Annotated in this window: 392 protein-coding genes, 1 tRNA gene and 7 pseudogenes (1 of these 400 only partly in view); 170 read left to right on the top strand and 230 right to left on the bottom strand. The window is 62.6% G+C overall.

What is annotated here, in order from left to right; genetic code table 11:
- From BXE_RS24060 to BXE_RS24050, 3 genes are all read left to right on the top strand, one after another.
- Window positions 1–359, top strand: the 3' portion of a protein-coding gene (locus tag BXE_RS24060) for a XylR family transcriptional regulator (protein WP_011490739.1). The gene continues 859 nt to the left of window position 1, outside the view; 359 of the gene's 1218 nt are visible here — the last part of the coding sequence; its start codon lies off the left edge, out of view; its stop codon occupies window positions 357–359.
- Window positions 360–391: 32 nt separating this feature from the next.
- The gene (locus tag BXE_RS24055) at window positions 392–1477 is read left to right on the top strand and encodes an aldose epimerase family protein (protein ID WP_040125030.1); all 1086 of its coding nucleotides are present in this window, start codon (window positions 392–394) and stop codon (window positions 1475–1477) included.
- A gap of 173 nt (window positions 1478–1650) precedes the next feature.
- Window positions 1651–1953, top strand: coding sequence for a DUF4148 domain-containing protein (locus BXE_RS24050; RefSeq protein WP_011490737.1), 303 nt, complete (start codon window positions 1651–1653; stop codon window positions 1951–1953).
- A gap of 58 nt (window positions 1954–2011) precedes the next feature.
- On the opposite strand, the gene BXE_RS24045 is transcribed toward BXE_RS24050, so the two are convergent.
- From BXE_RS24045 to BXE_RS24035, 3 genes are all read right to left on the bottom strand, one after another.
- Window positions 2012–3763 (bottom strand): GGDEF domain-containing protein, encoded by a 1752-nt coding sequence (locus BXE_RS24045; protein ID WP_233518983.1) that lies wholly within the window; start codon window positions 3761–3763, stop codon window positions 2012–2014.
- Between the two features lie 136 nt (window positions 3764–3899).
- Entirely contained in the window at window positions 3900–6071 is a 2172-nt protein-coding gene (locus tag BXE_RS24040; protein WP_011490735.1) for an EAL domain-containing protein, read from the bottom strand.
- A gap of 245 nt (window positions 6072–6316) precedes the next feature.
- The gene (locus tag BXE_RS24035) at window positions 6317–7864 is read right to left on the bottom strand and encodes a methyl-accepting chemotaxis protein (RefSeq protein WP_011490734.1); all 1548 of its coding nucleotides are present in this window, start codon (window positions 7862–7864) and stop codon (window positions 6317–6319) included.
- Window positions 7865–9045: 1181 nt separating this feature from the next.
- Between BXE_RS24035 and BXE_RS24030 the strand changes: the two genes are divergently transcribed.
- Window positions 9046–9795 carry a Crp/Fnr family transcriptional regulator gene (locus BXE_RS24030; protein ID WP_011490732.1) on the top strand — a complete coding sequence of 250 codons (750 nt, stop codon included), beginning with the start codon at window positions 9046–9048 and terminating at the stop codon, window positions 9793–9795.
- 57 nt (window positions 9796–9852) lie between these two features.
- Here BXE_RS24030 and BXE_RS24025 read toward each other — a convergent pair whose 3' ends face one another.
- On the bottom strand, window positions 9853–10314 hold the full coding sequence (locus tag BXE_RS24025) for a hypothetical protein (protein WP_011490731.1): 462 nt from the start codon (window positions 10312–10314) through the stop codon (window positions 9853–9855).
- 329 nt (window positions 10315–10643) lie between these two features.
- Here BXE_RS24025 and BXE_RS45985 point away from each other — a divergent pair, with 329 nt between their 5' ends.
- The 4 genes from BXE_RS45985 to BXE_RS24010 all read left to right on the top strand — a co-directional run bounded on the left by BXE_RS45985 (window position 10644) and on the right by BXE_RS24010 (window position 14485).
- Window positions 10644–10871 (top strand): hypothetical protein, encoded by a 228-nt coding sequence (locus BXE_RS45985; RefSeq protein WP_049782250.1) that lies wholly within the window; start codon window positions 10644–10646, stop codon window positions 10869–10871.
- A gap of 651 nt (window positions 10872–11522) precedes the next feature.
- Window positions 11523–12545 (top strand): ParA family protein, encoded by a 1023-nt coding sequence (locus BXE_RS24015; protein WP_011490729.1) that lies wholly within the window; start codon window positions 11523–11525, stop codon window positions 12543–12545.
- A 51-nt stretch (window positions 12546–12596) separates the two neighbouring features.
- Window positions 12597–12800: a hypothetical protein gene (locus BXE_RS44510; protein ID WP_095211915.1), complete on the top strand. Its 204-nt coding sequence runs from the start codon at window positions 12597–12599 to the stop codon at window positions 12798–12800.
- A gap of 623 nt (window positions 12801–13423) precedes the next feature.
- On the top strand, window positions 13424–14485 hold the full coding sequence (locus BXE_RS24010) for an LLM class flavin-dependent oxidoreductase (RefSeq protein WP_011490728.1): 1062 nt from the start codon (window positions 13424–13426) through the stop codon (window positions 14483–14485).
- A 42-nt stretch (window positions 14486–14527) separates the two neighbouring features.
- Here BXE_RS24010 and BXE_RS24005 read toward each other — a convergent pair whose 3' ends face one another.
- The 8 genes from BXE_RS24005 to mgtA form a co-directional block, all read right to left on the bottom strand.
- Complete coding sequence (locus BXE_RS24005; protein WP_011490727.1) at window positions 14528–15742, bottom strand: acyl-CoA dehydrogenase family protein; 1215 nt, start codon at window positions 15740–15742, stop codon at window positions 14528–14530.
- A gap of 11 nt (window positions 15743–15753) precedes the next feature.
- Window positions 15754–16758 carry an NrtA/SsuA/CpmA family ABC transporter substrate-binding protein gene (locus tag BXE_RS24000; RefSeq protein WP_011490726.1) on the bottom strand — a complete coding sequence of 335 codons (1005 nt, stop codon included), beginning with the start codon at window positions 16756–16758 and terminating at the stop codon, window positions 15754–15756.
- A gap of 36 nt (window positions 16759–16794) precedes the next feature.
- Window positions 16795–17538, bottom strand: coding sequence for an ABC transporter ATP-binding protein (locus BXE_RS23995; RefSeq protein ID WP_011490725.1), 744 nt, complete (start codon window positions 17536–17538; stop codon window positions 16795–16797).
- On the bottom strand, window positions 17535–18374 hold the full coding sequence (locus BXE_RS23990; RefSeq protein ID WP_011490724.1) for an ABC transporter permease subunit: 840 nt from the start codon (window positions 18372–18374) through the stop codon (window positions 17535–17537). The genes BXE_RS23995 and BXE_RS23990 overlap by 4 nt, the downstream gene beginning before the upstream one ends.
- A 292-nt stretch (window positions 18375–18666) precedes the next feature.
- Window positions 18667–20214, bottom strand: a complete 1548-nt coding sequence (locus BXE_RS23985; protein WP_011490723.1) for an FAD-dependent monooxygenase — start codon at window positions 20212–20214, stop codon at window positions 18667–18669.
- A gap of 77 nt (window positions 20215–20291) precedes the next feature.
- Entirely contained in the window at window positions 20292–20669 is a 378-nt protein-coding gene (locus BXE_RS23980) for a VOC family protein (RefSeq protein ID WP_011490722.1), read from the bottom strand.
- A gap of 88 nt (window positions 20670–20757) precedes the next feature.
- Window positions 20758–21954: a DesA family fatty acid desaturase gene (locus BXE_RS23975; RefSeq protein WP_011490721.1), complete on the bottom strand. Its 1197-nt coding sequence runs from the start codon at window positions 21952–21954 to the stop codon at window positions 20758–20760.
- 540 nt (window positions 21955–22494) lie between these two features.
- Entirely contained in the window at window positions 22495–25173 is a 2679-nt protein-coding gene (gene mgtA / locus BXE_RS23970) for a magnesium-translocating P-type ATPase (protein ID WP_011490720.1), read from the bottom strand.
- A gap of 272 nt (window positions 25174–25445) precedes the next feature.
- Here mgtA and BXE_RS23965 point away from each other — a divergent pair, with 272 nt between their 5' ends.
- The 3 genes from BXE_RS23965 to BXE_RS23955 all read left to right on the top strand — a co-directional run bounded on the left by BXE_RS23965 (window position 25446) and on the right by BXE_RS23955 (window position 29439).
- A complete protein-coding gene (locus BXE_RS23965) occupies window positions 25446–27407 on the top strand; it encodes a phosphate transport regulator (RefSeq protein ID WP_040124092.1) in 1962 nt (653 codons plus the stop codon).
- A complete protein-coding gene (locus BXE_RS23960) occupies window positions 27404–29035 on the top strand; it encodes a PEP/pyruvate-binding domain-containing protein (RefSeq protein WP_011490718.1) in 1632 nt (543 codons plus the stop codon). The genes BXE_RS23965 and BXE_RS23960 overlap by 4 nt, the downstream gene beginning before the upstream one ends.
- A 185-nt stretch (window positions 29036–29220) precedes the next feature.
- The gene (locus BXE_RS23955; protein ID WP_011490717.1) at window positions 29221–29439 is read left to right on the top strand and encodes a YdcH family protein; all 219 of its coding nucleotides are present in this window, start codon (window positions 29221–29223) and stop codon (window positions 29437–29439) included.
- A 56-nt stretch (window positions 29440–29495) separates the two neighbouring features.
- Here the strand turns inward: BXE_RS23955 and BXE_RS23950 are convergent, their stop codons facing one another.
- A complete protein-coding gene (locus BXE_RS23950; RefSeq protein WP_011490716.1) occupies window positions 29496–30377 on the bottom strand; it encodes an aldo/keto reductase family oxidoreductase in 882 nt (293 codons plus the stop codon).
- An 89-nt stretch (window positions 30378–30466) separates the two neighbouring features.
- Here BXE_RS23950 and BXE_RS46975 point away from each other — a divergent pair, with 89 nt between their 5' ends.
- Together BXE_RS46975 and BXE_RS46970 are read left to right on the top strand one after the other, a co-directional pair.
- Entirely contained in the window at window positions 30467–30691 is a 225-nt protein-coding gene (locus BXE_RS46975; protein ID WP_011490715.1) for a TetR/AcrR family transcriptional regulator, read from the top strand.
- A gap of 15 nt (window positions 30692–30706) precedes the next feature.
- Window positions 30707–31114: a hypothetical protein gene (locus BXE_RS46970; protein WP_199577127.1), complete on the top strand. Its 408-nt coding sequence runs from the start codon at window positions 30707–30709 to the stop codon at window positions 31112–31114.
- A gap of 156 nt (window positions 31115–31270) precedes the next feature.
- Here BXE_RS46970 and BXE_RS23940 read toward each other — a convergent pair whose 3' ends face one another.
- A complete protein-coding gene (locus BXE_RS23940; RefSeq protein WP_011490713.1) occupies window positions 31271–32401 on the bottom strand; it encodes an MBL fold metallo-hydrolase in 1131 nt (376 codons plus the stop codon).
- Between the two features lie 85 nt (window positions 32402–32486).
- Here BXE_RS23940 and BXE_RS23935 point away from each other — a divergent pair, with 85 nt between their 5' ends.
- On the top strand, window positions 32487–33110 hold the full coding sequence (locus tag BXE_RS23935) for a TetR/AcrR family transcriptional regulator (RefSeq protein ID WP_040124094.1): 624 nt from the start codon (window positions 32487–32489) through the stop codon (window positions 33108–33110).
- Between the two features lie 83 nt (window positions 33111–33193).
- Here BXE_RS23935 and alc read toward each other — a convergent pair whose 3' ends face one another.
- From alc to BXE_RS23895, 8 genes are read right to left on the bottom strand one after another with little or no spacing between them, the layout of a single operon-like run.
- Window positions 33194–34198 carry an allantoicase gene (alc, locus tag BXE_RS23930; RefSeq protein ID WP_011490711.1) on the bottom strand — a complete coding sequence of 335 codons (1005 nt, stop codon included), beginning with the start codon at window positions 34196–34198 and terminating at the stop codon, window positions 33194–33196.
- A gap of 41 nt (window positions 34199–34239) precedes the next feature.
- Window positions 34240–34908: a DUF1989 domain-containing protein gene (locus BXE_RS23925; RefSeq protein ID WP_011490710.1), complete on the bottom strand. Its 669-nt coding sequence runs from the start codon at window positions 34906–34908 to the stop codon at window positions 34240–34242.
- Window positions 34905–35708: an amino acid ABC transporter ATP-binding protein gene (locus tag BXE_RS23920; RefSeq protein WP_011490709.1), complete on the bottom strand. Its 804-nt coding sequence runs from the start codon at window positions 35706–35708 to the stop codon at window positions 34905–34907. Before BXE_RS23920 ends, BXE_RS23925 begins: the two co-directional genes overlap by 4 nt.
- Before the next feature lie 5 nt (window positions 35709–35713).
- Window positions 35714–36388, bottom strand: coding sequence for an ABC transporter permease subunit (locus tag BXE_RS23915; RefSeq protein ID WP_011490708.1), 675 nt, complete (start codon window positions 36386–36388; stop codon window positions 35714–35716).
- A complete protein-coding gene (locus BXE_RS23910) occupies window positions 36385–37068 on the bottom strand; it encodes an amino acid ABC transporter permease (RefSeq protein WP_011490707.1) in 684 nt (227 codons plus the stop codon). The genes BXE_RS23915 and BXE_RS23910 overlap by 4 nt, the downstream gene beginning before the upstream one ends.
- 17 nt (window positions 37069–37085) lie before the next feature.
- Window positions 37086–37721, bottom strand: coding sequence for an urea carboxylase-associated family protein (locus BXE_RS23905; RefSeq protein WP_011490706.1), 636 nt, complete (start codon window positions 37719–37721; stop codon window positions 37086–37088).
- A gap of 11 nt (window positions 37722–37732) precedes the next feature.
- Entirely contained in the window at window positions 37733–38347 is a 615-nt protein-coding gene (locus BXE_RS23900) for a DUF1989 domain-containing protein (protein WP_011490705.1), read from the bottom strand.
- Between the two features lie 18 nt (window positions 38348–38365).
- On the bottom strand, window positions 38366–39214 hold the full coding sequence (locus BXE_RS23895; protein ID WP_011490704.1) for a transporter substrate-binding domain-containing protein: 849 nt from the start codon (window positions 39212–39214) through the stop codon (window positions 38366–38368).
- A gap of 280 nt (window positions 39215–39494) precedes the next feature.
- Between BXE_RS23895 and BXE_RS23890 the strand changes: the two genes are divergently transcribed.
- Both BXE_RS23890 and BXE_RS23885 read left to right on the top strand, forming a co-directional pair.
- Window positions 39495–40379 (top strand): MurR/RpiR family transcriptional regulator, encoded by an 885-nt coding sequence (locus BXE_RS23890; RefSeq protein WP_040124098.1) that lies wholly within the window; start codon window positions 39495–39497, stop codon window positions 40377–40379.
- Window positions 40380–40388: 9 nt separating this feature from the next.
- Window positions 40389–40832 carry a PPC domain-containing DNA-binding protein gene (locus BXE_RS23885; RefSeq protein ID WP_011490702.1) on the top strand — a complete coding sequence of 148 codons (444 nt, stop codon included), beginning with the start codon at window positions 40389–40391 and terminating at the stop codon, window positions 40830–40832.
- A gap of 123 nt (window positions 40833–40955) precedes the next feature.
- Here the strand turns inward: BXE_RS23885 and ilvD are convergent, their stop codons facing one another.
- A complete protein-coding gene (gene ilvD / locus BXE_RS23880; RefSeq protein WP_011490701.1) occupies window positions 40956–42818 on the bottom strand; it encodes a dihydroxy-acid dehydratase in 1863 nt (620 codons plus the stop codon).
- 265 nt (window positions 42819–43083) lie between these two features.
- Between ilvD and BXE_RS23875 the strand changes: the two genes are divergently transcribed.
- A complete protein-coding gene (locus BXE_RS23875; RefSeq protein WP_040125037.1) occupies window positions 43084–43737 on the top strand; it encodes an ureidoglycolate lyase in 654 nt (217 codons plus the stop codon).
- Between the two features lie 64 nt (window positions 43738–43801).
- On the opposite strand, the gene BXE_RS23870 is transcribed toward BXE_RS23875, so the two are convergent.
- Both BXE_RS23870 and BXE_RS23865 read right to left on the bottom strand, forming a co-directional pair.
- Complete coding sequence (locus BXE_RS23870) at window positions 43802–44104, bottom strand: ArsR/SmtB family transcription factor (RefSeq protein ID WP_040125039.1); 303 nt, start codon at window positions 44102–44104, stop codon at window positions 43802–43804.
- 135 nt (window positions 44105–44239) lie between these two features.
- Window positions 44240–45007, bottom strand: coding sequence for an SDR family NAD(P)-dependent oxidoreductase (locus BXE_RS23865; RefSeq protein ID WP_011490698.1), 768 nt, complete (start codon window positions 45005–45007; stop codon window positions 44240–44242).
- A 420-nt stretch (window positions 45008–45427) separates the two neighbouring features.
- Between BXE_RS23865 and BXE_RS23860 the strand changes: the two genes are divergently transcribed.
- Complete coding sequence (locus BXE_RS23860; protein WP_011490697.1) at window positions 45428–46099, top strand: peroxiredoxin-like family protein; 672 nt, start codon at window positions 45428–45430, stop codon at window positions 46097–46099.
- A gap of 78 nt (window positions 46100–46177) precedes the next feature.
- Here BXE_RS23860 and BXE_RS23855 read toward each other — a convergent pair whose 3' ends face one another.
- From BXE_RS23855 to BXE_RS23835, 5 genes are all read right to left on the bottom strand, one after another.
- Window positions 46178–47077: a LysR family transcriptional regulator gene (locus tag BXE_RS23855; RefSeq protein ID WP_011490696.1), complete on the bottom strand. Its 900-nt coding sequence runs from the start codon at window positions 47075–47077 to the stop codon at window positions 46178–46180.
- 82 nt (window positions 47078–47159) lie between these two features.
- Window positions 47160–48467 (bottom strand): chloride channel protein, encoded by a 1308-nt coding sequence (locus BXE_RS23850; RefSeq protein ID WP_040125041.1) that lies wholly within the window; start codon window positions 48465–48467, stop codon window positions 47160–47162.
- A gap of 91 nt (window positions 48468–48558) precedes the next feature.
- Complete coding sequence (locus BXE_RS23845) at window positions 48559–48978, bottom strand: MarR family winged helix-turn-helix transcriptional regulator (protein WP_011490694.1); 420 nt, start codon at window positions 48976–48978, stop codon at window positions 48559–48561.
- Between the two features lie 28 nt (window positions 48979–49006).
- On the bottom strand, window positions 49007–49408 hold the full coding sequence (locus BXE_RS23840; protein ID WP_011490693.1) for a hypothetical protein: 402 nt from the start codon (window positions 49406–49408) through the stop codon (window positions 49007–49009).
- 196 nt (window positions 49409–49604) lie between these two features.
- On the bottom strand, window positions 49605–50354 hold the full coding sequence (locus tag BXE_RS23835) for an NADPH-dependent F420 reductase (RefSeq protein WP_272942400.1): 750 nt from the start codon (window positions 50352–50354) through the stop codon (window positions 49605–49607).
- Between the two features lie 38 nt (window positions 50355–50392).
- Between BXE_RS23835 and BXE_RS23830 the strand changes: the two genes are divergently transcribed.
- The gene (locus tag BXE_RS23830; RefSeq protein WP_011490691.1) at window positions 50393–51280 is read left to right on the top strand and encodes a LysR family transcriptional regulator; all 888 of its coding nucleotides are present in this window, start codon (window positions 50393–50395) and stop codon (window positions 51278–51280) included.
- A gap of 63 nt (window positions 51281–51343) precedes the next feature.
- Here BXE_RS23830 and BXE_RS23825 read toward each other — a convergent pair whose 3' ends face one another.
- On the bottom strand, window positions 51344–51970 hold the full coding sequence (locus tag BXE_RS23825) for a TetR/AcrR family transcriptional regulator (RefSeq protein WP_011490690.1): 627 nt from the start codon (window positions 51968–51970) through the stop codon (window positions 51344–51346).
- 237 nt (window positions 51971–52207) lie between these two features.
- On the opposite strand from BXE_RS23825, the gene BXE_RS23820 reads away from it, so the two are divergent.
- Window positions 52208–52519, top strand: a complete 312-nt coding sequence (locus tag BXE_RS23820) for a hypothetical protein (RefSeq protein ID WP_040124101.1) — start codon at window positions 52208–52210, stop codon at window positions 52517–52519.
- Window positions 52520–52570: 51 nt separating this feature from the next.
- Here the strand turns inward: BXE_RS23820 and BXE_RS23815 are convergent, their stop codons facing one another.
- Window positions 52571–53455 (bottom strand): LysR family transcriptional regulator, encoded by an 885-nt coding sequence (locus tag BXE_RS23815; protein WP_011490688.1) that lies wholly within the window; start codon window positions 53453–53455, stop codon window positions 52571–52573.
- A gap of 84 nt (window positions 53456–53539) precedes the next feature.
- Between BXE_RS23815 and BXE_RS23810 the strand changes: the two genes are divergently transcribed.
- Window positions 53540–54841, top strand: a complete 1302-nt coding sequence (locus tag BXE_RS23810) for an aspartate aminotransferase family protein (protein ID WP_011490687.1) — start codon at window positions 53540–53542, stop codon at window positions 54839–54841.
- A gap of 71 nt (window positions 54842–54912) precedes the next feature.
- Here the strand turns inward: BXE_RS23810 and BXE_RS23805 are convergent, their stop codons facing one another.
- From BXE_RS23805 to BXE_RS23795, 3 genes are all read right to left on the bottom strand, one after another.
- Complete coding sequence (locus tag BXE_RS23805; protein ID WP_011490686.1) at window positions 54913–56118, bottom strand: alpha/beta hydrolase family protein; 1206 nt, start codon at window positions 56116–56118, stop codon at window positions 54913–54915.
- Window positions 56119–56250: 132 nt separating this feature from the next.
- Window positions 56251–57210: a quinone oxidoreductase family protein gene (locus tag BXE_RS23800; RefSeq protein ID WP_011490685.1), complete on the bottom strand. Its 960-nt coding sequence runs from the start codon at window positions 57208–57210 to the stop codon at window positions 56251–56253.
- Window positions 57207–57491, bottom strand: coding sequence for a hypothetical protein (locus tag BXE_RS23795; protein WP_011490684.1), 285 nt, complete (start codon window positions 57489–57491; stop codon window positions 57207–57209). Before BXE_RS23795 ends, BXE_RS23800 begins: the two co-directional genes overlap by 4 nt.
- 97 nt (window positions 57492–57588) lie before the next feature.
- Between BXE_RS23795 and BXE_RS23790 the strand changes: the two genes are divergently transcribed.
- Together BXE_RS23790 and BXE_RS23785 are read left to right on the top strand one after the other, a co-directional pair.
- Entirely contained in the window at window positions 57589–58395 is an 807-nt protein-coding gene (locus BXE_RS23790) for an AraC family transcriptional regulator (RefSeq protein WP_011490683.1), read from the top strand.
- Window positions 58396–58872: 477 nt separating this feature from the next.
- Window positions 58873–61080, top strand: coding sequence for a multicopper oxidase family protein (locus BXE_RS23785; RefSeq protein ID WP_148223056.1), 2208 nt, complete (start codon window positions 58873–58875; stop codon window positions 61078–61080).
- A gap of 33 nt (window positions 61081–61113) precedes the next feature.
- On the opposite strand, the gene BXE_RS23780 is transcribed toward BXE_RS23785, so the two are convergent.
- Window positions 61114–61557: a hypothetical protein gene (locus tag BXE_RS23780; protein WP_011490681.1), complete on the bottom strand. Its 444-nt coding sequence runs from the start codon at window positions 61555–61557 to the stop codon at window positions 61114–61116.
- 345 nt (window positions 61558–61902) lie between these two features.
- Here BXE_RS23780 and BXE_RS23775 point away from each other — a divergent pair, with 345 nt between their 5' ends.
- The 7 genes from BXE_RS23775 (at window position 61903) to BXE_RS23745 (ending at window position 71154) form a co-directional block, all read left to right on the top strand.
- Window positions 61903–63645: a methyl-accepting chemotaxis protein gene (locus BXE_RS23775; RefSeq protein WP_011490680.1), complete on the top strand. Its 1743-nt coding sequence runs from the start codon at window positions 61903–61905 to the stop codon at window positions 63643–63645.
- 11 nt (window positions 63646–63656) lie between these two features.
- On the top strand, window positions 63657–63947 hold the full coding sequence (locus BXE_RS23770; protein ID WP_011490679.1) for a hypothetical protein: 291 nt from the start codon (window positions 63657–63659) through the stop codon (window positions 63945–63947).
- A 104-nt stretch (window positions 63948–64051) separates the two neighbouring features.
- Window positions 64052–64354, top strand: a complete 303-nt coding sequence (locus tag BXE_RS23765; RefSeq protein ID WP_040124104.1) for a hypothetical protein — start codon at window positions 64052–64054, stop codon at window positions 64352–64354.
- Between the two features lie 503 nt (window positions 64355–64857).
- Window positions 64858–66231 carry a hypothetical protein gene (locus BXE_RS23760; protein ID WP_011490677.1) on the top strand — a complete coding sequence of 458 codons (1374 nt, stop codon included), beginning with the start codon at window positions 64858–64860 and terminating at the stop codon, window positions 66229–66231.
- On the top strand, window positions 66228–69113 hold the full coding sequence (locus BXE_RS23755; RefSeq protein ID WP_011490676.1) for an SEL1-like repeat protein: 2886 nt from the start codon (window positions 66228–66230) through the stop codon (window positions 69111–69113). The genes BXE_RS23760 and BXE_RS23755 overlap by 4 nt, the downstream gene beginning before the upstream one ends.
- A 207-nt stretch (window positions 69114–69320) precedes the next feature.
- Window positions 69321–70238, top strand: coding sequence for an alpha/beta fold hydrolase (locus BXE_RS23750; RefSeq protein ID WP_011490675.1), 918 nt, complete (start codon window positions 69321–69323; stop codon window positions 70236–70238).
- Window positions 70239–70392: 154 nt separating this feature from the next.
- Window positions 70393–71154, top strand: coding sequence for a glucose 1-dehydrogenase (locus BXE_RS23745; protein ID WP_011490674.1), 762 nt, complete (start codon window positions 70393–70395; stop codon window positions 71152–71154).
- 177 nt (window positions 71155–71331) lie between these two features.
- On the opposite strand, the gene BXE_RS23740 is transcribed toward BXE_RS23745, so the two are convergent.
- The 4 genes from BXE_RS23740 to BXE_RS23720 all read right to left on the bottom strand — a co-directional run bounded on the left by BXE_RS23740 (window position 71332) and on the right by BXE_RS23720 (window position 75693).
- The gene (locus BXE_RS23740; protein WP_011490673.1) at window positions 71332–72351 is read right to left on the bottom strand and encodes a response regulator; all 1020 of its coding nucleotides are present in this window, start codon (window positions 72349–72351) and stop codon (window positions 71332–71334) included.
- A gap of 184 nt (window positions 72352–72535) precedes the next feature.
- Window positions 72536–72940, bottom strand: a complete 405-nt coding sequence (locus tag BXE_RS23730; protein WP_011490671.1) for a response regulator — start codon at window positions 72938–72940, stop codon at window positions 72536–72538.
- A gap of 7 nt (window positions 72941–72947) precedes the next feature.
- Window positions 72948–74285, bottom strand: coding sequence for a sensor histidine kinase (locus BXE_RS23725; RefSeq protein WP_011490670.1), 1338 nt, complete (start codon window positions 74283–74285; stop codon window positions 72948–72950).
- 1 nt (window position 74286) lies between these two features.
- Window positions 74287–75693, bottom strand: a complete 1407-nt coding sequence (locus tag BXE_RS23720) for a class I SAM-dependent methyltransferase (protein WP_011490669.1) — start codon at window positions 75691–75693, stop codon at window positions 74287–74289.
- A 225-nt stretch (window positions 75694–75918) separates the two neighbouring features.
- Here BXE_RS23720 and BXE_RS23715 point away from each other — a divergent pair, with 225 nt between their 5' ends.
- Window positions 75919–76665, top strand: a complete 747-nt coding sequence (locus BXE_RS23715) for an SDR family NAD(P)-dependent oxidoreductase (RefSeq protein ID WP_011490668.1) — start codon at window positions 75919–75921, stop codon at window positions 76663–76665.
- A gap of 223 nt (window positions 76666–76888) precedes the next feature.
- Here BXE_RS23715 and BXE_RS23710 read toward each other — a convergent pair whose 3' ends face one another.
- The gene (locus tag BXE_RS23710; protein WP_011490667.1) at window positions 76889–77830 is read right to left on the bottom strand and encodes a LysR family transcriptional regulator; all 942 of its coding nucleotides are present in this window, start codon (window positions 77828–77830) and stop codon (window positions 76889–76891) included.
- A 115-nt stretch (window positions 77831–77945) separates the two neighbouring features.
- Between BXE_RS23710 and BXE_RS23705 the strand changes: the two genes are divergently transcribed.
- Window positions 77946–79109: an alpha/beta fold hydrolase gene (locus BXE_RS23705; protein WP_011490666.1), complete on the top strand. Its 1164-nt coding sequence runs from the start codon at window positions 77946–77948 to the stop codon at window positions 79107–79109.
- Between the two features lie 289 nt (window positions 79110–79398).
- Here BXE_RS23705 and BXE_RS23700 read toward each other — a convergent pair whose 3' ends face one another.
- The 5 genes and pseudogenes from BXE_RS23700 to BXE_RS23680 all read right to left on the bottom strand — a co-directional run bounded on the left by BXE_RS23700 (window position 79399) and on the right by BXE_RS23680 (window position 83778).
- Window positions 79399–80142 carry an SDR family NAD(P)-dependent oxidoreductase gene (locus tag BXE_RS23700; protein ID WP_011490665.1) on the bottom strand — a complete coding sequence of 248 codons (744 nt, stop codon included), beginning with the start codon at window positions 80140–80142 and terminating at the stop codon, window positions 79399–79401.
- Between the two features lie 378 nt (window positions 80143–80520).
- On the bottom strand, window positions 80521–80829 hold the full coding sequence (locus BXE_RS23695; protein WP_011490664.1) for a hypothetical protein: 309 nt from the start codon (window positions 80827–80829) through the stop codon (window positions 80521–80523).
- Window positions 80830–81159: 330 nt separating this feature from the next.
- Window positions 81160–82074 (bottom strand): annotated as a pseudogene (locus tag BXE_RS23690) (transketolase family protein); the annotation flags it as partial.
- Window positions 82074–82601: pseudogene (locus tag BXE_RS45980) on the bottom strand (LysR family transcriptional regulator); the annotation flags it as partial. The pseudogenes BXE_RS45980 and BXE_RS23690, both read right to left, overlap by 1 nt.
- Window positions 82602–82824: 223 nt before the next feature.
- Complete coding sequence (locus tag BXE_RS23680) at window positions 82825–83778, bottom strand: LysR substrate-binding domain-containing protein (protein ID WP_011490661.1); 954 nt, start codon at window positions 83776–83778, stop codon at window positions 82825–82827.
- A gap of 161 nt (window positions 83779–83939) precedes the next feature.
- Here BXE_RS23680 and BXE_RS23675 point away from each other — a divergent pair, with 161 nt between their 5' ends.
- From BXE_RS23675 to BXE_RS23620, 12 genes are all read left to right on the top strand, one after another.
- Window positions 83940–85007, top strand: coding sequence for an ABC transporter substrate-binding protein (locus BXE_RS23675; protein ID WP_040125049.1), 1068 nt, complete (start codon window positions 83940–83942; stop codon window positions 85005–85007).
- Window positions 85008–85065: 58 nt separating this feature from the next.
- The gene (locus tag BXE_RS23670; protein WP_011490659.1) at window positions 85066–86145 is read left to right on the top strand and encodes an ABC transporter ATP-binding protein; all 1080 of its coding nucleotides are present in this window, start codon (window positions 85066–85068) and stop codon (window positions 86143–86145) included.
- Window positions 86132–87004: an ABC transporter permease gene (locus tag BXE_RS23665; RefSeq protein WP_011490658.1), complete on the top strand. Its 873-nt coding sequence runs from the start codon at window positions 86132–86134 to the stop codon at window positions 87002–87004. Before BXE_RS23670 ends, BXE_RS23665 begins: the two co-directional genes overlap by 14 nt.
- A 16-nt stretch (window positions 87005–87020) precedes the next feature.
- Window positions 87021–87818: an ABC transporter permease gene (locus tag BXE_RS23660; RefSeq protein ID WP_011490657.1), complete on the top strand. Its 798-nt coding sequence runs from the start codon at window positions 87021–87023 to the stop codon at window positions 87816–87818.
- Window positions 87815–88951 carry an NAD(P)/FAD-dependent oxidoreductase gene (locus BXE_RS23655; protein ID WP_011490656.1) on the top strand — a complete coding sequence of 379 codons (1137 nt, stop codon included), beginning with the start codon at window positions 87815–87817 and terminating at the stop codon, window positions 88949–88951. Before BXE_RS23660 ends, BXE_RS23655 begins: the two co-directional genes overlap by 4 nt.
- Window positions 88952–88958: 7 nt before the next feature.
- Complete coding sequence (locus tag BXE_RS23650) at window positions 88959–89330, top strand: (2Fe-2S)-binding protein (protein WP_011490655.1); 372 nt, start codon at window positions 88959–88961, stop codon at window positions 89328–89330.
- Window positions 89320–90738 carry an NAD(P)/FAD-dependent oxidoreductase gene (locus BXE_RS23645; protein WP_011490654.1) on the top strand — a complete coding sequence of 473 codons (1419 nt, stop codon included), beginning with the start codon at window positions 89320–89322 and terminating at the stop codon, window positions 90736–90738. The genes BXE_RS23650 and BXE_RS23645 overlap by 11 nt, the downstream gene beginning before the upstream one ends.
- Window positions 90731–91903, top strand: a complete 1173-nt coding sequence (locus BXE_RS23640) for an NAD(P)/FAD-dependent oxidoreductase (RefSeq protein WP_011490653.1) — start codon at window positions 90731–90733, stop codon at window positions 91901–91903. The genes BXE_RS23645 and BXE_RS23640 overlap by 8 nt, the downstream gene beginning before the upstream one ends.
- A 79-nt stretch (window positions 91904–91982) precedes the next feature.
- Window positions 91983–92336 (top strand): RidA family protein, encoded by a 354-nt coding sequence (locus BXE_RS23635; protein ID WP_011490652.1) that lies wholly within the window; start codon window positions 91983–91985, stop codon window positions 92334–92336.
- A gap of 174 nt (window positions 92337–92510) precedes the next feature.
- Window positions 92511–93322, top strand: a protein-coding gene (locus BXE_RS44505) for an IS5 family transposase (protein ID WP_407668610.1) whose coding sequence is annotated in 2 segments (ribosomal slippage) — window positions 92511–92847 and window positions 92847–93322 — 813 coding nt in all. Because the reading frame shifts where the segments join, the coding sequence is not laid out codon by codon here.
- A 146-nt stretch (window positions 93323–93468) separates the two neighbouring features.
- Window positions 93469–94812, top strand: coding sequence for a TAXI family TRAP transporter solute-binding subunit (locus BXE_RS23625; protein WP_040124110.1), 1344 nt, complete (start codon window positions 93469–93471; stop codon window positions 94810–94812).
- Between the two features lie 809 nt (window positions 94813–95621).
- Complete coding sequence (locus tag BXE_RS23620) at window positions 95622–97538, top strand: arabinofuranosidase catalytic domain-containing protein (protein ID WP_233518984.1); 1917 nt, start codon at window positions 95622–95624, stop codon at window positions 97536–97538.
- Window positions 97539–97731: 193 nt separating this feature from the next.
- Here BXE_RS23620 and BXE_RS23615 read toward each other — a convergent pair whose 3' ends face one another.
- Window positions 97732–99402, bottom strand: coding sequence for an electron transfer flavoprotein-ubiquinone oxidoreductase (locus BXE_RS23615; protein ID WP_085953640.1), 1671 nt, complete (start codon window positions 99400–99402; stop codon window positions 97732–97734).
- A 738-nt stretch (window positions 99403–100140) separates the two neighbouring features.
- Here BXE_RS23615 and BXE_RS23610 point away from each other — a divergent pair.
- The 4 genes from BXE_RS23610 (at window position 100141) to BXE_RS23595 (ending at window position 105726) form a co-directional block, all read left to right on the top strand.
- Window positions 100141–101430, top strand: a complete 1290-nt coding sequence (locus BXE_RS23610) for an MFS transporter (RefSeq protein ID WP_011490648.1) — start codon at window positions 100141–100143, stop codon at window positions 101428–101430.
- An 80-nt stretch (window positions 101431–101510) separates the two neighbouring features.
- Window positions 101511–103199 carry a GMC family oxidoreductase gene (locus tag BXE_RS23605; RefSeq protein WP_011490647.1) on the top strand — a complete coding sequence of 563 codons (1689 nt, stop codon included), beginning with the start codon at window positions 101511–101513 and terminating at the stop codon, window positions 103197–103199.
- 153 nt (window positions 103200–103352) lie between these two features.
- Window positions 103353–104270, top strand: a complete 918-nt coding sequence (locus tag BXE_RS23600) for a TauD/TfdA dioxygenase family protein (RefSeq protein ID WP_011490646.1) — start codon at window positions 103353–103355, stop codon at window positions 104268–104270.
- A 34-nt stretch (window positions 104271–104304) separates the two neighbouring features.
- Window positions 104305–105726 carry an aldehyde dehydrogenase family protein gene (locus tag BXE_RS23595; protein ID WP_011490645.1) on the top strand — a complete coding sequence of 474 codons (1422 nt, stop codon included), beginning with the start codon at window positions 104305–104307 and terminating at the stop codon, window positions 105724–105726.
- 99 nt (window positions 105727–105825) lie between these two features.
- On the opposite strand, the gene BXE_RS23590 is transcribed toward BXE_RS23595, so the two are convergent.
- Both BXE_RS23590 and BXE_RS23585 read right to left on the bottom strand, forming a co-directional pair.
- Entirely contained in the window at window positions 105826–106176 is a 351-nt protein-coding gene (locus tag BXE_RS23590; RefSeq protein WP_011490644.1) for a BON domain-containing protein, read from the bottom strand.
- A gap of 99 nt (window positions 106177–106275) precedes the next feature.
- On the bottom strand, window positions 106276–107439 hold the full coding sequence (locus BXE_RS23585; RefSeq protein WP_011490643.1) for a porin: 1164 nt from the start codon (window positions 107437–107439) through the stop codon (window positions 106276–106278).
- A 381-nt stretch (window positions 107440–107820) separates the two neighbouring features.
- Between BXE_RS23585 and BXE_RS23580 the strand changes: the two genes are divergently transcribed.
- The 8 genes from BXE_RS23580 to BXE_RS23545 all read left to right on the top strand — a co-directional run bounded on the left by BXE_RS23580 (window position 107821) and on the right by BXE_RS23545 (window position 117649).
- The gene (locus BXE_RS23580) at window positions 107821–108435 is read left to right on the top strand and encodes a DUF2889 domain-containing protein (RefSeq protein ID WP_040124111.1); all 615 of its coding nucleotides are present in this window, start codon (window positions 107821–107823) and stop codon (window positions 108433–108435) included.
- 133 nt (window positions 108436–108568) lie between these two features.
- On the top strand, window positions 108569–111412 hold the full coding sequence (locus BXE_RS23575; protein WP_011490641.1) for a LuxR C-terminal-related transcriptional regulator: 2844 nt from the start codon (window positions 108569–108571) through the stop codon (window positions 111410–111412).
- Window positions 111413–111621: 209 nt separating this feature from the next.
- Window positions 111622–113502, top strand: coding sequence for a feruloyl-CoA synthase (locus tag BXE_RS23570; protein WP_011490640.1), 1881 nt, complete (start codon window positions 111622–111624; stop codon window positions 113500–113502).
- 45 nt (window positions 113503–113547) lie between these two features.
- Window positions 113548–114687 (top strand): acyl-CoA dehydrogenase family protein, encoded by a 1140-nt coding sequence (locus BXE_RS23565; RefSeq protein WP_011490639.1) that lies wholly within the window; start codon window positions 113548–113550, stop codon window positions 114685–114687.
- A gap of 30 nt (window positions 114688–114717) precedes the next feature.
- Entirely contained in the window at window positions 114718–115902 is a 1185-nt protein-coding gene (locus BXE_RS23560) for a lipid-transfer protein (RefSeq protein ID WP_011490638.1), read from the top strand.
- 27 nt (window positions 115903–115929) lie between these two features.
- A complete protein-coding gene (locus tag BXE_RS23555; protein ID WP_011490637.1) occupies window positions 115930–116370 on the top strand; it encodes a MaoC family dehydratase N-terminal domain-containing protein in 441 nt (146 codons plus the stop codon).
- Window positions 116371–116382: 12 nt separating this feature from the next.
- Window positions 116383–116799, top strand: a complete 417-nt coding sequence (locus tag BXE_RS23550) for a MaoC family dehydratase (protein ID WP_011490636.1) — start codon at window positions 116383–116385, stop codon at window positions 116797–116799.
- 25 nt (window positions 116800–116824) lie between these two features.
- Window positions 116825–117649, top strand: coding sequence for an SDR family NAD(P)-dependent oxidoreductase (locus tag BXE_RS23545; RefSeq protein WP_011490635.1), 825 nt, complete (start codon window positions 116825–116827; stop codon window positions 117647–117649).
- A gap of 405 nt (window positions 117650–118054) precedes the next feature.
- Here BXE_RS23545 and BXE_RS23540 read toward each other — a convergent pair whose 3' ends face one another.
- The 13 genes and pseudogenes from BXE_RS23540 to BXE_RS23480 form a co-directional block, all read right to left on the bottom strand.
- Window positions 118055–118999, bottom strand: coding sequence for an electron transfer flavoprotein subunit alpha/FixB family protein (locus tag BXE_RS23540; RefSeq protein WP_011490634.1), 945 nt, complete (start codon window positions 118997–118999; stop codon window positions 118055–118057).
- Between the two features lie 10 nt (window positions 119000–119009).
- Window positions 119010–119759: an electron transfer flavoprotein subunit beta/FixA family protein gene (locus BXE_RS23535; protein ID WP_011490633.1), complete on the bottom strand. Its 750-nt coding sequence runs from the start codon at window positions 119757–119759 to the stop codon at window positions 119010–119012.
- 39 nt (window positions 119760–119798) lie between these two features.
- Window positions 119799–120968: a CaiB/BaiF CoA transferase family protein gene (locus BXE_RS23530; protein WP_011490632.1), complete on the bottom strand. Its 1170-nt coding sequence runs from the start codon at window positions 120966–120968 to the stop codon at window positions 119799–119801.
- A 144-nt stretch (window positions 120969–121112) separates the two neighbouring features.
- A pseudogene (locus tag BXE_RS23525) lies at window positions 121113–122668 on the bottom strand (acyl-CoA synthetase).
- 89 nt (window positions 122669–122757) lie between these two features.
- On the bottom strand, window positions 122758–123840 hold the full coding sequence (locus BXE_RS23520; RefSeq protein WP_081435570.1) for an NAD(P)H-dependent flavin oxidoreductase: 1083 nt from the start codon (window positions 123838–123840) through the stop codon (window positions 122758–122760).
- Window positions 123833–124627, bottom strand: a complete 795-nt coding sequence (locus BXE_RS23515; RefSeq protein WP_011490630.1) for a crotonase/enoyl-CoA hydratase family protein — start codon at window positions 124625–124627, stop codon at window positions 123833–123835. Before BXE_RS23515 ends, BXE_RS23520 begins: the two co-directional genes overlap by 8 nt.
- 118 nt (window positions 124628–124745) lie before the next feature.
- Window positions 124746–125747: an acyl-CoA dehydrogenase gene (locus tag BXE_RS23510; RefSeq protein WP_011490629.1), complete on the bottom strand. Its 1002-nt coding sequence runs from the start codon at window positions 125745–125747 to the stop codon at window positions 124746–124748.
- Between the two features lie 26 nt (window positions 125748–125773).
- Entirely contained in the window at window positions 125774–126931 is a 1158-nt protein-coding gene (locus BXE_RS23505) for an acyl-CoA dehydrogenase family protein (RefSeq protein ID WP_011490628.1), read from the bottom strand.
- Between the two features lie 38 nt (window positions 126932–126969).
- Window positions 126970–128538: an acyl-CoA synthetase gene (locus BXE_RS23500; protein WP_011490627.1), complete on the bottom strand. Its 1569-nt coding sequence runs from the start codon at window positions 128536–128538 to the stop codon at window positions 126970–126972.
- Window positions 128539–128574: 36 nt separating this feature from the next.
- Window positions 128575–129510 (bottom strand): SDR family oxidoreductase, encoded by a 936-nt coding sequence (locus BXE_RS23495; RefSeq protein WP_011490626.1) that lies wholly within the window; start codon window positions 129508–129510, stop codon window positions 128575–128577.
- 75 nt (window positions 129511–129585) lie between these two features.
- Entirely contained in the window at window positions 129586–130773 is a 1188-nt protein-coding gene (locus BXE_RS23490) for a lipid-transfer protein (protein WP_011490625.1), read from the bottom strand.
- A 26-nt stretch (window positions 130774–130799) separates the two neighbouring features.
- Window positions 130800–131939, bottom strand: a complete 1140-nt coding sequence (locus BXE_RS23485; protein WP_011490624.1) for an acyl-CoA dehydrogenase family protein — start codon at window positions 131937–131939, stop codon at window positions 130800–130802.
- A gap of 151 nt (window positions 131940–132090) precedes the next feature.
- Window positions 132091–134835 carry a LuxR C-terminal-related transcriptional regulator gene (locus BXE_RS23480; RefSeq protein WP_040124114.1) on the bottom strand — a complete coding sequence of 915 codons (2745 nt, stop codon included), beginning with the start codon at window positions 134833–134835 and terminating at the stop codon, window positions 132091–132093.
- A 331-nt stretch (window positions 134836–135166) separates the two neighbouring features.
- Here BXE_RS23480 and BXE_RS23475 point away from each other — a divergent pair, with 331 nt between their 5' ends.
- Both BXE_RS23475 and BXE_RS23470 read left to right on the top strand, forming a co-directional pair.
- Window positions 135167–136186: an SGNH/GDSL hydrolase family protein gene (locus tag BXE_RS23475; RefSeq protein WP_011490622.1), complete on the top strand. Its 1020-nt coding sequence runs from the start codon at window positions 135167–135169 to the stop codon at window positions 136184–136186.
- Between the two features lie 124 nt (window positions 136187–136310).
- Window positions 136311–137057: a hypothetical protein gene (locus BXE_RS23470; RefSeq protein WP_011490621.1), complete on the top strand. Its 747-nt coding sequence runs from the start codon at window positions 136311–136313 to the stop codon at window positions 137055–137057.
- A gap of 16 nt (window positions 137058–137073) precedes the next feature.
- On the opposite strand, the gene BXE_RS23465 is transcribed toward BXE_RS23470, so the two are convergent.
- Complete coding sequence (locus BXE_RS23465; protein ID WP_011490620.1) at window positions 137074–137649, bottom strand: cytochrome b; 576 nt, start codon at window positions 137647–137649, stop codon at window positions 137074–137076.
- 256 nt (window positions 137650–137905) lie between these two features.
- Here BXE_RS23465 and BXE_RS23460 point away from each other — a divergent pair, with 256 nt between their 5' ends.
- On the top strand, window positions 137906–139222 hold the full coding sequence (locus BXE_RS23460; protein ID WP_011490619.1) for a PQQ-dependent sugar dehydrogenase: 1317 nt from the start codon (window positions 137906–137908) through the stop codon (window positions 139220–139222).
- Window positions 139223–139328: 106 nt separating this feature from the next.
- Here the strand turns inward: BXE_RS23460 and BXE_RS23455 are convergent, their stop codons facing one another.
- From BXE_RS23455 to BXE_RS23430, 6 genes are all read right to left on the bottom strand, one after another.
- The gene (locus BXE_RS23455; protein WP_011490618.1) at window positions 139329–140465 is read right to left on the bottom strand and encodes a porin; all 1137 of its coding nucleotides are present in this window, start codon (window positions 140463–140465) and stop codon (window positions 139329–139331) included.
- A gap of 182 nt (window positions 140466–140647) precedes the next feature.
- Window positions 140648–142000, bottom strand: coding sequence for an MFS transporter (locus BXE_RS23450; protein ID WP_011490617.1), 1353 nt, complete (start codon window positions 141998–142000; stop codon window positions 140648–140650).
- A 34-nt stretch (window positions 142001–142034) separates the two neighbouring features.
- Window positions 142035–143039 (bottom strand): 2Fe-2S iron-sulfur cluster-binding protein, encoded by a 1005-nt coding sequence (locus tag BXE_RS23445; RefSeq protein WP_011490616.1) that lies wholly within the window; start codon window positions 143037–143039, stop codon window positions 142035–142037.
- 29 nt (window positions 143040–143068) lie between these two features.
- Complete coding sequence (locus BXE_RS23440; protein ID WP_011490615.1) at window positions 143069–144118, bottom strand: PdxA family dehydrogenase; 1050 nt, start codon at window positions 144116–144118, stop codon at window positions 143069–143071.
- On the bottom strand, window positions 144115–144585 hold the full coding sequence (locus BXE_RS23435; RefSeq protein WP_011490614.1) for an aromatic-ring-hydroxylating dioxygenase subunit beta: 471 nt from the start codon (window positions 144583–144585) through the stop codon (window positions 144115–144117). Before BXE_RS23435 ends, BXE_RS23440 begins: the two co-directional genes overlap by 4 nt.
- Window positions 144586–144587: 2 nt before the next feature.
- On the bottom strand, window positions 144588–145844 hold the full coding sequence (locus BXE_RS23430; protein ID WP_011490613.1) for an aromatic ring-hydroxylating dioxygenase subunit alpha: 1257 nt from the start codon (window positions 145842–145844) through the stop codon (window positions 144588–144590).
- 158 nt (window positions 145845–146002) lie between these two features.
- Between BXE_RS23430 and BXE_RS23425 the strand changes: the two genes are divergently transcribed.
- From BXE_RS23425 to BXE_RS23410, 4 genes are all read left to right on the top strand, one after another.
- Window positions 146003–146833: an IclR family transcriptional regulator domain-containing protein gene (locus tag BXE_RS23425; protein WP_040124117.1), complete on the top strand. Its 831-nt coding sequence runs from the start codon at window positions 146003–146005 to the stop codon at window positions 146831–146833.
- 274 nt (window positions 146834–147107) lie between these two features.
- A complete protein-coding gene (locus BXE_RS23420) occupies window positions 147108–147377 on the top strand; it encodes a hypothetical protein (RefSeq protein ID WP_011490611.1) in 270 nt (89 codons plus the stop codon).
- Window positions 147378–147460: 83 nt separating this feature from the next.
- Window positions 147461–148048 (top strand): hypothetical protein, encoded by a 588-nt coding sequence (locus BXE_RS23415; RefSeq protein WP_011490610.1) that lies wholly within the window; start codon window positions 147461–147463, stop codon window positions 148046–148048.
- Between the two features lie 223 nt (window positions 148049–148271).
- Window positions 148272–148622, top strand: coding sequence for a DUF4148 domain-containing protein (locus tag BXE_RS23410; RefSeq protein WP_011490609.1), 351 nt, complete (start codon window positions 148272–148274; stop codon window positions 148620–148622).
- A gap of 161 nt (window positions 148623–148783) precedes the next feature.
- Here the strand turns inward: BXE_RS23410 and BXE_RS23405 are convergent, their stop codons facing one another.
- Window positions 148784–149173, bottom strand: a complete 390-nt coding sequence (locus BXE_RS23405) for a hypothetical protein (protein WP_040124123.1) — start codon at window positions 149171–149173, stop codon at window positions 148784–148786.
- 433 nt (window positions 149174–149606) lie between these two features.
- On the opposite strand from BXE_RS23405, the gene oxlT reads away from it, so the two are divergent.
- From oxlT to BXE_RS23385, 4 genes are all read left to right on the top strand, one after another.
- Complete coding sequence (gene oxlT / locus BXE_RS23400) at window positions 149607–150938, top strand: oxalate/formate MFS antiporter (protein WP_011490607.1); 1332 nt, start codon at window positions 149607–149609, stop codon at window positions 150936–150938.
- A 64-nt stretch (window positions 150939–151002) separates the two neighbouring features.
- Entirely contained in the window at window positions 151003–152745 is a 1743-nt protein-coding gene (gene oxc / locus BXE_RS23395; protein ID WP_011490606.1) for an oxalyl-CoA decarboxylase, read from the top strand.
- 25 nt (window positions 152746–152770) lie between these two features.
- The gene (gene frc / locus BXE_RS23390; protein ID WP_007178896.1) at window positions 152771–154021 is read left to right on the top strand and encodes a formyl-CoA transferase; all 1251 of its coding nucleotides are present in this window, start codon (window positions 152771–152773) and stop codon (window positions 154019–154021) included.
- A gap of 105 nt (window positions 154022–154126) precedes the next feature.
- Entirely contained in the window at window positions 154127–154558 is a 432-nt protein-coding gene (locus tag BXE_RS23385) for a PAS domain-containing protein (protein WP_011490605.1), read from the top strand.
- 49 nt (window positions 154559–154607) lie between these two features.
- Here BXE_RS23385 and pstS (BXE_RS23380) read toward each other — a convergent pair whose 3' ends face one another.
- Complete coding sequence (pstS, locus tag BXE_RS23380; RefSeq protein ID WP_011490604.1) at window positions 154608–155642, bottom strand: phosphate ABC transporter substrate-binding protein PstS; 1035 nt, start codon at window positions 155640–155642, stop codon at window positions 154608–154610.
- A gap of 627 nt (window positions 155643–156269) precedes the next feature.
- Here pstS (BXE_RS23380) and BXE_RS23375 point away from each other — a divergent pair.
- Complete coding sequence (locus tag BXE_RS23375) at window positions 156270–157475, top strand: IS110 family transposase (RefSeq protein ID WP_038456767.1); 1206 nt, start codon at window positions 156270–156272, stop codon at window positions 157473–157475.
- A gap of 137 nt (window positions 157476–157612) precedes the next feature.
- Window positions 157613–158425: a CHAD domain-containing protein gene (locus BXE_RS23370; protein ID WP_233518985.1), complete on the top strand. Its 813-nt coding sequence runs from the start codon at window positions 157613–157615 to the stop codon at window positions 158423–158425.
- Between the two features lie 68 nt (window positions 158426–158493).
- On the opposite strand, the gene BXE_RS23365 is transcribed toward BXE_RS23370, so the two are convergent.
- Entirely contained in the window at window positions 158494–159531 is a 1038-nt protein-coding gene (locus BXE_RS23365; protein ID WP_011490602.1) for a transporter, read from the bottom strand.
- 309 nt (window positions 159532–159840) lie between these two features.
- On the opposite strand from BXE_RS23365, the gene pstS (BXE_RS23360) reads away from it, so the two are divergent.
- On the top strand, window positions 159841–160866 hold the full coding sequence (gene pstS, locus BXE_RS23360; RefSeq protein WP_011490601.1) for a phosphate ABC transporter substrate-binding protein PstS: 1026 nt from the start codon (window positions 159841–159843) through the stop codon (window positions 160864–160866).
- Window positions 160867–160946: 80 nt separating this feature from the next.
- Here pstS (BXE_RS23360) and BXE_RS23355 read toward each other — a convergent pair whose 3' ends face one another.
- Window positions 160947–163271 (bottom strand): DNA-binding protein, encoded by a 2325-nt coding sequence (locus BXE_RS23355; RefSeq protein ID WP_011490600.1) that lies wholly within the window; start codon window positions 163269–163271, stop codon window positions 160947–160949.
- 386 nt (window positions 163272–163657) lie between these two features.
- Here BXE_RS23355 and BXE_RS23350 point away from each other — a divergent pair, with 386 nt between their 5' ends.
- Window positions 163658–164308, top strand: coding sequence for an arylsulfatase (locus tag BXE_RS23350; protein WP_233518986.1), 651 nt, complete (start codon window positions 163658–163660; stop codon window positions 164306–164308).
- A 199-nt stretch (window positions 164309–164507) separates the two neighbouring features.
- Window positions 164508–165146: a helix-turn-helix domain-containing protein gene (locus tag BXE_RS23345; protein ID WP_040124130.1), complete on the top strand. Its 639-nt coding sequence runs from the start codon at window positions 164508–164510 to the stop codon at window positions 165144–165146.
- Window positions 165147–165177: 31 nt separating this feature from the next.
- Here the strand turns inward: BXE_RS23345 and BXE_RS23340 are convergent, their stop codons facing one another.
- Together BXE_RS23340 and BXE_RS23335 are read right to left on the bottom strand one after the other, a co-directional pair.
- The gene (locus BXE_RS23340; RefSeq protein ID WP_011490597.1) at window positions 165178–168177 is read right to left on the bottom strand and encodes an FAD-binding and (Fe-S)-binding domain-containing protein; all 3000 of its coding nucleotides are present in this window, start codon (window positions 168175–168177) and stop codon (window positions 165178–165180) included.
- Window positions 168178–168216: 39 nt separating this feature from the next.
- The gene (locus tag BXE_RS23335; RefSeq protein ID WP_011490596.1) at window positions 168217–169254 is read right to left on the bottom strand and encodes a DUF1338 domain-containing protein; all 1038 of its coding nucleotides are present in this window, start codon (window positions 169252–169254) and stop codon (window positions 168217–168219) included.
- Between the two features lie 176 nt (window positions 169255–169430).
- On the opposite strand from BXE_RS23335, the gene BXE_RS23330 reads away from it, so the two are divergent.
- Window positions 169431–170363: a LysR substrate-binding domain-containing protein gene (locus BXE_RS23330; RefSeq protein ID WP_011490595.1), complete on the top strand. Its 933-nt coding sequence runs from the start codon at window positions 169431–169433 to the stop codon at window positions 170361–170363.
- 55 nt (window positions 170364–170418) lie between these two features.
- Here BXE_RS23330 and BXE_RS23325 read toward each other — a convergent pair whose 3' ends face one another.
- Both BXE_RS23325 and pcaQ read right to left on the bottom strand, forming a co-directional pair.
- Entirely contained in the window at window positions 170419–171552 is a 1134-nt protein-coding gene (locus BXE_RS23325; RefSeq protein WP_011490594.1) for a 4-hydroxyphenylpyruvate dioxygenase family protein, read from the bottom strand.
- Window positions 171553–171812: 260 nt separating this feature from the next.
- A complete protein-coding gene (gene pcaQ / locus BXE_RS23320) occupies window positions 171813–172826 on the bottom strand; it encodes a pca operon transcription factor PcaQ (RefSeq protein ID WP_011490593.1) in 1014 nt (337 codons plus the stop codon).
- Window positions 172827–172934: 108 nt separating this feature from the next.
- On the opposite strand from pcaQ, the gene pcaH reads away from it, so the two are divergent.
- Both pcaH and pcaG read left to right on the top strand, forming a co-directional pair.
- Entirely contained in the window at window positions 172935–173639 is a 705-nt protein-coding gene (pcaH, locus tag BXE_RS23315) for a protocatechuate 3,4-dioxygenase subunit beta (RefSeq protein WP_011490592.1), read from the top strand.
- A 3-nt stretch (window positions 173640–173642) separates the two neighbouring features.
- On the top strand, window positions 173643–174230 hold the full coding sequence (gene pcaG / locus BXE_RS23310) for a protocatechuate 3,4-dioxygenase subunit alpha (RefSeq protein WP_011490591.1): 588 nt from the start codon (window positions 173643–173645) through the stop codon (window positions 174228–174230).
- 180 nt (window positions 174231–174410) lie between these two features.
- Here pcaG and BXE_RS23305 read toward each other — a convergent pair whose 3' ends face one another.
- Entirely contained in the window at window positions 174411–174674 is a 264-nt protein-coding gene (locus tag BXE_RS23305; RefSeq protein ID WP_007178879.1) for an H-NS family nucleoid-associated regulatory protein, read from the bottom strand.
- 497 nt (window positions 174675–175171) lie between these two features.
- On the opposite strand from BXE_RS23305, the gene BXE_RS23300 reads away from it, so the two are divergent.
- From BXE_RS23300 to BXE_RS23290, 3 genes are all read left to right on the top strand, one after another.
- Window positions 175172–175807 carry a LysE family translocator gene (locus BXE_RS23300; protein ID WP_011490589.1) on the top strand — a complete coding sequence of 212 codons (636 nt, stop codon included), beginning with the start codon at window positions 175172–175174 and terminating at the stop codon, window positions 175805–175807.
- A 295-nt stretch (window positions 175808–176102) separates the two neighbouring features.
- Window positions 176103–176306 (top strand): cold-shock protein, encoded by a 204-nt coding sequence (locus BXE_RS23295; RefSeq protein ID WP_007178877.1) that lies wholly within the window; start codon window positions 176103–176105, stop codon window positions 176304–176306.
- 288 nt (window positions 176307–176594) lie between these two features.
- Window positions 176595–176819, top strand: coding sequence for a hypothetical protein (locus BXE_RS23290; RefSeq protein WP_011490588.1), 225 nt, complete (start codon window positions 176595–176597; stop codon window positions 176817–176819).
- Window positions 176820–176940: 121 nt separating this feature from the next.
- Here BXE_RS23290 and BXE_RS23285 read toward each other — a convergent pair whose 3' ends face one another.
- A complete protein-coding gene (locus tag BXE_RS23285) occupies window positions 176941–178572 on the bottom strand; it encodes an acyl-CoA synthetase (protein ID WP_011490587.1) in 1632 nt (543 codons plus the stop codon).
- 165 nt (window positions 178573–178737) lie between these two features.
- Here BXE_RS23285 and BXE_RS23280 point away from each other — a divergent pair, with 165 nt between their 5' ends.
- On the top strand, window positions 178738–179484 hold the full coding sequence (locus BXE_RS23280; protein ID WP_011490586.1) for a Crp/Fnr family transcriptional regulator: 747 nt from the start codon (window positions 178738–178740) through the stop codon (window positions 179482–179484).
- Window positions 179485–179673: 189 nt separating this feature from the next.
- Window positions 179674–181233, top strand: coding sequence for a methyl-accepting chemotaxis protein (locus BXE_RS23275; protein WP_040124135.1), 1560 nt, complete (start codon window positions 179674–179676; stop codon window positions 181231–181233).
- A 121-nt stretch (window positions 181234–181354) separates the two neighbouring features.
- On the opposite strand, the gene BXE_RS23270 is transcribed toward BXE_RS23275, so the two are convergent.
- The 3 genes from BXE_RS23270 to BXE_RS23260 all read right to left on the bottom strand — a co-directional run bounded on the left by BXE_RS23270 (window position 181355) and on the right by BXE_RS23260 (window position 184479).
- Window positions 181355–181711 (bottom strand): transposase, encoded by a 357-nt coding sequence (locus BXE_RS23270; RefSeq protein ID WP_040124138.1) that lies wholly within the window; start codon window positions 181709–181711, stop codon window positions 181355–181357.
- Between the two features lie 293 nt (window positions 181712–182004).
- Window positions 182005–183138: a porin gene (locus BXE_RS23265; RefSeq protein ID WP_011490583.1), complete on the bottom strand. Its 1134-nt coding sequence runs from the start codon at window positions 183136–183138 to the stop codon at window positions 182005–182007.
- 1134 nt (window positions 183139–184272) lie between these two features.
- Window positions 184273–184479 carry a hypothetical protein gene (locus tag BXE_RS23260; RefSeq protein WP_040124140.1) on the bottom strand — a complete coding sequence of 69 codons (207 nt, stop codon included), beginning with the start codon at window positions 184477–184479 and terminating at the stop codon, window positions 184273–184275.
- A gap of 402 nt (window positions 184480–184881) precedes the next feature.
- On the opposite strand from BXE_RS23260, the gene BXE_RS23255 reads away from it, so the two are divergent.
- The gene (locus tag BXE_RS23255; protein WP_011490580.1) at window positions 184882–185079 is read left to right on the top strand and encodes a hypothetical protein; all 198 of its coding nucleotides are present in this window, start codon (window positions 184882–184884) and stop codon (window positions 185077–185079) included.
- A 106-nt stretch (window positions 185080–185185) separates the two neighbouring features.
- Here BXE_RS23255 and BXE_RS23250 read toward each other — a convergent pair whose 3' ends face one another.
- The gene (locus BXE_RS23250) at window positions 185186–185371 is read right to left on the bottom strand and encodes a hypothetical protein (RefSeq protein ID WP_011490579.1); all 186 of its coding nucleotides are present in this window, start codon (window positions 185369–185371) and stop codon (window positions 185186–185188) included.
- A 762-nt stretch (window positions 185372–186133) separates the two neighbouring features.
- On the opposite strand from BXE_RS23250, the gene BXE_RS23245 reads away from it, so the two are divergent.
- Together BXE_RS23245 and BXE_RS23240 are read left to right on the top strand one after the other, a co-directional pair.
- The gene (locus BXE_RS23245; protein ID WP_011490578.1) at window positions 186134–187117 is read left to right on the top strand and encodes a GlxA family transcriptional regulator; all 984 of its coding nucleotides are present in this window, start codon (window positions 186134–186136) and stop codon (window positions 187115–187117) included.
- Window positions 187118–187758: 641 nt separating this feature from the next.
- Complete coding sequence (locus BXE_RS23240) at window positions 187759–188067, top strand: hypothetical protein (protein ID WP_011490576.1); 309 nt, start codon at window positions 187759–187761, stop codon at window positions 188065–188067.
- A gap of 101 nt (window positions 188068–188168) precedes the next feature.
- Here BXE_RS23240 and BXE_RS23235 read toward each other — a convergent pair whose 3' ends face one another.
- The 5 genes from BXE_RS23235 to BXE_RS23215 form a co-directional block, all read right to left on the bottom strand.
- Window positions 188169–188885, bottom strand: coding sequence for a hypothetical protein (locus BXE_RS23235; RefSeq protein WP_011490575.1), 717 nt, complete (start codon window positions 188883–188885; stop codon window positions 188169–188171).
- 19 nt (window positions 188886–188904) lie between these two features.
- Complete coding sequence (locus BXE_RS23230) at window positions 188905–191283, bottom strand: YjbH domain-containing protein (RefSeq protein WP_011490574.1); 2379 nt, start codon at window positions 191281–191283, stop codon at window positions 188905–188907.
- 480 nt (window positions 191284–191763) lie between these two features.
- The gene (locus BXE_RS23225) at window positions 191764–192783 is read right to left on the bottom strand and encodes a helix-turn-helix transcriptional regulator (RefSeq protein WP_011490572.1); all 1020 of its coding nucleotides are present in this window, start codon (window positions 192781–192783) and stop codon (window positions 191764–191766) included.
- A 236-nt stretch (window positions 192784–193019) separates the two neighbouring features.
- Window positions 193020–193778, bottom strand: coding sequence for a hypothetical protein (locus BXE_RS23220; protein ID WP_011490571.1), 759 nt, complete (start codon window positions 193776–193778; stop codon window positions 193020–193022).
- A 324-nt stretch (window positions 193779–194102) separates the two neighbouring features.
- A complete protein-coding gene (locus BXE_RS23215; protein ID WP_011490570.1) occupies window positions 194103–194951 on the bottom strand; it encodes an SIR2 family NAD-dependent protein deacylase in 849 nt (282 codons plus the stop codon).
- A gap of 458 nt (window positions 194952–195409) precedes the next feature.
- Between BXE_RS23215 and BXE_RS23210 the strand changes: the two genes are divergently transcribed.
- Both BXE_RS23210 and BXE_RS23205 read left to right on the top strand, forming a co-directional pair.
- Entirely contained in the window at window positions 195410–196411 is a 1002-nt protein-coding gene (locus BXE_RS23210) for a GlxA family transcriptional regulator (protein WP_011490569.1), read from the top strand.
- Window positions 196412–196515: 104 nt separating this feature from the next.
- A complete protein-coding gene (locus tag BXE_RS23205; RefSeq protein WP_011490568.1) occupies window positions 196516–197082 on the top strand; it encodes a hypothetical protein in 567 nt (188 codons plus the stop codon).
- Window positions 197083–197089: 7 nt separating this feature from the next.
- On the opposite strand, the gene BXE_RS23200 is transcribed toward BXE_RS23205, so the two are convergent.
- The 12 genes from BXE_RS23200 to BXE_RS23145 form a co-directional block, all read right to left on the bottom strand.
- A complete protein-coding gene (locus BXE_RS23200) occupies window positions 197090–197728 on the bottom strand; it encodes a peroxiredoxin (RefSeq protein ID WP_011490567.1) in 639 nt (212 codons plus the stop codon).
- 93 nt (window positions 197729–197821) lie between these two features.
- Window positions 197822–198904: a porin gene (locus tag BXE_RS23195; protein WP_011490566.1), complete on the bottom strand. Its 1083-nt coding sequence runs from the start codon at window positions 198902–198904 to the stop codon at window positions 197822–197824.
- Between the two features lie 111 nt (window positions 198905–199015).
- Complete coding sequence (locus BXE_RS23190) at window positions 199016–199807, bottom strand: ABC transporter ATP-binding protein (RefSeq protein ID WP_011490565.1); 792 nt, start codon at window positions 199805–199807, stop codon at window positions 199016–199018.
- A complete protein-coding gene (locus tag BXE_RS23185; RefSeq protein WP_011490564.1) occupies window positions 199794–200567 on the bottom strand; it encodes an ATP-binding cassette domain-containing protein in 774 nt (257 codons plus the stop codon). The genes BXE_RS23190 and BXE_RS23185 overlap by 14 nt, the downstream gene beginning before the upstream one ends.
- On the bottom strand, window positions 200564–201595 hold the full coding sequence (locus BXE_RS23180; protein ID WP_011490563.1) for a branched-chain amino acid ABC transporter permease: 1032 nt from the start codon (window positions 201593–201595) through the stop codon (window positions 200564–200566). Before BXE_RS23180 ends, BXE_RS23185 begins: the two co-directional genes overlap by 4 nt.
- 7 nt (window positions 201596–201602) lie before the next feature.
- The gene (locus BXE_RS23175) at window positions 201603–202478 is read right to left on the bottom strand and encodes a branched-chain amino acid ABC transporter permease (protein WP_011490562.1); all 876 of its coding nucleotides are present in this window, start codon (window positions 202476–202478) and stop codon (window positions 201603–201605) included.
- Between the two features lie 8 nt (window positions 202479–202486).
- Window positions 202487–203704, bottom strand: coding sequence for an ABC transporter substrate-binding protein (locus tag BXE_RS23170; RefSeq protein WP_011490561.1), 1218 nt, complete (start codon window positions 203702–203704; stop codon window positions 202487–202489).
- Between the two features lie 29 nt (window positions 203705–203733).
- Window positions 203734–204435: an enoyl-CoA hydratase/isomerase family protein gene (locus BXE_RS23165; RefSeq protein WP_011490560.1), complete on the bottom strand. Its 702-nt coding sequence runs from the start codon at window positions 204433–204435 to the stop codon at window positions 203734–203736.
- An 8-nt stretch (window positions 204436–204443) separates the two neighbouring features.
- The gene (locus BXE_RS23160; protein WP_011490559.1) at window positions 204444–205733 is read right to left on the bottom strand and encodes an LLM class flavin-dependent oxidoreductase; all 1290 of its coding nucleotides are present in this window, start codon (window positions 205731–205733) and stop codon (window positions 204444–204446) included.
- A complete protein-coding gene (locus BXE_RS23155; RefSeq protein ID WP_011490558.1) occupies window positions 205730–206908 on the bottom strand; it encodes an LLM class flavin-dependent oxidoreductase in 1179 nt (392 codons plus the stop codon). Before BXE_RS23155 ends, BXE_RS23160 begins: the two co-directional genes overlap by 4 nt.
- A 43-nt stretch (window positions 206909–206951) precedes the next feature.
- Window positions 206952–207386: a GlcG/HbpS family heme-binding protein gene (locus BXE_RS23150; RefSeq protein ID WP_007180777.1), complete on the bottom strand. Its 435-nt coding sequence runs from the start codon at window positions 207384–207386 to the stop codon at window positions 206952–206954.
- Entirely contained in the window at window positions 207379–208314 is a 936-nt protein-coding gene (locus BXE_RS23145; protein ID WP_011490557.1) for a dihydrodipicolinate synthase family protein, read from the bottom strand. The genes BXE_RS23150 and BXE_RS23145 overlap by 8 nt, the downstream gene beginning before the upstream one ends.
- A gap of 166 nt (window positions 208315–208480) precedes the next feature.
- Here BXE_RS23145 and BXE_RS23140 point away from each other — a divergent pair, with 166 nt between their 5' ends.
- Window positions 208481–209185 carry a peroxiredoxin gene (locus tag BXE_RS23140; protein WP_011490556.1) on the top strand — a complete coding sequence of 235 codons (705 nt, stop codon included), beginning with the start codon at window positions 208481–208483 and terminating at the stop codon, window positions 209183–209185.
- A complete protein-coding gene (locus BXE_RS23135; protein ID WP_011490555.1) occupies window positions 209182–209628 on the top strand; it encodes an ArsR/SmtB family transcription factor in 447 nt (148 codons plus the stop codon). Before BXE_RS23140 ends, BXE_RS23135 begins: the two co-directional genes overlap by 4 nt.
- Window positions 209629–209667: 39 nt before the next feature.
- On the opposite strand, the gene BXE_RS23130 is transcribed toward BXE_RS23135, so the two are convergent.
- The 3 genes from BXE_RS23130 to BXE_RS23120 all read right to left on the bottom strand — a co-directional run bounded on the left by BXE_RS23130 (window position 209668) and on the right by BXE_RS23120 (window position 212747).
- Window positions 209668–210936: an MFS transporter gene (locus BXE_RS23130; RefSeq protein ID WP_011490554.1), complete on the bottom strand. Its 1269-nt coding sequence runs from the start codon at window positions 210934–210936 to the stop codon at window positions 209668–209670.
- Between the two features lie 62 nt (window positions 210937–210998).
- The gene (locus tag BXE_RS23125) at window positions 210999–212300 is read right to left on the bottom strand and encodes an NtaA/DmoA family FMN-dependent monooxygenase (protein WP_011490553.1); all 1302 of its coding nucleotides are present in this window, start codon (window positions 212298–212300) and stop codon (window positions 210999–211001) included.
- Window positions 212301–212330: 30 nt separating this feature from the next.
- Window positions 212331–212747, bottom strand: coding sequence for an OsmC family protein (locus BXE_RS23120; RefSeq protein WP_011490552.1), 417 nt, complete (start codon window positions 212745–212747; stop codon window positions 212331–212333).
- A gap of 274 nt (window positions 212748–213021) precedes the next feature.
- Between BXE_RS23120 and BXE_RS23115 the strand changes: the two genes are divergently transcribed.
- A complete protein-coding gene (locus BXE_RS23115; RefSeq protein ID WP_011490551.1) occupies window positions 213022–214425 on the top strand; it encodes an aminotransferase class I/II-fold pyridoxal phosphate-dependent enzyme in 1404 nt (467 codons plus the stop codon).
- A gap of 181 nt (window positions 214426–214606) precedes the next feature.
- On the opposite strand, the gene BXE_RS23110 is transcribed toward BXE_RS23115, so the two are convergent.
- The 6 genes from BXE_RS23110 to BXE_RS23080 form a co-directional block, all read right to left on the bottom strand.
- Window positions 214607–214694, bottom strand: a tRNA-Ile gene (locus BXE_RS23110).
- 151 nt (window positions 214695–214845) lie between these two features.
- Entirely contained in the window at window positions 214846–217248 is a 2403-nt protein-coding gene (rpoD, locus tag BXE_RS23105; RefSeq protein WP_081435568.1) for an RNA polymerase sigma factor RpoD, read from the bottom strand.
- Between the two features lie 92 nt (window positions 217249–217340).
- Window positions 217341–219209 carry a DNA primase gene (dnaG, locus tag BXE_RS23095; protein WP_011490549.1) on the bottom strand — a complete coding sequence of 623 codons (1869 nt, stop codon included), beginning with the start codon at window positions 219207–219209 and terminating at the stop codon, window positions 217341–217343.
- A gap of 80 nt (window positions 219210–219289) precedes the next feature.
- Complete coding sequence (locus tag BXE_RS23090; protein WP_011490548.1) at window positions 219290–219736, bottom strand: GatB/YqeY domain-containing protein; 447 nt, start codon at window positions 219734–219736, stop codon at window positions 219290–219292.
- A gap of 249 nt (window positions 219737–219985) precedes the next feature.
- Complete coding sequence (gene rpsU / locus BXE_RS23085; protein WP_007178845.1) at window positions 219986–220198, bottom strand: 30S ribosomal protein S21; 213 nt, start codon at window positions 220196–220198, stop codon at window positions 219986–219988.
- A gap of 68 nt (window positions 220199–220266) precedes the next feature.
- Window positions 220267–221484: an NAD(P)/FAD-dependent oxidoreductase gene (locus BXE_RS23080; RefSeq protein ID WP_011490547.1), complete on the bottom strand. Its 1218-nt coding sequence runs from the start codon at window positions 221482–221484 to the stop codon at window positions 220267–220269.
- 124 nt (window positions 221485–221608) lie between these two features.
- Between BXE_RS23080 and tsaD the strand changes: the two genes are divergently transcribed.
- Window positions 221609–222637 carry a tRNA (adenosine(37)-N6)-threonylcarbamoyltransferase complex transferase subunit TsaD gene (tsaD, locus tag BXE_RS23075; RefSeq protein ID WP_011490546.1) on the top strand — a complete coding sequence of 343 codons (1029 nt, stop codon included), beginning with the start codon at window positions 221609–221611 and terminating at the stop codon, window positions 222635–222637.
- Window positions 222638–222709: 72 nt separating this feature from the next.
- Here tsaD and folE2 read toward each other — a convergent pair whose 3' ends face one another.
- The 4 genes from folE2 to BXE_RS23055 form a co-directional block, all read right to left on the bottom strand.
- The gene (gene folE2 / locus BXE_RS23070; RefSeq protein ID WP_011490545.1) at window positions 222710–223516 is read right to left on the bottom strand and encodes a GTP cyclohydrolase FolE2; all 807 of its coding nucleotides are present in this window, start codon (window positions 223514–223516) and stop codon (window positions 222710–222712) included.
- A 263-nt stretch (window positions 223517–223779) separates the two neighbouring features.
- Window positions 223780–225687 (bottom strand): 1-deoxy-D-xylulose-5-phosphate synthase, encoded by a 1908-nt coding sequence (dxs, locus tag BXE_RS23065; protein ID WP_011490544.1) that lies wholly within the window; start codon window positions 225685–225687, stop codon window positions 223780–223782.
- Window positions 225688–225772: 85 nt separating this feature from the next.
- Window positions 225773–226654, bottom strand: coding sequence for a polyprenyl synthetase family protein (locus tag BXE_RS23060; RefSeq protein WP_011490543.1), 882 nt, complete (start codon window positions 226652–226654; stop codon window positions 225773–225775).
- The gene (locus BXE_RS23055) at window positions 226651–226959 is read right to left on the bottom strand and encodes an exodeoxyribonuclease VII small subunit (RefSeq protein ID WP_007178839.1); all 309 of its coding nucleotides are present in this window, start codon (window positions 226957–226959) and stop codon (window positions 226651–226653) included. Before BXE_RS23055 ends, BXE_RS23060 begins: the two co-directional genes overlap by 4 nt.
- Window positions 226960–227243: 284 nt before the next feature.
- Between BXE_RS23055 and BXE_RS23050 the strand changes: the two genes are divergently transcribed.
- Together BXE_RS23050 and BXE_RS23045 are read left to right on the top strand one after the other, a co-directional pair.
- The gene (locus tag BXE_RS23050) at window positions 227244–228350 is read left to right on the top strand and encodes an aromatic ring-hydroxylating oxygenase subunit alpha (protein WP_011490542.1); all 1107 of its coding nucleotides are present in this window, start codon (window positions 227244–227246) and stop codon (window positions 228348–228350) included.
- Window positions 228351–228710: 360 nt separating this feature from the next.
- Window positions 228711–229580, top strand: coding sequence for a sulfurtransferase (locus BXE_RS23045; RefSeq protein ID WP_011490541.1), 870 nt, complete (start codon window positions 228711–228713; stop codon window positions 229578–229580).
- A gap of 118 nt (window positions 229581–229698) precedes the next feature.
- Here BXE_RS23045 and BXE_RS23040 read toward each other — a convergent pair whose 3' ends face one another.
- The 3 genes from BXE_RS23040 to polA all read right to left on the bottom strand — a co-directional run bounded on the left by BXE_RS23040 (window position 229699) and on the right by polA (window position 234934).
- Entirely contained in the window at window positions 229699–230571 is an 873-nt protein-coding gene (locus BXE_RS23040; protein ID WP_011490540.1) for a dienelactone hydrolase family protein, read from the bottom strand.
- 103 nt (window positions 230572–230674) lie between these two features.
- Window positions 230675–232024 (bottom strand): NAD(P)/FAD-dependent oxidoreductase, encoded by a 1350-nt coding sequence (locus BXE_RS23035; RefSeq protein ID WP_011490539.1) that lies wholly within the window; start codon window positions 232022–232024, stop codon window positions 230675–230677.
- Between the two features lie 168 nt (window positions 232025–232192).
- On the bottom strand, window positions 232193–234934 hold the full coding sequence (gene polA / locus BXE_RS23030; protein WP_011490538.1) for a DNA polymerase I: 2742 nt from the start codon (window positions 234932–234934) through the stop codon (window positions 232193–232195).
- A 1-nt stretch (window position 234935) separates the two neighbouring features.
- Here polA and BXE_RS23025 point away from each other — a divergent pair, with 1 nt between their 5' ends.
- The 3 genes from BXE_RS23025 to BXE_RS23015 all read left to right on the top strand — a co-directional run bounded on the left by BXE_RS23025 (window position 234936) and on the right by BXE_RS23015 (window position 237090).
- On the top strand, window positions 234936–235679 hold the full coding sequence (locus tag BXE_RS23025; RefSeq protein WP_011490537.1) for a TIGR00730 family Rossman fold protein: 744 nt from the start codon (window positions 234936–234938) through the stop codon (window positions 235677–235679).
- 314 nt (window positions 235680–235993) lie between these two features.
- The gene (locus tag BXE_RS23020) at window positions 235994–236563 is read left to right on the top strand and encodes a chromate transporter (RefSeq protein WP_011490536.1); all 570 of its coding nucleotides are present in this window, start codon (window positions 235994–235996) and stop codon (window positions 236561–236563) included.
- Entirely contained in the window at window positions 236560–237090 is a 531-nt protein-coding gene (locus tag BXE_RS23015; RefSeq protein ID WP_007178831.1) for a chromate transporter, read from the top strand. Before BXE_RS23020 ends, BXE_RS23015 begins: the two co-directional genes overlap by 4 nt.
- 96 nt (window positions 237091–237186) lie before the next feature.
- Here the strand turns inward: BXE_RS23015 and BXE_RS23010 are convergent, their stop codons facing one another.
- The gene (locus tag BXE_RS23010; RefSeq protein ID WP_040125062.1) at window positions 237187–238713 is read right to left on the bottom strand and encodes an AMP nucleosidase; all 1527 of its coding nucleotides are present in this window, start codon (window positions 238711–238713) and stop codon (window positions 237187–237189) included.
- Between the two features lie 198 nt (window positions 238714–238911).
- On the opposite strand from BXE_RS23010, the gene BXE_RS23005 reads away from it, so the two are divergent.
- Window positions 238912–239307 carry a hypothetical protein gene (locus BXE_RS23005; protein ID WP_011490534.1) on the top strand — a complete coding sequence of 132 codons (396 nt, stop codon included), beginning with the start codon at window positions 238912–238914 and terminating at the stop codon, window positions 239305–239307.
- A gap of 72 nt (window positions 239308–239379) precedes the next feature.
- Here BXE_RS23005 and BXE_RS46640 read toward each other — a convergent pair whose 3' ends face one another.
- The gene (locus BXE_RS46640; protein ID WP_167540884.1) at window positions 239380–239586 is read right to left on the bottom strand and encodes a hypothetical protein; all 207 of its coding nucleotides are present in this window, start codon (window positions 239584–239586) and stop codon (window positions 239380–239382) included.
- Here BXE_RS46640 and BXE_RS23000 point away from each other — a divergent pair.
- The 5 genes from BXE_RS23000 to BXE_RS22980 all read left to right on the top strand — a co-directional run bounded on the left by BXE_RS23000 (window position 239533) and on the right by BXE_RS22980 (window position 244263).
- Window positions 239533–240528: a homoserine kinase gene (locus BXE_RS23000; protein ID WP_011490533.1), complete on the top strand. Its 996-nt coding sequence runs from the start codon at window positions 239533–239535 to the stop codon at window positions 240526–240528. The genes BXE_RS46640 and BXE_RS23000 overlap by 54 nt on opposite strands.
- Window positions 240519–241325: a BPSS1780 family membrane protein gene (locus tag BXE_RS22995; protein ID WP_007178827.1), complete on the top strand. Its 807-nt coding sequence runs from the start codon at window positions 240519–240521 to the stop codon at window positions 241323–241325. Before BXE_RS23000 ends, BXE_RS22995 begins: the two co-directional genes overlap by 10 nt.
- A 172-nt stretch (window positions 241326–241497) precedes the next feature.
- Entirely contained in the window at window positions 241498–241950 is a 453-nt protein-coding gene (locus tag BXE_RS22990; protein ID WP_011490532.1) for a MarR family winged helix-turn-helix transcriptional regulator, read from the top strand.
- A 174-nt stretch (window positions 241951–242124) separates the two neighbouring features.
- Window positions 242125–242544 (top strand): organic hydroperoxide resistance protein, encoded by a 420-nt coding sequence (locus BXE_RS22985; RefSeq protein WP_011490531.1) that lies wholly within the window; start codon window positions 242125–242127, stop codon window positions 242542–242544.
- A 219-nt stretch (window positions 242545–242763) separates the two neighbouring features.
- Window positions 242764–244263, top strand: coding sequence for a cryptochrome/photolyase family protein (locus tag BXE_RS22980; RefSeq protein WP_011490530.1), 1500 nt, complete (start codon window positions 242764–242766; stop codon window positions 244261–244263).
- Between the two features lie 234 nt (window positions 244264–244497).
- Here BXE_RS22980 and BXE_RS22975 read toward each other — a convergent pair whose 3' ends face one another.
- A complete protein-coding gene (locus tag BXE_RS22975) occupies window positions 244498–244677 on the bottom strand; it encodes a DUF3563 family protein (RefSeq protein ID WP_007178823.1) in 180 nt (59 codons plus the stop codon).
- 109 nt (window positions 244678–244786) lie between these two features.
- Window positions 244787–245983: an extracellular catalytic domain type 1 short-chain-length polyhydroxyalkanoate depolymerase gene (locus BXE_RS22970; RefSeq protein WP_011490529.1), complete on the bottom strand. Its 1197-nt coding sequence runs from the start codon at window positions 245981–245983 to the stop codon at window positions 244787–244789.
- Window positions 245984–246353: 370 nt separating this feature from the next.
- Here BXE_RS22970 and BXE_RS22965 point away from each other — a divergent pair, with 370 nt between their 5' ends.
- From BXE_RS22965 to BXE_RS22950, 4 genes are all read left to right on the top strand, one after another.
- The gene (locus tag BXE_RS22965; protein WP_011490528.1) at window positions 246354–247055 is read left to right on the top strand and encodes a phosphatase PAP2 family protein; all 702 of its coding nucleotides are present in this window, start codon (window positions 246354–246356) and stop codon (window positions 247053–247055) included.
- 134 nt (window positions 247056–247189) lie between these two features.
- Entirely contained in the window at window positions 247190–247963 is a 774-nt protein-coding gene (gene modA, locus BXE_RS22960) for a molybdate ABC transporter substrate-binding protein (RefSeq protein ID WP_011490527.1), read from the top strand.
- 22 nt (window positions 247964–247985) lie between these two features.
- Window positions 247986–248660 carry a molybdate ABC transporter permease subunit gene (gene modB, locus BXE_RS22955; protein WP_011490526.1) on the top strand — a complete coding sequence of 225 codons (675 nt, stop codon included), beginning with the start codon at window positions 247986–247988 and terminating at the stop codon, window positions 248658–248660.
- A 1-nt stretch (window position 248661) separates the two neighbouring features.
- A complete protein-coding gene (locus BXE_RS22950) occupies window positions 248662–249363 on the top strand; it encodes an ATP-binding cassette domain-containing protein (protein WP_011490525.1) in 702 nt (233 codons plus the stop codon).
- Window positions 249364–249475: 112 nt separating this feature from the next.
- On the opposite strand, the gene BXE_RS22945 is transcribed toward BXE_RS22950, so the two are convergent.
- Window positions 249476–250312 (bottom strand): TOBE domain-containing protein, encoded by an 837-nt coding sequence (locus BXE_RS22945; protein ID WP_011490524.1) that lies wholly within the window; start codon window positions 250310–250312, stop codon window positions 249476–249478.
- A gap of 203 nt (window positions 250313–250515) precedes the next feature.
- On the opposite strand from BXE_RS22945, the gene BXE_RS22940 reads away from it, so the two are divergent.
- Window positions 250516–251310 (top strand): SDR family NAD(P)-dependent oxidoreductase, encoded by a 795-nt coding sequence (locus tag BXE_RS22940; RefSeq protein WP_011490523.1) that lies wholly within the window; start codon window positions 250516–250518, stop codon window positions 251308–251310.
- A gap of 84 nt (window positions 251311–251394) precedes the next feature.
- Here BXE_RS22940 and BXE_RS22935 read toward each other — a convergent pair whose 3' ends face one another.
- Entirely contained in the window at window positions 251395–251778 is a 384-nt protein-coding gene (locus BXE_RS22935) for a tautomerase family protein (protein WP_011490522.1), read from the bottom strand.
- A gap of 101 nt (window positions 251779–251879) precedes the next feature.
- On the opposite strand from BXE_RS22935, the gene BXE_RS22930 reads away from it, so the two are divergent.
- Window positions 251880–252731, top strand: a complete 852-nt coding sequence (locus BXE_RS22930) for a LysR family transcriptional regulator (RefSeq protein ID WP_011490521.1) — start codon at window positions 251880–251882, stop codon at window positions 252729–252731.
- Window positions 252732–252980: 249 nt separating this feature from the next.
- On the opposite strand, the gene BXE_RS22925 is transcribed toward BXE_RS22930, so the two are convergent.
- Window positions 252981–253655 (bottom strand): hypothetical protein, encoded by a 675-nt coding sequence (locus BXE_RS22925; RefSeq protein ID WP_011490520.1) that lies wholly within the window; start codon window positions 253653–253655, stop codon window positions 252981–252983.
- A gap of 86 nt (window positions 253656–253741) precedes the next feature.
- Here BXE_RS22925 and BXE_RS22920 point away from each other — a divergent pair, with 86 nt between their 5' ends.
- Window positions 253742–254179, top strand: coding sequence for an MbcA/ParS/Xre antitoxin family protein (locus BXE_RS22920; RefSeq protein WP_011490519.1), 438 nt, complete (start codon window positions 253742–253744; stop codon window positions 254177–254179).
- Window positions 254176–254877, top strand: a complete 702-nt coding sequence (locus BXE_RS22915) for an RES family NAD+ phosphorylase (RefSeq protein WP_011490518.1) — start codon at window positions 254176–254178, stop codon at window positions 254875–254877. Before BXE_RS22920 ends, BXE_RS22915 begins: the two co-directional genes overlap by 4 nt.
- A gap of 31 nt (window positions 254878–254908) precedes the next feature.
- Here BXE_RS22915 and BXE_RS22910 read toward each other — a convergent pair whose 3' ends face one another.
- Window positions 254909–255646: a metallophosphoesterase gene (locus tag BXE_RS22910; protein ID WP_171912495.1), complete on the bottom strand. Its 738-nt coding sequence runs from the start codon at window positions 255644–255646 to the stop codon at window positions 254909–254911.
- A gap of 198 nt (window positions 255647–255844) precedes the next feature.
- Window positions 255845–256032 (bottom strand): annotated as a pseudogene (locus tag BXE_RS48060) (cytochrome c); the annotation flags it as partial.
- A 479-nt stretch (window positions 256033–256511) separates the two neighbouring features.
- On the opposite strand from BXE_RS48060, the gene BXE_RS22900 reads away from it, so the two are divergent.
- The 9 genes from BXE_RS22900 (at window position 256512) to BXE_RS22860 (ending at window position 276415) form a co-directional block, all read left to right on the top strand.
- Window positions 256512–257174, top strand: coding sequence for a DUF1345 domain-containing protein (locus BXE_RS22900; protein WP_040124155.1), 663 nt, complete (start codon window positions 256512–256514; stop codon window positions 257172–257174).
- A gap of 467 nt (window positions 257175–257641) precedes the next feature.
- Window positions 257642–261082 carry a maltotransferase domain-containing protein gene (locus BXE_RS22895; RefSeq protein ID WP_011490514.1) on the top strand — a complete coding sequence of 1147 codons (3441 nt, stop codon included), beginning with the start codon at window positions 257642–257644 and terminating at the stop codon, window positions 261080–261082.
- Window positions 261079–264543, top strand: coding sequence for a maltose alpha-D-glucosyltransferase (gene treS / locus BXE_RS22890; RefSeq protein ID WP_011490513.1), 3465 nt, complete (start codon window positions 261079–261081; stop codon window positions 264541–264543). Before BXE_RS22895 ends, treS begins: the two co-directional genes overlap by 4 nt.
- Window positions 264536–266746 (top strand): 1,4-alpha-glucan branching protein GlgB, encoded by a 2211-nt coding sequence (glgB, locus tag BXE_RS22885; protein ID WP_011490512.1) that lies wholly within the window; start codon window positions 264536–264538, stop codon window positions 266744–266746. The genes treS and glgB overlap by 8 nt, the downstream gene beginning before the upstream one ends.
- 106 nt (window positions 266747–266852) lie before the next feature.
- Entirely contained in the window at window positions 266853–269072 is a 2220-nt protein-coding gene (glgX, locus tag BXE_RS22880; RefSeq protein WP_011490511.1) for a glycogen debranching protein GlgX, read from the top strand.
- Window positions 269073–269192: 120 nt separating this feature from the next.
- Window positions 269193–271115, top strand: coding sequence for a malto-oligosyltrehalose trehalohydrolase (gene treZ / locus BXE_RS22875; RefSeq protein ID WP_011490510.1), 1923 nt, complete (start codon window positions 269193–269195; stop codon window positions 271113–271115).
- Window positions 271112–273322: a 4-alpha-glucanotransferase gene (gene malQ, locus BXE_RS22870; protein WP_011490509.1), complete on the top strand. Its 2211-nt coding sequence runs from the start codon at window positions 271112–271114 to the stop codon at window positions 273320–273322. Before treZ ends, malQ begins: the two co-directional genes overlap by 4 nt.
- Complete coding sequence (gene treY, locus BXE_RS22865) at window positions 273319–276177, top strand: malto-oligosyltrehalose synthase (protein ID WP_011490508.1); 2859 nt, start codon at window positions 273319–273321, stop codon at window positions 276175–276177. Before malQ ends, treY begins: the two co-directional genes overlap by 4 nt.
- Window positions 276178–276205: 28 nt before the next feature.
- The gene (locus tag BXE_RS22860; protein ID WP_148311804.1) at window positions 276206–276415 is read left to right on the top strand and encodes a hypothetical protein; all 210 of its coding nucleotides are present in this window, start codon (window positions 276206–276208) and stop codon (window positions 276413–276415) included.
- On the opposite strand, the gene BXE_RS22855 is transcribed toward BXE_RS22860, so the two are convergent.
- From BXE_RS22855 to BXE_RS22845, 3 genes are all read right to left on the bottom strand, one after another.
- On the bottom strand, window positions 276386–277108 hold the full coding sequence (locus BXE_RS22855; protein ID WP_011490507.1) for a sulfite exporter TauE/SafE family protein: 723 nt from the start codon (window positions 277106–277108) through the stop codon (window positions 276386–276388). The genes BXE_RS22860 and BXE_RS22855 overlap by 30 nt on opposite strands.
- Window positions 277109–277209: 101 nt before the next feature.
- The gene (locus BXE_RS22850; RefSeq protein ID WP_011490506.1) at window positions 277210–278553 is read right to left on the bottom strand and encodes a hemolysin family protein; all 1344 of its coding nucleotides are present in this window, start codon (window positions 278551–278553) and stop codon (window positions 277210–277212) included.
- Between the two features lie 93 nt (window positions 278554–278646).
- Window positions 278647–279453: a sensor histidine kinase gene (locus BXE_RS22845; protein WP_011490505.1), complete on the bottom strand. Its 807-nt coding sequence runs from the start codon at window positions 279451–279453 to the stop codon at window positions 278647–278649.
- 188 nt (window positions 279454–279641) lie between these two features.
- On the opposite strand from BXE_RS22845, the gene BXE_RS22840 reads away from it, so the two are divergent.
- Together BXE_RS22840 and BXE_RS22835 are read left to right on the top strand one after the other, a co-directional pair.
- Window positions 279642–279980 carry an FKBP-type peptidyl-prolyl cis-trans isomerase gene (locus tag BXE_RS22840; RefSeq protein WP_007178798.1) on the top strand — a complete coding sequence of 113 codons (339 nt, stop codon included), beginning with the start codon at window positions 279642–279644 and terminating at the stop codon, window positions 279978–279980.
- A gap of 35 nt (window positions 279981–280015) precedes the next feature.
- Entirely contained in the window at window positions 280016–280795 is a 780-nt protein-coding gene (locus tag BXE_RS22835; RefSeq protein ID WP_011490504.1) for an AraC family transcriptional regulator, read from the top strand.
- 151 nt (window positions 280796–280946) lie between these two features.
- Here the strand turns inward: BXE_RS22835 and BXE_RS22830 are convergent, their stop codons facing one another.
- From BXE_RS22830 to BXE_RS22715, 24 genes are all read right to left on the bottom strand, one after another.
- Window positions 280947–282137: an O-succinylhomoserine sulfhydrylase gene (locus tag BXE_RS22830; RefSeq protein ID WP_011490503.1), complete on the bottom strand. Its 1191-nt coding sequence runs from the start codon at window positions 282135–282137 to the stop codon at window positions 280947–280949.
- Between the two features lie 312 nt (window positions 282138–282449).
- A complete protein-coding gene (purF, locus tag BXE_RS22825) occupies window positions 282450–284000 on the bottom strand; it encodes an amidophosphoribosyltransferase (RefSeq protein ID WP_007178795.1) in 1551 nt (516 codons plus the stop codon).
- A gap of 162 nt (window positions 284001–284162) precedes the next feature.
- The gene (locus BXE_RS22820; protein WP_007178794.1) at window positions 284163–284657 is read right to left on the bottom strand and encodes a CvpA family protein; all 495 of its coding nucleotides are present in this window, start codon (window positions 284655–284657) and stop codon (window positions 284163–284165) included.
- 7 nt (window positions 284658–284664) lie between these two features.
- A complete protein-coding gene (locus BXE_RS22815; protein ID WP_011490502.1) occupies window positions 284665–285603 on the bottom strand; it encodes an SPOR domain-containing protein in 939 nt (312 codons plus the stop codon).
- A 29-nt stretch (window positions 285604–285632) separates the two neighbouring features.
- Window positions 285633–286943, bottom strand: coding sequence for a bifunctional tetrahydrofolate synthase/dihydrofolate synthase (gene folC / locus BXE_RS22810; protein WP_011490501.1), 1311 nt, complete (start codon window positions 286941–286943; stop codon window positions 285633–285635).
- Window positions 286944–287238: 295 nt separating this feature from the next.
- A complete protein-coding gene (gene accD, locus BXE_RS22805) occupies window positions 287239–288111 on the bottom strand; it encodes an acetyl-CoA carboxylase, carboxyltransferase subunit beta (protein WP_011490500.1) in 873 nt (290 codons plus the stop codon).
- Between the two features lie 82 nt (window positions 288112–288193).
- On the bottom strand, window positions 288194–289006 hold the full coding sequence (gene trpA / locus BXE_RS22800; RefSeq protein WP_011490499.1) for a tryptophan synthase subunit alpha: 813 nt from the start codon (window positions 289004–289006) through the stop codon (window positions 288194–288196).
- Window positions 289007–289055: 49 nt separating this feature from the next.
- Window positions 289056–289961 (bottom strand): DNA-methyltransferase, encoded by a 906-nt coding sequence (locus BXE_RS22795; RefSeq protein WP_011490498.1) that lies wholly within the window; start codon window positions 289959–289961, stop codon window positions 289056–289058.
- 11 nt (window positions 289962–289972) lie between these two features.
- Entirely contained in the window at window positions 289973–291166 is a 1194-nt protein-coding gene (trpB, locus tag BXE_RS22790; protein WP_011490497.1) for a tryptophan synthase subunit beta, read from the bottom strand.
- A 60-nt stretch (window positions 291167–291226) separates the two neighbouring features.
- Window positions 291227–291940 carry a phosphoribosylanthranilate isomerase gene (locus BXE_RS22785; protein WP_011490496.1) on the bottom strand — a complete coding sequence of 238 codons (714 nt, stop codon included), beginning with the start codon at window positions 291938–291940 and terminating at the stop codon, window positions 291227–291229.
- Entirely contained in the window at window positions 291937–292749 is an 813-nt protein-coding gene (gene truA, locus BXE_RS22780; RefSeq protein WP_011490495.1) for a tRNA pseudouridine(38-40) synthase TruA, read from the bottom strand. Before truA ends, BXE_RS22785 begins: the two co-directional genes overlap by 4 nt.
- Window positions 292746–295394, bottom strand: a complete 2649-nt coding sequence (locus BXE_RS22775) for a FimV/HubP family polar landmark protein (protein WP_011490494.1) — start codon at window positions 295392–295394, stop codon at window positions 292746–292748. Before BXE_RS22775 ends, truA begins: the two co-directional genes overlap by 4 nt.
- A gap of 139 nt (window positions 295395–295533) precedes the next feature.
- Window positions 295534–296655 carry an aspartate-semialdehyde dehydrogenase gene (gene asd, locus BXE_RS22770; RefSeq protein WP_011490493.1) on the bottom strand — a complete coding sequence of 374 codons (1122 nt, stop codon included), beginning with the start codon at window positions 296653–296655 and terminating at the stop codon, window positions 295534–295536.
- Window positions 296656–297013: 358 nt separating this feature from the next.
- Window positions 297014–298081: a 3-isopropylmalate dehydrogenase gene (gene leuB / locus BXE_RS22765; protein WP_011490491.1), complete on the bottom strand. Its 1068-nt coding sequence runs from the start codon at window positions 298079–298081 to the stop codon at window positions 297014–297016.
- A gap of 151 nt (window positions 298082–298232) precedes the next feature.
- Window positions 298233–298886, bottom strand: a complete 654-nt coding sequence (gene leuD / locus BXE_RS22760) for a 3-isopropylmalate dehydratase small subunit (protein ID WP_011490490.1) — start codon at window positions 298884–298886, stop codon at window positions 298233–298235.
- 88 nt (window positions 298887–298974) lie between these two features.
- Window positions 298975–299133 carry an entericidin A/B family lipoprotein gene (locus BXE_RS22755; protein WP_040124161.1) on the bottom strand — a complete coding sequence of 53 codons (159 nt, stop codon included), beginning with the start codon at window positions 299131–299133 and terminating at the stop codon, window positions 298975–298977.
- A 6-nt stretch (window positions 299134–299139) separates the two neighbouring features.
- Entirely contained in the window at window positions 299140–300549 is a 1410-nt protein-coding gene (gene leuC, locus BXE_RS22750; RefSeq protein WP_011490489.1) for a 3-isopropylmalate dehydratase large subunit, read from the bottom strand.
- Between the two features lie 330 nt (window positions 300550–300879).
- Window positions 300880–302181, bottom strand: coding sequence for a citrate synthase (gltA, locus tag BXE_RS22745; RefSeq protein ID WP_011490488.1), 1302 nt, complete (start codon window positions 302179–302181; stop codon window positions 300880–300882).
- Between the two features lie 82 nt (window positions 302182–302263).
- The gene (locus BXE_RS22740) at window positions 302264–302536 is read right to left on the bottom strand and encodes a succinate dehydrogenase assembly factor 2 (RefSeq protein ID WP_011490487.1); all 273 of its coding nucleotides are present in this window, start codon (window positions 302534–302536) and stop codon (window positions 302264–302266) included.
- A gap of 1 nt (window position 302537) precedes the next feature.
- On the bottom strand, window positions 302538–303242 hold the full coding sequence (locus BXE_RS22735; protein WP_011490486.1) for a succinate dehydrogenase iron-sulfur subunit: 705 nt from the start codon (window positions 303240–303242) through the stop codon (window positions 302538–302540).
- A 24-nt stretch (window positions 303243–303266) separates the two neighbouring features.
- Window positions 303267–305042 carry a succinate dehydrogenase flavoprotein subunit gene (gene sdhA / locus BXE_RS22730; protein ID WP_011490485.1) on the bottom strand — a complete coding sequence of 592 codons (1776 nt, stop codon included), beginning with the start codon at window positions 305040–305042 and terminating at the stop codon, window positions 303267–303269.
- A gap of 4 nt (window positions 305043–305046) precedes the next feature.
- The gene (gene sdhD, locus BXE_RS22725) at window positions 305047–305415 is read right to left on the bottom strand and encodes a succinate dehydrogenase, hydrophobic membrane anchor protein (RefSeq protein ID WP_011490484.1); all 369 of its coding nucleotides are present in this window, start codon (window positions 305413–305415) and stop codon (window positions 305047–305049) included.
- 4 nt (window positions 305416–305419) lie between these two features.
- Complete coding sequence (gene sdhC / locus BXE_RS22720; RefSeq protein WP_011490483.1) at window positions 305420–305833, bottom strand: succinate dehydrogenase, cytochrome b556 subunit; 414 nt, start codon at window positions 305831–305833, stop codon at window positions 305420–305422.
- Between the two features lie 157 nt (window positions 305834–305990).
- The gene (locus tag BXE_RS22715; protein ID WP_011490482.1) at window positions 305991–306794 is read right to left on the bottom strand and encodes a GntR family transcriptional regulator; all 804 of its coding nucleotides are present in this window, start codon (window positions 306792–306794) and stop codon (window positions 305991–305993) included.
- 504 nt (window positions 306795–307298) lie between these two features.
- Here BXE_RS22715 and BXE_RS22710 point away from each other — a divergent pair.
- The 6 genes from BXE_RS22710 to acnA all read left to right on the top strand — a co-directional run bounded on the left by BXE_RS22710 (window position 307299) and on the right by acnA (window position 315743).
- The gene (locus BXE_RS22710) at window positions 307299–308282 is read left to right on the top strand and encodes a malate dehydrogenase (RefSeq protein WP_007178772.1); all 984 of its coding nucleotides are present in this window, start codon (window positions 307299–307301) and stop codon (window positions 308280–308282) included.
- A gap of 249 nt (window positions 308283–308531) precedes the next feature.
- Window positions 308532–309548 (top strand): HpcH/HpaI aldolase/citrate lyase family protein, encoded by a 1017-nt coding sequence (locus BXE_RS22705; RefSeq protein WP_011490480.1) that lies wholly within the window; start codon window positions 308532–308534, stop codon window positions 309546–309548.
- Window positions 309549–309708: 160 nt separating this feature from the next.
- The gene (gene prpC, locus BXE_RS22700) at window positions 309709–310896 is read left to right on the top strand and encodes a bifunctional 2-methylcitrate synthase/citrate synthase (RefSeq protein WP_011490479.1); all 1188 of its coding nucleotides are present in this window, start codon (window positions 309709–309711) and stop codon (window positions 310894–310896) included.
- Between the two features lie 100 nt (window positions 310897–310996).
- The gene (locus BXE_RS22695) at window positions 310997–311503 is read left to right on the top strand and encodes a hypothetical protein (protein WP_011490478.1); all 507 of its coding nucleotides are present in this window, start codon (window positions 310997–310999) and stop codon (window positions 311501–311503) included.
- 25 nt (window positions 311504–311528) lie between these two features.
- Window positions 311529–312980 carry a bifunctional 2-methylcitrate dehydratase/aconitate hydratase gene (locus BXE_RS22690; RefSeq protein ID WP_011490477.1) on the top strand — a complete coding sequence of 484 codons (1452 nt, stop codon included), beginning with the start codon at window positions 311529–311531 and terminating at the stop codon, window positions 312978–312980.
- A 45-nt stretch (window positions 312981–313025) separates the two neighbouring features.
- Window positions 313026–315743: an aconitate hydratase AcnA gene (acnA, locus tag BXE_RS22685; RefSeq protein ID WP_011490476.1), complete on the top strand. Its 2718-nt coding sequence runs from the start codon at window positions 313026–313028 to the stop codon at window positions 315741–315743.
- Between the two features lie 105 nt (window positions 315744–315848).
- Here the strand turns inward: acnA and BXE_RS22680 are convergent, their stop codons facing one another.
- The 8 genes from BXE_RS22680 to BXE_RS22645 form a co-directional block, all read right to left on the bottom strand.
- Window positions 315849–316856, bottom strand: a complete 1008-nt coding sequence (locus BXE_RS22680) for a hypothetical protein (protein ID WP_011490475.1) — start codon at window positions 316854–316856, stop codon at window positions 315849–315851.
- On the bottom strand, window positions 316853–317872 hold the full coding sequence (locus BXE_RS22675; RefSeq protein ID WP_011490474.1) for an Hpt domain-containing protein: 1020 nt from the start codon (window positions 317870–317872) through the stop codon (window positions 316853–316855). Before BXE_RS22675 ends, BXE_RS22680 begins: the two co-directional genes overlap by 4 nt.
- A gap of 12 nt (window positions 317873–317884) precedes the next feature.
- Complete coding sequence (locus BXE_RS22670) at window positions 317885–318496, bottom strand: response regulator transcription factor (protein ID WP_011490473.1); 612 nt, start codon at window positions 318494–318496, stop codon at window positions 317885–317887.
- Between the two features lie 352 nt (window positions 318497–318848).
- The gene (locus BXE_RS22665; protein WP_011490472.1) at window positions 318849–319967 is read right to left on the bottom strand and encodes an OmpA family protein; all 1119 of its coding nucleotides are present in this window, start codon (window positions 319965–319967) and stop codon (window positions 318849–318851) included.
- A 96-nt stretch (window positions 319968–320063) separates the two neighbouring features.
- The gene (locus BXE_RS22660) at window positions 320064–329600 is read right to left on the bottom strand and encodes a YadA-like family protein (protein ID WP_167540885.1); all 9537 of its coding nucleotides are present in this window, start codon (window positions 329598–329600) and stop codon (window positions 320064–320066) included.
- 140 nt (window positions 329601–329740) lie between these two features.
- A complete protein-coding gene (locus BXE_RS22655; protein ID WP_004574636.1) occupies window positions 329741–331030 on the bottom strand; it encodes an ISL3-like element ISPpu12 family transposase in 1290 nt (429 codons plus the stop codon).
- Window positions 331031–331051: 21 nt separating this feature from the next.
- Window positions 331052–331564: a signal peptidase II gene (gene lspA / locus BXE_RS22650; protein WP_004863699.1), complete on the bottom strand. Its 513-nt coding sequence runs from the start codon at window positions 331562–331564 to the stop codon at window positions 331052–331054.
- A 3-nt stretch (window positions 331565–331567) separates the two neighbouring features.
- Entirely contained in the window at window positions 331568–332464 is an 897-nt protein-coding gene (locus BXE_RS22645; RefSeq protein ID WP_004574643.1) for a cation transporter, read from the bottom strand.
- A gap of 95 nt (window positions 332465–332559) precedes the next feature.
- On the opposite strand from BXE_RS22645, the gene cadR reads away from it, so the two are divergent.
- From cadR to BXE_RS22575, 14 genes are all read left to right on the top strand, one after another.
- Window positions 332560–332967 carry a Cd(II)/Pb(II)-responsive transcriptional regulator gene (gene cadR / locus BXE_RS22640; protein ID WP_011487781.1) on the top strand — a complete coding sequence of 136 codons (408 nt, stop codon included), beginning with the start codon at window positions 332560–332562 and terminating at the stop codon, window positions 332965–332967.
- A gap of 534 nt (window positions 332968–333501) precedes the next feature.
- On the top strand, window positions 333502–333783 hold the full coding sequence (locus BXE_RS22635; protein WP_040124166.1) for a Flp family type IVb pilin: 282 nt from the start codon (window positions 333502–333504) through the stop codon (window positions 333781–333783).
- Window positions 333784–333808: 25 nt separating this feature from the next.
- Window positions 333809–335341: a pilus assembly protein TadG-related protein gene (locus BXE_RS22630; protein WP_011490468.1), complete on the top strand. Its 1533-nt coding sequence runs from the start codon at window positions 333809–333811 to the stop codon at window positions 335339–335341.
- Entirely contained in the window at window positions 335338–336222 is an 885-nt protein-coding gene (locus tag BXE_RS22625; RefSeq protein WP_011490467.1) for a hypothetical protein, read from the top strand. Before BXE_RS22630 ends, BXE_RS22625 begins: the two co-directional genes overlap by 4 nt.
- Entirely contained in the window at window positions 336219–336935 is a 717-nt protein-coding gene (locus BXE_RS22620; protein ID WP_011490466.1) for a hypothetical protein, read from the top strand. The genes BXE_RS22625 and BXE_RS22620 overlap by 4 nt, the downstream gene beginning before the upstream one ends.
- 1 nt (window position 336936) lies before the next feature.
- The gene (locus BXE_RS22615; RefSeq protein WP_011490465.1) at window positions 336937–337143 is read left to right on the top strand and encodes a hypothetical protein; all 207 of its coding nucleotides are present in this window, start codon (window positions 336937–336939) and stop codon (window positions 337141–337143) included.
- A gap of 20 nt (window positions 337144–337163) precedes the next feature.
- Window positions 337164–338255, top strand: coding sequence for a Flp pilus assembly protein CpaB (gene cpaB / locus BXE_RS22610; RefSeq protein WP_011490464.1), 1092 nt, complete (start codon window positions 337164–337166; stop codon window positions 338253–338255).
- 24 nt (window positions 338256–338279) lie between these two features.
- Complete coding sequence (locus BXE_RS22605) at window positions 338280–340067, top strand: type II and III secretion system protein family protein (protein WP_011490463.1); 1788 nt, start codon at window positions 338280–338282, stop codon at window positions 340065–340067.
- Window positions 340068–340090: 23 nt separating this feature from the next.
- On the top strand, window positions 340091–342007 hold the full coding sequence (locus tag BXE_RS22600; protein WP_011490462.1) for an ATPase, T2SS/T4P/T4SS family: 1917 nt from the start codon (window positions 340091–340093) through the stop codon (window positions 342005–342007).
- Window positions 342008–342019: 12 nt separating this feature from the next.
- Window positions 342020–342868 (top strand): type II secretion system F family protein, encoded by an 849-nt coding sequence (locus BXE_RS22595; RefSeq protein ID WP_011490461.1) that lies wholly within the window; start codon window positions 342020–342022, stop codon window positions 342866–342868.
- 3 nt (window positions 342869–342871) lie between these two features.
- A complete protein-coding gene (locus tag BXE_RS22590; protein WP_011490460.1) occupies window positions 342872–343753 on the top strand; it encodes a type II secretion system F family protein in 882 nt (293 codons plus the stop codon).
- On the top strand, window positions 343750–344100 hold the full coding sequence (locus tag BXE_RS22585; protein WP_011490459.1) for a DUF192 domain-containing protein: 351 nt from the start codon (window positions 343750–343752) through the stop codon (window positions 344098–344100). Before BXE_RS22590 ends, BXE_RS22585 begins: the two co-directional genes overlap by 4 nt.
- The gene (locus BXE_RS22580) at window positions 344097–344933 is read left to right on the top strand and encodes a TadE/TadG family type IV pilus assembly protein (RefSeq protein WP_011490458.1); all 837 of its coding nucleotides are present in this window, start codon (window positions 344097–344099) and stop codon (window positions 344931–344933) included. Before BXE_RS22585 ends, BXE_RS22580 begins: the two co-directional genes overlap by 4 nt.
- A complete protein-coding gene (locus tag BXE_RS22575) occupies window positions 344933–345769 on the top strand; it encodes a lytic transglycosylase domain-containing protein (protein WP_011490457.1) in 837 nt (278 codons plus the stop codon). The genes BXE_RS22580 and BXE_RS22575 overlap by 1 nt, the downstream gene beginning before the upstream one ends.
- A 35-nt stretch (window positions 345770–345804) precedes the next feature.
- Here BXE_RS22575 and BXE_RS22570 read toward each other — a convergent pair whose 3' ends face one another.
- From BXE_RS22570 to BXE_RS22540, 7 genes are all read right to left on the bottom strand, one after another.
- A complete protein-coding gene (locus tag BXE_RS22570) occupies window positions 345805–346191 on the bottom strand; it encodes an Hpt domain-containing protein (RefSeq protein WP_011490456.1) in 387 nt (128 codons plus the stop codon).
- Window positions 346188–346829 carry a response regulator transcription factor gene (locus BXE_RS22565; protein WP_011490455.1) on the bottom strand — a complete coding sequence of 214 codons (642 nt, stop codon included), beginning with the start codon at window positions 346827–346829 and terminating at the stop codon, window positions 346188–346190. The genes BXE_RS22570 and BXE_RS22565 overlap by 4 nt, the downstream gene beginning before the upstream one ends.
- Before the next feature lie 194 nt (window positions 346830–347023).
- Entirely contained in the window at window positions 347024–348103 is a 1080-nt protein-coding gene (locus BXE_RS22560; protein WP_011490454.1) for an OmpA family protein, read from the bottom strand.
- A gap of 156 nt (window positions 348104–348259) precedes the next feature.
- Window positions 348260–349099 carry an ABC transporter permease gene (locus BXE_RS22555; RefSeq protein WP_011490453.1) on the bottom strand — a complete coding sequence of 280 codons (840 nt, stop codon included), beginning with the start codon at window positions 349097–349099 and terminating at the stop codon, window positions 348260–348262.
- 14 nt (window positions 349100–349113) lie between these two features.
- A complete protein-coding gene (locus BXE_RS22550; RefSeq protein ID WP_011490452.1) occupies window positions 349114–350382 on the bottom strand; it encodes an ABC transporter permease in 1269 nt (422 codons plus the stop codon).
- A gap of 75 nt (window positions 350383–350457) precedes the next feature.
- Window positions 350458–351507 carry an ABC transporter substrate-binding protein gene (locus BXE_RS22545; protein WP_011490451.1) on the bottom strand — a complete coding sequence of 350 codons (1050 nt, stop codon included), beginning with the start codon at window positions 351505–351507 and terminating at the stop codon, window positions 350458–350460.
- Window positions 351508–351616: 109 nt separating this feature from the next.
- Window positions 351617–352714 (bottom strand): ABC transporter ATP-binding protein, encoded by a 1098-nt coding sequence (locus tag BXE_RS22540; protein WP_011490450.1) that lies wholly within the window; start codon window positions 352712–352714, stop codon window positions 351617–351619.
- 129 nt (window positions 352715–352843) lie between these two features.
- Here BXE_RS22540 and BXE_RS22535 point away from each other — a divergent pair, with 129 nt between their 5' ends.
- Window positions 352844–354394: a PLP-dependent aminotransferase family protein gene (locus BXE_RS22535; protein WP_040124175.1), complete on the top strand. Its 1551-nt coding sequence runs from the start codon at window positions 352844–352846 to the stop codon at window positions 354392–354394.
- 11 nt (window positions 354395–354405) lie between these two features.
- Here the strand turns inward: BXE_RS22535 and BXE_RS22530 are convergent, their stop codons facing one another.
- Both BXE_RS22530 and BXE_RS22525 read right to left on the bottom strand, forming a co-directional pair.
- Entirely contained in the window at window positions 354406–358143 is a 3738-nt protein-coding gene (locus tag BXE_RS22530) for a DUF748 domain-containing protein (RefSeq protein ID WP_040124177.1), read from the bottom strand.
- Window positions 358144–358371: 228 nt separating this feature from the next.
- Entirely contained in the window at window positions 358372–359790 is a 1419-nt protein-coding gene (locus BXE_RS22525) for a DUF1254 domain-containing protein (protein WP_040124179.1), read from the bottom strand.
- A gap of 299 nt (window positions 359791–360089) precedes the next feature.
- On the opposite strand from BXE_RS22525, the gene BXE_RS22520 reads away from it, so the two are divergent.
- The 3 genes from BXE_RS22520 to BXE_RS22510 all read left to right on the top strand — a co-directional run bounded on the left by BXE_RS22520 (window position 360090) and on the right by BXE_RS22510 (window position 365388).
- A complete protein-coding gene (locus BXE_RS22520; protein WP_011490446.1) occupies window positions 360090–360761 on the top strand; it encodes an FMN-binding negative transcriptional regulator in 672 nt (223 codons plus the stop codon).
- Between the two features lie 102 nt (window positions 360762–360863).
- The gene (locus BXE_RS22515; RefSeq protein WP_011490445.1) at window positions 360864–363251 is read left to right on the top strand and encodes a heavy metal translocating P-type ATPase; all 2388 of its coding nucleotides are present in this window, start codon (window positions 360864–360866) and stop codon (window positions 363249–363251) included.
- A gap of 163 nt (window positions 363252–363414) precedes the next feature.
- Window positions 363415–365388, top strand: a complete 1974-nt coding sequence (locus BXE_RS22510; RefSeq protein WP_040124181.1) for a methyl-accepting chemotaxis protein — start codon at window positions 363415–363417, stop codon at window positions 365386–365388.
- A gap of 122 nt (window positions 365389–365510) precedes the next feature.
- Here BXE_RS22510 and BXE_RS22505 read toward each other — a convergent pair whose 3' ends face one another.
- Entirely contained in the window at window positions 365511–366164 is a 654-nt protein-coding gene (locus tag BXE_RS22505) for a glutathione S-transferase family protein (RefSeq protein WP_011490443.1), read from the bottom strand.
- 219 nt (window positions 366165–366383) lie between these two features.
- Here BXE_RS22505 and BXE_RS22500 point away from each other — a divergent pair, with 219 nt between their 5' ends.
- A complete protein-coding gene (locus BXE_RS22500) occupies window positions 366384–367862 on the top strand; it encodes a polyhydroxyalkanoate depolymerase (protein ID WP_011490442.1) in 1479 nt (492 codons plus the stop codon).
- A gap of 99 nt (window positions 367863–367961) precedes the next feature.
- On the opposite strand, the gene BXE_RS22495 is transcribed toward BXE_RS22500, so the two are convergent.
- From BXE_RS22495 to BXE_RS22470, 7 genes are all read right to left on the bottom strand, one after another.
- Entirely contained in the window at window positions 367962–368396 is a 435-nt protein-coding gene (locus BXE_RS22495) for a cupin domain-containing protein (RefSeq protein WP_011490441.1), read from the bottom strand.
- 181 nt (window positions 368397–368577) lie between these two features.
- Entirely contained in the window at window positions 368578–369189 is a 612-nt protein-coding gene (locus BXE_RS22490; RefSeq protein WP_040125068.1) for a flavin reductase family protein, read from the bottom strand.
- A gap of 157 nt (window positions 369190–369346) precedes the next feature.
- A complete protein-coding gene (locus BXE_RS22485) occupies window positions 369347–370300 on the bottom strand; it encodes a 3-hydroxyacyl-CoA dehydrogenase family protein (protein WP_011490439.1) in 954 nt (317 codons plus the stop codon).
- A 155-nt stretch (window positions 370301–370455) separates the two neighbouring features.
- Window positions 370456–370755 carry a hypothetical protein gene (locus BXE_RS22480; RefSeq protein ID WP_011490438.1) on the bottom strand — a complete coding sequence of 100 codons (300 nt, stop codon included), beginning with the start codon at window positions 370753–370755 and terminating at the stop codon, window positions 370456–370458.
- A gap of 439 nt (window positions 370756–371194) precedes the next feature.
- Window positions 371195–371353: a hypothetical protein gene (locus tag BXE_RS46635; protein ID WP_007178729.1), complete on the bottom strand. Its 159-nt coding sequence runs from the start codon at window positions 371351–371353 to the stop codon at window positions 371195–371197.
- Between the two features lie 327 nt (window positions 371354–371680).
- The gene (locus BXE_RS22475) at window positions 371681–373036 is read right to left on the bottom strand and encodes a hypothetical protein (RefSeq protein WP_011490437.1); all 1356 of its coding nucleotides are present in this window, start codon (window positions 373034–373036) and stop codon (window positions 371681–371683) included.
- A gap of 132 nt (window positions 373037–373168) precedes the next feature.
- On the bottom strand, window positions 373169–373855 hold the full coding sequence (locus BXE_RS22470; protein ID WP_011490436.1) for an MgtC/SapB family protein: 687 nt from the start codon (window positions 373853–373855) through the stop codon (window positions 373169–373171).
- Window positions 373856–374129: 274 nt separating this feature from the next.
- Here BXE_RS22470 and BXE_RS22465 point away from each other — a divergent pair, with 274 nt between their 5' ends.
- The gene (locus BXE_RS22465) at window positions 374130–375239 is read left to right on the top strand and encodes an AGE family epimerase/isomerase (RefSeq protein WP_011490435.1); all 1110 of its coding nucleotides are present in this window, start codon (window positions 374130–374132) and stop codon (window positions 375237–375239) included.
- A 66-nt stretch (window positions 375240–375305) separates the two neighbouring features.
- On the opposite strand, the gene BXE_RS22460 is transcribed toward BXE_RS22465, so the two are convergent.
- On the bottom strand, window positions 375306–375581 hold the full coding sequence (locus BXE_RS22460) for a hypothetical protein (RefSeq protein WP_011490434.1): 276 nt from the start codon (window positions 375579–375581) through the stop codon (window positions 375306–375308).
- 218 nt (window positions 375582–375799) lie between these two features.
- Here BXE_RS22460 and BXE_RS22455 point away from each other — a divergent pair, with 218 nt between their 5' ends.
- Window positions 375800–376003, top strand: a complete 204-nt coding sequence (locus BXE_RS22455) for a cold-shock protein (protein WP_007178724.1) — start codon at window positions 375800–375802, stop codon at window positions 376001–376003.
- A 113-nt stretch (window positions 376004–376116) separates the two neighbouring features.
- On the opposite strand, the gene BXE_RS22450 is transcribed toward BXE_RS22455, so the two are convergent.
- Window positions 376117–377739: a methyl-accepting chemotaxis protein gene (locus BXE_RS22450; protein ID WP_011490432.1), complete on the bottom strand. Its 1623-nt coding sequence runs from the start codon at window positions 377737–377739 to the stop codon at window positions 376117–376119.
- A gap of 269 nt (window positions 377740–378008) precedes the next feature.
- Between BXE_RS22450 and BXE_RS22445 the strand changes: the two genes are divergently transcribed.
- The 3 genes from BXE_RS22445 (at window position 378009) to BXE_RS22435 (ending at window position 380279) form a co-directional block, all read left to right on the top strand.
- Window positions 378009–378443 (top strand): PaaI family thioesterase, encoded by a 435-nt coding sequence (locus BXE_RS22445; RefSeq protein WP_011490431.1) that lies wholly within the window; start codon window positions 378009–378011, stop codon window positions 378441–378443.
- Window positions 378444–378560: 117 nt separating this feature from the next.
- Window positions 378561–378863, top strand: coding sequence for an ArsR/SmtB family transcription factor (locus tag BXE_RS22440; RefSeq protein WP_011490430.1), 303 nt, complete (start codon window positions 378561–378563; stop codon window positions 378861–378863).
- Between the two features lie 63 nt (window positions 378864–378926).
- Complete coding sequence (locus BXE_RS22435; protein WP_011490429.1) at window positions 378927–380279, top strand: pyridoxal phosphate-dependent decarboxylase family protein; 1353 nt, start codon at window positions 378927–378929, stop codon at window positions 380277–380279.
- A gap of 162 nt (window positions 380280–380441) precedes the next feature.
- Here BXE_RS22435 and BXE_RS22430 read toward each other — a convergent pair whose 3' ends face one another.
- The 9 genes from BXE_RS22430 to BXE_RS22390 all read right to left on the bottom strand — a co-directional run bounded on the left by BXE_RS22430 (window position 380442) and on the right by BXE_RS22390 (window position 389467).
- Window positions 380442–381290: an ureidoglycolate lyase gene (locus tag BXE_RS22430; protein ID WP_011490428.1), complete on the bottom strand. Its 849-nt coding sequence runs from the start codon at window positions 381288–381290 to the stop codon at window positions 380442–380444.
- A gap of 56 nt (window positions 381291–381346) precedes the next feature.
- A complete protein-coding gene (locus tag BXE_RS22425; protein WP_011490427.1) occupies window positions 381347–382090 on the bottom strand; it encodes an SDR family oxidoreductase in 744 nt (247 codons plus the stop codon).
- Between the two features lie 45 nt (window positions 382091–382135).
- Window positions 382136–382966, bottom strand: coding sequence for an amidohydrolase family protein (locus tag BXE_RS22420; RefSeq protein ID WP_011490426.1), 831 nt, complete (start codon window positions 382964–382966; stop codon window positions 382136–382138).
- Between the two features lie 7 nt (window positions 382967–382973).
- On the bottom strand, window positions 382974–384014 hold the full coding sequence (locus tag BXE_RS22415; protein WP_011490425.1) for an aldo/keto reductase: 1041 nt from the start codon (window positions 384012–384014) through the stop codon (window positions 382974–382976).
- 123 nt (window positions 384015–384137) lie between these two features.
- The gene (locus BXE_RS22410; RefSeq protein WP_049782248.1) at window positions 384138–385457 is read right to left on the bottom strand and encodes a UxaA family hydrolase; all 1320 of its coding nucleotides are present in this window, start codon (window positions 385455–385457) and stop codon (window positions 384138–384140) included.
- A gap of 43 nt (window positions 385458–385500) precedes the next feature.
- On the bottom strand, window positions 385501–385836 hold the full coding sequence (locus BXE_RS22405) for a UxaA family hydrolase (protein WP_011490423.1): 336 nt from the start codon (window positions 385834–385836) through the stop codon (window positions 385501–385503).
- A gap of 25 nt (window positions 385837–385861) precedes the next feature.
- The gene (locus BXE_RS22400; RefSeq protein ID WP_011490422.1) at window positions 385862–386911 is read right to left on the bottom strand and encodes an ABC transporter permease; all 1050 of its coding nucleotides are present in this window, start codon (window positions 386909–386911) and stop codon (window positions 385862–385864) included.
- Window positions 386901–388421, bottom strand: coding sequence for a sugar ABC transporter ATP-binding protein (locus BXE_RS22395; RefSeq protein ID WP_011490421.1), 1521 nt, complete (start codon window positions 388419–388421; stop codon window positions 386901–386903). Before BXE_RS22395 ends, BXE_RS22400 begins: the two co-directional genes overlap by 11 nt.
- Window positions 388418–389467, bottom strand: a complete 1050-nt coding sequence (locus BXE_RS22390; protein ID WP_011490420.1) for a sugar ABC transporter substrate-binding protein — start codon at window positions 389465–389467, stop codon at window positions 388418–388420. Before BXE_RS22390 ends, BXE_RS22395 begins: the two co-directional genes overlap by 4 nt.
- Before the next feature lie 265 nt (window positions 389468–389732).
- Between BXE_RS22390 and BXE_RS22385 the strand changes: the two genes are divergently transcribed.
- Window positions 389733–390521, top strand: a complete 789-nt coding sequence (locus tag BXE_RS22385) for an IclR family transcriptional regulator (protein WP_040124188.1) — start codon at window positions 389733–389735, stop codon at window positions 390519–390521.
- A gap of 131 nt (window positions 390522–390652) precedes the next feature.
- Entirely contained in the window at window positions 390653–391198 is a 546-nt protein-coding gene (locus BXE_RS22380) for a hypothetical protein (protein WP_011490418.1), read from the top strand.
- Between the two features lie 130 nt (window positions 391199–391328).
- On the opposite strand, the gene BXE_RS22375 is transcribed toward BXE_RS22380, so the two are convergent.
- The 11 genes from BXE_RS22375 to BXE_RS22325 all read right to left on the bottom strand — a co-directional run bounded on the left by BXE_RS22375 (window position 391329) and on the right by BXE_RS22325 (window position 406805).
- Window positions 391329–393758: a GNAT family N-acetyltransferase gene (locus tag BXE_RS22375; protein WP_011490417.1), complete on the bottom strand. Its 2430-nt coding sequence runs from the start codon at window positions 393756–393758 to the stop codon at window positions 391329–391331.
- 328 nt (window positions 393759–394086) lie between these two features.
- On the bottom strand, window positions 394087–395688 hold the full coding sequence (locus BXE_RS22370) for a peptide chain release factor 3 (protein WP_011490416.1): 1602 nt from the start codon (window positions 395686–395688) through the stop codon (window positions 394087–394089).
- 287 nt (window positions 395689–395975) lie between these two features.
- On the bottom strand, window positions 395976–397106 hold the full coding sequence (locus tag BXE_RS44490; protein ID WP_081435567.1) for a fimbrial protein: 1131 nt from the start codon (window positions 397104–397106) through the stop codon (window positions 395976–395978).
- Window positions 397107–397127: 21 nt separating this feature from the next.
- Window positions 397128–399770 carry a fimbria/pilus outer membrane usher protein gene (locus BXE_RS22360; RefSeq protein WP_011490414.1) on the bottom strand — a complete coding sequence of 881 codons (2643 nt, stop codon included), beginning with the start codon at window positions 399768–399770 and terminating at the stop codon, window positions 397128–397130.
- A gap of 132 nt (window positions 399771–399902) precedes the next feature.
- Window positions 399903–400646: a fimbria/pilus periplasmic chaperone gene (locus BXE_RS22355; protein WP_011490413.1), complete on the bottom strand. Its 744-nt coding sequence runs from the start codon at window positions 400644–400646 to the stop codon at window positions 399903–399905.
- A gap of 75 nt (window positions 400647–400721) precedes the next feature.
- Entirely contained in the window at window positions 400722–401282 is a 561-nt protein-coding gene (locus BXE_RS22350; RefSeq protein ID WP_011490412.1) for a fimbrial protein, read from the bottom strand.
- A 1108-nt stretch (window positions 401283–402390) separates the two neighbouring features.
- Complete coding sequence (locus BXE_RS22345) at window positions 402391–402681, bottom strand: H-NS family nucleoid-associated regulatory protein (protein ID WP_011490409.1); 291 nt, start codon at window positions 402679–402681, stop codon at window positions 402391–402393.
- A 136-nt stretch (window positions 402682–402817) separates the two neighbouring features.
- Window positions 402818–404017: a serine hydrolase domain-containing protein gene (locus BXE_RS22340; protein WP_011490408.1), complete on the bottom strand. Its 1200-nt coding sequence runs from the start codon at window positions 404015–404017 to the stop codon at window positions 402818–402820.
- Window positions 404018–404263: 246 nt separating this feature from the next.
- Window positions 404264–404467: a hypothetical protein gene (locus tag BXE_RS22335; protein ID WP_040124193.1), complete on the bottom strand. Its 204-nt coding sequence runs from the start codon at window positions 404465–404467 to the stop codon at window positions 404264–404266.
- Window positions 404468–404981: 514 nt separating this feature from the next.
- On the bottom strand, window positions 404982–405242 hold the full coding sequence (locus tag BXE_RS22330) for a hypothetical protein (RefSeq protein WP_040125074.1): 261 nt from the start codon (window positions 405240–405242) through the stop codon (window positions 404982–404984).
- A gap of 87 nt (window positions 405243–405329) precedes the next feature.
- Window positions 405330–406805, bottom strand: coding sequence for a sigma-54 interaction domain-containing protein (locus tag BXE_RS22325; RefSeq protein ID WP_011490405.1), 1476 nt, complete (start codon window positions 406803–406805; stop codon window positions 405330–405332).
- A 315-nt stretch (window positions 406806–407120) separates the two neighbouring features.
- Here BXE_RS22325 and BXE_RS22320 point away from each other — a divergent pair, with 315 nt between their 5' ends.
- Window positions 407121–408521 (top strand): GntP family permease, encoded by a 1401-nt coding sequence (locus tag BXE_RS22320; RefSeq protein ID WP_011490404.1) that lies wholly within the window; start codon window positions 407121–407123, stop codon window positions 408519–408521.
- Here the strand turns inward: BXE_RS22320 and BXE_RS44485 are convergent.
- Window positions 408520–408750 (bottom strand): annotated as a pseudogene (locus BXE_RS44485) (MFS transporter); the annotation flags it as partial. The gene BXE_RS22320 and the pseudogene BXE_RS44485 overlap by 2 nt on opposite strands.
- A gap of 147 nt (window positions 408751–408897) precedes the next feature.
- Here BXE_RS44485 and BXE_RS22315 point away from each other — a divergent pair.
- Complete coding sequence (locus BXE_RS22315; RefSeq protein WP_040124195.1) at window positions 408898–409299, top strand: RidA family protein; 402 nt, start codon at window positions 408898–408900, stop codon at window positions 409297–409299.
- Between the two features lie 22 nt (window positions 409300–409321).
- Here BXE_RS22315 and BXE_RS22310 read toward each other — a convergent pair whose 3' ends face one another.
- A complete protein-coding gene (locus BXE_RS22310; RefSeq protein ID WP_011490402.1) occupies window positions 409322–412825 on the bottom strand; it encodes an ATP-binding protein in 3504 nt (1167 codons plus the stop codon).
- Between the two features lie 307 nt (window positions 412826–413132).
- Here BXE_RS22310 and BXE_RS22305 point away from each other — a divergent pair, with 307 nt between their 5' ends.
- From BXE_RS22305 to BXE_RS22280, 6 genes are all read left to right on the top strand, one after another.
- Window positions 413133–414830: a methyl-accepting chemotaxis protein gene (locus tag BXE_RS22305; RefSeq protein WP_011490401.1), complete on the top strand. Its 1698-nt coding sequence runs from the start codon at window positions 413133–413135 to the stop codon at window positions 414828–414830.
- Between the two features lie 610 nt (window positions 414831–415440).
- Complete coding sequence (locus BXE_RS22300) at window positions 415441–415692, top strand: hypothetical protein (protein ID WP_007178686.1); 252 nt, start codon at window positions 415441–415443, stop codon at window positions 415690–415692.
- Window positions 415693–416020: 328 nt separating this feature from the next.
- Window positions 416021–417013, top strand: coding sequence for a DedA family protein/thiosulfate sulfurtransferase GlpE (locus BXE_RS22295; protein WP_011490399.1), 993 nt, complete (start codon window positions 416021–416023; stop codon window positions 417011–417013).
- Between the two features lie 90 nt (window positions 417014–417103).
- Window positions 417104–418834: an FAD-dependent oxidoreductase gene (locus BXE_RS22290; protein ID WP_011490398.1), complete on the top strand. Its 1731-nt coding sequence runs from the start codon at window positions 417104–417106 to the stop codon at window positions 418832–418834.
- Window positions 418835–419019: 185 nt separating this feature from the next.
- Entirely contained in the window at window positions 419020–419310 is a 291-nt protein-coding gene (locus BXE_RS22285) for a hypothetical protein (RefSeq protein WP_011490397.1), read from the top strand.
- A gap of 121 nt (window positions 419311–419431) precedes the next feature.
- Window positions 419432–420682 carry a winged helix-turn-helix domain-containing protein gene (locus tag BXE_RS22280; RefSeq protein WP_011490396.1) on the top strand — a complete coding sequence of 417 codons (1251 nt, stop codon included), beginning with the start codon at window positions 419432–419434 and terminating at the stop codon, window positions 420680–420682.
- 20 nt (window positions 420683–420702) lie between these two features.
- Here BXE_RS22280 and BXE_RS22275 read toward each other — a convergent pair whose 3' ends face one another.
- From BXE_RS22275 to BXE_RS22235, 9 genes are all read right to left on the bottom strand, one after another.
- Complete coding sequence (locus BXE_RS22275) at window positions 420703–421302, bottom strand: LysE family translocator (RefSeq protein ID WP_011490395.1); 600 nt, start codon at window positions 421300–421302, stop codon at window positions 420703–420705.
- A 220-nt stretch (window positions 421303–421522) separates the two neighbouring features.
- On the bottom strand, window positions 421523–421780 hold the full coding sequence (locus BXE_RS22270; RefSeq protein ID WP_011490394.1) for a hypothetical protein: 258 nt from the start codon (window positions 421778–421780) through the stop codon (window positions 421523–421525).
- A gap of 201 nt (window positions 421781–421981) precedes the next feature.
- On the bottom strand, window positions 421982–423184 hold the full coding sequence (locus tag BXE_RS22265; RefSeq protein ID WP_011490393.1) for an osmoprotectant ABC transporter ATP-binding protein OsmV: 1203 nt from the start codon (window positions 423182–423184) through the stop codon (window positions 421982–421984).
- Complete coding sequence (locus BXE_RS22260; protein WP_011490392.1) at window positions 423181–423834, bottom strand: ABC transporter permease; 654 nt, start codon at window positions 423832–423834, stop codon at window positions 423181–423183. Before BXE_RS22260 ends, BXE_RS22265 begins: the two co-directional genes overlap by 4 nt.
- Window positions 423835–423849: 15 nt before the next feature.
- Window positions 423850–424746 (bottom strand): glycine betaine ABC transporter substrate-binding protein, encoded by an 897-nt coding sequence (locus tag BXE_RS22255; RefSeq protein WP_011490391.1) that lies wholly within the window; start codon window positions 424744–424746, stop codon window positions 423850–423852.
- A complete protein-coding gene (locus BXE_RS22250) occupies window positions 424743–425459 on the bottom strand; it encodes an ABC transporter permease (RefSeq protein WP_011490390.1) in 717 nt (238 codons plus the stop codon). The genes BXE_RS22255 and BXE_RS22250 overlap by 4 nt, the downstream gene beginning before the upstream one ends.
- 603 nt (window positions 425460–426062) lie before the next feature.
- Entirely contained in the window at window positions 426063–426863 is an 801-nt protein-coding gene (scpB, locus tag BXE_RS22245) for a methylmalonyl-CoA decarboxylase (RefSeq protein ID WP_011490389.1), read from the bottom strand.
- Window positions 426860–428119 carry a CaiB/BaiF CoA transferase family protein gene (locus BXE_RS22240; RefSeq protein WP_011490388.1) on the bottom strand — a complete coding sequence of 420 codons (1260 nt, stop codon included), beginning with the start codon at window positions 428117–428119 and terminating at the stop codon, window positions 426860–426862. Before BXE_RS22240 ends, scpB begins: the two co-directional genes overlap by 4 nt.
- Before the next feature lie 41 nt (window positions 428120–428160).
- Window positions 428161–429489 carry an MFS transporter gene (locus BXE_RS22235; protein ID WP_011490387.1) on the bottom strand — a complete coding sequence of 443 codons (1329 nt, stop codon included), beginning with the start codon at window positions 429487–429489 and terminating at the stop codon, window positions 428161–428163.
- 175 nt (window positions 429490–429664) lie between these two features.
- Here BXE_RS22235 and BXE_RS22230 point away from each other — a divergent pair, with 175 nt between their 5' ends.
- A complete protein-coding gene (locus tag BXE_RS22230) occupies window positions 429665–430582 on the top strand; it encodes a LysR substrate-binding domain-containing protein (RefSeq protein ID WP_011490386.1) in 918 nt (305 codons plus the stop codon).
- A gap of 28 nt (window positions 430583–430610) precedes the next feature.
- Here the strand turns inward: BXE_RS22230 and BXE_RS45475 are convergent.
- Window positions 430611–430760 (bottom strand): annotated as a pseudogene (locus BXE_RS45475) (EamA family transporter); the annotation flags it as partial.
- A gap of 1 nt (window position 430761) precedes the next feature.
- Here BXE_RS45475 and BXE_RS47300 point away from each other — a divergent pair.
- A pseudogene (locus BXE_RS47300) lies at window positions 430762–430897 on the top strand (AraC family transcriptional regulator); the annotation flags it as partial.
- 18 nt (window positions 430898–430915) lie between these two features.
- Here the strand turns inward: BXE_RS47300 and BXE_RS22225 are convergent.
- Window positions 430916–432136: a pyridoxal-phosphate-dependent aminotransferase family protein gene (locus BXE_RS22225; protein ID WP_011490385.1), complete on the bottom strand. Its 1221-nt coding sequence runs from the start codon at window positions 432134–432136 to the stop codon at window positions 430916–430918.
- A 160-nt stretch (window positions 432137–432296) separates the two neighbouring features.
- On the opposite strand from BXE_RS22225, the gene BXE_RS22220 reads away from it, so the two are divergent.
- Window positions 432297–433022 carry a GntR family transcriptional regulator gene (locus BXE_RS22220; protein WP_011490384.1) on the top strand — a complete coding sequence of 242 codons (726 nt, stop codon included), beginning with the start codon at window positions 432297–432299 and terminating at the stop codon, window positions 433020–433022.
- A gap of 362 nt (window positions 433023–433384) precedes the next feature.
- On the opposite strand, the gene BXE_RS22215 is transcribed toward BXE_RS22220, so the two are convergent.
- A complete protein-coding gene (locus BXE_RS22215) occupies window positions 433385–434023 on the bottom strand; it encodes an HD domain-containing protein (protein WP_011490383.1) in 639 nt (212 codons plus the stop codon).
- A gap of 239 nt (window positions 434024–434262) precedes the next feature.
- On the opposite strand from BXE_RS22215, the gene BXE_RS22210 reads away from it, so the two are divergent.
- Complete coding sequence (locus BXE_RS22210) at window positions 434263–435222, top strand: GlxA family transcriptional regulator (RefSeq protein ID WP_011490382.1); 960 nt, start codon at window positions 434263–434265, stop codon at window positions 435220–435222.
- Window positions 435223–435333: 111 nt separating this feature from the next.
- Window positions 435334–436092: an SDR family oxidoreductase gene (locus tag BXE_RS22205; RefSeq protein WP_011490381.1), complete on the top strand. Its 759-nt coding sequence runs from the start codon at window positions 435334–435336 to the stop codon at window positions 436090–436092.
- A 78-nt stretch (window positions 436093–436170) separates the two neighbouring features.
- Here BXE_RS22205 and BXE_RS22200 read toward each other — a convergent pair whose 3' ends face one another.
- From BXE_RS22200 to BXE_RS22175, 6 genes are all read right to left on the bottom strand, one after another.
- Window positions 436171–436917, bottom strand: a complete 747-nt coding sequence (locus BXE_RS22200) for a winged helix-turn-helix domain-containing protein (RefSeq protein WP_011490380.1) — start codon at window positions 436915–436917, stop codon at window positions 436171–436173.
- Window positions 436918–437636: 719 nt separating this feature from the next.
- Complete coding sequence (locus BXE_RS22195; protein ID WP_011490379.1) at window positions 437637–438002, bottom strand: response regulator; 366 nt, start codon at window positions 438000–438002, stop codon at window positions 437637–437639.
- Window positions 438003–438022: 20 nt separating this feature from the next.
- Window positions 438023–438994 carry a chemotaxis protein CheX gene (locus BXE_RS22190; protein WP_011490378.1) on the bottom strand — a complete coding sequence of 324 codons (972 nt, stop codon included), beginning with the start codon at window positions 438992–438994 and terminating at the stop codon, window positions 438023–438025.
- A 37-nt stretch (window positions 438995–439031) separates the two neighbouring features.
- Complete coding sequence (locus BXE_RS22185) at window positions 439032–439574, bottom strand: hypothetical protein (RefSeq protein WP_011490377.1); 543 nt, start codon at window positions 439572–439574, stop codon at window positions 439032–439034.
- Complete coding sequence (locus tag BXE_RS22180) at window positions 439571–440305, bottom strand: methyl-accepting chemotaxis protein (RefSeq protein WP_011490376.1); 735 nt, start codon at window positions 440303–440305, stop codon at window positions 439571–439573. The genes BXE_RS22185 and BXE_RS22180 overlap by 4 nt, the downstream gene beginning before the upstream one ends.
- Before the next feature lie 45 nt (window positions 440306–440350).
- Window positions 440351–442741: an ATP-binding protein gene (locus BXE_RS22175; RefSeq protein WP_011490375.1), complete on the bottom strand. Its 2391-nt coding sequence runs from the start codon at window positions 442739–442741 to the stop codon at window positions 440351–440353.
- Window positions 442742–443019: 278 nt separating this feature from the next.
- On the opposite strand from BXE_RS22175, the gene BXE_RS22170 reads away from it, so the two are divergent.
- Window positions 443020–444795 (top strand): phospholipase D-like domain-containing protein, encoded by a 1776-nt coding sequence (locus BXE_RS22170; RefSeq protein ID WP_011490374.1) that lies wholly within the window; start codon window positions 443020–443022, stop codon window positions 444793–444795.
- A 42-nt stretch (window positions 444796–444837) separates the two neighbouring features.
- Here BXE_RS22170 and BXE_RS22165 read toward each other — a convergent pair whose 3' ends face one another.
- The 6 genes from BXE_RS22165 to BXE_RS22140 all read right to left on the bottom strand — a co-directional run bounded on the left by BXE_RS22165 (window position 444838) and on the right by BXE_RS22140 (window position 448902).
- Complete coding sequence (locus BXE_RS22165; RefSeq protein WP_011490373.1) at window positions 444838–445533, bottom strand: DNA alkylation repair protein; 696 nt, start codon at window positions 445531–445533, stop codon at window positions 444838–444840.
- Window positions 445530–445937 carry a hypothetical protein gene (locus BXE_RS22160; protein WP_011490372.1) on the bottom strand — a complete coding sequence of 136 codons (408 nt, stop codon included), beginning with the start codon at window positions 445935–445937 and terminating at the stop codon, window positions 445530–445532. Before BXE_RS22160 ends, BXE_RS22165 begins: the two co-directional genes overlap by 4 nt.
- A gap of 25 nt (window positions 445938–445962) precedes the next feature.
- Entirely contained in the window at window positions 445963–446484 is a 522-nt protein-coding gene (locus tag BXE_RS22155) for a MarR family winged helix-turn-helix transcriptional regulator (protein WP_011490371.1), read from the bottom strand.
- A gap of 529 nt (window positions 446485–447013) precedes the next feature.
- Window positions 447014–447532 (bottom strand): hypothetical protein, encoded by a 519-nt coding sequence (locus BXE_RS22150; RefSeq protein WP_011490370.1) that lies wholly within the window; start codon window positions 447530–447532, stop codon window positions 447014–447016.
- A gap of 211 nt (window positions 447533–447743) precedes the next feature.
- A complete protein-coding gene (locus tag BXE_RS22145; protein WP_011490369.1) occupies window positions 447744–448223 on the bottom strand; it encodes a DUF1348 family protein in 480 nt (159 codons plus the stop codon).
- Between the two features lie 13 nt (window positions 448224–448236).
- Window positions 448237–448902, bottom strand: coding sequence for a TetR/AcrR family transcriptional regulator (locus BXE_RS22140; RefSeq protein ID WP_011490368.1), 666 nt, complete (start codon window positions 448900–448902; stop codon window positions 448237–448239).
- A gap of 108 nt (window positions 448903–449010) precedes the next feature.
- On the opposite strand from BXE_RS22140, the gene BXE_RS22135 reads away from it, so the two are divergent.
- On the top strand, window positions 449011–449661 hold the full coding sequence (locus tag BXE_RS22135; RefSeq protein WP_011490367.1) for a YceI family protein: 651 nt from the start codon (window positions 449011–449013) through the stop codon (window positions 449659–449661).
- A 67-nt stretch (window positions 449662–449728) separates the two neighbouring features.
- On the opposite strand, the gene tdh is transcribed toward BXE_RS22135, so the two are convergent.
- Both tdh and BXE_RS22125 read right to left on the bottom strand, forming a co-directional pair.
- Window positions 449729–450760 (bottom strand): L-threonine 3-dehydrogenase, encoded by a 1032-nt coding sequence (gene tdh, locus BXE_RS22130; protein WP_011490366.1) that lies wholly within the window; start codon window positions 450758–450760, stop codon window positions 449729–449731.
- Between the two features lie 13 nt (window positions 450761–450773).
- The gene (locus tag BXE_RS22125) at window positions 450774–451973 is read right to left on the bottom strand and encodes a glycine C-acetyltransferase (RefSeq protein ID WP_011490365.1); all 1200 of its coding nucleotides are present in this window, start codon (window positions 451971–451973) and stop codon (window positions 450774–450776) included.
- Between the two features lie 149 nt (window positions 451974–452122).
- Here BXE_RS22125 and BXE_RS22120 point away from each other — a divergent pair, with 149 nt between their 5' ends.
- The 3 genes from BXE_RS22120 to BXE_RS22110 all read left to right on the top strand — a co-directional run bounded on the left by BXE_RS22120 (window position 452123) and on the right by BXE_RS22110 (window position 454403).
- Complete coding sequence (locus tag BXE_RS22120; protein ID WP_040124201.1) at window positions 452123–452761, top strand: helix-turn-helix domain-containing protein; 639 nt, start codon at window positions 452123–452125, stop codon at window positions 452759–452761.
- 105 nt (window positions 452762–452866) lie between these two features.
- On the top strand, window positions 452867–453262 hold the full coding sequence (locus tag BXE_RS22115; RefSeq protein ID WP_011490363.1) for a DUF2471 domain-containing protein: 396 nt from the start codon (window positions 452867–452869) through the stop codon (window positions 453260–453262).
- Between the two features lie 58 nt (window positions 453263–453320).
- Complete coding sequence (locus BXE_RS22110) at window positions 453321–454403, top strand: tyrosine-type recombinase/integrase (RefSeq protein WP_011490362.1); 1083 nt, start codon at window positions 453321–453323, stop codon at window positions 454401–454403.
- A gap of 71 nt (window positions 454404–454474) precedes the next feature.
- On the opposite strand, the gene BXE_RS22105 is transcribed toward BXE_RS22110, so the two are convergent.
- Window positions 454475–455680, bottom strand: coding sequence for a DNA-binding protein (locus BXE_RS22105; RefSeq protein ID WP_040124203.1), 1206 nt, complete (start codon window positions 455678–455680; stop codon window positions 454475–454477).
- Window positions 455681–457773: 2093 nt separating this feature from the next.
- Between BXE_RS22105 and BXE_RS22100 the strand changes: the two genes are divergently transcribed.
- Complete coding sequence (locus BXE_RS22100) at window positions 457774–459123, top strand: replication initiation protein (RefSeq protein ID WP_040124205.1); 1350 nt, start codon at window positions 457774–457776, stop codon at window positions 459121–459123.
- A gap of 58 nt (window positions 459124–459181) precedes the next feature.
- Here the strand turns inward: BXE_RS22100 and BXE_RS22095 are convergent, their stop codons facing one another.
- Both BXE_RS22095 and parA read right to left on the bottom strand, forming a co-directional pair.
- Window positions 459182–460240 carry a ParB/RepB/Spo0J family partition protein gene (locus tag BXE_RS22095; protein WP_011490359.1) on the bottom strand — a complete coding sequence of 353 codons (1059 nt, stop codon included), beginning with the start codon at window positions 460238–460240 and terminating at the stop codon, window positions 459182–459184.
- A gap of 25 nt (window positions 460241–460265) precedes the next feature.
- Window positions 460266–460928, bottom strand: coding sequence for a ParA family partition ATPase (gene parA, locus BXE_RS22090; RefSeq protein ID WP_007178644.1), 663 nt, complete (start codon window positions 460926–460928; stop codon window positions 460266–460268).
- Window positions 460929–461373: the final 445 nt, after the last annotated feature.

Raw genomic sequence — 461373 nt, 5'->3', positions numbered from 1 at the left:
CGACCCGGCATCAACCTCTTGCCAGTCCGTATGTGATGCGGGCTCGCCACTTTATCCGGCAGTACGCATGCCAGGGTATTCGCACCGAACAGGTTGCCGATTATGTGGGCGTGTCGCGCTCGTCGCTCGAAGAGTACTTCAGACGCGAGCGGCAGTGCACCGTGCATCAGGAAATTCTGCGCCATAAACTCGATGTCGCGAAAGCACTGCTGGCCAAGCGCGATGCGTCGAGCGCGGAAGTGGCGATCCGTTGCGGCTTCACGTCGCTGCAATACATGTACGCGGTGTTTCGCCGTGAACTCGGCTGTACGCCGCGCGAATACCAGGAGCGGGTGAATTCGACACCGGCGCCCGGCTGAGCATGCCTTTACCTTTTTATTCCACCGACGACATGATCAGCATCGCACAAGTTTCTTCCGAACCGTGGGGCACATTACACGGCGGCGATTCCGTCCGGCTCTTCACGCTGCGCAACGCACACGGCATGAAAGTCGCCATCAGCGATCTGGGCGCGACGCTGGTGTCGTGGCATGCGCCGGATCGCGCGGGCGTGCTCGGCGATATCCTGCTCGGCCACGACACGCCCGCCGAGTACGTGGCCGCCACCACTTATATGGGCGCACTGATAGGCCGCTGGGCGAACCGCATTGCCGATGCACGCTTCACGCTCGACGGTATCGAATACACACTCGACCGTAACGACGGCACGAACCTGCTGCATGGCGGCACGACGGGATTTCATCGCGCGCTGTGGGAAGCGGGCGAAGACAATGGCGCGCTGCTCATGCGGCTGGAGTCGCCCGAAGGCGACGCCGGTTTTCCGGGCAACGTGACTGCGCAAGTGCGCTACTCGCTCGACGACGACGGCACGCTGACCATCGCCTATGAAGCGATCACCGACGCCGCCACGCCGCTCAATCTGACAAGCCATCCGTACTTCAACCTCACGGGCCGGCCCGGCGCGGATATTCGCGGCCATATGCTGTCGATCGACGCCGACCGGTTCTTTGAAGTGGACGCCACCATGATTCCATGCAAGCTCGCGGAGGTAGCAGGCAACGCATTCGACTTCCGGCGCAGCGCGCCGATCGGTGCGCGGTTGGACTGGCCGCACGCGCAATTGGCAACGGCGGGCGGCTTCGATCATTGCTATGTACTGCGCGATACGCGTGACACCGGCATGAACGGCGCCACGCCGCCCATGCGCGAGGTTGCCTGCGCTTATGATCCCGGCAGCGGACGCGAATTGACGGTGTCGACCGATCAGCGCGGCTTACAGTTCTATACCGGTAATTCGCTGAATGGCGATACGGGACGCGGCGGCATTGCATATCAACCACACGCCGGTTTATGTCTCGAAGCAGGCGGCTTCCCGAACCAGGTCAATATGGCTGAGCAGGACGAAGTGATCGTGCGCGCCGGCAGCACCTATCGGCAAGTAACCGCCTATCGGGTAGATGTGCGCAAGGGCATATAAAGCGATTCTTCACATATATTACGGCCCACATTACATCACGCCGACTTGTTGTTTGTCGCAACACTGAATTACCGTCTTAGTGGTTTCCCCTGGATCACCCGCTTCCTAGAATCCCTGCAGGGTGCCAAAGATTGCTGCGGCGCCCCAAAAAAATATTCTCGGAGGGAAGCATCATGAAATCGCTCATCAAGGCAGCGACGCTAGTCGTCGTGCTCGCAGTCCCGCTCGCGTCATTCGCGCAATCCGAGCAACCGGTCACGCGTGCCGAAGTCAAGGCACAATTGAAGCAACTCGAACAGGCCGGCTACAACCCCGCGGTAGCAACCGACGCCGTCTATCCCGCCGACATTCAGGCCGCCGAAGCCCGCGTTTCCGCGCGGAACAATGCAGCGACGGCATACGGCCCTTCTACGGCCGGCTCGTCCGAAACCGGCTCCGGCGTTCCGGCCGGCAATCCGAATCTGCAAGGGCAATAGCACGCGTTTTTCGCGTGGTCCGATCGCAATCCGATAAGCGCGCCAGTCTGCAAGACCCTCAGGCGTTATCGCTGGCCACGCTGGTCGGATCGGCAAAGATACGATCACGCCCGGCCTCTTTTGCCTGATACAGCAGACGATCGGCGCGCCTGAAAAGACGATCCACGTCGCGCGAATCGCACGCTGATGCGAAGGCGACGCCAAAGCTCGCGGTAATGTTGAAACCGTCTCCACCGCTAACAGGAATTCGCGTCTCTCTGATCCTGCAACGCAAACGCTCCGCTACGGCAAGCGCCTGGGCCGCATCTTGCACACGGCTCAGCACGGCGAACTCTTCCCCACCCCATCTCGCAACGACATCCGCTTGCCGGCAGGTTTCACGGCAAAGGCGCGCCACGAGCTGTAGCGCATGATCGCCAGTGGCGTGACCATATGTGTCGTTGATCTTCTTGAAGTGGTCAATGTCGAACATGATCAGCGCGAGCTCGGGCTCGGCCGCGTTCCGTTCAGCACAGCTCAGGCGCGCCCGGCTTTCGAATGCGCGGCGGTTGAGCAGATGAGTCAGAAAGTCCGTTTCCGCCGTGGCTTTGAGTTCCTGAATCAGACGGCCACGCTCCCGTTCGAGCTGCTGCCTCTCCACACTATTCGCCTTCAGCACACCGATCGCATTGAACATGGCCTTGATCTCGCCGCGATAGCGCGCTGCCGGAATCTCCGCCGTGAGGTCGCCGTTTGCAATTGCTCCAATTACATGGGTCGCATCGACAAGCGGTCGAATCACGCGCCTTCTGAATAACATCGCCATCGAGAGCAGGATCATGATCAGCAGAAAGGCGGCCAGTGCGCTGACCGCCAGAAGACCCAATGCATTGCTGCGATGAAAACGGATTTCCGTATCAGCAAGATCCAGCACCTGATCGCGGAACGCCGTAATTGGACGCATCATCGGCACGTAGTGGTCCGCGAGCTGCGCAGGTGATATCGCAACGCCGCCCGGCCGGGTCGCGAGGCTGCGGACGTCGGTAATATAGGCCATACCCTCGCCGAAGTACTGCCGGTTCATTCGGTCGAATGGCGCGGACTCCAGCATCGACCGGTCCCGGATATGCGAATCGATCAATTCGCGCAACTGATCGATTCTCCCCTCGGTGCGCTCGATAGCAAGCTGATCGCCTTCACCGAGCGCCCTGCGTGCGGTCAGCGCGGCGGTAAAGTGCGAGCCGAGCTGGCCGGCAGCTTCCCGCAGGTCAGCGGTCAGCGTAGCGAGGATCAGACAATTCAGCGCACGAGTATCGCCCCTGACCACGTTTGCGGCCAATGCATCGATGACCGGCGAGAATTGCGGAATGACCTTGATCATGCGGTCCACTGCGCTCGATAGCGCACGCTCCCGCCGCTGTGCCAGCGGCAGGCCAATGAGTTGATCGACGTTCGCGCGTGCGCCTGTAAGTTCGGCGCGCGCATTCTCTATGCGTGCAAGCTCGGTGGCACACCCCGGACAACGGCTGGATTGAAGCATCTCCAGCAACTTCTCGATCCGCGCATCACTCTCGCCACGGGCGCGAAGCAGCGACGCCCTTCTCGCCTCGGGGATCGGCAAATTTTCGCCTAGCACGCTATTGGTCGGGCCACGCTCCGCGGACACGCTCTCGATTGCCAGCAATCCGGCGCGATAGGTCTGGAACGCATAGAGCGCGTCGTCGGCCACCATGTACGCATGCCACTCGTGCACGACCAGCCTGCCGCACAAAAGCAGAACCGGAAGGAGCGCGGCGGCAACACTGATACCGAAGCGCCTGTCTATGGACATGGCGGAGAATGCTTTCCTGATCATGGAAACTTGCGCGAAACGTCGCGCGTCAAAATATGATGAATACCGCAGGCGGGTGCAAACGTATGCGGATGCTCCCACACACGTTGCAGCCGCCCGCGGGAGACGACATCAATCAGTGTTCGGCCGTTTCGCTCATGATAGCGGTCACAAGCCGCTGGCGCGCCGACCGATAGGCCACGCTATCCGGCCCATGACGCACCGCAGCCGCAATCAGGGCTCGCTGTGCTGTCGGATCCGACAGTCCCTTTGGCAGAATCGAATCCGTTTCGCTAAAAAACCTTGAGAATGGGCAAACCTGACAGGCCGAGTCGAGCGGCGCCGGCACAGCCGGTGGGACGACTCCGGGCGTGACGGGCACCGTTACGATATCAGACAGCCTGCCGAACGCTCGCGGATCTTCACAAATCAGATGCAGCCGCTCTTCCCAGATCAGCAGCGCGGCCAGCTTACCCAACGCGCTTCTCGCTTCCAGATATCGCGGTACGTGAGGCTGCTTATGCATCCACGCCGTCAACTGCTGTGCATTCATGGGGCGCGCGATTGCATAGCCCTGCGCGACATCCGCGCCGAGAATGACGATCGCTTCGAGCATGCCCGCATCTTCAATCCCTTCCACCACCACTGATTTACCCAACGAGCGGCCAAGCCGCGTCAATTGATAGACGAAACGCAACACGTTCGACGCGTCCTGACCGGCAACACTCACGATACTGCGGTCAATCTTGATCCAGTCGAACGGCAGTTCGCGTAACCGGTTCAGGCTGCTGTGCCCGGACCCGAGATCATCTTCGGCCAGATTGATGCCGAGCAACTTGAATTTCGCCAGTTCGCCGGATACGTCCATACCGGATGGAAGCGCATCCGTTTCCAGAATCTCCAGCGTCAGCATGTCAGGACGGCAAAAGTATTCCGTCAACGCTTGCCGTGTCGCTTCAAAATAGCGGTTGTCGCCCATCGCACTGGACGGCAGATTGACCGACACTTTCAACTCGACGCCAACCTGCAACCAGCGGTTCCTCTGGGACAACACCTGTGCGAGTCCGCGAACGTAGAGCTCAAGGAAATCATCCGTGGATAGTGCCGGGAAAAACTCGCCGGGCGTCAGGACCCGATCGCCTTCGCGCAGCCGGGCCAGCGCCTCGACTTTGGTCACATGCCCGGTTTTAAGATCCAGTAGCGGCTGGTAGTGCATTTCCAGCGCATCGGACCGGAGCAGCGCCGCCCAATGTTGTCGCGTGGCGTACGGTACGGCATGAGTGCGCCCTTCCTGATTCTCGATCCGCGCGATTGCGAGCCCCAGAAGCGTTTGCAATGGCATGATAAAAGCCATCTGGTCTGCTGCCGAATAGCCGCCTGGAAACGCGCTATACAGCGAGAGGATGGCCTTGGGCGGATGCCCGGGTTGCCGCAAAGGAATCGCCACGCTGGAGCGGAAGTTCTCGTACAGCGCCAGCGCTCTCCACGGCTCCATTAGCGGATCCGTTGCAAAGTTGATGCTTCGCTCCACGTTCCCGCTACGCCAGGCGCGCCCGACTGGTCCCTGCCCCTGCGGTAGATCGCCATTCGAGACCGGCCGCTCCGTGGAATTCTCCAACTCGGCAAGATACCGCTCCATCGACTTGCCTGACACCGACTCGAAACGAAAGACCCCGTCACTATCGGGCCGGCCAACCGAACAGCCTGTCACCTCGTCATGTTCACCGAGTATCTGAACAACGCGGCCGATCAGATCCGTATAGCTCTCCACTTCCCACGCGAGCTGAGTCACGCGCATCAACACGTCTTGCCGCGAAGTCTGCAGACGCTGGTAGGCCTCCGTCTGCCACGCCAGATCCTGCGTCAGGCGCCTTCCCAGCACCGCCAGCGCTATTCCGTGCACTGTCGTATCGAGTGTGTCGTGAATCGCTGCGGACAGGATGCCCCTACTGCGAATCAGATCTTCCCACTCTAATCCTACGATGGCATGGATACGTCCAACTCGCAGCGCCATCGTACGGTGATCCATCGCGGTCAGATCCGGTGACGCGAGCGCGTACAGATTCTGGATCTGTTGTGTCTTGAGATGCTGAAGTTCATGTTCCGAAAGCGCCGCCAGCGTGTGCTTCGATTTGGGCAGACGAATCAGGCCATCGTAGAAGCGCTTCACAATCTCGACAGCGTTGTGCCGCAAAACCTCCGTCAGGGAGGTGAGTGCCGACGCCCGTGCCTGGCTGTACAGATGCGAACCATCGTCCATCAGATCGTTGTCAGGCGTTGCGTCGGAAACGTCGTTCGACATGGCCATGGAGACTCCGGGGTGTAGGCTTTCTTGCAGGTTGTTTGCAGCGAGACGTACAGACAGCCTGGCATGGGCTCGTTCCGATCCGAAGGTCCGAAGGTACTCATAGGCCAGGCGTCTGTTTCAGCGGCTTACGCAGTCCGTACGCGCAGCGTGGGTGCCGATGGCTTCAAGGCGGGCGTAGGCGCTACCCCGACGCGCACCGGAACCGCACTGCGTGCCTGAGCGGCAATGCGTATGCCGGCGCCATGCTAGGCGTCCAGCCGGAACGTGGAAACAATGGCCTTCAGATCGTCTGCCTGCATCTCCAGCGAACTGGCTGCGGCCGCGGCTTCTTCAACCAGTGCCGCGTTCTGCTGCGTGACCTGATCCATCTGCGTGACGGCCTCGTTCACCTCGCCGATGCCCTTGCTTTGCTCCTGCGACGAAGCCGCGATTTCACTCATGAGATCGGTCACGCGCCGAACCTCGTGCGTAATGCGGTCCATCGCTTCGCCGGCTTCCTGCGCGTATCCGGCTCCGGTGCGCACCCGTTGCACCGAATCGTGAATCAGCTCCCGGATCTCTTTCGACGCGGTCGAAGAACGCTGCGCGAGCGAGCGCACCTCCGAAGCAACCACTGCAAAACCTCTCCCCTGTTCGCCGGCACGCGCCGCCTCCACGGCCGCGTTCAAGGCAAGAATATTGGTCTGGAATGCGATGCTTTCGATCATGCCGACTATATCGGCGATCCTGTCGGAACTCGCGTTGATTCCGTCCATTGTTTCCACCACGCGCGTTACCACGGCGCCGCCCTGCTCGGCCACCTTAACCGCCTGAGCAGCGAGCTGATTGGCTTCATTCGCATTCTGGGCGTTCTGGCTGACCGTCGAGATCAGTTGTTCCATGCTCGCCGCGGTTTGCTCCAGAGACGCTGCCTGCTCCTCGGTGCGCTGCGACAGGTCCTGGTTGCCCACCGCGATCTGATGCGAAGCGGTAGCGATCGAATCGGCCGCAATCTTGATCCCGCTGATCGTGCGCGTGAGTTGCTCCTGCATGCTTTTCATCGAAAATAGCAGGCTGGAGCGATCGTCCCGGGTTGTCTTGACCACTGCGGTCAGGTCATTGCCGGCAATCTGGTTGGCAAGTTCGGCGGCATAAGACGGCTCTCCGCCCATTGCGCGAAGAATGCTGCGATTGAAGAGCACCACGACCGTCGATAAAGCCGCGACCATTACCAGCATGATTCCGAGGCTGCGATACAGCATTGAACGGAATGCCGCGTCGATATCGTCGACGTAAACTCCCGTGGTGAGAATCCAGTCCCACGGCTGATAGCTTACGTTGTAGGAAATCTTCGGAGAGGCTTGCGATGAACCCGGCCGTGGAAAGGCGTACTCGTTGAACCCCTTGCCGTCGCGCTTGATGGCATCAACCGCCGCCCGGAAGACATACACGCCGTTCGGATCTTTGTAGTTGCTGGCGTCTTTGCCGTCCATCTCCGGACGCGTTGGGTGCATCAGCACCGTTGCGTGCGAATCGATGATCGCGAAGTATCCTTCTTCGCCGTACCGGATGGCCCGGATTTTATTCATGGCCTGTTTCTTTGCTTCCGCCTCGGTCAGCGATCCTGCGGCTACCGCGTCTCCATATGTCTTCACAATGCCTAGAGCGATGTCGGAAGCGTGGACCAGGTCCCGCTTGCGATCTTCCAGCTGAGCCTCCCTCCCTTCCAAGGCGTTGTAGATCGATATACCAGCAAGACATAACAGGCTCAGAACAAGCGGAAACCAGAGCTTCTGGGAGAAGGACAACTTCATACGTAAACGAACCTCTCAAATTGACCGGGACGGGCAGATAGTTCTACTGCTCTATAGCCTGCTAACGGCCGACGGATCGATATCTTTAGCGATCAGGTCCGGAAAGAACGGAAGCTCACTTCGATATTATTTTCGGTGTACAAATTATTGTTGGACAGTCTTTTTATATATTTCGCCACTACCCTACAATGGCAATCCGGCGCATGGAATCAATTACGCCAGGCTAGACAACGCCGCCATCAAATAGCGTTACTTCATAGCGCCGATTCGAACAGACATCACACACCGCATTGGCGACCCCGGCCGGCAAACCTTCAACAAGGGTGCATTTATTTCGCAGGATCGTGTTGATTATTTTACGTTCTCTGTCCATCAACCCTTCAGCCTCGTTGCTCAATATTTCATCCAATATTGCGTAGAGTCGACATATCGCAGAACCAGACGCAGACACGATCGGCCACACATTCAACAAGTAGCACAGCGGTATTACCGCGCGCCTTTCGCACCATGCGTCGAACAACGTCAGACAACAGTCATCGACTGACTGGACGCATAAACACCAGAGATCACGCATGAGAAAACGTGTTGTTAAGCGGACGGTTCATATAGGCAACAAAGGTCTGACGAATGCCCTGCTGTTCGTGCGGAGGCTATTAGTATTCAGATAAGATCCCCACCACGATACCGGTTCGCGTCGCGACACTTCATTCTTTGCCGAGTCGGCAAACCTTCTCATTTGACTTTAGTCAACTTGATGCGCTGTGTCGATGAGCGCATGAAGTCGACCGGGGAATATGATCGGTTCAGGAGTGCGGTTCAGCCAGCTTTTCAGTTGGCACGCCGGATCTAATCCGGAGTGCCAATGCAGCGAAAAAGGTTGGTGAGGAGACACATGTAAGACAGCGAAATTTCTCCGGATACGCGATACAGCCATAAGCCGAATCGGCGTTCTCAGTTCTCCATTGCATCACAGGCTAATGACTACAATTCCGTCGAGACAGCCAATCGATGCGGCGCACGTCTCTGAGCGGACGGCCCGGCGCAGCACGTACGACTAGCGGACACTCGCGGGAGTGTCCACCCCCGAATGGATACGCCTCTCGCCAGTTTGTCGACGAAAGAGTCATGCTCCGCCAATCAAAACTACGCGACGCGAGCGAGTCACCCGGTACTCTTCATCAATGGATCACGAACTACTCATCGCCCTTGGCAAGCAATCTTTCGTCGGCGATCGCCCCAATCATTGCGCTCAATGTGGAATCCGCGAACTATGTCTTGGAAGCGGCCTTGACTTGCATCAGGTGTCCAATCTCGCCGACGTTGTTGTCGAAAGAAGGCGAGTGGAGCAAGGTGAGGTTCTCTACGAGCAAGGGGCGCCATTCACGCATCTGTTTGCGATTGCGAGCGGTTCGTCAAAGGCCGTAGTGCGCTCTGTCGACGGGCGCGCGCAGATTGCGGCACTCGCCCTGCGAGGTGACGTGGTGGGTTTCCTCGGTGCCGCGTCCGGAGCGCAGACCGTTACGGTGGTTGCGCTTGAGAATTCAGTCTTCTGTGTTATCCCTTACCGGCATCTGCTGCGGCGCATCTCCCAGAACCAGTTGATCGGCACTCAGTTTCATCGTCTCATTGCGCGCGTCATGCAACAACGGCAGGAGGCGTTCCTGTCCACCGCGAGCGCCAATGCCGAACGGCGCGTTTGTGGATTCCTGCTCTGGTTTTCGGACCAGCTCGCCGCGCGCAAACAGCACTTCACCGAGTTTTCGCTTCCCGTCAGTCGAACCGATATTGCCGACTTCGTCGGACTGCGACTGGAAACCGTGAGCAGGGCATTCACCCGGCTTTGCGATCTGAATCTCATCGAGGCCAAGGGGCGACATATCCGTATCCCTGACGTGCAGGGATTACGGCGATGGTTTTCAGCCTCACATTGAACGCCTGCGCACGGCTTGTCTCTTTGCTGATGCTATCGGTTGTCCGTTATGCGTTGGTTAGTGCTGCACGGCGACCGATTGCTGTGCGTGCGCCTTTGCAATCGCCACGCTTTTGGCAGGAGAACGTTTGCGCTTGGGGGCGTTGTCGGTAGCTTGCGATCCGTTCGCAATCCTGGATGCTTCGACAAGAAGGCGCGTTGCGTGGCTGGCGGTGAGACGCGCTTGAGGGACGCCCTTTGCATCGAGCGCAATCACCTGGAAGAGTTCGCGTTCGCATTCGAGATCCTGATGATATTGCTCGGCCGTGTCGACGAGCAATTCGAGCATGGTCTGACGGCGTCGTCTTTCGTCGCTCGTGACGGCAGGATTCCTACACATTGAAGACGCAAGTGTGATTAGCGTATTCAGTTTGCCCAGTTGCCGTTCGCATAGGTCGAATGCGGACAGCGCGAGCTTTTCGTATTGGAGTGCATCGACAGGCGGGCGTGAAGCGGGTTGATTTTTTGCGGTCTTGCTCATGGTGCGATCTCCCTGTTACTGCTCAGATCGCCCGACACTCGCTTGGAAAGTGGGTGAGCGGGCAGGTAGCGGGATTGGAAGACCGGGATACAAACAGACCGGCGAGCCTTGCGGCTCCCCCACTACAGCCCGCCCATTGGAATATAGACGTGCAGCAGTAGACGCACGCCCGCCTGGGCGGGTGTGCGGTTTGTATCGCAGGCTTCCAAACCTGACCTCTGGGTGTTTCCCGAAGGCTTGGTGATTATAAATCAGGCCGGGTGTGGAGAGAGCAACTGGGTGCGCTAAAAGGTTTGATTCGACAGGTGTCAAAGTCGGAGACCGATCCAATGCTTGAAGTTGATACAGTGGCGGAGAAAAACTACTACGTCCGACAAGAGGTCAAGATGAGGATCCTAGATGCGCGTAGCAAGCTGCAGTTGGTCGACGACAAGACCGGTCAGGATGGCGGGAAAGAATCGAAACTGACGGTTGCGCCGACTGCCGAGGGTAGTGCGGCGAAGTGGCGTTCATTTGTTGAGTGTCGCGGCGGATTCTGGTCATCATCGCCCGCGTAGGGCGGGCGTTGCTGCGTTGAAGTGAACGTTCTTGCGAAAATAGCGCAGCAGCGGCGAGCGCGAGCAGACTGCCCCCGTCCAGGCAAATGCGCAGGTCTGTCGTCGGGGTCCTTATAGTGACCGTAACGGCCAGCCATCTCCATCGACTCGACATAGCGGTGTATTTGTTACGTGCTCGCTCGGCCCACTGGCTGGCTGCTCATCGGGGCGGATTCAACCGGTGGATGAAGGCCACAGACGAACGGCCGTTACCAGTTTCTACGAATGCGTGGCGCCACGGCTCTGCGGGTGAAAGCGGCCATCAAGAGACATTCGACCTATATGATCGAATGGCCGAAGTCCAGCGTAGATTCGACGCGGAATATCTGTCCATGTCCTAAAAAGAAAACCGTTCGATCTCTTCAAACTGGGCCGCTCTCGAATATTGGTTGCAGTGTAGTGTCAACGCATGATTGGCCAACTCTGCGCCTTCTCGAGCGTACCGCCGTTCTTCAAGTACCCAGTTGATGCCCGTTGCCCGCGACGTCGGGCGCATCCCCAGTTACAGCGGCGGAGTTACAAATTGGACTTGAAGTTGTCCACGTTTGACGTTACAGTGTCTCAAATGGACGCACGTCCGTCTGGTAGCGACACTATGATAGGGGCCTTGGTATGGAAATCCGGTACGCTTTTTGGAACAACAAGGGAGGCACCGGGAAGACCAGCCTGGCTTTCCAGTCAATCGTGCGCTATGCGGAGAAACACCCGAAAAAACGGGTGCTCGCCGTCGACATGTGTCCTCAAGCAAACCTGTCGGAACTGTTGCTCGGCGGTCTGAACAGCAAGGGTAGCGAAAAGCTCCTGGAGCGGCAGGGGCTTGTTCCTCGCTGCAGTGTTGGAGGGTATTTCCAGCTCCGGCTACCAGCACCGTATTCGCCGCCCGCCTTTGACGCTCAAGACTTCATCACGCTCCCGCATGAGTACAACAAGGGGGTTGCGAAGAACATTCACCTAGTATGTGGTGATCCGCTGCTTGAATTGCAGGCGAATGCGGTCAATACTCTCGCCAACAACCAGATTCCCGGCACGAATCCCTGGATTGCCGTTGTCGACTGGCTGAAGGACTTCCTGGCCCAGGTCGAAGACGAATATGACACCGTGTTCCTCGATTGCAACCCCAGCTTTTCTCTCTACACCCAGATCGCACTTGCAGCGACCGACCGCATCGTCTTGCCGGTGATGGCGGACGACTCTTCGCGGCGCGCGATCCAGAATGCCTTTTCTCTTATCTATGGACTGAAGCTGCCGTCAGAAATCTACGCGGCTTATGCTTTTGCCACGAAACTCAAGGCTGCGGGTCGACCGCTTCCCAAGGTGCATCTAATCGTAAAAAATCGCATCACACAGTACATGGGAGCCGCATCTGCCTACGCCGCCGTGCTGGCCGCAATCGAGACGGACATCACAAAATTGCTGAAATCAAACCCTGAAATTTTCGGCTTTAAAACGATACCCAAAGGTTTTGTCGAAATCCGGGACTTCCAGACGACAGGCGTCGTTGCATTCGCAAAAGGACTTCCTTTTTCCAAACTGCAAGTCGGAAAGCAAACCATCAACGGCCACCGCGTACAGGTTAAAGACGACTACCTAGAAAACGCCAAGGTAGCAATGGATGAGCTCGTGTCGCGTCTTTAACTTGCGACGCAACGTGCTGGCCGTTTGCCAGCAAGCCAGGAGGCAGGTGATATGAGTAACAGTCTGTTCATAAACGAAAAAGCTTCAGGTTTTACCGTCGAGCCGGCACATACCAGCGTGCCACTCGCAACTTTCAAGACACAGGCGGAGGCGATTGCTTGGGCAAAGAATAATCACCCGGCAAGCCCGCTGCATGTTGCTCGCGTCCGGCATCTGAGTGACAAACGAATGCCCGACCATTGGCGTAAGGTCTGAGCTGAGCAATGGCGGAAAGCTTTCTATTCGCCCTCAGACTTGGCAAGAGCTTGGCAGAGGTCGATGGAAAGCTCTAATCGGTTGGGCCTGTCTGCCGCTGATGTATTCAGTCGGCGCGGACATCACCACTCGCAGGCAACGCGACGACAGATGCGATGAGCGCCTCGTTTAACGTAAATCCCGGTGAGCGTCGACAAAACAAAATGACCTCAGAACGGGGCCGTCAGTCGCACCGATCAGCCTGTATTAACCAGAGTGGCTGCTTTGGAGCGTGATAGTGACATTCGCAAAAATTCGCTGAAGGGCGCCAATGGGTCGATAGTACGCGTTCGTAGAAACTGGTAACGGCCATTCGACTGTGGCCTTCATCCAACTACTGGCCTGCATCGATCGGCACGCATATTCGCGCCGACAGAAAAAACGGCCAGCCCAACGCGCGCGGCCGCGAAGCAAGACAGCCTCTCGCGATTGTCAAAGCAGCTCGGCCACTCGACCAAAGCGAACGCGACACAAGCCTTAATGCCTTTCCGTCACTTCCATATCGATACAAATTGGAAGGCCGCACACGCAGGTAACGCTAACATGGGCGTTTTACCCCCTCCACTTCCCCGCGTATCAAAGCGATGTCAGCCAAACTTCCACGCTTCGGCGTCTGGGCACTTGTGCACGGTAGCCGCGCCGCGTTGCAGGATCCCGCAGAACCCTATGATGCTTCCTGGGCCCGCAACAAGGCACTCGTACTCGAGGCCGAGCGCCTCGGATACGACTCGGTGCTCGTCGCCCAGCACACGATCAATCCGCATGACCCTTCGCTCGATCAGCTCGAGGCGTGGACCGCATCGGCAGCATTGGCGGCGCTAACGTCACGCATCGAGATCATCACGGCGATCAAGCCGTATCTCTATCACCCGGTCGTGCTCGCAAAGATGGCTCAGCAGATCGAGCACATCAGCGGCGGGCGCTTTGCGATCAACCTGGTGAATGCGTGGAATCGTCCGGAACTCGAACGTGCCGGCATTGGCTTTCCCGAGCACGATGAGCGTTACGCGTATGGCCGCGAATGGATCGAAGTCGTCTCTGCGCTGCTGCGCGGCGAAGTGCTGAATCATCACGGCGATAACTTTCATATCGACGAATATCAGTTGCGTCCCGCCGATCCGTTTCGCGCGCGTCCGCGCATTTATGTGGGCGGCGAGTCGGAGCCGGCGCGCGAACTGGTGGCGGCGCACGGCGACGTGTGGTTCATCAACGGTCAGCCGCACGACGACGTAGCGCGTCTGATCGCCGATGTATCCGCACGCGCGCGTCCCGCCGGGCAGGATGCGTTGCGGTTCGGTCTGTCGGCCTTCGTGATCGCACGCGAAACCCAGGCGCAGGCAGAAGCTCACCTCGCGCATCTGTTCGCGCTGGCCGAGTTGGACAAGCCGCTGCGCGAGCGGCAGAAGGCCAATATCGATCCGAAAGCCGTGATGCACCAGACCTTCGCGCAATCGCCGCGCGTCGGGTCGAACGGCGGCACGTCCGCAGGGCTGGTCGGCGATTACGACACCGTCGCGCAGCGCGTTGCCGCGTTTCATCGGGCGGGCATCGAACTCTTCATGTTGCAGTTCCAGCCTTTCGAAGCGGATATGCGCATCTTTGCAGAAGAGGTCGTGCCGCGCGTCAAGCGGCTCCTTTCGAACTGAGCACAGCCGCACGTCCCGCATCACGCAGGACGTGCTGTACGTTCAGAAGAACGCGCCCGTGGGCGGAAGCTGGCCGGTCAGCAGGTTCTGCCCAAGCAACCGCTCCTTGTACAAACGCGGATTGTGCGAAGCAATCACCTTGATGTTGCGCCAGTGCCGATCCAGCGCACCCACGCGTGACACAACCGAGCCCGATCCAAGATCGATCAGCCAGCTGGCGATCTGCGGAGCAAGATCGTCGATCACTACCTTGGCTTCCGCTGCGGCGAGCGTTGCGGCCAGCGTGGTGTCATATTCATCGGCCGTTCCATAACTATCCCATGCGCGCTGAAGCGTTGACACAGCGCGATCGGCGGTTGCCTCGACGCTCGCCGCGTAGGCGCGAATCCGGCCAAGCAGCGTTTGCAGTACCGGCTCATCGGTAGGATGCGCGCCGTCGCCGTGATAGAAGTTGCGCCCGCGTGCGCGCAAAACTTCGACGGCGTCCAACGCGACCCGCCGCACAATGCCCGCGATGCAGTTGGTCAGATAAACCTGGTGGAAGCTGTATCCCCAAGGCGCTGCTTCGTCGGTTCGCGGCGGATCGGTCGGATAGACATGCGCCGCGGGCACGGTCACGGCATCAAACTTCGCCGTGCCTGAGCCCGTCAGGCGCTGGCCGAATCCCTGCCAGTCGTCATCGTTACTGACGCCCTGGCCTCGGTCCAACACGTACTGCACGGTCCTGCCCTCACGGCTTTCCACCGCAAGGCCGACGAATGCGTCGTTGTAGAGGTTGCCGGTCGCGTAGACCTTCACGCCTGAGCCGATATATACGCGCCGCGCTTCGTCCCATTCGAGCCTGCTTAACACCTTGCTCGGACGCGCGCCAGCCGCCACGGCATCGGTCTCGGTGAAACTGAGGCCGACGGTTTTATTCTTACTCGTCAGATCGAGAACGTGCGCATGGAACGGATGATCCCGGCGTCTGAGCGCCGCTTCCACCTGCCACAGATGATTGCGAAAAGCGTGAGCGATGTTCGAATCCGCCGCCGCAACATCGCGCGCTACAGTGAAAAGCTCGCTCAACGAGACGCCTCGCCCGCCGGCATCCGCCGGCAAGCGCAGCGCACCGAAGCCGAGCTCCTTGAGCATCGCGATCTCCTCGTGCGGCAAACGGTGATTGCGTTCCCGCTCCGCCGCGGTCGATGCGATATGGTCGATGGTTTCAGCAAACCCGAGTGTTGCTGACAATGGCGAGACAAGCGTGGTTCCCATGATATGTCCCGTCAAACCTTGACGCTGTAATCCGCGACCTTGATTCGCGAGTTGATGATCTTGCGTTCCGCAAGCCAGTCGGCGGCGCGTTGGAACTGCGCGATGAATGCGGCGTCGTCGGGTTCATGGAATTGATTCACGCGTTTCAGGCTGGTCAGATAGTCGCGCACCTGATCCGGATATTTGGCTTCCCTCTGCACGAGCTGTTCGGATTCGGCGGAATGCGCCGACTGCCACGCGCCTTCGACGTAATACGCATCGATCACCGCGCGAATCAGCTCGGAATTCTCTTCGGTAAATTTCCGGCGCGTCACGAGAGAGCTGTAATCGATCAGGAAATCGAGGTCGCGTCCTTCGTTAAAAATGTCCTTGGCGTTGTTGCTATAGCGCGCGATATCCACGGCCGGGGACCACATCGACCAGGCGTCGACTACGCCTTGCGCAAACGCCGGCGCGGCATCGGGCGGATTCAGGTAGACGAACTCGACCTTGCTGCGGTCGATATGATTCTTCTCCAGCGCTGCAATCAGCAGGAATTCGCCCAGTCCCGACCGGTTGATCGCGACCTTGCGGCCCACGAGATCGGCAACCGAATTGATGCCGCTCGTTTTCTTCACGATGATCGCAGTCGAGCGCGGCGAATAGATGTCGAACGCATTGAACACGAGTGGTGAGCCGGCCAGCATCGCGGCCAGTGCCGGCGTTGTCGATCCCCAGAAGCCGAAATCCGCGCTGCCGCCAACAACTGCCTGAATCGAAGGCGCATGATTCGGGAACGGCCCGACCCATTCGACCTCGATGCCCTTTGCAGCCAGCGTCTTTTCGAACACGCCGCGCTGCCTGGCAATGTCCGGCAGGCTGCCATATCCCCAGCCGACGCGAACCGTATCGGTGTTGCGTGTCAGCTTGCGCGGCTCGGCCGCGCGAACCGGAAACAGGCTGCTGGCGGCAGCGCCGGCCAGCAGGCCACCCGCCGCGCGCAGCAGTTGGCGGCGGCTCAGTGAAGAATCGTTCATCCTTGTCAGGTCCTTGGAGTCATGCAGAAAAAGCGCTCAGTGAGACTGAACGCCGAGCTCTTCGAGCAGGATCGGCCGCAGTGCCTGCGGCGTGTGGTTTTTGGGGTGGAAGGAAGCCGCGATGCGCCCCGAGCGCATCACGAGAATCCTGTCGGCAAGCGTGAGCGCTTCGTCCACGTCATGCGTCACGAGCAGCACGCCGGGGTGATGGCGCGCTACCAGCTCCTTGACGAGTCCGTGCATCTTGATCCGCGTGAGCGCGTCGAGCGCGGCGAACGGTTCATCGAGCAGCAGCAAGGCAGGGTCGCGAACGAGGCCGCGCGCCAACGCCACGCGTTGCGCCTGACCTCCGGAGAGATTGCGCGGCCAGTCGTCCTCGCGACCGGAAAGCCCGACTTCGGCCAACGCGCGCGTCGCGCCCACACGCCCAATCGTCGTTTCATGACCGAGCACGACGTTCTCCCACAGCGTCGCCCAGGGTAGTAGCCGGTGTTCCTGGAATACGACGGAAGGGCGTTCGGGCGCGCGAATCTGGCCGGCGTCGGGCTGATCGAGCCCGGCCAGCGCACGCAACAGCGTGGTCTTGCCACATCCGCTTTCCCCGAGCAGCGTGACGAATTCGCCTTCGCGGATATCGAGGTCCAGCGCGTCGATAACGACACGCGCGCCGTAGCGGCGCTGCAAACCACGCACCGAAACGGCGAGCGGTGTGCGGTTTACTCGCTCTTCGGCGGCGGCCGGAATAGCGGCATCCTGGGGCAGTGCAAAATCAATGCTCACTTGCGCGCTCCTTTGGCGTAATTCGCATGCCATGTGAGGAAATGCGCTTCAAGCAGCCGCACGAGCGCGTCCGCCACCACGCCGATGATCGCGTAGATGATGATGGTCAACAGAATGACGTTGGTCTGGAGGAATTCGCGGGCATCCATTGCCAGAAAACCGATGCCTTTGGTCGTCGCGAGCGTTTCGGCAATGACGAGCGCGAGCCACGCGTGCGCGAGTGCATAACGCACACCCGTGAGGATCGACGGCATCGCACCGGGCAAAATGATCCGTCGCACCACCGCGGGCCAGTCCAACCCGACAACCTTCGCGAGCTCCATCAGCTTCGGATCGATCTGGCGAATGCCGAGCATGGTGTTGATGTAGATAGGGAACAGTACCGCGAGCGCGACCAGAAAGATTTTTGCCACCTCGCCAACACCGAACCACACGATGACGAGCGGCAGCATGGCGAGGAAAGGAATTGCGCGCACCATCTGGATGGAGCGATCCAGCAGCGCCTGCGCGAGCGGCGAGAAACCGACCAGGACGCCGAGCGCGAGTCCGATCGTTCCGCCGATTGCAAAGCCCGCGGCCGCACGCAACAGCGACACGCCGAGGTGAACGAAGAGATCACCGTGTGTGGCCAGATCCAGCGCGGTTGTCAGCACGCTGCTAGGCGCGGGAAGAACCTGAGGGGCGATCAGTCCGACACGCGACGCGATTTGCCACAACACGACCACCACGGCCGGCACGATCCACGAAAGCCATCTGTAGAAGGCGCTTTTTGAAAGCCCCAGGTACGAGCGGGTCGAAGCAACATAGCTATCGCGAGAATAGGTGACGTCAGCCATGTCAGTCCCAGATTAGCCATGAAAAAGCACGGCTCCGGATGGAGCCAGTACGGGTCAACACACCTCGGGGCGGATTCAGTTTGCCCGGCGATCCGGATAGCGAACATCTATCGGCAAAGGCAGTGCCTCGCGTAGGCGAGTTTGTTATTAAAGGCCGGCTGGTAGGGCAATGACAAACAGTTTTTTATGCTTTGCTTTTCAGTTCTGACGCATTGCTCGATGGTGGCGATATGTGCCGCTCTGCTATATCGTCAGTCGCGGCTATAAGGTCTGCTTGTCCGCGCGCCGCGGGTCACGCAGGGGAACGCCCTTCTTCTTCTGGCTTGCCGAACCATTGCGACGCGGCCTGGGTCGCCTCGTCATGGTTGGGCGACGCTTCACCGGCCCACGCGACGAAGCCATCAGGGCGCACGAGCACCGCGCTCACGCCGAGCCGATCCTTGACGTCGCTTGCGACATACGTGATCCGGTCACTCCAGCGGCTCGCCAGCGCTTGAAGCGATGGGAGAGCGTCGAAGTCCAGCAATAAGCCTCTTCCCTTCGTGAAAAGCTCACCGAGCCTCGTCCCGTCGATCAGCTCGAAATCGGGCGCGCTGCGGCCCACCAGCGTGTGGCTGCTGCCGAGGTCGTAGCGCAGAGCAGTACCCCAGACGCGCTCGGCGAAATACGTAGCACCATCGCGCGTGTCGATGAGATCACGCATGATGGCTTCGAGCGCACGCGAACTGCGGCTTGGCCGCATGATCGCGACCTGGGCGCGCGACCAGTCGAGAACCTGCGCACCTACCGGATGCCGTTCGCTCGTATAGCTGTCGAGCAGACCGGCCGGCGCATCGTCACGAACGGTCGCGGCAAGCTTCCATCCGAGATTCATCGCGTCGCCCAGACCGAGGTTGAGGCCCTGGCCACCCAAGGGGGAATGGATGTGCGCGGCATCGCCCGCGAGCAGCACACGCCCTTTGCGGTAGGTCGTGGCGTGATAGGCGCGATCGGTCCACGTGGTGGCAAGCTGGAGGGCCGTGACGGTAACATCCGTGTTGGAGATATGGCGCAACACCGCCTGCACATGATCGAGCGTGATCGGCTGGGTTCGGTGGAAAGCGCCCCCATCGAAATCGACCATCGCGATGGTTCCGGGCTTCTGGTAGGTGTACATGCCCGTTGGCGTGTAATGGCGGCCCGGTTTGAGCTTTTCCGGATCAGCCATCTCGACCTGAACGGAATAGCCGGTGAACTCGGGATCTGTGCCGACGAAGTCAAAGCCGCCAATCCTGCGCACTGTACTGCGCCCGCCGTCACAACCGACGAGCCATCGACCGCGAAAAATTTCACTGCCGGCGTGAACGGTGACGCCCTCTTCCGACTGGTCGAAACCATCCACACTCAGGCCGCGCCTGATCTCAACGCCCAATGCAATTGCGCGAGCGGTCAATACGGATTCGATATGCTCCATCTCGACCGCCATGCTGGTGCCGGCCGGACCTGGCAAGCGATACGGCCACTTCGAGGTGTCGATGTTGTCGTAATAGAACTGAATGCCGGCGAAATGGCCGCCAGGGCGGCGCTGCTGTTGCATCCAATGCGCGGCATTCGGCACGCTGCTGCCCGAATCGTCTTTCGCGCGTTGGGGCGCGGCGATCTCGTTCAGCATACCGCGACGGTAGAAGGCTTCGAGGGTGGGTGCCGACAGGCCGCGCAATCCGAACGGTAGCCGCTTCAACGGCGAACCCGGATCCTCGGCTTGCTCGAGCACTAACACCGGCAGGCCCGCGAGGCGCAGCTCGCAGGCGAGAAACAGGCCGACGGGGCCGCCGCCGGCAATCACAACGTCATAGATCAAAGTGGAATTCCTTTAAGCGCCCTGACCGCTGCCATGTAATGTCGAGAAAGACTGCGGGACGCCTGCTATCCGCTCGTCTAGCTTTTATGCACGACCTCGAAAGAATATCCGTCTGGATCAAATACATCGGCAGCGTAGTAGCCCGAATAATATTCCAGTCTCGCGCGAGGCGAAATATTATCCCTGGCGCCAGCCAGAATTGCGGCCTTGTAGAACTCATCGACCGTATTGTTATCTGGCGCCATGAACCCCCAATGGATTGCCTCGGGATATGGCTTGCCCTGCTTCAACCAGAAGATCGCCCGCTGACCGTCACCGAATCCCCATAGATCGGGATGACCGTTTTCTCCCTTATATGGCATGAAGTATCTGATGTTGAGCGGCTTGAGTGCGGCGTCATAGAAAGCAAGCGAACGTTCTACGTCGCTCACGGAAAGGATAATGTGGTCAAGCATGAGCACCCCCTGGACACTGTAGCTGGCATTTGCCTATTCTACTTGTCCCCATGCAAGGTCTGGTTGACGGGGTGATGGCAAACGAATATCAACCGTAGTGACGAAGACGAAGCGAGAATTCCCTCAAGGCGTCGATGCGACTCTGTTCGGCACGTCGGCACCACGCCTCCAACTGGCAGAGCAGTTGTTCGCGAGAACGATTCGAGCGCTCCCAGATTGCCGCCAGATCTTCGCGCAATTCAACGTAGACCAGAAGCTTCGCGTGGTTGTCGCAGAGTTCTGTCGGCACCGGTTGACGTGCCCCGTCTTGCGCTGGCTGTCCGTCGCGAAACCATTTTCTTACGCCACGCATTAGCGCGGCTCGCTCGCGCCGGCTCATGTGCTTCGCACGCACCAGTTCCTGCCGGTAGGCATGCTCAGCCGTTCGGGCATAGCTGGCCATCACCTCGCAGCGATTTCGAAGCACGGCTTGCAGCGTTTCGTCGTCGAGTACCGATTTGCCTTTGACCAGATGCGGTCTGAGCGCCACTTTCCTGACCTTCGCCAGACCCAGCGCGGACAGGACGCAAATGTACATCCAGCCGATGTCGAACTCGTACCATCTGTTCGACATCTTTGCGGATGTCGCATACGCGTGGTGATTATTGTGAAGCTCCTCGCCGCCGATCAGAATGCCGATCGGAAATACGTTCGTGCTCGCATCGGGAGGACCGAAGTTGCGGTAACCCCAGAAATGGCCCAGCCCATTGACCACGCCGCCAGCCCAGAAAGGAATCCACATCATCTGGATGGCCCACACCGACACGCCGACCACACCGAACAGCAAGATATCGATCACCATCAGCAAACTGACGCCGAGATCCGGATATTTTTCATAGACGTTCCGCTCCATCCAGTCGACCGGCGTGCCGTGGCCGAACCTGCGCAGCGTTTCACCATTCTTCGCTTCGGTTCGATAGAGCTCGGCACCACCCAGCAATACTTTCCAGATACCCTTGAATTGCGGACTGTGAGGGTCCTCTTGCGTTTCGCACTTCGCGTGGTGTTTGCGATGAACCGCCGCCCACTTGCCGGTCACTATTCCCGTTGTCATCCAGAGCCAGAAACGGAAAAAATGACTGGCCAGAGGATGCAGGTCAAGTGCGCGGTGCGCCTGGCAACGGTGCAGATAGACCGTCACACTGACGATGGTGATGTGCGTGGACACCAGCGTGGCCAGCACGATCTGCCACCATGAAAGGGCCAATAGGCCGCCTGAAAGAAATGCGAGTGAATGACTAAGCAAGTCGACCTTCTTTCTACAGCGAGGTAGCGCCGATCCGGGAGCGTGTTGCCACTAGCCTGAGGCCCCAGGTGGTCAGAGAACGGACCCACGCGGCATTGGATTCGGGTCGGACCGATTGCCATACGTCGAGCGCGGCGAAAACAGCAGCGGTAAAAATGAACAATGTGAGTGGATTCATGCCGGTTGTCCTCCGAATGGGCGGCGGCGTGTGATCGCCGGCAAGGCTGGCATTGGCGATCCGGGCATGACTTCACGGTCAGGCCACGTCGTTCAACGCCCGTTACGTTCATGATGTCCGAAACCACATGACAAGTCGGTACGGTGCCGCACCGGTTGGCAATAAGTTACCGGCGCGGGATAGAAGAGATCAACGAAGGGCATCATCGCCCGGATACCCGTCGGCAAGGAGCGCACGAAGCGCAGGGCAGCACGGCGGTCTGCAGGCCGACCATGGCGACGGAATCCGCAGCCCGGGCGGCGGTCCGCGCCGAGAGTCGCCTATCTCTCGTCCACCGGTATGATTGGCTCAAGTCGCAGCGCTCAATCCAGCCCGAATCGCCGCACGAACCAGGTTTTCATCAGATGCGTCAGCACAGCGTAACTCAGGAGAATCAGCACAAGCGCCGGCCAGTAAGCCGACGGCAATGGAATAAAGCCCAGGAACGTGCCAAGCCACGTATAGGGAATGGCAATGCCCACAGCGGCGATGATGAGACTTGTCGCGATCAGCGCCGCGCTTGCGCGACTCTGCAAGAATGGCACCTTCGAAGTCCGGATGATGTGGATAATCAGCGTCTGGGTGAGCAGCGACTCCACGAACCAGCCCGTCTGGAACAGCGAAGGTTTGTCCCACGCGCCGAAGACATAAAGCATCATGAAATACGTCACATAATCAAAGATGGAACTGATCGGCCCGATCAGCAGCATGAACTTGACGATGTTGCCGATATCCCATCGCCGCGGCACACGCAGGTATTCTTCATCCACGTTGTCGGTCGGAATGGCGGTCTGCGAAAAGTCGTATAGCAGGTTGTTCGTGAGCACCTGGATTGGCGCCATCGGCAGGAACGGCAGGATGATGCTGGCGCCGAGCACGCTGAACATGTTCCCGAAGTTCGAACTGGCGCCCATCTTGATGTACTTGGTGATGTTCCCAAACACCTTGCGGCCTTCGAGCACGCCTTCGCCAAGAACGGCAAGGCTCTTCTCCAGCAGAATGATGTCGGCGGACTCTTTCGCGATATCGACCGCGCTATCAACGGAAATGCCGACGTCCGCGACCTTCAGCGCGGGGCCGTCGTTGACGCCGTCCCCGAGGAAACCGACGACATGTCCCTTCCGATGCAACGCGTCGATAATCGAGGCCTTTTGCGACGGCGATACTTTGGCAAAGACGGAAGCGGTCTCCGCAAGATCGGCCAACTGAGCGGGCGATAGTGTTTCGAGTTCCTTGCCGAGCACGACGCGGCCCACCGTGAGTCCAACCTCATGGCAGATCTTGCGGGTCACGATATCGTTGTCTCCGGTGAGAATCTTCACCTGCACGCCGCGCTCTTTCAACGTTGCGATTGCCGCCGCGGCCGTCTCCTTCGGTGGATCGAGAAATGCAATGTAGCCGAGCAATATCAGATCGGCCTCGTCGCCGACCGTATAGGTGGCCTGCTGCGGCGGCATTTCCTTGTAGGCGACCGCGACGACTCGAAACCCATCTGCATTGAGCGCGGCGGTGGCTTCTTTTGCCGCGGTGAAATTGCGTTCGTCGAGCGTGCCCATATCGCCGTTGATCACGTAACGGGTGCACACCGAGAAAATCTCCTCCACCGCCCCTTTGCAGATCAGGATGTGGGCACCGTCTCCCCGCGCGAGCACGACAGACATCCGGCGCCGTTCGAAATCGAACGGCATCTCGTCGATTTTGGTGTACTGCTCGTGCACCTTGAGTTGCTCATGGAGCTCCACATGCTTCAGCACGGCGACATCGAGCAGATTCTTGAGGCCCGACTGATGCGCGCTGTTCAGATAAGCATATTCGAGCACCTGATCCGATTCGTCTCCGTGGAGGTCCAGGTGGCGTTTGAGAATGATGCGGTCCTGCGTTAGCGTGCCGGTCTTGTCCGTGCAAAGAACATCCATCGCGCCAAAATTCTGGATCGCATTGATGCGTTTCACTATGACCTTCTTCCGCGACATCGCAATCGCGCCCTTGGCGAGATTGACGGTCACGATCATCGGCAGCATCTCGGGCGTGAGCCCCACCGCCACCGCAACCGCGAAGAGCAACGCTTCGAACCAGTTACCTTTGGTCAGGCCATTGATGACGAACACGAGCGGAACCATCACCAGAATGAAAGCCATCATCAGCCAGGTGAATCGCGCAATGCCTTTGTCGAAGCTCGTTTCTACGCGTTGCGCGGCTATCAGGTCGGCGACGCGGCCGAAAGCCGTCCTGCCCCCCGTGAGCACAACGACGCCGCAGCCGACACCGCTGACAACGGCACTGCCCATGAAACAGATATTAGGCAGGTCGAAATGCGTCTCCGCAGCGCCGCCGCAGGCATGCGCCACTTTCTCGAGCGGCATTGCCTCGCCGGTCAGTGTCGATTGATTGACGAATAGATCTCTCGCCGAGATCAGCCGCAGGTCGGCGGGAATCATGTCGCCGGCCGACAACAGCACAACGTCGCCGGGCACGAGCTGCTCGATGGGAATGTCGACATGATCCGCTTCGGCTCCCGTTGCACGCCGGCGCACCGTGGCGGTGGTGCGCACCATCCGGCGCAGTGCATCGGCGGCTTTGTTCGAGCGGTGCTCCTGAAGAAAACCGAGTGAAACGCTGAGCACGACCATCACCGCGATCATGATCGTGGCACGTGAATCGCCGAGGAAGTACGACGCGCCCGCCAGCGACAACAGCAGCAGGTTCAGCGGATTGACCGATCTGTTGGCAAGTTCACCGAGGATCGTATGGCGCACTTCGTGAGCCACCTGGTTGGAGCCGGTACTACGTAAGCGCTCGGCGACCTCGTCGGCGGAGAGGCCGCTCGCCGCGCTGTGCAGCCGCTGGAGCGCTTCGTCAGGTGAAACCCGCGCGAACTCGGTGAGCGTTTCGCTGCAGGTGGCCGACACGTGCACGCCCGTCGGCGACGGCGAACGTCGCAGCCAGGTCTTCAGGACCGGGATCATGGTGCGCATGTCATATTTGCCGCCGAGAAATATCATGGCCTGACCGATCGGAAGTTGAACACCGGCGCCCTTCGATTGCGGACAAGGAAAGGTGAGGAACGATCCGCACGATCCGTACGATCCGCATGCGAATTCTTCCCCGCCATCATGCACCCTGCACACGTCATATGCGGTTCTGCGGATGCTCGCGCAGGTCAATCGGCACTCAGTTGATGTGTATCAACGAAGGCTCCCGCGTCATCACCGCTGTCAGGAAAGTGTCACACAGGCAGTCGAGACTGGGCGAGTTACCCAGACAACCGGCTGCCATGACGCAAAAGACCCAAGCAATCGCTGCAATGGGACAGCGCAGCCTGCTGCTGCCAGGCTGGATCAAGGCGGCGCTGTCTGCCAACGACCGCCTGAAGCTCTACCTGAGCGTGCTGCAGGTTGCCTTCGCGCACGCCGAACATCCCGACGGCGAATTACCGGATCTGACCGCTGAGCTTGTCGCCGCGCACGTCGATGCGCCCTGGCTTCGGGACATGCCGGCGAGCGCCTCGCTGATGGACGGCACGCTGCTGTTGCCTGATCTCACACGTCTCGTACAGCGTCTTGCCGAAGATCTGGAGACGATGGCGCGGCCACTCCTTCAACCGGATGAGCCGGCAAACGCATTGCACGCGCGTGTCCAGCACTGGCTGGACGAACTCGGTACGCTGCGCGGCGAACGCCTCGACCGCCCGCAATTGCAATCGCTGACGCGCGGCCAGCGCACCAATGGCGACGACAGCCTGCATCTGCTGGTGATGGACCTGCACCATGCGCTCAACCAGTTGGCGGGTACGATCTCCAGCGAGGAGATCGATGGCGCACATGTGTGGCAACTGCAACCGGACGATCGCGCGCGCGTCGTCGCGTTCATGCGCGGGCTGAATCGCACGGCGCCGCTCAAGTTCGATCATCCCGGGCTCGACACCGCCGCGACGCGCGACGGCGAGCGGCTGCTGGTGCAGAACGACATCGGCACCAATGACGTCCATGTGCTGGTCGTGCAGATTGAAGGCCTGACGATCACGCTGAGTTATTCGGATCTGCACCGGCCGCGCTTTGCGTTCTTCCAGTCGCTGCTCGTGCCGTACGGTGCGAAGTGGAGCGACCTGCAGTCGAAAGTGAATGCCGCGCTGAACGAAGGCGATGCATACACGTTCGGCGTCGCGCGCTTCGATTGCGCCGACGAGCGCGCGCTCGAAACCACACTCGAAGGAATCGGATCACGCATCGTTTTCCTGATCGACTGGAACAGGGCTCGCAAGCGGCTGCTTTCGTTCGTCGACAAAGACCATGCCATCGAGGTCTTGCGCGAGGCAGTCCGGCTCGAAGCCGGCCACATGGCCTGGTTGAAGGCCGGTGGCGAAGAGCTCATCTACGCTGCAATGCAAGCCGTCGGCCAAGGGGCGTTTCGCATCGGCGACCGGCTCGACACGGTACTTGGCGCGACCGATGCGCAGGCATTCATGGTCGAAGTGCTACAGATGGCAAGTCACGCCCTGCTCGGCGGGCAACCCGTGGCGCTCGTCGCCGATCAGACGCGGTTGTTGCTCGCGCGGCGTGTGCACCAGCACAGCAGCGCGTTCGAACTGCTGGAGGAACACGCGGGTTACTGCCATGCGCTCGCACAAGCGGTCAGCGACGGCCTGACGCACGACATCATGTCCGCGCCGCCGGCGGGCGAGAGCCCCACGCAGGCGCTGGCCGCCCGAGCCAAGGCATGGGAGCGGCGGGCTGACCACCTGGTGATGCGCGCGCGTGAGCAGGCGCAGCGTCAACCTCGCTGGCAGCCGTTCAAGCACCTGCTCGAACTCTCCGACGACATTGCCGACGCACTCGAAGACGCTGCGTTCCTGATGAGCCTGATCGCCGACGGTCATCAGCAAGGCTGGGACCGCAATGTTCACGAATCGCTGTCGCGTCTTGCACAAACCGTGCTGATGGCGACGCAGGAGCACGTCAAGTCGCTCGCCATTGCGCGCTGCCTCGGTAGCGCGAGCGATACGATCGACAGCGATGCCTTTCTGGCCGCGTCGTGGAACGTGCTGCGTTCAGAGCGTCAGTGCGACGAACTGCTGCGCGCGGCACGCCGCGCCATTCTCGCCGTCGTACGCGACGCCGCTGCATTGATGCTCGCCAACGACCTCGCGAACACGCTCGAACTGGCCTCGGATCGTCTGCTGGTGGCCGGTTACGCGTTGCGCGACGTCGCGTTCGGTGAAACCGGAGCGAACACATGACAGCACTTCAACCCGACACCGTTCAACTCTGGCCCGACGAGGTCTATCTGATCGGCTGCGCCGGCGCACCGCGCGGCAATCCCGACCCGGCTGGCGCGTCGGCGGAAAAGGTCGGTTTCAAGGCCTACAACCTGCTGCGCATGGCTGAACTCGGCCTGCCCGTGCCGCCGGCTTTCGTGCTCGGCACGCATTACTGCCGCGATGCGCGGGCGCGCGAAATCGCCACTGCAAGCACGGTATGGGAACCCGGTCTGCAGGAACTGGAGCGAACCACCGGCCAGCGCTTCGGCGATCCACGCCAGCCGCTCCTGCTCTCGGTGCGCTCGGGCGCCCCCGTCTCCATGCCGGGAATGATGGACACGCTGCTTAACGTCGGCCTGTGCGATACCACGCTTGCGGGCATGCTCCGCCAGACCGGCAATCCGCGTCTGGTCTGGGACACTTATCGCAGGCTCGTTGCCAGCTATGGTGAACTGGTGGCCGGCGTACCCTCGTCTATCTTCGAAGCGGAATACGCCGCGTTCGCCGGGACACGCGACGAGCACGGACTCGATTTCACCGAACTGCGCGAACTCACGCATCGTTGCCTCGCCGCCTATGAGCGCGCCGCCGGCCAGCCATTTCCGCAGGATCCGCAGGTTCAACTGGCGAACGCCATCGGCTCGGTGCTGGCAAGCTGGCAATCGGACAGGGCATGCGCTTACCGCAAACAGTGCGGTATCAGCGATGCAATCGGCACCGCCGTGACGGTGCAGACGATGGTATTCGGCAATGCCGGCGGCCGTTCGGGCGCGGGCGTCGGGTTTACGCGGGACCCGGTCAGCGGCGAGCCGACGCTTTGGGTCGATTTCCTCTTCAACGCACAAGGAGAAGATGTGGTGTCAGGCCGGCGTAGCGCGCGCGGCCACGAAGAACTGGCTCAGGCGATGCCCGCGGCCTGGAAGGCATTGCAGGATGCCGCGACGCGACTCGAGCACGCGCTCGGCGACATGCAGGACGTTGAGTTCACCGTGCAGGACGCGCGCCTGTACATGTTGCAGACCCGTAATGGAAAGCGCACGCCGCAGGCCGCCGCACGGATTGCGCTGGATCTGCTCGACGAGGGCGTGATCAGTGCCGAGGTGGCACGCGAGCGCACCGCCGCGCTGAAACCCGCTGCATTGACGCGCACGCGTATCGTGGCATCCGGTGATCGCCCCCTGACGCCGCTCGCGCACGCCGCGAGTGCGAGCAACGGCGTCGCGGCAGGAGAAATCGCCTTCGACGAAGCACGCGCGCGCATGCGGCATGCCGCCGGTGCTTCGGTCGTACTGGTGCGGCGCGACGCCGAGACCGACGACATCGCCGCGCTGGAGGTGGCGGCGGGTCTGCTCACGCAGCGCGGCGCGCGCACCTCGCATGCGGCGGTTGTGGCACGGCAACTCGGCAAGGTCTGCCTTGTCGGCTGCACGGGGTTGCGCCTCGACGAATCGGCGCGCACGCTGCAATTGGGTGATACTGTCTTGCATGAGGGCGATGAAGTGACCCTCGACGGCAACGACGGTGCAATCTATGCGGGCACGGCGCGCACGGTTATCGAGCCGATGGCCGAACTGCAGGCGCGGCTTGAGCGACTGCGCGCGCCGTAACTCGGGCTGCGCGATTAGCGAAGCCGAAACGATTGACCGATCGGCGATAACGCCTTTTTCGCCAGTGGCGCTGCGCCCGACCGAGAGCGTCTTGACAAGAATCAAGGTTGAGCATTCCGTCTGGTGAAACACTAACCAGTGAAAGGCGAGATCTTTCGCCTGTGACCCAAAAAAAGGAGTGTTTAATGTTCCCCGAATTTCGCGACCTGATTTCCCGCCTCAAAACCGAAGACGCTCATTTCTCGCGGCTCTTCGACCGTCACAATGAACTGGACCACCAGATCAGCAACATGGAAACGGGCGTCACCCCTTCCGACAACTCCGCTATCGAAGCACTGAAGAAAGAAAAGCTTCAGCTCAAAGACGAGCTCTACGCTGTTCTGAAGAAAGCCTCCGCAGCGTAATTGATGCCGCGCGGCTAGTCGGAAGTCCGGCTCCGGACACGGAAGCCGGATCCGCCTCAGTCCTGCGTCTTCTCGGCGCCGATGGTGTCCAACGAAGCCAACACATCCTCCGGCAACTGAAGATTCACACTTTCGATGTTCTGTTCCAGATGCCCGACCGAGGAGGTGCCAGGTATCAGCAGAATATTCGGCGCGCGCTGTAACAGCCATGCGAGGGCTACCTGCATCGGTGCCGCGTCGCATCGATTCGCGGCGTCGCTCAGCGCATCGGCTTGCAGCGGAGAGAAGCCGCCCAGCGGAAAAAACGGGACATACGCAATGCCATCTTCTGCAAGACGGTCAATCAGCGCGTCATCGTTGCGGTGAGCGAGGTTGTACATATTCTGCACGCACACAATGGCCGTAATCGCGCGTCCCTGCGCCACCTGCGTCGGAGTCACATTGCTCAGCCCAATGTGCCGGATCAGGCCTTTCGCCTGAAGCTCCGCGAGCGCCGTCAAGGGCTCTTCGATGTCGCCCTCGGTCGGCGCGGCGACGTTGAACATCGCACGAAAGTTCACGACGTCCAGCGCATCGAGACCGAGATTGCGAAGGTTGTCATGCACCGCCGACTCCAGTTCGGCCGCCGACGACGCAACGTTCCACGAACCATCGCTACCTCGGCTCGCACCGACCTTCGTGACAATGGTCAGCGCATCAGGATACGGATGAAGCGCCTCGCGGATAAGCTGATTGGTAACGTGGGGGCCATAAAAATCGCTCGTATCGACGTGCGTGATTCCGCTTTCGATGGCAGCGCGCAGCACGGCTATCGCTGCGCCGCGGTCTTTCGGTGGGCCGAAAACGTGAGGACCCGCCAGTTGCATCGCGCCATAGCCCATGCGCGTAACAGGCAGATCGCCAAGTTGAAAAATGCCGGCCCGCGTAACGTCAGTCATTGATGCACTCCTTCTTTCGGGTTGTTGTTTCCGCAACTGCAAGGTGTGCGAATAGAATACGAATAATCGTTCATATTGTGAATTCGCATATGCGGACCAGTAACGGACAGGGGCTGAACGCCCGCAAACAGCCGCAACAGGCGCGCTCCCAGGCGACGGTGGACGCGATCTTCGATGCGACTATTCAGGTTTTGCTGGCTGATGGGTTGCAGCGACTCACCACTATCCGGGTGGCGGAGAGAGCTGGAGTGTCGGTCGGAACGCTCTATCAGTACTTTCCTCAAAAGCAGGCGCTTCTTTTTGCCGTGCTGTAGCGGCATCTGGAAAGAGTGGTGAGCGCGATGCAAGATGCCGCTGCGTCAGCGCACCACGCCTCTTTATCGGCAATGGTGAAGGCTGTTGTTGCGGCATTCGTGAAAGCAAAAACCCAGAATCTGGACGAATCGCGTGCTCTATACGCGGTTGCCCTCGAACTCGATTCACGCAGCTATGTTCGCGAAGTGGAGGCGCGCAACCGCGCGGCGCTGGAAGCCATGCTGAAGACGGCTTCGGATGCGGATTTTGACGACGTTCCCATGACCACTTTCATGTTCATGGGAGCAATGGTCGGTCCCATACGTTTGCTGCTTGAAGCGAAGTCGCCGCAATCAATGATCCGCAAGTTTCGCGTCCAACTCGAGTCGCTCTGTCTCGGGTATCTGGAACGCGAGGCGTATCCAAAGCGTTCAACGGATTAGACGGGCTCCGCGTGATTTTCGTCTATGGCACGGCGCCCGTGGTTCAAACATGGAAGGCCGCAATCATGCGCGCGATGCGGACGACGAGACCCCGAGCAGGTTGATCCGGCGACCGTTTCAGCAGTCGCTCACGGATCACCCGGCGCGCACAAGCAATCACGAAGACTTCGCGTCTCCGACATTGCGCGAAGCACACAGCCGCCAGGCGGCCTTTGGCGCGGCTGCTGGCTCGACGGCGTGGCGCCACCAGCGTTCGCCGCGATGTGGCGCGCTCAGATCCAGCCGCTCGCCCATGCCGGGCGTAGACAGCGCGACACCGTGCACGAGAGCCAGCCCCATCACCCTTTCGAACGGCTCCTGCCAGTGGTGCATGGCGAGGTCGAAGGTGCCGTTGTGAATCGGCACGAGCCACTGGCCGCGCAGATCGATGTGCGCCTGCACCGTTTCTTCGGGCTGCATATGAACGTACGGCCACTGTTCGTTGTATGCACCGGTCTCGACCAGTGTGACATCGAATGGTCCGAGGCGCTCGCCGATGGTTTTGAACCCATCGAAGTAGCCAGTGTCGCCGCTGAAGAACACGCGCAGATCATCGTCGACTATCACCCACGACGCCCATAACGTGCTGTTGCCGTCGAACAGGCTGCGACCCGAAAAGTGCTGCGCGGGCGTGGCGGTGAATTGCATGCCGTCCACCTCAGTGCCTTGCCACCAGTCGAACTGCCGTACCTTCGAAGCGTCGATGCCCCATTCGATCAACCGGTCGCCGACGCCGAGCGGCGTCAGAAACACGCCGGTGGTCTGCGCAAGCAAAAGCACGGTTTCGCGATCCAGGTGGTCATAGTGGTCGTGCGAGAGGATCACGCCTCGTAGCGGCGGCAAATCGGCAAGCGCGATCGGCGGCGCATGAAAGCGCTTCGGGCCGAAATGGCGAAACGGGGAAGCGCGCTCGGCGAACACCGGATCGGTCAGCCAGAACTGGCCGCGCAGCTTCAGCAGCATCGTTGAATGACCGAGCCGGTAGAGGCTGCGGTCCGGTGCCGCGTCGAGTTGCGAACGCGTCAGCGTTTCGATCGGCAACGCGGCGGTCGGCACCGTGCCGCGCGGTTTGTTGAACAGCACGTTCCACACAATGCCCAGTGTTTTGCGCAGGCCTTCGGCGGGACGCGGCTTGACGTTGCGAAAGCGTTCGCCGTCATGCTGCGGCGAGTGGCTGGACAACGCGCGGCCGCGTTGCGCGGCGGTAACGCCGAGCACGCGGCTGACAAAGGCGGGAAGCGACGTCATAAGGTGGGCGGTCCAGGAAGAAATGTACACTCTACAGTGTAGTTTATTTTCGAGAAAAGTAAACTGCCCGGTGTAAAATATTCGTATGGAATCCACTGCCACCCCTGCCATCCCTCAACGCTTGACTGACCGCAAGCGTGTCGCCATTGTCGGCGCCGCGATCGAGGAATTCCTCGCGGCCGGTTACGACGCGACCAGCATGGACCGTATCGCCGCCCGCGCGAACGTCTCGAAACGTACGGTCTATAACCATTTCCCCAGCAAGGAAGCACTTTTCGCGGCGATTCTTCATCAGCTGTGGGATGCGAGCCAGCGGGGCGATGTTTCCGCCTACCGCGCCGACGAACCGTTACGCGCACAACTGCTCGACCTGTTGGGACGCAAGCTTCGGCTGTTGAACGACGAGTCCTTTCTGTCGCTTGCACGTGTGGCGATCGCGGCCGGCATCCATTCGCCGGAGCGGGCGCGGGACATGGTTGCCCGCCTCGGCGAACGCGAGGAAGACCTGACCGTGTGGGTGCGCGCGGCCGCCGCGGACGGCCGTCTCAAGACCGACGATCCGCTTTTCGCGGCGCTACAGTTGCAGGCGCTGGTGAAGGGTTTTGCGTTCTGGCCGCAGGTGACGATGGGTCAGGCGCCGCTTGGTGAACGGGAGCAAAGGCGGATCGCGGAATCGGCCGCCGATATGTTTCTCGCGCGATATGCGTGACAGCCATGACACATCTCGCGCTTGCCGGGTTGCTCGATGGTAAGGACGTCGAATGGATGGAGCCGCTGCGCACGTTGCCCCTGTCACGGCAACGCGCGCCCGATCAGACGAAGTCGCGACACACCGCCATCCGGCAGAATATTGAAGCGCACATGGCTGACCGGCGCTATCCGTTCAGGCGCGAATGAATGCAGACGGTCCATTTCCAGCTTCTGCTCGTCGAGCAACACGGGCCAGAACATCGATTGGGTAATGAGCGATTCGTCGGTGCCTGCCGTCACGAATGCGCCTTGCAGCGAACAACGGTCGGCGAAATTGCCTTTGAAATGCGCCGTATCGACATCGACCCTACTGATCTCACCCGGCACCGCCAGTTCGACAATGCACCAGTCACAGCCCGGTTCGCGACGCCGGCGGGTTTCCCAGCCTTCGCCGATGTTGGCCGCGCGCGTGGGCAAAAGCAGATTCGACGCGAGGCCGTAATGCTGGTTGTTCGCCGCGACGATCCGCGCACCATTCATTGCTGACGCGAGATCGAGCTCCGCGTCGGGTGCGATTTCGCGGTGCGGCCGGCCGAATACACGCAATCGCGCGACACCACCGTCCGGGTAAATATTCAGGCGTACGTGCGTGTAAAGCGCGCCGCCGGCGGCCTGGATTACGCGGAAGTGATGCGCGTTGCCACTCAATTCCGTCGCGGGGATCACTTCGGTCCATTGCGCATCCGCGGATGGAATGTCGTCATCCGAGCGGCAGGCGTCTATCGACGCCGCCGGAGGAAAGTTGCCGGTGAAGTGGCTCGTGTCGATATCGACACCCATCAATTTACCCGCCGCGCTCAGCTTGACGACACAGAAATCGTGGCCGGTCACGCGCTTGCGACGCGATTCCCAGCCGTCCATCCATTTGCCGTTGTCATCGTATTTGCCGGGAATGAACACGGCCGGCTCCGGATTAAGCATGCGATCCATCGGTGCGAAAAAATCGTCGCTGGCAAGCACAGCTTGCGCACCGAGACGCGGGTCCGCGAGATTGATTCCGATGCGCGCAAAGTCCGGCGCGTTCGGGTCGAAAGTAGGAATAGCCATGAGTTCGAGCGTCTATCCGGGATTGTTGAAATGATGAACGCTCAAGCTTCCGGAACCCACGGTTGCGTGCCCGGGAGATCGGACAGGAAGTCGTCGAGCACGGCGATATCAACCGGTTTCGGCGTGTTGTCGCCTTGGCCCTGGATCTTGACGATGTCCTGCGGACACGCGGAAAACGCAACGAAGCAGTCCATTTCGGCGCGCAGCGTGATGTACTCGCCAGGCTTTGTCACCGTAGGCAACGTATGCAGCGTGATGCCGTCCGGCTGCACGCGGATATTCATGAAGATGTTGAACGAAGCGAGGTTCTGGCGCGGCGGCGTAACGCCGAGTTCAAACATGCCTTCGAACATGTTGTCGCAACAGTTGCGGTGATAGCCGCGCACGCCGAGCAGTTCATAACGCTTGCGATCGCAGGCCGCCATGAAGGTGTCGTGGACGCCGGGCGTCGTGTCTTCCACGACGGTCAGCACCGGATGGCGCAGGTTGGTCACGAAGCTGTCTCCCACCACTGGGTTGAGTCTCTGGTTCCACACACGCGTGGTTTCCATGCACATATATTCGTTCAGGTCATACGCATTCCAGGCCCAGCAGTCCACGACTTGCGTGCCGTGGGTATTGATGACGCGTACGGCCTGGCCCGCTTTCAGCCGTACTGCCTTGCCGTGGCCGGCGGGAACGGTTGCGGTGGGATGATTTGTATAGCTCATGAGCGTGAGTTTTCCGGTGTAAAGCGATAGAGAAATTGCTGGAGTCGCGGCGACGACGGTGCGTCGAGCACCTGCGCCGGCGGACCCTGTTCGACGATGCGTCCACGGTCCATGAAAATCACGCGGTCCGAGACATCGCGCGCAAAGCCGATTTCGTGCGTGACGACGATCATCGTCGTAGCGTTCGCGGCGAGCCCGCGCATGACGGCCAGCACTTCGCCGACCAGTTCCGGGTCGAGCGCGCTGGTCGGCTCATCGAACAGGATGACTTCCGGCGCCATTGCAAGCGTGCGGGCAATGCCGACACGCTGCTGCTGCCCGCCGGACAGGTTCGCGGGCATCGACGTGTGCTTGCCGCCCAGGCCGACCTGGCGCAGCGCTTCCACGGCGAGATCAGTGGCGTCGAGACGGTTCATCCGTTTCACCGACAGCAGACCTTCCATCACGTTTTCGAGCGCCGTCATATGCGGCCACAGATTGAAACTCTGAAATACCATGCCGATCCGGCTGCGCTGCGCGCGTATTTCGCGCTCGGGTCGCGGGCTCGTCGCGCCGTTCGGGGTCTCGCGCAAACCGAGCCGCTGGTCGCCGATCCAGACGGCGCCTTCGTCGGGTGGAGAAAGCCAGTTCAGGCAGCGCAACAGCGTCGATTTTCCGGAGCCCGACGGACCGAGTACGCAAACCGTTTCGCCGCGCGCGACGGTCAGATCGACGCCGTCGAGAATGCGGTTCGCGCCGAACGACTTGACGATACCGCTCGCCTTCAATGCCACGAGTGGCGTGCTGTCGGATGGTTCCATGCTGTTCACCGCGGCAGAGAGACCCGATGGACGCGGCCGAGACGGCGCTCCCAATGACGGGTCGAAAAATGGACGACGGACGTCGCGGCCCAATAGACCAACGCGACGACGAAATAGACTTCGAGCGGTGCGTAGGTATCCGACACAACGGCCTTCGCGGCGAACATGAATTCGTGCACGGAGATCACCGACAGCAACGCGGAATCCTTGACGAGGCCTATCAGCAGGCCCGTCAGCGTGGGTAGCAGCAGCGGCAGCGCTTGCGGCGCGACGATGCGGCGCGCGATCGCAACCGGCGACATGCCGATCGCGACGCCTGCTTCGACGGTGCCCGCGGGCACGGCGGCAACAGCCGCCCCAATCACTTCCGCGACGTACGGGCCGTAATAGATCGCCAGCGTGACCGTGCCGACCAGCGGTGCGGGCAGCAGCACGCCGAAATCCGGCAACACGAAAAACATCACGTACAGCAGTACGAGCAGCGGCAAGCCGAGCGTCAGTGCGGTGTAGCCGCGAATCACCGCAGCCAGCCACGGACCACCGCGCCGCTGACCGACCGTCAGCAGAACGCCGAGCACACCCGACATCGCGGCACCGGCCGCACACAACCAGACCGTGCTGCCGAATCCTGCTGCAAGCTGCGGCCAGTAGCCGGACAGAACGCTCAGATCGAAGGTCATCGCGCCACTCCCGGCGCGACCCGCCCGGCGCCGGGCATGCGCGGCGAACGCTGCGCGCGGCGCGCGGCATAGATGACCGGCAACGCGACCGCCAGATAGCCGACGCTGACCAGCAGCATCACTTGCGCCGACGTGTAGGTTCGTGCGATCACCATCTGGCCCGCGTACGTCAATTCGGTGACCGCGACCACCGACGCGAGCGGCGTGGTCTTCAACAGGATCGTGAATTCATTGATGAGTGCGGGCAGGCTCGCCTTCAGCATTTGCGGCATGGCGATCCTCAACGCGATGCGACTCGGCGCCATGCCGAGTGCAATCGCGGCTTCGTACTGCCCCGGTGTGATCACCCGCAGATTACCTCGCAGGATTTCCGCCGTGTAGGCGCCGCTATTCAGACCGAGCGTGAGCGCGGCGGCCAGCATCGGACGACCGCCCAGCCCGATCAGCGGCAGCGCGAAGAAGAGCACGAACAGTTGCACGAGGGCGGGCGTGCCGCGCATGAAGCTGATATAGAGCCGCGCGGCCCAGCGCAACGGTGCGATACGTGTCAGTTGCATCGCGAGCGCGAGATGGCCGAACACGAGACTGCCGGTTGCGCCGAGCAGCGTCAGTTCCACGGTCAGCAGCCAGCCGTCGATGAGTGTCGGCAGGCTGTGAATCACTTGCGGGTCAAAGCCCATCGCGCGGCTTCCAGGAATCAGAGTTGGTCGAGTTCTTCGGCCGCCGACAGTTCGAGCGCGCCGGGCACGTCGTTGCCGGGAATGCCGGTGCAGCAGGCCGACACGATGAACACCATGTCCGTCACCACCCGGCACGCAACGAAATCGCCCGCACGCGTGGTGTTGGGCAACGGTTCGATACGGCCGTCCTGATGCAACGTCACGTGCATGAACAGATTGATCGGGTCGGGCATTTTGGGCGGCTTCAGGCCCAGCGACTGAATCACCGCGCCGACCGATTCAATGCAGCCGGTCAGCCCCGCGTAGCCCTGCTCCGCAAGATACGCAGTGGTCGATGCGGGCAATAGCAGATCGTGTTTGCCGCTCGAGTCCTTGCCGAGCACCATCAACGCGCGGCGGCGGTTGCTTACGATCCGCATGCCCGCCTGCAACACATACGAATTGCTGAACACGCGCGTGTGATGAACCGACATGTACACGTCGTCGTTGATCCTGCTGAAGCCGAACATCGACGCGACCGCGCCCGGCTCTTTTGCTTCGATACGCAGGATCTGGCCTGCCTTGACGTCGATCGCGCGCGATTCTCCCGCAGGCACGGCGACGGTTTGCGGGCACAGCGGTGCGCGCGAAGGCGGTTCTTTGAGAAGCAGCATATTAGGTCCGTTCAGGCGGCGGATGCCGCGGGCAGGATGGAAACGGCAATGTCGGTCACCTTCAGGCCGTTGCCGGGAATGATGTCCTGCGGACACGACGACACGGCGCATACCAGATCTTCGAGTACGTCGAACGTGATGTAGTCACCGGGCTTGCTGGTCGGATCCGTGACCTGCATCCGGCAATCCTGCGTGACCGGGCCGTTCTGGAACAGGTTGAAGGGCTCCGGCACATCGAAGGGCGACAGCCCGTACAGCGCGAGACCCGCGTGCATGTTGTCGAGGCAGTTGCGATGCCCGGTCACGTTGAAATCGACCGTGAACCGCGTGTCGTCGCAGGCGGGCACGTTGGCGTCGTGAATGCCGACGGTGTCTTCGAGCACTCGCAACAACGGGCGCCCCAGTGACGAATACAACGCGTCGCCGACGTTGAAAAACAGCGTCCGGAGCTGGCGGCGCGTATGCGTCGGCGACAGCTTCTCGTCATGATTCGACTTGACCACCGCGACGAAGTCGGCCGCCTGCTGGCCTTCGACGTCTGTAATGGTCAACCGTTGGCCCGCCTTCACTTCGAAGGTGCGCCCGTGTCCTGCCTTGATGGTAAGCATTTGTGCGGAATCGGTCATATATTCGGTCTGCTCGATTTACTGCGCGGGGATGAAATCGGACGTCGGCGTGTCGAAGGTCACACCCAGGTTGGCCTTTTGCAGGCGAGCGAGTTCGCCTGACTTTTTCATTGCGAGGATCTGGTCGCTGATCGCCTTGTTCAGACGCGTGTCGTCCGGCCGGGTCGCCCACGCAATCCATTGCGAGGGTCCGAGCTCACCGGTCGATTTCAGCTTGCCCGGATTCTGTTTGATGACGCCGGCAAGCACGGTCATATCGTCGAACACGAAATCGGCGCGACGTGTCATCAACGCAGCCACTGTCTGGTCCACGCTATCCACGCTGATCAACTGGATCGGTGCGAGACCTTTGGCCTTCAGCGTCTCGTTGAACTGCTTGAGGATCTGTTCGGGCGCGCTCGCGCTCTTGACCGCGGCCGTCAGGCCGGCAAGAGACTCGATGGTGGCCGGCTGCGGAATCTTCCTGAAATCCGAACGTACCAGAGCGCCGTTTACGGTCTTGCTGGTCGGCACTACGTACGCGAGACGCTTTGCGCGTTCGGACGTTACGTTCAGCGCGGAACCTTCGACATCGAATGAATGCGCGAGCAGGCCCGGGATGATCCCGCTGAATGACATACGCTGATATTCGATCTTTACGCCCAGATGCCTCGCAACCGCGTCCATCACGGCCGGGTCGAAGCCGACGATGTTGTTGTTGGCGTCGGTGTATTCGTACGGCGCAAAGGTCGGATCGATCGCGACGGTCATCGTGCCGCGGCTTTTGATGTCGTCGAGCGTATCGGCGTTCGCGGCTAGCGGGTGGATCAATGCGCCGAACGGAAACAACGCGGCGAGGACAAGGCTGGAGAGGCGGCGTTTTGACATCAGAGGAAACTCCCGTTGAGAGGTGGACGAGAGCGCCTGAACGCATGATCTGTGCCAATCCAACTATATAGAAACATACGTTTCACAAAATAACTGCCAAAAACTTCTGTTTCTATATGGCCTCACCAGAAACATCCATTTCATATCTCGCGGTCCGATTTATAATGACGTGATCGCGGAATGACGACCGACTGCACCTGCAGCGTGCAAGAAAACAGCAATGCACGTTCGCGGTGCCCACATTGCACCACGGCCGGCCCACTTACTCACAAGCATCGAAATGGCAAAAGCTCAAACGAAACAGGAAAAACGCGCACCGCAGTCGATCGAGAGTCGCATTGCCGAATGCTATGACGAGCTATCCGAGATCGACCAACGGTTGGCCGACGTCATTCTGAGTGCGCCGGGGCAACTGGCGATGCAAACCGCCACGGAACTGGCCGCGACCGCGCAGGTGTCGAAAGCGACCACCACGCGCTTTTTTCAGAAGCTCGGATATGCGTCTTACGACGATGCGCGTGCGATTGCGCGTGCCGCGCAGGTCGGCGGTTCGCCGTTGTATCTGCAGGATCGGGGCCGCAAGAACGCGAGTACGAAACTCGACGACGTGATTCAGGCGCATTTGCAGCACGAGGTCGAGAATCTGGCAAGCACGTACCGGTCGCTCGACACGCGCGTGCTGAGCGAGGTGGTCGAAGCGGTCGCGCACGCTCGGCGCGTGGTGATCATTGGGTATCGGCATAGTCATACGGTAGCCACGATGATCAGGCGCGAACTGATTCAGGTGCGCTCCGACGTGGTGTTGTTGCCTGCGCCGGGTGATACCCTAGGCGAATATCTGGGCGACCTGAGCGCGAAGGATGTCGCGATTGTCGTCGGCTTGCGGCGCCGTGTGCCGGCGGTCGGTCTTGCCGCAACCGCACTCGCCGAGGCGGGTGTGCCGATCGTTTATATGTCGGATGTCATTGCGGGGAAGCCGGCGCGACTGGCGCGCTGGGTGATCCGTTGCCACACGGATGGCCTGATGCTGTTCGACAGCAACGTCGGTATGACGGCGGTGGTCAATCTGATCTGCTCACTCGTTGCCGAACGCCTGCTGGAACGGGGTACGAACCATTTACAGCGCGTCGAAATATTGCACGAGAGTTTGCGCGAGTTCGAGTGAAACCAGACAATGCAAGCACATCCCTTACGCCTCTTTCCCGGCGACGATCTGCGTGTCGCCCTCGAAAACGTGCTGCATCAGTCCGGATTGCAGGCGGCCTTCGTGATCCAGGGCATAGGTAGCCTCAGCGTTGCGCAATTGCGATTCGCCGGGAAAGAGGATCCGACTGAACTGCGCGACGATCTGGAAATCCTCACGCTCGCCGGTTCCATATCACCTGATGGAGCGCATCTGCACATGTCGGTCGCCGACCCGCGCGGCCAGGTGTCTGGTGGCCACGTGGCACGCGGTTGCGTGATCCGCACGACCGCGGAGATATTGCTGGTGCTTCTTCCCGACTATCGCTTCTCCCGTGAACGCGACCCGGGTTCAGGATTCATGGAACTGGTGATACGGAATGAACCAGCCACGGATCATGCTCGCCAGTTGCGTGCGGACAATCTCGACGAATAGGCATGCCACCGCTGAACCGTTCTTCGACGTAAACAACCGCCAACACAGTGCCGGAAAAACGCGGACGGCCGGCACCCGTTATGAAAACGAGCGCACGGCCGTCCGCGACAGCACCGTTGCGCGTTACTTGCGCTTCAGTTGCGAGATATCCCGTACCGCACCGCGATCAGCAGAGGTGGCCAGCGCCGCATAAGCCTGCAATGCCTGCGACACCACGCGCTCACGCGCCGCCGGCATCCACGCCTTGTCACCGCGTGCCTCCATCGCTTCCCGGCGGCGCGCCAATTCGCCGTCCGACACCACCAGGTGCATCTTGCGCTTCGGAATGTCGATCTCGATCACATCGCCCTCTTCCACCAGACCGATCGTGCCGCCTTCTGCCGCTTCCGGCGACGCGTGCCCGATCACGAGCCCGGACGAACCGCCGGAGAAACGGCCGTCGGTGAAGAGCGCACAGGTCTTGCCCAGGCCCTTCGATTTCAGATACGACGTGGGGTAAAGCATTTCCTGCATGCCGGGGCCGCCCTTGGGACCTTCATAGCGGATCACGACCACGTCGCCAGCCACCACCTTGTCGCCCAGAATGGCTTCCACGGCGTCGTCCTGGCTCTCGAACACGCGCGCACGCCCGGAGAAAACCCATTGCGATTCGTCGACACCCGCGGTCTTGACGATACAACCCTTCTCCGCGAGATTGCCGTACAGCACGGCGAGGCCGCCGTCTTTCGAATACGCATCCTGCTTGCTGCGGATACAGCCGGTTTTGCGGTCGGTATCCAGCGAGGGGAACGTGGCCTCCTGGCTGAACGCGACGGTGGTCGGAATACCGCCCGGTGCCGCGCGGAAGAACTTCTGCGCTTCTTCGCCCGCGCCGCCGGCAATGTCCCATCTGGCGATCGCATCGCCCAGCGTGCCGCTATGCACGTTGCCGCAAGACAGGTCGAGCAGATCCGCGCGCGCCAGTTCGCCCAGAATGCCGAGAATGCCGCCGGCACGGTGGACGTCTTCGATATGGTATTTGTCGGTGGCGGGCGCGGCCTTGCACAGGCACGGCACTTTGCGCGAGATGCGGTCGATGTCGGACATGGTGAAATCGACACCGGCTTCCTGCGCCGCTGCCAGCAGGTGAAGCACGGTATTGGTCGAACCGCCCATAGCCACGTCGAGCGCCATTGCGTTCTCGAATGCCTGCTTGCTGGCGATGCTGCGCGGCAGAACCGACGTGTCTTCTTCCTGATAGTAGCGGCGGCACAGGTCCACCACCAGGCGGCCGGCCTGCTCGAACAGGTCCTTGCGCCATGCGTGCGTGGCGACGATCGTGCCGTTGCCCGGCAACGCCAGGCCGATCGCTTCGGTCAGGCAGTTCATCGAGTTCGCGGTAAACATGCCCGAACAGGAACCGCACGTCGGGCAGGCGCTGCGCTCGATTTCCGCGACTTCCGCGTCGCTGACCTTCGAGTCGGCCGCCTTGATCATCGCGTCGATCAGGTCGATCTTGGCGATCACCTGGCCGTCTTTCGGGGACTTGACCTTGCCCGCTTCCATTGGACCGCCGGAGACGAACACGACCGGGATGTTCAGGCGCATGGCGGCCATCAGCATGCCCGGCGTGATCTTGTCGCAATTGGAAATGCAGACCATCGCGTCGGCGCAGTGCGCGTTGACCATGTATTCCACGGAATCGGCAATCAACTCGCGCGACGGCAGCGAATACAGCATGCCGCCGTGGCCCATAGCGATGCCGTCGTCCACGGCAATGGTGTTGAATTCCTTGGCGACACCGCCGGCCGCTTCGATTTCCTTCGCGACCAGCGCGCCCAGGTCGCGCAGATGCACATGGCCCGGCACGAACTGCGTGAACGAGTTCACCACCGCAATAATGGGCTTGCCGAAATCACCGTCCTTCATGCCGGTAGCGCGCCACAAGGCGCGCGCGCCGGCCATGTTGCGACCATGAGTCGAAGTTCGTGAACGATATTCAGGCATCTGTATCCTCAGGTATTGGGGGTGTTTGAATTTGAATTGCGCCCAGCGCAGCACCGCCGGTGCCCGTGACGGGAGGCGATGGCTCGCGCAAGCGCGCGATTGTGCGATGGGAATGGACGAATAGTGCGAGAGCGCGAGTAAGACGTCCAATATATTTTTTCGCTGCAATTAGGTCGGAAAAGATATTAGTTCAAGCCGATCAGCTTGGAGAAGCGTGTATTCGAGCACCTGCGTGCCAGATTTTCGACTCGTATAAACTATGCCGATGTCCCAAGAAATCGATTACCTCAACCCCGCCCTTCCCGCTGGCCTTCGACGCGTTTCGATGTCCGTGGTCGACGCGACCCCTGCAACGCTCGACGGCTTTGGCTGCCTTGTGACAGACCCGAGCAAATGTTCGATCGAGATCGTGCAGTGGCCGGCGGCGGGAACACGACCCATAGACCCTGGAACCGGTGACGAGGCAGGCACGACCGAAGGGACATTCGTGAGCGAGTGGCGCGGAGATATTCTCTACGGCCGAAACGAAGCCGTGGGTGGCAACTATATCCTTGCGTACGCAAGGGAGCCCGAAGCGGCCCGCGACGACCACGCCAATGCACCCGAACGCATGCTGCTCTGGCACGCGAACTACCACCCGGACGGCGGACAACTGTTCTTTCCTCTCGACCATCGTCCGTTCTACGTTCCACTCGCATTGCCGGGCGACGACATTACGCCGGAGAAGTTCGTATGCTTTCGCTTCGATGGCCAGCAGGGTCTCTATATCCACCCAAACATCTGGCACGAAGGCGTGTTCACTCTTGAAGGGACGCAGCGGTTCTTCGACAAGCAGGGCGCAGTCCATGCGCGCGTTTCTGTCGACTTTGCCCGCGAGTTTGGCTGTCTTCTCGAAGCGCCGATCGCCGGGGACGCCTGAGCGTCTGGTCGAGGCGGCGAACCTGACCCACGTTCGTTCGTGCCGGTGATACACGATCACCCGATCACTCGCCGGACCGTTTGGCGTCCGCGAGACAATTTTCGATCAGAAAGTCGATGACTCCCTGAATGACGTCGAGGGCTGCCGAATAATAGATGAAGGTCCCCTCCCGGCGCCCGGACACAAGATTTGCTCTCAACATGTCCTTGAGGTGGAAAGACAGGCTGGATGGAGCAATACCTAACTGCGCGGATATCTCGCCAGCGGCTACGCCGGGCGGCCCCGCCGCGGCGAGCATCCTGAAGACGGCAAGGCGTGAGCGGTGAGCTATGACGCTCAATGCAAGCATGTGATTGTCTTCGTCCATTTCACGAGCCGTCATATGTCTTGCCCGACGTCACATCCAGCGCGCGCGTGCGGATGCTTCCAGATCCGCACGCACATCCGTAGATGAATCGGCGCCCTGCGGCATGCCGGCGAAGCCGTTTCCCGTGTTCGGCCACTAGGCAATCCACCCGCCATCCACGGTCAGACTTTCACCGGTCGTGTAGCCGGCTTCCGGGCTCGCAAGGTACGCGACCGCAGCCGCGATTTCTTCGGGCTTGCCGAAACGGCCGACACTCGCCAGTCTGGTCATCGTAGCGTGGGCTTCCGTACCGGGCTGGGGTGCCAGTTCGGTGTCGATCGGGCCGGGCTGTACCGCGTTCACCGTCACCCCGAATTTCCCGAGCTCACGTGAAAGACCGCGGGTAAAGCCGCGAACGGCAAATTTCGATGCGATGTAAAGCGTCACGCCAGGCAGCGGCGCCGCCTCGCCGAAAGCGGAACCCACATTGATAATGCGTCCCCAGCCGGTCGCAATCATGCGCTTCGCCGCATCCTTCGCGAGTTCGATCGGCGCTCGCACATTCAGATTGAAGTGCGTGTCGTATGAAGTCGCCGACGATTCGAGGAACGGCCCATATTCGACCGTGCCCGCGTTGTTGACGAGGATATCGAGCCGGCCTGCGAACCTGCCGCCAAACACACCGTTCAGCGAGTCGATCAGCACCGCCACACCGTCTTGCGTCGACAGATTCGCGGCAACGGCTTCGGCTTCGCCGCCCGCCTCGCGGATTGCCTTGACCACCGCGTCGGCGCGCTCCGCACTCGATGCGTAATGGACGATCACCGATGCGCCGTCCCGTGCCAGACGCGCGGCAATCGCAGCGCCAATTCCACGGGAAGCGCCGGTCACGAGAGCGAGTTTGCCGTTCAGAGCTTGAGTCATGATTACCTCGATAATGAGTTTCCTTGAGTCCGCCTGCACGCCGTATGTCGCGTGCAAGGTTTGGCGGACCGTTGCGTATGCAGCCAACACGTCCGTGTCGGTTGATGCGTATCGTCCACTCATGCCGGAATGCGCGGTAGTCGTCGTCGAGGAATAGGTCCTATTCCCGGTGCGATGCGCTTTCGTGAACCGGTGACACCGAGCCGCGATGCGCAGACCACTGCGGCCTCGCTTCGAAAAGCCGCGAATCCGCACCTGGGGACCATGCCTCGCGGGAATAACTGTTATCGACAGCAAGTGCATTCCGCGAACGACCGGAGAGCTTCAACATGCGCCTATCGCAACCGGCCACACCTTGCCGGCATACGCGATGCAGATTCAAGGCCCCAACGGCCTCTCAATCACTCCCGGAGATTCGTGATGACACTACAAGACAGACTCGACGCGTTCAAAGCCGACTTCAAGGCCGGCAAGCCGCCCTATCACGCCCCGCCGGAAATTCACCCGATCATGGAGCGCGCGACGGCCGAACTGGTCGCGAGCGGACAGGCAAGCCGCGCAATCAAGGCAGGAGACCGCGCACCGCTATTCACGCTGAAGGACCAGAACGGCAACGACGTCTCATCGGCCGAACTGCTTGCGCAGGGGCCGCTCGTCGTGACTTTCTATCGCGGCGTATGGTGTCCGTACTGCAACATCGAACTTCATGCGATCAATGAAGCGCTGCCGCAAATTCGCGCCCGTGGCGCGAACGTGGTCGCTATCTCGCCGCAGACGGCCGTGAATAGCCGCAAGTCCGTGCGTGACAACAGCCTGAACTTCCCCGTGCTGAGCGACGCGAAGGGCGAAACCGCTGCTGCGTTCGGCCTGCGTTTTTCGCTGCCCGATTATCTTGTCGATCTCTACAAGAACCTGCGAAACGACCTGCCTGCTTTCAACGACGATCCCAACTGGACATTGCCCATGCCGGCGCGTTACATCATCGGGCATGACGGTATCGTGCTGTACTCCGAAGTCAACCCGGACTATACGCACCGTCCCGATCCGGCTGAGATGTTCGCGGTGCTGGACAAGGCCAACGCGAAGGATTGAGCGTTCAGGTCGCGGACGCAATCGTGCTGGTTGAGGAAAGCGCCGCCGTATGGCCGGCAGTGGCTTGCCGGTTGGCGTCTACACCGTCGGCGCAACGCCCAGCACATGTTCGACGAAGGCGACGAAGGCGCGCGCCTTCGTCGTTGCCATGCGGCCGGACGGAAACACGGCCCAGACGTCGATCGACGGCAGTGTCCATTCGGTGAGAACCGCTTGTACGGTGCCGTCGGCGAGTTCAGGAGAGAACATCCATTCCGACGCGACAGCGAGACCGACATGTCCCAGTACCGCCGTGCGCATTCCCTCGGCAGCGCTCACGCTGACCCTGCCGGTTACCGCCACGGCGATTTCGGCGCCGTCGTCGCGGCTGAACGACCACGACTCGCCCCCGCCTCGCAGCGAATACACGATCGCCTGATGCCGACTCAGGTCGGCTGGTGTTGTGGGAATACCCGCTTGGGCGAAATACTGCGGCGTGCCGACAACCAGCCGACGCCCCCTCACGATGCGTTTCGCGGTCATGGTCGAATCGTCGAGCGTGCCCATGCGAAGCGCGACGTCCACACCCTGTTCGAGCAGATCGATCGAGCGGTCGTCGAGGATGAGGTCGATACTCAGTTTTGGATGCTGGTCGAGAAAGGTCTTGAGTGCGGGCAACACATGCAGCCGCGCGAACGTGACAGCGGCGCCGATCCGCAAGCGCCCCGAAAGTCCGCCCGACGATTCGCGGACGGCCTGTTCGGCCTGATCCGCTTCGTCGATCGCACGGCGCGCGTGCTCGTAGAATCGCTGGCCCGCATCGGTCGGCGTCAGGCCTCTTGTCGAACGGAGCAGCAGTCGCGCGCCCAGATGCTCTTCCAGCTGCGCAATCGACTTGGAAACCGCGGGCTGGCCCAGCTTCAGCCTGCGGGCAGCGGCGGAGAACGACCCGGCGTCGACCACGGTCACAAACGCTTCCATCACCGCCATGCGGTCCATGTGTTCATCTCCTGCGAGCCGTGTTCCGGACACGGATCTTATGCCGTGAAAGAGGCCAGGATATCAGATCCGGCTTCGACACTCAGCCGGCAACGTAGCGTTTTGACAGGGCTTCATAGAGCGGCGGAGCGAATAGCCTCGACACCTGGCTGGCGATCAACGCCGTCGTCATCAACGACAACACCAGCGCGTGCCCGTTGATCATCTCGATCACAATCACGAAGGCCGTGATTGGACTCTGCGTGACCGCAGCAAGATAACCCACCATGCCGAGCGCGATCAGCATGGGCAACTGCATCTGCCCGAACACGAGATGCAGCGCGTTGCCGATGCCTGCGCCAATGGCCAGCGAAGGCGCGAAGAGTCCCCCAGGCGCGCCGGGCAAATACGAACCGACCATCGACGCCATCTTCAGAATCGGATAACTCGCGCCAAGCTGCGAGTTACCTTCGAGCATCCCGCGTGCTTCCGCATAACCACTGCCGAAGGTATGACCGCCGGCAGCAACGCCGATCAGCGCGATAACGAGGCCGCATGCTGCGCCGAACGCCACCGGGTGGTCTTTTCTCCACACCACGAGGCGCGCCGGCATCCAGCGGTTCGTATTCAACAGTAGCCAGCAGAACGCGCCTCCCGCGACGCCTGTGACCACCCCGAGCATAACGGCAGCAATGGCGAGCATATCCGGAAAGTGCCCGTCTATATCGATCGTGCCAAAGTAGGTGTAATTGCCCTGCAAGCCGAGCGAGACGACGCCCGCAAAGATGATCGCGGTGATGAGGACGCCGCTGGTTCTCTGTTCGAAACTGCGTGTCAGTTCCTCGATGGCGAAAACCACGCCTGCAAGCGGCGCGTTGAATGCTGCAGACAGTCCCGCAGCGGCGCCCGCCAGAGCCAGATTGCGCTCGAGCGCCGCGCCACGAATACTGCGGAAACGCGCCGGATAAAATCGCCGCAAGCTGAACATGAGCGCGGCACCGACATGGATTGTCGGCCCCTCGCGGCCAATGGTGAGGCCGCCGAGAATCGACAGGAACGACACGCCGATCTTGCCGATCAGAATACGCATGCTGAGCAGGCGGGGACCCAGTTCCCGCCCTTCGTGCAGCGTTGCGATAACCTGCGGGATACCGCTTCCCTCGGCGCCTACAAACCAGCGCCGCGTGATCCACACGCCGAGCGCCGCAACCGCCGGTGTAAGAAGAAGCGGCAGCCAACGGTGCGAAGTCGTATAGCGCAGAAACGTGTCGTAGCCGAAATCGATCAGCTTCGCGTACATGACGGCGACGAGCCCCGTCGCGACTGCGCCGAGCCAGAAGATGCCGTAGTGCAACCAGAGACGTCTGATACGCAGGATCGTGCGTCGGTCAGCAAGGGCGTGAATGCGCATCGGGATATAGCCGCGTGGAAGCGAAATAAAGCACATTGTGACATATCCGCGCAGGCCACGGGGCCGGCACACTTATGCATGGTGTCAAAGGCTATTTCGCGGAATCGCCGAACACCCAGCCGAACGAGCCGTAGTGCGCCTTGTGCTCCGCCGCGAGTTCGAGCAGGCAACGTTCCCCTTTGGGCGTCAGGTGCACCTGCACCTGACGCCGGTCGCTCGCGTCAGCCTTTCGCGTGACCAGACCGGCCGATTCGCAGCGCGACACCAGCGCGGCCGTGCCATTCGGCGCAGCCTGCAGACGTTCCGCCAATTCGCCGACAGTGGCCCACCGCCGCCCCGCGAACCCGCGCACATGCAACAGCAACTGATACTGGAGCGTGGTGATTCCTGCCGCATTGGCGATCTCTTCCGAGACGCGCAAAAACTTGCGCAACTCGTAACGGAATACCGACATGGCCTCCAGCTCCTGTTTATCCGGTAAGTCGTTTCCGGATTGCACGCCTGAACTCATTAAATCTCCAGATGGATGATGGACGCCGCTACCTGAAAATCCGCGCCCATGCCGCACGAAGTCGACGCGCGCGGTCTTCGAACAGATATGACGCGGCCAGCGTCAGAAGACCGGAAATCGCACCTGTCACGAAGTGCTCAACATAGGGGATGCGGTAGTGACTCTCGTGGGAGTAAAAGTCGCCTATCGTCGTCAGCACACCGACGATCAGCGCACTGCCATATCTGTGCCGGTAGAACCTCGCCGCAGGCGTGAAAGTCAGAAGCACGGCGAGAAGGCCGGTCAACAAACCGGTCTGCAATGCGATTGTCCAGTGAGCGAGACTCATGACATTGGCCCAACTGCCTGGCATACACGTCATGCACGCACTGGTCGGCTGCCAGAAACGCTGGATGAACAGTTTCATGCGCCGTTTCCATTCACCTGACATGCAATGTCCTCATCACTGTCGATATCGCAACGAGTTTCATCTTTGCGGCCAGACGGCCTTCAGCGCTTCACCCCGCAGTCCGCGATTGTGCGGTGACATCCGGCGTTCGTGAAGGTCGCCATGCAAGGGAAAGTATAGGCATTCATTCGCGAATGATCACCCATACCGTCCCGGTCGAAACAGGATGTCCCGAGGCCTAACGCCGCCACGAACCGTGCGGCACCTCCACATCTCGCTTCGCTTCGGCCAGCTTCTCCAGAAGACCCTCACGATCCAGCCGAACGCAATAGACGGGCTTTGCCCGTTCAAAGCGCCAACTCGCGGACAACGGGCCGGCATCGACAGCATCGAAGCCGAACTGATCGAGAACACCGGCTACCGCCTGTTTTGCCGCGAGGTCGTCCCCCGCCATCGGCAACGCACGCCTGTGCGGTGTGCCGGGCGGCGTGCCGTCGGTTTCGAGATCTTTTGCGAGAATCGCGTTGAACGCCTTCACCAGCCGCGCTCCGTGCAAATGACGCGCAATCAATTCGCTGGTGGTCGTAGCGTACTGGTCCAGCGCGTCGATATGGCCATCGCGTTCAGGATAATAGTTGCAGGTGTCGATCACTATCTTCCCTTCCAGTTCCGCCACGGGCAACGCAGGATAGCTGTGAAACGGCACCGCCACCACCACCACGTCGCCGAATACCGCAGCCTCGCGAGCCGTGCCGACGTGGCAGCCAATCGCCGCGGCTGTGCTCATCAGCGTTTGCGGCCCTCGTGAATTGCTGATCATCACGTCGTACCCGCTCTGTTTGGCCAGCGTCGCCATCGCCCTGCCAATAAATCCTGCACCGAGAATACCCATCTTCATTTCAATCTCCTGTCGAACCTGGCGGGCGGCACGATTGACCGCACGAACCGTGCAATAACTATGATTGAAAACCGGAACGAGATAAACGATGATTCCGGTTCGCCTGTAGAAACGATGAGTGGGGAATCATGGACCGCCTGACCAGCATGGCTATCTTCGTGAAAGCCGCCGAAAGCGGCTCGTTCGCGGCGGCGGCTCTCGCCTTTGGCATTTCGTCGCAAATGGCTGGACGACATGTGATTGCGCTCGAAGAACGGGTCGGCGCGCCGCTCCTCGCCCGCACGACCCGCCGCCAGAGTCTGACCGAAATCGGCCAGATCTTCTACGAACGCTGCAAGGCCCTGCTCGCGGACGCCGAGGCGGCGGAATCGGTAGCGATGGATTTCTCCGCGTCGCCGCGCGGACGGCTACGTGTAACCGCCCCGGTCACATTTGGATCCTGTTGCCTTGCGCCGCTGATCACGCGCTACCTTCGCGCGAACCCCGAGGTCCAGGTTGATCTCACGTTGACGGACCGGTTTGTGGACCTCGTCGATGAAGGTTATGAAGTGGCAATCCGGCTCGGCCCTCTGTCGGATTCGTCGATGATCGCAAAACCGCTGATGCCGTATCGACTGCTCGCCTGTGCGTCGCCGGCTTATCTGAAGGAACATGGCGAACCCAGAACGCCGGAAGCGCTCGCAAGGCATGAATGCCTGGGGTTTTCCTTCACGTCGCTCCCGCCGTACAACGAGTGGGTGTTCGGCAGCGCGCGCGGCAAACATGCCGTGACGGTCACCGGGCGCTTTCAGGCGAACGATACGAAGGCGCTGATTGCCGCCGCGATTGACGGCTTCGGCATTGCTCTCGCACCGGAAATCGCAATCAAGGACGACATTGCCGCGGGCCGGCTCGTGCGCCTTCTGCGCAAGTACGAGGCGCCTGAACGGCCAATGCACGCGCTGTTTACGGCGAGGCGGCCCACGCCGAAATTGCGCGCGTTCATTGATCTGGTGGTCGCGGAATTCGGGCCGTGAGATAGCGGGAATTCCGCCCGATAACCACTACATTTCGCACAGAGCAGCGCTCCGCTGATCGCTTCACTTCTCTCGCCCCGAAACCGACGCGAGATACATACGAACGAGTTCGCGGACCTCGGCAAGAAGCATGGCTCGCGCTGCGGGCTCTTCGCTGGCGGTACTGACCACGCCTTTGAGCATGTGGACCAGAACGACCGCCATGACCTTCGCTTTCGCCGGCTTCAGGCCGGGAACCGCCTTGCGCAGGATATCCGCTACTCCACCGCGCATGGCTTCGCGAAACCGCGCGCGTTCGTCGGCATTGCCGCCGCGCGCATCCACGAGAGCGGCCGCGAAGCTTCGCTGCGACTGAAGGACGAGCATGAAGTCGACAAACGAGTCCGCCACGCTTTCGAGCGTCATGTCGGGTACCTGCTGCGCCATTTCGGCAAGCGCATTCCTGACGTGTAGCGCGTAGCGGAGCAACAGCGCGTCGGCTAACGCTTCCTTCGACGGAAAGAACCGGTAGAGCGAGCCGATTGCAGTGCCGGAGCGGGCCGCGATCTCGGTCATCGTGGCCGCGTCATAACCTTTTTCCGTGAACACGGCGACGCCGGCTTCCATGATCGCCGCGACGCGCTGGCGCCCCTTCGCTCCTTTCGGTTCGGTAGCGCGCGCAGTGTCTGGAGCAGGTTTGGACGATGTCATGCCGATTGACCAATATTTGAGGATTTGAGAGGAATTCCTCGCATATTATCACGCTGTCACGTCCGGGTAATTTTTTCAATTTTAGTCAAAAATAACGGGGCATTTTAGCGTCGTTGACATGCAACGATGTGTTCTCTATTATATTTGAGAGGATATCCTCTCAAATTTCGCAGACGCGGCAATCCGATCACGGCCCGTCAGCCACTTTCATTTTTCAATCACCATCGAGGTCATCAAATGCAGCAGGTCTGGCTGTTTCTCGCCGGGGTGCTTCTGTGCAACAGCGTTCCACACCTCGCTTCCGGGTTGCAAGGGCTTCCCTTCCCTACGCCTTTTGCCCGGCCGAGCGGTGTCGGAAATTCTCCGCCGTTGGTCAACGTGCTCTGGGGATTTGCCAACCTCGTCATCGGGCTTCTGATCGTGGCGCGTCATGCAAACACGTCGGCGATTGGCCTGGATGCGGCAGCCGGACTCGCGGGCGCCCTTGCCATCGGGGTTTTCCTGGCGCTCCATTTCGGTAAGGTGCAACGAGACAGGCTGCCGGACTGAGCGCCGCAACCGGCATTGGCCTGCCTTCCGCCCTCTATCGGGGCCGACCGGTCACAACAACGGCAGCGTCAGCCTGATGTGCTCGGCGAATACCGTGACCAGATGGGAGGGACGCTTGCGCTCGAACTTCAGCGTAATGCCAATGGTGGGCAATGGCGGAAGCGCCGCATCGGCATTGAGTATGTGAAGATCCGGAGCGACAGCAGTCTGCGTGATGACGGCAAACGCCTGTCCCGAGCGGACCAGCGCCGTCAGACCTGCAAGACTGCTGCTCGCATAGGCGATGCGGTAAGCCCTCCCCGCGCGTTGCAGCGCTTCGCACGCCGCCACATGGTCGAGCGTGTCGGGGTCGGAAACCGCCAACGGCAAAGGGTCGAAGTGCGCGGAATCCATTCCCGGACAGCCGACCCACACCAGCGGTTCGCGACGGATGATGTCGTCATCCGCCGCGTTCTCCGGCAACGAAATCATCGCAAGGTCCAGCGCATGCATCTCGAGTTGTTCGAGCAGGCGCGGAGTGGGGGCGCAAACGACCTCCACCAGCGCATGAGGATGTTGGCTCGAGAACTGACGCAGCAGATGCGGGAGGAAAACGGCGGCGTAGTCATCCGGGCAGCCGAACCGGATCGTCCCCGAAAGCCCCTTGCCGGACAGATCAGCCATCGCCTCGTCGTGCAACCGCAGAATACGTTGGGCGTGAATCAGCAGGCGTTCGCCGGGGTTCGTCAGCACCACGCCGCGCCCTGTGCGCTGGAACAGCGGCTGCTCGACGATTTCTTCGAGGCGCTTCATCTGCTGGCTCAGCGCGGACTGGGTCCGGCCGATCCGGCTGGCCGCGCGGCTGAGCGCCCGGACTTCGGCAACCACGATAAACGAACGCAGCAAATCGATTTCGAGTGAAAGACTCAAGATATTAGGCCCGCTTCTATCTGCCATAAGAACTATTAGGTTCTATGAAACCAGAGAGCCCTCTAGACTGCAAGTATTCCCGCCACAGTCACACAGTCAAGGAGAAGCACGGTGTCCCTGAACAATGATGCAGCGTTCTGGCGCAACGCCAGGCAGCACCTTATCCGCTACGGCGGTACTTTCGAGCCGATGATCATCGAGCGCGCGCAGGGCAGCTTCGTCTACGACGCGGACGGTCGCGCGATCCTGGACTTCACCTCGGGGCAGATGAGCGCGGTGCTTGGGCACAGCCATCCGGACATCGTGTCGGTCATCAAAGAGTACGCCGGCAAGCTCAACCATCTTTTCAGCGGCATGCTTTCGCGGCCGGTGGTCGATCTCGCGACCCGCCTGGCTGAGATCACGCCAGACGGACTCGACCGGGCGCTGTTGCTCAGTACCGGCGCGGAGTCGAACGAGGCCGCCATTCGCATGGCGAAACTCGTCACCGGCAAATATGAAATCGTCGGTTTCGCGCAGTCGTGGCACGGCATGACGGGCGGGGCGGCATCCGCAACCTACAGCGCCGGTCGCAAGGGCGTCGGTCCGGCGGCCGTCGGCTCGTTTGCGATCCCCGCTCCGTTTCCGTACCGGCCGCGTTTCGAGCGCGACGGTCAATACGATTACCTGGCGGAACTGGACTACGCATTCGACCTCATCGATCGTCAGTCGAGCGGCAATCTCGCGGCCTTCATTGCAGAGCCGATTCTCAGTTCCGGCGGAATCATCGAGCTGCCGGAAGGCTACATGGCTGCGCTGAAGCGCAAATGCGAGGAGCGCGGCATGTTGCTGATCCTCGATGAAGCGCAAACCGGCATCGGCCGCACCGGCACGATGTTCGCCTGTCAGCGCGACGGCGTCACGCCCGATATTCTCACCCTGTCTAAAACGCTCGGCGCCGGCCTGCCGCTCGCGGCTGTCGTGACCTCTGCACAGATAGAAGAGCGCGCCCATGAATTGGGTTACCTGTTCTATACGACCCACGTGTCCGATCCGCTGCCCGCAGCCGTCGGTTTGCGGGTGCTGGACGTGGTCGAGCGTGAAGGGCTGGTTGCGCGCGCGAACCTGATGGGCGAGCGGCTCAGGCGCGGCCTGCTGGATCTGATGGAACGCTTCGAGTGCATCGGCGACATTCGCGGACGAGGTTTGCTGCTCGGTATGGAGATCGTCAAGGATCGCCGCACGAAGGAACCCGCGGATGGACTTGGCGCAAAGATCACCCGCGAGTGCATGAACCTCGGGCTCAGCATGAATATCGTGCAGTTGCCCGGTATGGGCGGCGTCTTCCGGATCGCCCCTCCGCTGACCGTCCACGAAAATGAAATCGACCTTGGGCTGGCGCTGCTCGGGCAGGCAATCGAGCGCTCGCTTTGATCGCTTTGCTATTTCATTGATGGTTTGTCCGGCAGCGGCGGCCGTTGCTGCCGGGCGAACCATCGAACAAGCTATAACACCTCGTCCAACCAGTCGAGCACCTTCCGGTTGAGCAGAGAGCGATTGGTCATTTCGCAATGCTCCCCTGCGCCTTGCGTCTTGTTGAAACGAAGCAGTTTTTTGGGGCACTGCAACGCATCGAAGAACGCCTGCGTTCCGCTCGCGAGCGGATCATCTTCGGCCAGCGTAAAAAGCGTCGGGCATTGAATGTTCCCGATCCGTCCAGACATCGTGAATTGCTCTACGGATGCAAGATACTCACGCAGATTGCTCGCTCCATTCACCCAATACCCGCGCTTCAAAAAGCTCCAGGTCAGCTTCCGGTCGTGGGCGATTATTTCTTCCATGCGCTCGATCAATGCGTCTGGGAGCAAGCTAAGCTGAGCCGCCTGTTTGGGCGTCGCTCCAAGTTTGATGGCATATGCGCGAAAGCCATCGGCAATGCAAGACTGCGCGGGGTCGGCCACGCACGCGGCAAGACGGGGCTCACCAGACGCGGCGCGCGGTGAAAGGTAACCGCCAAGACTCCAGCCGCTCGATACGATACGGCTCGCGTCGACGTTAGGCAGCGTTAGCGCGAAATCCACAACGGCCCTGATCACGATCTCCCAATCCGGACGCATGTGGATGCCCTGGTCGATAAGTGTGGTTCCCTGGCCCGGACCGTCGAAAATCAGGCAATGGTATCCGCGCCGTGAAGCCGCAACCGCCGATGCAAAGAACGGGTCCGTAATGGTGCCGTCATAGCCATTGGTCAGGATAAGCAGGGGGCGGCGTTCATTGGGCCGCCCCTGCGCAGGGATGACATACGCGAGCATGGACGACGTTTCGAACGGAATACGAACCGGCTCGACCGGATCATCGCCGAGCGCCAGTGCCCGATTGAATGCGTCGATCTGCCACCGCGAAGATTCGAAGATTCGCGGATCCACGGGATAGCCAAAATGAGGATGAAAGGCCTTCGCATAGAAACAGGCCGCGCGCAGGTAATATTCGCGGGCGCTGACCCGGTGTCCGTGCGCCTCGGCGACACGGCCTTCGTCCATCATCCTGTCCGCCGCCTCCGTCCATGCGTCGTAAAAGGCATTGTCGTCGCCGTCGCCTATTGTCTGCGCCACACTCCGGACTTCGCCGAAATCGGCGCCGCCGTAGGGTATATACGCTATCGGCCACATGCCGAGTTGCTCATGCAGGGCATCGCTGAAGATTTGGGTCACGACTAGCACTCCTTCGCAGAAGGGCCGGCACAATGCCTCGCAGTGTCCGCTTGCACGCACCGGGGTTCAAATCGCTTGAACGGCGTCGAATGGCATTATTTTTTGCGGTAATTCTCGCACTTTCCTGTCCCGTCACGGATGCATGGTAAACACGGTGCGTGAACGATTTCCGTCATTCTCCCAATGCACGGCAAGCTCGGACAATGGCACTGCCCGCGTCGCAATCTCGAACCGCGCTGGAACCGCGGCGCGCAGGACTTCGCTCGCCGCGTGCAGAAGCCGCTCGAATGGAATGCTGCCGATACCGCTGCCAAGCAGCGTGATCGCGGAGGCGCGCAGCACGGCGCCGAGCAGGGCTAGCGTCTCTCCGCCAATCGAGCCGATCTGTACGAAACGCATGGGGTAGCCGTCGGGAAGCAATCGGGCCGCACCTGTCAGCAGCGTTTGCGCGCTCGGGCCCCACAGGTAGTCGAGCACCACGTCGACGCCTTCACGAAAATGCGGCTCAAGTGCGCGATGCAACGACGGTTCGTCCTGATCGAGCCGTATGACGCAGTCGGCGCCCACAGATTTCAACCCGGCAAGCGTTTGCGGATGACGCCCCGTTGCGATCACCTTGCCGGCGCCCAGATGCTTCGCGATCTGTACCGCAACGCGTCCCGATGCACCCGTTGCGCCGTTGACCAGCACCGTCTCGCCTGCAACGAACTTCGCGCGTTCGGTGAGCGCCGCCCACGACGACATGCCCGGAATCGCAATCGCCGCAGCGGTGACGGAATCAAGCGTGTCGGGAATCGCGAAACACTGCCCTTCAGCCACGAGGGTTCGCTGCGCAAGGGCGCCCGACGGCTCTCTGGGTCCGAAAAAGTAGACGCGCGTACCGTCTTCGCGGCGGCCCACGCCGTCGACACCGGCAACGAACGGAAAACGTCCCGACGACGAATAATGCGAGCCGGACGCCCTGGCGCGCGTCACATGGCTCAATGCCGACGCTTCGACGTCGATCAGCGCGTAACCCGCCGTGGCCACCGGCGCATCGAACCCGGCATAGACGGGCATGCGGCCCGCTTGCGTGACGACTGCCGCTTTCATGAGCGCACCTCGTCGGATGGCAAGCCGGCCAGTTGCGCATCGATCCACGCTCGCAGTTCGGGATCGCGAATTTCGAGCACCCCGAAAAGCCCTGACGCGCGCAACGCGGGCAGCGCATCGACAATATCGGCGGCGGCCTGCGCGCGTGCCGGCTCGCTTGCATGAGCGTCGCTCCAGACAAGCGCATTGGCAAGAAACGCCGCGATGGTGCCCTTGCGGATCGTCGCGCCGTGAACGTCGATATGATCGGCATGGTCGGGAAGAAGCTGATCGGCTCGCATCGGACTGAACTCCTCAATAAGTGATAGTGGGTCCAGTCTAGGTCTGCGGCATCGGCCTGTCTGAGGTATAAAGGCCATTCGATACGGTTTTCCGGCCATGAATACTCCGCTTATTCGCCCAGAGCTCGTCACGTCGCCCGAGGGGCCTTTTCTGGCCGCGGCAGAACTCACGCAGCGCGAATCCCGCGCGACCGCGTCGCATAGTCACGCGCGTGGGCAGTTGATGGGCGCGTTGAGCGGGCTCGTCTCGGTCGGGGTGAACCGGCAGCATTGGGTCGTACCCGCGATTCACGCAATCTGGATTCCGCCGCACTGCGAGCATTCGGTCCGCTCGCACGGTCCGTTCTCCGGGTGGAGCGTGTTCATCGCCGAGCAAAGGTGCGCCGAATTACCAGGCGAGCCTCGCGCGATCCGCACGACATCGCTGTTGCGCGCGGCGGTTCGCCGCGCGGCGAGCTGGGACGGCACGCAGCTCGACACGCAGCGCAGCCGCATCGCGGAAGTCATCCTCGACGAGCTGGCGGCATCGCAGGCCGAATCACTGGGGTTGCCCGCGCCTGAAGATGCGCGGCTCCTGCGCATTACGGACGCATTGGTCCGTGATCTGTCCGATTCCCGCCGTCTCGAACAATGGGCCGAGTGGGCCGGACTTTCGCCGCGCACGCTGAGCCGCAAGTTTTCCGCGGAGACGGGGTTGAGTTTTGCGCAATGGCGCGCGCAAGCGCGACTGCTTCGCGCGCTGGAACTGGTTGCCGATGGCGTTAGCGTGACGACTATCGCGTTGGAATTGGGCTATGACAACGTCAGCGCGTTTATCGACATGTTCAGGCGGGCAACGGGAACCACGCCGGGGCGCTACGGCACGGCAGAGCCAGGGTTGACGGGTGATGGACGCGACGAGTAACGCGGGCATGTTCGCGGCCGCTACTTCCAACGTTAGCGCGCCCATTTTCATCGGGCGCATTTTCTGCTGAAAATTCGACGGACTGCTAAAGACCTGGAGTACCTTCCCAAGATTTTGAATGTGCGACTCCGCACACTATGGATCCGGATTTGATCCGTAGAAATCCTCACCGCCTTTTTTACGGCCTTATCCTATCTTCGAACCGATGGACGTGGACATGCGCGTGCATGCGCAATACCTTACGGTTCAATGAACGCCGGCAGAGCAGACGTTAGCGTTCAGCCCAGCTCCCAAAAAAGTTATTCGCGCAGGACATCAGCATCCTGTAAGCCACGCGTGCGCATGCTGCAACAAGCAATGTGAGCGGGCGAGTCGCGCGCGGTGTCTGACGCCCATCGTTCAAACCGGTCACAGCTTCAAACGATCTTTAGCAGTAGATGCCCCACCCAAGCAGGCAACCCCCGTAGGGGAGATACCATGTCCGAAGATGCGGCGGAGCAGCGCAGCCATGTAGCCCGGTCTCGCTGGAGCGCAATCGTTTTGACCGCGGCTTTGGTATCGCTTATTTTTCTGGCTCATGGCTGCAATACCGGCGACAGTGTCACCAGCCCTACTCTTCTTCCCCAAACCAAACTGGCTGCGAACTGCTTTACGAAGTTTGCAATCAGATTACCGGTGTTCGGACCGGCCGGTTCAATACCTCGCGTGGATGCCGCGGCTCATCCCAACCTGACCGTAACCATGATGGAGACCAACCAGCAGGTATTGCCACCAGGTTCCTACGCTCAATGCGGTGCAGGCGTAACGTTAGGTCAAACACGCGTCTGGGCATACCAGACCACGGATTCCAGCACGGGCGCGGTGCTCGGTCCGGCTCGCTGGCCGGCCGTCACTATCGTTGCCCAACGCGGCACCGCGACGCGGGCTACCTACGTCAATCGACTGCCGAGTTTCGATCCCGCGCAACCGACCGGCCCGGGACTGGTGCAGGGAGAACTGCCGTTCGATCAGACCGTGCACTGGGCGGATCCGTTGAAGACCGGTTGCGCGATGCCTATGCAAGGCGCGAGTGCCAATCCGTCATGCAAACAGAACTACATCGGTCCGGTTCCCGCCACCGTGCACTTGCATGGGGCTGAACTGCCCGCCGCCTACGACGGTGATCCGGAATCATGGTTCACCCCAAACGGACTGAAAGGTGCCGACTACCACACGATTGGCAGCCCCGGACCCGGCACGGCGATTTATGAATATCCGAATTTGCAGGAACCGGGCACGCTATGGTTCCATGATCATGCTCTGGGCGTCACGCGTCTCAACGTTTATGCCGGGCTCGCAGGCTTCTACTTTCTGAAAGACCCCAACACGGAGCCGCAAGGATATCCAAGTGGTCCTTACGAAATTGAAATGGCAGTGCAGGACCGGATGTTCGATGCGAGCGGCCAGCTATATCTGCCAACTCAGCAGGCCTCCATCAACCATCCGTTCTGGAGTCCGATTTTCGAGGGCGATGTCGCCGTCGTGAATGGAGCAGCTTTCCCTTACCTGAATGTCGAGCCGCGGCGCTACCGCTTACATATTCTTAACGGCAGCCTGAATCGGGGCTATACGTTTGTTTTCGGCAACGCACCGGTTTATCTGGTCGGGGCCGATGACAATTATTTCGACAAACCCGTTCCCCTTGCCGTTTCTTCCGGTGGCGTTTCCGATGGCCTGCCTGTCTCGCCGGGTGAACGGGCTGACATCATCGTCGACTTCTCGAAGTTTGCCGGGCAGACCATCGAGCTGACGAATTCGCAGCCGGGCCAGGATGTCCAACTGCCCGACATCATGCAATTCCGGGTGGCAGCGTCGACATCGACACCTGACGCGAGCTGCGACCCGGCGCATCCGGACACGACCGCTGGCGTCTGCGCCAGGAAAAACCCGGTGCCTCATCTGACAGATGGAAACGGCAATGTACTGCCCGGAGTGAAAGTCGACAGAGTCAGACAGATGATCCTTTACGATCACGTCGAGAAGTCCGGCGGCCCCGTTCCTGCGGATATCAAGGAGTATGTCAACAACACCACGTGGAACGGGCTGGAGTCGGCGAGCATCGCTCATGATTTCCCGAGCGACGGCATCAGCGAACTGCCGCGCGTGGGCTCCGTTGAAATGTGGGAGATCGTCTATCTCTCGACCATGCCCGGTGCCAGCCACCCGGTGCATATCCACCTTTCGCAATTCCAGGTTCTCAACCGGCAGGCCATCAATACGAGTCAATATCTGGCGGACTGGAATAAGGCGTTCGGCGCGACAGGCAGCAGCGCGGCGCCCCTGCCCGGGGGATGTACGGCCGGCACGTATTGCGCCGATTACGGCCCCCCGCTCGACTATGCGACGCCCAATAAAGACGGTGCGCTTGGCGGCAATCTTCCTTTTAGCGGCTACCTGCAAGGCGCCAACCTCCCGCCAGCGGCTGGAGAATCGGGATGGAAGGACACAGCCGATGCGCACGCGGGACAAGTGCTAAGAATTCTGGTGCGTTGGACACCCTCGAGCATTCCCGTCGTGCCCAACCAGTCCTACGCGGGACAGAACCTTTATGAGTTTGATCCGACACAGGGGTATTACGTCTGGCACTGTCATGTCATCACCCATGAAGACAATGAAATGATGCGGCCGTACCGCGTGACGAATTAAAGGTTGGCACCGTGTCTGCTGATTCTCTCGCCTTCAGGACAGTTGCTCCCGCAACCAGACGAACCACCAGCGCAGCCTGGACACCTGATAAAAAAGCGGAGTGGATGTGACGGTCACACAGGTTGCGATCTCCGCATATCTGCCGGACACCATGCCGAACCTCGACTTTGGAATCTCCTCGCTGCCCCACTGGCACAACCAGTTCTTCATGTCATGAATGGCGCAGAATGAAAGGCGCCGCGGCTCATCCGGATCGTCCGCTCGCCAGTACCACACGGAAAGCTGATCGGCCAGCACCTTATAGGTGAAAGGGATATCGGTCTTTTCACGGCCATGACAGAGGCCGCTTTTCTGTTCTCCGTCACAGGACAACATATAGACGGTAACTTCATTTCCGAAGGGCAGCCACGCCGCTGTCGTGCCGGGGAAAACCAGAAAGCTTGCCACGACTACGATGTAAATGATCAGCCGATTCATTTTTTGGGGTCTCCGTGGGGATAGCCAACAGCGGTTCACACCAGTCTACATAAAGTTCATCCTGCTCTGGGCACAGCGACGCATGCGGCATATAACCGGTCGGGAAAAAGCGATAAGGCAATGGCAATGATTGCCCCGCAGCGCCGGCGGCTCCTTCCTGTCACACACGGGCAGTCAGTACTTTGCAAATTCCGTAAGGCACCGTCCCGAACTCCGGCACTAATCCCGCCCGGTCTCGAGCCGTTATGCATAAGTGTTCTGCCCGTGCACATTCAGGCCGGTGGGCTTCGTGCGTCCTGCGCCGAGGAGCACTTGCCGCCTGATCGACCCATTCATTCGTCCACCATGAAACTCTTCGCGCGCTTCAGCCTGACTCACCGACTCTATGCCGTATCGGCCGCATTGATCGTTGCCCTGACAGCGGTCGCTGTCATCTCCTGGATCCAGCTGATCGACGCGCAGCGGATTGCGGCCAATGCCGGCAATGTGCGCATGCAGCAGTTGGAGCGTATTGCAAGCACCGAACTCAGCGTGACGCAGGTACTGCTGGATTTGCGTCATGCGATGCTGGTCTCCTCGGCCGACGACGTCCAGGCTGCCGCTCGGAATATCGACGCGGAACGTCAACAGATCCGGCGCAACGACGACGCGTTTTTCAGCAACATTACCGACGAAGCGGGAAAGGACGCCTTCCGTAATGTCTGGCTCAAGATGCAGGCCGACGCATGGCCCGTGGCGGAAGCGAATCTTCGGCTGGTTCGGGACGGCCACCGTGACGAAGCGTTCCAGATGTTGACGGCGCAAACCATCCCCACCTTCGCGCGTATTCAGAAATGGCTGGGCGAAGAGCGAGCCAGACAAGGCGAACAACTCGGCGGCCAGGTCTCGGAAATTGAAAGGGCCTTACAGTGGACGCGATTGCTGCTGGTGAGCCTCGTGGCTGCTATCGCGATGGGTCTCATGGCGCTTTCGTGGTACATCGGAAGCTGTCTCCGCAGCCGCGTCGCCGAAGCGCAGAAAGTGGCTGAACGGGTTCGGGACGGCAATTTTACGGTTGCGGTCGTCGATTCCCACGCCGATGAGATATCCCCGTTGCTGGGTACGCTGGGTGCCATGCAGAATTCGCTGACCGAGGTGGTGCGCAGTGTCCGCAGCAATGCGGAAAGCGTGGCGATGGCTAGCGCTGAAATCGCGGCCGGCAACGCGGACTTGTCCTCGCGTACCGAAGAACAGGCGGCATCACTGCAGGAAACTGCTTCGAGCATGGAAGAGCTGGCCGGCACGGTCCGTCACAACGCGGACAACGCAAGGCAGGCAATGACGCTGGCGAATACCGCATCGGATATCGCACGGCGCGGCGGCGACGTGGTCGGACGGGTGGTCGAGACCATGCACGGAATCTCCGACAGTTCGGCCAAGGTGGCCGAGATCATCACCGTGATCGAGGGTATCGCGTTCCAGACCAACATCCTCGCGCTCAATGCCGCGGTCGAGGCGGCCCGCGCCGGTGAACAGGGGCGGGGTTTCGCGGTCGTGGCCGGCGAGGTGCGCACGCTCGCCCAGCGCAGCGCAAGCGCGGCCAAGGAAATCAAGGATCTGATCGACGACTCGGCGAGCCGGGTGGATACCGGCTCGAAGCTCGTCGAGGAAGCAGGCAGCACGATCAACGATGTGGTCCAGTCGGTCAGGCGCGTGACGGACATCATGGGCGAGATGGCGGCGGCGTCGGCGCAGCAGAGCACGGGTGTCGAACAGGTCAGTCAGGCGGTCAGCCAGATGGACCAGGTGACCCAGCAGAACGCCGCGCTGGTCGAGGAAGCGTCGGCCGCTACGCAGTCGATGGCGCAGCAGGCCCAGGCGTTGCGTGACGCGGTGGCCGTCTTCAAGCTCGACGACCGCGGAGTACCCGCGTCGCGCCCGGCTGCTTCGCGAGCGGTAACGCGTCGTCCAGCTCCCACCACTCGCACACCCGCCGCTCGCACACCTTCGCGTGCCACGCCGGCCACGGCTGCGCCCGTGGGGACCGCGGACAAGGACGCCGCAATCGCGGCGACCGACGCCAATTCCGTGGATTGGCAGGCGTTCTGAGGAGTCTGAAATTGGACAATGCTGACGCGGCGCTGGAGAAAATGAGCCGGCTCGTGACCGCCAACATGGAGACCGTGAGCATGCTTGGGGCACGCGCGATGGTGCTGGGCAAATTTCTCGACGCGGCGCTGCCCCAGCTCACAACGTCGCAGCGCGCCGAGGTTGCGCTGTCGTTCCGGCAGGGTATCGAGGACGCGATGGCGTTAATGGACGATGTACCCTTGCATGCCGGCTATCACTCGGCCCTGCTCGAACTCACCAATACCATCCTTGCCACATTGGCTCAGGGATCTGTCCGCTAGTCGCCGGCATTGCCGAACCACGGTTTGCCTCTCGAATAGCGGGAAAACGCGGTATAGTCCGAGGGCGCAGGCATTTCAATTACCCCATTCTGACGGATGTGAATATGATTCCACTCGGTGCAGCGTCCACCCTGCTCGGCGGCGTAACCAGCGCCATCAGTTCCGGGCTGTCGATGCTAACGGGCAAAAGCTCCGCGAGCGAGTCAAGTCAGTCGAGTTTCGCGGCGCACCTGAAGTCGGCAACGACGTCACAGAGCAGTTCCGCGAAAAGCGTGCATCACCATCACGTGCCAGGCGCAGTCGGCGTGGTGAACGCAATGGCCAGTTCTTCCCCAGTGCAAGCAGCCGCGAGCGCTGGTACGACACAAGGTGTCGCGGCCGGCTCGATCATCAATATCAGCGCCTGAACGATTGCCGAAACCCGATCGGGTAATGCGTTCGTAATAAGCGTTACCCTGAACGAAACACCGTTCGAGAAGGCGCGCATGGCGGAAGCGCGCTGACTGTCCACGAGTCATGTTGCCAGGTTGGCCTCGCGGACGGCGGTGGCCGTTTCGCCGGCTGACAGAGATCGGCGGCATACGACCCGTCTCGACGCCCGGAATCCCCCTGTCATCATCCCTTCCATGTAAGACCTACGGGGTCGGCGCCTTCGCATCTGTAAAACCGGACTCGACGGCATACGGCGGCGATTCCACGCGTCATCCGGCAAACTCGACTTCCGCTTCGCATTCGGGCGGCACGTCTGGCGAAAAGCGGGCTGAAAGCAAAGCAACGCCTCTCAAGAACTCCGGTCATCTTGCCGATATCCATACGGCCACGTCCACGTCATGCATGCCGCTTGAATGAAGCGGCGAGCCTTGGCGCGCGCAGTTCCGTTTCACATTTTCGTCGTGCACATTCGAACAAGATGAAGCTCAAGACCAGTTTCTACGGGGTGATGCTGTTTTTCACGGCTGTCAGCGCAAATGCGCTGGATATGCGAAGCGCGCAGCCGGTCGCGCCGGCAGCGCAAGCGCAGACAGCCGCGCCGGTCGATCCCGCGGCCCTGACCAACGAGCGTATCCGCCAGATCGTCGGACAGGCTGGACTCGATCCCGATTCGGACAAAGGCCGGTTGCTGGTCAAGCTGGTCACGCGGGTTGCGGCCGATGCGGAGTTCCGGAACCGGCTCAGCACGTGGTCGCAAACGCGAGGGATGTTCGGCGGGCAGTTATCGCCGGACGATCGCATGCGCGTGCTGCACCTGTTAAAAGGCCTGGCGCAAGGGCCGAAGAGCGACTGCGACGCGCTCGCCACCAACGGCCGCGACTTCTTTCTGATGGCAAAAACGCTCTCCACGCAAAGTTTCCAGAATCTGCTGGAAATCATGGAGATTTCGGTCGACCACAGTACGCCCGACTCGAACGACGAGCGATACACCACCGCGGAACTGCTCGACGCCGATGCGGAGCTCGAATCGAAAGTGCCGTCGCAATTCATCGCCAAGGGTCCGTCGAATGCCTGCGAGCTGATTCGCGTCGCCGTCGACGCGGTCGACGGATTGCCGCCCGCATCGCGTCAGGCCGCGACGTACGAGCTCTTCCAGATCATGGATCACAAGCCATCGGCACGCGCGAAAGTGTTGACCGACCCTTACGCCTACCTGGACGACATGTTCGACGAGCGGCGCATGCCCGATTCGATCCGCCGGAAGTTGCCGGAGAACGGCAGCCGCCCTTTGCCGTTCTCGCGTCTGGTAGTCGATGCCGAATGGAAGAACCCGTCGACGCCCAACCAGCCGACGCCGTTCAAGGACACCTTCGTGAACCGTCGAAATAATGGCGTGGTCGCCGAACTGGTGACGCCGGCTGCGGATTCCGCTCGACTGGACTGGTCCGACTTCTACCTGAGCTACGGCGTCGCGAGCCTGCTCACGCAAACCGTCGGAACCCACGAGTTGACGCCGCTCGGCACCCTGAAGGACGATGTGGCCGTCGACACCGCGAGCCGGCCGCTTGTCGAAGGGCACAGCATCGAGCTGGCGCTTCCGCTGCCATCGGAAAAGGGCGAGACCTCGCGGACGTGCGAGATCGGCAAGACGGTTCCCGCCTCCACGCTTTTCAGGTCGCTCGACGGAGACGCGGTCGGTCTGCATTGCCAGTCGGTGACGAAGCGCGGCGAGACGGTGCGCTTCGATGCATCGTTGCTCGTGAACTACGGCATTGCGTGGACGACATCGATTGACGACAAGGACGGCCGGACCGACGCCATCATCAGAAACGTGACGGTCCAGCAGCCATGAGGGTGCGACAAAAATCGCGCAACGGAACGCGTCGCGAAGCCGGCACGCTGCTGCTCGCCGCGCTGGCAGGCCTGCCTTTTATGGCAATGGCGTCGCCGGCATCGCCACATGCGGATACCGCTGCGGTACTTTCAGGCGCCTCGTCGCACGCCGCGGATCCACGCCTGGCGCTCGCGAACCGCACGACGCCTTGCGCATTGATGCTCGACAATCGCGGCTGGAGCGTGACGCCATTCGAAAAGCCGAAAGACGAACGCGCGCGATGCATGAACGAGGCGGCGCAAGGCAACCTCACCGCACGGGCCCTCTACGGCCAGATGTTGACGTACGGCTATGGCGGCGAGCGTGACACCGCGACAGGCGTGGCGATCCTCAAGTCGTCGGCGCTCGACGGCTCGCTGCTCGCACGCCGCATGCTCGGCAACCTCTATCGCAACGGCAGCGTGGTTCCACAGGACTATCTCGCTGCGCGCCAGTGGTTCGAATCGGCTGCCGCGGACGGCGATGCGACATCGGCCACGGTGCTCGGTGCAATGAGCGCGAACGGAGAAGGCCAGCCGGTCGATAACGCCGCCGCGTACAGGTACTTCGTCCAGGCCGCAGAGGGTGGCTCGGCGAACGGCGCGGCCAATGCGGCGCAATTCGCCGCGCTCGGGCGCGGCGTGCCGAAAGATCCGGCTGTCGCCGCTTCGTGGATGATCCGCGGCGCGAGCGGCGGCGATGCGGGCGCGCAATTCCTGCTCGGCCTCGCGTTGTTGCGCGGCGAAGGCGTGCCGCGCGACGCGGGGAACGGCGCCGGATGGTTGCGCGAAGCCGTGCGCCAGGGCAACACCGGCGCCGAGGCGGCGCTAGGCGACGTGTATCTGAGCGGCGTCGGCGTGCAGCGTGATACGCGCCGCGGTTTCGATCTGATGTCGCACGCGGCGAGGCAAGGCTGGGTCTATGCGCAGCGCAGAATGGGCGACCTCTACGCAACCGGCACGGGTGTCGCGAGGAACGACGTGCTGGCGCGTTCGTGGTACCGGAAGGCAGCGGTCGAAGGCGACGCCGCAGCGCGTTTTGCACTCGCGGACCTCTATCGCACCGGTCGCGGCGGTCCGGTCGATCTGGAGGCGGCCATCGGCTGGATGCGCGGCGCGGCGGACGCAGGGCTGGCAACAGCGCAGAACGACCTCGGCGTGATGTTCCGCGAAGGCTGGGGCACGCACAAGGATTCCGCCGAAGCTCGCACATGGTTCGAGAAAGCGCGCGCGCAGGGGCTCGGCGTCGCCTCGTTCAATCTCGCGATCTATGCATTGCGCGGAGAAGGCGAGCCGGTCGACTTCGGCAAGGCGTTCAAACTGGCGAGCGAGGGCGCGGATCGCGGCAGCGAAGAGGCGGCGGTCACCGCCGCGGCAATGGCATGGAAGGGGCAAGGCACACCTGTCGACAAAGCGCAGGCGCTGCGCTGGTATCGCTTCGCCGCGGACCACGGCAACGTGGAGGCGGCGCGCTGGATCGGCAATCAGTATCTTGCGGGCACCGAGGTGCCGCGTGACGAGGCTCTCGGCCTGCACTACCTGACGCTCGCGACGAACGCGGGCGATCCCGCGAGCAGCGTATCGCTCGGCGCTTATCTGACCGAACATGGCCAGTCTTTGTCGGGCAAGACGGGTGTCGAATGGCTCGAAGCGGCAGCGAAGCGCCGCGTTCCCGCAGCTTACGCGGCGCTCGGCTATACGTACGCGCGCGGCATTGCGGGCAAGCAGGATTCCGGCGTCGCGCTGGGCTGGTTCTCGCAAGGCGCGCAACTCGGCGACCCGGCGTCGCAGGCATGGCTTTGCAGTGCGTACGCGTATGGAAGCCCCGGCGTGCAGCGTCGTCCGGATTATGCGGCCCGCTGGTGTCAGGCAGCATCGCGCAGCGGCAACGTGCTCGCGATGAGCATTCTCGCCGACGCGCGCAACGGCATCGCCAATGACACCAGCCGGGTGTACTGGCAATGGAAAGTCGCGGACCGGGGCGATCCGAAATACCAGTCGATGCTCGGCGACAGCTACGATCTCGGCGACGGCGTCGCTCCCGATCTGTCAGCGGCGACATACTGGTTCCGGCGCGCGGCGGATCAGGGCAATGCTTCCGCTCAAAGCTCGCTGGCGTGGCACCTGTTGACGGGCCTGGGCGGCCGCGTCGACGAGTACGAGGCCTTTGCGTGGGCATCGAAGGCGGCGCCGGCCGACCCGGAAGCGAAGCGGATGGTGGGCGTCGCTTATGCGTATGGGCGCGGCGTCGGGCGTGATCCGGCTGCGGGGCGCGTCTGGCTCGAAAAAGCGCTGGCTGCCGGCGACGACTGGGCAGCCAGCGACCTCGCAACCTTGTACGAGATCGGGCCGCTTGCGCAGCGCGAGCCGGCGCGTGCCATGCAACTTCATCGTCAGGGCGCGCGCGGCGGGGCCGAGCAGTCGCAGATCGCGCTCGCTTTGCACGCGCTGGCAGCGGGCACGGAAACGGACCTCGGCAACAATGAGCGGCGCTGGCTGGTGCCTGCCGATGCGGCGTCGAACCTGTGGCATGACGATTCGCTCGCGCCCGCCGGCGAACTGCGGCAACGCTGGGATGGGTTGTCATGCCTGAACGAGGCATTGCTCGGCAATCCGCTGATGCAATACGACGTCGGCATGCGCTTTCTGACCGGCAACGGCGTTCCGCGCGACCGTGCGCTCGGCGCCGCCTGGATCGCCCGCGCGCGGGCAGGCTTCGAAGCCCGCGGCGGCGTGCCGGCGTACACCGCCGCGATCCGGATCGTCGAGGCGCGACTGTCCGAACGCATGGGCGATGACGAGAAGCAGCGCGCTCGCGAGATCGCGGCGAATCTGGACGCGACAGTGAGGGAGTGGCAGTGAAGCAACGGTGAAGCCGTCGTTGTGCAGGTCGGCTGTCGGCTGGCCGTTCAAGCGGGCGCGAAGGTGTTGAGCGCGTGCGGTTTGCCGCAAGAGTTTATCTAACGCGATTCATCAATTTATCTGGTTTGCCGGACCGCCATCAGATAGATATTCTTCTTGTCGCCTCCTGAATAACCGGCCGGACCACTTCATGCGAAGGAGAGCGCCATGCTCAAACGTATTGCAACCAGCCTGCTCGACATCGCCTATGACGAACAAGGCAATGCCGACGGATGGCCGGTGGTCCTGCTGCACGGTTTCCCCTACGACATCCACGCTTACGACGCAGTGACGCCGCGCCTGACATCCCAAGGCGCGCGCGTCATCACCCCTTACCTTCGGGGCTACGGTCCCACGCGCTTCCTTGCGCCCACGACGCTTCGCTCAGGCCAGCAGGCGGCGCTTGGGGCAGACCTGCTGGCGCTGCTCGACGCACTCCAGATCGGCCAGGCCGTGCTCGGCGGATACGACTGGGGCGGCCGCGCGGCATGCATCGTGGCAGCGCTCTACCCGTCGAGAGCGCGGGGGCTGGTTTCGGTCAACGGCTACAACATCCAGAATATCGCCGCCGCCTCGCAGCCCGCCGACCCCGAAAAGGAATACCGGATGTGGTACCAGTATTACCTTCATGGCGAGCGCGGCCGGGCCGGACTGACTGAAAACCGCCGCGAGTTCTGTCGTCTCCTATGGTCGCTATGGTCGCCGACCTGGCATTTCGGCGACGACACCTACGCGCGCTCGGCGGCGGCGTTCGACAATCCCGATTTCGTCGACGTGGTCGTGCATTCTTACCGGCACCGTTTCGGACTGGTCGACGGCGATCCCCAGTTCGACGATATCGAACGCCGCCTGTCCGCCATGCCGCCGATCACCGTGCCTGCGATCACGCTCGAAGGAGACGCCGATGGCGTCTCGCCCCCCGGCGGAAGACAGGCAAACTCACAGCGCTTCACCGGACGCCATCAGAACCGCGTCGTGCCGAACGCCGGACATAATCTTCCGCAGGAGGCACCCGGAGCGTTCGCTGACGCGGTCCTCGATATCAACGCATGGGCCGCTCGACGCTCCTGCGCATGTGGCGACTGATACGCGCGTTCACAAACTCCGCCTTGTCACAGCATTCGCAGCCTGGCCAGCATTCGAGCAGCACACTGCGGGCTAATGCTCCGGTCAGGGAAAACCGTGGAACGCCGGTCTCAACCTGAATCGTTTATCCCATCATCACGCAGAGGTTCGCTCAATGAATACCGTTCCGCAGGCACCCTTGATTCTGATAACGGGCGGAGGCCGTGGCGTGGGCGCGGCGACTGCGCGGCTCGCTGCCGCACAAGGTTACGATGTCGCGATAAGCTTCGTCTCCGACGAGTCTGCCGCTCTTGCGGTGGCGGCCGACGTGGAAGCGGCCGGACGCCGGGCTTTAGCCGTGCGCGCGGACAGCGCGGATCCCGAGCAGGTCGCCCGGCTATTCGCCGCGATCGACCGGACGTTCGGCCGCATCGACGTGCTGGTGAATAACGCCGCGATCATTGCAAAGCAGTCCCGCCTGGAGGACCTCGAATTCGCGCGGATGCAGCGTATCTTCGCGGTCAACTCGATCGGCCCGATCCTCTGTGCGCAGCAGGCGGTGAAGCGGATGTCGCATCGTTACAATGGCCGAGGCGGCGTCGTGATCAACATCTCCTCGGCATCGGCCCGGCTCGGCAGTCCAAACGAATATGTCGACTATGCTGCGTCGAAGGGTGCGCTCGAGACATTCACTACCGGTTTTGCAAAAGAAGTCGCGCGGGACGGAATACGCGTCAACTGCATTCGCCCCGGGCACATCTACACCGACATGCATGCAAGCGGCGGAGAGCCGGGACGGGTAGATCGCGTCAGGGACTCGATCCCGATGGGAAGAGGCGGGCAGCCTGAAGAGGTTGCGCGGGCGATTCTATGGCTGGCAAGCGCCGAGGCCTCCTTCATCACCGGCACGTTCCTCGACGTCACCGGCGGCAAGTGAGCAACAGGGTTCCGCGTTGGAGGCGGTGCTCCGCGGGAAAGGCACTGCGGATGCGTCGTCTCCGCGAGGCGGCCGAATAGATGCAGGCTGGAAGTCCGGCTACCGTGCTCCCGGCATGCGCTCTTGAGCGACTGCGTGGATCGCCGCCCATTGGCCCCGTTCTTGAGCGCGGATCGTCTACGTCGCCTGTTCGAACGCCTGTTCCGAGAACCGCTCGATCCAGACTGCCAGACGGTCGGCGGAAAAACTGGCAGCGCGTGTGCCGGCGCGGCAGACGATGGTGTCGCCTTCACGCACGAACCGCAGCGCGCCGCCCGCTTCTTCCAGCCACAGCAGGCCAGCCAGCCAGCCCGCGTGCTCGGCCGATACGGCCTGACCCACCGGCCGGGCGAGGAACTCGCTCAGCGTAGCCGGCGAAGTCCAGATCAGCGCATCGCCGTCGCCGCGTACCGAGGCGCCGAGGATTTCGGTGAGAACCTGCACCGCATCAACGGCGCTGCGTCCCGCATTCTGCGTACGCAGTTCCGCGAGGCGTGTGCCGACCGCGTGTCCGAAGCTGCCGCTGCATTCGCTCTCGACATGCACCAGGTCGGCGTAGTCCATGCGCTGCCAGTCCGGCTCCACATTGCGCGCACCCGCCAGTTCGGTGCCGGCCAGGTAGGTCTCCACCGGCTGGAAGCGGCCCGGGCCGATCAGGCTGGCGCACAGCGTGTACACCGTGCCGATGCGGGTGGCCACGGTCTGCGTCTGCAACACGCCCAGCTTCTCGCGCACGAGCTGGTCGCGCTCCTTGCGCAGTCCCGCCAGCTCCAGCGCCTGCTTCATCTCCATGCGCAGCGCACTGATGTCCCACGGCTTCTTGATATAGCGATGTATCTGGCCCTGGTTGACGGCCTCGACGGTCTGGTCCAGCTCCGAATAGGCGGTCGTCAGGATCCGGACGATGTGGGGGTAGCGCTCGCGCGCATAGCGCAGCAGTTCGTTGCCATATTCGCCCGGCATGCGCTGGTCGGACACCAGCACGGTCAGGCTGGCGGCGTGGGCATCCAGCATGGCCTTGCCCTCCTCCACGGAGGCGCCCGTCACCACCGGCGCGATCGCGCCGATGGCGCGTTCGAAGTATTTGGCCGCGGTGGCTTCGTCATCAACGAACAGAATCGCCGGGAGCGGTGTCTGGTTGGCAATCGTATTGCTCATTGGTAACTCCTGTGCGTTCGATCCTTGAAATTTGGGAATTCCGGCGTCACGGTCATGCCGGCGCCGGACGCGGATGCGATCCTGATACTCCCGCGAAAGAACTGCGTGACGCGGTTGCAGAAAATCATGCCGAAGCCGCTGACGCCGGCGTGCGTGATAACCGGGGCGGCCGGCAAGCGCTGCATCACTTCGGGCGCAAGACGGGGGCCGTGGCCGCCGATGCCAGCACCTCACGGACCCTGCCGACGCCTAGCGGTTTCTCCAGGATTTGAAACACCTCGCCGGAATTGACGGCTTCCAGCAGCGCGTTTTTGTCCGCGTAGGCTGTCACCAGGATCCGCACGATATGCGGATACTCCTGCGAGACCTGCCGCAACAGGTCGCCGCCGTGCCGGCCCGGCATGCGGAAGTCGGTCACGAGGATCGCCACCCGCGGACCTTCGCGGCGCAGGATGGTCATGGCCTCGTCCGCGCCGTCGGCGAGCAGCACCTCAAAGTCGCTGCCGGCCGCGCGGGCAAAGTACTTGCGGGCCAACTCCTCATCATCGACATAGACGACAGTGTGCCGGGCTTGCTGGGTCTCTCTCATCTCGACATTACTCGACACGCGGCAGGTCAAAATTGAATGCGGTCCACTCGCCCAGCTGGCTTTCCGCAAACAGTGTGCCGCCGTGCCGCTCGACCACTGCATAGCTGATGGACAGACCGAGGCCAAGGCCCTGGCCGACGTCGCGGGTAGTAAAGAATGGTTCGAACACCCGCGCCAGATTCTCGGCGGCGATCCCCGGGCCGTTGTCGCGCACGTTCACGTGCAGCCGGTCGTCGCGCCATTGCGCCGTGATACGGACCTGCGGCGATACGGTGCCGGCTTTGTGCATGGCCAGAGCGGCATTCGAGAACAGATTGATGAGCACGCCGATGATGGCGGCTTCGTCGCCCAGCACGAGCGTGTCGCCGGGCAGCTCGCGCGTGACGTTCACGCCGCGCAGCTCGTGTGCGCTCAGCCGGATCGACGCGTCAAGCGCCTTCTCGAACAGGAACGGCACGTCGTCTGCCGTCGCGCCGGGCTTGCGGTAGGCAAAGGTTTTCAGGTCCGACACGATATGCTGGATGCGAAGCATGCCCTGCTTGACATCCGTCAGGCACTCCTGCAGTGACGGGCTGTCTTTGGCCTGCGGCTCCTCCATCGCTACTTCGATGGCCATCAGGCAGAAGTTCACCGGGTTGTTGACCTCGTGCAGCAGCCCCGCGGACAACGTACCGATTGCCGCCATCTTCTCCTGCTGCAGCAACTGGCCCTTGATCTGCGCGAGGTTGTCATTGGTGCGGGCGAGCTGGTCGTTTTTGTGCGCCACCTCGTCCTTCAGCCGGAAAAGCTGGAAACGGCCTTTTTCGTTGAAATAGGTGTAAATGGAACTGGCCAGCGCGCAGAAGAAGATCAGGATCAGCTGGAACTGGAACTTGCTTGGGTTCTGGATGCCGCCCGGATGTGCCGCACAGGCGACGTAGTAGAGCAGAACCGTAACCAGGCCGAATGCCAGCGTCTGCCAGTAGCCCGAGGGAAACAGGATTCCGACCGCAAAGATTGTCAGCATAAGCCCGGCATAGAACAGCGACTCCCCGCCCTGCGTGACATAAATCATCCAGGAGATCATTGCCTGCGGCAGCAACAGCCAGAAGAAGGTAATGATCTGCACGTGGCGTTTGCCTGCTTCCGTGCAAAGCGAGAGCAAAGCCAGGCCGATGGCCGCGCTGGTCAGCACCCGAACGATAGCAAAGCGCTTCTGCTCGGCCGGATACACGACATAATCCAGCGCCACGCCCATCAGCACCAGCACGATTACGGTCAGGCCGCCCGCCTTGCTGCACAGCAACCGGTAGTCGCGCAACTCTTCACGATAGTTCGAATGCAGCCCAGCCAGGGATGTTGTCATCTCAGGCTACTTGTTGCGGGCCGATCGTCGCCTCGGCAAACACATTAACGCCGGTCGAGTCCGTGTACAGGCGCGGTTCGCCGCAACTGTCCGGCATGATTTCGGCCATCTGTGCCTCGTTGCGATAGATCAGGTACCACTCCAGCACGTGCTCCATGCTGAAGCGCTCCGGGTTGTCGGCATGGACATTGGTGACCAGCAGACGGCCGCCCCGCCTGGTGCGGCTGGCGAAATGCTGGTTCAGCCGCGCGCAGACCTTGTCCGACAGGTAGTCGAACAGGCCGGCGCAATAGACCGCGTCGAATTCGCGGACGTCCGCGGCGTCCGCGTCCATCCGGCGCTTGAGCAGGTGGTGGACCGAATCATGTGTATAGCTGATGGTCATGCGCCTGCCGGTTTTCTGCGCGATGGACCCCAGGCGGTCGCGCGTCCAGTCCAGTGTCTCCTGGCTGAAGTCGAGCAGTTCGAACGTCAGCCACTCGGGTTCGTCGTATTCATGCATGAAGCGCTGGATTTCCTGAGCGGGGCCGCAACCCACGTTCAGCACCCGGAACGGCCGCTGCGCGGCGCGCGCTTCATTGGCCAGCCGGGTCAGGTAGTCCACCAGCAGTTCGACGCGGTTGCGGTGCGCGCGTGCCACGGCCGTCTGCAGGAAGGCCGCGTTGACGATCTGGAAATACGTGCTCGGTCCCTGGCGGGGATCGTCGAGCATCTGGTTGACCATCTGGTAGTCACCGGCATAGCCGAGCGGCTTCGTGAAGGTACGGAAAACGAACGGCGAGCGCAGCAGCAGGGGATGCAGCGCGGCCTGGGCAAAGGCACGGTGTGCCGGCGCCAGTTCTTCGTCGACCAGCCGCGCCTCGCCTTCGAATTCGTCGAAGTAGACCTTGGTCCTTTCCATCAGCGGCGACGCCAGTTCGAGGAAGAAGTCCTGGCGCAGGGTTTTGCCTTCCTTCGGCATGGTGTCGACCAGGTCGGCCTGCTCGACCCAGCGCGACATGTCCGACAGAAAAGCCCGGATCTGGTTGACCGCGATCTGGTAGTCGCGGCGGATCTTGAAACGCTCGGACCAGTCCTGCACGAACCGGCGGGCTTCTTCCCCCACCGCGGGGGCTTCCAGCGCGCCGCCGCTCAGTTCCAGCCACTCGGCGATCAGCGTTACCGAGACAATGGCTGTCAGGCCGGTATTGACCATACTGATTACGACCGCCTTACCCGAATAGGCGTGTTCCGTGCCCATCTTGACCGACAGGTCGCTCAGCACCTCGCTGACCTGGACAATCGAATACGGGTTATAGACCTCCATCACCAGGGACTTTCGCTGGAGATTGATGATCGTGCCCCGCACCTGCTCGCCCTGCGAGTTCCGGAAGCTCACTACCGGATCGATTTGTGTTTTGGAATACACAGTATTTCGGCTAGGTAAGTACCACGACAAGTTGGTTTGAAATCTGGTGCCATACCCGGGCCAGTAGGCCGGCCAGTTCAGCGTCGATGGTTTGGAACAATCCGGATGTTTGCGATTGCAGCATTCTACTTATAAAAAATGAATGCTGTCGTTTCATGCGAATTTCATCGGCGAAACTGCCGTTAGCAGCAGACTGCTGCCAACCCACGAGTAAGGAGTTCCATCATGCCCGCACATTTGCCCAATCTGAATGATCGCGTCGCCCTGGTGACCGGCGGCTCCCGCGGAATCGGACGCGCCATATCGATCGCGCTGGCCGCCGCCGGCGCATCGGTCGCCGTCAACTATCGGCAACGCGGGAACGAAGCGGCCGGCGTCGTCGCGGAAATTGAACGCGCCGGCGGCCGCGCGATCGCGGTACGTGCCGACGTATCGGTTGCAGACGACGTCAAAGCGATGTTTCGTGAGGTGGAGAATCACCTTGGTCTCATCGATGTGCTCGTGAACAATGCGGGCACCGGTACGATCGTGGACATCGACGATCTCACGGAAGCGGAGTTCGACCGAACCCTCGCCGTCAATCTGAAATCCGCATTTCTCTGCACGCAGGCTGCGCTGCCCGGCATGCGCGCGAGGCACTGGGGCCGCATCGTCAACCTCTCGTCGGCGGCTGCCCGCGGCGCGGGGCTGCTTGGGGTTCACTACAATGCCTCGAAAGCCGGCGTCGAGGGACTGACGCGCGGCTATGCGGCAAAGCTGGCCCGCGAAGGAATCACAGTCAACGCCGTGGCACCGGGGCCGATCGACACCGAAATGGCTGGGCCGCTGAAGGCGGCCAACGTTGCGGACAAACTGCCCGTGGGGCGCCTGGGCGAAGCGAGCGAGGTGGCGCAGGCGGTGCTGATGGTCGTCGGCAATGCGTTCATTACCGGCCAAACGATTCCTGTCAACGGAGGCGTCAGCTTCATATAGACCCCTGGTCGCGTCGCTTGCGGGCGAGATCCGATGCGCGAGCGTCGCACACAGGAGGACCGTCGCGAGCGCCGATTGCGGTTCTTCGCGCCAGTCAAACCTCGGTGCCGCGAATCGCGCCGATCAGCCTGAGAACAAACGCGCCGCCGGTGAACACGAAGCCCACTCCACAGACACCGGTCCAGCCTGCCAGCGACCAGGGCGCCCCTCCTCGGCGACCGCTTTAGCAGCCCGAACAGCCGCTCTTCTGGGGCATTTCCTTGCGATCCCAAGACGGTTCATCGCCGAATGTCTCGGCGAGGTAATCGACAAACCGCCGCACTTTGAGCGGTATGCGCCGCGCGCTCGGATAAACCGCCTGGATCGTCAGATCAGCCGCGCGATAGGCCGGCAGCAGCGCTACGAGTTCGCCGCTCCGGATATGCGCGCCGAACACGAAGGTCGGACCGTACACGATGCCCGCTCCGGCAATAGCGGAGGCGAGCAGCATCTGGGTGTTGTTGGCCGTCATCCGGCAAGGTCCGTCGATGACGTGCGCGCGGTTTTTCCTGTCGTGCAACGTCCAGTCTCCGGCCGACACGGCCTCGCTGAACGCAAGTCGCTGCGCACGCAGCAAGTCGTCCGGCTTGCGCGGCGTTCCGTGGCGCTTGAGGTAGGCGGGAGACGCACACACGACCATCCGGCACGGCGCAAGCCGGCGCGTCACAAGTCCCGGATCCTCCAGTTTTCCGATCCGGATGGCGACGTCAACGCCGGCATCGATGAGATCGACGTAGCGGTCTCCGAGCAGCACTTCCACATTGACATGCGGATGGTCCTCCATGTAGCGCGCCACAACCTCGCCCAGGTGCATTGCGCCGAACGTGACCGGCGCCGCGATGCGCAGCACACCGCGCGCCGTGCCTTGCGAATCGCTCGCTTCCCGCTTCGCTTCGTCGAAGGCTTCGAGAATCCGCTTGCTGCGTTCGTAGTATGTCTGGCCGGTATCGGTCAGACTCAAACGCCGTGTGGTGCGGTGGAGTAGCCGGGCATTCAGTTCGGCCTCGAGGGCGCTCACGTGCTTGCCGGCCATCGCCGCCGATAGCCCGAAGCGGCGCGCCGCCCCGGCAAAGCTGCCTTCCTCGACAGCGGCGACGAAGACTCCGAGGCTCGTGAGCCGATCCATTTTGTCCTCCAATTCGATAGCAGGATTATCGACTGAACACACCGATCCAGCAATTATCAAACTGAAGACTTGAATCTACTATGCGGGCATCAGCTAACGCACAAGGGGCACGAAAATGGTAATCAGGTCGAATGGCACGCGGATTCACGTCACACAGCAGGGCAGCGGCGAGTTGGCGCTGGTGTTCCTGCACTACTACGGCGGCTCGTCGCGCACATGGGACGCGGTAGCGGGCGAATTGTCAGACCGCTATCGAATCATTGCCACCGACCACCGCGGCTGGGGCGATTCCGAGGCGCCCGCCGACGGCTATCGCATTGCCGATCTTGCCGCCGATGCCGAAGGCGTTATCGAAGCGCTGGGGCTGCGGCGTTACGTTCTGGTCGGTCATTCGATGGGCGGGAAGGTTGCTCAACTTATCGCTTCGCGCCGGCCGCGCGGGCTCGAAGGTCTTGTACTCGTCGCGCCGTCGCCTCCGTCGCCGATGCTCCTTTCCGACGAGCAACGTGCAACGTTGACCGGCGCGTATCAAACGCGCGAATCGGTGGAATTCGTTATCGATCACGTCCTGACCGCAAAGCCACTCGACGCCGCTCGCCGCGAGCGGGTCATCGAAGACAGCCTCAGGGGCGCACCGCAGGCTAAGGCGGGCTGGCCAAACGTGGCCATGCGCGAAGACATTAGCGCGGCGACGGCGTCAATCGACGCGCCGACCATCGTCATCTCCGGCGAGCTCGACCAGGTGGATCGCGTCGCAACGTTGCAGGCGGAACTGCTGCCTCGCATCCCGCACGCGGCAATGCACGTCCTGCCCGGAACGGGACACCTGTCGCCGCTGGAGGCGCCCGCCGAGGTGGCGCGGCTCATCGCGCGATTCGTCGCAGCGATCGAGAGCAAGTCAGTGGTGTGCAACTCGCCCGAGCAGGTCCCGGTCGCTTTCGATGCGGCGCTGAACGCAGGCGATCTGGATGCGCTGCTCGGTACGTTTAGCAATCTGGCCACGATGCGGATGACGAATGGCGAGGTGGTACAGGAAAGCCCCGCCGGTTTGCGCATCGGCTTCGCCCAGTTGCTGGCGCTGCGCCCACACATCCGTAACGAAGTGCGTCGTGTACTGACGAGCGGTGACATAGCCCTTGTCCTGCTCGACTGGACCCTGAACGTGACGCTACCGGACGGTCGCGAGCATGAAGAGCGCGGCACTGCTACGCAGGTGATGGAAAAGGGCCGCGACGGTGGATGGAGACTGCGGATCTCCAATCCGCCTGGGCTGAACTGAATGGCACTGGAGGTGGGACGCCACTCGCATATCTGTAGGGGGCAGCGAGCAAGTTTCAAGTGAGCGAAGCGGGACGTTTAGATGCCCGAGCAAGTCGCTCGCGGAACGGCCGTTCCTGGCCCGATCACTGCCTCATGCAGGCGGCGTGCACTGCCCGAACCTCGCGTAGTGTCGATGACAAGACCTGGAAATATAACAGCGGCAGTCTCCGATTGTCAGCGATTCAGGCGTCGGTGTGGAGGGACCGCTACTGGCCGAAGTCACAAGCTCCAAGCTTGGATGCGCCTTACTACGTGAGATTCAGCCCACCATCCGACAACAGAATTTCTCCAGTTAGATAATCTGAGGCCACCAGCATCATGACAGCCTGAGCAATGTCTTCCGGACTAGCTGACCGCCGCATTGGGGCTCGCGTCTTCCAAAGCTCCTGTGCCTGCGTCCAGTCTGCGGTCAATGGTGTATCCACCAGTCCGGGAGCAACAGCGTTCACCCGGATATCCGGCGCAAGCGATACTGCCAGCAAGCGAGTCATGTGGTTTAGTGCGGCCTTCGTAGCCGCGTAAGGGATTGACGCGCCCTTTGGCCGAACACCTGCATGCGAGCTAATGTTGATCACGCAACCTGGGCGGACACGTTGAACCGCGTCACGTAATGCAGGTTCCGCCTCGGCTATCAAACGAAACGGAGCCACCACGTTAACCTCGTGCAGTTCCGCCCACACCGCTGGTGTAGCTGCAGCCAGATCTGCATGAGGGATGACGCGGCTGATCCCGGCGTTGTTGACCAGAACGTCGAGTCGTCCCCACGCGGCGACGGCTTCACGGATAAGCCGTATCCTGTCCGCATCGTCCGCCAGGTCAGCCTGTACGTAAATAGCTGAACCGAGTTCGCGAGCCAATGCTTGACCTGTTTCTGCCGAACTGCGCGAATGCAAGACAACTGAGAATCCTTCGCTTGAGAGCCGCCGGGCGATGGCAGCGCCAATGCCAGAAGTCGAACCGGTAACAAGCGCGACAGGGGACGCAATTTTCATGTTGTTGACGTGGGTGACAGTCGTTAAGCATTCCGCCCCTTTCGACGCTTTGGAGACGGATCCGCGCAACCGGAAGTGGATACGGCATTGCCTGCTCGACGATAACACGCTCGTTACCAAACGTCATTCATTCGCCTGTCGCCGGCCGGGGCCGCAAGAGTCGGCTCTTCGTGGCAAAGCCGCCGTTCGCATGTGCCGTTGAAGATGCGACCCAAAGTCGGTTCCCGGCGGGATTCAATGTGGCGCGAACCGCTGTCAGGAAGATCTACGGGAGAAACGAAAAGCCGCTGTCCGTAAGGACAGCGGCTTTTCTCACAACGACTGATGAACGAGCGCGCCTATTCTTCATGCTTGCGCCCGGTGCGTTACTAATTGCTGTTATTTACCCGCCGGCGACGCTGTGCCTGGAGTTGCCAGCGTGTTGTTGACCCCGTAAGCGCTGGCGTTGGGCGTCGAGCTAGTATTCGTGGTTTGCTGCAGGCCCGGGTTCGCCGACCCGCCGCTCATGCCGCTGTCCGAGTTGGTCGCACCAGACGTGCCGTAGCCGCTCGTCGCATTGGCCGGCGATACGGCGGCGGGCGACACTACGCTCGGGGTTGCCAGGGTGTTGTTGCTTTGTGCATAGGCCCCGCCCGAGAGCGCGAGTGCGGCGACAGCCGCGATTAATGTGCTGGTTGCCTTGTTCATGACCTGCTCCTCCTGGATGGACTCGAATTTTTTGATGTAAATACAGGTACTGAAAAGTCTAGGAAAGCGGTCGCTGATAATTAAGCGCATTGTTCGCAAGGGTTCATTTCGCTTTTCGAAATGACGTCGAAGACAAGCAGCAAGCGGCCGGTCAGAGTTCTTCTTCAGTCGAACAGGCTTTGTTTAGCAAATGTCAGCGTTCTGTTTTTTTCCGTAGCGGTGCGTCGACGGAACTGACGCGCCGTCCCCCTCAAGCTAGCCGACGACTTGTTTTCGCACATAGGCGAAGCGATATCTGCCGTACTGCGGCATCCGGATGGCGCCGTAGGCTCATCCAAGCCATCCCTTGATGTTCTCTGCCATCACGCTGGTCGAGATACCATATCGGTCATGCAAAGTCGGCAGCGCGCCCGCAGCGAGGAACTGGTCGGGCAGTGCGATTTGACGATACGTCGGCGTGACGCCGGCCGTGAGCAGCGTGGTCGCGACCGCTTCGCCAAGGCCGCCGATCACCGAATGATTTTCGGCGACCACGACCATCCGACCCGTGCGTCGGGCTTCGCGCAAGATCGTCTCAGTGTCGAGCGGCTTGATGGTCGGCACGTGCAGCACGCCAACGCCCACTTTGTCCGCTTGCAGCAACTTCGCCACCTCCAGCGAGCGCATCGTCATGATGCCCGACGAGATGATCAGCACCTCGGCCCCGTCGCGAAGCAGCTTGGCCTTGCCCAGCTCGAACTGGTAGTCATATTCGTCGAGGACGGCCGGAACATTGCCACGCAGCAGACGCGCATACACTGGACCGTTGTGTGCGGCGATAGCGGGCACCATCTGCTCGGTGTCGAGCGCGTCGCACGGGTCGATCACCGTCATGTTCGGCATCGCACGCATCAGGGCAAGATCCTCGGCCGCCTGGTGGCTCGGTCCGTAACCCGTCGTGAGACCCGGCAGCGCGCAGATGATCTTCACGTCGAGGTTGTCCTCGGCGATGGCCTGGTGCATGAAGTCATACGCGCGGCGCGTCGCAAACACCGCATAGGTCGTCACGAACGGCTGCGCACCTTCATGCGCCATACCGGCCGCCGCTCCCATCAGCAGTTGCTCGGCCATGCCCATCTGGTAGTAACGTTCGGGGAATTCCTTGCCGAAGATATGCAGGTCGGTGTATTTGCCGAGGTCGGCGGTCATGCCGACCACGCTCTTCTTCTCGCGAGCCAGTTGAACCAGCGCATGGCCGAACGGCGCGGGTGTCTTCCAAGGTATTCCGCCGACGCAAGAGGCGCGATGAACTCGTTACGTAGCGTTTTGATCTCGCCATCGGTCCAATGGGCGTACCCATGCCGCACGTCGACGTCATAGTAGCCAGAGGTGAACGACACATCTTCATACGAACACGCAAGATTTAACTGGATGTCGCCGTTCGCTTCCTGGAATGAAGCGAGGCGTGGCAGCAGCCACATCAGCCCGAAGCTGGGGCTCGAATGAATACGAAGAATCTCCATGCCCGACTGGCTCGATGCGCGCTCTGTCGCGCGGCTCAGATCGGCGAGCGATCCGGTGACATCGGACAGATATTGCTGACCCGTTGGCGTCAGCACCAGTCCCCGTCCCAGTCTCGTGAACAAGGGTCTTCCGACCATGGATTCGAGATTGGCGATCTGATGGCTGACCGCCGATGGCGTTAACCCCAATTCATCAGCCGCCCGATTGACGCTCTTCGTTCGTGCGACGCTCTCGAACGCGACGATGGCTTTTAGTGGCGGGATGCGCATTGTTCCTGGATGCAGAGGTTACGAACCTTCCTGGCTCAGGTACTGGTTTCACTACAAATGCTTCCAGCAATGTCGCGCATCCCGGCGGTAAAGGCAAGTCGCGGGATCCGGGCTTCGTATTTGTCATTCGCACCCAGCATGTTCCGGGCGTCCATTTGGCTTGCGTTTCGGCGCTATGCCACGTTTTCCGGCGGATAGAATGACCCGAGAACCTGCTCCCCCTTCACCCCTTGCTCGCCGACCGCACCACCCGGCGCCTTCCCACACTCGGCGTTGGCACCACCACCTCCGCCAGCAATTCGTCATGCAACTCGCGCAAGACCTCCACAAACGCCGAAGCAAGCCGCTCGCGCGGCCTATGCGGAGGAAAAAGCAGATAGGTCTGAAACCGCGTAGCCGGCAGAAACGGGCGAATCGCGATATCAGGCCCCGCGAAGTCGCGCGCAACGATCGGATGCGCGAGCGTCACCCCCATGCCGTGGCGAACCATCTCGCAGCACATCGCGGTGTATTGCGCCTCGATTGCCATCACGCGCTGTACGCCCGCGCGCTGGAACACTTCGTCCATCAACGCGCGCGTGCCGTCCCCATGACACAGCGAGATGAACGACTCGCCTTCCAGATCCTCCGGCTTGATGCTGCGCTTCGCCGCCAGCCGATGCGCCGCCGGCATCACACAAACGGCAGCCAGGTCCGACAACTGCTCGACCTCGCAATCGGACGCCTCGCTGACATACACCGCCACGCCGAGATCGCAAAACTGCGACGCCGTCCAATGATTGACCGTGCCGGACGTATTCACGTGAAGCGACACGGTGACATCCGGAAACAACTCGACAAAACGTTTGATTGCGTGCGGCACCAGCGTCATGCCTGCCGAAGGCATCGCCGCGATGCGCAGGCGGCCGCTGCCGAGATTGCGAATCTGCGCCGCGGCATTCGCCAACCCCTGCAGGCCGACAAACGCGCGTTCGACTTCGCGAAAGAACGCCTCGCCTTCGCTGGTCGGAATCAGCCGCACGCCGCTGCGCTGAAAGAGTTGCAAGCCCGTGTCGCGCTCCAGTTGAGCAATCAGACGGCTGACGTTCGGCTGCGAAGTGAAAAGCGCCTTGGCCGCGGCGGTCATCGATCCCGACACCATCACCGCCCGAAACGCCTCGATGTGCTTGAGATTCATAGGTGTTCTCCCTTAGACAACCGCCTTCAATCCATATCATCCATGCATAGATAGGTATTTTATTCGTATTGGACGGCATGATTGGCCGGCGCGAAACTGCATTCTATTCGACGGGCAGCGAAGCCCGCCCTCCCCCCACACCGGAACTGGAGATCGTCGTCATGAGAAGCGCGTTGCATCGCCGTCTGTCCGCCCCGTCCCGCACCGCCATCGCGGCGCTTTCATTTGTTTCCGCGCTGGCCGCGCCTCTCGCCGCGCACGCCGAGACCACGTTATATGTAGCCAACGTGGGCGGCTCGAACGAGCAGGTCTACCGCCAGAAAATCATTCCGCCGTTCGAGAAAGCGCATAACGTCAGGATCGTCTACGTCGCCGGAAATTCGAGCGATACGCTCGCCAAGCTGCAGGCGCAGAAAGGCCATCAGCAGATCAACGTCGCGGTCATGGACGACGGTCCCATGTACCAGGCCATGCAGCTCAACCTGTGCGCGAAGCTCGACGACGCGCCCGTGATGAAAGACCTCTACCCGCTCGCGAAGCTCGGGCCGACGGCGATCGGCGTCGGCATGGTGGCAACCGGCATCGGCTACAACGAGGAAGCGTTCAGGAAGGCTGGCCTGCCGCCGCCCGACTCGTGGAAGGCGCTCACCGATCCTCGCATCAAGGGCAAACTCGGCGTGCCGCCGATCACCAACACCTACGGCCTGCATACGCTCGTTATGCTCGCGCGTCTTTCCGGCGGCGGCGAGAAGAACATCGATCCGGGCTTCACCGCAATGACGAAGCAAGTCGCCCCGAACGTGCTGTCCTGGGCACCGACGCCCGGCGAGATGGACGGCCAGATGCAATCCGGCGACGTGATCCTCGCGCCATACGGCAGCGGCCGCGCGGTCGCATTGCAGAACACCGGTTTTCCGCTCAAGTTCATTTACCCGAAGGAAGGCGCGGTCGCGTTGCAGGTAGCCGCATGCGTGGTCGCGGAAAACGCGCAGCCGCAGTTGTCGCAGCAGTTCGTGCAATACCTGCTGAGCCCGGAAGTGCAGGCGTTGCAGGCGCAAGGCATTGGTCTGGGTCCGGTCAACAAGACCGTCAAGCTCACACCCGAAGTAGCCGCGCGCGTGCCCTACGGTCCGGAGCAGATCTCGAAGCTGACCGCGATGGACTGGACCACGATCAACCAGCATCGCACCGAGTGGACCGAGCGCTGGAACCGTTCGGTCGAACGCTGAACTCCGGCACCAGCAAGTCCCTCGCGCGGCGCGCGTTTCTGACGAAGGAGCAACGCATATGGCCTTCCTGACTCTGCAGAACATCTCGAAACGCTACGGCGATTTCACGGCAATCGAACACCTCGATCTTTCTGTCGAGCGCGGTGAACTGCTGTCGCTGCTCGGACCATCGGGCTGCGGCAAGACCACCACGCTGCAAATGGTCGCGGGCTTCGTCACGCCGACCACCGGCAGCATCCTGCTCGATGGTCGTGACATCACGCATGAACGTCCCGAGAAGCGCGGCATCGGCGTGGTGTTCCAGAGCTATGCGCTGTTTCCGCACATGACGGTGGCGGGCAACGTGGGCTTCGGCCTGGAGATGCGCAAGGTCAGGCGCAAGGAGCGTGAAGAGCGCGTCGCCGAAGCGCTTTCACTGGTGCGGCTGAAAGGCCTCGGTCATCGTTATCCGAAGGAACTGTCGGGCGGCCAGCGGCAGCGTGTGGCGATTGCGCGCGCCATTGCGATGCAACCCGAACTGCTGCTGCTCGACGAACCGATGTCCAACCTCGACGCCAAGCTGCGCGAAGAGATGCACATCGAATTGCGCACGATCCAGAAGCGCCTCGGCATCACGACGATTCTCGTCACGCACGATCAGGTGGAAGCGATGACCATGAGCGATCGCATCGCGGTGATGCATCGCGGCACCATTGCGCAACTGAGCACGCCGTACGACGCATACGAACGTCCCGCCACGCCGTTCGCATCGACGTTTCTCGGACGCACCAACGCGTTTTCCGGGGAAGTGCTGCGGCGCAATCCGCGCTGCGCGGAAGTCGACGTTGCCGGCACCACGCTGCACGTCCCGCACGAGGGCCGCCATGTTGTTGGCGCGGTGAACGTCTATATCCGCCCGGAAAAAGTCTATCTGGCCAATGGCGACGCCCGGGTACGCGGCCGCATCTCGACGCGCGTATTCGTCGGCAATCAATGGCTGCTCGAAGTGGACACCGAACTCGGCAAGCTGCGCATCGCGCAACCGAACCACGGCGCGCCGCCGCCCGAAGAAGGGCAGGAAGTCGGCCTCGCGTGGACCGACGACGACCTGCGCGTGCTCACGCAGGACAACCCGGAGAGAACTCATGGCCACGCTTGACGACGCCCGCCCCGGCGCCGCGCCGTGGTTGCTGTCGGGGCCCGCGCTGCTGCTGTTCGTCGGCCTGCTGCTGGTGCCGCTGCTGCTCACGCTGATGCTGTCGTTCCGCGTCTTCAGCGACACGGCCGGCGTGACCGCCGCCTATACGCTCGCGAACTACTGGGAAGTCGTCAGCGATCCTTACTACGGCACGATCTTTCTGCGCACGGCCGGCCTCGCCTTCGCCGTCACGCTGCTGTCCATCGTGCTCGGCGTGCCGGAAACCATCGTGCTCGCGCGCATGAAACGGCCGTGGCAGTCGCTCTGTCTGTTGATCGTGCTGGGCCCGCTGCTCATTTCCGTGGTGGTGCGTACGCTCGGCTGGCAGATTCTGCTCGGCAACAACGGCGTGCTCAACAACATTCTCCAGACACTGCATATCACCGACGAACCCATCCGCCTCGTCTTCACGATGACCGGGATGATCATCGCGCTCACCCATGTGCTGGTGCCCTTCATGGTGATGTCGGTCTGGGCGACCATGCAGAAGCTCGATCCGCAGGTGGAATGGGCCGGCCGCTCGCTCGGCGGCTCGCCGTTCGCGGTGTTCCGCCGCGTGGTGCTGCCGCAGATCATGCCAGGCGTGCTGTCGGGCTCGATCATCGTGTTCGCGTTGTCGGCCTCGGCGTTCGCCACGCCCGCGCTGATCGGCGGCCGGCGCCTCAAAGTGGTCGCCACCGCCGCCTACGACGAATTCCTCGGCACGCTCAACTCGCCGCTCGGCGCGAGTATCGCGGTGCTGCTGCTGATCGCGAACGTGGCGATCGTGATGGGTTGCAGCCGGCTTGCCGAACGCCGCTTCCAGCACATCTTCGACTGAGCGAAGGAGAACGACCATGAAACAGAACGGCATTCTCGGCCTCGTCTACAACGCGTTTTTTCTGACCTTCATCCTCGCGCCGCTCGTGGTGGTGATGCTCGTGGCGTTCACGGACAAGGGCTTCATCTCGATGCCTTTCGATGGCGCGTCGCTGCGCTGGTTCCGCGCGATCCTCGAAAACGACGACATCGTCTCGGCATTCTGGCTGTCGGTGCGGCTCGCGTTCGTAGCGGCGACCATCGGCGTGCTGCTTGCGGTGCCCGCCGCGCTGGCGATCGCCCGCTATCGCTTTCCGGGCCGCGCCGCGCTCACCAGCTTCTTTCTCTCGCCGATGATGATCCCCGCCGTCGTGCTCGGCATCGCGTTCCTGCGCTTTCTGTCGCTGCTGCATCTGTCCGGATCGTTCTGGTCGCTGGTCTGCGCGCACGTGATCATCGTGCTGCCGTATGCGCTGCGCCTCGCGTTGTCGTCGGCGGTCGGGCTCGATCGCGATGCCGAACGCGCCGCGCTCTCCTGCGGCGCGAGCCGCTTCACCGCGTTTCGCCGCGTCGTGCTGCCGATGATCCGCACCGGCGTAGCGGGCGGCTGGGTCCTCTCGTTCATCCAGAGTTTCGACGAACTGACCATGACCATCTTCGTCGCGACGCCCGGCACGACCACGCTGCCCGTCGCCATGTACAACCAGATCGCGCAGACGATCGATCCGCTGGTCGCTTCGGTGTCGGCGGTGCTGATCGTCGGCACGGTCCTCCTGATGATCCTGCTCGACCGCATGGTCGGACTGGATCGCATTCTGATCGGAGAAGCCCGATGACATTGACAAGCACCGCCAGCCCGGACGTGCTGGTGCTCGGAGGCGGCCTCGTCGGCTCGGCCGTGGCCTACGGGCTCGCCCGCGAAGGCGCGCGCGTGACCGTGCTCGACGAGGACGACGGCGGCTTTCGCGCATCGCGCGGCAATTTCGGCCTCGTCTGGGTTCAGGGCAAAGGCTATGGCCTCTCGCCTTATGCACGCTGGTCGCGCAGCTCGGCCACGCGCTGGCCGGGACTCGCCGAAGCGCTGCTGGAGGAAACCGGCCTGAATGTGGCATTGCGTCAGCCAGGCGGCTTTCACTTCTGTTTCAACGACAACGAACTCGCCGAACGCGACAAGCGCCTCTCGACGCTGCAAGCCGAACTCGGCGACTACCCGTACCAGATGCTCGATGCCGCCGAAGTCCGCGCACGCATTCCGCAAGTCGGCCCGGCGGTGATCGGCGCAAGCTATTCGCCAATGGACGGCCACGTGAATCCGCTCAAGCTGCTGCGCGGCCTGCACACCGCCATGCAGGCGCGCGGCGTGCGGCTCGTGTCGAGCGAACGCGCGGAGCGCATCGAGCCGCAAGCGCAGGGCTTCGTCGTGCACGGAAAGCGCGGCACGTATCGCGCGGCGCGGGTGGTGCTCGCCGCCGGGCTCGGCAATCGCACGCTCGCGCCGTTCGTCGGGCTCGACGCGCCGGTTGCGCCCAATCGCGGGCAGGTGCTGGTGAGCGAGCGCGTCGCGCCGTTTCTCGACTATCCGACGCTCAACGTGCGCCAGACCGACGAGGGCAGCGTGCAGTTCGGCGACTCGATGGAAGAAGTCGGCTTCGACGATTTCACCACCACGCACGTGCTTGCCGACATCGCCCGGCGTGGCGTGCGCGCGTTCCCGATGTTGCAGCACGTGCGGCTCGTGCGCATGTGGGCCGCGCTGCGTGTCTACAGTCCCGACGGTTTTCCGATCTACGACCAGTCCGCGGCACACCCCGGCGCGTTCGTCGTCACGTGCCATAGCGGCGTGACGCTGGCCGCCGCGCATGCGCTGCGCGTCGCGCCGTGGATCATGGGCGCGCCGATGCCCGAGGAACTACCCACTTTCTCCGCGCGCCGTTTCGAGCACGCCAGAGAACTGACTCCCGCTCATTGAATCCGACATGACTACCCAACCGACTCACACACTCTTCAAGCCGCTGCCGGGCGCGCAAGGTGCGGCCGCCGCGAACGTCGCGATCTGGTTCAACGATCAGCCGCTGTCCGTGCCCGGCGGCCGCTCCGTAGCGGCGGCCCTGCTCGCCGCAGGCGTGTCGCGCTTTCGTGCGACGCCCGTGTCCGGCGCACCGCGCGGGCCTTTCTGCATGATGGGCGCGTGCTTCGAATGTCTGGTCGAGATCGACGGCGTGCCGAGCCGCCAGGCTTGCATGGTCGAAGTCAAAGCCGGCATGCGGATCCATTCGCAAGAAGGCGCCCGCGATCTGCCGCCCGCGAGCATGACGGACGCACCGCTGGAGAACGCACATGGCCGCTGATTTCGCATCTGAATTCGCTTCCGAAACCGTCGATGTCGTCGTGGTGGGCGCCGGCCCCGCCGGCATGAGCGCGGCGACGCGCACGGCGCGCGCCGGCCTCAGGACCGTGCTGATCGACGAACAGGACGCCGTGGGCGGCCAGATCTATCGCGGCATCGGCCGCGCCGATGCGCGCCGCAAGGAGATTCTCGGACCGGACTACGCGGCGGGCGCCGCCATCGCCGATGCGTTCGCCGCCTCCGGCGCGCACCACGTGACCAATGCGACCGTGTGGCAGGTCACGCGCGAGCGCGGCGTCAATTATCTGAAGGACGGCAAGATCGGCAGCTTCGACGCGAAATGCGTGATTCTCGCGAGCGGCGCATTGGAGCGGCCCTTCCCGATTCCCGGCTGGACGCTGCCCGGCGTGCTGACGGCGGGCGCCGCGCAGATTCTTTTGAAGAGCGCGGGCGAAGTGCCCGCCGCGCCGCCGGTGCTCGCGGGCTGCGGACCGCTGCTGTATCTGCTCGGCTGGCAATACGTGCGCGCCGGCGTGCCGATCCGCGCGCTGGTCGACACCACGCGTCACGAAGACCGCTGGCGCGCGAAACGTCACGTGGTGTCGGCACTGCGCGCGTGGCCGTTCCTGAGCAAAGGCCTGCAACTGATCCGCACGCTGCGCCAGGCAGGCGTGCCGATCTTCGAGGCGGCGGACGATCTGCGCGTGGAAGCGCGCATCGGCACGGATCATGTCGAGCGCGCCGCTGCGCTTCACTTCACGACACAAGGCACGGCACATCGTATCGAAGCCGATGTGATCCTGCTGCATCAGGGCGTTGTGCCGAACACGCAATTCACGCAGGCGCTGCGCGCCGCGCACCGCTGGGACAACGCGCAGCTCTGCTTCACCCCGAAAGTCGATGCATGGGGCGAACTGGATGTGCCGGGCATCTTCATCGCGGGCGACGGCGCGGGCATTGGCGGCGCGCAGGCGGCAGCCTTGCAGGGCACGCTCGCGGGTCTCGCGGCAGCCGCGCAACTCGGCGCGCTCACCACGGCGATGCGTGATGCGGAAGCCGTCGCGCACCGCCGCGCACTCGCGGATGTGATGCGCATCCGGCCGTTTCTCGACAGCCTGTACCGTCCGCGCGACATCAACCGCATTCCGCGCGACGAGACCATTGTGTGCCGTTGCGAGGAAGTCACTGCGGGAGAGTTACGCAAGTTCGTCGAGCTCGGCTGTGTCGGACCGAATCAGGCAAAGTCGTTCGGACGCTGCGGCATGGGTCCGTGTCAGGGGCGCATGTGCGGCCTCACGGTCACGGAAGTGATCGCCGACGCGCGCCGCGTCTCGCCCGCCGAAGTTGGCTACTACCGCATCCGTCCGCCGATCAAGCCGCTCACGCTGGGAGAGCTTGCCGGTGAATGACGCGACCGACATCCAGGAAGCCGATGTCCTCGTGATCGGCGGCGGGCTGCACGGCACGAGCAGCGCGTTCCATATGGCGAGGCGCGGCGCGAACGTGATTGTGCTCGAAGCCGATTATGTGGCGCGTCACTCCTCGGGCGTGAATGCGGGCGGCGTGCGCACGCTGGGGCGTCCGTTGCCGGAGATTCCGCTTGCGTTGATGTCGCGGGAAATCTGGCACGGCATGAACGATCTGCTGGGCGAGGACGGCGGCTTCGTTCCTTCCGGCCAGTTGAAGATCGCCGAAACGGACGACGAACTCGAAGCGTGCCGCCAGCGCGTCGCATTGCTCGAATCGCATGGATTCACGCACGAGAAAGTGATCGACCGGCAAACCGTGCTCGACCTCGAACCGGCGCTCGCGCGGCACGTTACCGGCGGAATCTGGGCGGAGCGCGACGGCTACGCGTTGCCTTATCGAACCACGACGGCATTCCGGCTCGCCGCGCAGCGGCTCGGCGCGCGTTTTCTGGAAGGCACGCCGGTGCGCCGCATCGAGCAGCGCGGCACGCGATGGTTCGCGGTCACTCCGCATGGCACGTTCAGCGCGCAAAAGCTGCTCGTCACCGCGGGCGCATGGTCCGGCGAATTGGCGCAGCAGGTCGGCGAGCCCGTGCCGGTGCATCCCGAAGGTTTGATGCTGATGGTCACGCATCGCGTCGCGCCCTTCTGTTCCGCGACGCTCGGCGCAACCGGCAGGCCGCTGTCCTTCAAGCAGTTCGACAACGGCACGGTGGTAATCGGCGGAAAACTGATCGGCATTGCGGACCTGGCCCATCGCCACGGCGAAGTCGATTTCGTCCGCCTCGTGCGTAGCGCACGGACCGTGACCGATCTGTTTCCTCATCTGCGCCATCTCGGCGTGAACCGCGCATGGGCCGGTGTCGAGGCCTTTACCGAAGACGAACTGCCGGTGATCTCCGCGAGCCGCAAGGCGTCTGATCTGTATTACTCGTTTGGCTATTGCGGCAGCGGCTTCCAGCTCGGGCCGGGCTGCGGCAAGCTCGTGTCCGAACTGATGCTCGACGGCGCGCCGTCGATTTCGCTCGATGCGTTTGCCATTGATCGCTTCGGCCGCAATGCGGCATCTTCCCTCACGCGCGCCGCGTCTCTCGCGACGCATTAACCGATTTCATTTTGTGCAGCGTCGCGCCGATAGTCGGCGCGCGCGGCGGCTTCGTTCGACTTCAACTGGAGAAATTGTCATGACCGATATCGTTCGTATCGAAACCAACCAACGCATGAGCCGCGTCGTCAAGGCTGGCGGCCTCGTGTTCGTCGGCGGCCAGACTTCCGCCGATCACACCGCTGACGTGAAAGTCCAGACCGCGAAGGTGCTGGAGAAGATCGACAACTATCTGGAGAAGGCCGGCATCGACAAGACGCGCCTGGTTTCCGCACAAGTGTGGCTCGCGGACATTGCCCGCGATTTTGCGGGAATGAACGAGGTATGGGACGCGTGGGTGCCGCAAGGCAGCGCACCCGCACGCGCGACGGTGCAGGCAAAGCTCGCCGCGCCCGAGTTGCTCGTGGAAATCGCGGTCGTGGCGCTTGCCTGAAAGACGCAGCCGGCGCGGCTGGTTATCTCGCGCGCGGCGGTCTGCAAACTGACGTTCGAGGTCGATGCGCCGTCATCCGCCTGGCTTAGACGCTGTTGCGAAATTAAGTTTTGGGTCTGTTAACTTTTCCGGCTTGGTGTTAACTTTCTGTCTTGTTTTGCCTGACAGGAAGCGATGCCTAAAGAACTGATAGACGACGAATTGTGGTTACTCATCGAACCACTGCTGCCTGCGCGAGCACCACGCAATCGCCAGTTTGCGGGCCGCAAACCGAAACCCGACCGAGCGGTGCTGACCGGCATCGTGTTTGTGCTGCGCTCAGGCATTGCGTGGAACCTTCTGCCGCAAGAAATGGGATGTGGTTCAGGCACAGCTTGCTGGCGACGGCTCGTCGCGTGGCAAAAGGCAGGTGTCTGGCAACACATTCACGAAGCGTTGCTCGCCGAACTGCGTCGCCGTGGCGAAATCGATTTCTCGCGTGCGCTCGTCGACAGCTCATCGATTCGCGCCGTGCTGGCGGGAAAAAAACCGGCCCGAATCCCACGGACCGGCGCAAGCTCGGCAGCAAACACCACCTCATCGTCGACGCGCAAGGCATCCCGCTCGCGGTCATCCTGAGCGCGGCGAACCGGCACGACATTACCCAGCTTGATGCGCTGGTCGATGCCATTCCGCGCATCCGGGGCAAGCGGGGTCGTCCCTTGCACAAGCCGCGAATCGTTCAGGGCGACCGGGGCTACAGTTCCGAACCCCATCGGCAACGCTTGCGTGAGCGAGGCATCACGCCACTACTCGCAAAAGTCGGCGCGCCGCATGGCAGTGGGCTCGGCAAAACACGTTGGCCAGTCGAGCGTTCGATTGCGTGGCTTCACTCGTTTCGACGGCTCAAGATTCGTTACGAACGCTATGCGCATGTTCACGAAGCATTCCTGTCTTTGGCTTGCGCCTTAATTTGCTGGACGCGCCTAAAGCCTCTGTTTAACTAATTTCGCAACAGCTTCTTAGCCGCCCATTCGCCGCAGGAAGAAAGCGCTTGGCGGGTTGTTGACATGAAGCGAGGTAGCCTGCAGTCTAAGAACGTTATGGCAACGTCGTGCCTCCCGTCCGGAGCACGGACCAGAGAGACCAAACCGTGCCAAGGCACAACCCAGTTCTCCAGCGCGCCCGGAAGGCACCCGTAAAACCCAGGCGCCCGTGGCTCTTCATCACGGGCGCGATCCTGCTGCTGGCCGTGTCAGGCTGGGTGCTGGCAATCATTCTCGCGCCTGCATTTCAGCATACGATCGTTGTGACGTCTGGAGCCGACGGCGGAATCTATCGCGGCTTTGCCGACCGCTACGCGCCGATCCTGAAACAGAAAGGCATCACGCTCGATATCCGTAGTTCTTCCGGTTCAGTCGAAAACTATCAGCGGCTGAAGGACCCACGCAGCGAATACCAGGTCGGCTTTATCCAGTCCGGCACGACTCGCCCGAAAGAAACCGACGACCTGAAAACGATCGCCGCGGTCTCGTACGAACCGATCTGGGTCTTCTATCGCGGCGACACTACGATCGACCGGTTGGCGCAACTGCGCGGCGAACGCATTTCCATCGGCGTGCCGGGCAGCGGCCTGCTCAACGTTGCCCTGCAACTGCTCGCCTACAGCGGCGTTTCAGGCGACAACACCACACTGTTGCAAATGGACGCGGCCAAGGCTTATCAAAGTCTGGAAAACGGACAACTCGATGCGGCGTTCTTTATCGGCAGGCCGGATGCCGAGATGCAACGAACCCTGCTGAACAGCAATCTGAAGCTGATGAGCTTTGCTCAGGCCGACGCGCTGGTCCAAAAATTTCCGTCACTCTCCAAGGTCATTTTTCCGCGTGGCTCGACGAGCATTGCCAACGATCGCCCGTCAGCCGATGTCACCCTGCTCGCCGCCACGGCTTTGCTCGTGGCCAAGGAATCCCTGCATCCAGCCTTCGTCTATCTGTTGCTGGATGCAGCCAGCGCTGTTCACGGCCGTGAAGATTACTTCACGCCGCTCGGTAAGTTTCCCAACGTCAACACCGACGAATTTCCTGTTTCCGATGAAAGCATCCGCTATTTCAAGTCTGGGCGCCCCTTCCTTCAGCGCTACCTCCCGTTCTGGCTGGCCAGTTTTGTCGAACGGCGTCTTCTGATCCTGCTGCCTTTTGCGGCTTTACTGCTTGGCGTGCTTCAGGCGTTGCCGCGAATCGCGGAGACGCGGATCAAAAACCGCCTCGTGGTCTGGTATCGCGAAGTGAAGCTGCTGGAAGATGAGATATGGCGAAGCGACCGACCAGGCCGGGAGCAGATTTCGCAATGGAGCGAAGAGATCGAACAGATCGACGCGCACGCTAACCAGATACGCCTGCCGCAGCGATATCTTCCGGATATTTACGCCCTCAAGCAGGCTATTGATGTCGTGAGGGGGCGAATTTCCTATATGGCACGACAGACGGAGAAATAGCCAACGGGAAGATTCGGCCGCCACGCGCTCAAAGTATGCGAGCACCTCGCGACCTTTGAGCGTCCACGTCACCGTGCGATCAATGCGCCCGAACGGTGGCAGGTCGGATTTCAGTGCCGCGCATGGCGACGCGATGCGCGTGAAACCACAACTGTCATCGCTTCGGGCACGTGCCGCCTCTCTCGGTGACCGCGCGAGGCTTTCGAACGAGCCATGTGACCAGGACGACATCCGGCGTTTTCGTTAGGCATGCTTCACGTGCGTCTCAACTTTCTGATGGTCTGAATGAATGCACGCCCGGCTGGCCGTCCGCTGATTTATGAATATTCATATTAGCGATAATATTGGCCGCCCTTGCATCGCCCACAAATTTTTGAGCCCTATATATGGGCGAATCCTTTCGTTTCTATTATAAGAGCATAGGGGATTGTACTGAGGCTTCGAATTGATATTATTGACTAATATTATTACCTACCAGGCGACCTCTTCGCCTCCAACCTGATTTCAGCCTGGTGCATGGCCTGGACGGCGAACTGCACGACACGGCAGCGCATTTTTATAACCCGTCGGAAATGAGCGCGGTTCCAGGGAACAACTGCTTGCCTAACGCAGAATTGTCGACGATTCAGTTTGCATAACTAAGTGATTCAACTCAAAACAGAAGCATGGTTTCATAGGAGGAGGTCATGATGTCCAGAGGAATTGGATTAGTTACCGTTCTATTAGCGATAAGCGTCGGACTTGCCGCATGTGACGGAGATAGCGGCGGCCCGACCGCGTCTCAGGCAGCGAATGTATCGACTTCAGGTTTGGCACCCGCGAATGCCGCGCCCGCGTCGAACGACAATGCATCGATAGATGCGGCGACAACGACTCCCCTACCTTGCGACGCCGCCGCCACGGCCAACACACCATGCTCCGCGGCTCATAGCGTCACACGCCTGCTGACCAGGAATTACAGGGGGCCGTTATTCCAGGTTCAACGGGCATCCGACAATGCAAAGCAGGACATCTATCCCTATACGTCCAGCACGTTGCCGCACGGTGCTGACCGCTCGCTGATCGGCTCAGCCAATGTCAAAAGCGCGAACACGTTCTGCAACAACACCACCTGTTCCGTCACCTACATTTACGACCAGATCGACCTGGTCGCGCCGCTGAAGGGCGGAGCGTTCGGCAATGTGCCGGCCACACTCACACTCAACCCGGACGGAACCGAATCACTGACCGTTCCGAATAGCGGGTCGCGGCCGCAAAAAACAACGACCGTGCCGGTGCTCAACGGCTTTGCGACGATCACGCTTCCGGGAACCAGTGGAGCGCTGGCTGTTCAACTGTCGCAGCCGCCTACCGCGCTGACCGCCCAGTCACCCACGCTCCAGTTATCTATCGGGAACGACTTGCCGGCGCTCTCCGGCACACCGGCGAAACTGGGCTTCGTGCCGCTGCAAGGCGCGCAGATTCCCGCGCTGGGCACGTTGGCGGGACAAGCGTATCGCAACAGGTTCGGCACGGTGAACCAGTCGATCGGCGATAGCGACATCGCCGAATATATGGTGGCGGGGGCGCACTATAGCCAGTCCTCCACGTGCTGTGGGACTTACGGAAATATGGAAAACAGCGCCAATCCCGGCACCTACGCACATGGAGAAATCGAAGGCGAGATGTTCGCGCTGGCGTTCTCAAATGGCAACGCTGCTGTATTTGGCTACTGTGACGGCAATTCGAACCAGCCGCCCAACGTAAAAGACCCCGTTTGCAATGCGCGCGATACCAACTGGCCGGGTGTCGACGCGGAGGCAGGCGTCTATCTGTACGGCCCGCCGCAGCCTGCACGGGAAAAGTTCGTCACCGTGCTCTCCAAATACTCGCCGGTGACTGCGTCGAATATCTTCGCCGTCAAAGGCGGCTCGGCCTCGCAGAGTGTGCTGACGGCGCTCTACGATCAGGCGCCCCCGGAAGCCTATAACTTCGGCAACGATGCGGGTCACGCATTTAACGGGCAATGGCAAGGCGGGCTGTCGCTTGGCGAAGGCGGCGACGGTAGCGCTGCGCCTATCCAGTTCTTCGAAGGAGCGGTGATCACCAAGGCGACATCCGACACGACCGACAACGCGATTCAGGCGAGCATTGCAAGCTTTTATGGACCGCCGGCCGACAAGGCGGTGGCCGCCTGCTATGCAAACAACCTGATCAACTCGCCGCTGAGTCTCGCCACGCCGGATATCTGGTCTCAACAGAATGGCGGCACCGCCGTCCCTGCGACCGATATTTCGGGAGTGAACAGAGGGGCCGCAACGGTGACCAGTACCAACGGCTCGTCAGTTTCGAATGTCCGCGAAATCATCAGGGTTCAGGGCGGCCAATCGTATAGCTTTACTGACTATGTTCTCGCCACCAGCAACGCGACGGTCTTTCCTGGCGGATCGATCCAGACCGACGACCCGAGCGGCACCGAATTCGCGTGGGTCCTCAATACGAATACGGGCGCTGTAGTGCGAGGGACGTGGGGCGCCGGGCAACCCACTGCGCTGAGCGCCGTGAGGTCCGGCAATTGGTGGAAAGTGACGATGACCCTGACCGCTCCTGCTGGATCGAACAATGCATCGGTGTTTATCGATCCGCCCACGTCCAACGCTGCCGGCGCCCGCTCACAGCAAGCGTCGTACTTGAGCGCAACGCATTATTGCCCGAGCCTTGCAATCGTGGCCAGTTCGGGAACGTAGGCGTGAATGGAGCGGCGGTTTCGGCAAACACCCGCTCCTGGAGGAATGAGCGAATCGGTCCGGACGGTGCTTCGGCACCGTCCGGACCGGATCGGAATGGAAGATGTCCGGTTCGATAGCGGCCAGCTTCGATGCGTTGGAACGGCACACTGCGTTTTGTGTGCAAGCATGCCCTGTCCACTCGCGCGGCCAACTACATGTTCGGGTAGTTCGGACCGCCGCCACCCTCGGGCGTCACCCACACGATGTTCTGCGTCGGGTCCTTGATATCGCACGTCTTGCAGTGCACGCAGTTCTGCGCGTTGATCACGAGGCGTTCGGTGTTGTCGTCGTTCTTCACGAACTCGTACACTTGCGCCGGGCAGTAACGCGACTCCGGGCCCGCATAGGTCTGCCAGTTCACGTTCACCGGCACGGACGGATCTTTCAGCGTCAGGTGTGGAGGCTGGTTCTCTTCGTGGTTGGTGTTCGAGATGAACACCGACGAGAGACGGTCGAACGTCAGCTTGCCATCGGGCTTCGGATACGTGATCGGCTTGCATTGCGAAGCCGGTTTGAGCATCTCGTGATCCCAGTGCTGGTGATGCAGCGTCCAGGGCACATTGCCGCCCAGCAGCTTCTGTTCGATGCCCACCATCAGCGTGCCAAGGTACAGGCCCTTGCTCATCCACTGCTTGAAGTTACGTGCGCGATGCAGTTCCGTGTGCAGCCACGAGGTCCTGAAGCTCTCCGGATAGGCCATCAGTTCATCCGACTGACGTCCAGCCTGCACCGCTTCGAACGCCGCTTCAGCGGCCAGCATGCCGGTCTTGATCGCCGCGTGCGAGCCCTTGATCCGCGATGCGTTCAGGAAGCCCGCATCGTCGCCGACCAGCGCACCGCCTGGGAACACCAGCTTTGGCAGCGACATCAGGCCACCGGCGGTGATCGCCCGTGCGCCGTACGACACACGCTTGCCGCCTTCGAGCACCTTGCGGATTTCCGGATGCGTCTTGTAGCGCTGGAATTCCTCGAACGGCGACAGGTACGGATTGGTATAACCGAGGCCCACCACGAAGCCCACCACCACCTGGTTGTTATCCATGTGATAGAGGAACGAGCCACCGTACGTGTCGCTCTCCAGCGGCCAGCCGGCCGTGTGCATCACCAGACCCGGCTTGTGCTTCGACGGATCGATTTCCCACAGTTCCTTGATGCCGATGCCGTAGACCTGCGGATCGACGCCGTCGCGCAGCCTGAATTTATCGTTCAGCTGACGGCCCAGGTGCCCACGCGCGCCTTCACAGAAAAGCGTGTACTTCGCGTGCAGTTCCATGCCGAGCTGGAAGTTTTCGGTTGGCTGGCCGTCCTTGCCGATACCGAGGTTGCCGGTCGCGACGCCTTTGACCGAGCCATCTTCGTTGTACAGAATCTCGGCTGCGGGAAAACCCGGAAAGATCTCGACACCCAGTGCTTCGGCCTGCTGACCCAGCCAGCGCGTCACGTTCGCGAGACTGATCACATAGTTGCCGTGGTTTTTGAAGTTATCCGGCAACGCCCAGACCGGTACGCTCTTCGAACCGGTTTCGGTCAGGAACAGGAAACGGTCTTCGGTCACATCCACCGTCAGCGGTGCGCCTTTTTCCTTCCAGTCCGGGATCAGCTCGGTCATGGCGCGCGGATCCATCACCGCGCCCGAGAGGATATGCGCCCCGATCTCCGAGCCTTTTTCCAGTACGCACACGCCAATTTCAGCGCCTTGTTCCGCTGCCAGCTGCTTCAGGCGGATCGCCGCGGACAGGCCGGCCGGCCCGCCGCCGACGATCACGACGTCGTATTCGATTGCTTCGCGAGTGATCTCATCGTCACTCAGGAATGTCGGGATTGACACAGCACCGATCTCCAATATTTTCTAATTGATCAAACAACAGAATGCCGCGGTTGAGCGAATTGCCTGAACGTGTCGCGCCGCGAAGTCGCGTCGGGCCGACCAGCCGTCAACCCGGTGATGCGATCCCACCTGTCGCCCCGCGCAAATCGGGCATGCGCGCCACATTCATCGTCGGCCGCGTGGTCTCCGGGGGGAACACGGACCACGAACCGTCGTCATGGCGGAAGAAGAAGATCGACAGCTCACCGGTCGCCCGCCTCGACGCCACGCACACGTAACGCCACCGGCTCGCCCGGGAGTGACTGAAAAGCGTGACGCGCGCCCGCATCTGCGAATCTGGTCCGAACCACCTTTCCACAAGACGGCGCAACGACGTTTCCCGGGTATTCACTGCCTCTCCTCCCATACCGACTGACACGGATGCGAGCCGCGACGATCATCCGCCGGAGCCCCAGGATCGCCGACTGAACCACGATCCCTCTCATGCTTCCTGGGACGACAGTAAGGCAATGCTCTTCCAATACCACCACCCCGCTGGAGTAGAGCCGCCCTCAGAGGCAATGCCGGCACTACCAACCGGACATTTCCCGATCCGCGGCAACAAGGTTTTCCCTAGCCTACCTGTTCCGGGTGGTTGCCCACTCGCGTTCAGCCTTTACCGTGGCGCTACAAAGTCCGCATTACCGGCAGGAACAGCAATGCCTGCCGGGAACAGGACTACAGGAGACAACTATGACCGCATCCCCTGATTTCCAGGCAAAGTCCGCATGGACGATGACCTTACTGCTGACGGGGCTCGCCCTCATCAATTTCCTGGACAAGATCGTGCTCGGCCTGGTGGCAGTGCCATTGACCGCTGAACTGCATCTATCACCAGAAAAATTCGGGCTCGTCGCCGGCAGCTTCTTCTGGCTCTTTTCCATTTCCACTGTCCTGGTGGGATTTCTTTCGAACCGCTTCCAGACTCGCTGGTTATTGCTGGCAATGGGCCTGAGCTGGGCGGCACTCCAGTTGCCGCAAGCAATGGCGACGAGCGCGCTGGCGCTTCTCATCTGCCGGGTGATCCTGGGCGCTGCCGAGGGCCCGGCGTTTCCCGTCTCCGTGCATGCGCTGTACAAGTGGTTCCCCGACCGGCAACGCAATCTGCCTGTCGCGATCATCAACCAGGGTGCGGCTTTCGGCATGCTGCTCGCCGGCCTGGTGATTCCGCTCGTTACGAGACAGTGGGGATGGCGCATGAACTTTCTGCTGCTCGGCGCGATAGGCGCGGCGTGGAGCGTGTTGTGGGCGTGTTTCGGACGAGAGGGAGGACTCGGCAGGCAGCAGGCCGCACCGATCGTGCGAACGCGTGTGTCCCGGTTGCCCTATCGGCGAATCCTCACGGACCGCTCTGTCCTCTCCGTGTTCGCACTCGGATTCACCGCCTACTGGACGTTGGGTCTGAGCCTCACCTGGATACCCACCTACCTCGAAAAAGGCCTCGGATTCAACGGTGTCGAAGCAGGTCGTTGCTTCGCCGTCGTGGTCGCGACCGCGACGCCGGTCAACGTGGGTCTGAGCTGGTTGTCGCAACGCATGCTCGGGCGCGGCGTATCCACGCGCAAGGCGCGTGTCCATCTGATCTGTCTGTCGGCGGTTGCCGGGGCCCTGCTGTATATCACCCTCATGCTGCTTCACTTGCCGCCATTGCAGAAAGTAGCGCTGCTCGCGATCGCAGGCGCGCTGCCCACCCTGAGCTTTACGCTCGCCCCCGCGTTGCTCGCCGAAATGGTCCCCGACACCCAGCGCGGATCGCTCGTCGCCATCCACACGGCACTCGCGAGTCTTGGCGCCGCCTTCGCTCCCGCCGTGATGGGACGGATCGTACAGGTCTATGGCGGCAACAATAGTCATGCCTATGAACTCGGCTTCACGGTCAGCGCCGTACTGCTCATCGCGGCTTCCCTCGCCGCGCTGCGCTGGCTTCATCCGGATCGCTCGCACAAAACGCTCAATCACTTTGCTACGCAAGCCACGGCTTGATGCACGTCTGGCCAGGTCAGCGGAGATAAGGGCACCAGCCGCTGTGCGTGCGCAAATCCCATCCAATCAACAGAGGCGCCATGATCAGACCGGGTAACAACGCTCAAAACACAATGATCGCAGCAGAGTACGACTACGTCGTCGTAGGCGCAGGCTCCGCGGGCTGCGCCGTGGCCGCGCGACTGGCGGAGGACCTGTCGGTCACGGTCGCTCTGCTCGAAGCGGGCCCGCATGACCACCACATGAGCGTATGGGTGCCGATAGGTCTGGCATCGACCGTGCAAAAAGCCGGTCCACGCAACTATGCGTACTACACGGAACGCCAGCCCGGCCTTGACGGACGCCCTTCCTTTCAGCCACGCGGACGCGGCCTGGGCGGCAGCTCGTCGATCAACGGCATGGTCTACATTCGCGGACATCGCAACGATTACGACGAATGGGCCGGCATGGGTTGTACGGGTTGGGGCTTCGATGACGTACTGCCCTACTTCCGCCGCAGCGAATGCAACCAGCGCCACGCCGGACGCACCGACGACCCGTGGCACGGCGGCGACGGCCCGCTGCATGTCAGCGACCTGCGTTCGCCCAACCCGTTCTCTCATCGTTTCGTGAACGCCGCCCTGCAAGCCGGATTGCCGCTGAATACGGACTTCAACGGCGCGGAGCAGGAAGGCGCCGGCCTTTATCAGGTCACGCAATTCAACGGCGAACGCTGGAATGCCGCGCGTGCCTACCTGCACAACGGCAATGCGAAAGATGCGAACCTGAACGGCGGCCGCCCGAACCTCGATGTTCTTCCGGACACCCAGGTACTGCGCCTCGTCGTCGAGGACAAACGCGCGCGCGGCGTGCGCGTGGTGCGTGCAGGCATCGAGCAGACAGTGCGGGCCCGGCGCGAAGTCGTGCTCAGTTGCGGCGCCTTCAATTCGCCGCAACTGCTGATGGCTTCGGGCATCGGTCCGGCCGGGCATCTGCGCAGCCACGGTATCGAGGTCATACAGGACCTGCCCGGAGTGGGCGAAAATCTGCAGGATCACCTCGACGTGATCGTCAACAAACAGGTCAAGTCCAACGACCTCTACGGCTACTCGGCGGGCGGCTTTCTGCGGCTCGCATCCGGCATATGGCGTTACCGGCGCGATCGCAGCGGCATGGTCAGTTCCAACTTCGCGGAGGCGGGCGCCTTTGTGAAGACCCGCCCCGACCTGGCCGTCCCGGACGTGCAGCTCGCCTTCGTTCTCGCTCTGCTCGGCAATCGCACTGTGGCGAAACGTAGCAAGCTCGGGCACGGCTACTCCTGCCATGCTTATATTCTGCGTCCGCAAAGCCGCGGTCATGTGCGTCTGCGTAGCGCGGACATGCGCGACGCACCGTCGATCGATCCGCGCTTTCTGTCAGCAGAGGCCGACATGGACGCGCTGGTCGCCGGCGTCAGAATCGTTCGCCGTATCTTTGCGCAGCCGGCGCTGGCCGAAGCGGGCGGACAGGAACTGCTGACGGACGACTTCGGACCGGACGATTCGAACGAAGAGGCGATCCGGGCGTTCGTGCGCAGTCGCGCCGACAGCGTTTTTCATCCGGTCGGCACATGCAAGATGGGCATCGACTCAATGGCCGTGGTCGACCCGAGCCTGCGCGTGCGCGGCATCGAAGGTCTGCGCGTGGCCGACGCGTCGATCATGCCGACGCTGATCGGCGGCAACACGAATGCGCCCGCCATCATGATCGGCGAGAAAGCCGCCGATCTGATCCGCGCCGACAACCGGTAGCGTGCCGCTCCGCGCGCTGAACCTGCCACTGCAAAGCGACGCCCGCAACAAGAACCCGGCATACGCGAACCGCGTCCGCCTGTGAAACCGCCGCAACCGCCGCGAGCCCCGAGTGCCGCGGCGCACGCGGGCCCAGACAAATGGAGACATGACATGCAAGCAACTGAGATCGCACCCGATACGGCAGTAGTGCACTCGAATTCCGATGCCTGGCCGTTCGTCGTCGAACGCTATACACCGACCATCGGTGCGGAGATTCGCGGCGTCGATCTGCGCGATCCGCTCGACGACGAGACCTACGCTGCACTGCGCCGCGCACTGTTGAAGTTCAAGGTGCTGTTCTTCCGCGACCAGGACATCACTCCCGCGCAGCATGTCGCGGTGGCGAAGCGATTCGGAGAACTGGAGATCCATCCTGCGTTTCCCCACCATCCCGAACATCCGGAACTGGTGATACTCGGCCGCAACGATACCAAACGCGGCCGCGAAAACCTGTACCACTCCGACGTATCGTGGCGCGAGATTCCATCAATGGGCTCCATGTTGCGATGCGTGCAATGCCCAGAGGTCGGCGGCGACACCATGTGGATCAACATGGTGGCGGCCTACGACAACCTGCCCGGCGACGTGAAGGCGAGAATCGCCGGCCTCAACGCGGTTCACGACTTCCTCCCGCTATTCGGCATTGCCGTGCCCAAGGACCAGCACGCGACCATGCGCGCGAAGTTTCCACCCGTCGAGCATCCGGTTGTGCGGATTCATCCCGAAACCGGCGAGAAGATCCTCTACGTCAACGAGGCGTTTACCACGCATCTGTCGAACTACGGCCAGTTGACTGCCACGGAATATCGCGTCGGTTTCGACTACAAGCTCGCCGAACTGGATCTGCTGCAGTACCTGTTCCGCCAGGCCCAGGCGCCGGAATATCAGGTGCGCCTCAAGTGGCGCCCGAACACGATCGCCTTCTGGGACAACCGCTCGTGTCAGCACTACGCGGTCCAGGACTACTTCCCGGCACCGCGCCACATGATGCGTGCGACGGTGATCGGCGATCGTCCGCTAGCCGCATGAGCTCGACACGCCCCGAAGAACCCAAGGAAACGCAATGAAAACGTTGAACACCTTCTACATCGGCGGCCATTGGGTCGAGCCGTCCGCCGGCAGCACGCAGACGGATATCGTCAATCCGGCCACCGAGACGCTGACCGGCCACCTCGCAATGGGAACCGCGCAAGACGCGGATCGTGCCATCGCCGCGGCGCGAGCCGCCTTTCCGGCGTGGTCGGAATCGAGCCGCGCCGAGCGGGTCGCGCTGCTCGAGCGGATCATAGAATGCTATCGCGCGCGGCTCGACGACATCGCCGAGGCGGTCCGCATCGAGATCGGCGCACCCATCACGCTGTGCAAGCATCTGCAGGCCGCAATCGGCCTCTCGCAGCTCGAAGCCGCACTGGAAACGCTGCGCCATTTCGAGTTCGAGACTCGTCACGACAAGAGCTATGTGCGCCGCGAAGCGGTCGGTGTCGCGGCACTGATCACGCCGTGGAACTGGCCGTTGAATCAGATCGCCGCCAAAGTCGCGCCGGCCCTCGCTGCCGGTTGCACCATCGTGCTGAAGCCGTCCGAAATCGCTCCGCTGGACGCCGTCATCTTCGCGGAAATCATGCACGCGGCGGGCACGCCGCCGGGTGTATTCAACATGATTTTCGGCGAAGGACGGGTGGTCGGCGCGCGGCTGTCGTCGCATCCCGGCGTCGATATGGTATCGATCACCGGCTCGACACGCGCCGGCGTCGAAGTGGCCGTGAGCGCCGCGCCCACGGTCAAGCGTGTAGCGCAGGAACTCGGCGGCAAGTCACCCCTGCTGATTCTCGACGACGCCGATCTGCAGCAGGCAGTGACGAGCGGCGTGATGCAGTGCATGGCGAATTCCGGCCAGACCTGTGTCGCGCCAACCCGCATGCTGGTGCCGCGCGAGCGATACGACGACGCCATTGCGATTGCCGCGGCGGTAGCCAACGGGATTGTCGTCGGCGATCCGGCGGACCCGGCCACCAGGATGGGCCCGATCTCGAACCGCGCGCAATACGAGAAGGTGCAGCACATGATCCGGGCCGGTATCGAGGAAGGCGCCCGCGTGATTGCCGGCGGTCCCGGCAGGCCGGAAGGATTGGCACAGGGCTTCTACGCGCGCCCCACCGTGTTCGCGGATGTCCGCAACGACATGATGATCGCACGCGAGGAAATTTTCGGGCCGGTGCTGGTGATGATTCCGTACGACGGCGAGGAACACGCCATTACGATCGCCAACGACACGCAATACGGTCTTGCCGGTTATATCGCCACCCGTGACCCCGAACGCGCACGCCGCGTGGCTGCGCGCCTGCGTGTGGGATCGGTGCGGATCAACGGCGCGATGCTGGACATTACGGTTCCATTTGGTGGCTACAAGACATCCGGTAACGGGCGGGAATATGGTCGGGAAGGGTTGGCCGAATTTCTCGAGTGCAAATCGGTGACGGGCTAAAGCACCGCCAGGCACCTGTGCAAAGGGCCTGCTCATTACACCATGAGCAGGCCCCCAGGTTATTGCAGAAACGTTTGAAATGCCTTTACAGCGCGCCTTTTACAACGTGGACAACGTCAGCGCGTTCGTCACCGACGTGACGCCTTCAACGCCTTCAGCCGCCTGAGTCGCCAGACCGACCTGCGCCTGTTCGGGCACGGTTCCTTCCAGTATCACCGCGCCGTTGTGCGCCCGCACCGTGATGGTGGCGGCCCTCAGCCCTTTCGTTCTGCTCAGCGCACGAACCACGTTCTTCTGCAGCGCACGATCGGCGGCCTTGATGGCTTTCGCGTCCGGTGCATACGCGTGGCCCGACGCGGGAGCCGCATCGCTGCCCTGCGCGTACACGTTAAACGACGCCAGAACGAGCAACACCCCACCTGCCAGCGTGAATACCTTGTTTTGATTCATCGATGTTTTCCTGTTGTTATATCGGAGCGTTGAAAACAGCTACGACAGCGCTCACGAACGACGCCGCCAGGCGGCGGCGTCCGTGAACGCTTACCGCAGTTAGAAACGATGCGTCATGCCGAGCACCGCAAGAATCTGCTTCGAACCGCTAGCGACGCCCGTGGTGCCAGGCCAGCTCATGTTTGCCGTGCCGTTGTTCTTCAGGTAGCCCGCGCGCATGTAGAGGCTCGTACGCTTGGACAGGCTGTGGTCGACGCCGACTTCGATACCCGGCGTGTTGTCGTGAACGCCACGCACATCCCGCTCGATGCCGGCGATTTCGATCACGTCCGCCGGCGTGGCCTGAATCGTCGCGCCCAACTCGATAATGCTGTACGAGTGAACCAGCGAAGCAAGCGGCAACTTGACCGTCGGCGTAACCGTGACCAGCGCGCCTGCCGGCGCATCTTTCGGCCTGTTATACGAGTAGTTGAACTGAAAATTGACGATGCCCCACCGGTAGGCGAGCGCGCCGGTAAAGTGCTCCGTTCCCATCAGGTCGAACGTGGTCAGCAGGGACGGGGCGGCAGCCACCAGCGGCGCGGTCTCCTGCGATCCATGCTGATACTGGTAACCGACACCGGCGTAAAAACCATAGCCCGAATAATTCGCCGCCAGGTCGATCATCGCGCCGGACCGCACCGGCACAGGCTGCGTCACCGTGGCCGGCATCCCGTACATGGCGTAGACATGCACGCCTCTCATGTCGGGTGACGTGTAGACGATCGAATTGCTGGTTCGTCCGGACACGTACTGCGTTGCGAGCGTGGAGCGATCGGTTGCGCCGGCGAGGTCGGCGGCTGCCAGCGGTGACATCACTTCATTGCCGCGGAACGGATCGGTGAAGTAGACGGCCCAGAAGCTCGGCTGATACTGGCGGCCGAAGCTCAGCTGGCCATAGGAATCGTGCTTGAGTCCCACCCACGACTGCCGGTAGAACATCGCCGTGCTGTCGGCAAAAAACGCTCCGTTGTTGAGGTTGAAGCCGGTTTCGACGTCGAACACCGCCTTCAGCCCGTTACCGAGATCTTCGCTCCCTTTCAGGCCGAACAGGGAACCGGTCGAACCGCCGCTTCGTTCGGAAAACGAATGATTTCCACCGTTATCCAGATACTGGACGAACACGTCCGCTACCCCGTACAGCGTGACGCTCGATTGGGCCGCCGCTCCTCCTGCGGCGAGAATCAAGCTTGCCCCGCAAATACTCTGACTCATGAAACGCATGCATGTCTCCTCTTTGTGTTTGCCGTGTCCAACGGACACGGGTAAAGCAAACTCATGCAGATGTCCGCCGGGACGACGCCCGGCAATATGCCGGCCTGTCGCTGCGAGCCCATATTGCAGGGACCTCCGGGCAGATCACCTACCCAAACAGAGGGGGGACGGGAATACCCCGAGCGATGAAAAGGGTGGCGAAACGCATCGAACTTTCCCCCCCGATATAGGGGGCGGCCGGGTTCCGGCGTTCAAATAGGCTCGGTGGTATCGATCACTCAAAGGCCGGCGCGCTCCTCGCGCAGACATGTGCAATGTCCCGTTTCAACGAGAGCGCGGTCTGATCCATCTTCCATCAATCGAATGAGTGCTTCAGCAAGCGAGATATCCATGTCTGCCATTCCATCGAATCCTTCAACACGGCAGCTCGTGCATACCCGGCGTGTCGAATGCATGGGCTTCAAACGACGCGACGGCCTGTTCGACATTGAAGGCCACATCCGCGATACGAAGGCCGACGATTCGGACCTGCTCTTCAAGACCGTGCCGGCCGGCTCGCCGATTCACGACATGCGCATCGTGGTCACAATCGATTCAGAGCTTCTGATCCATCGCATCGAGGCTCATACGGACTCCTCGCCGAGCCGCTTTTGCACGGAAATCAACGAGGCGTATGCCGGTCTCGAAGGCATGACCATCGGCGCGGGCTTCATGAAAGAGGTCAAGAGCCGTCTTTCCGGTCCGAAAGGCTGCACGCATCTGACCGAGTTGCTCGGCCCCATTGCCACGACAGCGATCCAGACATTGATGGGTTGGCGCAAGGCGGCACCCGCCGGGCGAGACTCCGGCGAGGCGACAGGCAGCGCTCAGGCTCATCCAATGGTCGACACCTGTTACGCATGGCGCGCGGGCGGCGACGTCGTGCAATTCGTGGCACGGCGCAAACAGGAATCGGTACGCGGCGAAGCGCAGACCGCCGGCGCGACGCCCCCGCCAGACCAGTGATGATCCGGGAAGACACTGCCCCGCTGAACGTGAAAACGCTACCTGCGCTGCGCTACAATATGTGGATTATCACTTCGTCCTTTGGCCCTCGCCGACCAGGCGCGAAGCCGGGGCGCGCAAGGCGCAGGTCACGATGCCGCAGAATTCCCCTCCCGTGGACCCACGCCGCTCCCAACGCGGTGCCGCGGAATCCCGAGCCGATCCCCGCTTGATTCCGCCACGCGACACCGCCCGCGTCGTCGCACGCGAACGTCTGCTGACCCAGCTACTCGAGGCCCGGCGCAACCGTTGCGTCGTGCTTCAGGGCCCCGCCGGTTGCGGCAAGACGAGCCTGCTGATCGCGTGGCGCGAAGCCCTGCTTTCGCTCGGTTTCGATATCGCCTGGCTGACACTCGCGCCGGAAGACAACGAACTGGCGCATTTTCTCGACTACCTCGTCGCCAGCCTCGCCCAGGTCGACCCGGCCATGTGCCACGAAGCGGCCTTGCTAGGCGGCCGCGGCATGGACGACGAAGCGGTCGAACGCACCATCATCGCCCTCGTGCGCGGCATCGCCGCCCATTCGAACGACGTCGTGCTGGTGCTGGACGATCTGCATCACGTTGCCAATGCCCGCAATCACGAAGCATTGCAATGGCTGCTCGACTACGCGCCGGCGAATCTCCATCTCGTGCTCGTCTCGCGTGGCGCGGTGCCCCTGTCGCTGGGACGCCCGCGCGACCAGGGCCTCGTGCTGGAACTCGACATGCGCGACCTGCGTTTCACGGCCGCCGAATCCGAGGCCTTCCTCAAGGCGCAGTTGGGCGAGATCGGCCAGCGCGAAGCACGTCACATGCACGAACTGACGGACGGCTGGGTGGCGGGACTGCAACTCTTCGCGATACGCCTGAAAAGAAAGAAGCAAGGCATAACGGACCTCGCGCCGTCCGACCCGCTCGCGAACGCCCAGCTTCTGGATGCTCGCGGATTTGCGGCGTATTTCGAACGCGAGGTGTTGTCGCGCCTCGCGCCATCCGAGGTGGAAATGCTGGTCCGGATGGCAAGCTGCACGCGGGTATGCGCGCCGCTGTGCATCGCGCTGATCGGCCACGGGCAATCGCCCGCCGAAGTGCGCGCGCTGCTGACAAGACTGGAAAACGACAATCTGTTCATCGCGCCGATCGAAAGTTCGGGTAGCGAGACGTGGTATCGGTTGAACCCGCTCTTTCGCGAGACGCTACTCGAGCGTTTTCGGGCACGCAGCGAACTGCATCAGCGCGAGGTGCATCTGGCGGCGTGGCTCTGGTTTCGCGACCACCGCCAGCACGACGACGCCGTGCGTCACGCCTTACTCGCAGGCGAGCCGGCGGCGGCGGCTGATCTCGTGCTGCGTGTTGCCCGAACCATGCAGATCGAGGGCGATCTGCGCAAGCTGGTCGGGCTGATACGTCTGCTGCCGCTCGCCGAAGTGCAAACCCGCATCGGACTGCGCCTGTGGATGTTGCATCTGCAACTGTATGCGCGCGAATTCGACGCCTGCGCCGCGGCCATCGCGCGCCTGCATGCCGATATCCCCGAAAGCGATACACATTCGCGCTACCGGCTCATCCTGTTGCGGGCGGCCCTCGCCGTTCAGCGCGACGACACGGACGAGGCGCTATCGGTGTTGCCGCACTTGCGGCAAATCCCCGCCCATGCCGACAGCCTCACCGTGGGCGGCCGCAACAACCTGCTGTCATGGATTCACATGCGCCGCGGTGAGTACGATGAAGCGCGCCGCGTTCAGAGCGAGGCGCCGCAACCTCTCGTGGATGGTGTGCCGCTCATGGGTACTTCGGCCGGCATACTGAACGGCCGCTGCATTGCAGGCTTCAGCTATGCATTGGAGGGCAAGTTCATCCAGGTCGAGCGCATCAGCCGCGACGTTCTGTTCGAGGCGGATCAACGCGGCAGCGCCGCCGCCGAAGCGGCATGCTTTGCGGCGGCACTGCTCGGCGAAGTGCTGTACGAATTCAACGACCTGGAAGCGGCCCGCAAACTTCTGGAGGATCGCGTCGACGTGCTCGAACGCGTGTCCATTCCGGACTCCGTGTTGCGTGTCCTGACGGTGCTGTCAGCGGTCCATTGGGCCGAGGGACACCACCTCGATGCGTTCGCCTATCTCGAACGCCTCGAAGAATACGCGACGCAGTACGGCTTGCCCCGGCTCGTCGCTCATAGCGTGGCCGAGCAGATTCATCGGCATCTGCTGAGCGGTCAGTTCGATGCGGCGGAAGCCGGCCTCGCCCGGCTCGACATGATCGCGGCGCGCGCGGCAGGCACCGTGACGGACGCTGCGACGGGCACCGCGGCGGAAATCCACGCCATGACGGAGAGTTCGCACATCAACTGGTGCATCGCCCACGAAGATTTCGAGGGCGCCGCGTGCCGTCTTCAGGCGCTGATTCCATTCTGCGAGGCGCGCGGCTGGCAGCGGCACGTTGCTCACTTCCAGATGCAGGCCGCCGTGGTCGATGCAGGCCGCGGCCGCGCCGAGGCCGCGCGCGAAGCCGTGCTCGCCGCGTTGCGCCGAGGTCACCGGCTGGGTCTGGTGCGCAGCCTGCTCGACGCCGACCCCAGCGCGCTCGATCTCATTGCCGCAGTAGTGCAAGGCGAGCCGCACGATCCGGTTCTGTCCTTCTATGTGAGCCGGCTGAACGCGGCGAAGGCCGCTTCGTCCAGCGGCGCGGAGCCGCCCGCCAAACCCGCCAGCCGAAGCGCGCCGCCCACCGCCGCCGAAACGCTGAGCGAGCGCGAGGTTCGGGTTGTCGGCCTGCTTGCGCAGGCATTGCCGAACAAGAAGATTGCCCGCACGCTCGGCATTTCGCCTGAGACCGTCAAGTGGCATCTGAAGAACATCTACGGCAAGCTCAGCGTGACGAGCCGCGACGAGGCGGTGGCACGCGTACGCGATCTCGAACTGGGCTCGACGCCCGTTGCCGGCGAAGAGACAGACTGACGCACCACGCGTCTTCACGAGCTCCGCCGGGTGGTCCCTCACCGTTCTGCGCCATCCTTCCTTGCTACCCACCTCGGGTGGTTCTCTCCCGGTCGCGAGCCACTATCCTATAAGTCAAGGGGTCGCGCGCCCGTTCACGGCAAGCGCGCCTCACATAACCAACGCCGGTGCGCACCATCGCGCGCGCTGAAGCTCAGGAGACAAGCGTAATGACTACGCTCATGGCTAGTGAATACACCGCAGCCCCTTACCGTCCCGTACGCTTTCCGGAACGGCGCCCGCTCGTCGAACGCCGCCCCGACGGCACCTTGATGCTGAGCTCCGCCAGTCCGCCCCCCGACATCGCACAGAACAGCTTCGCCGCTTTTGTCCCCGAATGGGCCGAGCGCCGCGGCGATAGTCCGGCGTTCTGCGAACGCGACAGCAGCGGCGACTGGCGCACGATGAGCTGGCGCGAACTATGGCGTCAGTTACAAACGGTGGCGGCGTGCTTGCTGGAGATGGGCCTCGGCCAGCAGCGCCCGCTAGTCCTGCTGTCAGGTAATTCGATCGAGCAGGCTGTGCTTCTGCTCGCGGCCGAGTATGTGGGGATTCCTGCCGCACCCGTTTCGCCGGCCTATTCCACGCTCAGTAAAAACTTCGCCCGTCTGAAAGGCGTGCTCGAACTGGTGCCACCGGCGGCCGTGTTCGTCCAGGATGCGGCAGCGTTCGAACGCGCGCTCGCAATCGACGAACTGGCGGCAACGCCGGTTATCGCCGTGCGCAACGTTCAACCCTCGCACCACGCATGGGCCGATCTGCTTGCTGCCGACATGACGCCGGCGCGTGTCGCCGCCGTTGCCGCAGCGCATGCGGCCATCCGCGAGAGCGATACGGCCCGCGTCCTCTTCACGTCGGGCTCGACCGGCACGCCGAAAGGCGTGCCGCTGGCCTACAGCAACCTCAAGGCAGTCGCGGCCTATTACGCCGACAATCTCGGCTGGCTGCGCGAATCGCAACCGGTGTTTCTCGACTGGCTGCCGTGGCATCACGGCCTCGGCGGAGTCCTGAACATCGGGCGCTCCGTCCAATTCGGCGCGACCCACTATATCGACGACGGCCGCCCGCTGCCCGGCATGATCGAGCGCACCGTTCGCAATCTGCGTGAAGTGTCGCCCACGGTTTTCACCAGCGTTCCGTCCGCATGGGCGGTGCTGGCGGGCGAACTCGAGCGCGACCCCATGCTCGCCCGCAGCCTGTTCGCCAATGTGCAGTATTTGGGCTACGGCGGCGCGAGCTTGCCCACAGACGTGTGGCATCGCATCCAGCGTGTGGCGGTGGACACGATCGGCAAGCGCATCGTCTTCTCCACGGGCCTCGCCTGCACCGAGACGAGCGGCATGGGCACCTACTGCGGCTGGGCCGCCACGGATCTCGGCAACATCGGCGGCCCGGTGCCGGGCTCCGAAGTGAAGCTCCTGCCGCTCGAAGGCGGCGACGGCCGCTACGAAATCCGCATGCGCGGCGCGAATGTGTTTGCCGGCTACATCGGCAATGCCGTGCTCACCGCCGCCGCCTTCGACGAGGAAGGCTACTTCCGCCTGGGCGATGCCGTGCGTCTCGCGAATCCGGAAGATCCGGCCGCTGGCCTGCTGTTCGCCGGGCGCGTGGTGGAAGACTTCAAGCTGACGAACGGTACCTGGGTGCGAACCGGCGCGGTGCGGCTCGGCCTGCTCGATCTGTGCGCCCCGCTCATCTCGGATGCGGTGATCTGCGGCCACGACCACGAATTTCTCGCGGCGCTCGCGTGGCCGAACGTGGCCGCCTGCCGGCGCCTCGCGCCCGAACTCGCCGAGCTCGACGCGGCGGCGCTGGTCGAGCATCCGGTCCTCGTCGCGGCACTGCGCGAACGTCTTGGCCGCCACAAGGGCGGCGGCGCCAGCCGGACGATCGAACGCCTGATGCTGATGGCCGAGCCTCCTTCGATCGACGCCAATGAAATCGCCGAAAAAGGCTATGTGAACCAGGCCGTGACCCGCGCGCGCCGCGCCCATCTGATCGAACAGCTCTACCACACAGAACCGGCGGCGCATATCGCCTGCGCGCGATAACGCCATCCATCGGCCCATGCCGATCTCATTCACAGGAACTTAGTAATGCAAATTACCCGTACCGTTTTTCGTGACGATCATGAAATGCTGCGCACCACGGTGCGTCGCTTCCTGGAGCGCGAATGCACGCCCAAACAGGCCGAGTGGGACAAGGCCGGCCGTGTGGACCGCGAAACGTGGCTGAAGGCGGGCCGCGAGGGTTTGCTGTGCCTCACGCTGCCGACTGAATACGGCGGCGGTGGCGGCGACTTCGGCCACGCGGCGATCCTCAACGAGGAAGTCAATCGCGCCGGTCTGAGCGGCCTGGGCTTTGGCGTGCATTCCGACGTCATCGCTCCGTATATCGCTCGCATCGGCAATGAGGAACAGAAGCAGAAATGGCTGCCGAAAACCTGCACCGGCGAATCCATTCTCGCGATCGGCATGACCGAGCCCGGCACCGGCAGCGACCTGAAGGCGATACGCACCACCGCCTTGCGCGACGGCGACGAGTACGTGATCAACGGCAGCAAGACCTTCATCAGCAACGGCCTGAACGCCGACCTGATCATCCTGGTCTGCAAGACCGATCCCAGCGCGGGCTCCAAGGGCGTCAGCCTGATCGTCGTCGAGGCGACCCGCGAGGGATTCCGCCGCGGCCGCAAGCTCGACAAGGTCGGCATGCACTCGCAGGACACCGCCGAGCTGTTCTTCGACAACGTGCGCGTTCCCGTGAGCAATCGTCTCGGTGAAGAGGGCAAAGGCTTCGCCTATCTGATGGGCGAATTGCCGCAGGAACGGCTCTCGATTGCCATCGGCGCGGCTGCAAAACTCGAAGCCTGCCTCGAGCACACGATCAACTACGTCAAGGACCGCAGAGCCTTCAATCAGACCGTGTGGGACTTCCAGAACACGAAGTTCAAGCTGGCCGACATCAAGGCGCAGGCGACCGCCGTGCGCGTGCTGGTCGACCACTACCTCGCCGAGCACGTGCGCCGGCGTCTGACTCTGGAAGAAGCGGCGATCGCCAAGCTGTTCGCGACCGAATCGCTCGGCAAGGCGCTCGACGACATGGTGCAGCTGCACGGCGGCTACGGCTACATGCTGGAGTACCCCGTGGCCCGCGCGTTCGCCGATGCGCGCGTCAACCGTATCTATGGCGGCACGAGCGAGGTCATGCGCGACCTCATCTCCCGCAAGCTGTAATTCGAACATTCCATTTCAAGGAGCAGTGATATGACTCGTAACGTGTTCGTCGCCGGCGTCGGCATGATTCCGTTCAAGAAGCCCGGCACCAGCGACCCCTACGACGTGATGGGCGCGGGTGCCGTGCGCGAAGCACTGATCGATGCCGGAATCGATTACGCGGACGTGCAGCAGGCCTACGCCGGCTATGTCTACGGCGATTCGACCTGCGGTCAGAAAGCGCTTTACCACGTCGGCATGACCGGCATTCCGATCATCAACGTGAACAACAACTGCGCGACGGGTTCGTCAGCCTTGTTCCTTGCGCGCCAGGCTGTGCAAAGCGGCGCGGTCGATTGCGCACTCGCGGTCGGTTTCGAATTCATGCAGCCGGGCGCGCTCTCGTCGAAGTGGAGCGATCGTGCACCGGCGCTCGAACGCGCGCTGAGTGTGGTCAACGAACTGGTGGATCGCACCGATCTGCCGAGCGCGATTCGCCAGTTCAGCGGCGCCGGCCGGGCTCACATGGAAAAGTACGGCACGAAGCTCGAAACGTTCGCGAAGATTCGCGCGAAGGCGAGCCAGCATGCCGCGCGCAATCCGCTCGCCGTGTTCCGCACGGTCGTGACGCCGGAAGAAGTGCTCGCATCGCCGATGATCTGGGAAGGCGTGCTCACGCGTTTGATGGCCTGCCCGCCCACCTGCGGCGCAGCCGCGGCCATCGTGGTGTCGGAGGAATTCGCCCGCAAGCGCGGCCTGCGCACCGATGTGCTGATCGCCGCCCAGTCCCTCACCACCGACCTGCCCAGCACGTACGACTCACGCGACATGATCCGCGTAGTCGGCTTCGACATGACGCGCGCCGGCGCGAAGCTCGCTTATGAGCAGGCCGGCGTCGGTCCGGAAGACATCGACGTGATCGAACTGCACGACTGCTTCGCGCAGAACGAACTGCTGACCTATGAAGGTCTGGGTCTGTGCGCAGAAGGCGAAGCGGAAAAACTCGTCAACGACGGCGACAACACGTATGGCGGCAAGTGGGTGGTCAACCCGTCGGGCGGTTTGCTGTCGAAGGGGCATCCGTTGGGCGCGACCGGTCTCGCGCAGTGCTACGAGCTGACGCATCAACTGCGCGGCACTGCCGATCAACGCCAGGTGGAAGGCGCGAAGGTCGCACTTGCGCACAACCTGGGGCTCGGCGGAGCGTGCGTCACGACCGTGTACAAGGCCGCGTAGTGCGCCGCATCCAACGGAGTGCCCGACATGATCGATAAAAAACACATCGGCAAAGTGATTCCCGCGTTTCGCACCGTGGCCGAAGCGGGCCGGTTGCGGTTCTTCGCCAAGGCAACCGGCGAAACCAACCCGGTTTACTTCGACGAATCCGCGGCCCGCGACGCGGGCCACCCGACTCTGCCCTTGCCGCCCACCTTCCTGTTCTCACTCGAACTGGAGCAGCCGGACAAAAGCTGGCGCGACGAGATCGGCATTCAGGTGGCGCGCATCCTGCACGGTGAGCAATCGTTCACCTATCACAAGATGGCCTACGCCGGCGACGTGCTGCTGTTCGAATGCCGCATCGCCGACATCTACGACAAGAAAGGCGGTGCACTCGATTTCGTGGTGCGCGAGACGCGCGTGACCAATCAGAAAGGCGAGCATGTGGCCGACATGCGCAGCGTGCTGGTACACCGCAACGGCTGAGAGGAGACACGAATGAGCACATTGAGCTTCGACGAGGTCAAGGTCGGCGACACGCTGCCGCCGCTGACGCTCGCGCCGATCGACCGCACGACGCTGGCGCTCTTTGCCGGCGCTTCGGGCGATCACAACGCGGTCCACATCGACCTCGACTTCGCGCGCCGCAGCGGCATGCCGGACGTATTCGCTCACGGCATGCTGTCGATGGCGTACCTCGGCCGTTTGCTGAACGCCTGGGTCGACCAGCGGCAACTGCGGCAATTCGGCGTGCGCTTTGTCGGCATCACGCATCTCGGACACCAGATTACCTGCAGTGGCCGGGTCGTCGAGAAGTTCGAGGCCGACGGCGAGCGCCGCGTGAAAGTGGAGATTCAAACGGCCAATCAATATGGCGAACCGCGCGTCCTCGGCGACGCCGTGATCGCCTTGTAATCCGCATCAATCAAGGAGACAGGAAATGGGAAAGCTTGACGGTAAAGTAGCGCTCGTCACGGGTTCGGGTCGCGGCATTGGCCGCGCGATCGCCGAGAAGCTGGCGAGCGAAGGCGCACGTCTCGTGATCAACGACCTCGACGCCGACCCGGCGCACGAAACGGTCGAAGCATTGAAGAAGATGGGCGCGGAAGCCGTGGCTTGCGTCGGCAACGTAGGTGCGCCGGACTTCGCCGACCGCTTCATCAATACGGCGATGAGCACGTACAAGGGCATCGACATCATCGTCAACAATGCGGGTTACACGTGGGACGACGTGATCCAGAAGATGACCGACGAACAGTGGTACGCGATCATCGACTGCCACATGACCGCGCCGTTCCGCATTCTGCGCGCCGCCTATCCGCATGTGAAAGCCCTGCACGCGGCTGACAAGGAAGCCGGCCGCGACGTGTATCGCAAGATCGTCAACATCTCGTCGACGTCCGCGCTCAACGGCAACGCGGGACAGATGAACTACTCGTCGGCCAAAGCCGGCGTGATCGGCATGACGCGCGCGTTGAGCCGCGAGTGGGGGCGCTTCAACGTCAACGTCAATTGCGTGGCATTCGGTCTGATCCACACCCGCATGACGACGGCCGACGCGCATGCAGGCGCGACCGTGAAAATCGAAGGACGCGATATCCGCGTGGGCCTTAATCCCGAGCTGCTCAAGACGCACGCGCAGCGCAATCCGCTGGGTCGCGGCGGCACGCCTGAAGAAGCGGCCGGCGGCGTCTACCTGTTCTGCTCGCCCGAGTCGAACTACATCACCGGCCAGACCATCGCGGTCGCGGGCAATCTGCAGTAATTCGCGCGGTCCCGGCGTTATGCCGGGATCTTGTCTGCGCCGGCATGCGTCCAACCGCATGCCGGCGTTTGCACTTCCACTACCGGGCGCGCGGGCCTCGCGCCGCCGCTCGCTCGCCTCGTCAGTTGGCTGATGCTGTCTGGAACCACCCAACCATTACGGATCACACCCGCGTCGCGCCAACCGGCAAAACGCAGCCTTCCGAGAGCTATCCCATCGATTCGCCTCCAACGCCATGAAACGCGCTGGAAGTTGCACCGGGACATGCGCTGGATTCGCATGCCGCTGCCGTAATTTGCACCCCGAATTCGCGACCCAATTCGCTGAGTCGTAACAATGCAAAAAGGGCATCGCTGCGTGGCGCAGCGATGCCCTTTCCCCCCGTGCTCCGTCAATAACTACCGCTCAGATCGCATTGACCAGTTGCGGCACCGCATCGAACAGATCGGCTTCCAGCCCGTAATCGGCGATGCTGAAGATCGGCGCCTCCGGATCCTTGTTGATCGCCACAATGACCTTCGAATCTTTCATCCCCGCCAGATGCTGAATGGCGCCCGAGATACCGCACGCCACATACAGTTGCGGCGCGACGATCTTGCCCGTCTGACCGACTTGCCAGTCGTTCGGCGCGAATCCCGCGTCGACCGCCGCGCGGCTCGCGCCGAGCGCCGCACCGAGCTTGTCTGCGAGCGGCGTGAGGACTTCGGTGAACTTCTCGTTGCTGCCGAGCGCACGACCGCCGCTCACCACGATCTGCGCATCACCGAGTTCGGGCCGGTCGCTTTTCGCGACCACGCGCTCGACGAAGGTGGACAGGCCGCTGTCCGCCACCGTGTCGATTGCTTCGATCTGCGCCGCGCCGCCTTCGGCCGCTACGGCATCGAACCCTGTCACGCGCACGGTCAACACCTTCACCGGATCGCTGCTTTGCACCGTGACCAACGCATTGCCCGCGTAGATGGGACGCTGGAACGTGTCCGGGCTCAGCACCCGCACGATATCCGACACCTGTGCCACGTCGAGCAGCGCCGCGACGCGCGGCGCGATGTTCTTGCCGGCACTGGTGGCGGGAAACAGGATATGGCCGTAATTCGCGGCGAGCGCGACAACCTGGGCCGCGATGTTTTCAGCAAGGCCGTCAGCGAGTTGGGGCGCATCGGCGTGCAGCACGAACGCCACGCCTTTGATCGCGGCCGCGGCTTGGGCCGCGCCCGTTGCGTCATACCCGGCTACGAGCATATGAACCTCGGCGCCGCATTGCAGTGCGGCGGCAACCGTGTTCAGCGTGGCCGTCCTGATCGAACCCTGGTCGTGTTCAGCCACGACCAGCACTTGATTGGATGCAGTCATATCAATTCCCTCAGATCACTTTCGCTTCGTTCTTCAGCTTCGCGACCAGCGCCGCGACGTCGGGCACCTTCACGCCTGCGCTGCGCCCAGCCGGCTCTATCGTGCGGAGCGCCTTCAGGCGAGGCGCGACATCCACGCCCAGTTGTTCCGGCGTGACGACGTCCAGCGGCTTCTTCTTCGCCTTCATGATGTTGGGCAGCGTGGCATAGCGCGGCTCGTTCAGGCGCAGATCGCTCGTGACGACCGCCGGCAACTTGAGCCGCAACGTCTCGAGTCCGCCGTCGATTTCACGCGTGACGGTCGCGCAATCGTTCGACAGTTCCACCCGGCTCGCAAACGTGGCCTGCGCACAACCCGCGAGCGCCGCCAGCATCTGGCCGGTCTGGTTGCAGTCGTTGTCGATAGCCTGCTTGCCGAGAATCACCAGTTGCGGCTTCTCCCTGTCGACCAGTGCCTTCAGCAGCTTGGCCACCGCGAGCGGCTGCAGCTCTGCGTCTGTTTCGACCAGAATGCCGCGATCCGCGCCGATCGCCATTGCCGTGCGCAAGGTTTCCTGCGAAGCGCTCGTGCCGCACGACACTGCGATCACTTCGCTGACCACGCCCTTTTCCCTCAGGCGCACGGCTTCCTCGACGGCGATTTCATCGAACGGATTGATGCTCATCTTGACGTTCGCCAACTCGACGCCCGAGCCGTCAGACTTGACCCGAATCTTGACGTTGAAGTCCACCACGCGTTTTACCGCGACCAATACTTTCATCTTTTGTCTCCTAACCCAACTTTATTTTCTGACGACGCTTCACGCCTCAGGCCGCTCAGGCTGATAACCCAAACCGTGTTCGCGCATGCGTTCGACAGCGGCCGCGTCGAATCCCCAATCGCGCAACGCGGCAAGCCCATGTTCGCCGCGTTGCGGCGCCGGCTTCGCGATCGTGGAAGGTGTGGCGGAAAAACGCGGCGCGGGCGCCGGCTGAACCACGCCCGCCACTTCGACAAAGCTGCCGCGCGCACGGTGTTGCGGATGCGCCGGCGCTTCCGAAAAACTCAGCACCGGTGCCACGCACGCGTCGCTGCCCTCGAACACCGCGCACCATTCGTCGCGCGTGCGCGTGAGGAACGCGGCGGCAAATCGTTCACGCAGCACTGGCCAGCCGCTGCGATCGTGCTGGCCCGGCAGGCCTGCTTCCGCGAGGCCGAGCTTCGCCAGCAGTTCCGCGTAGAAGCGCGATTCGACCGCGCCGACCGCCATGTAGCCGCCGTCTTTCGTGCGGTAACTGTCGTACCAGGGCGTGCCGCCATCCAGCAGATTGCTGGCGCGCTCTTCGCGCCAGTTACCCGAAGCGAGCAACCCCCATATCACCGAGCCCAACTGCGCCGCCCCTTCGATCATCGCGGCGTCGACCACCTGGCCCTCGCCGCCGCGCTGCACGTTGAACAATGCCGCCACCACGCCCAACGCCAGCAGCATGCCGCCACCGCCGTAGTCGCCCACGAGGTTCAACGGCGGCACGGGCGGCTCACCGGCGCGGCCGATGCCCGACAACACGCCGGACAATGCGATGTAATTGAGGTCGTGGCCCGCCCGCTCGGCAAGTGGACCCGTTTGGCCCCACCCCGTCATGCGGCCGTACACGAGGCGAGGATTGCGCGCCAGCGCGGCTTGCGGTCCAAGCCCGAGACGCTCCATCGTGCCGGGGCGAAAACCTTCGATCACGACATCGGCGCGCGACATCAGATCCAATGCGGCCTCGACCGCCTGCGGTTGTTTCAGATCGAACGTGACCGAGCGACGGCCACGCCCCGTGACATCGGCACGCTTGCCGTTGGTCTTCGGCCCCAGGTCCTGGGGAGGAAGCGGCCGGTCGATGCGCAAAACGTCCGCGCCCATATCGGCCAGCAACATGGCGCCGAAAGGACCCGGGCCGATGGCCTCGAATTCCAGCACGCGAATACCGCTCAAAACACCCATCGTCCCTCCAGTCTCCGTTTTGCATGACGGCTTATCCGGCACACCGCTATTCGTCGGCAACGATCTTCGGATCGGTACTGCCCGAGTGCAAGTAAGCCAGAATGCGCGGCAAACCGGACCACCCTGGCCGGGTAGCGCGGCATCCTAGTTGATCGCGCGCGCCCTGCCGGCCCAATACGGCGCGCGGATTTCGCGCTTCAACACCTTGCCCGCGCCCGACAACGGCAGTTGCACGCGGAACTCGACCGACTTCGGGCACTTGTAGCCGGCAATGACCTGGCGGCAATGCTCGCGAATCTCTTCTTCCGCGAGTGTCGCGCCAGGCTTGCACACCACCACGGCATGCACGGCCTCGCCCCACGTGTCGTGCGGAATGCCGATGACCGCGCACGCGGCGACCGCGGGGTGTCGCGCGATCACACTCTCCACTCGGCGGAGTAAACATTCTCGCCACCGCTCACGATCATGTCCTTGATGCGGTCCACGATGTAGAGATAACCCTGAGCGTCCATGTAAGCGCCGTCGCCGGTATGCAGCCAGCCGTCGCGAACGGCCTGCGCGGTTTCTTCGGGCTTCTTCCAGTAGCCGGCCATGACGTTCGGCCCACGCACGACGATCTCGCCGACCGTGCCGCGCGGCACTTCGGCGCCGTCGCTGTCGACCACCTTCACCATCAGGCCCGGCAAGCCGCGACCGATCGAGCGGTACAGGCCGCTCCTGCGGCCCGCTTCGTCGTGATTGGAAGGCGAGTTCGCCGAAATGCTCGGACACGCCTCGGTCATTCCATATGAATGCGCGAGCTGGATGCCGGGCAGGGCTTCGATCAGCCGGTCCAGCAGCGTTTCGGGGATCGGCGACGCGCCGTAGGTGAGGCGCTTCAGGCTCGTCAGATCGGTGCGGGCAAAGTCAGGATGATTGAGCACCGCCTGGATCATGGTCGGCACGAGCAGCGTATCGCTCACGCGCTCTTCGCCGATCGCCTTGAGCACGGCGCCCGCATCGAAAGCCGGAATGACGACATGCGCCTCGCCGGCAATGAACTGCACGAGCGCTCGGCCGAGTCCTGCCACATGGAAGAACGGCGCCGCATGCAGCACCGCGGTGTCGGGCAATGGCGCGGACTCGGCAATCCGCATGATGCACGATGACCAGATGTTCAGGTGCGTCTGCATGACGCCCTTCGGAAAGCCGGTCGTGCCGCCGGTGTACATGATGCACGCGAGATCCGCGCCACCACGGCCGGCGTCCGGCATCGGCGCCGCGGCCGCGATCAACGTGTCGAACGAGAGCATGCCGGTCGGCGCCGCGCCGTCGCCGGCGTGAATCAGAAGCGGCGCGGTCCGCGCCAGCGCGCAAACCTCTCGCGCGATGTCGGCGAAGTGGTCGTCCACGATCAGGATGCGCGTGTCGCAATCGTCGAGCGAATAGGCGATCTCCGCCGCGCTCCACCGGATATTGACCGGGTTCAGCACGCCGCCGCCCCACCACACGCCCATTACGTATTCGAGGTAGCGGTCCGAATTGAGCGCGAGCATGCCGACCCGGTCATCCGCGGTCATGCCGATCTCGCGCAATGCGGCAGCCAGACGCGCGACCCGATCCGCGAATTCGCGGAAAGTCCGCGTGCGCCCTTTGAACGAAATCGCCACCCGGTCCGGATTCTGCTGCAGCGAGCGATGCAGGCCCTGAGTCAAATACATGCTGGTCTCCCTGGCTGTGTATGAGCGTTAAAAGGCAGCCGCGCCGCGGACCTCACGGGCCGCTTGCTTGCGCGCGCGCAGCACGAGGTTCAGGACACGGCTCCGGTCGCCGGACAGGAAGCGTCAGCGTCGACCACGCGCCGCGCGAATGCATGCGCGGCCTGCGCCGCTTCACCGATCAATTGCCCGACGATCTGCGCGGCCGGAACAATCGCGTCCGCGAAGCCGCCCGCTGGTCCGAGCGAAACGATGCCGGCCTCCACCTCGCCGTCCCGATAGACACGTTGCCGCGTCCGCGACGACAGAATCAGATCGCCGAACTCGCTGTGCCGGCGAGCACCCGCGGCTTCGAGCCGCTGCACCTCGCGCGCGGCCTCGTTGTCCATGACGCGCCAGGTGTCGCCGAGCGATGCGAGGATCGCGGTCGAGCAATGCGCGCCGGCGGCGACGATGCGCTGCTTCAACGCATCGTGCGCGACGATTTCCGTGGCGACCATGAAGCGGCTGCCCATCACCACGCCATCTGCGCCGAGTGCCAGCGCGGCGGCGATCTGGCGACCATTGCCGATACCACCGCCGATCACGAGCGGAATATGAATTTCCTCGAGCGCATAAGCACCGTTCACAAATGCGGACAGCTGATTGGCACCGGGATGGCCGCCTTCTTCAAGGCCGACCAGCGCGAGCGCATCCACACCGAGGCGCTGCGCGCTCACTGCATGGCGCACGCTCGGGCATTTGTGGATCAGCAAACCGCCGCCCCGTTGTATCGGTTCGACCAGTTGCTCGGGCGAGGCGCCCGCGCTTTCGAAGTGACGCACGCCTTCTTCGAGCGCAGTCCGGATCCAGTCGGCGACCTCACGATTCTGTTCCGCGCGGCGCGACAAGGTCAGATTCACGCCGAAGGGCCGGCCACCGGTCAGCGCTCTGCAGCGGCGCAGATCGCCGCGCAAAGCATCCGTGCTGCTGAACGAACGCGCGGTGATGAAACCCATCGCACCCGCGTTCACCACGGCCGCGACAATGCCCGACTCGCCGAGGTGATGCATGCCGCCGAGCAGGATCGGATGGCGAATGCCGAAGCAGTCAGTAATGCGTGTACGAAAGCGCTGCGGGATCGACGCCTCGCGAGTGCCTTCGCATGCCAGACTATCCGCGGCCGCTCTATCCATTGAACGACGGCGACCGTTTCCCGATGAACGCGGACACGGCCTCGCGATGGTCCGCCGTCTGATGCGAAAGCGCCTGATAAGCCGCCGACATTTCCAGCAGCGTATCCAGCCGGCAATGCATGCCTTCGCGCAACAGCCGCTTGGCCAGCCGCACAGCGTGAGGCGGATTGGCGGCGATCGACCGCGCGAGGCCTCGTGCGATCGTGAGCAGATCGTCGTGCGGCACGACGCGGGAGACCAGATTCCATTCGAGCGCCTGTGGCGCATCGATCATCTGCCCCGTGAAGGTCATCTCCGCGGCGCGCGACAAGCCAATGATGCGCGGCAGCAGCCACGCGCCGCCGTCGCCGGGAATGATGCCCAGCTTGACGAAACTCTCGGCGAATCTGGCAAGCTCGGACGCGATGCGGATATCGCACATGCAGGCGAGGTCGAGCCCCGCGCCGATCGCCGCGCCGTTCACGGCGGCGATGACCGGCACTTCCAGATTGAACAGCGCCAGCGGCAGTTGCTGAATACCGCGCCGGTAATCCTGACGAATCGCCATGCCCGGCATGCTGCCCGACGCATGCCGCTCCATATCGTGGATATTGCCGCCCGACGAGAACGCGGTGCCGGCGCCCGTCAGAATCACGGTCCGCACGGAACGGTCGGCCTCGATCCGCGCGATCGCCGCCAGGAACTCCTCCACCGCCGTGTTGCCGGTGAGCGGATTGCGCCGCTCCGGTTCGTTCATCGTCAGTGTGACGATGTGTTCGTCCTGCTCGTAGTTCAGAAATTGGCTCATAGGATGTCTAATCGTTTCCGCTGCTGTGTAAGTTTTTCGCCACCGCAGGCGCAATGCGGACAGATGCGTTGTCCGCCGTTCAGCCGTTCAGCCGTTCAGCCGTTCAACCGTTCACACGTCACGCGGCCACGGCATAAGGCGCGTTTCGCGCGAAGTCCGCGATCGTGCCGCGCTCCTGCGCGAGCACCGCGTTGCCCACCACGCGATTCCAGAAGGCCTCCGAACCGTCCGCCATGCGCCATTCGTGCAGCCTGCGCGTATAGAGTTGGAGATCGTATTCGGCGGTGACGCCGATCGCGCCGTGCAACGCATGCGCCGTCGAAGCCACCAGCGGCACCGCCATGCTCGTGCGCGCTTTGGCGATCGCCGTCGCGAGTCTTTCCGGCGCGGCGCCGGCACCGGAGAACGCCAGTTCGGATGCGATCCCGGCCGACGCCACATGCTGCGCCATCACGCTCAACTGATGCTGCACCGCCTGGAACTTGCCAATCGACTTACCGAACTGCGAACGATCGTTGCAATACTGCAGCGTCACGGCGAATACGCGATTCATCGCGCCGGCAATAGCGGCCGCATGAATCGCCGCGCTGAACAGCCGCACTTCTTCTCCGTTCGATCCAAGCGGTGCGGGCACGGCATCGAGCCCCCAGCCGAGCGTGCCGCTAAAACTGCCGTGCACACCGCATGGCTTGCGTTCGGCACGCGCCGCGTCGAGCAGCAGCAGGTCGCCGTCGACATTCGCCAGCACGTAGTCACAGGTCATGCCGAACGGCACTTGCGGCGCTTCCAACGCACCGTTCTCGCGACGCCGGCACGTGCCGGCGAGCGTCGTCATGCCGGCAGGCGCCGCAACTCCGGTGTCGCGCAAAAGCGCGCGCGCCGCGATGCTCTGTGCAAGCGGCACGGGTACCGCATAGCGTCCAAAGGCGGTGAAAACCGGCGCGATCGCCGGCAGTGACAGTCCGGCGCCGCCGGCGCTTTCCGGCGTCAGCAGCTCCAGAAATCCGGCTTCCTCTACGGCGTTCCAGATCGGCGCGGGCGCGCCGCCGTTCTCGATCGCGCGGATCGCTTCGGGTGTGGCGCGGTCGCGCAGGATAGCTTCGATGGCTTCGGTGAACATGCAGGTCTCTTCCTCGTCCGGATGGGTTAGCGCAAACCAAGACCGCGCGCGATCATGCCGCGCAGCACTTCGCGCGTGCCGCCGCGCAGCGAGAAGGTCGGCGAGATCTGGCTGAGGTAGGCCACCGTGCGAAAGAGCTCGGGGTCGATGGTCTGTGCGGGGTCCGCGCTGATCGCGGCTTCCAGTTGCGCGGGAATGGCCTGTTCGAACTCGGTGCCGATGTCCTTGACGAGCGCCGCCTCGACCACCGGGCTTTCGCCGTGCGCGAGCCGCGCGGTGACCGCGATCGACAGACAGCGCAGCGTGGCCAGTTGCGTCGCGAAGCTGCCGAGCAAGGCGAGGTCGGCATCGCTTGCGCCGTGGCGGCGCAGTTGCGCGCGCCAGCAGTCGAGCAGCACGACGCTCGAATAGAGCCGCTCAGGGCCGCTGCGCTCGAAGGCCAGTTCGGCCGTCACCTGCTGCCAGCCGGCGCCCTCGTCGCCGATCAACGCATCGTCGGCGAGGAATACGTTGTCGAAGGTCACTTCGGAGAAGTGGGCGTCGCCGGTGAGATCCACGATCGGCCGCACCTCGACGCCCGGCAGCGACAGATCGACGATGAACTGCGACAGTCCCTTCTGCCGGTCTTCCGGCACGCCCGACGATCGCACGAGCGCGATCATGTACTGGCAATGCTGCGCGTTGGTCGTCCAGATCTTGCGTCCGGTCAGACGCCAGCCGCCGTCGCAGCGCACCGCACGCGTGCGCACACTGGCGAGGTCGGAACCCGAATCGGGCTCGCTCATGCCAATGCAGAAGAACGCACTTGCGGCACAGATGCGCGGCAGATAGAAGTCCTTCTGCGCCCCGGTGCCGTAACGGAGAATCAGCGGACCGCTCTGACGGTCGGCGATCCAGTGCGCGGCGACCGGCGCTCCAGCGGCCAGCAATTCCTCGACCAGCACGAAGCGACGGAACGCGTCCATGCCCGCGCCGCCGTAACTGGCCGGCAGCGTCAGTCCGATCCAGCCGCGCGCCGCGAGACGCCGGCTGAAGTCCGCGTCGAAGCCCATCCAGGAACGGGCACGCACGTCGGCCGGCGCCGGCGGCAGGTGTCCGTCAAGAAAGTGCTTCACTTCCGCGCGGAAGTCTTCGGCCGCGGCGGGCAGCGCCGTCAGGTGGAAAGCATCCAACAGGTTGTTCACGTCTCACTCCAGTTTTTGTAGTCGGCTCGGCGCTGCGGCTATGAATCCGCACGCTCCGCTCGCGCGCCATAGCGCTCACGCAGTGCCCGTTTGTACAGCTTGCCGGTGGGCAGCCGCGGCATCGCGTCGATGAAGTCGATGGAGCGCGGCACCATGTAGCGCGCCACCCGCGTGCGCAGGTAAGCCAATAGCCGTTCCGCGAGCGCGTCCGACGGCGCCACGCCGGGCGCCGGCTCGACAATCGCTTTGACCTGCTCGCCCATCTCGGCATCGGGCACGCCGATCACCGCCGCATCCTGCACATCGGGATGCACGGCCAGCGCGTCTTCGATCGCTTGTGGATAGATGTTGACGCCGCCCGAAATGATCATGAACGCCTTGCGGTCGGTCAGATACAGGTAGCCATCTGCATCCACATGCCCTATGTCGCCGACGGCCGTCCAGGCCGGATGGCGCGGATGCTGCGCGGCACGGGTCTTGTCCGGATCGTTGTGGTAGCGGAACGGCAACTGGTCGCGCTCGAAATAGACGGTTCCGGTTTCGCCCACCGGCAGCTCGTTGCCGTCGTCGTCGCAGATATGAATGACGCCCAGCAGCGCGCGGCCAACGGAGCCCGGGTGCGCCAGCCACTCCTCGGTGTTGAGCGTGGTCACGCCGTTGCCTTCGGTCGACGAGTAATACTCCTCGATGATCGGCCCCCACCAGTCGATCATCTGCCGCTTGACCTCCTGCGGACACGGCGCGGCCGCATGGATCGCCACGCGATGGCTCGACAGGTCGAACGCGTTGCGCACAGCGGGGCCGAGCTTGAGCAGGCGGATCAGCATGGTCGGCACCCACTGGCTGTGCGTGACGCGATAGCGCTCGATCGCCTGCAACGCCTCGAGCGGCTCGAACTTCTCCATGAAGACCACGGTGCCGCCGCCGAACTGCGTTTCGATTCCGTAGCCGAGCGGCGCGGTGTGATAGAGCGGCGCCGGCGACAGATACACCGTTTGCGCGTCGAAGCCATAGCGCTCGAACTGCGGGCGGCGCGCGGAACCGGAACCTTCGGTCACCCGGCCTTGCGGCTGCGCGCGAATGATGCCCTTTGGACGGCCGGTCGTGCCCGAGCTATAGATCATCATGGCGCCCAGCCATTCGTCCGCCAGACGCGTTGCGGGATACCGGCCCGTGAGCGCCTCGTAGCTGTCCCAGCCGGAAATGGTGCCGTCGACCATCAGCCGCAGGCGGCATGTCGGCATCATGCCGGTCAGTCCGGCCGCGAGTTCGCGCATGGCGTACGAACTGACCACCACTTGCGCATGGCTGTCCTCGATAATGGCGGCCGCTTCCGCCGCGGTCAGATACCGGTTGACCGGCGTGATCATCAGACCCGAACGCAGCGCCGCCCAACACACCTCGAAGCAGCGCATGTTGTTCTCGAGCACCATCGCGATATGGTCGCCGCGCCGCAACCCCGCCGCGTACAGACATTGTGCGAAGCGATTCGAACGCTCGTCGAGTTCGCGATAGGTCAGGACCTCGCCGCTCGTGCTGTTGATCGCGGCGGCCTTGTCCGGCGTCAATCCGGCATGGTCGCCGAGGTACTTCGGGGTTCCGCTCATGCACACTCTCCTGCGATGCGAGACGGTTTCGAGTGCTTACGCCACCGCCGCCGGAATCTCGCCCGAGGTCAGCGCATTCGGCGCCGCCTGTTCCACCAGCCCCGGTATCAGCGCGCCGAGTTCCGCCACGTCCCAACGCCCGTCTTTTTCGATGCGCGGGCCCGCATGCCAGCCTTCGGCCACCGTAATACGACCGCCGCGCACACCGAATACACGCCCGGTGATACCGCTCGACGCGCTGCTGCCAAGCCATGCCACGAGGGGTGCGACGTTGCCCGCGTCCAGCGGATCGAAGCCGGGTGCGGCGCCCGCGGTGAATTCGTCGCGCCGCTTCGCGAAGATGTCTTCGGTCAGACGGCTCATCGCGGTCGGATAGATCGCATTCACGGTTACACCATAGCGCTCCAGTTCACGAGCGGCAATCACCGACATGGCCGCAATGCCCGCCTTCGCCGCGCCGTAGTTGGCCTGGCCCGGGTTGCAGTAGAGACCCGACGACGAACTGGTGTTGATGAGCCGCGCCACCCGCTCGCGGCCCGCCTTGGCCTCATCGCGCCAGTAGGCGGCCGCGTGGCGCGACGGCGCAAAGGTGCCGCGCATGTGCACGCGAATCACCGAGTCCCAGTCTTCTTCGCTCATGTTGGCGAGCGTGCGGTCGCGCAGAATGCCGGCGTTGTTGACCAGCACGTCGAGTCCGCCGAACGCGGAAATGGCCGTGTCGATCATGTTCTTTGCGCCATTCCAGTCGGCCACGTCGTCGAAGTTGGCGACGGCTTCGCCGCCGAGCGCTTCGATTTCGGCGACCACGTCGAGCGCGGGGCCACTCGCCGCGCCCGACCCGTCACCTTTGCCGCCAAGGTCGTTGACGACGACTTTCGCGCCCTGACGGGCGAACTCCAGCGCATATTCCCGCCCCAGGCCTCGTCCGGCGCCGGTGATGACAACAACGCGATCTTTGCAAAGCTGCTGCATGGGAAATCCTCAGTACCGTTTGCTATCCAGGTTTTGCGCGAGACACGGCGTCCCACCGTGTCCACACTCGCGCATTCAGTGCTTGCCGTACAACGTCACCACGCACGCGCCGCCAAGGCCGAGATTGTGCTGAAGCGCCAGCTTCGCGCCTTGCACCTGACGCTGGTCGGCGGTGCCGCGCAACTGGTGGGTCAGCTCATAGCACTGCGCAAGGCCGGTCGCGCCCAACGGATGCCCCTTGGAAAGCAGACCGCCCGACGGATTGACCACCACCTTGCCGCCGTACGTGTTGTCACCGTCGCTGACGAACTTCTCGGCGCCACCTTCCGGACAGAAGCCGAGCGATTCGTAGCAGATGACTTCGTTGTGCGCAAAACAGTCGTGCAGCTCGCATACGTCGATGTCTTCCGGTCCGATACCGGCTTTTTCGTAGACCTTGTTCGCGGCCGAACGCGTCATGTGCGTGCCGACGTAGTTGAGCATCGACGGCGGGTCGAATGAAGCCGGCGGATCCGTGGTGAGCGACTGTGCAACGATCTGCACACCCGTGCGCAAGCCGTGTTTCTTCGCGAACTTCTCGGAGACGAGGATCGCCGCCGCGCCGCCGCAAGTCGGCGGACAGGCCATCAGACGCGTCATCACGCCGGGCATCAGCACCGTGTCGTTCATCACGTCTTCGGTCGTGACCTGTTTGCGGAACAGCGCCAGCGGATTGTTCGCCGCGTGGCGGCTCGCCTTGGCCCGCACCGCGGCAAAGGTTTCCATGCGCGTGCCGTAGCGCTGCATGTGTTCGCGCCCCGCGCCGCCGAACGTGCGCAGCGCCTGCGGCAGATGCGCGAGGTCGGCGGTCAGGCCGTGCATGATCGGTACGAAGCGCGCACGCGTTACCGGCCGGTCGTCCCAGTGCGATTTCAATGCGCCGGCCTGCATCTGCTCGAAGCCGAGCGCGAGCACGCAGTCGGCGTCGCCGGTGGCAATCGCCTGGCGTGCCAGATAGAGCGCGGTCGAACCCGTCGAGCAATTGTTATTGACGTTGACGATCGGAATGCCCGTCATGCCCACTTCGTAGATCGCGGTCTGCCCGCACGTGGAGTCCCCGTAGACGTAGCCTGCGAAGGCCTGCTGAACGAGGTCGTACGCAATGCCTGCATCGGCCAGCGCACGGCGGGTCGCTTCGGCGCCCATTTCGGTGTAGCTCTGGCTCGCGCCGGGCTTGGCGAACTGGATCATGCCCACGCCCGCCACCAGTACTTTTTCGCTCATGATGCTGCCTCAAAAGGTAAGGAGACTTAAAGCTTGCGCGAGATCAGATCCCGCAGGACTTCACTGGTCCCGCCGAAAATGCGCGTGACGCGCATGTCGGCAAAAGCACGGGCAATCGGATACTCCAGCATGTAGCCGTAACCGCCATGCAGCTGAACCATTTCGTCGATGCACTTCCACATCGCTTCGGTCGCGAACAGCTTGGCAATGGCCGCTTCCTGCAGCGTGAGCTTGCGCTCCATATGCTCGCGAATGTAGTAGTCGACCAGCGTGCGGACCGCAACGGCTTGCGCCTTTACGTCCGCGAGTTTGAATTTGGTGTTCTGGAAGTCCCACACGGTCTGATTGAACGCGCGGCGGTCCTTTACGTATTGCAGCGTCAGTTCGAGCTGCCGCTCCAGCTTCGCGGCGCAATACACCGCGATGATCAGGCGCTCCTGCGGCAGTTCTTCCATCAGGTGGATGAAGCCGCCGTTCTCGTTGCCGATCAGGTTGGTGGCCGGCACGCGCACGTTGTCGAAGAAAAGTTCGGCGGTATCGGCCGCGGCCTGCCCGACTTTCTCTAGCTTGCGGCCACGGCGAAAACCCGCGCGGTCGGTTTCGACCATGATGAGGCTCACGCCTTTCGCACCCGCCGACGGGTCGGTCTTGCAGACCACCACCACCATGTCGCAATTCAGGCCGTTGGAGATGAAAGTCTTGCTGCCGTTGATGACGTAGTCGTCGCCGTCGCGCACCGCGGTAGTACGGATCGACTTCAGATCAGAGCCCGTGCCGGGTTCGGTCATCGCGATCGCGAGGATCTTTTCGCCGCGGCAAATGGGCGGCAGCCAGTTGCGTTTCTGCTCTTCGGTGCCGAGACGAACGATGTACGGCGCGGTGATATCGGAGTGCACGGAATAGCTGAAACCCGACACGCCCGCACGGTGCAACTCTTCCGCGACGATCGCCGAATGGCCGAAATCGCCGCCGCCACCGCCGTATTCTTCCGGCACGGTCACGCACAGCAAACCTTCCCGCCCGGCCTTCAGCCAGGTCTCGCGATCGACGCAGCCGGCCTCGTCCCACTGCGCCTGACGCGGCAGGCACTCCCGTTCGAAGAAACGCCGCGCGGTTTCACGCAGCATCTCGTGATCCTCGCGATAGACATTACGTTTGACTTCCACCGCACGCTCCTCATCGATTGAATGCGTTGGCAGCGCGGACCGGGTTATCGGCCGGCTGCTTCCATGAACGCATTGTGCGTGGCGGGGATGGGGAGCAAGCCTACCCCCGTAGAGTGGGGGTGGCTGGGTGAATGACTGCGAGTGAGAAAAGCTATCGCGCGCTTGCGTCGCGCATCTTGGCGACGGCGCCGTCGCGGCCGGACACTTCCAGCTTTCTGTAGATGTTTTTCAGGTGCCACTTCACCGTGTCGAGCGAAACGTCCATGACACGCGCGATCTTCTTGTTGGGCAAAGCAAGTGCAAGCAGACCCATCACTTCGTTTTCACGTTCGCTGAGCGACTGGATCGGCACGTGCGCCGCGGCGGCCGGCGGTGCGGCAGGCGCGGATGCCTGACCGGCGTCGATCAGCCGCTGTGCGTAGAAGGCCAGCACCGGATCGAAGTCCTGTTCGAGCGGCAGAGCGTCGAGAATCTGCCGACATGGTCCGAGTTCGTCCAGCAGGCTGCGCATCAAGCCGAGCCGGTGGCCGAGGCGCAATGCCTCGACCAGATGCTCGCGCGCCGCTCTATCGTTGTGGCGCCCCTGCTCCGCAATCGACATCTGCAACCGCAGCCCGATTACGCGGCACCACCTGCCTCCCGCTTCGGACAGCGCGCTGAGCGGCTTCAGCCGGCTCATCGCGCCGTCGAAATCGTTCAGATGCAGGCACATGCGAATACGCGCGAGATCGGCGCAAACGCTGATTTCCCAAGCTGTGCTGCGCACCGCGCCGGTATAACGCGCCGCCAGCGTTTCACAGCGCAACAATGCCGCCTCGGCTTCGTCGAGCCTTCCTTCTTCCAGAAGCCAGCGTGAGCGCAGACATAGTGCGTTGGCGAGGAGACGATCCACACCATGACGCTTCGCGTAGTCTTCGAGCCGTTCGAGATAGTCGTAGGCCTCGCTCCGGCGGCCCGCGAACCGGTGCGCGCGGGCGAGCACCACCAGTGCCCGCAACACGGTGTCCGGAATCGACACGCGCTCGAGCACGCCGATGCGTTCGGCCAGCAGTCTGAGCGACGCATCGACATCGTTCAGCTCGTAAAGCGCTTCGCCGAGCAGCGCCGCGGCCATACACGCAATGCCCACATAAGCGGGGCCCTGTTTCTCCGCTTCCGCCAGCACGTCGCAGAACACCCGCTCGGCGAGCAGCACCTGCCCTTCGGCGGCGTGCGTCATGCCGCTCATGCAACGGCCAAGCAGGATGCCGCGCGGCGCGCCGCCATGCGGCGCGCCCTCTTCCAGCACCTTGCGCGCCTGCTGATAGTCGCCACGATGGATGAACATCCACGAGAGAATGTTGCCGCGACCCGCGCGGATGAAATCGTCGGCGTCCGCGGGGACGCGCTGCAGTTCCGGCAATAGCGCCACGACCGAATCCGTGTCGTCGCGCTGTAGCGCGAGGCCACCGCGAAGCAGCTCGAGCGCGTAACGCTGACGCGGGTCGGGCCGCTCGCTACGCGACGCTATCTGCTGAATGCTCTGCATGAGCGCGTCGGTTTCGCCGGCATACATTTGCAGATAGGCAGTGATCACGCGCAGATCGAAACGCTCCGCGATCTGCGCCGGCGGCAGGCGGCGCACGAGGCCCGCAAGCTGACGGAGTTCGCCGCGCGCGAGCAGATCGTGCGCGCACCCTTCCACGAGATCCGCGGCAGCCTGTGCGTTGTCTGCCAGTACGGCGTGATGCACGGCCTCGTCGACGTAACCTTGCACACTGAGCCACTGCCAGGCCGCTGCATGCAGTTCGCGCAGTTCGGCGGCCGGCAGCCCCGCGACCCGGCGCTGCAAAACCTCGCGCAGCAGAGGATGCAGGCGATACCAGGTTTCGCCGTCCTGCCCCACGCCGGTCTGCGTGATGAACAGATTGTCGCCCTCCAGGCGGCTGAGCCGGGCGGCGACGTCTCCGGCGGAGCTCGCATGCTGCATCAAGCTTGCGCAGAGGCGTGCGCAGAATCGTTCACACAGCGCCGCGCGTGTGAGCAGAAGAAGGTCTTCGGCAGCGAGGCGCACCAGTACTTCGCGTTCGAAGTAATGCGCGAAGGTTTCGGCGTCGCGCACCGTTGCAGGCGCAAAAGCCGCGCCTTTGCGGGTCTTCAGATCGATCGCGAACAGTTGCAGGCCCGCCGCCCAGCCGTCGGTCAGTTCATGCACCACCTGTGCGTCCCGCTTTGTGATGTCGCCGAGTTGCTCGCGCAAAAACCGCTCTGATTCTTCGGCCGAAAAGCGCAGGTCCTCCCGGTCGAGTTCTGTCGCCAGACCTTGCGAGCGCAGGCGCGCCAGCGAGACGGGCAGCGCCCGCCGCGAAGCCAGCACCACATGAAGTTGAGGCGGCGCGTAGTCGAGCAGCCAACGCAGTGCGTCGAGAATCCGCGCGTTCTGAAGGTAATGAACGTCGTCGAGCATCAGAACCAGCTCGCGCTTGCGGCGAGTAATACCGCGAACGAGCGTGATCACCCAGTGTTCAACCGCGGTCTCCTCGCTCTCACGGCCAACCAGTAATTCGGCTTCGCGCACGATGGCCGGATCCACGCTGGCAAGGCTTGCGAGCAGTCCGTGAAAGAACGCGGTGAGGTCGTCGTCTTCGGGAGCGAGGGAAAGCCAGGCCACGTCAAAATCCAGCGTCAACATCGCCTGCCTGAGGGCCAGCATCGTACTGGTTTTGGCGCTGCCGGCCGGTCCCTGAATCACCACGCAACGCTGCCGCCGCGCTTCGAGCAAGCGTGCCATCAAGGCTTCGCGAGGTATGAGTTGACGTGCTGCGCGAGGCGGAATCAATCTCGTGCCGGTGACGGGCGCGATCGTGAGTCTGGGGGAGACGCGTGCGTCTAATGAGTGCTCAATGGATTCGGACATACGGGGAAAACTGATAGACGGATAAACGTGAGAAAGGTCTCGCGACACCTGTCGACACCTCGGAACGCGTTCGTCGGAGTATAGAAGTGCGACGCCGTCGGTCGGGCAATTTAGCGGTTACCTACCCGATTCGGGTGGGCAGCCCGGCACCGTCAGTCCCGTTTTCGATCGGACATAAACCACGTGCAGTGCAGTTAATGAGGGAAATCACCAACAACCCCGCACGCGGCAACGCATGCTTCTTGCTTGAGGAGAGAGCTTGTCGGGAAGGCGGCGCGCGATAATTCCGCAACGCGGTCGCATCTCCCCGCCAGGTTAGGGGAGAGTCGCCATGCAAGGAATTAATGACGCGGTACGCACTGCAATTTTTGCCGTGGCGATCTCACTGCTTGCGGCATGCGGCGGAAACGGAGGCGACTCGGGTAATGCCGGCGCAACCGCGCCGGCTGGCGGCGTCAATCTGCAAATCGTGTCGTTCGGCGACAGCCTTTCGGACGTCGGCACCTATGCACCGATCGCCGGCGCCGTGGGCGGCGGGCGTTTCACGACCAATCCCGGACAGGTGTGGACTCAGGATATCGCGCAATACTACGGCGACACGCTGAACGTTGCGTACACCATCAACCTCACGCATAAACTCAGCGCGCAGGGCGGCTTAGGCTATGCGGAAGGCGGCGCCACGGTGGCGACGCCGGCCAACCAGTCCGCTTTTCTGACCGACGTGATCGGCGATGTCGAAATGCCGGTCAATCAGCAGGTTTCGAGCTATCTGGCTGCGCATACAAGCTTCAACTCCAATCAACTGGTGCTCGTCTGGGCCGGCGCAAACGACGTGCTGCGCGCCGGAGCGCTGCCGGCCGCGGCGCAGACCGTGGAGAGGGCGGCTACCACGCTTGCTCAGGTTGTCGGGCAGATCGTCCAGAACGGCGCCGCTCATGTGGTGGTGGTCAATGTGCCGGACATCGGACTATCGCCGCACGGCATCGCCTCGTCCGATGGCGGGGCGAATCTGACCCAGTTATCGCAGCTGTTCAACAGCAGCCTGAACGCTGCCCTGCAAACCGATGGCTTGCAGGGCAAAGTTATCCAGATCGATTCCTATACGTGGTTGAACCAGATCACGGCAAACTTTCAGGCCAATGGCTTCGCCGTGTCGAACACCGGTGTCGCCTGTGACCCCAGGAAGACGCCCGACGAGACAGCGTTGTTGTGCTCGCCAGCAACCTACGTAAGCGCCAACGCGGACCAGACGTACATGTTCGCCGACGACCTTCATCCGACGACGCACCTGCACGCGCTATTCGCCCAGTACGTGGAGCACCAGATCGCCAGCAGCGGTCTGGGCCATTGAAGCGGAATCATCAGGAAGCGGTTGCTACGCTGCGCGATGCAGGGCGCGCCGCGGCGAAAGACGCGTGCCAGGAGGAACCGTTCCAGGCCGACGCACGCCGAAGCCATTTCTTCGAATCGCTACAATGGCCGCCATCACTTCCCCTCGACAGCACCGAATGCCGGACACCCTGACTTCCTATTTCTGGAGTGGCGACGCCATTCGCAGCCGGCGCGTGAGCGATATCGTGCTATCAGGCTCACTCGATGTGCCTGTGCCTCCCCTGCGTCTGCTCGCGGATTGGGAAAGGGAAATCTCGTCGCACATGGTGCTGGAAGCCGGCGACGTCGAACCAATGCCTCTGGCGCGAGCACGGGCGCGCTGGCCGGACTACTCGCGCTGCGTACAGGCCGTGTCCGACTGGATGTGCGCGCTCGGACTGCCAGGCGTGCTTGCCTCCAGCGACGTAGCCCTCATGGCCTGCCGCGGCGCGAGATACCACCATGACGCCGCACAATACGGCAGTGCGGCCTTTTGCAATCTGTTCATGAGCGAAGACAAGGGACTGGACCTGCATTTTCCCGCGCTGGGTCATCGCATTCCGTTGACTCGGGGAACGGTTGTGATATTCGATACCGCGCAGCCGCACGGCGTAATTCAGCGCGGCAGCAGCGGATTTGATGCGGCCGACTTCGCACCCGGTCAGGATTGCATCCAGATATTCCTGACCTGGGAGCTTCCCATCGAAGATGCCCATGTTGCGCATGCACTCGAAGTCGCGTTCGACACCGCCCCTTCGACCTCGTCGCAACTCGACGCAGAGCAAGTCCAGCTGAACGGCGAACAGGTCATTGTGTGCCCGGCTTCCGGCCGCTGGCGCCCGAGCGACTGATTGTCGGGGCCAACCCTCACTGGTTTCGCGGCGAATCATTCGATGGCCCCGCGTGGGGCAGCATCCGTTGCAGCACGTGGTCTTTCAGAACAAAGCGATGGAACAGCGCCGCGGCCACATGCAGCGCAATCAGTGCGAAGAGCACCCATGCAAGAACGCCATGCACGTCGCCCATCTCGTGGCCGAAATCCGAGCCCGTCTCGCTCAACGCCGGATACGGCACGAGGCCCAGCAAGCGGACCGTCCAGCCGCGTGAGGACGCATTGATCCAGCCGAGCAGCGGCACCGCCACCAGCGCGGCGTAAAGCAGAAAATGCGTGATGCGCGAGACGACGCTCAATAGCGGCGGCAACTCGTCCGGCGTGGGCCAGTGGGTCAATCGCCAGACCACCCGGATCACCATGACGGCAATCAGTGTCGAGCCGACGCCCAGATGCCATGCGATCAGGCCGACGGGCTGCGTGCCCTTGTGAATATCGGGCATTGTCCAGCCGATCACGAACTGCATCGCGATCAGCAGAACAGTTAACCAGTGGAGCGTGCGCGCGACTGCGTCATAGGCCGGATGCGTACTTTGCTGGACTTTAGCCACTCCCTCTCCCCTTTGGCACTCTTCGGATTGATAAAACTGCTGCCGATAACTCGCGGATCGGCCGCCGGGAAAAACACGTTGTTTAACTAAACAATGCTAACCACTTTATCTTAAGGAAACCTGATGCTCCGCGCGCAACCGCGCCGGTACGCAATGCCACTATCCGTTCAAGTGACAGGCAGGGTTTTTGCTGAAGTCGCTTTGCTGGAGTCTTTTACTCAGCATCACTGCTCAACGCCTGTCACCGAGAACAAATATGCGCCTGCTCAATCGTCTGGTAGTTTCAATGGGTTTGCCGCTCGCCGCGTGCGCGATCGGCCCATCAAGTATAGGCGATGGCGGTTTCGGCGCTTCACCCGCCATGCCCGCCCCACAATCGACGCTGATTCCGATGGTCAACATCGCGCCCGTTCAGCCGCGCCCGGCCGGTTTCATACCCACAGTTCCCGGCGGCTTTTCCGTCACCCAGTTCGCCGGCGGCCTGTCGCACCCACGCTGGCTTTACACGTTGCCGAACGGTGACGTGCTGGTGGCGGAAAGCGACGCTCCCGAACAGCACGACGAAGGAAGTGGCCTATCCGGCTGGGCCAGACGGCAAGTGATGAAGCGCGCGGGCGCCGGCGTGGCCAGTCCCGATCGCATCGTGCTGTTACGCGACGCGAACAACACCGGCGTCGCCCGGACGCAAACCGTGTTTCTCGGCGGCCTGCATTCGCCGTTCGGCATGGCGCTCATTGGCAATGAACTGTACGTTGCCGACACGGACGCTCTGCTGCGTTTCGATTACGTCAAGGGCGCCACGCAGATCACCGGACCCGGGGTCAAGGTTGCCGATCTGCCGGCCGGTCCGATCAACCATCACTGGACAAAAAATATTCTCGCGGACCACTCGGGCAAGCATCTCTACATCACAGTGGGATCGAACAGCAACGCGGGAGAAAATGGTGTCGATGCCGAAGAAGGCCGCGCACGGATCCTCGAATTCGATGTCGGCACCGGCCGCCTGCGGCCTTATGCGACAGGATTGCGCAATGCCAATGGCCTCTCGTGGCAACCCGACAGCGGCGCATTATGGACTGCCGTCAACGAGCGGGACGATCTGGGCAACAACCTTGTACCGGACTACATGACCGCAGTGAAAGAGGGAGCGTTCTATGGTTTTCCGTACAGCTATTACGGCCAGCATGTGGACTCGCGAGTCAAACCGCAACGCGCCGACCTGGTCGCCGCGGCCATCGCACCGGACTATGCGCTTGGAAATCATACGGCTTCGTTGGGGCTTGTCTTTTACGACCGTACACTGTTCCCCGTGCACTATCGGGGCGGCGCCTTCATCGGCCAGCACGGATCATGGAACCGCAAGCCGCGCTCGGGTTACAAGGTCGTGTTCGTGCCTTTTGTCGACGGAAAGCCCGCCGGCGCTCCCGAGGATTTTCTAAGCGGCTTTCTGACCACGGACGGCCATGCCGTGGGACGGCCCGTTGGCGTCGCACTGGATGCGCACGGCGCCTTGCTCGTGGCGGACGATGTAGGCAACACAGTGTGGCGAATCACGCCGCGTAGCAGCATGTAACGGAGCGCGGGAAGGCGGATAGCGCGCTGGCAGTTCTTCGTCACGGCGCGCGCGACCTGCCCATGAAGCAGCCTGCCGCACGCGCCGCCATGACACAACAACGACGTTAGAACCGATGCCGCAACGACAGCTTCACGGCAACCTGCGTAGGCGTGGACGATTGCCCCAGCGTGGTGATCGCCGCAACCGCCGGCCGCCCTGTGGAGTCGACACCCGATGCGTGCTGCCACACGCCGACGAGATTCAGATCGGTGCGCTTGGAGAGCGAATAGTTCGGACCGAAATCGATCTGCTCGTACTTTGCGTCGCGTGCTGTCGTGTAGTCGAACGATGCACCGATCAGCAGTGCCGGCGTAATCGAATAACGGCCATTGATCTCGTAGCTGTTAAACGCGGCCGTGCCCGTGTTCGGCGTGGACGCGGTTCTTCGAATGTCCTGAAAGCGTGCGTTCGTATAAACGATTCCGACCATGCCCTGGCCGATTCTGTATGAAGCAGCCGCGCCGAATATTTGCCACACGTTGGCCGACACGTAGCCGCTGGTCACGGGGCTGCGGCCCGGCGTCACATATCCGGCCTGACCGGGAGAAAGCGCGCTATCGAGCACCGAGACGGATGGATTGTTGATGTTGTCGTACGCCAGCGCGGCGCTCAGCGGACCATTCTCGTACTTCAGTCCAAGCGTGTAGATCCGGCTCGACGCAAAGTTGCCTGCCACGCCGCCGGGTGCGAACATGCCGCTCGCTTGCAGACCATAGAAAGTCGGCGACAGATACTTCATCGCGTTATTCACGCGAAAGGTCGAGTTCAGATCGTCGAAATCGCCCGGATGAGTGCCGAGCCACGCCCACATCGAAGTCGCGGCAATCCCGCCTATGAGTTCCGTCATCGGATCATACTGGCGGCCCAGCGTCACCGCGCCCCACGTGTCGCTGCTCAGTCCGACAAAGGCTTGCCGCCCGAACTCGCGGCCGTTTTGCAGCAGCTTGCCGTTCGACGGATCGAAGCCGTTTTCAAGCGTAAAAATCGCCTTCAGGCCACCGCCGAGATCCTCGCTGCCACGCAGCCCCCAGCGGCTGCCGTTCGTTTGTCCCGTGACCATCTGTACGTTCGAATGCCCGGACTGGTTGTTGACATACACGAGTCCGGCATCAACGAAGCCGTATAGCGTGACGGAACTCTGCGCATGGGCCGCGCTCGCGAGAAGCGGCAGAGTCAACAGGGCAAGGGTGATCTTTTTCATAAAGTCTCCGGCATGACGAGGCCACGCGTTCTCGCACTAGCGGGAAAGCAGCAGGCTTCGCGGGTTTTTTAGGTAGTGGGTGCTACGGTGGTACTTCGGTGGCTTGACGGGAAGGCGAACGCCTTCCCCGCCGATGCCCGTGACTCGTGTGAATCTCCGGGCTGACCCGGCGTGCTCGCGCGTTAGTGGGGAGTGCTCACCTCGACGGCTACCGGCCGTGAACCGTAGATGCGCCCCATCACGAACACGGCGAGGCCGGCAATCAGCACGGGCCACGCGGAGAAGCGGAAGATCTCCGCCGGCGTCCAATGCGCCGAATACAGCATGCCCGCGCTCAACGGTCCCGCAATGCCGCCCAGGCGGCCAATGCCGAGCGCCCAGCCCACCCCTGTCGAACGCAGGTTGAGCGGGTAGTAGACGGCCGCCAGCGCGATAACGCTTTTCTGTCCGCCGCTAATGCAGAATCCGGCGCAGAAAACCATCACCATCAACCACGCGACGCTGCCCGAGAACGCGCCGCCTACCAGCCACATGAACACGCAGCCCGCGAGATACATCACGGTCAGCGTGACGTACGGGCCGACCCGGTCCATCGCGAGGCCGAGCGGCACGGCGGAGAGCACTCCGGCGATAGTCGGCAGCGCCGTCACCCAGACGACCGTCGCCGGCGAATACTGGAGGCCGGTCAGCATGGTCGGCAGCCAGCTCTGCATGAAATAGAACTCGGCCAGGTTCAGGAAAAAGATCAGCCAGAGCAACAGCGTGCCCGCCGAAGTGCGTCCCCTGACAAGCGCCGTGACACTCGCGCGCGCCTCGCCCTGGTCTTCGAGACGGAACCTGCTGCCAACCGGCACGTCGAGACGCGGAAAAAACCCCAGCAAGACGGCGCGCATGCGCTCGTCGCCATTGGGGCGCCGCTGCAGAACCACCAGCGATTCGGGCAACAGCCAGGCAAGCGGCACAGTGAGCGCGATCGGCGCAAGCGCGCCCACCAGCATCAGCGATTTCCAGCCGAACGCCGGCATCAGTGCACCGGCTGTGAGGCCCGCCACCACGAAGCCGAGCGAGAACCCGCAATACACGAGCAGCACGAAGGTGGCGCGCAGTCGCTTCGGCGCGAATTCGCAGGTTAGCGCGACCGCGCTCGGCGCAGCGGCGCCGAGCCCGATACCGGTCAGAAAGCGCAAACCGATCAGCTCGGTGACGTTGGTCGCGAAAAGCGTCAGCAGCGTGAACAGTGCGAACAGCACACTGCTTGCCAGCATCATGCGTTTATGGCCGAAGCGCGCGGACAACGGCGCGATCGCAAGGTAGCCGACCATCAGCCCGACGAGCGCGGCGGAAAAGATCGAGCCGAGAACCTCGCGCGGCAAATGCCAGTCCTTTGAAAGCGCCGGCACGATGTAGCTGATGGCCTGCGTGTCGAAGCCGTCGAGAAACATCAGTAGCGCGCATAGCAGCACCACGAGGCACTGGCCTATGCCGACCTTCTGGCGTTCGATAACCTCGACTACGTCGATGAGGGGGGATGCCACGGTGTTTGTCTCCTGTGATTGTTTTAGGAAGGCGCTACGTCATTGCCGGCGCTGTGTCGGTGTGCACAAAGGCGTCGCTGAAGAAATCGTCGTCGGGCAAGCCGGCTTTCAGGAACGACTCGTGGGCTGCCGTCGTCATGGCCGGGTTGCCGCACGCGTAGACCTGATAGCCGTCGAGCGAGCCGAAATCTTCGAGTACCGTCTCGTGAACGAAGCCGCGGCGGCCGTTCCAGTCCGCGTTCGGCTCGGAGAGCACGGGTACGAATTTCAGCTTGCCGCTGTCGTGCCACTTCTGCGCCAGCTCGGCGAGATACAGGTCTTCAGCGCGACGCGCGCCCCAGTACAAAGTCAGCGGACGGTCGAGCCTGCGTTTGATTGCGTCCTCAACGATCGACTTGACGGGCGCGAAGCCCGTGCCGGTAGCAAGCAGAATGACGGGTTTCGTCGAGTCGTCCTGCAGCGAGAATTCGCCGAACGGCAACTCCACTCGCAGCTTGTGGCCTTTGTCCAGGCGCCGCAGCATGCCTTCGGAGAATCTGCCGCCCGGCACATGGCGCACGTGAAGCTGGATGCTGTCGCTTTCGTGAGGCGGATTCGCCATCGAGTAGTTACGGCGGCTGCCGTCTTCCAGTTCGATCTGCAAATACTGGCCGGCGCGAAACTTCGCACGCACGCCGGTAGGCAGACGCAATTGCACGATGCTCACGTCCGCGGCCGGCTGCGTGATGCGGTAGACGGACATGTCGAGCGTCTTGCGCACCACCGGCTCGCGCCTGTCGATCTTGCGCGGCGCGATCGTCATGTCCGAAGACGGCCGCAGGCAGCACAGCAGCACATGCCCGGCAGGCCCCTGCACATCGCCCTGCACCGACGAACGGCCCGCGCCGGCCACCACGCCGCCTTCACAGGTCGAACACACACCCTTGCGGCATGAATACGGCACGCTGTAGCCCGAGCGCTCGGCGGCGTCGAGCACCGTTTCGCCTGCCTCGCAATGGAAAGCGATATCGCTGTCCGCGACGGAAATCTGGTAGTCCAAAATGTGACCTCGAAAAGCGTTGGAACGCGTCACTCAGCCAGTGGAGCGAGCACGGTTCCAGTTGTGACCAGACGGATCGCGCCGAGCAGCGGCGCGGGATCCGCGAGCAAGGTGCCGGCAATGTCGAAACCGCTGCCGTGCCCGACGCTCGAAAACAGCACGCCCGCGCCGATCGACAGCGCGGCGCTATGGCGGCCGGCGCGCAGCTTGACGGGAATGTGGCCCTGGTCGTGATACATCGCCACAAACACGTCGATGTCGGGATTGGTGAGCAATAGATCGGCGCCTTGCGGACCGATAACCGTCATGCCGTCATCACGCAACTTGCGCGCGACCGGCTCGGTAATATCGATGTCGTCACGGCCGAAAAGACCGCCCTCGCCCGCATGCGGATTGATGCCCATCAGTCCGACCACGGGATGCGCGATGCCCATCAATTGCAGTGCCTGCACCGCCGCCCGCGCGGCGCGTTCGACGTGGCGCTGATCGAGCCGCGCGAGTGCCGAAGCAATGCCTTCGTGCAGCGTCGCATGAACGATGCGCAGGCCGCCGCCGATCAACAGCAGATAGACGTCCTCAGCCGGCATGCCCATTTCGTGCGCCACGAAGCCCGGATAACCGGCGAAGCGCACGCCCGACGCATTGATCGCGGTCTCCGAATGCGGACAGGCAATCACGGCGTCCACCTGGCCCGCGCGCGCGGCACGAAGCGCGGCGCTCACGTAGGCGAGCGTTGCCGTGCCCGCGGCGGCCGCGACCTCGCCTGGCACAAACGCTTCGGCAGGCAGCGACGCGACGTCGACCATATCGATTGCGTTGGGCTCGGCAGACGGCAGATCGTCCAGTTGCACGAGGCGAAGCATGAGTTCGGGACAACACTGGCGAGCGTAGCGCCGGATCACAAACGCGTCGCCAAACAGGACGATGCGCGGCTGCGAGTGCACAGCGTGGCCGCCATGTTCGCTGCGTTCGTCGCGCGCCATCTGGGCGGCAGCCTTGACCGCGATTTCCGGACCGATGCCGTTGGGGTCGCCGATCGCCAGCGCGACAGTCATCGCGCGGTCACGGGTGCGGCTCATAGCGGCAACGCCAGCAACGTGTCGATGCGCGAGCTGTCGCACACCACGATCCGTTCACGCAGCCTCACGCCGTTCTCCTCCACGGCGTACACGTCGCAATAGCGGCCGGTGGCGAACAGGCTGGTCGAGCCGTCGCGCATGATCCGCGCCACCATGAACGAGGTCTCGCTGCGAGCCTCCCGCTCTGCCGCGCTGATGACGCTGGGCTGCCCGAGCAGATGCCGATAACTGTGGCGTTCGTAAATGTTGGCGCCGCGCAGCGAGGCAATCCGGTCGACCAGCATGCCGCGCGAAGCCGCATAGATCATGCTGCCCGTGAGGCCGCGCCTGTAATTGTCGGCGGTCGTCACCCTGTAGACGCACGCATCGGTGAAGAAGTCCGGCCATTGCGCGAGATCGCCGTCGTCGATGCAGCGCACGTAGTCGGCCTGCGCGCGGGCAATCAGTTGATAGATGTCTTGCGCCATTCTCAGTATCCCATTGCGTTGCGGTAGGCTTTCCAGAAGCCGCGAATCGACGCTTCCGTCACCCGGCTCGCGCTGCTTTCGGCGCTATCGCCGCCCATTTCGATCACGGAGCGGCCGTCGCCCGCGCCTTCGATGCCGCGTTGCACGAAGCCGCCGACGCATCCGTCTTCCATCGACACGTAACCCGCGGGTCCGACCAGGTTCGACTGGCGCAGGCGCATTTCGCGCAATTCCGGTGTGTCGTCTTCGAAGCCGAGGTAGGTCCAGTTCAATTCGGTTTGCTGCGTCCCGCGCGGCAGAATCTGGCGGACCGCGATCGCGTTCTGGATCTGCTGGAGCACGAAGCCGGGAAACACCGAAAGAATCTGCAGCGTGACGCCGTCCCCGAACTCGTCCACGCCGGCGAGCACGGAAGTGTCTTCGAGACGATGCTCGCTTTCCGAACGGATTTTCTGATCCGCGTAGTCGCTGGTGGCTTTCCGTTGTGCCGCGGCTTCAGCGGCATGGTCGACAGCCGAGTAGCTCACGTGATGACCACCGCTCGGATCGACGATGATGCCGCCGCGCTGCGACAGGCGGTTCAGCTGAAACGTCGTGAAAAACAGATGCAGAATGCTGGCGTGGTAGGAGTCCTTGACGTTCTCGAAGTAGAGCTTCCAGTTGTTCGGCAGCATTTGCGTGAATCGCCCGAGCACGACCGGCTTGCGGTTCTCCAGCACGCGCGCGATACGTTCGACGATTTCTTCGCCGAGGTACTCGTCGAGCGGCGGGACGTCGTCGGAAAAGCTGCCGAACACGAGGCCATGCAGCGTCGCGACACGCAGCTTGCGCAATCCGTGATCGCCGGTGCAGAAATCCGGCTTCATGCCGCCCTTGCCGTCAATGCCGTCCTTGAACGCGACGCCTACCAGATCGCCTTGCAGGCTGTAGGTCCATGCGTGATAGACGCAACTGAAATCTCTGGCATTGCCCTGGTCTTCGAGGCAGACCATCGCGCCGCGATGCGCGCAGCGATTCTCGAACGCATAGATTTCGCCGTCGGTGTCGCGCGTGACGACCACCGGGGCGTCGCCTACGAAAGTGCTGCGAAAGTCGCCCTGATTCGGCACTTCAGCTTCAAGGCACAGGTAGCTCCAGTTCGGGCCGCGGAAGATCGCGTCCTGTTCGTCGGCGTACACGCCTTCGTCCTGAAACAGCGCGTAGGGCACGCGCGTCAGGCCCTCGGACGGCCAGGTGATGCTGGCGCGCCGCGCCCGCATGATGGGAATGATGTTCAAGTTGCTCGCTCCATGTATTGCGGGGACCGTTCCAACGCCGCCTGGATCCGTTGTGGACCGCTCTTCGCGTGTCGCGCCAGGTTGACAGACGGGTTCGAATGTGTTCGAATACCGTACGTTGTTCGATATTTGAATCCAATATGACATCGGTCAAAGAACCTGTCAACGGGCAGGAAGGCGAGTTGACGCCTGAAGAAAGTGCTGATCCGAGCGGTAAGGCACGTGCGAAAGAAGGGATGGCGGGCCTCGCCAAGGGATTGGCGATCATCGAGGCATTCGGAGCGTCGACCGCACGCATGACCGTTTCCGACGCCGCGCATCTCGCGGACCTCAGCCGGCCGGCCGCGCGCCGCTGCCTGCTCACGCTGGTCGATCTCGGCTATCTCGCGCACGACGGCAAGTTCTTCACACCACTGCCGCGCATGCTCAGACTGGGCAGCGCGTACCTCAGCACGTCGTCGCTGACGCAGATCGCGCAACCGCTTCTCACCAGCGCGCGTGACGAATTGCAGGAATCGGTCTCGCTGGCGGTGCTGGACGAGGGCTACTCGGTATTCATCGCGCGTGCGGAGGCGGTGAGAATCGTGTCGACCGGCGTGAAGCTCGGCGGCAGACTGCCGGCCTATTGTTCGGCCACCGGCCGCGTTCTGCTGTCGGGTTTGTCGGAGGAGGAGATTCGCCGTCATCTCGACGCGACGCCCATGAAGCATCTGACAACACGCACGCTCGCAACCACAGAGACCGTATTGCGGGCCATCGCGGCCGCTGCGCAAAACGGTTATGCGATCAGCAACGAGGAACTCGAAATTGGCATGTCCGCAATGGCGGTGCCGGTGAGGAATCGCAGCGGTGCGATCGAGGCCGCGGTCAGCGTGAGCGTGTTTTCCGGACGGGTCAGCGTGGAGACCCTGGAGGAGAAGTTCCTGCCGGTTTTAAAGGCTGTCGCAGCGCGCATGCAACGCGCACTTTAGCGACCGCGCAGGACCGGCTGGAATCGACGCCATCGTTCAGATGTGCCCGATTCGCGCTCCGATCGTACGACCCATGTCAAACCAGTTGATCCTGGTCAACAGCCTCCAGTACTCAAGGCGCCAAATAGACAGTGATGACGTCGCTTGACTGTCTGCGCTGTCTGCTGCATGCCATTGTTCGCAAATCGGGGCCGCCGGGCGGCCGGCAATGGCGGTCAATTCGCGTCGCAGCGCATGGATCTCTTCGACACCTTGAACTTCTGGAGGTAACAGCATGAAAAGGATTTTCCCAGCCCTCCTGATTGCGCTGGCAACAGTCGGCACGACCCAGGTTTGGGCCCAGAATACCGCACCGTCCGGCGCAGACGGCGCTCAACCCGGCGACAACATCGTGCAGATGCGAAGCGAGATCCGCGCCGCGAATGAGGCTTACCGCGCGAGGGTACGCGCGGCAAACAAGGCTCGCGACCGCGAGGTCGCCAAAGCGCAGGCCGATCGGGTCAAGGCCGTCCAGGCGGCACAGTCTGGTGGAAGCGGCGGTTGAGGCGCTCGCAGTTGGCTCCGGCATAGGCTGCGGTCAGCTGTTTATCCCGCGCCTGGTTCTCGTCCAAACTAAACGGAGTTCACGTGGAAGAGCGGATAAAGCATCTCCTGAATCAGATCAGCGTGCTCGAGTCGGAACTGCAAGCGGAACTTCATCAACGGGAAGTCAAACTGTTCTATCGAATCACCGGCAAACATGTCGAATTCGACAAAGCGGTCGGCAAGGCTCATCGGGAATTGAAAGTGGGCATCGTCCGCTGGATTCTCTCCAGCCGGCCGCAAAATTTCCTGGCGGCGCCGTTCGTCTACGGGCTCGTTTTCCCCTTGGTATTTCTGGATCTTTGCATCTCCATCTATCAGGCAATCTGTTTCCCGATCTACGGCATCGCAAAGGTCAAGCGGGCGGACTATATCGTGATGGACCGCTGGCAACTGCACTATCTCAACTTCATGGAGCGATTCCATTGCGCATATTGTGAATATGCGAATGGCCTCATCGCATACGCGTCGGAAATTGCCGCGCGCACGGAACAGTATTGGTGTCCTATCAAACACGCTCGCAAGGTGTTAGGCACGCATGCAAGGTATGAACGATTTTTGGCTTATGGCGAAGCGGAGCAGTATCAGGAGCGTCTCGCGCAGTTTCGCGATGCACTGCGCAAGCAGCAATAGTTCGCGCGGAGTTTTCACCCACCAGACAACGCTATGGCGCTTTCTGTCAATCTTGTAATCAACCGGTGGGCGTCACGTCACCTTGAAAGTCGCAATATAGATCCCAGACGCTCACGCAAGAAGCCGGGGGCGCCTTTCTCCGGCGACTGCCCGATACGCAGCCGCACGTATTTTCGCCAGATCTTCGCCAATTAAACTTCTCATTTATTTAGGAGTATCGATCATGAAAAAAGCTCTTGTCTATCTCGTCCTCGCCGCAAGCGCGTTGTCCGCTCCGGTGTTCGCGTTCGCACAATCGAATGGTCCGGTAACGCGCGCGGAAGTTCGCAGCGATCTGGTCAAGCTCGAACAGGCAGGCTATAACCCGGCCCAAGGCAACGACGCCAACTATCCGACCGACATCCAGGCTGCGGAGGCGAAGGTAGCCGCACAAACCAGTCAACAACTGGCTACGCAAGGCTATGGCGGCGTGACGCAAAACGGCAGTTCGTCGTCAGGCGGACCGGCACGTGTGGCGATGCATTCGACTTGCGTCGGTCCGGTCAGCTTCTGCACGCCGTACTTCGGCAGCTGAATGCTGCGCTTTCAGGTCTCGTGCCGTAACTGCATGCACGGGACCTGAGTTCATTCCGAAGTTCTGCTTCACTCCGGCACGACAAGATCTGCAATCCCGATCTTGGGTGCCGGACTTGCGTACAGCCAATAGCCGGAACGCGTGCAAGCGGTACATCGCTCCTACACGCCCGCCAGTGCCGGCAGTTCTATGTCGTACGAAACGCGCTCGCGCCGGCTACTCGTCCCCGACTGACGTACCGCGTGTGTCGAGAGCGACGCACTACCGACACGTCGTGGCAAAGGCGCCGGATAACGCGCGCTTTTCCTGTCCAGAATGGCCTGGCTCAGAAACTCGGCGCTATAGGCCTTCAGCAGATGCGGGTGGTGCGATTCGATATACGCGGCGATCTGTGCCCGTTCGCCGTCGATCACGGCCAGCGACGTCAGCGTCTGGGCATCCCAGCGAAACCGCAAGCCGAGTTCGTCGAACGCGGCGTTGTATGCGCATAGTTGTGCGTCGATCTCAGCATCATGCACGCTGTCGCCAGCGTTGAGTTGGGCGTGATTCATGGTCATCTCCTTCAGACAGGTGGCACGACCAAGAATAGAAGCGCGCATAAATAAACAACAGTTAAAGTTTTTTCAAAAAACAATAGCCTGTTGTTTATATATTGGTTTACCCCAACCACCGTGACAGCGACGCAATCTGCTCCGCGACAGAGCGGGCTACGCCTCTCAAGGCCCGATGGACAAGGCCCGCGCCCCATCCATTAGGAATGCCTAATGCGAACCATAAAATGTTTTAACTTTCCCTTATTGCTGTTCTCGCGCAGCATCCCCTCAGACGTGCTGCACCTCCGGTTAAAGGTTTTTCGTCAGGGCAGCCCCTTCTGGCCGACCATTGGCGCTTCGTTGCCAGCACAACAAACCGGCGACGAAGCGATTCGATCATGTAAGTCCAGCGTGCCGCTCGAGCGCGACGGAAGAGACAGGAGACGCAGACATGGGACATTCCGGTGTTTCGGAAACAGGCCGTACCGCGTTTACACATCACCGCTGGTTCCAACTGGCTATCGGTATCGTCTGCATGGGGCTCGTCGCGAATCTGCAATATGCATGGACGCTGTTCGTCGTTCCGATGGACAACGCCCACCATTGGGGACAAGCGGCGATCCAGAGCGCGTTCACGATTTTCATCGTTACCGAAACCTGGCTCGTGCCCGTGGAAGGTTGGCTCGTGGACAGGTTCGGGCCGCGCCCCGTCGTGATCGGCGGTTCACTGTGCGCGGCGCTCGGCTGGATCATCGACGCGCATGCCAGCAGTCTGGCCGCGCTGTACGTTGCGGCGGTCATCGCCGGTATCGGGGCGGGCTGCGTGTATGGCACGTGCGTGGGTACAGCGCTCAAATGGTTTCCGGACAAACGCGGTCTCGCGGCGGGCTTGACTGCGGCAGGTTTCGGCGCCGGCGCGGCCGTCACCGTGATTCCGATCGCCGACATGATCCAGCGTTCCGGCTATCAGCACACGTTCATGTTCTTCGGCATTTTCCAGGGCGTCTGCATCCTGCTGCTCGCCACCATGCTGATACGGCCAAAGCCGCCCACCGCCGCAGTCGTCGCTAAACGCGTGGTTGCAAGCAAGATCGACTACACGCCCGGCGAGATGATCCGTTCGCCGCTCTTCTGGGTGCTGTATCTGATGTTCGTGTTCGTCGCGGCCGGCGGCATCATCGCGACCGCGCAGCTTGGGCCAATTGCTAAGGAATACGGCTTTGCCAAACTGCCGGTGAATCTCATGGGCATCACGTTGCCGCTGCTCACCATGACGCTGTCGATCGACAACCTCTGCAACGGCTTCACCCGTCCCCTGTGCGGTTTTCTGTCGGACCGCATAGGCCGCGAGAACACGATGTTCATGATTTTTCTCGGCGAAGGCGTCGCGTTGCTGGGACTCATGCAGTTCGGCCACAACCCGTATGCATTCATGTTCTTCGCGGCTGCCGTCTTCCTGTGCTGGGGCGAGATCTTCTCGATCTTTCCCGCCACCTGCGCTGACACGTTCGGCAGTAAATACGCGGCAGCCAATGCCGGCACGCTTTATACCGCGAAGGGCACCGCTTCGATGCTGGTACCGCTTGCATCAGTACTGTCCGCGAATGGCGGGTGGAGCACGGTGTTCATCGCGGCTGCTGTGGTGTCGATCGCGGCAGCCGTTTCCGCGAAGTTCATCCTCGCCCCCATGAGAAAGCGCTGGATCGAAAACTCGGGCGCGCCAGCCAGCGTGGTGATCGCTGAAGCGCGATTGCAGCCGTCCTCCGGCGGCTCGCCCGAATGACTGACAACGCGAGCGCCCAACTCGCGACCCACCCCATAACGCCCCGTCAACAAGGAGAGATGTCATGGCAGAAGCCGACCAGCCCACAACAGACGATACGTTGAAACAACAGGCGACCGAAACGACCGACGGATTCCACCTCGTCATCGACGCGCTGAAACTGAACGACATCAACACCATTTTCGGACTGGTCGGCATTCCGATCACCGATCTGGCGCGGCTAGCACAGGCGCAAGGAATGCGTTTCATCGGTTTTCGCCATGAGCAGCACGCAGGCAACGCCGCGGCCATTTCCGGTTACATGACGCAAAAGCCGGGGATCTGCCTGACGGTATCGGCACCGGGCTTTCTGAACGGCCTGACCGCCCTCGCCAACGCGACCACCAACTGCTTCCCGATGATCCTGATCAGCGGCTCCAGCGAGCGCGAAATCGTCGATCTGCAACAGGGCGACTACGAAGAGATGGATCAGTTGAATGCGGCTAGGCCCTACGCCAAGGCAGCATATCGCGTGCTGCATGCCGAAGACATCGGCATCGGCGTGGCGCGGGCGATTCGCGCCGCCGTGTCGGGGCGTCCTGGCGGCGTGTATCTGGACCTGCCCGCGAAACTGCTCGCGCAAACGCTGGACGCCGTGAAAGCGCAGCAGTCGCTGGTACGGGTGATCGACGCGGCACCGCGCCAGTTGCCGGCGCCGGAATCGGTGAAGCGCGCAATCGATGTGCTGAAGAGCGCCAAACGGCCGCTGATTCTGCTCGGCAAGGGCGCCGCGTACGCGCAGGCCGACGCGGAGATTCGCGCGTTCGTCGAACAGAGCGGCATTCCGTATCTGCCCATGTCGATGGCCAAAGGCCTGCTGCCCGATACGCACGAGCAATCAGCCTCGGCGGCGCGTTCGTTCGTGCTGCAGGAAGCCGACGTTGTCGTGCTGATCGGTGCACGCCTGAACTGGCTGCTCTCGCACGGCAAGGGTAAAACGTGGGGCGCGGAGCCGAAGAAGTTCGTCCAGGTCGACATCTCGCCAACCGAAATCGACAGCAACGTGGCGATTGCCGCGCCGGTGATCGGCGATATCGGCTCGTGCGTGGCGGCGCTTCGCGCCGGCATCGAGGCAGGCTTCACGAAGCCGGACGCCGAATGGACCAGTGCGATCTCCGAACGTAAGAACAGGAATCTCGCGAAGATGGCGGCGACGCTCGACAAGAATCCGTCGCCGATGAACTTCCACAGCGCGCTGCGCGCGATCCGCGACGTGCTGAAAACCCGCCCGGATATCAATGTCGTCAACGAAGGCGCGAACACGCTCGACTACGCGCGCAGCATCATCGACATGTATGAACCGCGCAAACGCTTCGATTCGGGCACATGGGGAATCATGGGCATCGGCATGGGCTTCGCGATCGGCGCGGCGGTGACGAGCGGCAAACCGGTCGTCGCGATCGAAGGGGACAGCGCATTCGGCTTCAGCGGCATGGAACTCGAAACCATCTGCCGTTACGACTTGCCGGTTTGCACGATCGTTTTCAACAACAACGGCGTGTATCGCGGCACCGACGTGAACCCGACCGGCGGCAAGGACGTCGCGCCGACCGTATTCGTGAAGGGCGCGCGCTACGACAGGATGATCGAGGCATTCGGCGGAATCGGCTATCACGCGAGCACGCCGGAAGAACTGACGAAAGCGCTGCGCGAAGCGATCGCGTCGGGCAAGCCGAGCCTGATCAACGCAGTGATCGACGAAGCGGCGGGCACCGAAAGCGGCCGGCTGACCAATCTGAATCCGCAAAGCGCGGCGATGAAAAAGTAATCAGTGCAACCACGGAGTTACCAACATGACCAAACCTCTCGAAGGCATCCGGATCATCGACTTCACCCATGTTCAAGCCGGCCCTGCATGCACCCAGTTGCTCGCCTGGTTCGGCGCGGACGTCATCAAGGTTGAACGGCCGGGTTCGGGCGACGTGACGCGCAACCAGTTGCGCGATATTCCCGACGCCGACGCGTTGTACTTCACGATGCTCAACAGCAACAAGAAATCGCTGACGTTGGACACAAAAAAACCCGAAGGCAAGGAAGTACTCGAAAAGCTGATTCGCGAATCCGACGTGCTGGTGGAGAATTTCGGCCCGGGCGCGTTGGACCGCATGGGCTTTTCGTGGGAACGGCTGAATGAACTCAATCCGAAGATGATCGTCGCCTCGGTGAAAGGCTTCAGCGACGGCCACCACTACGACGACCTGAAGGTCTACGAAAACGTGGCGCAATGCGCGGGCGGTGCGGCCTCCACCACCGGCTTCTGGGACGGTCCGCCCACCATCAGCGCCGCCGCGCTCGGCGACAGCAATACCGGTATGCATCTGGCCATCGGCATTCTGACCGCGCTGCTCGGTCGCGACAAAACCGGCAAAGGCCAGAAGGTCGCAGTGTCCATGCAGGACAGCGTGCTGAATCTGTGCCGCGTGAAGCTTCGTGACCAGCAGCGGCTGGAACGCGTTGGCTATCTCGAGGAGTATCCGCAATATCCGCACGGCGAATTCAGCGACGTGGTACCGCGCGGCGGCAATGCAGGCGGCGGCGGCCAGCCGGGTTGGGTGCTCAAATGCAAAGGCTGGGAAACGGATCCGAACGCCTACATCTACTTCACGATTCAGGGCCATGCGTGGGAGCCCATCTGCAAGGCGCTCGGCAAGCCCGAGTGGATCGACGACCCGGCCTACAAGACTGCGGAAGCGCGTCAACCGCATATCTTCGATATCTTCCAGACCATCGAAACCTGGCTCGCGGACAAAACCAAGTTCGAAGCGGTCGACATCTTGCGCAAGTTCGACATTCCGTGCGCACCGGTGCTGACCATGAAGGAACTGGCCAACGATCCGTCGTTGCGCGCGAGCGGCACGATCGTCGAAGTACCGCACAAGAAACGCGGCACGTATCTGACTGTCGGCAGCCCGATCAAGTTTTCGGATCTGAAGCCGGAAGTCACCGCGTCGCCGCTGCTCGGCGAACACACCGACGAGGTGCTGGCGAGCCTTGGCTACAGCCAGCAGCAAATCTTCAACCTGCGCGAAGTCAAGGCAGTTTAATGGTGCGAGACAGGCCCGGCAATCGGCTCGGGCCTGGCGGATACGGCGTCCCCTGCGGCGCCGTATCCTGTTCATACATCCGTGTTTTCACATCCGGGGAGCGCCATGCAAAATGCGATCGACTTCCAGCAACTTGCCAACGCAATCGGCGACGCGATCATCATTTCGGATTCCCAGGGCAGCATCACATTCTGGAACCCCGCGGCCGAGCGCATGTTCGGCTTTACGCAAGACGAGGCGCTCGGCAATTCGCTGGACCTGATCATTCCGGAGCGGCTGCGCGGCCGCCATTGGGACGGCTATCACAAGACCATGACAACCGGCGAAACCCGCTACGGCAACGATGTGCTGCGTGTTCCCTCCGTGCATAAGGACGGGCGGTCCATGTCGATTGCCTTCACGGTGGCGTTGCTGCATTCGCCGGACAATGAACTCACCGGTATCGTCGCCGTGATCCGCGACGAAACCAGCCGCTTTCAGGAAGATCGCCTGCTGCGCAAACGGCTTGCGGAACTGGAGGCGTCCGCCGGCGCTTGAGCGCGCGCACTCGCCAGCGCGTAACTCTTTGAGCGATGAAAAGCTGAACTCATTCGCCGGCAATTGCCTTACCCGACGGATTCTTCACCCGCGCATGCAACTGCGTGCGAATTTCGCTCACCACCGGCGGCGGCAGCGGCACATAGTCCAGATCCTCCGCAGCCTGGTCGCCGTTGGTCAGCGCCCACTCCAGGAACTTCAGTGTCGCCTCGCCGCGCTCCGGTTTGTTCTGCGTACTGTGAAGCAGTACATATGTCGCACCGACCACAGGCCACGCGTTCGCGCCCGGCTCATTGGTCAGGATTGGGAAAAGAGATCTGGACCAGTCCGCGCTCGCGGCGGCCGCCTTGAATGTCTCCGGTCCAGGCTGAACCACGGCACCCGAGGCATTTTCCATCGCCGTGTACGACATATGGTTCTGCTTCGTGAAATCCCACGCAACGTAGCCGATCGCACCTGGCAAATGCTGGACGAAAGTGGCCACCCCTTCATTACCTCTTCCGCCTATACCGCGTGGCCAGCGCACCGAAGTCCCTTCGCCGATCCGGCTCTTCCATTCAGAATTGGCCTGCGCGAGATAGTGCGTCCAGATCAGCGTGGTACCGGAACCGTCAAGGCGGCGGACAACGGCGATAGGCGTATCCGGCAGCTTGATCCTGGGATTGATGGCGGCAATGGCCGGCGCGTCCCAGTTGATGATTTTGCCCAGGTAGATATCCGCGAGCACACGCCCGGAGAGAATCAACTCACCGGGCTTGATACCGGGCAGATTGACGACCGGCACGACCCCGCCGATCACCATTGGAAACTGGAGCAAGCCGTTCCTGGCAAGTTCGTCGTCGCTCAACGGCGCGTCCGACCCGGCGAAATCGACCTGGCTCTCCATGATTTCCTTCACGCCTTCGGTCGACCCGACAGCGCGATAGCTCACCGCGCCGCCGCCTGCCTGCTGGTATGCGCCGGCCCATTTCGTATAAATCGGCGCGGCGAAGGTGCTGCCGGCGCCGGCAATGTCGGCGCCGTGCGCCGTGACCGCCAATAGAGCGCCGACCACACCGGTCAACAGTGTTTGTGTATAGCTCACGAAAGACCTCACTTTTCAGTTTGTTGTTGAAGCTCATGAAGTGAAGCTCGTCGAGTAACGACGCGTGGCGTGAAGAAACTATTTGCTGGCGGACTTTATTGGATTTTCTCTTTCCACCTGTTTGCCGTCGCGCTGCAACATGCCAACTGGAAACAGGGGCAAGCACAGCGCTGAAAAACCAACTCTCCCCATTACAGGACGCTGTGCATCAGGACGCAAATTGAATCGCTCTATCATGGCCGCATTACTTCCCGCACAGTGCCGGCATGGTCGTGAAAATTGATACGTTGTAGGATTGATATCGCAATTTGCGAGGCGCGTCTGACGCGCGCCACCTTACGTTCACCTCACTTCCGTCCGCTTTGGGACTCACGCAACTCGAGCCGATGAACTCCACCCCGTTACTATCTTCACTCCTCGATAATGGAGGATTTGGCCAGCCAGGCCCGGCATGATTCCCGCCCCCAGTCGCAGTCATGATCCGGGGGGTGTTGTCACCGGGCCTGGTGGGTGGCTGGTGATCGCTAATAGGGGCTCGGCCAGGATATCTTGAGGCCGTCCGTAACGTGGATGCCGAGACTTGCCACCGATGTTGCAGGCCAAACCGTTCAACCTGCAAAGCCTTCGATGCAAGAAAACCAACAACATAGCTCTGTCGATGTATTCGTCGGCGTCGATGTCGGCAAAGGCCATCATCACGCCGTCGCCCTCGATCGGACCGGAAAGCGCCTTTACAACAAGGCGCTGCCCAACGATGAGGCCAAGCTGCGCGCCCTCATCACCGAACTCAAGACGCACGGCCAACTCCTGTTCGTCGTCGATCAGCCCGCCACCATCGGCGCGTTGCCCGTGGCAGTCGCCCGTGATGAAGGTGTTCTGGTCGCATATCTACCGGGTCTGGCTATGCGCCGCATCGCTGACCTGCACGCTGGTGAAGCCAAGACCGATGCCCGCGATGCCGCCATCATTGCTGAAGCCGCTCGCTCAATGCCGCATACGCTGCGGTCACTTCGACTGGCTGACGAACCACTCGCCGAACTCACCATGCTGTGCGGCTTCGACGACGATCTCGCCGCACAGATCACGCAGACCAGCAACCGCATTCGCGGCCTGCTTACCCAGATTCATCCCGCGCTGGAACGGGTTCTGGGGCCGCGCCTCGACCACCCGGCCGTGCTCGATCTGCTTGAGCGGTACCCGTCGCCCGCCGAGCTTGCCGCGACCAGCGAGAAAACACTCGCCAACCGCCTCACCAAACTTGCACCTCGCATGGGCAAAAGCCTTGCTACCGAAATCGTTCAGGCGCTCAGCGAACAGGCTGTGATCGTACCCGGTACGCAGGCAGCAACCATCGTCATGCCGCGTCTGGCCCAACAACTCGCGTCTTTGCGCAAACAACGCGACGAGGTTGCCAGCGAAGTTGAACGCCTAGTGCACGCACACCCTCTTTGGCCGGTCCTGACCAGCATGCCGGGAGTCGGCGTCAGGACCGCCGCCAGACTCCTCACTGAAGTCGCTCACAAAGCCTTTGCTTCAGCCGCCCATCTTGCCGCCTATGCCGGCCTCGCCCCGGTCACACGACGCTCGGGTTCGTCCATCCGGGGCGAACATCCATCCAGGCGGGGCAACAAGGTGCTCAAGAGAGCGCTCTTCCTCTCTGCCTTTGCCGCGTTGCGGGACCCGGTCTCAAGGGACTACTACGCTCGCAAGGTCCAGCAGGGCAAGCGCCACAATCAGGCGCTCATTGCTCTTGCCAGACGACGCTGCGACGTGCTGTTCGCGATGCTCCGCGACGGCGCCTTCTATCAACCGAAATCCGCCCCTAACGCTTGACGAACCACATAGGGGCACCCCCCATGCGTGACGTCGCCTCTACACAGGAGCGGACTTCGGACAATGCCGGCAGACGCACCAGCACGGTTTCGGCCAACATGTCGCCGGCTGCGGCCTTCTCGACACTGGTCACGCCAATGGTCGCGACGGTGGCGCAACGCGTCGGCACACTGTGCGTGAGCGCCGATCCGGAAAGCCTTCACAAGCTTCGCGTGGTGCTGCGTCGTCTGCGCTCGCTATGGTGGGCTTACGATCCGCTGATCGACGGATCGCAGGCAAGACGGCAGCGACGCGAATTCAAGGCCCTGGCTGACTCGGCCGGCCAGACACGTGACTGGGATATCCTGAAGCACTTACTGGCGGATGACGCGCAGATGCCGCACTCTTTTGCGGCGCTCATCGAACGTGTGGATCTGCTGCGCGGCGACGCGCTTCTGCACAGTCGCACAACAATAGCCGCCGCGAACGTCGAAGCCCTATTGGCGCAGGGAATCGCGGACGTGATGCTGCAACTGGAGGCCCGCCCGTTTGACGAACCGCTTGTGGGATTCGCCGCGGACCGTATCGCAACGGCGAAGAAAGCGCTGCGAAAACGGATGAAGCGGCTGCTCAGGGATCAGCACGCCGGATACGCCGAGTTTCACGAAGTCCGGATCGCGGCGAAGAAGGTGCGTTATCTGCTGGAGTTCTTCGCGCCTCTGATCGATAGCGGAAATGGAATCGGCATCGTCGAGCTCACGCAAATGCAGGATGAGTTGGGAAAACTCAACGACATCGTTTCGAGCGAATCGCTACTTCTGGTGCATAAGGATCGGCTCGGTGAGTGCGGCATGGTAGACGATGCGATCGCGTATCTGAGGTACCTCAAAGGCCATCACATGCAAAGCGCCGACGCCTCGTTGCGAGCTGTCGGCGATATGCTGGCCAGCGAGCATTCCGGCTCTGACTGAGCTAACGGCACCTGCACACAGGGCCGCGAATGCCGAAGCCGGTCGCACTGCCTCGCCGTTGGCTTGCCCTACCGTTCCTTGCGCCGGCGAAACGCCCACCATCCGGCCAGTCCCGTGAAGCCGGCCACGAGCAACACCATCACCCAGAAACCGTGCCGGTTTTCAGCGAGCGGAATACCGCCCACATTCATGCCGAAAAAGCCCGCCACGATATTGATCGGCATAGCCAGAACCGTGACCAGTGTCAGCGTGAACAGCGTGCGATTGTTCTGCTCTTCCAGCCGCGAAATGATCTCCTCCTGCAGCAGCCTGACCCGTTCGATCAACCCGGCGACATCCGAGAGAACCACAGAAAACTCTTCCGTCGACTCGCGCAGATCCTGTACGTCCTCTGAGTGAAGCCAGCGCGGCGGCCTCGCCAGCAGCCGGAAGATCGCGCCGGGTTCAGGCGCGAGCATGCGTTGCAAGCGCGTCAGCATACGACGCATGGCGCCCAGATCGATCCGGTTCTGCGTCGGCCGCTGCGACAGGAATCGATCCTCGATCCGGTCGACGTCGGCGCTGGTGCGCCGGACGATCTGCACGAGCAGGTCGGCCTGGTCGCGCATCAGGTGAACCAGCAATTCCGCGGGAGACCTGAATACCTCTCCTTGCCGAACCGATGCGCGCAATCGGTCGACCGAACGCAGTGGCTTGAGGCGCGCGGTCACGATGATCCGCTGATTCGCGTAAATCCACAGGGTCGCGATCTCGGAGGGAATAAACTCGAGATTGAACATGACGTCGTTCACGACCGCGCGCAACGCGCCGTCCGCATGTTCGATACGCGTCGAGTGCGAGCCCTCGCGCAAGGCGTCGAAGAAAGTCTCAGGCAAATCCAGTTGTGTCCTCATCCAACGTTCGCTGGCACTGTGCGCCAGATTGAAGTGAAGCCAGAGGAACTCGCTACTTTCCTTCGGCGGGCCATTCGCGTCGTGCGCCTGCAGCCATTCCACGACTTCATCCGCATCGACAGGCCGCCCGGCGCGCATCGACGAAAAGAGAAAGCCACAGACCATGCCGGACGAGTCCGCGCCGTAGGTTTGCAGTAGCAGGTCAGATTTCATAGGTCATTCAGCGTTTGCTTCCCGCACGGGAATTGGCATGGCCGGCAATTTGCCGCCGACATTGGAACCGTGACGATCGCCGCGCGATTCCAGGCTCGTGGCATCGCGCGGATCGAACTGCATTCAAAGGCCCGAGCATATCGCGACCAATCGGAAGAAGGTTAATCAGGCCGCGGTCGCCACATCGATCTGGCTTATCTTCGAGTTTCAGCAGTCGAATCATTTAATTCGACTGGTCATGAGAACGTCATATTTCACCCTTAAGTTGCAGCCCATCAAAGGCGCCCTCATCGCCACAAGGAGTTTCAAATGAATCTCAAGCAACTTACGCTGATTCTATGTGCGTTGTGTGCCAGCGCCGCGCACGCCGCAGACATCACCGGCGCGGGCAGCACCTTTGCCGCGCCGATTTACACGAAGTGGGCCGACGCCTATCAGAAAACGGGCGGCGGCAAAGTCAATTATCAGGGTATTGGTTCGTCGGGCGGCATCAAGCAGATCCTCGCCAAGACGGTGGACTTCGCCGGCTCGGACGCCCCGCTGAAAGACGACGAATTAGCCAAAGACGGCCTGTTCCAGTTTCCCACGGTGGTTGGCGGCGTGGTGCCTGCCATCAACGTGCCGGGACTGAAGGCGGGCGAACTGGTGCTGTCGGGTGAAGTACTCGGCGACATCTATCTGGGCAAGATCAAGAAGTGGAACGATCCCCAGATAGCCGCGTTGAACCCGAAGATCAAGTTGCCGGATACGGACATTGCCGTGGTTCGCCGTGCCGATGGTTCGGGTACGAGCTTCATCTGGACGAACTACCTGTCCAAGGTGAATCCGGAGTGGAAATCCAAAGTGGGCGAAGGCGCGACGGTGAACTGGCCTACCGGCACTGGCGGCAAGGGTAACGACGGCGTCGCCGCATTCGTTCAGCGCCTGCCGGGCGCGATAGGCTATGTCGAATGGGCGTATGCGAAGCAGAACCACATGACCTACGCCTCGATGAAAAATGCTTCGGGCACCATAGTCGAGCCGACAACCGACACCTTCAAGGCCGCAGCGGCGGGCGCCGACTGGTCGAAGTCGTTCTATCAGATCCTGACGAACGAGCCGGGCAAGAACGCGTGGCCCGTGGTCGGCGCAACATTCGTGCTGCTGTATACGACGCAGGACAAAGCAGCGCAAGGCGCCGAAACGCTGAAGTTCTTCGATTGGGCGTTCAGGAACGGCGGCAAGGCAGCCGACGATCTCGACTATATTTCGCTGCCGGAATCGGTAACGGCTGAAATCCGCGCGCAGTGGAAGCAGAAGGTGAAGGACGCGTCGGGCAAGCCGGTCGCGCCATAAGCGGCGGATGCATCAGACGAGGCGCGCATCGCATGCGCGCCTTTTTTCTTCACCATGCGTCTGATCTTCCGGCGCAGAGGTCAGGCCGTGACCTTCGACATCACCGCCGTAGCCGGATCATAGCGATAGCCTTTCTGCGCGAGCTGGTGGCTCATCGTCGCGCCGATCAGTTTTTGCTGTGTCTCTCTGGCGATCAGCTCGTGATCCGGCTTGAGCCGCTCCAGTTCGGATGAAAGCCGCCTGACGAGCGCCACCTCGCCGGTGCTGCGTGCGTCGATGAACAGGATCCGCTCGCTTGCCAGACCGAGCCGCTGCTTGAGGTCCTTGGCATGCGCGACCCACTGTTCGGCAGTAGCGCGAAGCTCGCTGAGGGCTTTTGCGTTGGCCCTGGCTTGTGCCGCTATCTGCCGTTGCAACGCGGCGACTTCCTCCGCGCGCTCAGCCTCGTCGGCTCGAACGCTGGCCTGCTGAGCACGCTGATTCTGCTGCGCGATGGCTGCGGCTTGCGCCGCGAGACGCTGTTCCAACTGCACAACCTGCTGTTCGGCGGCCTCCGCGCGCTCCTTCGCCGCCGACGCGTCCTGCGACACCCGAGCCAGATCGGCGCTCGCGGCCGCCTTCGCCTCGTTCATGGTCGCGATCTGCTGACGCGTCTCTTCCAGTTCCTGAGTAACGCGCTGCAGGTCGTTGAGATGAACCGACATTTGGTCGGCCCGCGCGGCGGCCGCTTCGCGCTCCGCTGCGAGCGCAGCGCGCGCTTGCTCCAGTTCAGCCTCCAGCGCCGCGAGTTTCGCGAGGCTCCCGCTAGCCTGGACCTCGGCGGCTTTCGCGTGCGACAAGGCTGCACCTAGCTCCGTCGACAACCTTATCGCTTCTTCCGATTTCGCTTGATGAGCGTCGCTCAGGGTAACAATCTGCTGCTGCGCCTGATCGCGTTCCTGAGCGGCTTGCGCTAATTCATCGCTCTTGCCTGATATAGCTGTGGCCAACTCCGCTCGTGCCTTGCGCTCTTCGTCCAGCAATGCGACGGTGGCTTGCTGCTCGGCAGCTTGCGACGTCGCATGCTGCAGGAGTTCTTCTATACGCACCTCGGCTGCTTGCGCGCGTGACGTGGCCGCATTCGCTTCCTGCGACCATCGCGTCACTTCCTGCGCGTTCGCCTGACAGGCGGCGTCCAATGTCGTGACTTGCTGCAGCGCCTGATCGCGCTCCTGAGTAACACGCGTCAGTTCGTCGGTCTTGCCCGAAACAACCGCCGCCAACTCTTCATGACCCTTGCGTTCCTCTTCAAGCGACGCCTTCGCCGCTTCGAGGCCGGCATCTTGCGACGACACACGTTGCACGAGTTCTTCTATGCGCGCCTCGGCTGCTTGCGCGCGTGACGTTGCAGCGTTCGCTTCCTGCGACCATCGCGTCACTTCCTGCGCGTTCGCCCGACAGGCGGCGTCCAATGTCGTGACTTGCTGCAGCGCCTGTTCGCGTTCCTGAACGACGCGCGTCAGTTCGTCGGTCTTGCTCGAAACAACCGCCGCCAACTCTTCACGGGCCTTGCGTTCTGCTTCGAGCGATGCGTTCATCGCTTCCAGATTGGCATGGTCCACCGCCGCACGCTGCACGAGCTCCTCGATGCGCGCCTCCGCCAGCTCGGCACGCGACGAGGCCGCGCGTGCTTCTTGCGACCATTGCGTGACTTCCTCTGTTCTGGCGTGGCAGACATCGCTCAACGTTACGATCTCGTGCCGCGCCTGATCGCGTTCCTGAGTGAGTTGAGCGACTTCATCATTCTTGCTCGCGAGAGCCGTGGCCGACTCTTCGCGCGCCAGACGTTCCTTGTCGAGCGAAGCCTTCATGGCTTCCAGATCCGCGTCTTGTGCCGACGCACGCTGCGCGAGTTCCTCGACGTGCGTCTCGGCCGCCTCGGCCCGGCCCGTGACGGTCGCGAGTTCCGCTTCGAGGCGCAGGGCAATACTTTCCGAGGCGCTCAGCGTGTCCGTCAGCGCGATGACCCGCTGGCGTCCCGTTTCGACTTCATCGATCATCTTCTGATACTCGGCAAGCGCTTCGTCCCGTTCCGCGACGGCCGCTTCGAGATCCTGGTTCACTGCGGCCAGACGCTGACTGAATGCCCGCTCCGCATCGTGTTGGGATGCGGACCAGATCCTGTCCGCCGCGCTCATCACGGTTTCGGCCAGACCCTCCGGCAAGCCGGGCTGGACCTGCAATGCAGGCGTTTCGCCTTGCCGCGCTTCGCGCCAGCGTTGCAGGGCCGCGACTATCGCCACCAGCGAACCGCCGCGAACCTCTTTCCAGATTGTCACTGGCGAAACTCTTCTGCCTTCTTCGACCATGCGATCGGCGATTGCAGCGATCTGTTCATCGGTGATTGTGTCTGCGTCCGTGGACATAAGCGTCTCAAGAATCAATGTAACGGGGCAAAAAGTTAAATTTTCAATACGTTACTACGTCTGCGGACGTCCGGCGACGTTCGGGATACAAGGTAAATGACAGCTGGCATGGGCGCGGATGGATCTTATAGCTCAACAGCCGTTCCGAATGCGCGGAACAACGGACCATAAAGCGGCTATATCGCCGCGCATTGCTCGCCCAGAGAGGTAGCGGCGATACCGGTAGAAGAGCTTGCCTTGTTGGCCGGCAACGAGGTTGCAACAATGCAGGCGAACCGATTGGGCAGCCCGTCGGCGTGAAAACCACCAACCGGCATCACACGATGCATCTGATTCACGCAACTTCACCGAGGCATACGGCAATGCGTATTTCGTTTCTGCACACGATGGACGGCAACCGGCAAGTCTTTGAGCAGGCGGCAAAAACGCTTGGAATGCGGGCTGAAGATCTGCACCATGAAGTGAGAGCGGACCTGCGCGAAGCGGTCACGCAGACGGGGACGTTCTCAAGCGAGTTGAAAGCCGAGACAAACCAGCGTCTTCTCGCGCTGGCAGCCCATTCCGACGCTGTGATTCTGACTTGCGCGACGCTCGGGCCGGCCGTGGCGGATATCGGGCATTCACCGGTGCCCATTGTCAGAGCGGATATTGCATTGGCCGCAGCGGCAGCAGAAGCGGGCGGAAAAATCGTGGTGTTGTGTGCCGCTGAATCCGCAGTCGAATCCACGCGGAAGCTCTTCGTGGAGCAGGCAAGCGGAAATAACGCGTCAGTGGAGGTCGTTCACCTTCCCGAGGTCTGGGCACTGTTCAAAGCGGGTGCCCTCGACGCGTGCCTGGCCGCAATCGCACTGGCCGCGGACGACGCGTATGAAGCAGGCGCCACCGTGGTCGCGTTCGCTCACCCGTGGATGGCACCCGGCGCGGACCTCGTCCGCAAGGGAAGACGGCCGCTCGATAGTCCGAGTGCGGCACTTCGCGCTGCAGCGCAACGGTTCAGCGAATCTTCCGCCTCGTCCGCAAAGGCAAGTTTCCGATGAGAAAAGCATGCGCGCGCTCAACACGCGCCAATCTTGCCCAACCGCTTCGTCGCCGAGCCCATGCGCGGGGCATCCAGGCACGCCCGGCAAACGCGCCGGCAGAGACCCAACTGTCCACGAAACTGGCGCTTGCCCACCCAATGTTATTATCGGAAACAACACCGTCCCCCAAAAGCGTGCATTCGAAGCATCAAGCCCTATGGACACCCGCCTCGCCAAACCCGCCGACCCGTCCACCACCGACCTCGGCCGCCGCGTCCGCGCTGCCCGCCAGGCGCAGGATCTGACGCTGGAAACCGCCAGCCGCCTCTGCGGCGTTTCCCGCTCCACGCTCTCCAAGGTCGAAAACGGCCTGATGTCCCCCACTTTCGACGTGCTGCAGAAAATCGTCCTCGGATTGAAGATCGAAATCGGCGAACTGTTCGGCTCCACGCCGAAAGTCAGCGCCAGCGGCCGTCGCGCGCTCACCCGCAAAAACGAAGGCCAGCGCCACGCCTATCGCGGCTATCAGATGGAACTGCTCGCCACGGACCTCGCGCACAAAGCCATGCTGCCGTTTCGCATCCGCATCTCCGCGCATACGCTCGACGCATTCGACGACTGGGGCCGCCACGAAGGCGAAGAATTTCTGTACGTGATCAGCGGCAGCGTGTGCCTGTATTCGGAGTTGTACGCGCCGACGCATCTGAACGCGGGCGACAGCCTCTACTTCGACAGTCGCACCGGCCACGCGGCGGTCTCCACGAGCGAAGAAGACGCCGAAGTACTGTGGATGGCCACCAGCGCCGACATTCCGCACACGCCACCGGCCACCGAATCCGAATCGACGAAGAAGTAGCCCACGCACATACAACGCGCACGAACGCGGCTTAACGAGCCGCCAACGCCCGCTGCGCGAGTTGCGCAATATGCATTGCATGACGCCCCGTGCCCTGCTGGATCTGCTCACGGCAACTAAAGCCGTTGGTCAGCACGATCGTTTCAGCGGCCGCCTCGCGCACTGCGGGAAATAGCTTGTCCTCGCCGATCTTTTCGGCAAGCCCGTGGTGCTCCGCGTTAAAGCCGAACGATCCCGCCATGCCGCAGCATCCCGTGTCGAGCAGTTTCCATTTCACGCCGAGCCTGTCTAGCAGCGCGATGTCGCCTTGCATGCCGAACAGCGCCTTTTGATGGCAATGCCCGTGCACGATCACGTCGGCGGCAAGCGTCGGCCAATCGAACGGCTGACGCGCGACGAAATCGGAAAACAGGAACGTCTGCGCCGACAGCGTCTTCGCTAACGCATGACCGGGCAGTTGCTTCAGCAATTCGTCCTTGAATACCGACAAGCAGCCTGGCTCGAGACCGACCAGCGGCACGCCGGCGGCGATATCGTCCGCGAGGTCGTCGAGAATATGCGTGAGCAGTTCGCGCGCGCGCTCGAGCAGGCCGAAGTCATACAGCGGACGCCCGCAGCACAACCGGTTCTTCGGCAGCACGACGTGCCAGCCCAACTGCTTTAAAACATCGGCTGCGGCCTGAGCGATCTCGGGCGTGAAGTGGTCGTTGAACGTGTCGACCCACAGAATGACTTTCTTCACCTCGCCGCGAGCAGCAGACGCCGTTTGCGGCGAACGCCGCGCAATCTGCCGGTAAGTGGCGTGAGCGAACCGTGGCAGTTCGCGCGCCTGCGCCACGCCCGCCACCCATTTGCCGAACGAAGCCAAACCCGGCGCCGACGTCATGAAGTTCGTCAGACGCGGAAAGCGCGCCGCCCAGGGCGCCCATTCGCCGATGCGTCCCATGAACAGCGCCTGGCGTGGCCGACGCTTCGTCTCGTAGTAATGCGAAAGAAATTCCGCCTTGTATGAAGCCATGTCCGTATGGGTCGGACAATCGGATTTGCAGCCCTTGCATGCGAGGCACGTGTCGAGCGCTTCTTTCACCTCGCGGCTTTGCCAGCCATTGTCGATCACGCCGCCTTGCAGCATTTCCCAGAACAGATGCGCGCGGCCACGGGTCGAATATTTCTCTTCACGCGTCGCGCGATAACTCGGGCACATGGTGCCGCCTTCGAGCGAACGGCATTTGCCCATGCCGATGCATCGCTCGATCTCGCGCTGAAAACCGTTGCCTTCCTGGCTGGCAAACGTGAGCTTCGTTTGCAGCGTGACCGGCTTGTAGGCGGGCCCCATGCGCAGGTTTTCGTCGGCGCGATACGCATGTACGACCTTGCCCGGATTCAGGCGATGGGCCGGATCCCAGATCGCCTTGAACTGCTCCATTGCCTGCATCAGTTCGGGGCCGTACATGATCGGCAGAAATTCGGCCTTGGCCTGGCCGTCGCCGTGTTCGCCCGAAAGCGAGCCGCCGAATTCGACCACCAGTTCGGCCGCTTCGCGCAGAAACTTGCGCCATGTCGAGACACCTTGCGCGCTGCGCAGATCGAAAGTAATGCGCGCGTGCACGCAGCCGTCGCCGAAATGACCGTAGAGGCTCGTCTCGTAGCCGTAGCGATCCACCAGCGCCTGGAACGCGCGCAGATAATCGCCGAGGCGCAGCGGATCGACCGCCGCATCTTCCCAGCCGACCACCGGGTCCGGCATGCCGGAATCGACCGACAACGCCACCGCCGAGGCGCCCGTCTCACGGATCGACCACACCTTCGCCTGCAACGCGCGATCTTCGACGAGCATCGCGGACACATTCGGCCCTGCTTCGCCCGCGCGGAAGTAGGCAGCGGCGGCTTGCGCCTGCAGCATCACCGCCTCCTGCGTGTCCGCGCCGAATTCGAGCACGACCCACGCATCGCCTTCGGGCAGCAGCGCGATCTCGTCCTTCTTCAAACCGCGCGCCTGCAAGCCGCGAATGATCGCGCGGTCGAGTCCTTCGATAGCGATCGGGCCGCAGCGCATGAAATGCGGCACGGCATCCGCTGCCGTATAGATATCCGTGAAGCCGACCACCACGATCACGCGTTTCGCAGGACTCTTCACGAGGCGCACTTTCGCCTGCAATGTCACCGCGCACGTGCCCTCGGTGCCGACCAATGCGCGTGCCACGTTAAAACCGTTCTCCGGCAGCAGTTGATCGAGATTGAAGCCCGACACGCGCCGCTTGATCTGAGGGAATTTCGCGCGAATCTGTTCGGCGTAGGTGTCGCGCAGCCGCTTCAGCGCGGCGTAGATTTCGCCCTGGCGGCCACCTGCCGCGATGATGCGTTCGAGTTCATGTTCCGATGTCGGACCGACCCAGAAGCGCGCGCCGTCGAAGGTAGCGATTTCCAGCGCCTCGACGTTTTCGACCGTCTTGCCGGCCATCACCGAATGCGCACCGCACGAGTTGTTGCCGATCATGCCGCCGAGCGTGCAGCGGCTGTGCGTAGCCGGATCGGGCGCAAAGGTAAGGCCATGCTGTTCAGCCGCATCGCGCAAGGTGTCGCAGACCACGCCCGGCTCGACGATCGCGACCCGCGCGGCCGGATCGACCGACACGACGCGGTTCACATACTTGCTCGCGTCGGCCACCACCGCCACGTTGACACATTGGCCGTTCTGCGACGTGCCACCGCCGCGCGCGAGAAACGGCACGTCGTTGCGGCGACAGGCGGCGAGCGTGGCCAGCAGATCGTCGATATCCGCGGGCACGACAACGGCGAGCGGCACTTGCCGATAGTTCGACGCATCCGCCGCATACAACGCTTTCGAGCCCTGATCGAAGCGCACTTCGCCACGCACGTGGCTGCGCAAATCGGTTTCGAGCGCCTGCATGACAGCGGCGCTGCCCGCGTAAGGCGTGGCAACGCGCGGCGTATCTTTCAGCGCGCGGCGGCCGGCATCGCCTGATTCATGGAGGCCCGCGCCCTGTTCTTCATCAAATGACGTTCCCACTGCGCCCCCGTCTCCCGTGCCTGGGCTGCCGCCTTGCGCTCACGCAGCCTGGTTCGCGGTCATCTTGAAGATGCCCTGTGCGTTGCCCGCGTCGAAACGCAGGTCCGTTTCCCAACGACGCGCGTCCTGATCGAAAGTCCGCTTACGCGTGATGAACTCGTAGAACGAACCCGGCACTTCACGCGTCACGATGCTTGCGTCGGCTGCCCGAAACTCGCGCAGCACGGTGTCGGCGCGATACGCCGTCTGGAACACGCGGCCTGAGCGCGAGCGCTCCACTTCCGGTTTCATCGGACGACCCTTGGCCTTCTCGTCGTCGGAGAGTTGAAAGACGTCCGCGACGCGATCGGTGGCGTGGTTGAACGCGTTGCCTTCAGTCGCGATCCACGCCATTTCCGCCGATTCCTTCAACAATACTTCGTAATCGGCTTCGCGTGGCGTCTCGTGCTGGCACGCAAACGCGCCGACCATGACCGGCAGCAGTTCATGCGCTGCGTCGAGCGGCAACACGCCGTCGCGTTCGAGCTCCCACAACTGGCCGAGGGCACGCGGCGTCAGCGGATCGCGCGACTCGCCGATCACATTGGTCACCGCCTGCTGAAACTCCGCCGAAAACCGCTCGGGATGCAATTCGCTGACGAAGAACTGCGCGATTTCATCGGGCGCGTCGTCGTGTGCCCACGCGCGGCCGGTCATGCCGAGGCGGTCGAGCGGATAACGGCCGTTGATGCTGAAGCCGAGCGGACGCAGAATGCGCGCAAACGCGGCTTCGCCCATCGGCAGCGCGCCGCTGTGCGGCCAGCGCACGGTGCGCAACGCGCCGTGGTCGAAGTACACGCTGCCGCCCGCCGCGACCGCCTCCTCCGTGTACCGGCGGCCATTTGCCGAGCGCGCCAGCAGATCCTCGAAAAGCGCCATGTTCATCGCCTGCGCGAGTTCGGCGCGCGTGACGATACCGGCTTCCCATTCGTTGAGGATCTGCGGATGATTCAGCGTCGCGAAGAGCCGGGCGGTTTTGTCGGCGCCGAGGAGTTTCAACAGCAGTTGTTCGACATTCGCATTCTTGATGTTTCGCATATCGGTTCTCTACGTGGCTCTACGCGCGCTGGCTGATGTGTTCGACGGTGCTCGAAGCGACCTGCCGGTGCGCGCGCAAGGCACAGGACGGCATGGTCAAAGGCGTGATTATTCAAATCGGCAGGCTCGCCGTAAAGCGAGATAAAATCGCCACTTGATGCGTTTTTGGAATCAACGTGCGAAAGTTCAAGATCCCCAACATGGGCGCGCTGCTCGCTTTCGAAGCCGCCGCGCGGCACGAGAGTTTCACGCATGCGGCGCGCGAACTCTTCCTGACCGAGAGCGCGGTGTCGCGGCAGATCAATACGCTGGAGAGCAACCTTGGCGTGCGGCTGTTCGTGCGCGTCAAGCAGCGCGTGATGCTGACCAGGGCGGGCAAAGTCTATAGCGCGCAGGTGCGGCGCTCGCTGGAACAGCTCGATCGCGACACGCTGTCCATCATCGCGCATGGCAGCGGCGGCGGTTATCTGGAACTGGCGGTTCTGCCGACTTTCGCATCGCAATGGCTGATTCCGCGGCTCGCGGCATTCAATGCGCAATATCCGGACGTGCGGGTGAACATGGGCGTGCGAACCGGCACGTTCCCGTTCGCCGAGACCCATTTCGAGGCCGCGATTCATTACGGCAAGCCCACGTGGCCGGGCACCTCGGCGGATTTTCTGTTTAGCGAAGAAGTTGTGCCGGTATGCGCGGCGAGTCTGCTGAAACGGCCCGTTCAGAGCGCCGCCGATCTTCTGGACTATCCGCTCGTTCATTCCACTACGCGGCCCGACGGCTGGGCGGCGTGGTTCGCCAACATGGGCATCGACGATAACCGGACCATGCAGGGCGTGCGCTACGAACTCCACACCATGCTGATCAGCGCGGCCGCGGCCGGTCTCGGCATCGCACTGGTGCCGCGGTTTTTCGTCGACGCGCAGCTCGAACAACTCGGGCTCGTGATCCCGCTCGATGCGCCCGTCGTCGCCGACTCGGCGTATTACCTCGTCTATCCGACCGAGTTGAGTCACGGCAAGCCGCTTGCGAGTTTCCGCGAGTGGCTGTTGCGCGAAGCAGCAGCCTACAGCGCGGTAAATCCCGAGTTGGGCGGTCCACGCGATATGGATTGAGGCGGCCCTCGGATCAGGCGTCAAACCAGGGATTGAGCCAGGCACGAGCCAGGCCTCAAGCGCCGGCTTGTTCGCGCGCCTGCGCCAGCGCGCTCAGATTGCCTTCGCCAAAGCCGTGGTGTCCCTGGCGCTGCACGATCTCGAAGAATATTTCGCCGGCGCGGCGGCGCACGAAGGTCTGAAAAAAGAGCAGCGGCACCCCGTCCGTGCCGATTTCGCCGTCCACCAGCAGGTGCGTGCGCCTGAGCCGCTCGACGTCGAGCCCGTGGCCCGGCAGACGTGCGTCGAGTTGCTCGTAATAGCGCGCCGGCGGCTCGACGAATTCCACGCCGTTCGCGAGCAACTGCTCGACGCACGCGAAAATGTCGTCGGTGGCAAGCGCGATGTGCTGCACGCCTTCGCCCGGATGGTCCGGCAGATACTCGTGCATCAGGTTGGTCCGGCGCGTCCCTTCCTCATACAGGGGCACGCGGATCGCGCCGCATGGCGAGACCATCACGCGCGATTCCGCCGATACATGCCAGTTGGCGTGCAGCTCGTGAATCTCGCGGAAATTGAGCAGGTCGCGATAGAAGTCGAGCCATTCCTGCATCCGGCCCTCGCCAACCGTCTGCGTCAGGTGATCGACTGCGACGAGGCCGGTGCCCACGTGGCTCAGGTCGGCCTGTGCCGTGTCGATCTGGATGGGCCGGAAGTCGATGTCGAAGATCGAGATGTCGCCGAGGCCGCCACGCTGGCCGCCGCGGCCGCGCCAGCGGTCGACGAAATAGATATGCGAGTCGCCAATGCCCTGGATGGCCGGAATCAGCAGCTCGCCGGCGCCGATCTTCTCGCCTTCGAACGCCCATGCGCCGAGTTCGATCGCACGGCCGAACGCGCGTTGCGCGTCGGCCACGCGAATGCCGATCGCGCAGATGCCCGCGCCGTATTCCTCCGCATAGCGCGCGGCGAACGAATCGGGCTCGGCGTTGATGAGAAACTGCATCTCACCCTGGCGATATAGCGTGACGTCCTTGCTGATATGGCGCGCAATCGCCTTGAAGCCGAGTTTGGTGAAGGTTTCGCCGAGCGCGCGTGGGTCGCGCGCGGCGAACTCGACGAATTCGAGGCCGGCCGTGCCGAGCGGATTGTGCTCAGGTGCCGACACGGCGCGCAGCGCGGCGTCTGGAGTGGGCAAGTCGCTGGGCATGGCAATCTCCTTTGCAGTCTTTCGACGCCGTTTCCGACGTTTCTGATGTTCGATTCTGATGTTTCACGCGAGTCGCCGGCAACTCGCGAAGCGCCGTAGCAACGCGGCCCGCGACGGCTTTCGCACCGTGTTTGTACACCGGCCGGCAGTCCGTTCGCAAGCTTCATTTTGTACCAGATGGTTCACAAATTGACATGACGGTTTGCCGGGTCAACGGGGGTCAACGGACCGCACCGCATCATGCCCGGACGCGGGACGCCCTATTTGCGGCTCCGTTTCCGCACGCCTTTTCCGGTTGCCGCACCCGCCGTCTTATCCGCGCCCGCCGCACTGGCTGCACTGGCCGCCATGCGCTGCTGCGCAACCTCGCGCACCGCGTCGATAAACGCCCGCCCGGCCGGCGAAGGCTGCGTGTCCGAGCGCCGGATCAGTCCGACCGGCTCACCGGTGCCGGCAAAAGGCAGCGGCAAACGTACCAGCATGCCGTGCGCCAGTTCATATTCGACCGCGCTCAGCGGCACGAACCACACCGCACTGTTCTCCAGCGTCAGCGCACGGCCCGTGGACACCGACAAGACCTCGACGAACGCCGACAACGGCGGCACGCCCCACGCACTCAGCAGACTTTCCGCCGATTGCCGGATCAACGTGCCGAACGGCGGCAACACCACGGGAAAATCTTCGAGCGAGGTGGCCGGCAAACCCGCTCCCAGCGCCAGCGGATGCCCGGCGCGCACCACCGCGATCAACGGCTCGCTGAACAGTTGCTCGAAACTGAGCCCGACCATCCGCTCGGGATCGGCCAAACGCCCGATCGCGAATTCGATCGTGCCCGCTTTCAGGCTCTCGAGCAATTCCGGGTTGGCGCCGGTTGCGAGGCGCACGATCACGCGCGGCCACAGCGCGGCGAACCGCTTCAGCACCGGCGGTATCAACACCGCGGCGACCGTCGGCAGAATACCGATTTCCAGCGTGGCCGCAGCCGCGCCTTCCGCGTGCGCGAGCAGATCGACGCCCTGCCGCAGCGCGCTGACGCAGGCGCTCGCGTGCGGCATGAAGAGTTGCCCCTCGCGGGTCGGCACCGCGCCGTGACGGCCGCGCTCGAACAGCTTCACCCCGAGAATCGCTTCGAGCTCCGCGACCGTCTTGGAAACGGCGGGCTGGGTGATCGACAGGCTGCCGGCGGCCCGCTGAACGCTGCCGAACTGCGCGACGGCCAGAAAGCACTGCAGATGACGGAATTTGACGCGGCTGTCCGCGAGGCTGCGTTGCATAACGGCAGGTTATACGAAAAGGGCGAAAACGTCATTTTCCATAACCTTCCAGTTTGGATAAAGTCCCTCCATCGCGCCATACCCCACAATTCCTCGAAGGAGACACTGATGGACGAGTCCTTTCTCACCGCGCGTGATTTCGCGTCGCATCCTTCTTACATCTATCCTGGCTACGGTTCGTCGGTCAAACGCGGCCCGACGCGTCCGCTGATTCCGCTGAAAGAAAAGCTGCGCGATCAGCACGTGCCCGTCTACGGCACCGAAGACCTCGGCGCGCTCGATCACGATCTGACGCGTAACGCCGTGCGCAACGGCGAGCCGCTCGGCGAGCGCATCATCGTGACGGGCCGCGTGCTCGACGAAGGCAACCGCCCGGTGCGCAATACGCTGGTCGAAATCTGGCAAGCCAACGCCGCCGGCCGCTATGTGCACAAGGCCGACCAGCACGACGCGCCGCTCGACCCGAATTTTCTCGGCGCGGGCCGCTGCATCACGGACAACGAAGGCCGCTACCGTTTCATGACGATCAAGCCCGGCGCGTACCCGTGGGGCAACCATCCGAACGCCTGGCGTCCGAACCATATCCATTTCTCGCTGTTCGGCGACCATTTCGGCTCGCGCCTCGTCACGCAGATGTACTTTCCCGGCGACCCGCTGCTGGCGTTCGACCCGATCTTCCAGGGCACGCCCGAGCATGCCCGTGACCGTCTGATCGCGAACTTTTCGCTCGACACCACGCAGGAAGCCTATGCGCTCGGCTACGACTTCGACATCGTGCTGCGCGGCCGCAACGAAACTCCGATGGAGCGCTAAGCCATGACCACCCTCAAGCAAACGCCTTCGCAAACGGTTGGGCCCTACTTCGCGTACGGCCTGTGCCCGCAGCAATACGATTTCGATTTCAGGAGCCTGTTCACGCCTGTTGTGGCTGATCGCGAAGCGGCCGGCGAGCACATCACGATTGTCGGCCAGGTGTTCGACGGCGACGGCAAAGTGATCGGCGACGCCATGCTCGAAGTGTCGCAAGTGGATGCGAACGGGCGTTTCCCGGAGTCGCGTGAAGAAATCCTGAAGACGGGCTTTCGCGGCTTCGCGCGCGTGGGCACCGGTACCGATCCGCACAAGCGCTTTGTGGTGGAAACGGTGAAGCCCGGCCGCGTGGGTCCGGATGAAGCGCCGCATCTGAATGTGGTCGTGACCATGCGCGGCATGCTGCTGCACACCTTCACGCGCATCTATTTCGAGGACGAAACCGCGGCGAATGAAAAAGACCCGGTATTGACAGCGGTTCCAGCGGATCGCCGCGACACGCTGATTGCGCGCCGTGAGCCGAATGTGGCGAACATTTACCGCTTTGATATTCACATGCAGGGCGAGAAGGAAACTGTCTTTTTCGACCTGTAACGCGGTTTTTCCTACACTTTCATATTGCTTTCACATACACTGAGCATGATCCTTCTAGCGACTGGATCGCGAAACTCCGAGTAGTTGAGCCCGCCTTGCGCGGGCTTTTTTTTGGATTTCTGGATACTGAAGCCGTTAGTATGACCTGGTCAGCCGGCATGCGACCTCCGTGCACCGCCTTTAGCAACGGAAATGATCCATGCTCTGTCCGGCGTAAATCGCGCGTGCGAGCCAATCCGGCTTATCGCCGTGACCGTCCCAGGTATTGCCGTAGGCGTCGCGATACATGACGGCCCGCGTTGCGGACGCATCCGCTTCGATCGCCTCGGCGAGCGCTTCCATCGTAATGCCGTATTCGTCCATGCGCCGGCGGATCCACACGATCAGGCGCTCACGCGCATTCCCGTCGAGGTCGAACAGCCGTTGTTCTTCTCGCTCTTTCATAACGTACCGGTTGTCGCGGCTAATAATGCTCGCGTTAGAAAAAACAAAGGCTTCGCTAAACAACGCGAAGCCTATGCGTGATTCAAATGGATCGAGTGCGAATCGAACTCGCGATGCCTGTTCCGGTGCGTTAAAACCCGCACCTGAAAATCATGCCCGATAAATCCTGCATTAGGGGGAACTCGTCGGCAACCGGATCGAATTGCGCTCTTGTCTTGCCTCGTGGTTCGAGGCTGCTTCAGCGTATGGAAAGTCATTCTAGCATCCAATTTCTTTTGGCCGGAGCAACGAACAGGAGAGCCGGCGACGCGTTGCTTTTCAATTCCGGCCGGTTTAGCGATGCTGCGGGTACAAGCGGTATTACTCACTGATACTCACTGACACTCACTGCCCCGAAATGAGTCGGAGTCGGCGGCAAACGCGACAATCAGCACTGCGCTTTCTCATGCTATGTTCCAGTGATCAACACATCAGCGCATCAGAGGAGACACTCGACCATGTCCGCTTCGACCGCCATCATCGCCATTCTCGCCGCACTCCTCGTAGGCGCGATGAGTCCTGGACCGAGCTTCGTGATCGTCGCCCGCAATGCGATCGGGTTGTCGCGCGGCGATGGTCTCGCCACCGCGATCGGCATGGGCGTCGGCGGCGTTTTCTTCAGCGGCATCGCGCTGCTCGGCCTCTACACCTTGCTGGCGAGTGTCGAATGGCTCTATGTCGGCCTGAAAGTGGCAGGCGGTCTTTATCTGATCTACCTTGCGTCGAAGATCTGGCGCGGCGCGGCCAAACCGCTCGCATTCGATACGACGCAGGCCGTCCCGGCCAATGCCCGCAAGTCGTTCTGGATCGGCTTGAGCACACAACTCAGCAATCCGAAGACAGCCGTCTATTACGGCAGTATTTTCGCGGCCCTGTTGCCGCAACATCCGCCGCTGTGGTGCTACTTCGCATTGCCGCCCGCGATCTTCGCGATCGAAGCCGGCTGGTACACCGTCGTCGCGTTGTGCTTTTCGAGCAAGCGGCCGCGCGAAATCTATCTGCAATGGAAAGCGTGGGTCGATCGCGTCGCCGCGAGCGCGGTCGCCGCGCTGGGATTGCGCCTGATCCTGACGGCACACAAAGTGGGCATCTGACACACAGTGATCGCTTGAACGGCTCGCCGTGTCACGCGACACGGCGCGCCGCGAACCGGAGCCTTTTTCGGCACGCGCGCGGTGCAAGCGATTCGCAGCGTCCGGCAAAACAGTTACAAGTTAAGTGTTGACGCTGACTCCCCCGGCGGTTACTGTTGCATCCGAAGTTCAAGAAGTTCGATTGCTGTTCATCAATGTCTCGCTCCTCAGCGGTATTCGTTGTCCTCTCCCTCCTTGACCCTTCACGCGCTCTTTCACGGAGCAAATTCTTCTATTTTTACCTCAAGGATTCTTTATGGATACCGGTACCGTTAAGTGGTTCAACGACAGCAAAGGCTTTGGCTTCATCACCCCGGACAAGGGCGGCGACGACCTGTTCGCGCACTTCTCCGAAATCAGCGGCGACGGCTTCAAGACGCTGGCTGAGAATCAGAAAGTGAGCTTCGAAACGAAGCAAGGCCCGAAGGGTCTGCAAGCGGCTAACATCAAGCCGATGTAAGTTTGAAGGGCTCGGTGTCCGGCAACGGACATCGGGCTGCAGCGACATCTTCGCGGAGCTTGTCTCCCACAGTTGGCGCAATCGCCTTGAGCTGCATGTCATTCAAGCAGCTTGCCTGAGCGCCATACGCCTCGTTGCACCTCATTCTCCCCTCTGGCTTCAACGCCCGTTTTTTCGCTTTCCGACTGCGTCAGGATTCGGCTCGCAATAGCTTGAATCAGACCGTTCGCGCGACTCGTGCAAGAGTCCGCAAGGAAGGCGCGCACTCGAACATTATTAAAAAATAAAATGCAAAACACACCTATTCATCATTACAACGGCTATGCCGTCAAACCCTCGGCGCACCGTTTGCCCGATGGCACTTTTTCATCGAATCTGCTGCTCGAACGCGCTGACAGCGCGCGTGCCGAAGGGCGCTACCAGTTCTATTCGCTCGACTATTTCACGAACGAAGAACAGGCCTTGCAGCACTCGGCAAGCTGGGCACGTCATTGGGTCGATACGCGCGGCTAAGCTCGCGATCGGCATGAGATCCCGCGCGGTGAAGCGCGTGAACCGTGCGTTCATCTTGCGGTATCAACTACCGGCACTGGCGTGCCATTCGGCACGCCACACCGTCACACGCGCGACTGCGTTACTGGTTTTCTTCCGTCTTGATGCGCGCGCGTAGTTCGAACTTCTGAATTTTCCCCGTCGATGTCTTCGGCAATTCGCCGAAGCGCACCGCTTTCGGCAGCTTGTATCCCGCAAGAAACAGCCGGCAGTGCGCAATGATCTCTTCCGCGCTCACCTGGGCGCCTTCCTTGAGTTCGACGAAGGCGCATGGCACCTCCCCCCACTTCGGATCGGCCATCGCCACCACGGCGGCAACAGCCACCGCAGGGTGACGATACAACGTGTCTTCGAGCTCGATACTCGAGATGTTCTCGCCGCCGGAGATGATGATGTCCTTGCTGCGATCGCGAATGCGGATATAGCCGTCGGGCATCCGTACGCCGAGATCGCCGGTATGGAACCAGCCGCCTTCGAAGGCCGCTTCCGTCGCGCGCTCGTTCTTCAGATAGCCCTTCATACAGATGTTGCCGCGGAACATGATCTCGCCGATCGTCTCGCCGTCGTTGGGCACGAGTGCCAGCGTCTGCGGATCGAGCACGGTCACCGCGGCCTGCAGGTGGTAGCGCACGCCCTGGCGCGCGTTCAGTTCGGCGCGCGCGCTGTCGTCCAGTGTCTCCCACGCCTCCTGTTTCGCACAGACCGCGGCCGGCCCGTAGGTCTCGGTGAGTCCGTACACGTGCGTGAGATCGAAACCAATTTCCTTCATCTTCGCGATCACCGCCGGCGCGGGCGCCGCACCCGCCACCATCGTCGACACGCGATGGTTGATGCCGTCGCGCCATTCGGCCGGCGCATTCGCGAGCGCGCTCTGCACGATCGGCGCGCCGCAGTAATGCGTGATGCCTTCATTGCGAATCAGATCGAACACCGTCTTCGCATCGAATTTGCGCAGACAGACGTTGACGCCGGCGCGCGCGGCCACCGTCCACGGAAAACACCAGCCGTTGCAGTGGAAGAGCGGTAAGGTCCAGAGGTAAACCGCGTGCTTGGGCATATCCCACTCGAGGATATTGCTCACCGCATTCAGATACGCGCCGCGATGGTGGTACACCACGCCCTTCGGATCGCCGGTCGTGCCCGAGGTGTAGTTCAGCGCAATGGCGTCCCATTCGTCGGCCGGCATGGTCCACGCGAATTCGGGGTCGCCGGATTGCAGGAACGCTTCGTAGTCTGTTGCGCGGATGAATTGATCGGCATTGGCGGGCATGGCGTCCGCCACGCTGATCACGCGCAAATCCGGGAATTCCAGCGAAGCGCGATGCGCGAACTCGCCATATTCGGTATCGACGATCAGCGCCTTGGCCTCGCCGTGGCGCAGCATGAACAATAGCGACGAAATGTCGAGCCGCGTATTCAGCGTATTGAGCACGGCGCCGGCCATCGGCACGCCGAAGTGCGCTTCTATCATCGGAGGAATGTTGGGGAGCAAGGCCGCGACCGTGTCGCCACGTTCAATGCCGGCCCGCTGCAACGCGCTGGCGAGACGCCGGGAGCGTTCGTAGGTTTCGCGCCAGTTGCGGCGAATCTCCCCGTGGACGACTGCCAGTCGATCACCGTAGACTTCTGCCGCGCGCACGATGAAATCGATCGGCGTGACGGGGATGTAGTTGGCCTCACGGCGCTCGAGGCCTGCTTCGAACATGTGCTTCATCGCGTTGTCTCCTGGGGCGCTCGCCGCGCCGTCAACTATTCTGATTGATAAACTAGGCTAACAACGGTCATGGTGAACTGTCTGTCATTCAAATGACAGAGTGGCGCGCCCTGGCGCCTCCGAACCCCGATTCGCTCAAATCGTCCATCTATCCCGCAAGCCGCCATGAACGACGCTCCGCTCACCGCTCCCGCCGACGCCCGTCCGAACAGGCGCGAGCGGGTCGCGCGCGCCGACCTGCCGGGCCTGTTCGCCACCTGCGCGTGGTTTCGCGCACTCGCCGCGGAGCATCAGGCGCTGGTGGTCGCCAGCGCGCACGCGGAGCATATGGAAGGCGGCGCGTGGATCGCCCGGCGCCAGGAGCCGTCGGATTACTGGATCGGCGTGCATTCCGGCCTGCTCAAACTGGCCATCTACAATGCTTCGGGACGCAGTTGCACGCTGTCCGGCGTTCCGCCGGGCGGCTGGTTCGGCGAAGGCAGCGTGATCAAGCGCGAACTGCGCAAATACGACGTTGCGGCAATTCAACCTTCGCTCGTCATGTTCGTGCCGTCGGATACATTCCATGCGCTGCTGGAGTCGAGCCTGCCATTCACCGGTTTCGTGATCCGGCAACTGAACAACCGCATGGGCGAATTCATCGCGTCGATCCAGAATAGCCGGCTACTCGATGTCGACGCGCGCGTCGCACAGTCGCTCGCGCAACTGTTCAACCCGGATCTCTATCCGGATACCGGCCGCGCGCTTGCCATTTCGCAGGAAGAAGTCGGCTTGCTGGCGGGCGTTTCGCGCCAGCGGATCAATCAGGCGCTGCAAAACCTCGAGCGCCTGCAGATATTGCGTCTTTCGTACAACCAGATTCATGTGCTCGACCTGGAACGCCTCACCGCGTTCGGCCGGGAACAGATCTAGCGCCACGTCCGGCCGGCTCTTCGGCCCGGCCATGTTCCGAACGCTGCCGCCGCGCGGCCGTCCCCACCCGTCAGCCTGTTTTTCGAGCAACAGGATCAAGAAAGCGCCGCTCGCGCCGTTATGCGAACTATGCAGCGCAGATTGCAGCCCTTTCTACTCTCCTCGCTCAACGTATTGTCGAATCCGATAATGAACCGTCTGACACTGAAACAGAAACTGTGGGTGCCGCTGCTGCTGTGCTGGGCGGCGCTCCTGATCGTCACCGTTGTCAACGCGTACGAGGCACGTAACGATCAAATGGACGCACGGCGCGCGGATCTGGCCGATGTCACCGATATGGCGGCGTCGATCGTCGCGGATTATGCGAAACAGGCCGACGCCGGCAAACTCTCCGTCGACGAAGCAAAGCGACAGGCCATCGCCCGCGTCAATGCGCAACGCTATGGCGCATCCGGTTATGTGACGATCGTGCGCAGCGATTCGGTCATGATCGATCATCCCATGAGTCCGAAGCTGAACGGCAAGGACATGAGCGCCTTTCGCGACGCCAAAGGCAACGCGCTGTATCACGACATCGCCCAGGCCGGCGGCTCGGCGGCCGGCGCCGGCTACCTGCGCTACTGGTGGCCGAAGCCCGGCGAAACGGCGCCCAGCGAGAAGATCGGCTATGTGAAGCGCTTCGGCCCGTGGGGCTGGGACTTCATTGCCGGCGCCTACATGGACGACATCCAGGCACAGTTCTACGCCACGCTCGCGCGCTCGGCGGGCATGCTGGTGGTACTGGGCGTGATCGTCTCGTTCGTCGCTTCACGGGTGGTGCGCAACGTGTCGCGCTCGATTGGCGGCGAGCCTTCCACGGCTGCCGCGATCGCCATGCAGATCGCGCGCGGCGATCTCGCCACGCACATCGACTTGCGCCGCGACGACACGTCGAGCCTGCTGTTCTCGTTGCGTGAGATGCGCGATCAGCTCGCGTCCACTGTCGCGCGGATCAAGACCTCGGCTGAGACAATCACCATTGCTTCAAAGGAAATCGCCGCGGGCAACCTGGATCTGTCGAGCCGTACCGAGGAACAGGCGGCTTCATTGCAGCAGACCGCCGCCAGCATGGATGAGCTGACCAAGACCGTCACGCAGAACGCCGACAACGCGGCGACCGCATCCGAACTGGCACGCGACGCTTCGGACGTCGCCGCGCGCGGCGGCCAGGTGGTCAACGACGTGGTCGAGAAAATGGCGGGGATCACCGACAGTTCGCGCAAGATCGGCGAGATCATCAACGTGATCGAGGGTATCGCGTTTCAGACCAATATCCTGGCGCTGAACGCCGCAGTGGAAGCGGCGCGCGCCGGTGAAGAAGGCCGCGGCTTCGCGGTGGTTGCGGGCGAGGTGCGCAATCTCGCGCAGCGCAGCGCAACAGCGGCAAGGGAAATCAAGGTGTTGATCGATCAGTCCGTCACCCAGGTCGGCGAAGGTTCCACGCTTGCGGGCAAGGCGGGCAGCACGATCGGCGAGGTGGTCGACGCGGTGCGCCGCGTGACGGCCATCATGAACGAGATCTCCGCGGCTTCGAAGGAGCAGAGTTCCGGCATCGGCGAAGTCAATCTCGCGATCCGCCAGATGGACGACGTGACGCAACGCAATGCCGCGCTCGTGGAGCAGGCCGCGGCCGCGGCCGGTTCGCTCGATGAGCAGACCGACCGGCTGAGGCATGCCGTCGCTGTGTTCAAGGTCGGCGAGGCCGCGTGATCGCGGTCGTAGACTTGCCCGCCTGAAGACCGCTTGCAATTGAGAAAGGCTGTCACCGGGATGCCGGTGACAGCCTTTTCGTTTGCCATTGCCATTGCCACGCCGCGGCCCACGTAGCGCGCTAGGCGGCGCGTCTGCGCGTGACAGGCCGCTCCATGATCGCATCGGACCCGAACAGCGTGAGCACGATGCTGGCCAGCACGCCCGATTTCTTCCAGCGCAGATAGTAGCGGTGCGCGGTCTGATACGGCGCGTAGCGCTCCGGCATCGCGCTCCAGGGCGCGCGCGCGTGCAACACCCACATGACGCTATTCACCACCCAGCGGATATCGATGCTGGGACGGCCGCGCCGGGGTCCGTGCTCCTTCATTTCGGGCAGCAGCGGCGTGATGCGATGCCATTGCTCGTCCGTGAGATCGCAATTGGGCGGCGAATGAGGCGGCGAGTGGAGCCGCGACTCTGAGGCGAAAGTATTCATGCGGTAAGAAGGCACAGCCGCAGCACACCTGCTGGCGCCGTCACGAAATAGGGTCTATCCATCAATGATTTTGAGACTAACCCAGGCACGCTTTCGCGAAGGTTAATTCTTGTCAGACGGCGAGGCGCAATCGTCGGAAAATGCAGGACGATTTCTGGAACGGGACGAGCTGCCTGGGTCTGGCAAGGCGTGCGGCATCGGACAGTTACGCCAGTGCCGGCCATCAAATCGCGCGCGCATAAAAAAAGGTGCCGCGAACGGCACCTTTTTGCACAACGAGCTTCTGTGGAAGCTTAGAAGCGGTGACGCAGACCGACCGTAGCAGCCGTCTGGTTCTTCGACGACGAAGGCAGTTGCGTGATATCGCCGCTGTAGATCGAAGCGACACCGCCGTCGCCCATTGCGTGCTGGTACACGGCTTGAGCGTAGACGTCCGTACGACGCGACAGCGAGTAGTCAGCCTGCAGGCCGATCTGGTGGTAGCGCACCGACTCCGAACCACCGTTCGCGCCAACGCCGTAGCCCTTGCCGTCCGTGAACGTGTAAGCAACGCCCAGGCCGAGAGCCGGGGTCACGTTGTACTTGCCGTTGACTTCGTAGTTGTTAGCGCGCAGCGATTGCTGACCGCCCGTGAAGTTGTCCGAACGCGATTGCGTCCATGCCAGACCGACGGTTGCCGGGCCGAATGCGTACGAACCAGCAACACCGAATTCACGCTGACGGAAGTTGCCGACGTTGCCTGCCAGTGCGTTGACGTACGAGCTATCCGAAGCACCGTTGTTGCCGGCGCCCGGGTTGTTCTGCTGTGCGTACGCAGCGCCCAAACGCAGACCTTGCCACTGGTATGCAGCACCGACGCTGTATTCGCGGTTGTTTGCGAATGCGCCAGCCTGGTTCGAGAAGCCGTACGTGCCGCCGAACGAGAAGCCAGCGTAGTTAGCGCTCGCGTACTTGATCGAGTTGTTGACTGCGTAGCCGCCGTTCGTGTTCAGGTTGTCGTTGTTGAACGGGTGCGCGAAGTACGTGCCGCCCCAGCTGCCCGTTGCGGTCAGCGGTGCCAGGTAGTCTTGAGCTGCGTCGTATTGACGGCCCAGCGTGACCGTACCGAATTGCGCGCTCGACAGGCCGACGAACGCCTGACGGTTGAACATGCCGTTGTTGTTAGCGAACTTGCCGTTGTTGATGTTGAAGCCGCTTTCCAACGTGAACACTGCCTTCAGACCGCTGCCCAGATCTTCCGAACCGCGCAGGCCGAACATGCTTTGGTTGATGCCGCCGCTACCGGCTGCCCACTTGGAGTTGTGGTTGACGTTGCTGGTGTAGGTCAGGCCAGCGTCCAGCAGACCATACAGAGTGACACTGCTTTGTGCGTGAGCGACGGAAGCGAACGATGCGGCAACCGCAACGACGATTAGACTCTTTTTCATGCGTGGGACTCCTGTTCGATAAATTTACACGGGGAGCGGGACTTGCCTCGGCAGTGCGTGCCAGGCACCCACTGCCGCCCTGTTCGCTGACCCGTTCCGGATCAGCCGGGCACCCTTGAAACGAAGCGTGAGTGTAGGGGGACACCCTGATAGGGATGTCCGCAATTCACGCAACAGGATTTTTCAGAATCCGCAACAATACAATTGCCGCACACATTAAGTCTTTGTTTTTACGCCATTTATTGGCAAATATAGCGACTGTCGCACCTGCTCTGGTCATAAGTATTTTGCAACTTTTCAATATTGCCAGTTGTGTGTATGCAACAGCGTTTTAATAATCCTGACGTAATCGGGTCGGACCGAATGAAAAATCAACGATTCTAATTGCTCGAAAATTGGGCAATATCCTGCATGCACGCGGAATAGATAAATTTATTTTGGAAAAGTGGGAACTTTGTTTAGTTGATTCGGTCGTGGATTCGTGATGCGAATTACCGGTGTCGTTGAACTCGGGCATTAAGTTCTTTTGCCCGGAGAACGCGAATTCAATGATTCGGTTCTATGTGGCGCGCTAATGCGGTTAAATCGCGGCCGGTCGCACGGGCCGCGCGGCGTGCGCCCAACGGCCGCGTTGGGGGTGACGCTGACTTTCTGCGGGCGCCGACATTAAGAACCGCGCCGGGAGGATTGATCCGGAATTGAATTCCTGGCGACCTCGCTTCATTTAAAGGCGTCCGTCACGCGGCCGAAGAGAAAAACCTTCAGCACGGGCATTGCCCGGAGGTGAAATGCGGCGCCGACCGCCGCGTGACAAAACCCGTGCTGAAAACGGACGGCAAAACGTCGAACGACCGTCCGTGTCCATTTAACGGCACGGCCGTGCCGTTTTTCACACGGAGTTTCCCTAATTACCACCGCCCACGGCCTTGTGACTCGTGACTTGTGTCGCAACCGGCGCAGCGCCTCTTCATCCCTGCAAACGGGTCCCGGCGCGAACTCACCGGTTCCGCACGGGCACACTGAACCTCATGGCATCCGTGCGACCGTCCTGATTGGCCTATGTTTTGTCCGGCTGTAGAAATTGCCCTGATACGTGACCAAACTTTCAACGTCTGTTCGTGCATCGATTAGACATCAATGGCGATCTGAACGTGAAAGAGGCATCTCGCCGGCGGCACCGGTCAGGAACGGCTCGAGTCCGAATAGCCATGCAAAGCAGAAAGTGACTCGTGCCAACGCGCCGATCTGCCGTTGCGGCGTACTCTCATCGGCGCCTTCCAGCGGCGTGGCCAGCAAGGATGGAGGCGGGGCAAACTCAGTCGCGGTGTGGTCGGGTTGCATGACGGTTCTCGTTATGGATAAGGTCCGGAAGTCGAGCTTATGCAAACGACGTGCCATTCCACGGAGCCAGCGCCTTCACGAAAACGGCGCCGGTTCTGCGAATTCAACACCTCTTTGGACCCGACTTATTCGCGAGCGCTCTTTCTTATGTCTTGTTCGGTCAAGAACGTGACCCCATCCGCCGCTTGCGTCCGCCGACTGTTTCGAACGACTAAACTCGATTCCGGTCTTTCGAGGGGCGCTTTATGAAGCAAACCCCACCCCTCGATTTTTTTTGCCTGCCGCTCCCTCGGGCGGCAGGTTCTTTTTCATGGACGTTTTGAATACCCGGCGCTGTGGATCGCCGTAAGCGAAAGACGATCGAATCCGGCGGGGAAATCGCGTGACGCTTTCGAGGACAGTATGCAGCTACCGAACGTGGATAACTTCATCAAGGACGTACAGCGCGGCGTCACCTACAACATCTGCGCTTATCGCAAACTCTCAGGCCAGGAGATGACGCGGGCAATGCAAGTGTTCATTCAGCAACAGGGCCAGCATCAACCGAAGCAAGGGTCCGTGGTCAAGATTTTTTCCCTGGTCGGTCTTGGCGAACAGTAGGCGTCGTAAAGCACGAAACGCCAATTGACGGGCGCGGAGCAAAACCGCGCCGCGCGACGGATGCAAGGCATGTTGCGCGCCAGGCAGGCCTTATTGACCGCACGCTCTAATCGAACATGGACAGCAGATCCGCGATGTTCGTATCAGGCAATCGCTTGGCGAGCATGTCCCAGAAGATCACGTCGTACATCGCGCTGGCGTCTTCGGCCGTCTTCCACTCACGCGCACCGACAATAGCATCGGCTGTTTCGCGAGCGGCGGAAACAATTGTCTGGATGTCTTGTTTGTGCATGAACCCGTTAACGGTCGCGTGCAGAGCTTTTTTAGCCTCATGCGCAATCGTTTGCTAAAAATTTTTCCGTCTCGCACCCGCCTACAACAATGCCAGTGCGGTGAACGAGCTGATCATTGCGCTTCGCATCATGCAGAGCCTTCCCCGTGCTCAAGGAAAGCGAAAATGCTTTCCTGAATGCCAGGCTAGTCGCAAGCAAACACCCGCTCACCGACCGAGGGCAATTTTACCTCTTCCTGTAATCAGAACCGTCCCACGGCGGTTATCGGAAAACTTCTGTCCGAGATGACCAGGCGGTAAGGCGTCGCATTGCCATAATTCGAAGGCAATGACAATCACGCCATGAGCGGCTCCTTTTTTGACACCGCGTGATGCAACAGGCCGAATGCAGCCCATTGGGCTCACTCAACCCCTACACGTATTCTTTTGATATATTCCCGGCGCCCGGTTGAATTTACCGATGTTGACGACCGATTATCCACATTGGATCTAAATGGATAAAAATGTTGCACTATACATTCCGTCCCACTTTGCGGACATGGGCCGGTCAATTTCTAATTCTTACCTGTTTGCCGGGGTCGAATCAGAAGCCCAGTATGGCCGCAAGCTAGCTCGCCGCCAGTGTCGCCAGCAGCCAATGTGTTGGCTAATTCGGCCATCAATTACTGACAAGAGAATCAAATGTATAGCATTCTCCATTAAGAAAAAGACGGAGTCTTGGGGAGAAGACTCTGCAGACCATACATTTCCGGGGAAAAATAAATGGACTTGGTACAAACTCTGCCGCTTAACTCGCGGCAAAGTGCCGTGCCGATGCAAACGAATGCTGTGACTCGCGTCGACATCGCGCTGTTCAATGGATTTGCACTGCCCACGATTGCAGCAATTATCGAAATTTTCCAGAAGGCGAACTCGCTTGTCGCCGCGCAGCGATCGGGCCGCACACGGTACGACGTCTCGCTGCTTTCCGCCGCGGGCGGGCGCATTGCCAGTTCGTCATCGGTGTTCGTCTGGACGGACGACGTGCAGTCGCATCGAGGTACGAACGACACGCACCTGTTGTTCATTGCCGGCGGTGCGGGCGTTCAGCAGGCGAGCCGCGACGAACGGTTGAGCGACTGGCTGCGCCGCCGGCATCCGTTCAGCGAGATCGTGCACCCGATCGCGGAAGGGCAGCAACTACTGCAAGCAGCCGGGCTGCCAAGCCGCTATTGCCCGCTTCTTTATACAGGCAGCGAAGTGCGTGGTCTGCCCGTGGCCCGGTCGCTGACAGAAACGCCGGGCGCTGTGTCGACGGCATTGCGCATCGTTGAAGAGGATCTCGGTGCAGAGTTGGCGCAGCAGGTTGCCGAGTCGATCGCTCCGCAACCGAAAACACCGTTCAATTCGTCGGTCACGCTTGGCGCGGCGCCGCAGATCAGCGAGAAGATTCTGGCATCCGCGCGCTGGCTGGAAGCGAACGTCGACCGTCCCATCTCCATCGACGACGCGGCGCAGGTCGCCGCGATGAGTGAGCGCAACTTCCTGCGCCGCTTCAAGAGCGAGATCGGCATGACGCCCTCCGACTATCTGCTTCAGGCACGCTTGAACATGAGTTGCCGGATGCTCGTTGAATCACGTCTGCCGATCGACAAGATCGCGCGCCGCTGCGGTATCGGCAGCGGCGGACAGTTGTCGAAGCTTTTCAGGAAGTATCTGGCGACAACGCCGACTGACTACCGGATGCGCAACGAAGTAGCGCCGTAAAAAGCATTCTGCACGGGCGGCGGATCGGCATTTGACGGGAGCTCATGCCAAGGCCGATCCGGCTCGCACACCTTCCCTGCTGTGCCGTGCCCGTCCGTCGCACTTTGTACTCTTGACGAGTGCGAGAGTTTGCACACTCCGTCACCCATATCGAAGCGGCCTTATTCGCATTGGCCATAATTGGGGCATCTTCCGCCAGCGCGTTGCAGGCAGTGCTTCGCTCTCCTATTCTTGATTCAGATCATCAGCAAGATGATCTGACGGGCTCGCGCAAGCGGGTCCATCATTACCTCGGAATTAAGCCTGCCTCTTTTTCAGAGCGCAGGCTCTTTTTTTTCGCTGCCATCGCAAACGGCGGGAAAGAAGCTATCGCCTGCCATCATGATATGCGACGCGCATGGTGAGTGTTTGCCCGTTCTACGAAGCGTGACGCTTGCCGATATCGGCCAATACTATGGTTCATTCGGCCGCGTTTTCATTGCATGAGTACGCCTTCGGTAACATCAAAACCAGTCAACCCGCTCCTCAGTTATCCAGAGCAATTGAGTTGAGAAGCCGGCTACACGAGGGCAACGTCGGCAAGGTTGGCCTTCTATGTCTGGTGGTTCAGATAAATCAACGTTTCGGGTAAACAGGACGATATGGGCGAATTCATTCCAGAGTATCTGATCCGTGAACAGGCGGCTTTGGGTGCACTTGTATTATTCGGAGTTCTGCGCATTGTCGCCGCTGCTGTCGCCGCCGAGAAGAGCTGGCGCGTATCGGTCATGCAAGGTTATTGCATACTGATAGCCGTGCTGTACTGCCTGCCCCAGCTATTCGATCTGCTCACGCACGCGTATGGAATGCAAGCCGCCGCTGCGGCCGCGGAACTGGAAGGCAAAGCAGCGGGCTCTGCGATTGCCCTGTTCTTCTCGCCTATTCTGAGTCATAGGCTCGGCTACGAATAGAAGCTGTCCACGCTTCAAACCCTGAAAAAATTTTCGGTGATCGGTCAGCCCGGTTCTGTGGCGAACTGGGCCGACCGCTCTGCTTGCGCAGGCGCAAGCCATTACGTCGCGCCGCCGGAGCCCCCCGTGCCACCGGTTGCTCCACCGCCGTTACCCCCGCCGGAGATCGGCGCGGCCGCACCCGCCCCCACCACCGCGGTCGTCAACGAAGGCGCCGGCTGGCCACTCGCGGTAATCGCGCCTGCCGTCTGCAGACTGTCCAGATCAATATCCGGCGGCTGGCCAGGCGCGAACGAAACCGTCAGGAATGAAGATGACGAAAGCGTGACCCCGTACTGTGTCTTGATCAGTTGCGCTACAGCTGCCTGTGCGTTCGCGACCACCGTGCTGTTGGACAGCACGCCCTGATATGTAGCGTTGCTCGAAATTCCTGACAGCAGTCCGCTAACCGTGGTTCCAAGCTGACCGGCCAGATAGCTCAGGAGCAACTCGGTCAATGGGGTCACGTTGTAAGTGCCCGCGCCGGCAGCAAACGAATGGAGCACGGTAGACCCGCTCGACGCCGTGATCGCACACGGTCCATCAAAGTGGAAAGTTGCCGAATATGCGCCGCTTGCGTTGGCCGTCGCACTGCCCGCGCCGTTCTTGCAAGTCAGTACAATGCCGGCGTTTGCCAATGGCTGGCCCACGGCAGCCGTGCCGCTCACCGTCGCGCCAGGCGAATCGCCGCCGCCGCCACATGCAACCAGTGCGCTGGTTGCCAGAACTATCGATCCGAACTGCAGCGTGCGCAACGCGGCGCCGTTTAGAAGCTTCATCGCCTACCTCCAGAGAAAGTCACTCACAATTGACCGGCGCCAACGCCGGTCCATCGTCCACACCCTGCAAACCGCGGCCACAGAGGCGACGCGAAAGCGTGCTGCCCGCCGATATAGCAGGCGCGCTCACTTGCTGCTTCGGCTTTGTTTCGTCGCTTCCAGGCCGCCCGTAACGCAGATACGCATCACGCATCCGGTAAAGCTGTGTCGAGAAGTACTCACCGCTGAAGCGGCCCTGATTCAACAGGTATTGCTGCGTGCTATACGGGAAGGTCATGTTCTCCGCAGCATTGGGCGACAGGAAATTCGTCGATCCCACGCGTGTGCGGAAGTCGAGCCCGAACTGTTCAGCGCCATACACCTGACTGATTCCCGGCTTCATGCCCTGCCGCAACGTCAGCGGGAAGCTGATCGCGGCGCCCACAAACGTGCCCTGCCCGCTATGCTCGCCATGCACGCTCACCGATACGTCGTCGAACCAGCGCGTAATCGTCGCAACCGGCCCCTTGTCCCCGCCAACAAAGCGTGCGACGCCAGCCTCGATCCACAGCTTCCAGGACGGCTGCACCCAGCGGTAAGTCAACTCGGCATTCTTCTCACCAGGCAGTTCGTCATGGCCCGGTTCATGGTGCAAATAAGCGAGCCGCAGGCGGATCAGATCGGGACGTCCGGGCACGAACACCGTGGTTTCGTTTTGCACACCGACATACGAGTAGTCGAACTTGCCGACCGATGCCACGTTGAACACTCGCGGCATGATCCAGAAGCTTTGAGCAAGCGCCACCGCATTCAGGCCGCCGCGCAAGCGGTAGTCGCTGAACACGCGGCCTTCGTCCATGTTCTTCGTGTTGTAGATCGGTGCGATATAGCTCGCGTACAACTCCGCGCCGCGCCAAAGCGGCACGAACCCCTGAATGTTGGCGCCCAGCGAGATGTCGAAATTGCCGTACTCGGTGCCGTACAGGTAACTGACGATCGGCTCGATCTGAATCCGCGTCAGACCATGTGTGTGTTCGTTGCCATGCCAGGCGATCGAATCCGCGTCGTAGGTCGGACGCGTACGCATCGTCAGAGAGGTACTGGCAGCCGTCGGTGCGCCGCCCTCGACGAACTGCGCAAATGCGTCACGATCGACAATGACTTCGCCTAACGGCTCGTTGGCCTTCTTGATCACAACGTGAATCCTGTTGGTGCCGTGCGGCGCATTCATACTCGCCACGCCAAGCACGATACCGAGTGCGTCTGCTTCGTTCTGGTTGTAGCGATGGTTCTCGTACTCGACAACCAGATCGCGACCGCTCATCCCGACGCGCACGCGCTCGAGCCCGGCGGCAAAGAGCTGCGCCGCGATTTCGTCGAGCGCGGAGGCGTTCAGGGCTTCCGGAACAACGGGGGACCGCACATCCGGCGATCCGGCCGCCGTCACGTCACTCAGCATCACAGACGCATACGACTGCAGCGGCGGCACATACGTAATCGGCGCTGCGGCTAATGCGCCGCCGTTACCCGCGGCAGCGCGCGTATTTACCGGTTGCAGGCTGGCGAGGCGGATCGGGCCGCCATCGTCGGCATTCGCGGTCTGAGTGGCCGGTAACTGCGGACCCTCGCACAAGCCGTCTGCACAACGCGTACTGCTAAAACGTCTCCCAAGCGGAATCTGAATGGCTACCGAGAACGACGTACGCGGCGATACGCCATCTGTCGAGCGGATCGAACGCATGAACGTGCCGATCACGTTCGCGTCGGCTAACCAGCTGATCCGCGGAGACTGATAGCGCACACCGGCATAAGGGGTCCTTGAATCGTCTTCTGCAAGTAGCGACAATCCCGTGTTCCATAGCGAGACCTGTGCGCCGCCGAACAACCCATCAAGACGGTCGCCCTGACCGTAACCCGCAGTCAGTGTCACGGGCCCGAACGCTTGCGATACCACGCCATATTTCGAACGGAAGAAATGCGTCTGGCCGCCAATGTCCGTGACGCCGAATGCGATACTCGGCTGATACTTGAAGAACTTTGGTACTTCGAGCTTGACGTCAGCCATCAGGTGACGAAGTACGAAATGCTCCTCATGCGACAGCGGAACGCCAACATTCGCCGGATAGTTTGCCAGTCCGCCTGACAACTCGACATACGGAAACAGGCCAACAGCGCCCCAGTAGATCTGGGATCCGGTCGCGGCCTTCCCGTATCGCGGGTCGATGAAGTCGTTGTATTGCACTTCACCCACACCTTGGGGCAACGCAAATCCATATGGAATAACCAGACCACCGGCCTGCCCTAGCGCGTTCAGCGCCGGATCCACCGCATGCGCGGAAGTCGAAAACGACAGCGCGGCAGCCAACGCCAGTGTCTTGCGGCCTACTCTCGGTTCGTGCCCAAACAAATTTCCGCCCATGTCTATAGTTGTTGGTATTCAAGCGCCCGGCGGCGAATGGAACCCTTCCCGGTCGTCACCGCAACTCGTCGTCGCAATGCGGCATACAAAACCAGTTAATCTATAAATATGCAGTCCAAATTAAATCGGAATTACGATCGCTGTATTTGCCGTATTCGTACGGCATACCGCACTATCTGCTAGAGACGATCACCCCGATCCATCATGGCGAAAAGTCGAAAAGTACTTTCTGGTTGCGGTGCATCATACATAGTCCACCGCACCGGAAATGGCGGGTGACGGAAAAAGCTAACATGTTGGCGGATTACTACATTCGGCCGTTGCATGCAGGCCGGATTGACGGTGCGCGTAGCTCAGCGCCCTGCAGATGATTAACTATCAGCGCGTGATCACGAGGCTTCAAAGTTTCGATCCGGCGACTGTTCGATCCGGACACCGCTTCGTCTTATGGAACCGCCGGACGGCGCATTGTGGGCAATCCTAGCGCCGGTAAAGCGCCGCAAGCGCGTGTGCTTCGTCGGCCAGCTCTGCCCGAAGCTTCTCAGGTTCCATCACTTCCACGTACGGGCCAAATGAGCGCAACCACCAGCGCAAACGCTGGCTGAGCAGTACGGTTCCCTGCACCTCAAGACCAGTGCTCGTCTGTCGGGTTTCCTGGTCAGCCGCGAAAGGCGTCTCGAGAAGATGATCGCCGGCGCCGTTGACGAAACGCAGCTTGAGCGTCACTTCACCTTCCACCATGAAGTCGAACTGGCGCTGCTGCTTCACGTAGTCATCGAGCTTGAAAGAACGCGGATACGAAAACGATTCCAGCATCATATTCGCGCTCGCCAGGCGGTCCAGCCGGTACATCGTCGGATTCGAACGTCCTTCTGTGCCGCCTATCAGATACACGAGCCCGCCTACTTCGACCAGACCGAGCGGCAGGATCACCTTGCACTTGTCGTTCGTCACATTGGAGCGCGGACGATAGAGAATTTCCAGCTTGCGCTCATGAAACAACGCCTGGGAAATCGTGCCGAATATCTCAGGATCGATCTGGGGATATCGCAAGGCGAAACCGCTGTGTTCCACCGCGACCTTGTCCGCCCACCGGCTGTAACGGCGCTCGTCCTCGGTCACCGCTGCTTCCAGACGCTTGTCCGCGACCTTGAACAGATCGGAGAGCGCCTCGGCAACCAGCGTGGGGATTTGCCGCGATGTGAAGCTGCGTAGCACGTGCAGGGCAAGCGCCTCTTCACGCGTCATGATGGAGCCGGATTTTCCGGCCATACCACCCGCGCCGGCGCCTTTACGCCAGAACCATGCCGCCCCGCGCTTTTCCATCTCGACAAGGCCTTCGAGATGGAGCTTCTCCAATCGCCGCTGCACTGTTTTGATAACCGGCACGTCCGACTCGATGACCTCCAGCTTCTTGTGAACACCCGGGGTGCTGAGAAACCCGGCATTACCGCCGGCGTTAGGCAATACGCTAATTATCTTGCTATCGAGAGTGTCCATGCAGCGGAGCGTGTGTGGTTATAGGCTTTACGTCACAGAGGTTAACGGCGGCGCGCAACGGATCTTAAGCGAATACTCAACAGATGGACGGGATTTCTTCAGGCCGGGAAACGGCCCGTAAGCCTGCCAGCTCGCGGTGCTGCCTGTCGTCTATTGCCTATCGTCGTTGTATCCCGCGACGGGGCGGGATTGGCCAGCGGCAATTGCTTTCTCCGCAGGACACAGACAAGCGCCACTCAGTCCGGTTGAAACATGGCAAAGATGGCACGTTCGGCATCAATGGCGCGCCACGACTGCGGGGCATCCCGCCTGTCGCGCCAGTGCCACGCAAGTCCGCGCGAGCAACCCTCGTTCATCTGTTCGGCAATAGCCTGAGTGAAGCTGCACCAGTTCGCATATTCGCGCTGGACCCGCCGAAGTTGAACCGACCCCACGCCGTTTGCAAACGGTCCGTTCGCCGCCCAAGGACTGCTCCGCAGGCCCTTGCAGATTCTGTTGTCATACACCGCAGCACGCCTGGGGTCCAGTAGCGCAACCACCTTCGAGGCGAACGGCGTGCGACTCAACTGGTTGATTCCGGTGAACATCCCCAGCGCCGCGCCTGGATTTCCCGCCTTGATCGCTGTGTCAGCCTCTTCCAGTACGTCCGCGATTTGCTCGGCGCGGGTTATCTGCTGATTACCGCGGCCAAAAAGATGGCGGTGAACGCGGATAGCCGCGAATGCCGGACCAAATGTATAGAATCCCCAAAAAACTATCGACGCCGTACCGAGCAATCGTTCGGTCGGGTTTGCAGAACGCAGCAGGCGCTCGTGATACGCATCCAGCGCCGCGTCAGTGACGTCACCTTGCGCCGGGGTCACGACTTTCGCCCACTGCCCGCCCGGCAACCCGAAGTCGCCGGCGTGGTCGTCAAGCACAAGGTGTGCTGCCGGATAGGCGTATGCGCTACGGAAACCGACGATCTGCATGGCTTGCGTGTCGGTGATCTGCATGCCGGTGTGCAGGAAACTTTCTGGAAACACTAACTACTTCTCCTTTTATCTGGGCGCCCCCACGATCACACAACGGCGTGACGAACAGCCATTGATTCGCTCTCGCGTGGGGACGTAGTTCGATCTATTGGACGATCGCCACCCCGTTAGTACGCGGCTCCGTCCCGACTCAACGCTCTATCGGCGCGTGCCTGGGTTTCTTTAAGGCGAATACGTACCCGGCACCTCACTATGCTTACCGCCTCCGACATTCAAAGCCGGCTTCTTCACACATGGCATGTGCGCAATCGAATCACTAATGAAAACCGGCTATGCGAAATTGCTCTATACGTCCAAGCCGCTGTCAATTGCCGTCAAAATCTCCACAGCCCGTCCCTCGATACCGACACCGCGTGCTGGATCGATCTGTGCTTCGCGCGCATTGATGCGGATTACCCGTGGACCGTGCCGTTCGCTGAAACGCCGCACAGTAGGCAATGCGGTGCCGGCCCCCACTTCGACGACAACAAGCCGTTCGACCGTCCTCAGCCAGCCGGCGAGGCGTGCGGCCTGTGCATCGGCTCGGGAGGATAGCCACGCCGAGTCCCAGAACATCAGGATATTCGGCCTCGAAATCGCCCCGCAGCGTTTGCAGCGCGGTAACGGACCAATGCACCGGCATTCGCGTTCATCAATGCTCGGCACGAAGTCCGTAGCCGACTCGATTAGCGAAAAACACGGCTCCGTGCACTGCAGATAGTGAATCGAGCCGTGGCATTCCTCGATCCGGCTTTCCGCAAATCCCGCCCGTTGGAATTGCCCATCCACATTGCTCGTGAAAACAAAGGCGCCCTGACGCAGGCGGTCGCCCCAGCGCCTGAGAATGGCAAAGCCCGGATGAGGTTCGACCTCGCGATAAAGCTTCAGGCGGTGTCCATAGAACCCCCAGGCCAATTCTGGCTTATCCATGAAGGCGCGCGGGTTGGCGATGGATTGGAAATCGCACCCTGCCTCGGCCAGCGCGGGGTAGGCGCGCCACAAGCCTTCATTGCCCCGAAAATCGGGCAGACCTGAGTCGACGCCCATCCCCGCTCCCGCGGTGATCAGCAACCCGTCTGCTTCGCGCAGCCATGCGACCGCTTGCTGTAGCCGTTCTTCCTGCATTGAAATCACCTCGATATCCAGAATCGCCATTTGCCCGCCACTTTGGCTCCCGACAATCGCAGTCTACTCATTCAGCGCGCACGTGCCGGGCGGCCAGACTACCGCACCAACGAGACACATGATGTCCCGGCACCTCGGCGACCAAACCGACCCGAATGAGACAGCAGTTGTCTGATCGCATCGCTATCTTGTCACTGCGACGGCTTCGAAACGAGGGAAATGAAACGAACTTTGAACCACGGCGAATCCTTTCGTCCGCATCGCCTCTGTGTGTTGACCCACTTCGCCATTTTTCTTTGATCCACCAAATAAATCAGTGATCCTTCTCATTTTTAAAGTTTGGTGGCGGTTGCAATCATGAATTCGGGTCTTTCGTCAGGCTGAACTGTCGCACCCATGTCCCGCTTGCTCATATACGAGACCGGGCAGTCGAACAGTCCGGTTACGAAACAGCTGGAAGAAAAATTATTTCCGTGGGAGAACCGTAGATGGAGTGCCATATCGACCTACACAACACCGTCATTCAACGACGCGTTCCGCGTGACGGACGCGCCGCAAAACACATTGGCATAGCCGTCTTCAACGGCTTTTCGCTCCTTGACACTGTGTCCATCGTTGAGGCGTTTGAGACGGCCAACAGATTTGCGGAGGCTAGTCGACACGACGCGCCGCGCTATGTCGTCCGGCTGCTCTCGTCAGCAGGCGGCCGGATCGCCAGTTCATCGTCGGTCTTTGTGTGGACAGACAGCGTTGAAGCGCGCGGCCATGCACACGACTTCCACGCCTTGTTCATTGCCGGCGGCACGGGCGTGCACGACGCCGCGCGTGATGGACGGCTGCTGGCATGGCTGCGGCGCACCCACTTGCGCAGCGAAAACGTTCTCTCTATCGCTGAAGGCCAGTTCCTGCTCGAAGCCGCCGGGTTTGCATCTTCAGCCGGTATCGGAAGTGCTCGCGGCCTCGTGCCGCGCCACTATTTTCGCCGCGAAACGGACCCGGCTACGCAACGCGAAGTATCGAGTCCGCTTGAGAGTGCCTTGAATCTGATCGAGGCGGATCTCGGCACGGAGATCACGTGCAAAGCCGCGGCGTCTTTGGCACCACGCGCATCGACACAGTTCACATCGGTGTTGAATAGAAACGCTTCGGGAAGCGTGAGCGACAAGATCCGGGCCTCGGCGCAATGGCTGGAAGCGAATGGCCACCAGCCGATTTCCATCGACAGGGCAGCCGGGATCGCCGCTATGAGCGAGCGCAACTTTCTGCGCCGCTTCAAAGCGGAAATAGGCGTGACGCCATCCGGCTATCTGCTTTATGTCCGGCTCGATATGAGTTGCCGACTTCTTGTCGAAACCGCACTGCCGGTGGACAAGATCGCGCGGCGGTGCGGATTTGGCGATGGCGGGCAACTTGCCAGGCTCTTTCGCAAACACATGGGGACAACGCCCAGCGAATATCGCAACAGCCATCGTCAACCGCACGATCGCTGATAGCGCCTGCGTTGATGCATAGCTTATCCCGCTCAAACAGCTATGTTTTCTCCATCCTCGCCGCCCGTGAGATTTAAGCCTGCGTTGAGACACGATTTGACTGCATGCGAAGCCACACTATCAACCTACTGGACAACAAGGAGCACGACAGTATGCGAAACCTCCATCCCCATGCAATGGATCTCAACGGATATCCCGGCAATCGAACCAGGCCAATGCGCCACGCAGCGTGGCGCATTGGCCTGCGCGTGTGGGGCTTTGCGGAGTCCGAGGTCAACGCATGGATACGGGACCTTCCGGTGCTGGATGGGTCGCTATGCTGGGAGATCGCCCACCAACGCGACGGCAGCGGCGCGGACATGATCATTCATCTGGTCAGGTCGTCGTCTCCCGCGTTGGGATCTTTTTGCTGGAACAGCGTGGGTGCCAACGACGCCATTCGGGCGTCCAGGTGGTCATCGCGTGTGGAAATGGCTTTGTTTTCCGGCGATGTGACCCGTTTGCCGCAGGTTCGATACGGACTATGGGCGATGGCCGGAACACGCCCCGCAGAATCGGCGCTTCATACGCTGGCTCAGGCTGTTATTGTTCCGCAGTTTCTGCGTAGGCGCGTGACGCAGGGAACTGGCGCGGTCCGCGTGGTGCCGCGCCGGCTCGCATTGGTCAGGTAGCCATCCCCTACTTGTTCGGCTGCGGCGTCATGCGCAGATACGGACGCAGCGCCTTGTAGCCCTTCGGGAATTTCTGCTTGATGATTTCCTCGTCCTTCAGCGACGGAACGATCACCACGTCATCGCCCTGCTTCCAGTTGCCCGGCGTTGCAACCGAGTGACTGTCGGTCAACTGCAGCGAATCGATCACACGCAGCACTTCGTCGAAGTTACGGCCCGTGCTGGCCGGATAGGTGATGATGAGACGCACCTTCTTCTTCGGGTCGATCACGAACAGCGAGCGCACGGTCAGCGTTTCGTTCGCATTCGGGTGGATCATGTCGTACAGCTCGGAAACCTTGCGGTCGCCGTCCGCGAGAATCGGGAAGCCGACATTGGCGGCCTGAGTCTCGTTAATGTCTTTAATCCACTCCTTGTGCGACTCGGCGCTGTCCACCGACAACGCAATCGTCTTCACGTTGCGCTTCTCGAATTCGCCGGCCAGCTTCGCGGTCAGACCGAGTTCGGTGGTGCAGACAGGCGTGAAGTCAGCGGGATGCGAAAACAGCACGCCCCAGCTATCGCCCAGCCACTCGTGGAATCTGATCGGGCCGACACTCGACTGCCGTTCGAAATCCGGCGCGATATCGCCAAGACGTAGACTCATGATGCTCTCCTTTAGAACTTGATAGATGACTGACACGCAGGCGCTGCCACTCCGTGCAAAGCCTCCGTCGAATAAACCAGCTTCAAAGCCGACTCAGAAAAACTGATGCACGCCCACGCGTAACGCCGTCTGGTTAGGACTGTTCGACGGCGAAAGCAGCGGAATCGCCGCATTGCCGGAACCTTGCGCGTGCTGATACACGGCCTGCGCGTAGACAATCGTGCGCTTCGACAGCGAGTAGACGTCGCCCACGCCGACTTCCGTGTAGCGCGTGCCAGTCAGCCACGACGCGTATCCGCCGAGCGTCACCATATTGGCCACGCTCGTGTGCACATCCGCGCCAAGCTCGACGGTTCTCATGCGGCCCGAACCATAGTCGCTGCTCAGATTGACTTGCGTAAGCACGCCGTGCAGCGCCAGATTCTGGTTGACCGACCATGTTGCCGAAAGACCGCCAATGTCCTGCTTCTTCGCGAGAAAGACGCTGCCCTTCGCGAGCGACTGACCGAGAAAGCTCGCATACCCCAGTTGCGAACCTACGTCGATCGAGTGGTTGCGCCAACTGCTATACACCGCCGACGCACGCAACGGCCCGTTCGTGTAGATCACGTCGGCACTGACGACACGCCCCGGCTGCGTCGACGTATCGTCGAAGCCGTAGAGCACGGCTGCCTTGAGACCATGAAAATCCGCCGTCGCGTACTTGACCGAGTTGTTGATCGAGTCGCCGCGAATGCCGAGGTTGTCCAGGTTGGCGGGGTGGAACAGATAGAACGTGTACTGCACGCTGCCGTCCGAATCCAGACGCAGCGTTTCCGTTGTGAGATCCAGTTGACGACCGAGCGTCAACGCGCCGTAACGATTGCTCGACAGGCCGACCCACGCGAAATGGCTGAACGCCTCACCCGCAATCGTGCCGGCACCCGTGCTCGACAGAAAACCGTTCTGCAGGGCGAAAATCGCCTTGAACTGGCCGCCCAGGTCTTCCGATCCGCGAATGCCGTAGAAGTCAGGCACCGCCACAGGGCCAACGGAGGCGGTGCCGTGCCCCTTGATGTTGCTCGTATAGGTGACGCCTTCGTCGATACTGCCATATAGCGTCACGCTGCTTTGCGCGTGTGCCGCCACCGTGAACACAGCAATCACGGCCCCAAACAGACCATTTAATTTTTTCATAGTTAGTATACCTGATTATATGACCAAAATTTCAACCGTTCCAGACACTGCAGTGTGTGAAGAAAACATGGAACTGACCACCTCGCGTTCACGAGGCGGCGGTGAGCACTTCTACGCCGTCAACCGCCCTTTCCGGTAAGCCGTCAGCAGACGCGCGCGGCCGGAAGGTTGAGCGGGGTTATCGGAAGTCACCACCGTGCCGTGATGCAGCACCACGGCGCGGTGCGCTTCGGTCAATACGAGGTCGAGATCGTGCTCGATCCATACGACAGACCGTTTTGCGTCCTGGCACGCAATGCGCACCAGTTCGCCGATCAACGGCCTCTCATCGTGGCTGAGCCCGGAGGCGGGCTCGTCCAGCAACAGGACGTCCGGATCGCGCAACAACGCGCGCGCCAGATCGACGCGACGCAGCACGCCAAGTGGAAGCTCGCCGCAGTACACATCGCGCAGTTCGGCGAGACCGCATAGCTCGGCCATCGCATACACTCGCTCGCGGGCCTCGCGCTCCTCGCGACGCGCGCGCCACGGCCGCGCGAGGCTGCCCAGTGCGCCGAGCGAAAACCGCGTCGTCCAGCCGAGCAGAATGTTGTCGAGCACTGTGCGCTCACGCAGGAGCTTGAGTCCCTGAAACGTACGCCCAATACCGAGTCTCGCGACACGATGCGGCGCGAGGCCGTCGATACGCGTGTCGTGCAGCCGTATCTCGCTGCCTGCCGCCGGACGGTAGACACCCGTGATGCAGTTGAGCAGCGCGGACTTGCCCGCGCCGTTCGGGCCGATCAGCGCAAGCACTTCCCCGGCCTGCAGGCACAATTCGACGTCGCGCAGCACCTGAAGCCCGCCGAACGAGAGATTCACGCGCTGGAGGCTCAATACAATCGACGGATCAGACCGTTGCATGGCGATCCTCCGGGCGATCGGCTTCATCGCCGTTCGCGCCAAGTCCCAGCATGAGATCGTGGATCGTGCCGAGATCGCCCCGTGACAACGTGCCGAACGTACGCAGCAGACGTCCGCGATCCAGCACGGCGGCAGTGTCGGCGAGCGCGGCAAGCCATTGCGAATCGGACTCCGCGACGAGCATCGTAAGACCGGCTTCGCGGCGCAAACGCGCGAGCCGTTCGCACAGATCCTCGATGACCGGCACGGCGAGCCCGAGCGTCGGTTCATCGAGCAATAGCAGTTGCGGCGAGGCGAGCAAAGCCATGCCGATGCCGAGCATCTGCTGCTCGCCGCCCGAGAGGTTGCCCGCGAGCGAACCTCTGCGTTCGGCAAGTCGCGGAAACCATCCCAGTACGTCGTCGAGACGAATCGCGTTGCTGCGCGTGCGCGCAGCGCCGATCCGCAGATTGTCTGCGACGCTCAGCAAACCGAATACCTTCTCACGGTCCGGCACGAGGCGCACACCCTGCCTGATGCGCTGCGCGATATCGCCCATACGCAAGACCACGCCGCCGAACACCGCTTCTCCGCTGACACGTTGGCCGCGCAGGCGTAAACCCGCCAGCGCGCCGAGCACGGAAGTCTTGCCCGCACCATTGTTGCCCGCGAGCACCAGACTCGTACCGCGCGCAATGGCGAACGAGACGTGATCGACCGCGCGATCCACGCCGTACGTAATCGACAGCGCGCGCACTTCCATAAGCTGCGCTTCAGTCACGGTTCCCTCCGCGCGGCGGATGCAGCGCCGGGGCGCAGAATGGCGCGCCTCGCGCGCGCCGGAAGATCGAGCAACGCACAGACGAGCAGCGCGCCGAGCAACATGTTGTCGATGCCCGCAAGGCGCGTGGTGGCGTCGATACCCAGCGTGGCGAGAACCGCCGCAATGGCGTCGGGCAGCACGACGATCGCATACGAGGCGACCACGGCGCCCACGAGCCTGCCCGCGCCGCCGAGCGCGACGACCGTGAGATACATGATGGCCAGATGCAGCGAATAGCCCGTCGCCTGAACATTGCCCAGCCGGTATCCGTCGATGGCGCCCGATGCGGCGATCACCGCAGACGTCAACGCAAAGACCGTGAGCCGTGCGCGCACCGGCGAAACGCCCAGTGTCGCGGCCGCCGTCGGCTCCGTGCGAAGGAGAGCCCACTCGCGTCCCACATGGCCGCGCTGGAGGCTGCGAAACAGCACATAGACGCCGAGCAGAAGCACGATCGTCATCCCCCACCATTTCGCCGGTGTATCGATCGCGAGGCCCGCAATATGCGGTGACTCGAGCATGAAGCCGCTTGCGTAGGTGAACTTGAGATCGAGGTCGGTCGCGACGATCTGCACGACGTGCTGCAATGCCAGCGTGCCGACCGCCAGATAAAGCCCCGAAACACGTAACGTGAGCAACGCGACGCCCGCGCCGGCGGCGAAGCCGAGAACGAGCGCGAGCAGAAGGGCCGGCAGCATACCCAAGCCCCATTGCGTCGCAAGAATGCCCGCCGAAAACGCGCCGATTGCCATGAAAGCGGCGGTGCCGAGCGAGGGTAGGCCCGCGGACCCCGAAAGGACCGTGAGCGCCATCGCGCCGAGCGCCATCACACCGCCGCTGGATGCAATGTAAAGCCCATAGCCGCCCAGCGCGAACGGCGCGGCGAGTGCCGCGATCGCCACCGCGAGCAGCGCGGGCTGCACGGCGCCGCGAGGAAAGATCGTGCGTGTATGCGGTTCCAGCGCACCTGATTGAAGACTCGACATACTCAGCTCAACTTCTCGAAATGTGTTCGACGCGTCCGCTCAACCCCGCCGGCCGCATGGCCAGCAGAAGTACCAGCAGGACGACCGGCACGGCGACGCTGTAACGCGCGTCGAACCAGAGGCTCGTGAGGTTCTCGCCGAGGGCGAGCGCGAACGCGCCCGCGAGTGCGCCCGCGGGACTCGTCAATCCGCCCATAATCGCCGCGACGATCCCCGAGAAACCGACAGCGGCCCCGCTGATCGACACGGCCGATATCGCACCTGAAGAGATTCCGCCCACGGCGCTCAGCATCGACGCAACGATCCAGACGGCCGCGAACCAGCGCGCTGCAGGAATGCCGCTCAGCACCGCGAGCGTCCAGTTGGCCGCCACAGCCTGCAGTTCGATCCCGGCGCGCGACTGGTAGAACGCGAACAGGAGCACGCCGATCAGCGCCGCGCCGATCACCACGATGCACGCACTGACCGCGGAGAACGTCACACCGCCCCATGCAAGCACGGGATGCGGCAACGGCAGTTGCACGGTTTCGCCGCTCCATACGGAAGACATCAGGCCCGTAAGAAAGATGCTCACGGCGATGGTGACGACCGTCCCGACAAAGTAATCGCCCGCCGCGGACAGCTGCCGTAGCAGCGCGAATAGCAGCCAGCCGATCAGCGCGGCCACGACGAGCGCACCGGCCACGCCCAGCGCGAAACCCCACACGCCGCCGCCCGCTGCGCGAGCGATGCCATTCATCACATAGGCGCTCGTCATGCCGATCTCGCCCACGCAGAACATCAGCACGCGGCTCGTGCGCCACGCAAGCACCACGGCGAGCGCGAGCAACGCGTAAGTTACGGCGCTGCTCAGCAGATCGAGCGAGAAAGACCAGACGTTCATCACAATCCTCAGGGCGTGAGCTTGCCGTCGCTCGCAATGCGCTGCCAGCCGCCCACCGCGGAGAGAGACTTGCCCGCTGCGTCGTAGCGATACAGACGCCACGCGGACGGTCCATAGTGGTCGTTCGGCGTGAAGGTGAGACGCGCGCCCGTGAGACCGCCGCTGTCGATGTCCACGTTCTCCAGCGCGGCCCGCAGCGCATCGGGGCCGCACGCGCCCCGGCAACGGCGCAGCGCATCGGTCACGACGAGCCCCAGTGCCCAGCCGCCCGCGTAACTCGCGTCGTCGTCGGGCATGTGGGCAGCGGCGAGCGCGGTGCGCAGCGCGCTCGCCTGCGGACCGGCGCCGTCGCCATGCGTCACGAAACGCGTGAAGCTGTAGACCTGAAGTTTCGAGTTCGCCGGAACGGCATCGATCAGCGTCTTGTCGCCGATGCCGGTGTCCATCGAGAGAAAGATGCCGCTATATGCGGAAGCGGCCAGCACCGGCAGCAGCGCGGCAAGATGTTCGCGGCCGATGCAGTCGGCCACGACGTCAGGATTCAGCGACACGATCCTGTCGACGACCGCGCGAAAATCGCGCTGGCTGATGGGCACCGTATAGAGCTCGCCGCGCTGATAGCCTTCGGCCTTTGCCTGTTCGAGGATCTTGTTGCAGCTCAGAATCGAGCCCGGCACTTCGAATGCCACGCACGCGATGGTCTTGCCCTGCGGCCGCAACCGGTGCGCAAAGTGCCCGCCGATTATGCCCGCGAGGGTCAACTCCTGGCCGAGCCCGAACGCATAGGGCTTGACCGGCGGAAGCACGATCGGAATGTTGATCGGATTCGACGCGAGCACGGGCAGGCCGAGCTTCTGCGCCGCCGCGTATACGGGCGCGTGCGTGTTCGTCGCGCCAAGGCCGAGCACCGCCGAAACGCTCTCGCTCCTGAGCTGCTCGACCGCGTTGAGCGAACGCTGCGTGTCGCTCTGGATATCGCGTGTGATGATCTGCACCTGCCGCCCGTTGACGCCGCCTGCGCGATTCAGTTGCGCGATATAGAGCTGGAACGCGTCGAACGTGGGTTTGAGCGTGGTGGATTGCGGCCCCGATGCGTCGACAAGATAGCCGAGCTTGTAGGGTGCTTCGGCCGCTTGCGCCGCCTGCGCCATCGATACCGTTGCGGCCGCAACGGCCGCGATCCGCGCGAGCCCAAGCAGGGTCGCGGCAATCTGTTCTTTTAGCATGATGCGAGTTGGTTTGTGCGTCGTTGGGTTCACGGCTTGCCTTGTTCGATCCACGTCGCGAGACGCTGCACGGCGGCGCCGAGCGTCGCGTCGTCGGGATAGCGGGCAACGCCCTCGTGATAGTCGCGCAGCAGGCGCAATGCCGAAGGCAGATAGCCTTGCAGACTTTCGATGAGCGCCTGTCCCGCACGCTCGAGTTCGGCGCGCGGCACCACGCGGCTCAGCAGGCCAATGGCGCGCGCTTCCTCCGCCGGCACTGCGCGCCCCGTGATCACGAGCTCCTGCGCGATGCGCGGCGCGATGAAATACGGCGCATACGCGGCCACCACGAGCGGCGCCAGTCCGTGATGGATCTCGTCGAAGCCAAGCACGGCGTCGTCGGCGCCGATCGAAATCGTGCTGTGCAACGCGATGCCCGAGCCGAAACCCAGCGCGCGCCCCTGGATCAGCGCAATGCTCACGCCGTCGAAGGCACGCAGCGCGGCATTGGCCTTGAGAATCAGCGTGAGATTCTGTTCGCGCGTCACATCGGGCACGCGCTCCTTCTGGTCGCGGCCCACAGTGAAGTCGGCGCCTTTGGCGTCGATCAGCAGGAAGCGCGCGCGGCTCTCGCGCGCCGCAGCGAGCGCCGCGATGTAATCGTTCATCATGCGGTACGTGATCGCATTCGATGTCGTGAGACTGTCGAACGTGATACGCGCCACGTCGTCTGTTTTCGTGTACTGCAACATCGCTGACCTCATAGACCTAGATTGGATCGCAGCGTTGTGCCAACCGGCTCGCTGCGAAAAAGACCGCGCTTTTGCAGGTGCGGAATCACGTGTTGGGTGAAATCGGCGAGCCCTTCCGGCAGCACGTCGATCATCAGATTGAAGCCGTCGCAGCCTTGCTCGCGGTGCCACGTCTCGATCGTCGCCGCGACCTGTTCCGGTGTGCCGACCACCTGCAGATGCCCGCCGCCGTTGCGATAAAGAATCTCGCGCACAGTCAGGTTCTCCTGCAGCCCCAGTTCCAGCGCGGCGCGGCGAAATCCCTCCGATCCCTTGAAGGCCGTGTTCGCGCGGATGGCGTCGAACGGCAACGGTTTGTCGAGCTCGAGCGCGTCGACGGGAACGCCCACACGCAGCGCGAGCTTCCTGAGTTCGGCGTCGCCGGCAAGTGCGTCGAGTTCACGTTTGCGTTCGCGCGCCTGCGCTTCAGTGCCGCCCAGCACCGCCAACAGACCGGGCAGCACTGCTACGCGGTCGGGGTCCCGGCCGAATGCGCGCGCCCGCGCGCGGATATCCGCGCGGAACGCCTGGGCCCCGGCGAGCGTGTTCTGCGCCGTGAACACGGCGTCCGCCGTGCGTGCGGCCAGCGCGCGGCCCGCTTCGGACGATCCGGCCTGAAACAGCACCGGCGAACCCTGCGGCGAAGGCGGCAGCGTCGCCGGTCCCCGCACGCTGAAGTGCTCGCCGCGATGATCAATGACGTGTACCTGCGCGGCGTCGACGAACACGCCCGCAGCCTTGTCGCCGACGAGCGCCCGCGGCGACCAGCTCTGCCAGAGCGCCCGCACCACGTCGACGAACTCCTCCGCGCGCGCATAGCGCGATGCGGGCGCCGGCAGCGGCGCATCGCCGAAATTCGCGGCCACGTCGGGCACGAAGGTCGTCACTACATTCCAGCCGGCACGGCCGCCGCTCAGATGATCGAGCGTCGAGACACGCCGGGCGAGACTGAACGGTTCGTTATAGGTCGTCGACGCCGTGCCCACGAGACCGAGATGGGTGGTCGCGTCCGCGATCGCGGCAAGCGCGAGCAGCGGATCCACCGCGCCGAGATTGGGCCGCTCGAAGTTCTCCTCGCCCACCGCCAGCGTATCGGCAAGAAAAAGCGCGTGCAGACAGCCCGCCTCCGCCGTGCGGCCAAGCTCGCGATAGAACGGCAGCCCGAGCGACGAAAACGCCTCGTCGCGCCGGTAGCGCCATGCGCCCGGATGCATGCCGACACCCAGCACCACCGCGTTCAGGATCAGACCGGTGCTCATACGGCCTTCGACCGCAGACCGCGCGCTTCGAGTAGCGGCACCACGTTCTGCGCGAAGAATTCGAGTTCCGGCGCATAGTCGTAGAAGCCCAGCTGAACGCCGTCGAAGCCTGCTTCGTGCAGCTTCTGCAAGGCGTCGGCCACATCCGTTGGACTCCCAACTATCTGGATATGCCCGCCGAGAACCCGGTCGGCGGGAACGTGACCCTTCCATCCCTGGGCATCGCCTCCGCTGTGCCGTGCCGTATATGCGCGGATCGACTCGTAATCGGCCTGCGCCACGATCGAGTCGCGATACGCGAAAGCCTCTTCGCGCGTCGGCTTGCAGATGATCATGGGGAAGATGATGACCTTCGGATCGCGGCCCGTTCCCGCATAAGGCGCACGAATCTGCGCGACGTGCTCGGGCAACGCCTCGATAGCGCGCTCGAAAACGGCACCCGCCGGGCTCGACGTGAACACCACGTCCGAGTGCCGCGACGCGTACTCGAAACCCGCGCGAGAAGCGCTCGCGGAGACCATGATCGGCCGGCCATATTTGGGCCGCGGCGAAACATACGCGCCCTCCAGCCGGTAGAAGCGCCCCTCGTGCGTGAGATTCTCTTCGCCGGCCCAGAGTGTTTCGAGCACGGACGCGAATTCGCTGGCCCGATCGTAGCGTTCGTCGTGCACGATACGTTCCATGCCGAACATGCGCGGCTCCGCGGCATCGTATCCCGTCACGATGTTCAAGCCGAACCTGCCGCCCGCGATGTGATCCACCGTCGCCGCGAAACGCGCGAGATGCAGCGGATGCAGATCGCCATACAGGATATGCACGGTCGAAATGGTGATGAGCCGCCTGGTCAACGCGCTCAGCGCCACCGTGGCCATGAACGGATCGAGGAAATTCTCACGATAGTGCGAAGCGCCGCCAAAACCGCCCTTCGGCACCCACTGCTGGAGACCGAACGCGAATTCGAAGCCATGCGCTTCCGCGCGCAGCGCGAGCGCGCGGTTGTATTCGAACGACCAGTCGGTCCCGCGCGGATACGTCGACTGCGAGAAGCCGCCGGTCTGGATCGGCAGGAACAGGCCAAGCATCAGCGGTTGCTTTGCTGCCTGGGAAAGCGGGCTGTCGGGGAAATCGAGCGGGCCGCGCAGTGCGGTACTGGAATTGACGGTAATGGTAGACATGGTTCTCGCGCCTGGAAAATGAGGTCCCTCGTGCGCCGCGCGCTTACTCCGCGAAGCCGGTCCGTTCGCGGAACCAGGCCACGGCCGCTTCGGCCACGATCAGGTCTTCGTCCGCGGTTCCTGAACTCACACCCACGCCGCCGACGATCGCGCCGTTCACCGTCACCGGCAGACCGCCGCCGATGATGCTGAAGTGCCCGCCGTTCGTGACGTGGATACCGAACGTGCCCTTGCCCGGCACGCAGAGCTGGTTGTAGACGTGCGTGCCCTTGCGCGCGACAGCGCCCGTGAACGCTTTGTCGATCGCGATGCTGATACTGCTGATCTTGCCGCCGTCCATCCGCTCGAACGTGATGAGGTGGCCCGATTCGTCGGTCACAGCGGTGCACATCGGAATGGCAAGTTCAGTGGCTTTCAGGCGCGCGCCTTCGAGCAGGATGGCCGCTTCGGCGACCGAAAGTCGTTGGATTTCAAGCATGATTTTCAGTGACGTGGCTAAGGTCTGTGGATTGGAGATAGGTTGCGATCTGTGCGGCTTCGTCGTCGGTCAGGGTGCCGAACGGCGGGTACGGCTCGCCGATGCCGCGGCCCAACGCGTGCAGCGCCGCTTTCATGGTCGGCATCAGACCGCGATGCATCCAGCGCGCGGGAAACAGCGAAAACTGCTGCTGCAGTCGCGCGGCCTCGGCTGCGTTGCCGGCGTCGAATGCGGCGATGATCTTCGCGCCCAGTTCGGCAAGCGGAGGCGGCATGGTCGCGCCGCTGCCGCCCAGTTGCAGCGTGATCAGCAGCATTTGCGACGTCGTGAGGTACTGTGCGTGACCCGCCCGATCGATCTGTTCGATGAGCCGTCCCACGCGTGCGAGGTCGCGCGAGCTTTCCTTCACGTACTTCACGCGCTCGAGCTTCGCCAGTTCGACCGTTGCTTCCGGGCCGAGGTCGGCGCCCGGACCGGGATTCAGATAGAGCATGATCGGCAGTTCGGTTTCGCGCGCGATCAACTCGAAATAGCGGACGACCTCCGCCGTGCTGGGCGCGCCGCCGAACGGACGCAACGGCGCGAGCAGCTGGATTGCGTGGGCGCCGAGCGAGGAAGCAAGCTGCCCCAGTTCGACAGCGCTGCGGATCGAAGGATGTGAGATGCCGACCACCACGGGAACCCGGGCGTCGACAGCCTCGACCGTGGCGCGCACGAGCGCCTTGCGCTCCTCGAAGGGCAGATAGTGATATTCCTGTGTCTCGACGCCGGCTGCGACCACCATCGTGGCGCGGCAGCCTTCGACCACGTAGTCGATATGAGTAGCGAGCGCAGCGCGGTCGACTTTCAGCGACGAATCGAATGGAGTCAGCGGCGGCACGACGAGTGCCGGTGTAGTTTTGAAGTTTGCGGATTTGATAGTATTCACTTGCAGATTTCGATAAGTATTAGTAGATTTTCTGGCTCTAAACCGCTAAATTACATTCGTTTCGCATTGGAATTGCAGTATTGATTTCGCTCTTTCGCAAGTCAACAAACAAAAAACGCTTTCGTTATTCGCTAACCCAGCAATTCCGCAACAACGGATAAATTGAATGGACAACATCGAAGAAGACTTTCGCGCTCAGCGGCCGCCCTTCCTGTACGAACCTGCGCCCGACTTCGAGGCGCGCTCCACAATGGGAATGGTTTCCTCGGCGGATTACCGCGGAAAATGGCTGCTGTTCTTTTCCCACCCTGCGGATTTCACGCCGGTCTGCACAAGCGAATTGATCGCTTTTGCACGCATCGCTCCGCGTTTCAAGGAACTTGGCTGCGAGCTTCTCGCGCTTTCCATAGACGGGCTCTACTCGCATCTCGCCTGGCTGCGCAGTATTCAGGAGCGCTTCAACATGGACATTCCATTTCCTGTCGTTGAAGACCCGTCAATGGCCGTGGCGAAGGCCTATGGCATGCTGCCGCCGAAAGCGGTCTCGTCGAGCACGGTACGCGGCATGTTCCTGATCGACCCCGAGGGCATCATCAAGGCGATCAGCTGGTATCCCATCTCCACCGGCCGCTCGGTTGAGGAAGCATTCCGCCTCTTCCAGGCAGTCCGAATGACCTGGCAGGAAAATCTCTACGCACCGGCCGACTGGCAACCGGGTTCACCATGCGTGGTGCCGCCACCCAAGACGATCGAGGACGCGTCGAAACGCCTTTCGGAAGGCGATGTACTCGACTGGTACTATCAGACTCGCCAGATCGCCCAGGACGCGCCGCCCGAGCGCGCACCGGTCAAGCGAGGACGGCGCGCATGAGCGAACATGGAATGGACACGCAGGACATCACCGCCATTGCCAATTATTTGCGCATCGTGAGCCATCCCAGCCGGCTCGCGATCGCCATGCTGCTGCTCGAAGGTCCGCGCGCGGTCTCCGAAATCGAGCTGGCGCTGGGACTGCGTCAGCCCAACCTTTCGCAGCATCTCGGTGTGATGCGCGACGCCCAGGTGCTGACCGCGAGCCGCCGCGCCAAATCGGTCGTCTACGACGTCGCGGACGGGCCACCCAGAATCCTGATGCAGGCGCTACGCCAGTGCGCTCCCGTCAGGACCACGGCCGCGCCTTTGGCGACGCCGCTCGTGGCGCAACCGGCAGGCGCCGCATTGGACCGGAAAAACTCGCTCAACGAATCCGACGACGGCCTCATGTTCGCGCAGGTTGTGCAGCGTCAGAGCACGCCTTCGGGGCCGGACAACTGACATGCGTCCATCCGTCGATTAGATGAGCGCGCAACAATGTCAGTCTGGCAGCCCCTTGCCGCGTGTCTCGGGCAGGAACAGCACCGCAACCGCACCAAGCAGATAGATTGGAGCGAACCACAACGCCACCTTGCCCATTCCGCCGAGTGCCGCCGCGAGCGTGCCCGCGGCGATCGCACCCGCCATCGCCAGATAGCGCGCACCTGAAAAGATGACGCTGATGGCGGTCGCGCGGATGCGCGTGGGGAAGAGTTCCGGCGTATGGATCGCGTACCAGCTGTACAGGCCGCCGGTGAAGAACCCCGACACCAGTTGCGCGACCGTTACCGCCTTCGCGGAGCCAAGGCCGGCGAACACGAATGGCACGATCAGAAGCGAGCCGAGCAGATAGACGATCGTGGTCGGACGGCGGCCCCATGCTTCAGCGAGAAACCCCATCGCAATGCAGCCGACGATCTCGCCGAGGTTGTAAAGCGCACCGGCCCAGCCGGCGAGCGACGCTGCCTCGCGCGGATCGTGCGCGAGACTTGCGACGAAGGTCGGCAGAAAAGACGTGACCGCCCACCATCCGCCGGTAATGGCCACCGACACGGCGAGCGCAGCCAGCAGGCGACGACGCACGTATGGCTGTGCGAACAATGCAAGCGGACTGACCTCGTTGCGGGTCTGCGTCCAGCGTGCCGACTCGGGAATGTGGCGGTAGACCGCGAAGATGATGAGCAGCGGCACGATGCCGAACAGGTACATCCAGCGCCACGACAATCCGAACGACGATCCGACGAGAATCCACAGCCCGGAAACCAGCAGGCCGCCCACTGAAAAGCCCGCCTGCAGAAGTCCGGCACCGCGCGTGCGCCACTTTTCGGGCCACGTCTCCTGGAGCAGCGACGTGCCCACGCCCCACTCCGCGCCAATGCCGATACCCGTAAGAAAGCGCGCGAGCGCGAGCCACTGCCATGTCGACGTAAGCGCCGACGCCGTCGTGGCGAGGCTATAGAGCACGACGCCCAGCAGCATCACCTTGCGCCGCCCGAGCCGGTCGCCCAGCACGCCACCCAGCACGCCTCCGGTTGCCCATCCGGCAAGCGTGATCGTCACGAGATAGCCGAGATAGCGGGCGAAAAACGGCGATGCCTCGTGCGGCAGCAGGTCCGCCAGCGCGGGGCGCGCCGTGACGAGCAGCACGAACGTGTCGTATCCGTCCGCTATCCAGAAGGTCGTGACAATGGCGATCACGACCCATGCATGCCGCGTGAGTGAGGTGCTGCCCGGCGCCGAAGGCTCACGGATCGATTGGTTCGCGTACATAGGTAATTAGTATGTCTTAACGTATCGCAGGTTGATGGGGCAAGCAGCAGACCGGACGCGCGCTAGAACGCCATCAGGTTGTCACGGAATTGCTCATGTTCGTATTGCGTGCGCACGACGCCGAGCCGCTGGAGCTCGGGAACGAGGCCATCGGTGATCTCGGCGATGTAGCGGCGCGTGAGGTCCGGGTCCATCAGCAGAAAACCATCGCCGCCCACCTCGTCGACGACTTCGCTGAGCCGCGCGGCCACATCCTGCGCGGTGCCGACCAGATTCACGTCCGAAAGCATCTTGCCGGTGCCGCTGATTTCGCGAAGCGTGCGGCCGCTGTACTGGGCGACGAGCGTCTGATGGCCGTTCGATTTCAACTCGGGAAGCGGCTCATCCAGATCGAACTTCGAAAAATCAATGCCGCTCGTGCGCGAGAGCGACGCCAGATGCACGTCCAGATGCCGGCTCGCGTCTTCGAGTTGCGCGCGACGGCGCATTTCGGCGTTTTCGCGCGACTCGTCGACAATGGGCGTGATCAGGAACAGCACCTTGATGCTGTCCGGGTCGCGTCCCGCCTCGCGGGCTTTGGCGCGAATGTCGTCGCGAAACGCTTTCATCGAAGCGACACTGCGCGCGGTGCCGATCACGGTTTCGGCCCAGCGCGCGGCGAATTGACGGCCGCGCGGCGATCCGCCCGCCTGGCAGATAACAGGCCTTCCCTGCGGCGAGCGAGGGGCGCCAAGCGGGCCGCGCGACCGGAAGTACTGGCCCTCGAAATGCACCGGATGCACCTTCGAAGGATCCGCGAAAATCTCGTTCTGCTGGTCCATTACTACGGCGTCGGCATCCCACGACTCCCACAGTCTGGTGACCAGATCCACGTATTCGTCGGCCATGTCGTAGCGCTGGTCGTGCGGATACTGCCTGTCGAGCCCGAAGTTCTGTGCGCCGCCGTCGTTGCTGCCCGTCACGAGATTCCAGCCTGCGCGGCCGTGGCTCACATGATCGAGTGTGTTGGTCAGGCGCGCGAGTTGAAACGGGTGATATTCGGTCGTCGAAAGCGTCGTAACGACGCCGAGCCGTCGTGTCGCCTGAATCAGGAACGATGCGAGCACGGCCGGATCCAGCTTGGGCGAATCGACCGCGTAACGTAGATAGATATCGTGCGAATTCTGATAGGTGTACGGAATGTTCGACGAGTCTTCGATCATCACGTAGTCGAATGCGGCGCGTTCGAGTGCGCGCGAGAGATCCACAAAAAGATCGGGCGACGTCCAGCCCTTGGGGTTCGGGCCGCCCCAAGGCAGCCGCCATGCCTTGGGACCGAAGCCGCGGGAGATGAACCAGGCGAGATGAAACGGTTTGCGTGCCATGTCTGCTTCGTTACGGTCGGATGCGACGGGTTAGGGATGAGCCGTGACTGCGACGGAAATCGGGCCGGCGCGGCGCACCGTGTTGTAGATCACGCAGCCGCTCGTGAAATGGTCGATCAGCCGCTGCGCTTGGGGCTGCGTCACGCCGTATACCGTCACCTCGATATGCACGCGGGCAAAGCGAGTACGGTCGTCAGGGTCGCGCAGCGAATCGACCGTGGCATCGGCATGGCGCACGTTCAACTCGAATTCCCGCGCGGCCTTTTCGACGCTGCCGAGTGCGCACACGCCGAGCGCCGAGAGCAGAAGCTCCGAAGGCTCCACTGCCGCCGTCTCGCCGTCGCGCGCGGAGGGCGAATCGGAGGCGAAGAAATTTCCGCGGCTTTCGACCAGATAGCGGCCGGTCACGCCGATGGTTTTTGCGGTTGCGCTGCGCTGTTCGCTCATGAGAGTGCTCTTTCCAGATGGTTCGATAAGATTGCCGTGACGTGATTAGATACCCGCTCTGACGTTCGTTCCAGTAACATATTCAGATATGTTTATCTTATAAAAATATGTTCAACGTCGTGATCGGCGATCGACAATGCTGTCGAAGAGAGAAAGCCCGAGGATGCGAAACGGCTCGAAACGGCGGCACAGATCGCTGCACGGAACCCTTTTCCCTTATCTGGCGCGGCACAGCGGCGAATTAACCGACAGCGAACATGCAACGGATGATTGAATGACCAAACACCAAACGGCGCCCGACGGCGTGGAGAGCGAAACCGGCCAACTGGCGGAGGCAGACTGGATTGCACGATATGTTCAAACGGACGGCGGGGGCGACCTGGTCCACAGCATCCGCGACCTGATCCGCACCGGGCGGCTGCAGGCGGGGGCGCGCCTGCCGACCGTGCGCGTACTGGCGCCGCTGCTCGGCGTGAGCCCGGCAACCGTCGCCGGCGCGTGGTCGCGGCTGCGCGACCTCGGCCTGATCGACACGCGCCGGCGCGGCGGCACAGTAGTGACGGATACCGGAACACGAGAAACCGCCCGTGCCGATTCCCCCGACGATCATTCGTGGGATCTCGCACAAGGGCTGATCGACTACGCACTCCTGCCCGATCTCGGCCAGGCGCTGCTTGCCGGATCGCGAGAACCCTCAGCCCATCGCGCGTCGAAGGAGCACGCCATACCGAGCCTCATTGCCGCCGTAGCGCCCACGTGGCCATTCCGGCCCGAGGCGTGGAGCACCGCCGGCAGCGGCACGGAAGGCACGCTGCTCGCCATCGAGGCCGCCGTGGGCGAACAGCGTCTCCTCGCCATCGAATCACCCACGAGTCCGCGGCTGCTCGACATCTGTTCGACGCTCGGCCTCGAGCTCATTGCAGTGGAGTGCGACGGGCGCGGCCCCACGCCTTCGTCGCTGCGTACCGCGCTCGAGCGGCGGCCAGCAGCGTTCGTCTATCAGCCCCGCGCCCAGGTGCCGCTGGGACACGCCGTCGACGCTGCACGTCTCGACGAGCTGGCGCGGTTGCTTCACGAAAGCCCGCAGACGCAGATCGTGGAGGATGATTTCATCGGGCCGCTGTCGTTGCGCAGCGCACCCAGCATGGGCGCATTGCTGCCCGAGCGCACGCTCCTCGTACGCGGCTATTGCAACACTTACGGCATCGACTTGCGGACCTGCGTGCTCGCCGGCTCGTCACGGCTCATCGACCGGACGCGCAAGCTTCGCAGTTTTGGCGCCGCGATGAACAGCCGCATTCTTCAAGGTGCGCTGGCGTGGCTTTTGACGGACACGCGGACCAACGCGGCGGTCGACCACGCCCGCCAACGATATGCCGCGCGACGCTCAGCGCTGCGCGAGCTGCTGCTCGCGCGCGGCATGAGCGCCCAGGGTGACGACGGGTTGAACCTGTGGGTGGCGGTGCCTCACGAAGAGACGGCGATCGTCGCGCTCGCCGCGCATGGCATATCGGTTGCGAGTGGCAGCCGTTGCCACGTCGGCCCGCGCACTGGCGAGTTTCTTCGCGTCTCGACGGCGCGGCTTCCCGACTCTGCGGAAGCGCTTCGACGGATTGCCGACAAGTTCGCCACGCTGGTCAACCTGCAAGCGGGGCAAAGCTCGCGTCAATTGGCCTAGCGGCAACCCGGCCCGCAGAGAAATTCTGGCCAGGCGGGGTTTGGACGGGAGGCTCAAGCTCACGGAACGCAGCGCGAACTCAACCGCGTCAGCCGGACAGTGGAAAGAGATTGGCGAAAGCCTCGCCGGCGGCGATTGCCGCGATATGAAAGAAGGGTCTGGGAATAAGCAGCAAGGGGATTGGTGGGCCGGGTCGGAGTCGAACCGACGGTGTCCTTTCGGAGGCGGATTATGAGTCCGCTGCCTGCAACCAGCACGGCGTCCGGCCCAAGAAAAAGACCCGGTCTTGAAGGCCGGGCCTATTCGCTGATTGGCCGACATACTACACGAAAAAGGAGCCTTCGCAACCGCTTCGATACACCGAAACAACCGCGAGGCTCCTTCGAACCGCTACATCAGTGGAACGAGCGCCGGCTTCGATCAATTCCCTTCGAGGAACGACTTCAGCTTGTCCGAACGGCTCGGGTGGCGCAGCTTGCGCAGCGCCTTTGCCTCGATCTGACGGATCCGTTCACGCGTCACGTCGAACTGCTTGCCGACTTCTTCGAGCGTGTGATCGGTGCTCATCTCAATACCGAAACGCATGCGCAGCACCTTCGCTTCACGCGGCGTCAGCGAGTCGAGCACGTCTTTCACGACGTCGCGCATGCTGGCGTGCAAGGCGGCGTCGGCCGGCGCAACCGTGTTGTTATCTTCGATGAAATCGCCCAGATGTGAATCGTCGTCGTCACCGATCGGCGTTTCCATCGAGATCGGTTCCTTCGCGATCTTCATGATCTTGCGGATCTTGTCTTCCGGCATTTCCATCTTCTCGGCCAACGTTGCCGGATCCGGCTCGAGACCGGTTTCCTGCAAGATCTGACGCGAGATGCGGTTCATCTTGTTGATCGTTTCGATCATGTGAACCGGAATCCGGATCGTGCGCGCCTGGTCCGCGATCGAACGCGTAATGGCCTGACGGATCCACCACGTTGCATACGTGGAGAACTTGTAGCCGCGACGATATTCGAACTTGTCCACTGCCTTCATCAGGCCGATGTTGCCTTCCTGAATCAGGTCGAGGAACTGCAGACCACGGTTCGTGTACTTCTTCGCGATCGAGATCACGAGACGCAAGTTCGCCTCGGTCATCTCGCGCTTTGCCTGACGCGCCTTCAGTTCGCCCGCCGCCATCTGACGGTTGGTTTCCTTCAGGTCCTTCAGCGGCAGCACGACGCGCGCCTGCAGATCCAGCAGACGCTGCTGCTGTTCGCGAATAGCCGGAATGTTCCGCGTGAGGATCGCGCTATACGCGTGACCTTCACCGACGATCTTGTCGGCCCACTCGAGATCCGTCTCGCTGCCCGGGAAACGCGCAATGAATTCCGCACGCGGCATGCCGCACTTGTCGACTACCGTGTGCAGAATCTGACGCTCGACCTGACGCACTTCGTCCACCTGCGCGCGCAGCGTGTCGCACAGACGCTCGACGGTGCGCGCGGTAAAGCGGATCGTCATGAGCTCGTTCTGGATCGTTTCCTGCGCCTTCAGATACGACTTGGACTTGTAGCCTTCTTTCTCGAACGCGCGACGCATCTTGTCGAACCATTCGCTGATCATCGCGAATTTTTCGAGCGACGCACGCTTGAGCGCTTCCATCTGCGCGGCGTTGGCCGTGGCTTGCGCCGTGCCGTCGTCTTCTTCCTCGTCCTCTTCCGAGTCCTCTTCGACCTCTTCGTCTTCGCTTTCGATCGCTTCCGCTTCTTGCGCGGAGAAGCCGTCCGCGTCTTCCGCGTTGGCGTCGATCAGGCCGTCGACCAGTTCGTCGATGCGAATTTCCTCATTCGCGACGCGCTCGGCCATTGCCAGAATGTCGGCGATCGTGGTCGGGCACGCGGAGATGGCCATCACCATGTGCTTCAGGCCATCTTCGATCCGCTTGGCGATTTCGATTTCGCCTTCGCGCGTGAGCAGTTCGACCGTGCCCATTTCCCGCATGTACATGCGGACCGGGTCTGTGGTGCGGCCGAATTCCGAGTCGACGGTGGACAGCGCGACTTCCGCTTCCTCTTCCACTTCGTCGTCCGAAGAAGCCGCCGGCGCGTTGTCGTTCAGCAGCAGTGTTTCAGCGTCCGGGGCCTGCTCGTACACAGCCACGCCCATGTCGTTGAACGTGCTGATGATGCCTTCGATCGCCTCGGTCTCGGTGAAGTTGTCCGGAAGGTGGTCGTTGATTTCTGCGTACGTGAGGAAGCCGCGCTCCTTGCCGAGCTTGATTAGCGCGCGCAGTTTGGAGCGGCGCTCCTCGAGTTCCTCGACCGTGCCAGGCTGTGACGACGCGAAAGCGTCTTTCAGCAGCGCTTTTTCCTTTGCCCGACGGTCGCGAGCCTTGGCCTTTTCCACCTTGGCTGGAACAGCCGCAGGGTTTTCTTCGCTTTGGGTTGCGTCGTCATCGACGGGTACTTCGTTCAGCTTTTTCGTCATGGAGTTCGCCGTACCGGCTGTAGTCTCGACTCGCGGCTGGTGGACAACAGCCGGTTGAACCGTGGATACTGGAACCTCGCGCACTACCGCATCGTCCTGCGCGGCAGCCGCTTCCCTTGCGCTTCTGACACCCGACCCCTTCGCGGCCGGTAATGCTACAGCTTTCGCCGCCCTGACCGGTTCCGCTCGCGCAGCGGAAGCGGTCGAGGACTTCTTCCCGGCAACGGGCGCAACGCTGGCGGCAGACGTCTTTCTGGCGGAAGAAACTAACCTGGCCTCGCTGACCTTTCTGGTCGACTCCCTGGAGTTCGTGCCTGTAGCTTTCTTCCCGCCGGTAGCTGCGTCCTTAGTCTTTGCCATCGCATCGCCTTTTCGCCTTTGCTAGGAAAACCCTTTAAAAAACAAACTGCTGGAAACCTTTTATTATAGCACTCAGGCTTCCTCCGCTCCGCTTACAGCCCGAGCCGGCGCTTCATGTCGGCCCGCTTCCGGTTCAGCTCCGACAGCTCCGCGAACTCCTCCGGCGTGTGCCGGGATTGCCGCGAAAGCTGCTCGAGACGATCGCAGTAAGCGTCGTACCGCATCTTCAGGATCGCCGCCTTCAGCTCCTCTCCAACGATCCGTTCCTGCTCGCGCCGTTCCTCGATGACGGTCGCATCCTCCGGGTCTTTCAGCAGCAAATCCCGGACGTTTTCATCATAGTCTAGAATTTTGCGAAAGATTTCCTCGAAAGTTGGGGCGTTCGCGCCGTTTCGCAATAGGTCGGACAACAACTGAAACTCCGCCGAATCGCCCAGGGCACGCGCGTGCGTCGTCACTTCTTCGAACAGTTCACCGTGCCGCGTCACCGTGAGGAGCGCCTGCTCGGCCTCCTCGTCCAGCACCGCCACCGTGCGCGGATGCATCACCAGATTGCGCAGCGTTTTTTCCTCGATTCCGGTCACGCTGCGCCGGTCTTTGCGGGCCGGCGCGGCGCGGGCCGCCGCCGCGATACGCGAATCGACCTCGCACAGCGCGGCGACCTCGTCGAACGGCACGTCGAGCCGGTCGGCAAACATATGCATGATCTGCGCGCGCAGCGCGTTGGCCGGCAACGCCTGCAACAAAGGCTTGGCGTCGAACAGCGCGCGAGCCTTTCCTTCCGGCTGATCCAGCTCCTTGCCGGTCAGCACCTCGTTCAGCATGAACTGCGACAGCGGCATGGCCCGCTCGACCTGCTCGGCGAACGCCTCGGTGCCGTATTCACGCACGTAGCTGTCCGGATCGTGCTCGGCCGGCAAAAAAAGGAACCGGATGGTCCGGTTATCCGCCGCATGCGGCAAACAGGCATCCAGCGCGCGACGAGCGGCGCGCCGGCCCGCCGAATCGCCGTCGAAACTGAAAATGACCGTGTCGGTCTGACGCATCAGCTTCTGCACATGAATCGGCGTGCAGGCCGTACCGAGCGTGGCGACTGCGTTCTGGAACCCCAATTGGGCCAGCGCGACCACGTCCATGTAGCCTTCCACGACGAGTACGTAGTGCTGCTCGCGAATCGCCAGACGTGCCTCGAACAGCCCATACAGCTCGCTGCCCTTGTTAAATAAAGGCGTTTCGGGCGAATTCAAATACTTCGGCTCGCCGCCGTCCAGCACACGGCCGCCAAAGCCGATCACCTGCCCCTTCACATTGCGTATCGGGAACATGATCCGCTCGCGAAAGCGGTCGTACCGGCGGTTCTGACCCTGTGCGTCGGACTTTTCGCTGACAATCACCAAACCCGATTCGACCAGCGAATCGTCGCGGTAGTTCGGAAATGCCGCTTCGAGGTTCTGCCAGCCGTCCGGGGCATAGCCGAGGCCGAAACGGGCCGCGATCTCGCCGGTGAGGCCGCGCTTCTTCAAATACTGGATTGCGACCGGTGCGCTGCGCAGTTGCTTGCGGTAGAAGTCGCAGGCGGTCTGCATGACCTCGGAAAGCGCCGTGGTGACGGCCTTGGAAGCTGCCGGCGCATAGCCGCCGGAACCGCCGCCGCCATATCCCGGCGAAGGCTCGTTCGGCACGGTCAACCCGACCGACTGCGCCAGTTCGTTGACCGCCTCCGGAAACGAGGAGCCGACGTGTTCCATCAGGAAACCGATGGCCGTGCCATGCGCGCCGCAGCCGAAGCAGTGATAGAACTGCTTAGTCGGACTAACCGTAAACGAAGGGCTTTTCTCGTTGTGGAACGGGCACAGCCCCATGAAGTTCGCGCCGCCCTTCTTCAACTGCACATACCGGCCGACCACGTCGACGATATCGACGCGGTTGAGCAGGTCCTGCAGGAATGACGGAGGAATCACAGTATGACGCTACCTGAAAGACTCAAGGCTGCACACGCCACCCGCCGAGCGACGGCGCGCGCAGACCGGACAAACTGAAGTTACTTCGCGAGCGCGGCTTTGACCTGCGCCGAGACGGCGGTCATGTCGGCGCGGCCGGCCAGCTTCGGCTTGAGCACGCCCATCACCTTGCCCATGTCCTGCGGGCCGGCCGCGCCGGTTTGCGCGACCGCCGCCTGAACTTCGGCAACGATCTCGGCCTCGGACATCTGCTCCGGCATATAGGCAGACAGGATCGCCAGTTCGGCCTTTTCCTTGTCGGCCAGATCCGTGCGGCCAGCCGCTTCGAACTGGCTGATCGAGTCTTTGCGCTGCTTGATCATCTTGTCGATCACAGCGGTGATCGCGGTGTCGTCGAGCGTGATGCGCTCGTCGACTTCGCGCTGCTTGATCGCGGCGAGCAACAGGCGGACCGTGCCGAGACGCTCGGTTTCACGTGCCCGCATGGCGGCCTTCATATCGTCGTTGATCCGGTCCTTGAGACTCATCACTCACCTGAATGCGTTGGAGAATTTGAAAAACCGGCCAGGCCAGGCACCTCGACGCGCGCATCAACACGCGCATCAACACGAATACCCGCTTGGGACTGCTTCCTCAAGCGGGTTGGCACAATGTGCGTGGTGGGTGCGACCCTGCCGGCTGGCCCGAAGGGCCGTGTTTTCCGTGATGGCACCTGCCGTGCCCTCACCGGTTGGATGCCGCCGCTCCGTTCGACGGGAACCGCGACAACGCCAGAATCAGTAGAACTTCTTTGGCAGCATCTGGCCACGCAGACGCTTGAAATGACGCTTCACCGCAGCCGCCTTCTTGCGCTTGCGCTCAGCCGTAGGCTTTTCGTAAAACTCGCGAGCGCGAAGTTCCGTCAACAAACCGGTTTTCTCCATAGTGCGCTTGAAACGGCGCATGGCAACTTCAAACGGCTCGTTGTCTTTTACGCGGATGGTCGTCATTTTTCAATAACGGAACTTTGTAAAGGTTCAGGAGTATAGCAGAGCTTTCGCACAAAGCCAGAGCGCCGTCAAGCCCCCTGGACATACTCCGCGGCGGCCTGACCAGCCGCCACGCCGGATGCCCACGCCCACTGGAAGTTATAGCCGCCGAGCCAGCCGGTCACGTCCACCGCCTCGCCGATGAAGTACAAGCCCGGGGCGCGCGCGCTCATCATCGTCGATGACGACAGCTCGCGCGTATCGACACCACCGCGCGTCACTTCGGCCTTGCGATAGCCCTCCGTGCCGTTGGGGGTGAGCGTCCAGCGCGACAGAGCCTCGCCGACCCGGCGCAGGGTTTTATCCGGCAAGTCAGCCACGCGGGCTTCGGCCGGAACCTGATGAGCTTCCAGCCAGACATGGGCGAGCCGCTGCGGCACCCACTCCGACAACAGATTGCCGATCTGGCGCTTCGTGCCGGTTTTGGCTTCCAGCAGCGCGGTCGTGGCGTCCTGCTCGGGCAACAGGTTGATGTGAATCGGCTCGCCGGGCTGCCAGTAGCTCGAAATCTGCAATACACCCGGACCGGAAAGGCCGCGGTGGGTCAGCAGCAGATCTTCGTTGAATTCGGCGCCAGTCTTCTTGTTGCCGGTCGCGAGTTGCACTTCGAGCGAGACACCAGACAGCGCCGAGAACGGCTCCCAGTCGGCCGCGGCGAAGGTCAGCGGAACCAGCGCGGGGCGCGTATCGATCAGCTTGTGACCGAATTGCCTGGCAAGTCGGTAAGCAAAATCCGTGGCGCCGATCTTGGGAATGGAAAGGCCGCCGGTCGCGATCACGAGCGCGCGTGCAGTGATCGGCCCCGACCGGGTATCCAGCGCGAACCGGCCGGCCGCGTCCTGCCGCACCTGTTCAACGGACAAAGGTGTGCGCCATGCCACGCGGCCCGCGTCGCACTCGCTCTTCAGCACGTTGATGACCGCGTCGCTCGACTGGTCGCAGAATAGCTGGCCTTTGTGCTTCTCATGCCACGTCACATGATGGCGCTTGAGCAGCGCCATGAAGTCGCGCGGCGTGTAGCGCGCAAGTGCCGAGCGGCAAAAATGCGGGTTGGCCGACAGGTAGTTGGCCGGCCCGGCATACAGATTCGTGAAGTTGCAGCGGCCGCCGCCGGAGATGCGGATTTTCTCCGCGAGACGCTGCGAATGGTCGATCAGCACCACGCGGCGGCCGAGCTGCCCGGCCACGGCCGCGCACATCATGCCGGCCGCGCCCGCGCCGATCACTGCGATATCGAAGGATTCCATGCGGTCGCATTGTACCTGTGCGTCTGCGGCCCTCTGCCCGCACTGCTATACTTTAAAGCTTGCCTTTCCACTTTTCGGGCGCCGGGTGTCGTTGCCCGTGCGTCCGCCCAAGCCCACCCATCACATGCTCGTTCTCGGCATCGAAAGCTCCTGCGACGAAACCGGTCTCGCGCTCTACGACACAGAGCGCGGCCTGCTCGCGCACGCGCTGCATTCGCAGATTGCGATGCACCGGGAATACGGCGGCGTGGTGCCGGAACTGGCGTCGCGCGATCACATCCGGCGCGCGTTGCCGCTGCTGGAAGAGGTGATGGAACGCGCCGGCACGGCTGCCGGCGACATCGACGCAATCGCCTATACGCAGGGCCCGGGCCTTGCGGGCGCGCTGCTGGTCGGCGCGAGCGTCGCCAATGCGCTGGCTATGGCGTGGGACAAGCCGACCATCGGTATCCATCATCTGGAAGGGCATTTGCTCTCGCCGCTGCTGGTGGACGAACCGCCGCCATTTCCGTTTGTCGCGCTGCTGGTGTCCGGCGGCCACACGCAGTTGATGCGCGTGACGGACGTGGGCGTCTACGAGACGCTCGGCGAAACACTGGACGACGCCGCCGGCGAAGCCTTCGACAAAACCGCCAAGCTGCTCGGCCTCGGTTATCCGGGCGGCCCGGAAGTCTCGCGTATGGCGGAATTCGGCACGCCCGGCGCAGTGGTGCTGCCGCGCCCGATGCTGCATTCCGGCGATCTCGATTTCAGCTTCAGCGGTTTGAAGACCGCTGTGCTTACGCACGCGAAGAAGCTCGGCGGCGCGAATATCTGTGAGCAGGCAAAAGCCGATCTGGCACGCGGTTTCGTCGACGCGGCGGTTGAAGTCCTGGCGGCCAAGTCGCTGGCCGCGCTCAAGAAAACCGGCCTCAACCGGCTGGTCGTCGCAGGCGGCGTCGGCGCGAACCGGCAGCTGCGCGAGGCGCTTTCCGCAGCCGCGAAGAAGCGCAATTTCTACGTGCACTACCCTGACTTGTCGCTGTGCACGGATAACGGCGCGATGATCGCGCTGGCCGGCGCTTTGCGGCTGCAACGCTGGCCGGACCAGTCGGGCAAGGACTACGCGTTCACGGTGAAGCCGCGCTGGGATCTGACGTCACTCGCACGCTAGGCCGATATCATTCAGGCGTAGAAAAGCCGCTTCTCGAAGCGGCTTTTTCAATGCAGTCAGCAAACACACATATCAGCCCGCGCGCTTATCCCGTTCGATCACAGCGTACGCGCTGTGATTGTGAATCGACTCGAAGTTCTCGGCTTCGAGCACATAGGCGACGATTCGCTCGTCCGCATTCAGACGCTGCGCGACGTCGCGCACCAGGTCTTCGACAAACTTCGGATTTTCGTAGGCGCGCTCGGTGACGAACTTCTCGTCCGGGCGCTTGAGCAAGCCCCACAGTTCGCATGAGGCTTCTTCTTCGGCGATACGGATCAGTTCTTCCACGGCGACGTCGCCAGCCAGTTCGGCGTTGATCGTGACGTGCGAGCGCTGGTTATGCGCGCCGTACTGCGAAATCTTCTTCGAACACGGGCACAGGCTGGTAACCGGCACCCGCACCCGCAGGAACAGGCGCGTCGCGCCATTGCGGGTCTCGCCCGTCAGCGTCACTTCGTAGTCGAGCAGGCTTTGCACACCCGACACCGGCGCGGTCTTGTTCACGAAGTACGGGAACGATACTTCGATGCGGCCTGCCTCGGCTTCGAGCTTTTCGAGCATAGCGGCGAGCATGGTGCGGAACGTGGCGGGTTCCAGCGGCGCCTTGTTCTCTTCGAGCAACGCGACGAAACGCGACATGTGCGTGCCTTTCTGATCAGCAGGCAAATGCACGTCCAGATTCCACGTGCCGACCGTCGGCTGCACCTCGCCGCCTTGCGTGCGCACCGTCAGCGGATGGCGCACCGCCTTCACGCCGACCCGCTGAATCGGGATCTGGCGGGTGTCGGGCGTGCTTTGCACATCGGGCATCACAAAGGCGGGATTCATTTGATTCATTATCTTGTCCTTTCAGGAAACGCCGGACCGCCCAGGTTTTCCGCCCCCGGAGGAAGTCTCCGCGGGAGATTACGCCCTCGGGAACTGTTGCCAGGCAACAGGTTTGGGAGCTCTCAGCGGCCGCGCGAATCAAGGCGCGCAACGGCAAACGCCGGCCCTTGCCGGCGTTGGATGATGAGCCCGAAGGCCCATCGATTCAAGTTGGAGATTGCTATGGCCACTCCGGCCGCCCTGCACGGCGACCCCGTAGCGAGCAGCGGCGCTTACGCGACGCGCTTCACCGACGACTGGCCGCCGACCGCCCCGCTCAACAGAAAACGCTCGCGGATCGACTTGGTGATGCCCACGGCGTCGAGACCGCACGCGGCGAGCAGCTTGGCCGGATCTCCATGATCGATGAACCGGTCAGGGAGGCCCAATTGTAGTACCGGACGAGTAACCCCACTGGCAAGCAGGGCTTCCACGCACGCCGAACCCGCGCCGCCCATCACGCAGCCTTCTTCGACGGTGACGATGGCGTCGTGCGTCTCGGCCAGCTGACGGACCAGATCGGCGTCCAGCGGTTTCACGAAGCGCATGTTCGCAACGGTTGCGTCCAGTTGCTCCGCCGCCGCCAGCGACGGCGCCACCATCGTGCCGAATGCCAGGATCGCAATGCGCTTGCCGGCCGGCTGCGACGTTTCGCGACGGATCTCCCCCTTGCCGAGCGGCAGCGCCGTCATCTGTTTGATGGTCGCCACGCCCGTGCCGGCACCGCGCGGGTAGCGCACCGCCGTGGGGTTCGGTTGCTGCAATGCGGTGTACAGCATCTGGCGGCATTCGTTTTCATCCGACGCAGCCATCACCGTCATGTTCGGAATGCAGCGCAGGAACGCGAGGTCGTAAGCACCCGCGTGCGTCGCGCCGTCCGCGCCGACGAGCCCCGCGCGGTCGATTGCGAACACCACCGGCAGATTCTGCAGTGCGACGTCGTGAATCAGCTGGTCGTAAGCGCGTTGCAGGAAAGTCGAGTAGATCGCGACCACCGGCTTCATGCCTTCCGCCGCCAGGCCGCCTGCGAACGTCACCGCGTGTTGCTCGGCGATACCGACGTCGAAATAACGGTCCGGGAAGCGCTTCTCGAACTCCACCATGCCCGAACCTTCACGCATGGCCGGCGTGATGCCGATTACGCGCGCATCCAGCTCAGCAGCGTCGCACAGCCATTCGCCGAACACCTGCGTATAAGTCTTCTTCGACGGCGTGGCGGCCGGCTTGATGCCCTCGGCCGGATTGAACTTGCCCGGGCCGTGGTACAGCACCGGATCGGCTTCGGCCAGCTTGTAGCCCTGGCCCTTCTTCGTCACGACGTGCAGGAATTGCGGACCGCGCAGTTCCTTGATGTTCTGCAGCGTCGGAATCAGCGAATCGAGATCATGGCCGTCGATCGGGCCGATGTAGTTGAAGCCGAACTCTTCGAACAGCGTGGCCGGCACGATCATGCCCTTCGCGTGCTCTTCGAGCTTGCGGGCGAGATCGAGCATGGGCGGCGCGACGCGCAGCACGCGCTCGACACCGGCACGCGCGGCCGCGTAAAAGCGGCCCGACATCAGGCGCGCCAGATGGCGATTCAGCGCGCCGACCGGCGGCGAAATCGACATGTCGTTGTCGTTCAGGATGACCAGCAGCGGCACGTCGTCTTCGACACCGGCGTTGTTCATTGCCTCGAAGGCCATACCGGCCGTCATTGCGCCGTCGCCGATCACGGCGATGCCCATGCGGTTGTCGCCCTTCAGCTTGCTCGCGACCGCCATGCCGAGCGCGGCCGAGATCGACGTGCTGGAGTGCGCCGTACCGAAGGTGTCGTATTCCGACTCGTCACGCTTCGGGAACCCCGAGATGCCGCCCAACTGACGCAGCGTATGCATCTGATCGCGGCGGCCCGTCAGGATCTTGTGCGGATACGTTTGATGGCCGACGTCCCAGACGATCCGGTCATGCGGCGTGTCGAACACATAATGCAGCGCAATGGTCAACTCGACTGTGCCGAGGTTGGACGAAAGATGGCCGCCCGTCTGCGATACGCTGTCGAGCACAAAGGCACGCAACTCGTCGGCAAGCGGTTGCAATTGGCGGCGATCGAGGCGGCGCAGTGCCGCCGGGTCGTCAATGGTTTTCAGCAAGTCGTACATCGTCGTTCCATTGTAGGAAAACTTACGCGCCCGCACTTCATACATGCACCCCGCAACGGAGGCGCGCGGCGGCGGGCTTTCGCGTTCAGCTGACCCGGTTCACCACCAGATCGGCCAATTCGGCAAGACGCTGCGCGCGTGCGCCGAACGGCGCCAGCGCGGCGTGAGCGTCACTGCGCAGTTGCGCTGCGAGCGCACGCGACGCGTCGAGTCCAATGATCGACACGTAGGTCGGCTTGCCGTCCTTCGCGTCTTTACCTGCGGTTTTGCCGAGCGTGGCGGAATCGGTCGTGACGTCGAGAATGTCGTCGACAACCTGAAACGCGAGGCCGACAGCAGCCGAATATGCGTCGAGCGAGCGCATGGCCGCTGCGTCCGGCGTTTCGCCAGCCAGCGCGCCCATGCGCACCGCGGCGCGCAGCAAGGCACCGGTTTTCATGCGGTGCATGGTTTCGAGCTGCGTGCGCGTCAGCGTGTGGCCGACGCTCGCCAGGTCGATGGCCTGGCCGCCGCACATGCCGACCGAGCCGCTCGCCAGCGCCAGTTCGCGCACGAGCGCGGCCTGTTGCGCCGGAGCGAGCACGTCCGAGGTCAGCGCGACGAACGCCTGCGATTGCAGCGCGTCGCCGACCAGCAATGCCGTGGCTTCGTCATACTTGACGTGTACCGTGGGCTTGCCGCGACGCAGCGCGTCGTCGTCCATGCATGGCATGTCGTCGTGGACAAGCGAGTACACGTGGATCATTTCCAGCGCAGCGGCTGCCGCATCGAGGCATTCGGCACGCGCGCCGGTCAGTTCGCCAGCCGCGTGGCACAGCAGCGGGCGAACCCGCTTGCCGCCGCCCAGCACCGCGTAGCGCATGGCTTCATGCAGCGTGGCGGGCTCGGTGGCCTCGCCCGGCAGATAATGGTCTAGTGCCGTTTCGACGCGCTCCAGCACCGAGCGCATCCATTGTTCGAATGTCATAGGTCGTCCCCGCTTTCAGTAGCGGCTGTGCCTGCGGTATTCATGGGCAGCGGCTTGAGCGTCTCGCCGTCGAGCACGCGCACCTGCTGCTCGACCTTCTCGAGCTGCTGCTGGCAAAACGCCACGAGGGCGGCGCCACGCCGGTAGGCGGTAAGCGACTCCTCGAGGCTGAGGTTGCCGCTTTCCATGCGGGCAACCAGCCCTTCCAGCTCCGCCTGAGCGGCCTCGTAATTCTCGGGCAGCGGTGTGGTGTCGACGCCTTCGGCTGGCGTGGCTGCAGTATCTTTCGACGCGGTCTTCGCCATGAATAGTCGCAAAATTAAAACAAGTCGGACATTCTACGGCAAAAGCGTCATTTCCGATCCGCTCGCCGGCCTGGCCCGCCTTCCCGCTCCGCGCCGCCCTAGCAGTCTCGCAGAAAAAAAGTGATCAGTCTGCGGCGAAAAAGTCGAACTTTTATGACATTTTTGACCCAAATCAGGCACTTAAGCGCCCCAAGAAAGGGGAAACGGGTATAATCGCGGGCTCCCTAAATCGAATCTTCGATGGTTGGGTTGTTCACTGCTTTCACGTCTTCACGGGAGTGGGAATGTCCAATCTGAGCAATGCATTGCAGTTGCGGTCTGTCCACAGCCAGCTGCCAGTCACGGCTTACTTTGACGAAGCGCTTCTAACGCGCGAAATCGACACCCTTTTCAAGAAAGGTCCTCGCTACATCGGCCACGATCTCATGGTGCCCGAGGCGGGGAATTATTTTGCTTTGCCGAGCGAGAGCGAAGGGCGTGTGCTCGTCCGTAACCAGCAATCGCAAGTCGAACTGCTGTCGAACGTGTGCCGCCACCGGCAAGCCATCATGCTCAACGGCCGCGGCCAGACGGAGAATATCGTCTGCCCCTTGCATCGCTGGACGTACGACCTGAACGGCCAGCTCCTCGGTGCGCCTCATTTTGCGGATAACCCCTGCCTGAATCTCGGCGCCACGCCGCTGCAGAACTGGCAAGGCCTGCTGTTCGAAGCGCAGGGGCGCAACGTCGCGCGCGATCTGGCGCGCCTCGGCACCAAGGAACATTTCGATTTTTCGGGCTTCATGTTCGATCACGTCGAAGTCCACGAGTGCAACTACAACTGGAAGACCTTTATCGAGGTCTATCTGGAGGACTATCACGTCGCGCCGTTCCATCCGGGGCTGGGCAGTTTCGTCAATTGCGACGACCTGACGTGGGAGTTCGGCGACTGGTATAGCGTCCAGACGGTTGGCGTGCACAAGGATCTGGAGCAGCCGGGCAGCCCCACCTACCGCAAGTGGCACGACGAAGTGCTGCGTTTTCGCGGCGGCAATCCGCCTGACTTCGGCGCGATCTGGATGGTGTACTACCCGGGCATTATGATCGAGTGGTATCCGCACGTGCTGGTAGTGTCGTGGCTGATTCCGCGCGGTCCGCAGAAAACCACCAACGTGGTGGAGTTCTATTACCCTGAGGAAATCGCGCTGTTCGAGCGGGAGTTCGTCGAAGCCGAGCGCGCCGCCTACATGGAAACCGCCCGTGAAGACGACGAGATCGCCGAACGCATGGACGCCGGCCGCCGCGCGCTGATGAATCGCGGTGAATCGCAGGTCGGCCCTTATCAGAGCCCGATGGAAGACGGCATGCAGCACTTCCACGAGTTCCTGCGGCGTGAGCTCGGCACGATCTGACTGGCAGCGCGTCAGATTGCTCAGAACTCACGCAGTACCCGCGCATGGAAAGACGGACTTCGGTCCGTCTTTTTTTGTTTAGACTAACGGGATAGCTCGGCCGTCCGGTGCCGGCGGGAAAGCCGCCTGACGGAGCCGCCATCGCTCGTATCGGGTTTTACATGGGACCGGAGTGAGGCAATAAAGCGCCAACTCTGGTCGACCGCTTTGCATGGGACCAGAGTAAGCGCTAAAGCGCCAACTCTGGTCGACCGCTTTGCATGGGACCAGAGTAAGCGCTAAAGCGCCAACTCTGGTCGACCGCTTTGCATGGGACCAGAGTAAGCGCTAAAGCGCCAACTCTGGTCGACAGGAGACGTCATGCCCCACACTCATTACACCACTCTGATCTCCGCGGCCAATCTCGCGGAACGGCTCGCCGCCGCGCCGGGCAGCGTGTTCGTCATCGATTGCCGGTTCGATCTGGCCGACCCGGAGGCGGGCGAAAAAGCCTATCTGGCCGGGCATCTGCCGGGCGCGCATTACCTGCATCTCGATCGCGATCTGTCGGGGCCGAAGAACGGCCAGAACGGCCGCCATCCGTTGCCGGATCGTGCGCGGCTGGTGGAGACGCTGGAGTCGCGCGGCCTGAAACAAGGGCAGCAGGTCGTCGCCTATGACGCACAAGGCGGCATGTACGCCGCCCGCGCATGGTGGCTGCTGCGCTGGCTCGGTCACGACGCGGTCGCGCTGCTCGACGGCGGGCTGCAGGCATGGGAGGCAGGCGGTTATCCGCTGACGCAGGACGCGCCCGCCCAGAACACCGGCGACTTCAAAGCCGGCGCGCCGCTGTCGGTCACGGTCGACGCGCAAACGGTCGAGCGCAATCTGGGTTCGAAGGAACGCGTGGTGGTCGACGCGCGCGCCGCCGACCGTTATCGCGGTGAGAACGAGACACTGGATCGCGTCGGCGGCCACATTCCCGGGGCGCTCAACCGCTTCTTCAAAGACAACCTCACCGCCGACAACCGCTTCAAGCCGGCTCACACGCTGCGCGAGGAATTCCACGCGCTGCTCGCCGGCACGCCGCCGGAACACGTGATACTGCAATGCGGCTCGGGCGTGACGGCCTGCGTGAATGCGCTGGCGATGGAAGTCGCCGGCCTGCACGGCGCGGCCTTGTACGCGGGATCATGGAGCGAATGGAGTTCGGATCCAAAGCGCCCCGTCGCAACTGGCCCGAATCCTTGAGTACACCAGCGAGAGCCGCAGCACCTGTTTAGCAAAAAGCCGTTGCCGCCCGAGAGCTGCAGCGGCTTCTTTTATTGCGATCGAGGGAGCACGAACCGCCTCAAGCCGCAGCCAAGCCTCAAGCCACCCCATGCTGCTTGAACCACACCAGCGCACGGCGCCAGCCGTCTTCCGCATCGGCCTTTTTGTAGCTCGGCCGGTAATCCGCGAAAAACGCGTGCCCGGCATCGTCATACACGACGAACTGCGAGCCGCGCCCTGCTTGGGGACCCTGCGCGATGGCCTGCTTCATCTGTTCGAGCGTGTCCTGCGGAATGCTCTGATCCTGCAACCCATAGAGTCCCAGAACCGGCGCATGAAGCTGCGCAACCTGATCGAGCGGATTGGCCGGCGTCATCGCGTTCTTCGCGCCCGTGACTCGCCCATACCACGCAACGCCCGCCTTCAGTCGCGGATTGTGTTCGGCATACAGCCACGCAATGCGCCCGCCCCAGCAGAAGCCGTTCACGCCAAGGCGGTTCAAATCGCCGCCATGCTCGCCGGCCCACGCGACCGTCGCGTCGAGATCGCCCATGACCTGGTCGTCCGGCACTTTGCTGACCAGTTGCTCGTTGAGCTGCTGCATGCTCGTATAAACGGTCGGATCGCCCTGCCGCTCATACAGATTCGGCGCGATCGCCAGATAACCCTGCTTGGCGAAACGCCGGCACACGTCGGCAATATGCTCGTGCACGCCGAAAATCTCATGCACGACGACGATCACCGGCAAGTGCGTTCTACCCTTCGGCTGCGCGCGATACGCCGGCACCAGCGTGTCGCCGGAGCGCACCGCCACTTCGCCGGCTTCGAGACCGTCGCTATCGGTATGGATGGTTTGCGCCGACACCGGCAGCACGGCTGCGGCGAATCCGGTGCCGAGCGCGGCCTTGATGAAAGTACGCCGGTCGAAGGGGACGTGCGGGACGAGGCTGTCGATCTCGGGTTTCAGCATGCGGCGCTCCTCGGTTGAACGTTGGAGGCAACAGGATACGCCCGACACGCATCCTGTTGCAGAGGCAACGTTCCCGGCCGCCGGCCGGGCGCATCGGCGCAGGTCAGTGCAGCTTGACCCGCGGCAGCGTGGTGCGGCGCAACCAGTGCGCGAAGGTGTCGAGCACCATCCGCGCATAGCCGTGCAGCGCGGCGATATGCAGCCGGTACAGCGACATGTACATGAAGCGCGCGAACAGCCCTTCGATCAGCATATTGCCGCCGATCACCCCGCCCATCAGATTGCCGACGGCACTGAAATGCCCGAGCGACACGAGCGAACCGAAGTCGCGATAGGTAAATTCCGGCAGCGGCCTGCCGTCGAGCCGCGCAGTCAGCGCTTTCATCAGGAAACTGGCCTGCTGGTGAGCCGCCTGCGCGCGCGGCGGCACGTTGCGCTCATTGCCCGGCCACGGACAGGCGGCGCAATCGCCCAGCGCGAAAATGTCGTCGTCGATTTCGGTTTGCAGCGTGCGGCGCACGACGAGCTGGCCCAGGCGATTGACCGGCAGGCCGTCGAGCTCGCTCAGGATCGCCGGCGCCTTGATGCCCGCCGCCCACACGGTCAGATCGGCGCGCACGGTTTTACCGCTCGCGGTGCGGATCAGGCCGGGCGCGACTTCGGCCACGGTTTCGCTGGTCATCAGCTTCACGCCGAGCTTGGTGAGCAGTTCGGCCGTGGCGGTCGAAACCCGTTCCTGCAAAGCCGGCAGAATGCGCGGCCCCGCTTCGATCAGCACAATGCCGACGTCGTGCCGCGGGTCGAGCTTATGGAGGCCGTACGCGGACAGCACCTGCGCCGTGTTACGCAATTCCGCCGACAGCTCCACACCCGTCGCGCCGCCGCCGACAATCGCCACCTGAATCCGCGGCTCGTCCGTGGACGGCGTGCCCGGCGCCGATTCGACGGGCTCATGCACCTGATGCTCGGCGCGCATGCATGCCGCGATCAGGCGCTTGCGGAAACGTTCGGCCTGGCTGACCGTGTCGAGTGCGAGGGAGAATTCGGGCGCACCTTTGACGCCGAAGAAAGCAGTCGTGCTACCGATCGCGATGATCAGCGTGTCGTATTCGAGTTCGCGTTCGGGCAGCAGTTCGGCGCCATCGTCGTCGAGCACGGTGCCGAGCATGAGGCGCCGGTTCGCGCGGTCGAGGCCCGTCAGTTCGCCCTGCTGGAATTCGAAACCATGCCAGCGCGCTTGCGCTGCATATTCGAGTTCCTGCGTGAAGGGGTCCATGCTACCCGCCGCCACCTCATGCAACAGAGGTTTCCAGATATGCGTCGGATTGCGGTCGACGAGCGTGACCTGCGCCCGCACCGCGCCCTTGTTCTTATGGGGTGCGTAGCGATCACCCAGGCGTGTCGCCAACTCCAGTCCCCCCGCGCCCCCGCCAACGACGATAAAACGATGCATTGAACTCTCCGTGTTTGCCGATGGGTTATGCGTCGCGGCGGCGCGCACGGGATATCACCCGGGCACGCCGTCTTTGACCGATTGTCCGCGAGCAACACGGGTTGTCACAAGCCATCAATACGCATGTGTGACATGCGCACGACGATATCGCACGCCGTCATACTTGCGTCAATGCGCTTCTTCCCAGTTCAGGCCTGCACCCACTTCGGCGACCAGCGGCACTTTCAGGTCGGCGACGCCGCACATCAACTCGGGCAGGCGCTTGCGCACGTCGGACAATTCCGCGTCCGGTACTTCGAGAATCAATTCGTCGTGCACCTGCATGATCATGCGGGTGCCGATCTTCGACTCTTCGATCCACTTCTGCACTGCGATCATCGAGAGTTTGATCAGGTCGGCCGCCGTGCCTTGCATCGGCGCGTTGATCGCGGCGCGCTCGGCGGCCTGGCGGCGCGGACCATTGCCGCCGTTGATCTCGGGCAGCCACAGGCGGCGGCCGAACACCGTTTCGACGTAGCCTTTGGCCTTCGCGCTCACGCGCGTTTCGTCCATATAACGCGCCACGCCAGGGTAACGTGCGAAATAGCGGTCGATATAGAGCTTGGCGGCGTCGCGCGTGATGCCGAGGTTCGAGGCGAGCCCGAACGAACTCATGCCGTAGATCAGGCCAAAGTTGATGACCTTGGCTACGCGCCGTTGATCGTTCGAGACTTCGAGCGGCGTCACGCTGAAGATTTCCGCCGCGGTGGCGCGGTGAATGTCTTCACCTTGCGAAAACGAGTGCAGCAACGATTCGTCGCCCGAAATGTGCGCCATGATGCGCAATTCGATCTGCGAATAATCCGCGGAGACCAGCTTGTGTCCGGCCGGTGCAATAAACGCTTCGCGAATACGGCGGCCTTCGCCGGTGCGCACGGGAATGTTCTGCAGGTTCGGGTCGTTCGACGCGAGCCGCCCCGTGACCGCCACGGCCTGCGCGTAGTTCGTATGCACGCGGCCCGTGGTAGCGTTGACCATGCGCGGCAGCTTGTCCGTGTAGGTCGATTTCAGCTTCGACAGGCCACGGTGTTCGAGCAGAATCTTCGGCAGCGGAAAATCTTCGGCGAGCTTTTGCAGCACTTCTTCGTCGGTGGAGGGTGCGCCGCTCGGGGTCTTCTTGACCACCGGCAACTCCAGCTTCTCGAAGAAGATCTGCCCGATCTGCTTGGGCGAACCCAGATTGAATTCGCCGCCGGCCAGCACATACGCCTCGCTTTCCAACTGGATCAGACGCGTGGCGATTTCGCTGCTTTGCTGACGCAGCTTCTCCGAATCGATCAGCACGCCGGTACGTTCCATCTTCCGCAGCACGCGCGAGGTGGGCAACTCGATGTCGTGATAAACGTACTGGAGGGTCTTCTCCGCCGCCACTTGCGGGTACAGCACCTGGTGCAGCCGCAAGGTGATGTCGGCGTCTTCCGCTGCGTATTCCGCGGCCTTGTCCAGCGCGACTTCGTCGAAACCGATCTGCCCCGCGCCCTTGCCCGCCACCTCTTCGTACTTGATCGTCTTCACGCCGAGATGGCGCAGCGCGAGGCTGTCCATGTCGTGCGTGCGATGCGATTCGACCACGTACGATTGCAGCAGCGTGTCGTGTTCGATACCGCGCATTTCGATGCCGTAGTTCGCCAGCACCTGCTCGTCGTACTTGAGATGCTGACCGACCTTCTTGTGCCCGGCGCTTTCCAGCCACGGCTTGAGCCTGGCGAGAACTTCGTCGCGCGGCAATTGCACGGGCGCGTCCGGGCCGCGATGCGCGAGCGGCACATAAGCCGCACGGCCGGCCTCGACCGACAACGACAGCCCCACGATCTGCGCGATCATGGGATCGAGCGACGTGGTTTCGGTATCGAAGGAAGTGAGTTCGGCCGCATTGATCTTCCCGAGCCACGCGTCGAACTGCTCCCACGTCTGCACGGTGTCGTAATGCCGCTCGTGATCCACGGACAAAGCCGGCGGCACGTCGGTTTCCGGACCTTCCACCGCATCCGCGATTTCCACTTCGCGCAGCCATGTCTTGAAGCCGTGGCGCGTGAACACCTCGCGCAGTTCCGCGCGCGATTCCGGCTGGCTTTGCAGGCTTTCCCCGATCGACACGATATGGTCGGTCAAGTCGCAATTACGCTCGACGGTGACGAGTTTCTTCGCCATTGGCAGAAAATCGAGCGCTCGGCGCAGATTGTCTCCTACCGCACCTTTGATTTCGTCCGCATGTGCGACGATGCCATCCAGCGAGTCGAATTGCGTCAGCCATTTGACCGCGGTTTTCGGCCCGCATTTCTCGACGCCCGGCACGTTGTCGACGGTATCGCCGACCAGCGACAGGTAGTCGATGATGCGCTCCGGCGGCACGCCGAACTTGGCGAGCACGCCGGCGCGGTCGAGTTTTTCGTTGGTCATCGTATTGATGAGGGTGACATGATCCGACACGAGCTGCGCCAGATCCTTGTCCCCAGTCGACACGATCACGTTCATGCCGCGCTTTTCCGCCTCGGTGCTGAGCGTGCCGATCACGTCGTCGGCCTCGACGCCTTCGATCATCAGCAGCGGCCAGCCGAGCGCGCGCACGGCCACATGAATCGGCTCGATCTGACGCGAGAGATCGTCCGGCATGGACGGACGGTTCGCCTTGTAGTCGGCATACCAGTCGTCGCGGAACGTTTTGCCCTTGGCGTCGAACACGCACGCGCTATACTCTGCTGTGACTTCCTTGCGCATGCGCCGCAGCATGTTGATCATCCCGTAGAGCGCACCTGTCGGACCACCGTCGGGGCCGCGCAGATCAGGCATCGCATGGTAGGCCCGGTACAGATAACTCGAACCGTCGACCAATAGCAGGGTCTTACCTTCAAGGCTTCGTTCTTCAGGCATTATGACTAAGAGAAAAGTGATTCCGAGTCTGCGATCACTCGCAGATCAAGAGCGCGCAACGGCCAAAAAGGCACGCGCATCGTGGCAGATGTTCACGATTATGGCAGAGTTTATCGAGGCGACCGAGTACCTCTCGGAGATTCGCCCGGCTGTCAGCATATATGGTTCGGCGCGCCTGAAACCGAACTCGCCCTACTACAAACTCGCCACGCAAATCGCGCGCAAGTTGTCGGACGCGGGCTTTGCGGTGATCTCGGGCGGCGGCCCGGGCATCATGGAGGCGGCCAACAAGGGTGCCCATGCAGGCAAGGCGCCTTCGGTTGGTCTGAACATCGAATTACCGCACGAGCAATCGGGCAATCAGTGGCAAGACATCTCGTTGCGCTTCCGCCATTTCTTCACGCGCAAGGTCACGTTCGTGAAGAATTCCGACGCGGTGATCGTGATGCCCGGCGGCTTCGGCACGCTGGACGAACTCGCCGAAGTGCTCACGCTGATCCAGACCAAGAAGTCGCGTCATGTGCCGATCATTCTGGTGGGCGCCGAATTCTGGGAAGGTCTGCTTGCGTGGTTCAGGAACTCGCTCACGCCAATGGGCCTGATCAATCCGGCCGACATGGACCTCATGCAGGTCATCGACGATCCCGATCAGGTGCTCGAAGCGGTACTGAAGTTCTATGAAGACCGAGAAGAAGCCGAGCCGCAACCAACCAAGTCGGACGAAGACCGGATGTTTTATCTGTGAGGCTACTTGCTTTCGCGCCGCGGCGCGAAGCGTGTGCAACGCCATGTGATAACACGCGGAGATCAACGGGCAGCCTCGAGGCTGCCCGTTTCGTTTTCCCGGGTTTGATCGCCTTGTGCCTGCAGCCATTCGCAGAACTGCTCGACTAGCGGCTTTGATGCCGCGCGGCGGCTTCGAAGGCGCGCAGCGCCGGAAAAGGAGGAAGGTTACAGGCCATGCCTGTGATTCCAGATCACATGGGCGCGCGCAAAAATCGTTTTGCTCGACGCCGGTTCGGCGCTAACCTCCTGAGCTTGAACCGCAAGCTAACCGATATGGACCACGATCCCACCTCGTCCGAACCCGCGCTGGCGCGTCCGCCCACCGTTTGGGAAATCTTCGGCGGCTTTCTCGGCCTTGGGCTGATTTCCTTCGGCGGCGCACTGCCGCTGGCGCGGCGCGCACTGGTCGAACAACGCCGCTGGCTGAGCGCCGACAAATTCACCGACCTGCTGGGCCTCTGCCAGTTCTTGCCGGGCGGCAGCGTGATCAATCTTTCGGTGGCCGTCGGCATGCGCTTTCGCGGTGTGCCGGGCGCGCTCGCCGGGTTGCTCGGCCTGATCGCGGGACCCTCCCTGATTGTGATCGGGCTTGGCGTGCTGTACGAACACACGCAGAACGACCCGCACGTTCGCCATCTGTTTGCCGGGCTCGCCGCTGCGGCGGCCGGCCTGTTGATCTCGATGGCCGTGAAAATCCTGCTGCCGCTACGGCACAAACCGGTGGCCGCGCTCATCGCCGCGCTCGGCTTCATCGCGATTGCAATCATGCGGTTGCCGCTTCTGCCCACCATGCTGGTACTGACGCCGCTCAGCATCTATATCGCGTCGAGGAAGGCACAATGAACGACACGCTCATTTCCCTCGCGGTCATCTTCAGCCAGCTTTCGCTGCTCGCGTTCGGCGGCGGCAATACGATTCTTCCGGAGATGCAGCGTCAGGTGGTGGACGTGCATCACTGGATGCCGGCCAGCGAATTCAGCGCGCTGTTCGCGCTCGCGCAGGCCGCGCCGGGGCCGAATCTGATGGTCGTCACGCTGGTCGGCTGGCATGTGGCCGGCTGGGCGGGCATGCTGGTGACGTCGGTGGCGAAGTTCGGGCCGTCGTCGCTCGTCACGGTACTGGCAATGCATGCCTGGGAGCGGTGCAAGGACCGCCCGTGGCGACGCTACGCGCAGTTGGGGCTGGTGCCGGTCACAGCCGGCGTGGTCGCGGCGAGCGCCGCACTTATCGCCGAAGCGTCGAACCCAACGGCGATTGCGTGGGCGATCACCGCGTTCACGGCTGTGATGGCGATAAAGACGCGCATTCACCCATTGTGGCTTCTGGCGGCCGGCAGTCTGATCGGGCTGACGGGTATCGGGCAGCTTTAGTCGCGCCTGGTCGCGCCTCATCGTGCCCCGTCGCGCCTGGCGAATGAGAGCGGGCCGAATCTGCGCCCGCATTGCCTGACGGGCCGAGAAAACCGCTTACTGGAACGCCACTTCCGCAAAACTCCGCAGCTTGCGGCTATGCAAGCGATGCAGCCCGTTCATCCGCAATAGTTCCATTGCTTTCACACCGATCTGCAGATGCTGATCGACCTGCGCGCGATAGAACTGGTCCGCCATACCCGGCAACTTCAATTCGCCATGCAGCGGCTTGTCCGACACGCACAGCAAGGTGCCGTACGGCACGCGGAAACGGAAGCCGTTCGCGGCGATCGTCGCGCTTTCCATGTCGAGCGCAATCGCGCGGCTTTGCGACAGCCGCTGCACCGGCTCGCGATGATCGCGCAATTCCCAGTTGCGGTTGTCCACGCTCGCTACCGTCCCCGTGCGCATCACGCGCTTCAATTCGACGCCGTCCAGCTGCGTGACCTGCGCGACCGCGCGTTCCAGCGCGACCTGCACTTCGGCGAGCGCCGGAATCGGCACCCACAGCGGCAAGTCGTCGTCGAGCACGTGATCCTCGCGTACATAGCCGTGCGCCAGCACATAGTCGCCGAGGCGTTGCGTATTGCGCAGGCCCGCGCAGTGGCCGAGCATGATCCACGCATGCGGACGCAGCACGGCGATGTGATCCGTAATGGTCTTCGCATTCGACGGCCCGACGCCGATGTTGACCATCGTGATGCCGCTGCCGTCGGCGCGTTTCAGGTGATACGCGGGCATTTGCGGCAGGCGCGGCGGAGCCGTGCCTTCCTGCGCCTGCTCGCCGAGATTCTCGTTGTACGTGACCACATCTCCGGGCTCGACGAACGACGTGTATTCGCTGCGATAGGCGCGCAGTTCTTCGTCGTCGGTATGGGCCATCATGGTGCGGCCGAGTTTGACGAACTCGTCGATATAGAACTGGTAGTTCGTGTACAGCACGTAGTTCTGGCAATGCGTGGGCGAGGTCGCCGTATAGTGCTTCAGCCGATGCAGCGAGAAATCGACCCGCGCCGCCGTGAACAGCGCGAGCGGATGCGGCTTGCCCGGCTGCGGCTCATACGTGCCGTTGACGATGCGGTCGTCGAGCAGCGCGAGGTCCGGCGTGTCGAACACGTCGCGCATCAGGAACAGGCGCTCGCGATCCAGATCGCCTTCGAGGTGGATGCCTTCGGCGAAAGCGAAATGAATCGGAATCGGCTGATCCGACACACCCACTTCGATCTGCACATGATGGTTCTTCGCCAGCAGGCGCAATTGCTCGCGATAGTAGTTGCCGAACAGATCCGGCCGCGTGACAGTCGTCTCGAACACGCCCGGACCCGCGACGAAACCATACGACCGGCGCGAGTCGATATGCGTGTTGACCTCGGTGCACACCCGCACGAACGGATAGCAGGCGCGTACGCGGCTCTGGAACAGTTCGTTGCGGCGATAGCGCGCGAAGGCGTCGCGCAGGAATGAAGTGTTCGCTTCGTAGATCGCCGAGAGGCGGGTGACGGCCTCGGTGGCGTCTTCGAAGGATTCGGTCGGGAAGCTGTTGGCGGGAGTCTGCACCGCGCGTTGATTGGTATCGTTGTTCATCTTCATTCGCCTCGATTGATGAGGCGACATTACCACGGAACTTGTGATCGCCAAATGACCTGGCGGCACGGCGACACACGCCGCACACGGCTCGCAGGATTGCGCGCACGCCGCGCGAAAGCGGCGCAAAATAAGGCGGTCGCGCCCGATGGCCAGGCTGGATTTGCTAGAATCGGGACACCCTATCGGAGAATCACCATGAAGCCGCTCCTTCCCGTCGCCGTTGCACTGGCCCTCGCCTTTGGCAACGCCGCGATGGCTGCCCAGCCTGTCGATGACACTCCGCCCCCCGGCGCGCCCCAGTCCGCCAATGAACGGGCCGGCCTGCCCGACCTGGAGAAGATCAATCGTCCGGCCGCGGAGGTCAGCTCGAAGGTCGAAATCAACGTTCCGCGCACGCCAAGCTTTTACGAACGCAGTCCCAACGGCACCGAAATCACCGAATACCGCGACAAAGGCAAGCCCGTCGAAATCAACGTGCATTCGAACCTAGGCACGCGCTACCAGATGAGCGCGCCGCTCGACACGTCGCCCACCGTGCGCGACAACGGCCGCGCGAGCACGCGTTTGCCGTCGGTGCACCTGACCTATTGATGCGTACCGGGGCGGCGCCCCGGTACAGGCCGCCGCCCGGATTCACGCGCCTGCAAAGCGTCGTCCCGGGCGTCAGCCTGGCTGGCGGGTTTCACCCTGGCGGTACGGCTTTGAAACGCCGCAGCGCTTCACGGTTCCTGAGAACACATTTTCAATACCGCATTTGCCGCACATCGCACTGGCCGCACCGCGCCAGCCCGACCAACCTGATCTGACGTTTCCCGCATGGCTGTCTTCACCGCTGTCACTGAACCCCAACTTGCAGAATGGATGCGTCATTACGATCTCGGCGACGTCGTCGAATTTCGTGGCATCTCCTCCGGTATCGAAAACAGCAACTTCTTTCTGACGACAACGCGCGGCGAATACGTCCTCACGATCTTCGAAAAGCTGACGGCCGAACAACTGCCGTTCTATCTCGACCTCATGCGGCATCTGGCCGCGCACCGCGTGCCGGTGCCGGACCCCATGCCACGCGAAGACGGCGCCCTGTTCGGCCTGTTGCAAGGCAAGCCCGCCGCCATCGTGACCAGGCTCGAGGGCGCGCCGGAGCTGGCGCCGGGCGTCGAGCACTGTATCGAGGTCGGGCAGATGCTCGCGCGCATGCATCTGGCAGGACGCGACTACCCGGCCTATCAGCCGAATCTGCGCAGCCTGCCGTGGTGGAAGGAAACCGTGCCGACCATCCTGCCGTTTCTGGAAGGCGGGCAACGCGAGCTGCTGTCGTCCGAACTGGCGTATCAGGAAGCTTTTTTCGCCTCGGCCGATTACGCCGCGCTGCCTGAAGGCCCGTGCCACGCCGACCTGTTCCGCGACAATGCCATGTTCGCCCACGCCGAGCCCGGCACGGGCCACGAGGTGCGCCTGGGCGGTTTCTTCGACTTCTATTTCGCCGGCTGCGACAAGTGGCTGTTCGACGTGGCGGTAACGGTCAACGACTGGTGCGTCGACCTCGCCACCGGCAAACTCGACGCGGCGCGCACCGAAGCAATGCTGCGCGCTTACCAGACCGTGCGCCCGTTCACAGCGGAAGAAAACCGCCATTGGGGCGACATGCTGCGCGCGGGCGCGTACCGTTTTTGGGTCTCACGCCTGTATGATTTCCATTTGCCGCGCGCGGCCGAGTTGCTCAAACCGCACGATCCCGGCCATTTCGAGCGCATCCTGCGCGAACGCCTGTCCGGCGTTGCACTTCCAGGCATTCATACCTCATGCAACTGATCGAAGTCCCCGCGAAAGCCGGCTATGTGTGGTTCCGGCAGGGTATCTGGCTGTTCCGTAAGAACCCGCTCGCGTTCCTGACGCTGTTCTTCACCTATCTGCTGGTGATGACGCTCGTCTCGCAAATTCCGGTGATCGGCGGCGTGCTGCCGCTGGCGTTCATTCCAGGCGTTGCAGTCGGTTTCATGGCCGCGTGCCGCAACACGATCGCCGGCAAGCCGGTTTTTCCGACCATTCTGGTGGACGGCTTTCACTCGTACGGGCCGGTGGTCGCGAAGCGGCTGCTGGTGCTCGGTGTGCTCTATGTCGTCGCGATGGCGCTGGTGCTGGCCGGTTCGGCGCTCGCCGACGGCGGCATGCTGCTGAAGGTGATGCTCGGTGGCGCCACGATGGACCAGGACGCGATCGCCAACAGCAATATTCCGCTGGCGGTGCTCACGGCTTTGGCGCTCTACATTCCGGTCGCGATGATTTTCTGGTTCTCGCCGATTCTCACCGCATGGCACGACGTGCCGCCCGTCAAGGCAATGTTCTTCAGCATCGTCAGTTGCTGGCGCAACCGCGGCGCGTTCGTCGTGTTCGGCGCGCTATGGTTCGCGGTGGCGATAACGGTGTCGCTCGGCCTGTCCGCGTTGATGCAGGCGCTGGGTGCCGGCGACTTCGCGTTCGCGGTCCTGATGCCCGCCACGATGATCGTCACGACCATGCTGTACTGCTCGTTCTACGCGACCTATCGCGGCTGCTTCGGCGTGCAGACACCCGAAACCCCGGACCTGCCGACCACACCGGCGGCCTGATTCCCGTTCTGGGGCGGCCGCAATTCTAGTGGCCACCCCAGCGCCGATCTCCATCGCGGCGCTTGCTCTCGTCGCTCCAGGAAACCCCACCCGCACTCGTCAGCCTGCGCCGATTTGCGGCACAATAGTTTGTGCGCAATCGATTTGCACGCTACTTTTTACGAGATGCACCATGACCCAGCGCCCCGCTTTGCCCTTCACGCTCGACGAGCAACTCTGCTTCGCCCTCTACTCGACCTCGCTCGCCATGACCAAGGCGTACAAGCCGCTGCTCGACAGACTCGGCCTGACCTATCCGCAATATCTCGCGATGCTGGTGCTGTGGGAGAGCGACGACGTCACGGTCAAAGATATGGCCGCACGCCTGAACCTCGATTCGGCGACGGTCACGCCACTGCTCAAGCGGCTCGAAGCTCAGGGTCTGGTGGAGCGGGTGCGCGGTGTCGACGACGAGCGTCTCGTGTACATCCGGCTCACCAAGGCCGGTTCGGCTCTCAAGCGCCAGGCGCGTGAAGTGCCTGCGGAAATCTTCTGCGCGACCCAGCAGACACCCGAATTTCTGCTGCGTTTGCGTGACGACCTGACGCGCCTGCGCGGCACACTCAACGATTACATGGACCGCTAGCCCGCCGGCTCCAGAACGCGTGCTATCGCTACGATGTGAAAAATCATTTGCACACAAATTATTTGTACACTATCTTTGTCACGTGTCCGCGCAATTAGTGCTCTGCCGGAACGGCAGGCCAGCAAAGAGCGGCAAACACGCAGATCCTGACAACCCAGACAAAGGAACAGCATCATGAACATCCTCTACAAAGCAAGCGCAACGAGCACCGGTGGCCGCGACGGCCGGGCGGTGTCGTCGGATAATGCATTGGACGTCAAGCTGGCGGCACCGCGTGAACTGGGCGGCACCGGCGCGGCGGGCACGAACCCGGAACAACTGTTCGCAGCGGGCTACTCGGCGTGTTTCCTGAGCGCAATGAAGTTTGTCGCCGGGCAGCACAAGCAGACCTTGCCGGCAGACACGCAGGTCACTGCCGAAGTCGGCATTGGTCCGAACGACAAGGGCGGCTTCGCGCTCGATATCGATCTGCGCGTCTCGCTGCCGGGTCTCGACGCAAACGCGGCAAGGGAACTGGTCGACGCAGCGCATCAGGTTTGCCCGTACTCGAACGCCACGCGCAATAACGTCGCGGTCCGTTTGCAAATCGCCTAAGCTACGGCCTCGACGCTTCGCTAAAGAATCGCTGAAGCGGCGCGGAAAACCGCGTCGCCGGCCACAGACAGCGCCCGCACCCTGCACAATAGGGGCGGGCGCTGTGCCGACTTGCGGACGCGGCATGCAATGTGCGCCAGGGGTCCGTGCCGCCGCTTGCTGTGCTTGCGGTTGGCGATAGCGCAGCCATCCGTTCCGGTTCAACGATCCACCTTCCTGATGACACGCGTCCGACGACTGAACGACACATTCGATACCGGGCTGGTCTGGCTTCGCCGCGACCTGCGCAACACGGATAACGCCGCGCTCTACTACGCGCTCAAGCATTGCGAGCGCGTGTGGTGCGTATTCGTGTTCGACACGACGATCCTGCAACCACTGGTCGACGCCTGGCATGCCCGTCATCCGGACACACAGCCGCAGGACCGGCGCATCGAGTTCATTCTCGCGGCGCTTGGCGAACTGGACGAGGCGCTGCGCGCCGACGGCGGCGGTCTGATCGTGCTGTACGGCAATCCGGCCGAGCTGGTGCCGAAGCTGGCCGACGAACTCGGCGTGGACGCGGTTTTCGCGAATCACGACTACGAGCCGGTGGCAATCGAGCGCGACGGGACGGTACGGGAGAGGCTTGCCGAAGCCGGACGACAGTGGCTGACGTTCAAGGATCAGGTGATTTTCGAGCGCGACGAGGTGCTGACCGGTCAGAGCAAACCGTTCACGGTGTTCACGCCGTACAGGAACGCGTGGCTCAGGCAACTGAGCGCCTTCGATCTGAAGCCGTATCCCGTGGAAACGTATGCGAAGCGTCTGGCCGCGTTGCCGTCGAAGTTCGATCGCCAGTTGCCGACGCTCGAACAACTTGGCTTCGCGCCAAGCAACCTGGGCGAGTTGAACCTGCCCGCGGGCATGAGCGGCGCGCAACGCCTGCTCGACGACTTCATGACCCGCATCGACAGCTACGCCGACCGGCGCGACTTTCCCGCAGCCAAGGGTCCGAGCTATCTGTCGATACATCTGCGCTTCGGCACCGTCTCGATCCGCACGCTCGCGCGCCTCGCCCACGAAATGTCGCTGCAACCTGACGGGCAAGGCTCGGCGACGTGGCTGTCCGAGCTGATCTGGCGGGACTTCTACTTCATGATCCTCGCGCATCATCCGCGGCTGGCGCGCGGTGCATCGTTCAGGGAAGAATACGACCGCCTGCGCTGGGAGCAAGGCCTGCAAGCGGACGAGGCGTTCGCCGCATGGTGCAACGGACGCACGGGCTACCCGCTGGTCGACGCCGCCATGCTGCAGCTGAACCGCACGGGCTATATGCACAACCGGCTGCGGATGGTGACGGCGAGTTTTCTGGTCAAGGACCTTGGCGTGGACTGGCGGCTCGGCGAACGGTACTTCGCCGAACAGTTAAACGACTTCGATTTCTCGGCGAATAACGGTGGCTGGCAATGGGCGGCCTCGACGGGATGCGATGCGCAGCCGTACTTCCGGATTTTCAATCCGGTCACGCAGTCCGAAAAATTCGATGCCGAAGGACGCTTTATCAAGCGCTATCTGCCCCAACTCGCGAAGCTGCCGTCGAAGTGGATTCATGCGCCCTGGCTGGCGGGCGCGGAACGGCTCGCCGACTGCGGCGTGGTGTTGGGCAAGGACTATCCGGCGCCGATCGTGGACCACGCCGAAGCAAGGGCGCGCACGCTGGCCCGCTTTGGCAAGTGAGCGCCCGCTTACGTCGCTTTACCTTGCTTGCCTGATTCGGCACGTCTGAAGAGGACTCAAGGATGAACCGATTGCCGGCGCTGCTCGCGCTTGCTTGAGCAAACGGTTGGGCAGGCGGACTTGTTGATGCGTTATTCAGCTTGGAGTGGTATTCGCCGCAGTATCGGACAACTCGGGCGCTTCACCCCAGAACACCGGCGTCTCGATACGCGCCGATGCTTTAACTTGCGCAGTTTAGTGCTGCTGGCTCATCCACGACGGTTGGCGAACATTTGCCTCGCGGTCCAGCTTGCGCATGCGGAATTCCAGATCGTACAGATCGGTTGCTTCTGCGAGGAATGCGTCGGCGCGTTCTTTCGCGAGTTGATCGGGCGACTTGGTCAGAAACAGAAACAGGCGGCTAAGCAGATACATGGTCAACCTCGACAATGAATTTAGGCGTTAACGCCTAAGGGATAACCCGTATTATAGGGAAAACCCTAGTGGCGCACCAGCATTCATTTTCCGAAGTGTTGTTCCCACGTCACCGCGCGCCTGCGGTGGCGGCTGTGGTAGCGCCTTCCGCGATATGACCGGCGCCCGTGCGGCGCTGATGCCTGAAAAACTCCCACACCATCCCGCTTGCATCCGGACCTTTGGCGGAATGAAATGGCACCGCGTCGTCGCCGCCGCTCCAGGCATGGGCGAGCCCTTGTACACGGCAGAGCCGTACTATGCGCCGCCCGCCGCGCACGTAATCGCGCATGACCACGCCGCCCTTGCGCTCTTCGCGCACTTCACCGGCTTTGCGCGCGCCGGTTTCATCGACGATGCGATTCAGACGCAGAAACTGCACCGCCAGCTGGTCCGCGTTGATCGGCGCGACCACGTGGTCGGCGTCGCCGTGGATGATGATGGCCGGCATGCCCGGATAATTGGCGACGTCGGCGGTTTCGTCGACTAGCTCGGCCGGCTCACGGCGCGTACCGCGCCGCATCACGTCCATCGCCGTAATGCCGGAATGGGCTTCGCCGAAAGCGGGGCCGGAATGCAGCGCAACCGCCGCGAAGTGCTCCGGGTACTTGACGGCCAGCAGCGCTGTCAGCCCCGCGCCAGCAGAGATTCCGGCGACGTACACACGCTCGCGGTCGAAACCGTACTGCGCGACCAGCGCGTCCACCAGCGAAACCACTGCGCGGGCTTCGGCCCCGCCGGCGCTTTCGCTGGCGTCGTACCAATGCCAGCAGCGATGCGAATGCACATGCTTCGACTGTTCCGGATAAACGACGGCAAAGCCGAAACGGTCGGCCAGCACGTTCATCCGCGTGCCTTCGGCGAATTCATCGATCGACTGCGTGCAGCCGTGCAGCATCACCACCAGCGGCATGGCCTCGGGCGCCTGGCCGGCCGGCACATACAAGCCGTACTGAAGATGATTGACGAGCCGGCCGGGCGCGGCAGGCGCCGAGTGGAACGAGCGCGTCCACGAACCGCTCGCCCAGGCCGATGCCCGCGGACGCACGCGCGATTCGCGGGCAGCAGCGCGCGGCGCTTCACGCTTGGCGGGCGCGCGCACCGCCGCTGCCGGCTTGAGCGGGCGAACTTTGGTGGACGGCTTGGCGCTGGCGGGCCGGGCCGGTCGCGTGGTGGTACGCTTGGTGGTGGTGCGAGCGTGCTCGGTTTGGATCGCGAGCAGCCGCTTGAGACCGCGCAGCCAGATTTTCGATAGACTTTTTGCCATCGACGGATAACCTCGCAAAAAGGGACAGGGTCCGTTCGATAGAAACGGAATTCGTTGTGCAATGCACAATAACACCAATCCTCATGCGATGCTGGGACCCGGACGCATCATCCCTGTAGCGAAATTTCCGCATGGCGAACCTTGCCGCGAAGCTGACGTCAAACCCATGCAACGCCCGGCTGCCGCGTGTTCGGCAGCCCACGCCCAGCGGCAAAAAGCCTCGCGCGCAGCACGACCGCGTTGCAGCACCCGTCTATACTGGCGGTTGAATCTCTGACGTGCGGGCTTGTTCAAAGTCGGCGAGTTGCGGCTCTCGCACGTTATCTCTTTATCAACCCGATTCTACGCGGCCCGAGTCGCGCCTTTTGCCATGCCCGATTTACCTGCCCACCTCTGGTACTCGATCACCAACCTCGGCGGCGCCGGCCTCACGCTGCCGCTCGCGTTCGCCATCGCGCTGTGGCTGGCGGTCGGCTATACCTGGCGCATGGCCGCGGGCTGGCTGGCGCTGCTCGGCGCGGCCATTGGCATTGTGACCGTAACGAAGCTGGCGTTTCTCGGCTGGGGTGTCGGCGTGCGCGAACTGGACTTTACCGGCGTAAGCGGTCACGCCATGCTGTCCACCGCTGTCTATCCGGTCGTGCTGTTCCTCATGCTGTTGCCGGCGCGCCCGGCCATTCGCCTGATCGGCGTCCTGCTCGGCCTTGCCGCGGGAATCGCGGTGGGGTTGTCGCGGGTCGTGCTGAGCGCGCATTCGCCGTCGGAAGCCATTACCGGCTGTCTGACCGGCGCGCTGGCGGCACTGGTGTTCGTCCGTCTCGCGTGGCACGCCGAGCCGGGCCGGCTGTCGGCGCTGCCGGTGGCCGCCAGCATGATGGTGCTCGCGCTAGTCATGCACGGCGTGCACGTGCCGACCCAGCGCTGGGTCACGCATATCGCCCTGAAAGTATCCGGTCACGACCGGCCGTTCATTCGCGCGAAGTGGAAAGCCGTGCGCGACGTCCGTCCGGCCACCGCGCCGCTGTCGCAAACACTGAATACGCTGGCGCCGCCGCATTCGTCCCGCGCCTGAATCCTCTCCCGCTGTGCAACGAGCCGCCTGATGTGCGCGGCTGAATAAAGATCATGGGCCACCGTTATAACCTTTCATATATTACGATAGCGTTTTAACCCACTGATCCGGTTCCCCCGGACCTCCAGGCCTTTATGACACTCGCCCGCCGCCTTTTGAAGCAAGCGCTGTTCGTCGCCAGCGCCGTCTCCGTTGCCATCAGCGCCAATGCGCGCGCCGACGAACTGGTGGTCTCCGCCGCCGCCAGCCTGACCAACGCGTTCAAGGCGGTCAGCGAAGTATTCGAGCAGCAGCATCCGGGCACCAAGGTGCTGCTGAACTTCGGCGCCTCCGACGTGCTGATGCAGCAGATCGTCAAGGGCGCGCCCGCCGACGTGTTCGCATCCGCGGACCAGAAGGCAATGGACAAGGCCGTCGCCGAAAAAGTGATCGTACCGGCCTCACGCAAGGACTTCGCCGCCAATTCGCTGGTACTGATCGTGCCGACGGACAGCCATTTCACGCCGACAAGCCTGAACGATCTGGCATCGGCGAGCGTTAAGCGCGTCGCGTACGGTGATCCGGCTTCCGTGCCGATCGGCCGTTACGCGCAGGGCGCGCTGCAGGCCGCTGGCGTATGGGACGCCGTGAGCGCGAAGGCCGTGCTGGCGTCGAACGTACGTCAAAGCCTCGACTATGTATCGCGTGGCGAAGTCGACGCCGGCTTCGCGTTCAGCACCGACGCCGCCATCATGCCGGACAAGGTCAAGGTCGCGATGAACGTGCCGACGCAAACGCCGGTCACCTATCCGATCGCGCAAGTGGAAGGCAGCCGCCACGCCGCGGACGCCCAGGCCTTCATCAACTTCGTGCTGTCGCCGGCCGGCCAGTCCGTGCTCGCCAGATACGGCTTCAAGCCCGCGCATTGACTTCACGACACGGCACACGCTCATGCAACAGGCCTGGATCCCGCTCCTGCTGTCGCTGAAAGTGGCGGGCTGGGCGACCGCGCTCAATCTGGTGTTCGGCGTCGCGGCGGGCCTGGGCCTGTCGCGCTGGCGCTCCGGCGCGCGCGACGTGGTCGATTCGCTCCTGATGCTCCCGCTCGTCATGCCGCCCACCGTGCTCGGCTATTACCTGCTCGTTCTGCTCGGACGGCGCGGCTTGATCGGCAGCTGGCTCGACCGCTTCGACATTCAGTTGGTGTTCACCTGGCAGGGCGCGGTGATCGCGTCAACGGTGGTGGCCTTCCCGCTCGTGCTGAAGTCCGCGCGCGCCGCTTTCGAAGCCGTCGATCCGCAACTCGAACAGGCCGCGCGCACGCTCGGCGTCAGCGAAACGGCCGTGTTCTTTCGCGTCACGCTGCCGCTCGCCGCGCGCGGCATTCTCGCCGGCGGCCTGCTGGCGTTCGCCCGGGCGCTCGGCGAATTCGGCGCGACGCTGATGATCGCGGGCAATCTGCCGGGACGCACGCAAACGCTTTCCGTGGCGGTCTATTCGGCCGTGCAGGCGGGCGACGACAGCACCGCGAATTTCCTCGTGCTCGTGACTTCGGTGACGTGCGTCGTGATCCTGTTGCTCGCGGGACGTCTCGTGCCGCAGCACACACTCCTGAAGTCCGGTTGATATGCTGCTCGCCGTCGACATCCGCAAGACCTTCCAGAGCGCCGAGCGCCGCTTCACGCTCGACGTCGCGTTCCAGGCCACCTCGCAGCGCGTCGTGCTGTTCGGACCATCGGGCGCGGGCAAGAGTCTGACGTTGCAGGCTATCGCGGGCCTGCTGCGCCCCGACGAAGGCACGATCACGCTGCACGGCAACGCGCTGTTCGACAGCGCGCGCGGCATCGATCTGAAGCCGCAAGCGCGCAGGGTCGCCTATCTGTTTCAGGACTTCGCGCTATTTCCGCATCTGAACGTGCGGCAGAACATCGGCTTCGGCTTGCAGCACGGTTGGCTCAACCCGCGTGCGCGGATCTCGCATCCGCAGATCGATTACTGGCTGGATGCGCTGGAATTGAAGAGCGTGGCCGGCAATCATCCGGCGCAGCTTTCCGGTGGGCAAAAGCAGCGCGTGGCACTGGCGCGAGCGCTCGTCGCGCAACCTCGGTTGCTGTTACTGGACGAGCCGTTTTCGGCGCTCGACAGCGCCTTGCGTGAGCGCATGCGCCGCGAACTGTCCGAGCTGCAAACGCGGCTCGATATTCCAATGGTCCTGATCACGCACGATCCCGACGATGTCGCCGCCTTCGGCGATCAGGTCGTGCAGGTCAGTAATGGCCAGGTGCGCGAGAATCAGCCGTTCGCCGGCTACGCGCGCAGCGAGCCCTGAGTTTCGACAGCGAATCTCGCGCACGCTGCCCGTTTCCTCGACGCCGTACCAGGCGCTCGCCGCGCTCAATGCTTCAAGGAAGCCTTCAAAGAAGGGCGAAGGTCTCGCCCGCTCAGTCCTTCACGCCGAGTATCACACTCGACGCCTTGAACACGGCCACTGCGTTGCCGCCTTCCACGAGCCCGAGCGTATCTACGCTTTCATTGGTGACGACAGCGGTGATCACCGCGCCGCCCGCCAACACCAGCGACACCTCGGCATTGACCGCGCCGCGCTTCACGCTTTGCACCGTGCCGCGCAACTGATTGCGCGCCGAGAGTTTGAGCGGCACGCCGCTTTGGTTGTCGACGAACAGCACGACCCACGACGCCTTGATCAACGCGAACGCCGCCGCGCCCTCGACGAGGCCGAGCGTTTCGGTGCTTTCATGCGTGATGACGGAGACGATCGCATGGCCGCCGGGCAGCACGAGTGTGACTTCGTCGTTGACGGTGCCGCGCGTGATCGCCGACACCGTGCCATACAGTTGATTGCGCGCGCTCGTCTTCACGCCGATGCGGCCGATCAGATCCCAGTCGGTCGCGAACCCTTCGATCGCCGCGCCCGCGCGTTCGAGAAAGCGCCGGTGCTCGCGTTCCACCGCGCGAAACGTCTCGATCAGCTTCACGGCACGCGGCGTCAGCGTGGTGCCGCCGCCGCCCTTGCCGCCGGTCAGGCGCACCACGAGCGGCTCACCGGCGAGGTTGTTCATCGTGTCGATCGCGTCCCACGCGCCTTTGTAGCTCATGCCGACCGCTTTGGCCGCGCTGGTGATCGAACCCGTCTCGCCGATCGCCGCGAGCAGCGCGATCCGCGACGCGCCGCCGAGCGTCTGCGCGCCCGCCTGAAACCACACGGAGCCGCCGAGTTCGAGGGTTTCGCGGGAGGGATCGGTGCGGTGCAATGTCATGGCGCGAAGCGGTCAGCGACCGCGAGAATGACGACAAATCATTATAACGACGCAGACCCGCGCTCCTGCCGCGCACCCAGCCGACTTCGCACGCGGATAGGTGGGATACTTTCCGTTCGACGCTTCGAACACCAGTCCCTTTGCATTTTTCGGCGCGGCCGGCCTTGGCCGGGTTCGCCGCAACGTCAACGAGGAGCAAGACAGTGAACATCGATCTATCGGGCAAGACGGCGATTGTCAGCGCATCCACGGCGGGGATCGGCTTTGCGATCGCCACCGGCATTGCCGCATCGGGCGCGCGGACCATTATCAACGGGCGCAAGCAGGACGCGGTGGACCACGCGATCGAGGCGGTCCGCAAGAGCGCGCCGCAAGCGGAACTGCAAGGCTTCGCGGGCGACCTCGGCACGCCGCAGGGCTGCGACGCGTTGATCAAAGCCGTGCCGCAGGCGGACATCCTCGTGAACAATCTGGGCGTCTTCGGCCCCGGCGACATCTTCTCCACCGCGGACGACGACTGGGAGCGCTACTTCCAGGTGAACGTGATGTCGGGCGTGCGGCTCACGCGCCACTACCTCAAAGGCATGATGGAGCGCAAATGGGGCCGCGTGGTGTTCATCTCGTCCGAGTCGGCGCTGAATATTCCGCCGGACATGCTTGCTTACGGCTTTTCGAAGACCGCGCAGTTGAGCATTGCGCGCGGCATCGCCAAGCACGCGGCCGGCAGCGGCGTGACCGTGAATGCGGTGCTGCCCGGACCGACCCTGTCCGACGGCTTGCGGGCGATGGTGGAAGAGACGGCCAGACAGCAGGGCAAAACGGTCGAACAGGTCGCCACGGAGTTCGTGCGCGAGCATCGCGGCAGTTCGATCATCCAGCGAGCGGCCACCACCGAGGAAGTGGCCAACATGGTCGTCTACGTGTGCTCGCCGCAGGCGTCGGCGACCACCGGCGCGGCGCTGCGCGTGGACGGCGGCGTGATCGATACGATCGCGTAATCGTGCCGCGTTTCTGACGAACGACGGGCGGCATGGCCGCCCGTTTTCGCACCCGGCGTTCGCGCTATCGGGCAGGCACGGCACTCACAGCGCGTACTGCGCAATCCCGTTGCCAAACGACCAGTTTTCCTTCAATACCTCGACGAGATTAATGAAAACATCCTCTCGTCGCAGCCCCGGCGATTCCGCCAGTTCGTCCGCCATTCGCTTGTAAAGGGTCTTCTTCTGCTCGAGCGTGCGCGTGTTGTTCAGGGTGATCTGAATGATCACGAGGTCGTCGCTTCGCTCGACGTTCAAGTACTGGTTGTCATACACAAAATTGCCGGCTTCATGCTCGGTGATCAGCATGAAGATGTCGTCTTTCGGCACGTTGAATGTCTCCACCAGCGAACGCTGGATGCTCTCCGTCAGCGCCTTCCGGTATTCGACGGGCTTGCCTGCGCGCAATGCAATTCGGGTGAGCGGCATGATGAAAACTCCTTGGTTGCGTTGATTGGGTCAACACAGCTTAGGCTCGCCCAATCATAATAAACAGACATCATTGATGATTTCATCTATATTGATTTGAAATGAAAGTTCTCGATCTCGATGCCGTCCGCGCGTTCGTTCTGGTCGCCGACCTGCACAGCTTCACGCGTGCCGCTGACGCGCTCGACACCACGCAATCGGCCGTCAGCCTGAAGCTCAAACGGCTGGAGGCTCATCTCGGCAAGCCATTGCTGGAGCGTACGCCGCGAGTCGTGCGCCTTTCCGCGGACGGCAACGCGTTCCTGAACGCCGCACGCGAGCTGCTCAACGCGCATGAACGCGCGCTGGGTTCGCTGTCGGTGGAGCGCCGGCGGCTCGCGCTGGGGCTCAGCGAGCACGTCGCGGGACCGGACTTGCCGCTTCTGCTCGGCAGGCTCAATGCGCACGATCCGGGACTGGTGATCGAACTGCATCTGGGCACCTCCGCCGCGCTGCTCGCGCAATTCGACGAACGGCGCCTCGACGCGGTGATCATCCGCTATGGCGCGGACGAACCGCCGCGCGGCGACGCGCAGGCGCTGTTTACCGAACCGCTCGGCTGGCTCGCCACGCCGGCGTGGTTGCCCCGAGTCGGCGAGCCGTTGGCGCTGGCGCTGTTGAGCCCGCCGTGCAATGTGCGCGACGTGGCGCTGCGAACGCTCGCGCAAGCCGGCATTGGGTGGCAGGAGGTGTTCGTCGGCGGCGGGGTGGCGGCCGTCGGCGCAGCTGTGGCGGCGGGGCTTGCGGTGTCGCCGCTGGCGCGCCGGGTCGCGCCGCGCGGCCTGGTCGATGTCGGCCCGCGGCTAGGCTTGCCACTGCTGCCGCAATCACGCGTGACGCTGCATTCGCGAGTCAGGGACGAGCGGTCGCTGGAAACGTTGCGGCTGGTGACGAACGGGTTGGCGAGCGCTTGAGGTATCAGGATGGATTTCAGCCAAAAACCCAAGCGGCTACGGTAGCGTGGATGCGCGATATAGGCCGTAGCGGCGGCAGCGTCAAGTCCGAGGCGAAGTCGGCGGCAGCACGCGAGAATGGCAAGAAAGGCGGCCGTCCGCGTAAAGCTGCCTGGCTGCGCGAAGCCATACTGCGGCGCGTGATGCATTCATCAGCGGCACAACGCGGCCCGTCATGATGTAGCGCTAACGCGCGGCCTGCGCTCGAAATCAGTGGATGATCGGCGGCAGCGAGCCGCTGCTGGCTGTAGCGGGATTGCTCGATGCATTCGCCGGATTGGCATCAACTTTCGTGGACGGCGCCGGGTTTGCCGACAAAGCCGGCACGTTCACGCCAGATGCGGCCGGTTTTGCGGCATCAGATTTCGCCGCGACTTTGGCCGCTGGCGGATGAGCTGTCCTGCGCGGGACCAGATTGGCCTGCGCGACTTTGCCTTGCCCGGGCTTTGCCTGAACGACCTGTGCGTTCGGCTTTTTACTCTGCGTCATGACGGCCGCTTTCCTTTGGGTCTTGTTCGCGCCTGCTGCCTGGGTCTTGCTCTTCGTGATGCCGCTGGCCGCCACCTTTTTGACGCTTGCGTGCGCCGAGGGCTTGTTGCCATGTGCCGACGCAACGCTCGACGCTGCATGCCCAGCGCCCGCCATATGCTGCGGAGCGGCCTTTGAAGCGCCTTTCGAGCCGACAGCAGACGTGCCTCCGGTGGTGGCCGGCCCGGTTTTTTTCCCGGCCTGCTTCGTGGTGTGCCCGGTCTCCTCGGGCGGATTCCACACCTCGGCATAACCGGCAGCCACGGCCGCACCCGACATACACCACACGGCAAGCGCCGCCCCTGCTGCTACCGCTCGAACCCTCATCTCCTGCTTCTCCTGATCTTCGACTGTCATACCGCGAGCCGGGGATTATATTCCCTTGCAAAAATCCATATTTAGACTAGTATTAAATTTAAGTACAAATAAGGACTCACCCATTCATGGCTCACGCTGCTCGTGCCACCCAAGCCGAAGAGCCGATTCGTCGGCCGTCTTCCGCGCCCACGCTGACGGAAATGTCCGCGGCGGGTCTACGCGCGTTCTTCAATATCGCTCGCGACTGGAACTTGAGCGCGGAAGAGCAGATCGTGCTGCTAGGCTCGCCGGGCCGCTCCACCTACTTCAAATGGAAAGCGGCGCCTGAAACGGCCCGCCTCGGGCGCGACACGCTGGAACGCCTGTCGCTGCTGCTCGGTATCTACAAGGCGCTGCAAATCCTGCTGCCGCAAGCCAGCACCGCCGACACCTGGATCAAACGTCCCAACAGCGCGCCGCCGTTCGGCGGCCGCCGCGCGCTGGACCGCATGCTGGCGGGCAATATCAGCGACCTCGTGGCCGTGCGCCAGTATCTCGACGCAATGCGAGGCGGCTGGGCGTGACACAACCGCATTGGCAGGACCGCTGGCGTACTACGCAGCTCGACTGGGCACCCGCATATCGCGTGATTCCGACGCGCTTTCCGGCCGTCAATCTGTTCGACCGGGTCGCCTCACCGGAAGATTTCGACGCGCTCTACGCGCTCGAAGCCATGACCAACGACCGCCTGCGCACCGAGGTCGGCGAACTCGATCTGGTGCCGCGCGAAGAGCGCCGCTTCGGGCCGGGCTACGGGCCCATCATGGCCGCGCTGACACACCTGAATCCGCTCGGCAGCCGCTTCTCGGACGGCACGTACGGCGTGTTCTATTGCGCCCGCTCGCGCACCACCGCAATCGCCGAAACGCGCTATCACACGGGGAAATTTCTGGAGGCGACGGCCGAGCCGCCCATGCGCCAGCAGATGCGTCTCTACACCGTCGTCGCGCAAGGCAATGTGGTGGACATTCGCGGAGATGAGTCGGTGGATCTCGCGGTGCTGTCGCCGGATGATTATCTGGCCGGGCAGTCGCTCGGCCGAGCCATCCGCGAGGCGGGTGCGCCGGGTATCGTGTATCCATCGGTACGGGACGACGAAGGCGAATGCCTCGCCGCGTTCAGCACCACGCTTCTGCGCGACTGCCATCATGCTGCGTATCTGGAATACAACTGGAACGGCAAGCAGGTGGATATCGTGTTCGAGCTCAACCAGGTAGGCTAGACCGACAAATCCGGCGCCAACGCATAGGCCGTCAAGGCAGCGCCAGCGCTGCCGCGCCTTCCGCGCGGGCCTCTTCGACCGAGATCGACCAGCGGCGCAACGCCAGCGGCTCCACGATCGTGAGCTTGCCGCCCGGCCCGAACGCGCCGGTGTCGATAAACACCTGCGAGCCGACCTGCTTGATGTCGCGCATCGGCGTGTGGCCGCAATAGGTCAGCGAGAGTCCGCGCTGCCGCTGCGGATCGCCATTGCCCAGCGCCAGTTCGCGTCCCCACAGCAATTGCTGGCGGGTTTCGGCGGAGAAATTCCCCGCGTCGAGTTCGGCGTCCGTGCCGAAGAATTCCGCGTGAAGCACGTTGAAACGCTCCTTGCCGCTGCCGACCACGCGCGCGAGCGGCAAGCCGCGCAAAACCTCCGCGTAGTGCTGCAAGCGTTCGTCGGATAATTGCGCCGCCCATAGACCGCCGATGCCATACCACCACTGGCGCCGCACGCGTCCATCGGCGACGGCGCACAGCATGTCTTCGTGATTGCCGAGCACGGCAAAAAACCACGGCTTGTCGAGCAGGGCCAAAGCGAGTTCGGAATGCTCGCCGCGGTCCACCAGATCGCCGACCGAAAAGAGCCGGTCACGCGCCGGGTCGAACGTAATCACGCGCAGCAGATAGCGCAATGCATCGACGCAGCCATGCAGATCGCCGACCACGAAGTCGCGACCGCTCCGGTTGGCCGGGTGATGTTCAACGGGATTGACGAGTACGGAAGCCATGAGTCCATGATAATGCGGCATCCGTGACGTGTATGCGCGCTGCCCATCGTATCCTGGCGCCGTGGAGAGCGAGAACGACGTAAATAAACGCAAAACTGGCGGATTCGCGGCAGGCCTTACCGGAAACAAGCCATCTGCGCGGTCATTATTGCTGAGTACGCAGTCTGGCGACCTGGCCGGCCGTCACGGACGACTGCGGATTGCCGAGTTGTGAATCAGCGACGGATACGCCCCCGCGCGCTCGCGCCCACACCCTGGCCCGTCCAGCTACGGCAGCTCGCGCAGTTGGCGACGATCGAGCCGAGATCCTCGCGCGTCAGTTATTGCGTGCTGTCCGTCACCACTTCGGCCATTGGGCCGGCCGCGTTGGCACGGCCGGGCGCGGCTGCGGCGCATGCGCCGGGCACCCACGCTCTGCGCGCCGCTGAAAACGAATCTGACGACAACAACAACGACGCTGCAGGATGCGTCACTTCGTGGTGCGCATCATTATTCTCGGGAACATCTGTCATGGGAACTCCAGAGGGTGAGTCGTTCTCAACCTGCCGCACGGTCCCGGCGTGATGCCGTTCGCGCGTGGCGTCGATTCCTCTACCCCAAACCTGGTCCGGCGCCGCTCGAGCGGTCTTACGAGCCCGCATGAACTCAATACGAGCCGGGCTACGTCGTGCTGATGACATCCGTATGAAACCACCTGCATGGCATGGCACGCATGGCGAAAAAACTGCCGCCTGCCATTCGCCTTTCAACTGAAAGCGGCACGCAAGCGCGTTGCGAAAGACATAGCCTGTGACCTGTCGATTCGACAAATACCGGCCGCAGCACGAGTAGAATCCGCGACACCGGAGCCGTTCACACACCATTCATGTTCACAAAATATATTCCGCCGGTTCTTCGCAATCGGCCGCGCATGCTGGTCGGCCTTGCGCTCGGCATCATCGCAGCGCTGGCCATGCCGGGACACCCTCGGCCAATGGTTCGCGTGCTGGCCGGCTGGGACGCGGCCATCTGGAGTTATCTGGCGATGATCTGGGTGTACATGGCCGTCGCCGACGAAGGCAGCGTGCGCGAATCCGCCCGCCGCGACGACGAGAACGCGGGCGTGGTGCTCATGGTGATCTGCGTGGCGACCATTGCGAGTATTGCCGCCATCGTGCTGGAACTGGCGTCGGCGAAGGGAACAGCCGGTGCTTCCACGGTCTGGCACTACGCGCTGACGGGACTCACCATGTTCGGCGCGTGGTTCCTCATCCCGACCATCTTCACACAGCACTACGCGCGCCTTTACTACGATCCCGATCTAACGGAAACGCCGCTGCTGTTTCCCGACAAAGCGCTCCAGCCGGATTACTGGGACTTCCTGTATTTCTCGTTCACCATTGCCGTGGCCTCGCAGACATCGGATGTCGTGTTGCGCTCGCGTTCGATTCGCCGCGCCACGCTCGCGCAATCCGTCCTGTCGTTCTACTTCAACGTCGCCGTACTCGGCTTGTGCGTGAACATCGCAGCGGGCCTGCTCGGCTCGTAAAGCTGCCGGCACGAGCGCGCTGCGTGCTGGCGTCGCTGCCACATAAAACTCCGCCTTTTGCGGTGCTCGCGCTACCCATGACGGACCGCATGTAAATCCCGGCCGGCCCCCGCCCGTTTTACACGCGGCAGCCATTCACGGCGCGCACCAGCCTCTCGCCCCCGCCGTCGCATCTTCCTGCCAAGCGTACTGCGCGACGCTCCCCCACCCCGCCCATCGCCGTGTCCGTGCCGCACTGGCACAGCGTTTGCTGCGTCTTCCGAATCGATCTGGCCGGCCCGTGTAATCGACGCCTGGCGTCAAAGCACCCCTTACTGGCAAGCGGCGTGACGATCTTTGCACTACATTGACCGGTACGCGCCTTCGCTTCATGCATTGCGCGGTATCCGGCTCTGGAAGCCCAATGAGCGTTGTGATCGCATGCCACTTGCATCCACACCGCAGCAGGACGAATCTGGAAACGACCGATGGAATCTCCGAACGGGTACGCGCCGCGGATCTACTTTTTTCATTCACTTCTGGTTGGGCCGCTCGATGCATGGCCTGCGCAGTTCGCGCATGCAGCCGGGCTGGGCTTCGATCATGCGCTGATCGGCAGCCTCTTCGAGCCTGGACAAGCCGGCCACGGACAGGTGGTGGGCAATCACGCCCGTTTGCATCCGGTATTCGAGGCTCAACAGCCCGCCACCGAGGCAATTCGCACGCTCGCGAACGCCGCCGCCCAGAACGGCCTGACCTTGCTGGCCGATCTGGTGATCGACCGGATGGCCGCCGATGGCGCGCTATACGCCGAACATGCCGACTGGTTCCACCCGTTCGAGTCTGAAGAGGCGCGGCTCGATCCGCGCCACGTGCATCGCGAGGACAACGTCGCGTATGCGAACTTCAACGACCCCGGCAGCAGCGCCGCACTGGCCGGCTGGTGGACGCAGCAGTTGCTAACGCTCGCCGACGCCGGCGTGGGCGGCTTCCGGTTCGATTCGCCGCATCGCGTGCCGGGCGCCGTCTGGCGCCAGTTGCGCGACGCGGTTCGCGCGAAGCATCCCGAGGTGCGTTTTCTCGCCGCCACGCCGGGCCTCGCCCGCGAGGATCTGCGCGGCCTCGAAGGCGCGGGTTTCGACAGTGTGTTTTCGTCGGTGCGCTGGTGGGACTTCCGCTCGAGCTGGATGGTCGAGGAACACGCCGCGCTCGCGCGCATCGGCGCGCCGATCGCGTTTCCCGAAGCGCCCTACGGCACGCGCCTCGCCGCCGAATTGAGCGATGCGCACGACGCGGCCATCGTCGAGCGGGCTTACCGGCGCGCGCTGTTCGCGTCCGTGGCGATCGGCACCGGCTGGATGATGCCGATGGGTTTCGAATACGGCATCACCGAGCCGATGTCGCAAACGCGCGGCGATGCTTCACAGTTCGCCCTCGCTGCCCAGGCCAAACAATTCGATCTCTCGGAACGCATCACGCACGTCAACCAGGTGGTGCGCAACACAAAGACACTGCACGCCAACGGCGAACTGCGACCACTGAGCGGACCCGGTGCACCGGCGGCGATATTGCTGCGCGCCGACCAACCCGACCTGCGCGATGCCCGTGAAGCCGTCCTGATCGCGATCAATCCCGAACTCGGGGCGCCGCTGCGCGTCGATCCCGCCCGCTTCCTCGCGGGCGTGCCGGGTAACTTCACGCGCTTTGTACCACTCGACGCGCCCGCCAACGCTTCGCCCGCCACGCTCACGCCGTTCACGCTCGCGCCGGGCGCAGTCCGCCTGTTGCGCGCGGTCGCGGAGAAGCCGATCCGTCTCGCGCCGCCCATCGACAAAGCGAACAGCAAGCGCAGCGGCCGCAAGACCGTGCTCGAAGCGATCAACGCGCCGCGCGTGGCGATCGAGAGCGTCACGCCCTCGGTCGACAACGGCCGCTTCGCGGCCAAGCGCACCGTGGGCGAACACGCTGAAATCACCGCCGCGATTTTCGCCGAAGGTCACGACAAGATTGCCGCCGCCGTGATCTGGCGCGCCGCCGACGAAACCGCCTGGCACGAAGTGCCGATGACGCCGGCCGAACCCGCCGGCCTCGATATCTGGAAAGCGCGCATTCCGCTCGAACGCCTGGGTCGTCACGAATTCACAGTGATCGCATGGCGCGACGATTTCGCTTCGCTGGTCGAGCATATTCAGAAGAAGCTGAAGGCGGGACAGACCGTCGAACTCGAACTCGACGAAGCCGCGCATCTGTTCGCGCTGGTGCTCGCCGAAGTGGAAACCTCGGAAGGCGCGGTCACGGCGCCGCTCGAACATATCGTCAAGGAATTCACCAAGGCGGACGCTGAAACGAAGCTCGCGCTGCTGCTCGCGCCGACCACGGCCAGGGCGATGACCGCCGCGCGCCACCGGCCGTTCCTGAGCCGCGATCCGGTCATCTACAAGATCGATGCGGACCGCACCGCAGCGCGCTTCGCGAGCTGGTACGAGATCTTCCCGCGTTCCATGAGCGACGACGAATCGCGCCACGGCACCTTCGCCGATGTCACGAAGAAACTGCCGCGCATTCGCGACATGGGTTTCGACGTGCTGTATTTCCCGCCGATTCACCCGATCGGCGTGGCGAATCGCAAAGGCCGCAACAACACGCTGAACGCGCAGCCGGGCGACGTGGGCAGCCCGTATGCGATCGGCGGCGTGGAAGGCGGCCACACGGCCGTGCATCCGCAACTGGGCACGTTAGACGACTTCAAGGCGATGCTCGCCGCCGCGCATGAGCACGGCCTCGAAATCGCGCTCGACTTCGCGGTGCAATGCTCGCCGGATCACCCGTGGCTCAAGGAGCATCCGACGTGGTTCGCCTGGCGCCCCGACGGCACGCTGCGCTACGCGGAAAATCCGCCGAAGAAGTATCAGGACATCGTCAACCCGGACTTCTATGCGCACGACGCCAAGCCGGATTTATGGCTCGCGCTGAGGGACGTGTTCCTGTTCTGGATCGAAGCGGGCGTACATATTTTCCGCATCGACAATCCGCACACCAAGCCGCTGCCGTTCTGGGAATGGGTGATCGGCGATATCCGCGCGCGCTATCCCGACACGATCTTCCTCGCCGAAGCCTTCACGCGGCCGCGCATGATGAATCGACTCGGCAAGATCGGCTTCTCGCAGTCGTACACGTACTTCACGTGGCGGGAATCCAAACGCGATTTCATCGAGTACATGACCGAGCTCACGCAAACCGGTGCGCGCGACTCCTACCGGCCGAACTTCTTCGTCAATACGCCGGATATCAACCCGCGGCATTTGCAATCGCAGGGGCGCACGGGCTTTCTGATTCGCGCGGCCCTCGCTTCCACGCTGGCCGGCTTGTGGGGCGTGTATAGCGGTTTCGAGCTATGCGAAGCGGCGGCATTGCCGAACAGCGAGGAATATCTCGACTCGGAGAAGTACCAGTTGCGCGCGTGGGACTGGAACCGGCCCGGCAACATTGTCGGCGAGATCAGCGCGCTGAACCGGATCCGCCGCGCGAATCCGGCGCTGCAAACACATCTCGGCCTGACGTTCCTGCCCGCGCACAACGACAACGTCCTGTTCTTCGAGAAGGCGACCGAATCACGCGACAACGTGATCGTCGTCGCGATCAATCTCGACCCGTTCAACGAACAGGGCGCGGATATCGAATTGTCGTGGGAGACTTTCCAGAAATGGAATCTGCCCGATCATGGCCCGCTGGAAGTCACCGATCAGATGACCGGCGCGCGTTTCGAATGGCACGGCCGCTGGCAGCATGTCCAGTTAGGGTCCGGCCAGCCGTTCTCGATCTGGCGCATCGCGCCGCTCGGCGGCTTGCCCGCCGAACGGCCGGATGAAGCCGACAGCGACTATCACGCAGACGCTGGCAACCCAACCCCAACGGAAGGTGCGACATGAAGCGTGACGATCCAGCCCAAACCACGTCGCAAGCCCACTCGAGCGCCGCCACCGGCGGCGTCGCGAAAGCGCGCACGCATCGGCGCGGCAAACCCGCGGCCTTGAGCGACGATCCGCTCTGGTACAAAGACGCGATCATTTACCAGGTGCACATCAAGTCATTCTTCGACGCGAACAACGACGGCGTCGGCGACTTTCCCGGCCTGATCGCGAAGCTCGACTACATCGCCGAACTCGGTGTGAACGCGATCTGGCTGCTGCCGTTCTATCCGTCGCCACGGCGCGACGATGGGTATGACATTGCCGATTACCGCAACGTGCATCCGGACTACGGCAATCTGTCCGACGTAAAGCGCTTCATTCAGGAAGCGCACGCACGCGGCATTCGTGTGATTACCGAATTGGTGATCAACCACACGTCGGACCAGCATCCGTGGTTTCAGCGCGCGCGCCGCGCGAAGCCGGGTTCGAACCACCGTAACTACTACGTGTGGTCCAACACCGATCAGAAGTATCTGGAAACGCGGATCATCTTCATCGATTCGGAGCCGTCCAACTGGACGCACGATCCGGTAGCGGGCGCGTATTACTGGCACCGCTTCTACTCGCATCAGCCCGATCTGAATTTCGACAATCCGGCCGTGTTGAGGGAGGTGCTGCAGGTCATGCGCTTCTGGCTCGATATGGGCATCGACGGGTTACGGCTCGACGCGGTGCCGTATCTGGTGGAACGTGAAGGCACCAACAACGAGAACCTGCCGGAAACGCACGCGGTGCTCAAGAAGATTCGCGCCACGATCGACGCCGAATATCCGAACCGGATGCTGCTCGCCGAAGCCAACCAGTGGCCGGAAGACGTGAAGGAATATTTCGGCGACGAAGACGAATGCCACATGGCGTTCCACTTCCCGCTGATGCCGCGCATCTACATGTCGATTGCGAGCGAAGACCGCTTCCCGATCACCGACATCATGCGGCAAACACCGGACCTCGCCGAAACGAACCAGTGGGCGATTTTCCTGCGCAATCACGACGAACTGACGCTGGAAATGGTCACGGATTCCGAGCGCGACTATCTGTGGAACACCTACGCGAGCGATCGCCGCGCGCGCCTGAATCTCGGCATTCGCCGCCGTCTCGCGCCGTTGATGGAACGCGACCGCCGCCGTATCGAGCTGATCAATTCGCTGCTGCTCTCCATGCCCGGCACGCCCGTGATCTATTACGGCGACGAACTCGGCATGGGCGACAACATTCACCTCGGCGACCGCGACGGCGTGCGCACGCCGATGCAATGGTCATCGGACCGCAACGGCGGTTTTTCGCGCGCCGACCCTGAGCAACTCGTGCTGCCGCCGGTCATGGGCTCGCTGTATGGTTTCGACGCGGTGAATGTGGAAGCGCAAAGCCGCGACCCGCATTCGCTGCTGAACTGGACCCGGCGCATGCTCGCCACGCGTCGCGCGAAGCAGACTTTCGGGCGCGGCACGATCCGTTTCCTGAAGCCGGAAAACCGCAAGATTCTCGCGTACCTGCGCGAGATGCCGGGCGAGCCGCCGATTCTCTGCGTGGCGAATCTCTCGCGCGCGCCGCAAGCGGTGGAGCTCGATCTGTCCGAATTCGACGGCTCCGTGCCGATCGAAATGACCGCGGACTCCGTGTTCCCGCCGATCGGCCAACTGACGTATCTGCTGACGTTCCCGCCGTACGGCTTCCTGTGGTTCATGCTGTGCCCCGGCGGCCAACGTCCTACCTGGGCTCAAGCGCCTTCTGAGCCGCTGCCTGAATTCGTCACGATCGTGATTCGCGAAGGCCAGGTCGGTCCGACGCCGGAGAACGTGCGCCTGCTCGAATCGGAAGTGCTGCCTTCATGGCTGAGCCGGCGCCGCTGGTTTGCGTCGAAGGATCAGAAGCTCAATGCGGTGCGGCTCGCGGCATTGACCACGATTCCGAACGGCGGCTTTGCGTTCACCGAAATCGAAGCGGACGTGGGCAAGCATACCGAACGCTACGTGGTGCCGATCGCGATTACGTGGGGCGGCGAAACCACTTTCCCGCTGTTCAAGCAACTGGCGTTGGCTCGCGTGCGACGCGGCCGCAATGTCGGTCATCTGACGGACGCGTTCGCCCTGCCGATCTTCGCTCATGGCGTGATGCGCAAGCTGCGCGAACGCGCCGTGGTGCCGACCGTGCAGAAGAGCGAAATCAGGTTCCTGCCGACCGAACGTTTCGCCGAACTCGAAGGACTCGGCGAACGGCCCGAGATCCGCTGGCTCGCGGCGGAGCAGAGCAACAGTTCGCTGATCATCGCGGACGCCGCGGTGCTGAAACTGGTGCGCCGTCTCGTGAGCGGCATTCATCCGGAAGCCGAAATCAGCCGCTATCTGACGCAATTGGGCTATGCGAACACCGCGCCGCTGTATGGCGAAGTGGTGCGCGTGGATCCGGAAGGCGTGCCGCACACCCTCTGCATTCTGCAAGGCTATATCGACAATCAGGGTGACGCGTGGAACTGGTCGCTCGACTATCTGCGCCGCTCGGTGGACGAACTCGCCATTGCCGTCGATACCGAAACGCAGTCGGTGCCGGACCGTTCCAACGAGGCGATTCTGGTGGAAGGCTACAGCACGCTGGCCGGCATCATCGGCAGACGCCTGGGCGAACTGCACGTGGCGCTCGCCTCGCCGACGGACGACCCGGCATTCGCGCCGGAACCCGCCAGCGCGGAGCAGGTGAAGGCATGGGTCGACGGCACGCAGGCCATGCTCGCCAGCGCGCTGGATCTGCTCGCGCCGCGTATCGAGCAGATGAGCGATACGGAAACCCGGGCGCTGGCGCAGAGCCTGATAGACCGTCGTGCGGCATTGGTTGCCGCTGTCGACTCGCTGGTTTCCGCCAACGCGGGCGCGCTGCGCATTCGCATTCACGGCGATTTCCACCTCGGCCAGGTGCTGGTCGCGCAGGGCGACGCGTATCTGATCGACTTTGAAGGCGAGCCGGCACGGACGCTCGAACAACGTCGTCAGAAATCGAGCCCGTTGCGCGACGTGGCCGGTCTGCTGCGCTCGCTCTCATATGCCAGCGCGGCCGCGCAATCCACCACGGAAGCCGCGCCGCAACAGACCGCCGATCGCAAGCGCGCGCTGTTCGACCGTTTCCGCGCGCATGCCGCGGAGAAGTTCCTCAACGAGTACCGCGCGGCCGCTGCGGAAGCGGCAACGCCGCTCGTCGCGCCCGAAGCCGAACAGGCCTTGCTCGATCTGTTCCTGATCGAAAAAGCCGCGTACGAAATCCGTTACGAAGCGGCCAACCGCCCGACGTGGCTCAGCCTGCCGGTACGCGGCCTTGCCGCGCTCACCAGCCGCCTGCTCGGCGATACCGGCGCGCCGGGCCACGATTCCTCAAACCAGGCGCCAGGCGCCGCCACACCGCCTAATCCGGCCGAGGGCGACTATGAGTGAGCATGATCCGGCCGCAGGCCTCCAACCGCTCGATATCGACGCGCTCGTCGAAGCGCGCCACCCCGATCCTTTTTCGCAGCTCGGGCTGCATCACACGGATGCGGGTCCGGTGGTGCGCGCGCTGTTGCCGAACGCCGCGCACGTCAGTGTGATTTCTCGCGCCGACGGTGCGTTACTCGGCGAGCTCGAACAACTGCGGCCGGGGCTCTTTGCCGGCCGCATCACGTCCGCGGCGCCGTACCGTTTGCGCATCGACTGGCATGGCGTCGTGCAGGAAATCGAGGACACGTATTCGTTCGGTCCCGTTCTCGGCGATGAGCCGCTCGGCCGGCTCGCGGGCGGCGACCCTTATGCAGTGCTCGAATGTCTCGGCGCTCGCCCGATGGAAGTGGACGGCGTGCCGGGTGTGCGCTTCGCCGTGTGGGCGCCGAACGCCCGGCGCGTCTCGGTGGTAGGCGACTTCAATGCATGGGACGGCCGCCGTCATCCGATGCGGCTGCGGCATCAGGCCGGCGTGTGGGAGCTGTTCGTGCCACGGGTCGGGCCAGGTACGCGCTACAAATACGAACTGCTGTCGCGCGACGGCCATCCGCTGCCGTTGAAGGCCGATCCGTGCGCGATGCAAACCGAGAAGCCGCCGGGTACGGCCTCGATCGTCGCGCATGTCGACGAGGTCGAGCAGTTTCCGTGGAGCGATCACGAGTGGATCCAGTCGCGCGCCGGCAAACAGACCGCGCGCTCGCCCATTTCGATCTACGAAGTGCACGCCGAATCCTGGCTGCGCGTCGCGGAAGAAGGCCAGCGCGGGCTCGATTGGGAAGAGCTCGCGGAACGGATGATTCCGTACGTGAAAAGCATGGGCTTCACACACGTGGAGTTCATGCCGATTGCGGAGCATCCGTTCGGCGGATCGTGGGGCTATCAGCCACTCGGGCAATTCGCGCCGTCGGCGCGCTTCGGCAAACCCGAGCAGTTCGCGAGATTCGTCGACAAGGCGCACGAAGCCGGACTCGGCGTGATCCTCGACTGGGTGCCCGCGCACTTTCCAAACGACGCGCACGGCCTGATCGACTTCGACGGCACGCCGCTCTACGAGCACGCCGACCCGCGCGAAGGCTATCACCAGGACTGGAACACGATGATCTACAACCTCGGCCGCAACGAGGTGAGCGCGTTCCTGATCGCCTCCGGGCTGGCGTGGCTCAAGCGCTATCACGTCGACGGTTTGCGCGTGGATGCGGTCGCGTCGATGCTGTATCGCGACTATTCGCGCGCCGCCGACCAGTGGGTGCCGAACATTTACGGCGGCCGCGAGAATCTCGAATCGATCGCCTTCCTCAAGCGCCTGAATCATGAAGTGGGCTATGTGCCCGGTGTGCCGGGCGCGATCACGATCGCCGAGGAATCGACCGCATGGCCGGGCGTGACGGCGCGTGTCGAAGACGGCGGCCTGGGTTTCCAGTTCAAGTGGAACATGGGCTGGATGCACGACACGCTGCACTACATGGAAGAAGATCCGGTCTACCGCCAATACCATCACCACAACATGACGTTCGGCATGGTGTACGCGTATTCGGAGCGCTTCGTGCTGCCGCTTTCGCACGACGAGGTCGTGCACGGCAAAGGCTCGCTGCTCGGCAAGATGCCCGGCGACAGGTGGCAAAAGTTCGCCAACCTGCGCGCGTACTTCGGTTTCATGTGGACGCACCCGGGCAAGAAGCTGCTGTTCATGGGCGGCGAATTCGGCCAGCTGGCGGAATTCAATCACGACGCGTCACCGCATTGGCATCTGCTCGACGATTCGAATCACCACGGCGTGCAAATGCTGGTGCGCGACCTGAACCGTCTGTATAGCGACGAGCCCGCGCTGTATCTGCTCGATTGTGAGCCGGGCGGCTTCGAATGGCTGATCGGCGACGACAGCGGCAACAGCGTCTTCGCCTATCGCCGCACCGACGGCGCCGGCCGCGAACTCGTCGTGGTCTGCAACATGACGCCGGTGCCGAGGCTCGGTTACCGGATCGGCATGCCGCGCGGCGGACGCTGGGTGGAAGTGCTCAACACGGACGCCGGCGTCTACGGCGGCTCGAACATGGGCAACGGCGGGCTGATCCATACCGACTCCCAATCGAGCCACGGCTGGCCGCATTCCGCGGCACTGACGCTGCCGCCGCTCGCGACGATCGTATTGCGCGCGGATTGACGCAGGTGCAGTAAGGCGAGCGCGCGGCGTGCGTCAATTTCGCGCCGCGCGCTCGTTGCATGAAGACCCACGATAGCGTTCAACAATCAGAACAGGAAGGGGAATCATGTCGCATGCAATGCCCGACCGGCTTCTGCCCGGCTCGCCCTATCCGCTCGGCGCCAGTTGGGATGGCCTCGGCGTCAACTTTGCGGTGTTCTCGGCAAACGCGCAAAAAATCGAGCTTTGTCTGTTCGATCCCACCGGGCGCAAGGAACTGCGCCGTTTCACGCTGCCCGAATGCACCGACGAAGTCTGGCACGGCTACCTGCCCAACGCGCATCCGGGCACCGCCTACGGGTTTCGCGCGCACGGGCCGTATCAGCCGCAGCATGGACATCGCTTCAATCCGCACAAGCTGCTGCTCGATCCGTACGCGCGCAAGCTGGTCGGACAGTTTCGCTGGTCGGATGCGCTATTCGGTTATCGCGTGCATTCGAATCGCGCGGATCTTTCCATCGACCGGCGCGATTCGGCGCCCGCCATGCCGAAATGCGTGGTGATCGACGAGGCGTTCGACTGGTCGCACGACAAGCGGCCCAATGTGCCGTGGGGCGAAACCATCGTCTACGAAACGCATGTGCGCGGCGCTTCGATGCTGCGCGCCGATTTGCGCCAGCATGAACGCGGCACGTTCGCGGCGCTGGCTTCGCCGGAGTTCATCGACCATCTGCTGAAACTGGGCGTGACCGCGGTCGAATTGCTGCCCGTGCACGCGTTTCTCAACGATCGCTTTCTGGTGGAACGCGGCCTGCGCAACTACTGGGGCTACAACTCGGCGGCATTTTTCGCGCCGGAGCCGTCCTACCTCAGCACGCACCGGCTCGACGAAATGCGCATTGCCGTGCGCCAGTTGCACGCGGCCGGCATCGAGGTCATTCTCGACGTGGTCTACAACCACACCTGCGAAGGCAACGAGATGGGCCCGACGGTGTCGTGGCGCGGCCTCGACAACGCCAGCTATTACCGCCTGATTCCCGGCGACGAACGCCACCATATCAACGACACCGGCTGCGGCAACACCGTGAATCTGCCGCATCCACGCGTGCTGCAAATGGTGATGGATTCGCTACGCTACTGGTCGACGGCATTCAATATGGACGGCTTCCGTTTCGATCTCGGCGTCACGCTCGGTCGCGAGCAACACGGCTTCGATCCCGGCTCCGGTTTCTTCGACGCCTTGCGCCAGGACCCGATCCTGTCGCAACGCAAGCTGATTTCCGAGCCGTGGGATATCGGGCCGGGCGGTTATCAGCTCGGCAATCATCCGCCGGGCTTCGGCGAATGGAACGACCGTTTCCGCGACACCGTGCGCCGCTTCTGGCGCGGCGACGCCGGCTTGCGGCCCGATCTCGCCGCGCGTCTGACCGGCTCGGCCGATCTGTTCAACCGCCGCTTCAGAAAGCCGTGGGCGTCGGTCAATTTCGTCACGTCGCATGACGGTTTTACGTTGGCCGACGTCACCGCCTACGAGCAGAAGCACAACGAAGCAAACCGCGAAGACAACAACGACGGCCACAACGAGAATTGCAGCCGCAATTGGGGCGTGGAAGGCGAGAGCGACGACCCGGCGATTCTCGCCACCCGCAAGCGCGTGGCCCGCTCACTGATCGCCACGCTGCTGATGGCGCTCGGCACGCCAATGGTGCTGGCCGGCGACGAATCGCTGCGCACCCAGCACGGCAACAACAATGCGTACTGCCAGGACAACGAACTGTCGTGGCTCGACTGGGCGCGCGCGGAATCGCCGGACGGTCGCCAGATGACCGCGTTCGTCGCGCGCGTGATCGCGTTGCGCAAGCAACATCCGCTGTTGCGCGAAACGCGTTTCCTGTTCGGCGATCGTGAAGTGTTGCCCGGTCTGTTCGACGTGGGCTGGTTCGACGAGCGGGGCGACCCGCTCACCATCGAAGCCTGGCAGGATCCCGAAGGCCGCGCGTTCACATTGCGCCGCGCCGGCCCAGGCTTGAACGGCGAAACAGAAGTATTGTTGATGATGCTCAACGCCAACGAGAAAACACTGCGGTTTACGCCTCCCGCACCGCATCTGGAATGGCATGTGCTGTTAGACACTGCTGAACCCGAGAACGCACCGCATCGGCTGGCGGTCCCGGAGATCGAAGTGGCCGCGCACGGCCTCGTGATGCTGGCCGCGCAGCCGGTGGGCGAAGCAGACTGGCAGGCGGGCTGGAAGCCCGGCCCGCAGCATGGGCCGCGGCTCCTGACGGCGCTTCCGCCCGATCCGGGTGCGCATGCGCCCACGAACGACGCGTCGCCGACCACCTAGACAGCGGCGGCGCCGGGACGCGGGAACAGTCAGGGCGGCCGCCCGGTTACGCGCGAGGTATCGCAGGTGCGATCGGCGTGTTAAGGACGGCTCGAAAGTAAAATTGAATGGTGACGAATCATGTCTGAAAGTCCGATTGATCCTCATGCGCATCATCACGCGCACTGTTTGCCGTTCGGCGCGCAACTGATCGGCGCGACGGGCGCGAAGCCGCGCACGCGGTTTCGCTTCTGGGCGCCGTCCTGCAAGCACGTTCAGGTGGAAATCGAAAACGGACCCGCGCAAGGCGCGCACGACATGACGCCCGCCGGCAATGGCTGGTTCGAAGCCAGCGTCGACAGCGGCGCGGGCACGCTGTATCGCTTCCGGCTGGACGGCGAGCATGCGGTGCCCGATCCCACGTCACGCTTCCAGCCGCAGGACGTGCACGGGCCGAGCGAAGTCATCGATCCGCGCGCGTACCGCTGGCAACAGACGAACTGGCATGGCCGGCCGTGGGAAGAAACGGTGTTGTACGAGTTGCACGTCGGCGCGCTGGGCGGTTATGCGGGCGTGCAGAAGCGCCTGCCTGAGCTCGCCGCGCTCGGCGTCACCGCCATCGAACTGATGCCGCTGAACGACTTTCCCGGCAAGCACAATTGGGGCTACGACGGCGTGTTGCCCTATGCGCCCGACTCCGCGTACGGCCGCCCCGAAGATCTGAAAGCGCTGATCGACGCCGCGCATGGTCTCGGCCTCATGGTGTTTCTCGACGTGGTCTATAACCACTTCGGACCGGACGGCAATTATCTGCACGAGTACGCCCGCTCGTTTTTCCGCGAAGGCACGCATACGCCGTGGGGCCCGGCCATCGATTTCGAGCGCAGTGAAGTGAGCGATTTCTTTACCGATAACGCTGTTTACTGGATCAACGAATATCGTATCGACGGACTGCGTTTCGACGCGGTGCACGCCATCGACAATCATGCCTGGCTGCGCGAATTGTCCGATCATATCCGCGCCAGGGTGCAGCACGGCCGGCATGTGCATCTGGTGCTGGAAAACGAACACAACAGCGCGAACCTGCTGGAAACCCATTTCGACGCGCAGTGGAACGACGACGCGCACAACACCTTGCACGTGCTGCTGACCGGCGAAACGGAAGGCTATTACCACGCGTATGAGGACCAGCCGATCCGCCGGCTCGCGCGCGTGCTGTCGGAAGGCTTCGCGTATCAGGGCGACCCGTCGCCGATTCATGACGGCAAGCCGCGCGGCGAAGCAAGCGCGCATCTACCACCGACTTCTTTCGTGATGTTCCTGCAGAACCACGATCAGGTCGGCAACCGCGCGTTCGGCGAGCGGCTGCGCAAACTGACCTCGGACGAAGCGTTGCGCGCCGCCACCGGTTTGCTTCTGCTGTCGCCGCAAATCCCACTGCTCTTCATGGGCGAGGAATACGGCTCCACGCAGCCCTTCCTGTTTTTCACCGACTACACGGGCGATCTCGCCGACGCGGTCCGCGAAGGCCGGCGCCGTGAATTCGCGCGTTTTTCATCGTTCAGCGACGAGAAACGGCGCGCGCAGATTCCCGATCCGAACGACGTGAAAACCTTCGCGGCCTCGTCGCCGCCCGCGCCGGACGAAACGTCGCAGCACACCGACGCTGAAGCAAAAGACCGGCTCGACTGGATGCACTTCTACAAATCCGCGCTGGCCGTACGCGCCAGGCTGATCACACCGCGCCTGAAACACAGCAAGGCGTGCGGCGCGACGGTGCTGAGCGCTGCGAACGGCGGCGATGCCAATGCGCTGATCGCCCGCTGGAAACTCGGCGACGGCGAGACTTTGTCGATCGCGCTGAACCTCTCGAAGGAAAACGTCGCGCTGGCCGACCTGCCGGCCGGCAAAGTGATTTTCGAAACGCCGCCGCGCGTGCGCGAACAGGTCGACGTCAAGGTGTTGCCCGCGCACGCGTTCGTCGCGTGGCTGACCGGCGACGTCAGCGGCTATGCCATCCGCCACGATGCGCGCATTGCCGGCCAACAGGAGCGCCACGCGTGATTACCCGACGCCATAACGACACCATCGTCAATCTTGCCGCGCGCGCCGGTTTCGAGGTGGAGTGGCAGGACGCGCACCATACGACGCAACATGTGCCCGAGAACACGCTCGCCGTGCTGCTCGAACGGATGGGTTTGCCGTGCGGCAACGCGACGCAAATCCGCCAAAGCTCTGCTGTGCTGGAGGCCGAACTGTCGGGCCGCAAACTGCCGCCGCTGATGACCGCGGAGGTTGGACGCGGCATCGCGCTGCCCGCCGCCGCGATCAGATCGGGCAGCCACTACCGGATCGAGCTCGAAAGCGGCTCGATCATCGACGGCCGGTTCACGGCGCCCAAAGGCGAGGAAGCGCTGCTTGCACCGATCGACGAGCCGGGCTATCACACGCTCGTGATCAACGAGCAACGCGTGACGCTCGCCGTCGCGCCGCCGCGCTGCTACACCGTCGCCGACGCGTGGCGCACGCTGCACGATGACGGCGACGGCCACGACAAAACCGCGCCGCCGCTGTGGGGCATCGCCGCGCAGTTGTACGGCTTGCGCCGCATCGGCGACGGCGGCATCGGCGACTATTCGGCGCTTGCGCAGATCGCCGTCGAAAGCGCGAAGCGTGGCGCGCACGCGCTCGCCGTCAGCCCGACTCACGCGATGTTCAGCGCGGAACCGAACCGCTTCAGTCCGTATTCGCCATCGTCGCGTTTGTGGCTGAACGTCACGCATATCGATCCCGCCGCCGTGTTCGGCACGGACGCGGCCCACGCCGCGCTCGAAGCCGCGCAGGCCGGCGACGCCTGGTCGAAACTCGAAGACCTGCCGTTGATCGACTGGCCGGGCGCGGTCGTCCTGAAGCTGAAGGTTTTGCGCGCGCTGTACGAGCAGTTCTGCGTGAAGGAACGCGCGCAGAACACGCCGCGCGCGCTGGAATTTCACGGCTTCTGCGAACGGGCGGGACGCGCGCTCGAAGATCACGCGCGCTTCGAAGCGCTGCAGGCGGCGCAACTCTCGCAAGAAGGCGGCAATGGGCATTGGCGTAACTGGTCCGAGGCGCTACGCGATCCGCGCAGCCCGGAAGTCGAAGCTTTTGCCGAGGCGAATCGTCACGAGGTCGATTTCCATCTGTTTCTGCAGTGGCTTGCCGCCAAGGGTTTGTCGCACGCGCAGCACGCGGCGCGCGAAGCCGGCATGGCCGTCGGCCTGATCGCCGACCTCGCGGTGGGCTGCGACAGCGCCGGCAGTCACGCGTGGTCATATCGCGACGACATGCTGCAAGGCGTGTCGGTCGGCGCGCCGCCGGACCTGTTCAACCAGGCCGGCCAGGCATGGGGGCTCACCACGTTCTCCCCGCGCGCCATGCGCATGCAGGGCTTTTCCGCCTTCATCGACATGCTGCGCGCGGCCTTCGCGCATGCCGGCGGCATCCGCATCGATCACATTCTCGGCTTGCGGCGGCTGTGGCTCGTGCCGGAAGGCGAAAGCGCGCGTAACGGCGCGTACTTGCGCTATCCGCTCGAAGATCTGCTGCGTCTGATCGCGCTCGAATCGTGGCGGCACCGCGCAATCGTAATAGGCGAAGATCTGGGCACCGTGCCGCCCGGTTTCCGCGAGCGGCTCGAAGAGCACGGCATTGCCGGCATTCGCGTGCTGTGGTTCGAAAGCGCGCACGACGGCAAGGGGTTCAAGCCGCCCCGAGCCTGGGACCGCAATGCGGTCGGCACCACGACCACGCACGATCTGCCGACGGTCGCCGGCTGGTGGCGCGGCAGCGACATCACGTGGCGCAACCGGATCGGCCAGACGATGGCGCGCGCCGACGGCCGCGATCCCGAGGAAGCCGCCCAGGAAGAGCGCGCGAAAGATCGCGCATTGCTGTGGCACGCGTTCCAGCAGGCCGGCGTGGCCGCGCACGACGTCCCTGCGCCGCCGCCCGACAGCGCGCCGGTGGACGAAGCGCTCGCCTTCGTGGCCGCCACGCCCGGCCCGCTGGTGACGTTTCCGCTAGAGGATCTGCTCGCGCAGGTCGAGCAGCCGAATCTGCCCGGCTCGATCGACGAGCATCCGAACTGGCGCCGCCGCGTCACCTTGCCGGTCGACGAACTGTTCCAGGACGACACCTTCTGCGACCGCCTGCTCGCGGTCGATCGCGAGCGCCGCGCCGCGGCCGCCTCAGTTCCTTCTTCCAACGCTTATTCGGAGCCTGATACGCCATGACCGTCCCGCGCTCCACGCTTCGCCTCCAGTTCCACCGAGGCTTCACCTTCGACGACGCCGCAAAGCACGTCGACTACTTCGCCGAGCTCGGCATCAGCCACGTGTACGCGTCGCCCGTCACGACGGCCGAGCCGGGTTCCATGCACGGCTACGACACCGTCGACTACACCCAGGTCAGCGCCGAATGCGGCGGCGAGGCGGCGCTGAAGCGCCTCGCCGACAAACTGCGCGCGCGCGACATGGGGCTGATCATCGACACGGTGCCGAACCATATGGGCGTCGGCGGCGCCAGCAATGCCTGGTGGCTCGACATCCTCGAATGGGGCCGTCACAGCGCCTATGCGCGCCATTTCGACGTGGACTGGCATTCGCCCGATCCGGCTTTGCGCGGCAAGGTGCTGCTGCCCACGCTCGGTGCGCCGTACGGTGAGGAACTCGCCGCCGGCCGCATTGCGCTGCATTTCGCGGCCGACATAGGGCGCTTTTATATCGGCTACGGACCCCACGTGTTTCCGGTGTGCCCGATCGACTACCCGTCGATCCTGCAAAGCGCCGACCGTCCCGATCTCACCGCGCTCGCCGAGCGCTTCCACGGACTGACCACCCAGCCCACCGATCATCCCCGTGCCGCCGAAGGCCGCGACATGCTGCGTGAATTCGTCGTGCAGAACGGCGGCTCGGCGATCGAGTTCGTACTCGAAACGTATTCTCCGGACGACCCGGTGACGCGTGACCGCCTGCATCGGCTGATCGAGCGGCAACACTTCCGCCTTGCGTGGTGGCGCACCGCGTCCGACGAGGTCAACTGGCGGCGTTTCTTCGACATCTCCACACTTGCCGGGGTACGTGTGGAACGGCCCGAGGTGTTCGAGGCGGTACATGCGCTGCCTTTCCGGCTGTATCAGGAAGGCGTGGTGGACGGCTTGCGGATCGACCACGTGGACGGCCTCGCCGAGCCGCGTGAATACTGTCAGCGTTTGCGGCAGCGTCTCACGGAACTGCGTGATACCGCGCCGTATGTGGTAGTCGAAAAAATTCTCGGTCGTGGCGAACCGCTGCGCGACGACTGGCCGGTGGACGGCACGACCGGCTACGACTTCATGAGCGACGTGGGCGCGCTGCTGCACGATCCGGCCGGTGCCGCGCCGCTCGCGCAGACGTGGACCGAACTGACCGGCCGCAGCGGGCTTTTCGCAGACGAAGCGCTCGCCGCGCGCCGCCAGATTCTCGCCGAAAACCTCGCGGCGGAACTCGACCGCGCGGCGCGTGCATTGCATCGCATTGCCCGCGATTCGCTGAGCACGCGCGACTTCACCTTTACCACGCTGCGTCGCGTGCTGACCGAACTGGTGGTGCATTTTCCCGTGTATCGGATCTATCCGCAGAACGGTCTGCGCAGCACGGCGGATAACGTCTACTTCGAGCAGGCTCTGGAGGGCGCGAGACGCTCGCTTTCGCGCGCGGACCATGTCGCGCTCGAACGCGTGAATGCGTGGCTTGGCGGCAGCGCCGAAGAGGCGCCCACGGGACGAAGCGGCCTGCCGGCGCAACCCGGTCAGAACGGCGTGCCGCCGAGCCATGCCGGTTCCGCGCGACGCACCGCGCAGACGCTGTTCGCGCAGTTGACCGCGCCCGTTGCCGCGAAGGCGGTGGAAGACACGGCGTGCTATCGCTATGGCCGGCTGTTGTCGCGCAACGAGGTCGGCTCGGACCCGGGCGAGTTCGCGTTGTCGGTCGAACAGTTTCACGCGGCGAATCTCGAACGGTCGCAGCGCTTCCCTCACGCCATGCTCGCGACGGCCACGCACGATCACAAGCGTGGCGAAGACGTGCGCGCGCGGCTCGCCGTGCTGAGCGAGATTGCCCACGAGTGGAGCGCGACGCTGCGCGCATGGTCCACGCTGAATGCGCCGCATCGTCGTGCGCTGGACGGCAAGCCGGTCAGCAGTGTTGGCCAGGACACGAGCTACGACTGGGCACCCGGCCCCGCTGCCGAAGCGATGCTGTATCAGACGCTGGTAGGTTGCTGGCCGCCGGATCTGCAGCCAGACGACGAAGCCGGCGTAAAGGAACTGACCGAACGCGTCGCCCAATGGCAGTTGAAGGCGTTGCGCGAAGCCAAGCTGCAAACCAACTGGCTCGCGCCCGACGAAGCGTACGAGGCCGGTTGCCGTGACTTCCTGTTCGACATCCTCGCGCCGCAGCGGCGCGACGGATTCCTGAAGGAGTTGTCCGCCTTCGTCGCGCGAATTGGCCGCGCGGGTGCGCTCAACAGCTTGCAGCAGACGGTGTTGCGCCTGGCATCGCCTGGGATTCCCGATCTTTATCAGGGCACCGAGTTGTGGGACTTCAGCCTGGTCGATCCGGACAATCGCCGGCCCGTCGATTTCGCCAAACGCGAGGCGTGGCTCGCACAGACGCCGCCATCGGAATTCCTGCCGGGCTGGCACGATGGACGCGTGAAGCTCGCAGTGGTGCAACGCGTGCTCGCGTTGCGGGCGCATTTGCCGGAGTTGTTGAGTCAGAGCGAATATCTGCCGCTCGCCGTGCGCGGCAAGCACGCTTCGAGTGTGATCGCGTTTGCGCGCCGCCACGGCAATGCATGGGCTGTGGTGGTGGCGAGCCGGCTCGCCGCTGGTTTGCTCGGCGAGGAAGGCGATCTGCCGATGGTCGATCCCGCGAAATGGGAGGACACGGCGGTGGAGATGCCCTCCGATCTGTCCGCGAGGGCGCTGTTCGACTGGCTGAGTCCCGCTGCGCCGAAGGTCGAAGAGAACGGGCTGCTGTATCTGCGCGATGCGCTGGCCTCAATGCCGATCGCGGTGTTGGTGGAGGACGGCGTGCCGCGCAGTTGATCTGCGACATTTGCCAGGCGAAGGCGGTTTGAGCGGTCACGCTCAAACCGCCTTTTTTATGGCTCTATTCCGCAGCTACGAGCAGTTGCCCGATCTCGCCGGCGCGCTGCTGGTGGCCGGTTTCTCGCAAGCGGAAGTGGGCGCGATTCTCGGTGGAATTTATCAGCGGGTGTTCGAGGCGCCGGTCGGCCAGGCCTATTGTTCAAGCCTAGCGGCCCGCCGCCCACAGCAGCGATAGTCCCGAAGACAGCATCAAACCGTCGACGACCAGTTTGAAAGTAGCGGGACTCATACGGACCACGATCGCCCGCGCGGCAAACGAGCCGACCATCAGCGCGGAACCGGTGATCAAACCGTCGATCACCACGTGCAAAGGCAAAGCGCCGAAATGGTTGAAGACCGCGACTTTGGACGCGTAGACGGTCAGCGAGCCCGCCGCTTCGGTGGCGAGAAAAGCGCCTTTCACGAGGCCATAGGACATGAACACGGGCACCGTAATCGGCCCGGTGGAAACGACGATCCCGGTGAGAAAACCCACCACGCCGCCAATCAGCGAAAGCTGCCATAGCGAGAATTTGATGGCCCGCCGCGCGAGCCATCGCCGTGTGGGCACCATCGCGACAAAGAACAGACCAAGCGCAATTTCGACCGCATGAGGCGGCAACGCGAGCAGCGTTCGCACGCCCAGCGCCGCGCCCGGCACAGCGGTCACGCAGTAGGCGCCGCACGCCCGCCAGTCGATCTCGCGCCACCATGCGAGAACCTTGCCGAAGTTGCCCATGATTGCCGCGATCGCCATGATCGGCACCGCCTCCTGCGGACCGAACAGCATCACGAGGACGGGCATCAGCATCATCGACGAGCCGGTGCCGACCACGCCGCTCAGCATGCCGGCCAGCAATCCGACGCACAGCACCAGCAGATATCCCATGTCGCCCCCAATGGTGTGGAGGCTAATTCTACCTGCGCGACGCCGGTGCGCGCTCTGCCAGATCCCGCGCAAAGTGGAATCCGGCGCGGCTCTATCGCGCGCTAACCACCTTCGTCATCGAATGCTTTCGGATAGACCCGCACGAGCACGATGCGCGGCCCTTTCATCTTCTTGACCACTACATCGAAGCGATCGAACTCGACTCGCTGGCCTTCGCTCGGCAAATCGTTGAGCGCCTGAATGACGAGGCCGCCCACCGATTCGGCCTTGCCTTCGTCGATATCGATCCCCAACGCGCGCTCCAGCGACACCACCGGCAAGCTGCCCTTGCCCATCAAGGTGCCGTCGTCCATGCGGGTCCAGTCGGCGTCGCCTTGACGGAATTCGTCGTGGATCTGGCCGACCAGCGCGCCGAGCAGATTGTCGAGCGTCAGGAAACCGATCGGCTTCTCCCCCTTGTGGCCGACCAGCGCGAAGTGCGGCGCGCCCTTGCGGAAGCGGCGAAACAGTTCGAGTGCCGGCAAATCCGGCGTGACGTACTGCACGGGGCGCGCGTATCTGGAAAGATCGTCGAGCGTGCTGCCCGCATGGCGGGCCAGCAGCAAGTCCTTCAAATGGATCATGCCGGCCACGCGTTCGCCGGATGCGTCTTCGAACAACGGATAGCGGCTGAAACGGTGCCGCGCCACCACTTGCATGTTTTCGCGCAACGGCAGATCGCGCCGCAGGCCGACCATTTCGTAGGCCGGACGCATGAGGTCCGACACGGTCATGCGCGAAAAATCCAGCGAATGCGCGATGGTGTTCCACTCGTCCTGGCTGTAGGCGCCGTCCGGCGAACCCAGCTCCGTGGCGACGTTGGCGCGGCGGCCGCGCAGGATCAGCTTGAGTTCGTCGGTCGAGTAGTGCGAGTCGTGGCCGTGATCGGCGTCGAGCCGGGCGAGCTTGAGCACCGCGTTGGCACTCGTATTGAGCACCCAGATCGCCGGATACATTGCCCAGTAAAAGCCGTACAGCGGCGTGGCGGCCCATAGCGAGACCTTCTCCGCCTCGCGAATCGCCAGCGACTTCGGCGCGAGTTCGCCCACCACGATGTGCAGGAACGAAATGCACGAGAACGCGAAGAAGAGCGAGATGCCGTGAATCAGTTTCTCCGATTCGACACCGAGCAGGCTGAAAACCGGCGTGAGCAGTTCCGCGAACGCGGGCTCGCCGATCCAGCCAAGCCCGAGCGACGCCAGCGTGATGCCGAGCTGGCACGCGGAAAGATAGGCATCGAGGCGTCCGTGCACCTTGCCGAGCAGACGCCCGCGCATGCCATGCCCGACAGCCAGGCTTTGCACGCGCGTCTGCCGCAGTTTGACCAGACCGAATTCAGCGGCCACAAAGAAACCATTGAGGGCGACGAGAAACAACGCACCGATAAGGGCAACGACCTGAATCAAAGCGACAAGCTCCGGCAACAAAAGTTGTCAGTATAGAGGGTGAAAGCTCGGTGAAAACTTAATCGCGCGGAGCAAGCCGTTCTGTCGAGCCGTTCATTTCGCAGCCGTTGCGCTGAGCGGCACGCGCAGGGCGAGCGTGGCCGTGTCGCTGCCCGTTGCGTCGACCTGCTCGAAACTGCCGCCGTGCGCTTCGGCAACGCGCTTGCACAGCGCCAGCACCCACGCGATCCGCTTCGCTTCGCGTGGCTCGCGGGCCTGCTTGCGGGCAAACGCTTCGAGTACATGCGGCAAGGCGGGATCGTCCAACGCCGTGCCGTTGGCCTCGTACCCGACGCTAGCATGCCATGCGTTCGTATCCGCTTTCGTGACCAGGGTGACCGTGGCGCCTTCCGCGCCCGTTTCTACCGCGAACATGAGCATCAGCCATAGCGCGGCGGCGAGGCGCTCCCGGTCGCCGTTGAGTTGCTCGGTGGCCAGTTGCGAGTCGACCGTCACTTCCACGCCGCGCGCGCGACCCAGACCCGAGCGGACTTCTTCCACCGTTTCTTCGAGTAACGGATGCAGGGAAAAGGGCGCGTAGGCAAGCACCAGTGATTTGGTCTCGGCGCGCGTGGCGTCGACAATCGTCTCGAGTAGCTTGACCTGCTGATCCACGCCATTGCGAATACCGGTGACGGCGCGCTGCGCGTTGGGGTCGTTCGCGTCGAGTTTGCGCTCCAGCACGTACGCCCAGCTATGAATGGCATTCAACGGACCACGCAGGTCGTGCGACACCAGCGACAGCACATGGTCACGCATGAACAGTGCGGTTTCCGCGCGCAGAAGCGCGGTGCGTCCAGATACGGCGAAGCCGGAAGGCACCGGCTTTTCGCCAGCATTTCCGGTTGAAGACGTTGTCACGATCGAGCCCTCTCAGGCGGTGCATGATGATTGAAAGAAGCCCCATTATAGGCATGCCATCCAGCGCGATCAGCCTCGCCGGACCACCAGCATTCACGCAATCCGTGTGCCACATGGCAATCCTCGGCGATGTGGCGTCAACACGCCTACAATGTCGGTTTTTACGTTTTTGATCTGAGGAGCGACACATGTCTGTGACTACCGAATCCGGTTTGAAGTACGAAGACATCGTTGAAGGCACCGGCGCCGAGGCAGTGGCCGGCAAGACCGTCAGCGTCCACTACACCGGCTGGCTGACCGATGGCCAGAAGTTCGACTCCAGCAAGGACCGCAATGACCCGTTCGCTTTCGTGCTGGGCGGCGGCATGGTCATCAAGGGCTGGGACGAAGGCGTGCAAGGCATGAAGGTTGGAGGCACCCGCAAACTGACCATCCCGCCGCAACTCGGCTACGGCGTGCGCGGCGCGGGCGGCGTGATTCCGCCCAATGCGACGCTCGTGTTCGAAGTCGAATTGCTCGGCGTCTGAGTTTTCGCTGTTCTCTGTTGAACCGCATATCGCCGATGAGCCACGCCGCCGTCACCGCGCCTAGCGTTTCCTTGCGCCGCTACGGCGCGATCGAAGCGTCGGACGTGCACGACTTTCACCAGGTCGTGCTCGGACTCGACGGCGCAATGGTCATGACGGTAGACGGCGTCGCGCATCAGATCGACGCCGGCTCCGCCTGGCTCATTCCGGCGGGCGCGCGGCACGATTACGCGGGCGTCGGCGAGAACCGGCAGTTGGTTCTGGACTTGCCGGCTTCGTCGCTGGCCGTGCCGGAACGGCTTTTCGACCGTGCGCGGGCGGTCGCGGTCGACGGCTCGCTGACGCAACTCGTGCATCGCATCGCGGCGCACGCTGCCGGCGGAGTTCAAGGCAACGATCTGGACGCACGGCGTTTTCATTGGGATGCAGCCGCGCGGCTCGGCGCGGCGTTGGTGGCCGACGCGGGCACGACGGCCGGCGCGCAGGCAGCAGGCGCCGGTCTCGACTTTGCGCGTATCGACCGCTGGCTGCGCGCGCATCTGTCGGAGCCCGTGCGGATCGCCGAGCTCGCCGCCCATTGCGGGTTCGGCATGCGGCGCTTTCATCAGCTTTTTATCGAGGCCTTCGGCGAGACACCGCATCGCTATCTGCAGCGTCTGCGGCTCGATACGTCGCTCACGTTGCTGGCTGACCCGCGGCTTTCGTTGACTGATATTGCGCTGGACATCGGCTTCGGCGATCAGAGCGCCTATACGCACGCGTTCACGCGGCGTTTCGGGCTGGCGCCCGGTCAATGGCGCGCGCTGCGTCATTGAGTTTTACTGCGCTGTGTTTTTGCTGCGCTGAGCCTTGGCGGCGCGGCAGTCTTCGCAGCGCTGCCGTCTTACCGCTCCGGGGAGTTATTGCGCGAGCCGCCTGACAGCGCGGCCCGCTTGCCCTGCATCGAGCTTTCGCTCCACCCTTCACTCAACCCGCCAGTCCGCGCTCCAGATCGCCGCGGATATCGCCGGCGTTCTCCAGACCCACCGCAAGACGGATCAAGCCTTCGCTGATGCCCGCCGCCGCGCGCGCTTCCGACGTCACGCGACCATGCGTGGTCGTGGCCGGGTGCGTGATGGTGGTGCGCGTATCGCCGAGGTTGCCGGTGATCGAGCAGATTTTCGTGTTGTCGATCACACGCCATGCATTCGCGCGCATCTGCTCGGGCGTGTCGCCCTTCAGTTCGAACGACAGGATTGCGCCGCCCGCCTTCTGCTGACGCATGGCCAGCGCATGCTGCGGATGCGATTCCAGCCCCGGATAAAACACGCGATTCACGGCCGGATGCGTTTCCAGCCAGCGCGCGATTTCAAGCGCATTCGCCGACTGCTTTTCAACGCGCAGCGATAGCGTTTCCATGCCCTTGAGCAGCACCCACGCGTTGAACGCGGACAGCGTCGGCCCGGCGCTGCGCACGAACGGGAACACCTTCTCCATGATGAACTGCTTCGAGCCGACCAGCGCGCCGCCAAGCACGCGGCCCTGACCGTCGAGGAACTTGGTGGCCGAATGCATCACGACGTCCGCGCCGAGCTTCAGCGGCTGCTGCAAGGCCGGGCTGCAGAAGCAGTTGTCGACCACGAACAGCGCGTTCGACGCCTTGGCGATCTTGCCGATCGCTTCGATATCGGCGACTTCGGTCAGCGGATTCGACGGCGTTTCGAGGAAGAACATCTTCGTCTCCGGGCGCACGGCGTTTTTCCACGCGTCCAGATCGGTCGGATCGACGAACGTGGTCGTGATGCCGAATTTGCTGAAGATCTGCGAGAACATGCCGAGCGTGGAGCCGAACAACGCCTGCGAGCTCACCAGATGGTCGCCCGCCTGCAACGCCGACATCACCACCGACATGATCGCGGCCATGCCCGAGGCCGTCGCCATGCAGGCTTCGCCGCCTTCGAGCGCGGCCAGCCGATCCTGGAACATCGAAACGGTCGGATTCGTGAAGCGCGAATAGGTGTAGTTGTCTTCGGAATTCCTGAATTTCTCGGCGGCGTCCGCGGCACTCGCGAACACGAAGCTCGAGGTCAGGAAAATCGCTTCCGAATGTTCGTTGAAGTCGCTGCGCACCGTGCCCGAGCGGACTGCCAGCGTATCGAAGTTCAGGGAGTCGTCCATGTTGGTTCTGGTTTCCAATGTTCCATGTGGCTGCGTTCGGCGTGTGCGGCTCGGATGCAATGAATCGAGCGTACCAGGCCGAACGGCAGCAACAAAAAAGCCCGCTTTTGCGTCGGCATAAGCGGGCTTCATGTGCGGGGGAAAGCTGGAGCGGAGGCGGATGAGTGCGGCTTTTCCACCCTTCGCTTTAGCTGTTTCGGGTTGCCCCGCGTCCGCAAGCTGAGATCAAATCGACGCAAGCCGCCATGCTAACACGCTCCCGGCGCGGCGTGCAGCGTGCCGCACCGGAAGCGGAACCGTTCAAGCCCGCGTTCAACCTACCGACAGTTGCAGATGCAGTTGCGAACGGGCCGGGCCGCCGCCGTCGAGCGCTTCGCTTGCGGCGTCGCGGTCCGATTGCGAGGACGGTGCGAGACGCGCCGTTTCGATGCGATCCAGGTACTCGGTGGTAACGTCGCCGGTCACGTAGTTACCGTCGAAACACGACGCTTCGAATTCCTTCAGCGCCGGGTTGATATCGCGCACGGCCTGCTTGAGCGCGTCGACGTCCTGATAAACGAGATGGTCCGCGCCGATCATGCGCGCGACTTCGTCGTCCGAGCGGCCGTGGGCGACGAGTTCGCCGCGCGTGGGCATGTCGATGCCGTAGACGTTCGGGAACTTCACCGGCGGCGCCGCCGAAGCGAAGATCACCTTGTTCGCGCCGGCATCGCGCGCCATCTGCACGATTTCATGCGACGTGGTGCCGCGCACGATCGAGTCGTCGACGATCAGCACGTTCTTGCCCTTGAACTCGATGCCCATCGCGTTCAGCTTCTGGCGCACCGACTTCTTGCGCACGGCCTGGCCGGGCATGATGAAGGTGCGGCCAACGTAACGGTTCTTGAAGAAACCCTCGCGGTATTCAACGCCCAGCTTCTTCGCAACCTGCATGGCGGCCGGACGGGACGAATCGGGAATCGGCATCACGACGTCGATCGCGACGTCGGGCAGTTCGCGCCTGATCTTCTCGGCGAGGTAGTCGCCCATGCGCAGACGCACGTTGTACACCGGCACGCCGTCGAGCACCGAATCCGGACGCGCGAGATACACGAGTTCGAAAATGCAGGGGTTCAGGCTCGGGTTCGTCGCGCATTGCTGCGAGTGCAGATTGCCTTCGAGGTCGATGAAAATCGCTTCGCCCGGCGCCACGTCGCGCACGAATTCGAAGCCGATACCTTCGATCGCCACCGACTCCGACGCGAGGATCCACTCGACGCCTTCGGCCGTTTCCTGCTTGCCGAGGCACAGCGGGCGGATGCCGAACGGGTCGCGGAAGCCGAGCAGGCCGTAACCGGCGATCAGCGACACGATCGCGTACGAACCGCGCACCCGGCGATGCACGCCCGACACGGCGTTGAACAGTGCAGCCGGATCGAGTTGCAGGCCCGAGCTGGAAAGCTGCAATTCGTGCGCGAGCACGTTGAGCATCACTTCCGTGTCGGAATTGGTATTGATGTGGCGGCGATCGATGCGGAACATCTCATCTTTCAGTTGCTGCCAGTTGGTCAGATTGCCGTTGTGCGCGAGGATAATGCCGAACGGCGCGTTCACGTAGAACGGCTGGGCTTCTTCTTCGCTCGACGCGGAACCGGCGGTCGGATAGCGGACCTGGCCGATACCGGTCGTGCCGGGCAGGCTGCGCATGTTGCGCGTGCGGAACACGTCGCGCACCATGCCGTTCGCCTTGTGCATGTGGAAATTGCTGCCGTTCGCCGTCGCGATGCCGGCGGCGTCCTGACCGCGGTGCTGCAGAAGCAGCAGGCTGTCATAGATCAGCTGATTGACCGGAGAGTGGGAAACTACGCCTACGATGCCGCACATGGCATGTCCTTCAAAGGTACGAAATTCGTCATGGCGGCCGCTGCCTGCGACGGCGTCCCGAGGGATTTCCTTCGGGGCGTTCGCAAAGCTACGCGACCGAACGTAAAGGCAGCCGGTTTGCGCCGGAGTCCTGCTGCCGTTCCCTAACCACTCGCCTGATCGTCACACTCGGACGTAAGCAGCCAGCGTCTCGGGAAGCAGCGGTTTCATTACGTGCACGCCCTCGACCGCATAGGGCCGAAGCAAGGCGTTGCGCCAGAATTCCTGTTGGGGCAGTTCGGTCAAGCCAGCCAGGGCGACCAGAATCAGCACCAGAATGACCCCGCGCACGAGGCCGAACATCAAACCGAGCGAGCGGTCCACGCCGCTCAAGCCGGTTGCCTGCACGATGCGGCTCAACAGGGCGTTCAACACGCTCGCCACCAGCACCACACCGATCACCACCAGCGCGAAGGCCAGCAGCCACTGGGTCAACGCGCCGCCCGGCCAGTTGGACGGGATCAACGGCACGACATAACCCACGAAGCGGCAAGCAATGAAAAACGCCGCAATCCAGCCGATCAGCCCGAATATTTCCGACAAAAACCCGCGCCATGTGCCGCGCAGCGCCGACAAACCGATCACCGCCATTACAGCGTAGTCGAAGGCAGTGAACATCGCAGGCTTACTGTGCGGCGCCGCTGTTCGCGCCCGACATCAAGCCGGCCTCGCGAACCTTTGCAATGGCGGCGCTTGCCGCTGCACGATCGGCGAACGGGCCGGCTCGCAGCAACGTGAGCGTGGAACCGTCAGCCTGCTTCCGATGCTCGGTATATGCGGGCACGCCCGCCGCTTTCAACTTGGCGGCCCAATTACGCGCGTTGGTGTCGTTTGCAAACGCGCCGAGTTGCACGGCGAAACGGCTGCCCGGCGGCGACGCCGGCGTGCCGGAATTCGCGTCCGCGCCGGCGGCCGCGTTTGTGTCGTCGGAACTGGGTGCCTGAGCGGTCGGCGCCGGAGTGGCCGGTGCGGGAGCGGTCGCGGCGTTGTGCGTGACCGGCGGTTTGGCCGGCTTGGCGGGCGCTGCGGGCGCCACTGGCGTGGTGTTAGCGGCGACGGACGGTGCCTGCGGTTTCACCGCCGGCCTGGCCGCGGGCGCTGCTGCGTTCGTGTCCGCGCCCGGCGGCTTCGTGGCGGCGGACTGCCCTTGCCTCGCTGCCGTGGCCGGCGCAAGACCGGATGCCGCGAGTGCCGCGTCGGGCGTGGGATTGTCGGGTGCTACACCGGCCTGCGTGTCTTCCTCGGCTTTGGCGAGTTTCGGCGCGGGGCGGCTTGGAATGTCGATGGAAATGTCGTCTGTAACGGGCTTGGGATGCGAGTCCAGCACCATTGGCAAGATGACGACCGCGGCCACGACCATTGCGATCGCGCCAACCAGGCGGCGACGCGCTCGCTGCTTTTCCGGCAACGTAGGGTCGAGCAGCATCGCATCGGCGTCGACGGTGCGCTCCGTGCGGCGGGTCCGCCGCTCCACGCGCTCGCCACGGGCGGCCCGGGTGGAACTGGTGTTTGCGCCGCGCCGGGTGGGCGCGTCGTCTTTCTTGCCGAACGAGAAAATTCCCATGAATCGCTTGGTTCGAGGCTGGCGCCCGTTCAGTGTTGCTGCGATTTACGGTAGGCCATGACGCCCGCTACCGTATAGAAACTGCCGAAAACCACGATTCTATCATTCTCTGACGCTCGTTTTAGCGCGTCTTGGAAAGCCTCGGCCGGCGTTGCGTAGCGCGTCACGCTGCTGTCGGCGCTCTCGCCCACGCCTTGCTCGCGCAAGGCCGCTTCGAGTTGTTCCGCTGACGCCGCTCGCGGCGTCGGCAAATCGGTCACGCACCAGTGATCGATTTCGCCTTTCAGATGCGTCAGCAGGCCGGCAATGTCCTTGTCTCGCATCGCGCCGAACACCGCGTAGGTGTACGGGAAGAAACCCATGTTGCCGAGATTTTGCGTCAGCACCGCCGCCGCGTGCGGGTTGTGGCCGACATCCAGCACGATGGCCGGCTTGCCCGGCAACACCTGGAAACGTCCCGGCAGTTCAACGTTGGCGAGGCCGAGGCGGATATCCTGCGCGGACACCGGCAAGCGGTCGCGCAACGCTTCGAGGCCGGCGAGCGCAGCCGACGTGTTGATCAACTGATTGGCGCCGCGCAGCGCCGGATAGGCCAGCGCCGAACGCCGCATGGTCGGGCCGACATAGCTCCATTGCTGACGCTCGCTGCCGGCCTGCCCTTCATAGCGGAAATCGCGGCCGAACAGCCACAATTGCGCGCCGATTTTTTCCGCGTAATCGATCAGCGATTGCGGCGGCACCGGGTCCGCACAGATCGCCGGCTTGCCCGGACGGAAAATGCCGGCTTTTTCGAACGCGATTTTTTCGCGCGTGTCGCCCAGATAGTCCGTGTGATCGATATCGATGCTGGTGATGATCGCGCAATCCGTATCGAGGATATTCACCGCGTCGAGCCGGCCGCCGAGGCCGACTTCGAAAATCACCGCGTCGAGTCCGCGCGAAGCGAACAGGCTCATGATCGCCAGCGTCGTGAATTCGAAGTAGGTCAGCGTGACCGGCTCGGCGAGGCTCAGGCGCGCGGCTTCGACGGCTTCGAAGTGCGGCAGCAGATCCGCGTCGCTCGCCATTTCGCCGTTCACCCGCGCGCGTTCGTTGAACGACAGCAGGTGCGGCGACGTATGGCAGCCCACCGTGTAACCCGCGCGCAGCAGAATGGATTCGAGGATCGCACACGTCGAACCCTTGCCGTTCGTGCCCCCGACCGTGATGACCGGACATGCGAACGACAGTTGCATTGCGTCACGCACCTGGGCGATGCGGGCGAGACCCATGTCGATGCCGACCGGATGCGCGGATTCAAGGTGCGTGAGCCAGGCGTCGAGGGTGGGGAATGTGGTCATCGGATGAATCGCGAGTGAATCGGTTTGGCGGTATTGCGAATGTGCGGCTGCGGCTGCGGCTGCGGCTGCGGCTGCGGCTGCGGCCAGAGCCTGGTCTGCCGGGCGGGTTTATGCGCGGAAACCGGAAGCTGCCTGCGCTGGCCGTCGTTTGCAGCTGGCGCTGCGTTGCGAGACCGTGATTATCGCGGAAATGACAGCGCGCCGCTTGATCACTCATGCGGCGCGCTGTTTTTACTGGCTTTTCGGTGGTGCTCACGCTTGAGAACGCGCGGCGATGGCTCACCGTGGGAACGGCTTACGCCACCGCGTCTGCCGGTTGATGGCTCAGAAGCGCCATCAGTTGAGCGATCTCTTCACGCAGCTTGCGACGGTCGACGATCATGTCGATCGCGCCCTTCGTCAGCAGGAACTCGGCGCGCTGGAAGCCTTCCGGCAATTTCTCGCGCACGGTTTGCTCGATCACGCGCGGGCCGGCAAAGCCGATCAGCGCCTTCGGTTCCGCGATCACCACGTCGCCGAGGAACGCGAAACTGGCCGATACGCCGCCCATAGTCGGGTCGGTCAGCACGGAGATGAACGGCAGCCTGGCTTCGGCGAGCTTCGTCAGCATGGCCGTGGTCTTCGCCATTTGCATCAGCGAAAGCAAGCTTTCCTGCATCCGCGCGCCGCCCGAAGCGGTAAAACAGATGAACGGCACTTTCTGTTCGAGCGCGTTCTGCGCGCCGCGCACGAAGCGCTCGCCGACCACGGAGCCCATCGAGCCGCCCATGAACGAGAACTCGAAGCAGGCCACCACCACCGGCAGCGTATGGATCGCGCCGCCCATGACGACCATTGCGTCGGTTTCGTCGGTGTCGTCCATCGCTTCTTTCAGACGGTCGGGGTACTTGCGGCTGTCTTTGAACTTGAGCGCGTCGACCGGGACGATTTCCTGGCCGATTTCGTAGCGACCTTCCGGATCCAGCAGGCCGTCGAGCCGCTCACGCGCGCCGATGCGCATGTGGTGGTCGCATTTCGGGCAAACATGCAGATTGGCCTCGACGTCATTGCGGTACAGCACGGCTTCGCACGACGGGCACTTGATCCACAGGCCTTCCGGAATTCCCTTGCGGTTCTTCGGGTCGGTTTGTTTGATTTTCGGCGGCAGCAGTTTATCGAGCCAGCTCATAGGGAATCCTTCTGGGGTCTACGATTCGCGCGAACGGCGGGACAGGCCCGCCGCTCACACTACAGAAGACAAAAATTAACTGTTATCGGGCAGTCGCGACGCTGTCCAGCGCCTCGCGCACTTCTGCGATGAAACGCGTAAGCGTAGCGGCAGCGCTTTCCGGCGCCGCCTGTTCCAGCAATTGCACGATACGGCTGCCGATCACGACGGCATCGGACACTTCGGCCACCGCACGCGCTGTCTGCGCGTCGCGTATACCGAAACCGACGCCCACCGGCAGGGGGACGCGCGACTTGATGGCCGGGATTTTACTCGCGATGCTGGAAACGTCCAGATTTGCCGCTCCGGTCACGCCTTTCAACGACACGTAATAGACGTAGCCGCTGGCGATTTTCCCGACTTCCGCGATGCGTTCGTCGGTTGAAGTGGGCGCCAGCAGGAAAATCGGGTCGATGCCCGCAGATCGCATCTGTTCGGCGAAGTTAGCACATTCTTCCGGCGGATAGTCGACAACCAGCACGCCGTCCACGCCAGCCTCCTTTGCTGCCCTGGCAAAAGCCTCGGTGCCCATGCGCTCGATCGGATTGGCGTAGCCCATTAGTACTACGGGCGTCGTGTCGTTGGTTTCGCGGAAGCGCTTGACGTCGGCAATCACATGGCGCAGCGACACGCCTTGCGCCAACGCCCGCTCCGACGACTGCTGGATGACCGGGCCATCGGCCATCGGGTCGGAAAACGGTACGCCGAGTTCGATCACATCCGCGCCGCCGGCGGCGAGCGCATGCATGAATTCGACGGTGCGGGCCGGGTCCGGGTCGCCGGCCGTCATGAACGGAATCAGGCCTTTCTTGCCTTGGGCGGACAGCGCAGCAAACGTGTTCTTGATACGGGACATGGAATATTCTCGGATTGAGTTACTGCGCAGCATGCTCGTTGCACGCCGGTCATTGCACTTCGGTCTGCCGTTGAGTTTTGGCCTTGACCCGGCGCGCTACCGGCGGCGCGGCAGCAGCGCTGACGCGTTCACGCGCGATCGCGCAGTAACTTTCATTGATCTCATAGCCGACGAATTCGCGCTGCTGACGGGCGCAAGCGACTGCGGTGGTGCCGCTGCCCATGAAAGGATCGAGCACGCGCCCGCCCTTCGGACAACTTGCCAGCACCATCCGCTCGACGATTTCCAGAGGCTTCTGGGTGGGGTGCGCGACGCGCTCAGCGTGTTGCCGATGCAGTCGCGATACCGACCAGACATCCTTCGGATTATAGCCAACCTCGAGCCACTTACTGCCTTCGAACAATTTACGCGAACGCGCCTTCTTCGTGGCGGCATCGTACGGGATGCGGACGGGATCGAGATCGAAAAAGTAATCTTTCGATACCGCGAAAAAGCCGATGTTGTCGTGTACCGAGGTAAAGCGGCGCACCGTTCCGCCCATGCTCGGCACACGCCGGTCCCAGATGATTTCGTTGATCATCGTGAGTTTTGTCTTCAGGAAGCTGAAGATTTCCGGCGCGTACTGCCACGTGCAGAAAATGTAGAGCGAACCCGACGGCTTGAGCTTCGGAATAGCCAGTTCGAGCCAGCCACGCGTCCAGGAGAGGAAATCGTCGCCCGTGCGCATGTCGGAGTCGTTGCCGTAATCCTTGCCGAGCCCATAAGGCGGATCGCATAGGATCAGGTCGATCGACCCGTCGGGAATATTCGCAACATCGGACAGGAAATCGCGGTTCAACAGCTGGATGCCGGCGGGCACCTGCGGTAACAGCGTTGCAGGCGCGCCGGCCGCCGGTGCGCTGGCGGCCGGCACGGTTTCAATTGCCGGCTGCGGCTCGTCGAACTCGTCGCGCATCGTCGCGGCGCTCAGAACTGAATGCCCGATCGCTCGGCGACCGTATGCATGTCCTTGTCGCCGCGGCCCGACAGATTGACCAGAAGGTATTTGTCCTTCGGCAGCGTCGGCGCGAGCTTCGTGGCGTAGGCCAGCGCGTGGCTGGATTCCAGCGCCGGAATAATGCCCTCGATGCGGCAGCAATCGTGAAACGCCTTGAGCGCTTCTTCGTCGGTGATGCCGACATATTCCGCGCGTTTGCTCTCTTTTAGCCACGCGTGCTCAGGACCGACGCCGGGATAATCGAGGCCCGCCGACACCGAATGGGTTTCGATGATCTGGCCATTTTCGTCCTGAAGCAGGTAGGTGCGGTTGCCGTGCAGCACGCCGGGACTTCCGCCGATCAGCGAAGCAGCGTGGCGACCGGTTTCGATGCCGTCGCCGGCCGCTTCAACGCCGATCAATTTCACGGAAGCGTCGTCAATATAGGGGTAAAAGATCCCCATTGCATTCGAACCGCCGCCAACGCACGCGATCACTGCATCCGGCTGACGACCGACCAGCTCCGGCATCTGCACCTTGCATTCGTCGCCGATCACACGCTGGAAATCGCGCACCATCATCGGATACGGGTGCGGTCCTGCCACGGTGCCGATGATATAGAACGTGTCTTCGACGTTAGTCACCCAATCGCGCATGGCTTCATTCAATGCGTCCTTCAGGGTACGCGAGCCCGACTCGACCGGCACGACAGTCGCGCCCAGCAACTTCATGCGGTACACGTTGGCGGCTTGGCGGCGCACGTCCTCGGCGCCCATATAGACGACGCACTCCATGCCGAAACGCGCGGCGATGGTGGCCGTGGCCACGCCGTGCTGGCCGGCGCCGGTTTCCGCGATTACGCGCGGTTTGCCCATGCGCTTGGCGAGCAGCGCCTGGCCGATCACGTTGTTGATCTTGTGCGCGCCTGTGTGGTTCAAATCCTCGCGTTTGAGGAAAATCTGCGCGCCGCCGAGCATGTCGCTCCAGCGCTGTGCGTGATAGATCGGCGACGGACGGCCGACGAAATACTTCAATTCGCGCTCGTATTCCGCGACGAAATCAGGGTCTTTCTGATATTTCCCGTACGCCGCCCGCAGCTCGTCGAGCGCGTGAACCAGCGTTTCAGCGACGAACGTGCCGCCAAACTGGCCGAAATGGCCTCTTTCGTCAGGCAAGTTATACATTGTGATCACTCTTCTCAGTGTGGCGCTCGGCTCTCGTGCAAGAGCGCCGCGGCGCCGGAATCATTCGGCGTCCGCTGCGCGCACCGCGCGTACGAACGCCGCCATCCGGGCGTGATCTTTCACGCCCTTGGCGCCCGGCGATTCGATGCCGCTCGAGACATCGACCGCGTACGGGCGCACGCAATGGATCGCATCACTGACGTTTTGCGCGCTCAACCCACCACTCAAAACGGCCCGACGCGCGAGCCCTGCTGGAATAAGTGACCAATCGAAGACCTTCCCGCCGCCGCCGTACCCTTCGACATGGGTGTCGAACAGAAGGCCGCTGGCTGCTGAATAGCTAAGAGCCGATTTTACCAAATCGGCCGGCTGAGTATCCGCCGCAACGCGCAACGCACGCAACCAAGGCAAACCCGCAACGCCGGCGAGCGATTCACACTGCCCGGCAGTCTCGTCGCCGTGAAACTGCAGCAGCGTGAGCCCGACGTTGCTCACCACTTCGCGGATCCAGTCCGGCGTGGCATTGACGAACAGGCCCACCACCGAGACGAACGGCGGCACGTCGCGCACGAGTTCGACCGCCTGCGCGACGCTGACCGAACGCGGGCTCGGCGGATAGAACACGAGGCCGATCGCATCGGCGCCGAGGTCGATCGCGTGGGCTACGTCTTCGGGCTTCGAGAGCCCGCACAGCTTGATGCGCGTGCGATGCGGTGCGGGCAACTGCTCCATGCCGCTGCTGGATTCTCTCGCGAGGTTTTCGGTTGATTTCATGTTTGCGCCTGCTCGGTCCATACGGTACTCCACGGCACGCTGCCTGTCTGCGGCGCGGGCACCGCGAATTGCTCAGGATAGCCCACCTGCGCCAGATACAGGCCGTCGGGCATGAAGGTGGGCGCGGCGAACTCGCGATCACGGCTCGCGAGCACCTCGGCCATCCATTCGACCGGGCGACGGCCACGGCCGATGTAGACCAGACAGCCCATCAGGTTGCGCACCATGTGGTGCAGGAACGCGTTCGCCCGAAAACGGAAATGAATGAAGTCGCCCTGCTGCCGCACGTCGATCTGATACAGATGTTTGACCGGCGTTTTCGACTGGCATTGCGACGAACGAAAAGCCGAAAAGTCGTGCTCGCCGATCAGATGAGCGGCGGCCGCCTGCATCGCGTCGACGTCGAGCGCCGCATGCACCCAGCCGGCGCGCGCCGCCAGCATCGGCGAGCGCACGGGATGAACGTACAGCACGTAGTAGTAGGTGCGTTCGAACGCCGAAAAACGCGCGTGGAATTCGTCGGGCATCGGCTTGGCCCACTGCACCGAGATCGTCTTCGGCAAAAACGAGTTGGTGCCGCGAACCCACGAAACGTCCGCGCGATCGAGTTCGGTATCGAAATGCACGACCTGGCCGAGACCGTGCACCCCCGTATCCGTGCGGCCCGCGACAATGGTTTGCACCGGCGTTTGCGCGAATTCGCGCAACGCCCGTTCGAGCTCGTCCTGCACCGTGTTGCCGTGCGGTTGCGACTGCCAGCCGCAGAACACCGAGCCGTCGTACTGGACGCCTAGAGCAATACGCTTCACGACAACGGGGCGAGCGTCGAGAGCAGCGCGCGGGCCTCGGTGCGCGTAGCCGGATCGTTCGTCTCGATCACTTCGTTGATGAGAGCGCGCGCGCCCGACAGGTCGCCGAGTTCGATGTACTCGGTAGCCAGATCGAGCTTGTTGCGGGCGATGCGGGTGAGATCGGCCTGCGTGAACGCGGGCAGCGGCTCGGCCGGGCCGGGCGGCAACTCGAGGTCGAAGTCGAGCTTCAACGCGCCGAAGCCGGACGCGCCGAGGCCCGCGCCCAAGCCTGTACCCAAGCCGGCGCCCAGTCCTGCGACGGCCGCGTGGCCCGCTGTGCCGGCGGAGATCTCGTCGGCGATGTGCGGCGTGTCGTCCGGATGATGCTCGGCCGCGGATTGTTTCGCCGTGGCTTCCTGTGACGACATCGGCTGCGTCGACAACGAAGCGGGCGCATGCACGTGGTCGGCGGACGACTCGACGCGCGGTGGCAACGGCATGTCGAGGCTGCCGAAGGCATCGACGGCGTCGCGCGGAAACTCGGTCGGCACAGTGGGCGCGGGTTGGGAATGCACCGGCGCTGCCGGTTCGGGCAGTGGTTCCTGCGGTGCGGCAGGCTCATCGTCCCATTGCAGACGGTGAACGGGTTCCTCATGCGGGAAGGCTTCGTCGAGGGGCTCGGGCGGCGCCAGCGGCAAAGCCTCGGCACCGAGTTCCGCAGCGGCGGCGAGGCTCGCGGCCATCGTCGCGTCATCGAAGTGATCGAGCGGCGGCGCAGGAAGAGGTTCGGGCGCGAAATCGCTCTGAGCGGACGGCGCAATGTTCGGATCGACTTGCGCGGGTTCGGCGGACGCGGACGTGACGTCGCGCTCCTGCCAGACGCGCTGGGGCGTGGCGGGGTCTTGTGTGGGGAAGGTTGCGTGAGCGGTGGCTTCGTGGCCGGATGCGGGTTGTTGGGTTGCGGCGTGCTCGGCCGCTGCGCGTTCCGTTGCCGCCTGCTCTGCCGTTGCGCGTTCCGTTGCTGTCTGTTCTTCGGCTGCTCGCTCTGCTGCGGTCTGCTGTTCGGTTGCGCGTTTCGCCGCAGCCTGTTCTTCGGCTGCTCGCTCTGCTGCGGCCTGCTGTTCGGCTGCGCGTTCCGCTGCGGCCTGTTCTTCGACTGCTCGCTCCGCCGCAGCCCGCTCTTCGGCCGCGTGTTCTGCCGCAGCCTGCTCTGCCGCCACGCGTTCTGCCGCAGCCCGTTCTTCGGCTGCTCGCCCTGCTGCGGCTCGCTCTTCGGCCGCACGCTCCGCCGCCTGTTCCTCTGCTTCTCGCGCCGCCGCCCGGCGAATTTCCGCGTCGCGCTCCGCCGCCACGCGTTCCGCCATCTCGCGCGCCGCCGCCTCGCCTTCCGCAGCCTCACGCTCGGTGGCCGCCAGCGCTGCCGCATTTCGTACGGCTGCTTCGTCGGCCGCGTCCGGCGCTTCGTGCACCGGAATCTCCTCGCGCGTCGAAGCGATGTCCTGCTGGCCCGTTACCCGTGCGGACACTGCGGAATCGCCTTCCGTCGACACAGCTTCAGCCGCCGCGACACGCTCACGCTTGCGGCGCCCCATACGCAAAGCCGCAAGCAGCACCACCAGCGCCGCGCCAACCGCAGCCGCCACGCTCAGTTCCGTCTGCGACATGCCGGCATCTTTCGACGTCGAGGCCACCGGCGTAGCGACATGACCCGGCGCAGCCGCTGCCGAGGACGCACCCGGCGCCGGCTGCGCGACGCCGGTCGGGGCAGTGGCCGTTACAGCCGGCGTACCGCCGATACCATGCTTCTGCAACTCCATCAGCACGCGGTTTTTCAGCGCCAGCAATTGCTGCAGGCTCGAGACCTGCGCACGCGGCTGCGATGCCGGCTGTGCGGCGCTCGTCCCCGCAGTTGTTGCGGCGCCAGGCGCCGAAGCGCCTTCAGCAGGCTCGCTAGCCGACGGTTGAATCGATCCGGCCCATTCATGGGCGCCGCTCGCCGGCAGCGCCGCCGCCTGCGATCCCACGAGCGGGGCAGAAGACACCACCGCCGCCGGCGCCGCCGAACTGGCCTCGGCAGCTACACTGGCCGTCGCCGCAACGGCAGGAGCGGCAGGCGTCGCGGCCCGAGCCGCTGCACTTGCCGCACTCACGGCGCTTGCCGCCGCCGCATTGACCTGCGCCACGCCGCTCGCCGGCCCACTCGCCACCGCTGTGCCCGGCGCGGAAGCCGGCGTCGTAGCAGCCGTCGCGGAAACGGCGGACGCAGCACCCGCCGACGACGCAGCCAGCGCACCCGACGCATCCAGCACCGGCACCGTCAACACCGCGCCCACGCGCATCCGGCTCGGGTCATGGCTCATGAAGGCATTCGGGTTCGCCTCGAACAATGCACGCGACGCACGTGCGAGCGTCGCCCGGTCGTGCGACTGCGTGACGGCAATCGCCACGTCGTTCAGCGACTGCCCGGCGCGCACCGTGACTTGACCACCGTTCGCGTACGAAACGGCAGCAGCGTCCGGCGCGCTTGCGGCATCGCCCGGCGCGGCGACCGCGCTACCCAGCCCGGCGCCGGCCAGCGCAAAGGCCAAAGCGGCGGTGGCCATCAATTGGCCAGCACCTCGATGAACGAACATAGCCCGAAGGGATGAGAGTCGAAGGTTCATCGGGACTCCTGGCGCGTCAGCGCGCAGCCCTTTTTTGCGGTTGGAGAGAGACAAGATAATCGGAGCACACAATGAAAAAAGCGCCGCGCAAGCGCGACGCTTCTTGAGTTTTCTACGCGTCGTGAGCGCGTAGTTTACTTTACTTGTCGAGCACAATGCGAAGCATGCGACGCAGCGGCTCCGCGGCGCCCCACAGCAGCTGATCGCCGACGGTGAAAGCCGACAGATATTCGCCGCCCATCGCCAGTTTGCGCACGCGGCCAACCGGCACCGTCAGCGTCCCCGTCACGACCGCCGGGGACAGATCGCGCATCGACGCTTCACGCTCGTTCGGCACGACCTTGACCCAGTCGTTGCCCGACGCGAGGATGCTGTTCACCTCGTCCAGCGGCACGTCCTTGTTCAGCTTGATGGTCAGCGCCTGCGAGTGGCAGCGCATTGCGCCGATCCGCACGCACAGGCCGTCCACCGGAATCGAACCCGGCGTGCCCATAGCCGGCTTGCCAAGAATCTTGTTGGTTTCGGCGCCGCCCTTCCATTCTTCTTTCGACATGCCGTTGCCGAGATCCTTGTCGATCCACGGAATCAGCGAGCCGGCGAGCGGCACGCCAAAGTTGCCGGTCGGCATGCGGTCGCTGTTCATCGCACTCAGAACGCGGCGGTCGATGTCGAGAATCGCCGACGACGGATCAGCCAGATCTTCCTTGGCTGCACCGTACAGCGTGCCCATTTGCTGCAGCAGTTCGCGCATGTTTTGCGCGCCCGCGCCCGAAGCGGCCTGATACGTCATGGCCGTCATCCAGTCGACGAGGTTTTCGCGGAACAGCCCGCCGAGCGCCATCAGCATGAGGCTGACCGTACAGTTGCCGCCGATGAAATTCTTCTGGCCCTTGACCAGCGCGTTCTTGATCACGTCGAGGTTGACCGGATCGAGAATGATGACCGCGTCGTCCTTCATGCGCAGCGACGAAGCCGCGTCGATCCAGTAGCCGTTCCAGCCCGCCGCGCGCAGCTTCGGGAACACTTCGTTCGTGTAGTCGCCGCCCTGGCACGAGATGATCGCTTCGCACTTCTTCAGGTCTTCAATGCTTGTCGCATCTTTGAGCTTGGTCTCGTTTTTGGCGAACGACGGCGCGTTGCCGCCCGCGTTGCTGGTGCTGAAAAACACCGGTTCGATAAGATCGAAATCGCCTTCCTGCTGCATGCGTTGCATCAGGACGCTGCCGACCATGCCGCGCCAACCTACGAGACCTACGTTCATGACTTCATACCCTTCGAATGGAAACTTCCCCGCATCTTTGCCCGCAGTGACCGCGCGGGGAAGATGAGCGGGCACGACGGACGATCAGCGTTTCGTGATCGTTTTCGGGGTAATCGTTTTAATGGAAGCTTTGGCGGTAATGGCGAGCTCAACCGCACGGGCCGTTTTGCCGTGCAGTTTCGAAATCGAGGAGATTTGAGCTGTGTGCGCCATCGCTACAATATACACGAAAACCGGAATCCGGCGACGTCAATATCCGCCGTTATCGCCCGTATTGCGCGCGAATCGGCCTCATTCGAGGCCAATTCGCGTTTTAAAGGCCGTTTGACGACCTGACACTGCTTGCCTTGTCTGCTTTTTACAGCGCTGCAACCACCGCATCGCCCATAGCAACCGTGCCGACCTGCTTGCAACCCGGCGTGACAATATCGCCGGTGCGATAGCCCTGTTCGAGCACCTTTTTCACGGCGTTTTCAATGCGGTCCGCCTGCTCCGCCTTGTTCAGCGAGTAGCGCAGCATCATGGCCGCCGACAGAATCGTGGCGAGCGGATTCGCCACACCCTTGCCGGCGATGTCCGGCGCCGAACCGTGCGACGGCTCGTACAAACCCTTGTTGTTCTTGTCGAGCGAGGCCGACGGCAGCATGCCGATCGAACCCGTGAGCATGGCCGCTTCGTCGGAAAGAATGTCGCCGAACATGTTGCCGGTCACAATCACGTCGAACGATTTCGGCGCCTTCACCAGTTGCATGGCTGCGTTGTCGACATACATGTGCGACAGTTCGACGTCCGCGTATTCCTTCGAGACGTCGATCATCACGTCTTTCCAGAACTGCGACGTTTCGAGCACGTTGGCCTTATCCACCGACGTCAGCTTCTTGCCACGCTTTTGCGCCGCCTGAAACGCGACGTGCGCAATGCGGCGCACTTCGGGCTCCGAATAGCGCATCGTGTCGAAACCTTCCTTCGAGCCGGCGAACAAACCGTCCGGTGCTTCGCGCACGCCGCGCGGCGAACCGAAATAGATGTCGCCGTTCAGTTCGCGCACGATCAGGATGTCGAGGCCCGAGACGATCTCTTCTTTCAGCGACGAAGCGCCGGTGAGTTGCGGATAGCAGATCGCCGGACGGAAGTTCGCGAACAGTTGCAGGTGTTTGCGCAGCCCGAGAATGGCCTGCTCCGGGCGCAGCGCGCGTTCGAGCGAGTCGTACTTCCAGTCGCCCACCGCGCCGAACAGGATGGCGTCGGCCTCTTTCGCCAGCGCCAGCGTCGAATCAGGCAGCGGGTGGCCCTTCGCTTCGTAGCCCGCGCCGCCAACCGGCGCTTCTTCGAGTTCGAACTTTTCGCCGAGCACGTTCAGGACCTTGACGGCTTCCTTGACGATTTCGGGACCAATGCCGTCGCCCGGCAACACTGCGATCTTCATGCGAATTCCTTGAGGTTTTCTTCGAGAGTGAGAGTGCCCCAGACCTGTCGCTTCGCGTCAGGCCCCCCGAGGGGGAGCAAGAAAACTTGGTCGGCCCGGCGTTTTCTTGCGAGCTTGAATCAGCGAGCGGGCCGGATAGGCCCTCACGCATTTAACCGACGATGCGGTGAGCCAGCCACGGCTGCTTCGCGATCCGCTCCGCTTCGAACTGGCGGATCTTGTCCGCGTGACGCAGCGTGAGACCGATGTCGTCGAAGCCGTTCAGCAGGCAGTACTTGCGGAACGCCGCGACTTCGAACGGATATTCGGTGCCGCCGTCCGCCGTGCGCACGACTTGCGCTTCGAGATCGACCGTCAGCTTGAAGCCGTTGAACGCATACGTTTCGTTGAACAGGTGATCGACTTGCTGTTCGGTCAGCACGATCGGCAACACGCCGTTCTTGAAGCAGTTGTTGTAGAAAATGTCGGCGAAGCTCGGCGCGATCAGCGCGCGAAAGCCATATTGCTCCAACGCCCACGGCGCGTGCTCACGCGAACTGCCGCAGCCGAAGTTCTTGCGCGCCAACAGCACCGAAGCACCTTGATAACGCGGCTGGTTCAGCACGAAGTCCGGATTCAGCGGGCGCTGCGAATTGTCCTGACCCGGCTCGCCGTGGTCGAGGTAGCGCCATTCGTCGAACGCGTTCGGACCGAAACCCGTGCGCTTGATCGACTTCAGGAATTGCTTCGGAATGATCGCGTCCGTGTCGACGTTTTCGCGATCGAGCGGCGCCACGACGCCGGTGTGTACGATGAATTTTTCCATGACGCTTGCGCCTGTTTCGAGACCGGGCGATGCGCGCAGCGACTAAAAAAAGCCGCTTTGCGCATGGCCGGCAAAAATCAAAAACCGCTTATTTATCAGCGTGATTGCTGATCGAATTGCCGAGGTGCGACATGTCCTCGCCGAATCCGTGCACCGTGTTGCAACCGGCCAGACCGAGCAATAGCCCAGCCAGGGAACCGAGCGCGAAGCGGCGCAATAGAGTGGTGCGATTCATGTTCTTCATCATGCGTGTTTATCCAAGCTTGCGAATATCGACGAAATGCCCTTCGATAGCCGCAGCCGCAGCCATCGCGGGGCTCACGAGGTGGGTACGGCCACCGGCGCCCTGACGACCTTCGAAATTACGATTCGACGTGGATGCGCAACGCTCGCCCGGCTCCAGCCGGTCGGCGTTCATGGCAAGACACATCGAGCAACCTGGTTCACGCCATTCGAACCCGGCGTCGGTAAAGACCTTGTCGAGGCCTTCACGTTCCGCCTGCGCCTTCACGAGCCCCGAACCCGGCACGACCATCGCCAGACGAATGTTCGGCGCCACGCGGCGGCCCAGTTTCTTCACGACGTAAGCCGCGGCGCGAATGTCTTCAATACGCGCGTTCGTGCACGACCCGATGAAGATTTTATCCGGCTTGATCGATTCGATCGGCGCATTCGGTTCGAGCGCCATGTATTTCAGCGCGCGCTCCAAGGCGTCGCGCTTGACCGGGTCCTTCTCGCGATCCGGATCCGGCACGCGGCCGTCTACGGCCGTGACCATTTCCGGCGACGTGCCCCACGTGACTTGCGGCACGATCTCGGCGGCGTTCAGCTCGACCACGCGGTCGAATTGCGCACCGTCGTCCGATTTGAACTGTTTCCAGTACTCGACCGCGTGGTTCCACTCCACACCTTCCGGCGAGAACGGGCGGCCCTTCAGGTATTCGATGGTGGTGTCGTCGACCGCGACCATGCCGGCGCGCGCGCCCGCCTCGATCGCCATGTTGCAGACCGTCATGCGGCCTTCCATGGAAAGCGCGCGGATGGTCGAGCCGCCGAATTCGATTGCATAGCCCGTGCCGCCCGCCGTGCCGATCTTGCCGATGATGGCGAGCACGATGTCTTTCGCGGTGCAGCCGCGCGGCAGCGCGCCTTCCACCTTCACCAGCATGTTCTTGCTCTTCTTCTGCAGGAGCGTTTGCGTGGCCAGCACGTGCTCGACTTCCGACGTGCCGATGCCGTGCGCCAGCGCGCCGAACGCGCCGTGCGTGGACGTGTGCGAGTCGCCGCAGACGATCGTCATGCCCGGCAGCGTCGCGCCCTGCTCCGGCCCGATGATGTGCACGATGCCCTGCCGCAGATCGTTCATCTTGAACTGGGTGATGCCGTAGGCGTCGCAGTTGGAATCGAGCGTGTCGACTTGCAGCCGGGAGATGGGATCGGCAATGCCGTGGCTGCGGTCCGTGGTCGGCACGTTATGGTCCGACACCGCGAGGTTCGCGCTGATGCGCCACACCGGCCGCTCAGCCAGCTTCAGGCCTTCGAACGCCTGAGGGCTGGTCACTTCGTGCAGCAGGTGACGGTCGATGTAGAGAATCGTCGTGCCGTCTTCTTCCGTGTGGACCACGTGTGTGTTCCACAATTTGTCGTAGAGAGTCTGTGCCATAGTATGCGGGGTAGTAATGACTGCGGGCTGACCGTGTCGGTCGATTATGCCACGCAGAGTTCCGCTTTGGGCCGCTCAATCGGGAAGAAAACTGATAAAAAACAGTGAGTTGGGTGGTAGTGCCGATACCTGTATCGACGTTACCCGCCAAGCCTGCGCGCGGTTGCGGCTTGCTGCACCGCCGCGCAATTGCATGCTCGAACACGCGAGACGGAACCTGAAAACAAAATGCCCCGGCCGGGGAGAACCCGTCGGGGCATTTCTTATCAACCAGATTCCGTGTCGGCCCGCAGCAAAACAGCCGCTACGAGCTCTGCGGATTCAAACCGATTAACGTTGCGCGATCGGCTTGGCTTCACGTTGCGTGTCGCCAATGAACAGCTGACGCGGACGGCCAATCTTCTGTTCCGGATCCGCGATCATTTCGTTCCACTGTGCGATCCAGCCGACCGTACGCGCCATCGCGAAGATACACGTGAACATGGAGGTCGGGATGCCCAGCGCGCGCTGCACGATGCCCGAGTAGAAGTCGACGTTCGGGTACAGCTTGCGCGACACGAAGTATTCGTCTTCCAGTGCGATCTTTTCCAGCGCCATTGCCAGCTTGAACAGCGGGTCGTCGTGCAGGCCCAGTTCTTCCAGCACTTCGTGGCAGGTTTCGCGCATCAGCTTGGCACGCGGATCGTAGTTCTTGTAGACGCGGTGACCGAAGCCCATCAGCTTCACGCCCGAGTTCTTGTCCTTCACCTGCTTGATGAACTCGGGAATGTTGTCCACCGAGCCGATTTCTTCCAGCATGTTCAGTGCGGCTTCGTTCGCACCGCCGTGCGCCGGGCCCCATAGACACGCGATACCGGCCGCGATACACGCGAACGGATTCGCACCCGACGAACCGGCGAGACGCACGGTCGAGGTCGACGCATTCTGTTCGTGGTCGGCGTGCAGGATCAGGATACGGTCGAGCGCGCGCACCAGCACGTCGTTGACCTTGTACTCTTCGCACGGGTTCGAGAACATCATGTGCATGAAGTTCGCGCTGTACGACAGGTCGTTCTTCGGGTACGCAAACGGCTGGCCGATGCTGTACTTGTACGCCATTGCCACCAGCGTCGGCAGCTTCGCGATCATGCGAATAGCCGACACTTCACGGTGACGCGGATTGTTGATGTCGAGCGAGTCGTGATAGAAGGCCGACAATGCGCCGACTGCGGCAACCAGAATCGCCATCGGGTGCGCGTCGCGACGGAAACCACGGAAGAAGAAGTGCATTTGCTCATGCACCATTGTGTGGTTCGTGACCGTCTTCACGAATTCGGCGTTCTGCTGTGCGTTCGGCAGTTCGCCCTTCAGCAGCAGATAGCAGGTTTCGAGGAAGTCGGCGTTTTCCGCGAGGTTGTCGATCGGGTAGCCGCGGTACAGCAACTCGCCCTTATCGCCGTCGATGTAGGTGATCGCCGAATTGCACGCCGCCGTCGACATGAAGCCCGGGTCGTACGTGAACTTGCCGGTCTGGCCGTACAGTTTGCGGATGTCGATCACGTCCGGGCCGAGAGTGCCCTTGTAGATCGGCATTTCAACGCTCGGCGAATTGTCGCTGAACGATAGCGTGGCTTTAACATCTGACGGGGTCATAGCAGATCCTCAATCGAAGTATGGAAACAGGGTTTCGATAATTGCACGCCTGGAACAACGGACAAGCGGGCGTACACGCCGCTCAGGCATTCCGCAGCAACTCCAGCACCCGGACCACATCCGGGTCGGCAAGGTCGCCTTCCGGTTCCTTGCGCGCGAGCAGCAAGTCCATCAGGTCGTTATCGCTCAGCTCGAGCAGGCGTGTGAGGGCGCCCACGTCGGCATCGCTGAGGTCATGCTCATATCGGCCGAAAAAACGCTCAAAGATCAGATCGTTTTCCAGCAGGCCCCGCCGTGCGCGCCAGCGAAGGCGCGCACGGCGGAGAGGGTCGGACTGATGCGATGTGTCGTCCATCTCAAACAGCGCGGCGAACCATCAATTCCTTGATCTTGCCAATCGCCTTGGTCGGGTTCAGGCCCTTCGGACAAACGTCGACGCAATTCATGATGGTATGGCAACGGAACAGACGGTACGGATCTTCCAGGTTGTCGAGACGCTCGCCCGTCGCCTCGTCGCGGCTATCCGCGATGAAACGGTAGGCTTGCAGCAGGCCGGCCGGGCCGACGAACTTGTCCGGATTCCACCAGAAGCTCGGGCACGACGTCGAGCAGCTAGCGCACAGGATACATTCGTACAGGCCGTCGAGCTCGTCGCGTTCTTCCGGCGACTGCAGACGTTCCTTTTCCGGCGGCGGCGTGTCGTTGATCAGATACGGCTTGATCGAATGGTACTGGTTGAAGAACTGCGTGAAGTCGCAGATCAGGTCGCGCACCACAGGCAGGCCCGGCAGCGGACGCAGCACGATCTTTTGCGGCAGGTCGTTCAGGTTCGTCAGGCACGCCAGACCGTTCTTGCCGTTGATGTTCATTGCGTCCGAACCGCACACGCCTTCACGGCACGAGCGGCGGAACGACAACGTCTCGTCCATTGCCTTCAGCTTGAGCAGTGCGTCGAGCAGCATGCGTTCGTGCGAGTCGATCTCGATCTCGTACGTTTGCATGCGCGGCGCTGCGTCCTTGTCCGGGTCGTAGCGATAAATTTCAAATGTACGCTTTGCCATTTCTGAATTCCTTTGACTTGTGCCTTAGAAGGTCCGCGCTTTCGGCGGAACCGATTCGACCGTCAGCGGTTGCATGTGAACCGGCTTGTAGTCGAGGCGATCGCCTTTGCTGAACCACAGCGTATGGCGCAGCCAGTTTTCGTCGTCGCGATGTTCGAAGTCGTCCTGCGCGTGCGCGCCACGGCTTTCCTTGCGCGCTTCGGCGGAAACCATCGTGGCGCGTGCCACTTCGATCAGGTTCGCCACTTCCAGCGCTTCGATACGCGCCGTGTTGAACACCTTCGACTTGTCCTTCAGATGGATGTTGTCGACGCGGTCGGCCACTTCGCGGATGCGCTCGACGCCTTCAGCCAGCAACGCCGAGGTACGGAACACACCGGCGTGCTTCTGCATCGTGCCGCGAATGTCGTTCGCGACCGATTGCGCGTACTCGCCCGAGGACGAGCTATCGAGCTTAGCCAGACGCGACAGTGCGAAATCAGCGGCGTCGGCCGGCAGTGGCTTGTGCTCCTTGATTTCCTTCACGTGCTTGACGATGTGGTTGCCGGCCGCGCGGCCGAACACCACCAGGTCGAGCAGCGAGTTCGTGCCGAGACGGTTCGCACCATGCACCGACACGCACGAGCATTCGCCCACTGCGTAGAAACCGTTGACCGGATCTTCCGCGCCCTTCGACGTGCCCACCACCTGGCCGTGAATGTTCGTCGGAATACCGCCCATCTGATAGTGGATGGTCGGCACGACCGGGATCGGCTCTTTAATGCAATCGACGTTCGCGAACTTCAGCGCGATTTCGCGGATAGACGGCAGACGCTTCATGATCGTCTCGGCGCCGATGTGCGACAGGTCGAGCAGCACGTGATCCTTGTTCGGACCCACGCCGCGGCCTTCCTTGATTTCCTGGTCCATTGAACGCGACACGAAGTCGCGCGGCGCCAGATCCTTCAAAGTAGGCGCGTAGCGTTCCATGAAACGCTCGCCGTTCGAGTTGCGCAGAATGCCGCCTTCGCCGCGCACGCCTTCGGTAATCAGCACGCCCGCGCCGGCCACGCCGGTGGGGTGGAATTGCCAGAATTCCATGTCTTGCAGTGCGATGCCCGAACGCGCGGCCATGCCCAGGCCGTCACCCGTGTTGATGAATGCATTCGTGGAAGCCGCGAAAATGCGGCCCGCGCCGCCCGTGGCGAACAGCGTGGTCTTGCCTTCGAGAATGTAGACGTCGCCGGTTTCCATTTCCAGCGCGGTCACGCCGAGCACGTCGCCTTCGGCGTCGCGGATCAGGTCGAGCGCCATCCATTCGACGAAGAACTGCGTCTTGGCCGCCACGTTCTGCTGGTACAGCGTGTGCAGCAGCGCGTGACCGGTACGGTCGGCGGCCGCGCAAGCGCGTTGCACCGGCTTTTCGCCGTAGTTCGCGGTATGGCCGCCGAACGGGCGTTGGTAAATCGTGCCGTCTGCATTACGGTCGAACGGCATGCCGAAGTGTTCGAGTTCGTAGACTGCGTTCGGCGCTTCGCGGCACATGTACTCGATCGCGTCCTGGTCGCCGAGCCAGTCGGAACCCTTGATCGTGTCGTAGAAGTGATAGTGCCAGTTGTCTTCGCTCATGTTGCCGAGCGAAGCGCCGATGCCGCCCTGGGCAGCAACCGTGTGCGAACGCGTCGGGAACACTTTGGACAGCACGCAGACCGACAGACCGGCGCGCGCGAGTTGCAGCGAAGCGCGCATCCCCGAGCCGCCTGCGCCGACGATAACCACGTCAAACTTGCGACGCGGCAGAGAATTCTTGATTGCAGCCATTCTTTTACACTCTCCAGAGAATCTGCGCAGCGTAGCCCGCACATGCGAGCAGCCAGACGATCGTCAGCGCCTGAAGGAACAGGCGCGTGCCAACGGGCTTCACATAGTCCATCCAGATGTCGCGGATACCAACCCACGCGTGATAGAACAGCGAGAGCAGCGTGACAAACGTGGCGAGTTTCATCCATTGCGTCGCGAAGATCGACGACCAGCCTTCATACGAGAAATCGCGCGCGCCGAAGAACCAGACGAGCAGGATTACCGTGTAGATCGCCATCACGCAGGCAGTAATGCGCTGGGCGAGCCAGTCGCGCAGACCGTAATGTGCGCCGACGACGAGACGCTTCGGACCGATTCGGTTATTAGCTGCCATTTTTTTAGAATGCTCCGAAGAGTTTGAGCGCAAATGCAATCGTCAGGAGCGACGAAACGACCAGAACGACGACGGAAGTTTGCTTGCCACCCTCTTTCGTCACCGCGCGGTGCGTGTCCATCACCAGGTGGCGGATGCCGGCGCAGAAGTGAAACAGGAAGGCCCACGCGAGAACGAGCGTGATGAGCTTGACGATGATGTTGGAGAGAAAACCTTTGAAGACTTCGAAACTGAGTTCAGAAGTCAGACTCTGATCGAAGAGGTACAGCAGGAACGGAAGAAAAACAAAAAGCAGACCACCGCTCAAGCGGTGCAAGATGGATACTCGCCCCGCTAGAGGGAGACGGTATGCCGTCAATATCTGCCCGATACCGATGTTCCGGAATTCCGGCCTCGGTTTTTTTACGGCTTCAGCCATGCTAGACCCCTACTATGTAGTCACACTAATCCGCAATTTTAGCGCCTTTTTATATCGCGCTGCAGCGAAAACCACCACAGGTCCGTTACACCACGCGCGATAAAGGCGCTTTCAAACAGGCGCGCGTGTGGGACGCGTCGCCCTCGTTCAGCCCGATTCAGCTTAGATCGTTCTGATAGTAATACCCGGTTGTGACATACCAACCACGACGCACCTCGACCGGCCGGTCTCCATATGTATAGGACACGCGCTCGACCGAGAGCAGCGGAAAACCCGACGGCACATGCAGCAGATCGGCCACCGCGGGCTCGGCCGCCACCGCGCGGATCTTCTCCGTTGCGCGGATCATTCGCGTGCCGAATTCCGTCTCGAACATCGCGTAGAGCGGACCTTTGTATTCCGACAGCCGTTCGAGCGTGAGGCCGCGAAACACGGCGCCCGGCAACCAGATTTCGTCCAGTACGGTGACTTCGCCGTCGAACTGCAGCAGGCGCTTGATCAATACGACCGGATCGGCCGGCTTCAGATCGAGTTGCCGCGCGATGTCCGCCGAAGCGCGCAAGCGCCGGCATTCGAGCAGGCGGCTGACATGCGGGTGTTCCGCACCGTCGTCGGCCAGCAATCTCAGGAAGCGAAACTGGGCGCGATCTTCATTGTGCGTTGCAACAAACGTGCCCTTGCCCTGACGCCGCACCAGCAGGTTGTCCGCGGCGAGTTCGTCGATCGCTTTGCGCACCGTTCCCTGACTGACCTTGTATCTGGCGGCCAATTCGACTTCACTAGGAATGATCTCGCCGGGTTTCCACTCGCCGCTTTCGAGGCTCTGCGTTATCAGCCCCTTGATCTGCTGATACAAAGGGCTGAAAGTGGGCGACGTGGCCGGAGCGGCGGCAGCGGGTACACCTTCGCCCGCGGCGCCCTGGCCGTTCGGATTCGTGGTGTTCGCCGGGTTCGAATTCATGCGCGCATTTCATCATAAAGGGCTAGTCCACGTCTAGGGTTTTCCCAGTAACAGTTATGTCTTATATAAGACATAAGATAATGTTGACTTTGTCTTTGACGACTCCTACACTCCTTGTCGAACAAGGGTTTGCGGGTTTTTTCGGAGGCTGTTCCATGCAGCGCCGCGACGCACCGGCAGCCACTCTGCACCATGCTGTTCCCACGCAGTTCAGGTTTCGATTTCGCCGCCATTCGTTGGCCAGACGCTTGCCGAAACGCGCTGTTTGCAGGAGCCCGCATCGTGCAGCGGCTACCTGGCGCTGTGCGCATGTGTCATCCCGCTCCCACACGGTTGTACAGGTTTCCGGCATGGCGGTCTTGCCGCAACGCGCCGCTCGGCCTCGGCAGATTACGAGGCAGTCCGCGAACAGTGATTTCCGCCGTGTTTCATAACGCTTCGCTGAACGCGCATATAGAATGGCGTTTTCCCTAGCGTCTAACGCATCGTCCTGGAGATTTCTCAATGGCTAAGCCCGCAAAGCGCGTTGCCGTCACCGGCGCCGCAGGTCAAATTGCTTACTCCCTGCTGTTCCGCATCGCCAATGGCGACCTGCTCGGCAAGGATCAGCCGGTTATCCTGCAACTGCTCGACCTGCCGCAAGCGCAAGGCGCCGTCAAAGGCGTCGTGATGGAACTGGATGATTGCGCATTCCCGCTGCTGTCGGGCGTCGTGATCACCGACGACCCCAAGGTTGCATTCAAGGACGCAGACGTCGCCCTGCTGGTCGGCGCCCGTCCGCGTTCGAAAGGCATGGAGCGTAAGGACCTGCTGTCGGCCAACGCCGAAATCTTCACGGTTCAGGGCAAAGCGCTGAACGAAGTCGCGAGCCGCGACGTGAAGGTGCTGGTGGTCGGCAACCCGGCCAACACGAACGCGTACATCGCCATGAAGTCGGCGCCGGATCTGCCCAAGAAAAACTTCACCGCCATGCTGCGTCTGGACCACAACCGCGCGCTGTCGCAACTGGCGGCCAAGTCGGGCAAGCCGGTCGCATCGATCGAGAAGCTGGCTGTGTGGGGCAACCACTCGCCGACCATGTACCCGGACTTCCGCGTTGCAACGGCAGAAGGCCAGGACCTGACCAAGCTGATCAACGACGAAGAATGGAACCGCAACACGTTCATCCCGACCGTCGGCAAGCGCGGCGCGGCGATCATCGAAGCGCGTGGCCTGTCGTCGGCGGCGTCGGCGGCTAACGCGGCAATCGACCACGTGCGCGACTGGGTGCTCGGCACGAACGGCAAGTGGGTCACTATGGGTATCCCGTCGGACGGTTCGTACGGCATTCCGGAAGACATCATCTACGGTGTGCCGGTTACGTGCGAAAACGGCGAGTACAAGCGCGTCGAAGGTCTGGAAATCGACGCGTTCTCGCGCGAGAAGATGGACGGCACGCTGCAGGAACTGCTGGAAGAGCGCGACGGCGTTCAACACCTGCTCGGCTAAGCGCCTATGCAGACGAACCGGAACTCGTGAGAAAGCGGCAGCCCCCCAGGTTTTCCCCCTCGGGGGCCTGGCGCGAAGCGGCAGGTCTGGGGGGCGCCCCTGGCGTCTGCACAGCGAGTTCCGGTTTTTTTGTGCGAATGCGGTTGTTCGCATCTGATTCGAGCGCGTTTTGCGCGGTTGCCACGACGGTCCGGCAGAGCGCGCCCGAATCCGATTTCTCCAAACACTACCCACGCCCTGACGCCGAAGATGCGCGCCCTCACACCCGCCGAAGTGCTGTTTGACGGCGAAGTGCCGCCCGCTGTGCTGCCTGCCTGCGATCACTACGCCGGCAGCGAAAAGCTGATGCTGAAATCGCTCGCTTTGCAGCAGCAACTAGGCCCGGTGTTCGATATCACGCTCGATTGCGAAGACGGCGCGCAGGTTGGCCGCGAGGCGCAGCACGCGGAACTGGTCGCCTCGCTGCTGGGCAGCGAGCATGACCGCTTTGGCCGCGTCGGCGTGCGGATTCACGACTTCGATCACGCACACTGGCGCGACGACGTCCGTCTCATTCTGCGTGCCGCGAAGCGAGCACCCGCTTACATCACGCTGCCGAAGATCCGCCACGTGCATGATGCCGCCGAAATGGTCGCGTTCATCGAGGCGACGCGTCGCGAGCTCGGCATCGCGCAACCGGTGCCGGTGCAATTGCTGGTCGAGACGCACGGCGCGCTGACGCGCGTGTTCGATCTGGCCGCGCTGCCCGGCGTGGAAGCGCTGAGCTTCGGCCTGATGGACTTCGTCTCCGCGCACGACGGCGCGATTCCCGATACCGCCATGCGCTCGCCCGGCCAGTTCGATCATCCGCTGGTGCGGCGCGCCAAACTGGAAATTTCCGCCGCCTGCCATGCGTACGGCAAAGTGCCGTCGCACAACGTCAGCACGGAAGTGCGCGACATGAGCGTAGTGGCGAACGACGCCGCGCGCGCCCGCAACGAGTTCGGCTATACGCGCATGTGGAGCATCCACCCGGCGCAAATCGAGGCGATCGTGGCCGCGTTCGCGCCGCGCGATGAAGAGATCACCACGGCCACCGAAATCCTGCTGGCCGCGCAGTCCGCCCAATGGGGTCCCACGCGCTATCACGACACGCTGCATGACCGCGCGAGTTATCGCTATTACTGGTCTGTGCTACGCCGCGCGCAAGCCACTGGCCGCGCTGTTCCGCAAGACGCGGCGCCGCTTTTCACGAAAGTGGGCACTAACGTGCAAGCCGCATCATGAACATGGGCGTGCATCCGGCAATCGGCACGGCGGCGCTGAACGGCGGATCTGTACACCGTCCTGCAATCGAAGCACTGAATCATCTGACGCTGCGGACCCGCCACATCGAACGTGTAGGTCAACCAGAAGCAATGAGCAGGCACAAAGGAGATTGCGGGAGATGAGCGAGACAACGCAAACCGCCGGCACACCCGGCGGCAACGAACCCAAAAGCGGCTTCAAACCGAAAAAATCCGTCGCCCTGTCGGGCGTGACGGCGGGCAACACGGCCCTCTGTACGGTCGGCAAGACCGGCAACGACCTGCACTATCGCGGCTACGACATTCTCGATATCGCCAGCGCCTGCGAATTCGAAGAAATCGCGTACCTGCTGGTCCACGAAAAGCTGCCGACGCAAGCCGAACTCACCGCGTACAAAACGAAGCTCAAGGCGCTGCGCGGCCTGCCCGCGAACGTCAAGGCCGCGCTCGAATGGATCCCGGCCGCCGCGCATCCAATGGACGTGATGCGCACCGGCGTATCGGTGCTCGGCACCGTGCTGCCGGAGAAAGACGATCACAACCTGCCGGGCGCGCGCGACATCGCCGACAGGCTGATGGCCTCGCTCGGTTCGATGCTGCTGTACTGGTACCACTACTCGCACAACGGCAAGCGCATCGAGGTGGAAACCGACGACGATTCGATCGGCGGCCACTTCCTGCATCTGCTGCATGGCGTGGAGCCGTCCAACGCATGGGTCGACGCGATGCACGTGTCGCTGAACCTGTACGCCGAGCATGAATTCAACGCATCGACCTTCACGGGCCGCGTGATCGCGGGCACGGGCTCGGACATCTACTCGGCCCTTACCGGCGCGATCGGCGCGCTGCGCGGACCGAAGCACGGCGGCGCGAATGAAGTCGCGTTCGAGATCCAGTCACGCTACCAGACGCCGGACGAAGCCGAAGCGGATATCCGCCGCCGCGTCGAGAACAAGGAAGTGGTGATCGGTTTCGGCCACCCCGTGTACACGATTTCGGACCCGCGCAACAAGGTCATCAAGGAAGTCGCGAAGAAGCTCTCGAAGGAAGCGGGCAACACCAGGCTGTTCAGCATTGCCGAGCGGCTGGAGTCGGTGATGTGGGACGCGAAGAAGATGTTCCCGAATCTGGACTGGTTCAGCGCGGTCTCGTATCACATGATGGGCGTGCCCACGGCCATGTTCACGCCGCTCTTCGTGATCGCGCGTACGGCGGGCTGGAGCGCGCACATCATCGAGCAGCGTATCGACAACAAGATCATCCGTCCGAGCGCGAATTACACCGGACCCGAGAATTTGAAGTACCTGCCGCTAAATAGGAGAAAATAGCGGTCGCTGTGCGCTTTCAAAGCGCGTGCAGTTCAACCACGCGGTCGCCGGGACCGGTCGCCCGCGGAATGTTCTGAAACTAGATAGAAAGGTTTTCTCCATGAAAAAGCTGATGATCGCCGCCGTGATTGGCGCCCTGTCCACGACGATGCTGTCCGTCGCGACTGACGCCGTCGCACAAACGGCGACCACCACGAAGCCGGCTACCAAGGCTGTGCCGAAAAAGCCGCAGCCGAAGCGCCTGATCAAGCGCAAACCGAACCCAGCCAAGGAAGCGAAGGTCGATCCGGTGCCGGAAGGCGCGGAAAAGTGGTCGTGCAACGAAGGCCTGGCGTTCGAACTGAAGGGCGACATGAAGCGTGACCAGATCGTCACGGTTCACTGGGCTAACAAAAATTACAATCTGCCGCGCGAAGCGACCACCACGGGTGCAGACCGCTTCCACGACGCCGCAACCGGTATGGATCTCGTCGTGATTCCGACCAAGGCCATGTTGTTCTCGGACAAGGACAGCTCGCGTCTGGCCGACGAGTGCAAGACGGCAGCCATGATCGAAGGTGCACCGGCTCCGACGCAATCGAACGCGATCAACAAGACCAGCAACTAATCGTCCTTATCAGGAAAACGCCCCGATGTCCGCTCCGATTTCCAACGTGCGACCCGACCCGGACCAGGTCCTGGTCGATATCGTCGATTACGTACTGGACTATCCGGTCGACAGCACGCTCGCGCTGGAAACCGCGCGTCACTGCCTGATCGATACACTCGGCTGCGGACTCGAGGCGCTCACCTACCCGGCCTGCACCAAGCTGATGGGACCGATCGTGCCCGGCACGATCGTCCCCAACGGCGCGAAGGTGCCCGGTACGTCGTTCCAGCTGGACCCGGTTCAGGCCGCCTTCAACATCGGCGCCATGATCCGCTGGCTCGACTTCAACGACACATGGCTGGCCGCCGAATGGGGCCACCCGTCGGACAATCTCGGCGGCATTCTCGCGACGGCCGACTGGCTCTCGCGCAGCGCCATCGCAGCCGGCAAACCGCCGCTGGCGATGAAAGACGTGTTGATCGCCATGATCAAGGCGCACGAAATTCAAGGCTGTATCGCGCTCGAAAACTCCTTCAACAAGGTCGGGCTCGATCATGTGCTGCTGGTGAAACTGGCGTCGACCGCGGTGGTCGGCCAGTTGCTCGGTCTCACGCGCGACGAGCTGATCAATGCGGTCTCGCAGGCGTTTGTCGATGGGCATGCGCTGCGCACCTACCGCCACGCACCGAATACCGGCTCGCGCAAGTCGTGGGCCGCGGGCGACGCAACCTCGCGCGCGGTGCGCCTCGCGCTGATCGCGAAGACCGGCGAGATGGGCTATCCGTCGGTGCTGACCGCGAAAACATGGGGCTTTTACGACGTGCTCTTCAAGGGCAACGCATTCAGGTTCCAGCGCCCGTACGGTTCGTACGTGATGGAGAACGTGCTGTTCAAGATTTCGTTCCCGGCGGAATTCCACGCGCAAACGGCGGCGGAAGCCGCGATGAACCTGCACGCGCAACTCAACGCAGCCGGCAAGCGTGTGGAGGACATTCGCAAGATCACGATCCGCACGCACGAGGCCGCGATTCGCATCATCGATAAAAAAGGCCCGCTGAACAATCCGGCCGACCGCGATCATTGCATTCAGTACATGATTGCCGTGCCGCTGATCCACGGCCGCCTGACGGCCGCGGACTATGAAGATTCGACCGCACAGGACGCGCGCATCGACGTGCTGCGCGCAAAGATGGAATGTGTCGAAGACCCGCAGTTCACGAAGGATTACCACGATCCCGAGAAGCGTTCGATCGCCAATGCACTGACGATCGAATTCAACGACGGTTCGACATTCGACGAAGTCGTAGTCGAATACCCGATCGGTCACAAACGTCGTCGCGAAGACGGAATTCCGTTGCTGGTCGAGAAGTTCAGGACCAACCTCGCGCGCCGCTTTCCGGTCAAGCAACAGCTGGCGATTCTCGACGTGTCGCTGGATCAGGCGAGGCTCGAAGCCATGCCGGTCAATGAATACGTCGATCTGTACGTCATCTAGTCAAGTCAAGTACCGTAGTTCCGCGATCAAACCAAGGAAAACACCATGGCCCACAACCTCCACAAAACGCTCAAGGAATTCGACAGCGGTTCCGGCAAAGGCAAGTTCTACTCCCTGCCGCAACTCGGCCGCGCACTGGACATCAAGATCGACCGCCTGCCGGTTTCGATCCGGATCGTGCTGGAATCGGTGCTGCGCAACTACGACGGCAAGAAGATCGCCGAAGAACACATCGAGCAACTCGCCAACTGGAAGCCGACGGCTTCGCGCGTCGACGAAATCCCGTTCGTCGTGTCGCGCGTCGTGCTGCAAGACTTTACCGGCGTGCCGCTGCTCGCCGACATCGCCGCAATGCGCGGTGTCGCGAAACACATGGGTAAGGATCCGAAGTCGATCGAACCGCTGGTCCCGGTCGATCTGGTGGTCGATCACTCGGTGCAGATCGATCACTTCCGCGAAAAGAACGCGCTCGACCTGAACATGAAACTGGAATTCCAGCGCAACAACGAGCGCTACCAGTTCATGAAGTGGGGCATGCAGGCATTCGACACGTTCAAGGTCGTGCCGCCGGGCGTCGGTATCGTTCACCAGGTGAACCTGGAATATCTCGCACGCGGCGTGCACAAGAAGGCTGAAGGCGCGGACACGGTGTACTACCCGGATTCGCTCGTCGGCACCGACAGCCACACCACCATGATCAACGGTATCGGCGTGGTGGGCTGGGGCGTGGGCGGTATCGAGGCGGAAGCCGGCATGCTCGGCCAGCCGGTGTACTTCCTGACGCCGGACGTGGTCGGCGTAAACCTGAAGGGCAAGCTGCGCGAAGGCGTGACGGCAACCGACCTGGTGCTGACCATCACCGAACTGCTGCGTAAGGAAAAGGTCGTCGGCAAGTTCGTCGAGTTCTTCGGCGAAGGCACGCGCTCGCTGTCGCTGCCGGACCGCGCAACGATCGGCAACATGGCGCCGGAATACGGCGCGACCATGGGCTTCTTCCCGGTCGACGAAAAGACGATCGACTACTTCAAGGGCACGGGCCGCACGGACGCAGAAATCTCGGCGTTCCAGAATTACTTCAAGGCACAGAACCTGTTCGGCATTCCGAAGGAAGGCGATATCGACTACACCAAGGTGGTCACGCTGGATCTCGGCTCGGTGGCACCCTCGCTGGCTGGCCCGAAGCGCCCGCAGGACCGTATCGAAATCGGCAATGTGAAGGCAACGTTCAGCGACCTGTTCTCCAAGCCGGTTGCGGAAAACGGCTTTGCCAAGAAGGCGGAAGATCTCGAAGCGCAATACACGACGAGCAACGGCGTCGACGTGAAGAACGGCGACGTGCTGATCGCCGCGATCACGTCGTGCACGAACACGTCGAATCCGAGCGTGCTGCTGGCCGCCGGTCTGCTGGCGAAGAAGGCGGTGGAAGCCGGCCTGACGGTCGCTCCGCACATCAAGACGTCGCTGGCGCCGGGATCGCGCATCGTCACGGAATACCTGACGAAGACCGACTTGATGAAGTACCTCGACAAGCTCGGTTTCACGCTGGCCGCTTACGGTTGCACGACTTGTATCGGTAACGCGGGCGATCTAACGCCGGAACTGAACGAAGCAATCACGAAGAACGACATCGTCGCGGCAGCGGTTCTGTCGGGCAACCGTAACTTCGAAGCGCGTATTCACCCGAACATCCGCGCCAACTTCCTGGCCTCGCCGCCGCTGGTCGTCGCTTACGCGATCGCCGGCAACATCACGCGCGATTTGATGACCGAACCGGTCGGCAAGGGCAAGGGCGGCAAGGACATCTACCTGGGCGACATCTGGCCGACCAGCGAAGAAGTCAATGACCTGCTCAAGTTCGCGCTGGATCCGGAAGCGTTCCGCAAGAACTACTCGGCGCTGACCAAGAAGGGCGACCTGTGGAGCAAGATCGAAGGCGAAGAAGGTCAAGTCTACGACTGGCCGAAGTCGACCTACATCGCAGAGCCGCCGTTCTTCGGCAAAGACTTCTCGATGACGCCGGCCGACAGCATCGCCGCCGTGACGAATGCGCGCGCACTGGGCATCTTCGGTGATTCGGTCACGACCGACCACATCAGCCCGGCTGGCTCGATCAAGGAAGACTCGCCGGCAGGCAAGTGGCTGAAGGAAAACGGCGTGCAGAAGGCCGACTTCAACAGCTACGGCTCGCGCCGCGGCAACCACGACGTGATGATGCGCGGCACGTTCGCGAACGTCCGGATCAAGAACCTGATGATCCCGACGAAGGCAGACGGCTCGCGCGTGGAAGGCGGCCTGACGATTCATCAGCCGAGCGGCGAACAACTGTCGATCTATGACGCGGCGATGAAGTACATCGAGGCCGGCACGCCGACCATCGTGTTCGCGGGCGAAGAGTACGGCACGGGCTCGTCGCGCGACTGGGCAGCGAAGGGTACGCAACTGCTGGGCGTGAAGGCCGTGGTCGCACGCAGCTTCGAGCGGATCCACCGCTCGAACCTGGTCGGCATGGGCGTTCTGCCGCTGCAGTTCAAGGGCTCGGATAGCGTGCAATCGCTCGGCATCACCGGCGAAGAAACGTACGACATCGAAGGCCTCGGCGCAGACTTCAAGCCGCAACAGGAAGTAACGCTGGTGATTCGCGGCAAGGACGGCAAGGAGAAGCGCGTGCAGGTGCTGCTGCGCATCGACACGCCGATCGAAGTCGATTACTACAAGCACGGCGGGATTCTGCCGTTCGTGCTGCGTTCGCTGCTGGCTGCTTAAGGCTGGCGACAACGCAAACAGCATGGCTGTTTTGCAGGGGCTGCGTCCTGTGGAGGACGCAGCCGACTTTGAAGCCCGACCCATGGTCGGGCTTTTTTTTGGCTGCTACTTCGTGCTGCGGGCTGTTTCGAACGCGTCAGGGTTGTCGGTGATCCTGCGCTGGGTCATGCGGGCGGTCCAGTCGGTGTCACCCGGCGCGGGCATGCCGGCGCGCGTCGTCATTGCCGCGCGCCGTTGCTGCGCGGCCCAGTCGAACAGTGCCGCGCGCCCGGCTGTTTCGTTCGCGGACGAGGAGCGTGCGGTCCATTCGGCCGACTTCGACGCGGAAGGCTGCGTGGCCGGGTTGGTCATGCGGCTCGATGCGAGACGCCCGTCGACGTGCGGTTTGCTCAAGCGCGCGATTGAAGGCTCATGATTGGCCTTTGCGGGCCGGCTCGGCGCAGTCTGATCCGCGGACACTCGCGCGGACGGACGCGGCACGAGGTGTTCGGCACGTTGTGGCTCAGGCGTAGGGACGTTGCCAAACACCGCCCCCGGCGTCGCGTTAGCCGACGCAGGCGCTTCGGAAACCGCCGCCTTCGGTGCTGAATGGGCTGCCGATGGTTCGCTCTGCGCAATCGTGCCTGCAAATTCAGCTGGCGGACGAACCGCCGCCGACCTTGCGATCGCCGTGGCTGCCTTGTCGGCGTTGTGCGTCGTGCAGGTGGCCAGCAACCAGGCCAGCGCAATGCCGCAGCCCGCGAAAATCGCAGCTCCGAGGACATGATCCGAACGGGTCGAACGGGGGCGCACGCGGCCCGTCTCCAGGTAGTACCGGGCTTCGGCCAATTGCTCGTCGAAGCGACGCGAATGGTCGCGTTGTTGCGGTAGCTTGTAGAACAGAAGGAACTTCACGCCCGGTGGAAACGGCCCACGGCGTGCCCCTGGCTCCCGGCGTTGTACTGCATGCTGAATTGCCTGTTGCGCCGCGGTGCGTGACCTGGCTTGCGGTTCCGGTTGCGCTGCGGTTTGCACAGGCCGGCGCCGTGAGCCGAAGGGCGGCGGCAACGCATCGAACGGCCGCGCGATCGGAAGCGCCAGGTCGCCCTCGATCAAGGCCAACGGTCGGTTCATTGCGAAGGGCTCCGGTATGCGCGCGACGTTGTTTCAAGTTGCGTGACGAGGGTTTTCGCTCGCACCAGCAGTGCTTCGACTGAGGCCGCGCTGTGTTCCTCTGGCGGCGTACTCGCGCGCCGCAACGCCTCCATCAAACTGCTCGCGCCGACGAGACCTACCGCTCCACTCAACCGGTGCAGCACATCATGCAGATGATCGAATCGACCTTCACGAAGCAAGCCGCTGAGTTGCTCGAGGTCTTCGTTCATGGCGTCGCGCCAGTTGTTGAGAAACACCTGGAGATCGACCCCTTCTTCAGTCAATGCGTCCAGATAACGACTGTCAAAAGGCTCAAAGGAGTCGCTCGCGGAAATTTCACGTGGCTGCGCGGCGGCACTGGAAAACGCGGATGCCTGTACGTTGCCGCGAGCCGTTTCCGCGGATGGCGCCCACTGTTCGACGCCGAACGGCGCGTCAAAGATTGCTCTCGGGCCTTCGCCGGTTCCGCTCGAAACGGAGAGCTTGCCACCCATACGCTGGGCCAGTATCCGGCAGAGCGGCAAACACGCGTTGGCGTCGCCGAGCCATCTGGCCATCTGTGGATCTTCAATGGCTGGGCCAGGATGTGGCGGCAATGCGTTGGGCGCGAACTTTACGGCCGTATCGACTACGCTGACATAAATTCGCTGCGAGCCCAAATTCACGGGCTGCGCCCGCACCGCAAGCGAAATCTCTCCGTGCGTGGTGAGTTGGATTGTTCGGTTGAGCAAATGGAAAACGAGTTGGCCTAACCGGGCAGCGTCGGTCCGAATCGTTTCGGCCACCGATTGATCGACACATGCGCGCAAACGCAAATCGCGACGATGTGCAAGCGGGGTAAGCAGTGCAACAACACCGTGGATGACTTCACGCAGGTTCGTCACAGTCTCGTCGAGAACGAAAGCGCGAGATTCCAGTGGTGAGTCGTCCAGCAGATCACCGAGCGTTTGGTTCCATGTACACGAAGAAGAACGAGACAGGCTCACAGGGTTCATAGCCCGCAAAACCTAGTCGATCAAACGGTGCGAAGTCGCAAACTCGATCAGCCCTGCTAACGACGAAAGACCGAGTTTTTCCTGGATCCGGCTTTTATACGTGCTGACGGTTTTGTCGCTCAGGGACAGGCGACCCGCAATGTCCCGATTGCTCACACCACGCGCCAGATATTGCAGCACCTCCACCTCTCGCGCCGACAAGGCGCTCAATCCGCTCGCTGCGGCCACGGCGTCGGCGCTATCTGCCGGGAAGCAGTCGTAGCCGAACAGAACCGTTTTTAGCGCAGTGACCAGTTCACTGATTTCGCGACCTTTGCCGACATAACCATTGGCTCCGGCGCTGCGCGTATAACCGGCCATGATATGTTCCGGCTTGGCGGAAAGAACAAGAATGCATATTTTTGTATCTTTCTCCCGAATTCGGCGGATCAACGATAGTCCGTCGAGTCGCGGCAAGTCGAGGTCAATGATGACCAGATCCGGATTCTCCGTGAGTACCATTGCCAGACCTTCTTCGCCGTCGCCACATGTCCCGATCAGATCAAGTTCCGGGTCTGCGCGCAATACGCTGGCTATCGTCCCTCTAATAATAGGATGGTCATCAATAATCACGATTCTCTTCATTATCCGCTCTATTTTCTGATACTAATTAACGGGCGCGAAATCGAATCGACACAGCCCAACAAAAACAAATCAAATGTTAGCAATATTGCTGAAACATTTCTTCGAAACGACACAGCGATATTTCTGCAATATCCGGAAGATTTTCTTTTGCGGATCACTGAAGTTCACTGCGCACAAGCCACCACTACAATTTGCGCCGACGTTCGCGTGTCCGAACCTCGCTCACGGCAAACGGAATGCGATAAAACGCCACAATAGAGAGCGCGAACATAGTTCGCGCTCGTGCTTCCCATCGTGAACACTATCGCCAATAAGAATGGCCGGCCCGTGAGAACCGGGCCATTCTTTGGTCTCAATGTTCCTGCTGACCTTGCAGTTCGGGTTGATCCTGCGTCCGCTGGTTCTGCGGCAGTGCCGAGGTCCGCGCCCCTGCGCGCACAAAGTCCAGTTCGACACGACGGTTCGGCGCGAGACAGGCGATCAGCGCCTCGCGGTTGTGGTCGTTACACTGCACCACCGGATCTTCCTTGCCGCGACCGCGTGCCGAGATCGGCGCGGTAACACCGCCGCTCAGCAGGTAACGCTTTACAGTCTCCGCGCGCTTGGCCGACAGTTGACGGTTGTAGCTGTCGCTGCCGAGTCGGTCCGTATAGCCATCAATGCGGATGCTCGTCACGTCGTCAGCCTGCTTGAGGTTGCGGACCAGTTCATCGAGCTTGGCTTTACCGGCTGGCAGCATGCCGGCGAGGTCGCCCCGATCGAACCTGAAAGTCGCGTCGGCTTGCAGCGTCATTTTTTGCGGGACCGCCGGGACCGTCGCGGCGACTGGCGGCGGCGTGCAAGCCTCCAGGGCGGCTGCGACGCCAGGCATGCCTTTTTCGACACCATCCACCAGACGCTTGCTCTCATCAAAGTCACGCGTCCACGCCTCATGGCCGGCGTGAATCAACTCGACTTCAGAACATGCTGTCAGACGCTGCGCTTCCTGGCATTGCGGAAACAGCGGCGACGTCTTTACCGCCAGAACCTGCTTCCACAAATCCGGCCGGAGTACCGAAGCGGTCCGCAATTCCGGATTGTCCGCGGAAAGACCCTGGCCGCTTTCCAGCGCGGTGGTCAGGCGATTAGCCTGGCTCAATGCTTCTTCGACAAACCCCCAGCCGTCGTGACTGGAGCGTTCCTCGGCGGCAGCGTTGAGCCAACATTGCGCCTTGTCGCCGAAATAGTTGTTCTTGCGCTCACCCAGTGCATTCAGACGGGTCTGCACGGCGCTCAACATCGCGCCGTTTTTGGCGCCGCCATACGTGGCGATCCACTGCGGCGTGACGGCTCCCGCGGCCTGGCTCTGCGTCGCGCTGAACCCATTCTGCAAAACGGTGGGATCCTGAATCTGCAGCTGGTCGCGCGTCGTGGACGACGAACATCCTGCGAGCATCGCGACAAGCGCGATGGCAATTAACGAATACTTCATGTCGGTTTCTCATGGAAAGAGGGTCGCACGGAAACTTCCCGTGCGACCCAGACGGCTAACGTTTCGAGCCTCTAATCAAAGCCTTGCGGCCATTGCCTAGTTGCCGAGGACGATACCGATACCAGCGCGAACGATGGTGCTATTACCGCCCGAGGTGGACACGCCCAGGTTGTAGTTGATCGTGCCTTTCTCATTCCAGCGTGACACGCCCAGACCAACGGACTGGTAGCCGCGATAGTTGGCGACACCCGCGTTCAACGTGGTACGACCCGGTAGATACGGCGTAACGATATTCAGCGCCGATGCCGAAGCGATACCCTTGGCGGCGTTACGGTCAACGTTGTTGATCGAGTTGCTCATATTGCCCATGGCACTGTTCAACTGATTCAGGTTGACCGCGTCCGTGCCCTGCGTACCGGCTGCGACGTTGGTAATCTGACGCTCTGCACCGGCGGAGCCCACCGACACCGAGTTGTCGCGATCCGTCGTCGAGTTCGTACCCAGCGCGACCGCGTTGGCGTTCGGAGCCGAAGCGCCCGCACCCATCGCGACCGAGTTGTCGCCCGTCGTCACCGTGTTCTTGCCGATTGCAATCGACTCGCTACCGGATGCCGAAGCACCGTTACCGATCGCGATCGAGTCCGAACCGGAGGCCACTGCTGCCGTGCCGCCCGAAGCCGGGGTGTTGATGTTGACGTACGTCGTGCTGCCCGCGCCGCCGTTCGCCAGGTTGTTCACCTGACTTTCGAGGCTCGAGAACTGCGAGTAGTTGACCGCATCCGTCGCGGCCGAACCGGCCGCCACGTTGGTCAGCGTCACCGGCGTCGTGGAACCCACGCCGCCCAGCGTCACCTTGCCCCGCAACGAGTCGTCGTACGAAACGCCGTTCGTCGTGCCACCGCCGCCGTTCTGCGCGACATACGATTGCATCTGGCCGAAGTTGACCGCGTCGGTCAAATCCGTGCCGGCTGCCACGTTCTTCAACTGGGTCGGCGCGCCGCCCGCATTGAAGGTCACCGTTCCCCTGGTTGTGTTGTCGTAGGCGACGAACGAGTTGGTCACGTTACCCGACGTATCGACGTTCAAACCAGCGGCCTTCAATTGCGCAAGGTTCACTGCCTGATCGTCGCTCGTCGCGGCGGCGACGTTTGCAACCGTCACCGGCGTGGTGGCATTGACTCCGCCGAGCGTCAACTTGTTATGTGCCGACGTGTCGTACACAACGCCGTCCGTCGATCCCGTTGCGATCTTGGCGTTCAACGCGTCCATTGTCGTAGCGACACTGTTGTACGTCTTGCCATCCAGCGAGAAGGCAGCAGTGACGTTACCGTTCGATCCAACAGACGAAGTACCACCCAGCGCCGACGCCACGCTGTTTGCCGTACCGTACAGTTGCGAACCGTTAATGGCCTGCTTGCTGGTCGACGTAACCTGGCCTTCTGCAACGTTCGCGAGCGTGACCGGCATGGAAGACCCGACGCCACCCAACGTGACCTTACCCTTGGTCGAATCGTCGTACGCGACGAATGCGTTCGTCACCACACCGCTGCTGTTGACGTTCGCGCCCATTGCCTGCAACTGCGACAGGTTCACCGCGTCGGTACTGTTGGTTGCGTTCGCCACGTTGATGATCTGGCGTTCCGCACCCACCGCACCCACCGACACCGCGTTCGCACGGCCAGCCACCGAGTTCGCACCCAGCGCCACCGAGTTGGCCGCCGTCGCGTTGGCCGCGCCGCCGATCGCCACCGAGTCCGTACCGGTTGCCGACGAATCGGCCAGCGTCGAATTGGCGTGGAAATACTTGATGCCGCCGCCGTTGACGATGTTGTTGACCGTGTTGGTCACGTTGCCGGTGATGTTGGCAACGTTAGCAGCCAGGTTCGCGACGTTTGCGTTGGTCTGATACAACTGGCCACCGTTGATCGCGTCCGTGCTGTTGGCCGTCAAGCTGCCCGCCTTCACGTTCGTGATCGTCGTGCCGCTCGCACCCTTCAGCGTGATCGAACCCTTGGTCGTGTCGTCGTACGCCACGAAGCTGTTCGTCACCACGCCGCTGCTGTTGATGGTGCCGCCCATAGCCGTAAGCTGCGCCACGTTCACCGCGTCGTTGTTCGCCACGCCGTTGGCCACGTTCGACACCTTCACCGGCGTGCCTGCGCTGCCCAGCGTCACCGACATGTGCGCCGACGTGTCATAGACGACAGCGTTAGGCGAGCCGCCGCCGGCAACAGCATTGATTGCAGCATTCATCTGACCCAGGTTCACCGCGTCGGTATTCGCCGTACCGGCCGCGACGTTGATGATCTGGCTCTGCTGCTTGCTGCTACCCACCGAGACCGCGTTCGCGCGGTCAGCAACCGCGTTGTAGCCGATTGCGACGGCATTCGCTGCGCTCACCGACGAGTTCAGACCCAGCGCCATGCTGTTCGTGGCGGACGGGTTGAGGAACGCGCCGTAGCCGATCGCGATGGAGCCTGCGCTCGTGGCGCTCGCTTCCGTGCCGATTGCCAGCGAGTTGAGTGCCTGGGCTCGCGAGTTGTAGCCGATTGCCAGCGAGTTGGCCGAATTGACACCGACCGACGCGCTATAACCGATTGCCGTCGAATTCACCGAGCCTACGGCCGCTCCCGTGCCGACTGCCGTGGAAGCATCGCTGCCGGCGATGGAGCCGGCGCCTACAGCCAGCGCGCCGACGCCACTTGCCGCTGCCAGCGGGCCAATCGCCATTGCGTTCAGGTCGTTCGAAGCGGACGTGGACCCTCCGCCAGTCACGTTCTGGCTAACGGCAATGTAGTTCGTCACCGGTACCGCACCCAACAGCAGCGACTTCACACCGCTTTGCTGTGTGGTCTGCAGAAGCTTGGACTGGAGCGCGCTGAGCTGGGCTACCGTGGCCGCGTCGGTGTCGTTGATACCGTTAGCAACGTGCGTGATACGCATTTCCGCACCACGGGCACCGACCGACACCGTGTTAGGCGCATCCGTGGAAGCGTTCACGCCGATAGCTGTCGAATTGTCGTACTTCGAGGTCGCGCCTGCGCCGATCGCCAGCGAGCTGGAGCCGGTCGCCATTGCGTTGCCGCCAATTGCAATGGCTTCGCTACCGCTCGCCTGTGCTGCATTGCTCTGCGAAATAATCTTCACGTACTTCAGGTTAGTCGAGAAGTTCGTGTTGATATCGCCAAGCTGGGTATCGACGGCAGCCAGTGCATCGCCAACGTTGTTGTACGTGGAGCCGGTGATCTCATAGGCCGGTGCCGAGATCGTGCCGTCCTTGGCGAGCGCGGCGCCGCCGCCCAGTGCGCCAGCCATGCTGGCGGCCGTCTGGTACAGCTGCGAGCCATTGATGGCGTCGCTGCTCGTCGAGGTAACCGCGCCGGCGGCGAGGTTCGTCAGCAACACCGGCGCTGTCGAGCCGGCACCACCAAACGTCACCTTGCCCTTGCTGGTGTCGTCATACGCCACGAAGCTGTTCGTCACCACGCCGCTGCTGTTGACGTTCGCGCCCATTGCCTGCAGCTGCGACAGGTTCACCGCGTCGGTACTGTTCGTCGCATTCGCCACGTTGATGATCTGGCGCTCCGAGCCGGCCGCACCCACCGACACCGCGTTCGCACGGCCCGCCACCGAATTCGCACCCAGCGCCACCGAATTGGTTGCCGACGCGTTAGCCGCACCGCCGATCGCCACCGAGTTCGTACCGGTTGCCGACGAGTCGGCCAGCGTCGATTTCGCGTTGAAGTACTTGATACCGCCGCCGCTGGTGATGTTGTTCACCACGTTGGTCAGGTTCGTCAAGTTGCCGGCCACGTTCGCCACGTTCGCATTGGTCTGGTACAACTGACCGCCGTTCACCGCGTCGAGGCTCGCGGACGTCAGCGCCCCCGCCTTCACGTTGGTAATCGTCGTGCCGCCCGTACCCTTCAGCGAGATCTTGCCGAGCGTCGTGTCGTCATAGGCCACGAAGCTGTTCGTCACATTGCCGCTGGTGTCGACAGTCGCGCCCATCTGCTTGAGCTGGCCCATATTCACTGCATCTGCGCTCGCCACGCCGGCGGCCACATTGGTCAGCGAGACGGCCTTCGTCGAGCCCGAGCCGCCAAGGGTCACCTTACCCTTGCTGGTGTCGTCGTACGATACGAATGCGTTCGTCACCACACCGCTGCTGTTGACGTTCGCACCCATTGCCTGCAATTGCTGCAGGTTCACCGCGTCGGTACTGTTCGTTGCGTTCGCCACGTTGATGATCTGGCGCTCCGAACCGGCCGCGCCCACCGACACTGCGTTCGCACGGCCAGCCACCGAGTTCGCACCCAGCGCCACCGAGTTGGCCGCCGTCGCGCTCGCCGCGCCGCCGATCGCCACCGAGTTCGCACCCGTTGCCGACGAGTCGGCCAGCGTGGAATTGGCGTGGAAGTACTTGATGCCGCCGCCGTTGGTGATGTTGTTCACCACGTTGGTCACGTTCGCCACATTGCCCGCGACATTCGCCACATTGCCCGCGACGTTCGCCACGTTCGCGTTGGTCTGGTACAGCTGGCTGCCGTTCACCGCGTCGAGGCTCGTGGACGACAACGCGCCTGCCTTCACGTTCGTGATCGTCGTGCCGCCCGTGCCCTTCAGCGAGATCTTGCCAAGCGTCGTGTCGTCATACGCCACGAATGCGTTGGTCACGTTGCCGCTGCTGTCGATCGTGCCGCCCATTGCCTTGAGCTGGGCCATGTTCACTGCGTCTGCGTTCGCAACGCCGTTCGCCACGTTCGTCAGCGCCACTGCCTTCGTCGAACCCGCGCCGCCAAGGGTGACCTTGCCTTTGCTCGTGTCGTCATAGGCCACGAATGCGTTGGTCACATTGCCGCTGCTGTCGATCGTGCCGCCCATTGCCTTGAGCTGGGCCATGTTCACTGCGTCTGCGTTCGCAACGCCGTTCGCCACGTTCGTCAGCGCCACTGCCTTCGTCGAACCCGCGCCGCCAAGGGTGACCTTGCCCTTGCTCGTGTCGTCATAGGCCACGAATGCATTGGTCACATTGCCGCTACTGTCGATCGTGCCGCCCATTGCTTTGAGCTGGGCCATGTTCACTGCGTCTGCGTTCGCAACGCCGTTCGCCACGTTCGTCAGCGCCACTGCCTTCGTCGAACCCGCGCCGCCAAGGGTGACCTTGCCTTTGCTCGTGTCGTCATAGGCCACGAATGCATTGGTCACATTGCCGCTACTGTCGATCGTGCCGCCCATTGCCTTGAGCTGGGCCATGTTCACTGCGTCTGCGTTCGCAACGCCGTTCGCCACGTTCGTCAGCGTCACTGCCTTCGTGAAGCCCGAGCCGCCAAGGGTGACCTTGCCCTTGCTCGTGTCGTCGTACGCCACGAAGCTGTTCGTCACCACGCCGCTGCTGTTGACGTTCGCGCCCATTGCCTGCAACTGCTGCAGGTTCACCGCGTCGGTACCGTTCGTCGCGTTCGCCACGTTGATGATCTGGCGTTCCGAACCAACCGCGCCCACCGACACCGCGTTCGCACGGCCAGCCACCGAGTTCGCACCCAGCGCCACCGAGTTGGCCGCCGTCGCGCTCGCCGCGCCGCCGATCGCCACCGAGTTCGTACCGGTTGCCGATGAATCGGCCAGCGTGGAATTGGCGTGGAAGTACTTGATGCCGCCGCCGTTGGTGATGTTGTTCACCACGTTGGTCACGTTCGCCACATTGCCCGCGACGTTCGCCACGTTCGCGTTGGTCTGGTACAGCTGGCTGCCGTTCACCGCGTCCAGGCTCGCGGACGACAACGCCCCTGCCTTCACGTTCGTGATCGTCGTGCCGCCCGTGCCCTTCAGCGAAATCTTGCCTTGCGTCGTGTCGTCATAGGCCACGAAACTGTTCGTCACCACACCGCTGGTGCCGATCGTCGCGCCCATAGCCTGGAGCTGCGTCACGTTGACTGCGTCGTTGTTCGCCACGCCGTTAGCCACGTTCGAGAGCGTCACCGCGGTCGTCGCACCCGTGCCGCCGAGCGTCACCTTGGTCCGCGCCGACGTATCGTATTGCACGCCGTTGGCCGTGCCACCCGATACCGCCGCGTTGATAGCCGAGCCGACGTCGGTGTAGGTCTGGCCGCCAATCGCGAAACTCGGCTTCTTGATCGTGCCGTCAGGGTTCACGGCGGCGCCGCCACCGATGATCGAAGTCACGCCCGACAACTGGTTGACGTTCACCGCGTCAGTGCCGTTCGTGCCGGCTGCCACGTAGATAATCTGATTCTGCTGGCTCGAGCTGCCCACCGACACAGCGTTGGCCCGATCCGCGATCGAGTTGTAGCCGATCGCGACGCCATTCGCGGCGCTCACCGACGCATTCAGACCCAGTGCCATGCCGTTCGTGGCGGCCTGGTTGACAAAGGCGTTGTACCCAATCACGACCGAGCCGGCGCTCGTGGCGCTGGCAAATGAGCCGAGTGCCATTGAGTTGGTTGCTTGCGCACGCGAGTTGTAACCGATCGCCAGCGAATTGGCCGAATTGGCGCCGATTGTTGCGCTGTAGCCGATTGCGGTCGAGTTCACCGAGGCCACGCCCGCGCCCGTGCCGACTGCCGTGGAAGCGTTGCTGCCGGCAGCGGAGCCCGAGCCTACGGCCAGCGCGCCGATACCGGTTGCGGCCGCTACCGGACCGATAGCCATTGCGTTCAGGTCGCTCGAAGCGGATGTGCTGCCGCCGCCGGTCACGTTCGAGCTCACTGCGATATAGCTCGTCACCGGTACCGCAGCGCCCAGCAGCAAGGACTTCACGCCGCTGCTCTGCTGCGTGGTCTGCAGAAGTTTGGACTGGAGCGCACTGAGTTGGGCCACCGTGGCCGCGTCGGTGTCGTTGATACCGTTAGCGACGTGCGTGATGCGCATTTCCGCGCCGCGAGCACCGACCGACACCGTATTCGCTGCGTCCGTGATGGCGTTCACGCCGATCGCCGTCGAATTGTTGTACTTCGCGGTCGCGCCTGCGCCGATCGCCAGCGAGTTGGAGCCGGTCGCCATTGCGTTGCCGCCGATAGCAACGGATTCGCTACCGCTTGCCGATGCTGCAGCCGCCGATGAGACCACCTTGACGTATTTCGCCGCGCTGACCAGATCGCCGGCGGCCGTGTTGAGCGCGTTCAGCGCGTCACCCACATTGCCGTAAGTCGAGCCGCTGATGGTGTAACCCGGCGCCGAAACCGTGCCGTCCTTGTTGACCGTGGAGCCGGCGCCCAGCGCAGCGGCCACGCTGTTCGCCACGTTGTACAACTGACCGCCGTTCACCGCGTCGGAGCTGCCCGACACGATCTGGCCAGCCGCCACATTCGTCAGCGCAACCGGGGCCGAAGCCGCGACGCCGCCCAGCGTCAGGATATTGTGCGAGGACGAATCATAAACAACCGCGTCAGGCGAACCACCGCCGCTCATCGACGCATTGGCGATTGCCGTATTCATCTGCGCCACGTTCACCGCGTCGGTGTTTTGCGTGCCCGCCGCGACATTGATGATCTGGCGTTCAGCATTGAGCGCGCCCACCGAGACCGCGTTCGCACGGTTCGCCACGGAATTCGCACCCAGCGCTACCGAGTTGACTGCCGAAGCATTGGCTGCACCGCCGATCGCCACCGCATCCGCACCCGCTGCCGACGAATCGGCCAACGACGAATTCGCGTGGAAATATTTGATGCCGCCACCGTTTTCAATATTGTTGACGGTGTTGGTCACATACGTCACGTTACCCGCGACATTGGCGAGATTGCCGGCGACGTTCGCCACGTTCGCGTTGGTCTGATACAGCTGGCTGCCGTTCACCGCATCCACGCTCGACGCCGTCAGTGCACCTGCCTTCAGATTCGTGATCGTCGATCCGCTCGCCCCCTTCAGCGTGACCGAGCCCTTGGTCGAGTCGTCATAGGCAACGAAGCTGCCCGTCACCGCGCCGCTGCTGATGCTTGCAGCCACTGCCTGCAACTGCTGCAGGTTGACGGCGTCGGTCGCACCCGTACCGTTTGCCACATTGATGATCTGGCGTTCCGTACCGGCCGCACCGACCGACACCGCGTTCGCACGGTTCGCCACCGAGTTGGCACCCAGCGCCACCGAGTTGTCCGCCGACGCGATCGCCGCTCCGCCGATCGCCACCGCATTCGTGCCGATTGCCGACGAATCGGCCAGCGAGGAATTCGTGTGGAAGTACTTGGCGCCGCGGTTGTAGAGATTCACCACAATGTCACCGACATTGCTTGCCAGCGCGCTGACGTTCTGGTTCGTCGCGTACAGCTGCGCGCCGTTCACCGCGTCGGTGCTCGAGGCCGACGAAATGTCGCCAGGCGCCACGTTCGTGAGCTTGACCGCCGCCGTGTGGTCCGTGCCGCCGAGCGTGACCGTGTCGCGAGCCGAGGTGTCGTAGGTCACCACGAGCGGTGAGCCCGCAATGCCGTTGTTCACGATGTTGTTGACGATGTTCGTCACATTGGCAAGATTGCCCGATACGTTCGCAACGTTATTGGCGACGTTCGTCACATTCTGGTTCGTCTGGTACAGCTGCGAACCGTTCACTGCATCCGTACTCCAGATCGACGAGATATCGCCGGCCGTCAGGTTCGTGATTTTGGTGCCGCTCGCGCCCTTGAGCGTGATCAGGGTCGACGCAGAGGTGTCGTACGTCACGGCGTTGGGCGCGAGATCGCCGCTGCCGCCGCCGCTGACGCTCGCGATCGCCGCATTCAACTGGTTGACGTTGACCGCGTCCGTACCCGCGGCGCCCGCGGTCACGTTGACGATCTGTCTCGTGTACTGCGAAGTACCGTCCGCCGACAGGTAGCCGACCGAAACAGCGTCATTGCGGCTGGCAACCGAGCCGGCGCCCAGTGCGACCGAATTGGTACCGATAGCGGAAGTGTTTGCGCCGTACGCGCTGGAATTCTTGCCAATGGCGAGCGACGACGGCCCGGAAGCAACCGAGCTCGTTCCGATCGCGCGGGCGTCGGTCGACGGGTCGCTCGACGGCGAATTGGCCTTGAAATAGCGCGTGTACTGATACACCTGAGAGCCGTTCACCGCGTCCGTGCTCTTCGACGATACGTCGCCCGGCGCCAGTGAGCTGATCTTATTGCCGCTCATGTTGACATCGTTGACCATATAGATGCCTTTCTCGGCCGCGAGCTCGAGGTGGCCATCCTGATAGCCTGTTACGCGGGCAGTGATCTGGCCACTGTTGAAACCCCACGCACCGTCGGTAGAAGCCGCGTTATTCAGCGAGAACGACATGCCGTCGCCGCTAGTATCGCCGCCGCCCATAGGCGCGCAGCTCATGATACCGACGGCGCTCGACAACGGTCCCCACGACGACCCTATGCCTCCCACGCCTGCGGGGCATAGCTCAAGGCCGCCATTCCCCGTGACCGCCTGGGCAGCTGCCGTGCCCGGCAGCATCGCCACGCCTATTGCCATTGCAATCGGCATGAACGCAGCCTTGAACGGTGCTGCCTGACGGCTCGCGGAATCACTTGCGGACGAAATCGTGCAAGACGATACAGCGCCCGTACCGCTGTGCGTCCTGGCAGTTTCGGGCGCAGCCACCCACGTTCCTGAAGCGTCATTCCAGACGCTGATGTACGACTTATTCATAAATTCCCCAATATGACTAACGGGCCAGCCCCGCTTTTTCATGCGGTGCAAATCTAACCGTCAGCCCTATCCCTAAAAATCAGGGTATACGGATTTAATGGTTGATGGGGCACCTTCACCCCATCAATCTGATACCACCCTCAGATGGTTGATAGATCGACTCCGTAGTTGAGTTCCTCTGCGAAGTCCGGCAGTCCGTAACCGATGGTTTTCTTGTAGAAAGGAGAGACCTTCGCAGTCGGTGCCTTCTTCTTGTGCTTCGTGGTGTAGAGCATTCGTGCCCGCATCACCTCGAAGGAGTAACCGCGCCCTTCACGGTTCTTGTCCTTGGCCAGTCGGTTGATGGACTCCGTGTAAGCGTTGGTGACGGGCATGTCCGTCTCGAAGTAGGTCATGGTCTCTTCGCGCCAGTTTCCCACTGCCCTGACCAGATCGCTCCAGACTTCCTTTTGGCCCTTCGGGATGGTGGCTATCCACTCGTCCAGGGCGGCTTCTGCCTGGAGCCGTGTGGTGGCGTCCCAGATGCCGTAGAAGCGCTCCTTGTGCTCGTAGGCGGCCAGCAGTTGCGGGAACGCGCCTGTCCAGGTCTCCATGATGAGGCGCTCCCGGTCTGAGACTTCGTGAGCGCGTTTCAGCAGGATTTTCCGGTCTCCCTTGAGAGTCCGGCTCTGGGACGGTTTCAGCTCCTTTCTGAGGCCCTTGCGCACTCTCTCTAGGGCATCGTTGGCCATGCGCACCACATGGAACTTATCGACCACGATACGGGCCTGGGGCAGCACAGCCTTGACCGCTGCCCGGTAGGGGTTCCACATGTCCATGCTGACGATCTCGACCTTCTGCCGGTCTTTCAGCTTCATCAGGTAGTTGGTCACCACGTCCTGGCGGCGGGTGGCCAGCAGGTCGAGCAGGGTTCGCTCCTCAATGTTGGTCAGAATGCAGCGGTAGCGCTTGTTCAGGTATAGCTCGTCAATGCCCAGGATGCGGGGCGTCTCGAAGCGGTGCCAGCGCCCCAGGAACTCGGCGCGGGCGTTGAAGATGTCGCGCACCGTCTTCTCGTCCAGGCCGGTCTGTGCCGCCACAAAGGTGTAGGGGTGGTTGAAGGATTCCTTCTCCACGTACTCATGCAGCCGCAGTGTCATACGGAATCCGTCCACCATCTCCGGTAGCTGGGGCCTGAATGTTGTCTTGCAGGCCCGGCAGGTGTATCGGCGGCGGACCACCCAGAGAGTGACCCGCTTGCCGTGGATGGGCAGATCACGATAGGGAACGTCACGCTTGCCGAACCGTACGAACTCACCCTGCACGCCGCATTCCTCGCAGGCGATGGGATCGGGCACGTCCACCTGGAAGTGCATTTCGTCGTCGGTTGATTTGCAGCCCAGTACTTGGTATTGCGGCAGGTGAAGGATGTTGTCGGGAAGTTCGGTCATGGTGTTGTATAGGCGTAGGTGTCAGTCAGATCCATCCGGCTCGGCATTGGTGTTTGCTTTTTTACCCAACAAGCTGCTGGAAACGAAAAGTAAGGCACCGAGGACAATTGCAATATCAGCCAGGTTGAAGGCCGGCCAATGCCAGTCTCGCCAATAGAAATCAAAGGAATCCACAACATAGCCGCGAAAGACCCGGTCAATCAGGTTGCCCATGGCGCCACCGAGGATAAGACTGTAAGCGATGGCTTCTCCTTTATGACGATTTTCAAGGATCAGCTTGATCAGAAAAATCGAGACCACTACCGCGATTCCGATAAAAAAGTAGCGCTGCCAGCCTCCACCATTCGCAAAAAGACTGAATGCGGCACCGGTGTTCCATAGGTGCACCCAGTTAAAGAACGGGGTCACCGAAACATACTCGCCATAGGCCATTGATTGCTGCACCAGCCACTTTACAGCCTGATCAGACGCTGCCAGCAGGCCCGATATGGACAATAGGGCATACGGCGAGAGCTTTTTGCCAATAATGAGCATTATTTAACCCTTCAACGCCAAAATGCGTCTGGCACCGTTAAGTACAATGCCCCCCGCGATGGTGCCGATAATCAGATCCGGATAATTGGAACCGGTCCACGCGACCAGGGCGCCGGCGGTGATGACCCCCAGGTTGATCACCACGTCGTTGGCCGAGAATATCCAGCTTGCCTTCATGTGCGCCCCGCCTTCCCGATGTTTGGATATGAGCAGCAGACAACTGGTATTGGCAATCAATGCGACGAATGCGATAGCCATCATCACCAGCGATTCAGGCTCACTACCGAATACAAAGCGTCTCACCACCTCTACGAGCACGCCCACAGCCAAGATCAGTTGCAGTACACCAGCAAGATGCGCGGCACGTACCTGCATTTTCACGCTATGTCCAACCGCATAAAGGGCAAGCCCGTACACCGCCGCATCGGCAAAATTGTCCAGGGATTCTCCAATCAGGCCGGTGGACTGGGCGATCAGACCGGCAGTCATTTCCACCACGAACAGAAGTGCATTGATGCCGAGCAACCAGCGCAGGGTCCCGGATTCTTGCTTAGCAGAAGCTGCCGAAAACTCGGCGGCCTTGATGGTCTCCGGATTTGCAGCGACGGTTTCCTGAAGCGAGGCGCCTAGCCCCAAGGTCTTCAGTTTCGAGGTGACGGGCTCGACCTCGCCGTCATGCACGACCTTCAGCCGGCGGTTCGACAAGTCGAAGGACAGCGCCCGAATCTCCTCAAAGCCGTTCAGGGCTAGGCGAATCATTCGTTCTTCTGATGGACAGTCCATCTTCGGCACGGCATAAACACTGACCCATCTCCCTGGCGCCTCGGAGGAGGCCTGTATATCGGTATCCGCTGCGGACGTTGCATCACCGCCACAGGCGCCACCACAGGATTTGCTCATGATACGACTCCACTTGAACAATGTTGTGGTACCATTTAAAACTATAAAGCTACTATAAGGTCAATAGAGTAAAGAATCCGTTGGGGAGGAGGCTGATGCGCATTGGTCAGTTGGCGCAGTTGGTAGGGGTCGAAACACAGACGATCCGCTTCTATGAACAGCAGGGCTTGTTGCCGCCGCCTGATCGGCAGGACAACGGTTACCGTGTCTATACCGAGAAGCATGGTGAGGGGCTGGCCTTCATCCGTCGCTGCAGAATCCTGGGCCTGTCACTGGCTGAGATTCACGAACTACAGAGCTATCAGGACGACCCTCATCAGCCTTGTGCCGCCGTCAACGCCTTGCTCGATGATCACATCTCTCATGTGCGGTCGCAGATAACCGCTCTGCAAGCGCTTGAGAAACAACTCGTTTCACTGAGAGCGAGTTGCAACGATGACCGGGAAGTTGAGGCGTGTGGGGTTCTTGCTGGAATTAGCGAAGGAAACATGCACCAGCAGTAGGTGAAGCATCAACCAGATAATCCGATGAGATGCCGGTCTGTCTCACTCTCATGCAAAGGTAAGATCAACCATTTAATCCGCTTACCCAAAAATCAGAGCACGCGAAATGCAGGTAGGAATTTTCCGAATTAACGCAAGATAAGTCATAGCCCATCCAGGTGCCGCAGCCAGCTTGAATCTGCGCTAGCTCCGCTGCCTGAACACCGAGCCATCTGCCGGTACTTCTGTGGCGCCGCCGCGACAGAAAGGCAGCTATAGAGGCCTGCATTTGCATACGCGCAGAAACCCGACCCGATATGCGGGTTCAAACCCACCTCCCGATACGCGGCGTCGCATGCGGAATTGCGCCGTTGATCCTCATAAACTTCGCAACCCTAAGAAGTCAACAGATTCTTATACTCCGCCCGACACCATTGCCCGTGGGTTTTGAACGGTGGGTTGCGTTTTTTATTTCTGTTCAAGACACGAGAGGTCGCAAAGTCGTGTCCAGGCACTACCAGATCGTCCACTTAACCTTTTTTCAAGTAAGAGACTATGAAAATTTCTCAAATCCGTCGCAAAAATAAGCAACTCGGTCAAGGCATGACCGAATACATCATCATCGTCGCCCTGATCGCCGTGTCGGCAATCGGCGTGTATTCGCTGTTCGGCCAGACGCTGCGTAACCAGACCTCCGGCCTCGCGATCGAAATGTCCGGTCAGGACGCCAAGAGCAATATCTCGACGGCGCAGACCAACGCGAACACGGCAACGAGCAACGCCAACCACACGAAGAACATGGGTACGTATAACGACAGCAACAACACGGGCAACTAATCTCTTCAGATTAGCGATATCCATAATGAAACGCTCTGCCCGCAAGGGCAGGGTCAGGGTCGCCGGCGCTAGCGGGCAGGCGCTGGTCCCTGCACTGATTTTTCTTCTGGCCGGCTGTATCGGTCTGTATGTGGCATTCAACTCGTTCCAGATGACGAGTGCCAAAATCAAACTTCAGAACACTGCCGACGCCGCCGCCTATAGCGCCGCCGTCCTGCAGGCACGCGACTACAACTTCTCCGCGTACACCAACCGCGCCATGATCGCCAATCAGGTCACCGCCGCGCAGGTGGTCGCACTGAAGTCGTGGATCGACGAGCTCGACGCCACTTACTCGCTATCGGAACTCGACGAAGCGGTCGATTCACTGGCGGATCACCCGGCTCAATGGAGCACGCCTAAACAGCTCGGCAAAAACGACATCGCGCCGGTGCGCGCAGCGCTGGACGCACTGCTGCCAACCGTGGCGAGAAACATTGGCTCGCTCAACCGTGCATTGAGCGTCGCGCAGGCGAACTACCATGCGGCGGTGATCACCACGGTCCCTGACACCGCGGATACGGTCGCGCAACTCAATCAGCCCGACACGCACGTCACAAGCGGATATTTCACCGGCTCGCGCAACGCGGCGCAGCTCGCGGCGTGGACCTCCTACACGGCCACGGTCATTCCCGCGGGCACGCTCGGAGCGGATGAATTCGCCGATGTGGTGACGGCCCCAGGCACGCTGGACGGCTTCGTCAAGAACCGCAATTCGAATCGCAGCGTCGCGCCCAACTTCCAGCAATTGACCGACACGGCCATCCGCATCTGCGGCGGCGCGAATAGCACGTTTACCGTGAACGTCACGCATGCCGGCGGTACCCAATTACGCAGCGACAAGTCCGGCTGGCAATCCATCGACGCGAGCACTGCGCAACTGAACGTGAGTTGTCTCGAAACATTCGGCGACGTAGCCGGTTCCGGCGGTAGCGCCAACGGCAACATCACCAGTTTCATGACGAATCCGCCCTTCGCCGCGTGGCAGGACTGGCAAGGCTACGGCGGCTACTTCAACTTCGGTTACCAGGGCAGCCTGACACCGGGATGGCAAGTGCCCGAAGCGATGGCCCACCAGTTCTCCGTGGGCCCCGGCCCCTCGCTCGACCCGGCTAACGGCGGCTTGCTGCCCTATCAGGAAGTCAACGGCGCCCGCCCTGGCAGCGAGGCGCCACGCATCACCATCGAAGTCACGCGCAATAGCGACACGCTGGTGAAGACCATAGGCCTGCAGGGCGGCGGGCGAATGGCGGTTGCCGACAATGCGGCAGGCGGGGCAATGCGCGCGCTCTCCAGCGCCAATGCCTATTTTGTGCGGCCAGACGAGACCTCCATTGGCGGCTCGATCATGGGCGGCTTGCTGAACGGCAGCCAATGGGCGCGCGCGGATCACGCCACCGAGTATCCGAGCCTCTTCAGCCCCTACTGGCAAGCGAGACTTGCACCGGTCAGCGACGAAGAGCGCGCTGCCGCACAAGCAAGCCAGATGTCCGCAGCAACGCAGGTGCAGAAACCATGAAGCGAATCGACATGAGAAACAGCGGGCAGTCCGGTCAGGCTATGGTGGAGTTCCTCGTTTCCATGACCCTGGTCATGAGCGTGCTGTTGCTCGCCATCGCCATGCTCGGCAAGTTCAACGACATCCGTCACCGAACGCTGATGGCCTCGCGTTACCTCGCATGGGAACGCACGGTGTGGTCGGACGGCGACGCCACGAAAAATCTCGCCAGTGATCCGGGCACCACGGAGGGCTGGTCGGGCACATATGGCGGCGCCGCACTCTCGGCGAGCAAGCTCGATACCGAACTCAAGCGCGAAGTGATGCAGCGCCTGATGGCAAACGACGGTTCGCCGATTTCAGGCACCGATCTCAAACAGAATGAACTGCCCGCCTCCCAGCCGGCCATGTGGCGCGACTATGGTGGCAATCCCTTGCTCGCCTCGTCGTCCGATATCGCGGTCAGCACGGGCGTGGCCGCCGATCCCGCCAGCAGCCTGAACGGCACTGCCCTCTCCCAGTGGGCCGTACCCACTGCAACCGGTGGCCAGTATCTCGCCCACCTGAGTTTGCCGACGAGCACGATGCGATCCGGCACGCTCAGCCTGTCAGTCGGCGGGAACAGCGACGTGCTCAAGCGATTCTGGCCGAAAGACGCCGCTCTTCCTGCGTTCAGCGGCCTCGCGTTCTCGGACACCAATGTGCTGATGACCAACAGCTGGATGCCGGACGGCTCCGCCAGCAACAAGGCTCTGTTCAGCCAGGCGGTGCCGGCCGCCAATGCCGTGCTCGTTCCGCCAGGCGGCTATCAAGGCTTGCAGAAGTACGCGCCGGAGATCACGTCGTTGCAGTTTGGCCGCGTTCAGCAAGACGTCGTACCCGCAAACCGTCTGAAACAATGAAATATGCCTATCACCTGGCGCGTGGCGCATGCCTCGGCAGCGCGTTGCTTTTCACCGGCAACGCGGTGGCAGCCAATGCGTGCAACAAAACACCCGTGCAGCCACAAAGCGTCCAGGCTATCGGGCGCGACATGATCGTGAACGGCGTGCCCACGTCGGTGGTGGGCATGCAGTTCTCCGGAACGACTGAAGACGTATCCAGGGCGTTTCGTGATTTCTGGATTCGCGAAGACGTGCCGGCGAAAGGCCGCACCAATTCCTCCGGACTACTGCTCAGCGCGCTGGACGATCACTGCCTGTACATACTCAGTATCCCGCCTCAACCCGAGGGCGATCACACTCGTGGGCTCATGAGCGTGGTGCGCCTCGGCAGCGATCAGGCGGACCACCGGATTCCCGATTCCGCCGTTCCGCTGCCAGAAGAAAGCGCGATCCTCTCGGACGTCGAAAGCCACGATCCCGGCCAGACGGGCCGCACCTGGCTCCTCGATATGCCGGGAAATCCGCAATGGAATGCACAGCGATATCGCAACAGTCTCGCCGCGCAAGGTTGGGTGAACGTCGGCCGCCAACCGGATTATCAGTCCACCGGCAACCGCGCCGCGCAAGGCACTGCATTCGCCATGCAACACGGCGCGGACAGTGTGGATGTCAGTTTTTCGGATCACGGCGGCAGAACGGCCGCAGTCGTCAATGCAATCAGGAACCGTTGAAATGTCAAAAGCAGAACTTGTTTCTTCCTTTGCGACGCGACGCAGCCGGCAGCGCGGCCAGGCCTATGCGGAGTATCTCGTGGTCACGACCGTTCTCGTCGGCGCGCTGGTGGTGGCGGACAGCAACGCCATAGCGCCGGTCGCCGCTCTCCTCTCGAGCTTCAAGTCGTTCTTCAGCGCCTATAGCTTCACCCTTTCGCTTCCCTGACCCGCAACGGTCGATCAGTCATGCTTAAGAAAATAAAATTCCGCTCGCTCCTCGCGAATTCATGGGTACTGCTGTTCCTCGCCGTACTGGTTGCAGGCGGCCTGACATTCCTCCTGTACAAATACCTCAACGACCGCGAGAAGAAACTCAAGGCGGACATGGACGCGCATCGCGTGCGCGCGGGCGTGACAGTCGTCGTGCCCGCACAGGACGTTCCCGTGGGTACGCCCCTGTCCAGCGGCGACTTTGTTGCCCGCGAGATTGCAGGCGATCTGGTCTACGACGACATGATCCGCGCAGACAACTTCGAACAATATCGCTCGTCACATCTCGTGAAACCGGTGCGGCGCGGCCTGCCTTTGCGCGCCGGCGACATCGACGCGCTGCGCGGCCGCGACTTTTCAGACGTCCTGCGGCCTGGCACGCGCGCGCTCACGGTCGAAATCGACACGGTCAACGCCACGGCCCTGCTGCTCCGTCCCGGCAATCACGTCGACGTGTACTGGGTCGGCAAGGTGTTCCACGAAGACCACACCTCCGACGAAAAGAAAGTGGCGCAACTGGTCATGCCGAACGTGCTGGTTCTCGCCACCGGCGAGGACATGCGCCCGCGCGACGCAGGCGAGGCCGCCCAGCAGGACCAGGCCAATGCCAACAGCAGTGCCATGAGCCGGCAGGCGGGCATGGGCTACACCACCGTCACGCTGGAAATTCCGGTGGACGACGTGGCGCGCGTCGCGCTTGCACAGAAGATCGGCGGTCTGCGACTGATCTTGCGCAACTCGGAAGACAAAGGGGCGGACGGCCCGTCCCTGGCTCAGGAAAGCGACGTGTTCATCGACCCGGCTCGCGGCCGGGTCACCGGCGGCACCGGCCCTGCGCCCCAAACGGTCGAAGTGATTTCGGGCGGCGGCGCAAATAGCACCAACGTCATCGTCTCTCAAGGCCCGGCCAGTGCGCCTGCCCAGGAGCCGCAGGCGCCCGCGCCGGCCGATGCGGGTCAATCGGCGTCCGCTTCGCCGCAGCGTCAACCGAGCCTCTATGAGCAGGCCAACGCCATCGCCCGACAGCTGCAGAAGGCCGCTGCGCCCAGCACGTCGAAGCAGAACTAAAGTACTGAGCCCAGGTTTCACACCATGAAAGTCAAAAACAATGCAGCGCCATTGCGCCGCCGGGTCCTGCCATCCGTCCTCGTCGGCATGTTGTTGTGCGAGGCCGCGCCGGCAGCGCTGGCACAAACCGCGCAAGCCGCTCATGCCGCTTACACCGCGGCCACGGACAGCCCGTCGGCGAGCACCCGTGTGCTCGAAATGTTCCGTGGCGAAGTGCGGATCCTGCACATTCCCGGCACCATCAAACGCATCGCCATCGGCAACGGCAAGCTGCTCACCGCGAATGTGGTCGACGGCAGCCTGATGCTGCTCGGCGAACAGGACGGCATCACCTCGCTCGTGGTGTGGAACGACAAGGGCATTGCGCTGCAAACCACGGTGCGCATCGCCAAAGCGGAAGTCAATGCTTCGCTGGAACAGTTGCGCGCCGTGCTCAGGTCCGTCGCAGGGCTGCGCATCGACGCGATCGGTTCGAATATCGTGCTGTCCGGCGTCATCCACCGCGACATGGCGGGCACCGTCAAGGCGGCCACGCAGGAGATGAAGAACGTGGTCGACACCACCACGTTCGACGAAGGCGACGCGCTGCGCAAGACCGTCCACTTCAAGGTGCAGATCATGGAAGTGACCCGCACCGGCCAGCGCAATCTCGGCATTGCCTGGGACAGCGCATTCAGAGGTCCGCAGATCGGCGGTGCCGCGAGCGTCGCAACGGGCGCCGCCAAAGCCATCACGGCCGGCACGAGCTACTTTCTCGCCGGCATTGCTTCGAACATCACCTCGCAAATCAACTTCGCGGTAGAAAACGGCGATGCGTATGTGCTCGCCGCGCCCGAACTCAATACGAAGAGCGGCGGCACGGCGAGTTTTCTGGCGGGCGGCCAGGTGCCGATTCCGCAGTCGGGCGCGCTCGGCACGACCAGCATCGAATACAAGGACTACGGCATCAAGCTGAGCATCGTTCCGGTTGTCGATGCGAACAACATCATCTCCGCGCATCTCACCACGGAGATCAGTCAGATCGACCCATCGGTGACGTATGCCGGCATGCCGGGCTTCCTGACTCGCAACACGAGTTCGGACATCTCCATGCGGGCCGGCGAGACGCTCGCCATTTCCGGACTGGTCAGCGCGGACGCGGCCAACGATTCCAATGGCATGCCATTTCTCAGCCAGGTGCCGATCATCGGGCAGCTGTTCCGCTCGGACCGCTTCCGCGCGAAGAAAAGCGATCTCGTGATTTTCGTGACGCCGGTCATTTCGGATCCTGAACTTTCGCCCAATACGGATTTGCTCGCGCGTGCCGACAAGCTCGATGAGAACTTCCGCAAGGAGTATGGCAACACGGACCCGCTTGTCGCAGACGAGGACAAGGCGAAGCACGTCACCACGCCGCGTCAGCCGATCGTGCCGACGCCTGCGCTGCTTCCCACGCCGGTTCGCAGCACGCCGCAAGTGCCGGCCGAGCCGCAGGCAAGCGCGCCGGTTGTGGCGGGTGCCGAAGGTCCGGCGACCCCACTCGCGGCGTCAGTTCAAACGCCAGCCTATGTTCCGGCCCAGATCCCGGCCCAGGCAGCGGCACCCGTTTCCGCTCAAGCGCCGGCCCAGACGCAGGCCGCCGGCGCGCCGGCGCAACTGCCGCCATCACCGCCGCCTGCCAGCACGCCGCCGGCAGGTGTCGCCGAGGCGCTGCGCATGCTGAACGACCCGCAGCATGCGCAAGCCATGCCGGCTCATGACCCGATGCAACCCGCTTCGAACGGCAAGGTGCCGCAGCAGCAAATCGGCGTGCTCGGCACGTCGAACAACTGAACGGACTCCAGCGGAGAAGCACCATGCTCAATCTTCAGGTACACGCGCGCAATGCGCCCGTTCGCACACTTCAGGTCGAACAGGGCTGTACGATCGGCAAGGACGCGAGCTGCGACGTGATTGTCAAGGGCCTGCTGATCGGCAAGCTGCAGGCGCGCATTGTCAGAGAACACAACGCCTATTACATCGAGGACCAGGGTGGCATTGCGGCCACGCTTGTCAACGGTACGGCGATCACCCGCTATGGCCCGTTGACCGAGGCAGACCAGATCGAAGTCGGCGTGACCACGATCAGAATCGTTCGTGCCGCAGTCGCCGCCCAGCCGCAGCCTCAGGATGCACAGCATGGACAGCAGGCGGCCCAGCCGTCGTCTGAAACGGCGCATGCCGGCCACGCTGCGACGCCAGTTGCGCGGCCGCTGCAAGCCCCTGCGTCCGCGCACATTGAGCCTTCGTTTGCCGTTGCGGCTCAGGTGCAACCAATGCCGGAGCCGTTCCACCCACCTGCGGTCGAGCGCAATGCAGCGCCTGCCGGCCACTACGCGCCGGCACGGCACGAGAGCATCGCCATGCCAACCCAGCGCGCGGCCGAAGTGCCGCCGCGCACGCCGCCCCCCCAGGTGAAAAAAACCGCCGCGGCGCCGTTGCCTGTCGCGCCGATCAACAGCCCGCTCGGTATCGAACTGCGCAAACAGGCGCATATGAAGGTGATCGCGGCACTCGACCTGCGTCGTCTGAATGTTGCGCGCATGGAGGAGGACGAACTGCGCAAGACTGTCAGCGCCGCGCTCGACGACATTCTGAATCACGACGCCAGCTTCCACACTGCCGACATTCCGCTCAGCGCGCTGAAGAAAAGCGTGTTCGACGAAATCATCGGACTCGGACCGCTCGAAGAGCTGATCGCGGATCCGACGGTGTCGGAAATCATGGTCAATTGCCACAACGAAATTTTCATCGAGCAGAACGGTCAGCTCACCCGTTCGCCCGTGATCTTCACCGACGACCGCGCGGTGCTCGGCGCCATCGAGCGAATCGTTGCGCCTATCGGCCGCCGTATCGACGAAAGCTCGCCGATGGTCGACGCCCGTCTGTCCGACGGCTCGCGGGTGAACGCCGTGATTCCCCCGCTCGCGCTGAAAGGCCCCAGCATCACGATCCGGAAATTCTCCAGGCAGAAACTCGGCGGCGAAGACCTGATCAGGTTCGGCTCAATGTCGCCGGACATGCTGGAGTTCCTTCACACGGCGGTCAAGGAAGGGGCCAACATCGTCATCTCGGGTGGCACGGGTTCGGGCAAGACTACCTTGCTGAACGTGCTGTCGAGCTACATTCCCGACGACGAGCGCATCGTCACCGTGGAAGACGCCGCCGAACTTCAACTGTCGCAGCCGAACCTCGTCTCGCTCGAAGCGCGCCCGGCCAACATGGAGGGCAAAGGCGCCATACACATACGCGACCTCGTAAAAAACTGCCTGCGGATGCGGCCGGACCGGATCGTGATCGGCGAGTGCCGCGGCGGCGAGGCGCTGGACATGTTGCAGGCCATGAACACGGGCCACGACGGCTCGCTCACCACGGCGCACGCCAACACGCCGCGCGACTGTATCGCGCGGCTCGAAGTGATGACGCTCATGGCGGGTCTCGATCTTCCGGTGCAGGCCATTCGCGAACAGATCTGCTCTGCGGTCGACCTCATCGTGCAGCAATCGCGCTTTTCCTGCGGCTCGCGCCGCGTCACGCACGTCACCGAAGTGAGCGGCATGGAATCGGGTGTGATCACGCTGCAAGACGTTTTCGTCTTCAAGGAAGAAGGTTTCAGCGAGCACGGCAAGATTCAGGGCAAGTTCGTCCCCACCGCCTATGTGCCCGATTTCTATCAGGAGTTGATTCGCAGGCGCATTCCGGTGAATACCGACATCTTCACGCGCATCGAATAAGGGCGGCCGGTCATGAGTCTTCCCCTTATTCTCGCGCTGGCATTCTTTGGCAGCCTGTTCCTGATCTTTCTGCTCTCGCGCATGGGCACCTCCACGCTCAGGGCCGGCTCGCGCCAGATGGCGGGCGAAATCGAATCGTCGCTCGCCGACGCCTTCGTGTTCGTCAACCGCCAGAAGGCCGCGGCGTGGAGCATGGTTGTCATGGTCGGCTTGCCGGTCATCGTCTTTCTGTTCAGCCACAGCATTCTGTTCGCGCTGGCATCCGTGCCGATCGCCATGATGCTGCCGAAGAAATACCTCAAGCGCATGCGCAAGAAGCGCATCGAGGCGCTGGAGAAACAGTTGCCGGACGCGTTGCTGATGATGTCCGGCGCATTGCGCGCCGGCGCAAGCTTTCCCGCGGCGCTCGAAGCTGTCGTCTACGAGACCGCGCCACCCATCTCACAGGAATTCGACCTGTTGATGCGTGAAATCCGCCTCGGCATCGATCTGGACATCGCCATGCGAAACGTCGAAAAACGCATTCCGATTCCCGACCTGCTGATGATGACCGCGGCCGTCACGATCGCGCGCGAAGTGGGCGGCAATCTGGCCGAAGCGCTCGAGTCCGTTGCGCGCACCTTGCGCGAAAAGCTGCAGATGGAAGGCAAGATCAGGGCGTTGACATCACAAGGCCGCATGCAGGGCATCGTGATGACCTGTCTGCCGCTCTTTCTGATGCTCGTACTGCGTTTCATGGAAGCCAAGGCAATGGCGCCGCTTTTCAGCGAGCCGGTGGGCTGGGCCACGCTGGCGGTCATCGGCGTGATGGAGTGCCTCGGCTACTTCTGGATTTCCAGGATCACCAACATCGACGTGTGACCTATGCTGCTATTCATTGCCTTTCTGGTCAGCTTCGGCCTGATCGCATTCATCGCCGTCGGCTACCGGTCGCTCAACGGTCTCGCCGGTGCCGTGCCCGAGGAGGACCGTCTCTTCCTCGACCCCTTGCCGAAGTCGCTCCGGCCGCTGTGGCCGCTCGTCAATTTCGTGGTTCACCATTTCGGCAACTCGTTTAGCGCGAAGCTGGTGGAAAAGACCGATCTGCAATTGCGGCTGACCTCGCTCACGTTCCTGATGAACGCGCGTCAGTTCATCGCCTTGTCCATCATCGCTTCGATTCTCGCTTCGCTCGTTACGCTGTTGCTCATGCTGGCGCTTGGCATGTTTTCGGTGCTGATATTGATCCTCGTCGCCGCACTCGGCTACTTCTATCCGCGCATCTGGACACGTGATGTGCGCCGCCGCCGCGTCGCTCAGATTCTCAGGCATCTGCCGATCTATCTCGACTTTCTGACGCTCGCCGTCGAAGCCGGCCTGAATATCAACGGTGCGATTCAGAAGGCCGTTGAAAAAGGCCCGGAGGGTCCGTTGCGCCGGGAGCTCGAACACGTGCTACGCGATCTCAAGTCCGGGTTGAACCGCACGGAAGCACTGCGCCGCCTCGACGACCGGCTGCGCATCAAGGAGGTCACGAATCTGGTGGGCACAGTTGTTCAGGCGGAACGCATGGGTTCGGGACTGGCGAAGTCGTTGCGCTTTCAGTCCGAACAGCGCCGCTCGGAACGTTTCCAGCGTGCCGAGAAGCAGGCAATGGAAGCGCCGGTGAAACTCGTGTTCCCGCTTCTGTTCTTTATCTTCCCGATCACCTTTATCGTGCTGGGATTCCCGATTGCGATGAAATTCGTGCAGGAGGGTTTGCTGTGAAGCGGGCGCGCCTTCACGTTCGTGGGCACGACATCGGCGTGGAAGTGTCGATCACCGAAACCGCGCGGGAATGCATGCGCGGTCTGCTGGGCCGCGCCGCGCTGGCGTCCGGCGAAGCACTGCTGCTCGATCGCTGCGGATCGGTCCACACGTTCGGCATGCGCTTTGCCATCGACGTGCTGTTTCTCGACCGGCGGCAACGCGTTGTCGCGATCCATCACGACGTACCCAGGCGGCGCATGTTGTTCAGCCTGCGCGCAACCCACACCCTGGAGATGCCGGCCCACTCGGCGCGCCGGCATGGACTGGCTGTCGGCGATTCCCTTGTTTTCGAGGCAACCTCGTGAACCCTCCCGATCTGAAATTGCAGCAAATTCCGAGCCGCCGCACGAGACTGACCGGCAACGCACGCAGGACCTCGCAGTCGGGTCAGTCGATGACAGAGTTCATCATCATCGCGCCCGTGCTGCTGTTCGTCTGTTTTGGCATCCTGCAGTTCGTGTTGCTGTATCAGGCAAAGTCGACCCTGGATGTGGCCGCACTGGAGGCCGCCCGCGAAGGCGCGGTCAATCACGGCTCGATGCAGTCGATGCGCAACGGGCTCGCACGCGGACTCGCACCTCTTTACGCGCATCAGGCAAATGCCGAGGGCGTCGCAGCGGCGCTCGCCAGCGCTCAAACCGACGCGGCCAGATTCAGCAGCATCACCGTCCTCAATCCTACCCCGGCGGCCATTCAGGACTATTCGCGGCCCCGTTACTACGCGGACCAGGCGGCAACCTATTCGGAAATACCCAACGACTCGCTGATGTATCGCGATTCCTCTGTGCCACCGGGTGCAATGTCGCGCATGAACATTCAGGACGCCAACCTGCTGAAGATCCACGTGCACTACTGCTACGACATGTACGTGCCGCTGGTGAACAAGGTGATCTATTACGCCGCCAACGTTATCGGCGCTATCGGTACAGGCGGCATTCTGACTCGCGAGCCGGCCAACGTGACTCAGGACCCGTACGGCGATCCGAAAAATGGCGACTATCTCTGCAAGGTCAAACTCGCGGACGGTATCGCGACCGGCCACTGGCCAATCTCGCTGGATTCGGAGGCGATGGTGCGCATGCAGTCGCCGCTCAGGGCTTCAGCCTTGAACGACTCGCCGAACCCGACAGGCAATTGATGTCGCGTGGCGTTAAAGGCGGACTGGCTGTGCTGGCAGGTGCCGTGGCAACGCGGTATTGCATGGCCTCGGTGCGGACACTGCTGCCCGGCGTCCTGATCGCGACAAGTGCCTATGTATCGCTCGACGCTCGGGCCGCCGACGCCACCCATGCACGCCAACGCCGTTCGCGAGGCGTGGTCATGATGATTGGGGGAATGACGAGCGGTGGTGATACCGCCGTGCTGCCGGCGCGCGCGGCGCCGGTGGCGCCTCTTGCGGCAGCCGGCGACGCCGGCCGGCAGTCCGTCGTGATCCAGTCGGGCGGCCTGGCATTGAACGACGTGGTGCGGCAAACGTCCGCCTCGGTCGCATCGCGTGTCATGGCGCTCTCGCCGATCATCAACGAGGCCGCCCGCGTCGCCGATGTGGACAGCGCGCTGCTGATGGCGGTGATCGATGTGGAGTCCGGAGGCAATCCGCAAGCCGTGTCGCCCAAAGGCGCGACCGGCCTCATGCAGTTGATGCCCGACACGGGTGCGCGGCACGGCGCGTCCGATCTGTTCGATCCGCGCCAGAACGTCGCGGCGGGCGCGCGCTATCTGAAAGCGCTCATGCGCCAGTTCGGCGGGCTTCCGCTTGCTCTCGCGGCCTATAACGCCGGCGAAGGTGCCGTCCAGAAATACGGTGGTCAGATACCGCCGTATGCGGAAACCCTGAACTATGTACCCAAGGTCATCGCGCGATACCGGTGGTATCGGGATGCAGCTTCTTTCCCGGCTACGGCGTCGGTGCAAGCAGTTCCGAACGGCGTCCACGATCGGTTTCTGCTAGTCGGCTCCGGCGGCGTGGACTGAGCGCAACCCGGCGACGAAACACTCGCGGGTCCAGGCTAGTCGGTACTGGTCAGCGCCTTCCCGATCGATGCACCGAGCTCCCCGAGCGCGTCGGCCACATGCGGCAGAAGTGCCGTTGCGAGTACGATATCGCGCCCACGCGCCGCCGCTTCCAGTCGCGTCAGCAGCGCGAACACCTCGTGGCATTCCAGCATGCGCGCCGATCCCGCGATGCGATGCGCCGCGCTGCCCACGCCATCCCACGAAGCGGTCCGGAAACTGTCGCGCAACGCGGCGAGTGCCGTTCGATCGGTTTGCGCAATCATCTCGAGCAGACGCCGGGCGGTAACGTGGTCGCCGCCCGCTAGTTCCAGTGCTTTCTGCTGAAGCAGATGAGGGTCGCCGGCAAACCCGGCCTGCTTCGTCGCGCCAACGGGCTTCATTGCACGGAGGCGATCCGGCAACGCCTCGCCAGATCGATCAGCTCAACGAGTGATTTGACAGCGAGCTTCTGCATGATGCGTGTTTTGTGGCTGCTGACGGTTTTATTGCTGATGAACAGGGCGTCTCCAATCGCCTTGTTCGACATGCCCTTCGACAGCATCTGCAGAATCACGAGTTCTTTGTCCGACAGCAGTCCGATTCTCTGCTCTTCTCCTCCCGCGCCGACAGCGGCCACCATGCCGGACCCATTGGCCGTCACAGGGAACACGGTATAGCCGGCCAGCACCGCCTCCACGCCGCGCATGATCTCTTTCATTTCCTGCGACTTGCCGACGAAACCGTGGACGCCCGAGCGCATCGCGCGCGGCGCGAACGTGGCCGGGTCGTGGCCCGACAGCACCATCACCCGAATGGGCGGATGAACGAGCCTGAGGCGGGGGATCACATCGAGTCCACTAATGCGCGGAATATCGAGATCCAGTATGGCGAGTTCCGGGGTGTGCACCCGGGCCATTTCCACTGCGGTCTGGCCGTTATCGGCTTCGATCACCTCTTCCACGCCAAGCAATTGCATGAGTTGCATTTTGATGACCATGCGAAACGCCGGATGGTCGTCGATAACCAGAATAGTTGACATATTTCTTATTCCTTCTGAACACACGCGTTAAGACGCCGATTGATGTCAGCGCCAAGCTTGAGGACGCACGAATGTGTGCGGCACAATGGCCCGTGGCGAATGGTGGTACGACACGGACTTGTCGAAACGATCGACCTTCTGCGCGCTCTTGTTCGCGCGCCGGAACGCAGGATCGTGTTAGATGCAAGGACACACTAGGAACGCGCCGCGACAAGTTCGATCTCGACGCGGCGATTCGGCGCGAGGCATTTCACCAGGGCATCGCGCTTTGTTCGGCGGCAGTCGACCAGCGGATTCGCGCTGCCTCTGCCTTGCGCAGTGATCGGCACGCTCACGCCATGCGCTCGTAGATATCGCTCGACCGTCCGTGCACGCTGCATGGACAAACCGAGGTTGTATGACTTGTCGCCGAGGCGGTCGGCGTAGCCGGTGATCTTCAGTTCATGCAGCGCGGGAGCGTTGTTCAGACCTGTTGCCACGTCGTCGAGCTGGCGCTTGCCGGCGGGCAGCATGGCGGCTTCGTCGCCGCCGTTGAAACGGAAAAGGGAATCGGCCTTCAGCGTGATCTTTTGCTGCGGTTTGGCAACAGAACCTTGCTCTGGCGCGGACATGGATGCGGGCGCCTGAAGCGCCTGCTTGCATTGCAGCGCTCTTTGCGCCGACTGGCGCAAGTTGTCCTGCACCTCGGGCAAGCGTTTCTCGGCGTTGGTGAAGCTGCGGCGCCATGCATCATGCCCGGCTTGCGCGAGTTCGACTTCGGCGCACGCGAGCGGCTGCTGTGCCTGCGGGCATTGAGCAACCGCAGGATCCGCCTTGATGGTATTGACGATCTTCCACAGATCGGGGCGCACCGTGGATACGGTGCGCAGTGCGGGATTGGCAGCGGATAGCGGCGCGCCGTTCTCGAGGCCTATTGTGATGGTGGCCGCCTGGCCGATTGCCTCCTCGACGAATCCCCAACGGTCATTAGCTTGCCGCGCCTGTTGGGCGGCATTGATCCAGCATTGTGCTTTGGCGTAAAAATAGCTGTTCTTATCGCCCGGCAGGCGGTCGAGCCGCGTCTGCAGGCCGGCCAGCGCCGTATTACTGCTTGCGATGGGTGCGTAGGTGCTGACCCATTGCGCGTTGACCGCGCCTGCGGCTTCGTCCTGCGTAGCGCCGAAACCGGTTTTCAGCAATGTGGCATCTTCGATGCCGAGTCGTTCACGCGCGGCGTGGTCCGCGCAGGCCGTCAAGGCCAGCGCGCACACAAGCACCGTTAGCTGGTGTTTCATTGATTCTCTGCGACGAGCGCATCTTCTTATCGACGCCTACGAGTATGAAGAGACGCAGATACGCAGGGAATGGGAACAATCTTAGAATAACACCGACAATTTGCTGTTTATGATGCATCTCGAATAAGGGCGGTCTTCCGATTGCACTGCATGCAATCAAGCCCTGACCGCCCGTGCTGCATTTCGCCCACGCAGCCACTCGAGCGCCAGCAACAGGCTGGTCGAAAAGATAATCAGAATGGTCGCCAGCGCGGCGATGGTCGGGCTGATGTTTTCCCGAATGCCGGTAAACATCTGCCGGGGCAGCGTAGTCTGATCCGCGCCCGCGAGGAACAGGGTCACGACGACTTCATCGAATGAAGTCGCGAACGCGAACAGCGCGCCCGAGATCACGCCCGGCGCGATGACCGGCAACGTGATGCGGAAAAACGTCTTCACCGGATTCGCACCCAGCGACAAACTCGCGCGCACCAGGTTGTAGTTGAAACCCTGCAACGTCGCCGCAACCGTGGTCACGACAAACGGCACACCGAGCGACGCATGCGCGAGAATCAGGCCGATATACGTATTGGCCAGTCCAAGCGGCGCAAAGAACAGATACATGCCCACGCCGACCACCACCACCGGCACGATCATCGGCGAAATCAGGATCGCCATGAGCAACCCTTTGCCGCGGAAATTCGCTTTGGTCAGGCCGATTGCCGCCAGCGTGCCGAGCACGGTCGCGACCACCGTCGCCGAAGGCGCGACGATAAAGCTGTTCCTGGCGGCCATGCGCCATTCGTCGGATGCAATCAGGTTCTGATACCAGCGCAGCGACCAGCCCGGAATCGGATACACCAGGAACGTGCTCGACGAAAACGACAGCGGTACGATCGCCAGCACCGGCAAGATGAGATACAGCAGCGTCAGCACGGCGAGACCGCGCAGCGCGAAATACCAGACGCGCTCCACCCACGACGTATGCGGCGCGAACAATGGCTTGGCAAGTTTCATTGCAATGACTCCGTTCAGCCGAGGCTCAATGACGAACGCGTGAAGCGCCCGTAAATGACGTACAGCACGAGCGTCGCGGCGAGCAGCAAGCCGCCGAGCGCGCACGCCATGCCCCAGTTGATCGTCACGTTGGTGTAGTACGCGACGTAGTAGCTGACCATCTGATCGTTCGGTCCACCCAGCAACGCCGGCGTAATGTAATAGCCGATCGCCAGAATGAACACCAGCAACGCGCCCGCGCCGATGCCCGGATAGGTTTGCGGCACGTACACGCGCCAGAACGCGGCGAACGGATGGCTGCCGAGCGAGACCGCGGCGCGCTGATAGGTCGGCGGGATCGACTTCATCACGCTATAGAGCGGCAGGATCATGAACGGCAGCAGAATATGCGTCATCGAAATGTAGACGCCGGTGCGGTTGAACAGCAACGACAGCGGATCATGCAGCAGCCCGCTGCCGATCAACGCCTTGTTCACCAGCCCTTCGCTTTGCAGAATCACGATCCACGCCGCCACGCGCACGAGAATCGAGGTCCAGAATGGAATCAGCACGAGAATCATCACCAGATTCGCGCGACGTTCGGGCAGCGTCGAAATCCAGTATGCGAGCGGGTAGCCGAGCAGCAGCGCGAAGAAGGTCACCGCCGCGCCGATCACAAAGGTGCGGCTGAACACGGCGAGATAGATCTGTTGCTCGGGATCGGTCGGAATGACGTGGCCGAACGCGTCCTGCTTGTGATCCAGCGAAGCGAGCAGATAGAACGGCGAGTACGCGCTCGAATTTTTTGCAATGGTTTGCCAGTAGGCGATATCGTTCCAGCGTTCGTCCAGCTCGACGAATTTGGCGTGGACCTGGGCAGGCGTCAGTTGCAAGGGTTTGCTGTTGTCGTCGACGAACGGCATGGCGCGCGCTGACTTGGCGATCAGCGAGCGATAACCCGGAATCTCGACGTTCAGGCGGCGCGCGAGCGCGCCCATGCCGTCGCTGTCGGCGACCGCGGCGAGGTCGGTAGCGAGGGCGACATACGCGGCATCCGGCGGCGGGGTCTTGCGGTCCCACGCGCTCAATGCCGTCAGCGTATGCGGCAGTGCGTTGACGACTTCGGGATTCTGCGCGGCGCGCGTGAGCAGCGCGCCGATTGGCACGACGAAAATCAATAACAGAAAGATTGCGAGCGGTGCGATCAGCAGCAGGGCCACGGCCCGCTTTCTGGACTCCGCGGCTCTCAACTCGCGCTTGAGCCGGCCGCTTGATTCAGGCGTCGAATCGGCAGCGATGGTCATCGTAGTCACACCCGTTCTCCTTTTTGTCGCGCGGCTTCGCCGAAGCTCGAGCCGCGCCTTCTCACACCATGCCCGTTACTTCGAAGCCCACGACGAAAAACGCTGCTCCAGCTCGTCGCCATGATCGGTCCAGAACGCGAGGTCCTGCAGCACCGCGTTCTTGCCGTTGGCCGGCGAGTTCGGCAGATTGGCGAGCGTCTTCGGATCGAGCGCCTTGATGGCCGTCACGTTCACCGGGCCGTACGCGATGTTGTGCGCGTAGTCCTGCTGCGGCTTCGACGAAATCGAATAGGCAATGTACTTCTCGGCCAGCGCCTTGTTCGGCGTGCCCTTCGGAATCGCCCAGTAGTCGAGGTCGTAGATGCTGCCGTTCCACACCACCTTCAGGTTCTTGCCTTCCTTCTGCGCGGCGTCGATCCGGCCGTTGTACGCGGTGGACATCACCACGTCGCCCGCCACGAGGAATTGCGGCGGCTGCGCGCCCGCTTCCCACCACTGAATGTTCGGCTTCAGCTCGTCGAGCTTCTTGAACGCGCGGTCCTGGCCTGCCTTGGTGGCGAGTACCTTGTAGACGTCCTTCGGCGGCACGCCGTCGGCCATCAACGCGAATTCGAGGTTGTAGCGCGCGCCCTTGCGCATGGCGCGCTTGCCCGGGAATTTCTTGACGTCCCAGAAATCGGCCCAGCCGGCCGGTGCCGTTTTCAGCTTGTCCGCGTTATACGCGAGTGCCGTCGACCACACGAAGAAGCCCACGCCGCAGGTTTGCGGTGCTTCAGGAATCAGATCCGACTTCTTGCCGATCTTCGACCAGTCGAGTTTCTCGTACAGCCCTTCATCACAGCCGCGGCCGATATCGCCCGATTCGACTTCCACCACGTCCCAGTTCACGTGCCTGGCTTCGACCATCGCTTTCACTTTGGCCTGCTCGCCGTTGTATTCGACAGCGGTGACTTTATTGCTGGTCTCCTTTTCGAACGGCTGGTTGAAAGCGACCTTTTGCGCATCGCCATTTGCACCGCCGAAATTGACGACCGTCAATTCGGCGGCATTGACTTGCGCGGCGCCCAGCGCGAGCGCCACGGCACCAACAGCGATGGCGCAGCGCGATTTCCCGATCTTGCTCATGGTGTGTTGCTCTCCTTTGGTGGTGTGCTTCCAGCTACTACAGTGCGACTTTGTTATGTGCTGCCTGATCCGACCTGCCTGCGTTGAACACCTTGCGTGTCCGGCGCGTTCACGCTCCCGCGAAAACCCGCAGATGCTCGGGTGCGAACTCCAGCGCGACCGGCGCGCCGGGCGCGAAGGTGTCGAGCGCGTCGGTGCCGAGCGGCACCTTGACGAAGCACTCGTCCTGTTGCGGCAAACCACAGCGCATGCGCACGTGGTCGCCGAAATAGATCAGCCCGCGCGCCTCACCGGCGAGCGCATTGGCGCCGGGCCGTGACAGGCCGTTGGCGAGCTTCATGCGCTCGGGCCGAATACACGCGACCGCCGGCGTGCCCGCCCGCGCCCCGCCGATGTTGCGCCCAGTAAGACGCGTGCCGTCGCTCAACCGGAATTCGCAATACTCACCATCGACATTCGCGATCGTGCCGCGCAGCCTGTTGCTGTCGCCGATAAAGTTCGCCACGAACTCGTTGCACGGCGATTCGTACAGACGATCGACGGTATCGAGTTGCTGCACGATGCCTTTGTCGAACACGGCCACGCGATCCGACATGGTCAGCGCCTCGCCCTGATCGTGCGTGACGTACACAAACGTCACGCCGAGTTTCTCGTGCAATGATTTAAGTTCGTACTGCATGTGTTCGCGCAACTGTTTGTCCAGCGCGCCGAGCGGCTCGTCCATCAGCACGAGCTTCGGCTCGAACACCAGCGCACGGGCGAGCGCGATACGCTGCTGCTGGCCGCCGGAGAGTTGCGCCGGATAGCGCTTTGCAAAGCTCTCCATGCGCACCATCTTCAACGCGTTGTTGGTGCGATGCGCGCGTTCCTGCGCCGAAATCTTGCGCACGGTCAACGGATATGCAACGTTCTGTTCAACCGTCAGATGCGGAAACAGCGCATAGTTCTGAAACACCATGCCGATGTTGCGCTTATGCGGGGGCACGGTGTTGAGCAGCGTGCCGTCCAGCCAGATTTCGCCGCCGGTGGGAAATTCAAAACCCGCCAGCATCATCAGACAGGTGGTTTTCCCTGATCCGGACGGCCCGAGCAGCGTCAGAAATTCGCCTTGGTATATATCCAGATCAAGTTGTTTGACGACCAGCGTTTCTCCGTCGTACGTCTTGCGCACACCTCGAAAGCTGACGATCACGTCATCGGTTTTCATCGTCCAGGTCTCCTCTGCGGTCCGGCTAACTCCCGTGCAAAGCAGCGGGATTGCATCCATTGCGTGGCCCACTATAGACCGTTACGGTTCTACAATATGGAACCATTTCATTATTCCGGATAGAACCACTTGGACACTGTGATCTTGTCGGATTGGCTCGCTGCGCGGCTCGATCGTTCGGCTGCCGAACCGGTTTACCGACAGACGTTGCGGCTCATGCAGCAGGCCATCCTGACCGGCCAGCTACCGCCGGGCACCAAGCTGCCCAGTTCGCGCACGCTCGCCCAAGACCTCGGCATTGCGCGCAACACGGTGCTGCACGTCTACGACCAGTTGACCGCTGAAGGCTACGTCATTTCGACCACCGGCAGCGGCACTTATGTCGCCGACACGCGGCCGGACACGGCCGCCGTGAATGCGCGCAAGAAGCCAGTGGTGGTGAGCGGCATCGAAACAGATGCCGACGCGGCCATTGAAACCACCAGGCGGCCGAAACGCGATCTGGGCGACCTCTCCACTCGCGGACGCCGTCTGATCGATACCGCCGGCGTTTCCGCCAAGCAATGGGGCGCCTTCATGCCGGGCGTGCCCGACGTCGCGGAATTCCCGGCGCGCACGTGGAGCCGCCTGCAGGCGCGTTTGTGGAAGGAAGCCAATCCCGATCTGCTGACTTATGCACCCGGCGGCGGCTATCGGCCATTGCGGCGGGCGTTGTCGGATTACCTGCGCGTGGCGCGCTCGGTGAATTGCACGCCGGATCAGATCATCATCACCACGGGTATTCACCAATCCATCGATCTCGCCGTGCGTTTGTTGACCGATGTCGGCGACCGTGCGTGGGTCGAAGAACCCTGCTATTGGGGCGCGCGCAGTGTGCTGCAATCGTCCGGGATCACCCTGGTGCCGGTACCGGTGGACGACGAAGGCCTGAATCCGCGCGAACAGGATCTGCAACAGCCGCCGCGCCTCGCGCTGGTCACGCCGTCGCATCAGTATCCGCTCGGCATGGTGATGAGCCTCGCGCGCCGCCGCACGCTGCTCGAATACGCGCGCCAGCACAACGTGTGGATCATTGAGGACGACTACGATAGCGAGTTCCGCTACGGCAGCCGTCCGCTCGCCTCGCTGCAAGGACTCGACGACGCCGGCCAGGTGATCTACGTCGGCAGCCTGGGGAAGATGCTGTTTCCGGGTTTGCGCATCGGCTACATGATCGCGCCGGAACATCTGGTCGACACGTTCCGCACGGGCGTAGCCGAGTTATACCGCGAAGGTCAGTTGATGCAGCAAGCGGTGATGACCGACTTCATCATGGACGGCCATCTCACTTCGCACGTGCGGCGCATGCGCGCGCTGTACGGCGAACGCCGGCAGATTCTGATCGACGCCATCACCGCGCGTTTCGGCTCCGAGTTGCCGGTGATGGGCGACGAAGCGGGCCTGCATCTCGTACTCGGTCTGCCGGATCATGCGAACGATCGCGCGGTAACGGCCGCCGCTTACGATGCCGGCGTGATCGTGCGCCCGCTCGCGAGCTACTACAGCGGCGATACGCCCGCGCGTCGCGGACTGCTGCTCGGTTATGCGTGCGTGCCGAACGACAGGATCGGTCCCGCGTTCGACACACTCGCGCGCGTGATCGAGCAAACCGCGTTGAAGACGCCGACTCGCGCCGCCTGAGCGCCGCGCGCTCACTTCAACCCGAAGTCCACCCGCGTCGTCGCACCCTTGTCCTTGATGCCGTCGGCATTCAGTTTCGGCGCGACGATAAACACGCGGCTGCTGTCGATCTTGCCTTCCAGATACTGCTGCACGCTCTGCGCCCGCTGTTGCGCGAGCTGACGCAGACTGGCGTCGTCGATCGGCGCATTGGCGGCGAGCGCGCTCTTCATCTCGTCGTCCGGCAGGCTCTTCGTCAAGCCGACAAAGTTGCGCGGCTTCTTGAAGTCCGCCGACTTGTAAGCCTTGCTCAGATACTTGTCGTACTCCTTCGGATCCACGGTGACGGTCGACAGATCGACGCTCTCGCCGTTGCCCACCACGTCCTTGATCTTCTGCTGCTTGACGAGGCGCTCGACATAGCCGGTGCGCAACGCGGGTTCGTCGATGGCCGGATCGACGCGGCCGATCAGGTCCATGCGGATCGACGATTTGTCGGCCAGCGCCTTCACGATCGTGTCGAGCTTTTTGGTGTCGGCGTCCGTGAGTGTCGCCGAGCCTGGCTCGAATTCCACGTACCCCAACTCCTCGCCATTGCCGCCGAATGCGTTGGCGATCAGCGAGAACGGCGCGGTCACCGCCTTCTGCAGCAGATTGAGCACCGCATGCCAGATCAGGCCGCCAATGCTGAACTCGGGATTCGACAGCGAGCCCGACACCGGCAGGTTCACGTCGATTTCACCGCGCGAATTCTTCAGCAGCGAGATCGCGAGGCGCACGGGCAGCCTGGTCGCCGTATCGTTTTCGACGTGATCGCCGAACGTGAGCTGATCGATGAAAATGTGATTGTTCGCATTCAGTTGATCGTTTTCGAGCGTGTAGTGCAGATCGACGTTCAGCTTGCCCTTGGTGATCGGATAGCCGGCATATTTCGCCGAATACGGCGTGAGATTGGTCAGTTCGATATCGTGCGCGACCGCCGTGAGATCGAGCGCCGGCTTCGCGATCAGCGGATTGATCGTGCCGCGAATCGACAGCGGACCATTGGCGGCCAGCTTCGCGGCAATGTCGACCGGCGCGGCGGTGGTGGATTGCGTGCCGAACGCACCGACGGTGCCCTGAATGCCGACCAGGTTCGCCGTGAAATTCGGCTTGATGAAATTGTCCGTGTACGTCACGCGGCCCTGTTGCAGCACCAGTTGTCCGAAGTGCAGCTTGACCGGGCTTTGCGGCGCCGTGGCAGCCGTGACCGTGGCAGCCGCTGCCGAGGCCGGCACGGGTGCGGATGCGGCGGCGACCGTGGATGCCGCCTGCGGCGTCAGCGGCACGGGGTCCGCGCCGCTCTTGTCGCGCGTCAGCGACTGCGCGGCGCCGGTTTCGTGCGCGACGACGTCCCGCAGGTTGAGCTTGCCCTGCGCATCGAGCAACACACGCCCATAGAACTTCGTGAACGTGACGCGGCCCGCATCGACCACCGTGCCATGCTCGTCGTAATCGGCCTTCAGGCTGGACAACGCGAGCGAGCCCCAGCCCGCAAATGGATCCGAACTCGCCTTGTCGAGCATGCGGACGTCGACGAGCGCCATGTCGCCGCGATAGGTCGCTTTCAGCGACTTCGCCTGGCTCAGCGCGAGATCGCCGTTCGCATTGAGCAGCGCGCTCGCGATCACCGCATTCAGCTTGCCGCCGAAGTACGGTTCGAAAGCCGCCGCGTCGAGCCGGTTGGCATTCACCTTGACGGCCACCTTAAGCGGTGTCGCCGTCACGTCGCCCTTGACGCCGAGCGTGCCCTTCCTGTTCAGCGTGGCCTGCAGATCGACCGGCAGCGGACGGCTCAGGTCGTCGCTGATGTTCTGCACCTTCAGTTGCAGCGGTGTGATGTTCAGTTTCACCGGCTGCGGCGTGGTGTTGTCCGTGAAGTTGGCGGTGGCGTCTTTCAGGACCAGTTCGCCGATCTTGTAGTGCCACGCGGGCCCTTCCGCCTGCGCCTTCTTCACCGCGTGGATCGCCGTACGCTGCGGCGTGGCTTCATGCCGCCCGCCGAGCGCCGCGAGATTGATGCTGCCGTCTTTCAGACGCTCGGCGTCGACCGCGAGGCCGGTCGTGTCGATGCTGGCGATCTCGGCGGTGCGCGCCGCCACGTCCACCTGCCTGACCCTGGCACTGCCTTGCGTGAGCGCGATCACCGGGTCCTTGGCGCCGGGCGCCGCGACCTTCAGCGATTGCAGATCCAGTTGCGTATCCGTGACCATCACGGCCGCCGGCAACTTCGACCAGTTCGCACCGACGTTGGCGGTGGCCGACAGCTTGCCGTCCCTGAGCTGCGCCGCAGTCGCGGTATCGAGGTACGGTTGCAACTGCGGCAGGTTCAACGACTTCAGGTCGAGCTTCGCGCTTGCCGTTTTCGCCGCAAAGCCGAACGCGCCGGCCACACCGAGTGACCCTCCGCTGTCCTTGAGATCGGTGTTCAGCGTGTAGTGCGCGGGTGCCGTGGCAAGCGTCGAAAAATCGGTCAGCGTCACGGCCAGTTTTTGCAGGCCGGCGTCAACAGGCCGCGAGGCGGCGTTGTCGCGAACATTAACAGTGCCGTCGTTGAGCACGAAGCGTTTGATCGCCAGGTCCAGCGGCGGCGCCGCTTTTGCCGCGGCATTGGCGGCGGATGCGGCAACCGGCGCGCTCGCGGCCGGTTGCGCCGCGGCCGGTTCGGGAGCGAACATCTTCTCGACGCTCAGCACGCCGTCTTTATCCCGCGCGAGACTGGCGGTCGGCGCGTCGATCCGGATCTCGTCGAAGTGATAGAGGTTCCTGAACGGGTCGAGCGTGGCGGCGGCCACGTGCACCGCGCGCGCCGCGAAAAACGGCGCCTTGCCTTGATCCTGCACGTCCACGTCGTTCAGATCGATGGTGCCCGCCACGCGCAGCGAAGGCGCGTCGTTGGAGACCACGAAGTTGAGCTTGAGATCCGTGGAGAGTTTGCCGGACTGCACGATCACGGGCAGCCGGGTCGGCGCGTAGGACATGAGACGCGGCACGTCGAGGCCGTCGAAGCGCAACGACACCTCCGACTCGCGCGACGCGGCAAAGGGCTTGGTCTTGCCGTCGATGGCAAGCGGACTGCCGTCGATGCGCGCACGCAGCAACGGCTCGACGAAGATATCGGTTTTCGAAGGCAGCGTGGCGATGAACGGAATGCCGAGCTTCCATTGATCGATCACGTGCGTGGCGCCGAGCAGCTTGTCGTCGAATGTGATCTGGCCGTTTTCGAGGCGAATGTTCGATACGGAGAACAGCGTCGGCTTGCTATCCGGCCTGGCTGGCTGTTTCGAGAATTTCTCGATCAGGTCCGTGAAATTGAAGCGTTGTGCATCGTAACGAACAATATGGAAGCGTGGCGAATCGAGCTGCACCTGGTCGATGATCGGCGCTGCGCGAAACAGCGAACTCCATGACGGCTGCACGATGAGCCGCGAAATATCCACGAAGTCGCCCGCGCCGCCGCGCTCGCCGATATGCACACGGTCGGCTTCGAGCCGGAGCGTGTACGGATTGAGCGCAATGCGGCCAATCGTGGCAGGGCGGTCGAGTTGTTTGCTGAGCTGTTGCTCGGCAACGTGGCGAATCAGCGGCGGCGCCGCAAAGAAGCCGAGTAGACCGAACACTACAAGGAAGATCAGCAGGCCGGTGATGACACGCCGGGTGCGGCGTGACTGCGCGACATCGCGCACGGTCTGCATGGACGAGGCTAGTGACGCTTTATTGAGGCTTGCCATGCTCGGTATTGGGTAATGCGGCGGCAAGCCCGCCGCGAAAACGAAAATCCCGCAAGCGGCAGTATAAGTCGTGAATCTTTCGCGGGATATAAATGTAAGGCGAGGCTTACACATTCCCTTGCGCGATAGCGCCGCATGTCCGCCGCGACGAAGTGGCGGACATGCCTTGCCCGATTCGTTATCGGGTCGCTACCGAAGCAGAGCTGTCATGTCGACGACACGCAGCTATCACTGACGCACGACGGCCGGCGGTTGCCAGCTGCCGTCGGTGGCTTGCGGCTTGGGTGCGTACAGACGCAGCACGAGCTTCAGATCGGCACGCGGCGCCGGCAGCCAGTTGCCGCTCCTGCTGCGCGTGGACGACACGGTCACGTCGAGCGAACCGTCGCGATTGCGGCGCGCGCCATTGCGGTCGCCGACCGCCAGACGCGCCGGCGCGCTTTCGCCCAAGGCGCCGTCTTTCGTGTACGCGGTGATCGACCAGAAGCCGCGCACCGGCGGCAACTGATTCGGCGCGAAGTGGATCACGTAACGGTTTGCGCCGTTGAGCGCATGACCGTCGCTGTCCTGGGTGACGACCGCGCGTACTTCGTCGTCTTTCGTGCCGATGCCCGGTTGCGCGTAGGCCGCATAAGCGCGCAGCGCGTAGTCTGGACCGTAGGTCCCCACGCCGTCGCCGAACCAGCTCCAGCCGTTGCCGGTCAGCAGATTGGACGGCGGCGTGACCACGCGATCATGACCGTCGGCAAGACCCGCCGTAATGGCTTCCGGCGCGTTCGGCAGCTTGACCGGTTCGCCTGGCGTCACGCCGAGGTCGGAGAGGAATTTGAGCGCATGCGGATCGGCCGGCGTCGGCGGATTGTCGGGCAAGGCCTGCGCGAGCCGGTTGAAGAAACCGTTCGCGTCGAGCGCGGCGACTTGCGCGGCCGGCGAGCCGGAAGCGGCCGCGGCGGCGTCGGCGGCATTGCTGCGCGCCGGCGCGATCGTCGCGGAACGGGTGTCGCCCGCGTAGACGCTCAACGGCGCGACACGAATGGCGCGTTGCAGCTTGCGGACCGCTGTCAGATCGCGCGTGCCGTTCGACTGGATACGCACGCTCACCCATGCATTGCGGGTCGGCACGTCGACGCGCTTCACACCCTTGGGCAACTCTCCCTGCCAGCCCGGACCCACGAAGGCGATCGCCTGCGCCTTGATGCCCGCCGCGCGAGTGCCGAACTGCGAGCTGGTCGACCAGACCACGTTGGTCCACATGTCGAGCACGCGGGCGTCGACGTAGCGGCCACGCGAGTCGGGCAGCGATACGATCACCGGTTCGCTGCCGAGGTCCAGCCAGCCGGTCGAATCGAACGTATCGAGACTGGGCTGCGGCGGATTGGCCGCGCCGATCGGCGGCAATGCCTGTGCGTGGCGCAGCGTATTGAGCGGCGCCTGGCCCGGATCCGTGCCGACCGCCGCGTCGCGCGCAACGCCCATCAGCACCAGCGGATAACCGAACACATACGAATCGGCGACTTCGTCCTTGATCCAGCCAGTGGATTTCTGCGACGCGGTGGGAGTCGACGCGCAACCGGCCAGAAATGCGAGGCCTGCGAACGATGCGCAGGTCCAGTGAATCGAAAGCAACTTTCGGCGATTTTTTATCATTCGTTCAGGTGGCGGAACGTGTGGTCCTAAGGGAGACGCCGGTGCGCTACGAACCCTGCTTGCGCGGCCTCCCAAAGCCCAACGCATCCAGTCCGCGGTTCGCGATGCCGACAACATCGGGTTGTATCGTATCCTTGCTCACCAGGCAAGCGCAAAGGCAGCAATAGCGCCGGTTCGCGCGCGCTCGCGGCTTTTTCGCCGTACGGTTGACGTTTTTTTATTACATCCGCCCTGGCGCCCCACGCCTCGTGGCGATTTTTCACTGCGGCTCTTTCGTCCTCTCGTATCCGGAGCGTTTCATGTACATGCCCGCCCATTTCGAAGAGAACCGTCCAGAGGTTCTCCACCGCCTGATCGCCGAGCACCCTTTCGGCGCGCTGATTACCAACGGGCCGAACGGGCTCGATGCGAATCATTTGCCGTTCGAATTCGAAGTCCCGCCCGCGAAAGACAAATCTGATGCGGCGGCGGGTGAGACGCATGGCATCCTGCGCGCTCACGTCGCGCGCGCCAACCCGGTGTGGCAGGAAGCCGAAGCGAACCCCGAAGCGCTCGTGATCTTCCAGGGCCCGTCCGCGTATATCTCGCCGAACTGGTATCCGGGCAAGCATGAAACGCATCGGCAGGTGCCGACTTATAACTACATGGTGGTGCATGCGCACGGCCGGATCGTCGTGCGCGACGACGAGTCGTTCCTGCGCGGCCTGGTCGCGCGCCTGACCCGCAAGATGGAAGCCGGCGAACCGGTGCCGTGGAAAATGGGCGATGCGCCCGCCGACTTCATCGCGCAGATGCTCGGCGCGATCGTTGGCATCGAGATCGAGGTGACGCGGCTGGTCGGCAAGTGGAAGCTCGGCCAGAACAAGGCTGCGGCCGACCGTCGCGGCGCGGCGGAAACCCTGCTGGCGCGCCCGGGTGATGAACAGCAGGCCGTCGGCCAGGCCATGCTGGACGCGCCGCCAGCGTTCTGAGCGGCACTTTGGCCATGCATCGGTCGCTTTGAGGCGACCCTGCAATTCACTCTTGACCTTCCTATCATGGGAAGGTCAATACTGGCCTCATGATGCGGCCTGATGCCGCCACGAGCCCTGCCTGCCATGACCGAACTTGCCACCGCCCCGCGCCCCGCGAACACCGCCGATGCCGCGGACATTTCCGCCCACACCGCCGAACTCGACATCGGCGGCATGACTTGCGCCTCGTGTGCGATGCGCGTCGAAAAGGCGCTCGCCAAAGTGCCGGGTGTCGTGAGTGCTTCGGTGAATCTCGCGACCGAAACGGCGACCGTCGACCTGAACGGCGCGGCCGCCGGCCCGGATGCGCTGATCGCCGCCGTCAGGAAAGCGGGCTATGAAGCGGCCCTGGTCGCACCACCGGACACGCCCGCCTCTGCCAACGAGTCGGCCCCCGCCGACCGCAAGCGCGACCAGACCCGCCGCGAACTGGCGGCCGTGCTCGCCTCCGCCGTGCTGACGCTGCCGCTCATCGGCCCAATGGTCGGCGAATGGTTCGGTTTCCACGCGATGCTGTCGCCGTGGCTGCAATTCGCGCTCGCTTCGGTCGTGCAGTTCGTATTCGGCGCGCGCTTCTATCGCGCGGCCTTTCGTGCCGTGCGGGCGGGCGCCGGCAACATGGACTTGCTGGTGGCGCTCGGCACGTCGGCGGCGTATGGCATCAGCGTCTATGAACTGGCGACCCATCCCGGCGACATGATGCATCTGTACTTCGAAGCGTCGGCGGTCGTGATTACGCTGGTGCGCTTCGGCAAGTGGCTCGAAGCGCGCGCCAAGCGCCAGACCACGGACGCCATCCGCGCCCTCAACGCGCTGCGCCCCGACCGTGCGCGCATTCGTGTCGGCGCCGGCGAGCGGGACGTGCCGCTCGCGCAAGTACGGGTCGGCACGATCGTGATCGTGCGCCCCGGCGAACGCGTGCCGGTCGACGGTACGGTGCTCGAAGGGCGCACGCATATCGACGAATCCCTGATCACCGGCGAAAGTCTGCCGGTGCCGAAGCAGGTAGCCGACGCAGTCACCGCCGGCTCGATCAACGGCGAAGGCGCGATTGCCGTGACGACCACGGCGATCGGCGCGGAGACGACACTTGCGCGCATCATCCGCCTCGTGGAAAGCGCGCAGGCCGAGAAGGCGCCGATCCAGCGCCTGGTGGACCGGGTCAGCGAAATCTTCGTGCCGGCGATCCTCGCCATTGCCGCGCTCACGCTGGCCGGCTGGCTGATCGCCGGCGCGGCCGGTGAAACGGCGATTCTCAACGCGGTCGCCGTGCTGGTGATCGCCTGCCCATGCGCGCTCGGACTGGCCACGCCGGCGGCCATCATGGCCGGCACCGGTGTCGCCGCGCGGCGCGGCGTGCTGATCAAGGACGCCGAGGCATTGGAAACCGCGCATCGGGTAACGATTGTCGCGTTCGACAAGACCGGCACGCTGACGCTCGGCCAGCCGTCGGTGACGGCGTTCGAGCCGATCGGCGGCATCAGCCGCGACGAAGCGCTAGCACTTGCCGCGGCGGTGCAGCGCAACAGCGATCATCCGCTGGCACGCGCAGTGGTCAAGGCGTATGAAGCGGAAGCGGCAGCGACAGCGGCGGCGGCCGAGGCTGCCGACATGCCTGCGGCAATCGGTGAAGCCGTGGCCTCGCCCACTCGAACGCGCGCGCTGCACGCCAGCGCCGCGCGCGCCGTGGCGGGCCGGGGCGTCGAAGCGGACGTCGACGGCCGCACCCTCGCGTTGGGCAGCGGACGCTGGCTCGGCGAACTCGGGATTGAATTGCCGCCCGAATTCGCCGCGCGCGCCCGCGAGCTCGAAGCCGCCGGCAACACGGTTTCCTGGCTCATGCAGCGCGCTCCGCTAGCGCCGGTCGCACTGGCATTGATCGCTTTCGGCGATACCGTCAAACCCACGGCGCGCGCGGCCGTCGAACGGCTGGCGCAGATGGGCATTACGAGCGTGCTGGTCACCGGCGACAACCGGGGCAGCGCGGCGAGCGTCGCCCGGGCGCTCGGCATCGACGAATTCCATGCGGACGTGCTGCCCGAAGACAAAGCCCGTGTCATCCGTGACCTGAAAATTCGCAGCGCCGGCATCGTGGCGATGGCGGGCGACGGCATCAACGACGCTCCCGCCCTCGCTGCCGCCGACATCGGCATCGCGATGGCGACCGGCACCGACGTCGCCATGCACGCGGCCGGCATCACGCTGATGCGCGGCGATCCGGCGCTGGTGGCCGACGCCATCGACATCTCGCGCAGAACGTGGCGCAAGATCCGGCAGAACCTGTTCTGGGCCTTCGTCTACAACCTGATCGGCATTCCGCTGGCCGCCTTCGGCTTGCTGAACCCGATGCTCGCCGGCGCGGCGATGGCCTTTTCGAGCGTCAGCGTGGTGACCAACGCGCTGCTGCTGCGCACCTGGCGCGGTGCGCAGAATGGTTCGGGGCGCTAGGCGAGTGCGCGCCGAAACACCCCACGGGTGACGCGGTTATTACGAAGTGCTTTCAAATCCCTAAAGAAGGCGGACGCAGCGGCCGTAAACCAGCCATCGATGCCGGCCATGCCCACGCATGGCCCATGCATCCCGCTCGTGCTCTCTTACTCCGCAATCGCTCATGGAATTTCTCTCTTTGCGCCGCGCCAGCGTCGGCGCGCGGCTCGCCATTCTTTCGTGCGCGCTGGTGGCGTTGATCTTCGCCGCGTTCACGTGGGCACTCACCCGCACCGCCGGCAAGCAGATCAGCGACCAGGTGCTCGAACGCATCGCGGACAAAGACCGTTCGATCGCCGCGATGATCAAACTGTTCGACAAGGCCTTGTCGAACGAAGTCGACCGCTCGATGTCGCTGTTCGCGAGTTTCCTGCCCACCGGCTACACGCTCGACGAGACCCAGAAGGTCGACATCGGCGGCGTCGCCACGCCGACCATCAAGGCGGGCGACAAAGTCCTGAACATGGACTTTTCCATTCCCGATCTGTTTCTCGAACGCAGCGGCGCGGTCGCCACGGTCTTCGCGCGCAACGGCGACGACTTCGTGCGCGTCACGACTTCACTGAAGAAACAGGACGGCTCGCGCGCCATCGGCACGTTGCTCGATCGCAAGGCACCGGCCTATGCGCTGCTCCTCGCGAACAGATCCTATACGGGACTTGCCGCGCTCTTTGGCAAACGTTTGATCACGCAATACCGGCCCATCACCGACGCAAGCGGCCGCGTGATCGGCGCGCTGTTCGTCGGCGTCAATGTGGACAAGGAAATCCAGTCGGTCGAAGACGGCATTCGCAATCTGAAGATCGGTGACACCGGCTACTACTTCGTCGTCGACGCGTCGAAGGGCGCGGATCGCGGCAAGCTGATCGTGCACCCCGCGGCGGCCGGTCAGAATGCCGGCAACGCGAACGCGCCGTACCAGCAGATGCTCGACATGAAAGATGGCCGGCTCGAATACAGTTCGGCCGACGCCACGCTCGGCGAACGCGGCGCGCGCGACAAGTTCGTCTCGTTCGTTACCGTGCCGGAATGGCAATGGCTGGTTGGCGGCGTCGCGCCGCGCGACGAAGTGATGGCCGACGTCGTTGCCACCCGCAATGAATTCCTGCTGCTCGGCTTCATCCTCGTCGGCGTGTTCGCGGTGGTGTTCCTGATTGCGGTGCGCCGCCTCGTGAGCCGCCCGCTCGAGGAAGCCGCCAAGGCGTCCGAGCGTTTCGCCTCGGGCGATCTGAGCGTGCGCGTAGCCAACGGCGCAAACGCGCGCGCCGATGAAATCGGCCGCCTGATGCAGTCGATCGACGGCATCGGCGAAGGACTCGCGCGCATTGTTTCGCAAGTGCGCAACGCGTCGGCGGATATGTCTCACGGCACCGGGAAAATCGCCACCGGCAGCGGCCATATCGCCGCGCGAATCGCCACGCAGGCGAGCAGCCTCGAAGAAACGGCGGCCAGCATGGAGGAGATCACCTCGACCGTGCAGCAGAACGCCGACCACGCCGCGCAAGCCAACACGCTCGTCACGCGCGCCGCCGACGCCGCGCTCGAAGGCGGCCGTGCGGTCGAACGTGTGGTCTCGACGATGGGCGAGATCAGCCGCTCGTCGCAGAAGATCGCGGAGATCACGTCCGTAATCGAAGGCATCGCCTTCCAGACCAATATCCTCGCGCTGAACGCCGCCGTGGAAGCGGCGCGGGCCGGCGAACACGGCAAGGGCTTCGCGGTGGTGGCGTCGGAAGTGCGCGCGCTGGCGCAACGCAGCGCGGCTTCGGTGAAGGAGATCGAAGGCCTGATCGCGACTTCCACGGCGACCGTGCAAAGCGGTTTCCGGATCGCCGAAGAAGCCAGCTCGACGATGCAGGGCATCGTTCAGCAGGTCGGCGAGGTGCGCGCGATCATGGGCGAAATCAGCGTGGCCTCGCGCGAGCAGTCGGGCGGCATCGAACAGGTCAATCTCGCCGTCACGCAGATCGGCGAAGCAACGCAGCAGAACGCGACGATTGTCGGCGAGGCGGAACTTGCGGCAGCGGAGTTGCGCGATCAGGCCGCGCGTCTCGCACAGGTGGTCAGTGTGTTCAAGCTGGAGAGCGGGCGCGATTGAGTTTGAGTGATGGCTAATGGGGCTAACGGCTAACGGCGATTGCCGCGCGGCGCGGCGCTGCTTGCCGCGGCGCGCACCGCCGCCAACCGTCTGCACGCCAGCGCTTGTTCAATGCGCCCGCTTCAGAACTCGACGTCCAGTTCGTCGATCTCTTCCGCTTCCTGTTGCGCGTCTGCGATCCACTCCCGCATCTCGGGCAGCGCCATGATCCGCTGTCCGTATTCGACAATTTCCGGATCGAGCTTGACGTCGTAAGTGACGAAACGCGTCACTACCGGCGCGTACATCGCGTCTGCCGTGGTCCGCTCGCCAAACAGAAACGGGCCGCCGTACTGCTTCAGGCAATCGCTCCAGATCGCGACGATCCGGTCGATATCCGATTGAGCACGCGCCCACACCTTGAAGCCTGGAAAATGCGCCTTGAGGTTCATCGGCAAGGCCGAGCGCAGCGAACCGAAACCGGAATGCATCTCGCCGCAAATCGAGCGGCAATGCGCGCGTGCGCGAATATCTCTGGGCAGCAGCTTCGCGTCCGGCTTCAGTTCGTTCAGATATTCCGCGATCGCCAGCGTGTCCCAGATCTTGATGCCGTCGTGAAACAGACACGGCACCAGTATCGACGGCGACAACAGCAACAGTTCAGCGCGCGCCGCCGGATCGTCGATCGGCATGACGATCTCTTCGAAAGGCAAGCCGCTGAATTTGGTCAGCAGCCAGCCGCGCAATGACCACGACGAATAATTCTTGCTGCTGATGGTGAGCGTGGTATTCGCCATACGATTCTCCTCCAGATGAGGCGTTCGGTCGACGCCTGACGCCGTGCGTGCACGCTGCCGTGCGCGCGCGCACCAAAGCGCGGCAATTCCGGCCCGTTGCCTTCACTCGCGCAAATGCTATGCCAACGTGCAGTCAGGGCCGCGCCTGTGCGTATGCATGATTGGCACATGACTTGCCTCTATTTGGGTTCCTTCCTCTTCAGCATTCGTGCGAAGGTTATGAACCTGTTCGCATATCCCACATACCAGGCTTTTGCCGACATGATGCTGCCGATGCGGCACGGTGCGGCCCTCATGAATCACTCGCTCGACGCCTGGCCCGCGTTCGGCGAAACACCGCATGGACGCTCGATCCGCGCCGCCTGCGAGTTGTTGACACTCGCTGGTCTCACGCCGGTACGACCGCCGTTCGGCCTCGACAGTGTCGTGACGGAAGGCAAATCCGTCGCGATCGTCGAGGAAGTCGCCGCGCACACGCCGTTCTGCTCGCTGCTGCATTTCCGCAAGGAGACCCCGCCGTCGGTGCCGCAGCCCCGCGTGCTGGTGATCGCGCCAATGTCCGGCCACTTTGCGACGCTGCTGCGTGGCACTGTGCGTACGATGCTGGCGGAACACGACGTCTACATCACCGATTGGCACAACCCGCGCGACGTGCCGTTGAGCCAAGGCCGCTTCGGCTTCGACGAATTCGTGCAGCACGTGATCGATTTCACCGAAACGATCGGGCCCGGCGCGCATCTGCTGGCCGTGTGCCAGCCGACCGTCGCCGCGCTGGCCGCGGTCGCGCTCATGGCCGCCGACGATCATCCCGCGCAACCGGCGAGCATGACGCTGATGGCCGGCCCGCTCGACACCCGCATCAACCCGACGCGCGTCAACGACCTCGCCAAGAGCAAGCCGATCGAATGGTTCGAGCAGAATCTGATCAGCGCGGTGCCGTTTGGTTTCGCGGGCGCGCATCGGCGCGTGTATCCGGGCTTCGTGCAACTGACCGCGTTCATGGCGATGAATCTCAACCGCCATCTCGACTCGTTCGAGACGATGTATTACGAGCGCGCGAAAGGCGATCCGGCAAAAGCCGACACGATTCACACGTTCTACGAAGAATACTTCGCGACAATGGATCTGACGGCCGACTTCTATCTGGAAACCGTCGATACGGTTTTTCAGCGGCATGCGCTGCCGTTGCATGCCCTCGAAGTGAAAGGCCGCCTCGTCGAGCCCTCCAGGATTCGCCGCACCGCGTTGCTCACGGTGGAAGGCGAGAAGGACGATATCTGCGCCGTCGGGCAGACGCTTGCGGCACAGGACATGTGCGACAAGTTGCGGCCGTATCTGAAGACGCATCACGTGCAGACCGGCGTCGGGCATTACGGGGTATTCAATGGCCACCGCTGGGAACGGCAGGTCTATCCGCGCGTGCGGGCCGTGATTTACGACAACGAACCGCGCGCGGTACTGGTGGGCTCGCGGGCGCGCACAATCCGGCCGGTGCCTGCGGCGACGGCCGCCGAGGTCACGGCGGCAGCGCCGGCCGCGGCGGCGGTGGTCGACATGGAAGTGGATGCGGCGATGGCGGCCGGGTCGAATGAATCTGACGCGGCGTCGGGTGCGGGTGCGGGTGCGGGTGCGGATTCCAATGCTGCAATCAAACCGCAGACGCCCAGCGCTCCGCGCAGGCGGCCACCGGCGACGTAAAGCGCGCGGCGGCGGCTCAGCGCCTTCCGGCGAGCCGGCCGCCCGTGAGGCGTGGTGCTCGCGCCGCGCACGCGCACGCAGACGCACTGCTTTCGTTCGCTAAGCGGCGACGCCCTTCCACGGCGTCACCGCCGGCACGTCGCACGGCCCTTCGACTTCGATCGATTTGAAATCCGCCGGCGAGACAATTTCGATGTACTCCATATCGTCCGAATAATCGAACAGATAGTGAACGATGCCCGGCGCCTGATGCACGCAGTCACCGGCGGCGACGAGCGTCTCCTTGTCGCCGTACATGAAACGCGCCCAGCCCTTCAGCATGATCACAATGTGGAAATCGGCCTCATGACGGTGCCAGCCGGTGCCTTGCTCTGGTGCGTGATTCGCCTTGACGAGTTGCGCGAGCACCTTGCCGCCGGTTGCCTGCGCAATGCCTAAATCACGGTAGAGAAAAAAGTCGCGCAAGCCCTGATCCTCGTAGGACGTGTCTTGCGGACGGACATGGCTGAATTGCGTGGCGAATTCGGTGGACATGATCGCGCTCCTGGAAAGTGAGCCGGCAGTTGAAAACGACGCGTTGGAGCGTCGGTTGCAAGCATCAAGCGGGCCAGTTTACCGGCTGCGGTTTCGCGCGATTCATGGGCGGATTCATGGGCAATGCGGTGAACGCCGCGCCGCCTTGCATGGCGCGACGTGTTCCCGAACGCGGTGCCGCTTATGCGCCCGGGCGGAACATCTGGAACATGTCGCCGATTTCCGCGTAGTCCGCGCGGTAGCCGGCGCGCATGATCGGCTGCGCGGCGTGGGTGTCGAACAGGCCGTCTTTCAGATAGGCCTCGTTGATGTGGACGCCGACCACCTGGCCGAGCGACAGGTAGTTATCCATCGGCGTGCCGTCGAGCGTATGCAGACGCACCACTTGCAGCAGTTTGCATTCGAGCGCGGCCGGCGATTCGGCGACGTGCGGCACGGCAACGTTGCGGCCCGGCGCAGGCGTGAGGCCGGCGAGTTCGAATTCATCGACAGACGGCGGGACCGGCGCCGACGAACGGTTCATCTGCTCGGCGAGCGGTTTGTTGGCCAGGTTCCAGACAAATTCGCCGGTGGCTTCGATGTTGGTGACACTGTCCTTACGACCTTCGCTGCAAAAACCGATGATCGGCGGGAAGGTGGCGAACGCGCCAAAGAAACTGTACGGCGCGAGATTCAAGGTGCCTTCGGTATCGCGCGACGAAATCCAGCCGATCAGACGCGGAGCGACGATGGCTTTGAACGGATCGTGCGCAAGGCCGTGGCCGGTGGCGGGATCGTAGAAGTAGTGGGACATGGAAATGAGTTGGCTTTGCGGATTTGGCTGGAAGGGCATTTATACAGCAGAGCGGCGAGCGCCGCTCTGCGTGCATGGACCGCGAGGCATCTCGTGACGTTGCACATGACGCCTCGTCCTCGTCGGTCATATCAGCCGTCTTCGCCGCGATCGCTCATCAACCGCGGCTGATCACGCGCCGGCGCCCTTCCTTCACCTGCGCCAGATGCGCATCGTCCCATTCGTAAAAGCCGGCGCCGCTGCGCACGCCGACGCGCCCCGCATCGACCTGCGCGCGCAACAGGTCGAGCACGCCTTCGTCTTTGGCCAGTTCCGGCATCAGATGCGAGGAGATATCGAGGAAGGTATCGAGGCCGCCCATGTCCGCGCCCTCGAACGGCCCGACGATCCCCCAGCGACGGCCGAGCGACGCCTTCATCACGCGATCGACCACCTCGGGCGTCGCCGCGCCGGAGCGGACGATATTCAACGCCTCGCGCAGTACCGCGAACTGCAACCGGTTGCCGACGAAACCCGGAATCGCTTTCGCCAGCACGACCGGCTCCATGCCGATCGCGCTCATCAACGCGGCGCTCTGCTGCGTCACTTCCGGCGCGGTCGCCGTGCCCGGCACGACTTCGACGAGCGGAATCATATGCGGCGGGTTCCAGAAATGCGCGATCACGAAGCGCTCTTTCGCGCGCAACGGCGCGACCAGTTGATCGGGCGGGAAGCCGCTGGTGTTGCTCGCGAGAATCGCGTCGTCAGCCAGCAACCCGGTCAGCGCCGCATACAGGCGATGCTTCAGTTCGAGTACCTCGGGAATCGCCTCGATCACGAATTTCGCCGACGCCATCATGTCGAGTTGTGCATGGGTTTCGATGCGAGCCAGCGCCGCCTCGCTCGCCGCCCGGTCGATACGCCCGGCGTCGATCAGTTCGTCGAGCACGGCTTGCGCTTTCGACGCGACGCTCGCCAGACGCGCCGAATCCACGTCATGGACGATCGTTCTGTGTCCGTGCAATGCGCTTTGCGTCGCAATGCCGACGCCCATCAATCCCGTGCCAACTACGCCTATCACTGCCTTGTCCACGCCGCTCTCCTGCTGCCGTCGATAAAAGCTTTGAAGCATAGCGCAGCGGGCGGATTCGCAAGGCTGAACGTGACAAGGCCGGTCTTCCGCGAGGAAGGACCGGCCTTGTGTGCTTCACGCCTGCGTGGTGCTTGCGCTTGGTGCCTGCTTGGTGCCTGCGTCACGCAGCGTTGAGCGGCAGCGTCACGTGCGGATCAGTAGTGCGGCGGCGGACGACGGTCGCCGTGGTGATGCGGATCGTAGTCATGCGGGTGATGGCGCATCCAGTCGTCATGAGCCCAGTAGCGATGGCCGTCGTAGTAACGATCGCCATGCCAGCCGATGTTGATCGACACGCCAACCGGCATCATATGCGGCTGACCGTAGACCGCCGGTCCCGGACCGTTCTCCACCACCACCCGTTCCTGGGCGAATGCGCTGCCCGCCGCGAGCAGCGCGCCTCCCGCGAGCAGGGTTGCAATGAGCGAACGCGATGTCTTGTTAAAGGTTTTCATACTGACCTCCCGTCAAAAGTTTTGTATCGAGCCGGCGTCCGTGCCCGATCGGCCTCGACCTGCAATCCAGGGTGGAACCAGACGCCGTACGCTTGAGGCAACTTTAGCGGCGCGAACCTCGGGAAGACGTGAGCACTTGTAAGCGCTCATTTCAATGTTAGGGACGGATGAGCGGCGGCCGGTTTAGCCCATAACGCCGGTATATCAAGTCATGCGAGATGGTTCGGCCCTGCGGCGAAGCGGCGCAGTGTCAGGCGCCGTTACATTCATTTCGGTATGGAAATATTCGGACAGAAAGACCGAGCGAGGAAAGGCGGTCCAAAACAAAAGCCACAGTACGCGTTTCGCGAACCGTGGCTTCGATAATTTAATGCGATGCGCACCGAAGTGCGCGGCCCGCGCGCGGTAGTCCGTGCTTCGGGCCGGTACGACCTGGCTTTTAGTCGCTCAGCTTGATGCCGAACAGCGTAGCCTGCGAGCGGCGCACGCGCTCTGCTTCGCGGCTACGTGCCTTGTACGAATAATCCGCATCCAGCGGCAGATGGGGCGACGCAAAGAGGTCGCTGACCTTTTGGAACAATGCAAAGATGAAGCTCATGGCGACTCCCGGTTGGTGACTGCGTTTGCTAGGGTTTTCCCTTAAGAAGAATTATAGGGTTTTCCCTAGGAAAACGCTAGTGCAATGCAGCAATTTTTTGGTGGCAGCGCATGGACGCGGGTTTTCCACGCATGGTGCGTTGCATCATGACAACGTCCCCGTTTTTCCAGATTTCAGGGCCGGAAGGAATGGCTTTCGCCGCGTGATCTCATCCGGCGTTATGTCACCGCCGGGTTTCGCGAGAGAGGAATGAGGGAATCGCTGGGCGGCAGTCGCCGAGCGGGACGCCACAGCCGGCTTGGTCGCCGGCGCGGCGGTCGCTGACTGTCAATGCGGGCTGGCCGCTTTCGGCCTGTGCGAATGCTGCGCCCGTACGGTGCGCCTTGTATGCGCCGCCGTGGCGGTGGCTTGCTGAGGGGTGGCAGGCGCCGCCGTGGCCGCAGCGGGAGCAGCATTCACAGCGACAGCATTCGCCATCGCCATCGCCATCGCCAGATGGGTGTCGAGCAAGCTGGTCATGGCGGCCTGCTGGTTTTGCATCATCTGTTCGATACGGTGCTGCTGCGCGGTGGTCTCACGCGTCAGGCGTATTAGCAGCACGGTTTGCGTGATGCCGATGGCGACCGTGACCAACAACGCACCCACCACGATCGAAAGCATCCACTTCATGCGTCGCGAATGATCGGTCGCGGCGCGGCGCTGATCGGCAATCACGCCATATAGCGCATCGACGGTATCGGCGAAGGCGGTTGCCCGCGCGCGATCGAGTTCCGGCGCGGCGCGCAACGCGGCCGCAGCCGCCTCGGCACGCCGGGCTTCGCGCCAGGGAGTCGCGAACTCGGTGCTCGCCTGAGCAGGCGCCGATGGATGCGCCAATGTCTCCGTGCCGGCCTTCGACTCCGTGGGTGCGGCGTCTGATTCGGCCGGAGCGGGTTCATCTACCGCGCTCGTGGTTTCAGCCGTATGCGTTCCCCGCAAAGCCGATGCCGATGCCGATGCCGATGCCGCCTTGGCGAAAGTCGCGGCGAAACGTTGCGGCGCCTTGCCGACGCCCGAGGTCGACGCAACGGGGGTATCAGTGGTCACGCCCGTCGCCGCGCCCGGCTCGGACGCCTGCCGCAGCGCGGTCACGCTGCGCGCCACGGTTGCAGCCGCCATAGCCGGCGTCAGCGGCGCCGACACCGCCGGTTTCTCTTCGGCGTTAGCATCCGTTGCCGGTTTCGTGTCACCCAAAGCCAGTTCGCCAACCGGCGACACCATTGCCGCCATCGCCGCCACCGACTCGATTTCGAGCCCGCTCAATTGCGCATTGACCGGCACCGGTTCATCGGACTTCGGGGTACGCGGTGCGCGGCGAGCCGCCCGCGCCTCGAGCGACGCGCTGTCGCCCGTATCGATCGCGCCGACCGCGGCCAGCACTACATCGGGTAATTCGAAACCATGCAGCGTACCTTGCCGGATATCGATGTTCATCGCTTCCAGCGTCGCGCGGGTGGGATCGTCGGGGAACAGATCGAGCGTGGCGTCGTCGCGAGAGGCGTCGCTCAATTGCGCGAGACGTTGTGCCGAGCGCGCGGCGCGCGCCAGCTTGTTTTCAGTTTCGGTCGAGACGGTGGCCTGACGCCGCTTCTTCGAAGCTGCGCGCGAAGGCCGGGACTGCGTGGATGCTACGGAATCTGCCATAGAGAAAAAAGCGGTCGTCGCCGGACAGCGGGCGCCGGGCACCGCTCGTCAATGCCGTTGGAATTTTTCGAGACCGCATTGTCGCATGGCCGCCCGCGCCCGCCGAAGCCATTCGCCGAGGATTTTCCGTTTTTACGAAGTCGCGTCGTCCTGCCGGAACTGCCTGACGCCGCGCAGTTGACGCAAGCGGCCGCAGATCGCCTCATATTCCGTATTCGACACGCGATGCAACGTGATCACCACCTCGTCGCACTCGGGCGCGTCCTCGCTTTGCTGCATCACGAACTGCTTGACGCGCGGGCTCGCGGCGCCGAGTTCGTCGTGCAGCGAGTGAAACGTCATCGTGCCGCGCTCGACGATCATCGTCAGTTGGCGCCGTTGCTTGACCGTGATGAAGCGGCGTTCGAGCGGCTTGATGCCGGCAAGGATGATCAGAATGATGATGGTCGCCGCGATCGACGCCGTGTACAGTCCGCCGCCCACCGCCAGACCGATGGCGGCGACCGACCACAGGCTCGCCGCCGTGGTCAGCCCGCGCACGATCTCGCCGCGCAGCAGGATCGAGCCCGCGCCGAGAAAGCCGATGCCGGACACTACCTGCGCGGCCATCCGCGAAGGGTCGAGCACCACGTGCTCGCCGCTCAGCACTTCCGCAAAGCCATAGGCCGAGACGATCATGATGAGCGTCGAACCGACGCACACCAGCATGTGCGTACGCAAACCCGCCGCCCATGAAAGCCGTTCCCGCTCGAAGCCGATGACGCTGCCGAGCGCCGCGGCCAGCACCAGACGGGCGATGAGTTCGAGATTCCCCAGCATTGTTGTTCCTCCTTATCGGCAATTATTTGAAGTGTTTTCCACGCCGGCGCCGGAGTGCCAGCGGGACCCGTTTGCTTTATGCTAAGCCGCGCGCCGCCAGGCGGGTCAAGCGGGCTGCACGGCAAGTCGTCGTGCTGATCCGGGGTTGCCGGCCCGTAAAAACAGGTAGCATCCGCGCTCACCAACCGGCTTGCCGGCAACCACGCCGCGCAGCAACTCAGGCTACGGCACGAGTCCGTGGGCGCTTCGAAATACGAGCTGGATCAATTTGATTATGCAGAGCATGAACCCTCCCGCCGCTTCCACCATCGCGCTGGCTACCCGGCTGCGCGATCACTTCACAGGCGTAGTGCTGCCCATGTGGCGCGGCCCGGGTTTCAACACCGCGCTGAAGCTGCCTTACGAAGCGCTCGGCGCCGAGGACCACCAGCCGTTACCTCCCGCGCGTTACCGGGCAATGGCCTGCGCGCGGCAACTGTTCGTGTTCTCGCAAGCGGGCGACGAAGCGCATGCGCGAGTGCTGTTCGACTCGTTGACGCATACCTTTCAGGACACCCGCCACGGCGGATGGTTCTACAGCGTCGATCCGCAGGGCGCACCGCTCGACACCACGAAAGATCTGTACACGCATGCGTTCGTCGTGTTTGCTTGCGCGGAATATGGCCGGCGCTCCGGCAATCGCGACGCGCTGGAAATCGTGCATCGCACGTCGGCGCTGATCCAGGCGCATTTCGCCGCTGAAGGCGATCTGTTCAACGCCGCGCTGACCGCGGATTTCGCCGGCGTAACGGGTACGCCGATCCAGAATCCGTTGATGCACCTGACCGAAGCCTGGCTGGCCGCTCGCGAAGCCACGCACGACAACGCTTTCGACGCCGCATTGCGGCGCCTCGCCGGCGCAGTCGCCCGTCATTTCATGCATGCGCCTACGGGTTGCATCGCCGAATTGCCGATTGGCGCGGACGATAACCGTCTGGAACCCGGTCACCAGTTCGAGTGGTTCTGGCTGGTCAGGCAGGCGGGCGCCGTGTTCGAGGGCTCCGGTCTTGCCGAGGCCATGCCGCGTGCGTTCAGTTTCGCGCAGCAAAACGGGGTAGACCGGGAAACAGGCGGCGTGTGCGCCTCGCTTGACGAAACCGGCTGGGTCAAGGACGCGACCCAGCGGATCTGGGCGCAAACGGAATATCTGCGCGCGCTGGCAAGCCACGACGAGCCAGCCGCGCTCGCCGCGCTGCCACGGCAAATTGAACTGTTCCAGCAACGTTTCCTGCGTCCGCAGGGCTGGTTCGAATGCAAGACGCCAGCGGGTGAGGTGGCGCGCGCCGACATGCCGTCGACCACGCCCTATCACCTCGCAACAGCCTATGCGGCGTTGCCGGCGTGACACCACTGGCAAACCGCGCAACGAACGGGCGCAGCGACCGCGCGGCCGCAAAAACCGGCCGCCCGATCAGTACTCTTCGCGCTGCCAGGGGCTCCAATCGGAGCCGGCAGATTTAAAACGCATATAAGTTGCGCTCTGCCCGGTGGGGATATCCGATGCGTCGCCGTGCGGCTTCTGATCGGTCGTGTGAAGGGCGAAAGCCTGGCGGTCTACCGTATCGACAGTGATACGGCCGACCGGGTCCGGGGCGCCTTCTTGAGGGGATTTAGACTCCAATATCGCCAGATAGGGGGTCAAACGACTCCAGAACGAGGTAAGTTCTTCTTGCAAATAATGTGTCAATGTTTTTCCTGGAAGAGTAATACAAGCAGTTTACCCTACCGGACGGAGCACCCTTCCAATCGGTCGCCAGGCCGAAAAAAGGCCGATGCGGGGGAATACCCGAATACTGGTTGGTTGGCGTCCGTCATAAAGACGTGATACAACTCCTACTTCGCGCTCGATCTCGCGTTGAGAAATAGCGGTCGCGAATGCAACACACAACATTTACTGGATTAAAAATGGCAACAGGTACTGTGAAGTGGTTTAACGATGCAAAGGGCTTTGGCTTCATCACGCCGGACGACGGCGGCGAAGACCTGTTCGCGCACTTTTCGGAAGTTCAAGGCAGCGGCTTCAAGTCCCTGCAGGAAAACCAGAAGGTGACGTTTGAAGTTAAGCAAGGCCCGAAGGGCAAGCAAGCTGCGAACATCCAGCCGGCCTAAGTACCGTCAGGTACGTTGAGGCACCCTTAGGCGCTTGCGTCTGATGCAAAATGGCCCGCTTTGGCGGGCCATTTTCTTTGGCCGGCCGAGTCCTGCCGAGCACTTGCGCGGGCTTAAATTGCGCGCATGCCCGACAACGGGAAATCGACTGTTCGCCCACGTGCTTCGTCGATTTGTTGCGTGCGCAACACAGATTCAGAAATTTCGAACACGGAAACAGCCTGCTTCAACTGCTGCGTCTGCTGATGCAGCGAAGCCGCCGCTGCCGCGGCCTGTTCGACGAGCGCCGCGTTCTGCTGCGTCATCTCATCCATCTGCACCACCGCCTGGTTGATCTGCTCGATGCCCGTGCTCTGTTCGAGCGACGACGCGCTGATTTCCGCCATCATCTGCGTGACGCGCGAAATCGACGTCGACACGTTGCTCATCGCTTCTCCGGCATGCTCGACCAGCGTCGAACCGCCCCGGATCTCGGCCACCGATTCGCTGATCAACGTTTTGATTTCCTTCGCCGACTGCGCGCTGCGCTGCGCGAGGCCCCGCACTTCGCCCGCCACCACGGCGAAACCGCGCCCCTGCTCGCCCGCGCGCGCCGCTTCGACGGCCGCGTTCAGCGCGAGAATATTGGTCTGGAACGCAATGCCGTCGATCACCGAAATGATCTCGGCGATCTTGTCCGAACTCTGCGCGATGCCGCGCATCTTCTCCACCACCTGGTTGACCACCTCGCTGCCGCGCGAGGTCGCTTCGAGCGCGGTCCCGGCGAGTGCGTTGGCCTCACGGGCGTGATCGGCGTTCTGGCGCACGGTGGCGGTCAGTTCCTCCATGCTCGACGCGGTTTCTTCGAGCGACGCCGCCTGGTTTTCCGTGCGCGCCGACAGATCGGCGTTGCCGGTCGCGATTTCGTCGGCGCCGAGGTGGATCGAGTCTGCGGACTCGCGCACGGTTTGCACCGTACGCGCCACGCTCGCCTGCATTTTCGCGAGACCCGAGAACAGGCGGCCGATTTCATTGGTGCCGTGCGCGGCGATTGGCTGGTCCAACCGGCCTTGCGCGATACGGTCGAAGTGACGGCCCGCTTCTTCCAGCGGCGTTACCACGCCCCGGCGCAGCGCCGTATGCACGGCGAACGTGCCGGCCACCAGAGCCACGAGAATCACGATGCTCACCGCGCGAAACGTCGCCATACGCGTATCGATCGAATCGAGCGATGCCCGGCTCGCCGCGGTGCCGAACTGCACGAAGTTATGCGATTCGCCGAGATAGGCGTCCTGGAACGACTGGGTCGGCTGATCGAGAAAAGCCTGGATATTGTTCGAGTCGAGAAACTGCACCAGTTCCGCGAGCGCGTCGTGCAGCTTCCTGTAGCGCTCGGCGAGCGCGGCGGCGCGGGCGCCGTTTTCGTCGCTGGTTTTGGGTGCGCTCATGAAGGCGGCGAACGACTGGTCGGCGGCCGTCAACTGTTCGCGGGCGTGCTGCACGATGTCGGTCGGCTCGGAGCCGCCGCGCACCATGCGCGTCCCGGCCCGCGAGAGGTTGATGCGCGCGTCCATCAGACGCTGGGTCGTTTCGTTGACCGCGTCGACCTGCTTCAAGGCGATGTTCGACAGATCGTTCACGTCGTCATGAGTGCGCGTGAGCGACCAGAACCCCAAGCCGACCGTGACAAGCTGGAAAACGCAGAACGCGGCCAGAACACACAACAGGCCGGATGCGACCTTGATCTTGCTGAACATCGTGAATACCTGAAGACAAAGAATGACGGGAGCTACGTCAGGGTTAACGGCATAGGCTCGCCGCCCTTGAGACCAATTGCATCAAAGATCGTCTTACATCCCCTTTTCATCGGCCAACTTCGCTACTGCAGTCATTTCGCACAACAATGCATGGCACAGATTGCCGATTCACCTTGACGCGGTGCGTGGGCGCTTCCTAGAGTGGGTAGGGACTGCACGACGCAGGCCAGTGCAGATTGCCACCGCGGGCCACGCCCGAAGGAATCACAATGACCGACCTCCTCGACCGGGCGCGCGGCGCACTGCATGCCCAGCCGTTCAGCATGCTGTTGGGCGCAGAGTTGATGCACACAGGCACCAACGAACTCACGCTGAGCCTGCCGATCCGCGACGAGCTGCGGCAACAGCACGGCTTCGTGCATGGCGGCGTGATCAGCTATCTCGTCGACAATGCGCTGACATTCGCCGGCGCGCTGCTGCTGGGGCCGAAGGTCGTGACCGGGGAATACAAGATCAATTACCTGCGCCCGGCCGTCAACGGCATGCTGATCGCGCGCGCGAAGGTGGTCTATGCGGGCCAGCATCAGGCAACCTGCCAATGCAACGTGTTTGTCATGGAAGGCAATCGCGAAAAGCTGATTGCCGTCGCGCAAGGCACGGTGAACCGGATCAGCGAGAGCGGCGAACACGAACACGGGAACTGATGCCTTCGCCTCTTTCTGAAGCATGTCGCGCCGTCATGCAGGCGCTTGCCCACGTTTCGTCATTTAGCTAATATACGAAATGTTATCGACTGATGGCTCCGTTGGGCGCGCCGCTTCATGACAGACGACCTCACCCGCATCAACGCGCTTGCGAACGCCAGCCGGCTCGCCGTCATGCGCTGGCTGAAGGAGCCGACGCGGCATTTCCCCTATCAGGATCATGCCGATATCGAAACAGTCGGCGTGTGCTGCACGTTCATCACGGAGAAGCTCGGCATTGCGCCCGCCACGACCACGCGCCACATGCGCATCCTCGCCGATGCGGGACTCGTGCGCGCGCAGCGGATCGGCAAATTCACCTATTACAAGCGGATCGACGCCGAGTTGCAGAAGCTCGGCCGCGACCTCGCCAATCTCTAGGCACAGGGTCTTCACGAGATCACGCCGCCACCTTTTCGATACTTGATTGATTCAGGGAGCCATATGGACGAACTCGCACTTGCCGCCGACGCGGACCGGCGCGCGCATGCTTACCTTGCCGGCATCGGCAAGCGCCGGGTGTTTCCGGACGCGGCCGCGCTCGCGCAACTCGCCGCCTTCGACGAAGCTTTCCCGCAACACGGCCACGCGCCCGCCGACGTGCTGCGCCTGCTCGATGAAAGCGGAACGCCTGCCACGGTCGCGTCGAACGATCCGCGCTATTACGGCTTCGTGATCGGCGCGGTGCTGCCGGCAGCCGCCGCGGCCGAGCGTCTGATGGGCGCGTGGGACCAGTGCGCGTCCACCTTCGACAACTCGCCGGTCGCGGCCACCCTCGAGAAAATCGCAGCGCGCTGGGTACTCGACGCACTCGATCTGCCGCGTGAAGCGGCGATCGGCTTCGGCACCAGCGCAACGGCGTGCACGCTCGTCTGCATTGCGGCCGCGCGGCGCGCGCTGCTCGCACGCAAGGGCTGGGATTTCGACAACGACGGTCTGGACGGTGCGCCGCCTGTGCGCGTCGTGATCTCGGAAATGGCCCATATCACGGTGAAGAAGGCGCTGCGCGTACTCGGCTTCGGCATGAAGCGCGTGGTCAGCGCGCCCGTGGATGAGCATGGCCGCATCGATCCCGCGCAGTTGCCGCCGCTCGACGACATGACGATCTTCTGCGTGCAAGCCGGAGAAGTGAACACCGGCGAATTCGATCCGTTCGCGGAGCTGATTCCTCGCGCCAAAGCCGCCGGCGCGTGGGTTCATGTGGATGGCGCGTTCGGCCTGTGGGCGCGCGCGTCGTCGAAGCGGACGCTGACCGAGGGCATCGACGGTGCCGACAGCTGGACCACCGACGGCCACAAATGGCTCAATACGCCGTATGACGGCGCGATGGCGATCTGTCGCGACGCGCGGGCGCTCTCGGCGGCAATGAACAGCGACGCGGTCTATCTGAGCGGCGCGCATGACGCGCAGAAGAATCTGAACCTCGAATTCTCGCGCCGTGCGCGCGGCATTCCGATCTGGGCCGCGCTGCGTTCGCTCGGGCGCAGCGGCGTGCAGGAGATGGTCGACCGGCATTGCGCGCAGGCTTCGCGAATTGCCGAAGGTCTGCGCGCCGCGGGCTTCGAGGTGGTGAACCGCGTCGTGCTGAACCAGGTACTGGTGCGGGCGAACACCGACGCGCAAACGGTCGCGATTCGCGAAGCCGCGCAGGCGTCGGGCGAGACGTGGTTCGGCCAGACTGTCTGGCAAGGCCGGCCGGCGTTCCGGATCAGCGTGTCGTCGTGGCGCACTGAGGACACGCACGTCGATCAGTTGGTGGCGTTGCTTGCCCGTTTGCTCGCGGAACAGCGTGCCTGAGAGATGCACCAGCACATGCATGTCGGCCGTCTAGCTCGTCTATCTGCGCCAAGGCTCGCGGAACAGCGCACCTGAGCAGCAGCGGCGCGCACAAAAAAGGCGGTTCCTGCCTGTAGATGCAGGAACCGCCTTTCTTCATGCAATGAGATTCGCGAGCGCGACTTACTCCGCCGCGTAAGTCTTCTGCGTTTGCTCGCCCAGACCTTCAATACCCAGGCGAATCGTCTGGCCCGGCTTCAGGAACACCGGATTCGGCTTCACGCCCATGCCGACGCCCGGCGGCGTGCCGGTGGAAATCACGTCGCCCGGTTGCAGGCTCATGCACTGCGACACGTACGAGACCAGTTTCGCGACGCCGAACACCATCGTCTTCGTGCTGCCGTTCTGATAGCGATGGCCGTCCACTTCGAGCCACAGGCTCAGATTCTGCGGGTCCGCGACTTCATCGCGCGTGACCACCCACGGACCGATCGGGCCGAACGTATCAAAACCCTTGCCCTTGTCCCACGTCCCGCCCTTTTCGATCTGCCATTCGCGTTCCGACACGTCGTTGATCACGCAGTAACCGGCGACGTAATCGAGCGCGTTGGCTTCGTCGATATATTTCGCCGGCTTGCCGATCACCACGCCGAGTTCGACTTCCCAATCCGTTTTCTTCGAGCCGCGCGGAATTTCCACGTCGTCGTTCGGTCCGCTGATCGCGCTCGTCCACTTGTTGAAGATGACCGGTTCGGCCGGCACCGGCAGATTCGATTCCGCCGCGTGATCCGCGTAATTCAAGCCGATGCAGATGAACTTGCCGATCTTGCCGACACACGGGCCGATGCGCGGATTGCCTTCGACCAGCGGCAGCGAGGCCGGATCGAGCGCGCGCAATCTGGCGAGACCTTCGTCGGTCAGCGCGGCGCCGTCGATATCGGCCACCACTTTCGACAGATCACGAATCTTGCCTTGCGCGTCGAGCAAGCCCGGCTTTTCCTGGCCTTTCGGCCCATAACGAAGCAGTTTCATCCTGACACTTCCTTTCAGTGATATTCGGTTCGTAGTTCAGCGTGCATGAACGTGCGTCAGTTCGACCAGCCGCCGTCGATCACATGCGCATGGCCCGTGGTGAACGACGATTCGTCGGACGCGAGATACAGCGCCAACGCGGCGATCTCTTCCGGCTTGCCGATGCGGCCCATTGGCTGCCGCGCCACGAAGGCAGCCTGCACGGCGTCGAGCGTCGCGCCCTGCGCCTGAGCCTGCGCGACGATCCGCTGTTCGAGCGACGGCGAAGCCACCGTGCCCGGGCAGATCGCGTTACAGCGTACACCACGCGTGATGAAGTCCGCAGCAACGGACTTGGTCAGCCCGATCACCGCCGCCTTGGAGGCGCTATAGGCAAAGCGGTTCGGCACACCCTTCACACTCGACGCCGCCGACGACATATTGATGATCGACCCGCCGCCGTTGTCCAGCATGGCAGGCAGAAACGCGCGGATCGTGCGGTACATCGCCTTCGCGTTCAGGTCGAACGCAAAGTCCCAATCTTCTTCGCTGCATTCGAGAATGTTGCCCGCATGCACGAAACCCGCGCAGTTGAACAGCACGTCGATCGCGCCGAGTTCGGCGGCCAGCGCGTTGATCGCCGCGTTGTCGCGCACGTCGAGTTTGCGCGCGTCGACCGGCTTGCCGGCGAGTCCGTCGATGCGGATGTCCGTGGCGATCACGCGCGCGCCTTCGCGGGCGAAGAGTTCGGCGGTGGCGAGTCCGATGCCTTGTCCTGCCGCCGTGATCAGGGCCGTCTTGCCGGCCAGTCTTTGTGTCATCTACGACTCCAGTTGAATGGGCTGTTGCTGGTCTCTTTTCGCAATTCACAGTCGATAAAACGCGGCGGCGTTGCCGCCGAACACCGCTTCGCGCTCGCCGTCGCTCAAGGAGCTGAGCAAGGTGTTCGCTACCGAATGCCAGAGCAGATAGTCTCCGTTCAGATCGAGCACCGGCCAGTCGCTGCCCCACATCAAACGCGCCGGGCCGAATGACTTCAGCAGATGGTCGACATACGGTTGCAGCGTCGCCTCGGTCCAGCCGGGCGAAGCCTCGGTGGCGAGGCCCGACAGCTTGCAATGCACGTGCGGCAGTTGCGCGAGGCGTGTGATCGCGTCGGCCCAGCTTTGATAGCCCGCGCGTCCGTAGCGGATAGGCGGCTTCGCGCCATGATCGACCACGATGCGCAGCGCCGGAAAGCGCGTTGCGAAGGTTTCGAAGGGCTCGGCGTGGCGCGCGTAAATCAACGCGTCGAACGCGAGGTCGTGCGCGATCAGCGCTTCGATCGCCGGCGCGAGATCGGGGTTGGCGATCCATGTATCGTCCGGCAAATCCTGCAGCATCGGCCGCACGCCCTTGAACTTCGGCTCATGTGCCAGTGCTTCGATTACCGCCGGCGCCGTGGGCAACAGCAATGGCACCCAGCCGACCACGCCCGCGATCGACGGCTCATGCCGCGCAATGTCCAGCAGATAACGCGTTTCGTCGATGGTCGGCGCGGCCTGCACCACCACCGTCCGTTCGATGCCCGCGCGCTCGCGCAACGGTTTGAGATCCGCCGGGCCAAACGTCCGGTACAGGATCTTCAGTTCCGGCGTGAGCCACTCGTAGTCGCCGCGAGCGGGGTCCCAGTAGTGCTGGTGGGCATCGATATGCATCGTCGGCTCAATCCTCCGGCACGGGCGCGCGGCTGTCGAGCAAGCCTTCGTCACGCAACGCGGACCACAAGCCCGCGGGGATCGGCTGCCCGAACGACGCGGCGTTCTCGCGCAATTCGTCGGCACTGCGCGCGCCGGTCAGCACGGTGGCGACCGCCGGATGCGCGTACGGAAACTGCAAGGCGGCGGCCGCCAGCGGCACGGCATGCGCATGGCACACCGCGTCGAGCCGCGCGACGCGCTCGATCACTTCGCGCGGCGCCTCGCCGTAATTGAATTTCAGATCACCTTCGACGCCGCGCGCCAGAATGCCCGAGTTGAACGCGCCGCCTAACAGAATGCTGACGCCGCGCGTTTCACAGGCCGGCAACAGGTCGTCGAGCGTGCTCTGTTCGAGCAGCGTATAACGTCCCGCGAGCAACGCGCAATCGATATCGAACTCGGCCATCGCATCCAGAATGACCGCGCCCTCGTTGACCCCGAGTCCGACGGCCTTGATCGCGCCCGCCGAGCGCAACCCGTCCAGCGCGCGAAAACCGCCGCCTTCGGTGAGTTGCCGCCAGTAGTGCGGATGGTTGTCGCCGTGCGTAACGCGGCCGATATCGTGCACCAGCAGAATGTCGATATCGACAATGCCGAGCCGCTGCTGGCTGTCTTCGAACGAGCGCAGAATGCCGTCGTGCGTGTAGTCGTAGATCGCTTCGAAAGGCAGCGGGTTTTGCCAGCCTTCCCGGTCGTCGAAAGGCGTGGTGCGCGGCACGAACCGGCGGCCCACTTTGGTGGACAGCACATAGTCGCCGCGCGGATAACGCCGCAAGACGTCGCCCAGCCGATGCTCGGCCTTCGTGTTGCCGTAGTGCGGCGCGGTGTCGAAGTAGCGCACGCCCGCGTCCCACGCGGCGGCGATGGTGGCGTGCGCTTCCTCGTCGGACAGATCGCGGTAGAGGCCGCCGAGCGGCGCCGTACCGAGTCCCAGTCCTGTCACCTGCAACGCCGTGCGGCCGATGCGGCGCCGTTGCCCGATCTTCGATGCGATCGTTGCCGTCATTGAGCGCGTCTCCTTACGCCAATCCCATTCATCTTTTGCCTTGCGCCAGCGGGACCTGTCCGCCGCTGGCTGCCACGCCCGCGAACAAGCCACTGAGTGCCACCCGGCACAACTCATCGCGACTCACTGCGGCTCGATCGCGACCATCCGGTGCTGCGGCGCGGCACTCGACGGCAAGCAGGCCGGCCCCACCGGCTCGAAAGTCTTGTAGGTCAGGATGAACTCCTGGTGACCGAGCGTTTCCGACTTCGAGGCCGCGCCACGCGACACCGCCACCGTCTGCTCGAACACTTCGCGGCCCACTTCGTCGAGCGTGCCGCGGCCTTCGAGAATACGGCCGGCATCGACATCCATGTCGCCGGCGAGATTGCGATACGTCGCCGGATTCGCACACACCTTGATGACCGGCGAGATCGCCGAGCCGACCACCGAGCCGCGTCCGGTCGTGAACAGAATCACATGCGCACCGCACGCGATCAGTTCGCCGATCTCCGCGTTGTCGCTGATGTTCGGAAAGCCGAAGCGCGGTTCGCCGTCCGGCACCACGTCGAGCAGATACAGGCCGCCGGTCGGCGGAATGTCGCCGGGTTTCACGATGCCGACAATCGGCGACGCCCCGCTTTTGGCATACGCGCCCAGCGATTTTTCTTCCTGCGTGGTGAGGCCGCCGTCCGCGTTGCCGACCGCGAAACTGCCGTGGCCGAGAATCGAGTAATAGCGCGCCGCCTTCGCGACACAGGCCACGATCTCCTCGCCGAGTTCCGGCCGCGCCGCGCGCGTTTTCATATGGAATTCGCAGCCCACCAGTTCGCCGGTTTCTTCGAAAATACATGTCGCGCCCGCGTCGATCAGATGGTCGAACGCGCGGCCAACAGCCGGGTTCGCGGTGATGCCGCTCGTGCCGTCCGAACCGCCGCAAATCGTGCCGATCACCAGTTCGCTCAGCGCCATCGGTACTTTCTGTTGTGCGGCAAGCTGCTTGCGCGCACTGCGAATCCAGTCGACACCGTATTGAATCGTGCTGCGCGTGCCGCCCTTTTCCTGAATGGTCAGCACTTCGACGGGACGGCCGCTCGCGCGCACCACGTCCACCAGATAGTGCTTGTTCATGCTCTCGCAACCGAGCGACACGAACAGCACCGCGCCCACGTTGGGATGCGTGGTGAGCCGCTCGAGCATTTTCTCGGCGTAGCTGTTCGGATAGCAGCCGGGGAAACCGATCAGATGCACGGGCGGCTCGCGCTCGGCGGAAGGGTCGTCGAACGCATCCAGCGGCTCGCGAAACTGCGTGACGATCTCGCGTGCGACGTGATGCGCGCACTCGACCAGGTACGCCACCGCGACCACATTGCGGATACCCTTGCGGCCGTCGCGGCGCAGGTAACCTTGCAGCGTGGGCTGCTGCGATGCGGCGGATGGAGATGCTACGGAAGTGTCAGTCATGATCGTTCCAGCGCGGCGCGAAGGCCACGACATTGTGCTCACATCAGTGATGGACGAATTCGTGGCCCGCGTCGTGTGTGTACGTCGGCAGGTAATCGCTTTCGAGATTGTGCGTATGCAGATGCGCGCCGCGCGCGACCGCTTCCGTCACGTGACCGATCACTGCGCCGTAGCGCAGCACCTTGTCGTCTTTCGCGAGTTCGCGGCGCGCCACCTTGTGTCCGAGTTCGATGGTTTTGGCGAGCGTCACGCGCTCGCCTTCGATCTCGACCTGCGTGCCGCCTTCGAGCCGCGCCGCCGCGATCAGGCAATTGTCGGCGGGGCTGAGCAGGATCAGGCGTGGGTCCGTTTGGTTCGTTTGCAATGGGCGGCTGGTCAAGTAAGTTCTCCGGAATGCGTTCGCATCAGTTCTGGCCTTCGCCGCTTGCGAGGCGCGCCACCATCAGCGAGCCGAGAATGATCGCGCCGTAGATCGCCTGGATCCAGAAAGACGGCACCTGGGCAAGCGTCAGCAGGTTCTGCACCACGCCGAGCAGCAGCACGCCGGTGAGCGCACCGAACATGGTGCCCTTGCCGCCGTCGAGCGAAATACCGCCGATCACCGCGGCCGCGAACACCGTGAAGATCATGCCGTTGCCCTGGTTCGCGTTGATCGCGCCGACATAGCCGGTGACGATCAAACCGCCCAGCGAGGCGAGCATGCTGCCGAGCACGAACACGCCCCACGTGATGCGCTCCACACGAATGCCCGCCGCGCGCGCCGCTTCCGGATTGCCGCCGATCGCGTACAACGCGCGGCCCAGCCGGTGATAGCGCAACACGAAGGCTGCGATCGCGAACGCCACGGCGGCAAGCCACACGGACAATGGCAAGCCGAACACGATGGTGGTCGCGAGCGTAAAAAACGACGGCGGCATATCGAACAGCGTGCCGCCCTTGGTCGCGCCGACCAGCATGCCGCGCAGCACGATCAGCATGGCCAGCGTGACGATGAACGCGTTCAGCCGCAAACGCACCACGAGAAAGCCGTTGATGAAACCGATCACCGCGCCCACCGCCACGATGGCGAGCAAGCCGGCCGCCGCCGGCCATTGCATGCCGAAGCCCGCGGACGCCGCGGGCATCACCAGCATTGCGCCCACGGCGGGCGCAATGCCGACCGTCGATTCAAGCGACAAATCGAACTTGCCGGTCAGCACGATCAGCGATTCGGCGAGCACGACCAGCGCCAGCGCCGCCGAAGCACCCAGCACGCTGATGAGATTCGCTTTGGTCAGAAAGCTGGGGCTGACGAACGCGCCGATCACGATCAGCAACGCGAGCGCGGGCAGCAACGCCAGCTCGCGCAGACGCGCGAGTTCGGAGCGCGCGCGTTTGCCGCGCGTAGCCTGCGCGAGCGGCTGGGCCTGAGCTTGCGCGGTGCCGAAGGCGGGACTGGGCACACTATTCTTCATGGAGACTGACTCCTTCAACGGATGCGATCAGGTCGTGGTCCTGCCAACCCGCGGGAAATTCGGCCGCGACACGGCCACGGAACATGACCAGCACGCGGTCACAGGTGCGCAGATCGTCGAGTTCGCCGGACACGACCAGCACGGCCTTGCCGTCTTCGCGCACCCGGTCCACGACGGAGAGCAGCGCTTCTTTCGATTTCACGTCGACGCCCGCCGTCGGGTCGATCAGCACGAGCACATTGGGATTGGTGGCGAGCGCGCGCGCCATCACCACCTTTTGCTGATTGCCGCCCGACAGCCCCGACACCACATGCTCCGGACCCTGCGCGACGATGCCGAGCGCGTCGATCATTTTCTGGCCGAAGGCGTTCTTCTTCGCGGGCGGTGCGATGCCGAACTTGCCGAGCAAACGCGCGATCGTCATCGAGGCGTTTTCCGCAACCGATTGCGTGAGCACGAGGCCTTCGTGGTGGCGATCCTTCGGCACACAGCCGACGCCGTGCGCGAGCGCCGCGGGCACATCGCCGGGCGGCAAGGTTTTGCCGTCCACACGGATCGTGCCGCGTTTGGCGGCACGCAAGCCGGCAATCGCTTCGGCCACGCTCGTGCGGCCGCTGCTCGTTGCGCCGGTCAAGCCGACCACTTCGCCGCGCTTGACGGTGAACGACACGCCTTCGTAATCGGAGCCCGCGAGGCTCTCGACTTGCAGCGCAATCGCCGTGTCGGCGGGCAACGCGTCGCGCGCCGCCGCATCGGCGACGGCGAGACCGCCGCGTTCGCCGGTCATCGCTTCGATCAACTGCTCGCGCGGCAGCGCGGAAACCGGCGCGCTGACGATATGCCGCGCGTCGCGCAGCACCGTCACGGCCTGGCAAATTTCATAGACTTCCTGAAGATGGTGCGAGATGAACAGAAAGGTCACGCCTTCGCGCTGCAACTCGCTGATACGCCGGAACAGGCGCTTGATTTCGTCGCCGTCGAGCTGCGCGGTCGGTTCGTCGAGAATGATGAAGCGCGCGCCATACGACAGCGCACGCGCAATTTCCACCAGTTGCCGTGCCTCCACCGTCAGATCGCCGGCGCGAGCGTCTTCGCGCACGTCGATCTTCCAGTGATCGAGCAACGTGCGCGCGTCGCGCCGCATGGCCTGCCAATCGATCATGCCGCCGCGCAACGGCTGCCGGTTGATAAACAGATTCTCCGCGACGCTCAGGTCGCGGATGATCGTCGAATGCTGATAGACGCACGCCACACGTTCGCGCCACGCGTCGCGATCCGCGATCGACGGCGCGGCCACGCCGCTGAAACGCACCTCGCCGGTGTCGGGCTTGCGCAGGCCGGTGAGGATCGACACCAGCGTCGATTTACCCGCGCCGTTGCGCCCGACGAGCGCATGCGACTCGCCGGGCATCACGCGGATGCTCACGTCTTTCAGCGCGGCCGTCGAGCCGAAGCGCTTGGTGATCTCGAACGCTTCGACAACGGGCGCGGAGGGCGTGAGTTCGCTCATTTGACCGTGTTACCCCACAAGGCCTTGTCGTCGACGTTCGACTTGGTCACGAGCGGCGCGGGCAACTGGTCTTCCAGCACGCCCGGCGCCAACTGGATGATGTTGCTGCCGTGATCGGTCGGGCCCGGCTTGAAAGTCTGCCCTGCCAACGCCGCCTTGATATAGAACAGCCCGTATTTCGCATACGAATCGGCGGGCTGCGACACGGTCGCGTCGATATCGCCGCGGCGGATCGCGTCGAACTCCTGAGGAATGCCGTCGTTACTGACGATCACCACGTGCTTCGGGTCGCCGGCCGGAAAGAGCATCTGCTTGCGGCGCAGGGTTTGCAGCGTCGGCGAAAGATACACGCCGCCCGCCTGCATGTAGATGCCTTTCACGTCGGGATTCGCGGTCAGCAGACTGTCGAGCGCGGTGGCCGCCACGTCGCCTTTCCAGGCCGCTGGAATCTCCAGAACCGACACGCCGGGATAACCCTTCATGCATGAGCGGAAGGCTTCGGAGCGGTCGCGTCCGTTGACCGATGCGAGGTCGCCCATGATCTGCACGACCTTGCCCGACTTCACGTGATCGCCAATGTACTTGCAGGCCTTCTCGCCATACGCGCGATTGTCGGCGCGCACCACCATCGCCACCTTGCCTTGCGTCGGCGCGACGTCCACGGCGACCACGGGCACGTTCTTCGCCGCGGCGGCGTCGAGCGCACGGCTGATGGCCGCCGAATCCAGCGGACCGACCACGATGCCCTTCGCACCGAGGTTCAGCAGGTTGTTCATGTCCGTGATCTGCTGCGCGGGATCGCCGTTCGAATTGACCGGCGCAAGAATGTCGAGGCCCATGTCCTTCGCGTATTTGGGCAGATAGTTGTTGTACGACTGCCAGAACGGCGATGTCAGCAGCGGCAGATCGAGGCCGATCTTGCCTGCATCGGCGGCTTGCGCGGCGCCTGTTACGCCGAGGCCGGCGAAACACACGGCGGCCGCCGCGGCGGATAGCGAACTGCGGAACAAACGGCGAGCCGCGTGCGGCTCTTTCGCGAACGACATGGTTGTCTCCTGATATGCGTTGTTGAACTTGCGTGAACCGGCACGTGGGATGCCGGCACTTCGTCCTGCGCTTGTTATCTAGTATTGGCGTGCGTTCATTCACCAATGAACGTATTATTCATATACGGACTTTTCGAAGTCAAGCAATGTGCACTGCACCAACCGTCCGTGTTTTCCCTGGACCGGTGACATCTCGCACGAGATTCGTCACGCACGTACACTCACGCGCCAGATAATGAGAACAGCACACCGAACCTCGCTCACGATGGACGCAGAAGATAAAGACGACGCCGACCGTTATCGCGCCCCGGCGCTGGACAAAGGCCTCGATATCCTCGAACTGCTCGCCGAGCAGAAGGAAGGACTGACGCGCGCCGAAATCACCAAGCTGCTGGGACGCAACGCAAGCGAGATGTATCGCATGCTCGAACGGCTGGTCGCGCGTCAGTACGTGGTGCGCTCCGCGGCGGGCGACCGCTATTCGCTCAGCCTCAAGCTGTATGCGCTCGCCCATCGTCATCCGCCGATGAACCGGCTGATCTCCGAAGCGCTGCCGCTCATGCAGCGCTTTGCCGATGCTGCCGAACAATCGTGTCACCTCGTGGTGTACGACCGTGGCAATCTGCTGGTGATCGCACAGGTGGACGGGCCGGGTACGTGGGGCATGTCGGTGCGGCTCGGTTCGCGCGTCGGGCTGATCGATACGGGTTCGGGGCGTGTGATGCTGGCGTTCCAAAGCATTGAGCAGCGTGAACAGATGCTCGCCGAACATACGAAGGTAAAGGGCGAGGTCACGATCGATCGTGACGCGCTCGAACAGGCCTGCGAGCGGATTCGCGCCGCCGGTTTCTCGCAGAAGGACAGCCAGCAGACGTTCGGCGTGACCGACGTGACGTTTCCGATCCAGGGTCCGGCCGGACAGGCGATCGCCGCGCTCACCTGCCCGTACCTGCGGCGTATCGACGAATACGTCGCGCCGACGCTGGAAGCCGCCACCGCGCTGCTGCGCGAGACGGTTCAGGCGCTGTCGATGTTCCACGAGAACGCGGCGTAGCACGCCCTGGCGGCAAGAGAACCCGCGCAACGCGCCGCCGAAAATCGGCCCCTCCCGCACATGGTTTAGAATGGCGACCCTCTCAAAAATCACGCCGCATGGGTTCGCTCATGCGCGCTCATCGATAAGCAATGGCGAAACTTCTGACCGATTCCGAATTCCAGCGTTTTTCCGAACTCCAGCAGAAGCAGTCGAGCTTCACGATCACGCCTGAAGAAGCCGACGAACTGCGCGACATCGTCGCTCATGCGCAAAAGCGCCGTGATGATCGCGCGGCGGCGATGCAAAGCATTGAGACCTTCATCCAGCAATTCGACATCAGCCCGGACGAGCTGTTTTCCGCCGAGCAGATCGGCGATGCCGCTCGCACCTTCGGTCTGATTCCGGCCGCGAAGAAAGAACGCGTGCTGCCGCCGCAATTCACGTTCAACGGCAAACCGTATCAGTGGACGACGCGCCCGCTGCCGGACGATATTCGCGTGCCCTTGTTCGACGCGTTCAAGGCCGGTGAGTCGGTCAAGTCGTTCATCGCGACGCCGAAGGATGCGAACCGTTGCGCGGCGACCATTGCGCGCCTCGAACGCGAGACCGGCGCGGTGTATGGCGACGCGTGGCTTGAAGAACTATCGGTGACGCGTACGCAAGTCGACGAAGCCGCTGCCAAGCTGCCGGCCTGAGGGCGCTCGTCACAAGAAGCCTGAACGGGGCGAGCGCCGTTCAGCGCCTCTCGCCGCTTCGATCACCGCCGCAGCAACTGCCTCGGCTGCATGCGTAGCCCGCTGTAAAGGCAATGCAACGGTGATCCGTTCAACCCGGCGCGGCTGGCGCCGCGCTCGCGGTGCCAGGTTCGGCGGGTTCATCCAGCGCCATACGGAAGCCGACGACACCCGGATCTTCCGTTCGCGTCATCGTGAAGCCGCTGGCTTTGGCGAGCGCGATCATCGCAACGTTCTCGCGCAGCGCTTCGCCGATCAGCCAATGGATACCGCGAGCCCGCGCGTATCTGATAATCCGGTCCATCAGCAACTGGCCGAGACGCCGGCCTTTCTGGTCCGAGCGCACCGCCACCGCGAATTCGGCTGTTTCGTTGTCGGGATCGGCGACCGCCCGCACCACGCCCAGCGTCCGCGTGAAACCTTCTTCGCTTTGCACGGTGGCGATCAGCGCCATTTCGCGGTCGTAGTCGATCTGCGTCATTCGCGCAAGTTGCGAGTGGTCGAAGCTGCCCACCGCGCCGAAGAATCGCAGGCGCAGATCTTCAGGCGTCATCGCTTCGACAAAGTCATGGTGGGCGGCCTCGTCTTCCGGACGGATCGGCCGCACCGTCACCCGCAAGCCTTGCCAGTCCAGGGTCTCTTCGAAGCGGCGCGGATAGGGCACGATCGCGAGACGGCTGCGCGTCGCCGCAACGCTCAACGAAGGATCGACCACCGTCACGCGGTCGCGATACACCCTCAGTGTCAGCCTGATGCCGACGATTTCCCTGACGTCGCACACCGCTTGCGAGAGCGCTGTCAGCGCGGCCAATGCCGGCTCCGGCGCAATCAGCTGCGCATAGCGCGAACGCGCGACGATGTCTCGCGCGAGCATCGGATTGAGTGGCGGCAAACCGTACACGCGCAGCGGCTCGGATAGGCCGTCGGCCGCCGGCGCGGTGAAACGGAATACGGGACCGAAGTTGTCGTCGTCGTGAAGCTCGACGACGATATCGACGATGGGCTTGCCCGTTGAGCCGGTGCTCGCTTGCGCGCCGTCCGATGCCTGCGGCGCCGTTTCCACCTGTAAGCCGAAACGCCCGAGAAACCGCGCCGCCGCCTCGCCGGTTAGTTGATGCTCGCCTCCCGCGAGCGCCTCGCGCGCCTGGGCTTGAGCCGCATCGATCGCGGCGGGGATTTGCGCCGGCAAACCCTCGGGCGTCTGCATCAGCAGTTCGCGCCCCATCCGATAGTCGACCAGCCGCGCGAAGGCGCGCGCGAGGCGCTGCGGCGTGGTGTGAACTGGAATGCCCTGAGCGTGCAGCGCGTCGCGCGTGGCGGCATCCACGCCGCCAAAAAAGCACGCCAGCAAGCCGCGATACGCGAAGCGCTGATTCGCGATCAAGGCCTGCGCCACCTCGCCCACCGGCGCGCTGTGCGTCGACGCATGCACGACGAATGCCGTGCCCGACGCGCGCTGGTTCGCGAGCAGTTCGAGGGCGGTTCCGAAGTGCTCGGGGCGCGCGTCGTCGCCAAGCCGCAGCGGATTGCCGCCGACGGCATGCGGCAATGCCTGCCGCAGGGCCTCGGACGCTTCGTCGGGCCACGGCGCGAGCGTGTCGCCGGCTGCGGCAAAGGCGTCGCAGGCGAGCGTGGCAAGGCCGCTGTCGCTGGTAATCAGCGTGGCGGTGGCGCCCGCCGCCACGCGGCCCACGCCTAGCGTCTCGATTTCGTCGAGCAGATCGTCGAGCGAATCGACCCGCACCATGCCCGCGCGGCGGAAAGCGGCCGTGTAGAGCGCGTCAGCGGGATCGGCGCGGCCGGAGCGTAGCGCCAGCACCGGCTTGTTGCGCGCCGCCGCGCGGGCCGCCGACATGAACTTGCGCGCCGCCCGCACGCTGTCCAGTTCGAGCAGGATGGCGCGCGTACCGGGATCGCTGGCCAGATAGTCAAGCACGTCGCCCGCGTCCACGTCCGCCTCTGCGCCGAGCGCCACGGCATGCGAAAAGCCGAGGCCGCGCGCCTGTGCCCAGCCGAGCACGGCATTGGTCAGCGCATTCGACTGCGACACCCACGCGACACCGCCCGCCTTCACCGTGCACGACGGCGCACCCAGATGCGCGTGCAGTGCCGGCGACACCACGCCGAGACTGCCCGGCCCGACGATCCGCAGCAGATTGGGCCGCGCCGCCGAGAGCGCATGCCGCAGCGCGAGCCGGTCGTCGTCGCTGCGCACCTCGCCCACGATGATCGCCGCGCGCGTGCCCAAACCGCCGAGCTTATGGATGATGCCCGGCCACGTGGCCGGCGGCGTGCAGATCACGGCGACCGTGGGCGCTTCCGGCAAGTCGCCGGTCTCGCCGATCACGGCGTGGCCGCCGAGCGTCGAGTACTTCGGATTGACCGGCCAGAGCGGGCCTTCGAAGCCGCCTTCCAGCACGCGCGTCCACACCATCGCGCCGGTGCTGCCCGGCCGCTCGGAAGCGCCGATCACGGCGACGGATTTGGGTCGAAACAAGGCGTCGAGATTGCGAACGGTCACGGGCGCTCCGGAAACTGGGGAAGGCAGGCCGCCTGGCGGCGAGGCGTGTGCGTCTCCGTCAGCATAGGCGAAGTCGGGCGCTCGCGCGGCGCTTCTGGTCGGGCGGCCGGTTTGCATCGCACCGGGAAGGACGTGTCTTTGGGAGACAACGCGCGGCTGGCCGATGCAGCATACAAATCGTCGTAGCGCGGTTAACGAAAAATGGCCCCGTTTCTGGCGGGGCCATTTGCCTGTCCTGCTTTGCTCTACTTGCTTTGCTCTACTTGCTTTGCTCTACTTGCTTTGCTCTACTTGCGTTGCTTTACCCTCGACTACCGTCGCGGCGGACTTACATCGCCCTCTTGAACGGCGCGCCAGAATGCTCGCGCAATTCGTTGAAGACGATTTTCGGCCAGGCCTTCTGCGCGACTTCGATCTCCGACACGTGCGACGCCAGATAAGTCGGCGCATCCGAAGCGTCGAGCGCAATCCGTGCCGCGTATGAATCGGTGAAGCGGCGCAGTTCGGCGGCATCGTCGCAGGTTACCCAGCGCGACATGCGGTAACGCGCCGGCGCCATGCGCACGTCGACCTTATATTCGGTCGACAAACGGTGCGACACCACTTCGAACTGCAATTGCCCGACCGCGCCGAGAATCATCAGACCGCCCACTTCTGGACGGAACACCTGGATCGCGCCTTCTTCGCCGAGTTGCTTGAGCGCTTCGCCGAGCTGCTTGGCGCGCATCGGATCGACCACTTCAACCGTCTGGAAAATTTCCGGTGCGAAGAACGGCAGGCCGACGAATTGCAACTGCTCGCCTTCGGTCAGCGTGTCGCCGAGACTCAGCGTGCCATGGTTCGGAATACCAATGATGTCGCCCGGATACGCCTCGCTCACCGTCTCGCGGCGCTGCGACAGGAACGTCACCACGTTGTTCGCACGGAACGTCTTGCTCGTGCGCGTCACCTTCACGGCCATGCCGCGTTCGAAATGCCCCGAGCACACGCGGATGAACGCCACGCGGTCGCGGTGGGCCAGATCCATGTTCGCCTGCACCTTGAACACGACGCCGGTGAACTTCGGCTCGTCCGGCATCACGGGACGCTGCACCGTCATGCGCATGGAAGGCGGCGGCGCCAGATCGACCAGTGCGTCGAGAATTTCCTTCACGCCGAAGTTGTTGATCGCCGAGCCGAACAGCACGGGCGATTGCTGACCGGCGAGGAACTGTTCACGATCGAAATCCGGCGACGCGCCCGTGATCAGATCGATCTCTTCCTTCGCCTTGACCCAGGCATGGCCGAAGCGGCGCTCGCCCTCTTCGTCGCTGAGCGCCTGCAGCGTTTCGACCTCGCCGCCCGCCTTGTCCTGGCCGGCGCGGAACAGGCGCACCTGATCGCGCTGGATGTCGTAGACGCCCTGGAAATCCTTGCCCATGCCGATCGGCCACGTGAACGGCACGGCGGCGACGCCCAGATGCTGCTCGATTTCGTCGAGCAGTTCGAGCGGCTCGCGCACTTCGCGGTCGAGCTTGTTGATGAAGGTGACGATCGGCGTCTTGCGGCTACGGCAGACTTCGAGCAGCTTGAGCGTTTGCGCTTCGACGCCGTTCGCGCCGTCGATCACCATCACGGCCGCATCGACCGCGGTCAGCACGCGGTAGGTATCTTCGGAGAAGTCTTCGTGGCCCGGCGTGTCGAGCAGATTGATGACGGCGTCGCCGTACTCGAACTGCATCACCGAACTCGCCACCGAAATGCCGCGCTGCTTTTCGATCTCCATCCAGTCGGACGTTGCGTAGCGATTGCTCTTGCGGCCCTTCACGGTGCCGGCGATCTGAATCGCGCCCGAAAACAGCAGCAGCTTTTCCGTGAGCGTGGTCTTACCCGCGTCCGGGTGGGAAATGACCGCGAACGTGCGGCGGCGTTTGAGTTCGGAGACTGACATCGGGTCTGGCGGTCACGGATAGGGGTTCGGGCGGTTCCCCGGCGGCTTGTGGCCACCGGTGTGCCACGCCTTGCGCGGCGGCGTCGGGCTGCGGGAGTTGGGCCGGCGGCCCGCGTCACAATGGCAACTCGACCGCGTTGGAAACAGGTTACGAACGAGCGTTCGACAATACGGGAATCGCCAGCGCAGAACAGCGCAGGGAACGAATGATACACGTCATGGGGAATGACGTATCGAAAAGGGGCGATTGGGGCGGACAAGCTTGCGGCCGGGCCGCACCAAAAGCTTTACTGATATGACATGGTGAAAGTGGCGAGCGCTCTGATCGCGCCGGCCACCACGTTGCCCGTTCGAATATATCGCGCGATCAAAGGCACCTCCAGCCGACCGTCCGGTGACCTGCCGATGACCCATTGGTTGGTCGTGAAGGGCTCCGACGAGTCCGGTCCGAACGACACCGGCGCGCCGCTGTCATTCAATATCTGAATGCCAATCCCCTTTGCGGTCGAGTCCGGGGTCGGGGTGAGAACGTTCGACCGGTTGGACGGATCCGTATTGTCCGTTAAAACGATAGATACCTGCGCACCACTCCCACACGAAAACACTAGCGAGAATGATTGCGGGCCCGCCACGCTGCCGACGCCGCCGGAGAATGCACTACTGTTGACCGTCGGCAGGGTAACGGAAGCGTCGGGCTGATTGATCGCACAGGCGTGAATGATCCGGCCGGACGCAGCGCCGGTGTAGAGAGGTGGTTTGTCCCATCCCGTGGCTGGATCGTCAGACGTCCAATACACGATCGACACCAACGGCACGGTGGAAAGCGTCCGTGCACCCAGAGGTATTACGCCAGTGGCAACAAATGACGGCGTAACCGTGACGTCAATTGGCATGTACGGACCATCCACAGGTCCGCTGACCGGGCAGGTCAGCTTGACCTCGCCGCTGGTCATTGGAACATTGTTCGCATTGCACGCCGGCGCGTTAAACGTGTACCGGATTCCCAGACCCTGAACGTTAGTTTGATATACGTCGGCAAACCCGGATACAGGTGGTAGTGAACTGTCAAAGGTTGCCCAAAGCGTAGCAGACGTCTCTACCGGAGCTGAAGTGTCGAATCTGCAGGGCATCTGAAACTGCGTGGGCGCAAGCGTGGCAATCGTCGCACCGATCGTCGGATTGGCGGGCACGGAGATCGATCCTGCACTGATGACGTTATTCGCGCCGCTAGCATTACAAATAAGTGCCGCGTGCGCTGGCCGGGCTGCGAACAAGGCGGAGCCAAGTACTAGCGTGAGGCACACGACGATCGGTATCGGCCAATTGCGGCCACGCCGCGCAGCAGTCGTATAAGGCAATGCCTCGCGGACTGCCACGCTCTGGCGGGACCATCGCAGACAGGATTTGAACGCAGACATTTAACCACTCCTCGAATTTGATTACCTGGTACGGCCAGAAGCAAAGTTCGTGTTTTCGGTTGGTGTCCCGCCCACACAATGCCCTTCCACAGACGTGTAGGCCGCTCCTGCTTTACCCGTTTGCCTCGGCAACACGTACTCGATGCGGCATTGCTCGGAAGCCGACGCGCCCCATTTCACGAACAGCGAGCCTTTGTCCTCGAGCCCGCGCGCGAAAATCCGACTGTCCTGCGCAACGACGCCTACCGTCCGCCCGGTTGCATCGACCACGTCCGCGCCAAACGGCAGCGCCTTGTCGCCGAGTTGCGGCGCACGAATCAATGCCGCGCGTCCGGTCACCGTCTTGTACCTGATCATCACCACTGAGCCCAGCCGCGGCACCGCCTGCTCCGACGTCGATTCAAACTCGACATCGGTCGACGTGCCCTTCGGATCGATATCCACCGTGTTGATGCCATAGGGTGTCAGGTACGGAACGACCGCAAAGCCGCGCCCATTGAGTTTCACGCCGGGCGAACTGGTCACGCTCGCGCCTGCTGCGCCCGGTGCTTCGATCACGCCGAACGTGTCACCCACCGTCTGCGAGAACGTGACACCGCCCGGATGCGCGACGATCGACCCGCTGATACCCGCCGACACCTGGCTGGAGCCGGTTCCGCCGCTCGCCGATCCCGTCAACTGCGCGTACGGCGTGCGATAGGTGCCGCTCGCGCCCGCGCTCGCCGTGCTGGCGCCCGGACCGTCGCCGTACGCCCCATACCCGCTGTACGAGAACTGGTTGCGCTCGCCCAACGAGCCGCTCACGTTGGCCTGCAGGTTGGCGTTTCCACCGGAACTGCTGAGGTTCGCCGACAGCAGCGGCGAATGCTGGTCGCGACCGAGCGGCAACGTGGTACTCAACATAATCTGATCCGACATTGACCCGTTCGAGTTGCGCGTGCGCCCCGCGCTGATACTGTACGTACCGTACTTGAAACGGTTGGTGTAGCCGGCCTGGTAGAACACGTCGCTGCCGCTGCGATTCCAGTATTGCTGGGCGGAAGCGTTCAGAAAGACCGTGCCGTATTCCTTGAAGTTCTGATTGAGCGTGACCTGAAAACGGTTGCGCTGCCGGTACACCGAATCCGGATTGCCGCCGTGCATGGCGAGGTCACGCACGGACGCGGCATCCGACAGGTTCATGTACCCCGCCGTCGAATAGCGATACGCTGCGATTGCAATGTTCGTGTTGGTCGGATCGATGAACTTGCTGTAACCGATGCGCAAGCTCGTGCCGCGCAACGTGCCGTGATCCGGAATCTGCGTTTGAGCGCCTGTCACGTCGGCTGACAGCGCGCCGAACTTCGTGTTCAGTGCGGCGCCCATGTCGGCGGCCATGTAACCATTAGCGGCCACGGCACCACCATAGACCGTGACCAGATTGGTCAGCCCGCGCTGTAGCGTGAACTGCGCGAAATTCGGGTTTGTCTCGAGCGTGGAATTGCGGAGCTCGCCGGCGGTGACTGAAAACCGTGTGGTGCCGGGCCGCAATGACTGGGCAACCGAGGCGTAAGGCACAGTGAAGCTTTTGGTACGGCCATTGGCTTCGGTGACGGTGACATCCAGGTTGCCGCCATAGCCGGTCGCGTAAAGGTCGTTGATTTCGAACGGACCCGGCGAAACGGTGGTTTCATAGATCACCTGGCCGTTCTGACGAACCGTCACGCGCGCGTTCGATTCAGCCGTGCCGCGCACGATCGGCGCGTAGCCTCGCAAGGATTCCGGCAGCATGCGGTCGTCGGTGGCGATCTGCGCGCCGCGAAACTGCACGCTGTCGAATACATCGCCGGTCGTGTAGCCGTCGCCGACCGTCAATTGCGACTTTATTCTGGTGATGTCACGCTGAAGGTAAGTCGCGATGTTGTCGAATTGTGTGGCTGCGCCAGCTTGCTGCGTCACCGACGACTGATGGCGGAAGTGCCACGCGCCGAGGTTCACCCCGGCATTCAAGCCGACATAGCTCTGCGTCGATTCAACGCCCGATCCGGCGCTGTGGTACGCGTTTGCGTTGTAGCTCAGGAAAGCCGCGTTGACTCCGGTCTGCCACATGTCAGGCGGCACGTAACCGCGCGCAGCGTTTCGCATGTACTTTTGCGGCACGCTGAGGGCGATCTTTTGTTCCGCGAAGTCGAAGTCGACCATCGCGTCGGGCACGGTCGCCGCAAGGTCGACGCATTCACCGGTAACGCCGGTTTCGGCCGGCGTCTTCGCGTCGCTGCTCGCCGCGACCCTGGCAAAATCGACGCCGAGCGTTTCCAGCATTTGCCGGCTGAAACAGGGACGCGCCGTAGCCGTTCCGCTGGTGGCCACAAACCGCACATCATGGCGCGCAACACGCACACCGTTGACCAGCACGTCGACGGAATAAACGCCTTCGGACATCGGGTTGCCACGCGTGAAGCGCGAGACGTCCACCGTTGCATTCGGATCGACGCGCAGAAAAGTTGAGTCGAACTCCACTGCCGCGCCCGCTTCGGCCTGCCCGGACGCCTGTGCGACTATCGGCTGGACACCGCCCAGCACCGCGAACGCCAGCGCAACAACTGCGGCGACGGGGTTGAGCCCAAACGCGCCGCCAGGTTCACCGGCGCGAACGAGCGAGCGGCAACAGGGGAAGTCCTTCATGATCGGATCGGGATTCAATGTCCTGCGACAGGCGTGCGGCGCCTGTATGCGTTGCCGATGCAGTGCGCGCGGTGTACGAGAAAGGGTTAGCCAGAGCGGCAGGCTGCCGCGCGATTGACAGGCTGTGGCGACTTACTCGCCGAGAGCCGCATCGCCGTCGATAGGACCGCCGTAGTCGCTGATGGCGATGTAGTGCACCTTCGCGCCCGCGGCAACGGCATTCATCTTTGCAATCGGCAGGACCGCCGATGCGCGTGGAGCAACCATGCCACCCTGTTCGTTTCTGAACGTGTGGCCGTTGCTCTCCACGTCGATCTCACTGAACGAGACGTAGTAAGGCGTCGGATTCGAAACGCTGAGCGCATGGCTCTTGCCATCCGCCGACGCGGCGATCTTCCAGCTCAGTTGGGCGGCCGCGTCTTCCGGTTTGCCGGGCAGCCCGGCCGGCCGCGCGAAAACCTTGATGCGGGTGCGATACGCCAGGCTCAAGCTATTGACTTCCGTCGCACTGCTTGCCTTCGGCGGGATGTCCAGAACGTTGAGCCAATAGACCGACTCGCGATCCTGAGGCAAGGGCTCGCCGGTGTACATCACGCGCAATGTCTGCCCTTTTTTTGCATCCATGCGGAAAATCGGCGGCGTTATCACGAACGGCACTTTGATTTCGCCGGGTTTGGCATCCGCATTGCCATCGTCGATCCAGGCCTGCACGAGCGAGGGTGTCTTGCTGTCGTTATCCAGCTTGACCGTGACTTCACGCTGCTCGAGCGGATACACCACGCGCGTACCGCCGATCGTCACGCTTGCCTGTGCACTGCCGGCCAGCAGTGCACAGGCAAAACCGATTCCTATCGGCATCTTTTTGAGCAGCTTCATTACCGTCTGTCTGTCAATATTCCGGAAAGGGAGCGCGAAAAGGCGCTCGGCTCGCGAGCGCCTCGGGGCCCTCGCTTACTGATATTCCATCGAGTATTGAACCGACGAGCTAACCGTGCCGGCAGTCGCAACGCCCGTTGCGTAATACTGTGCGAAATACTGCAGCGTCGCCGCGCCGCCCGAGATGGTTGCCGCGTTCGTCGTTATATCGTTGTTCGCGCCCGTCGTGACGTTGATCGGCTGCATCTGCGCGTTGAGCAGACGAACTTCCACGTTTTGCGCGGTACCCGCCGTGTTCGACAGATAGCCATTCGTCTGGTCGACCGTCGGGCCGTTCTCGAAGCGCGCAATCGCCTTCGTGGCCGTGCCAGTGCAGCCGGTCAGGCTCAGTTGCAGATCGGTCGGGTTGGACGTGCCGGCCACCGCGCCTGCCGACGCAAGCGAACCGGCCGGAACCGTCGCCAGCGTGATCGCCTTGTCGGCCGGGGTACCGTTCGCATTGCCGTTGATCGAACACGTGCTATCCGTTACGGTGCCGGTGATCGAGATCGTGCCGTCCGCCGCATGGGCGCCAAGGGGTACGAGACCGAACAGACTGCTAGCTGCGATCGCGATTGCGGGGAGGGATAACTTCATAACGTTTGGTCCAATAGACTAAGAAAAGCTGATCAAATCAAAAAGCGATCCCTGTATTGCATAGGGATCGCCACATGCATCAATCTCGCCAATGGGTTAGTTTAGGAATACGAGGCTTCCTGTTCCAAGCTCCTGACGTGTCTTTCAGGCAGAAGACAATGTGATGTTAAGTTGTCCAACATCAAAATTACATGGGACAAATCGCCTCTTTCTGAAATTTCCGACGGATTAATCTGATACGTCAATAACGGCGATGAGGCTTGTCCGACGGGCCTTTTGACGCGCACTGAATGGACAAACCGAGTCGTGACGGTTCGACAAGATGTGGCAATCGGCCACGCAAGAGAAGCGTCATGAACGAAGATCGTCACATGCCTCAAGCGCTGTTTTTGTCAGGTCCGATATATGAGACTTCTTTTGCCGATGTTCTGGTTTGATTCAGAGTCCAAAACAAAAAACCGCCGCGTCGTTGCCAACACGGCGGGTTCTTACTGCGTTCGTGCGAGATGTAATTACCAGGCCAATATCACAGGACACACCTCGGTGATAAAACACTCCCGGCGAACACGCGCTGACGCGACTGGAAAACGCGGACATGGTCAGCGTAAAAGATCGCAAACGCCCAGTGGCCTGCGGGTGTCGGGCTCGCAAAGGTGAGGGTTTTCGGGACGCTCGCCGATGCGACTTTGAATGGCGCCGAAAGGTGAGCTTGTGGACGATCGGTCGCGCACCTGCACAGCGAAAGTCCGCGCAGTGCCGAACACCGCAGACGTGGCTGGAAGAGCCTCGAGCCTTCGCCGCAGCGATTCTTCGCACAGCCTGGGAACGCCCGCCAGCAAAGGCTGGCGCGGGTTTCAGAGAAATCGGCCAGTGACGGCGGGCGGCCAGCGGCAAGCTGGCCGCAAGGTGCGCGCTTCGGCAAAACCAGGCTCACCGAAGCAACGTGACCCGCCGCAGTTCAGGCATGCCGACCCGCGACTCGCGAGCCAGGCTCACGCGAAAGGTGAGCGTTTTCGGGACCCGTGCGACGGTGCGAGAAAACCCGCACGGGACATCACTTCAGCCAATCCGGTGCATGACGGCCAGGCATGTCATGCACGGAAGCGCTTCAGACTTCGATCAGAAAGCGCTCGCGATTCTTGCCCGCGAGCCATGCCGGCGAGCGGCCGCGGCCACTCCACGTCTCGCCGGTTTTCGGGTTGCGATACTTGGCAACCGAAGCCGTTTTGCGGCCCACGGCACGCTTGCTCGTAAAACCCAACTCTTCGGCAGTCAGGTCGTATTCGGCGACCTTCTGTTTGATCTCGGCGATCGCCTGCGCAATTTCCTTCTCGCGCGCCGCCGCGACTTCCTTGTGGAGTTTTTCGAGTTGGGCAGTCAACTGCTTGTACGAGGCCATGACGGGTGCTCCGATCGTTTGGACGATAAACTGAAGTGCGGACACTATCAGACGAATAAATTGCCGGATAGAGAGGCCCGACACCGCGAACAGGTAACGCGCCTGAAAGACGCCTGCCCGGGCGCCGCCGGTTGACTCAATCGTCGATTGAATCGTACACGCGGCGTTCGAAATCGATTGCCATAGGAAACGGCTCGATGGAGCGCCGCTGGATCAGCATCAGACCGATCAGGTCTTCCACGGGATCGGCGAACCAGCTCGTGCCGTATGCGCCCGGCCAGCCGAACGATCCCATCGAGCGATAGCCGAGCGACAACTGCTGCGCCGGATCGTCGACGATGGACAAGCCGAGGCCGAACCCCTGGCCTGCCCACTGCACATGTCCGAAAGCCGGCACGCGGCGTTGGTCGCGCGTCAGAAAATTGGAGCGCATCAGGTCCACCGAGCGATGCGACAGCAAACGCGTCGTACCAACCCGCCCGCGCCCGAGCAGGAGTTGCGCGAATTGCAGATAGTCCTGCGCGGTCGAGACCAGGCCGCCGCCGCCGCTCTGGAACCGGTCCGGATTCGCCCATCGGCTCGACGCCGGATGATCTTCGACCACACGCCGCCGCGTGCCAGGTTCGACGCCATAAGCAGTGGCCAGCCGGGCGAGTTGTGCTTCGGGCACCCAGAACGCGGTGTCGCGCATACCGAGCGGCTCGAAGATCCGGGTCCGGAAGAACTCGCCGAGCGGCATGCCGCTCACGCGTTCGATCAGCACGCCGAGTACGTCGGTCGCGATGCCGTAGTGCCAGCGTGAGCCGGGCTGAAACATCAGCGGCAAATCCGCGATGCGGGCAAGCCAGGCGTTGCCGTCCATGCGCGCTTCGAAACCGTTGAAAGCGGCAGCGTAAGCTTCGGAGAGCGGTCCGGTTGCCGTGAAATGATAGGCGAAGCCGGCGCGGTGGGTCAGCAGATCCAGCACGGTGAGCGACGCTCTGGCCGGGTCGGTCTGGTCCAGCGGGCCAGTGGGATCGCGCAGCACACGTGGCGTGGACAATTCCGGCAACCAGAGGGAGACCGGCGTATCGAGAGAGAGCCGGTCTTCTTCGATCAGCATCAGGATCGCGGCGCTGGTCACCGGCTTGGTCATGGACGCAATGCGGAACAGCGTGTCGCGCTCCATCGGCAACTGCGCGGCTTCATCTCGCAAGCCAAGCGGTTCGAAATAGCCGATCTCGCCGCGCCGCCAGACCATCGCGACCACTCCCGCGACTTCACCGCGCTCTACATAGCCTTGCATGGCGTTGGTCAGCGCCGTCAGCCGAGACGCGCAAAGTCCTGCTGGTTGCATGTTTGTCCTGATCAGTGGATGCAGATGCCGGCTCGCGCGCTGTAGCCTGACGCGCGCCGCCCGTCCGTGGCGGTGGACAGGCCGCGAACCCGAACGTGACCGTCAGCGCATACGGCGCAAATGCAGCGGACTGCTCCAGATAGCCGTCTGCCTCCCGGCAGCCCGTGTAGCCGTTACGTTCCCTTATTTTGCAGAACATGCTACCCGATCAAAGTGACACTCGCAGCGGCGCACCGTTGCCGGAGTTCAGCCTTTTTGCCGTTCCTCCAGCGCGAGGAGCGCGGCGTTGAGCCGTTTGACGCGGCTCGCCTGCGCCGGCACCCGCACCGCGCCGGAAACGGAATCAATACGGCTGCGCCAATAGGACAGCGGGATTCGGTCTTCAGCGGAGATATGAGAGATTACGTGTTCAAGATGTTCAATATCTTTTTCGAGTTGGTGATGATTCATTGCTTTCCCCGTATTACTCGTTGAACTATTTTCAAAGCGTAAATCGAAGCATGAAACGTGCCGCACTGGTCTGTTTTTTATCTGAAACGGAAAATCCTTCCTGAGCTCCCTGTATGCAGGTGCCAGATCGGCAAAACGTGCTTGCTGCCTGGATTCTGAGTGCGTGAGAACAGAATACTGCCATCAAACTTCGCGTTCCGTTAGGTTCCGCACCGACCTCGCTTAATGGCAAAAATTGGGAGGCTCAATTACAGTCACGGCGAGAAATAATATGAAGCGCGGCATTAAAACTCATTACGCATAAAACTCGAAAGCCAAGCCTGCATTAAACGCGGGTTTTTATGACCGCCACGCGCTGAACATCACGAACTCGAAGCGCGAATGAGCCATTCGGCAAGCACAAGTGAAATCGACGCTGCGATGGAGACGCCCGCCGATGTAGTCGCGCGGCGGGCTGAACGAAGGAATGCCTGAGATGCAGAACGCGCCGGCCTTGCGCGGCCGGCGCGGCCCGTTATTTCGCCCGGCAGGCGTAAATCAGGTTGAGCGTGCCGTTCTCGGTCGACTGGCGCACGACGTCGAATGCGCCGCCGCAACTCGCGCCGGCCTGCTGCGAGCAGGAGTCGGAACCAGCCGGGCATTGCACCAGCGTCGTGGCGCGGCCGTCCGACAGGAACAGCGGCGCGCTGCTGCTGCAAGCGCCCAGCGCAACCACGGCGCCGATCGCCAGCGTGGCGCAGGCACGGCGCGCGAATGAGGAAAGACTGCGTTTCATCTGAAACCCCGAACACATCTTGTTTTTCGATCACGCGATTGTGCCACGCGGCAATTACGCTGCGTCACCCGACGTCGCCGAACGCGGTCAAACGCCGATCCCGTATGCCGCGATCTTCTTGTAGAGCGTCGCGCGGCCCATGCCGATCTGGCTGGCCGTCTCGATCACGCGACCGCCGTTGGCGCGTAAGGCGTCGGTCAGGAAACGCTTCTCGAAAGCCGCCATCGCGTCGCTCCACGAGGCCGGTTCGGGCGCGCCGGTTGGCGCATCGGGAGCGCGCGCCGGGGACGGCACATCGGCTGCCGCCTGACGACGCTGCCCGCCGCCGGGCGCCGAGCCGATAAACGGCGCCAGCGCCCGCGCATCGATCCGCTCGCTGTCGGAAAGCATCACAGCGCGCTCCAGCGTGTTGCGCAATTCGCGCACGTTGCCCGGCCAGCCGTATGAACACAGCAGCCGCAGCGCGTCGTCCTGCAATTCGAAGTGACTGGCGCCGCTTGCCTGCGTCGACAGATCCTCGAGCATCGCATAGGCAAGCGCTTCGATATCGGACGCCCGCTCGCGCAAGGGTGGCGCGTGGATGGTCAGCACGTTCAGCCGATAGAACAGGTCCGCGCGAAAGCGCCCCGCCGCGACCAGTGCGGGCAGATCAGCCGAGGTTGCCGCGATGATCCGGACGTCCGCGCGCACGATCCGGTTCGAGCCCAGCGGTTCGAACTCCTTGTCCTGCAGCACCCGCAGCAGCTTGCCCTGCAAAGGCAGCGGCATGTCGCCGATTTCATCGAGAAACAGCGTACCGCCGTTCGCCAGTTCGAATTTGCCGACGCGCCCTTTGCGGTCCGCGCCTGTGTACGCGCCGGGCGCGGCGCCGAAGAACTCGACTTCGAGCAAGGTATCGGGAATCGCCGCGACGTTGACCGTCACCAGCGGCTGATTCGCGCGCGCCGAGCCGCCGTGGATGGCATGCGCGAGCAGTTCCTTGCCGGTGCCGGTTTCGCCGAGCAGCAGCACCGGCGATTCGAGCTGCGCCGCGCGGCGCGCCTGGCGCTTCACTTCGAGACTGGCCGCGCTCGTGCCGACAAAACTGCCGAACGTATATTTGGCCCGACGCGCCTGCGCGAGCGACTGGCGCGTCGCAATCAACTCTTCCTGCACGCGCGAATAGTGGGAAAAGAGCGGCGTGAGCGCCTTCAATTCGTCGAAGAGCGCGAAGCCGACCGCACCGACCGTGGTGCCCGAGTCGTCCTTCAACGGCAGACGCGTCACGACGAGCGGTTCACGGTCCGTTTCCAGAATATCGAGCAGAATCGGTTTGCCGGTCTTTACGACCTCGCGCATCAGGCTGTTGGGAATCACGGCCTCGCAATCGCGGCCAATGGCCTGCTCCGGATCCGAAAAGCCGAAGCGCGCCGCATAGCGCTTGTTGATCCAGACTACGCGCGCATCGGCGTCGACGATAAACGTGCCTTCGCTGAAATTTTCGAATGTGCGGAAGAGCGAATCCATCGCCCGGCGCAATACATCGCCGTAAGTGGCAGGCAGGCCCGCCCAGTCGTTCATCATGCTGTCGCTGTCTCCGGCTAACGTTTTATTATGTTTGTCTCATTTCGTAGACACAGCTTATCTCATCGGCGAGATCACCAGCAAGCCTACGGCATAAGGGTTTAACCTTGGTTTGGCCCAGCTTTGGCTGATTTTACGTCCCGTTCTGGAGACGTTTGGGTACAATCGGCCGCATCACGTTTCAAGCTTCGGGCCCACGCAATCAGGCAGCGGGCCGTTGTCGCGTGCGTGGCACGGAACCTGCATTTGCCGGCGCCGTGCCGCCGCACCCTCGGGACGGCGACCATGTAGAACAACCAAGCTTCTGGAGACTCAATGTCCTTTGTCATCGTCCTCGCCGCACTGGCGTTTCTGATGTTTGCCGCATACCGCGGCTACAGCGTCATTCTATTTGCGCCTGTCGCCGCGCTCGGCGCCGTTCTGCTCACCGATCCGGCCGCCGTCGCGCCGGTTTTCACCGGCATCTTCATGGAGAAGATGGTCGGCTTCGTGAAGCTCTACTTCCCGGTGTTCCTGTTAGGCGCGGTGTTCGGTAAGGTCATCGAACTGTCGGGCTTTTCGGAGTCGATCGTGGCCGCCGCGATCCGCTATATCGGCCGTTCGCGCGCCAATGCGGTGATCGTTGCGGTGTGCGCGCTGCTCACCTACGGTGGCGTCTCGCTATTCGTAGTGGTGTTCGCGGTCTACCCGTTCGCCGCCGAGCTGTACCGTCAAAGCAATATTCCGAAGCGCCTGATGCCCGGCGCGATCGCGCTCGGCGCGTTCTCGTTCACAATGGATTCGCTGCCCGGCACGCCGCAGATCCAGAACATCATCCCGACCACTTTCTTCAAGACGACGTCATGGGCCGCGCCCGCGCTCGGCGTGATCGGCTCGCTGTTCATCATCGTGGTCGGTCTCACGTACCTGGAATGGCGCCGCCGCTCGGCAATGGCGACCGGCGAAGGTTACGGCACGAATCTGGTCAACGAGCCGGAGCGCGTGGAATCGAAGCAACTGCCGCATCCGTTGCTGGCGGTGGCGCCGCTGGTTCTGGTCGGCGTCGCGAACTTCCTGCTGACGCGCTGGATTCCGAACTGGTACGGCGCGTCGTACACCGTTGCGCCGGACATCCTGCCGGGCATCCACGCACCGGTCACCACCACCATCAAGGCCGTGGTCGCAATCTGGGCCGTGGAAGGCGCGCTGCTCCTCGGTATCGTCATGGTCGTCATCACGGCGTTCAACCGTGTGCGCGAACGCTTCGCGATCGGTACCAAGGCTGCGGTGGCCGGCGCATTGCTGGCTTCGCTGAATACGGCGTCGGAATATGGCTTTGGTGGCGTGATCGCAGCGTTGCCGGGCTTTCTGGTGGTGAGCGACGCGCTGAAGAGCATTCCTAATCCGCTCGTCAATGCAGCCGTTTCGGTGAGCTCGCTGGCCGGTATCACGGGTTCGGCGTCGGGCGGCATGAGCATCGCGCTCGCGGCCATGTCGGACACGTTCATCAAGGGCGCGGAAGCCGCGCATATCCCGATGGAAGTGCTGCACCGTGTCGTCGCAATGGCGAGCGGCGGCATGGATACGCTGCCGCACAACGGCGCGGTGATTACGCTGCTGGCGGTCACGGGCTTGACGCATCGCCAGTCGTATCGCGACATTTTCGCGGTGACCGTGATCAAGACAATGGCGGTCTTCTTTGTGATCGCTGTCTACTACGCGACCGGACTGGTCTGATCGGGTTGCCCTGGCCGGCCACATACATGCCGTCGAGCGCGGCGATCGGCAGGACGCACGCCACCCATGTCTGCTGGAACTTGAAGCGCGCCGCAAGCATGGCGAAGACGTACATCGCCGCGATCGGGATCGGCCACGGGATCGAATTGAAGCGTCCGAGCTGAAATTCGTTGAAGTGGCCCATCTTGCGAATGATGCTCGGCAGCCAGAACGTCGCGCCGTAGACGCTGAACCAGGTCGACCAGATCCGCAATGGCCATCCGAACTTTCTGACCGACGACTGAATACGCTCAGAGAGAGATGGGCAAACGCCGCGCCGAGTTTTGATCGGTTACCTTGTCATCTCCACATTCGATCTTGCCCATTGCACCCACCCATGAGCTCAACCCCTTCTTTCTGGATGATCCCCTCGGCACCCACGCCGGTCGGCCCGTTTTCGCACGCTGCCGAGGCCGACGGCTGGGTCTTCCTGACCGGCCAGATGCCAACCTCCCCAACCGACGACGCCGCACCGCTTCCCGAGGGTGTCGTCGCCCAGACCAAGCGCGTGATGGACAATCTCGTGCTGGTTCTTCAGGGCTTGGGCCTCGGCCTGCGACACGTGGTTGCCACGCGCATCTTCCTGACCGAGTTCAAGCGCGATTACGCGCCGATGAACGAGATCTACCGCGCCTACTTCCCGGCCGACGCGCTGCCCGCGCGGACCTGCATCGGCGTCACCGGGCTCGCGCGCGACGCGCTGGTTGAAATCGACTTCGTCGTCAAACGGCCGGCGTGATGCCGCCGTGGCGAGCGGCGGCTCAACGCGCCGGCTGCTCGTCGAGTCCGTAGTGATCGGATAAGGCTTCGTGCAGCGAGATGGCCCGTTCGTCCATCTCGGTTGTCCACTCGCTGTTGTCGGCGCATAGCCGTTGCAATTGCCGGCATTGGTCGAAAAACTCCGGCTCCTGCACGACCACGAACGCACCGCTCGCGCTATGCGCCCAGCCGGCCAACGCCCGCACGTCCTCTTCCTCGACAATGGCGAGCAACCTGGGCAGATCTTTCTGCAAATGCTCCCTGAGCATCGCGGTGTAGCGCGCCTTGTCGTCCGCGCTGAGCATGCTCGCTACGTTGGCGACGGGCGCCACGGAGTCGGCCGATGCCGATTCCGCTGTCGATGCCGCCTTGGCGCGAGCCGCGCGCGCCGGAGCGGGCACAACCGCCAGCAAAGCCGCCTGCAGTTCACTCAAGGACGCCGGCTTGGAAACGTACCCGTTAAACCCGCGCTCGTGCCAGCTTTGAGCCTGCTGCTCTTCGGCTGCGGCGCTAAAGGCCAGCACGGGCAACTCAGCGTGCCGCTCGCGCAATGCCGTCAGCAACTCATGGCCGTCCATCACCGGCATATGGACGTCGGTCAGCACCACCTCGAACGGCGCCCGTTCGAAGAGTGCCAGCGCCTGCTTGCCATCCGCGGCAATCGTCGGCACACAGCCGAGCTCGACCAGTTGCTCCGCGATCAGGTTCTGGATCAGCGGATTATCTTCCGCGACGAGGACCGCAAGACCCAGCAGCGCGGGATCGATCTCGACAGAAGGCGTCAAGGCGGAGGCCGCCGCGGACGCTTCGGCCGGCGCGGCGGAGGCGCCCTCGACGGCCAGTTCGATTGCCGTCAGACACGCGGTCCGGCTGAATTCGCTCACTTCGAGCACACCCTGGGCGCGCGCCTCCGGCCGGGTCGGGCCACCGCTCGTGATCCACACTACGCCGACCGCCTGCAACGCGCGCAAGCCGACAATCGCCTCGAGATCGTATTCACCGGACACGATCAATACCGCCGGGCGATTCGCCTTCAACCACGCCTCTGCGCCAGCCAGCGACATCACCGTGTGGCTCGACCAGCCCGCTCGCTGAAGCCAGCCGTCCAGAAACTCGCCGGCCTGGCGCTCCGTGCACAGCACGAGCGCGGTCCCGCGCGACGCGGGGATCGCGACCGGCGTGCGCTGATCACCGGGCACCGCGACGAGCGGGATCGATACATGAAATACGCTGCCCACACCGGGTACGCTTTCGGCGGAGATCCGACCGCCCATCAATTCGCATAGCCGCGCGCAAATCACGAGCCCCAGACCGGTCCCGCCCGTTCCGCGCGAAGTACCGAGCGCCCCTTGCACGAATGGTTTGAACAGACGAGCCAGCAGTTCCTCGCTCATGCCGGCGCCGGAGTCCGAAATCCTGCAGAGGAGCGTCGGGCGGCCTTGCGGATCGTCTTTCACTTCCGCATACAGCGTGATCTTGCCGGAGGACGTAAATTTGAACGCGTTGCTCAGCAGGTTGTTGACGACTTGCGCGATTCGCATGCGATCGCCGATCAGGGTGCAGTCGAGCGTCGGCGAAAGGAGCGCATAGAAACGGATCGCGCGGTCGCCGCACAACGGCGCGTGAGAGAACGCGATATTTTCAAATTCGTCGATGGGCCGGAACGGCTCGTTGGCGAGCAGCATCTCGCCGGCATCGATCTTCGAGAAGTCGAGAATGTCGTTGACGACTCGGCGCAGCGCATCCGACGCGACACTCAGGGTCGCGAGCCGCTGCGAATGCGCCTCGAGACCGGGCGTGCGCGCGAACAGTTCGAGATTGCCGAGCAGCGCGTTCAACGGCGTGCGGATCTCGTGGCTCATCGCCGCGAAGAAATTCGTGCGCGCCCGCATCATCGCGTCGGAAGTCTGCTGCGCGTGCCGCAACTGCTGTTCGAGCAGGGTCTGGGCGGTGACGTCGAGAATCGCGCAGAACAGCACGTTCTCACCCGCGTAGCGCGCGGGGGCATAGGTAAACTGCAAGAACCGCGCGGGCGGGGCGCCTTCTTCCGACGGTGCCGAAGCCGGCGACTGCGGCCGTGCGGCCACAACGAAAGCGGCGATCCGCGCAATCGCCGCGGCCGAAGGTTTGCCGGGCGTCTGCGCGAGGAACTCGCCCACGATATGCGGCGGCAACCGGTTGCCGCCCGGCTCGATACTCAGCAACTCCGCGGCCAGCGCGTTGGCGGTCAGAACGGAATAGTCGCCTTGACGGACGACGCACAGGCCGACCGGCGTCGCACTGACCAGAACGTGATTGATGGTTTCACTTTCCAGCGAGCGAGAGGTTTCGGCAAACGCATTGCGCAACAGCCGAAAACCGAAATAGCGCGCCGTCAGCGCAACCGCCAGCAGGATCAGCGCCGTGAGAGCGGCGATCACCGCGAGTTGCCAGCCAAGCGCAACGGCGAGCGCCCCCCACGGCAAATAGCCAACCAGGAAGCCGAACCCCGGCCCCAGCGGCTCATGAAAGATCACGCCTTCACGCCCGTAGTGAAATACATGCGACGGTGTCGCGGCCACGGTCTGTTGCAGCATCTTGCCGGTCTGCATGCCGAGCGGCTTTGAGGACGCGATAATGCGGCGATCCGCGGCCATCAGCAGTATCGTGCCCTCGTCGCCCGGCGGCGCGATGCGCCGCGCCAGCACGTCGAGCCGGATATTCATGCTGATGAGCGTCGTAGGCGTGCCGCCGTCGTAGTAGACGCTCACCGCCGAGATCACCGGAACGTTCTCCAGCGGATCGAGATAGGGACCCAGCCAGACGCGCTCGCCTTTGCCCGGCAGACGCCTGCCGGTTTGCGCCTCGAGCTGGCGTTCGAGCGTCTCGCGCAGCGTCCTGACGAAAGCCAGTTGCTGCTGGGGCACAGCGGACAGTTTCGCGGCGGCGGCTTTTCCCGCCACCGGTTGCGCGAGCGAAGGCAGGATCACGGCATAGTCTTCCGTCAGCCCGACCAGCGTGGCCCGTTGCTGCAACTCGAACGCCTGCTGCGTTGCAAGCGTCGACTGCGACGCTTCGTACAAACGGCCGAGTTTCTCGCCGAGTTGCGGCCCCCAGGCCGTCGTGGTGGCTTCGCCGACGAGCATGTCGAAGCCGGCATCGATCCGGTCCACCTTGCCGCGCACCACGCCGGTCCGGCGGATCGACTGCTGAACGGCCTCCGGCGCGCTGCGCACGTGGGGAGCGGTGTAGTAGTAATCGAACGTAAGCTCGACGCGCCGCGAGAACGACTCCTCCTGGTGCAGGAGAAGGGAGATGTCGGTTGCATTTTGAGATGCGAAGGTGCGGCGATAGTCGAGTTGCGCGAGCCCGGCAACGACAGCCAGCACGAGGGCGAAGATCGCCACGACCAGCATGAGCGAACCGATTGTCGCCAGATAAACCCGCTGCTGGCGCTTCGCGTTCTGCGCCAGCGTGGCGAAAGCGAGCGCCAGGGACTCTTGTGTACGGTCGAGGATCTTCTGCATCAGCTCGCGAGTGTAGCGTATTCGTGCAGGCAGACCACTGCGAAATCATGGGACGAACTACGTCTGCAGGCCTTATACGGGCGCAGTGTAGCCCTTTTGAAGGTATCGCGCGACGCATCCGGCACCGTTTCACGCAGCCGCCCCGGCACATATCGGACAACCTTGCATTAACGGCTCAGAACCACCTAAACCTGAGTCGTTTACTGGGAAACCCTCAAGCCGGCGGGCTTAAATGCCGTTAATCCTTGCGACCGAGTAAGCATCAAGCATTGCGCGCACGTGCGCGTCTGCATCAGCAAGGAAAGCCATGCGCAACAACCAGCCTGTCACCGGGCACGAGTACGAGTTCCCTTCGTTACAGATGCTTGTTTCCGCGACCGACCTGACCGGCCGCATCCAGTACTGCAATCCCGCGTTCATCGCCGTCTCGGGCTTTACGCGCGACGAACTGATCGGCCAGCCGCACAATCTCATCCGTCATCCGGATATGCCGCGCGAGGCATTCGCCGACATGTGGGCGACGATCCGCGCCGGCCGTCCCTGGACCGCGCTCGTGAAGAATCGCCGCAAGAATGGCGACCATTACTGGGTGCATGCCAACGTCACGCCGGTGGTCGAGAAAGGCACGGTTGTCGGCTATCTGAGCGTGCGCGTGAAACCGGAGCGTGACGCGGTACGCTCCGCCGAGGCGCTGTACGCGCGCATGCGAACCGGCGAGGCGCGCGGCATCAAGCTGCGCCGCGGCGTGGTGGTGCGCACCGGCCTGCCAGGCCGTCTGCAGGCGCTCATGCGCCTTCCTGTGGCAACGCGCGCGGCAACCGGCTACGCGATCACGTCGCTCGCGCTGCTGCTGACCGGACTCGCGGCATGGCAAGGCGCGCCGCCTGTGCAGTTCTGGATTGCGTTCGGCGTGACCTCCGCAGTCGGCCTCGTGTCCTGGCAACTGCTGAAGCGGCAACTCGCCGCGCCGATCCGCGAGATGTCCGGGTTCGCCACGCGTCTCGCCGCGGGCGATCTGACCGCCGATCTGCACATTGCGCGCCATGACGATCTAGGCGAAGTGCTCCAGGCGCTGAATCAGTTGAAGGCGAATCTCGCCGCGATCGTCTACGACGTGCGCGCGCAAATCACCGGCATGCTCGACAACGCGCGCGAAATTTCCAGCGGCAATGTCGATCTCGCGCGACGCACGGAGTTGCAGGCGGCGTCGCTCGAGGAGACCGCCGCCACCATGGAACAGTTGACCACCACCGTGCAGGCCAACGCCGACGCCACCGTGCGCGCGCTCGATCTGGCGAGAGACGCGCAGGCGGCGGCCGCGGTCGGCGGCAAGATCGCGGGCCAGGTCGAGCAGACTATGGCCGGCATCACGGCGGCGTCGCAGCGTATCGCGGACATTACCAGCGTGATCGACGGCATCGCGTTCCAGACCAACATCCTTGCGCTGAATGCGGCCGTCGAAGCGGCGCGCGCAGGCGAAGCCGGCCGTTCGTTCGCCGTGGTCGCGAGCGAGGTGCGAATGCTTGCGCAACGCTGCGCGGCGTCGTCGAAGGAAATCAAGTCGGTGGTCGAAGCGAGTGCCACCGAAGTGGCGGCGGGCACCGAACTGGTCGCGCGCACCACCTCGCAAATGCGTGTGATCGACGAAGCAGTGGGCCGCGTGTCGTCGATCATCGTCGACGTGGCGAACGCCAGCAGCGAACAGGCGGAAGGGATTCGCCAGGTCAACCAGGCGGTCTCGCATCTGGATGGCGCCACCCAGCAGAACGCGGCGCTCGTCGAACAGGCGGCGGCCACCGCGCAGCGTCTCGCGGAACAGGCCGACGTGCTGGACGAGGCGGTGCGTCTGTTCAGCGTTGCGCACGCCGCGCCCGCGCAACGCGCCGGCGGCGCGACGCGCTCCCGGACGCTCACGTCCGATGCCGCGCAAACCGGCGACATCAAGCGGCACAGTGCGCCGGCTGTCGCACGCGAAACCGAGCATGACGAAGCCACAATGATCTGATAGATCGGCGTTACTCCCACCTCGACAGCCCGCTATTGGCGCAGCAGGATGGAACCCGTCAGCGCCCAGTTGGTTGCAAGGGCAGGCTGACCCAAGTAACAACGGCGTTTAGCAGCCCGTCCTTCTCACGGACGGGCTATTTTTTTGCGGACGCAGTTGGTTGCATGATCGGTCGAGCAGGGGGCGAACCGCCACTCCTTCAACGCACTGATCTGCTGCTACGAGGCGCTCACCATTTTCGGCAACGAATTGCCCTGTCCGCGCGCAGCCTGGCTGCGAGATGCACAAATGCGGAGCGACGAGCCGCGGCTCGCGTGCCTCCTTTAACCGCCGCACGCGTCAATAGCATGACAGTCATGGAGAAGAGGCGCACCGCCTCGGGGCACGAAAAATGCATCCGTCGTTGCCGGGAGTCGCGTTAAACTGGTTGCCAAGGCGGGACGTTACGCCACGCATTGCCCGGCGAGCCGCGCCAGTCAACGCGCCTGGCCGCGTACCGCGCGCCGGCAGGTGAACGGGTAAATGCGTAAAGCGTGACCGCGGCGCGACAGACGCCGCACTATCCTGCCCGTACAATGGTTCGATCAACAACGGAACAAGGACAACTTCGATGCGCACTACCGGGTCCTCCGGGTCAATGGCCCTGCTCACCGAATACGACGACGCAACGGCGCGCGAACTCCGCTCGCTGCGCCTCGAATCGACAGAAGACGGCAAAGGCATTCTTCTGATCGAAGTCGATGAGCGCAAGCCGGGCATACACCGCGAAGTGCGCTACGAAATCACGCCAGCCGAACTGATTGCCGCAATTCGCGCGCACGGCGCCGAACTGCCGGGCGAGCAGCACAATCATCGTCAATGAAACAGTCACGCGGCATTGCACCTGAATGCATTTGCCGCGTGGGCATCGCCGGTCTTTAATTACTTGCCGAGGGCGGCTGCGGACGCCCATCGGGCATTATTTCCGCATTGGCATGCGGCCCGGATTTCAAGCCTTGTCGCGTTGTTCGAATTACGCTCCTGATGCGCCTTTCGAGCGGTTCATTGTGTCCGCCACAGCGCTTCCAACACCCGAATAACGGGCGTCTTTTCAAGGCGTTTGCACGTCTCGAAAATGCGTCCATAATCCTTGCATTCTCCTTCGCATTCCCTACCTGCGCCGCGCCCGAAAGGGCCGCGGATGTAAGCCGATGCTACATGATCTCGTCGAGCAATATGGGCCGGCGCTCGTCTTCGTGAACGTGCTCGCGGCCTCGATCGGGCTGCCGGTTCCGGCGCTGCCGTCGCTCGTGCTGTTCGGGGCGATGGCGGCCATGCATCCCGGTTCCGTGGGCACGCAACTGGCGCCGGTACTCGTCCTGTCGATCTTCGCCACGCTGATCGGCGACAGCGCGTGGTATTTCGCCGGCCGCATGTACGGCGGCAATACGCTAAAAGCGATTTGCCGCCTGTCGCTCTCGCGCGACACCTGTGTGAAGAAGACCGAACGCTTTTTCGGCCGCTGGGGCGTGCGCGTGCTGGCGGTGGCCAAGTTCGTACCCGGCCTGTCGATCGTGTCGATTCCAATGGCCGGTGCAATGGGCACGCGCTACCGCACGTTTCTCACCTACGACAGCATCGGCGCCGCGTTGTGGTCCGGCACGGGCCTGATCATCGGCGCGTTGTTCGCGAAGCAGATCGACATGCTGTTCGCTCTCGCCGGTCGCCTCGGCCGCACAGCCGCGCTGGTCGCCGTCGCGCTGCTGCTGGCGTATGCGGCCTATCGCTGGATACGCCGGCGCCAGTTGATCGCGAAGCTCGCGTCCGCGCGCATCGAAGTCGACGAACTGGCCGCGCTGGTCAAGGCCGGCAACACGCCGGTGCTGTTCGATATCCGCTCGCACGAAAAGCGCAAGCTCGATCCCTTCGTGATTCCGGGCACGCAATTCGCCGACGAGCGGCAACTCGACGAGATCGTCGCGACCTATCCGCGCGATCAGAAGCTGGTGATCTACTGTTCCTGCCCGAATGAGATTTCCGCGGCATGGATGGCCAGGCAATTGAACGAAGCCGGTTTTTCCGACGTGCTGCCGCTGCGCGGCGGCATGGAAGCCTGGCGCGACTCGGGCAAGCCGGTGGAATCGCTGCCCGACATGCCGCCGCCCGAAGTGGCGGTCGAAGACGTCGCGCCGAAGGCTGTGTAGCGCAAGCAGCGCACTTGCATTCGCGCCATTGGGCGCCGCGCCGCTTCGCCTCCCGTTCGATCCATCAATGAACACCGAAGGAGCGGTTCAATGCTTTCGACTCAAGAAGCTGAAGCACAACAAGGGGAAGCGCAACAGCAAGCCGTGGTCGCCGACGCGCCGTTTTCATCTCTCTCCACGCGCATGCATCAGATGTTCCCCGCGCTGACCTGCGCGGAAATCGATCGCCTGCGGCGGTTCGGCGAGATCGGCCAATGGAACGCCGGTGAACTGCTGTTCGAAACCGGCTACACCGGTCCCGGCATGTTCGTGCTGCTCGAAGGACGCGTGAAGGTGTATCAGCGCGACGGCATCGGGCGCGAAGTCCTGATCGGCGAACATGGCGCAGGGCATTTTCTCGCCGAAGTCGGTCAATTGTCGGGACGGCCGGCGCTGGTCAACGGCATGGCGCTCAGTTCGGTGGAGGCGTTGCTGATTCCGCCGGAAGGACTGCGTGCGCTGATCGTCGCCGAAGCGGAACTCGGCGAGCGCATCATGCGCGCGCTGATCCTGCGGCGCGTGTCGCTGATCGAAAAGGGCGCTGGCGGGCCGATCCTGATCGGCAACAGTAACGATGCGCGGCTCGTCATGCTGCAAGGCTTTCTGTCGCGCAACGGCCATCCCCATTCCGTGATCGACGAACGCGACGAAGACGCGCTGCGTCTGATCGAGCAGTTCGCCGCGCAAAAAGAAGACATGCCGCTGGTGATCTGCCCGGACGGCTCGGTGCTGCGTCATCCGAGCATGCCGGAACTCGCCACGTGCCTCGGCCTGCTGCCCGATCTCGACGACGCCCATGTGTACGACGTCGCGATCGTCGGCGCCGGGCCCGCCGGGCTTGCCACCGCGGTGTATGCGGCCTCCGAAGGTCTGTCGGTGATCGTGCTGGACAGCCGCGCGCCGGGCGGCCAGGCCGGCGCGAGTGCGCGGATCGAAAATTATCTCGGCTTTCCGACCGGCATTTCCGGCCAGGCGCTGGCAGGCCGCGCCTTCGTACAGGCACAGAAATTCGGCGCGCACGTCGCGATTCCGGTCAACGTGAAGGCGCTGCATTGCGCGGAGCGGCCGCATCGGCTGGAATTGAAGTGCGGTGGGCATATCACGGCGCGCGCCATTGTGATCGCGAGCGGCGCGGTCTACCGGCGTCCGGCGCTCGAAGGGCTCGACCGCTTCGAGGGGCGCGGCGTCTACTACTGGGCGTCGCCTGTCGAGGCGAAGCTGTGCAAGCGCCAGGAAATCGTGCTGGTGGGCGGCGGCAACTCGGCCGGTCAGGCAATCGTCTATCTGGCGACGCATGCGGCCAAGGTCCACGTGCTGATCCGGCGCAGCGGCTTTGAAGCCACCATGTCGCGCTATCTGATCGACCGGATCCGCTCGCTGCCGAATGTGTTCGTGCATCCGAATTCGGAGATCGGCAGGCTGGACGCCGACGAAACCGGTTTGTCATCGGTCAGCCTGAAAAAACCGCTGCCCGACGGCACCGATCATTTCGACACGCGCCATCTGTTCCTCTTCACCGGCGCAGACCCGAATACCGACTGGCTGCGCACCTGCGGCGTGGAACTCGACGCCAAGGGCTTCGTGCTGACCGGCACGAGCGCCGAAGGCGCGTCGGTCTGCGATCTCGCCACCACGGTCGAAGGCGTGTACGCGATCGGCGACGCCCGCGCCGGTTCGACCAAGCGGGTCGCGGCGGCCGTTGGAGAAGGCGCTGCCGTGGTTGCCCAGATCCATCAGCTGCTGGCGGTTGCCGCCGGCGATGCAGTCCCGGTCGATGCCTGAATGAACGTCCACTAAACCGCTCACCGTCGCGACCGCCCTTGCAACCGGCGGTTAGCGGCCGACGATTAGCGGCCGGCGACCGCCGCGCGGCGGGTAACCTGCCGTTACACAAGCCTTCAACTGGTTGCACCTGCCTTGCTTTCCGCCTCGTAATATGGCCGTCAGCCATTCGACAGGAGACAGGCATGTTCCAACGCGCAACCCTTCTCGCCGCCATCGGCCTTGCCGCCGCCTGCGCCTCGACTGCCGCCTCGGCCAGGGTGGACGTCGGCGTCTTCGTCAACACGCCGGGGCCGGTGTACGCCGCGCCGCCGGTGTATGCGGCGCCGCCTGTCTATGCGCCGCCGCCAGTCGTGTACGCGCCTCGACCGGCCTACGGTTACGGCTATCGGGACGACTACTACCGCGGCCGCCGCTGGCATCACGATCATGGCCGTCATCGCGGCTGGGACCGGCATCACGGCCGCGGGTGGTAACGGCATGTCCGGCGGCTTCACGCTACAGTAACGGCTGCTGATCCAGGCCGGGCCTTGTCCTTGTCCTTGTGTCCGCTTTTGTGTTCGCTTCCATTGCAGTCACTTACTGATCCACATCCGCGTGAAGACTCTTTCGCTTTCCGCCGCCCGCACCCTGCATCTGGCCGCGCAAGGTCTGCTGACGCCACCGCGCCGCAAGGCCGTCAAGGCCGACGTGCTCGACGCGATCCGCCGCATGGCACAGTTACAGATCGACACGATCCATGTGGTTGCGCGCAGCCCGTACCTCGTGTTGTTCAGCCGGCTCGGCGCTTATCCGCAGCAGTGGCTCGACGAGCATCTCGCCGAGGGCAAGCTGTTCGAGTACTGGTCGCACGAGGCCTGTTTCGTGCCGACCGAAGACTACGGGCTGCTGCGCCATCGCATGCTCGATCCGAGCGGCATGGGCTGGAAATACGCGGCCGAGTGGCACAAGAAGCATCGCAAGGACATCGAGAAACTGCTCGCGCACATCCGCGCGACCGGCCCGGTACGCTCGGCGGATTTCGCCCGCGAGGCGGGCAAAGGCAACGGCTGGTGGGACTGGAAGCCGGAGAAACGCCATCTGGAAGTGCTGTTCGCGATCGGACAATTGATGGTGGCCGAGCGACGCAATTTTCACCGCGTCTACGATCTGACCGAACGCGTGCTGCCGGATTGGGACGACGCACGCGATCTGCCACCTGCGCACACCGTGACCGAAGAAGTGTTGCGCCGCACCTGCCGTGCGCTCGGTGTCGCGCGCGCCGATTGGGTCGCGGACTACTACCGCTTGCCGCGCCGGCCGTACCGCGACGAACTGCATGCGCTCGCCGACCAGGGCGAACTGATTCCGGTGCGCGTGGAGGGCTGGAAGCAGGACACGTTCGTCCATCGTGACTTCGCCCCGATCCTCGACGATGCCGCGAGCGGCAAGCTCACCTCGACGGTGACCACGGTGTTGTCGCCGTTCGATCCGGTGGTGTGGGACCGCAAGCGCGCCGCTGCGCTCTTCGACTTCGACTATGCGATCGAATGCTATACGCCCGCTGCGAAGCGCAAATATGGTTACTTCGTATTGCCGCTGCTGAGCCGCGGGCGTCTGGTCGGCCGCGTGGATGCCAAGGCGCATCGAACCCAGGGCGTGTTCGAACTGAAGTCGCTGCACATCGAACCGGGCGTGCGACTGAGCGCCCGTCTTGCCGGCGATCTGCGCCGCGCACTGCAACGCTGCGCGGACTGGCACGGCACGCCGCAACTCGAAATCACCGCCGCGCCGCCGGAATGGCTCGACGCGCTAAGCGTAGAAGACGTCTCGAATGAAGTCCGCTTGCGCGCCGGCGTGGCTGCCTGAATACGCGTTGAGCGCCGCGCTCAATGCAGCGCCGCCCACGCCAGCGACAGGGAAAACACGCCGAGCACGATGGAAGCGCCGCGCTGCATCTTCACGGGATTCAGCCAGGTGAGCTTGCCGCTGCCGAGCGCCGCCCCGAACGTGATCCACGCGAGCGCGATCGGCACCAGCAGGCACGCGAGCATCAGCATCGCGAACGCGTAGGCGGGCAGTTGCGCGAAGGCGATAGCCGGAAAGATCGTGCCGGCGAACAGCAGGCCTTTCGGATTGAGCAGCGTCGCCACGAACAATGTGCGCATGCCGCTCGCCTGCTGCGCCGAGTCGGACAATGCGACTGCCGCGCGCCACATGTCGACGGCAAGATAGGCGATGTACAAACCGGCCGCCACGCGGACCAGCGAGGGCAACCAGGGCAGCGCATGCGCCGCCTTGACGAGGAAATGCCCCCACACCGAGATCGAGATGACATAGCCGCCCAGTTCGGCGGCGATCAGCCGCAGCGAGCGCCGCACGCCCTGGCGCAAACCGGCCGCCGCAAGCAGCGTATTGGTCGGCCCGGGCGTAATCAGCACGACGACAATGCCGAAGGCCAGCAACGCGATAGCAGACACAGAGAGCATAAAAAAGGCGCAATGTTGGAGACAGTGCGCCTTTTTATCATAGACAGGGTGCCGCCGAAATGCAGCGGCTAGAAGCAGCTAAAGACGGCGGTGAGTCGCAACGACAATTCGCCGCCGCTTTGCCGTCACGCCATGCAATGGCAGCGGCCTTGCCACATCGGCAAGCATGCCAAGACGAATCGCGCCACCCACAAGCCACACAGGCGGCGCGCCATCGCCTTTAGTGATCCAGCTTCGCGCGTAATTCGCGAGCGGCTTCCAGCAATCCCTCGTAACCCGAACGCGCGTGCTCCGGCAGATCGGGGTCGCCAACAAACGTGCCGAGCGTTTCGATCAGGCTATACAGAATGCCCTTCGCGGCGCCGGATGCAATGCTGCCTGAAGATACCTGCTGATCCACGTGGCTGAGCGCCGCGTCGAGGTGCTCCAACTCGGGCCGGTCGCCAGTGGGCGGTTTGGGCGTTACGTCTTGCGTCATGATGAAACTTCGCTCCTGTTGATGCATGGGTGAACAAGCCGTCCTTTCACGTCGTTATATACCGATCGTGCGTTGCCGTCTATTCGTGATCGGGGCGAACGCGACCGACATTAGGGCGCCCATCAATAAATCAGAATTTTCGCACGGGCGTCGTCTTCTGGCGGGACAGCGTAGTCACGCACTTCGACCCACTCGCCGGTTTCACGCGTGATCAGCCGTTGCAACCTGCGCAGCGGCCGCCTCCGCTGCGGCGACGGCGGGCGAGACGATCGCAGGCTGCCCCGTCTGCCTGCGCGAACGGCCTGAGCTCAGATAGTCCGCAATCGAATCCTGCGTGACTTCGCCGACGTAACGGCCGTCGCCGTCCAGCACCGGCATCCATGAGGAGTTGAACTGATACATCTTCGACAGCACGATGCGCAGATTCTCGTCCGCGCTGACGGTCGCCTTGAACGTGCTCAGATGGTCACCGCACAGGCCTTCGCCTGTGCGCGCCGCGCGGCGTGTCACATAGCCGAGCGCCTGCTGGTTCTCGTCGACGATGGTCAGATAACGGCTATCGCTGTCGTCCATCATCTGGAACGCACGCGCCACCGGCATAGCGGCGCGCGCAGTCCCCGGCTGGGTGGCGGCGTCGCCGGCCTTCACCAGCAGGAGGCGCTTTAACGTGCTGTCCTGACCGACGAACGCGCCGACGAACTCGTCGCGTGGATGCGCGAGCAGTGTATCCGGATGATCGTATTGCACCAGTCGACCACGGCGGAACACGGCGACACGATCGCCGAGCTTGATCGCCTCGTCGATGTCGTGGCTCACCATGATCACCGTCTTGTTCAGTTGACGCTGCATCTGGAAGAACTCGTTCTGAATCGACTCGCGATTGATCGGGTCGACCGCGCCGAACGGCTCGTCCATCAGCAGCACCGGCGGATCCGCGGCCAACGCGCGAATCACGCCGATGCGCTGCTGCTGGCCACCCGACAACTCACGCGGATAACGCTTCAGATACTGCTTCGGCTCGAGCGCGACCATCGACATCAACTCCGTGGCCCGTTCGCGGCAACGTTTCCTGTCCCAGCCGAGCAGGCGCGGCACGACCGTGATGTTCTCTTCGATCGTCATATTCGGGAACAGGCCGATCTGCTGGATCACGTAGCCGATGTGGCGGCGCAATTCGACTTCGTTCAGACCCGACGTGTCTTCACCGTTGATCAGCACGCGGCCCGACGTCGGCGCGATCAGACGGTTGATCATCTTCAGCGTGGTGGTCTTGCCGCAGCCCGAGGGGCCGAGAAATACGCAGATTTCGCCTTCGCCCACCGTGAGGCTCACCGAGTCGACGGCCTTCACCTGCTGGCCGTCTTTTTGCGTAAACGTCTTGGTCAGTTTGTCGAGTTCGATCATGTCTTTTGTACTCCCTTCGGGGTCAGCAAGCGTTGCAACGCTTGCAGCAGCAGGTCCGCGACAATCGCGAGCACGCTCACGAGCACGGCGCCCACCAACAGTTTCATCATGCTGCTCTGGCCGATCGCGCGGATGATCAGCGTGCCGAGACCGCCGGCGCCGATCACCGCGGCGATCGTCATCACGCCGATGTTCATCACCACCGCAGTACGCACGCCGCCGAGAATCACCGGCACGGCGAGCGGCAAGTCCACAAGGCGCAGCCGTTGCCACACCGTCATGCCGATGCCGATGCCCGCTTCCTTGATGCCGGCGTCGACGTTGCGCAGCGCGAGGTAGGTGTTGCGCATGATCGGCAGCAGCGAGTAGAGGAACACGGCGGTAATCGCCGGCACCGCGCCAATGCCCTGGCCGAAGCGCGAGAACACCGGAATCATCAAGCCGAACAGCGCGATGGAAGGCAAGGTCAGCACCACCGTTGCAATGCTCAGCAGCGGCGCGGCGAGCCATTCGTGCCAATTGATCAGGATACCCAGGGGTACGCCGACGAAAATCGCGCAACCCACCGCAATGCCCACCAGCCACACATGTTGTGCCGTGAGTTGCAGTAATTCAGGCCAGTTGGCCGATAGATAGTCGAATACAGTCATGGTGAAGATCTCCGCTCAGGGCAACTTGTGCGTACGCAGGAATTCCGCCGCGACTTCGCGCACCGGCCTGCCGTCGACGTCGACCTGCTTGTTCATCTCGAGCATCGTGTCGTTGTTCAGCGCATCGGACAATGCGTTCAGTTGCGGCGCGAGTTGCGGGTTCTGGTCTAGCGTTGCTTTGCGCACTACGGGCGTGGCGTTGTACGCAGGAAAGTAGTGACGGTCGTCTTCGAGCGGCACGATGTTGAAGCCCTTCACGCGGCCGTCCGTTGTGTAGATCAGCCCGATCGGCACCTGGTTGTTATGCAACGCCGTGTAGACGAGGCCCGGATCCATCTGACGCGTTTCCTCGCGGCTGAACTGCATGCCGTAGGCCGCTTCGAGCGGCTTCAGGCCGTCCGGGCGATTGGCGAACTCCGCATCCATCGCGAACACGTGCTTCTTTTTCGGCTCCGCCGCCATCTTCGCGGCGAGCTGCGAAATCGTGCGGATGCCGGTTTGCTGCGCCACCTGTTGCGGCAAGCCGAGCGCGTACGTGTTGTTCAGCGGCGAGCAATCGAGCCAGACGAGGCCACGTTTCGCGTCGAGCGCTTTCACGCGTTCGTACATCGTTTTCGGATCGAGCTTTTCGGTGATCTTGTTGTAGACGATCGCCGCCGTGCCGGTGTATTCCCATGTGATATCGACCTGGCCGTTCTCCTGCGCGCTGCGCAGTAGCGTGCTGCCGAGACCGGTGCGCGCGTCGATCGTGTAGCCTTTCGCGCGCAGGTATTGCGACGTGATCTCCGTAAGAACGTATTGCTCGGTGAAATTTTTGCCGCCGAGCACGAGCGTCGCCGCGCCGGCCTGAAGGCTCGCGCAGAACAATGCGCCGGCGGCGATCCAGCGGATGCGTTTGAACAGATCGATCATGCCGTCACCCCGCGTCGCGCGAGCAGGTAGCGGCTGCCGGCCGAGACGATGCCGTCCAGCACCAGCGCGAGAATTGCGGTGGCCGCTGCGCCGAGCAGAAGCTGCTGCTGATTGTTCAGGTAGATGCCCGGGAAAATCAGCGTGCCGAGACTGTCCGCGCCGATCAGATACGCGAGCGGCGCGCTGCCCACGTTGATCGCCAGCGCAGTCCGCACGCCGCCGATGATGATCGGCATCGCGTTAGGCAACTCCACGCGCAACAGCGACTGCCAGCCCGTCATGCCGAGACCGCGCGCGGCTTCGCGCAGCGCGGGCGAGACGTTTTTCATGCCTTCGTAAGCGTTGCGTGTGATGGGCAGCAACGACGCGAGAAACAGCGCGATCAGCGCCGGAATATCGCCGATGCCGAAGATGCCGAGCGCGATTGCGAGCACCGCCAGCGAGGGAATCGTGTTGCCAATGTTGAAAATCTGCATGAAGCGTTCGGCGTGACGCGCGAACGACGGGCGGCTGAGCAGCACACCGGCGGGAATGCCGACCAGCAGCGCGAGAGCCATCGAATAACCGACCAGCAGCAGATGCCGTTTCGTGTAGTAGACCAGATCAGGCGTGTACTGATGCAGCGCGCCGAAGTCGATCGCACGACCCAGCAACGCGACGACAACACCGATGGCTACAAGACTGCCGATCAGTCTGGCAGGACGTTGAATCATGAAGATGCGCCTCCTTGTTCGAGCGACGCGCGGAAATGGCCGCGCCGCACAGGCGTCGTGACGACGCTGCGAATGGGAAGTTCGGGACGCGGCAGATGCCGCGAGGTGAACCGAGTGGTGCCGAGACATGGGTTTGCCCGGCGCGAGGGCGGAGTGACTTCGCCCTCGGTGGCGTGCCAGTCAGAAAAACTGGTGCCAGATCCATCGATGAAATTGGATGGCAGCGCTGGGCTGCCCGTCCGACGGAGGTTTGGGGCCTCCTTTGAGTTACCGGCAATTCACCGGCAACAGGGGTAAATGCAATGTGCTGCCAGTTTGCATCAACCCCTTCTAACTGTGGCTATCTAGCTGCGATTTCGCGGTTAGGGTGTTTGAATTATACGGGCGTCGGGCGGGTTCGTCTACCCATGTAGTTAATGCAGAAGCGTGGAAGAGAATACTGCCTTGATTTTTGCCTGCGCTTCGTGCTCCCGAAAAAGCTCACCGATGGCGACCTCTGCCGCTCTTTGCGCTCCCGGAAATACTCACCTTAAACGCCCACGAGTGCGGCTGCGCCAATCCGATTCGTCACCTTTCAATGAACCGGCGCACTCGCAAACAATGTCACGTTCCCCCAAACACCGCCGGCCGTCTCTCCGAGAACGCCGCCAACCCTTCGCTGAAATCTGCGCTCTCGCACGCCTGCCGCCGCAGCTCCGCGATCTGCTCCATCGCCTGCACCGGCAACGGCTGCAGGTCCTCGAGTATCCGCAATTGCTCCTTCACCGCCTGAATCGCGAGCGGAGCCTTGGCGGCAATCCCACGCGCCATGTCGAGCGCCGTTGCCTCCAGCCTGTCGCTGCCGACCAGCCGGTTGACCACGCCGAACCGCTCGGCACGCGCCGCGTCGAGCGGCTGCGCGGCGAAGAACATTTCCTTCAGCACGTGAATCGGCACGTTGTTGAAGAACCGCAGCAAGCCGCTCGTCGTATAGGGCAAGCCGATGTTCGCAGGAGTCATCGCGAAACGGGCGGTTTCGTCGGCGACGACGAGATCGCAACTCATCGCCAGATCCACCGCGCCGCCCCACGCCGAACCCGACACCATCGCGATCACCACGCCCGGATATGCGCGCACGCGGCGCAACGCCTGTTCGAGCGGCTTGCCGTAGGCGATCGGATCGCGGTCGTGCGCCAGTTCGCCGAGATCGTGACCCGCACTCCAGACGTCCTGTCCGACGCCGCTGCCCAGTATCACGACGGGTATGCGCCGCGCGGCGAGTTCGACGAGGCGCGTGTCGAGCGCCTGCAGCAGCTCGGCGCTGAGCGCATTCCTTCGCGTAGGATGACTGAACGTCAGGCGGGCGATCCGTTCGTCGACGATATCGACCGTGACGGTAAAGGGTGAAGGGTGCGTCGTACTCATGGTGTGACTCCCGCAGCGCGTTCCGAGGCTTTCTCCAGCGAATGATAGCCGCCTAGCTGATGCACGGCCTTCGCGGCAAGCAACGCGTCGATCTGCGCGGCGTCGAAACCCGCCTCGCGCAAGACGTCGACGGTATGTTCGCCGAGACGCGGCGGCGCATGACGACTCGTGTGCCGCGCACCGTCCTCTGAAGCAGCGGAATCCGATACGGGCGTCACGACCTGGCGCAACGCGCCGAGCGTCGGATGGTCGAGCGTTTCGACGAGTTGGCAATACTGCACCTGCGGGTCGCTGAACACTTCGTCGAGCGTATTGATCGGTCCGGCCGGCAACCCGGCGCCGATGAACATCGCGGTCCACTCCCGCTTTCCTCGGGTCTTCAAACGCGCTTCGAGCACGGCCTTCAATTCGTCACGATGCGCGACGCGCGCTTCATTGGTCACGAAGCGCGGATCGTCCGGCAATGCAGGCAGATCGAGCAACTGACACAACCGCAGCCACATATCGGACGTGATCGGCGCGAGGTTGAGCGGGCCGTCGGCGGTCTCGAACACGCCGTACGGCGCGATCACCGCGTGCGCGTTGCCGGTGCGGCGCGGCACATCGCCAAGGCTCAGGTAACGCTGACCATGCACGCTCAAGAGCCCAACCAGACTCGCGAGCAACGACGTGCTCACATGCTGGCCGCGCCCGGTCCGCTCACGTTCGAGCAGCGCGGCCAGAATCGCCATAGCGAGCCACATGCCCGAACTCAGATCGCCGATTGCAGTGCCTGTGCGCGTGGGGTCGCCATCGGCGAAACCGGTCAGGCTCATCAGGCCGGAATAGCCCTGTGCGATCTGATCGAAACCCGGCCAGCCGCTCATCGGACCTTCCGCGCCGAACGCGTTGATGCTGCCCATCACGAGCCCCGGATTGCGCGCGCTCAGCACGTCGTAGCCGAGCCCCATGCTGTCGATGGTGCCTGGCTTGAAGTTTTCGATCACCACGTCGGCGCCGTCGATCAGACGATGAATCGCGGCCAGTCCTTCAGGATGGCGAAAGTCGATGCACACTCCGCGCTTGTTGCGGTTGCAGGACAGATAATACGTACTCACACCGCGGTCGAACGGTCCCCAGGTCCGGCTCATATCGCCGCCCGGACCCGGCTCGACCTTGATGACGTCCGCGCCGAGATCGGCGAGCACCATCGAACAGAACGGCCCTGACAGCGCACGGCTCAGCTCGACGACCTTGATTCCTTGTAACGCTTGCATCCGGCTCTCCAGCGAATTGACGACGACAGATAAGAGGTGTGCTATTCCGGCAACGTCTGATGACGCGTCTCGATAGCGAACGGCAGAATCAGCAGCCCGATCACGAAGGCCGCCGCGGTCCACGCCACCGGCAAGCCGAGCGAGCCTTGCCAGTGAATCGCGGCGGCCAGCAGAAAGTTGACGCCAGCACCGAGCAGGCGGCCCACCGACGCATTGAAGGCGAACGCGGTGGCGCGAATCCGCGTCGGGTATTGCTCGGGCAGCCACAGCGAGAAGATCGCGAAGTTGCCGCCGAAAAACCCAAGAAACAGCAGCGACACCATGAACAGGTTGAGTCCGTTCGGCAGATAGAAAACCCAGCCGAATGCGAACACGATCGACACGGCCATGCCGGCAAAGTAAGCGCCGAGCGCGAGCCGGCGGCCGAGCCGTTCCGCCAGCCAGGGCGCGGCAAGGCAGCCGAGTATCGTTCCCACGGACAGCACCGCCGCCCCGATCGACGCGAGATGCACGGCGCCGACGCGGCCGATGCCGGCGCGCGTCGCCAGCGTCACGACCGCGCTCGCTTCGTAGACCGAACCCGCCCACAAACCGATGATCGCGACGCCGACGAGACTCGCGCTGGTCAGCGTGCGCCGCCGATAGGCCGGCGCGAAGATTTCCAGCAACGGCTGGCGAGCCCGCGCGGGCGGCGCACTCGTCTGCCCGATGCCGTGCGTGGCTTTGCGCCACTGCCCCGGCTCCTTCACCTTGAGCACCGTGAAAATCGCGAGCAGTGCCGGCGCGAGGCCGCACAGAAACATCGCGCGCCAGCCGTATGTCGCGCCAACGGTGTAGTTCAGCAAAGCGGCGAGGAAGAACCCGAGGTAGTAGCCCGTCTGCAGATAACCGGCGCCCATCCTGCGGCGATCCTCCGGCCAGCTTTCGGCCACGTAGGTACCGGCCAACGCCCATTCGCCGCCCACGCCGATACCGGCAATCAGCCGGAACGCCGCCAGCTCCCAGACGTTGTGCGCAAACGCCGCCGCGCCGGTGAACACCGAGTAGATCAGGATGCTCGCGGCCAGTGTCTTGACCCGTCCGAAGCGGTCCGCGAGCGGTCCCCAGATGAACGACAGTCCCCAGCCGATCAGAAACAGCGCAAACAGGATCGAGCCGTACATGCCGAGGTTGCCGGGCGTGGCGGCAATCCCGGAGGCGGGCAGCAATTCGGCAAGCGCCGGGATCAGCACCAGTGCGTAGATCACCGAATCCACGCCGTCCATCACCCAGCCCGAGTAGACCGCCCAGAAGCCGCCTATCTGCTCGCGGGTCAGGGGCGTGCGCCGGGGCTCGAGCGCCGGCGTCGATGCAGCGATTGCTTTGGACATACCTGTCTCCTGGCTGGCGTGAGCCGGCCGTTCTGAAGCGGCGCCACACCGTTCGGAGCGGCCACGCTTCGGTTTTTTGTGGCTTGAGTATAAGAACGCGCTCGATAATCGAAAAATATGATATTTATCTAGCTCAATCGGATTTCGTTATGGAATGAAGGAGCGAGCGACGCGCATGGACCTGCGGCAGCTACGGTATTTCGTGAAGGTGGTGGAGTGCGGCAACGTCACGCGCGCGGGCGAGGCGTTGCATATCGCGCAGCCCGCGATCAGCCAGCAGATGCGCAATCTGGAAACCGATCTGGGCATGCAACTGCTCGAGCGCAGCGTGCATGGCGTCGCGCCCACGGCGGCGGGGCAGACGCTGTACCGGCACGCCGTCGAATTGCTGCGGCAAGCCGACGGCACGCGTGAACTGTTGCGTCAGGACGCGGAGTTGCCACAAGGCAAAGTGTCGGTCGCCATGCCGTCGAGCACGGCGCGCATGGTTGCCATTCCCCTCGCGCGCACGATCCGCGATCGTTATCCGGGGATCGCGCTGGAGTTGATCGAAGCGCCGAGTGCGGACCTCGGCACCTTGGTCGGCGGCGGACGGGTGGAGTTGGCGGTCGTCGTCGACGCCGTCGAGACACGCGGCGTTGCCGCGCAGAAGCTGCTGACGGAAGCCCTTTATCTGATTGCGTGGCCGGAATTTGCCATGCCACAGGAACCCGTGTCGATCGCCGAACTGGCGCGCATGCCGCTGATCCTGCCGAGCGCGCCGAATACGATTCGCAGCCGCGTGGAGTGGGCGCTGCGCGAGGCCGGGCAGCCGTGCGAGATTCTGTTCGAGGCCAGTTCCACCGCGCTGCTGTTCGCCGCGGTGATGGCAAAGCTCGGCGTAACGGTCTTGCCGTGGACAGCGGCGCACGTCGAACTCGACGAACACAAACTCAAGCTCGCCAAGGTCGACCACCCGCTGTTTTCGCGCGACCTGTCGCTGTGCTGGCACGACACGGCGTTGCTGAGCAACGCCGTGCAGAAGGTGAAGGCAACGATCCTCGAAGTGTTCGACAGCCTCGGAAAGCGGCCCGAGTGGACGGCATCGGATTAGCGTGCCGCCTCGCGCGGAAGAATGCCCGTCAGGAAGTGCGCACGCGCCGCACGAAAATACGCCGCGTGAGATCGAAAGCCACCAGATTGCCGGCCACCACCAGCAACAGACCGACCACGGCCAGCGCGGACCATTGATAGCCCTCGAATACCGTCGATACCGCCAGCGCCACGATCGGGTTACGGACTACGACGCTACCGCTCGCGCACGTCGCGGAACAATGCGGCTACGCGAACGCCAGCCACTTCAGCCACCCGCTTCCGCGAAAGCGTCGGCGTGGCGCCCACTGCGTATCGGCACGCGCTTGCGGCCTGAACGCGGGTCGGCGCGTGCTCAGGCCGCGACTTTCAGGCCCAAGGCCGTGGTCGGCTGGCTCAACCATTCCATCGCGGCCGGCAAGCCGCTTCCCTCGAGCGGCACGCCCGCGAGCCGCAGACCCATTTCGCAGCCAGCCAGCGTGGCGAGCAGCATCAGGTCATTGCAGTCGCCCAAGTGGCCGATGCGGAACATGCGCCCTTTCATCTTGCCGAGGCCCGTGCCGAGCGACATGTCGAAGCGTTCGTAGATGAGCTTGCGCACCGCGTCGGCGTCGATACCGTCGGGCATCATCACGCCGGTGAGCACCGGGCTGTAGACGGCGGGATCGGCGCACTGAATCTCCAGGCCCCACGCGCGCACCGCGCGGCGGGTCGCTTCGGCGAGACGTTCGTGACGGGCGAACACGTTGTCGAGCCCTTCGCCGAGAATCATTTCCAGCGCTTCCGAAAGACCATAAAGCAGATTCGTGTTCGGCGTATACGGCCAGTAGCCCGTCTTGTTCATCTCGACGATTTCAGCCCAGTCCCAGAAACTGCGCGGCAATTTTGCCTGCTTGCTGGCGGCCACGGCTTTCGGCGAGATTGCGTTGAAGCTGATGCCGGGCGGCAGCATCAATCCTTTTTGCGAACCCGAGACCGTGACGTCGACGCCCCATTCATCATGACGGTAGTCGGCGCATGCAAGGCCCGAGATCGTGTCGACCAGCAACAACGCCGGATGGCCCGCGGCGTCGATTGCGTGGCGCACGGCGGCGATATCGGAGGTCACGCCCGTCGAGGTTTCGTTGTGCACCACGCACACGGCCTTGATCGCGTGTTGCGTGTCGGCACGCAGGCGCTCCTCGATCATTTGGGGCTGCACGCCGCGTCGCCAGCCTTCAATGCCCGGCAGACCGAGGAATTCCGGCTTCAGCCCGAGGCTGTCCGCCATCTTTTTCCACAGCGTGGCGAAGTGGCCCGTTTCGAACATCAGCACATGGTCGCCGGGGCTCAACGTGTTCGACAACGCCGCCTCCCAGGCGCCTGTGCCCGAGGCCGGATAAATCACTACGGGCTGCTGTGTCCTGAAGATTTTCTTGATGCCGTCGAGCACCGTCAGACCGAGCTCGCCGAACTCCGGCCCGCGGTGGTCGATGGTCGGATAGCTCATTGCCCGGAGGATACGGTCGGGCACGGGGCTCGGACCGGGAATCTGCAGGAAATGACGGCCAGCGGGGTGAAAATCTAGCTTGAGCATGGGCTCCTCCGATTTGAATTTTGCATTCAAAAAACTATATCAGATGAACGATGACGCACCCAAGCCGAACGTCACTTTCCGGCACCCGTGTTTACCCGTGCTATTAACTAATCCTTGAGTTTCCTATAAAATCGCGCTATGAGATGTTGAGGGCTTTTGTATGCAAAATTCTGGTTTTGAGGCGGGCGTCGCCCCTTCTCCGCTGATGCCGAAGGTCGAGCGGCAGCGTCTGCATGACACGGTGGTGGAGCACATTCGTCGCTTCATCGTCGAAGGCGCGCTCGAAGCGGGCAAGAAGCTGAATGAGCGCGAGCTGTGCGAAACGCTCGGCATTTCGCGCACGCCGTTGCGTGAAGCGCTGAAGGTTCTGGCTGCTGAAGGGCTGATCGAAATTTCGCCGAATCGCGGCGCGTCGGTGTCGAAAATGTCGGAGGCCGAGTTGCGCGAGACCTTCGAACTGATGAGTGGTATCGAGGCTTTTTCCGGCGAACTGGCCGCGGAGCGGATGACAGCAGCGGAACTCAGCGAGATCAAGGCGCTGCATTACGCCATGCTCGCGTGCCGTACGCAAAACGATCTGCCAGGATACTACAGCCGCAATCAGGCGATTCACGACAAGATCAACGAGGCGGCCAGGAATTCCGCACTGAGGCAGACTTATATGGCGGTGAACCGGCGCCTGCAGGCGCTCAGATTCCGGTCGAATTTCCAGGTCCCCAAATGGGATCGCGCGATTCACGATCACGACGAGATGCTGAAGGCGCTCGAGGCGCGTGACGGTAAGAAGCTGAGCGCGATTCTCCGGCAGCACCTGCTCGATAAGCGCGATGCGGTTTTGCAGGTGCAGTCGCAGGAAGCGGCGGCTGCGTCGACGCTGAAGACTTAAGGCACGGAATCGGTTTCGCCTTCGGCGCGGACATGCACGCTGTCTCGACGCTGAAGGCGCCGCGTCACGCCTCGCCTCCAGCCGTCCCCTGAACTTATCCCCACAAATTGTTCGCAAGGCTGTGGACAACCTGCGCACAGCCCACCCAAGTGATTGATGCAACAGGCCTATCCTGGGTCGGTGCAGCCACAGGCAACGCGTCGGCCCTTTGATAAAAAGTAGTTCTTCATTCAGTCACCGAGCCGCGCATGTCGCCCGTCACGGGCTTCGAAGTCGTCCTGCCGTCGCTCCTCGCTATCACCGGTCTTGAAGTGCTCGCCAGGCGGCTGCGTCCAATCACTTGCCCGCGCCGCAAACTCCACTCAGTCCTTCCAGGCCGAACCCAGAATCATCGTGCAAAAATTCTCGCGATGATAATGCGGGTCCTTCAGCGCCAGCACGTCCGCTTTCACGTTGCCGAAGGTAGTCTCCGGCTTATGAATCGTGCCGTGCGCGAATGCATCGATAATGCCTTCCTTGAAATGCGCGCCCCGCGGATGCGCGTGAATGACCTCGTGGCGCTGGTGCTCGGAGAATTCATCGTAGGCGAGGCCCAGCACGTCCATTTCCACCCCCGCCGTGACCAGCGCGACCACCGGCTTCATATGCTGCGGAATGCCTGGGGTGGTGTGCAGCGCGATCGAGTTCCACACCTGGTCGATGTCGTCCTCGCCAATGCCGTGGCGCCGCAGGAAATCACGCGCCGCGTTCGCGCCATCCACCTCGAAGCGGTCGTGCTCGCTGCTATATGGCGCGACCAGTCCCATGTCATGAAACATTGCGCCGATGTACAGCAGTTCGGCATCGTACTTCAGCTGTTTGCGCGCGCCGGCCAGCGAGCCGAACAGGAAAACGCGCCGCGAATGGTGATACAGCAGCTCGGTTTCGGTATCGCGCACGAGTTGGGTGGCTTCGCGCGCCATCATGCTGTCGGGAATCTGAATGCCTGCGATCGTGGTCATGTGATGAACTCCGTGATGGATTCGAATGAACGGAACGCGCGGTCTTGGTGACTTGAATGCGCGTTTGGTATGCTGATCCGCGGCGCTTTGTTCAACCATTCAAGCAGCGCGTCCGGTGAAGTCCAGTATTGGTCAACGCATCGTCGCAAACAATCGCCGTGGACCGTTGAACACTGCCAAACGCACCGCGTTGACTGCCGCGGCAGGCGGAGTCCCTCCATCGTCCAAGGAAGTTTTCGATGCCCACCGTTGCGATCGCCATCTTTCCCGGGGTGCAGGCGCTCGACGTCGCCGGTCCCGTCGACGTGTTTTCCGAAGCCAACCGCTTCATCGCGCCCAACAATCGTTACGAGGTCACGCTGCTTGGCGCGGAATCCACACCATTGCGGGCGTCCAATGGCATGACGCTGGTCGCCGACGCCACTTTCAGCGAAGCGCGTCACACGTTCGATCTCGCGCTCATCGCGGGCGGCCCGGCGCTGCCCGAACGGGCGCCGGATGCACGCGTGCTGGATTGGCTGGCGAACGCCGCCAGCCAATGCGGCCGTTACGGTTCCATCTGCACCGGCGCATTCGCGCTCGGCCACGCGGGCTTGCTCGACGGCCACAACGTCACCACGCACTGGCAGCATGCGGCGCAACTGGCGGCGCAATTCCCCAACGCACGCGTCGATTTCGACCGTATCTATCTGCGCGACGGACCACTCGTGACGTCAGCGGGCGTAACGGCCGGCATCGATCTGTCGCTTGCTCTGGTCGCCGAAGATCATGGGCCGCAGATCGCGCTCGCGGTAGCCAAACGCCTGGTGGTGTTCGCGCAGCGGCAAGGCGGTCAGTCGCAATTCAGCCCCTACCTGACGGCACCCGCCGACGAGACGTCGCCGGTCGCCAAAGTCCAGGCGCACGTCATGGAACGGATTCGCGAGAGCTTCACGGTGAAGCAGCTGGCCGATGTCGCAGGTATGAGCGCGCGCAACTTCGCGCGGGTGTTCGTGCAGGAGACCGGCGTAACGCCGCATGAATTCGTCGAACGTGCCCGTGTGGACGCCGCACGCAAGCTGCTTGAGAGCAGCGGCGCGGCGCTGAAGGCGATCGCGTACGACTGCGGCTTCGGCACGGCGGACCGCATGCGCATTGTCTTCACCAAACGGATCGGCGCGACGCCCATGCAGTACCGGGAACGCTTTCGGTCGCCGTGAAGCCGAAGCAACGCGTCCGGCCGTCAGCGTATGACGCGGGACACTGAGCGCAGGAAAATCTTGCGTGAGAAAATGGCCGCCTCGCTCAAGCCATTGATCCCAAGGACCGACATGACCACCTCTTCCCCGATCCGAGCAATCGTCACCGGACACACCCGCGGTCTGGGCGCGGCGCTCGCCGAACAACTCCTTGCTCGCGGAATTGCGGTGCTGGGTTTGTCCCGCTCGCGTCACGCCGAGCTCAAAACCCGCTTCCCGGCGCTGCTCGAAGAAATCGAACTGGAACTGGCCGACACCGCGCGTGTCACGCAATGGATCGCGACCGATGCGTTACGCGCATTCGCCAGCGGCGCGCAAACCGTTCTGCTGATCAACAACGCAGGGATGGTACAGCCGATCGGCCCGATTGAAGGACAAGACGCGGCGGCCATCGCGAACGCGGTGAGCCTCAATGTCGCCACGCCTTTGATGCTCGCCAGCGCGCTCGCCGCAGCCGCCGTCGACGCCACCGACCGGCGCATCGTGCATATCTCAAGCGGCGCGGCGCGCAATGCGTACGCCGGCTGGAGCATCTACTGCGCGACCAAGGCCGCGCTCGATCACCACGCGCGTGCCGTCTCGCTCGACGCGAATCGCGCGCTGCGCATCTGCAGTCTGGCGCCCGGCGTGATCGATACGAACATGCAGGCGGAGATTCGCGGCAGCGGCGTCGAACAGTTCCCGATGCGCGAGAAATTCGAAGACCTCAAGCGCAACGGCCAACTCGCGACGCCCGAACAATGCGCCACCCAGTTGCTCGATTACGCGTTGAGCGATGCATTCGGACAAACGCCGGTTGCCGACATCCGCGAGATCGCGAAGCCGGCATAACGAGCAGAAAAATCAGCAATATCGGAGCGCATCTGGCGCTCCCGAAAACTCTCACCTTTGCCCTGACTCGCCGCTAATTCAGATGCCGGGCGCGACCATTGCGGCGCGCTCGGCCGCGCCGAGTTCGCCGTGCGGCACGAACACATAGCCGCGTCCCCACACAGTCTGCACGTAGCGCGGCTCCGAAGGATCGATCTCGATCAGACGACGCAGCCGCCAGATCGACACGTCGAGGCTGCGCCCCTGATGCAACACGCTGTTGCCACGCAATTTCTCGTTGAGTTGCATACGCGTGAGCACGGTCATCGCGTGATTGACGAAGATCTTCAGCAACGCAAACTCGGAACTGCGCAAAGCGAAGTGCTCGTTGTCGCGGCGCAATTCGCGAGCGGAGAAGTTCAGTTCGCAGCGGCCGAAGCGATAAGGCGGCCGGGTTTCGGGAGCGCCTGGCGCGACCGCACCGCGGCGGCGTAGCAACACGCGAATGCGGGCGAGCAGTTCGGCGGGGTCGGCGGGCTTGCTCATGAAGTCATCGGCACCGAGTTCGAGACCGATCACGCGATCAATCGCCTTGCTGCTTGCCGACAGCAGAATCACGGGTACGTCGTTGCCGCCCATGCGCAAGTCGCGCAACACGGCGAGGCCATCGCCATGCGGCGCCGAGATGTCGAGTACCAGCAGTGAAGGCCGTTCCATCTCGACCACGTGCTTGAGCCCGGCGCCAGGCGGACGTGCAGACACGCCGCAGCCCTGCCCGCGCAATGATTCGCCCACCACCGCAGTCAAGCCGGCATCGGCGCCCACGAAGAGAATATGCTGACTCATCCAACTGATTCCAGGAGACGATCGTTTTTCAGAGACAGGCACCTGGCGTGCGGATATAGTCAATCCGCGCCCGCTGTCGTCCGCGTCGCCAATCTTCTCTGCATGCGGGTATTCTCAAAACGCGGAACAGCCCCCAAGGTTGCCAGTTTCTTCCCAACTCTTTCAACGCGGAACGTGATACGCGGCGGCGCGTGTGGCGCACCGTACGCGTTGTCCGCGTGCTCCCGAAAACGCTCACCTTTGGCACGGAGCGCCCGGGATCAGGCGTAAGGTGTGCGTCGAGGCGCTCCCGAAAACGCTCACCTTTCGAGCTTGGGGGCAGGCCGCAAGGGCATGCTGGGCGTGGCGCGAATGCTCCAGAACAGGCCACTCCCGCAAACCCTCACCTTTAAATGCGGCAGAGTAATTTGCATACCCAGGTATGCGGCCGTACGCGTGCGGACGGTTACCGGCGATGAGAGCCGCGATTCGCGCGTGGGATAAGTGTTGTGATCGTTTCCGGCCGTCGTCACATGGATACCCGGAAGGTCCCGAATATTCTCACCGTTGAGCAGGCGAACCGATCCAAGGGTATCGCCTCGATCGCCAGGCCGGCCGGTTTATCCGCCTATATAGCGTGTTTCGGCCGTCGCAGTGACTGCGGAACAGAGTCAAAAGCCACACGCGCACGCGGCTCCCGAAAACGCTCACCTTTGCGTGCGGCCACCGCGCGCCAGCGTCTAGCCCGCCAGTTTGCGAAACGTTTCCAGCACTGCGTCGCCCTTGAACGGCTTGACGATCCATCCCTTGACGCCGGCCGCCTTGCCGCGCTCCTTCATCGCCGGGCTGCTCTCGGTCGTCAGCATGATGACGTTGACGGTCTTGTTCGCGAGCTCGCCGCGAATCTTCTCGACCATCGTCAGGCCGTCCATATTCGGCATGTTGACGTCGCTGATCACCAGCTTGATACCGGGGCTGGCCTTCAGCTTGGCGAGGCCGTCCTTGCCGTCCACCGCCGTGTCGACGTCCAGACCGTTTTTCTTGAGAAAGCCGGCCACTTCGTCGCGCACCGTGCTCGAATCATCCACCACCAGAATTTTCGACATGTTTTTTCCTATGACCACACTCAGAACAGATCCAGTTCGCCTGCCTCGACCATTGCGCCGACGTCGTCCGCGACTTCCGTGAAGTCCTCCGGCGACCAGCTCAGGCTGAACACAAAACGTTGATGCAACTTGACCGCCCGGTTCGACTTCGGGTCTTTCAGCCAGTACGTGAAGCACAATTGCGGATTGCCGCTGCCGAACGAGATGTACTTGTGCTTGTGATTCACCAGCAGCGGCACCTGGACCTGGCTGCGTGCCCAGGCATCCGCATCGCCTACGTAGCGGTTCCGGAAGGAACCCCAGATCAGATTCGTCACTTCGCCGAGCACGCTGTTGAGATCGCGGAAATCCGCCTCGCCGCGCTGCGTGTTATCGATCATCTGGTGACGATCGAGCAGGTCGAGGATCGGCGTCTCTTCGGCCTGCATCATCATGTAGCCGCGGCACCACGCGCTTTCCAGCGGAATCAGACTGAACACCTCGCCGAAGATAATGCGGTCGCGCACGATATGCGGCGTGTCGCACGTAATGGTCAGATCCTTGAACACGTCGCCGAGAATGGCTTGTGTCATGTCGGCGATACCGCGCACCAGCGCGTTCGGATAATCCAGGCTGAAGATGTACTCGTCGATCACCTGACGCAGCGGCGCCATATCGTGCGCGACATACGCGGCGCACACCACGCGTTGCAAGCCCTCCGGCAAGTCGTCCATGCCGGGGTCGTTGTCCCGGCGCATGATGATCGGCAACTCGGGGCGCACCGCGTTGATCCTGATCGCGATCTCGGCGCTGGCTTCCGGCGAGCCGCCGTAACGCTCGGCGAACAACACCGCGCCCAGATCGATATTCGAGCGCAGGACCGACTGCAGGCGGTTCTTGCCGACTTTCACGCCGACCAGGTTGTTCTCGTCGCAAAAGCGCTTCAGCGCTTCTTTGTGAGCCGGGCAATCATCCAGCACCAGCACCTTGCTGACCGGTTTGTTCATGTTCATCTCGCGTTCCTGCTCACGGCGGCAATGGCCTGCCCAATCAAAATAATTCCAGCTCGCCGCCGGTTTCTTCGAGCGCGCTCGTGTCGGCGACGAAGTCGAGCGGCGCATCGGCGCATACGCATACGGTCGCGGCAAGCCGCACAGTGCCGTTCAGCGTGACCGAATACGACGACAGCAAACCCGGCTTCAATTCATGCAGATGCGGCAGGCAACGCGCGTTCAGCACATAAGGCGTCGACATGCCGAGGTCCGGAAAGTAGCGCAACAACTCCTGATTCATCGCGCCGCAACACAGGTTGCAGATTTCCAGAAAGACTTCCTGGAACGGCCGCTCGTCGGCGGCGTCTTTGAGGTAGTAAGCGCGCGTGCTCCCGTCTTCGTCGAAATGGAGAATCAGCAGCAGTCTGAACACGATCGACGAAATGGTCAGCACGACCACTTGCGTGTCTCTGGATACGCCAATGCCGGCGTCGGCAATCGGCGCGATCTCGCACAGATCGCCGGCATCCAGCGGCAAACGCGCTTGGGCGGCCTTGCGGAAAATACGGTCGAAGCTGTCCTTGGCGTGGGCCGAGATCACACCGCCACCTCGTGCAGCTTCGAATGAAACTGATTGGCAAGCGACTCGACGCTGGCGAGCGACGCCGCGATCATCTTGCCGCCCGCCTGAATGTCCTGAAACGTGGAAGTCGTGGTCAGGTCGTTGCGGTGCAGGCTGTCGCGATAGCTCTTCGACAACTCTTCGGACCGCGCGGCAAGTGCGCGCACTTCGCTCGCCACCACCGCGAAGCCGCGGCCGGCCGGACCCGCCCGCGCGGCTTCGATCGACGCGTTCAGCGACACGATCACCACATGCCGCACAATCGACGACAGTTCCTGATTCTTCGCGTGCATGTCGTTGTTTTGCGTCATGAGCGAAATCATCTGTTCGTGCCAGCGCTCGAACGTCGCGCCGAGACTCTTCAGACGCTCGGCCTCGCCGGCGATCTTCTGGGCCTGATGTGCCAGTTGGTCTTTGTCCTCGGTGGCCGCTTTCAGCGCGGCGCGCAGTTCTTCGGCGTTTGCCGTCTGGAGCGCGAGTTCGTCGCGCAACTGCGTGGTCAGCGCTTGCAGTTCCTGCTCCGCCCGCTCGCGCTCGCCAATCGCTGCGCCATGTCCGGCCTGTGCGGCCTCGAGTGTGTCGATTCGCGCTTGCGCTTCGGCATGCAGCCGCGCCGTCAGCTTTGCACTGTGCAGCTTGTGCGCGGCAAATGCCAGCAGCGCGGTGACCGCGCTGCCTGCTGCCGCCGCCAATACATACTGTTGAATCACAACCGTTTCCTTCGAATGCCGACGCGACGTACGCCGAGGCGGCGCTCAGTCCGCCATCGCGTCGAGTTGCAGTGCGCCGGCTTCGCCGCGCGCTTCTACGCCGAGCGTATCGACAGCGATGCTATCCGGCAGGCAGACGATCGTCTGGAACTGACGGTACGCCGCGCCCTTCTGATCGTCGGTAAAGCGCAGTTCGATGCTGCCGTTCGCACGCTTGAGAAAATCGCGCACCGCGTCCATACCGACGCCGCGCCCCGACAACTCCGTCACCGTCTCCGCGGTCGAGAAGCCCGGCCGGAAAATGAAATCGGCGATCGCTTCGTCGCTCAGCGTGTCGTCAGGGCCAATCCAGCCGCGCTCCATTGCGATACCGCGAATGCGTTCGAGCGCGAGGCCGCGGCCGTCGTCGCTGAGGGTGATCTGCAACGCGCCGCTATCCAGGCCGACTTCGATACGGATCGAGCCGGCGGGCGCCTTGCCGTGCGCGCTGCGTGTCTCGGCGGTTTCGATGCCGTGGTCCATCGAATTGCGCAGCAGATGCATGAACACGTTGTTCAGCGTGCCGCCCGCCTCGCCACGCAGACGGTAGCCGTTGTCCTCGATACGCACGCTCGGCGCGGGCTTGCCCAGCTCGCTCGCGAGCGAAGGCAGCGAATCCAGCACGCCGGATAGCGCGTCGCGCACGCTTTCGCTGCCCAGTGCCCGCAGCGTGCGGCGCAGCGCATCGCGCATGGACTGAAGTTCCTGCAGCTCGCCCGCGTTGGTCTGCTCCAGCATGCTCAGCGTGTGCTGGATATGCTCCCTCGCAACCATCACGTAGTGGCCCGAGTTGCCGGCCTCGTTGGCCTGGCCTTTGCTCTTGCGGCCAAGGCTCTGTTCGTTGATCTTCGCGTAGCTCTCGATAGCCTCGCGCACGCGCGTCAGTTCGCGCATCAGATGCTCCTGATCCCACGAACGGCCCGCGTCCGGTTGGCGCAGCTCGTGATAGCTCTGTTCGGTTTCGTGTACGACGTTGGTCAGATGCTGCAGGTTGTAGGTGCGCGCATTGCCCTTGATGGTGTGCATGTTGCGGAACAACTCGGCAATCGCCGCGTGATCCGCCGCCGAGTGCTTGCGAATGATCCGCTCGTTCTCGCTGATAAAACCGGCCGAACTCTCGATGAAGTGATGGAACTTCTCTTCACTCACCGCGAGAATTTCGCCGATCATGTCCAGACGGCGGCGCTGTTCGCTGGCCTCCGCCGCGAGCTTGCGCAGTTCGGTAACGTCGCGCACGCAGAGCATCAGGCGCACGATCACGTCGTTTTCGTCGGTAATCGCCGACCAGCTCAGGTCGAGAATCTTCACGCGGCCGTCGGGCATGCGTTTGGAAATCTCGCCAACCAGCAGATGCTGATTGAACGCGAAGTTGATGCAGTCTTCGCCGAGGCAGGCATGCACGGCCGCATCGACTTGCGAGAGCGCGTCCGAACCGATGTCCGTGTCCGCGAACACCAGATCCATCAAACCGCGTCCGGCAATATCCTTCGTTTCGAAGATGTCTTCCAGATAGGCCGAGTACTCCGCGTGGATCACAGCGCCGTCGATCACCGTCAGAATGCCCTGCTGCATGTTCTGCAACATCGCCTGAATGTCCGCGGTTTTCTGCTTGAGTTGCGCCGAGCTTTCCTGAATCTTCTCGATCATGCCGTTGAAGGCGACGATCGAATGACCGATCTCATCCAGCCGGCCGACCGGCACGCGCCGCGTGAAATCCTGGCTCGACGCGATTTCGCTCATCATGGCCTGCATGCGGCTGAGCGGACGCGTGATCTGACGGTAAAGCAGCGCGCCGATGAAAGTCAGCAGAATGATCGCGATACCCGTGACGGCGGCGATCGCCGTGGTCGTCGTGGCGAGTGTGGCGTTCAGCGTGGTAATCGCCTCGTCTTTCTCGCGATTCTTCTCGACGCGCAAGGTCTCGACGATCCCTTCGAGTTCGTCGCGATACTGCGCGACGTTGGCGAACAGATAGGCCTGCGCGAGTTCGTTCTTGCCCTCGGCTTTCATTTTGGCCGTCTCGGCAATCGCGGAGAAATAGTTCTGGAGACTGTCGTTGGCCTGCGAAACGAGCCCCTTCTGTGCGTGGCTCGCGGCATCTTTGTCCTGCAACGCCAGCGCCTGTTGCAGTGAAGCTCGCTTCTTGTTCAGTTCGTCCTGCGCCTGAGCGACCATGTTGGCGTCGGGCGCGTAGACCAGCGTCATCGTGGCGAGTTGCACGTCCTTGACTTGCGACACGAGGTCGGCGGAGGCAAGCGCGCTGGGCACGACGCCTTCCGTTACCTTGCGCACCTCGCCTGCGCTGCCGCGCGTCTGGTAGACAGCGTAGCCGCCGATCGCCGATAAGGCGACGAACATCAGAACAACCAATAGCGTGATGCGATGACGAATAGTCATGTTAACCCCCCGGGGTCTGGCCTTCGCGTCAGCCCTCATGGGGAGCAGCGCGTTTTATGCGAAATATGCTCTGACTTGCAGCGCTGCGGAGTATTGCGCACGCATATTACTAAGCGATGACTACAGAATTCTGAAACGCATTTAACGCATTAAATTTATCTCTCAAGTTTTTGAATAAAACGCCGTTAACCGTTGTCTTTTTGAATTCGTGTTTTGTCACCATTCCAACAAACTGCGCGTCCAGACTAAAAGCTCCATCCGACACCGTGGAGCAACTGATGAACGTCAGCGTCCGCAGCTATCTGTCCCCGACCCTCGTTCTGCTCGCTTTCGATTGGCCCGAAGGCGGCACGCGTGAAGACTTTCTCGGTTTCGCCATCAAACGCACGCCCGGGTTCCTCGCGACCGATGGGCAGGAACGCGAAGCCAGCAGTTGGCTACCCAATCGCTTGACTTTTAAAGGCGCAGTGCCGGATACGCAGAAAGACGCGCCGTCGAATGAGGCGCCCATTCAGAAATTCATGTGGTGGGATGCGCGAATCGACGAAGCGGATCGCGAGAAGTCGTTTACCTATCTCGTCTATCCGGTAATCGGCAAGCCGGAGGCGCCGCAATTGCTCGACGCGCAAAAGGGCGAATGCAAAATCAGTTTGCCCGCGCATAGGGAGGAGAGCATCGGCTCGTGGTTCAATCGCGCCGTGGTCAGCTCACAGGCTTTCGCGCGCAAGGTGGCCGCGCTGCATCTCGCGCCGCACGCGGTGCCGTCGGCGGCACAGGCATTGCGGCTGCGTACCTGGCTCGCGAACGACTTGCAGGAAGTCTTCGCGCTCACGCTCGATCATGCGCAACGCGCGGCGTCGGCGGTGTACCACCTGACCGATCCGCTTTGGGCGATACCTGCGTTCGAAGCATTCGGCAAGAAGCAGGGCAAAGCGTCGCTCGCTATCGTGTACGACTCGCACAAGGTGTCGCAGAAGGGCAAGCCGCCCGCGCCGTCGCCGAATCAGCCTGCCGTCGACGAACTCGGCGATGTCGCCACCTTCGCGCCGCGCGACAAGACGCACATCATGCATGACAAGTTCATCGTGGTGAACAACGGCAATGGCGCGGCGTCACCGGCGCGCGTGCTGACAGGTTCGGCCAATTTCACCACCGAGGGCATCACGGAGCAGGCGAACGTGCTGCATCTGTTCGATTCGCCGGAACTGGCCACGCTTTACAGCGACCGTGCGAAGGCGCTCGCCGGCAATCCGACCATTGCCGCGACCGCAAAGCTCACGCCGGGCTGGTCGGACCCGATCCAGATCGGCAGCGCGCAAGTGCGGGTCTGTTTTTCGCCGGAAGCGAAAGACTCGCGTTTGCAGATCGACACGATCGTCGATGCGATCGGCAAAGCGAAGCACTCCGTGGTGTTCTGCCTCTTCATGCCGACCGATGAGCCACTGCGCGAGGCCTGTTTCGCGGCCGGCGACAAAGGCCTGATGATGTTCGGCCTCGTCAATCACATCAGCCCGAAATCGGCTGAAGCGGCGGAAGAGGCGGAGAAGAACGGGCAGACTGTCTCGACGACGGCCCTCGCCAACATGGAGTTGTATCACCGTGGCCGCGACAAGCGCGATGTGATCGACGCCGAGTATTTTTCACCCGCGACTGTGCCGGCAGGCTTCGAACCCGAGCTGCGCCTTTTTCCGGGCGAGCACGCGCCGGATTACGCACCCGTCATCATCCACCACAAGTTCCTGGTGATCGACGCAGAGGGGGCGAATCCGGTTGTCTACACGGGCTCGGCAAACATGAGCAACAACTCCGAACATTTCAACGACGAGAACCTGCTGGAGATTCGCGACCGCCGCATTGCCGGCATGTATCTCGCGGAGTTTCTGCGGCTCTACGAGCACTATCGGGCGCGCGCGTTGGCGATACGGCAGAAGAAGAACGGAGACACGCACGAGCGTTTGATGCTGGCGCCGGACGGGTCGTGGGCGAAAAAATATTTCATCGCCGATAGTCCGGAAGACAAGGCACGTGTTGCGCTGGCGCACGGCGGCGATTGACGTTCACACGCCGAAAGTTGTGCGTTCAGAGTGCAGGCGAATTCAGCAGATCGGCGGCAGATGCTTTGATGCTTCGCGCAGAGTGAGCGGCGATATAAGGTCCCGCGAAGTCGACAGAAAGCCGCTCACCACGTCGGGCGCGTGCCGCGCGTAATCCCGCAAGGCCCAGCCGATCGCTTTGCGGATAAAGAAGTCGCTTTCCGCGGCCAGCGCACGCGCGTACGCGAACAGCCGGTCTTCGTCGGTATGCTCGCGCCAGCCGAGTTGATGAATCATTGCAATGCGCCGCACCCATAGCGATTCGTGCCGAAGCGCGGTGTCCATCGCGGCCTGCGCCTGCAGTGCCTCGACTCGCGCCGCTTTCAGCACGTCGCCGACCACGGCCGCGAGCGGATCGACCGAATCCCACCACGAAGCATGCTGCGCGATTGTCAGCAGACGCGCGATGTCGCCCAGCGCGAGCGTCTTCCATTTGCGCGCCAGCAGATCCGTGGCGACATACTGGTACTCGCGCGCCGGCATGGTCCACAAGACATGGGCGCACGCCAGCAGATAGTCGGCGTTCTGCACTTGCAGCGCCTTTAGTACCGGCAATACCGCCTGCCGCCGCAGCGGCGTCGGCACGCCGATGAACTCGAACTGGTGGCGCATGTAGGCGCGCATCGCGAGCGCGCGCTCCGCGTTGGCGTGCGGGGCGAGCGCGGCCCCGATCTCGCTCGCGAAAGCGTCGGGCGTCATTGCGGAAAGCGCTCCACGTGAATCTCGCCGCGCCGGCCGAAATACTGCACCTGGCGTCCCGCGATCCAGACGAAATAGCCGACGCATCCTGCCGCCAGGGTTCGGCTCACGAACTCCGCGTATTTGACCGCGCCGCTTTGTGCGCCGCGCACGGCCTGGTTCACAGCATCGGCGTCGAATGCGTTCGCAATGGCGGTGTCCGGCAGCGGCAATGCGATCACGTGCGTCTCGCCGCTGGGCGCGTAGTACGTATGCTCGCCACGACGATAATCGGTGAAATACGATTCGACGCCAGCCTCACCGAGCGCACGCACCACCGAGCCGAAGTCGATCGTACCGTTGTGGGAGCGCTGCGCACAGTTTTCGGCGACGCGGCGGCTTGCTTCATTGAGCTTTGCGGACATGATTATCTCCAGCACGATTGCGCGTTTATTCGATGGGAACCGCTTTCAGACCGTGAACGGCGACCACGTTTTTCATGGCGTCGACAATCGCCGTTTTGACCGGAGCGGGCAGGTGGCCGAAGAACTCTTCGTCGTTCTGATCGGCCAGCCGCGCCAGTTCGGGAACGAGCTCCAGTCCCGCCGCGCTCAACGCGACGACGTGATTGCGGCGGTCTTCTTCGACCGTCTCGCGTTCGAGCAGCGCCTTGGCTTCAATACGCGCCAGCAGTTTCGACACCGCGCCCTTGGTCATGCCGGTGCGTGCGGCCAGCGCCGTGGCGGACGTGGGACCCGAGCTGTAAATCTCGCGTAACAGCACCCACTCGGACACGGTTACGCCGTGGGCTTCGACTTTCGTCTGGAACCCGTGCGATACGTGATTCGATACGAAGCGCAGCCAGTAACCGACGTGTGCTTCGAGACCGCTAACGGGTTTCTTTCGATCCGCCGCCGCGGGCTTCTTGCGAGTTGGCGTATTGGCGTTGTCTTTCTGACGAGAACCTTGCATGGGGTAAACGGAGTAGCGGAGAGCATTGAGCGGATATTAGTTTCCTAGGAAACCAATGTCAAGATCATCGAAAATCGGGCTGACAAGGGTTCGGAGTTGTGCTCCCGAATTCCCTCACCTTTGTATTTGAAGTGCGCACACAGGTGGCCATATTCTCACCTCGCCGGCTCCCGAATATCCTCACCTATCGGAACGCAGCCGTGCACTTTACGAACACAGACAGTTGATCCGCCGTTGGTGGCGATGAAGAAACTCCCTGGAAATCCTCACCTTATCGTTGGTGCGGATTCAATGTGCCGATCGCTCACCTCCTGGAATCGCTCACCTTTTCGCACGATCTCCTGGAACTCCTCACCTTATGTATCTTCATAAGCGGTCGAGGTGCTGTTCGGGTCCTGGAACGGCTCACCTTTAAGCGAACTCGATCGGTCTCCTGGAAAGCTTCACCGTTGATGCGGATGAGGTCATCTCCTGGAATTCCTCACCATCCTGGAATCACTCACCTATAGAGGCGCATCACGACAATGGACTAGAACTTCACCTTCAACTGAAACCCGATCGTAAACGGAAGATCATCCGATGGGATCGGCGGAATCACAATGAAGTTCGCACCCACCCGCTTGTATTCGACCATGACGATCGGCGCGACCACCGGGCCGATCGTATGATTGCGGCCCAAACCCCAGTTGCCGTAGTTATATCCCGAGATGATCCCGCCGATCGCCGCGATCCGCACGATGCCCCAATGCGCGAACTCCGGCGCCCACACACCGCCGCCGTAATACGAAGGCCGGCGCAGTGAATTACGAAAGCCGCCGGCAGTCAGCGCCCATTGGTTATTGAGCCAGCATTCGACGCCGAGTCCCGGGTTGAACTGTTCGAAATGGGTGTCCGGGTCCGGGTTGATGTGATACGAACCCAGCATGGCGTCGACCCATACGCCGCCTTCGCACCAGTTGCCTGCGTGCGCGGCGGACGCCGCGGCCAGGCTGGCAACAAGCGCAAGTGCCGCGCGTCGGATGTTCTTGTTGATCTGCCGAAAATGCATGTATTCTCCGCCGCCGGTCGAGCGCCGGCGTCATCTGTGTTCCGGGTATGCTTGTGTGCCGTCCGTCGCGCACTGTACCTCAACCCGTCAGCACGATGTTGAGGACACGCTCGGGCGCGCGGGCACACGACGTGCCCGCAAGCGCAGACGCAACAATAACGGAGAACCCATGTCGGAGCGGTGAACGCGCAGCAGGCGTTCGCCGTGTAGATCAGAGACCGAGATCGGACAGGCCCGGATGGTCGTCAGGGCGGCGGCCGAGCGGCCAGTGATAAAGGCGGTCGGCTTCGCGGATCGGCATATCGTTGATGCTGGCATGACGGCGCGCCATCAGTCCATGTTCGTCGAATTCCCAGTTCTCGTTGCCGTACGAGCGGAACCAGTTGTTCGAATCGTCGTGCCATTCGTAGGCAAAGCGCACCGCAATGCGGTTATCGGTGAACGCCCACAGTTCCTTGATCAGACGGTAGTCGAGCTCTTTCGCCCATTTGCGCCGCAACAGGCCGACGATCTCCGCGCGACCATTCGTGAACTCGGCACGGTTGCGCCATACGCTGTCTTTTGTGTAGGCGAGTGACACGCGCTCGGGGTCGCGGGTATTCCAGCCGTCTTCCGCGGCGCGCACTTTCTGGATGGCGGTTTCGCGTGTGAATGGCGGCAGCGGCGGACGGGTTTCGATCGGATCGGTCATGATGGTTCCTCGGTCAGGTTGCGGTTCGCCGGGATGGCGGTCGTTTGCTTGGCGGTGTGCCTCGCTCGCACGCACACTCCGCGTCGAGCAGGACTTGGGCTGCAGCTTGCGCGTCGAGCGCCGCATCGGGCTCGCCGCTTACCAGCGCGACGGCAATCGCGCCGTCGAGCAGGATCAACCATTGACGCGACAGACGCGCGGCGCGGCGGGCATCCATGCCCGACTCCGCAGCCAACCCGTCGCATTCGGTCCGCACGAACGCCAGCAGGCGTTCCTTGTGTTTGCGCGCGACGATCCTGATCGGATCGTCCGCGGAAGCGATCTCACCGGACGCATTCAGAAACGCGCAACCATGAAAATCTTTCGACGCAAACCATTCGCGCAGCACCTCGAACATGCCGAGCAGACGTTTGCGCGCCGTCTTACCGTGCCGTTGCGTGCCTGCGATGAACCAGTTCATCCAGCGTTCGTCGCGCCGGTCGAGCGCAGCCGCCACGAGTGCGTCTTTCGATTCGAAATGCGTGTAGAAGCTTTTGCGCGCCGTGCCGGACTGCTTGACGATCGCGTCCACGCCGGTTGCGTGAATGCCGCCGGCGTAGATCAACGCCTCCGCCGCATCCAGCAGCCGCTCGCGGGCGCTGCCCGGCGGCACTGATTCAATGTGAGTTTCGGTAGCCATGAACGAAGGGTAGAACGATCATTCTCCCTCGTCAAGTCTTTCGCGTTTTTGCGGGTTGGGTGTGCGAACTGTTATCTTGAGCGGAATCGGTCAACGGGAACGAACTTCATGAGCACACTGACTCTCCGCGCCACGTTTGTGCGCGCCTTCCTGAGCGCAATGCTACTGACGGCGGCGGCCTGCACGCCTTTGCAAGTGCTCACGCATTCGGTCAGCCAGAACGAAGCGCGTGTGCCGCCGGGCCGCTACGAAATCGATCCGGATCACTGCAGCATCACCTTCGACATCGATCACTTCAAGTATTCGCGCTTTACGGCGCGCTTCGATCGCAAGAAGGGAGAGCTCGACTGGAATGAAGGCGGTCTGGACAGGAGCACGACGTCGGTCACGATCGACGCCGCGAGCATCGATACGAATGTGCCGCTGCTCGACAAAATGGTGAAGAGCGGCAGCATGCTCGACGTGGAGCGCTATCCGGAGATCCGCTTTGTCAGCACGCGATTTGAGCGCACCGGCGAGTCGCGCGGCACGTTGACCGGCGATCTGACGATTCACGGCGTCACGCAACCGGTCACGCTCGATGTCACCTTCAACGGTTTTGCGCCTGATCCGCTCACGAAAAAAGACACGCTCGGTTTTTCCGCCGAGGGTCGTTTCAGTCGCGCCAGGTTTGGACTGGCTACGTGGTATCCGGCCGTCGGCGACGATATTCATGTGCGCATTCAGGCCGAGTTCGTCAAAACGCCCGCAGGCGGGTGAGCGCGGTGCGGGCGTTGTTGGCCGCGGGCATTGCTACACGCGGTAATGCGCAGACTGGCGTGCTAACTCACGCGGCGGTCCAGTCGAGAATCACTTTGCCGCTCTCGCCTGAGAGCATCGTGGCGAACGCTTCCCGATAGTCGTCGACCTTGAAATGGTGTGTGAGGATCGGCGACAGATCCAGCCCGCTTTGCAGCATCGCCACCATCTTGTACCAGGTCTCGAACATCTCGCGCCCATAAATGCCCTTGATTTCGAGGCCTTTAAAGATCACCTGAGTCCAGTCGATCGCGGTCTGCGCGGGCGGAATGCCGAGCAGCGCGATCTTGCCGCCGTGGTTCATTGCTTCGAGCATGCCGGTGAACGCGCTCGGCACACCGGACATTTCCAGGCCGACGTCGAAACCTTCGGCCATGTGCAGATCCGCCATCACGTCGCGCAACGATTCGCGCGAGACGTTGACTGCACGCGTGGCGCCCATCTTGCGCGCGAGTTCGAGGCGATAGTCGTTGACGTCGGTAATCACCACGTTGCGCGCGCCGACGTGCTTCGCGATCGCCACCGCCATGATGCCGATGGGGCCGGCGCCGGTAATCAACACGTCTTCGCCGACCAGATTGAACGACAGCGCAGTATGCGTGGCGTTGCCGAACGGATCGAAAATAGCGGCGAGGTCGTCGGAAATCTCGGGCGGAATCTTGAATGCGTTGAAGGCCGGAATCACCAGATACTCGGCGAACGCCCCCTCACGATTCACGCCGACGCCCACCGTATTGCGGCACAAATGCCTGCGGCCCGCGCGACAATTGCGACAGAAGCCGCACGTGATATGTCCTTCGCCGGACACACGGTCGCCGATCGCAAAGCCGCGCACTTCCTGGCCCATTTCGACGATTTCACCCACGTATTCGTGGCCGACATGCATCGGCACAGGAATCGTTTTCTGCGCCCAGTCGTCCCACTTCCAGATGTGAATGTCCGTGCCGCAAATCGCGGTGCGCGTGATGCGGATCATCACGTCGTTATGGCCGACTTCGGGTTTCTTGACGTCCGTAAGCGTGAGGCCCGGAGCGCGTTCGAGTTTTGCCAATGCTTTCATGTGCGCCTCCGTATCAGATAACGCCGAGTTCACGGCCGACGCGCGCGAAGGCATCCACCGCGCGGTCGATCTGCCCGGGCGTATGCGCGGCGCTCATCTGCGTGCGAATGCGCGCGCGACCTTTCGGCACCACCGGGAACGAGAAGCCGATCACGTAGACGCCTTCCTTCAGGAGCGCATCGGCCATTTTCGATGCGAGTTGCGCGTCGCCAAGCATGACCGGAATGATCGGATGTTCGCCGGGCACGAGGGTAAAGCCGAGCGCGCTCATCTTGCTGCGGAAGTGAGCGCCGTTTTCGCGCACGCGTGCGCGCAGTTGCGCGCCTTCTTCGCTGGCCAGCAGTTCGAGCACCTTCAGCGAGGCGGCGGCAATGCTCGGCGTCAGCGTGTTCGAAAACAGATAGGGACGTGAGCGCTGCCGGAGCAACTCCACGATCTCCTTGCGTGCGGCCACATAGCCGCCTGACGCGCCACCGAGTGCTTTTCCCAGCGTGCCGGTGATGATGTCGACGCGCGACAGCACACCGCAATGTTCCGGCGTGCCGCGTCCGTGTTCGCCGACAAAACCTACCGCGTGCGAGTCGTCGACCATCACGAGCGCGCCGTAACGGTCGGCCAGGTCGCAAATGCCGGCGAGGTCGGCGATGATGCCGTCCATGGAGAACACGCCGTCGGTGGCGATCAGTTTGAAGCGCGCGCCGGCGGCCTGCGCTTCGATCAGTCTGGCTTCGAGATCGGCGAGATCGTTGTTCTTGTAGCGAGAGCGCTTCGCCTTGGAAAGCCGCACCCCGTCGATGATGCTCGCGTGGTTCAGTTCGTCGCTGATGATCGCGTCGTTCTCGTCGAGCAGGGTTTCGAACAGGCCGCCGTTTGCGTCGAAACAGCTGGAGTAGAGAATGCAATCGTCGGTTTGCAGAAACGCCGCGAGCGCTTGTTCCAGCTCCTTGTGCACGGTTTGCGTGCCGCAAATGAAGCGCACCGACGCCATGCCGAAGCCGTCGCTATCCAGACCCTGCTTTGCCGCGTCGATCAGGCGTGCGTCGTCGGCGAGGCCCAGATAGTTGTTCGCGCAGAAGTTCAGCACGGCCGCGCCGTCGGCGAGACGAATGTCAGCCGATTGCGGGCTGGCGATCACGCGCTCGTTCTTGTAAAAGCCGTCAGCGCGAATCTGCTCGAGGGTATCGCGCAAATGGGCGAGGTATAGGTCACGCATGAACCAGACTCCTGAAAAGGGTGAAAGCGCCCGTGTCAGCGTGCTCGGCATGTGCGACCACGAGGCGGCCTGTTATAGTCGGCTGTCAGTTTTATCGGATATTTTCGTTTTTCCGAACTAAAATCCGGTATGTCGAACAACTCTAAACGATGGGTCAGGAAATGGCAAGTTCGGGTATCCGCCGCGCAGCGGCCGACGCGGCACTTACTTCGGGCGCAACGTCGGTGCCGGCAGTTGCGGCGCCGCCGCGCGTCGGCGAGCAGATTCAGCGCCTGCGCGCGGAACGGCGCATGACGCTTGACGACCTGTCGCGCGCGGCCGGCGTGTCCAAATCGATGCTCTCGGAGATTGAACGCGACAAGGCCAATCCGACCATTGCGGTCGCCTGGCGGCTGACCAATGCGCTCGGCGTCAGTCTCGATTCGCTGTTCGCGCCGCAGAAGACGCCGGAGGCAATCGCCGTTTCCGGCCCGCATGAGATCCCCACTTTGAGCGGGCGCGACGCCAGGTACCAGCTGCGTGTGTGGGGGCCGATCGAGCTGGCCGGCAAGTTCGAGTGGTATGAATTGACGCTGCAGCCGGGCGGAGTATTGGCGTCGAACGCCCACGAACCCGGCACGCGCGAGCATCTGACCGTGTTGCAGGGATCGATCGAAATCGAGGCGGCCAGCACGACGAAGCGCCTCAAGACGGCGGATACCGCGCGTTATGTTGCCGACGAGCCGCACGCAATCCGCAACGCCGGCAAGGGCGAGGCGAAAGCGCTGCTAGTGGTGATTCACGGCTGACATGTCGGCGCACCGTGGCTAGCGGTTGGCGGAATCGGCGCGTCAAACGAGGTTGCGTCGAACACTGTATATTTGTACAGTACAGGGTATCGACTGGAGCCGATCATGAACGACCTGATAACCGACTCGACCGACCACGCTCTGGCCGCGCTGCGCTATCAAACCGCGGCGCGTGATCTCGAACGCATCGTGCGCAATATCGCCGCGCGCTACATCGTGCAGGAAGTGCCGCTGACATGGCGTTTGCTGCACGCGATCGAAGCTGAAGCGCTTGCAGACCTAGGCTTCGCCAGCCGGCACGACGCGCTGATGCTGGGCCTCTTTCAACGGCCGTCCGGTCTGCCATATCCGGAAACGGACGAGGCCGTGGACTTCGGCACCTCCACGGCGTTGCCGGCGGTTTTCGCGTTTGCCGTCAGCGCCTATGAAGAGGCGGCACGCCGCGCCGCACAAGCTTCGCAGAACACAGCCCTCAGACACGCACGCGCGTGGGGTGACTGAGCGCTGCGTTTCGATCGGTTGGCACCTACAATAGGTGCAACTAACGGAACTACAAGCCATGTCGCCTCCTCATCTGACCGATCCGGTCCCGCGCCCTGCGCCATCCACAGACCTCTTCGATCAACAACGTGAAGACTGGCGTCGCGACCCACAAATCGCGTTCGACGCATGGCTTGCCAGGCAGCATTTCCGGCGTTCTTCCGCTGAAGTCTACCAGGCGCAGTGGGGCCTTTTCCTCGACTGGCTGGGCATGCGGCAAAAGAGTCTCGCCACAGTCGATGCCCGCGCGATCGCCGAATTCGTCGCCGGGCTCGATGTCCGGAAAACCCAGCGTATGCGGTATTTACGGCTGATCGAGCGAGTACTCGATCACGTGCGCGAAATCGAATCCGCTTCGACCAATCCAGCGCGTTTCATTGCACAAGACGGCGAGGCAGCCTGGCGCAACGCGCGCGATAACGAGCCGACCGGCTTTCTCAGTCATGCCGAACGAACCGCGCTGACCGCACATCTTTTTTCGCCGTTACTGAATCTGTCTGCGGCGCGGCGTTGGCGGGAGCGACGCGACCGTGCGTTGATTGCGGTGTTTTTAGGCGGCGGGCTGAAAACCGGCGAAGCCGCCGCGCTTACGGTTAGTTGCGTGACTGCCGGCTCTCCCTGGGTGACGATCGAGGCGGCGAATCCGATGCTCACGCGGCGTACCCGTCTTGCGCCGTTCGCCGCAGCCATTCTGGACGCCTGGCTCGCCGAGAGACGGCTTGCGGAATTGGCCGGGAATCTGGTTTTCCCCGCATCGCCCTCCGGACGGCCGATGCATAAAGCCACCATGCTGCGCGCGGTCGACGCATTGATCGACGGAGCGGGGATCGCCGCGTCGCGGACGTCGCGAGCGAGTCCGCAAACATTGCGCAACACGTTTGCCGCGGACCTGTTCGAGAGCGGAGTCGAGGCGGAACTGGTCGGACAATGGTTGGGATTTGTCCAGGCGGTGTCGGCCAACCGTTTGTATCGCGCGTGGCAAAACTGGATGGATCAGCAGGAAGCCCCTGCCGCGGACGTTCCGGATCCCGCCGCTCCGCTTTTGGCTGCACCTAGACGCGACGGGCGTTTAACGAGAAAAAGGGGAGCCAGCGAGTCCTGAAGTTCCTCACCTTTCGGGTCCCGAATTTCCTCACCTTTGCCGCTTTGTCCGCTATTGCAACGCGTCAAACCTCATGCCGATGCAGCAACCGGCCCGCTCGACTGAAACCGTCTAACCGCCTCCAGCCTTGACTCGCCGAGACCCGACGAGTGATCGCACTCCGGACATTGCAACTCGAAGCGGTGATCCACTTGCGACAGTTCCGGCTCACCTTCCTCGCATTTTGGGCATCGTAGCGGCAACGCCACATGGCCATCCACGGCGGTGCCGATCGCCTTCAATTCGTCTTCGGTCAGCCGCCCGGCTTCGACCAGTGAACAGAGCAGGGTGGCGATTGCCGGATCGACACCTTGCTGACTACGCAGGACTGCGACTTCTTTCGTCAACGCATCCACTTCGTCGGATTGCTCGCGCAGTTGGGCGTCGAGTCGGTCGCCGCGCGCCTTGGCCGCAGCGATTTGCTGAATAAACTCAAACTCTTTGCGGCTCGCATCGCGTAGGCCGGACTGATAGGTCGCCGCCATGCTGCGCAAAGAATCGAGTTCGACCAGCATCGGCTTGACGCGACGCTCGGCTTCGGCAATGGCGTCTTTGATCTGTTGTGCATAGTGTTCGGTGCTTTGGCGCAATTCGACGTGCAACGCGTCAATCCGGTCCCGTAATGCTGCATTGGTCGCGAATTCGGTGTCGAGGCGTTGCCGAAGCGACTCGTTTTCCTGATCGAGACGGCGCACCGTTGCCTGTAGCCCTTCCTGGTGAGTATTGCCGTGCGTGGTCGCGCTCGACAATTGTGCTTCCAGTGCGCGAACGCGTTCCCAGCCCGCCTCCGCTCGCAGTTCGCCGCGCTTGATCGCGTCTTCCGCTGCCTGCTGGCGAATTTCCGCATCTCGTGCGCGCTGGTCGGCGGCGGCGATTTGCGTACGCATTTCCTCGCGCTCGTCATCGAGCGTTGCACGGGCGTGTGTGACGGCTTCTTCGAAAAGTGCGCCGAGCAGTTCGCCTGCACGCTCTTCCAGTGCTTTTGGGATAGCGCCGGTGCCAACTTTCACGCGCGACACATTTCGGATGCGTTCCCAGAAATGATCGATGTCTTTGGGGATGTCGCTTGCACTGCCGGTTTGCGTGAGATCGCGGACGGTGGCCATAGATGGCCGGATGCCCAGATCAAAAAAAAGTCGCTTGCATGCATGGAGCGAAAGGTCTTGGCGCCGTGCTCCGTTGGCTCGAAGCGTTTCAAGCTCGTTCCGAATGGCTTGCCGTTCCTGATCCAGATTCATGTGTACCTCGATGTCGCTCGAATTGGATAGATCATAACAATTTACGTATTGTTTGCTACGTATTTGTCGTTATGGAACGTGGATCGGGAAAAAGGCGCACTTTGGTGCCTTGCGTGAGCCGATGGATTCGTAGCAGGTGGATTTTTCCGTGAAACAAAACGAAGAATAGCTAATAAGTTCTTGTAAAGAAATAGCTTTTAAAGGTTTTCCAGCGATCGCGCACTGTTTCACGACCGTTTCGTTATGCCAGTTCGGTTTCGAGACGCTTTGTCCGAAGGACGCGCGGGGAAAGTCTAGAGAGTAATAAAAGTAAACACCTTTGAACCCATGTTAAAAACGTTAACGCCACGGCAAAGCCTTATCTGGCAAGGGTTTCAGCCTGACAAGGTGAGGCTTTGCGGGAGATGTGGTGAGGTCTTGCAGGAATGTCGAGTGATGAGGTTCAGGAGCCTCGGTGAGCCGGTCCGGGACAGAACGTGAGCGGGTTCAGGAGGCACCCCGAAAGTGCAGTATGACCAAAGGTGAGATTTTGCGGGACCTGAACGCCGCAGATCGCCCGGCAGTGCTCAACAGTCCGTTTGCGGTCCGGCCAAGGCTGAGGTGAGCGCTTTCGGGATGCTCTGCGTCGCCCAATTCGGACCTTATTTTGGGCCGGTTAACCCCATTGGTGAGTCAAGTCGGGAGACAACGCGAACCGGAGGTGAGGACTTACGGGGCACGAGGGGCGTTTTTGCCTCATTTCTGTGCATTCAGGTGCCTGAGGTGAGGGTTTTCGGGAGCGTGGCGCTATTTGGGCGCGATTGCGAAGCATCGACGTTGTGAGGCGGCGGATCCTCTGTACGACGAAGGTGAGGAAATTCGGGAGCTGGGGTTTTGTGCTGTGAGCCGTCTATGAAATATGCCCCGTTTGCCACAAAGGTGAGGCTTTTCGGGAGTCGTTTCTAGGCTGACTGATCGATAAGGTGAGGAAATACAGGAGCCAAAACGGCTTCGATATCGCTGAAAAGCGCTGTGGACGCTGCTAAGGGCATTTCCGGCAAGCAGTCGAGAAATTTGAATGGTGAGGATTTTCGGGACCGTGATGGCCGCGGTCAGCCATGCTGGAATCTGCCTGAAGGAGCGTTAAGGTGAGATTTTACGGGAGACTTCGCGGAGAGTGTCGCAATTGCAGTAAATGTAAGTCATTGAAATGGTTGAGAATTAGTCTAGTGATTCGCAAAGGTGAGGGTTTTCGGGGGCTCTCTTTTGGAATGAGCGGGAGCACGTGGAGCGGTCGACGGTGAGGTTTTTCGGGACGGTTTTTCGCTGCGTTTCGGGCTCAACAGGGCGGGAGGCCGCGTCATTCGGAGCGCTCCGGCAACGCTAAGGTGAGCTTTTTCGGGGGGCGTTGGGAAGGGTCGCGCAAACCGCCGAGTCAGGCGCCCTCTTCGAGGGCTGTCCACAGCCTTTTGCAGAAGTTGCAACTGGTGGCCCGCGTGAATGGCCGGTGCTGGCGATCCTGGTTCGGCACATTATTGAAAAGCTTGCGACGCCTGTAGAGAACTGGTCTGTGGGGCTGCGTCGTATGAACGCGCGGTGAGTGCGTACGGGCTGGTCCGACAAGCGCTGTGGAGGCTGTGGCTGTGCTCTGCAGCCGTTCGGTTGCTCCGGGCACGCATTTGAAGTATGGCGCGCTCTGGCGATGCGCATCCGACAGCACGCTCGCCGGCCTTCCACATTTGTGCCGCCACCCCTCCTCTGCCACGGGATCGAAATTGCCCGAACCTTCTTCACGGACTTGGCCGGGGCACGAATGCTTCAGGTCTGCGTACGCACCTCGTCGAAAATCCATGAAAATTTTTTGAGGTGAGAAGATTCGGGATCGAATCGCTTACGTTGGTCAGCGCATCGGAAATGGCTCGAATTTGCCAGGCCCGCGACCTGCAAGGACGGGCCGAACCTGGGGAGAAACGGCTGAGGTGAGGGTTTTCGGGAGTTGCTGGAGGTGAGTCGCCGCTCGTAAACTCACTTCACCGCGAACGGTGAGATCCGCGCTATAGACGCGTATCACCGCAGCCGGTATGCTCTCGCCAAATCCCTCCTCGACCAGACGCATGGCCACGAAGCGCGCGAAGAAGACCGATGTAGTCAGCCCGAGCTCGGCCGAATTGCGCAAAGCCGTCGAGGCAATCGCGATCCAGCCGAAAAGCGGCAAAATCACGCTGCTTACCCGCAAGCTGTTCAACGTGCTCCTCGCCGTCGCCCAGCAAGCGGATGAATCCGGTGACACATATCGGGCCCTGCTGTCCGACATCGTCGCGAACTCCGCGTTTGATTCCAACGACACCGCGCTCGTCAAGGAGCACTTGCGGCGCATGGTTTCAGTGCAGGTGGAATGGAGCACCGGAACGTCCAGTCAGAAACCAGGCCGGAAATGGGGCATTTCAACGCTGATCGCCGACGCGGAAATTCTCGAAGATCCCACCACCCGTCGCGTCTGGGTGGAGTTCTCGTTTGCGCCCAAGATCAAGAAGAAGCTGCTCGACCCGGTTCAGTACGCGCGTCTGAGTCTCCAGTTCCAAAGCCAGCTTCGCAGTAGTGCGGGGCTCGCGCTTTACGAGATTTGCGTGCGCTACCTGACCAACCCGAGTCATCTGACGATGCGGGAAACGTGGGAATGGTGGCGCCCTATCCTTTCCGGTACGCCGGACACGGAAGCGGGCGACGAGGCGAAGCGCGAGTACAAGTACTTCAAGCGTGATTACCTGCGCCCGGCCATCGCCGAGGTCAACGCTGTCACCAACATCTTCGTCGAACTGATCGAGCACCGGGAAGGACGCCGCGTGGCCGAGATCCAGTTCCGCGTGACCGAGCGCAAACAGCCCATGCTCGCACTCGACGAGCATCCAAACGTGTTCGACAGCACGCTGGTCGACCGGATGGTGAAGATCGGTATCCCGCTGAAAGAGGCGCAAACGCTTTACGCCGATAGCGAAGAAAATCGTATTCGTGCCGCGCTTCAGATGACCGAGCAACGCATGCGCAGCACGTCGTTGCCGCCGGTGCGCAGCGCGCCCGCGTTGTTCAAGGACGCCTTGAAGAAAGGTTATGCACCGCCGGTCGAAGCGCTGCCGTCGAGCGGTGGCGGCAAGGCTGCGGTGGCTGCGCCGGCGGACGATCTCAAGGCCAGGCTGCTTGGCGAGTACTCGGCATATCGCCGCAAGGAAGCGCGCGAGTTGTACGACGAACAGGGTGAGTCCGAGCGGGAGATCGCGCGGCAGTCGTTTGAAGAAGATGAGTTGCCGGGACTCGGCACTCACATGCGCGACGACTGGCGTCGTCGTGGGCTGGATTCGAAGATTGTCGAAACGGCATTCTTCGATTGGCTGGCTCGCAAGACCTGGGGCGAGCCAACCGACGGCGATCTGCTTGCCTTCACGCTGAGCCAGTCGCGCGCGGCGTAATGATCGGATGGGGCGCGGCGGTTGACCGCGGCGCTGCCCACCTCTGTACAAGCGTTTCCTACTTCAACATTTTTTCAATCTGCCGAAGGATATCGTCGCGCTTTTCACGCGTGAGACCCTTCAGGCGCAGTTCGATTCGATCATCCCCGTACGACTTGAGATCGCCTACCGACACGCCGTCGAGTTTGATTTCCAGGCGTTGCGCGTAGCGTTGCCGTCCGGCGGGTTTGGTACTTTCCTGGGCGCTCGCTCTTCCCTTGACGATGTCCGCAACCTGGCGCGTGCTCAGATCGTCGGAGAGGATTTTGTTGATCAGGCGCAGCGTTGCGTCAGCACCGCGGGCAGTGTGGTAACGGCCGACCTGATAGGCCATGTTCGAGCCGAAGCGATCGGGTCTCGCAACCATCTCGTGCATCACGACCTCGGGCAATTTGGAAATCGACAAGGCAACTGCAACGGTCGACTCGTCCAGCCCGAGGTGTTCGGCGAGTTCCTTCTGGCTCTGGAAGTGCCGGTCATCGAGGAAGCGTCTCCATACGACCGCATTGTCGAACACGGTCTGTGAATCACGTTGGACGTTGAGGTCGTAGCCAAGCTTGTAGCTCTGAATGCCGATCGGCAGATCGACGACGATCGCCTTCACCGATTCCTTGTTGGCTTCTTTCAATGCTCGCACGCGCCGTCCGCCATCGCTGACGAAGTAGGTGCCGGGATTGTCGTAATCCGGAATGACGTGGATTGCTTGCTGCTGTCCCTGCTTGGCAAGGTTGACCGCGAGTTCGGCGATCGACGACTTCAGATAGAAGTGCCGCGGGTTGAACGGGCTCGGCTTGATCGTTTTGAGCGCCAGCTCGATGACCTGACCAGGCCGGTAGCCGTGCTCGAGCCGCCATGTGCGGTAGGCCGCTGATTCATTGGCCGCATCGACGGCATCGACTTCCGTGAGGCTCTGCGACGGCGTGCCGGGCGCGATGACGCGCCCCGCCGCCTCGCTATGCCTGGCGTCGTTCTTGACGATACCGTCGATTGCGTTCAAGCGATCGAGTGCGGTTCGCTTTTCGCTGCTGGTCGAATCAGGACGTGCTTGAAAGCCTTTGGCGAATTGGGAGGGTTTCATTCAGGGTCCTTTATGCGCATAAATTTCACGGGAGCAAGGCGGCGATTTCATTCGCGCACGCCCGTACTTCGATGGCGGCAAGCTTGGCGCCGCGATCATTCATCTGGAGCACTGTTTGCCCTAACGCCATTGCCTGCTTATAGGCCTCGCGAGTCGGGATCTGTGTCTTGAGCAGCGGGAACCCGAGCTCTTCCAACGCGCGTTTCAGTTCGCGCGTCAGCATCCGTTTTTCTTCGGTTTTATTGAGGAGGAAGACCGCCCGCAGATCCTCGTTCATGAGCTGCGCCTGCTGGACGAGTTTCACCAATCCGATACTCGACCAATAGTCGGCAGGCGATGACGATGTCGGGATCACGGCGACGCTCGCAGCGAGCAGAACCACGCCGGAGACCTTCTCTGTGATAGAGGGCGGGCAGTCGACGACGATGATGTCGTAGTCAGCCACGAACTTCTTGATCTCTCGATGGATCTGGCTACCTGCTTCGGAAAGATTGACGACCGGAAAGGGGATGCCGGTGTCGCCGTCTGATGATGCACTGGCCCAATGGATCAGTGTGTTTTGACCGTCTGCGTCAACGACGAGGACGCGCTTGCCTTTCTCATGAAACGCAGCGCCGAGGTGCATCGCGATAGTGCTCTTCCCGACCCCGCCCTTCTGCTGAGTTACCGCGATGATTTCTGCTGCCAAACTTCACCTCCTCTTTTTAGACGCAGATGGATTTTACCTGGATGATTTTGTATTTCAATCGTTTTTGTGTAAACGCGAGAGTGATTAGCCATTCGGGATAGGTTTATGCGCATAAACGCTCTGGCGTGGTGACGTGGTCACAAAGTTGGTGGAGAGGCTTGCACTTCTGGTACTTCGATGCCCGGGTCTGGTCAACGCTGCAACTGTAGACGGCGGGTAGTGCCGGGCTTGGGAGTCCATTGTGTGTCTGGAGCGCTCGAGGGGTTTGCCCGCGCCGTGTTGAATCGGAGGGGAGTTCGGGAGCCACGCCCGCATGATTGTCTTTATCCGCGTGTTCTCTAACCAGTCCGGCGACATCCGCCCGGCTACGGGCGCCGCGGACCTTCAGACTGGCCCGAAAATTTATGCGCATAAAGTCGCCACAGGGAGAAGTCGGGATGGCGGT

The organism is Paraburkholderia xenovorans LB400 (assembly GCF_000013645.1).
Lineage (GTDB): Bacteria > Pseudomonadota > Gammaproteobacteria > Burkholderiales > Burkholderiaceae > Paraburkholderia > Paraburkholderia xenovorans.
The sequence above is the reverse complement of the archived record's forward strand: the minus strand, read 5'-3'. Positions and strand labels throughout refer to the sequence as shown.

What these genes read in the sequence shown, in the direction of transcription:
- BXE_RS23020 (WP_011490536.1), top strand. Translation starts at nt 235,994, where the DNA reads ATGGACCACGATCCCACCTCGTCCGAACCCGCGCTGGCGCGTCCGCCC.
- BXE_RS23355 (WP_011490600.1), bottom strand. Translation starts at nt 163,271, where the DNA reads ATGTCCACGGACGCAGACACAATCACCGATGAACAGATCGCTGCAATC.
- BXE_RS24025 (WP_011490731.1), bottom strand. Translation starts at nt 10,314, where the DNA reads ATGAGCAAGACCGCAAAAAATCAACCCGCTTCACGCCCGCCTGTCGAT.
- BXE_RS23955 (WP_011490717.1), top strand. Translation starts at nt 29,221, where the DNA reads ATGTTCCCCGAATTTCGCGACCTGATTTCCCGCCTCAAAACCGAAGAC.
- BXE_RS22715 (WP_011490482.1), bottom strand. Translation starts at nt 306,794, where the DNA reads ATGAATTCGAACCCGGCGAACACCACGAATCCGAACGGCCAGGGCGCC.
- BXE_RS46640 (WP_167540884.1), bottom strand. Translation starts at nt 239,586, where the DNA reads ATGACGCATCCATTCTGCAAGTTGGGGTTCAGTGACAGCGGTGAAGAC.
- BXE_RS23130 (WP_011490554.1), bottom strand. Translation starts at nt 210,936, where the DNA reads ATGTACGCGAACCAATCGATCCGTGAGCCTTCGGCGCCGGGCAGCACC.
- BXE_RS22990 (WP_011490532.1), top strand. Translation starts at nt 241,498, where the DNA reads ATGACCCAGCGCCCCGCTTTGCCCTTCACGCTCGACGAGCAACTCTGC.
- BXE_RS22410 (WP_049782248.1), bottom strand. Translation starts at nt 385,457, where the DNA reads ATGACTGACACTTCCGTAGCATCTCCATCCGCCGCATCGCAGCAGCCC.
- BXE_RS22120 (WP_040124201.1), top strand. Translation starts at nt 452,123, where the DNA reads ATGGGTCAGGAAATGGCAAGTTCGGGTATCCGCCGCGCAGCGGCCGAC.
- cadR (WP_011487781.1), top strand. Translation starts at nt 332,560, where the DNA reads ATGCGCATTGGTCAGTTGGCGCAGTTGGTAGGGGTCGAAACACAGACG.
- BXE_RS22380 (WP_011490418.1), top strand. Translation starts at nt 390,653, where the DNA reads ATGGCGAAACTTCTGACCGATTCCGAATTCCAGCGTTTTTCCGAACTC.
- BXE_RS23255 (WP_011490580.1), top strand. Translation starts at nt 184,882, where the DNA reads ATGCAGCTACCGAACGTGGATAACTTCATCAAGGACGTACAGCGCGGC.
- BXE_RS23600 (WP_011490646.1), top strand. Translation starts at nt 103,353, where the DNA reads ATGCAAGCAACTGAGATCGCACCCGATACGGCAGTAGTGCACTCGAAT.
- modB (WP_011490526.1), top strand. Translation starts at nt 247,986, where the DNA reads ATGCAACAGGCCTGGATCCCGCTCCTGCTGTCGCTGAAAGTGGCGGGC.
- BXE_RS24010 (WP_011490728.1), top strand. Translation starts at nt 13,424, where the DNA reads ATGTCAGCCAAACTTCCACGCTTCGGCGTCTGGGCACTTGTGCACGGT.
- BXE_RS22975 (WP_007178823.1), bottom strand. Translation starts at nt 244,677, where the DNA reads ATGTATCTGCTTAGCCGCCTGTTTCTGTTTCTGACCAAGTCGCCCGAT.
- BXE_RS23000 (WP_011490533.1), top strand. Translation starts at nt 239,533, where the DNA reads ATGGCTGTCTTCACCGCTGTCACTGAACCCCAACTTGCAGAATGGATG.
- BXE_RS23265 (WP_011490583.1), bottom strand. Translation starts at nt 183,138, where the DNA reads ATGAAAAAGAGTCTAATCGTCGTTGCGGTTGCCGCATCGTTCGCTTCC.
- BXE_RS23510 (WP_011490629.1), bottom strand. Translation starts at nt 125,747, where the DNA reads ATGTTCACCGAAGCCATCGAAGCTATCCTGCGCGACCGCGCCACACCC.
- BXE_RS23090 (WP_011490548.1), bottom strand. Translation starts at nt 219,736, where the DNA reads ATGAGTCTCAAGGACCGGATCAACGACGATATGAAGGCCGCCATGCGG.
- BXE_RS22295 (WP_011490399.1), top strand. Translation starts at nt 416,021, where the DNA reads ATGCTACATGATCTCGTCGAGCAATATGGGCCGGCGCTCGTCTTCGTG.
- BXE_RS22195 (WP_011490379.1), bottom strand. Translation starts at nt 438,002, where the DNA reads ATGTCGAAAATTCTGGTGGTGGATGATTCGAGCACGGTGCGCGACGAA.
- BXE_RS23715 (WP_011490668.1), top strand. Translation starts at nt 75,919, where the DNA reads ATGCCCGCACATTTGCCCAATCTGAATGATCGCGTCGCCCTGGTGACC.
- BXE_RS23750 (WP_011490675.1), top strand. Translation starts at nt 69,321, where the DNA reads ATGCTCAAACGTATTGCAACCAGCCTGCTCGACATCGCCTATGACGAA.
- BXE_RS22645 (WP_004574643.1), bottom strand. Translation starts at nt 332,464, where the DNA reads ATGAGCAAATCCTGTGGTGGCGCCTGTGGCGGTGATGCAACGTCCGCA.
- BXE_RS22520 (WP_011490446.1), top strand. Translation starts at nt 360,090, where the DNA reads ATGTACATGCCCGCCCATTTCGAAGAGAACCGTCCAGAGGTTCTCCAC.
- BXE_RS22125 (WP_011490365.1), bottom strand. Translation starts at nt 451,973, where the DNA reads ATGCGTGACCTATACCTCGCCCATTTGCGCGATACCCTCGAGCAGATT.
- tdh (WP_011490366.1), bottom strand. Translation starts at nt 450,760, where the DNA reads ATGAAAGCATTGGCAAAACTCGAACGCGCTCCGGGCCTCACGCTTACG.
- lspA (WP_004863699.1), bottom strand. Translation starts at nt 331,564, where the DNA reads ATGCTCATTATTGGCAAAAAGCTCTCGCCGTATGCCCTATTGTCCATA.
- BXE_RS23915 (WP_011490708.1), bottom strand. Translation starts at nt 36,388, where the DNA reads ATGACCTTCGATCTGAGCGTTCTGTCCGGCTACTGGCCGCAGCTTGCA.
- pcaH (WP_011490592.1), top strand. Translation starts at nt 172,935, where the DNA reads ATGGACGAGTCCTTTCTCACCGCGCGTGATTTCGCGTCGCATCCTTCT.
- BXE_RS22980 (WP_011490530.1), top strand. Translation starts at nt 242,764, where the DNA reads ATGACACGCGTCCGACGACTGAACGACACATTCGATACCGGGCTGGTC.
- BXE_RS22590 (WP_011490460.1), top strand. Translation starts at nt 342,872, where the DNA reads ATGCTGCTATTCATTGCCTTTCTGGTCAGCTTCGGCCTGATCGCATTC.
- BXE_RS23585 (WP_011490643.1), bottom strand. Translation starts at nt 107,439, where the DNA reads ATGCGTTTCATGAGTCAGAGTATTTGCGGGGCAAGCTTGATTCTCGCC.
- dxs (WP_011490544.1), bottom strand. Translation starts at nt 225,687, where the DNA reads ATGTACGACTTGCTGAAAACCATTGACGACCCGGCGGCACTGCGCCGC.
- BXE_RS22445 (WP_011490431.1), top strand. Translation starts at nt 378,009, where the DNA reads ATGACCGACCTCCTCGACCGGGCGCGCGGCGCACTGCATGCCCAGCCG.
- BXE_RS23135 (WP_011490555.1), top strand. Translation starts at nt 209,182, where the DNA reads ATGAGCGAACATGGAATGGACACGCAGGACATCACCGCCATTGCCAAT.
- BXE_RS22600 (WP_011490462.1), top strand. Translation starts at nt 340,091, where the DNA reads ATGCTCAATCTTCAGGTACACGCGCGCAATGCGCCCGTTCGCACACTT.
- BXE_RS23555 (WP_011490637.1), top strand. Translation starts at nt 115,930, where the DNA reads ATGATCGATAAAAAACACATCGGCAAAGTGATTCCCGCGTTTCGCACC.
- BXE_RS23015 (WP_007178831.1), top strand. Translation starts at nt 236,560, where the DNA reads ATGAACGACACGCTCATTTCCCTCGCGGTCATCTTCAGCCAGCTTTCG.
- BXE_RS22310 (WP_011490402.1), bottom strand. Translation starts at nt 412,825, where the DNA reads ATGCAGAAGATCCTCGACCGTACACAAGAGTCCCTGGCGCTCGCTTTC.
- BXE_RS23865 (WP_011490698.1), bottom strand. Translation starts at nt 45,007, where the DNA reads ATGACTCAAGCTCTGAACGGCAAACTCGCTCTCGTGACCGGCGCTTCC.
- ilvD (WP_011490701.1), bottom strand. Translation starts at nt 42,818, where the DNA reads ATGCCTGAATATCGTTCACGAACTTCGACTCATGGTCGCAACATGGCC.
- BXE_RS22855 (WP_011490507.1), bottom strand. Translation starts at nt 277,108, where the DNA reads ATGGGATATCTGCTGGTGCTGTGCGTCGGATTGCTGGCCGGCATGCTG.
- BXE_RS22390 (WP_011490420.1), bottom strand. Translation starts at nt 389,467, where the DNA reads ATGTCGTTCGCGAAAGAGCCGCACGCGGCTCGCCGTTTGTTCCGCAGT.
- BXE_RS22235 (WP_011490387.1), bottom strand. Translation starts at nt 429,489, where the DNA reads ATGTCCAAAGCAATCGCTGCATCGACGCCGGCGCTCGAGCCCCGGCGC.
- BXE_RS23035 (WP_011490539.1), bottom strand. Translation starts at nt 232,024, where the DNA reads ATGCATCGTTTTATCGTCGTTGGCGGGGGCGCGGGGGGACTGGAGTTG.
- BXE_RS22785 (WP_011490496.1), bottom strand. Translation starts at nt 291,940, where the DNA reads ATGAAATCAACCGAAAACCTCGCGAGAGAATCCAGCAGCGGCATGGAG.
- leuD (WP_011490490.1), bottom strand. Translation starts at nt 298,886, where the DNA reads ATGGAAAAATTCATCGTACACACCGGCGTCGTGGCGCCGCTCGATCGC.
- BXE_RS23645 (WP_011490654.1), top strand. Translation starts at nt 89,320, where the DNA reads ATGGCCGCTGATTTCGCATCTGAATTCGCTTCCGAAACCGTCGATGTC.
- BXE_RS22480 (WP_011490438.1), bottom strand. Translation starts at nt 370,755, where the DNA reads ATGAAAACCTTTAACAAGACATCGCGTTCGCTCATTGCAACCCTGCTC.
- BXE_RS23475 (WP_011490622.1), top strand. Translation starts at nt 135,167, where the DNA reads ATGCAAGGAATTAATGACGCGGTACGCACTGCAATTTTTGCCGTGGCG.
- BXE_RS23365 (WP_011490602.1), bottom strand. Translation starts at nt 159,531, where the DNA reads ATGAAATCTGACCTGCTACTGCAAACCTACGGCGCGGACTCGTCCGGC.
- BXE_RS44490 (WP_081435567.1), bottom strand. Translation starts at nt 397,106, where the DNA reads ATGTCTGCGTTCAAATCCTGTCTGCGATGGTCCCGCCAGAGCGTGGCA.
- BXE_RS23705 (WP_011490666.1), top strand. Translation starts at nt 77,946, where the DNA reads ATGGTAATCAGGTCGAATGGCACGCGGATTCACGTCACACAGCAGGGC.
- BXE_RS22670 (WP_011490473.1), bottom strand. Translation starts at nt 318,496, where the DNA reads ATGAAGAGAATCGTGATTATTGATGACCATCCTATTATTAGAGGGACG.
- BXE_RS24030 (WP_011490732.1), top strand. Translation starts at nt 9,046, where the DNA reads ATGGATCACGAACTACTCATCGCCCTTGGCAAGCAATCTTTCGTCGGC.
- BXE_RS22435 (WP_011490429.1), top strand. Translation starts at nt 378,927, where the DNA reads ATGGACGAACTCGCACTTGCCGCCGACGCGGACCGGCGCGCGCATGCT.
- BXE_RS23590 (WP_011490644.1), bottom strand. Translation starts at nt 106,176, where the DNA reads ATGAATCAAAACAAGGTATTCACGCTGGCAGGTGGGGTGTTGCTCGTT.
- BXE_RS22655 (WP_004574636.1), bottom strand. Translation starts at nt 331,030, where the DNA reads ATGACCGAACTTCCCGACAACATCCTTCACCTGCCGCAATACCAAGTA.
- purF (WP_007178795.1), bottom strand. Translation starts at nt 284,000, where the DNA reads ATGTGCGGCATCGTAGGCGTAGTTTCCCACTCTCCGGTCAATCAGCTG.
- BXE_RS22340 (WP_011490408.1), bottom strand. Translation starts at nt 404,017, where the DNA reads ATGCAACCAGCAGGACTTTGCGCGTCTCGGCTGACGGCGCTGACCAAC.
- tsaD (WP_011490546.1), top strand. Translation starts at nt 221,609, where the DNA reads ATGCTCGTTCTCGGCATCGAAAGCTCCTGCGACGAAACCGGTCTCGCG.
- BXE_RS46635 (WP_007178729.1), bottom strand. Translation starts at nt 371,353, where the DNA reads ATGAGCTTCATCTTTGCATTGTTCCAAAAGGTCAGCGACCTCTTTGCG.
- BXE_RS22415 (WP_011490425.1), bottom strand. Translation starts at nt 384,014, where the DNA reads ATGACGGCAACGATCGCATCGAAGATCGGGCAACGGCGCCGCATCGGC.
- trpA (WP_011490499.1), bottom strand. Translation starts at nt 289,006, where the DNA reads ATGTCCCGTATCAAGAACACGTTTGCTGCGCTGTCCGCCCAAGGCAAG.
- BXE_RS23780 (WP_011490681.1), bottom strand. Translation starts at nt 61,557, where the DNA reads ATGAATCGGCTGATCATTTACATCGTAGTCGTGGCAAGCTTTCTGGTT.
- BXE_RS22900 (WP_040124155.1), top strand. Translation starts at nt 256,512, where the DNA reads ATGTTCACAAAATATATTCCGCCGGTTCTTCGCAATCGGCCGCGCATG.
- BXE_RS22620 (WP_011490466.1), top strand. Translation starts at nt 336,219, where the DNA reads ATGAAATATGCCTATCACCTGGCGCGTGGCGCATGCCTCGGCAGCGCG.
- BXE_RS23635 (WP_011490652.1), top strand. Translation starts at nt 91,983, where the DNA reads ATGACCGATATCGTTCGTATCGAAACCAACCAACGCATGAGCCGCGTC.
- BXE_RS45985 (WP_049782250.1), top strand. Translation starts at nt 10,644, where the DNA reads ATGCTTGAAGTTGATACAGTGGCGGAGAAAAACTACTACGTCCGACAA.
- BXE_RS23940 (WP_011490713.1), bottom strand. Translation starts at nt 32,401, where the DNA reads ATGACGTCGCTTCCCGCCTTTGTCAGCCGCGTGCTCGGCGTTACCGCC.
- BXE_RS23495 (WP_011490626.1), bottom strand. Translation starts at nt 129,510, where the DNA reads ATGCAGCAGCTTTGCAAAGATCGCGTTGTTGTCATCACCGGCGCCGGA.
- cpaB (WP_011490464.1), top strand. Translation starts at nt 337,164, where the DNA reads ATGCTTAAGAAAATAAAATTCCGCTCGCTCCTCGCGAATTCATGGGTA.
- BXE_RS22830 (WP_011490503.1), bottom strand. Translation starts at nt 282,137, where the DNA reads ATGGACGACTCCCTGAACTTCGATACGCTGGCAGTCCGCTCGGGCACG.
- BXE_RS22350 (WP_011490412.1), bottom strand. Translation starts at nt 401,282, where the DNA reads ATGAAGTTATCCCTCCCCGCAATCGCGATCGCAGCTAGCAGTCTGTTC.
- BXE_RS22665 (WP_011490472.1), bottom strand. Translation starts at nt 319,967, where the DNA reads ATGAAGTATTCGTTAATTGCCATCGCGCTTGTCGCGATGCTCGCAGGA.
- BXE_RS23605 (WP_011490647.1), top strand. Translation starts at nt 101,511, where the DNA reads ATGATCAGACCGGGTAACAACGCTCAAAACACAATGATCGCAGCAGAG.
- BXE_RS22985 (WP_011490531.1), top strand. Translation starts at nt 242,125, where the DNA reads ATGAACATCCTCTACAAAGCAAGCGCAACGAGCACCGGTGGCCGCGAC.
- BXE_RS22510 (WP_040124181.1), top strand. Translation starts at nt 363,415, where the DNA reads ATGGAATTTCTCTCTTTGCGCCGCGCCAGCGTCGGCGCGCGGCTCGCC.
- BXE_RS23325 (WP_011490594.1), bottom strand. Translation starts at nt 171,552, where the DNA reads ATGCCCAGCGACTTGCCCACTCCAGACGCCGCGCTGCGCGCCGTGTCG.
- BXE_RS22355 (WP_011490413.1), bottom strand. Translation starts at nt 400,646, where the DNA reads ATGAAGCTGCTCAAAAAGATGCCGATAGGAATCGGTTTTGCCTGTGCA.
- BXE_RS22285 (WP_011490397.1), top strand. Translation starts at nt 419,020, where the DNA reads ATGTTCCAACGCGCAACCCTTCTCGCCGCCATCGGCCTTGCCGCCGCC.
- BXE_RS22490 (WP_040125068.1), bottom strand. Translation starts at nt 369,189, where the DNA reads ATGTCCCACTACTTCTACGATCCCGCCACCGGCCACGGCCTTGCGCAC.
- treS (WP_011490513.1), top strand. Translation starts at nt 261,079, where the DNA reads ATGAAGCGTGACGATCCAGCCCAAACCACGTCGCAAGCCCACTCGAGC.
- BXE_RS23825 (WP_011490690.1), bottom strand. Translation starts at nt 51,970, where the DNA reads ATGACATCGTCCAAACCTGCTCCAGACACTGCGCGCGCTACCGAACCG.
- BXE_RS22345 (WP_011490409.1), bottom strand. Translation starts at nt 402,681, where the DNA reads ATGGCCTCGTACAAGCAGTTGACTGCCCAACTCGAAAAACTCCACAAG.
- BXE_RS23260 (WP_040124140.1), bottom strand. Translation starts at nt 184,479, where the DNA reads ATGCAACCCGACCACACCGCGACTGAGTTTGCCCCGCCTCCATCCTTG.
- BXE_RS22150 (WP_011490370.1), bottom strand. Translation starts at nt 447,532, where the DNA reads ATGCATTTTCGGCAGATCAACAAGAACATCCGACGCGCGGCACTTGCG.
- BXE_RS22895 (WP_011490514.1), top strand. Translation starts at nt 257,642, where the DNA reads ATGGAATCTCCGAACGGGTACGCGCCGCGGATCTACTTTTTTCATTCA.
- BXE_RS24050 (WP_011490737.1), top strand. Translation starts at nt 1,651, where the DNA reads ATGAAATCGCTCATCAAGGCAGCGACGCTAGTCGTCGTGCTCGCAGTC.
- BXE_RS23245 (WP_011490578.1), top strand. Translation starts at nt 186,134, where the DNA reads ATGGACTTGGTACAAACTCTGCCGCTTAACTCGCGGCAAAGTGCCGTG.
- BXE_RS23115 (WP_011490551.1), top strand. Translation starts at nt 213,022, where the DNA reads ATGACCAAACACCAAACGGCGCCCGACGGCGTGGAGAGCGAAACCGGC.
- BXE_RS22970 (WP_011490529.1), bottom strand. Translation starts at nt 245,983, where the DNA reads ATGGCAAAAAGTCTATCGAAAATCTGGCTGCGCGGTCTCAAGCGGCTG.
- BXE_RS23845 (WP_011490694.1), bottom strand. Translation starts at nt 48,978, where the DNA reads ATGAGTTCAGGCGTGCAATCCGGAAACGACTTACCGGATAAACAGGAG.
- BXE_RS23305 (WP_007178879.1), bottom strand. Translation starts at nt 174,674, where the DNA reads ATGAAAGAGCGAGAAGAACAACGGCTGTTCGACCTCGACGGGAATGCG.
- BXE_RS22950 (WP_011490525.1), top strand. Translation starts at nt 248,662, where the DNA reads ATGCTGCTCGCCGTCGACATCCGCAAGACCTTCCAGAGCGCCGAGCGC.
- BXE_RS22675 (WP_011490474.1), bottom strand. Translation starts at nt 317,872, where the DNA reads ATGAACCCTGTGAGCCTGTCTCGTTCTTCTTCGTGTACATGGAACCAA.
- BXE_RS23140 (WP_011490556.1), top strand. Translation starts at nt 208,481, where the DNA reads ATGGACAACATCGAAGAAGACTTTCGCGCTCAGCGGCCGCCCTTCCTG.
- BXE_RS23040 (WP_011490540.1), bottom strand. Translation starts at nt 230,571, where the DNA reads ATGCTGAAACCCGAGATCGACAGCCTCGTCCCGCACGTCCCCTTCGAC.
- folC (WP_011490501.1), bottom strand. Translation starts at nt 286,943, where the DNA reads ATGACCACATTCCCCACCCTCGACGCCTGGCTCACGCACCTTGAATCC.
- trpB (WP_011490497.1), bottom strand. Translation starts at nt 291,166, where the DNA reads ATGTATAACTTGCCTGACGAAAGAGGCCATTTCGGCCAGTTTGGCGGC.
- BXE_RS22400 (WP_011490422.1), bottom strand. Translation starts at nt 386,911, where the DNA reads ATGAAGAATAGTGTGCCCAGTCCCGCCTTCGGCACCGCGCAAGCTCAG.
- BXE_RS23060 (WP_011490543.1), bottom strand. Translation starts at nt 226,654, where the DNA reads ATGACATTCGAACAATGGATGCGCTCGGTGCTGGAGCGCGTCGAAACG.
- BXE_RS23550 (WP_011490636.1), top strand. Translation starts at nt 116,383, where the DNA reads ATGAGCACATTGAGCTTCGACGAGGTCAAGGTCGGCGACACGCTGCCG.
- BXE_RS22440 (WP_011490430.1), top strand. Translation starts at nt 378,561, where the DNA reads ATGACAGACGACCTCACCCGCATCAACGCGCTTGCGAACGCCAGCCGG.
- BXE_RS23745 (WP_011490674.1), top strand. Translation starts at nt 70,393, where the DNA reads ATGAATACCGTTCCGCAGGCACCCTTGATTCTGATAACGGGCGGAGGC.
- BXE_RS23410 (WP_011490609.1), top strand. Translation starts at nt 148,272, where the DNA reads ATGAAAAAAGCTCTTGTCTATCTCGTCCTCGCCGCAAGCGCGTTGTCC.
- BXE_RS22475 (WP_011490437.1), bottom strand. Translation starts at nt 373,036, where the DNA reads ATGGCAGATTCCGTAGCATCCACGCAGTCCCGGCCTTCGCGCGCAGCT.
- BXE_RS23500 (WP_011490627.1), bottom strand. Translation starts at nt 128,538, where the DNA reads ATGAGCGGAACCCCGAAGTACCTCGGCGACCATGCCGGATTGACGCCG.
- BXE_RS23990 (WP_011490724.1), bottom strand. Translation starts at nt 18,374, where the DNA reads ATGGCTGACGTCACCTATTCTCGCGATAGCTATGTTGCTTCGACCCGC.
- pstS (WP_011490601.1), top strand. Translation starts at nt 159,841, where the DNA reads ATGAATCTCAAGCAACTTACGCTGATTCTATGTGCGTTGTGTGCCAGC.
- sdhD (WP_011490484.1), bottom strand. Translation starts at nt 305,415, where the DNA reads ATGGCAGCTAATAACCGAATCGGTCCGAAGCGTCTCGTCGTCGGCGCA.
- BXE_RS23730 (WP_011490671.1), bottom strand. Translation starts at nt 72,940, where the DNA reads ATGAGAGAGACCCAGCAAGCCCGGCACACTGTCGTCTATGTCGATGAT.
- BXE_RS23160 (WP_011490559.1), bottom strand. Translation starts at nt 205,733, where the DNA reads ATGAGCACCGGTCTGATCCTGAACGCGGTGGTGCTGGGTGTCGGCATG.
- BXE_RS22505 (WP_011490443.1), bottom strand. Translation starts at nt 366,164, where the DNA reads ATGGCGAATACCACGCTCACCATCAGCAGCAAGAATTATTCGTCGTGG.
- BXE_RS23740 (WP_011490673.1), bottom strand. Translation starts at nt 72,351, where the DNA reads ATGAGCAATACGATTGCCAACCAGACACCGCTCCCGGCGATTCTGTTC.
- BXE_RS22565 (WP_011490455.1), bottom strand. Translation starts at nt 346,829, where the DNA reads ATGTCAACTATTCTGGTTATCGACGACCATCCGGCGTTTCGCATGGTC.
- BXE_RS23210 (WP_011490569.1), top strand. Translation starts at nt 195,410, where the DNA reads ATGGAGTGCCATATCGACCTACACAACACCGTCATTCAACGACGCGTT.
- asd (WP_011490493.1), bottom strand. Translation starts at nt 296,655, where the DNA reads ATGAACGTAGGTCTCGTAGGTTGGCGCGGCATGGTCGGCAGCGTCCTG.
- oxc (WP_011490606.1), top strand. Translation starts at nt 151,003, where the DNA reads ATGGCAGAAGCCGACCAGCCCACAACAGACGATACGTTGAAACAACAG.
- BXE_RS22550 (WP_011490452.1), bottom strand. Translation starts at nt 350,382, where the DNA reads ATGACCATCGCTGCCGATTCGACGCCTGAATCAAGCGGCCGGCTCAAG.
- BXE_RS22835 (WP_011490504.1), top strand. Translation starts at nt 280,016, where the DNA reads ATGAGCCACGCCGCCGTCACCGCGCCTAGCGTTTCCTTGCGCCGCTAC.
- BXE_RS22265 (WP_011490393.1), bottom strand. Translation starts at nt 423,184, where the DNA reads ATGATCGAACTCGACAAACTGACCAAGACGTTTACGCAAAAAGACGGC.
- BXE_RS22395 (WP_011490421.1), bottom strand. Translation starts at nt 388,421, where the DNA reads ATGAGCGAACTCACGCCCTCCGCGCCCGTTGTCGAAGCGTTCGAGATC.
- BXE_RS22240 (WP_011490388.1), bottom strand. Translation starts at nt 428,119, where the DNA reads ATGCAAGCGTTACAAGGAATCAAGGTCGTCGAGCTGAGCCGTGCGCTG.
- BXE_RS22485 (WP_011490439.1), bottom strand. Translation starts at nt 370,300, where the DNA reads ATGCTTCAAAGCTTTTATCGACGGCAGCAGGAGAGCGGCGTGGACAAG.
- BXE_RS22695 (WP_011490478.1), top strand. Translation starts at nt 310,997, where the DNA reads ATGAAAAAGCTGATGATCGCCGCCGTGATTGGCGCCCTGTCCACGACG.
- BXE_RS22270 (WP_011490394.1), bottom strand. Translation starts at nt 421,780, where the DNA reads ATGACGCAAGACGTAACGCCCAAACCGCCCACTGGCGACCGGCCCGAG.
- BXE_RS23540 (WP_011490634.1), bottom strand. Translation starts at nt 118,999, where the DNA reads ATGACTGCATCCAATCAAGTGCTGGTCGTGGCTGAACACGACCAGGGT.
- BXE_RS23375 (WP_038456767.1), top strand. Translation starts at nt 156,270, where the DNA reads ATGCAAGAAAACCAACAACATAGCTCTGTCGATGTATTCGTCGGCGTC.
- BXE_RS24040 (WP_011490735.1), bottom strand. Translation starts at nt 6,071, where the DNA reads ATGGCCATGTCGAACGACGTTTCCGACGCAACGCCTGACAACGATCTG.
- BXE_RS23345 (WP_040124130.1), top strand. Translation starts at nt 164,508, where the DNA reads ATGGACACCCGCCTCGCCAAACCCGCCGACCCGTCCACCACCGACCTC.
- glgX (WP_011490511.1), top strand. Translation starts at nt 266,853, where the DNA reads ATGTCGCATGCAATGCCCGACCGGCTTCTGCCCGGCTCGCCCTATCCG.
- BXE_RS22500 (WP_011490442.1), top strand. Translation starts at nt 366,384, where the DNA reads ATGAACCTGTTCGCATATCCCACATACCAGGCTTTTGCCGACATGATG.
- BXE_RS22260 (WP_011490392.1), bottom strand. Translation starts at nt 423,834, where the DNA reads ATGACTGTATTCGACTATCTATCGGCCAACTGGCCTGAATTACTGCAA.
- BXE_RS23670 (WP_011490659.1), top strand. Translation starts at nt 85,066, where the DNA reads ATGGCCTTCCTGACTCTGCAGAACATCTCGAAACGCTACGGCGATTTC.
- BXE_RS22735 (WP_011490486.1), bottom strand. Translation starts at nt 303,242, where the DNA reads ATGGCAAAGCGTACATTTGAAATTTATCGCTACGACCCGGACAAGGAC.
- BXE_RS23855 (WP_011490696.1), bottom strand. Translation starts at nt 47,077, where the DNA reads ATGGACCGCATGGCGGTGATGGAAGCGTTTGTGACCGTGGTCGACGCC.
- BXE_RS23950 (WP_011490716.1), bottom strand. Translation starts at nt 30,377, where the DNA reads ATGACTGACGTTACGCGGGCCGGCATTTTTCAACTTGGCGATCTGCCT.
- BXE_RS22250 (WP_011490390.1), bottom strand. Translation starts at nt 425,459, where the DNA reads ATGATTCAACGTCCTGCCAGACTGATCGGCAGTCTTGTAGCCATCGGT.
- BXE_RS23440 (WP_011490615.1), bottom strand. Translation starts at nt 144,118, where the DNA reads ATGAGCCGCACCCGTGACCGCGCGATGACTGTCGCGCTGGCGATCGGC.
- alc (WP_011490711.1), bottom strand. Translation starts at nt 34,198, where the DNA reads ATGGCTATTCCTACTTTCGACCCGAACGCGCCGGACTTTGCGCGCATC.
- BXE_RS23965 (WP_040124092.1), top strand. Translation starts at nt 25,446, where the DNA reads ATGACGCAAAAGACCCAAGCAATCGCTGCAATGGGACAGCGCAGCCTG.
- BXE_RS22820 (WP_007178794.1), bottom strand. Translation starts at nt 284,657, where the DNA reads ATGTTCACTGCCTTCGACTACGCTGTAATGGCGGTGATCGGTTTGTCG.
- BXE_RS22690 (WP_011490477.1), top strand. Translation starts at nt 311,529, where the DNA reads ATGTCCGCTCCGATTTCCAACGTGCGACCCGACCCGGACCAGGTCCTG.
- BXE_RS22680 (WP_011490475.1), bottom strand. Translation starts at nt 316,856, where the DNA reads ATGAACCGACCGTTGGCCTTGATCGAGGGCGACCTGGCGCTTCCGATC.
- BXE_RS23435 (WP_011490614.1), bottom strand. Translation starts at nt 144,585, where the DNA reads ATGGCGCAAGACATCTATCAACTGATTGCCCGCGCGCAGGCCGACTAC.
- BXE_RS22795 (WP_011490498.1), bottom strand. Translation starts at nt 289,961, where the DNA reads ATGCGCGACGAGTTCGACGAGCCGCAGCCGGCAATTGAAACCGTGCCG.
- BXE_RS23710 (WP_011490667.1), bottom strand. Translation starts at nt 77,830, where the DNA reads ATGGATCGGCTCACGAGCCTCGGAGTCTTCGTCGCCGCTGTCGAGGAA.
- BXE_RS22110 (WP_011490362.1), top strand. Translation starts at nt 453,321, where the DNA reads ATGTCGCCTCCTCATCTGACCGATCCGGTCCCGCGCCCTGCGCCATCC.
- oxlT (WP_011490607.1), top strand. Translation starts at nt 149,607, where the DNA reads ATGGGACATTCCGGTGTTTCGGAAACAGGCCGTACCGCGTTTACACAT.
- BXE_RS22740 (WP_011490487.1), bottom strand. Translation starts at nt 302,536, where the DNA reads ATGGACGACACATCGCATCAGTCCGACCCTCTCCGCCGTGCGCGCCTT.
- BXE_RS22625 (WP_011490467.1), top strand. Translation starts at nt 335,338, where the DNA reads ATGAAGCGAATCGACATGAGAAACAGCGGGCAGTCCGGTCAGGCTATG.
- BXE_RS23180 (WP_011490563.1), bottom strand. Translation starts at nt 201,595, where the DNA reads ATGTCGAGTCTTCAATCAGGTGCGCTGGAACCGCATACACGCACGATC.
- BXE_RS22575 (WP_011490457.1), top strand. Translation starts at nt 344,933, where the DNA reads ATGTCGCGTGGCGTTAAAGGCGGACTGGCTGTGCTGGCAGGTGCCGTG.
- BXE_RS22215 (WP_011490383.1), bottom strand. Translation starts at nt 434,023, where the DNA reads ATGACCACGATCGCAGGCATTCAGATTCCCGACAGCATGATGGCGCGC.
- BXE_RS22465 (WP_011490435.1), top strand. Translation starts at nt 374,130, where the DNA reads ATGCAGAGCATGAACCCTCCCGCCGCTTCCACCATCGCGCTGGCTACC.
- BXE_RS23300 (WP_011490589.1), top strand. Translation starts at nt 175,172, where the DNA reads ATGTCCGCTTCGACCGCCATCATCGCCATTCTCGCCGCACTCCTCGTA.
- BXE_RS23335 (WP_011490596.1), bottom strand. Translation starts at nt 169,254, where the DNA reads ATGCGAAACATCAAGAATGCGAATGTCGAACAACTGCTGTTGAAACTC.
- BXE_RS23280 (WP_011490586.1), top strand. Translation starts at nt 178,738, where the DNA reads ATGAACGACGCTCCGCTCACCGCTCCCGCCGACGCCCGTCCGAACAGG.
- BXE_RS23230 (WP_011490574.1), bottom strand. Translation starts at nt 191,283, where the DNA reads ATGGGCGGAAATTTGTTTGGGCACGAACCGAGAGTAGGCCGCAAGACA.
- rpsU (WP_007178845.1), bottom strand. Translation starts at nt 220,198, where the DNA reads ATGACGACCATCCGCGTAAAAGACAACGAGCCGTTTGAAGTTGCCATG.
- BXE_RS23350 (WP_233518986.1), top strand. Translation starts at nt 163,658, where the DNA reads ATGGACGGCAACCGGCAAGTCTTTGAGCAGGCGGCAAAAACGCTTGGA.
- BXE_RS46975 (WP_011490715.1), top strand. Translation starts at nt 30,467, where the DNA reads ATGCGGACCAGTAACGGACAGGGGCTGAACGCCCGCAAACAGCCGCAA.
- BXE_RS22710 (WP_007178772.1), top strand. Translation starts at nt 307,299, where the DNA reads ATGGCTAAGCCCGCAAAGCGCGTTGCCGTCACCGGCGCCGCAGGTCAA.
- BXE_RS23725 (WP_011490670.1), bottom strand. Translation starts at nt 74,285, where the DNA reads ATGACAACATCCCTGGCTGGGCTGCATTCGAACTATCGTGAAGAGTTG.
- BXE_RS22930 (WP_011490521.1), top strand. Translation starts at nt 251,880, where the DNA reads ATGAAAGTTCTCGATCTCGATGCCGTCCGCGCGTTCGTTCTGGTCGCC.
- BXE_RS22755 (WP_040124161.1), bottom strand. Translation starts at nt 299,133, where the DNA reads ATGATGAAGAACATGAATCGCACCACTCTATTGCGCCGCTTCGCGCTC.
- BXE_RS23860 (WP_011490697.1), top strand. Translation starts at nt 45,428, where the DNA reads ATGACACTACAAGACAGACTCGACGCGTTCAAAGCCGACTTCAAGGCC.
- BXE_RS22190 (WP_011490378.1), bottom strand. Translation starts at nt 438,994, where the DNA reads ATGAACATGAACAAACCGGTCAGCAAGGTGCTGGTGCTGGATGATTGC.
- BXE_RS22220 (WP_011490384.1), top strand. Translation starts at nt 432,297, where the DNA reads ATGCAAAATTCTGGTTTTGAGGCGGGCGTCGCCCCTTCTCCGCTGATG.
- pcaG (WP_011490591.1), top strand. Translation starts at nt 173,643, where the DNA reads ATGACCACCCTCAAGCAAACGCCTTCGCAAACGGTTGGGCCCTACTTC.
- BXE_RS22910 (WP_171912495.1), bottom strand. Translation starts at nt 255,646, where the DNA reads ATGGCTTCCGTACTCGTCAATCCCGTTGAACATCACCCGGCCAACCGG.
- BXE_RS22635 (WP_040124166.1), top strand. Translation starts at nt 333,502, where the DNA reads ATGAAAATTTCTCAAATCCGTCGCAAAAATAAGCAACTCGGTCAAGGC.
- BXE_RS22935 (WP_011490522.1), bottom strand. Translation starts at nt 251,778, where the DNA reads ATGCCGCTCACCCGAATTGCATTGCGCGCAGGCAAGCCCGTCGAATAC.
- BXE_RS22775 (WP_011490494.1), bottom strand. Translation starts at nt 295,394, where the DNA reads ATGAACCTTCGACTCTCATCCCTTCGGGCTATGTTCGTTCATCGAGGT.
- BXE_RS23195 (WP_011490566.1), bottom strand. Translation starts at nt 198,904, where the DNA reads ATGAAAAAATTAAATGGTCTGTTTGGGGCCGTGATTGCTGTGTTCACG.
- BXE_RS23790 (WP_011490683.1), top strand. Translation starts at nt 57,589, where the DNA reads ATGAATACTCCGCTTATTCGCCCAGAGCTCGTCACGTCGCCCGAGGGG.
- BXE_RS23695 (WP_011490664.1), bottom strand. Translation starts at nt 80,829, where the DNA reads ATGAACAAGGCAACCAGCACATTAATCGCGGCTGTCGCCGCACTCGCG.
- BXE_RS22560 (WP_011490454.1), bottom strand. Translation starts at nt 348,103, where the DNA reads ATGAAACACCAGCTAACGGTGCTTGTGTGCGCGCTGGCCTTGACGGCC.
- BXE_RS23205 (WP_011490568.1), top strand. Translation starts at nt 196,516, where the DNA reads ATGCGAAGCCACACTATCAACCTACTGGACAACAAGGAGCACGACAGT.
- BXE_RS23570 (WP_011490640.1), top strand. Translation starts at nt 111,622, where the DNA reads ATGACTACGCTCATGGCTAGTGAATACACCGCAGCCCCTTACCGTCCC.
- BXE_RS23370 (WP_233518985.1), top strand. Translation starts at nt 157,613, where the DNA reads ATGGTCGCGACGGTGGCGCAACGCGTCGGCACACTGTGCGTGAGCGCC.
- BXE_RS22450 (WP_011490432.1), bottom strand. Translation starts at nt 377,739, where the DNA reads ATGTTCAGCAAGATCAAGGTCGCATCCGGCCTGTTGTGTGTTCTGGCC.
- BXE_RS23935 (WP_040124094.1), top strand. Translation starts at nt 32,487, where the DNA reads ATGGAATCCACTGCCACCCCTGCCATCCCTCAACGCTTGACTGACCGC.
- BXE_RS23165 (WP_011490560.1), bottom strand. Translation starts at nt 204,435, where the DNA reads ATGTTGCAGTACACGAAAACAGACGACGTGGCGCGTATCACGTTCGAC.
- BXE_RS22525 (WP_040124179.1), bottom strand. Translation starts at nt 359,790, where the DNA reads ATGATAAAAAATCGCCGAAAGTTGCTTTCGATTCACTGGACCTGCGCA.
- BXE_RS23045 (WP_011490541.1), top strand. Translation starts at nt 228,711, where the DNA reads ATGCCCCACACTCATTACACCACTCTGATCTCCGCGGCCAATCTCGCG.
- BXE_RS24015 (WP_011490729.1), top strand. Translation starts at nt 11,523, where the DNA reads ATGGAAATCCGGTACGCTTTTTGGAACAACAAGGGAGGCACCGGGAAG.
- BXE_RS23170 (WP_011490561.1), bottom strand. Translation starts at nt 203,704, where the DNA reads ATGCTAAAAGAACAGATTGCCGCGACCCTGCTTGGGCTCGCGCGGATC.
- BXE_RS22145 (WP_011490369.1), bottom strand. Translation starts at nt 448,223, where the DNA reads ATGACCGATCCGATCGAAACCCGTCCGCCGCTGCCGCCATTCACACGC.
- BXE_RS22530 (WP_040124177.1), bottom strand. Translation starts at nt 358,143, where the DNA reads ATGGCAAGCCTCAATAAAGCGTCACTAGCCTCGTCCATGCAGACCGTG.
- BXE_RS23055 (WP_007178839.1), bottom strand. Translation starts at nt 226,959, where the DNA reads ATGGCGAAGACCGCGTCGAAAGATACTGCAGCCACGCCAGCCGAAGGC.
- BXE_RS22290 (WP_011490398.1), top strand. Translation starts at nt 417,104, where the DNA reads ATGCTTTCGACTCAAGAAGCTGAAGCACAACAAGGGGAAGCGCAACAG.
- BXE_RS22325 (WP_011490405.1), bottom strand. Translation starts at nt 406,805, where the DNA reads ATGATGAACGACTGGGCGGGCCTGCCTGCCACTTACGGCGATGTATTG.
- BXE_RS23925 (WP_011490710.1), bottom strand. Translation starts at nt 34,908, where the DNA reads ATGAGCTATACAAATCATCCCACCGCAACCGTTCCCGCCGGCCACGGC.
- BXE_RS23960 (WP_011490718.1), top strand. Translation starts at nt 27,404, where the DNA reads ATGACAGCACTTCAACCCGACACCGTTCAACTCTGGCCCGACGAGGTC.
- BXE_RS22160 (WP_011490372.1), bottom strand. Translation starts at nt 445,937, where the DNA reads ATGTCCGCAAAGCTCAATGAAGCAAGCCGCCGCGTCGCCGAAAACTGT.
- BXE_RS23155 (WP_011490558.1), bottom strand. Translation starts at nt 206,908, where the DNA reads ATGTCTACCATTACCGTCAATTCCAGTACCGCACTGCGCGGCCCGCTC.
- BXE_RS23760 (WP_011490677.1), top strand. Translation starts at nt 64,858, where the DNA reads ATGAAGCTCAAGACCAGTTTCTACGGGGTGATGCTGTTTTTCACGGCT.
- BXE_RS22370 (WP_011490416.1), bottom strand. Translation starts at nt 395,688, where the DNA reads ATGTCAGTCTCCGAACTCAAACGCCGCCGCACGTTCGCGGTCATTTCC.
- BXE_RS22425 (WP_011490427.1), bottom strand. Translation starts at nt 382,090, where the DNA reads ATGACACAAAGACTGGCCGGCAAGACGGCCCTGATCACGGCGGCAGGA.
- BXE_RS23680 (WP_011490661.1), bottom strand. Translation starts at nt 83,778, where the DNA reads ATGAATCTCAAGCACATCGAGGCGTTTCGGGCGGTGATGGTGTCGGGA.
- folE2 (WP_011490545.1), bottom strand. Translation starts at nt 223,516, where the DNA reads ATGAATCAAATGAATCCCGCCTTTGTGATGCCCGATGTGCAAAGCACG.
- BXE_RS23815 (WP_011490688.1), bottom strand. Translation starts at nt 53,455, where the DNA reads ATGGCAGATAGAAGCGGGCCTAATATCTTGAGTCTTTCACTCGAAATC.
- sdhC (WP_011490483.1), bottom strand. Translation starts at nt 305,833, where the DNA reads ATGGCTGAAGCCGTAAAAAAACCGAGGCCGGAATTCCGGAACATCGGT.
- BXE_RS22925 (WP_011490520.1), bottom strand. Translation starts at nt 253,655, where the DNA reads ATGACAGTCGAAGATCAGGAGAAGCAGGAGATGAGGGTTCGAGCGGTA.
- BXE_RS24055 (WP_040125030.1), top strand. Translation starts at nt 392, where the DNA reads ATGATCAGCATCGCACAAGTTTCTTCCGAACCGTGGGGCACATTACAC.
- BXE_RS22205 (WP_011490381.1), top strand. Translation starts at nt 435,334, where the DNA reads ATGACCACCTCTTCCCCGATCCGAGCAATCGTCACCGGACACACCCGC.
- BXE_RS22095 (WP_011490359.1), bottom strand. Translation starts at nt 460,240, where the DNA reads ATGAAACCCTCCCAATTCGCCAAAGGCTTTCAAGCACGTCCTGATTCG.
- BXE_RS24045 (WP_233518983.1), bottom strand. Translation starts at nt 3,763, where the DNA reads ATGTCCATAGACAGGCGCTTCGGTATCAGTGTTGCCGCCGCGCTCCTT.
- BXE_RS23650 (WP_011490655.1), top strand. Translation starts at nt 88,959, where the DNA reads ATGACTACCCAACCGACTCACACACTCTTCAAGCCGCTGCCGGGCGCG.
- BXE_RS23225 (WP_011490572.1), bottom strand. Translation starts at nt 192,783, where the DNA reads ATGGACACTCTCGATAGCAAGATAATTAGCGTATTGCCTAACGCCGGC.
- BXE_RS23885 (WP_011490702.1), top strand. Translation starts at nt 40,389, where the DNA reads ATGCAAGCACATCCCTTACGCCTCTTTCCCGGCGACGATCTGCGTGTC.
- BXE_RS23700 (WP_011490665.1), bottom strand. Translation starts at nt 80,142, where the DNA reads ATGAAAATTGCGTCCCCTGTCGCGCTTGTTACCGGTTCGACTTCTGGC.
- BXE_RS23125 (WP_011490553.1), bottom strand. Translation starts at nt 212,300, where the DNA reads ATGGCACGCAAACCGTTTCATCTCGCCTGGTTCATCTCCCGCGGCTTC.
- BXE_RS23025 (WP_011490537.1), top strand. Translation starts at nt 234,936, where the DNA reads ATGACTAAGAGAAAAGTGATTCCGAGTCTGCGATCACTCGCAGATCAA.
- leuC (WP_011490489.1), bottom strand. Translation starts at nt 300,549, where the DNA reads ATGGCACAGACTCTCTACGACAAATTGTGGAACACACACGTGGTCCAC.
- BXE_RS22815 (WP_011490502.1), bottom strand. Translation starts at nt 285,603, where the DNA reads ATGGGAATTTTCTCGTTCGGCAAGAAAGACGACGCGCCCACCCGGCGC.
- BXE_RS23905 (WP_011490706.1), bottom strand. Translation starts at nt 37,721, where the DNA reads ATGCTGCTTCTCAAAGAACCGCCTTCGCGCGCACCGCTGTGCCCGCAA.
- BXE_RS23455 (WP_011490618.1), bottom strand. Translation starts at nt 140,465, where the DNA reads ATGAAAAAGATCACCCTTGCCCTGTTGACTCTGCCGCTTCTCGCGAGC.
- BXE_RS23250 (WP_011490579.1), bottom strand. Translation starts at nt 185,371, where the DNA reads ATGCACAAACAAGACATCCAGACAATTGTTTCCGCCGCTCGCGAAACA.
- BXE_RS23565 (WP_011490639.1), top strand. Translation starts at nt 113,548, where the DNA reads ATGCAAATTACCCGTACCGTTTTTCGTGACGATCATGAAATGCTGCGC.
- BXE_RS23580 (WP_040124111.1), top strand. Translation starts at nt 107,821, where the DNA reads ATGTCTGCCATTCCATCGAATCCTTCAACACGGCAGCTCGTGCATACC.
- BXE_RS23910 (WP_011490707.1), bottom strand. Translation starts at nt 37,068, where the DNA reads ATGGGCTTTGACCCGCAAGTGATTCACAGCCTGCCGACACTCATCGAC.
- BXE_RS22100 (WP_040124205.1), top strand. Translation starts at nt 457,774, where the DNA reads ATGGCCACGAAGCGCGCGAAGAAGACCGATGTAGTCAGCCCGAGCTCG.
- BXE_RS22255 (WP_011490391.1), bottom strand. Translation starts at nt 424,746, where the DNA reads ATGATCGATCTGTTCAAACGCATCCGCTGGATCGCCGCCGGCGCATTG.
- BXE_RS22200 (WP_011490380.1), bottom strand. Translation starts at nt 436,917, where the DNA reads ATGAGTCAGCATATTCTCTTCGTGGGCGCCGATGCCGGCTTGACTGCG.
- BXE_RS23775 (WP_011490680.1), top strand. Translation starts at nt 61,903, where the DNA reads ATGAAACTCTTCGCGCGCTTCAGCCTGACTCACCGACTCTATGCCGTA.
- BXE_RS22115 (WP_011490363.1), top strand. Translation starts at nt 452,867, where the DNA reads ATGAACGACCTGATAACCGACTCGACCGACCACGCTCTGGCCGCGCTG.
- BXE_RS22300 (WP_007178686.1), top strand. Translation starts at nt 415,441, where the DNA reads ATGCGCACTACCGGGTCCTCCGGGTCAATGGCCCTGCTCACCGAATAC.
- BXE_RS23850 (WP_040125041.1), bottom strand. Translation starts at nt 48,467, where the DNA reads ATGCGCATTCACGCCCTTGCTGACCGACGCACGATCCTGCGTATCAGA.
- rpoD (WP_081435568.1), bottom strand. Translation starts at nt 217,248, where the DNA reads ATGGCAAAGACTAAGGACGCAGCTACCGGCGGGAAGAAAGCTACAGGC.
- BXE_RS22135 (WP_011490367.1), top strand. Translation starts at nt 449,011, where the DNA reads ATGAGCACACTGACTCTCCGCGCCACGTTTGTGCGCGCCTTCCTGAGC.
- BXE_RS23010 (WP_040125062.1), bottom strand. Translation starts at nt 238,713, where the DNA reads ATGAACAACGATACCAATCAACGCGCGGTGCAGACTCCCGCCAACAGC.
- BXE_RS22455 (WP_007178724.1), top strand. Translation starts at nt 375,800, where the DNA reads ATGGCAACAGGTACTGTGAAGTGGTTTAACGATGCAAAGGGCTTTGGC.
- BXE_RS22545 (WP_011490451.1), bottom strand. Translation starts at nt 351,507, where the DNA reads ATGAGCAAGATCGGGAAATCGCGCTGCGCCATCGCTGTTGGTGCCGTG.
- frc (WP_007178896.1), top strand. Translation starts at nt 152,771, where the DNA reads ATGACCAAACCTCTCGAAGGCATCCGGATCATCGACTTCACCCATGTT.
- BXE_RS23575 (WP_011490641.1), top strand. Translation starts at nt 108,569, where the DNA reads ATGCCGCAGAATTCCCCTCCCGTGGACCCACGCCGCTCCCAACGCGGT.
- BXE_RS23050 (WP_011490542.1), top strand. Translation starts at nt 227,244, where the DNA reads ATGTCCAATCTGAGCAATGCATTGCAGTTGCGGTCTGTCCACAGCCAG.
- BXE_RS23595 (WP_011490645.1), top strand. Translation starts at nt 104,305, where the DNA reads ATGAAAACGTTGAACACCTTCTACATCGGCGGCCATTGGGTCGAGCCG.
- BXE_RS23545 (WP_011490635.1), top strand. Translation starts at nt 116,825, where the DNA reads ATGGGAAAGCTTGACGGTAAAGTAGCGCTCGTCACGGGTTCGGGTCGC.
- BXE_RS23665 (WP_011490658.1), top strand. Translation starts at nt 86,132, where the DNA reads ATGGCCACGCTTGACGACGCCCGCCCCGGCGCCGCGCCGTGGTTGCTG.
- gltA (WP_011490488.1), bottom strand. Translation starts at nt 302,181, where the DNA reads ATGACCCCGTCAGATGTTAAAGCCACGCTATCGTTCAGCGACAATTCG.
- BXE_RS23405 (WP_040124123.1), bottom strand. Translation starts at nt 149,173, where the DNA reads ATGAATCACGCCCAACTCAACGCTGGCGACAGCGTGCATGATGCTGAG.
- BXE_RS22230 (WP_011490386.1), top strand. Translation starts at nt 429,665, where the DNA reads ATGGACCTGCGGCAGCTACGGTATTTCGTGAAGGTGGTGGAGTGCGGC.
- BXE_RS44510 (WP_095211915.1), top strand. Translation starts at nt 12,597, where the DNA reads ATGAGTAACAGTCTGTTCATAAACGAAAAAGCTTCAGGTTTTACCGTC.
- BXE_RS22315 (WP_040124195.1), top strand. Translation starts at nt 408,898, where the DNA reads ATGAGCTCAACCCCTTCTTTCTGGATGATCCCCTCGGCACCCACGCCG.
- BXE_RS23660 (WP_011490657.1), top strand. Translation starts at nt 87,021, where the DNA reads ATGAAACAGAACGGCATTCTCGGCCTCGTCTACAACGCGTTTTTTCTG.
- BXE_RS23385 (WP_011490605.1), top strand. Translation starts at nt 154,127, where the DNA reads ATGCAAAATGCGATCGACTTCCAGCAACTTGCCAACGCAATCGGCGAC.
- BXE_RS23120 (WP_011490552.1), bottom strand. Translation starts at nt 212,747, where the DNA reads ATGAGCGAACAGCGCAGCGCAACCGCAAAAACCATCGGCGTGACCGGC.
- BXE_RS22495 (WP_011490441.1), bottom strand. Translation starts at nt 368,396, where the DNA reads ATGTCCACCGAATTCGCCACGCAATTCAGCCATGTCCGTCCGCAAGAC.
- BXE_RS23285 (WP_011490587.1), bottom strand. Translation starts at nt 178,572, where the DNA reads ATGAAGCACATGTTCGAAGCAGGCCTCGAGCGCCGTGAGGCCAACTAC.
- BXE_RS22470 (WP_011490436.1), bottom strand. Translation starts at nt 373,855, where the DNA reads ATGCTGGGGAATCTCGAACTCATCGCCCGTCTGGTGCTGGCCGCGGCG.
- sdhA (WP_011490485.1), bottom strand. Translation starts at nt 305,042, where the DNA reads ATGGCTGCAATCAAGAATTCTCTGCCGCGTCGCAAGTTTGACGTGGTT.
- accD (WP_011490500.1), bottom strand. Translation starts at nt 288,111, where the DNA reads ATGAGCTGGCTCGATAAACTGCTGCCGCCGAAAATCAAACAAACCGAC.
- BXE_RS23240 (WP_011490576.1), top strand. Translation starts at nt 187,759, where the DNA reads ATGGGCGAATTCATTCCAGAGTATCTGATCCGTGAACAGGCGGCTTTG.
- BXE_RS23795 (WP_011490684.1), bottom strand. Translation starts at nt 57,491, where the DNA reads ATGCGAGCCGATCAGCTTCTTCCCGACCATGCCGATCATATCGACGTT.
- BXE_RS23270 (WP_040124138.1), bottom strand. Translation starts at nt 181,711, where the DNA reads ATGAATACTTTCGCCTCAGAGTCGCGGCTCCACTCGCCGCCTCATTCG.
- prpC (WP_011490479.1), top strand. Translation starts at nt 309,709, where the DNA reads ATGAGCGAGACAACGCAAACCGCCGGCACACCCGGCGGCAACGAACCC.
- BXE_RS23005 (WP_011490534.1), top strand. Translation starts at nt 238,912, where the DNA reads ATGAAGCCGCTCCTTCCCGTCGCCGTTGCACTGGCCCTCGCCTTTGGC.
- BXE_RS22840 (WP_007178798.1), top strand. Translation starts at nt 279,642, where the DNA reads ATGTCTGTGACTACCGAATCCGGTTTGAAGTACGAAGACATCGTTGAA.
- BXE_RS22995 (WP_007178827.1), top strand. Translation starts at nt 240,519, where the DNA reads ATGCAACTGATCGAAGTCCCCGCGAAAGCCGGCTATGTGTGGTTCCGG.
- BXE_RS23150 (WP_007180777.1), bottom strand. Translation starts at nt 207,386, where the DNA reads ATGCTTGAAATCCAACGACTTTCGGTCGCCGAAGCGGCCATCCTGCTC.
- BXE_RS22330 (WP_040125074.1), bottom strand. Translation starts at nt 405,242, where the DNA reads ATGAAACGCAGTCTTTCCTCATTCGCGCGCCGTGCCTGCGCCACGCTG.
- BXE_RS22305 (WP_011490401.1), top strand. Translation starts at nt 413,133, where the DNA reads ATGCGCAACAACCAGCCTGTCACCGGGCACGAGTACGAGTTCCCTTCG.
- BXE_RS22210 (WP_011490382.1), top strand. Translation starts at nt 434,263, where the DNA reads ATGCCCACCGTTGCGATCGCCATCTTTCCCGGGGTGCAGGCGCTCGAC.
- BXE_RS23190 (WP_011490565.1), bottom strand. Translation starts at nt 199,807, where the DNA reads ATGCAACGGTCTGATCCGTCGATTGTATTGAGCCTCCAGCGCGTGAAT.
- BXE_RS23675 (WP_040125049.1), top strand. Translation starts at nt 83,940, where the DNA reads ATGAGAAGCGCGTTGCATCGCCGTCTGTCCGCCCCGTCCCGCACCGCC.
- BXE_RS23900 (WP_011490705.1), bottom strand. Translation starts at nt 38,347, where the DNA reads ATGACCGATTCCGCACAAATGCTTACCATCAAGGCAGGACACGGGCGC.
- BXE_RS24035 (WP_011490734.1), bottom strand. Translation starts at nt 7,864, where the DNA reads ATGAAGTTGTCCTTCTCCCAGAAGCTCTGGTTTCCGCTTGTTCTGAGC.
- BXE_RS23875 (WP_040125037.1), top strand. Translation starts at nt 43,084, where the DNA reads ATGTCCCAAGAAATCGATTACCTCAACCCCGCCCTTCCCGCTGGCCTT.
- BXE_RS22335 (WP_040124193.1), bottom strand. Translation starts at nt 404,467, where the DNA reads ATGAATCATCACCAACTCGAAAAAGATATTGAACATCTTGAACACGTA.
- BXE_RS23535 (WP_011490633.1), bottom strand. Translation starts at nt 119,759, where the DNA reads ATGAAAGTATTGGTCGCGGTAAAACGCGTGGTGGACTTCAACGTCAAG.
- BXE_RS22105 (WP_040124203.1), bottom strand. Translation starts at nt 455,680, where the DNA reads ATGAATCTGGATCAGGAACGGCAAGCCATTCGGAACGAGCTTGAAACG.
- BXE_RS23515 (WP_011490630.1), bottom strand. Translation starts at nt 124,627, where the DNA reads ATGAGCCAATTTCTGAACTACGAGCAGGACGAACACATCGTCACACTG.
- BXE_RS23890 (WP_040124098.1), top strand. Translation starts at nt 39,495, where the DNA reads ATGGCAAAAGCTCAAACGAAACAGGAAAAACGCGCACCGCAGTCGATC.
- modA (WP_011490527.1), top strand. Translation starts at nt 247,190, where the DNA reads ATGACACTCGCCCGCCGCCTTTTGAAGCAAGCGCTGTTCGTCGCCAGC.
- BXE_RS23175 (WP_011490562.1), bottom strand. Translation starts at nt 202,478, where the DNA reads ATGAACGTCTGGTCTTTCTCGCTCGATCTGCTGAGCAGCGCCGTAACT.
- BXE_RS23220 (WP_011490571.1), bottom strand. Translation starts at nt 193,778, where the DNA reads ATGCAGATCACCGACACGCAAGCCATGCAGATCGTCGGTTTCCGTAGC.
- BXE_RS23655 (WP_011490656.1), top strand. Translation starts at nt 87,815, where the DNA reads ATGACATTGACAAGCACCGCCAGCCCGGACGTGCTGGTGCTCGGAGGC.
- BXE_RS23870 (WP_040125039.1), bottom strand. Translation starts at nt 44,104, where the DNA reads ATGGACGAAGACAATCACATGCTTGCATTGAGCGTCATAGCTCACCGC.
- acnA (WP_011490476.1), top strand. Translation starts at nt 313,026, where the DNA reads ATGGCCCACAACCTCCACAAAACGCTCAAGGAATTCGACAGCGGTTCC.
- BXE_RS23480 (WP_040124114.1), bottom strand. Translation starts at nt 134,835, where the DNA reads ATGTCCGAATCCATTGAGCACTCATTAGACGCACGCGTCTCCCCCAGA.
- treY (WP_011490508.1), top strand. Translation starts at nt 273,319, where the DNA reads ATGACCGTCCCGCGCTCCACGCTTCGCCTCCAGTTCCACCGAGGCTTC.
- BXE_RS22175 (WP_011490375.1), bottom strand. Translation starts at nt 442,741, where the DNA reads ATGACTATTCGTCATCGCATCACGCTATTGGTTGTTCTGATGTTCGTC.
- BXE_RS22555 (WP_011490453.1), bottom strand. Translation starts at nt 349,099, where the DNA reads ATGAAACTTGCCAAGCCATTGTTCGCGCCGCATACGTCGTGGGTGGAG.
- BXE_RS22615 (WP_011490465.1), top strand. Translation starts at nt 336,937, where the DNA reads ATGTCAAAAGCAGAACTTGTTTCTTCCTTTGCGACGCGACGCAGCCGG.
- BXE_RS23295 (WP_007178877.1), top strand. Translation starts at nt 176,103, where the DNA reads ATGGATACCGGTACCGTTAAGTGGTTCAACGACAGCAAAGGCTTTGGC.
- scpB (WP_011490389.1), bottom strand. Translation starts at nt 426,863, where the DNA reads ATGAGTACGACGCACCCTTCACCCTTTACCGTCACGGTCGATATCGTC.
- BXE_RS23840 (WP_011490693.1), bottom strand. Translation starts at nt 49,408, where the DNA reads ATGTCAGGTGAATGGAAACGGCGCATGAAACTGTTCATCCAGCGTTTC.
- BXE_RS23800 (WP_011490685.1), bottom strand. Translation starts at nt 57,210, where the DNA reads ATGAAAGCGGCAGTCGTCACGCAAGCGGGCCGCATGCCCGTCTATGCC.
- BXE_RS22170 (WP_011490374.1), top strand. Translation starts at nt 443,020, where the DNA reads ATGAACGTCAGCGTCCGCAGCTATCTGTCCCCGACCCTCGTTCTGCTC.
- mgtA (WP_011490720.1), bottom strand. Translation starts at nt 25,173, where the DNA reads ATGATATTTCTCGGCGGCAAATATGACATGCGCACCATGATCCCGGTC.
- treZ (WP_011490510.1), top strand. Translation starts at nt 269,193, where the DNA reads ATGTCTGAAAGTCCGATTGATCCTCATGCGCATCATCACGCGCACTGT.
- pcaQ (WP_011490593.1), bottom strand. Translation starts at nt 172,826, where the DNA reads ATGCAACGCAGCCTCGCGGACAGCCGCGTCAAATTCCGTCATCTGCAG.
- BXE_RS23235 (WP_011490575.1), bottom strand. Translation starts at nt 188,885, where the DNA reads ATGAAGCTTCTAAACGGCGCCGCGTTGCGCACGCTGCAGTTCGGATCG.
- BXE_RS22165 (WP_011490373.1), bottom strand. Translation starts at nt 445,533, where the DNA reads ATGACGCCCGACGCTTTCGCGAGCGAGATCGGGGCCGCGCTCGCCCCG.
- BXE_RS22420 (WP_011490426.1), bottom strand. Translation starts at nt 382,966, where the DNA reads ATGCATATCGATGCCCACCAGCACTACTGGGACCCCGCTCGCGGCGAC.
- glgB (WP_011490512.1), top strand. Translation starts at nt 264,536, where the DNA reads ATGAGTGAGCATGATCCGGCCGCAGGCCTCCAACCGCTCGATATCGAC.
- BXE_RS23830 (WP_011490691.1), top strand. Translation starts at nt 50,393, where the DNA reads ATGGACCGCCTGACCAGCATGGCTATCTTCGTGAAAGCCGCCGAAAGC.
- BXE_RS22705 (WP_011490480.1), top strand. Translation starts at nt 308,532, where the DNA reads ATGCGCGCCCTCACACCCGCCGAAGTGCTGTTTGACGGCGAAGTGCCG.
- BXE_RS22225 (WP_011490385.1), bottom strand. Translation starts at nt 432,136, where the DNA reads ATGCTCAAGCTAGATTTTCACCCCGCTGGCCGTCATTTCCTGCAGATT.
- BXE_RS22275 (WP_011490395.1), bottom strand. Translation starts at nt 421,302, where the DNA reads ATGCTCTCTGTGTCTGCTATCGCGTTGCTGGCCTTCGGCATTGTCGTC.
- BXE_RS22630 (WP_011490468.1), top strand. Translation starts at nt 333,809, where the DNA reads ATGAAACGCTCTGCCCGCAAGGGCAGGGTCAGGGTCGCCGGCGCTAGC.
- BXE_RS23820 (WP_040124101.1), top strand. Translation starts at nt 52,208, where the DNA reads ATGCAGCAGGTCTGGCTGTTTCTCGCCGGGGTGCTTCTGTGCAACAGC.
- leuB (WP_011490491.1), bottom strand. Translation starts at nt 298,081, where the DNA reads ATGAAGATCGCAGTGTTGCCGGGCGACGGCATTGGTCCCGAAATCGTC.
- BXE_RS23920 (WP_011490709.1), bottom strand. Translation starts at nt 35,708, where the DNA reads ATGGAACCATCCGACAGCACGCCACTCGTGGCATTGAAGGCGAGCGGT.
- BXE_RS22920 (WP_011490519.1), top strand. Translation starts at nt 253,742, where the DNA reads ATGGCTCACGCTGCTCGTGCCACCCAAGCCGAAGAGCCGATTCGTCGG.
- BXE_RS23215 (WP_011490570.1), bottom strand. Translation starts at nt 194,951, where the DNA reads ATGGCGATTCTGGATATCGAGGTGATTTCAATGCAGGAAGAACGGCTA.
- BXE_RS23980 (WP_011490722.1), bottom strand. Translation starts at nt 20,669, where the DNA reads ATGCTTGACCACATTATCCTTTCCGTGAGCGACGTAGAACGTTCGCTT.
- BXE_RS22320 (WP_011490404.1), top strand. Translation starts at nt 407,121, where the DNA reads ATGTCCTTTGTCATCGTCCTCGCCGCACTGGCGTTTCTGATGTTTGCC.
- BXE_RS22385 (WP_040124188.1), top strand. Translation starts at nt 389,733, where the DNA reads ATGGACGCAGAAGATAAAGACGACGCCGACCGTTATCGCGCCCCGGCG.
- BXE_RS23430 (WP_011490613.1), bottom strand. Translation starts at nt 145,844, where the DNA reads ATGCGGGCGCGGCGCGCCAGCATCACCTGGCCGTCCGAGGGCCTGACG.
- BXE_RS22595 (WP_011490461.1), top strand. Translation starts at nt 342,020, where the DNA reads ATGAGTCTTCCCCTTATTCTCGCGCTGGCATTCTTTGGCAGCCTGTTC.
- BXE_RS22140 (WP_011490368.1), bottom strand. Translation starts at nt 448,902, where the DNA reads ATGGCTACCGAAACTCACATTGAATCAGTGCCGCCGGGCAGCGCCCGC.
- BXE_RS22570 (WP_011490456.1), bottom strand. Translation starts at nt 346,191, where the DNA reads ATGAAGCCCGTTGGCGCGACGAAGCAGGCCGGGTTTGCCGGCGACCCT.
- BXE_RS24005 (WP_011490727.1), bottom strand. Translation starts at nt 15,742, where the DNA reads ATGGGAACCACGCTTGTCTCGCCATTGTCAGCAACACTCGGGTTTGCT.
- BXE_RS22515 (WP_011490445.1), top strand. Translation starts at nt 360,864, where the DNA reads ATGCCGCCACGAGCCCTGCCTGCCATGACCGAACTTGCCACCGCCCCG.
- BXE_RS22360 (WP_011490414.1), bottom strand. Translation starts at nt 399,770, where the DNA reads ATGAAGGACTTCCCCTGTTGCCGCTCGCTCGTTCGCGCCGGTGAACCT.
- BXE_RS23275 (WP_040124135.1), top strand. Translation starts at nt 179,674, where the DNA reads ATGAACCGTCTGACACTGAAACAGAAACTGTGGGTGCCGCTGCTGCTG.
- BXE_RS23425 (WP_040124117.1), top strand. Translation starts at nt 146,003, where the DNA reads ATGACATCGGTCAAAGAACCTGTCAACGGGCAGGAAGGCGAGTTGACG.
- BXE_RS22540 (WP_011490450.1), bottom strand. Translation starts at nt 352,714, where the DNA reads ATGAAAACCGATGACGTGATCGTCAGCTTTCGAGGTGTGCGCAAGACG.
- BXE_RS22660 (WP_167540885.1), bottom strand. Translation starts at nt 329,600, where the DNA reads ATGAATAAGTCGTACATCAGCGTCTGGAATGACGCTTCAGGAACGTGG.
- BXE_RS22965 (WP_011490528.1), top strand. Translation starts at nt 246,354, where the DNA reads ATGCCCGATTTACCTGCCCACCTCTGGTACTCGATCACCAACCTCGGC.
- BXE_RS22430 (WP_011490428.1), bottom strand. Translation starts at nt 381,290, where the DNA reads ATGAAACTGCTTCGTTATGGGCCGAAAGGCCAGGAAAAGCCGGGCTTG.
- BXE_RS23895 (WP_011490704.1), bottom strand. Translation starts at nt 39,214, where the DNA reads ATGTCAAAACGCCGCCTCTCCAGCCTTGTCCTCGCCGCGTTGTTTCCG.
- BXE_RS22605 (WP_011490463.1), top strand. Translation starts at nt 338,280, where the DNA reads ATGAAAGTCAAAAACAATGCAGCGCCATTGCGCCGCCGGGTCCTGCCA.
- BXE_RS23610 (WP_011490648.1), top strand. Translation starts at nt 100,141, where the DNA reads ATGACCGCATCCCCTGATTTCCAGGCAAAGTCCGCATGGACGATGACC.
- BXE_RS23560 (WP_011490638.1), top strand. Translation starts at nt 114,718, where the DNA reads ATGACTCGTAACGTGTTCGTCGCCGGCGTCGGCATGATTCCGTTCAAG.
- polA (WP_011490538.1), bottom strand. Translation starts at nt 234,934, where the DNA reads ATGCCTGAAGAACGAAGCCTTGAAGGTAAGACCCTGCTATTGGTCGAC.
- BXE_RS23460 (WP_011490619.1), top strand. Translation starts at nt 137,906, where the DNA reads ATGCGCCTGCTCAATCGTCTGGTAGTTTCAATGGGTTTGCCGCTCGCC.
- BXE_RS23200 (WP_011490567.1), bottom strand. Translation starts at nt 197,728, where the DNA reads ATGAGTCTACGTCTTGGCGATATCGCGCCGGATTTCGAACGGCAGTCG.
- BXE_RS22945 (WP_011490524.1), bottom strand. Translation starts at nt 250,312, where the DNA reads ATGACATTGCACCGCACCGATCCCTCCCGCGAAACCCTCGAACTCGGC.
- BXE_RS23290 (WP_011490588.1), top strand. Translation starts at nt 176,595, where the DNA reads ATGCAAAACACACCTATTCATCATTACAACGGCTATGCCGTCAAACCC.
- BXE_RS23755 (WP_011490676.1), top strand. Translation starts at nt 66,228, where the DNA reads ATGAGGGTGCGACAAAAATCGCGCAACGGAACGCGTCGCGAAGCCGGC.
- BXE_RS23530 (WP_011490632.1), bottom strand. Translation starts at nt 120,968, where the DNA reads ATGGGTGTTTTGAGCGGTATTCGCGTGCTGGAATTCGAGGCCATCGGC.
- BXE_RS23490 (WP_011490625.1), bottom strand. Translation starts at nt 130,773, where the DNA reads ATGAGCGAAAAAGTACTGGTGGCGGGCGTGGGCATGATCCAGTTCGCC.
- BXE_RS23420 (WP_011490611.1), top strand. Translation starts at nt 147,108, where the DNA reads ATGAAAAGGATTTTCCCAGCCCTCCTGATTGCGCTGGCAACAGTCGGC.
- BXE_RS22155 (WP_011490371.1), bottom strand. Translation starts at nt 446,484, where the DNA reads ATGCAAGGTTCTCGTCAGAAAGACAACGCCAATACGCCAACTCGCAAG.
- BXE_RS23785 (WP_148223056.1), top strand. Translation starts at nt 58,873, where the DNA reads ATGTCCGAAGATGCGGCGGAGCAGCGCAGCCATGTAGCCCGGTCTCGC.
- BXE_RS24000 (WP_011490726.1), bottom strand. Translation starts at nt 16,758, where the DNA reads ATGAACGATTCTTCACTGAGCCGCCGCCAACTGCTGCGCGCGGCGGGT.
- BXE_RS23080 (WP_011490547.1), bottom strand. Translation starts at nt 221,484, where the DNA reads ATGGAATCCTTCGATATCGCAGTGATCGGCGCGGGCGCGGCCGGCATG.
- BXE_RS23765 (WP_040124104.1), top strand. Translation starts at nt 64,052, where the DNA reads ATGATTCCACTCGGTGCAGCGTCCACCCTGCTCGGCGGCGTAACCAGC.
- BXE_RS23470 (WP_011490621.1), top strand. Translation starts at nt 136,311, where the DNA reads ATGGCCGCCATCACTTCCCCTCGACAGCACCGAATGCCGGACACCCTG.
- BXE_RS23520 (WP_081435570.1), bottom strand. Translation starts at nt 123,840, where the DNA reads ATGGATAGAGCGGCCGCGGATAGTCTGGCATGCGAAGGCACTCGCGAG.